The sequence below is a fragment of the Actinophytocola oryzae genome, assembly GCF_004364325.1.
In the GTDB taxonomy this organism is placed as follows: Bacteria; Actinomycetota; Actinomycetes; order Mycobacteriales; family Pseudonocardiaceae; genus Actinophytocola; species Actinophytocola oryzae.
This window is the reverse complement of record NZ_SOCP01000003.1, coordinates 1-459388: the sequence shown is the minus strand read 5'-3', so window position 1 is coordinate 459388 and position 459388 is coordinate 1. Positions and strand designations below refer to the sequence as shown.

Here is a 459388-nt window from a genome sequence, read left to right as displayed (position 1 = left end):
GGGTGAGGAACGGGCTGCGCCGCAACTTGACCGCGGCCCGGACAAGGGCGGCGCCCAGAACGATCCAGGCCGCGGTGACGGCGAGGGAGCGTGTGTCCGGTGGGAGCATGTCGGCCACGAAGTAGAGCGCGACCGCCCCCACGATCCACTTCAGCGTGGACATGATCACCGGAGTCTTCCGGTATTTCCACGGGATCAGCTCGGCCCTGGCGATGTTCTGCAACGGATAGGCTGCCCCGTCAATCCACAGAATTTGTTCTTCCACTCGTACGGTGACCGACGTGTTGCCCACGGAATCCCTCTTCGCGTCGTTCGAGGCGGGATCGTCGATGATTAGTCGCTGTGCCTCGACACGGCGCACAATTCAAGATCCACCTTCATTGGTATGTACTGGAGGTCTCATTCTTTGACCACCGATGCGGGTATCTGTCCTACTGGATCGATTGTTACCGCCCACGTCAAAACGTGACCGCGGTTGCCGTCGCGGATGAGCGCCGGGAACAGTGGCTCCGAATGAGGGCGCAAGTACCGTGAGGCGCAAGCCACTGGTCAGTGACAACCCGCGTGAGACGTTTTCTCAGTCCAGGCGGATGTGCTTGATTCCTGTCCAGGCGCGGCGGACCTGGCCGGTCAGGCGGGAGTCGCTGTTCTCGGTCAGACTCAGGCCCGCTTCGGCGGCCACCTGGTCCGCGACCTCCGGTACGGTCAGGTCGTCCGTCCACACGTGACTGGCGAACTGCTTGTCCCGCAGGCGGTTCAGGCAGGTGTCCAGTTGCCGTCTCGCCCAGGTCTCGCCGCCGTCGTTCGGGCCCAGGCCCACCGCGGACTTCAGCGTGTGGACCAGGTCCCGCTCCTTGAGGCGTTTCAGCACAGTTTCCCTGCGTGCCAACAGTGCGAAGTGGTGGACCTCGTGGCCCAGGTCTCTCAGCCTGCCTACTGTCTCCTCGAAGTATTTCGGTTCTGTCACTGTCATCGGGGCTATCACCGCGCCTTCGTACGAGCGCAGCGTCAGGTCGAGAACCTCCACCACGCCCGTGCGCCAGGACGTCAGATCCTGGAAGTCGGCGCGCAGCCCGGGTGGGAGCATGCGGCGCAACCCGAAGCCCGCGTGCTCCGGGTCGCAGACGACGCTGCCCGCCAGGCGGCGGTGCAACTCGTACGCCGTCTGGGTCTTTCCGCCGCCGAAGGGGCCGTTCAGCCAGATCAGGCTCATGCTCGGGTCAGCGCCACCACCGGGATCTCGCGGTTCGCCTTCTGTTCGTGCTCGACGAAGAACGGGTACGCCGACGTGATCTCCGCCCATGAGCGGGCACGCTCGTCGCCGGTCAGGACTGTCGCCGTGGCCGGGTAGGTCTCGTTGCCCTTCTCGACCCCCACCGACGGGTTCGCCACCAGGTTCGCGTACCAGTCGGGTGCCTTCGCCGCGCCCGCGTTCGACGCCATGACCAGCACCCGGTCGCCGTCCGGGTGGAACATCATCGGGGTTGTGTGGGTCTCGCCCGTGCGGGCACCCGTCGTCGTGAGCAGCAGCAGGCGTTCCCTGTGCATGCCGTCGACCTCGCCGCCCGCGCGGAACTGCTCTATTACCCTGTCGTTGATGGCTTTGATGTCCATGCCGCCACAGTAGACGCGGCCACCGACATGTCACACACAGTCAGCGCGGTCCACAGTGGGCGGACGGCCGGCACCCGAGAGGTCGAAGGCCGGGGGGTGAGACCGCCGCCCACACGCCGTCAGCTCGACCTCTACTGCAGGTAGCCCTCCACGACCCCGGCAGGACGGGACTCCGCCTCGTCGGGGTTCTCGCCTGCCGAGCGGCGGGCGCGGCGCTGGCGAAGCAGGTCCCAGCACGTGTCCAGCTCGACTTCGATGGCCTTCATGCGCTCGTGGTCGGGTTCGTGGCCCGCACGCTCCAGCTTGTGCTCCTCGTCGATGAGCGCGCCGATGCGGGCCGAGATCTCTTTGTCGTCCATGGGTACATGCTGCACGAGAACGCCGGGCTACGCCGCCACCGGGAACGGACGCGTCGGCAGCGGGGTGGCCGGGCTGGGCGCACCGGCCAGGACGGCCGCCGTCGCGTTGTCCCTGGCACCCGCCTCGCCCGCCGCCCGTACCAGTGCGTCGGCCGGGTTCGGGGCCTCGCGGAGGAGTGCGGCCATCTCCTCGTCGGTCAGGTACCTGTGCACGCCGTCGCTGGTCAGGAGCAGGCTCGTCGCGCTGGTCTCCGTGAGGCCGTACCGGCTCGCGGGCGCGGTCCGCACGCTCGTGGTGACCAGGTGCTCCATCCTGGGCGTGACGTCCTCGCCGTGGTCGCGGAAGTACTGGGCGAGAGTGTGGTCGGTCGTCAGCCTGCGCAGCGTCGTGCCGTCCCACGCGTAGGCACGTACGTCGCCCACCCAGCCGATGCGGTAGCCACCCTCGAACGGCTGAGCGACCACCAGGACGCAGTCACCTGCGGTGACGGCCTCGTGGGCCGCGGCCAGTGCCGAGGCAGGTCCGCCTGCGGCGGGTACGCCCACGGCCGCGTTGGCCGCGAGGAGTGCGGCGTTGGCCGCCGTGATGTCGTCGCCGATCCCGTCGGCCAGTGCCACCGTGCCGCCGCACGAGGCGACCGCATCCGCGTTGACCGCGCGGCCACCCTGGCGGCTGGCGGTCCGCCATGCCTGTCGAGGTTCCATCTCAGCCTCCCTACCAGCAAGAATGCGGTGGAAAGCTGAGTGTTGGCTGTGGCGTGGATGATGGTCGGCTGTGGAACGGGTCGGCGCCGGCGTCGCCGCCCCGTCAGTCAGCTAGCAGCCGCAGCCGCCGCTGCAGCAGCCGCCGCTGCAGTCGTCGCCGCAGCCACATCCACATCCACCTCGCATGGCAACCTCCCGTGACTTGGTCCGATACATGCGCATTCGAGGACGTTACGGACTGGATGCCGTGATCACAGGACCCGTTCGGGGGGCATTTTCGGGTGACCCGTCCGTGCGACCGGTGCCGATCAACGCCCGGATGACCTGTGCCCGCGCCGCGTGCCTGCGGGCCTCGACCCCGTCGCCCCGCGTCTCGTGGAGGCTCGCGAGCAGCTCCGCGACGTCCGCCTCCGAGCGGCGGTCGCCGTTGCGGTGGTGGCGGGCCAGCGCCGTCGTGAGCAGGTCGCCTGCCGCGGTCAGCTCGCCGGAGCGCAGGCACAGCTCGCCGAGGCTCTGGTTCGTGTAGCCGACGCAGTGCTCGTCGTCCAGCTCGTGGAAGATCGTCAGTGCCCTGCCGAGGTGGTCGCGGGCGGCACGCAGGTCGCCGCGACGCTGGTGCAGGGTCGCGATCCGCTTCAGCGCGTGTGCCTCGCGGTGGCGGTCGCCGATCGCGGCACACAGCTCGTAGGCGTCGGTGAACCAGCGGCCCGCCGGCGCCAGACAGCCGAGCGCCAGCCAGACCGACCCGGCCGCGAGCCGGACCACCGCCTCGCCGTGCCGGTCACCGACCCGCGCGAACAATCCCAGCGCGGCGTGGCAGCGGTCGAGTGCGCGGTCGTGCTCGCCGAGGATGCGCAGCACGGAGCCGAGCCCCGCGAGCGCGACGGCGGCGCCCCGGTCGTCACGCAGCTCCGCGAACAGCTCGTGCGCGGTGGTGAACGCGGCACGCGCCCCGGGGTACTCGTCGCGGTACAACGCGACCTGGCCGAGGTTGCGCAGGATGATCGCCTCGCCGCGCCGGTCGCCACAGCGGCGTGCGGCGGCGAGGGCACGCACATGGGTCCGCCGCCAGTCGTCCTGGTGGCCACGCAGGTCGAAGTAGGGCGCGAAGGTGGCCGCGAGGCGCCACGCGTGGTCGTCGAACCCCCACGCCTCCGCGAGCGACACCATGGCGACACCGGTGTGGCGTTCGGCGTCGAACCACTCGACCGCGTCCCCGTCCGGGTCGGACACCACCGGCAGCACACCGAAGTAGGGCATCCCCGCCGCCGCGGCGGCCGCCCGGTCCAGGTAGCGGGAGAGGACCCGGTCCACCGCCTTGTCGTCCCGTTCGGACAGTTCGGCGGCGAAACACCGCAGCAGGTCGTGCAACCGGTACCGGTCGGGGCCGACCAGCTCCACGAGATGGTTGTCCACCAACAGGTCCAGCACGTCGTCGGCGGTGTCGCGGTCGAGCAGCGCACCGACCACCCAGCCCGGCCAGCGGACCGGCCCGAGCAGCCCGAGCAGCCGGAACGCCCGCGCCGCGTCCTCCGGCAGGGACGCGTAGCTCAGGCCGACGCTCGCCCGCACGGCAAGGTCTCCGACCGACAGCTCGTCGAGACGGCGCCGCTCGTCACGCAGCCGGTCGGCGAGGGTGCGCAGCGTCCAGCCGCGGCGGTGGGCGAGACGCGTGCCGGCCACCCGGATGGCCAGCGGCAGCCGGCCGCAGAACCGCAGGATCGCCGCCGCGCTGTCGGGTTCGGCGTTGGTGCGGGCGGCGCCGACGATGCCGGCGAGCAGGCTGGTCGCCTCCGGCTCGCCGAGCACGTCCAGCTCGACCGGGTGCGTGCCGACCAGGTCGGGCAGCATGACCCGGCTCGTCACGAGCACCGACGAACCACCCGCGCCGGGCAGGAGCGGCGCGACCTGCGCCGCCGAGCACGCGTCGTCGAGCACGAGGCACATGCGGCGGGAGGCGAGCGCGGACCGCAGCAGCGCGGCGCGTTCGGTGAGCGTGCGGGGCAGGTCGGTGACGCCGACCGCCCGCAGCAGCTCGGGCAGCACGTCCATCGGCCGCCGTGGTGTCGGCGCGGTGCCGGCGAGGTCGAGGTGGAGCTGGCCGTCGGGGAACGCGGCACGCGTCAGGTGCGCGACCCGCACGGCCACGGCCGACTTCCCGACACCGGGTGGACCGGACAGGACGACCACGGTCGGGCTGTCCCGGTCGCTGACGAGGCCGACCAGCTCGCCGACGAGGTCGTCACGGCCGGTGAAGTCGGGCAGGTCGCGGGGGAGCTGGCACACCGGGGTCAGCGCGGCGAGCAACTCGGGGCCCGGCGTCGTGTCCAGCTCGGCACGCAGGACCCGCGCGGCCTCGGTGTAGGCGGCCACGGCGTCGGCCCGCCTGCCCGATGCGGTGAGCCCGTGGATGAGCAGCTGCCACAGCTCCTCGCGCAGCGGGTGCTCGCTCAGCAGGCCACGCAGCTCCGCGATGGCGGGCTCGTGCTCGCCCCGGTCGATGCCCGCGCGCAGCCGCTCCTCCCTGGCGGCCAGCCACAGCTCGGTGACCCTCGCCCTGGTCGGCTCGAACTCGTCGCAGGGCGGGAGGTCGTCGAGGAAGCCGCCGCGCCACAGGTCCGGGTCGCGGGTGTCCTCGAACCGGCACAGGTCGATCTCCTCTGGCGACGCCCGCAGCAGGTACCCACCCGGCCGGTGCTCGATGCGGTTGTCGAGCAGCCTGCGCAGGCCGTGCACGTAGGTGCGCACGTTGGCGGCGGCCGAGCGTGGCGGCGAACCCGGCCAGAGGACGTCGACGAGGACGTCGGTGCTGACCGCGGTGTTGGGCCGCAGCAGGAGTGTGGCCAGCAGCAGGCGGGGCTTGGGGCCGCCGAGCGCGACCTGCCGCCCGTCGACCTCGGCCTCGAGAGGCCCGAGCACCCGGAACGCGACCGTCGCCACGTCGGGGATGGTATGCGGGGAGTGTCCGAAAGGGAACAGTCCGTCAGATCGGCGGTGCGGGCACGAAGCTGACCGGGGGCAGCGGCCCCGTGCACTCGGTCTCCACGCCGGCCAGGTGGGTCAGCGCGGTGATCACGGCGCGGGCGGAGGCCACGTCCTCGTGGGGGAGCAGGAACGCGCGGCGTTCCTCCGTCGGGACGCGGTCGGGGAGCAGGACCTGGCCGCGGGCCGCCGCGGCGACCGGCGCCAGCAGTGCGTCGGAGCGGGCCCGGCGCCACGTGACGAGGTCGTAGGTCGACCGGGTACCGGACAGGCGCTCGTCGTGGGCCGCCACCAGCGCCTCCTCCTCGTCGAACCGCAGGCAGGCGTGGACCTCGACCAGGCCGTCGAGCATCGCGGGCCGCATGCGCGGACGAGGCGGGGAGGCCGGATCATCCCAGGTCACCAGCGGGACCGAGCGCTGGTGACCGGCACGCACCACACCGTGGAGCAGCAGGCTCACGGCGTGCGCTCACCTCGCAGGTGCCGCCGCCCCGGCGGACACGTCGAGGCTGACGAACGAGTACGGCGGCCACGGGCCCGTTACCTCGACCGCGATCCCCTCGTGGTTCCTCGTCGCGGCGTGGAAGTCGGCCTCGGCGTCGCGGTGCACCAGGTAGGCGTTGTCGAGCAGGGACGCCCGCCTGCCGAGGGCCGCGATGTCCGTGGCGTGGCGGGACACCTCCTCGTGCAGCCGGGAGGCCGCCTCGGAGCCCTCGCGCCTCGCGCGGGCCGCGGCGGCGAGGCGGTCGCGGCGCACGGCCATGTACTCCGTGTGGGACAGGTCCTCCGGGTTGACCTCGGCAGGCCGGTCCGGTGGGGTGAACCGGGCCCGCACACCCCACTCGCGGTGGTCCCTGACCCGGTCGAGCCAGGCGCTCGCCTCTGCGTGGTGCTCGGTGAGCAGCGCGACCGCGGCGGTCTCGTCCGGCACGGTCGTGCCGAACCGCAGCGGCAGCACGGGGTGGTGTTCGAAGATGGCCCGCACCACGACGTCGTGCCGCCTGGCGAGCATGAACAGCGGGTCGTCCTCGCTCGGTGCCCACTTCAGCGACTCGAGCGCGGCGAAGGGGGCCAGCTCGACCTCGGCGACGACGAGCGCCAGCCCGCCGTGCGTGACCAGGCGGATGTCCACCGGTCCGGCGGGGTCGAGCATGTGTGCTCGGGTGATCGCGTAGGCACACAGACCTCTACTGTCCACAGTGGATCTCTCATCTGTCGGGCTGTCGTCCCCCACGTCCGTCGCCCGGTCTGATCGAAACCGGCGGAGCGGGCGTTACTCGCTCGAACACGTGGTCCTGTTACAGGAAATCGCTTGCTGCACCGCTTTCGGGCGCTCAGTAGGCGAGGTGGCGGGCACGATCGCCGCAATCGGCCCAGTGCGGTACGACCATCCGACCCCAAGAACATTGGTCCTGGCATTTCCTCACAGATAAACGGACGGGACGGCCCTCACCGCCGCCGTGTGCACGCCGCGCAGGCAATGTCGCACACCCGAAACATTCGCGCACCCGGGCGTAACGCGTGCTCCATAGCGTCGCAGGCAGCCGACCCGAGGAGGACAGCGCGTGACGATCGCTACGCCGCGCACTGGCACCACCGACACCCACTGCCCCTACTGCGCGCTCCAGTGCGGCATGCGGATAGCCGGGAAAACCGTTGAGCCACGGGACTTTCCCACCAACCGGGGCGGCCTGTGCCAGAAGGGCTGGACCTCGGCGGCACTGCTCGACTCACCGGGCAGGCTGACCGAGCCGCTCGTCCGGGTGAACGGGAGGTTACGACCGACCACCTGGGACCACGCGCTCGACCTCGTCGCCGACCGGCTCGTCGAACTCCAGGCAGCACACGGCCGTGACGCCGTGGCCGTGTTCGGCGGTGGGGGTCTCACCAACGAGAAGGCCTACCAGCTCGGGAAGTTCGCCAGGGTCGCGCTTGGCACGTCGCGGATCGACTACAACGGACGGTTCTGCATGTCCTCGGCCGCGGCGGCCGGGATGAAGGCGTTCGGGATGGACCGGGGGATGCCGTTCCCCGTGGAGGACCTGCGGCGTGCGGACGCGGTCCTGCTCGTCGGCGGCAACCCGGCGGAGACGATGCCGCCGTTCGTCCAGCACCTGCGGGACGCCGAGCTGGTCGTGGTCGACCCGCGCCGGTCGGCGACCGCCGAAAAGGCCGCGCTGCACCTCCAACCCGCACCGGGGACGGATCTCGCGCTGGCACTGGGCATCCTGCACGCGGTGGTGGCGGACGGCCACCTGCGCCACGACTACCTCGCCGCCCGCACAACGGGTTTCGACGACGTGTGGCGGATCGCGGCGGCGTGGTGGCCGGAGCGGGCCGAGCGGGTGACGGGTGTGGCGGCAGGCGACCAGCGGGCCGCCGCCGCGCTGCTCGCCCGTGCCGCCAACGCCTTCGTGCTGACGGCGCGGGGGACCGAACAGCACGCGCGTGGCACGGACATGGTGAGCGCGTGGATCAACCTCGCGCTGGCGCTGGGTCTGCCCGGCAGGCAAGGGTCGGGTTTCGGCTGCCTGACCGGGCAGGGGAACGGGCAGGGCGGCCGCGAACACGGCCAGAAGGCCGACCAGCTGCCCGGCTACCGCAGGCTCGACGACCCGGCCGCCCGCGCGCACGTGGCCGCGGTGTGGGGCGTCGATCCCGAATCGCTGCCCGCACCCGGCGTCTCGGCCTACGAGCTGCTGGACGAGGGCCCGCGCGGGCTGCTCGTGTTCGGCAGCAACATCGCCGTGTCCGCGCCACACGCCAACCGAACGACACGCAGTCTGTCCGAAGTGGACCTGTTGGTGGTCGCGGACGTCGTGCTGTCCGAGACCGCGGCGATGGCCGACGTCGTGCTACCGGTGACGCAGTGGGCGGAGGAGGACGGCACGCTCACCAACCTCGAGGGGCGGGTCCTGTTGCGGCGCAGGGCGGTCCGGCCGCCGGAGAACGTGTGGACGGACCTGGAGGTGCTGCACGGGTTGGCGGTGCGGCTCGGGCAGCCGCCGGCACGGTTCCCGGTCGAGGCCGAGGCCGTGTTCGACGAGCTGCGGCGGGCGTCGGCGGGCGGGCTTGCCGACTACTCCGGCGTCACCTACGACCGGCTCCGGGACGGCGAGGCGTTGCACTGGCCGGTGCCCGCCGTCGACCACCCCGGCACCCCGCGTGCCTTCCTCGACCGGTTCGCCCACGCCGACGGGCTGGCCAGGTTCGTGCCGGTCGACCACAGCGGACCGGCCGAGCCGCCGGACGACGAGTTCCCCCTGCAGGCCACCACCGGACGGGTGTTGCAGCACTACCAGTCCGGGGCGCAGACCCGTCTCGTGCCGGAACTGGCGGCGGCCGTGCCGGAGGTCCACGTCGAGGTGCATCCCGACGCCGCGGCACGGGCGGGCCTCGCGGACGGTGACCTCGCCGCAGTGGTGTCCCGCCGAGGGACCGTCCGCGCGCGGGTGCGCTGCGTGGCGACGATCCGGGTCGACCTCGTGTTCCTTCCGTTCCACTTCCCCGGTTCCGGCAGCGCGAACCTGCTCACGAACCCGGAGCTGGACCCGACCAGCCGGATGCCCGAGTTCAAGGTCTGCGCCGTGCGGCTGGAGGTAGCGTGAGCGGAGCGTTGCGGGACCGCGGAGCCGGTGTGAGGGTCGTCGTCGTCGGGTATGGCATGGCCGGAGCGCGGCTTGCCGAACGGATCCGTGGCAAGGGCGGGAACGTCGAGCTGACCGTGCTCGGTGCGGAGCCCCACGCCGCCTACAACCGGATACTTCTCTCCAGCGTGGTCGGTGGCGGCCTGACACCCGAGATGGTCCGCCTGCACGACGAGGACTGGGCGCGGCGCCACGACGTCGACCTGCGCATCGCCACCACGGTGTCGGCCATCGATCGCGCGGCACGCCACGTCATGCTCGCCGACGGCTCCACTGTGGACTACGACGTGCTGGTGCTCGCCACCGGCAGCAGGCCGTGGGTGCCGCCGACCGAGGGACTGCTCGTCGACGGCGTGCTCGCACCGGGCGCCGCGACCTTCCGCACGCTCGACGACTGCGAGCGGATCGTCGCGGCTGCCGCGCCAGGCACGCCGATCGCCGTACTGGGCGGCGGTTTGCTCGGCATCGAGGCCGCCAGAGGACTGGCGGGCCGGGGCAACCCCGTCACGGTCGTGCACCCCGTCGGTCATCTCATGGAGCGCCAGCTCGACCGCGGCGCGGGGCAGGTGCTCGCCGCCAGGCTCGCTACGCTCGGTGTCGAGGTGCGGCTCGGCGTGAAGGCCGCCAGGTACGTGCCGGGCGACGGACTCAAGCTCGACGACGGCAGCCACGTGCCCGCCGGCTTCGTCGTCGTGTCCACGGGTGTCATCCCCGAGACGACCCTCGCGCGGGACGCCGGGCTGACCGTGGAGCGCGGCATCGTCGTCGACGACTCCCTGCGCACCGACGACGCCGCCATCCACGCCATCGGGGACTGCGCCCAGCACCCCGGCACCGTCTCGGGGCTCGTGCAGCCGGCGTGGGAGCAGGCCGAGGTGCTCGCGGACCTGCTGACCGGCACCTCGACGACCACCCGCTACCGGGGCACGGCGAACGTGACCCGGTTGAAGGCAAGGGATGTCGACCTCGCCGCGTTCGGGGACGTCCACGCCGAAGTGGACAACACCGACGCGGAAGTCCTGTGCCTGAGCGATCCCACCCGGGGCCGGTACGCGAAGCTCGTCCTGCGGGACGACCGGGTGACCGGCGCGATCGTGCTCGGCGTCCCGGACGCGGCCGCCACGATCACCCAGCTGTACGACCGGGGGATCCCCGCGCCGTCGGACCGCATCGCCCTGCTGCTCGGCCGAACGCTCCCACCGGGCGTCTCCGTCGCACACAGTCCCGTCGACCTTCCCGCGGCGACAACGGTGTGCCGCTGCAACACCGTCAGCAAGAGCCAGCTGGTGAAGGCCTGGCGCGGCGGCGCACGCGGCGTTTCCGGCCTCGCCACGGCGACCAGGGCCACCACGGGCTGCGGCGGCTGCCACGACACCGTCTCCGCCATCGCCGACTGGCTCGCGAGCGCAGAGGAGACCCCCGCGTGACCACGACCACCGAAGCCCCCACAACCGTCGCGCCCGCCGGAAGGCGTGGCCGCTGGATCGACGACTGGAACCCCGACGACGAGGTGTTCTGGGCGACCACCGGAAAGCGGATCGCCCGCAGGAACCTGATCTTCTCGATCTTCGCCGAGCACCTCGGGTTCGCCATCTGGGTGCTGTGGTCGGTGGTCGTGCTCAGCCTCGCCAACGCGGGGCTGCCGATGTCGCTGTCCGAGGCGTTCTGGCTCACGGCGATCCCCAACCTGGTCGGCTCCGCGCTGCGCATCCCGTACACGTTCGCGGTGCCGAGGTTCGGCGGTCGCCTGTGGACGGTCGTCAGCGCGAGCCTGCTGCTGGTCCCTTCGCTGCTGCTGGCCTTCCTCGTGCCGAGCGGCTTCCTCGCGGACCAGTCGCACGACACGCAGTTCTGGGTGCTGCTGGTGTGCGCGGCGACCGCGGGGGTCGGCGGTGGCAACTTCTCGTCGTCGATGGCCAACATCTCGTTCTTCTACCCGGAACGCAGGAAGGGCCTCGCACTAGGGCTGAACGCGGCAGGCGGCAACCTCGGCGTGGCGGTCGTGCAGCTCGTCGTGCCGCTCGTGGTGATCATCGGCGTGCCCGCGGGCGCGGCGAAGCTGCCGCGCCACGAGGTGCACCTGGCCTACGCCGGCCTGATCTGGATCCCGTTCGCCGTGATCGCCGCGTTGTGCGCGTGGTTCTTCATGGACAGCCTCACCCAGGCGCGGGCCGACACCCGCTCGTACGTGACCGCGTTGCGGCACGGGCAGACCTGGGTCATGTCCGTCCTCTACATCGGCACGTTCGGCTCGTTCATCGGCTACTCCTTCGCACTGCCACTGGTCATCAAGAACACCTTCCCGGAGTTCCTCGCCGCCAACCCGTTCGTCGCCACCTACCTCGCCGGGCTCGGGTTCATCGGCGCGTTGGTCGGGTCGGTCGCGCGGCCCTTCGGCGGGTGGCTCTCCGACCGGATCGGCGGCGCGCGGGTGACGTTCGCGTGCTTCGTCGGCATGGGTGCGTTCACGCTGCTCGCCATGGCGGGTGTCAACACGCACAGCTTCGGGTTGTTCTTCGGCTCCTACCTGGTGATCTTCCTGCTCTCCGGCGCGGGCAACGGTTCCACGTACCGGATGATCCCGGTGATCTTCGGTGAGCTGGGCCGCAGGGAGGCCGCCGAGAAGGGCCTCGCGGAGTCGGCGACCGCGCTGCGGTTCCGGCGTGAGGCCGCCGCCGTGATCGGGATCGCCGGTGCGGTCGGGGCGTTCGGCGGGTTCCTCGTCCAGCTGGTCTTCCGGCAGGCGAGCCTGGGGGTCACGGCCAAGGTCACCGCCGCGGACAGCCTCGCGGAGAAGCAGGCCGTCGCGGCGGCCAACCAGGACTGGTCGACGTCCGCGCTGTGGGTCTTCCTCGCCGCCTACGCCGTGTTCGCGTTCCTGACCTGGTTCTACTACCTGCGCCGGAGGTTCGCGGTCGACCGCGTCCCGAGCCTGGCGCACGCGGGGGTGTGAGTCCATGCCGAGAACACTCGTGGTGGCCGGGCACGGTCCTGTCGGGCACCGGCTCGTGACCGCGCTGCGGTCGCGGGACACGGCGGGGGACTGGCGGGTCGAGGTGTTCGCCGAGGAACACCGTCCCGCCTACGACCGGGTCGCGCTGACATCCTATGTGGACACGTGGGACCCAGTCGCGCTCCAGCTGGACGGCGCGACGTTCGACGGCGACGACCTCGTCACGCCGCACCTAGGCGACCCCGTCACCGCGATCGACCGCACGGCACGAGAGGTCCACACCACCAGTGGGTCCACTGTGGAGTACGACGCGCTCGTGCTCGCCACCGGATCGTACCCGTTCGTGCCACCCGTGCCAGGCCGCGACCTGCCCGGCTGTCACGTCTACCGCACGATCGACGACCTCGACGCGATCCGTGCGTCGGCGGCGAGGTCGGGCCGTGGCAGGCGTGCCGCGCTCGTCGTCGGTGGCGGCCTGCTCGGGCTGGAGGCCGCGAAGGCGTTGCGGGACATGGGACTTTCGCCGCACGTCGTCGAGCTGGCGCCGCGGCTCATGCCGCTCCAGGTCGACGAGGGCGGCGGCGGGCTGCTGCGCAGGCTGATCGAGAAGCTGGACGTGACCGTGCACGCGGGCACCGGCACGAAGTCCATCGAGGAGGACCGGGGGCGCCTGCTCGCCACGCTGTCCAACGGGACCGAGCTGGACGTGGACCTCGTGGTGTTCTCCGCGGGCATCCGGCCGCGTGACCAGCTGGCCCGCGAGGCCGGGCTCACCGTCGGCGAACGCGGCGGTGTCGCGGTCGGGTCCGACTGCGTCACCAGCGACCCGCACATCTACGCGGTCGGCGAGTGCGCCTGCGTCGACGGCACCGTCTACGGGCTCGTCGCGCCGGGCAACGCCATGGCCGAGGTGGTCGCCGACCGGCTCCTCGGTGGACGGTCGCGGTTCGAACACGGTGACACGTCGACCAAGCTGAAGCTCCTCGGCGTCGACGTCGCGAGCTTCGGGGACGCCCACGCGACGACCGAGGGTGCCCTGGAGGTCGTGTTCAACGACGCCGTCTCCGGCTCCTACAAGAAGCTCGTGGTGTCCGACGACGCGAGAACGCTGCTGGGTGGTGTGCTGGTCGGCGACGCCGAGCAGTACCCGCTGCTGCGCCCACTGGTCGGCCGCGACCTCCCCGGTGATCCGGCCGCCATGATCGGCCCGGCCGGCGCCCCGGCGATGGGTGTCGGCGCCCTGCCGGACGAGGCGCAGGTCTGCTCGTGCAACGCCGTCACCAAGGGCACGATCGACGCCGCGATCACCGACGGCTGCGCGGACGTCCCGAGCCTCAAGGCCCGCACCAGGGCCGGCACGACCTGCGGCTCGTGTGTCCCCATGCTCAAACAGCTCCTGACCGCCGCCGGGGTCGAGCAGTCCACCGCCCTGTGCGAGCACTTCCCCCAGCGGCGTGCGGAGCTGTTCGAGATCGTGCGCGTCACCGGCATCCACACGTTCAGCGAGCTGATCGACCGCCACGGCACCGGCTCCGGGTGTGACATCTGCAAGCCCGCCGTCGCGTCCATGCTGGCGTCGCTCGGCAACGGACACATCCTCGACGGCGAGCAGGCCGCACTGCAGGACACCAACGACCACTTCCTCGCCAACATCCAGCGCAACGGCACCTACTCGGTCGTGCCACGCATCCCGGGCGGCGAGGTCACACCCGAGAAGCTCCTGGTGATCGCGCAGGTCGCGCTGGACTTCGGCCTGTACACGAAGATCACCGGCGGACAGCGGATCGACCTGTTCGGCGCGACCGTGGACCAGCTGCCCGCGATCTGGCGGCGGCTCGTCGACGCGGGTTTCGAGTCGGGCCACGCCTACGGCAAGGCACTGCGCACGGTCAAGTCCTGCGTCGGCGACACCTGGTGCCGGTACGGGGTGCAGGACTCGGTGCGTCTCGCCATCGAGCTCGAGCTGCGTTACCGTGGTCTGAGAGCGCCCCACAAGATCAAGGCTGCCGTCTCGGGCTGTGCACGCGAGTGTGCTGAGGCCAGGGGCAAGGACTTCGGGGTCATCGCAACGGAGCATGGCTGGAACCTGTACGTCGGTGGCAACGGCGGGTTCAACCCGAGGCACGCGGAGCTGTTCGTGTCCGATGTGGACACCGACACCCTGTTCCGTCTCATCGACCGGTTCCTGATGTTCTACGTGCGCACGGCCGACCGGCTGCAGCGCACGGCCGCCTGGATCGAGGCCATGGCGGGCGGCGTCGAACACCTGCGGGAGGTGATCGTGGACGACAAGCTGGGCATCTGCGACGACCTGGACGCGGCGATGGCCAAGCACGTCGAGTCCTACTCGGACGAGTGGGCAGGCGTGCTCGACGACCCCGCGAAGCTGGCGAGGTTCCGGTCCTTCGTGAACGCCCCTGGCACCCCGGACCCGACCGTCGCGTTCCGCGAGGAGCGTGGCCAGCCGGTCCCGCTCGGCCTGCCGGTGGTGCGCGGATGACCGCCGTCGAGACCTGGACGCGGGTGTGCGTGCTCGCCGACCTGCTCCCCAACCGTGGCGTCGCCGCGCTGCTGGACGGCGACGAGCAGGTCGCGGTGTTCCGGACCGCCGACGCCGTGTACGCGCTCGCCAACATCGACCCGTTCAGCGGTGCCGCGGTCCTGTCCAGAGGGCTCGTCGGCGACGTCGGCGGGGTGCCGGTGGTCGCCTCACCCATGCACAAACAGCACTTCGACCTGCGGACGGGCGTCTGCCTCGACAACCGCGAGGTCGCCGTGACGGTCTACCCGGTACGGGTCGACGGCGACGCGGTCCTGGTCGGGCGCCCGTGACGGCGCCACTGGCCGGGTACACCGTCGGCGTGACCGCGGCCCGGCGTGCCGACGAGCTGGGTGCGCTGCTGGAGAGGCGTGGCGCGGTCGTCCAGTATGGACCGGCCATCCGGATCATCCCGCTCGCCGACGACACCGACCTGCTGCGCCAGACCGAGGCGTTGATCGACGTGCCGGCCGACGTCGTGGTCGCCACCACCGGCATCGGGTTCCGCGGCTGGGTCGAGGCGGCCGAGGGGTGGGGTCTCGGCGACCGCCTCCTGACGTCGCTGGCCAAGGCGACCGTGCTGACCCGTGGTCCGAAGGCGAAGGGCGCGGTCCGGGCCGCCGGGCTCGTCGAGGAGTGGTCGCCCGCCTCCGAGGCGAGTGCCGAGCTGTTGGAGTACCTGCTCGAGAAGGGCGTGACGGGCAGGCGGATCGCCGTGCAGCTGCATGGTGAGCCGCTAGCCGACTTCGTGGACGCGTTGCGGGAAGCGGGTGCCGAGGTGGTCGAGGTGCCGGTGTACCGGTGGACCGGTCCGGCCGACCCGGCGCCGCTCCACCGGCTGCTCGACGCGTTGGTCGCGGGTCAGCTCGACGCGATGACGTTCACCTCGGCACCCGCCGCGGCCTCGGTGCTGCGGACCGCCGAGTCGCTCGGCCGCGCCGACGAGGTGCTCGACGCGTTGCGGTACCGGGTGCTCGTGGTGTGCGTCGGCCCGATCACGGCACGGCCGCTGGCGCGGGTCGGCGTGCCGGTGATCCAGCCCGCGCGGGCCAGGATCGGGGCGCTCGTGCGGGAGCTGGCCGTGGCACTGCCGAGCCGGGCGACCAGGGTGCGGGTGGATGGTCGGGTGCTGGAGCTGCGTGGTCAGGCCGTGCTCGTGGACGAGGAGCTGCGACCGGTGCCGCCCGCGCCGATGGCGGTGCTGCGTGCGCTGGCGGCGGACCCCGGCCGCGTGCTGTCACGGGGGATGCTCGCAGGCGTCCTGCGCAGGCACTCGGGCCGAACGGACACAGTGGACGCACACGCGGTCGAGAGCGCGGTTGGCCGGTTGCGTGCGGCCCTCGGCGTGCCCGGCGCGGTGACCACGGTCGTGAAGCGCGGCTACTGCCTCGCGGTGGACCCGGCGTGAGCCCGCCACTGGTGCTGGTCGCACACGGCACGCGAAACCCGGCAGGCACCGCCACGACCGAGGCACTCGCCGACCTCGTACGCGAGTGGGTGACCGACGTCCGGGTGGCCTACGCCGACGTCTGCCAACCCGACGTGACCACGGTCCTGCGCGAGGTCGACGGCCCGGCGATCGTGGTGCCCGCGTTCCTCGCGGCCGGCTACCACGTGCTGGTCGACCTCCCGGAGCAGGTCCGCGCCTCGGGCGTGCCCGCGGTGATCACGCCACACCTCGGCGCGGACCTCGTGGCCGTGGCACGCCAACGGCTCCTTGAGGCGGGCTGGCGACCCGGTCAGCGGATCGTCCTGGCGGCGTCGGGATCGAGCGATGCCCAGGCCCGGACGGAGGTCCGCACCGCGGCCCGACGCCTCGGCGCCGAGCGCGTCGGGTTCGTGGCCGCCTGCGAGCCCGCACTGGGTACGGTGACCACAAAGGACACCGCCGTCGCGAGCTGGTTCCTCGCGCCCGGCCTGTTCCACGACCGGGCGACACACTGTGGTGCCCGGACCGTCGCCGCGCCACTGGGCGTCCACCCGGCGATCGCCCAGCTCATCGTGCTCCGGTATGCAACGGTTCGTGAACATTGGGTATCGGAGGGCCTGCCGGGACTTGGCCGGAGGGTGTCCCTGCGGCAATGATGGGGACGGCCGTGCCAAAATCTCGGCCAAACCCCATCGCTACGCACCTCCTGGAGTCCATCTGTGGGCTTGTTCGGCAACCGCAAAAAGCCTCGCGACGCTCGACGTCTTCTCGACGCGCCCAACGGCCCCACGCCGGCCGGCTATGAGCCGGGCACACCCGTGCCGGGGACCGTCGCCGTCTACTTCGCCGACGACCCGCGGAAGCTGTACCAGCTGAAACAGTGGCTCCCGGTCCTGGAGAGACTGGACGAGGAACATCCGGTCACGATCATCACGCGCAGCCGCAGGACCTACGCCGAGCTGGAGACCCCGCTGCGGAAGGTCCTCGCGCCCGCGTTCCCCGACCTCGTGCAGCTCTACGAGTCGAGCGACTTCAAGGTCGCCGTCTACGTCAACAACTCCGTGCACAACTTCCACTCGCTGATGCAGCGGCGGATGCTGCACGTGCACGTGAACCACGGCGAGAGCGACAAGGTCTGCATGGTGTCCAACCAGGTCAAGGCCTACGACCGGGTGTTCATCGCAGGCGAGGCGGCACGGCGGCGCCACCGCGCGGCGCTCATGGAGTTCGACGAGACCAAGCTCGTGGCCGTCGGCCGCCCGCAGCTGGACCTGCGCCCCGCGCCGGTGCTGCCGGCCAGTACACAGAGGACGGTGCTCTACGCGCCGACCTGGGAGGGCGAGAACGCCTCCAACAACTACACCTCCGTCGACGTGCACGGCGTCGCCATCGTCGAGAAGGTCCTCGCCGTGCCCGATGTCCGGTTGGTCTACAAGCCGCACCCGAGGGTCGCCGTGAGCCCGCTGCCCGAGATCGCCGCGGCGCACCGGGAGATCGTGCGCAGGCTCTCCAGGGGTGACGGCCACGTCGTCCAGGAGCAGGGCGACATCCTCGCCGTCTTCCCAGGGTGCGACCTCATGATCACCGACGTGTCCTCGGTCGGCCTGGACTTCCTGTACACCCGCCAGGACCAGCCGATGTTCGTCGCCGACCGGTACGACGACCGGGAGCGCCTGCACACCGACGCGCCGATCAGCCGCTGCGCCGACGTGATCGACTCGGCCACCATCGGGATGCTCGCCGAGACCGTCGCGGCGCGCCTCGACGACGACGAGTACCGCGACGCCCGCGCGGCCGTGCGCACCCTGTACTTCGGCGACCTCGCGCCGGGGGAGAGCACGACCCGCTTCCTCGCCGCGATCGACGACGCGGTGCGCACCCGTGACGCCCACCTTTCGAACACCACCGTGGAGGTGCCCGTATGAACGTCGTGATCCTGGCCGCCGGGATGGGCACCCGCCTCGGGATGCCGCACCCCAAGCCGCTCACCCCGCTCGCCGACGGCCGCAGCATCATGCGCCAGCAGCTGGACAACCTCGCGGGTGGTCTGACCGACCCGGTCGTCACGATCGTCGTCGGGTTCCACGCCGAGGAGGTCATGCGGCACGCGCCCGAGGCCCGGTTCGTCTACAACGAGCGCTACGAGCAGACGAACACGTCCAAGAGCCTGCTCAAGGCGTTGCGGCTGGTGCCGCCGGGCGGGGTGCTGTGGCTCAACGGCGACGTCGTGTTCGACCCGAAGCTGCTGGTCAAGGTGGCGGCCATGGTCGAGGCCGACCGCAGCTTCGTGTGCGTCAACACGGAAGCATGCGGTGAAGAAGAAGTGAAGTACACCGCGTCCGCCGACGGACTCGTCCAAAAGCTGTCAAAATCAGTGGTGGACGGGCTCGGTGAGGCCGTCGGGATCAACTACATCGCGTCGGCCGACCGGGCGACGCTGGTCGAGCACCTGGAGGGCTGCACCGACACCGACTACTTCGAGCGCGGCATCGAGTCCGCGATCGAGACGGCCGGCCTGCCGGTGTTGGCGTTGTCCATCTCCGAGTTCTTCGTCGTGGAGGTGGACTTCGCCGGAGACCTCGAACGTGCCAACGTGGAGGTGGGCAAGACCGTCACCTCGGCCGCCTGAGCTGTAGCGGGCGCGCCGGTGGCGGCGCGCTATGAACGGCAGAGTGTTCGGCCCGGGACCCGCGTTCCTGGGACATCGTGGCCTCGGCCGAGGCCAAGTCGACGGTATCCGCGAGAACACGCTCGAGTCGTTCCTCGCCGCGGTCGCGCTCGGCATCGACTGGGTCGAGGTGGACGTCCGCCGCACGTCGGACGACCGCCTGGTCGTCGCCCACAACCCGGCGAACGCCGACGGCGTGTTCTACGCCGACATCACCGGCTCCGAGGCGACCGGCGACGGCGCACTCGACCTGCACGAGCTGCTCGAGGCCCTGCCGCCGGGTGTCGGCGTCGACTTCGACGTGAAGACGGTCATGGAGGACGCCGTTCGGGACCGCGCCGGGACGACCATGGCCCAGCTCGCCGTCGTCGCGCGCCGTGAGGACCGCCGCCGTCCGACGCTGGTCAGCTCGTTCGACGCGGGTGCGTTGGACATCGCCCGTGAGCTGGCGCCCTCGGTGCCTCGTGCGTTGCTGACGTGGGTGGAGTTCCCGATCGGGCAGGCCGTCGCGATGGCCGCGCACCTGGACGTGCAGGTCCTGGCGCCGCACTGGGGGTCGCTGCGGCCCAACGAGCGGGAGCCCGAGGAGCTGCACCGGCCGCTGGACTACGTGGTGGACACCGTGCACGCGAGTGGGCGGGAGTTCCTGGCGTGGTGCCCGACGGTGAAGTTCGCGCAGGTGCTGCTGGATGCCGGCGTGGACGCGCTGTGCGTCAACAACGTGCCCAAGGTGCTCGGACAGCTGCGCAAGGAGCTGGTCACCGCGGTGATGTGATCACCGACGAGCCCACACGGCGAGCTGCCCGAGCCGGTGCACGATCTGGTCGGGGGGCTCGATGCTGCGGCGACCGTCCACGACGAAGGCGGTCCCGAACCGGCGGCGCAGCGACCGGACCCGCGCACGTGGCCGCGTGCCGACGAGGGTCTCCCCGTGCCTGCTCATGATCCGCACGACCGGGCCCTTGCGCGTGGCGTCGATCCCGTCGACCGCGGCCCACGGCAGGTGCACGACCTCGGGCCTGCGTCCGAGCCCGGTGCGTACCCACAGCCCGGTGTGGTCCGCCGCCAGCTGCGGGCCGAGCAGCCCCTGGTACTCGCGCACGACCGGCACGATGAACAGGAGCTGGAGGAGCAGCGGCACGACCAGCGGGTAGAGCATCGGGGCGCCGAGCAGGCCGCCGAGGACCGCGACCCCTGCCACGACGACCAGCTCGAGTGCCACGGCGGCCAGCAACAGCACGTACAGGACCCTGGTGCGGCCGTCGCTCCGCACGACGAGCTGTGCGTCGCCGGGCACCTCCGCCGCGAACGTGACCACCTGGAACCCCCTCAGCCGGAGGTGGGACGCGTGCGGGTGGTGCGTGGGTTCCCGCCGGTGGACATGAGAACGGGGTGGCCGGATCGCGGCCACCCCGTTGTCAACCGTTCCTCAGAAACCCGCGGTGATGCGTGTGAAGTCCCAGTTGTTCTGGGCGATCCCACTGCAGTTGCTCACCACGCCGCCACCCGCACAGCCCCGGTCGCGGTTGACGGCCCAGAACGCGAGCCGGGCGAGGCCGTGTGACTTGGCCCAGTCGCGGATCGTGGTCCAGGTGCCGGTCGACGTCATCTCCTGCTGGTCGGAGAGGCCGTTCATGCCGGAGATGCCCATGTGCTGGTAAGCCTGGGTGTCGCTCCAGCCGAAGGAGGACTTGAGCTTGTTCTTCAGGCCCTCCGACGCGTTGATGGTGTCGGTGGCGATGTTCGAGCCGCCGAAGTCGAACGGCATGATCGTGAACACGTCGATGTTGGCCCCGATGGCCGCGGCGCGCTCGATCAGCAGGTTGCCGTAGTAGTTCGGGCCGGTGGTCGTCGTGCCGAACGTGACGATCGTCTGGATGCCCGGGTTGTTCTGCTTGACGATCTTCAGCGCGTCGAGGATCCGGTTGCGCACGGTGTCGTTCTCGAACTCGTCGGAGTTCTCGATGTCGATGTCGATCGCCTTGAGCCCGTAGGCGTTGATGACCTGCTGGTAGGCGCCCGCGAGTGCCTGCGCCGTCGAGCAGTTGGGCCCGAGCTTGTTGCCCTGCCAGCCGCCGAACGACGGCACGACGTCACCGCCCGCCGAGCGGATCGCGTTGATCGTCTGCTGGTCCACACCGCCGGTCAGCGGGCGGGCCGAGTCCCACGACGGCGTGCAGCCGCCGCCGGAGAGCACGAACGCCATGGTGAACCACTTGATGCCCGTCGCGGACATGACCGTCGCGGGTGCCGGCGGGTCGCCCCAGCCCATGTAGAGGTACGGCGCGCCCCGGCCGCCGCCGCCCGGGTTGGTGCAGCCGGTGGTCGTCGCGGTGACCGAGCCGCTGCGTGCGGACTCGCCCGCGCTGTTGTAGGCGGCGACCGCGTAGGTGTGCGTCGAGCAGGCCGCGAGGCCGCTGATCGTGGTGGAGGTGCCGGTCACGGTGGCCCGGACCGTCGAGCCCTCGTAGATCCGGTAGCCGGTGACGGTGCCAGAAGACCCGCCCCACGACAGGGTGATCGCGGAGTTGGTGGTGCCGCCCGTGCTCGGCGTGCCCGGCGTGCCCGGCGCACCCGGGTTGCCGCCGCCGCCACCGTCGCAGCCCTCGCCGTTGAAGCGGCAGTTCTGGATGCCGGAGAAGTTGCCTGGGGTGCCGTTGAACCCGAAGGTCGCGGTGGCGCCCGGGGCGAGCGTCGGCGCCCAGCTCGGGTTGCGGAAGGTGTGGTGCTGGCCGCTCGCGGTGTGCTGCGCGTCCCAGGCGGTGGGGATCGAGAAGCCGCCGGGCAGGTCGAACTCGATGGTCCAGCCGTTGACCGCCGAGCCGGACGAGTTGGCGACGGTGACCTTGCCCTCGAAGCCGGAGCCCCAGTCGGACACCTTGGTGAACGTGGCCGTGAGGCCCGCGGCGGCACCGGCGGGCGCCACCGAGACGAAACCGATTAACAGGGCGGCCGAGGCCAACCCGGTGAGCCATCTTCGCATCGCGACTCCTTCGCGCGCAGGGAAACGAAAGGCACCCCGTGGATCTCCTGGCCACAGTGTGGTCTAGACCAGCGGTAACGGCAAGGTCTGGACCAATACAGCGGAATAAACCGGATGTCTCGGACAGGCGGCCGAACGGTGTGACGTAGGCTGGCGAGGTGATCGCGTTGGTTCGGCGGCCGGGGCCTCGTCTTGCCGAAGGTCTCGTCTCGCACGTCGAACGGCAGGAGGTCGACGTCGCGCTCGCGCACCGGCAGTGGTCGTCCTATGTGGACGCGCTCACCGCCGCCGGGTGGACCTGCGTCGAGGTCGCGCCTGCCGACGACTGCCCTGACGCGGTGTTCGTCGAGGATCCCGTTGTCGTCCACCGGAACACGGCCGTGCTCGCGCGGTCGGGGGCGGCGTCGCGCAGGCCGGAGACAGCCGGGGTCGAGGCGGCGCTGGACGGGTACGACGTCCGGCGGATCGAGGCACCCGGCACGCTCGACGGTGGTGACGTCCTCAAGATCGGTGACACGGTCCACGTCGGGCGCAGTGGTCGTACCAATGACGAGGGCATCGCCCAGCTCGCCACGCACCTCCCCGACGCGACCGTCGTGCCGGTGCCCGTCACCAGGGTGCTGCACCTCAAGTCGGCGGTCACCGCGCTGCCCGACGGGACCGTCATCGGGTACCCGCCACTGGTCGACGACCCGGCCGCCTTCGCGGATTTCCTTGCCGTGCCCGAGGAAAGCGGCTCACACGTCGTCCTGCTCGGCGGTGACGCGGTACTGATGGCCGCGAGCGCGCCGCGCACCGCCGCGCTGTTCGAGAGCCGGGGGCTGCGCGTGGTCACGGTCGACATCAGCGAGTTCGAGAAGCTGGAAGGCTGCGTGACCTGCCTGTCGGTCCGGCTACGCGGGCGCTAGCGTCCTGGCCGGCCACGGTTTCGCCGAACGCAGGAGGACTCCCGGCAGGTTCGCCGGGAGCCCCCTCGTACGTCAACGCACTACGGCGTGGGAACGCCGTCGCAACCCCGGTCGATCCGGCCGGTGTTGAAGTAGGCCACCAGTTCCTCGGCGCAGTCGGCGTTCTTCAGGACCGACCCGTGTTCGTCGTCCTCCACGGTGAACAGGCTGCCGCCGATCTTCGAGTGCAGCCGTGCGGCCCACTCGTACGGAGTGATGTTCTCGTAGCGGTGGCCGGACAGCACCAGTGATCCGCCGGTCGGTCGCAGCGTGACCACCTGGGCGGGCAGCGGCCAGCCGACGCACTCGGGTGGGAACATGTTGCGCAGGCCGGTCACCGGGTTCTGTGCCAGCCGCCGCTGGTACCTGGTCCAGGCCGTCGAGAAGTCGAGCCGGCTGGTGTCGTCGTTGCAGGCGGCGGCGCGCCGCATGGTCGGGTTCATCTCCTCGGGCGCGTCCGGCGCCGAACCACCCGGGTGCCCGCCGAAGATCGCCTGGAGGGCGGGTGGAGCCGTGGGGCCCTGTGCGTCCCGCAGCGCGGCGAACGCCGCACTCACCTGCGGCCACGTCGACAGTGGCTGTGCGGCCAGGTTGGCGATCATCACGCCGTCGACGGGCGGCGGCAGGTCGGTGAACTGCTTCGGGTTCGCCTGGTAGTCGCGCACGAGCGCCAGAACCGCGGCCTGGACGTCCGCCTGGGTGGCACCGAGGTGGTAGGTGTCGTCGTGCTGCGCGATCCACGCCGCGAACCGGGCGAACTCGCGCTCGGCGGCCGTGGCGCCCTCGTCCTCGGTGACGGCCGAGCCGTCCTGGGGATTCACCACGCTGTCCAGGAACATCCGTCCAACCCGGCCGGGAAAGGTGTTGCGGTACACCGCGCCCAGCCAGGTACCCCAGGACACACCGATGAAGCTGAGCGTCTGTTCACCAAGGGCCGCCCGCACCCGGTCCAGGTCGCGCGCCGCGTTCACCGTGGTCAACTGGGCGACGAACCCCGGATCGGCCTGCACGCAGGCCTGGCCGGCGGCGACCACCATGTCGTAGCTGTCGTGTGCCGCTGCCTCGGTGAGCACACCGGGTACCGGGTTCCCGCGTGCCGCACAGTCGACCTTGGTGCTGTAACCCACTCCCCGGGGATCGAAGCCGATCAGGTCGTACCGCTCGTTGAGCCGCGCACTCTGGTCGTTGAACATGGTGACCTTGATGGGCATCAGGTAACCGCCTGCCCCGGGTCCGCCAGGGTTCATCGCGATGCTGCCCAGCCGGTGCGCCTGGTCCAGCGCCCTGAACCGGGTGATCGCGACGTTGATCAGGCGTCCGTCCGGCCGGCCGTAGTCCAGCGGAACGCCGACCACGCCACATTCCATTCGGGCGAGCAGGGCGCGGTACCTCGGTATCTGTTCGTCGGTGACACCCTGGGCCCGGATCGCGTCGTCCGAGTAGGTCGGGCACGGCTGCCAGACGACCGAGGAGTCCGAGCCGTGGGTCTGCGTTCCCGCGACGGCGGCGCGGAGGGGCAGCGGGGCCAGTCCGATCACGGCCACGGCCACGACGGCCCACATCCGTTTGCGCACCGACTGACGCGCCAGTGATTCACGTAGAGTCATGCCATGATCGTGCTGTCGGCGATGTCGCGGCCGCATCGGCCCGCGGACAGACCGCCGCCTCTGTCGCGAGATGTACGGCCGCCTCTGTCCCGAGATGTAGGGCGGCGCGGGTGGGCCTGTCGCGCGACGGACGTGGCGCTCCCCGTCGGTCCGTAGGCTGCCGAGAGTGATCAAGGCGATGACGACCCGCCTCCCCGCCTTCGTGCGCCGGCCGCTGGCGCAGGACGCGGTGCTCGCCACCGCGCTGGCCGCGGTCGTGGTGTTGGTGGACGGCCCCTCCCCGCTCACGGGTGGTACGGACGGCGCCCCGGTCGGTGGCGAGCGAGACGGACAGGTCGTCCTGTGGTCGATCGCGGCGGTCCTCGTCCTGGCCGGTATCACCGTCCGCAGGCGGTGGCCGGTACCGACGCTCGCCGTCTGCGCACTGGCATCCTCGGTTCGCGTGGACCCGGCCGCGCCTGCCACGATCCTCGATCTGGTCGACCTCGGTCTGGTGGTCCTGCTGTACACCGTCGCCGCGCGGTACGGACATCGGGCGGTCTCGTTCGCGGCACTAGCCGGGACGCTGCTGCTGATCGTCGGCTGGAGTACGTATCTCACGGTCGAGGGGCGGACGGGCGGGGTGCCGCAGGTGGCCTTCGACGCAGGCAGAGCCGCGCAGTCCTCGACGGAACCGCCCGCCGACGCACCTGTCGGTCCCGCCGACCCCGGCGGCGGGTCCACCTTCTTGGCGGGTCTGTTCGTACTCGGGCCGAGTCTGGTCGCTTCCTGGGCGGTCGGTGCCGGCGCGCACAGTCGCCGCGTCTACGTGGGCCAACTCCGGGCACGCGCGCACGACCTGGAACGGGAGCGGGACCAGCAGGCCCAGCTCGCGGCGGCCGCGGAACGCGACCGGATCACCCGGGAGCTGCACGACGTGGTCGCGCACGGCCTCGCCGTGATCGTGATCCAGGCCCAGGGCGGCAGCGCCGCGCTGGGTTCGCGACCCGCCGACACCCGGGCCGCGCTGGAGAAGATCGTCCAGACCGGACGCGACTCCCTCGCCGACATGCGCCGGATGCTCGGCCCCGCCGACGTCGCCGAGGATGCCAGGCACCCCCGGCCAGGGCTGTCCCGCCTGCCGGCCCTGGTGGCACAGGTGAGGATGTCCGGCACCCCGGTGCTGTTGAACGTCGAGGGCACCGCCACGGCACTCCCGCCGACCGTCGACCTGTCCGCGTACCGGATCGTGCAGGAGGCGCTCACCAACACCATGAAGCACGCCACGGGGAGCACGGGTGCGGAGGTGCTCATCAGCTACACGGACACGGAGGTCAGTGTCGAGGTCCGCGACGACGGGTCCGGCGCCGGTGGACACGACAACGGCGGCAACGGGTTGCGGGGCATGCGCGAACGCGTGCGGTTGCTGGGCGGCAGATTCGCCGCCGGACCCAGACCCGACGGCGGGTTCGCCGTTCGGGCAACCCTGCCGACCGGCGGCGGGCGAACGTGATCCGAGTACTCATCGCCGACGACCACGCCCTCGTCCGCACCGGTTTCCGCATGATCCTGGAGAACGCGTCGGACATGCGGGTGGTCGGCGAGGCGAGTGACGGCGCCGGGGCCACGGCGATGGCACTCGAACTCCGGCCGGACATCGTGTTGATGGATGTCCAGATGCCCGATGTCGACGGCGTCGAGGCCACCCGCCGCATCTGCGCGGACGACGAGGCCGGTCGGGCCCGGGTGCTGATCCTGACGACCTTCGACCTCGACGAGTACGTCTACGCCGCGCTGCACGCGGGGGCGAGCGGCTTCCTGCTCAAGGACATCCTGGCGGCCGACCTGCTCTCTGCCATCCGCATGGCTGTGCGGGGCGACGCGGTGGTGGCGCCCACCGTGACCCGCAGGCTCATCGAGAGCTACGTCGGCACCGACCCCCGCCAGGCCACGACCAGACCGGACGTCCTGACCGACCGCGAAAGCGAGGTGCTGACGCAGATCGCCAGGGGACTGTCCAACAGCGAGATCGCCGGGGCGCTCTACCTGACCGAGGGCACCGTCAAGTCCCACGTCAGCCGGATACTGTTCAAGCTCGGTCTCCGCGACCGCGTACAGGCCGTCGTCTACGCCTACGAAAGCGGTCTGGTGCGTGCCGGTTCCGGTCCGTGATCCACCGACCCCGTGTCGCCTCACGACCTCCTACGGCGTGTTCTCGATCTCCGCGCGGATGCGGTCCCACACGCGGGAGACGTCGGCCTGCGAGCCGTTGATCTCGAAGTGCATCTCGTCGAGCCTGCCGCTGTAGTCGCCGCCCCAGCGCACGACGCCGTCGACCTCGCCCAGGATCGTGTGGATCTCGTTGACCTGTGCCGGGGTGAAGGTGCCGGACGCGCCGAGAACGTGCCGGGCGCTGTTCATGTCGAACGCCGTCCCGCTCGCGTGGTTGGAGATCGCGGTGCTGCCCCGGATGCTGCGGTCGTTGTGGCCGCCGTCGTCCAGCTCCTCGCCGGGCGGCCCCTTGAGGTCGAAGGACTCCACCCGCTGGCTCAGCTGGCCCGCGACGTGGTTCAGCAGGTCGCCCGCCGGCCCGTCGGCCATCGTCATCCGCCTGCTCGAGCCGGGGACGGTGCGGGTCTTCAGCGCGGGGTTGACCGGCCAGCCGTTCTGGGAGGTGGCCCGGTTCTTCCGTGCCGCGACCAGTTCGACCTCGGCCTGCTGCTGCTTCTGTCTGGCGGCCTGGTCCTCGTCGAACCGCTGGAACTTCTTCGTGGTGTCGCCGACGCCCTGGATCACCGCGGCCAGCTGCTGGTCCTTCTTGGTCAGCTGCTCGGTGATCTGGCCGATGTTGCGGTTGTGGCCGCTGTGGGCGTCGACACCCAGCTCACTGAACGCGGAGGCGGGCACCTCGCGCGACAGCACGGTCTGCCTGGTGTTGCCCAGTGCGTCCTTCTGCTCCGGCAACGAGCTGGACGCCGCCGTGTGGAGGCTCGCGTGCTCCACCTCGGTCGGCGTGCCCCCGGCTGAGTCCGGCGGAACGGCCATGGTGCTCACCCTCTCGTCCTCGATCACCACGTGTACAAGGAAGTTAACCCGTGGCGCCGGATCGGCGAGGATGGAACGTTCCGCCTTTCCGTCAGAGCGCCAGCGCCGCGCGGACCGCCGACACGGGGTCGCCCCGGTGGTAGATCCGCTCGGACTCCTCGATGCCGTCGAGGAACTCCTGGTACCGGACCGCGTAGTTCAGGTGTGCCAACGGTTCCGCGACCGCGAGCGCACGATCCGGTTCGCTCCCGGGACGTTCGGCGAGCCACGCCTCGACCCACGCGGCCCTGGCCACCGGTCTGCTTTCCTCGGCGAGGAAGTCGATCACCCGCAGGCCGTCGAGGACCGGGTTGCCGACGTGGGCGTCGGCGAAGTCCAGGACGGCGGGCGGACCGCCTGCGTCGCTTCTCCAGTTGCCGGAGTGGAAGTCGCCGTGGACGACCGTGGTCGGCAGACCGCACTCGGCGAGCACCGCCCACCTCGACGAGAGGCCCTGTGCGGCAACGGTTTCCTCCGCGGTCAGCCCCAGGTCGGCACGCGCAAGCAGCGCGGCGACGTCGGCGGCCGGGTCGGTGCGCCGGAGCCACGCGGGCACGTCGAGCACGGACTGGGCGTGGACGAACCGGCGGATGCCGCTGCGCAACACCTCGGGTGCCGCCGTCCAGCAGTCCTCGCCGGGAACGTCCGCCAGCAACAGCCTGCCCGGCGCGGCCGCGAGCACCCGGGGGACCAGCGTGGGGTCGACCTCGGCGAACAACGCCATGACCCGTGCCTCGTCGGCCGCGAACGGCGGCAGGGCCTTCAGCCACACGGGTCCGTCCCGGGTCGGGAGGCGGAACAGACCGGCCAGGTTCCACGTCCTGCGTTGCTCGACCGGGCCCGTCAGCGGCACCCCGACGGCGTCGCGCGCCCAGTCGAACAGCTCCGCGAGGCCCGACGCCGTGGCCCAGTGGGCCCGCAGCGGGTCGTGCCCGGTGAACATCGCGGCGGCAGGCAGTGACGCGGTCGTCCCGGGTGCCTCCACGTGGTAGGTGACGTGGCCGTCCCGCGCGCCGTCGCCGCCGTCCACTCCCAGCAGGCGCAGCACGTACGCGGACACGCCGAGCAGCTCCCGCAGGTGCGCGACGACCGGCTCGACCTCGGCCCACCACGGCACGTCGACCGCGAACGGCCCCACCGCGCCGACACACCGGTCGCCGGAGGTCACCACGGCGCTGACCCGTCTCCCCATGCCGAGCAGTGTGTATCGGCTGGCCAGGATGCCGCGACCGAGTTTAGGTTGGCTCCCGTGCGAGTTGAGACTGTGTGTGTCAGCGCCGGGCGGATCGACGGCCCCGGCGAACCGCTGAACGTGCCACCCGTGTTCGCGTCGAGCTTCCGCACCGGCGGCGAGCACGACTACGCCCGCAACGAGGGCACCCCGACGTGGGCCGCCCTCGAGGACGCCGTCGGCAGGCTCGAGGGCGGGACCGCCACCGCGTACGCGTCGGGGATGGGGGCCGTCGCGGCGATCGTCGACCTGCTGCCGCCCGGCTCACGCGTCGTGGTGCCGTGGGACTCCTACACCGCCGTCCGCCACCTGGTCGCGGCCCGGGGACACACCGTCGACCTGCAGGACATCACCGACACCGAGGCGACCCTGAGCAAGGCCGACGGCGCCGCACTGCTGTGGCTGGAGTCGCCGACCAACCCGCTCATGGACGTGGCCGACCTGCCGGCACTGTGCGCGGCCGACACCCTGGTCGCCGTCGACAACACGTTCGCGACCCCGCTCCTCCAGCAGCCGCTGACCTTCGGCGCGGACATCGTGATGCACAGCGGGTCCAAGTACATCGGCGGCCACGCCGACCTGCTGATGGGCCTCACCGTCACGGCGGACCCGGAGCTGGTCGACCGCATGCGTGCGCTGCGTGTCCTCTCTGGCGCCACGCCCGGCGGCATGGAGGCGTTCCTCGCGACGCGCGGCCTGCGGACCCTGCCGCTGCGGGTCCGGCAGGCGCAGGAGTCGGCTGGCGAACTGGCCCGCCGACTGGAACAGCACCCACGCGTGACCCGGGTGCGCTACCCGGGCCTGCCCGGCGACCCCGGCCACACCCGTGCGGCGAAGCAGATGTCGGGGTTCGGTGCGATGCTGTCGTTCGAGGTGGCGGGCGACGCGGCGGCGGCCGACGCACTGTGCGCGGCACTGACCGTGGTCAACGCGGCCACCAGCCTCGGCGGCGTCGAGTCCACGATCGAGCGGCGCGCGCGGCTCGCGGGTCAGGAGCACGTGCCGCCGTCGCTGCTGCGGCTGTCGGTCGGCTGCGAGCACGTGGAGGACCTGTGGGCGGACCTCGACGCGGCGCTGCGAGCTTGACCCTCACGTCGCGTTGGGGCGCACAGTCGTCGGCATGAACGAGTACACGGTGGGTGCGGTCGCCACGCTGGCCGGGGTGTCCGTGCGGACGCTGCACCACTACGACGAGATCGGGCTGCTGGAGCCGAGCGAGCGCAGCGCGTCGGGCTACCGGCTCTACTCCCCGGCCGACCTGCGCAGTCTGCAGCGGATCCTGTTCTACCGGGAGCTGGACCTCGACCTCGGGCAGATCGCCGAGATCCTCGACGACCCGACCGTAGAGCACCTGTCCGACCAGCGCGGGCGCCTGACCGAACGGATCGACAGGTACCGGGCGATGGTCGAGGTGATCGACAAGGAGCTGGCCGCCCGCGCGATCGGGCTCACGCTCACCCCGGAGGAGCGGCTCGAGGTGTTCGGCAGCACGCGCCTGGAGGACAACGCCGAGCGGGTCGTCGAGCGCTGGGGCGACACGGCCAGGTTCCACCAGCGACGCGACCGCGTGGCCACGTACGACCGCGACGACTGGCTCGCGCTGCGGACCGAGCAGGCCGACATCCACAAACGGCTCGCCGAGGCCATGTCCTCGGGCGTCCCGGCGCACGCACCCGAGGTGACGGCCATCGCCGAGGAGCACCGCGTGCACACGCACCGCTGGTTCCACGACTGCGACCACGAAACCCACCGCGAGCTGGCCCGCGCCTACCGCGACAACCAGCGCGTGGGCCGCAACTACGACGACATGGCACCCGGCCTGTCCCAGTACATCCACGACGCGATCATCGCCAACAGCGACGGGCACGACCGGCAGAGAACAGAAGATACCCCGGCGGCCCCAGCCGCCCCACCGCACTGAAGGACGCCTTCCTGACGAGGCCCGCGGCCTGCCCAGCCGCCGCCGGCCGGAAGGCGCACGGCCGCTGCCCGTACTGAAGGACTCCTTCCTAACGCTGGGCGTTACGAAGGAGTCCTTCATGACGTTGGGTGTCGGCCGCCGGATCGCAGTCGCTGCCTGCCGGGTGTACTGAAGGGAGCCTTCGCAACGCTGGGCGTTACGAAGGCGTCCTTCGTAACGCCGGGCGTCGGGGTTCCGGGGCTGGCTGGAGGGTGCGGGGGTGCGGGCTGGGTCGTTGACTGCACTGAAGGGAGCCTTCCTAACGCCCAGCGTTACGAAGGCGTCCTTCAGTGCGGGGGCCGCCGTTGTCCGGCCTACCCGCTGAACCATTGACCGGGCGAGCGGGTACGGTCCTGCGGCCGACAAACACCCCGGAGGTGAGCGCGATGGCCGTCGAAGCGTCAGCACGTCCGCGTACGTCGCTGCCGGCGCTCGCCTGGGCGGCGTTCGCGGCCGTGCCGGTCGTGGTGATGGTCGTCGAGGTGCTGCGTGCGCCGCGTCTGCACTTCCTCGACTACTGGCAGATCTTCTCCTACGTCACCACCGACGACGGCTCGCTCGACCTCGCGGGCCTGTTCACACTGCACAACCACCACCCGATCGTCACGCCCGGCCTGCTGTTCTGGCTCGACGCGCAGCTCACCGGCGGCTCGAACATCGCGGTGGGTCTGGTCGACGTCGTGCTCGCGGCGGTGGTCGTGTTCGGTCTGTGCCTCATGTTGCCCGCCGACCTCGACCGCACGAAGAAGGCCGGGCTCACGGTCGGTTTCTCCGCGCTGGTGTTCTCCTCCGGGGCGCTGGAGATGTTCGGGATCGGCATGAGCGGTGCGTCGTGGCTGCTCGGGCTGGCGCCCGCGGTGTTCGCGGTGCTGTGCGCGCACCGGGGAAACACCGTCGCCGCGCTCGTGCTCGGTGTCCTCGCGAACCTCGGGCACGGCACGGCGTTCGCGCTCTGGCCCGCGCTCGCGCTGGTGGCGTGGCTGCGCGGCGACGCGTGGTGGCGGGTGCTGGCGCCGCTCGTCGCCCTCCTGGGGCTGTTCGCGGTCTGGCTGACGCTGCCGGCCCCGCCGAGCGCGGCCGGACCGGGTGGTGAGTACGGGTTCGACTCGCAGCTGGCCGCCGTGGCCGGTGCGCTGAGCCCGGTTCGCGGGTCGAGCAGCTCGTCGCTGGCGCTCGGGGTGGGTGGGGCGGTCGCGGTGGTGCTCGCGGGTTTCGTGGTGCTGGCCGTGCGGGAACGGGCCGAGGGCCCCGCCGTGCCGAGGCCCGACGCGGGGTGGGTGGGCGTCGGCACGCACATGCTCGGCGCCGCCGCCATGATCGGGTTCTCGCGGCTGGACTTCGGGCCTACGATCGGGTTGACCACCCGGTACGCGACGCTGTCCGCGCTCGCGACGTCCGCGCTGTTGGCGCTGGTCGTGCTGCGCAAGCCGGTGCTGCCGCCGACACGGGTGGCGGTCGGGGTGTGCGTGGTGGCCGCGGTGACCTACACGGCAGGGTCGCTCGCCGCGGTGAACGTGCGCAACCAGTACCCGAACCAGGCGTTGCTGGGGGTGGCCATGCGTGTCCACGCGGACGACATCGTGGCGGTGAACCGCATCAGCCCCGCGTTCGCGTCGTTGGCCGAGCGGGCGGGCATCTACCCGTTCACGCCGGACTTCGACATGGGTTGCGGCGTGCGGCAGGGGTCGCGCCCCGGTGGCACGCTGTCGACGACACTGGGCGCGGTGGACACGACCCCGGTGGTCGGCAACACGGACCTGCGGGGCTGGGCGCTCGTGGACGGTCACAGCGCGGACTGCGTTTTCGTGCTGGACCGCGCGGGCAGGGTGGTCGGCGGCGGTTACACGGGCCTGCCCCGCCCGGACATCCCCGGCGCCGTGGCGACGACCGAGCAACGCTCCGGCTGGACCGCGGTCGCCGCCCCGTCGACGAAGGACGGCGAGGTCGTCGTGTGGTCGGACGGCCGGTTCTACCGGCTCGCGTCCTGACCGACGCGTCCTGACCGGACAAAATTTGGTCCAGACCTTGACGGGACCGCGCCGGATACCTCACGGTTGTCCGTGAGAGCGCTCTCACGATCTCTCAACCCTGCTGAGAAACGAGAGCAACATGAAGCGAATTCTCGTGGGCGCGTGCGCCCTCGTGGCGATGGGCACGGCCATCGCCGGTGGTACGCCGGCAGTCGGGGCGCCTGCACCCGCACCCTCCGGCGACCCGTTCGTCGCGGCCATGCAACGTGATCTCGGGCTGACCGAGGTGCAGGTCCGGACGCGGATGCGCCAGGAGGCCACCGCCATGGACGTCGACCCGGTCGCGCAGGCCGCGGCGGGCGCGGCGTACGGGGGCTCCTGGTTCGACGCGGCGCGCGGCAGGCTGGTCGTCGGACTGTCCGACATGGACAGTGCCGGTGCGGTGCTGGCCACGGGCGCCGACGTCGTCGAGGTGCCCAACACCCTCGCGCTGCTGAACAGTGTCAAGTCCACTCTGGACACGATGAAGGCGCCTGCCGACGTGGCGAGCTGGCGGGTCGACCCGAAGGCGGGCAGCGTGGTCGTGACCGTCCGCCGAGGCGGAAACGTCGAGGACTTCCTTGCCGCGGCAAGGAAACTCGGGCCGGTGACGGTCGAGGAGACCGACTCGGTGCCGACGACGTTCGCCGCCGGTACGGTCGGCGGCGACCCGTACTACATCAACAACAGCGTCCGCTGCTCGATCGGTTTCTCGGTGCAGGGCGGGTTCGTCAGCGCGGGCCACTGCGGTGGCGCCGGTGCGACGGTGAACGGCTGGGACGGTTCGTGGATGGGCAACTTCGCCGCGTCCTCCTTCCCTGGCAACGACTACTCGTTCATCCGCATCGGCGGCGGCTGGTGGACCGTGCCCGTCGTGCTCGGCTGGGGCACGGTGCCGGACCGGCTCGTGCGCGGCTCGTCGGTCGCGCCGCCCGGGTCGTCGATCTGCCGCTCCGGCTCGACCACGCACTGGCACTGCGGCACCGTCCTCGCCCTCAACGAGACGGTGAACTACCAGCAGGGCGCGGTCTACCAGATGACCAAGACGAACGTCTGCGCCGAGCCGGGTGACTCGGGTGGCTCGTTCATCAGCGGCGAGCAGGCCCAGGGCATGACCTCCGGTGGTTGGGGCAACTGCGGATCCGGTGGCGAGACCTGGTTCCAGCCCGTGAACGAGGTCCTCGGCGCGTACGGCCTCTCACTGGTCGTCGCCTGAGGATCTCGTCTGGGAGAAGGAAAGTCGCGTCGCCGCGCCCCCGGGCGCGGCGACGCGACAGTCCACTGAGGACTCGGGGAGCGTCGGTCCTATGACCTGACGGGCGAGAGCGCCGAGAGCGCGCTTCGCGTGGAAAGGTAGATCTCCAGCTCGGCGGCCGCGTCGGTGAGGCTCAGCACCCGCTGGGCCGCGGCCGTCGGGGCGGTGAGCACGAGGCGCTGGTTGGCCGTGGTGCGGCGCGTCCTGGCCGCCTGTAAAACCTGGACACCGATCAGTGCGAGGAAGTCCACCTGAGACAGGTCGACGACGAGGTTCGGCACGACGTCGGCATCGGCCAATGCCTCGCGCAGTATCGGTGCGGTGCACAAGTCAATCTCTCCGACGGGGATCACCCGCTGGAGATCCTGACGTTCCCGGACTCGCCGGATCGTCAGGTACTCGTGCACGGTCTCCCAATCGGTGACCGGCACGGTTTCATGGCTCATCGAATCTCCCCGAATGTCGGTGATCGTGAGCGCCAGAGTGAATTCGGAGCCACCCCAGCGACGGCGCCCGCTACGCCGGCTGTCGGCTGGTCTGCTCAACCTTCCCACCAGCATCGCACGGTGACCCGGGCCTGTCCAGGTTCGCTGGTCAGACGTGGTGTCTTGGCGTGGTCACGACTGGTGTCGCACTGGTGTCACGAAACGGCGCCCGCGCGGCGCACCGCGGCGACGATTTCCGCGTTCGTGATCCCCTTGACCAGGAACTCCTCCACGCCGAGGCGCTTGAGCTCCTCCGCGGCACCGGAGTCGTCGTAGGCGGAGAAGGCCAGCAGCCGGGTCCTCGGCGAACGAACCCGAATCTCGCGGGTCGCGTGCGTGCCGCCGCCCCTCGGCATGCGCACGTCGATGACGGCGACGTCCGGGTTGTGCTGTTCGGCCAGCTCGACGGCCTCCGCGGCGTCGGAGGCGGTGGCCACGACGTGGAGGTCGGCCTCCGCCTCGATGACCTCCGACAGCGCCATGCGCAGCATCGGATCGTCGTCGGCCACGAGGACACGCAGCTGATCTGTCACTAAAGCTCCTGGGTGGGGGCGGTCGGTAGCCAGAACTGGATGGTGGTGCCGTTGCCGGGCGTGCTCGCGACCGACCACCAGCCGCCGGCGATCTCGGCGCGTTCCCGCATCTCCAGCAGCCCGAAGTGCCGGTACGGGTCGTCCGGTGCCGGGTCGGGGAAGCCGACCCCGTCGTCGCTGACGCGCACGAGCGTGCCGCCGTCCTTGCTGTGCAACGTGATCTCGACGCGGGTGGCGTGCGCGTGCTTGTGGACGTTGGTCAGTGCTTCCTGGCAGATGCGGAAGAGCGTGATCGACACCGGTGTCGGCGGCTCGTGCGCGAGCTCGGAGGTCAGCTCGGTCTTGAGCCCGGTCGGGGCGACGACGTCCTGCAGGTAGCCGGTCAGCGACGGGATGAGGCCGTGCTGGTCGATGGTGGTCGGCCGCAGGTTCACCACCAGGCCGCGCAGGCGCCCGACGGACGCGCGCACCGACTCCGCCAGCTGTTCCACCAGCTCGTGGTGCTCGTCGGGCAGCCGCCCGGCCAGCAGCTGCAGCCGCATGCCGACCGCGACCATCGCCTGGATCGAGTCGTCGTGAACGTCCCACGCGATGCGCCGCCGTTCCAGCTCCTGCGCCTCGACGAGGTGGCTCAGCAGCCGCCGTCGCTCGACGAGTGCCTGTTCGGCAGCGCGGCGTTCGGTCATGTCGCGGGTGACCTTGCTGAAGCCGCGTAGTTCGCCGGTGTCGCTGAAGAGTGCGGTGATGACGACGTTGGCCCAGAAGCGGGTGCCGTCCTTGCGGAGGCGCCAGCCTTCGTCTTCGAGGCGGCCTTCGCGGATGGCTTCTTCGAGTTCGCGTGCCGGTTTGTCGGCGGCGATGTCCTCTGGTGGGTAGAACACGGAGAAGTGCTGGCCGAGGATCTCCTCTTCGAGGTAGCCCTTGATGCGTTGGGCGCCGGTGTTCCAGCTGGTGATGTGGCCGGTGGTGTCGAGCATGAAGATGCCGTAGTCCAGCACGCCGTGGACGAGCAGCCGGAAGCGTTCCTCGCTCTCACGCAGCGCCTCGTCGGCGACGCGGCGTTCGGTCATGTCGCGGGTGACCTTGCTGAAGCCGCGTAGTTCGCCGGTGTCGCTGAAGAGTGCGGTGATGACGACGTTGGCCCAGAAGCGGGTGCCGTCCTTGCGGAGGCGCCAGCCTTCGTCTTCGAGGCGGCCTTCGCGGATGGCTTCTTCGAGTTCGCGTGCCGGTTTGTCGGCGGCGATGTCCTCTGGTGGGTAGAACACGGAGAAGTGCTGGCCGAGGATCTCGTCCTCGCGGTAGCCCTTGATGCGTTGGGCGCCGGTGTTCCAGCTGGTGATGTGGCCGGTGGTGTCGAGCATGAAGATGCCGTAGTCACGGACGCCCTGTACCAGCAGCCGGTAGCCGTCCTCGGATCGCATGGGCCAACTGTGTACCACCGGCCGGTCGACGTCAGTCCAGCTCGGTGGGGTCGGGTGCGGCGGGAAGCTCACACCACACCACCTTCCCGCGTCCTCGGCGAGACGCACCCCACGCGGACGAGAGCTGCTCGACCACGCGCAGGCCGAGTCCACCGGACGGGGTGACGCGGGGCGCGATCGGGAGCAGGGGGCTGTCGTCGCAGATCTCGACGCGGATGCGGTCACCGCTGCCGAGCAGCCGTACCAGCGGCGTGCCGTGGCCGTGAAGCAACGCGTTGGTGACCAGCTCGGACACCACGAGGACGGCGTCCTCGACGTGCTCGCCGCGCGTGCCGTTCTGCCACCTCGCGAGGGTCGAGCGGGTGAACTGTCGCGCCACTGCGGCGCTCGAGCTGCGCTCGGCGAGGCGGAGTTCGGCAACCACGGGTGCACGCGTCTCCACCCCAGCACCATCGATCATTCCGCCCTGCGGAACGAGATGCGAATGTCGCTCACCTGCTAGTGCAGATGCACCACTGGGTTCCGTCATCTTCGCAGGGACACCTCAGTCCAGCAGGCCTTCCCTGCGTGCGATGGCCACCGCCTCGAGCTTCGACCGTGCCCCGAGCTTCTCCAGCACGCGCTGCACGTGGTTGCGAGCGGTGTTGACCGCGACGCCGAGGCGTCGTGCCACCTCCGCGGTACTCGCGCCGTCGGCCAGGAGCCGCAGCGCCTGGCGTTCGCGGGCGGTGAGGGTGGCGCTGGGCGTGCGGCCGGTCAGCCTGCTGAGCACGCCCGCGAGGAACTCGGCGCCGAACACGGCCTCGCCGTCGGCGACGCGGCGGACCGCGTCCTCCAGCTCGTCGAGACCCGCGGACTTCAGGACCAGCCCGCTACCGCCCGCCTCGGCGACCCGGGCGGCGACCGTCGACGTCGCCTCGCCGGTCAGCACCAGGACGCGGGCGCCCAGCCGGCTCAGCGAGCCGATCGCGTCGATGGCGTCGCCGTCGGGCAGGCGGCGGTCCAGCAGCACCACATCAGGCGTGCAGCGGGCCACCTCGGTCAGCGCGGTGGCGATGGAGCGGGCCCGTGCGACGATCTCTATGTCGTCCGCGCGCTGCATCGCCAGAGTCATCGCCTCGGCCACCATGTCGTGATCCTCGACGAGAACCACCCGGGTCGGAGCCATGGGAGGATTCTCGTCCCTCTGGCTCGGGATCGGGGTGTTATTTCGTTGCGTCAACTTTCTCCCGCCGGCCATCGGTCGTGTCCGAACCGACCGTAGTGGGCGCGGCGACATCGGATGGGCGCGGCAGCATGTCAGGGTTCACGGAGAACCGCTCCCGGCAACGGCGCGCCAGACGGCGACTGGCGATGGTCATGGCAACTCACTCCTCGATACGCACCCTTTCGACGTATGGGCTACCCCTCACGTTGCGTGTTTAGCCATACCGTTATCGGGCTACTCCGAAGGACTGACTAACTGCTCCACAAGGGTTGTCCCCATACCGGCCGGAAGCGGCATGCCGAACAATGCGCGCACGTACAGCGGCGCCAGGACGTGGTCGAGAATGTCGTCCAGCGCCGGTACCCGTTCGCCTCTCGCCGCCGCACGGTCGAGCAGCTTCTGCAGGTCGGCGCCGCGAAGTCGGAGATGCTCGCTCGGTCGGCCCACGTTCGACACGGTCGCGACGAGCGCCCGGAGCAGGACGTGCCCCTCCGGCTCGGTCATCGCCCGCTCCACGCCGGTGGCCCACGCGGCCAAGTCGCCGCGTAGCGAACCGGTGTCCGGAACGGGTGACCGTTCATGCATCCGAGTGGCGGCGGCATCCATCAACAGGTTCTCTCTCGTGCCCCACCGGCGGTAGACGCTCGTCGGGTGCACGCCTGCCTGCTCGGCGATGCGGGGGATGGCGGCGTCGAGCTCGCCGGCCGCCAGCAGTTCGATGGCGGCCCGGTGGACGGCGTCGCGGACCTTGGCGCTACGGCCACCCGGCCTGGTCGCGGTCATCCCCCCATCTTAAAAGCGATCCGAGTTGCGTTTGGGTGCTAGTGTTAAAGCAACTCGGATCGCTTTAAGGGGTTGATGACCTTGGTGCGCAGGCTGACCACGGAGCAGCGCGAGAAGCTGCTCGCCCTGCCGCTGGTCGGGGTCCTGACCGTCGCAGCCGAGCCAGGGCGAGCGCCGCTGGCCACGCCGATCTGGCACGACTACCGGCCAGGCGGGCTCGTGGTGGTCCTGACCTCGCCACGACTGCGCAAGGCGCGGCTGATCGCCGAAGCGGGCCGCTTCGCCCTGTGCGTCCGGGAGACTGAGTGGCCGAACCGACACGTTTCGGTCGAGGGACCGGTGGTGGAGACAAGGCCGGTCACCGACGCGGACAGGCTCGCGATGGCCAGGCGGTACCTCCCGCCCGAGATCGCCGCCGCCTACGTCGAGGCGACCCACGAGGAGCAGGGCGGGAACGTGTCCATCAGCATGCGGCCGCAACGGTGGAACACGGCCGACTTCACCGACCTCGCGGAGCGGCTGAACCTGTCGCCGGCGTCCCTCTGAGGGTGCCTCTCACCGCGAGGTGCCGAGCCGGTCCAGGAACGGGTTCGTGAACTTGCCGTTCGGGTCGTGGTGGGCGCGCAGCTCGGCGAAGTCGGTCCACCGTGGATAGAGCGGGGCCACGTCGTGCGTGTGGAAGACCTTGCCCCAGTGCGGCCGCGCGCCCAGCGGCAGCAACGCCTCCTCGACCGCGGGCAGCACGGCGGTCACCCCCGGCACGTCGAGCTTCCACGTGAAGTGCACGCCGAGCACGTCGCGCCCGCCCGCCCCGCTCAGCCACAGGTCGTCCTCGGCGACCGTGCGCAGCTCCGAGATCTGCAGCAGAGGGGTGATCCGGTCGGACATCGACCGCACGCGCTCCAGCGCCGTGACCGCCGACTCGCGCGGCAGCAGGTACTCCGACTGCAGCTCCGCGCCCGCGCTCGGCTTGTGGCCCAACCGGAAGTGCGGCAGCCGGTCCAGCCACCGCCCCGGCACGCCACCCTGCTCGGTCACCGCCGCCACCGACTCGCCCGCGAGCATGTGCACCGGGCCCTCCGCGGGCTTGAACGGCAGGGTCACCGCGTCCAGCGACTTCACCCAGACCTGCGCGGGCGCGGCCCAGTCGGTGAACACGCTGACGCTGTACCCGCTCGCGAACACCGCGTCCAGGTCACCGACCACGTCCGACCACGGCACGTCGACGTACACCTGCTGGCGCACCTCGAACGCGGACCGCACGTTCAGCGTCACCCGCGTGACGATGCCGAGCGCGCCGAGCGCGACGACGCTGCCGTTGAACTCCGGGTCGCCGCGCCAGACCGTCCGCAGCCCGCCGGACGCCGTGACCAGCTCCAGCCCGGCCACCGAGGTGGACAGGCAGCCGTTGGCGTCACCCGAGCCGTGCGTGCCGGTCGCGACCGCGCCCGCCACCGAGATGTGCGGCAGCGACGCCATGTTCGGGAGCGCGAGGTCGTGTGCGGCGAGGAACTCCGCGAGCACGCCGTAGCGGGTGGCGGCGGGCACGACCACCTGACTGCCGTCGACGGTGATCTCGTCGGGCAGTTCCTCCAGCGACACCAGGGTGCCGGGGCCGTCGGCCACCTCGCTGAACGAGTGCCGCGACCCGAGCGCACGCACCCTGGCGCGTTCCGCCACCAGTGCCCGCAACGCGTCCACAGATCTCGGGCGTGTCACTTCCCTTGCCTGGTAAGCGACATTGCCCGCCCAGTTGCGCTCCACGTGCCGCGCTCCCTCCCTCTTCGTGCGGTGAAGTATGTCCTAGTTCGCACCTTCGCCAATAGCCTCGACCCATGGACGTGCGCCAGCTGCGGTATTTTCTCGCGATCGTCGACCACGGCAGCGTGCACAGGGCCGCGCAGGAGCTGTACGTGGCGCAGCCGTCCGTGTCCCAGGCGTTGCGTCTGCTGGAGCGCGACCTCGGCACCGACCTGTTCCACCGCACCGGCAGGCGGCTCGTCCTCACCTCGGCGGGGGAGCGGCTCATCGACCCGGCCCGCGAGGTGCTGCGGGGCATGGCACTGGTGCGCGCGACGGTCGAGGCGGTCGACGGGCTGCGTGCCGGGCGGCTGGCCATCGTCGCCATGCCCGCCCAGGCGATCAGCCCGCTCGCGTCCATGGTGGGCCGGTTCCGCGCCGCGTACCCGCTCGTGGAGGTCGCGGTCAGGGCCGCGGCGACGCCGGCGGAGGTGGTCGCGGCCCTGCGTGCCGGCACCGCCGAGCTGGGGGTCCTCGGCACGCCGGCCGTCGGTCCCGAGCTGGCCGGGCTGACCGTCCACCCGCTGGCGACGCAGGCCTACGTGCTGGTCGCGGCCGTCGAGGCGGACCTGCCTGCCGGCGAGCCGGTGTCCATGGACGCACTCGCCGGGCGCAGGCTGGTGGTCGGCAGACCCGGCACCGGGGCGCGCCGCGTCGCCGACGGGGTACTGCGGCGCTCGCCAGGCTGCCGGATCGCGGTGGAGGTCGAGCACCGGGAGGCCGTGCTGCCGCTGGTGCTCGCGCGGGTCGGCGTCGCGGTGCTCAACGAGTCCTGGCGGGAGCTGGCCCGCGCCGCGGGGGCGGTCGTGCGTGACCTCGCCGCGGACGAGGTGCTGAAGGTGTGCCTCGTGCACCGCGACGGCAGGCTGTCCCCGGCGGCGACGGCGTTCCTGCCGCGCTGACCGGCAGGTGCGGTACTAGATTCACAGCGTGGCGGAGCAAAAGTCCGAAAGTACGCTGACCGTACTCGTCGCGTTGGGCGCGAACCTCGCGATCGCGGTGTTGAAGCTGGTCGCGGGGGTGATCACCGGTTCGGCGGCCATGCTGGCGGAGGCCGGGCACTCGATCGCCGACACGTTCACCGAGGGGCTGCTGCTCACCGCGCTGCGCCGGTCGGGCAAGCCGGCGGACCGCGCGCACCCGTTCGGCTACGGCAAGGAGCGGTACTTCTGGTCGCTCATGGCCGCCGTGTCGATCTTCACGTCCGGTGCGTTGTTCGCGTTCTACGAGGGCTTCCGCACGATCTTCGGTGAGGACGAGGAGCAGACCAGCCCGCTCATCGGCTACATCGTGCTCGGGCTCGCGTTCGTTCTCGAGGGCATCTCGTGGCTGCGTGCCGTCCGGCAGGTCCGGGCGGAGGCGGCGACCGAGGGCCGGTCCGTGCGCCGCTACCTGCGGCTGATCGACGACCCGACGGTCAAGACGGTGTTCTTCGAGGACAGCGCGGCGCTGGTCGGCATCCTGCTGGCGTTCGGCGGCATCGCACTGCACGACGCGACCGGCTCCGCGTTCTGGGACGGCCTCGCGTCGGTGCTGATCGGCGTGCTGCTCGCCGGGGTCGCCTACCTGCTCGGCCGTACCAACAAGGGCCTGCTGATCGGCAGGCAGGCGGACTCGACCATCGTGCAGGGCGCCCGGGACCTGCTCGCGTCGGTGCCGGAGGTCGAGGTCGTCGTCGACCTGCTGACGATGGTCACCGGCACCGACCAGGTCCTGCTGTGCGCCCGGCTTGACTTCGCGGAGAACCTGTCGTCCACGGAGCTCGAGCTGGCCTGCGTCCGGATCTCGGCCGAGCTGCGGGAGCGCTTCACGGACCTGGACGAGATCTTCCTCGAACCGGTGCCGCGAACCGATCCCGAGCTGCGTGCCAGGGTGATGGCTCGCTACGGCGAGATCTAGCCAGGGTCAGGCGGCGGCCTCTTGCCAGGGCCTCGCCGAGCTGTCCACCAGCTCGGCCAGCGCCTTGAGCCGGTCGACCGACCGCGAGCGCAGCAGCGGTGTCGGGTCGGCGAGGGTGTCGCTCCAGATGGCGCGGCCCGCGAGGAACCCGGACGCGCCGGCCTGGCACGCCGTCCGCACCGCGGTGGGGAAGTCCTCGATCGTCACGCCCTGTGACAACACCACCCACGGCACCGGGACGGCGGCGGAGATCCGCTCGCACACCCGCCCGACCTGCGCCGGGTCGATCCCGCGGCGGGGGACCTGCGCCTTGTACAGCGACGGCCGCAGCGCGCCCAGCTCGGCGGCGGCCTCCACCTGCAGGTGGTCGAAGTCGAGATCGGACCGTGGCCGCACCACACCCTCGACGATCGACAGCAGCCCCGCCTCGTCGCACCGCCTGACGAACTCGGCCGCCATGGCCAGGCGGCGGTCCCGGTTCTCGTCCGGCCGCCACACGAGCAGCAGCTTCATGGCCACCACACCGCGCTCGCGCAGGTGCACGGGGTTGAGCTCCTCGTCGATCGACGTCTCGACGACCGGGCCGCCTTCGGGCGGGTGCCGCAGCCGGTCGGCGGCGAGGATGAGCCCGCACGTCGGTGGCAGCAGCCGGTCGGTGAGCACCTGGTCGAAGCCGTAGGTGCGGTCGATGAGGAACCCGCTCGCGTACTTGCCGAGCTCCGTGGCGACGGCGATCTTGAACTTCGTCAGGTCGCTGTCGGGCACCGGGGCCGGCGTGAGCGCGCCGAGCATCGCGCGCAGGCTTTCCCGCTGGTCCATCGCCACCATGGCAAGGCCACCGGACGGTCGCGCCAACTTGCCCAGGCTAGTCATGCCACCTCCAGTTCCCGGGACTCGAGGAGGTCCCGGAAGATCGCGTCGTGTCGGTCGGCGAGCACAGTCGGCCACGACGGGGGAAACCGGACACCGCCGACCCGTCGCGTGCCGCCCGCCGACCGGCCGGCGGGCACGCCGCGACCAGCCGCGGCGCGGGGCGCCACCCGCTTGGACACCACACCACCGCCTCTGCCGTTCTCCGATGAGTCCATCACATCTCTGGGCGTGCGTGCGCCTGTGTCGGGTGCGGCATCCAGGTGATCGTACGGCGGCGCCTCTACCGAAAGTGGTCGTCCGGTGCTGAACCTGTGAAATAGCAAGGAGATCATGGCCAGTTGCGCATGCTGTGCGAATGCGAACCCCGCTGCTTCCGTCCACTGTGTAGACGCCTGCCACCGACCGCACCCTCCCCCCTGCGAGCGTGGTCACGTTGCCATATCCGCTCCGCGCCGGTGGCACCGGGCCGATCAGTCCATAGTGGACTTCGGGGTCATACGGCGGGAAACAGCCTCCTGGTTGACAACCAACCGCAGGCAGAGGTCCCGCAGGCTGGCCACCTCGGCGTCGGTGAAGCCGTGGAAGAGGGCCGCCATCGCCCGCCGCGCGGGCTCCCGGAACTCGGCGACCCACGCGTGGCCGCCGTCGGTGGCGCTTACCCGCACCGCCCGGCGGTCGGCCGGGTCGGGGGTCCTGCGCACCAGGCCCTTCTGTTCCAGCGTGTCGACCAGGCCGGTCACGTTGCGTGAGCTGAAGCCGGCGTCGCGGGCCAGCTCGCCGACGTGGGCGTCGCCGCCGTCGAGCCGGAGGAGGAGGTCGACGGCGCCCGGGCTGAGTGCCCGGTTCCGCTCGCCGAGGTTCTGGAGCCGCTCGACCGCGTGCGCCGCGGTCCGCACGGCCGAGGCCGCCTCGAAGGTTTCGGTGGTGTCCGCGAACCGCCCGACCGCCTCCCGAACCGACGGGTCGTAGAGCCCGTCCTGATCGTGTACGTACTTCATAGTCATGGGCACAGACTAGTACGTACTTCCGATTGTCGCGCGACACGACCCGGCCGAGCCGTGTCGGGGGAAAGGTGGCTAACGCGGGTCACCCGGCGCGAACTCGACGAGGTAGGTCGCCAGTGCGGTGTGGGACAGCCCGAAGGCGGCGGCCATCTCTCGGATGGTCACCGGGGGCAGCAGCACGACCGAGGTGTCGGGTTCGTCGCGCAGGCGGTTTCTCACCCAGCGTCGGACGGGTTCGAGTTCGCCGCGTACGTCGCGCTGTATCGCCTTCAGGTCGACCTTGATGGAGAGGGCGCGCAGGTCGCGTGCTTTCTCCAGCGCGTGTTCGAGGATTTCGGTTGCCGCTACGCCAAGGCCCTTGCAGATTTCGATGAAACGCGGCACGGACAACGTCCTCGCGCCGTGTTCATAGCTGAGCAGCGTTCGGTCGGTGATACCGGACGGAAGCAGGTCCACGAGATCGGTGCGCGACAGTTCTCGTGACTCCCGCACGGCGCGGAGTTCCTGGCCGATGATCTTTGTCAGAAGTCTGTCGCCCGATTCGTTCGGTTCGCTGCCCAAAAGTCACTTCTTCCCCCGATCGTCATAACGGCGGAGAAGAAATGGTCGGCGGACGTTCGGGCACACCATCTTCCAGATTTAGTCGGTGGTCGGTGGCATGTCAAGGAGGGTGAGATCGAACTCGCTCGCGGTCGCGATCATCGCTCGATGGTGTGAATCTTGCCTCGGGGACATTCGGCAGCGCTCCCGGGGGCTGACGCGGGTGTGGGGTGTCCGCGGGGGCGCCGTGGCAATTGCCGCGTGCTGGTCGCGTCGAACATGTCACATCGGTGGGCGGTGCTGTCTCGACCAGTGGGGAAGCGCAGGCCGGCGCCGGTATGCACGTGCATCTGCTCGTGCGCCGCGTGTATAATTTCGGTCGTCGAGGTCCTGCCTGCCGTCAGTCAAACTTTGCGTGTGGTGCCAATGACGTATCATACAACAATTGTGTTACATGACTTCCTGGATCTTTGTTGATAAGTAACATGCGACGAGATAGCTGTCGCGTGGTGCCAGCTTTTGTATTGGGGTGGAAAGCTGGGGTGCTGGGATGAACGACAACGCAGTTTTGGGGATTTTGGGCACGACCGCGTTGCTCCTCGACAGCGGTCCGGACGACTCGTGGGGCAAACCACGGGAGCGGGCCGTTCTGGCGGCGCTTCTGGTGCACGCCAACGAGTTGGTGCCGGTCGACACGCTGGTTCGGTGGGTCTGGCCCACCGACAAACCCGCGCCGTTGCCCGCTGGTCCGACCATCGACAGCTATGTCGTACGGATTCGGCGCGTGTTGGGGCGCATGCCCGGATCGCCGCGGGTTCAGGCCGAGGCCGAGGGCTACCGGCTGGTTGTCGACACCTCGCTCGTGGACCTGTACCAGTTCCGTGGCCTGCTCGGGGCCGCCCAGGCCGAGCAGAGCCCCTCTCGTGCCATCGAGCTCGTCGAGGCCGCGCTCTGGCTGTGGCGCGGGCTGCCCCTCGCCGACCTCGTGACCCCACCAGCCAGGACCTGGCGCGAGCAGGTCGTGCGGGAGGACTGGCTTGCCGCACACACCGTCCGTGTGCAGGCGTTTCTCCGGCTCGGGCGCTACGACGCCATGCTCGCCGCCCTCGACGAGCTGCAGCTCGACTTCCCCGACGACGTCTCCCTCGCCAAGCTGCGGCTCACCGCGCTCTACCACCGGCGACTGTTCGCCGACGCCAACCGGTACTTCCTCGCGACCTGGCACCGCCTGCGGGGCATGGGCGACCAGGCGTCCGCGCTGCTCCTGCGTGAGCACGACAGCGAACTGGCCGCCGCGCACCCCGTGCCGGTGCTTCCCGAGCCGACCGTCGTGCCGAGGCAGCTGCCGGACGACGTGACCGACTTCGTGGGGCGGCGCGAGGAGTTGGCCCTGCTCGACGCGGTCGGGGACTCGGGTGTGCTCGTGCTGGACGGGCCCGGTGGGGTGGGGAAGACAGCGCTCGCCGTGCATTGGGCGCATCGCGTGCGGGGGCGGTTCTCCGACGGCGAGATCTGGGTGAACATGCGTGGTTTCACCGCGGGTAGCCAGGTCGACGTGGCCGCGGTGGTCGACGATCTCCTCGCCGCACTCGGACAGCCGCCCGCGGCGAACCTGGGGCGGCGGCAGCGTGAACAGCTGCTGAAGGTGCTGGTCGCGGACCGGCAGCTGCTCGTCGTGCTCGACAACGTGCGGGACGCGGACCCGGTGCGGCGGCTGATCGAGCTGATGCCGTCGTGCCTGGTCGTGGTCACCAGCAGACGCCGGCTCTCGTTGCCGGTCGTCGCCAGGGTGTCCCTGAGACCGTTGACGCCGGAGAGCGCGACCATCCTCCTGTCCGTCCGGGCCCACGGACGGATCCCGGACGCGGGCCGCATCAGCGCCTTCTGCGGCGGTCTGCCACTGCTGCTCACGGTTCTCGCTGGTCAGCTCGTCGGCAAGTCGCCCGCGAACCTCGGTGAGCTGGTCACGCGCCTCGACCGGCGGCGGGTGTTCGCGGCAGCGGGCAAGGACGTGCCCACGCCGAACGGCGAGTCGTGCCTCACCTGGGCCTACCAGGCGCTGGCCGCGCCGGAGCGGCGGCTCTTCCGGCTGCTGGCGGTGCACCCCGGCGACGACATCGCCGCGGAGGCGGCCTACGCGTGTGACGGCCGCAGTCCGGCCGAGACCGTAGCGAGCCTGATGTGCCTGGTGGCGGCCAACCTGCTGGAGCCGTCGGACGAGCTGGACAGGTTCGGCAGGCACGACGTGCTCGGTGAGTTCGCCACGCGGTGCCTCGAGAGCGACGAGCCCGCCGACGAGGTCCACGCCGCGCGGGAGCGCCTCTTCGACTACTACGTCACGTCGACCACCAGCGCGGCCAGCCTCGCGTGCCAGGACCACCTCCTCGTGCACGAGGAGTTCGTGCCGTTCGGCGACGCGGACGAGGCCCTGACCTGGTTCGGACGCGAGCGGCACACGTTGTCGGCGATCCTGCGCCAGGCCTACGACGCCGCCTGGCACGACCACGTCGGGCGGCTGGCCGACCCGGTGGCGAGCCTGCTCGAACGAGCGGGCAACACCGTCGAGAGCCGCGCTGTCCGGCTGCTCGCGCTCGACTCGGCGCGGGCTGCCGGTGAGCGCGAGGTGGAGGTGACCGCGTTGTGCCGGCTCGGCGCCACGCACCTCCTGTTGGACGAGCACGAGGCGGCGCGGCGGTGCCTGGCCGCGGCCGCGCGCATGGCGCCTGCCGACGACCTTCGCTGTGGCCACGTGTCCCTGTTCGACCAGCTGGGGCAGCTGGCGATGTTCCGGGGCGAGCGGGCCGAGGCGTTGTCGCTGTACGAGCGTGCCCTGACCGTGGCCGAGCAGGCCGACGACCTGGCCGGGATGTGCTGGCTGTACTGCCGCATCGGGCAGGTGCTGCGGGTGGCCCAGCACCTCGACGACGCACTCGGTCAGCTGCGGCAGGCACGTGCCGTAGCCCGGCTCGCGGACGACCGGGCCGCCGAGGCGCTCGCACTCGCCGAGATCGGTGCCATCCACCGGGACCTCGGGGAGTGCTCGGCCGCGCTCGCCTACTGCGAGGAGGCCTTGGCAATTGCCGAGTCGATCCCCGACCTGACCTCGGCCGCCCTGATCTGCGCCACGCTGTCGACAATTGGCTCGGAGAGCCGCTGGTTCGACAAGGCGGTCGCCTACAGCAGGCGCGGGGTCGAGCTGCTGCGCGGCTCGCAGGACCTCTCGGCCCAGGCGCAGGTCGTCGCCGCGCACGGGGACGCGCTTTACCACAGCGGCGAACCGGACGAGGCCGTATTGATGTGGCAACAGGCGGCGGATTTGTACGACCACGCCGGGTTCGGCGTACTCGCGATGCGGTTGCGCAGCAAGATGGAAAGCCGCCGAATGCACGGCTCGGCGCCCCGGGCACGCGTGGAGTCGCCGTCGGCGATTCGCCACATCGTCAATTCGACGGAGTGACACCCTCGTTCTCCATGTCTTTCTCGGGAATGAACCTGGCGAGGTAGTTGGCGAGCTCGGGGTAGGAGCAGCCGACGAACGTGGCCAGTTCGCGGACGGATGACGGTGGTAGTTCGACGACGCCGTCGGGGAAGTCGTTGAGTTTGTTGCGGGCCCATTGGTGCATGGGGCGGAACTTGTCGCTGCGGTCGTGGAGCATGGCCAGCAGGTCGACGAGCAGGACGAGGTTCTGCAGGTGGATTCGTGCTCGTTGCAGTGCCTGGCTGAGCAGCGATGGTGCGGGGACGTCGAGTGTGTGGCACAGCTCGATGAACCGGAGGATGGTGAGGTGGCGGGTGCCGTGTTCGTAGGACAGCAGGGTTCTGTCGCCGATGCCCGATGGCAGGCGGGCCACGAGCTGGGCCCGTGACCAGCCTCTGGCCTCACGCAGGCGGCGCAGCTCCTCGCCGACCGCCCGCGAGATGGCCTGCTGCGTGACGTCGCCGTGGGGATCCATCAGGGCCTCCAGCCCCGAGGCGTGGCGGGACGGCGTGTTGTAGGGAAGGTCATGCGGAAGTTCTCTCCCGTTCCCGTCACATGGCCCGAGCCCGGTGCGGGACCGCATCGGGGCACGGGCGTCAGGTGATGGCGTATCGACAGTCTGGATGGACGGCATTGCGGCTGGGCCGACCGAACTGCCCATGGCCTGGCCGGCGGCTGGACCTTCCGAGTAGGGGAGGGAAGGCAGCGCCGTGCGTTTGAGTCCAGATTAGAGGCGAACGCCGTCGGTTTGTGGGCAGTTGACAACGATCGTGGCGAGCATTCAATCATCCGGGCGAGATCTTAACGGGTGCGTGTGCGCATTCGGTGGGTATCACCTGCGGCGTTAAGTTACACGGGTGAACGCGGCCAGGTTCGGTGGGGTGAACGTTATTGCGTTGGGTAGCCGGCGTGAATGGCTAATTCGACCGGTTGCGACGCCGAGTAAATTCATATTCCGAACTGAGCGTGTAGGCTATTAAACCCTTACTGCGCAATGGTGCCGCGAGGGTGTTGGACGGGCCGGTCGCCGCCCTCGCCGCCCTCACCGTCCTCACCGGACGCGGAGCGGTCGAGTGCGCGGGCCAGGACCTCGGGCGCGGAGACCCCGCGCTCGGCGCACAGGTCGACCAGTCCAGGGATCGTGAGCCGGTCGTCCACCTCGGGCGACGGGTCGCCGGGCAGTTCCTCGCCGATGGCGCGGATTATCGGAGATTTCTCCGGTGTGTTCATTCGTCGCCTTCCTCGGACGGGCTTGACATCAAGGTTAGAGCGAAATGGGGCCCGGAGTGCGACGCCCAACACCGATCGGGGTGCCTGTTCATCGAATGGGGTGTTCTTGTCCCGGTCCACCCTGCGCTGACGGCGACCAATGGTCGAAGCATTGGTTCTTTCGGGTCAGAAAAAGGTGCGCGCTGGAGTGATGGCAATGATCTGGGTTACCCTCAGTCGCGGCCGGGTCCGGAACAGAATGTTCGGTTCCGGAATTACGGAATCACCATCGTGGCACAGTTCGGAAGAATGCGTGATGGGTCATCGTGGCCGCGACACGGGTTCACGGGGTGAGGATCAGCCGGATCGGGTTGCCCTGCTTGTCGGCCAGCGCCTTCACGGCCTCCGGTGCCTCGGACAGCGGCAGCGTCCCGCTGACCGACCGGCTGAGGTCGAGGCGGCCGTAGCGGATCAGGTCGATCAGCCGCTCGACGTCTCCGGCGCGGGAGCCGTAGTGGCCGAGGATCCGCGTGCCGCGGATGCTCACGGCGATACTGTTCGGGATCGTCAGCGGCTCGGGGGTCAGGCCGACCAGCACGAGGCGGCCATCGCGGCCGAGGCAGCGGACCGCCTGCTCGCGGACCGCGCCGACACCGGCCATGTCGTAGGCGACGTCCAGCCCGGCACCACCGGTCACCGCCGCCACCTGTTCGCCGAAGTGGGGGTCGGCGGGGTCGAACGCGAAGTCCGCCCCGAACTCGAGGGCCCGGTCCCGTGCCGCGTCGAGCGGATCGACCGCGACGACCGGAGCGGCGCCGACCATCCGCAGGAGCTGCACGGCGTGTGCGCCGAGCCCGCCGACACCCCACACCCCGGCGGGGCGCCCCGGCTCGGCGCGGCCGGTGCCCGCGACCGCGCCCCACGGCGTGGACACCGCGTCGGGCACGATCGCCGCCTCCTCGAACGACAGCGTGTCCGGCATCGCGACCAGCGTGTGGTGCGTCGCGAGCGCGTACTCGGCCCAGCCGCCGTCGTAGTCGACGCCCCTGGTGCGGACGGCGAGACAGGGGGTGCGGAAGCGGGTGCACTGCGGACACACCCCGCACCGCTCGCCCGCCTCGAGCACCACCCGGACGCCGGGCAGCCACTGGTCCGGCACGTCGGGCCCCACCGCGTCGATCTCGCCGGAGACCTCGTGCCCGAGCGTCACCTCCTGCGCGTCCAGGAACGCGGGGCGGAGGCTGCCGTCGATGAGGTGCACGTCCGAGAGGCACACACCGGCTGCCCGCACGCGGATCCGCACCTGACCAGGCCCCGGCTCGGGGATCGGCACGGTCCGCATCCCGAACGTGCCAGCAGTCGGGTCCAGCCGTCCGGCGAGCATGGTCATCCCGCCACTCTAGTGCTCCATCCACGGAGGTTGGCAGGTCGGCCGACCAGCGACCCCCGCACTGAAGGACGCCTTCGTAACGCTGGGCGTACTGAAGGACGCCTTCGTAACGGTGGGGGTACTGAAGGCGTCCTTCATTGCGGTCGGGCTGGGGCCACCGAGGGGCGAGGTGGCGAGGCCCGCTTCGCGGGCCGGGGGGCGCGAAGCGCCTGGCCATGCCCGGTCGGGACGCGGGTTTCACCCATCGGAACGGTGACGCCCCGGTGGAAGACTCTCGGGAGATGCTCGGCGTTACGAAGGCGTCCTTCAGTGCGCTTGACCGGGGGCGGCCCACCGAGAGGCGCGTCCACGATGGCGTGGCCGGAAGACCACCGGTCGATCCAGGCCCACCGTACTGATGGCGTCCTTCGTAACGTCGGGTTGGCCAGCTCTCTCCCTGGTCCGGGTCGCCGGGGATCTCCCGCCGCAGGAACCATTGCCGCCGCCGCAAGTGGACTCCCGCGTGGGGCCCGGCAAGGCGGCCTCGACGGAATTTCGGTGCGTCGGCGCTCGGGTGGCGACAGAAAGTTTGTTTGCTCACGCTATCGGGTGAATTTCAGGCTAGATTAGGTGAATTTTGATCGTTCGACCGGCGGGGTGGCCGTGTTGTTCCGCTTTGTCTACCTGGCGGACTCGCAGGGCGTGATCTGCGAAAGCGCTGGACATCGCACGTTCGGGCGGCGTGAAGTACGGCACTATTAGGTTGCTCCAGAAGGGTGAGTCTGACGTATGTGGACACTACGGAGAGGAGATTTTTAAGGCTTGCCGCAATTTGGAGCCGAGATGAGTTGTCGCTTACGCTTCATATCGTGACACGCAGCGTTCATGGGTTGCCAGGACGACGATTCCCGTGTGACGACGACGTCGGTGAGCTTCCTCCTTCTCTCTGCATCGAGGGCGCTTTTCTGGCGGACCCGTTACCGTCCGAGATCGTGCTGCGGCAGGAAACCTATCGAGTGGCCGCCGCTGCCGAACAGAAGTTGGGGCGTCTGGACGTGGTCACGCAGCACATGCCAGTCAGAAAGCACTGGGTTGAACAGACCATGCGTCGTGAGGCACTGGCGTCGGCTCGACTGGACGAATGGCTGATCACGGTGCGAGAGGCGTACGCCCTCGACCTGAAGCAGCCGGCGCAGGATCGGGACACCCCGCTGCGCGGGTATCTCCGGTCGGGCATCGCTGTCGTCAAGGCGGCCAAGCGTGGGCGGCCACTGGACGTCGACCTCATGGGTCGGCTCAGTTCGGTGACTACCGGCGGTCGCGGGGACGAACCTCTGCCCTGGCGGACGACAACGGCGTGGCTGGGTGGGTCGTCGCCCGCGGCGGCGTACCTGATCGTCGCTCCGCCCGGGGCGGAGTTGCGGGTCGGGACCGAGCAGTGGTGCAGCTGGGTGCGTGAGCAGAAGGAGATGCCTCTGATCGTCAAGATCACCGCGGCGCTCCTGCAGTTCATGCTGCTCAGCCCGTTTCCGCGATCAGGACACCTGGCCAGGTTGGCGGTCACACACGAGTTGCTGCGGACGCGGACTCTGAGCGCACCCGTGCTGCCGCTCTCCGAATGGCTTCACCGCCACCAGGACGAGCTGCCGCGCATAGTGCGTGGTGTCGTGGAGAGCCATGACCTCGACACCGCCGTGTCGTTCGTCGCGGCCTGTGTCAGTGAGGTCTGCGAGGTGGAGATCGCGCGGATCGAGTCGGCTCGTCGGCAGAGTGCCGAGGTGTTGAGGAAGTTCACGCGCAGGACCGCTGTCGTGCGGGCGATCCAGGCCCTCTACGCGAAGCCCATGATGGGCCTGAGCGAGATCGAATCGGTCTGCAAGGTCAGCGACAGCCAGGCCGCCAAGGTGATCCGCCAGCTGCAGGAAGCCGGTGTCGTCGAACCGCTTGACATGGCTTCGTTCCGGCAGCACACCACCGACACTCCCTACCGCAAAACGGTGTTCGTTCCGTCGATCATGCGTGTGCTCGGCCTGTGGCCGTTGCCCTGAGACCGGGCGAACTCACCACTCGCGCCGATGCCCGCGTGACCCGCGTGCGACGACGACGAGACGACATTCCCGCCGTGCCTCGGGTTTCATCCGCGGCCCGCGCTCTCCCTCCCCATCGAAAGCCCCAACCGTGAGATCGCATCGCAACCATCGGCCTGGCCGCCGACGAGAATACTGTCCACCGGGTCGCCGTCGTCGCGGATCCTCAAGGCGACGCGTGCCCCCGGGCGCTCGGTCCATGCGTAGGCGTGGCATGGAGATCGCGCAGCTGGTGCTCCAGTTCGGCGTCCTGGGGCTCGGCATCCTCCAGGCGGCTGTGCAGATCCTGCACGAACTTACCCAGTCGTAGTGCCGGGACGCGGAAGGTCGTCGTCTCGACGAGTCCGCACGAGTTGACGCAGTCGCTCGCGTGCTTCCTCGTTTCCCTTGGTTCCCAACAGGTCCAGCGCCTGGTTGAAGGCTCTGCGGCCCAGGGTGGTGTTTCCCAGTGCCCACAGCGCGCGGCCGCGTAACTCGGCGACTCGCGCCTCGAACGCGATGTCGCGAGGTCGCAGACCACAGAGGAGCTGTTCTGCCTGGTCGAAGTAGGTGATGCCCTGTTCGGTGCGACCGCAGGCGACCATCAGCCCGCCGAGTCGGGCAAGGGTGTCGGCGAGCGCGTGCTGCTCGCCGGCCCGCTGGTGGAGGTCGGCGAGGTCGAGGAGGGCGTCGGCGGCGCGAGAAGCCTGGCCCCGGCCGAGAAGGACGGGGATCAGGGCGGCGAGTAGGTCCCCGAGTACCTTCTCCTCACCGTGTTCGCCGGCGATGGCCAGAGCGTGCTCGTACTGCCGCTCCGCGGTCGTCACGTCGGACGACCTCAGCGCGGCGTCCCCGTTGGCGCGTAACAGATCGACCGCGTTCGCAGGGGCGCGGCGGGCGATCTGCTCACCGACAGCCATGAGCGCCGCCCTCCACTCCCGATCGGGCACGTCACTCGCCACCCGGGAGGCGGCCATCGCGACGGCGAGTACCTGCTGGACATCGCCTGATCGCAACCCCAGCCGGAGGGCAGCGATGAGCCTGTCGCGGTGGGTGGTCGTCCATGCGGCCACCGCGTCGTGGTCGCCGTGACCGAGTCGTGCGAGGTGGTGGTCGAGGTAGCGAGCGGCGATGTGCCCGTCGTTCGCGGTGAGACGTTCGGCCGGAACGACGTCGATCGCGTCGTGGACGAGCCAGGTCTCCGCCTCGGCAACCAGCGTCTCTCGCCCGTCGGACTGCTGACGCGTCCATCCTGTGCGCCTCAGTTCGGCCAGGTTATCGGTGATTTCGTCCTTGGCCATGTCGAGCGCGTGAACCAGTTCTGCCGGCTCGGTGGAACCGATCAACGCGGTCGCTCGCAGCACCGTCGCTGCTTTGGGGGAGAGGGTGTCGTACCTGTCGGTCCAGGAAAAGCTCACCCAGTATTCTCCCCTCCAACCAGGCTCGGTTTCGCCATCCAGCATGAGCTACGAGTGCGTCCACCGCGACAGTGACCACCCATCTGCACTAACTGTCCGTGCACTTTTTCACCCTACGGATGCTAGTTGACCGGTGTACGAGCCACTGAACTAATCGGTGCCCGTTGAATCAATGTGCGGCAGTATGTCGTTACCGAGTTCGCGGGATTTCACGACAAAGGTGCTACCCCGTATTTGTTTCTCCTGGTTGGAACGTCGACTTGAGGCGAGGATCACCGGCCTGGTCCTCGAAGACCATGCACGGGGGGTGACTCACCGCGCATATGTCATCGCAGTGCGTGACTCACCGCAGACAAGTTCCTGTGCGAGGTGAAGGAGGCCTTGCCCCCGTCAGCTGGTGCCTAGATGCGCGGAGGGTCGCCGTGGTCGCGGCGCAGGCCCTCGAGGATGCGTTCCATCACGTCCGGTGACAGGTCCTCGGCGCCGGCGATCTCGGCAGGGGGCGGGGCCGCCGCCGCGGCGGCACGCGTGGTGCCCCGGCGCGGGAGGGGCACGACGGTCGCGTCCATGCCCTTCGGCAGGGGGACCTCGGTCCAGATGAGCTGCTTGCCGGTGGACAGCATCGTGACGCCACTGTTCGGACCGGACAGGGAACGCGGCAACGAGAGGGTCGGCGTCCTTCTGTCGTCCTCGATCTCGATGGCCAGTGTGTTACCCGACAGGCGCAGCCGGAACAGCAGCATCGTCGGGGTGGCCTTTTTGTCCGGGTTGCCGACCACGGACGTGATCAAGGCCTCGGTGGCGCGCCGAACGTCCGGCACCATCGTCTCGACCCGCCACTCCACGAGGGTGAACCGCACGAAGAGATCGGCACAGTTGATCGCGCTCGGCAACGCGACGAGCTTGAGGTCGTCTACCTGCACCGTCTGATCGCGCACGGATAACTCCACATCCCAACCGTCGGGAGACGCCCCGTGATCTTCCGCGTAACCCTGTTGCTAGGCAATGCCTACAAGGCTGCAGGTTACTGCTTCCCGCAAGCGGCCTTCGAGGGGGCGGTGTCTGGCGCATCCGGCGCGCTGAGCACGCCGGATGCCCTGACCTGCGGCGGCGGACACGACCCCACCGGCGTGCCGCCGCCGTTGTGACCAAAACGACCACAAGTTGGGTCAGATGACGTATCAGATGAGTCCCTCTCGTAGCGCGTACGCGACCGCGTGGGCCCGGTTCCTGAGGTGGAAGCGGTTCGTCACGTCGTGCAGGATGCTCTTGACCGTCCGCTGCGAGTAGCAGAGCTTCTCCGCGATCTCCTGGGTCGAGAAACCGGACGCGACCAGGCGCAACACCTCAGACTCGCGGGTCGTGACGCCTGCGAGCTGCAGGCCGCGCGGCTCCAGCACGTGCCGCTGCAGGCGCGAGACCTGGTTCAGCAGCCTGCCGAGCAGGTCCGGAGGCAGCGAGCCCTCGCCCGCTGCCGCCGCCCTGACAAGTCTGACCAGCATGTCCGGGGTCGCGTCGGCGCGTCTCGCGACCGCGCACACCCCCGACTCGACCGCGGTCAGCACCTCGGCCTCGGCGACCTCGCCCGCGATCAGGACGAGCTTGGTGTAGCCGCGGGCCTGGACGGCACGCAGCAGTGCGACGGTGCGGTCGTCGAACCGGTCGGCCGCGACGAGCGCGACGGTGGCGGCCGGGTCGGCCGTCTCGTCGGCGAGCCAGACCTCCGGGCGGGTGCGCAGCGTCATGCAGACGCCGTTCTGCAGGATCGGGTCGGTGGCGCGGACGAGGACGTGGGTGCGGGTGGTGGTTGCCGACATGGTGTTCCCCTCAGAGATCGCGTGCAGGTTTGTCTTGCGGTGACAGCAGTGAGGTGCTGGGTGGAGCCTGTGGACTAGCGGCGTTCGCTGCGCTGGACGACCAGCACGGCACCCGCGGCGGCGAGCGCCAGGAGCGCGAGGACCGGGACGGCGATGAGCCACCACTCGGTCCCGTCGGTGCCGGTCGGCCGTACCGGGGTGCTCCTGACCTGGCCGGACGCGTTGCCGGTCTCAGTGTTGTCCGGGTCGTCCGTGCGGGTTCCCGTGTTCTGCGTGGTCGTTGTCGGGTCCTCGGTCGGCTCCGTCGGCTCGCTTGCCCCCGTCGGCTCGTCCGTCGGCAGGGTGAGGTCGCACGGCATCGGCCGGGCCTCGCACGGCTTCGGGGGCGGCGGCTCGGTCGGGGTGAGGATGACCGGCGGGTCGGCCGGTGTCGGTGGGGCCGCCGTCGCCACTGGTGTGCCCAGCAGCAGCGTGGCCAGCAGGAATGATGCTGTCAGTAGAGCCCGCATCGGAGTGGTCCTCCCGGTGGACGGTGTTACGTCCGGTAGGAGCCACCCGTGGCGGGGACCCTTACAACTTTCCGTAGAAGTTTTTTTCGGGCTAGCTGCTGGGGCCGCCAGAGCAGTTCAACACGGTGATGGTGCCCGTCCGCGTGCTGGTGTTCCCCGCGGCGTCGGCCGCGGTGAGGACCCAGTTGATGCCGCCGCTGAACTCATACGGGCCGTAGCTGAATGACCAGTTGTCGCCGCTACGGGACATCGGTTCGGGCCCGCTGCTGCTGTCGCCAGGGCCTTCCCGGCTGATGGAGACCGAGGAGACCCCGACGTTGTCGACCACGTTCGCCATCACGGTGCTCACTGTCGGCTGGCTCTCGCACTGCAGGATGAAGATGCGGGGGGCGTCAGCCGAGGCGCTGTTGATCACCGGCGGGGTGGTGTCCCGCGGAGGTGGTGGCGGCGGGGGAGGCGGTGGTGGTGGTTGAACCACCACCTTCGTCGTGGTCGTGGGGCGTGTTGTGGTGGTGGTTCGTCTGGTGGTGGGGCGTGTCGTGGTCGTGGGGGCCGGTGGGCCCGCCGCGGGGGTCGTGGTGGTGGTCGGCGCCGGGGTGGTGGTGCCGTGAGTGCGGCTGGTGGTCAGCGGCACGGAGTTCTCCAGCGCGACCGGTTGGCCGTCGGCGGGTTCCGTGTTGCGCCAGTAGACGATCGCCGCGCCCGCGGTCAGTAGGGCGAGTACCGCGGCGGCCGAGGCGAGGATCCGGCCGCGTTTCGAGCCGTACCCCGGCCGGGGCATGGCGGCGACCGCGTTCTCGACCGCGGCGGTCTGTTCGGTGGGGAGGTCCTGTTCGGCGGACGCCAGCTGGACCTCCGCCATCACGCGGTCGCGCAGGAAGAGCGGCGCAGGCAGCAGTGGCACACCCGCGAGCAGCGCCCAGGGGCTGACCATTACCCGTCGCCGGTCCGAGCACACGTCACACCCGTCGACGTGGCGGGCCACCCGCTTGCGCATGATCGGGGAGAACTTGCCGTCCCAGCCGGACAGCAGGGCATCCAGCTCGGTGCAGTCCTCGCGGCCGAGGCGAGCGATCAACAACGCCCCCAGCGACCGCTCGACCTGGTCGCGCAGGCGCGTCAGCAGCACGTAGGCGTGGCTGGTGCTGACGCCCATCGCCTCGCCCAGCTCCGCGCCCTCCAGGCCCTGCCGCACGTGTAGGTCGAGCAGCGCGCGGTCGCGTTCGGCCAGGCCGCCGGCCGCCGTCCACACCAACTCCCGTAACGCCTGCTGCTCGGCCGCGCGATGCGGCCCCGGGTCCGTGTCCGCCATGTCTCCCACCTCGTCGAGCACGACCCGCTGGCGGGCCCGCACCCGGCGTAGCGCCACGCTTCGCGCGACGGCGTACAACCAGGGCCGGAGCCGTTCCGGGTCGTTGAGCTGAGCAAGGCGTTGCGCTGCGAGCACGAACGTGTCCTGTACCGCGTCCGCCGCTTCGTCGCGGTCGCGCAGGACAGACCAGCAGAAGTCGTGCAACCGGTCGGCGTAGCGGTCGTAGACGGCCGCGAACGCCTCCCGGTCGCCGGCGAGCACACCGGTGACCAGTTCGGTGTCAGTGCGCTCGGACACGGGTTACCTCCAACGAAACAGGCCTTGCGCATGGTGAGAGCCCCCGAACCGGCAGAACCTTACGACTTTCCGCGCGCCGGTCGTACCGCCATCCGTCGCACGACATGCCACGCTGGGTGCATGATCGACACAACCATGCACGGCGACGTCGCCGTGGTGACCATCGAGCACGGGCCCGTCAACGCGCTCGACGTCGAGCTGCTCACGGCGCTGCCGGACGCGTTGTCGCAGGTCGGCGACGCGCCGGTGGTGCTGACCGGCGCAGGCCGCTGCTTCTCGGCCGGGGTCGACCTCAAACGCGTCGTCGACGGCGGTGCCCCGTACGTCGCGGAGTTCCTGCCCGCGCTGTCCGCCGCCGTCCTCGCGGTGTTCGACCACCCCCGGCCCGTCGTGGCGGCCGTCAACGGGCACGCGCTCGCCGGCGGGTGCGTCCTGGCCTGTGCCTGCGACGTGCGGCTCATGTCCAGCGGCACGATCGGCCTCACCGAGCTGTCCGTCGGGGTGCCGTTCCCGACCGTGCCGCTCGAGGTCATGCGGCACGCGGCCGGTGCGGCGCTCGACCGGCTCGTGCTCACCGCCGCGCGGTTCTCTCCCGTCGACGCGCACCGGCTCGGGCTCGTCGACGAGGTCGTGCCCGACGAGCTGCTCGCGGCGGCGGTGAGCACGGCGGCGGACCTCGGCGGGGTGCCGCCTGCCGTCTACGCCTCGTCGAAGACGCGGCTGCGGGAGCCCGCCCACGCGCGGATCGCCGCCCGGCGGGACCTCGACGACCCCGGCGTCGCGCAGGCGTGGGGTGACCCGGCGACCCTGGAGCGGCTTCGTGACTTCCTGGCCGGTCTCGCCGCGAGGTAGTGTCTCGGTGTCCGATCTCGACTCGGGGAGGTGAGAACCATTTCCGTCCGTGGTGGTCGGGTGCTCTCACCAACGCCGGTCTGAGGCTTGCCGGCGGGAGCGCCCTGTGGAGAGGCGCTCGATGACTTCTGTCGTTTCCCGGTTGCGTGCCGCGGGCTGTGTGTTCGCGGAGGACGAGGCCCGGCTGCTCGCCGAGGCGGCGGCCACCCCGGCCGACCTCGAGGACATGGTGTCCAGGCGGGTCGCGGGACTCCCGCTCGAACAGGTGCTCGGCTGGGTCGAGTTCCTCGGCCTGCGGATCGCGTTGGTGCCCGGGGTGTTCGTGCCGAGGCGGCGTACCGAGCTGCTGGCGTCACACGCCGCGTCGCTCGCCGCCCGTGGCTCGGTCGTGGTGGACCTGTGCTGTGGTTCCGGCGCGGTCGGCGCCGCCGTGCACGCGGCCGTGCCGGGGATCGAGCTGTCCGCTGTGGACATCGAGCCCGCCGCGGTCCGCTGCGCCAGGGGGAACATCGCGGGCACCGTGTACGAGGGCGACCTCTACGACCCGCTGCCGGACTCGCTGCGCGGCCGGGTCGACGTGCTCGTGGCGAACGCCCCTTACGTGCCGTCGGACGCCGTCGGGCTCATGCCGCCGGAGGCGCGCCTGCACGAGCCGCTCGTGGCACTCGACGGCGGCGCCGACGGGCTCGACGTGCTGCGCAGGGTCATCCGCGACGCGTCGTCGTGGCTGGCGGACGGCGGGCACCTGCTGTTCGAGACCGGCACGCGCCAGGCCGACGCGGCGGTCGAGACGGTGGCGGCGGCAGGTCTCGTGCCGGACGTGGTGACCGATGAGGACCTCGCCGCGACGGTGGTGGTAGGCCGCCGTTCGGGTGGTTGAACATTCCCGGATCGGCGGTATGGCCGCTCTGGACCCGTCCTTAGGCTGGCGGGTCTTGGAGGTTTGGGGTGACCAGTACAGAGGAGAGCAGGCGCAAGTACGACGCGCTGGCGGACCGATACGAGGACATCTTCTTCTACGTGGCCGACGTCGGCAGGCGGCTGGTGGAGTACGCCACCCCACCACCCGGTGCGCGGCTGCTCGACGTCGGTGCCGGTCGGGGCGCCGTAGCCCGTGCCGCGCTGGCCCGCGGCTGTGCGGTCACGGCCGTCGACTCGTCGGCGGGCATGGTGTCGCGGCTGGCCGAGGACTACCCGGAAATGCTTGTGCGTCAACAGGACGCCGGCGCGCTCGGGTTCACGGACGGCGCGTTCGACGTGGTGACGTCCGGGTTCGTCGTGCAGGTGCTCACCTCGCCGCAGGACGCGCTCGCGGAGTTCCGCCGGGTGCTCGCGCCGGGCGGCGTCGTCGCGATCTCGTTGGAGCGTCAGGAGATCGGCCGCCTGCGCTGGCTGCACGAGCTGAACAAGGAGTTCTTCGGCGGTGGCGGCGGCTCTCCCATGACCGCGGACGAACTGGACGCGTTGCTCCTTTCGGCCGGCTTCACCTCACCCACCCGAGTGACGGTCGACATCCCGAAGCCGTTGGCGGACCCGGCGGCGCTGTGGGACTGGATGGCCGAACAAGGCGTGGCGGACGCGGTGAACGCACTGCCGACAGAACGCGCGGTCGCGTTTCGCGAGGGATTCTTCCGGGGTGCCGAGGAAATGCACCGCGACGGCGGCATCTCCATCACCTTCGGCGCGACTCTGCACAGAGCCGTTGCCCCGTAACGAAGGTCGTCGGCACACCATCTTCTGGCGGATCCGACGAAATCGATGACGGAAAATCGTTGACAGAACCAGGCGGGGCGGCAGCGAGGGCTGTCGTCACGGCATGATGTGAGTGTGCTGGTTGTGTTCACGGGCCTGCCGGGTACCGGCAAGACCACACTGGCGCGCCTGACCTCCGCCGAGCTCGGCGCGGCCAACCTGCGCATCGACGCGATCGAGGCGGCGATGTTCCGCTGCGGCCTGGACAGGCCGCCCTTCACCGTGGTGGGGTACGCCATCGCACACGAGGTGGCGGCGGCCAGTCTCCGGGCGGGCGTGCACGTGGTGGTGGACGCCGTCAACGCCCACCCCGACGCGCGTGCCGGCTGGGTGGACCTCGCCGCGACAGCGGGCGCCGAACTGCGGATCATCGAGGTCGAGGTGACCGACCCGGCCGAGCACCGGCGGCGGGTCGAGGCGAGGAAGAGCGACATCGAGGGCCTCGTCGTGCCGACCTGGGCCCAGGTCGTCGCCCTCGGCTACGAGCCGTGGGACACCGCGCGGGACGGCCACCGCCTGCTCGTGCGCAACGACGGGCTGCCGGCACAGGCCATGGCCGAGGTCAGGCGCTACCTGCGGGTGAACGAGGGACCCCTCCGCGAGCCACGCGAAGGGGTCCCGTCGTGAACGAGCTCAGTAGCGGCCGTCGGGCACGACGTTCCGCGAGGCCGAGGCCAACGCGGGCTCGTCGACGGACGCACAGCTCACGCCCCGCCGAGGTGGCCGCAGGTTGATCAGGTAGTCGTCGACGACGGTGTCGACGCACTCGACGCCGGTGGCGTAGACGGTGTGGCCCCAGCCCTCGTAGGTGACCAGCCGCGCGCCGCTCTGCCTTGCCGCGGCCACGCTCCACGGGTACACCGTCGCCGGGTCGTGCAGGTTGCCGAGCATCACCAGCGGCGGCGCGTTGTCGACGTGCAGCGGACGCTGCGGGTTCGTGGTCCTCGTCCCGCTGTTCACGCACGTCATGGCGTGGTCGACGTACGGCGACCACTCCATGATCGGGTACGCCCGCGTGAGACCGGCCCGGATGCCCGCGTACTCGGCGTAGTTCCGCACCGGGTAGCGCCAGTCACTGCACCAGATCGGCGGGTACGGGTCGTTGTCGATCTCGGCGAGCGCCGTCGCGTCCGCCTCCGGTGAGCCGGTGCCGTCCAGGAGCCAGCGCAGGTTCTCCGCGACGAAGCTCCACGCCTGCGGTTGGACCACCGAGAACATGCCGCCCGCCAGGTCGTAGAAGTCGACCTTGTTGCCGTCCGGGTCGACCAGCGTGCCCGCCTTGGCCTTCGCCTTCAGAGACAGGTAGGTCTTCGTGGTGTCCATGCCGTACAACGCGCAGGACGGCGTTGTGTCACACCACCGCGCGAACTCGACGAAGCCCTCCTCGACCGGCGCGGTCTCCGTGCGGGCGAAGTCCCACGCGGTGCGCAGGCTGTGGTCCATGTTGCCGTCCATGACCAGCGCGCGGACGTTGCGGCCGAACAGCTCCGCGTACTGCTGGCCCATCAGGCTGCCGTAGGAGTAGCCGACGAAGGTCAGCTTCCGCTCACCCAGTGCCACCCGGATGGCGTCCATGTCCCGCGCGGTGTTCAGGTTGTCCACGTGCTCGGCCAACCCGCCCGAGTTGGCGCGGCAGCTGTCGTGCAGCGCGCGGTTGAGGGTGGCCAGCCGGTCGAACTCCGCCTGGCTCGTCGGGTGTTTCGCGGCGTCCACCTGCTGCGACAGGTCGACATCGCACAGCAGCCGGCTGCTGGTGTTGATGCCGCGCGGGTCGAACCCGATCTGGTCGAACCGTGCCGCGACCGCCGAGCTGACCGTGTCGCCGCCCATCACGAACGCGACGCCTGAACCACCCGGCCCGCCGGGGTCGACGAGCACGGAACCGATCCGCGCCGCCGGGTCCGTCGCCGGGCGTTTCGCCAGGCCGAGGTGGATCTTCTGCCCGTGCGGCCTCGAGTAGTCCAGCGGGACCTCGATGGTCGCGCAGTCGACGCCGGGGGCGTCCTCCCCGCACGGCTGCCAGTCGATCGCGGCAGGAGCGGGCGCCGCGGTCGCCGGTGTGGCCACCAGACCCGTCCCCAACAAGGCACTCGCCAGTACCGCGAGCGCACCTCGCTTACGCATGTGACTTTCCCCCGATCTCATGTGCCGAGCGAACGCCGCCCATGATGCCCACAAGACCGGGGGTTGGCCACTATCCGTGGTCAGGCTGCTACGAGACCTGCCCGTTCGGTCAGGCCGTCACCCGGAACAACGTCGTCGTGCCGCTCACCTCGTTGGCCACCGCGACGAGTGGCGTGTGCGTCGGCGAGTCCTTCGCCGGGATGAACGTGACGCCCTCCGGCCCGAGGTCACCGGCCGCCGCGAGGTCGCCGCCGTCCTCGACCGACACCGAGAAGTCGCGGTTGTTCCGGTAGGCGACGAAACGCGCGTGCCGGGGATCGGTGATGTCGTACACGGCGAGGCCGCCGACCCGCTCCAACCCGACGAACGCGTAGGTCCTGCCGTTGATCTCACCCAGTGCGAGGTTCTCCGGCTCGGGACCCTTGTCGTCGCTGCGGGAGTCGAAGTCCGAGCTGGTGTGGTCGGAGTTGAAGAACTCCGGGTTGGCCTGCGCGGTGACCCGCTCGAACGAGTCGCCCGAGTCGTAGACCTGGCGGCCGTCGGTGGTCCAGATCGAGAAGGACCGCGCGCCGAACGCGTACAGCTTCTCGTAGCAGCTGCCGTCGGCACGCAGGCCGCTCGCCGTCGTGACGTTGAGCCTGCCGAGGTCCTCGTCCTCGGTGACCGACTCGTCGAACACGTCCGCGCACAGCGGCGGCAGGCCGTCGTCGCCGAGGTCCTTGACCCGCGCGCCCTCGACGTAGTCGCCCCACTCGCGTGCGTCGCCCTCGTTCGCGGTGACCAGGTACTCCCGGCCGCGCGAGGTGTAGGAGTGGATGCCGTCCGGCATGTAGAGGCCGTAGACCGGCACCTGGCGGATGGCGATGCCGCCGTCGCGGTCCGAGGTGTCCATGCCGTTGCCCGGCCTGCTGTGGTCCTTGGCGCCCAACGACTTCACCGACGTCACCCGCGCGCTGCGCAGGTCCACGACCGCCAGTGCGTCGGCCTCCTGCAACGTCACGTAGGCGGTGCGGCTGTGCCGGTCGACGGTCACGTACTCCGGCTCGAGGTTGGCCGACACCGGGAACCGCTCGTTCACGGTCGGGCCGAACACCCGCACGCCCGGCGGCACCCGGTGCTCGTAGCGGTGGAAGTCGGCTGTGCGGACCGACCGCTGGCCGGGTGCCCGCACCGAGTGCGGCACGTCGACGACCGCGACCGAGCCCTCCGGGTCGGTGCTGAAGTCGTCGGCGGGCTCACCCTCGTTGGCCACGACCAGCCGGTCGCCGTCCGGGGTGAACGTCAGCATGTCCGGCAGCGCACCGACGCGGACCGCCCCGAGCGCCTGGCCGTCGCGACCGCGGGCGTCGAAGAACACGACCCAGCCGGGGCTGACCTTGTCCGGGGCCTCGACGGCGATCGCGCCGAGGCCGTCGGCACGCACGTCGACCGAGTTCGCGACGGCGCCCTCGGCGACCGACGACCCGTCGCCCGCCCGGACGCCGGCCGTGGCCAGGTCGAAGAGCTTCCTCGGCGTGGCGGGCCGGGACGCGTCGAGCACCTCGACCTTGGCCTGCGCCGCGTTGACCACGAACAGCCTGCGCGAGCGCGCGTCGTAGGACACGATCTCCGCGGCGCTCTCGTCGAAGACGCCGGTCGAGTACGTGCCGAGCGGGGCGAGCGTGACCGTGGTCCGCAGGTCCCGGTCGGCAGCGGCCGACGGGGACACCAGACCTGCGACGGCGACCGCGACCGAGCCGCACGCGGCGGCACGTAAGAGGGGACGCAACGGGACCTCCGTGTTTCTCGACGCTCGACGGCATGAGCCTGCCATCCGTGCCGTGACCAGCGGAAGTATTACGTTGATCGGCCTACCCGGCGTTGAACGGCCAGTGAACAGTGCGCAATGGCTCGCTGGTTCGCGGGCCGGGGCGGCGGCGTCTTCCCCGCCTGCGCTGCTCGTTCGGTCCAGACACCGCCGCCCGCGAACGGGCTGGCTGTCGGCGTGATTCACCGCACCCCGTAAAATCGTCCGGTCAATCTCGTCCGAAAGGGGGAAGTCGTGACCGCGCAGGTCGAAACACTCGAGTTCCAGTCCGAGGCCCGCCAGCTACTGCAGTTGATGATCCACTCGGTGTACTCGAACAAGGACACCTTCCTGCGTGAGCTGGTGTCGAACGCGTCGGACGCGCTCGACAAGCTCCGGCTGGAGGCGTTCCAGGACAAGGAGCTGGACGTCTCGACGGACGACCTCCACGTCGAGCTGGAGACCGACGCCGTCGCGCGCACGCTCACCGTGCGGGACAACGGGATCGGCATGTCCCGCGACGAGGTGGTCAGCCTCATCGGCACCATCGCCAAGTCCGGCACCGCCGAGTTCCTGGCCAAGCTCAAGGAGTCCAAGCAGTCCGACGAGCTGATCGGCCAGTTCGGCGTCGGCTTCTACTCGAGCTTCATGGTCGCGGACAAGGTCACGCTCGTGACCCGCCGCGCGGGCGCCGCCGAGGGCGTGCGCTGGGAGTCGGCGGGTGAGGGCACCTACACGATCGAGCCCGTCGAGGACGCGCCCCAGGGCACCTCGGTCACCCTGCACCTCAAGCCGGAGGACAGGGAGGACAAGCTCCTCGACTACACCGACAAGACCACGCTGACGACGATCGTCAAGCGGTACTCGGACTTCATCACCTGGCCGATCCGCCTCGGCGAGGACACGCTGAACTCGATGAAGGCCCTCTGGGCGCGTGCCGACGCGACCGAGGAGGAGTACGCCGAGTTCTACAAGCACATCAGCCACGACTGGCAGGCGCCGCTCGAGTCGTTCCGGCTGCAGGCCGAGGGCACGTTCGAGTACCAGGCGCTGCTGTTCCTGCCCGCGAAGGCGCCGTTCGACCTGTTCATGCGCGAGCGCAAGCGTGGCGTGCAGCTCTACGTCAAGCGCGTGTTCATCATGGACGACTGCGAAGCGCTGATGCCGGAGTACCTGCGGTTCGTCAAGGGCGTCGTCGACGCGCAGGACCTGTCGCTGAACGTGTCGCGGGAGATCCTCCAGCAGGACCGGCAGATCGAGCGGATCCGCCGCAGGCTGGTCAAGAAGGTGCTGCAGACCGTCAAGGCCCTGCCGGAGGAGAAGTACCGGACGTTCTGGGGCGAGTTCGGCCGTGCCATCAAGGAGGGCCTGCTCGACGACGCCGACAACCGCGAGGCCATCCTCGAGCTGTGCTCGTTCGACTCGACGCACTCCGCCGACGAGCAGACCTCGCTGGCGTCCTATGTGGAGCGGATGAAGGAGGGTCAGGAGCACATCTACTTCCTGACCGGCGACTCGCGGCAGTCCGTCGAGCACTCCCCGCACCTGGAGGCGTTCCAGGACAAGGGTTTCGAGGTCCTGGTCCTCACCGACCCGATCGACGAGATGTGGGTCGACCAGGTGCCCGAGTTCGGTGGCAAGAAGTTCCAGTCGATCGCCAAGGGTCAGGTCGACCTCGACGACGAGAAGGACCCCGAGCAGCAGGAGGAGTTCTCGGGCCTGCTGGAGTGGCTGAAGTCCACTCTGGAGGAACAGGTCAAGGACGTTCGCCTGTCGTCGCGGCTCACCACGTCGCCCGCGTGCATCGTCGGCGACAGCTACGACATGACGCCGACGCTGGAGAAGATGTACCGCGCGATGGGTCAGGAGATGCCGCCCATCAAGCGGATCCTGGAGCTGAACCCGAAGCACGAGCTGGTGCTCGCGCTGCGTGACGCCAAGGCGGCCGACAAGCCGGACCTGGCCGACGCGGCCGAGCTGGTGTACGGCATGGCGCTGCTCGCCGAGGGTGGCGACCTGGCCGACCCGTCGCGGTTCACCAAGCTGCTGGCGGGCAGGCTGGCGAAGACCCTGTGATGTTGCGGCGCTTCACCGCGGCGGACGTCGGCGCTCTCGCCGAGCTGCACGGCGACGCCGCGGTGATGCGCCACATCGACGACCCGGTGTCACGGGAGACCGTCGAACGCGAGACCCTGCCCGCGATCCTGCGTGAGTATGCGGAACTGCCCACGGGCTTCGGCCAGTTCGCCGCCATGGCACCGGAGTTCGTCGGCTGGTTCTCCCTGAAACCCGCGACGAGCGTCGGCCTCGAACCGTCCGATGTGGAGCTGGGCTACCGGCTGCGTCCGGCGGTGTGGGGCCGGGGCCTGGCGACCGAGGGTGTGCGGCTGCTGGTGCGCAGGGCCTTCACGGAGCTGGCGCTCGACAGGGTCGTCGCCACCACGATGGCGGTCAACGTCGCGTCCCGCCGGGTGCTGGAGAAGGCGGGACTGCGGCACGTCGGCACGTTCTTCCACGACTGGCCGGACCCGTTGCCCGGCGCCGAGCACGGCGACGTCGTCTACGCCGCCGTGCGTGCGCAGTGGCGTCAGGAGAACGCGACCAGGTAGAGGCCGTAGCCGATGATCGCGGCCGCGCCGAGGAAGCACAGCACCATCAGCACGGTCGGCGTCGCGACGCCGCGGTTCTGTTCCTGTGCCGTCTCGCGTTGGTCGAGGGCGACGATGCCGAGGCCGGTGAGCGTGACGAGCGCGCCCCCCGCGACCACGGAGATCAACACGACGAGCCCGAGGGCACTCCAGTCGATGTTCACGGCGTTCCTCCTCAGGCGGCGGCCGGGGCCCTGGTGGCGGCGGGGGCCTCGTGGTCCTCGTTGACGTTGTGCGAACCGACCGGGCTGCGGCGCGAGAGCAGGTACACACCTACGGCGATCGCGATCCCGACCACGGCGACGGCGATCGTGCCGCCGGTGCCCAGCTCGGCGATGCTGCCGGACAGCGCGCCGACCACGGCGGCCGCGGGCAGGGTGAGCACCCACGCGATGACGATCCGACCCGCCGTGCCCCACCGCACCTCGGAGAGCCGCTTGCCGAGGCCGGCACCCACGATGCCGCCGGACACGACGTGCGTCGTGGACAGTGCGAACCCGACGTGCGACGACGTGAGGATCACCGCGGTCGCGCTCGCCTCGGCGGCGAAGCCCTGCGGTGTCTCGATGTCGGTGATGCCCTTGCCCATCGTGCGGATGATCCGCCAGCCGCCGAGGTAGGTGCCGAGCGCGATCGCGGTGCCCGCGGAGATGATCACCCACACCGGCGGGGACGACTCCTTCGGCAGGCTGCCCGCGGTGATCAGCGTCAGCGTGATGACCCCCATGGTCTTCTGGGCGTCGTTGGTGCCGTGGGCGAGCGAGACGAGTGACGCCGTGACGATCTGTCCAACCCGGAACCCGCGCTTCCGGGTGGTGTCCCGGGTGCGGCCGGTGATCGTGTAGGCGAAGTAGGTGGACAGCGTCGAGGCGAGACACGCGACCAGCGGCGCGGCCAGCGCCGGGATCACGATCTTCTCCAGCACGGTCGTGAAGTGCACGGCGTCCGCGCCCGCGGCCACCCAGGCGGCGCCGATCAACCCGCCGAACAGGGCGTGCGAGGAACTGGACGGCAGGCCCAGCAACCAGGTCGCGAGGTTCCACACGATCGCGCCGATCAGGCCGCCGAAGATCACTGTCGGGGTGATCAGTCCCTCGTCGATGATGCCGTTGCTGATGGTCTTCGCGACTTCGATCGAGATGAAGGCACCGACCAGGTTCAGCACCGCCGAGATGCCGACCGCCACCTTCGGCGGCAGCGCACCGGTCGCGATGGACGTGGCCATCGCGTTCGCGGTGTCATGGAATCCGTTGGTGAAATCGAAAGCCAGCGCCGTGATGACGACCACGACCACTATCAGCGACACGTCCATGCTGGACCCACCTCCGCCCGGGCGACTACCCGGAAGCCTGAGCCGTCAACACGACCAACAGGTGAACGGTGCGCGGCCAGTCGGTGATTGTCGTGGGGTTTCGTTGACAGAACTGGACACCTGGCGCTACACGCCGATATCACCCAATACGCCCAACAACGCCGTCAGCGCCCCCGCGAACGACGGCTTCGTCGGCGCGCCGTAGCCGATCATGAGTCCCGTCAACGGGTCCGTGGCCCGGATCGCGTGTGGACTGGCACGCTCGATGGCGAGGGAGTGGCGTGCCGCGGCGGCGGGGACCGCGGCCTCCTGTTCGGGGGACAGCGGGACGAACAGCTGCAGGCCCGCGGAGATGCCGTGCGGGACGACGTGTGCGGGCAGCGCGGCGGCCAGCCGGTCGCGGCGGGACCGGTACTCCAGCCGGCAGCGCCGCACGTGCCGGTCGTACGCACCCGAGCTGATCATGTCGGCGAGCACGAGCTGGTCGATCGTGGGCGGCACCATGCCGGTGCGCCGCAGCGCCGCGACCACCGGGTCCACGAGGAACCTCGGCAGCACCAGCCAGCCGAGGCGCAGCGACGGCGACAGCGACTTGCTGGCCGTGCCCGCGTAGACCACCCGTTCCGGCGCGAGCGCCTGCAGCGCGCCCACCTGGTGGTGGTCGTAGCGGAACTCGCCGTCGTAGTCGTCCTCGATCACCAGCGCACCGTGCCTGGTCAGCGCGGTGCGGCGGGCCGGAGCCATCGTGACGCCCAGCGGTGCCTGGTGGGCGGGGGTCACGACCACCGAGGGGCTGTCCAGCTCGGCCACGACGAGCCCGTCGCCGTCGACCGGCACGCCGACGACCCGCTGGCCCACTGCCGTCGCGACCTGCCGGAACCGGTCGATCGACGGGTCCTCGAACGCCATCTCGTGCATGCCGAGGTCGGCGAGGGCGTGGCCGAGCACGGTCACCGCGTGGCTGAACCCGCCGACGACCACGACCCGCGCCGGGTCGGCGAGCACGCCGCGGCTGCGCCCCAGGTACGCGGCGAGGGTGTTGCGCAGCACGAGCGAGCCACGCGGCTCGCCGTACCCGAAGGTGTCGTTGGGCGTGTGGGCCAGTACCCGGCGGGTCGCGGCCAGCCACAGGTCGCGGGGGAACAGCGACGGGTCGGGCTGGCCCGGCATGAGCGTCCACCTCGGCCGCGCCCCCCGGACGTGGGCGGGGTCCGGTGACGACAGCGGCGCGGCACCCGCGGTCGCGACCCTGGTCGGCGCCCCCTGCGCGGTCCGCAGGTAGCCCTCGGCGGCCAGGTCGGCGTACACGCGGGTGACCGTGCCCCTGGCGACGCCGAGGTCGGCGGCGAGCGCGCGGGTGGACGGCACGACCGCGTCCGGCTGCCACCGGCCGTCCCGGATGGCGGTGCGGATGGCGTGCGCGAGCGCCTGCCTGCCGCTGCCCGGGGTCCAGTCCAGGTGGGCGTCGACCGACGAACTGGTCCACGTTTCTGCCACGAAACTGGACTCTACCCGTGGACAGGTTGGGGCTAGCGTGGTTGGCATGACACAGCGAATCGACATCTCCAACGCCATCCCCGCCGCGTTCAAGGCCTTCTACGCGGCGTCGACGGAGGTCGTGAAGGCGGGGAAGGCAGCGGGACTCGACGACAAGCTCATGGAGCTGGTGAAGATCCGGGCGTCGCAGATGAACGCGTGCGCCTTCTGCCTCGACATGCACACCGCCGACTCGCTCGAGCACGGCGAGGACCCGCGCAGGCTGAACCTGCTCGCCGCGTGGCGCGAGACCGACCTGTACAGCGAGCAGGAGCGTGCGGCGCTCGAGCTGGCCGAGACGATCACCCGGCTGTCCGAGACCCGCGACGTGCCCGACGAGGTCTACGAGTACGCCACCAAGGTGCTCACCGAGGCGCAGTACCAGGCGGTGGTCTGGCTCGTGGTGATCATCAACGGCTACAACCGGCTGGCCGTGCCCGCCCGCCCCGCGCTGCCGACCCGATGACGGCCGCGCTGCTGCGGTCCCTGCACGTCCCCGGCCGGCCGCTCGTGCTGCCGAACGTGTGGGACGCGGGGACCGCGAGGCTGGTCGTCGAGGCGGGGTTCCCCGTGGTCGCGACCAGCTCGCTCGCGGTGGCCGAGTCACTCGGCCATGCGGACCACCAGGCGGCCGACGTCGACGAGATGTTCGCCGCGGCCCGCCGGATCACCCGTGCGGTCGACGTCCCGGTGACGGTCGACGCCGAGGCGGGCTACGGCCTGCCGCCCGCCGAACTGGCCGCCCGGCTGCTGGACGTGGGCGCGGTCGGCTGCAACCTCGAGGACACCGACCACGTCGGCGGCGGTCTCGTCCCGGCGGACAGGCAGGCGGACTACCTTGCCGCCGTCCGCGCGGCGGCCGGTCAGGACCTCGTGATCAATGCCAGGGTGGACGTGTTCCTGTCCGCGAAGGACCAGGACAGCGTGCTGGAGGAGGGGATCTCGCGGGCGAGGGCGTACCTGGCGGCAGGCGCGGACTGCGTCTACCCGATCCTGCTCGGGACCGGTATGAAGGCGTTCGTCGACGAGGTGGGCGCGCCGGTGAACGCGATGAAGCGCCAGGACCTGTCGATCCAGGACCTCACCGCGACCGGCGTCGCCAGGATCTCGCTCGCCGCGGTCCTGTGGCGCCGGCTGCAGGCGACCCTCCTCGAGGAACTACGCGTTGTCCGCGACCCACAGGCCGAGTAACCCGCGGAAGTGCGCGACGAACCGGTCGTGCTCGCTCGCCGGGTAGGTCGAGCGCACGGTCTCGACCAGCAGGTCGTCGAAGGCCGGTGACGTCACCCAGTCCCGCACCATGCTGTCCACGTGGGACAGTGAGGTCGCGCAGAAGTCCTGGTAACGCTCGGTTTCGAAGTAGTCGTCGGCCAGGCGCCGGTACTCGGTGAGCTTCTCGTCGTAGGTCCGGTCCGAGTCGGCCACCGCGAAGTAGTTGCGGGTGTCCAGGTCCAGCCTCGGCCTGCGGCCCGACACCGCGCAGAACACCGACCACTTCAGCAGTGTCCCGATGGCCCACGGGAAGTAGTAGTGCAGCGAGGTGATGGAGATGTCCGGGCACGCGTTCGCGTAGTCGATCGGGTGCACGGACTCCCCGAGGACCAGGCTCTCGCAGGAGTTGAACTCCCAGCGGAAGAACGCGTTGATGAGCCGGGAGATCGTCAGCACCTCCTCGCCCGCGCTCGCCGACAGGAACGAGTGGTCCACGGCGTAGCGGTTGTGCATCGGCTGGTCCGGCTGGAACTTCATCACCATGCTGTCCGGGCCGATGGTCAGCGACCGCGCGAACACGTCGTAGGGCTCCACGGATGCCTGCAGGTGCATCAGCATCTCGCCCGACTCGTCGTACGCGTGGTGCAGCGTCTCGTCGTCGCGGATGCGGGACACGCCACGCCACGCACCGCCGTCGTAGGGCTTCATGTACAGCGGATAGCCGATGCTGTCGGCGATCTCGTCGAGGTCGAACGGCTGGTTGTACTTCGCCGCCGTGTAGGCGTAGCGCGCGTTGTCGACCGGGTTCTTGTACGGCACCAGCCAGGTGTCCGGCACCTTCAGGCCCAGCCTGATCATCGCGCAGTACGCGGCGTGCTTCTCCATGGACTGGAACGTGAACGGGCTGTTGAGCAGGTACACGTCGTCCATTAGCGCGGCCTTCTTCAGCCACTCGCGGGGCACGTAGTACCAGTAGGCCAGCCGGTCGATCACCAGGTGGTAGGTCGGCTTCGCCCGCAGGTCGAACGGCTCGATGGTGATCCGCTCGGTGCGCAACGTGTGGTCGGCGCCGTCGTGGCTGACCGGGCCGAGCCTGCGCACGAGCTCCTCGAACGCCCTCGGCCAGTCCTCCTCGGTGCCCAGCAGGAGGCCCAGCAGGTGTTCCGTGCGGTCCACGCGATCCTCCTAGCAGAAACGGGGTAGGTGATGGGCGAGCTGGGCCCGCCAGGACGGCCAGTCGTGCGGCACGTCGTGGCCCCACACGTCCAGCTCGCACCGAAGGCCCTTGCTCTGGGCCAGCTGTGCGAAGTGGCGGGTGGAGGACAGGGAGCCGGTCGTGTCCTCCCACTGGCCCTGCCCGACGACCAGCAGCAGTGACAGCCGGTCGCGGAGCCAGTCGAGGTGGTCGCCGTGCAGGTTGGGCACGAAGTCGGTCGGGTTCGTGAAGTACGCCGCCTCGCCGCGGTCGCCCCACCCGTGCCACGTGGCCGGGTCGTAGTTGCCGGACATGCCGACGGCGAGCGGGAACAGGTCGGCGCGGCGGAGTCCGAACAGGACGGCGTGGAACGCGCCGAGCGAGCAGCCGAGCGTGGCCACCTCGGTCGGGCCGCCGCAGTCCGCGTGGATCGACGGCAGGACGTCGCCGAGGATCCACGACTCGTACACGCCGTGCCGGTGCGCCCGCTCCTCGAGCGGGATCGACTTGTTCGACCAGGAGTCGGCGTCGAGTGAGTCCACGCAGTAGAGCTTCACCCGGCCGTCCTCGAGCAGACCCCGAACGCCGTCGATCATGCCGTTGGCCTCGAAGTCCCACGCTCGGCCCTGCTCGGAGGGGAACACGAGGAACGGGCGGCCGTAGTGGCCGTAGGCGATCACGGTGCCACCGCCGACCTCGTACTGGTCACGGCGCATCAGGCGGTCCACACGGCGCGCAGGAGGGCGGTCAGGGACGGGTCGAAGGCGTCGCGCCAGCCGACGTAGTTGTGCGCGTCGGCCACCTCGACCAGCCGGGCGTCGTAGCCCTGCCTGGCGAGGATCGCGGCCATCTGCCGGTTGTTGGCGAGGTTCTCCTCGGCGAGACCGCAGGTCATCACGACGGGCACGGTCTCGCTCGGCACCGAGCGCGGCACGTCCGCCACGTACACGCTGACCTGCCCGAACCTGCTGAACCGGTGCTGCTCCTGCGGGTCGAGGTCGACGGTCAGGAACGAGGCGGACTGCAGGAACAGCCCGCCGAACAGGCCGGGAAGTGCGCGTTGCGCGTGCAGCATGGCGAGGCCGCCGAGGCTCGCGCCCATGCCGACGACCGGCTCCCGCACGGCCACCAGCTGCCGCAGCGTCGGCAGGACCCGCTGGTGCAGGGTCGCGGCATACCGGGGGTTGGCCGCGTACTCCTCGTCGCGGTTGCCCGGCGCGAGCAGCGCGACCCGGAAGGGCGGCAGCGTGCCCGACTCGACCATCGCCCCCGCGTACGCGGTGAGACCCGAGAGCGCGTCGTACTCGGGGCCGTCGTGGGCCACGAGCAGGGGAAGCGGTTCCGCCGCCTGCGCGGGCGACCAGAGCCGCACGGCGACCTCACCGCCGAGCAGCGGCGCGGGCACGGCGAGGTCGGTGACCTCGGCGTCGGCCACGTGGGCCGCGAGCCAGTCGGGGGCGGTGTAGCCGGGGAACTCGACCACCGACTTGTCGCCGAAGGCACCCGGCGCGCGCAGGGGGTTGCCGGGGTCGCAGATCTCCTCGAGGTCACCCGCCGGATGTCGCAACTGGAGCCGGTACTCCATGCGGTCGACCGGCGGCCGGGGGAGCGTGAGCCGCCACGAGCCGTCGTCGAAGGTGAACTCGAGTCCGGTGTCCGGAAGGGACAGTGCGGGGAGCAGACGGGTGCTCTCCAGCGCGGAGTCGGCGTCGGGAAGCCGGAACGTCACCGAGTCGTCCGTCACCTGCGGCTTGGTCTCGGCGATCACTGATCCATCTCAGCCATCGTCCACACGTGAAGTCAAGGCCGAAGCGCGTTGGAGGACGCCATCCTCACGCTGGGTGCACCGAAGTACGCCTTCCTCACGCTGGGTATCAGCCGCCGACGTGGATGCGCGGGCGCCGCGCGGGGTCCGGCTCGTGCTGGCGGAGGATCTCCCGGACGACCGGAGGCGTGTCGCCCTGGCCGAGGATCAGGTAGCGGAACAGGTGCCCGAGCGGGTTGCCCTCCGACCACTCGAAGTAGCAGCGCGGCCGCCTGCCGGTCGCGTCGCGCAGTGCCAGCAGGATCGCGGCGATGGCGTTCGGGGCGGCGGGTGCCTCGACGCGGAGGATGCGGTGTGTGCCGACCGAGACGCCCCGCACCACCAGCACGTTCGCGAACTCGGACGGGTCGACGACGTCGATCTCGATGAACAGCACGTCCGCGGCGCCGGGCACCGGGTTCATGCCCCGCTGCTCGGCCTCCTTCGCGTCGTACTCGGCCTCGTCGCCCGCCTGCCGCTTGTTGGCCACGAGGTCGAGGCGGTCGTCGAAGGCGATGCTGTCGGTGACGAAGCGGCGCGCCGGCTCGTCGAACTCGATGCGGTCGACCCGGAGCTCCGTCGTGCGGGTGACGCGGGAGACCAGCGACACCACGATGATCCCCGCGATGAAGGCCGCGGAGATGGCGATGCCGTCCGGCTTCTCGATCACGTTCTCGACCAGGGCGTACAGGAGGACGAGCGTGAGCACCGTGAACGCGATGCCGCCCCTGGTCTGCCCCTTGCGGAACGCCGAGATCGTCACGGCGACCGCGCCGGACACCATCATGGCGAGGATCCCGGTCGCGTACGCGCCGGCCTGCGCGTTGACGTCCGCGCCGAACGCGACCGTGATGCCGATGCTGATCACCGTGTAGACGAGCACCACGGGGCGCACGGCCCGGCCCCACTCCGGCGCCATGCCGTACGCGGGCAGGTAGCGGGGCACGATGTTGATCAGTCCGGCCATCGCGGAGGCGCCGGCGAACCAGAGGATCAGGACGCTGGAGATGTCGTAGACGGTGCCGAAGGCCGCGCCGAGGTGCTCGTGCGCGAGGTAGGCGAGTGCGCGGCCACTGGCCTCGCCGCCGTCCTCGAACTCCCTCGGCGGGATGAGCACGGTCGTGATGAAGCTGGTCGCGACCAGGTACACCGACATGACCAGAGCCGCGGTGGCCAGCAGCTTGGCGGTGTTGCGGACCTTCTGCTCCGGGTTGTCGGCCTTGATGAGCGGCATCATCGACACGCCGGTCTCGAAGCCGGACAGGCCCAGCACCAGCAGCGGGAACGCGAGCACGGCAGGACCGGCGATGTCGAGGAAGCCGCCGCCGCTCTCGGTGAGCCGGTCGGTCCAGCGCGAGAGGGCGTCCGGCTCGCCGAACACGTCCACGGCCCCGACGACGACGATGACCGCGTTGAGCACGAGGAAGATCGCGACGAGCGGGATGGCGACGCCGATGGCCTCGGAGAAGCCCAGCAGGAACACGCCGCCGAGGACGAGCAGCAGTACGACGGTGATGATGACCTCGTGGCCGTGCAGCACGGCGGGGAACGCGGGGTTCTCGACCATGTGCACGGACGCGTCGGCGGCGGACAGCGTGATCGTGATGAGCCACGAGGTGGCGACGAAGCCCAGCAGCACCAGCACGAAGATCTTGCCGCGCCAGAAGGGCAGCAACGTCTCCAGCATCGCGACGGAGCCCTGGCCGTTGGGCGACTCGCGTGCCACGCGGCGGTACATGGGCAGCATGCCGAAGAGCGTGAGCGCCACGATCAGGAGCGTGGCGAGCGGCGAGAGCGCGCCGGCCGCGAGCGCCGCGATCGCAGGCAGGTAGGACAGGGTGGAGAAGTAGTCGACGCCGGTGAGGCACATGACCTTCCACCACGGCTGCGGCTTGCCGTGACCCCCGCTCGACTCGGGGCCGACGGGTGCGACCTGGTGGTGGAGCAGCCATCTGCCGATACCACGCGGTGCCGTCGTCCTGGCCGGGCTGCCCAGGGTCGCGGGCACCGCGAACTGGTCGGTCGTGTCCATGTGGTCGCTTCTCCACCCCTGCGGGCCCCGCGCCCGCGCCGCAGAGCATGCCGGATCGACCCCACGAATGTTCACGGAACCCGCCATGGACTCCAGCAATGCCCGAAATGCCCCGAACCGGCGCCGGGCCGTCGGTTCGACCCACGGACCCACCCGCGCTTGATCCACCCGCGCTTGATCCACCCGCGCTTGATCCACCCGGCTGTGACACGCCCGGCCCTGACCCACCGGTTGGTACGCCCGGCCTCGAACACCGGTTGGCACGCCCGGGTCCGGTCCCGTCCCTCCCGCGTCCGGTCTTGGCCCCGGCAACCGACCTGCCGGGCCCGGGCTTCGGCCCGCTGGCACCCGCCCGGCTCCGCTGGCACCCGCCGGCTCCGCTGGCCCGCCCGGCTCCGCTGGCACCCGCTCCGCTCGCACCCACCCGCCCGGCTCGCACCCTTCGGCCCGCCCCAGCGTAATGAAGGCGTCCTTCGGTGCGTCCAGCGTTAGGAAGGCGTCCTTCGTAACGCTGGGCGTTAGGAAGGCGTCCTTCGGAACGTGCGGTGGGCGGTGGTCGGGGCTGGGAGGGCGTTCTTCGGTGCGTCCAGCGTTAGGAAGGCGTCCTTCGTAACGCTGGGCGTTAGGAAGGCGTCCTTCGGAACGTGCGGTGGGCGGTGGTCGGGGCTGGGAAGGCGTCCTTCAGTGCCGGGCGGGGGCGAGGGCCTCGGCGATCTCCATGGCCAGTGCGGTGGCGTCGTCGGCGGGCACGGTCGGGTTGCCGATCCGCCTGTCCCAGTTGAGGTCGTAGTACAGCTCGGTCACGCCCTGCTCCGCGAGCCACGCCGTGTCGGCGCGGATGTCGTCGTACGTGCCGGAAAGGCGGCCCTTCCGCTCGCCGAGGCGGATCACGCCCCTCACCACCACCCGGACCGACGACGGCTCCGGCGACGCCCCCCGGACGACCGCGATGTCCTCCGCGATGCCGTCCAGGTCGTGGGCACTGCGGCTCATCCAGCCCGCCGCGATCCGCCCTGCCCGTCGCAGCGCCGCGGGCACCACGCCGCCCAGCAGGATCGGCGGCCCACCAACCTGCACCGGTCGCGGCGCAATGTGGCTCGGCGGCACCTGGTAGAACTCGCCGTCGAACGAGACGGGGTCCTCCGTCCACAGTGTTCGCAGCACGCGGACGTACTCCTCCGCCCGCGCGCCGCGCCGTTCACGTGAGGCGCCGGTCGCCGCGAACTCCGTCGGGGACCAGCCGACGCCCAGACCTAGGTCGAGGCGGCCGTGGGAGAGGACATCGAGCGTCGCCGCCTGCTTGGCCAGGTACACCGGCGAGATGAACGGCAGGTTCACCAGGGCGACCCCGAGCCGGATCCGCCGCGTGTGTGCCGCCGCGAACGTCAACGCCAGCAACGGGTCCAGCACGCTCTGGTACTCCGGTCCGAGCTTGTCGTCCACGCCGACCAGCAACCGCTGGAACGTCCACAGCGAGTCGTAGCCCAGTTCCTCCGCGCGGGCCGCGAACCCGGCCAGCGTCTCCGGTGTCGCCCACGCGCCCGACACCGGGGCGCCAAGTCCGATCCTCACAACAGGCCACGCTAACAGCGGAAGACCCGCCCGGCAGGCTCGCCGGACGGGTCTTCCACCTTCAGGGGCTCAGAGCTTCGCGCACTGGCCCGACGCGATACCTCGCACCGCGTTCTTCCTTCCGTCGTTGCCCGGTGCCGGGTTGTTGCCCGAGCAGGACAGCGCACCCGTGACCTTGTTGGCCGCGATCACGACCGGGCCGCCGGTGTTGCCGGTGACCACGATCGCGCCGGTCACCTGCGCCGTGTCGACCGTGACACCGCCCTTGTTGCCGGACAGCGCTACCGGGCCGAGGATCTTCGTCTTCTCGACCCCGACCGCCCCGGTCGAGCCGGACACCGTCAGCGCGGCGACCAGCTGCGAGTCCGCGAGCGAGAACTGCTTGCCGCCGGTCGCGGTGACCACGCCGGCGATCGTGCTGTTCGTGATGCTCACCGACGCGCCCTGCCGCACCACGATGGTGCCGAGGACCACGGCGTTGTCCACGCAGGTCAGACCCGAGGTGACGGTGACCGAGCCGACCTTCAGACCCGTGATCGTCTTGTCGCAGGTCGGGGCCGGGGTGCCGATCGTCGCCCGCGACGCCGGGTCCGCCGTCACCGGCGAGTTGGCGCCGATGTAGTCGGTCAGCATCGTCAGGTCGTTGTCGCCGGTCGTCACGACGTCCGTGCCCTGCGCCAGGGTGAAGAAGTTGTCGCCACCCGCGGCGAGGAACGAGTTGACCGTCACCCGGTAGGTGCCGGTCGGCGACACGGGCCGGCCGTTCAGCGTCATCCCGGTGATGTGCTGGCCCACCGGGTTGTCCGGCAGGTAGGTGTAGGCGAAGCCCTTGGACACGCCCAGGTGCAGCTTCGGCCGGGACGCGCCCGCGGGCTGCCACTGCTCCTCCAGCGCCTGCTTGATCTGCGCACCCGTGTACGTCTTGGTCACGACGTCGTTGGAGAACGGCTGCACCGAGAACGCCTCGGAGTAGGTGACCACGCCGTCCGGCGCGTACACGAGGTCGGCACGCAGGCCGCCCGGGTTCATGAACGCGATCTGCGCCCCGCCCCGGCCCGGGTCACTGGTGCCCGCCAGCTGCACGTCCGCGATGAAGTTGCCGAGCACCGACTCACTGCCCCGGTCCTCCGCGCCGGTCGAGGTGACCGCACGCCTGACGTCCGAGGTGATCGAGCCGAGCGGCTCCTTGCCCAGCTCGTCGGCGTTGGTCTTGGCCCGCGCCACGACGTCCGCGACCGCCGGGTCCGACGGTGCGCCGACGACGTCCAGCAGCGCCGCGTCCGAGGCGACGATCTGCTTGGTCGTCGGGTCGACCGACAGCGTGACCCTGGAGAGCTTCACGCCGTAGTCCTCGGCCTGCACCACCGGCCGCAGCCGGTCGGTGCCCGGGATGGGCGCCTCGAACGCGTACGCCTGGTGCGTGTGTCCGGACAGGATCGCGTCGACGTTCGCGCTCATCGACATGAACCTGCCGAACACCGGGTCGCTCTGCAGGTCCGCCACCGAGCCGATGTTCTCGGTCGCCGCGCCCTCGTGCGCCAGCAGAACCACGACGTCGGCCTCACCGTTGGCCTCGTTGCCGTCCTTCAGCTGCGCGGCAACGGCTTCCGCCTCCGGCACCGGGTCCTTGAACGTCAGTCCTGCGATCCCGTCCGGGCTCACCAGCGACGCCGTCTGCTCGGTCACCACGCCGACGATGCCGACCCGCACGCCGTCCACCGTCTTCACCTCGTACGGCGGCAGCGCGCGTTCCGCGCCCCGGTAGACGTTCGCGCCGAGGTACGGGAACTGCGCCTTCGGGATCACGCGGTCGGTCAGGTCCGCGAAGCCCTTGTCGAACTCGTGGTTGCCGACCGCCGCCGCGTCCAGCCCCATGAGGTTCAGCGCGTCGAGCGTCGGGTTGTCCTTGTCGATGGCCGAGATGAACGTCGACGCGCCGATGTTGTCGCCCGCCGACAGGAACAGCGTGTTCGGGTTCTGCCCACGCAGCTGGTCCACCAGCCCCGCGAGCTGTGCCGCGCCACCGACCGGGCCGTTCGCGCCCGTGGCCGGTGACTCCAGCCTGCCGTGGAAGTCGTTGATACCCAACAACTGCAGGTCGACCGGGCCCGCGGGTTGCGTCGAGACGCCGATCACCTTCGGGTTGTGGTCGCTGGCCCGGTACGGGTTCGGCGCGTAGAACGCCGGGTGGCCGTCGTACTCGAACGCGAACGACTCGTGCGAGTTGATCTGCCACACGTCCACGCCGGTGACCTTCGCCGCGAGCGACGGGGTGGCCACGGCGTGGTCGAGTGAGCCGGACTCGCCGCCGAACACGTAGCTGGCCTCACCGTTCGACACGTCCTGGAAGTTCGCGTCGTAGAAGACCTTCATCGGGTCTTCCTGCGTGTAGGAGTTGAAGTCGCCCAGGATCATCACGTCGTCGCTGCCCGACTCGGCCTTCAGCTGGTCCACGAACGTGATCAGCGAGTGGGCCTGGCGGATGCGGTCGCCGTTGAACTGGCCCTGGCCGTCACCGGTGTCGGCGTTGTCGCCGGTCGCGGTGTCGGAGGGGGACTTCGACTTCATGTGGTTGGCGATGACCGTGAACGTCTCGGCGCCTGACGTGAAGGTCTGCGCGATCGGCTCGCGGGCGTTGAACCACACGGTCTCGTCGTTGATCGTCTTCGACGCGCCGGACGGGGTCACCGCGCCGGGCTTGAAGATGATCGCGGCGGTGATGAAGTCCTGCTGCGCGGCGGGCGGCAGGTTCGCCGGCGAGCGCACGTAGTCCCACGTGCCCGCGCCGTCCTTCGCGTTCAGCGCGCCGACCAGCCGCTTCAACGCTTTCTGCGGGTCGTTCGCCTCGAAGCGGACCGAGTTCTCGATCTCCTCCAGCGCGACGACATCGGCACCCAGCGCGGAGATCGCGGACACGATCTTGGCTTCCTGCTTGGCAAGCCCGGCCTCGTCGTCCGCGCCACGGGCGTCGCCGCCGAAGTGGACGAAGTAGTTCAGCACGTTGAAGCTGGCGATCCTGAGGTCGCCGCCCACGTCCTCGGGAGCCGGGGTGCGCGGGTTGGTCGACTTGAACGTCGTGCGTGCCACGGCGGGGGTCGTCGCGGTCACCGGAGTGGTCGGCTGCAGCCGCCACTCGTCGAAGCCGTAGGACAGCACGGTCGGCGCGAACGCCTCCACCTGGTCACCCACGCGCAGCGGCGCGTCCGGGTACACGTACGGCGGCAGCTGGCCCGCCGTGGAGAGGTTGGTCGTCGAGCCGTCGTCCAGCAGCAGCCGCGCCAGCTTGTTGGCGGCGGCCTGGTTCAGCGCCTCCGGCGTGCTCGGGCGGTACAGGTCCGTCGGGATCGGCGCGGGTTCGTCACCGGCCGCGAGGATGACCTCGCCGTAGCGGTTGGTGTTGTAGACCTCGGAGACCGTGTAGTCGCCGACCGGCGCGACGAGCATCGACTCGACCGACTCGCGGCCCGCCGGGTCGAGCGGCAGCGTCAGCGCGACGGGCGTGGGCAGCGGGGTGCCGGTGGCACACACCTGCACGTCGGCCTTGGCGCCGATGCTGATCTCGGTGAGGCCGTTGAACTCGGTGACGTTGCCGCGCACCTTCACCTGGTCGCCGATCGCGACGCTCGGGTGGTTGGCGGCGTTGGCCGTCAGGTAGACGAACACGCCGTCCGACGGCGTGCCCGCGGCGGGTGCACGGCCGCCGGAGCCCGCGGTCTGGACGTAGATGCCGTTGTAGCCGCCGGTGCGGTGGTCCGCGGTCACGACGCCCTCGACCACGACCTGGCTGCCCGCCAGCGGGGAGGTGTCGGTCGTGCCCTGGACCTGCGCGATCGTGTGGTCCACGGTCAGCGCGTCGCAGTCACCCGGCTCCGGGTCGGGGTCGCCGCCACCGCCGGTGTTGCGCGTGCCGAACGTGTTGGCCGCGGCCGCCTGCCAGACGCCGCCGACCTTCTGCAGAGAGAAGCCGACCGGCGTGGAGGAGCCCTCGGACACGCCGATGTCGGTGGCCGCGGTGCCGTTCGCCGGGCCGCCCGCGGCGGTCATGCCGCCCTCGTAGGACAGGAACTCGGCGACGGTGCCGTCGGGCCGGACGAGCGCGACGCCGTCCGGTGAGCCGTTCTGGAGGCCGTCGGTCGGGTAGGTCCGCACGACCACGCCCGCGGCGGGGACGGTGCCGGACAGCGTGGCGGTGTTGTACACCGCGTTGTTGGCGCCGTTGTACAGGGCGAGCTGCCACCCGGTCAGGTCGAAGCCCACCGGGGCCTCGATCTCCAGTGCCTCACCCGTGTCCGTGCCGACGTTGTCGTAGTGGATCTCACTGATGAAGGGACCGGTGTCGGCAGCCGAAGCCGTCGCACCACTGGTCAGCGCCACTGTGGCGATCGCTGTCAGCGCTCCGACGGCTTGTAGTAAGCGGACACGTCTACTGCTGGGCATCAGGCCTCCATAACGCGGTTGAACCCGCCGGAGCCTAAATGTGAATGGTGTCCAGAAAAATGCGCCCGGATGTACGTTGTGCGATTGTTGCGGACGCGGCTACACGTGTGTGTAGTAGACTACACGTGTGAGTAGCGAGCGGGATCCGGAGGACCTCACCGCGCGTGCCCGGATCAGGGACGCGGCCATGCGCCATTTCGCGGAACACGGCTTCGAACGGACGACCATCCGGGGCATCGCCGAGACGGCGGGGGTGTCGTCCGGCCTGCTGCGTCACCACTTCGGCAGCAAGGAAGCGCTGCGTGACGCGTGCGACGAGTACGTGCTGGGGATCGTCCGCAGGCTCAACGAGCAGACGTGGGCGGCGTTCGAGGCGGGCGACCTCGGTGGCGCGCCGAGTGCGCAGGCCCCGCTGGGGCAGTTCAACCGCTACATCGCGCGATCCCTGATCGACGGCGGTTCGGCCGAACTGTTCGACGAGATAACCCGGATGGGCGAGGCGTGGGTCGCGACCTTCGACGCGCGCCGTGACGACGAACCGTTCACGTCGGCGCGGGTGCGTGCCGCCGTGGTGTCGGCGTGGGGCCTCGCGCTCCCGATGATGTCCAGGCACCTGTCCCGGGTGATGGGGGCCGACCTGGAGACCCCCGAGGGCTTCGCGCTGCTGGCGAACGCGTTGCTCGACCTGTACTCGCACCCGCTGATGAGCCCCGAGGAGGCCGCCGCCGCTCGTGCCGGTCTGAGCGAGGCCGTCGACACTGAAAGGAGTCACCCATGACTGACGCCATCGGCGTTGCGGGCCTGGTCAAGGCGTTCGGCCGGACGAGGGCGCTGGACGGGCTCGACCTGTCCGTGCGTGCCGGTGAGGTGCACGGGTTCCTCGGCCCGAACGGGGCCGGCAAGTCCACCACGATCCGCGTGCTGCTCGGTCTGATCCGCGCGGACGCGGGCACGGTCCGCCTGCTCGACGGCGACCCGTGGACCGACGCGGTCCAGCTGCACCGGCGCCTCGCGTACGTGCCGGGCGATGTCACCCTGTGGCCGAACCTGTCCGGCGGCGAGGTGATCGACCTGCTGGGCCGGTTGCGGGGCGGCCTGGACAAGTCCCGCCGCGCCGCGCTCCTGGAGCGGTTCGACCTGGACCCACGCAAGAAGGCACGCACCTACTCGAAGGGCAACCGGCAGAAGGTGGCGCTGGTGGCGGCGTTCGCGTCGGACGTGGAGCTGCTCATGCTCGACGAGCCGACCTCGGGGCTGGACCCGTTGATGGAGGAGGTGTTCCGCGAGGTCGTCGAGGAGGAGAAGGGCCGAGGCGACCGGACCGTGCTGCTGTCGAGTCACATCCTGGCCGAGGTCGAGGCGCTGTGCGACCGGGTGACGATCATCCGCGTGGGCCGCACCGTCGAGACCGGCTCCCTGGCCGACCTGCGCCACCTGACCCGCACGTCGATCGAGGCGGACCTGGCAGGCGAGGCGAACGGCCTCGCGGACCTGCCTGGCGTGCACGACCTGCGGGTCCGCGACGGCCACGTGAAGTTCGACGTGGACACGCCGCAGCTGGAGGAAGCGTTGCGGGCGCTCACTTCCGCGGGCGTCCGGTCGCTGGTGAGCCAGCCGCCGACGCTGGAGGAGCTGTTCCTGCGCCACTACGAGGTGGCCCGGTGACAGGCGTCTGGCAGCTCGTCCGCCTGATCCTGCGCCGCGACCGCGTGATCATGCCCCTCTGGGTCCTGTTCATCGCGCTCGTCCCGGTCTCCTACATCGCCACGATCGACGGCGTGTTCCCCACGGCCGCGGACAAGGCCCAGTACGCGGCGACCAGCGCCGCCAACGCCGGCTTCGTCGCCCTCTACGGCCGGCTGTTCGGGTCCAGCCTCGGCGAGCTGGTCGCGTGGCGGGCCGGGTTCGTGCCCGTCGTGGTCGGCCTCGTCACGGTCCTCACCGTCATCCGGCACACGCGCACCGAGGAGGAGGCCGGCCGCCGCGAGCTGGTCGGCTCCACCGTCGTCGGCAGGCACGCGGCCCTCGCCGCCGCGCTGATCACCACGTGCGCGGCCAGCCTCGTCATGGGTCTGGTGCTCGCCGCGGCCATGGCGGGCCAGGGTCTCCCCGGCGCGGGTTCGCTCGCGTTCGGCCTCGAACTCGCCGCGACCGGCTGGGTGTTCGCGGGCATCGCCGCGGTCGCCGCCCAGCTCACCGCGGGTGCGGGCAGCGCCCGCGGCATCGGCATCACCGTCCTGGGTGTCGCCTACGTACTACGCGTGGTCGGCGACGTCAGCGGCATGACCGACGGACCACTCACCTGGGTGACAGGCCTGTCCCCGATCGGCTGGGTGCAGGCGATCCGCCCCTTCGGCGTCGACCGGACCTGGCTCGCACTCGTGGTCCTCGCGGCGGCCGCGGTGTTCGTCGCGGTCGCGGTCCTGCTGTCCGGCCGCCGCGACGTCGGCGCTGGCCTCCTGCCAACCCGCCCCGGCCCGGCCGTCGGCACTCTCGGCTCACCCCTAGCCCTGGCCTGGCGCCTGCACCGCGGCCTGCTCGCCGCGTGGACCGGCGGGTTCGTCGCACTGGGCGTCGTCATGGGCTACCTGGCCGAGGGCGTCGGCGACCTCGTCGGCGACAACAGGGCCATGGCGGACGCCTTCAGACGCCTCGGCGGCGCCTCCGGCCTCATCGACAGCTACCTCGCGGGAACAGCCGGCCTCTTCGGGTTGATCGCCGGCGCCTACGGCATCCAGGCCATGCTGCGTGCCCGCGCCGAAGAGGCCGACGGTCGGGTGGAACCGGTGCTCGGCACGGCCACCGGCCGACTGCGCTGGCTCGCGGGCCACCTCGTCTTCTCCCTGCTCGGCCCGGCCGTCGTCCTGGTCGCGGCCGGCCTCGCCATGGGCATCACCCACGGCCTCGACGTCCACGACGTCGGCGGCGAACTGCCCCGCCTCCTGGCAGGCACGGTGGTCCAGCTGCCCGCGGTGTGGATCCTCTCGGCCGTGGCAGTGCTGCTCTTCGGCCTGCTGCCCCGCGCCACGGCCGCCGCGTGGGCCGCGCTCGTCGTCTGCCTGCTGGTCACCCTGGTCGGCGGTGCCGCGGGACTCGACCAGTGGGTGTTGGACATCTCGCCGTTCACGCACCTGCCGAAGCTGCCCGGCGGCCACGTCACCGCACTTCCCCTGGTACTGCTTTCCGTGATCGCTGCGATAGTCACAGTGGCAGGCCTCACGGGATTCCGTAGAAGGGACGTCCCGGCCTAGCCTTACCGTTGGCGGCGTGAGTTTCGCCCACGCCGCCGACGGCACCTCCCTCTACTACGAGGTCGACGGGCACGGCGACGACGTGCTCGTGCTGATCGCCGGGCAGTCCAACAACCACCACTGGTGGGACGTGGCACGCGAGGACTTCGCCGCCCACTTCCGGACCGTCGTGTTCGACCACCGAGGCACCGGACGCAGCGACAAGCCCGAGAGCGGCTACGACACCAGGGTGTTCGCCACCGACGTGGTCGCGATCCTCGACGACCTCGGCGTCGACCAGGCCCACGTCTACGGCACCTCGATGGGAGGCCGGGCGGCCCAGTGGCTCGCCGCCGACCACCCGTCGCGAGTCCGGCGACTGGTCCTCGGCTGCACGTCGCCGGGCGCACGACACGGCGTCGAACGCAGTGCCGAGCTTCGCCGCGCCCTCGCCCAGCGCGACCGCGACGCGGCACAGCGGGTTCTGCTGGAGCTGATGTACACACCGGACTGGCTGGCCACGCACCCAGGACCGTTCCACACCATCGGCGACCCGGACATGCCGCAACACGCCCGCCGAGGCCACTTCCTCGCCAGCAGGAACCACGACGGCTGGGACGCGTGCGCCAAGATCGTGGCGCCGGCGCTCGTCCTGCACGGCGCCGACGACGTGTTCAACCCCGCCGCCAACGCCCCACTGCTCGCCGACCGGATTCCCGACGCCCACGCCGTGCTCATCCCGCACGCCAGGCACGCGTACTTCGAGGAGTTCCGCTCGGTCGCGTCCCCGACGGTCGTGAACTTCCTCACCGTTCCGTAACGGATCGCCCCAGAGATGCGACTCTGGGTCATGTTCGTGGAACTGCGCGTCCACGGGGTGAGTGGTACGCCGCCGGTGGACATGCTGGACCACCCGCTGGTCAAGCAGGTGGCAGGCGATCCGGACGGCAGGTTCTTCCGCCCGGTGGACGCCGCGGGCAACGAGGTGCGTGCCGCGGACGGGCACGTGATCGAGGGCTACCACTGGGGACCGCAGACCTCCGGCACCTGGCGCCAGGCGCTGTGGCTCGCGCTCGTGCCGTTCGGCCTGGTCAATGCCGCGTACTTCATGCTGCCGGGTGGCGGCGGCAACACGGCGCGGGTCGTGGCCCGTGCCGCCTTGCGTGTGCTCGCGCTCGTGCTCACCGGACTGGTCGCACTGGCCGTGGCCCAGGCGGCGGTCGACCTGTTCGCGTGGCAGTGGACCGGCGTCGACGACCGGGGCGGCGACCCACGCTGGTGGCTGGCGGGCGGCTTCGCGGTGGTCGTGGTGGCGTTGCTGGTGATCCGCTTCCTCGTCGGCCCGCTGCGCACACCCGCCGTGGCGCCCTGCCCGCCCAACCCGACCACCGCGCTGGCCGGCGGCGAGTTCTTCACCGGCGACCGCGACATGCCCGCGCTCCGCCACCTGCACCTGACCGCGGGCCTGACCGTCCTCTCGGTACTGGCGGCGGCACTGACCCGCACCTTCGGCGGCACCCCGGTGCTGTACTGGCTCGCCGTCGGCCTCGCACTGTGGACGGTCGTCCACACGGCGCTGCTCGGCGACCCGACCCGCGAACGCCGTGGCGTGCAGGAGTTCTTCGCCGCGACCCTGCCGGTCATCGTGCTGTGGCTCGGCGTCGCGCTCCTCGTCGCCTCGGTCGTGGCGATGTCGCTCGTGACCGACTACCCCGGCCGCAGGCGGGGCATCCTGCCCGGCATCGGCGACCTCGGTCGTGGAGCGGCGGTCCTCGCGCTCACGGCGTTGCTGGTGCTGATCGTCGCCACGCTCGTGCTGGCGCTCCAGACCCGCGGCTCCACGGCACCGCCACCGTTCCGGCGCTTCCTGGGCGGCATGGCCGGACCGGTGGTGGCCGCGCTCGGCATGTTCCTCGGTGTCGGCTTCACGGCCGCGCTGGCCTACGGCGTCCTGCGGCTGCTCCGCCCCCACGACGCCCCGTCCTCGATGACGCTCCCGTTGTTCTACCTCAGGATCGCGTTCGCCGCGGGGGCCGCCGTCGCGCTGGTCGTCCTGCTGGTGCTGGTGGTCGCGGTGTGGCTGGCGTCGTCCACGAAGGGGTACCGCGAGAAGGTGCGGAACTCGGCGTCCCAGGACGTGCTGCCGGACGGTCAGGTCGCGGGCGTGGCCGTCGCGTGGTGGCTGGGCCGGCTCAAGTTCTCGATGCACTGGGGCGCCTTCGCGATCGCGGCGGCGGGCACCGTGCTGACCGTCGCCGCGGTGGTCGAGGCGGCGGGGGAGATGGGCGCGTCGGTCTGCCACCCGGGCGGCACGTGGCTGTCCGACTGCCGCGACCTGCCCGGCCTCGACCTCGTCACGGTCGGCACGATCGCGTTGCTGCTGCTCGGCGGGTTCCTGGTCTACCTGGGCAGGCGGGCCGTCGGCGACAGTGCCGTGCGCCGGGGCGCCTGCGTGGTCTGGGACGTGGTGTCGTTCTGGCCCGCGGCGGTGCACCCGCTGGTGCCCCCGCCGTACTCGCCGAAGGTGATCGAGGACCTGCGGCACCGGATCGAGTGGCACCTGTCCCGGCCGGGCACGTTCCTGGTCCTGGCGGGCCACAGCCAGGGCAGCATGATCGCCGCGGCCGCCCTCACGCGGCTGCCCGCCGAGTACCACTCGAAGGTCGCGCTGCTGACGTACGGCTCGCAGCTGCGGCTGGCGTACGCGCGGGCGTTCCCGGCGTACGTGAACCACGAGTTCCTGTGCCGGCTCAAGAACGACGTGCTGTCGGGCCGGTGGATCTCCCTGTTCCGGGAGACCGACCCGTTCGGCGGCCCGGTGATGAGCTGGGGGAGGACACCCGAACCGCCGTTCGAGTCCTACCGGATCGACACCCCGGGGCTGTGCGTGGACGAACAGAACGCCGCGACGGGCCTGCGCCGCTGCGACACCGAGTGGCGGCTGCAGGACCCGTGCGCCTCCGACGGCGTCCTGACCCCCAAGGTCGCCATGCGCCGCCACAGTTCCTACAGCGTGGACCCGGCGTGGGTGCTGGCCCTCGCGGAACTGACCGCTCCCTACCGACCAGGTCAGACCAGTGTGCGGGACCGAACCGCTACTCACCTGTCGCCGGGGTCTGACTAGGATGTGAACAGTCGTATCGACCGTCCGTGGTCGGCACCCGGGGAGTGAGGGACGAGCAGGGCCAGGACATGGTTGGTGCGTTGAGCGGGATCCGTGAGAGCCCCGCGGCGACCAGGGTGCTGTTGATTGAGGACGACGACGGTGACGCGTTCCTCGTCGAGGAGCTCCTGCTCGAGACGGGCAAGGCCTTCGACCTGCAACGGGTGCGTACGCTCGCGGAGGCCAAGGCCGCCGTGCAGAACGCGACGTGCGTGTTGCTCGACCTCGGCCTGCCCGACACCTACCAGCTCGACGGCCTTCGCTGGCTCCAGCAGAACGTCCCCTCCGTCGCGGTCGTCGTGCTGACCGGGCTCGCCGACGAGTACCTCGGCGAGGAGGCGGTCCGGCTCGGCGCACAGGACTACCTGGTCAAAGGTCAGGTGGACGGACCACTTCTCGACCGGGTCATCCGCTACGCCGTGGAGCGCGAGCGGTCCGACGGCCTACAGCGCCAGCTCCGGGACGCCCAGATCTACGCGGAGGAGAACGGCCGGCTCGAACGCGGCCTGCTGCCGACACCGATCGTGTCGGACGGCCTGCGGGTAACCCCGCGTTACGCGCCCGGTGGCCAGCGGCTCCTCCTCGGCGGCGACTTCTACGACGTGGTGGAGACCGCCGACGGCACCGTCCACTCCGTCGTCGGCGACGTCTGCGGCCACGGGCCCGACGAGGCCGCGCTCGGCGTGACCATGCGCGTCGCGTGGCGGACCCTGGTGCTCGCCGAGCGCCCGTCCACCGAGACCCTCACGGTCGTGAACCAGGTGTTCACCCATGAGCGTTACCAGCCGAACCTGTTCACCACGCTGTGCATGCTCTCGGTCAACCCCTCGCGCCGGACCGGCACGCTGTTCCTCGTGGGTCACCCACCGCCGTTACTGATCAACAGCGACGGTGTGCGGGAGATGAAGGCCCCGGTCCGCACCCCGGTCGGGGTGGGCAACGGCACGCGCTGGCCGAGCAGCGAGGTCGAGCTGGGTGAAGGGTGGACCGTCCTGATGTACACCGACGGGCTGATCGAGGGCCGCGTCGGCACACGCAGCAGGCGCCTCGACGTCGACGGGCTGATCGGGCTCGTCGAGTCGGCGATCGGCCACGGGCTGCGCGACGAGCTGCTGATCGACCACGTGATCGACGCGGTCAAGCAGCTCAACGGCGGCGAGCTCGACGACGACATGGCCGTGGTGGCGTTGAGCCATGGCTGAGGCGACCCGCTGGCCGCTGCGGCGGATCATCAACGTCAGCCTGACGACGCTGGCCGTGTTCCTGATCGCCGCGGTGATCGTCGGCGGCTTCGCGCTGTCGCGGCTCGCCGACGCGCGCGCCACGGTCGTCGACCGGATCGACCCGGCGCTGCAGCAGGCGTTGCAGCTCCAGTCGTCGCTGGTGGACCAGGAGACGGGCGTGCGGGGCTACGCGCTCGGTGCCGACGAGGACATCCTGAACCCGTACGTCGTCGGGGTCGACGCCCAGAAGCGGTCCGTGAACAGGCTGACCGTGCTGCTCGCCGATCTGCCGGACACCTCGACGGCGCTGCGGGCCGTGGTCGGGCGGGCCGACACGTGGCGCACGGCCTACGCCCAGCCGACCATCACCGAGGTCACGCGGTCCGGCCAGCCCGCGCCGAGCGCGTCGGTCGAGCAGGGCAAGGGGTACTTCGACCAGGTCCGCGACGCACTCGACGACCTGCAGGACCGGCTCAACACGGCCCGCCTCGACGCGACCGCCACCCTGGACAACGCCGCGACCACCACGAACTTCGTGCTGATCGGCGTGGCGGTGGCGTTCGCGCTGATCATCATCGCGCTCGCGATCGGGTTGCGCTACGGCGCCATCCGGCCGATCTCGCGGCTGGCCGAGGAGGTCAGGACGGTCGCGCGTGGCGACTTCGGCCACGAGGTGGGGCGGAGTGGCCCACGCGAGGTGCGAGAGCTGGGCGCGGACGTCAACCTGATGCGTGAGCGGATCCTCCAGGAGCTGTCGGCGCTCACGGTCGCGCACGCCGAGCTGGACAAGCGCAGCACCGACCTGGAGCGGTCCAACTCCGAGCTGGAGCAGTTCGCCTACGTCGCCTCGCACGACCTTCAGGAGCCGCTGCGCAAGGTGGCGAGCTTCTGCCAGCTGCTCGAACGACGCTACAAGCGCCAGCTCGACGAGCGCGCCGACCAGTACATCGCCTTCGCCGTCGACGGCGCGAAGCGCATGCAGATCCTCATCAACGACCTCCTCGCGTTCAGCAGGGTGGGCCGGATCGTGCGTGACCCGGTGGTCGTCTCGTGTGACACGGTGCTCGCGCAGGCCCTCGCGAACCTGTCCTACACGGTCGAGCAGACCGGGGCGGAGATCGAGGCCGAGCCGCTGCCGAAGGTGTCCGCCGAGGTGCCGCTGCTGACGGCGGTGTTCCAGAACCTGATCGGCAACGCGATGAAGTTCCACGGCGAGGAGGCCCCGAAGGTCCGGGTCACCGTGCGCAGGGACGGCGACTTCTGGGAGTTCGCGATCGCCGACAACGGGATCGGCATCGACGAGGAGTACGCCGAGCGGATCTTCGTCATCTTCCAGCGGCTGCACAACAAGGCCGACTACCCGGGCACCGGGATCGGCCTCGCGATGTGCAGGAAGATCGTGGAATACCACGGCGGGAGGATTTGGCTGGACGCCACGGTGGAATCCGGGTCCCGGTTCTGTTTCACTCTGCCCGTGATCGACGAGGACAAGGATGCTGATGGCTGACCCGACCCCGCTGGACGTGATCGACGTGTTGCTCGTCGAGGACGACGACGGCGACGTGCTGATGACACGCGAGGCGTTCGAGCACCACAAGATCCGCAACAAGCTCCACGTCGTGCAGGACGGCGAGGAGGCGCTGCAGTTCCTCCGTCGCGAGGGCGTCTACGAGGGCGCGCCGCGACCGGGCCTGATCCTCCTCGACCTGAACCTGCCGCGGCGCGACGGTCGCGAGGTGCTCGCCGAGCTGAAGGGCGACCCCGAGCTGCGGGTGATCCCGGTGGTGGTGCTGACGACCTCCGAGGCCGAGGAGGACATCGTCCGCAGCTACTCGCTGCACGCCAACGCCTACGTCAGCAAGCCGGTCGACTTCGACCGCTTCATCGACGTCATCCGCCAGATCGACGACTTCTTCGTGACGGTGGTGAAACTGCCAGGATGATCGAGTTGCCGGACACCTTCTGGGAGGTCCGGTATGTCGGTGCCCGTTACCCCGGCGCGGCCGGGGTGCGGGAGCGTCCCGGGCTGGCCGAGGGCGCGAACTGCCAGCTGTTCGCCTTCGAGGTGCTGTGGCACTTCGGGCTCGCGCCGCCCGAGCTGCGGTCCAGTGAGCTGTGGTCGGACACGGCCACGACCCAGCGGGTGACCGTGCCACAACCCCTGGACCTGGTGCTGTTCAACACCACGCCCGACCCCTGGGGCGCCCACATCGGTGTCTGGGCCGGCGACGAGCAGGTGCTGCACCTGTGTGCCGAGGTCGGCACGCCCGCGCTGTGGAACCTCGCGATGTTCGCCGCGAGGCCCAGCTACCGCGCGCTGGTCGGCTTCAAGCGCGTGACGGCGAGGTCATCGAGCTAGCGCGTCCATCACGAGGCCGAGCAGGCGGCCGGGAAGCCCGCCGTCGTCGGGCATCTGCTCCGCCACCCACGACACCGCGCCCGCGAGGGCGAGGACGTCCATCGGGTCGACGTCCTGACGGAGGACCCCCGCCTGCTGCGCGTGGGTGATCAGCCGTGCCCCGGCGGTCCGCATGCCGTGACACGAGTCGTACAGGGGCGAGTCCTTCTGCCCGGAGGTGGCGAGCACCGAGCCGGACAGGCCCCGGTAGGCCCCCGAGCCCGACGCGAACCGGGCGAGCCACTCGGCCAGCGCCTCCCTGGGGTCCGGCGCCCCGAGCAGAGCCTCCGCGTACTTCCGCAGTGCCGTGAAGCCCTCGTTGAGCAGGGCCACCAGGAGTTCCTCGCGGGTGGGGAAGTGCCGGTAGAGGGTGCCGATGCCGACCCCGGCACGCCTGGCGATCTCCTCGAGCGACGCGTTGGTGCCCTGCTCGGCGAACACCTCGTGCGCGGCGGTGAGCAGGCGCTCGTAGTTGCGGCGCGCGTCGGCTCTCATGATCCACCCTTGCCTAATCGGAGGGGGCCTCCGTAAGTTCAAGCGGAGGGGTCCTCAGCTTATCGCGAAGGAGACACGAATGTTCGGCAGGCTCGGGGTGTGGACATGGGCGTTCGACGAGAACCCGTGGCCGGTGGTCCGTGACGCGGTGACCGAGATCGAGGAGCTGGGCTACGGCACGGTCTGGTTCGGCGAGGGGGCGGGCCGCGACGCGCCGACGCAGGCGGGACTCCTGCTGTCCGCGACGAGCCGTCTGGTGGTGGCCCCCGGCATCGCGAACATCTACCGCAGGCCCGCGGCCGCCATGGCACAGGCGGAACGCACCCTGTCCGAGGCGTACCCGGGGCGTTTCGTCCTGGGGCTCGGCGTCGGCGCGAAAGCGATGACCGGCGACCGGTGGCGTCCGCCGATAGGGGCGATGACCGACTACCTGACGGCCATGGACGAGGCCCGCCTGACCGGCCCGGCGCCTGCCGCCCCGCCGCGTCGCGTACTCGCCGCGCTCGGTCCCCGCATGCTGCGCCTGGCCGCCGACCGGACGGCGGGCGCCCACCCGTACCTGCTCCCGGTGGAGCACACCGCGTACGCGAGGGAGCTGATGGGGCCGGACGCGGTTCTGGCGGTACACCAGTCGGTTGTGCTCGAGCCGGACCGCACCAGGGCAAGGGAGCTGGCTCGTTCGTCCGTCGCGGGCTGGCTTGCCCACAGCGACATGGTGCCGTCGAGGTGGCGCATGGTCCGCGAGGTGACGGGCTTCACCGACGAGGACCGCGACGGCGGCGGCAGTGACCGCCTCGTCGACGCGATGGTCGCGGCGGGCGACGTGGACACCATCGCCAGGCGGGTCGCCGACCAGTTCGCGGCGGGTGCGAACCACGTGTGCCTCGGCGTGGCCACCGGCTCGCCGACACCGGCACTGGGGCTGCGTGAGCTTCGCGAGCTGGCGGGGATCTCAGCCGTGTAGCAGGCGGTGGGCCGCGGCCATGGCCACGCGGTAGCCGGGGACGCCGTTCCTGGCCAGGGCCGCGCGGGCCGCGTTGGCGCCCGCCGCGCCGTGGACGCCGCCGCCGGGGTGGGCCGCGGCGCCCGCCAGGAACAGGCGGTCCACCACCGTGTCCGCGCGGCCGAGACCGGGCAGCGGGCGGAAGACCAGCTGCTGGTGTATCGCCGAGGTACCCGCGTTGATCGCCCCCTCGACGAGGCTCGGGTTGTGCGCCTCGAAGTCCGCCGGTCCCGTCACCGCCCGCCCCACGACCAGGGACCGGAAACCGGGAGCCTGCGCCTCGACCAGTCCCTCGATGCGGTCCGCCACCCCCGCGAGGAGGCCGGATGTCCACGACAGACCGCGCGGCGCGTGCGTGTACGCCCACACCGCCTCCGTACCGGCAGGCGAGCGGGTCGGGTCCGCCGTCGTCATCTGCCCGAGCAACACGAACGGGTCGCGTGGCAGCCGACCGCACGCGAGGTCGTTCGCGAAGTCGGCCATCCCGTTGACGTCCGCGCCGAGGTGCACGGTCCCGGCCCCACCGACCTCGCCGGCCGACCACGGGATCGGGCCGGACAGCGCCCAGTCGACCTTGACCGTCGCGTGGTCCCACCGGAACCTCGCCAGATCGGCCACCAGCCGCGCGGGCAGGTGGGCCTCGCCGACCAGGTCCCGGTACAGGGTGGGCGCGGGCACGTCCGCCAGCACGGCCCGCCGTGCCCGCACCAGCTCGCCCGCCGCGTCCCGCACGCCCAGCGCCTGGCCGCCCGCCACCACCACCGACCGCACCGGCCTCGCGCAGTCGATCCGGCCTCCTCGCGACGTCAGCCGCGACACCAGCGCGTCCGTCAGCCGCCCGGCGCCGCCCTCCGGCACGGGGAAGCCGACGTCCTGGCCCAGCATCGTGAGCAGCCACCCGAACACGCCACCCGCCGCGTCGTCCGGACCGAGGTCGGTGTGCAGGGCGCAGCCCGAGACCAGGGCCTTCGCGCCGTCGCCCGCGAACCGCTCGTCGGCCAGCGTGCGTGCGGGCAGCGTCAGCATCCGCGCCAGCCGCAGGAGGTCACCCGCGCCCAGTGTGCGTGCCAGCCGCAGCCCGGCACGCACCGGGGGGAACGGCGTCAGCAGGGCGGCGAGCACGTCGTCGCGGACCCGGTGCCAGTAGGCGACCTCGGTGTGCCAGGCCTCCTCGTCGGCGGGGCTGAAGCCGCCGAGCGAGCGGGCGGTGTCCTCGGTGCGCCGGGACATGACCGCGTGCCTGCCGTCGGGGAAGACGTGTGCGAGCACGGCGGGTGCGTGCCGCCACCGCAGGCCGTGGTCCTCGAGCCGCAGGGACAGCAGTGCGGGTGATGCGGCGGCGAGCGGGTGGAACGCGCTGCAGTGGTCGGCGACGTACCCGGGCGCGGCGAGCTCCGAAGAGGACACCCCGCCGCCCGGGGCCGGCGCCGCCTCGCAGACGAGCACCCGCCAACCCGCGTCGGCCAGCACGTTCGCCGCGACGAGTCCATTGGGGCCCGCGCCCACGACGACAGCGTCCACATCGTCCAGATCAACCATAAGCGCACACGTTTCCACACCGAGTGACGTGGGTAACCGCAACCCGTGATCCTCGACGGCCGGTACCAGTTGGGGCCCCGGCTAGGTCGGGGTGGGATGGCCGATGTCTACGAGGCGTGGGACCTGCGCCTCCAGCGGGCGGTGGCGATCAAGCGGTACCGGGCGTTCCCGTCCGGGACCGGGATGCAGCGGTTCATCTCCGAGGCGGAGCTGCTCGGGAGCCTCTCGCACCCGGGGCTGCTGACCGTCTTCGACGTGAGTCTCGACGGTGAACGTCCTTTCCTGGTACTGAGTCTGGCCAGGGGCGGCACGCTGAGGGACCGGCTCGACATCGGCCCGCTCGGTCCGTCGCGGGTCGCGGAGATCGGGGTGTCGGTCGCCCAGGTCGTCGAGTACATCCACGCGCGCGACATCGTGCACCGCGACCTCAAGCCGTCGAACATGCTGTTCGACGAGGAGGACGACTGCTACCTCGCCGACTTCGGCATCGCCAAGGCCCTGGGTGCCGCGAACATCACCGACTCGAAGGAGTTCGTCGGCACGGCCGGGTACCTGGCGCCGGAACAGGTCGAGGGCCGCCATCCCGGCCCGCCCGTCGACGTCTACGCGCTCGGGCTCGTGCTGCTGGAATGCCTCACGGGCCACCCCGAGTACACGGGCACCGACGTCGAGATGGCGCTGGCCAGGCTGGCGAGGCCGCCGTACGTACCGGACACCTGGGGCCCGAACTGGCAGGCCGTGCTGACCGCCATGACCGCGACCGATCCGGAGAAGCGGCCCGACGCGGGACAGTGTGTGAACCTGTTGCGTGCGTTGCAGGCAGGCCAGACGGTCCCGATGGTCTCGCCGGTCCTCGCCCGCTCGCGGCGCGTGTTCGCCGGCGTGGCCGCCGCGGCCACGGTCGTCATCGGGACGCTCGTGTTCACCGTCGGCCAGCTCCAGCTCTTCGAGGAGCCGGTGGTGGACCCCGTGAAGATCGAGAGCACGGCCACCCCGTCCCAGAAGTCCACATCGGACACCCCGTCGCCCGAGCCGACGCGGGAGACGCGGGAGGGGAGCGTCCCGCCGGAGGAGGTCGACCCCGTCGACCACGACGGCGCCCCGGCCGAGACGCCCAAGGACGCCGTCAGCCCCGACCTCAGCCCCGGCCGGGGTCCCGGCGACGACCAGGGCAGGGGAAAGGCGGGCGGACCTGGCAGGGCGAAGCTCGGGGGCCCGGGCCCGGCTGCCGGACCAGGCAGTGGTTAGCGGATACCTCGGGGGCGGGCTGGCCAGAGCCGTGTCGACGCCTCGGTCAGGACCTCCCGCAGGATGCCCTCGATCTCGGCGAACTGGGTCTCCTCGCAGATCAGCGGCGGCGCCAGCTGGATGACCGGGTCCCCCCGGTCGTCGGCGCGGCAGTACAGGCCGTTCTCGAACAGCGCCTTCGACAGGTAGCCGCGCAGGAGTGCCTCGGCCTCGTCGTCCGAGAAGGTCTCCTTCGTGCTCTTGTCCTTGACCAGCTCGATGCCGAAGAAGAACCCGTCGCCGCGGATCTCGCCGACGATCGGCAGGTCGGACAGTCGCTCCAGGTAGGACCGGAACAGCGGCGAGTTCTTCCGCACGTGTGCGTTGAGGTCTTCCCGCACGAACAGGTCCAGGTTCGCGAGCGCCACGGCCGACGCGACCGGGTGACCGCCGAAGGTGACGCCGTGGGCGAACGAGTTGGTGCCGTGGCGGAACGGCTCGGCGAGGCGGTCGCTCGCGATCATCGCGCCGAGCGGGACGTAGCCGCTGGTCAGGCCCTTGGCGCAGGTGATGATGTCCGGCTGGTAGTCGTAGTGAGTGGCGCCGAAGTACTCGCCGAGGCGGCCGAAGGCGCAGATCACCTCGTCGGACACCAGCAGCACGTCGTGGCGGTCGCAGATCTCCCGCACCCGCTGGAAGTACCCGGGTGGCGGCGGGAAGCAGCCGCCCGCGTTCTGCACCGGCTCCAGGAACACGGCCGCGACAGTGTCCGCGCCCTCGAAGAGGATGGCCTCCTCGATCCGGTCCGCCGCCCAGCGGCCGAACGCCTCCGCGTCGGTGCCGTCCGGTCCAGCGGTCCCGGCGGGCGCCCGGTACAGGTTCGTGTTGGGCACCCTGATCGTCGAGGGCACCAGCGGCTCGAAGTCGGCCTTCAGACTGGGCAGCCCGGTGATCGACAGCGCGCCCATCGAGGTGCCGTGGTAGGCGATGGCCCGCGAGATGACCTTGTGCTTGGTCGGCTTGCCCGCGAGCCTGAAGTAGGCGCGGGCGAGCTTCCACGCACTCTCGACCGCCTCCGACCCGCCGGTCGTGAAGAACACCTGGTTGAGGTCGCCGGGGGTCAGTGTCGCGAGCCGCTCGGCCAGCTCGACCGCCTTCGGGTGCGCGTAGGACCAGATCGGGAAGTACGCCAGCTCGCGAGCCTGCTTGGCCGCCGCGTCGGCCAGCTCCTCGCGGCCGTGGCCGACCTGCACGACGAACAGGCCGGACAGCCCGTCGAGGTAGCGCCTGCCGTTCGTGTCCCAGATGTACGGGCCCTCGCCGCGTGCGATGGTCGGCACGGGCGCGTCCGCGTACGACGACATACGCGTGAAGTGCATCCAGAGGTTGTCGGCCATGCTTCGATTACCGCACATAAACCGGCGATCAGCAAGCGTGAAGCTCGGTGGATCGGGTGAACCGCTGCGGATTTCGTGGCTAGACGGTGCCCCAGGAGTACGTCTGCTTCCGGAGCTTCAGGTACACGAACGTCTCGGTGCTCGTGATCCCGTCGACCGCGCGGATCTTCTTGAGGATCTCCATCAGGTGGTCGTCGCCCCTCGCCACCACCTCGGCCAGCAGGTCGAACGAGCCCGCGGTGATCACCACGTAGTCGACCTCGGGGATCTCCGCCAGCCTGTCCGAGGCCGTCTCCAGGTCACCCGACGTGCGGATGCCGACCATCGCCTGCCGGGGGAAGCCCAGCTGCATCGGGTCGGTGACCGCCACGATCTGCATGACCCCGGCGTCTAGCAGGCGCTGCACGCGCTGGCGCACGGCGGCCTCGGAGAGCCCGACGGCCCGCCCGATCGTGGCGTACGGGCGACGCCCGTCCTCCTGCAGCTGTTCGATGATCGCCTTGGAGACGTCGTCGAGATCCGCCATCAAACCTCCCTGATTACGGCCATGAGTCTGGCGTATTTCGTTGCGTAGCGCGACCGTGACAACGGAATCCCTTGTCCACTGGGAAAGTGCGTGTCAGTATCAGTCGCCATGCGAACCAGGGCCCCCACGCCGCTCTCCCCGGAGGCGGCGGCAGTTCTGTCGGGACAGAACCGAACGTCCCGCAGGACCGTCCTGCGTGGCCTGGTGGCCGCGACGGGTCTGCTGGCCACCGGCTGCGGCATGCCGGGCACCCGCCAGGACCCGGCCGCGTGCCGCGCCACCGACGAGTCCGGTTCCGACAAGTCGCTCGTCGTGTCCAACTGGCCCCTCTACATCGACGTCGACGAGGACGACGAGTCGAAGCGGCCGACGCTCGACGCGTTCATGTCCCAGACGGGCATCCAGGTCACGTACCAGGAGGACGTCAACGACAACAACGAGTTCTTCGGCAAGGTGCGCAACCAGCTCTCCACGTGCCAGGCGATCGACCGGGACATCGTCGTCCTCACCGACTGGATGGCGGCGAGGATGATCCGGCTCGGCTGGGTGCAGCCGCTCCGGAAGGACAAGCTCCCCAACGTCGACGCTAATCTGCTGCCCCAGCTGCGTGGCCGCCCGTGGGACAGGAAGACCGAGTATGCCGTGCCGTGGCAGAGCGGTCTCGCCGGCATCGCGTTCAACGGCAACGTCACCAGCGAGGTCCGTACCGTAGAGGAGCTGCTGACCCGGCCCGATCTACGGGGCAAGGTCACGTGCCTTTCCGAGATGCGGGACACCATGGGCCTGATCCTGCGGTCGAACGGCCACGACCCGTCGGACTTCACCGAGGAGCAGTTCGACGGCGCGCTCAACACGCTGCAGGCGGCCGTCGACTCGGGGCAGATCCGCCGCTTCACCGGCAACGACTACGCGCAGGACCTCGCGAAGGGCGACATCGCGGCGTGCGTCGGCTGGTCCGGCGACGTGATCCAGCTGAACTTCGAGGACGAGAAGGTCCAGTTCGTGGTGCCCGAGTCCGGCGCGATGCTGTGGTCGGACAACATGCAGGTCCCCAACGAGGCCACGCACCAGACCAACGCCGAAATGCTCATGAACTACTACTACGAGCCCGCGGTGGCTGCCGAGCTGGCCGCGTACGTCAACTACATCTGCCCGGTGGTCGGTGCCCAGGACGAGATGGCGAACATCGACCCGGAGCTGGCGGAGAACGAGCTGATCTTCCCCAGCGAGTCCACGTTGGCGAACACGAAGGTGTTCATGGCGCTCAACGAGGCGCAGGAACGCATCTACGAGCAGCGGTTCCAGCAGGTGATCGGAGCATGAACCATGGCCGTGAGCGGGAGCGCCGTTGGCGGAGGAGCGAGAGCGAACTATGAACGCTGACCTCGTACTGGAGAACGTTACGAAGCGGTTCGGGGCTATGACCGCTGTCGACGACCTCAGCGTGACCGTGCCGCAGGGCAGTTTCTTCGCGCTGTTGGGCGCGTCCGGCTGCGGCAAGACCACGACGCTGCGCATGGTCGCCGGGCTCGAGGAGCTGACTGACGGCACGATCCGCCTGGGGGACAAGGACATCACCGGTCTGCGTGCCTACCGGCGGCCGGTGAACACGGTGTTCCAGAGCTACGCGCTCTTCCCGCACCTGAACATCGAGGACAACATCGCGTTCGGGCTGCGGCAGCGCGGCGTGAAGGACGTCGCGAAGAAGGTCGCGGAGATGCTGGACCTCGTGCAGTTACCCGGGTTCGCCAAGCGCAAGCCCGCACAGCTCTCCGGCGGCCAGCAGCAGCGGATCGCGCTGGCCCGCGCGCTGGTCAACGAACCACAGGTGCTGTTGCTGGACGAGCCGCTCGGCGCGCTGGACCTCAAGCTGCGCAGGCAGATGCAGATCGAGCTGAAGCGCATCCAGACCGAGGTCGGCATCACCTTCCTGCACGTCACCCACGACCAGGAGGAGGCCATGTGGATGGCCGACACGGTCGCGGTGATGAACAACGGCCGCATCGAACAGCTCGGTGCGCCGACGGACATCTACGAGTACCCGTCCTCGCCGTTCGTGTCGAACTTCCTGGGCCAGTCGAACCTGTTCGCCGCCGAGGTGTCCGGGAAGGACGGTGACGACGTCCTCCTCACCGCGCACGGGGAACGGTTCGCCGCGCCGGTCGGCCGTGCTCGTTCGACGGACGGCCGGGTCTGGCTGGGCGTGCGGCCGGAGAAGGTGCGGCTCGCGGTACCCGGCGAGGAGGCACCCGCGTCGCACAACCAGGTCAGGGGAGTGCTGACCGACACGTGCTACGCGGGGGTCAGCACCGAGTACCTGCTCAGAACCCCGTGGGGACAGGAGATGTCGGTGTTCTCGGCGAACGCGGCCGCCGGGGAGCCGCTGTCGCCGGGCACCGAGGTCGTCGCGCACTGGTACCCGCCGCACTCGTTCGTACTGGACCGCCCGGCAGGCAGTGGCGACGACGAGGTGGCCCAGTACTCGGCCGACCCGCTCGGGATCGCCCCGTGACCGCGCTGGTCGGCGCTGCGGCGACCACGAGCGCGGGTCCGCCGGTCGAGGCGCCGCCTCCCGTGTCGCGGCGGCGGAAGTGGACGCCCTACCTACTCCTGTTACCCGGTGGGTTGTGGCTGCTGCTGTTCTTCGTCGTGCCGTCGGTGCAGCTGGCCGGCACGAGCCTCTACGACCGGGCGGGCAGCCTGGAGCTGGGTTACTCGCAGACCTTCGCGTTCGGCAACTACGTCGACGCGATCGCCGCGTACTGGCCGCACCTCGTGCGGTCCGCCGTGTACGCGGGTCTCGCGACGATCATCTGCGTGGTGCTCGGCTACCCGCTGGCGTACGCGATCGCGGTGAAGGCGGGCCGGTGGCGCAACCTGATGCTGGTGTGCGTGATCGCGCCGTTCTTCACCACCTTCCTGGTGCGCACGCTGGCGTGGAAGTCGATCCTCTCCGACAACGGTGCCCTGGTCGGGTTCTTCCGCGCCCTGCCGTTCTTCCCCGACGACTTCCGGCTGCTCGCCACACCGGCCGCGGTCGTGTGCGGGCTGGTGTACAACTTCCTGCCGTTCATGGTGCTCCCGCTGTACGCGAGCCTGGAACGGTTGGACGGCAGGCTGTTGGAGGCCGCCGGTGACCTGTACGCCAAGCCGGTCACCGCGTTCCGGCGCGTGACGCTGCCGCTGTCGATGCCGGGCCTGATCGCGGGCACGCTGCTGACGTTCATCCCGGCGGCGGGCGACTACATCAACGCCGAACTGCTCGGCACGCCGAACGAGTACATGATCGGCAACGTGATCGACTCGGCGTTCCTGGTACGGCTCGACTACCCGCAGGCCGCCGCGCTGTCGTTCCTGTTGATGGCGACGATCCTCGTGATGGTGTTCAGCTATGTCCGCGCGGCCGGGACGGATGAGGTGGTCTGAGTGCGGTTCTGGCGCTGGGTGGCGGACCACTGGGTGCTCGTCGTCGGGCTGGTGGTGCTGGCGTACCTGTTCCTGCCGATCGTCGTGGTGTTGCTGCTGTCGATCAACAAGCCGACCAACCGGCTCTCCTACGACCTGTCGTCGCAGTGGACACTGGAGTACTGGCTGCATCCCTTCGGTGCGGCCGGGATCGGTGACGCGCTGCGGGTGAGCGTCGGCATCGCCCTGGTGGCAACGTTGGTGGCCACGATCCTCGGTACGCTGATGGCGTTCGCGCTGGCACGGCACCGCTTCCGCGGCCGGGCCACGACGAACGTGCTGATCTTCCTGCCGATGGCCACCCCCGAGGTGGTGATGGGCTCGTCGCTGCTCGCGTTGTTCGTGACGCTGCGGGTGCCGCTCGGGTTCTGGACCGTCGTCGTGGCACACATCCTGTTCTGCGTGTCGTTCGTGGTCGTCACGGTCAAGGCGCGGCTCGCCACGCTGGACCCCCGGCTGCAGGAGGCCGCGATGGACCTGTACGCCAACGAGGTGCAGACCTTCCGCAAGGTCACGCTCCCGCTGGTGCTGCCGGGCATCGCGGCCGCGGCGATGCTGTCGCTGTCGCTGTCGTTCGACGACTTCATCATCACGAACTTCAACTCGGGCACCACGGTCACGTTCCCGATGTACGTGTGGGGTGCGGCACAGCGCGGGATTCCCCGCCAGGTCAACGTGATCGGTACGGCAGTGTTCGTGCTGGCGTTCGTGCTCGTGGTCATCGTGCAGCTACGCGGTCGGCGGAAGGCCGAGTTCGTATGAGCGGAGTTCGCGGAGCACATCATCGATGTTCGGGTGAGGGGACAGCATGAGGGTGCTCCAGATCGGTGCTGGCGCGGTGGGTTCCGCGGCCGTGGCCATCGCCGCGCGGCGGAAGTTCTTCGAGTCCTACGTGGTGGCCGACTACTCGGCGGCCCGTGCGGACGCGTGCGTGGTCGACGCCCGGTTCTCGTCGGTGACCGTGGACGCGTCCTCTGCCGACGCGGTCGCGGACCTGTGCCGGGCGCACCGGATCACGCACGTGTTCAACGCGGTCGACCCGCGCTTCGTCATGCCGGTCTTCGAGGGCGCGCTGGCCGCTGGTGCCGACTACCTCGACATGGCGATGTCACTGTCCACACCGGACCCCGAGGCGCCGTACTCGCGACCCGGCGTGAAACTGGGCGACGACCAGTTCGCGCAGGGCTCCCTGTGGGCGTCCAGGGAACGTCTGGCGCTCGTCGGCATCGGTGTGGAGCCGGGGCTTTCGGACGTCTTCGCCCGCTACGCCGCCGACCACCTGTTCTCCGCGATCGACGAGGTCGGCGTGCGCGACGGCGCGAACCTGGTCGTCGACGGCTACGCCTTCGCCCCGACGTTCTCGATCTGGACGACGATCGAGGAGTGCCTGAACCCGCCGGTGATCTGGGAGTCGGACCTGGGCTGGTACACCACGGAGCCGTTCTCCGAGCCGGAGGTGTTCGACTTCCCCGAGGGCATCGGCCCGGTCGAGTGCGTGAACGTCGAGCACGAGGAGGTGCTGCTGATCCCGAGGTGGGTGTCCGCCAGGCGGGTGACGTTCAAGTACGGCCTCGGCAACGAGTTCATCGAGGTGCTGAAGACACTGCACAGGACCGGCCTGGCCTCCGTCGAGCCTGTCCAGGTCGGCGGCGTCTCGGTGTCGCCGCGTGACGTCGTGGCCGCGTGCCTGCCGGACCCGGCGGGCCTCGGGCCGCGGATGCGTGGCAAGACGTGTGCGGGCACGTGGGTGCGTGGGCTGGACCTCTCCGGCGTGCCCCGCGAGGTGTACCTCTACCACGTGGTCGACAACGAGTGGTCCATGCGCGAGTACGGCCACCAGGCCGTCGCGTGGCAGACGGCGATCAACCCGGTCGTGGCACTGGAGCTGCTCGCCTCCGGCGCGTGGTCGGGGACCGGCGTCCTGGGTCCCGAGGCCTTCGACGCGGTCCCGTTCCTGGACCTGCTGAAGGAGTACGCCTCCCCGTGGGGCATGCGGGAGCAGTGACTTCGGGAAAACCGGGAGCCCTCCCGCTGCCGGAGTTCTACCGTGGTGTGTGACGAAGGGAGCACACCATGTTGCGACAGCGACGCCAGGCCAACGCGATCCGTCAGCGTCAGCTGCGGGAGCTGCTCGACGGTCCGCCGGAACAGGTCGAAGAACCGGAGAAGCCGCCCGACGGCGAGGACGCCGTCGAGCAGCTTCCCGCCGAGCCCTAACCGATGTTGTGCATCACGTGCTTGACGCGCGTGTAGTCCTCCAGCCCGTACATCGACAGGTCCTTGCCGTAGCCGGAGTGCTTGAAGCCCCCGTGCGGCATCTCCGAGATGAACGGGATGTGCGTGTTCACCCACACGCAGCCGAAGTCGAGCGCGGCCGTCATGCGCATGGCCCGGCTGTGGTCCCTGGTCCACACGGACGCGGACAGGCCGTACTCCACGCCGTTGGCCCAGGCCACGGCCTCGGCCTCGTCGGTGAAGCGCTGCACGGTGATGACCGGGCCGAACACCTCGTCCTGGATGATCTCGTCCTGCTGCCGTAGCCCGGAGACCACCGTGGGGGCGTAGAAGTAGCCTCGGTCGCCGACCTGCTCGCCGCCCGCCCGCACCGACGCGTGGTCCGGCAGCCGCTCCAGGAAGCCGCTGACCCTGGACAGCTGGTTGGCGTTGTTCAGCGGGCCGTAGAGCACGTCCGGGTCCGACGGCGGCCCCGTGCGGGTGTTGCGTGCCTGCTCCGCCAGCGCCGCCACCAACTCGTCGTGCAGGCCGGGGCCCGCGATGACCCGTGTGGCCGCCGTGCAGTCCTGGCCCGCGTTGAAGTAGCCGCCGACCGCGATGGCCTCCGCCGCCGCGGCGATGTCGGCGTCGTCGAAGACCACCACCGGGGCCTTGCCGCCCAGCTCGAGGTGCACGCGCTTGAGGTCCTGCGCCGCCGCCAGTGCCACCTCGCGGCCCGCGCGGACCGAACCGGTGATCGACACGAGCTGCGGGACCGGGTGCGCGACCAGCGCACGGCCGGTGTCCCGGTCGCCGCACACCACGTTGAACACGCCGTCCGGGAAGAACTCCGCCGCGATCTCGGCGAGCAGCAGCGTCGAGAGGGGAGTGGTGTCGGACGGCTTCAGCACCACCGTGTTGCCTGCCGCGATGGCGGGGGCGATCTTCCAGACCGCCATCATGAGCGGGTAGTTCCACGGCGTGACCTGCGCGCAGACGCCGATCGGCTCGCGGCGCACGTAACTCGTGTGCCCCGCCATGTACTCGCCCGCCGACTTGCCCTCCAGTACACGGGCGGCCCCGGCGAAGAAGCGGAAGTGGTCGACCGCGGGCGGGATCTCCTCGTCAAGGGTCAGCTGCCGGGGCTTGCCGGTGTTCTCGCACTCGAGGTCCACCAGCTCGTCGGCCCTGGCCTCGATGGCGTCGGCGAACCTGAGCATGGCGAGCTGGCGCTGCTTCGGCTCGGTCGTGCGCCAGGTCTCGAAGGCGGTCGACGCGGCTCGCATGGCGGCGTCGACGTCCTCCGGCCCGGACAGCGGCGCCGACGCGAAGACCTCACCGGTGCTGGGGTCGACCACGTCTGTGTACCGCCCGGTGGCCGGTTCGGTGTACGCGCCGTCGACGAAGTTCCGGAGTGTGCGCTTCTCGCTCATGCCTGCCATCTTCACGACTGAATCCGTGGCAGGCAAGCCCGTCGGCGACTGTTTTCGCGTTGAATCGGTGCGCAAAACACTGGCCGAGATCTTCCGTTCTCCCTGACAGGGCGACCATGATCCAGTAGATTCGAACGTATGATCGAAACTGGTCGAGTGGTCGCAGTCGTGTGTGCCGTGGTCGCCATGGTCGGTGCTTCCCCTGCCGCGGCGGTGGGTCCCGGCCGGGCGGAGTGCGTGTGGTCGGCGGAGCTGCTTCCCCTGCCGGAGGGCGCGTTCGCCGGGCGGGTCACCGGCGGCGCGGGCGACTGGCTGGCAGGCGTCGCGGACGACCAGGGCGTCCTGTGGCGGCACGGCAGGCTCGTGGCGGCGGGGCGGGCGTTCGGCTCGGCCACCGAGCTGCGGGCTGTCAACCCGGACGGGATCGCGGTGGGCAGTGCGGCCGGGACGGACGGGCGGCCGCGTGCCGTGCGGTTCGACGGGGCGTACGAGTACCTGCCCGCAGGCGGCACGTCGGTCGCCATGGACGTCAACGCGCGTGGCGACGCGGTCGGGTACGACGGCGCCGCGCTCGTGGTCTGGCCCCTGGACGGCCCCGCGCGAATTCTCGCCATGCCATCGGGTTATGCCGCTTATCGGCAACCGATTATCGATGATGACGGCACCGTCGTCGCGCGCACCGGGCATATTCAGAACGGGAAACTCCGGTGGCAGGGATTCGCGTGGAATCCCGACGGCCCGCGCGTGCCGGTGGAGCTCGGCGACGTGCGGGACATGCGGGACGGGTTCGTGGTCGGCGCCGCGGGTGAGGACATGGTCGCGGCAGGCTGGGGGCTCGACGGGCGGCCCGCGAAGGTCTTCCCCGGTGGCACGGCGGCCGTGGCGGTCGGCCGGGACGGGGTGGTCGTCGGGGCGGGCCGGGTCGGGGAACCGTTGCTGTGGAACGGTTCGACGCCCGTCCCGCTGCCCTCGCCCGCAGGCTACGTGCCCGGCTCGGTCACGGCGATGGGGGATCGGGAGGCAGGCGGGTTCGTCGCGCCGGCGAATGATCTCGGGACGTTTCCGGTCCGGTGGACCTGCCATTGAACGCCGATGGTTCGTATATTTCCCACAGTGCCGACTTGACAATTGTTTCCGTTGTCGAGCAACGGTTGTGCGGTAGCTGTGGGTAACTACTATTTTTCCCATGGGGTTGAGCACGCTCAGATGGCGCTTCTACGTTCTCGTAGGCGGCGCAATATCGCTGCTCTTGGTGACGCTTGTCACGACAGTGTTGTCGACACAGGTCTCGTCCGGCGGGTCGTGGGCCCGTCTCGTACCGATCCCGGCCGCGGCCCTGGCCGTCGTCGTCGGGGTCGTCGCGGTGCTCACGCTCACCCGCTGGCTCGACGAGACACGGGACCGCATCCTTCGCGAGAACCGGTCGACCGAACAGCTCGTCCGGCTGCGCGAGGCCGACCGCATCGCGCAGGACCTCGGGTCGACGACCGTGCGCGACCTGTTCGGCATCAGCCTGGCCCTCCAGTCCGCCGCGGCCCGCCACCCGTCGGCCGCACCGGCGCTGCGGGCGGTCACGGCCGACATGGACCGGGTGCTGCGGGAGATCCGCTCCCACGTCTTCAACGGCGACCGCTCGATCGTCGACGTGATCGGGGCACTCGACCCGGAGCTGCAGGCCAGGCCGTCCATCGAGGGCCGGGTGGACCTGAAGGCCCCGCTGGCGCTCGAGTCGTTCCTGCGTGACGTCATGCCGCTGTTCGAGAGCTCGGTCCGCGTGAAGGCGACCGACGAGGACGGCCGGCTGCGTGTCCTCCTGACAGGCACGCAGCCGGACGACCCGACCGTGCTCAAGGAGACGGCCGCCGACCACAACGCCACCACGACGTTCGAGCCGGACCACGTGACCGTCGAGTGGTCGGCCCCGCTATGACCGGACCACGCGTAGCACCTCGGGAACGTCCTCGTCCGGCTCGTCCGCCCAACCGGCGGGCCACCGACGGGTGGCGCTGGCAACCGCGGTGACCCCGGTCAGGTCCGCCTGGCGGCCGGTGGCGGGCTCCTCGCCGAAGTCGACCTCGCCCTCGAACCGGGCGTCGCGGAACGTGGCCCGCTCGAACGAGATCTGGCGCAGGTCGGCCGTGCCCGCGAAGCGGGCGCCGCCGAAGTAGGCGCGGCCGGTGAACCGCGAGTCCCGGAACGCGACGATCTCGTGGAACACCGCGCCCCGGAAGTCGCCCTGGCGGACCAGGCAGTTGCGGAACCAGAAGAACGAGAGCCACGCACCCGTCAGGTTGAGGTCGATGTCCGGCCAGAACCGGCCCGGCGCGGCGGGCTGCAGGTGGGTCTCCAGCACGTTCTGGACCGTGCCGCGCACCTCGCGCTCCTGCCGCGTCTCCTCGCTCGGCTCGTACGGCATCCGGAGGTACGCGCACAGCAGGTTCACGACCGTCTGCCGGTGTGCCGGCTGCCCCTGGGCCAGCCGCTCGAGCGCGTACACGCCTGCGAGCCGCACGGGTGCCTTGTCGCTGCCGAGCTGGTCGGCCGCCTTGCCGTACAGCTCGGTGACCCGACGCTCGTCCGCGTCGTGCTCCTTCTGCTCCAGGTCCAGCTCGACGTACCGCTGGCGGCGCGCGGCCAACAGCAGCGCCGCCGCCCCACCGGCGCCGATCACCAGGCTGGACGCCGTGCGGATGGCGTCCAGTCGTCGTTCGTCGGCGGGGTCGTCACCGCCGACGAACGCCCACAGCAGTGTCACTGCCACCGCGGCAGCCACCACCAGCCCTACGGACCACACCACGATCGTTCTGCTCGACAGCGCTCGCGACACGGCTCAGATGATGTCAGGGGCGCAGCGGTGGCAGTTCGTCGTAGGTCGGGGTCAGGCGGGCCAGCGGCAGCTGGGTCGTGACGTCGGCACGCGGTGCCGGGCGGGAGGGGGAGCGGCGGGCCAGGCGCAGGCGCATGGCCTTCGTCGACTGGGCCTCCAGCTCCTTGGTCCACTTCAGCATCGCGGGCGGGGTGTCCCAGCCGATGAGGCCGACCAGGTTGCCTGCCGCGACGTAACCCGTCACGCGGCGGCTCACCTCGACCGGACCGGTCAGCAGGATGGTGTCCTTCGCGAGAGCCGGGCTGCCCGCACCCTGGATCCGCATGCCGTGCTGGTCGGTCCAGAACCGGGGCAGCGGCGTGTACGGCCGGGCGTTCTGCTGGCCCGCGAGGAGGTTCTCGGCGGCCGCGCGGCCCATCTCGACCGCGTTCAACCAGTGCTCGACGCGCCGGGGCGCGGAGTCGAAGCGCAGGTTGGGCCACCGGGCGGCGTCGCCCGCGACCACGATGTCGTTGGCGCCGATGGCGTGGCACGTCGGCCCGCACATGATGCCGTCGTCCAGGATCAGCCCGGAGCCACGCAGCCAACTCACGGCGGGCACACTGCCGACCGCGAGCACGACGGCGCCCGCGAACACGACCTGGCCGGTGTTGAGGTGCATGGCGATGCCCTCCGGCTGGGGCACCCAGTGGTGCACCCACGCCTTGGTGAGGATCTGCACGCCGTTCGCCTCGTGCAGCGCGCTGATGGTCTGGCTGAAGTCACCGCCCGGCACGTGCCGCAGCAGCGACGGGCCACGCACGATGATCGTCACGTCGCGGCCCATGGCGCGGGCGGCGGAGGCCAGCTCGCACGCCACGAAGCCGCCGCCGATGATGACGAGCGGGTGGCGGGTTCGGGAGAGGTTCTTCTGGAGCCCCATCGCGTCGGCGACCGTCCGCATGACGTGCACGCGCGGGTCGTGGCGGGGCGCGCCCTCGAGGTGGCGGGGCTGCGCGCCGGTCGCGATGATCAGGCCGTCGTAGGGGATCTCCTCGCCGCCCGGCAGGTGGAGCACGTGCTCCTCCGGCTCGAGGTGCGAGGCACGGGTGTTGTAGCGCCAGGTCGCGTCGAGCTCGGTGAGCACCGGCAGCCGCAGGTCACGCGGCCGCATCTTGCCGGTCAGCAGCGGCTTGATCAGCCCTGGCCGGTGGTATGGCCGGTACGGTTCCTCTCCGACGACGATGAGCTCGCCGCCGAACCCCCGTTCCCGCAGCCGCTCCGCCGAGCGCAGACCCGCGGGGCCCGCGCCGACGACGACGATGCGTTCAGCCATTGGTCTTACCTCTCCTCCAACTCGATCGCGAGCGTCGGGCAGCTGCGCACCGCCGCCTGGGCGGCGGGCAGAGCTTCAGCCGGCACGGCACGCAAGTATCGCAACCCACCGCTGGGCGTCAACCGAAACAGCTGTCCGGCTTCCGCGGCACAGATACCGAACCTGCGGCAGCGATCGTTGTCGACGCTGACCCTGTACCTACTTGCGCTCATGACGTCACCGTTCCCGCTCCGTGGCGTCGGAACGCTCCGCAGGCTCCGCTATACCGCCGCCCTCCGCGGGCGCGGCGCCATCCTGAGTGCTGGTGATTCGCTCCGCAAGCTCCGCTCATGGCCCACCTTCCGCGAGTCCTGCGGATTCCAGTGCCTTCGGTGGCACGAACCGCAGCAGCGTCACCGTCACCGTCGGGATCAGGAGCGTCAGTCCGCCCAGGTAGACGGCGGACAGCGTGCCCCTGGCCAGGGCCTGGAAGAACGCGTGCAGGACGCCGAGCACGAACGCCGGGTAGGCGAGGCGGTGGATCCACAGCCAGCGCCAGTAGTTCGTCCAGCGTTTGAGGCCCACCGAGATGGCCGCGGCCAGCATGCCCTCGAACGCGAGCGTCCCGAACGTGTCCCGCAGCGGGCCGGTGAACGGGATGATCACCCGGCCGAGCGGCAGCGCGTCCTTGTCCAGGATCAGGAACGAGACCCCGTGCACGAACGCGAACGACAGGGTGATCGTCGCGAACACCTGGTGGGACGACCGAAGGGCGTGCCTGCCCGTGAGCCGGTCGAACCAGCCCGTCGAGACCAGCACGCCCCACGTGAGCGTCAGGCACATGAGGGCGTACGCGAGCCGTGCCGAGAGTACGGACAGCTCGCGTACGCCATCATCATGGCTCGCAGCAGCGAGTTCTAGCATCGACGCCCGGTGTTGACGCACTGAACGACCTGGTTCATCAGCTGCTCTCCCATCACGTTGACGAAGTCATTGTGGTCGGTGATGGGACTGTGCTTCTCATCGGGGAACGCGTCAAGTGCGAACAGCTTCCCGCGGGGGAGGTTGTACTTGAGGGTGATCCGCAGCTGCGGGATCGCCTTCATGCCCGCCGGGCACTTGCCCTGGGCGTCCGCGAACGCGATGTGCGTGCGGTGGTTCGCACTGTCGGTGTTGCCGTCGTTGCAGCCGGGGAAGTCCGCGATGCGGACGGTCTGGCTGCCGCGCGGGCACAGCGGGTACTTCGCGGTGATGCGGTTCTCGAACCCGGTGCAGGTCCACTTGGCGTTCTGGTTCGCACCGGCCTGGGTGACCGACTTGGCGTTACCGGTCAGGACCCGGAGGAACTGCGGGGCCGCCACGACCGGGCCCGCCGCGTTGCCGCGGAACTCGATCTTCGCCGAGACCGGCAGGATCGGGTCGCCGATGTTGTGCGCGTTCAGCGGGTCGACGGCCTTCGAACCCTTGTTGCGGATCCGGATGATCGGCCAGAAGTACGCCGACTTGTCACCGTTCTTGCAGGTGGTGCCGCCTGCGGCCAGGCTCTCGTTGGTCGAGAAGCCGTCCGTGGTCAGGTTGCCGACGTAGTCGTGCGTGTGCTGTGCACCGTTCTCGTTGCCGGGCGCGGCGATCATGTTCGCCGAGTTGCCGTGGCCGTTCTTGTTGGTGCCGCAGTCGACGGTGAACACGTTGCGCGCGCCGCCGCGACGGGATTGCTGGCCGACGTTTGACGGCCGCACCTTGCGGATGTCAACGAAGTCCTGCGGGAACGGGCCGAGCGCGTCCTGGCACTGCGCGCCACCGGGGAACTGGCCCATCGAGTCGCCCGGGGGGACCGGCGGGGCCGTCTCGGACGGTACGGGGCCGCCCTCGTCGCCAGGGGCGCTCGACTGGGTCGGCGGCTGGCCGTGACCACCGTTGTTGTTGCCACCGCCGTAGCCGCCGTTGCCGCGACCACCGTTGCCGTTGCCCGGGTGGCCGTTCAGGGACAGCAGCTTGTCGGCCGCGTAGTTGTCCATCGGCGCGTCTTCCGAGGTCGAGGTGTCCGTGGCGGACGTCTCGGTGTCGGTCGGCTCGTCGGTCGCCGTGTCGGTGGCGGTGTCCGACGCCGTGTCTGTGCCCGTGTCAGTGGCGGTGTCGCTCGAGGTCTCGGTGTCCGTCGGCTCCTCGGTGGGTGCCGTCTCCGACGGGGGCGCCTCCGTGGTGGTCGTCGTCGCCGGCACGCTCACGGACGGAGGAGCAGGAAGACATTCCTGACTCGCCGCTGTGTTGGACTGGTCGGCGAACGCGTTGCCGTAGATGCCGATGCCAACAGCGACACCCAGCGTCGTCACGGCTGCGACACCCGCGACCACCAGGCGTTTCCGGTTGTACTGCGGGTTCTTGTGTCGACCCATCGTTCACTGCCTCGTTTCGTGTGTTACTCGGGACGCGTCACCGCGTGCGGAGGTAGCGCATCGCGACGGGCGTTGCCTCTGGTGTAGAGGTCGCCGGTCCCAGTGCGGTGGTGTGGTCGACCTCCGCGCCTGCTCCAACGGCGCTTCAGTCAGTTCGTGGTCGACCACGGTGTGGTCGGAGGAAACGGACGCGCGGACCCGCGCTTTGCTCGCGTGCCGTACCTGGTGGTGGCTCGCCGGTGCCGCCCAAGGCCCGGTTCGCACGATCTTCGTCTTCTTCTGTGACGCTTCGGCGGTGGGGGCCTCCTCGCCGTCCTGTGGCCGCGCGGCGGGGGGTGCGCTGCCGGTGGACGACGGGAGGCCGGACACTGAAGGTGTACCCACACCCAGAGCCGCGCAGGCGACTGGGGCGAGTAGCGCCAACAGCGCCACCGCCACGACACGACCGAGGCGTTCTCCCTCCATAATGGACTAAGCGTCGCCTGCGAGTACGCGGGGATCGAGAGGGACGATCCTCGCGAGCTCGGCTTGCCGGTCGCGTCGGGTGCTCATGAGTTCCCTTTCTGTGCAAGGACTTCTCTCGGGGAACCAACACGTGTGGTCACCAGCAAAGACGGATACCTTCGAATCACGGTTCAATCACGGCCAGGAAACAGGTGTGACCTGGGTCACTCGACTTCGGTGCCCATATAGGGCAAAGATGTCTCCCCGTGAGCCGGCCTCCAAGATTGGAACCTGCCGGCGCGGACGACGTCTCGGACAGACATGAGGCGCTCATCAGGGCTCTCTACAGAGAGTTCGGCGGAGCGTTGTTCGGTCACGTACTGTACTTGACCGGCAACGATCGGCAATGGGCTGAAGACGTAGTGCAGGAGACCCTGGTCCGCGCCTGGCGCAACGCGGATCGACTCGACCGTGAGTCAATCGGCGTGCGCGCATGGCTGTACACGGTCGCACGCAACCTGGTCATCGACGGAAGACGCAGCTCGAAGGTGCGTCCGTACGTGGTCGACGCCGCGCCGCTCGACACGATGACCATCCCAGACGATTCGGAGAACTCCTTGTCCGCCATGGTGATCGCCGACGCCCTCCAGGCGTTGAGCCCCAAGCACCGTGAGGCCCTCGCCGAGACCTACCTGCGTGACCGCACGGTCGAGGAGGCCGCGCGGGTGCTCGGTGTGCCCCAGGGCACGGTCAAGTCACGCGTGTACTACGCGTTGAAGGCACTGCGCCACGCGTTGGAGAACGACTGACAACGCTTCCGGGGTAAGGGTTTGTAGGCCGATCGGCCGCCTGTAAGGAGGCGCGACCGGCCTAGCCGCACCGAGAAGTTTCAGCGAGTCGCGCGGACCAACAGCGGGAAAGCCCGGTGCAGCGCCCGCTCCCAGTAGGGCCACGCGTGATGGCCGGGACCGTAGAAGTCGGTCCGTACCGGCACCCCGGAAGCCCGCAACCGGTCCGCCACCGCGACCGACTGCTCACCGAGCAGCTGCTCGAGACTGTCGAAGCCGGCGTCCGGACCGTCCAGTGGCCCGGCCTCGCCGTTGCCCGCGGAGATGTAGACCTTCGTCCCCCGCAGCCTCCTGGCCAGGTCGAACGGGTTGTGTGCTGCCCAGACGTCCGCGTTCGCGACCGGGTCGCCCCACAGCGCGAGCGGGTCGGCGCCGCTGCCACGCACGAGGTCCATCACGAACTGCGTGCTCCTCGTGCCCTGGTAGGTCGGGTGCACGACCCCGCTGAACGACGCGGTGGCGCGGAAGAACCCAGGGTGGCGGGCCGCGTAGGACAGCGCGCCGAACCCGCCCATCGACAGGCCGGCGACCGCGCGGTGCGTGCCGGACCGGTACTGGCGTTCGACGATGCGACGCAGCTCGGTGAGGTGGAAGGTCTCCCACCTCGGGCCGGAGACCCAGTCGGAGTAGAACCCGGCAGGACCACCCTCCGGCATCACGACCAGCATGTTCGTGTGCGCCGTCAGCTCCTCGACGTCGGTCTTGTCGGTCCAGCTGCGGAAACCGGTGTCGCCGTCGCAGCAACCGTGGAGCAGGTAGAGCGTCGGCCACCGCCGTGCCGGGTAGCGGTCGAAGTCGGGTGGCAGCAGCAACCGCACGCCGACGTCGTGCCCGACGGCCGACGAGTGGACAGACAACTCGACCAGTCGGTCGTCGAGCCGAGTGGTCGAGACCACCCACGCACCGGTGTGTTCCGCGGCAGCCGGCAGGGTGAGGAGGGTGCTGAACACCAGCACCAGGGTCAGCAGGAACCCCTTGAACCGCACGATGACCTCCTTGGCGTCGTCACGTGCCCCCAACCGTGCCCTACTTGGTCAACGAACCGATACGTCGTCTCGTTGCCAATCCACTTGCGGCCACTGCCTAACGTTGGCGCCATGGAGCGGATTCTCGTCACGGGCAGCGCGGGTCACCTCGGGGAAGCGCTGGTCCGGGTACTGATGGAACGCGGACACGACGTCGTCGGCCTGGACGTGCTGGCCTCGCCGTTCACGACGGTGGTCGGCTCGGTCGCCGACCGGGACGTGGTCCGTTCGGCCATGCCCGGGGTCACGGCGGTGCTGCACCCGGCGACCCTGCACAAGCCGCACGTCGGCTCGCACACCCGGCAGGACTTCGTCGACACGAACGTCACGGGCACGCTGACGCTGCTGGAGGAGTCGGTGGCCGCCGGGGTCGGGAGCTTCGTGTTCACGAGCACGACCAGCGCGTTCGGCCGCGCGCTCACGCCGGGGGCGGGCCGTCCGGCGACCTGGATCACCGAGGACGTCGTGCCGGTGCCGCGCAACGTCTACGGCGTCACGAAGACCGCGGCCGAGAACCTGTGCGAGCTGGTGCACCGCGACCACGGCCTGCCGGTGGTGGTCCTGCGCACGTCCCGGTTCTTCCCGGAGGCGGACGACCGCGACGAGGTCCGCAACGCCTACGAGGACGCGAACCTCAAGGCGAACGAGTACCTGTACCGGCGTGTGGACCTCCAGGACGTGGTCGACGCGCACCTGCTCGCGATGGCGGCGGCCCCGTCGATCGGCTTCGACCGGATGATCGTGAGCGCGACGACCCCGTTCACGCCCACCCACCTGACCGAACTGCACGGGTCGGCGGCCTCGGTGGTGGCGCGCCTGTTCCCGGACCAGCCCGAGGAGTACGGGCGGCGCGGCTGGCGCATGTTCGACGACATCGACCGCGTGTACGTCAACGACCGCGCCCGCTCGGCGCTCGGGTGGACGCCGCGGTACGACTTCGCGCACGTGCTCGCGTGCCTGTCGGCAGGCGAGGACTTCCGCAGCCCGCTGGCGGCAGCAGTCGGTGCGAAGGGCTACCACACCGAGACGACCGGGATCTACACGATCCGCTGACCTCGCCCCCCGCCTCCTGCCCCCGGCTCCCGCACTGAAGGACGCCTTCAGTGCGCCGAGTGTTACGAAGGCGTCCTTCAGTGCACCGGGTGTTATGAAGGCGTCCTTCAGTGCACCGGGGGGCCTGGCAAACGGTGAACCTTCCACGTGGTGCCGCGCCGCCGGTAGGTTTCCGACATGGCCTTACCTCCCCTGCGCCGGGCCGTGCTGGTCGCTGCCGCGGCCGTGCTGGCCGGACTCGTCATCGCCCCACCCGCCGCGGTGGCCGCGCCCCGCCCACCGCACGTCCAGGGCACCCGAACCGTCCCCGTCTACGACTATTCCAACGCCATCCGGGAGAGCGTCTGGGTCACCACCCGGCTCGACAACGACGGCGACGGGGTGCCGGACAAGGTGGCCGTCGACCTCGTCCGCCCAAGGGAGGCCGCGGCGGGCAGGGTCCCCGTGATCATGGACGCCTCGCCGTACTACCAGTGCTGTGGCCGCGGCAACGAGAGCGAGCTGAAGGAGTACGCGGCGGACGGCACCGTCACGAAGTTCCCGCTCTTCTACGACAACTACTTCGTGCCACGTGGCTACGCGTTCGCCGCCGTGGACTTCAACGGGACCAGCCGGTCGACCGGGTGCGGCGACGTCGGCGGCCGGGAGGAGATCGAGGGCGTCAAGGCCGTCATCGACTGGCTCAACGGTCGAGGCCGGGCCGCGTACGCGGACGGCACCCCGGCCAGGGCCACCTGGACCACCGGCAAGGTCGGCATGATCGGCAAGTCGTGGGACGGCAGCGTCGCCAACGGTGTCGCGGCCACCGGCGTCGAGGGCCTCGAGACCATCGTGCCGATCTCGGCGATCTCCAGCTGGTACGACTACTACCGCGACAACGGCGCCCTCTACACGACCGACGGCGGCCCGCACTGGCTGTCCGGCTATGTCAACGGCAGGCCCGAGGAGGTGTGCCAGCCGGTCAGGGACGCGATCCTCACCGATTCCGACAACGCGACCGGGAGCTTCAACGCGTTCTGGGCGGAGCGGAACTTCGTGCCGGACGCACGCAAGGTGAAGGCCAGCGTGTTCGTCGTGCACGGCATCAACGACGGCAACGTCGAGCCGAAGCACTTCGCCCAGTGGTGGGACGCGCTCGCGAAGAACCGGGTGCCCCGCAAGATCTGGCTCAGCCAGGAGGGACACGTCGACCCGTTCGACTTCCGGCGTTCCGAATGGGTGGAGACCCTGCACCGCTGGTTCGACTACTGGCTGCAGGACCTGCCCAACGGCATCATGCGCGAGCCGATGTCCACGATCGAGCGAGCACCCGACGTCTGGGTGAACGAGCCGACGTGGCCCGCGCGGGGCACGTTCACTCTTCCGGTGTCGCTGGGCGCCGGTGACGGGACCGCGGGCACGCTAAACCTGACACCGACTCGTCCAGGTACTGCAGTGTCAGTCGTGGACGACCCGACCCTGCGTGAGCGGACACTGGTCGCGAACCCGAACACGCCGATCGCGGGCAGGCAGGTGTTCCTGTCGGCGCCGCTGCCGAGGGACCTGCGGATCAGCGGCACGACGACGATCTCGCTGCGGGTCAGGGTGGACAAACCCAACACGGAGCTGTCCGCGCGGCTCGTGGACTACGGCACGGCGACGCGGGTCAACTACCAGGGCTCCGGTGAGGGCATCCGCACGCTGACGACCGAATCGTGTTACGGCGCGTCGAGCCCCACGGATGACGCCTGTTATCGGGACACGGCCAAGGACGTGGTCATGTCCGACGCGGCGGTGATGACCAGGGGCTGGGTGGACGCGGCACACCGTGATTCGCTGTCACACCCGACGCCGCTGCAGCCGGGCCGTTGGTACACGGTGAACTTCGACCTGATGGCGCATGATGTCGTGCTGCCCGCGGGCCGGGTGCTCGGCCTGGTGCTGACGGTGTCGGACACCCAGTACACGGTCCCGACGAGCACGGGCGCGACGGTGCAGGTCGACCTGGGCCGCAGCAGGCTGGGGCTACCGGTGTCGCTGGCGCCGGGCGCGACCGCACTGGCGGAGACCGCGGTGGCACCGACGGTCTCGGCCGTGAACGTCACGGTCCCGTCGACGAAGATGGACCGCGACCTGAACCGGATCCCGATCGGCTGATGTCTTCCGAAGGGCGCGTCTGGAACCCCCGGACGCGCCCTTCACTATGTCCGGCGCCGGATGCGTACCGGCATGCGGTCGCCGGGCACACCCAGGCCGGCGGGCGCCTGGATGAGCGCGCCCAGCTCTCCTGGCGCCCGCAGGGTCAGGACCGCCCTGAGTGTCCACACGGGAGTCGCGCAGTACCACCAGAAGACCCGCGTCGGGGCGAACACGTCGGTGTCCATGCAGGTCGGTACCCGGTAGGCGTGTGCGTTCCCGATGCCGGACAACACGAACACGTCCGCACACCCCTCGTGCTGCAGGACGCCGGCGAGCACTTCGGGTCCGTGCCCGTCGACGCGGAACATGTGCCAGAGGTAGCCGCGTTTGCCTGCGGTCTCCAGCAGTACGTCCAGTTCGCTCACGCCCGCCATGGTGTTCATCGTTCGTCGTGCACCGCGGAACTGCGAATTCCGTGGGTGCCCCGTTGTGTTGACAGATTCTGCTGATATATGACGACAGCGTGTCCGTCGATGGAGGGAATTTCCACTCTCCGTGCGAAAATCCCGTCGCGGACCTCCGTGTCGACCAATGTGAACAGTCGTCCCTGCACTGTCGCCCTCCACTTGTTCTCGGCCGTCCCTTGCCGTTACCGCAAGCTACGCCTTCTTTCGGCTGGGTTTGTCGGACTTGCGCCTGGTGATAGTAGTGATGTTGAAAAAGGGGTCTCTGGCACGTGACCGTATAATCGGAGCATGTGTTTGCGCAATTCACACGGAGCGTGTGTGCCTGTCACTCGAACGTGCGCCAGAAATTGCCCAATTGCCACTGGCGGAGCTGAGTAGAACGGAACGCGGACTACGTCATGTGGCAATTGACGAGGCCGTAGACCTATGGAGCAGCAGTGGGTGTCGAGCCGCCGAGCGGAAATCCCCGTCGGTGCGTTCTACTTCCACGGCGGAGAGGAGTGCGTCATCCAGCGACTCGATCGCACGGCCAATTCATCGGATGTGGACCTACGATTATCGCGAGATTGATGGAAGGCCTTTGGTTGTGTGGCGCGAGTCGTGTTGTTCGTGGACGAGACGACACCTCACCACGCCGACTGGGTGTGGCCCGCGAACCGCCGCCGCCCCGGCACCGCCCGGCGGCCGGTGCCGGTCGGCTGGATGCCGGTCGACGCGGTGGTCTGGGAGTTGACCGACGATGGCCGGGTGCACGTGCCCGCCCCACCCACTGGAACCCCGGCAGACGTTCACCTCCGGTTGACTCGCCGTTCTTCCTGGGCCGTTAGAAACCGCACCATGACGAACGAGCAGGTCAGCAGGCGGACGTTTCTGCGCGCGGGTGCGATCGGCGCGGGGGTGCTCGGCACCGGGCTCGTCGCGCCGGGCGTCGCGTTGGCGGCCAGGCAGCGGCCGGTCCTCACCCACGGCGTCCAGTCCGGCGACGTCACCACCGACGGCGCGATCGTGTGGACGCGGGCCGACCGCCCCTCCCGCATGCTCGTCGAGGTCGCCTACGACGATGACTTCCGCCACGCCCGCACCGTCCGCGGCCCCCTCCTCACCCCGGCCACCGGCGGCACCGGCAAGCTGCGCCTCGACCACCTCTCGTCGGGCCGCACCATCCACTACCGGGTCACCGCCGAGGACCTCGACGGCCGGGTCCGCAGCGCCCCGGTCACCGGATCGTTCCAGACCGCCCCCACCGGCCGGGAGAGCGTCCGGTTCACCTGGTCGGGCGACGTCGCGGGCCAGGGTTGGGGCATCAACCCGGACATCGGCGGTATGACCGCCTACCGCGCCATGCTCCGCCGCAACCCCGACTTCTTCCTCCACAGTGGCGACACCGTCTACTCCGACGGCCCCCTCACCGAGGCCGTCACCCTCCCGGACGGCCGGATCTGGCGCAACGTCGTCACCCCCGAGAAGTCGAAGGTCGCCGAGACGCTCGACGAGTACCGCGGCCAGTTCGCCTACAACATGCTCGACGACAACGTGCGGGCCTTCACCTCCCGCGTTCCCACCTACGTCCAGTGGGACGACCACGAGGTCCTCAACAACTGGTACCCCGGCGAGATCCTCGACCTCCCCCAGTACACCGAGAAGCGCGTCGACGTACTCGCCGGCCGTGCGTTCCAGGCCTTCCACGAGTGGCAGCCGATCGACCGCCGCCGCGCCGTCGACGGCCGGGTCTACCGCAGCTTCACCTACGGCCGCCACGTCGAGGTCTTCCTGCTCGACATGCGCACCTACAAGGACGCCAACACGGCACCGCAGGACGGCCAGGGCGTCATCCTCGGCTCACGGCAGGCACACTGGCTGGTCGACGGCCTGTCCCGGTCCACCGCCACCTGGAAGATCGTCGCCAACGACCTGCCCATCGGTCTGACCGTGCCGGACGGCACCGACCTCGAGGGTGTCGCCAACGGTCTGCCCGGTGCTCCCGGCGGGCGCGAGCACGAGCTGGCCGGGGTCCTGCGCTCACTGGCGCGCAAGCGGGTGCGCAACGTCGTGTGGCTGACCGCGGACGTGCACTACACCGCCGCACACCACTACTCGCCGGACCGCGCGGCCGTCGGGGACTTCGACCCGTTCTGGGAGTTCGTGTCCGGTCCGCTGCACGCCGGCGCCTTCGGCCCGAACGCGTTGGACCCCACGTTCGGGCCCCGGGCGGTGTTCACCCACACCCCGCCCGTCGCGAACGCGTCGCCGCTCGAAGGGTTCCAGCACTTCGGCGAGGTGCACGTCGACGGCGGGAGCGGTGCGCTGACCGTCGACCTCCGCAACGGGCAGGGCGCCAGTCTGTGGTCCAAAACCCTTGCGCCGCAGCGGTAGTACGCTGCAACGCGTGTCAATGAAGAAGCTGCCGGTGAGCCCGGCGGAAATCAGGGTCCTCCTCTCGCTGACCAGCGACTGGACCCGAGAGGGCGTCGAGAAGGCGCTGGTGGAGGCCGGTTGGGCACCCGACGGCAAACCGTTGGAGTGGTCGGCCGGCGCCAGCGCCCCGCATTTCTTCGGTGACGAGGACAACGGCTGGCGCCTTGAGCTCGGCGACGAGCCGGGTGTCGCTGGTGCGTTCGTCCGGTTACCGTGCGCGCTGTTCTGGCCCGCGCTGGACCTCGACGAGGACACGGACGACTACGACGACGAGGACGCCTTTTCCGCGCAGGAGGAGGAAGTCGACGACCTCGACGACGAGTACGCGGACGTCTGGGAGCGGGACCCCGACGCAGAACGCGACGCCTTCGACGACGAGTTCGCCCGCCTGTCCAACCTGCTGCGCGCGGAGCTGGGCGACCCGGACAAACGCACCGAGGGCCTCGAACCGGAGGAGACCTGGCATCGCGACGGCCTGGAGATCCACCTGGAGATGACCGACGACATCAACTCGTACTCCCAGTACGACCTGATCGCGATCCAGCTCCGCGCGCCCTGACAGGCGGCGCTCAGCCGGCTATGCGTTCACACAGCCACGCCAGTGCGAGCGGGTAGCGGTACTCGATCCCGCCGTGGCGGCCGTCGAACAGTTCGAAGTGGACGTTGTCGTCGCTGACGCCCGCGGTCGTCAGCGCGCGGCGGAACGCCGTCGCACCGAAGTCGAGGTAGTACTCGTCTCCGCGGCCCGCGTCGATCCAGATCGCCTTCATGGCGCGGAGTGCCTCGGCGTGGTGGGGTTCCGCCGCCATGCGGACCGGGTCGTTCGCGAGCCAGCGTGCCCACACGTCAGGTACGAGCACGCCCAGCTCGTCGAACGGCAGCGAGACCGAACCGTCCTCGTTGCCCGAGTACGCGGCCGCGTAGCCGTAGACCTCGATCAGCTCCAGGTCGGTGTCCTTGGTGCCGTGCAGCCGCTGGGCGTGGTCGGCGAGGAAGTTCGCGTAGTCGCTCTCGTACCCGTCACGCAACATCCTTGCCGCGCGGGGGAAGTCCGGCAGGTAGCAGACCTCGAACAGGGCGTCGCCTGCGTGGGTGGCCAGGGCGCCGAACAGGTCGGGGCGCAGCATCGGGGTGATCATCGCGCCGTAGCCGCCGCTCGACTTGCCCGAGATCGCCCGGTGGGCGGGGTCGGCGAGCGTCCGGTACCTGCCGTCGACCCACGGGACCACCTCGTCGCACAGGTACGAGTGGTAGCGGCCCGTCGCGGGGGAGTCCAGGAACTGGCTGCCGCCGAACGCGGTCCACGCGTCGACGTAGACCAGGATCGCCGGCGGCGTGTCACCGGTGGCGAACACGTCGTCGGCCAGCTCGGGATACGGGCGGCGAAAAGGGGGGCGGTTGAACCACATTCCCACGTGACCGGTGTAGCCCTGGATCACGTACACGACCGGGTAGCGCCGGTCGGAGTCGTCGTAACCAGGGGGCAGGTACACGTACACGGGGCGCTCGTGCGGGTCGCCGAGAGGGTTGTCCCGCAGCAGTTCGCTGTGCAGGATGTCGTGCTCGATACGGCCGGCTAACGGACTTGACCAGGGCAGCATGCCGGGAGCGTAGGGGAACCGCGCTCCCGGTCGCCAGGCCATTGGCCCGCGGTGTCCACTCAGGACGCCTCGACGGCCGCCTTGATCCGTTGCGCGAACGCGGGTGCGTCCTTCTGCGCCGCCTTCAGCGCGAAACCCGCGACGAGCTTGCCGAAGCCGTGACCCGCCAGCACGTTGAACACCCGCAGGCGCGTCCTGCCGTCGCCGAGGTCGGTCAGGTCGTAGCCGCCCTCGACCGCCGTCACGAGGTTCTTCGACTGCTCGGCCCAGCGGATCTTCGTCGGCTCGTCCAGCTCGGTGATGCGGAACGCGCGCCTGGTCGTCATGCCCGCGTCCTTCACGGTGCTGGTGAACACCGTGCCGACGGCGACCGGGCCGTCGGTGCTCTTCTCGATCCGCTGCACGCGCGGGCTGAACTTCGGGTCGTTGACCCCGGCGGCCAGGAACGCGAACACCTCCGCGATGGGCCGGTCGATCTCCGAGTTGCCTTCGAACTGTCCGGCCATGGGCCGCCTCCTACGGGATGAATGCTGACGGAATCATGACAGCGTGGCGGCACTCACAGCCAGTCGCGGCGTTTGAACATCCGGTACAGGGCCACGCCGGTCACCACGATCACCGCGCTCGACACCCAGAAACCCCACGCGCGCCCGGCTCCGGGAACGGGCAGGTTCTGGCCGTAGAACCCGGTGATGGCCGTGGGCACGGCGATGATCGCGGCCCAGCTCGTCACCTTCTTCATGATCAGGTTGAGCCGGTTGCCCTGGACGTTGAGCTGCGTCTCGCGGATGGTGGCGACGAACTCGCGCAGGGACTCGGTCCACTCGATGGACTGCAGCACGTGGTCGTAGACGTCCTGGAAGTACGGCGTCATCTCGGGCCCGCCGAGCTGCGGTTCGCTGCGGACGAGCGAGTTGACGACCTCGCGCATGGGCAGCACCACCCGCCGCAGCGTGACGAGCGAGCGCCGCGTGGACACCACGCGGCGTTGCAGGTCGTGCCCCGGCCGCTCGGTGAACACCTTGTCCTCCAGCGACTCCACGAGGTCGTCGAGGTGCTGGGCCACCTCGTGGTGCGTGTCGACGACGTGGTCCACCAGGCCGTGCACGAGGAAGCCGGTGCCGTGCTTCGCGAGGTGGGCCATGCTGTCCCAGTGCCGCACGACCTCGTCCATGTCGAAGTCGTCGTCGTGCACGGTGACCACGGCGTGGTCGGTGACGAACGCGTCGACCTCGGCCTTGGTCAGCCGGTGGGCGTGCTTGTCGACGGCGACCGAGTACGCGGTGAGGAAGCAGTGCGTGTCGTACACGTCGATCTTGGGCCGCTGGTGTGGCTGCACGGCGTCCTCGACGGCCAGCTCATGCAGCCCGAGCTCGACCGCCACCCGCTCGAGGTCCTCCTCGCTCGGCGAGACGAGGTCGAGCCAGACCGTCGCCCCGTCCTCGTGCAGGTACTCGGTGATCTCCTCGGCCGGGAAGTCCTCGGCGGCGAGCTTGCCGTCCCGGTAGAGCCGCGTGCGTGCCACCGGTCCACCCTAGTCACGTCCCCGCTGGTCGGTGTTCCCACAGCGGGCCGGCGACGAACCAGATGCCCACGATCGTCCAGCAGCGGCCGATCCACCCGTACAGGGTCGGCGCCTGGGCATCGTCGGCGACCACCAGCGCGAGGCCGAGCAGCGTCACCGACGCGATGGCGGCCGCGTTGACGATCCGGAACCACTCGCGCCACAGGTGCCGGAGGCGTTCCGGGCCGCGCCGGGGCACCTTCACGGGCTTCGGCCCGCCGGCGAAGCGGTGTGCGAACCGCACGTCGGCCCACCGCACGAGCGCGGGTCCGAACGCGACACTCGTGCCGAGGTAGACCCCGCCGAGCCCGTGGATCGTGCTCACCGGCGTGCCGCGGTGCAGGTCGAGCGCCACCGCGACCACCAGCGCCACGTCGAGCAGGGGGATGCAGGCCAGCACGACCGTGCTCGCGCGCCGCAGTCCGGCCAGGTACCGCAGGCTCAGCCCAACGCCGACGAGGACCCACAGGCCCAGCTCGCACAGCGCGATCACGGCCGCGATCGGGTTGTCGCGCAACAACTCCATCATGGTGTCCAGGGTGGGGCCGACTCGGTGGGGCGTCGTCAGGAGGATGTCGACTCGGATGTCATCACTTCGGGGGATCCGACACCGGACCGGAGAAGGGTGCGGTCCCACAGGGCTGGGCGACGCCTGATCGTGTGATAGCGGTGAAAGGAGGTGCGTGCGAAAATCGGCATTCGGGCAGAATTATTGTGGGAGGGCGGGGCAGGGGCGATGGTGGCCGTGGAACCGGTTGTGCACAGATCCGACAGCGGAATCGTCTGGTCCGGAATGCGCGATCTCACGCTTCAACACTACGACGCACTGACCGAACATGCGCCGACCGTCATTCAGTTCAAGGGTCTGAGCTACATATTCTTCCTGATGAAGGGTCGTAACTCGCTCGCCTTCTGCGTGTCATCGAGCGGCGCGACCTGGTCGGCACCCCAAGAAGTGCGTGGGGCCAATTCCGCGGTCGCGGAGTCGATCTCGGCGCCCGAAGCGATCGTGTACCAGGGCAAGCTTCACCTGTTCTACTTCGACCCGTCGGTCAGTGCCATCATGACCTGTGTTCACGACGGCAGCACGTGGAGTGCTCCGAAGAACATCACCGAGCACGCCGGGGTCAGTCTTCGACACGCCCAGCCGGTGGTCGTTCAGCACTTCAAAGGTCTGTACGTGTTCTTCCTCGACGACGGGGAGGAGCTGGGGGCCCTGCAGTACCTCAGACTGCAGGCCAGGTTCACCAACTGGGACGACGCGGACGGTCTGGCCTATGTGCTCAACGTGAACGCATCCATGCGGCCGGCCATCTGTGTGGCCGAGGACGATGCCATCGTCGTGCTGTTCCGGCCCGCGGGTGAAGGCGTGGAAAAGAAGATCGACTTGACCATCGCCGAACGTGGCGAGACCTGGCTTCCCCAACAGCCGTTCGCCCAGAAGGCAGGCCCGCGCCCTTCACTTCTCTCGCACGCGAACAAGGTTTACGCGGTCTTCACCGCCGACGGGAAGGTAGCGGTCTCGAGTTCGGCCGACGGCAGAGCCTGGGGTACGCCCGCGATCAACAGCCAAGCCCGCACCGACCATTCGCCCGCCGTGGGGATCTTCGGTGACGAACTCGTCGTCCTGTTCCGCGACAAAGACCGTCCGGACAACATCCTCACGTACTCGGGCGCGGGAAACGATCCGCCGACGAGCATCTCGGACCGCAACCACACTCAGGCCGCTGGGGACCTCCGCGTGCACTACGGCGAGTTCGGCCTGATCGTCGCACTGCGGTCCACACGTTTCGAGGGCGGCGGGATCACCGCTTTCCAGGCCGCCACCGTGCGTCCCTGGGCCACCCGGATCAGAAGTATCGAGTGGTCCCTGAACGAAATTCCCAGATCGGGGGTGTACAGCAAGCTGCTGACCGCGCCCCTCAAGCAGACCAACAAGGTTGATCTGCATTTCCAGTCGGCCGCGATCTATCGAAATTGGCTGCTGCTGCCCAGGAACAACAGCAGGGGCTCCGGTGAGCTGTACATCATGAGCCGTTCCGGTCGTGCCTACCACGGGGGCAACCGAACGGTACCGATCCCAGCCTTCGGGCTGAGCCATCCCGGCGGCTGCCAGGTGATCGGTGACTTTCTCGCGGTAGCCGTCAACGGCAAGTCCAGTAGTGATGGTGCCGTCGTGTTCTTCGATCTGTCCAAGATGTCCCGAACTGTCAGTCCGAAGCTGGTCGAGACCAAACTGCACCTGTCCAACTTCGACGCCGGCTGCGTCGGCATCACCGACATCGGGGAAGGCGCTGACCGCAGGTACGTCCTGGCGGTGTACACGGACGGGAAGATACGTGTACTGGAGTCGGTTCCACTGCCGCTGTCCGATCCGAACTGTACTTTCAGTGAACGTTTCACCACCCGCATCAACTCGCCCGGCCCGGACAGCATGGCGCTCCTGACCGACATCGCCGGCAACGTCCACCTCGTCTCGCTCGCGGCGGCCGCGCCGGAAGACGACTCGAACCTGGCCTACGACAAGGGCAACAAGGTCATCCACTACGTGGTGAACCTGACCTGCAACAGCATCGAGAAGCAGAATTCGTTCCGGGTCTTCACGAAGATGGAGTCCATCAACGAACGCATCTACTTCAGGTTTGCCGCGGGTCTCGACGTGGTCGACGAGAACATGGTGCGTCTCGTCGTGGGAGATCGCAACTTCGGTCTACTCATCGGTTCCGAGTACGCGTACAACATGTTCGAACCCACCTCGAGGGGTCCGTACTGGCAGTGACCAGCACGCGTCTGCCCGTGGGGCGAGGTTGCGCTACCTGAACGCCTCGGCCAGCCACCACGAGCCGCCGTCGTTCGTGATCTTCGCGTCGATGACGAGTGGGCGGTCGCGGGGGCCGTCGCACCACGTGGTGACGGCGTCGAGGTCGGCGGTCGTGCGGACGGTCACCCCGGTGGCGCCGAAACCCCGCGCGATCGCGGCCAGGTCGGTGTCCGGGAACGTGACCGTCGTCAGGTCCGCGTCCGCGCCGAAGTGGTGGATCTCCGCCCCGTACGCCGCGTCGTCGTACACCACGACCACCATCGGGATCCCCAGCCGAGTCACCGTCTCCAGCTCCGCGATGCCCATGAGGAAGCCCCCGTCCCCCAGCGCCGCCACCGTCGTCCGGTCCGGCCGGGCCAGCGCCGCCCCGACCGCCGTCGCGAGACCGAGGCCGATCGACTGGAACGCCTGCGTGAAGCAGAAACCGTACTGGTCCGGCACCGAAAGGTACGCGCTCGGGTAACCCATGAAGTTCCCCGAGTCCACCGCCACCACCCGGTCGGCCGGCAGCAGGTCGTCGAGGCGGACGCTCAGCGTGCGCGGGTCGATCCGGTCCGACGTGGACCGGTCGTCGAACGGCTCGTCCCGCAGCCGGACCGCCCCGACCGGCGACGTGCGGTACCCGTCCTGTGCGGACCCACCGAGCACGCCGAGCACATCGCGCGCCGTCTGCGCCACGTCACCGACCACGCCCAGGTCCACCCGGTTGTGCGCACCGAACGCCGCCGGGTCCAGGTCCACCTGCGCGACCGTCCCACCCAGCAGCTCACCCCGCCTGGTCGTCCACCTGTTCAGCGCACAGCCCCAGCCGACGACCAGGTCCGCCCCGGCGACCAGCGACGCCGTGCGTGGCGACGCGAAGCCACCCGAGATGCCCACCGACCACGGGGAGTCCGCGAACAACCCGTGCGCCACCGCGGAGGTGGCCAGCAACGCCCCGGCCGCGTCGGCCAGCGCACGCAGCTCCGCCCCCGCGTGCCGGGCACCGCGTCCCGCCACGAACACCGGTCGCCTCGCCTGCCGCAGCGCCTCCGCCAGCGCGGCGACCCCGTCGGCGTGTGGACGGACCGGTCGGGGTGCGTCCGGCAGCCGTACCGGCGCGGGCACGGCCGGGGCCGCCTGCACGTCCAGCGGCAGGCTCAGCACCACGGTCCGCCGCTCGTGCACGGCCGTCCGGTACGCACGGACGGTGTCCGCGACCGCCGACTCCGGCGCGTGCACCCGCTCCGCCACCGCACCGACGGCACGGACCGCCGCGTCCTGGTCGATGCGGAAGTTCGCGGTCACCGCCGCGCCCGCGGTGTCGGCGGTGACCACCAGCAGCGGCGTGCGGCTCTTCGCCGCCTCCGTGATGCCGGTCATCGCGTTGGTCAGCCCGCAGCCCTGGTGCAGCGTCGCCGCGGCGAGGCGGTCACTCATGCGGGCGTACGCGTCGGCCATGACCGTGGCACCGCATTCGTGGCGGGCGGCGACGTACGGCACACCGCCTGCCCGCAACGCGTTCGTCACCACGAAGTTGCCACTGCCGACCACGCCGAACGCCTGCGCCACACCGAGGTCCGCGAGCGTCGCGCCGACCAGCTCGGCGGTGGTTCTCACCGCTCGACCAGCGCGTACACGCGGGCCGGGCTGCCGGAGCCGCCGACGATCGGCAGCGGCGACACCACCAGCACCGCACCCGTCGGCGGCAGTGTCGCGAGGTTCTGCAGCTGGGTCAGGCCCATTTTGCCCGCGCCCAGAAAGTAGCTGTGGCACGGGAACGCGGGCTCGAAGCCGTGCGCGGCACCCGCGTCCGTGCCCACCGTCTCCACGCCGAGGCCGAGCACGGGCGTGTCCTCGGCGAGCCACCGCGCGCACTCCGCCGACACACCTGGCGTGTGCGGGCCGGTCTCGTCGGTGTTGAGGAACCGCGTCGCGTCGGCGGACCGCTCGTCCCAGCCGGTGCGCAGCAGGAACCACGCGGCGGGCAGCGCGCCGTTGGCCGACTCCCACGCCCGCACGTCGTCGATCTCCAGCAGGAAGTCCGGGTTCTCCGCGACCCGGTCGGACACGTCGACCACGACCGCGGGCGCGACGAGCTTGCCGAGCGGCAGTTGGGAGACGTCGGCACCGTCCTTGCCGGACACCCAGTGCACCGGCGCGTCCACATGGGTGCCCGTGTGCTCGCCGGTGTGGATGTTGTTCCAGTACCAGGCGGGCCCTGCCTCGTCGTAGCGGCTGATCTGCTCCAGCGAGAACGGGATGGTGTTCGAGAACGGCGGCGGCAGCTGGAGGATCGGGGTGTCCGGGGAGAGCGGGGCGGTGAGGTCGACGATCTCGACCTGACCACCGGAGATGGCGTCGAGCAGGTCCGTGAGCAGCGGCATGCAGCAGGTCTACCGCACGCCGTCGTCACACGGAAGTCGACCGCGCCACGAGCAGCGGCACCAGCTGTTCGGCCGACGTGAGCGAGCCGTGCTGGCCGACCAGGCTCGACAGGAACGCCTCGCCCTTGGTCCTGGTCACCCCGAAGCCGCCTCGCGCGGCGGCCACGACGTCGCCGATCCGGTCGGTGTAGCGGGAGGACACGGGCCCGAACCAGCCCTCCTGGACGGCCTGCTCACGCGACACCGTCCACGCCGCGTCGCCGAGCACCTCCTGCCAGGCCGAGAGCACGTCCGCCGCCGCGCCCGGCTCCGCGTGCACGTGCCTCGCCCTCGGCTCCCCGCTCAGCGCCGCGACACCGGTCCGCAGGTCGGGGTGGGTGTCCGCGTCGACCGTGTCGGTCATGGTCACCATGCCGTGGTCGCCGGTCACCGCGAGCAGGGTGTCCTCCGGCAGGAGGGCCGCGAGGGACTCCACCAGCCGGTCGACCTGCGCGAGCTGCAGCTGCCACGGCACCGAGCCGGGCCCGTACACGTGGCCCATCGCGTCGAGGTCGGCGTGGTAGCCGTACACCAGCTGCCTGCCGGGCTCCGACAGCGCGGCCAGCATCCCGCCCGCCAGGTCACCCAGCGCGTGCGTGCCGACGAAGGCGCCGCCACGCAGCACCGCCCGCGTCAGGCCGGAGTGTTCGAACGCCGGCTGTGACACCACGTGCACGGCGATCCCCGCCGCCTCGGCCCGCTCGAACACCGTGCCCGCCGGCTGCACGGTCTCGGGCACCCACGACTCCCGCAGGTCGACCTTGCCCTGCGTGCCGTGCTCGGTCCACCGCAGCGTGTCCATGACGACCTCGTCCGACAGCCGCAGGGACGTGCCGAGCAGCCCGTGCCCGCCGGGCGGCAGACCGGTGCCGATCGACGCCAGGCTGATGGCCGTGCTGGACGGGAAGCCGACGGTGAGCGGGCCCGCGTCCGACAGCGACGACAGGAACGGCGCGAACTCGGCGTGCGCGGCGAGCAGTTCCGCGCCGAGCCCGTCGACGAGCAGCAGCGCCACGGCCCGCGCGGGCTCGAGGCCGAACGCGCCGTCGAGCAGCCCGGGCAGTACCTCCGCGAGCGACCGGACACCGTAGTCGGGGATCACGCCTCGCCCACCTTCACACGTTCCGGCTCGGGCGCGGGATGCCCGAGGTGGGTCAGCCAGTCCCGTACGACCTCGTGCAGCCGCTCGGCGCCGACGATCTCGCCGGGGGCGGGCAGCCCGGCCGGGTACACCAGGAACCCGCGCGACTGGCCGCCGCCGAGGCCGCCGTGCGAGCCGACGTGTGTCTCGAACGGTGACGCCTCGTCGGTGATCTCGTTGTACCGGCTGTTGATGACGATGTCGGGGCAGTGCGCGAAACCGTCCGTGCGGCGGATCAGGTCGGCGGCGTGCGGGCCGTAGCGGGCCAGCGGGTCCTCGCCGGTGACGGCGTCGGCACCGTCGACCGCGAGGCGCCGCACGCCGTCGCGGCCGAGCACGACCGGGCCCGACCGGGCGCTGCGGACCAGCATGAAACCCACGCCCGCGTGGTCGACGAGCGTGGGCAGCAGGTCGGGGTACTCGCTCTCGATGGTCTCCAGGTCGACGCGGCCGGGGTGCTCGGTGAACGACACCATCGCGACGTGCCCGGACACCACCACGACCACCCCGGGCGCCGCACGGGCCACGGCCGCCGGGCGCCCCTCGTCGGTGCGGTGCCGGTCGGGAGGGTGCGACCGGCGGTTCGACCTGGCACGCAACGCCATCGCGATCGGACCGGCGCCGGTGGACGCCTCGGCCATCGCGGCGCCGAGCTGCCACGCCGAGCGCTGCGGCTCACGCTTGCCGTTGGCTTCGGGGTGCCCGCCGCACAGCCTGCCGACGAGCTGCTCGATCGACTCGCCGAAGCGCTGGCTGAACGCCCAGCCCTGCGTCACGCCGTGGTCGGAGAGCACGACCAGCTGGTAGCGGCGCGGCGCGAGCCGTTCGGCCCGGTAGAGCCGCCCGATCTGCTGGTCGATGGACCGGACCACGGCCAGCGCGTCGAACCGCTCGATGCCGGTGTGGTGGGCGACCTCGTCGTAGCCGAGGAAGTCCGCGTAGACGACCGGGCGGCCGGCCAGCATGTCGCCGATGATCGCCGACACGACGAGGTCGCGGGCGATCACCGTGGTGCCCGCGCGGGCGAACGGGAAGAACGGGCCGCGCTTGACCCTCGGCCGCACCCCGGCGCGTTTCTGCCGCAGTGACGCCGAGATCTCTCGCAGCACGTCGACGAGCGCGGCCCCGAAGGTACGCAGCACGTTGACGGGGTTGGCGAAGTAGGCGTAGTAGCCGGACCCCATGGAGTCCTTGTTCTTCGCCTTGGTGAGGAACGGGATCGCGCTCATCGTGAAGCTGACGTGGTCGGCCTCGCCGGTGAACAGGCCGCCGCGGGCCGCGCCGCCGTTCGCGAGCAGGCCGATGCCGCTCGTGTGCCTGCGTTCGATCTCGGCCGCGTCGACCGGGTGCGCGCACGCCATCACGTGGTCGCTGTCCTTCTCGTACCAGCGGAAACCGAGGATGTCGTCGTTGGAGCCGTGCAGCAGCGCGCAGACGCTCGCGCCGGTCTGGGAGCTCCAGTCGCAGTGCCACGGGACGAGCGCGTGGCTGCCGTTCTCGATCCAGTGCGACAGCGTCGGCAGGTCGCCGTCGCGGACGGCGCGGCGCGCGGTGTCGTAGCCGAGGCCGTCGATCTGCAGCAGCAGCACGCCCGGCGGCTCCTCGCCCTTGTCGGCGCCGTCGCGGCGGAACCGGCGGGCGGCGCGGCGGAAGAAGACCTCGTCCTCGTCGATCGCGAGGACGCTGGACACGACCCCCGCCACGGCGGCGATGACCACCACGACCTTCACGGCGGTCTCGAGGTTGGCCACCATGACGTCCGGCACGGCGAACGAGATGGCCAGGACCCCGGCGCCGAGCAGCAGGAACGAGCCGAGCCCGAGTACGAGCACCGCACCCGGGGGTGCGAACCGCATGATCAGCGGCCACACGACGGCACTGAGCACGCCGAGGATGGCCGCGAAGGCGGTGGGCTGCCACCAGTAGGGCAGGGCGAAGTCCTCGAGCCAGAGGTCGAGCAGGTGCAGCGCGACGGCGACGAGGGCCCAGACCAGCAGGAGCCGGGCCAGCTCGCGGCCGCCGCGCAGGAGCCTGCCGCGGTCAGGTACTGCCGGCACGGTCGTGCTCCTTGCTCGCCCGCCTGCGTTCTCTGCGGCGGGCCAGCAGTCCCACCACAACGGTGACGAGGAGGATGAGGGTGGTCGCGATGAGGGTGGCGACGAGCGGGTTGTCGAACAGGCCGCCGCTCACCACGCCGAGCAGCGCGTAGGCCACCGCCCAGAGCAGGCACGCGCCTGCCGCGGCGGGGACGAGTCGTCGCCAGGGGTAGCTGAGCGCACCCGCCGCGAGCAGCACGGGAATGCGCCCGGCAGGCACCATGCGGCCCACGACGACCAGCAGCCAACCCTTCTGGGTGAACTTCTCGCGCGCGGAGGCGAGTTTTTCGGCCGACTGCCGTTTCTCGAAGAACCGGGTGAGCGCGCCACGCCCACCCTGGCCTGCCGCGAACGTGACGAGGTCGCCGACCAGTGCGCCGAGCATGGCGACCAGGATGACCAGGACGAGGTTGAGATCCCCGCCACTCACGGCGAGCGCCGCCCCCGCGCCGACGACCGCCCCGGTGGGGATGATCGGCACGATCGACCCGATCAGCACCCCACCGAAGATCACGGGGTAGCCAATGGAGGAGGGATGACTCCAGTCGACCCCGAAGAGCCCGCTCATGCCGGCACCCCGCACGCTCCGTGAGCTGTGCTCGTGCGGTTCTTGTACTGGTTCTTTCTCGGGAACGCTCGGCAATCTGCCTGCTCCTCGCCCGCCCCGGGCGTCGCGGGGCGCGGTGGTTCGCTCGGCAGGCTCGGCTCACGGCTCGGTGGGTTGGACCGCACCGGCGTCCAGTGGCCAGGTGGTCGCGGAGTCGCTCGGTGGGTTCCACTCACGCTGGTCGCTGTGCGTGATGACCCGTTCCGCATTGCCGCGCTCATGCCGAGACCCCGGCCGAAACACAGGCTCTGCTCATTCAGGCACCGCGCCCGGCAGGCGGACGGTCTCCCCGGGGGCCGTGACCAGGATCTTCGTCGACAGGCCGAGTTCCTCGACGGCCTCGGCGAAGGCCCTCGGCGGCCGCTCGAGCAGGTGGCGCATGCGCCTGCCGTGCTTGCCGGGTGCCTGGGGCAGGCCGGTCAGGGCGAGCGTGCCCCAGTGGACCGGGACGGCGACGCGTGGTTTGAGCAGGTCGACGGCCGCGGCGGCGCGTTCCGGGTTCAGGTGCCCCGGGCCGAGCGTCGGCCCCCAGCCCCACACCGGCAGCAACGCCACGTCGAGGTCGGTGAACGACGCCATATCGGGGAACAGGTCCGTGTCGCCCGCCGCGTAGACCCTGCGGCCCGCGCCCTCGATGATGTGCCCCATGGCCTGGGCCTGCGGCCCGTGCGTGAGGCGCGGTCCCCAGCGGTGCCCGGAGTGGTCCGCACGCACACCGCGGATGAGCAGGTCACCGTGTTCCAGCACCTCACCGGGTGCCAGCTCGTCGACCCGGCGGATGCCCTTCGATCGCAGCCAGTCACCCGCGCCGCGTGGTACGACCACCCGGACGTGTGGTGACAGCAGCCGGAGCGACGGCAGGTGGATGTGGTCGCCGTGCAGGTGGGACAGCAGGACGAGGTCGACATCGGCCCGGTCGGCCATCGTGCTCGGCGGTGTGACCCTGGAGAGCACCGACACCCGGTTGGTCAGTACGGGGTCGGTGAGCACCGCATGACCGGCCAGCTCCACCCGGACGGTGGAGTGCCCGACGAACCGCAAACCGAGAGGACTCACGCCCCGAGTATTCCAAGCCGGACCGCTCCTGGCACGGTCGGTGCGCTCGTGGACACCATCGTTACAGATAGTAGTCAAATGTAACAGTAGCGCCACGGCGAAGCCACGCAGGGTGAATGCGGCATAGTGGAGCCCATTCCCCAATGACGTAACGAGGTGAGATCACGCGTGTGCGGCCTCCTTGGACTGATATGTGCCACTGAGAACCACGCGGTCGCCAGGCGGGACGCCGTCCGCTCGGCCATGCGGTGCCAGCGCCACCGCGGCCCGGACGAGACGGACACGTGGGCGCAGGGCGAGGTCGTCTACGGCTTCAACCGGCTCGCGTTCATCGACCTTGAGCACTCCCACCAGCCGCTGGTCTGGGGTCCGCCGGAGAACCCGACGCGCTACACGCTGAACTTCAACGGGGAGATCTACAACTACCGGGACGTGCGGCGCGAGCTGTCCGACCGGTTCGGCGCGCGGTTCCGCACCAACGGTGACGGCGAGGCCATCGTCGCCGCCTACCACCACCTCGGGCCCAACTCGGTCAACAAGCTGCGCGGCATGTTCGCGTTCCTGATCTGGGACGCGCAGGAGAAGGTCATCTTCGGCGCGCGTGACCCGTTCGGCATCAAGCCCCTGTACTGGTCCGGCGGCCCCGGCGGCGTCGCGTTCTCCAGCGAGAAGAAGAGCCTGCTGGAGCTGTCCGGCCCCCTCGGCGTGCGCGAGGAGGTCGACCGGCGGGCACTGCAGCACTACCTCGTGCTCCAGTACGTGCCGGAGCCCGAGTCGATGCACGTCGGCATCCGCCGCGTCGAGTCCGGCACGTTCTTCCACGTGCGGCCGGGGCAGCGGATCCAGTTCCAGCGCTACTTCTTCCCCCGCTTCGACGCGCGGCCGGTGCCCGACTCGGAGCGCCTGTACGACGAGATCGCCGCGGTCATGCGTGACTCGGTCGGCAAGCACATGATCTCCGACCCCGACGTGACCGTCGGCGCGTTCCTGTCCGGCGGCATCGACTCGACCGCCACCGCGACGCTCGCGAAGGAGCACAACCCCAACCTGATCGCGTTCACGACCGGCTTCGAGCGCGAGGGCTACTCCGAGATCGACGTCGCCGCCGAGACCGCGCAGGCCATCGGCGTGCGGCACGTGGTGAAGACCGTGTCGGCGCAGGAGATGATGTCCGCGCTGCCGCTGATCGTGTGGTACCTGGACGACCCCGTCGCGGACCCGGCGCTGGTGCCGCTCTGGTTCATCGCGCGGGAGGCCCGCCGGTACGTCAAGGCCGTGCTGTCCGGCGAGGGCGCCGACGAGCTGTTCGGCGGCTACACCATCTACAACGAGCCGGTGTCGCTCGCGCCGTTCGAGAAGATGCCCGACGGCATGCGAAAGATGCTGGGCAACATCTCCACGAAGATCCCGGAAGGCGTGCGGGGCAAGGACCTGCTGCGCCGGGGTGCGCTGTCGCTGGAGGACCGCTACTACGGCAACGCCCGCAACTTCCGCGACGCGCAGCTGCGTGCGGTGCTGCGGCGCTACGACGAGCGCATCGGCTTCAAGGACGTGACCGCCCCCTGGTACGCGGCGTCGCAGGACTGGGACCCGGTGGCACGCATGCAGCACGTGGACCTGTTCACGTGGCTGCGCGGCGACATCCTGGTGAAGGCCGACAAGGTCACGATGGCCAACTCGCTGGAGCTTCGGGTGCCGTTCCTGGACACCGAGGTCTTCGAGATCGCGTCGCGCCTGCCCAGGTACATGAAGCTGGCGGGCGGCACGACGAAGTTCGCCCTGCGTCAGGCACTGAAACGGATTATTCCCCCGCACGTGCTGAACCGCCGCAAACTGGGCTTTCCGGTCCCGATCCGCCTGTGGCTGCGTGACGAGATGTACGACTGGGCCAGGGCCATCATCACCGAGTCGCAGACCGACGAGCACCTGGACCGCCGCTCGGTGCTCGACCTGCTCGACGAGCACCGGACGGGGGAGCGCGACCGGAGCCGACAGCTGTGGGCGCTGCTGGTGTTCATGCTGTGGCACGGCATCTTCATCGAGAACCGGATCAAGGTACAGGTGCCGGAGCCCGCGTACCCCGTCAAGCTCTGAACCTAGCCCTCTGTCTTGGCCATGTAGTCGGGTATGTGGATCAACCCCGATCCCGGGGCGGGAGACCATGCGAGGTAGACGATCCGCACGCCGTTGACGACGACCGCGTGCTTCGACTCCGAGATCGAGCCGACCAGTCCGGGACGGGGCAGGGCGTCGGCGCGGTAGCGCTCGAGCGCCTGCCGCATGATGGCGAGCTCGACCTCCTGCTGGGTGCCGCCGAGCCCGGGATGGCTGTCCATCGAGTGCTCGTGGAACTTGTAGGAATGGGCGCTGTTGATGACGAACTCGACCTCGGCGATGCGGAGCCTGCTGACCGGTTCGGCCTTGCCGGGCTGCTGGGCGCGGAGGTAGGCCAGGCCCTCGGCGATCTCGAGATCGGACTTCTCGCGTCCGGCACGGTCGATCGAGCCCTCGATCACCGCGATCTGCCGGGTGGCGTCCATTGCCCTGAACCGATCCCAGAACAGTCGCCCGACACTGGCGACCGGAACGGGTTCCCCGCCCATCCGAGCAGGCGGTACGTCCCTGTGCGCCCGCGCCGGCTCCTGCTGCGACGGGGACTTCTTCTGGTAGGCGAGCACGTTGTCGATGCGGGCCAGTCCGTCCGCGAGGTCGTGGTCCTTCCTGGACGTGATCAACGAGTCTCCCTGCCGCCGTTCCATGTCCACGCGTGAACCGGTGAAGTTGCGGTTGAGGAACAGGAGCCGTTGTCGCACCGGGTACGTGCCGAACTTCTGCCACGCCTCCGGCTTGAAGTACGTGTCGACCTTCCTGCTCACAACCTCGTCCATCGAGGCGAAGTAGGCTCGTCTCACCCGGCCGTAGCTGCCGCCGACCAGGTCCGCGGTGACGTCGGTGTCCCGAGGGTCCTGTCCGACCTCGAACCGGCGGCGAATGGTCCGCGCCTTTTCCGGATCGGCCTGCCACCCCTCGATCCTGGCCAGCGCGGCGCTGGTCTCCTCCCTCGACCGCACGAACTTGTACTCGCAACTGTGCTTACCGGCACTCCCGCTCAACTGGAGTTCGATCGTCGCGGCGATCTCGTGCATGTTCTTGCTCTCTTCGCGCAGGTACCAGGTCGAGTCGCCCGCGCTCGCGCCCCCACCTATCTGCTTCATCGCGGTGCGGTTGGCGGTGGCGGCGGTGCCCGTCACCGTGACCGGACCCGTCAGCTTTCGGAACAGTCGCTCGGCATCCGCGAAGGTGCCGTCCTTGAGGTAGACGGTCCGGTCCTCTGTCCTCGGCGGACGGCTGAACTCGTCGGCGGCCTCTTTCGCCATCCGGAGGGTCTCGGCGGACGGCGTGCCCATCCTGTCGCCTATGCCCTTGGTCTTCCACAGTTCCAGCAGAGCCCTGACCTCGGCGGAGTAGCTCACCTCCGCCTCGATCTCCTGCTTGCTCTCGGGGTCGGAGTCGGAGCTCCCGGGCAGGCGAAGCCGCACGAGCGGGTACTGTTGCCCTTTCCTCCGCTTTCTTGTCTCCGTCTCCTTTGTGTCCGCTTCTTGGCCCGTGGTCACGAACACGGCGTCGTATTCGACCTTCTTGTCGACTCCCCCTGGCAACCTTTCGGTTCTGGTCAGTTTTCTCACCTCGCCGCCAGAAATGGTTCCGCGCTTGCCGCTGGAGGTTCCGTCCGTGTTCAGGATGAGAACCGGGACACCGTCGGCGACATCCTTCCTGGTGAGGTGCTCCCATGGGGTCCCATCGTCGGCCTGGTTCTCCTCCTTGCTCTCCTCCTTCGACTCCCTCGAGTCCCGACTCTCGACAGGAATCCGACTGAAGGCGAAGTCGACCGAAGGTGCGAGCGACGCGTTCGTGTCGAGCGGGCGCCTCGGCTGCGCTGAGTTCTGCTCGTACTCGTTCTTGGCCAGGTAGTAGTCGACCAGATTGGCGATCTCCGGCACGGTCGTGTTCTCCGTTCCTGCTGCGGGTTCGGCGTGACGGTCCGCGTCGGCCGGTGTCACGTGACGATAGGTCGGTCCAGTCACCGTCACGTCACACTCCAGTCGGCCAGATCACTATGACAACTGTCATGACCCGGCTATCATGACGGTTGTCATAGTGGTCGGAGGTGGCCGTGCGAGTGGGATTTCTCGGGCTCGGCGTGATGGGACTGCCCATGGCGCGGAACCTCGCCGAGGCGGGCACGCCCTTGGTGGTGTGGAGTCGCACCCCGTCGCGGTGCGAGCCGTTGCGGGACGCGGGGGCGGAGGTGGCGGCCCGGCCGGCTGACGTCTTCGCGGCGGCCAGCACGGTGCTGATGATGCTCGCCGACGACGCGGCGATCGACTCGGTGCTGGCTCGTGGCACGCCGGAGTTCGCGATGGTGACCGACCGCACGGTGGTCCACATGGGAACGACCTCGCCGGAGTACTCGCGCCGGCTCGAAGCCGACATCCAGGCGGCGGGCGGGCGCTACGTCGAGGCCCCGGTGTCCGGATCGCGGGTGCCCGCCGCCAAGGGCGAGCTGGTCGGGCTGCTCGCGGGTGACGCGGTCGACGAGGTCCGGCCGCTGCTCGCGCCGATGTGCCACGAGACATTCGACTGCGGGGCAGTGCCGAACGCGCTCCTGATGAAGCTCGCCGTGAACCTGTACCTCATCACCATGGTGACCGGGCTCGCGGAGGCCGTGCACTTCGCCGCACGCAACGGGTTGGCCGCCCGGCTGTTCGAGGCCGTGCTCGCCGCGGGCCCCATGGCCAGCAGCGTGTCGCGCGGCAAGGCGGCCAAGCTCGTCGCCGGGGACTTCGACGTGCAGGCGTCGATCGCCAACGTGCTGGAGAACAACCGACTCGTCGCCGAGGCCGCGCGGCGGAACGGCACCGCGTCGCCGCTCCTGGACGTGTGCCACGCCCTGTTCGGCGAGGCGGTCGCGCTCGGGCACGGTGCGTCGGACATGGTCGCCGTGCTGCGCGCCATCGAGGCCCGTACGGAGGTGACCGCGTGATCAGGGTCGTGCAGGCCGACGACGCGGAGGAACTGTCCCGCATGATGGCCCGCTGCTCGCCGATGACCCGGTACGACCGGTTCCACGGCGTGGTCACCGAGATCCCACCCGCCTACCTCCGGTGCTGCCTGTCCGGCGAGCACACCGCGCTGGTGGCGGAGGCGGACGGGGAGATCGTGGGGCTGGCCAGCGTGGGACCCGTGTTCGAGGAGCCGGACATGCCCGAGGTCGCCGTGATCGTCGAGGACGCCTGGCAGGGCCGGGGAGTCGGCCGCGAGCTGGTCGCGGCGGTGCTGGCCAAGGCGGGGGTCGCCACCGTGCGGATGGAGGTGTGCCGGACCTCGCTGCTCACCTACCTGACCGGCACGCTGCCGGTGGTGGCCAGGAGGCGGTACGGCCGCGACGTGACCATCGACGTCGACGTGCGGTCAGTTGTCCAGTAGCGGCGCCAGCTCCGCGGCCACCGTCGTGAGCGGGCCCGCGTCGCCACGCAGCCGGGACGCCATGATCGCGCCCTCCAGCGTGCTGACCATCAGCGTCGCGAGCCGGCGAGCGCGCCGGGCGGGCACGTCCATCGCCGTCAGCTCCTCGGTCACCGCGACCTCCCAGCGCTCGACGCCCTCCCGCAGCTTCGTGGTCACCGCGGACCCGGTACCGACCAGGTCCGCGGCGGCGGCCATCAGCGGGCAGCCCCGCTCGTAGCCACGCTCGGTGAAGTCCTGCTTCCACAGCTTCGCCATGTGGGTGAACAGCCCCGACGGGGTGGGGTTACGGGCGCCGCGCCGGTAGTCACGCACCCGTTCGGCCGCGTAGTCCGCGGCCCACAGCACCGCCTCGCCGACCAGCTGGTCCTTGCCGCCGGGGAAGTAGTGCTGGAACGACCCCCTCGGCGCGCCTGCCGCCTCGATCACGTCACGCACCCCGGTACCGGTGGCGCCGCGCGCACGCACGAGCTGCACGGCGCTGTAGACCATGCGCTCCCTCGGGGTGTACGTCATGACAGGACTCCCTATGACGGCTGTCATACCAGGCTAGCAGCCGAACCCCGCGGCGCCGACTCCACGACCAGGGCCGACGCCCCGCCGCGCCGAACGACGCCCTCATGGCGCGGGCTGGGGCGGTGGCCAAGATCCGAGGCCACGCAACTTTCTGGCACTTCTTGACAAAAACGTTCCCATCGGGCAACCGGCTCGGCTAGGTTCGCGTCACCTACGGGTCGGGGCTTCTGTTGGGGGGAACTGTGCGAGTGCGCGCTTTCGTGGCGTTCCGCACGGCGGTGACCACCCGCCCGGTCGTCCGGCTTGGACGGTCGTGCGGGCGCCGGCTCGCCCCGGGGATATTCCAGGTGAATCAACGATGAAGGTGGTTTGATGGGCAGTCGAAGAATTGTGGTCGTGGGGGCTGTCGCGGCCGCGACGGTGTTGGCCGGCGTGGCCAACGCCAGTGCCGCACCGTCTTCGGACTCGGGGGACCGGCACGCCGTCGAGGTGCAGGCGCACCGCGCGGCGAAGCGGATGGCCGTCGACCCGATCCCGTCCGAGTACACCGCGATCGCCCCGGTGCGCGTGCTCGACACGCGCAACACCGGCGGTCCGGTCGGCCAGGGCGGCAGCGTGTCGGTGGACCTCTCGGGGCTGACGCCGGCCAACGCGACCTCGGTAGTGCTGAACGTGACCGGAACGGCGCCGACGGCCAGCACGTTCGTGACGGTGTATCCCTCTGACGAGGGTCGTCCGGACGCGTCCAACCTGAACCTGTCCCCGGGCCAGACCCGGGCGAACCAGGTGACGGTGGCGCTGAGTGCCGACCGCCGGGTCACGCTGTTCAACAACGCGGGCAACACGCACCTGATCGCCGACCTCTCCGGGTACTACCAGGACGGCCTCGCCGCCCTGTACAACCCGGTGACGCCGGGCCGGGTGCTCGACACCCGCAACAGCGGTGGTCCGGTCGGCGCGGGGGGCACGGTCGACGTCGCCTTCCCGTGGCTGCCGGGATCGGCGACCGCGGTGACGTTCAACCTCACGGGCGTCAACGCCACGACGAACACGTTCGTCACCGCGTACCCGGCCGGCTCGGGCGTGCCGCTCGCGTCGAACGTGAACGTGGGTCCCGGCGAGGCGGTGCCGAACCAGGTCACCGTCCCGCTCGGCGTGAACAAGACCGTGCGGTTGCTCAACGGCAACGGCACCGTGCACCTGATCGCCGACATGGTGGGCTACTACGACTCCAGCGCGGGCTTCCCGTTCGTGCCGGTGTCGCCGGAGCGCGCCATGGACACGCGGCCGGGTGCCGGCCTCACGCCGGACTTCTTCATCGCGCTGACCGGGTGGGGCGAGGAGTCCGACCCGGTGGCGCTCATGGGGATGGTCGGCAACGTCACCGCCACGAACCCGAGCAACCCGCAGTTCGTGGTCGTCTACCCGGGCGGCGCCCAGATGCCGAACACGTCGAACCTCAACCTGGTCACCGGCCAGACGGCGGCCAACGCCGTCTCCGTCGGCATCGGGTTCGAGAACGCGGTCGGCGACCGCTCGGTGAACTTCGCCAACAACGCGGGATACGTCGATGTGATCTTCGACATCGCCGGGTTCTTCGTGCAGTTCAACTAACTGAACAGGTTCGTCGCCCGGGTGGAGCTTTCGCACCCGGGCGACGAACCTTTTCCACTCCGGTCAGTGGTAGCGGATAACGTGCAGGGCGAGCAGTCCCGGCTGGTCGAGCACCGCGGTGCGGCCGGTCGAGCTCTCGACCAGGATCGGGCCTGCCGCGCCGATCAACGCGTTGAACAGCGCACCGACCGACTCACGCCCCCGCCGGTCACGGCGGCGCAGCCACACCAGCGCCCGCGCGTCCCTGGGAAACCTCGACAGCTCGGCCAGCACGGACTCGCCGTTCGGGTGGACCGACGTCGACAGCACCGGACCCAGCCGGGGCATCGTCTCCGCGTACCACGAGGGCGGCCCGCCGGCAGCGGGCTCCGGCACCGCCTCGACCGCGCCGAGATCCCAGTCCCGCAACCAGTTCCACGGCTCGGCGTTCGGCAGCCCGAACGGCGCGGCCTCGTCCTTCGGGACCACCAGCGCACCGTCGAGGGTCTGCGCACGCCAGTCGTGGTAGGTGACGTACCGCGCGCTCGAGCACGCGAACAGCCAGCCACGCCGCATCTCGTCGTACGGGCTCGGTGCGATGAGCACCAGCTGGCCCGCGTGCCGCAGGGCGAGCCAGGCACGTGCCTTCGCGACCGCGGCGGGGAACGTCGGCGCGGACCTGCGCCACGGCTCCACGCCCACCCCGGGGCGCTGCCGGTGGAAGCGCGCGAGCCGCAGCCCGCGCACGCCGCCGGTGTCCAGCCTGGCCAACCCGCCGGTCTGCCCGTCGAGCAGGACCACCTGGCCGTCGTTGTTGTGCGCGTACACCAGGTGCCCGGTGAACTCCAGACCGGCCACCTCGCGCCGGATCCACACCACACCACGGGTGTCCGGGCCGGTGGCGGCCACCGCGCGGACCACCTCGTCCCAGGTCGCGCACTCGCCGACCCGTGCGCCGGGGAAGTGCCCGACGAGCCGGTCCCACCAGCCTGCCGTCTCGTCGTCCGGGCGCCACGGCACGGCAGAGGCGGGGTACCCGTCCACCGCCGCGTCGACGGCGAGCACGCGGCCGCGTGCGTTGGTGCGGGCGGCCTGCCTGCGCAGCGGCCGTGGCGTCGGCTCGGCCGCGTGCCCGGCAAGGTCGCCAAGCGGGTCGTCGGTGGCCAGGTGGAACGGCATGGAACCGTTGCGGGGCACGGCGACCGCACTCGTCAGCATGGGGTCCGGCCTGCCTGCCAGGCGGCACGCGAACACGGTCGCCGTCGCCGTCTCGATGACCGGCGCCGTGTCGGCCAGCTCGGCTCGTCCACTGTGGACACGAACGAGCCAGTCGCGGGCCAGTGACGCGGTCATCGGCAGCCGTGGTGGGGGCCCGAGGTCCTCCGTCGCCGCGAGGTGTCCCGCCGGGCCGCCGCGTCCAGATCCATGCCCGGCCTCCTCGTGACGTGACCGACCGCTCACCAGGAGTATTCATTCGAAGGTGTGGAAGTCGTAACCATCTCGCTGAAATGGGACCTAACGGTCGCGTCCCGTTCCGCCGGGTGGTGCAGGCGCGGCCTGCTTTCGAGTGAAGGTCAGATAACGGGGTGTCCGGTGGTGGCGTCGACGTGGTCGGGCACCTCGTCGTGCTCGTCGCCGACCGAGAGGGTGCCCGTCGGTTCCACGAGCAGCACGACGGCGCCGTCGGGTGACGACGGCCTGTGGAACATCCCCCTGGGCACCACGAAGGCCGAGCCCTTCGGCAGGGTGACGGTCCGCTCGCCGCCGACGTCACGGAGTCCTATGTGGATGGTGCCGTCGAGCACGAGGAAGAACTCGTCGGTCTCGTTGTGCGCGTGCCAGACGTGCTCGCCCGCGAACCGGGCCAGTCGGATGTCGTAGTCGTTGACGTAGGCCACGATGCGCGGGCTCCACGCCTGCGTGAAGCCGTCGAGGACGGCCCGCAGGTCGACAGGTGCGGTTGTCATGCGCCAATCCTGCGGCTGGCGCGCACCGCGGGGGAGTGCTAGGAATCGCACATGTCGCAAGAATTCTCGCACCGGGTGGTCGTGCTGGTCGACGAGGGCTCGAACCCGTTCGAGATCGGCGTCGCGACGGAGCTGTTCGGTCTGCGCAGGCCGGAGCTCGGCAGGCCGTGGTACGACTTCACGGTCTGCTCGGCGCGGCCCCGCGTGCGGATGCACCTCGGCATGTTCACCATGACCGGCGTCGCGGGCCTCGCCGTCGCCGACGGGGCGGACACGCTGATCGTGCCGAACCGCCCGGACCCTGGCCGCCCGTCGCGGCCTGCGGTCCTCGCCGCCATCCGGCGCGCGGCTGACCGGGGCGCGCGGCTGGTGAGCTTCTGCACCGGCGCGTTCACCCTCGCCGAGGCCGGCGTGCTGGACGGCCGCGCCGCGACGACGCACTGGAAGTGGGCCGACGAGTTCACCCGCCGCTTCCCCCTGGTGGCGCTGACGCCGGACGTCCTGTTCGTCGACGACGGCGACGTGCTGACCGCGGCGGGCAGCTCGGCATCCCTCGACCTCGGCCTGCACCTGATCCACCGCGACCACGGCGCGGAGGTCGCGAACGCCGTGAGCAGGCGGCTGGTGTTCACGGGCCACCGCGACGGCGGCCAGCGCCAGTTCGTGGAACGTCCCGTGCCCTCGGTGCCGGACACGTCCCTGGCGCCGGTGCTGGAGTGGGCACGGGCCGGCCTTGACGGGCCGATCACCGTGGCCGACCTCGCCGCGAGGGCCGCGACGAGCCAGGCCACGCTGCACCGCCGGTTCCGCGCCGAGCTGGGTACCACGCCACTCGCCTGGCTGACCACCGAACGTGTGACGCTCGCGTGCCGGCTCATCGAACGCGGCGAGCTGCGCCTGGACCGGGTCGCCTCGGCCAGCGGGTTCGGCACCGCCGCGAACCTGCGTGCCCAGCTGCGAAGGCATACCGGCCTGTCCCCGTCGGAGTACCGCCGTCGCTTCGGACCGGCCGCCTGAGCCCCGTGCCGCGGCGGCCCCGCCTCGCGGGGGAGGCGGGGCCGACCGGTTCTCGGCTATTCGGTCGGGCAGCTGTTCGAGGAGCGCAGCGCGCTCCAGGTGTGCTTGCCGACCCTGCCGTCGTCGACCAGCCCGGGCGGGCCGCAGACGCCGTAGGTGTCCGCCTGGAAGGCCTTCACCCCCGCCTCGGTGTTCGCGCCGAAGTCACCGTCGACACCCGAAGGACCGACGCTGTATCCCCAGTACAGCAGCAGGCACTGCACCTCCCGGACGCGGTCGCCCTTGTCGCCGCGCACGGTCTCGGTCTTCCCGGAGTAGTAGCCACAGGACACCTGGGCGCTGACCGACGGTGGGTGCAGCCGCTGGTCGGGCACGCTCGCCGCCGAGGCCGTCGCCGCGAGAGCGAGGACCATGGAGGCGGCCACCGCGACGGCGGTGACCAATCTACGCAGTTGGTTCACTTCGTTACCCCCTGGATGTGTCTGAGCGGATTCGAGACGAGCGACAGTCAATCGGTTACCGCCTGCGCGCCGGTTGCGCGCCGGTTGCGTGACTTCCGCGAGCGGAACGATTAATATTCGTACGCAGGGGGGAAGTCATGATTGAATTCCAGGTACTGGGGATGTTGCGCGTTTTTCGGGACGGGAAAAGCGTTCCGCTGGCTGCCACGATGTTGTGCAGGCTGCTCGCTGTGCTGCTGGCCCGGGCGAACGAGCCCGTCTCGACCGAGAGGCTGATCGAATCGCTGTGGCTCGGCGCCCCGCCGCGCACCGGTCGGAAAACACTGCAGATCTACGTTCACCGCCTTCGCGTGGAATTAGGTGAACACGGGCGAATCGTGCACGGGGTGGGCGGATATCGACTGGTCGTCGATCCCGCCACCACAATCGATTCAGTCGATTTCGAAACACTGATCAGGCGCGCGGGCGCCGCACGGACCACGCGGAGTTTCGAACAGGCCCGTGAGCTGCTGCGGACCGCGCTCGAACTGTGGCGTGGGCCCGCGTTCACCGGCTTCACCGACATGTCGGTGGCGGAGGCCGCCGCGCGCAGGCTCACCGAGCTGCGCCTGACCGGCTGGGAACAGCGGGCGGAGCTCGACCTCGCGCTCGGCAGGCACGAGGGCCTGATCGCGGAACTGCCGGGGCTGATCGCCGACTACCCGTTCCACGAGGCGTTGCGAGCGCATCTCATGCTCGCCCTGTGCCGCAGTGGCCGCCCGGCCGAGGCACTCGAGGTCTACCGGCAGATCCGCGGGCTCCTCGCCACCGAGCTCGGGCTGGAGCCCTGTCGCGGGCTGCGCGAGCTGCACCACGCCATCCTGCGCGGCGACGCCCACTGGGACCACGCGGTCGTGCTGTCCGACGAGGGGCACTACGCGGCTAGGGGAGCCGGTACGCCGCGTCCCGCACGTCGGTGACGAACATGTGGCCGGGCGCGTGGGTGATCGCGAACGGCGGGCGGGACGCCATGAGCACGGCCTGCGGGGTGACACCACACGCCCAGAACACGGGCACATCCCCCGGCTCGCCCGCCGGCGGGTCACCGAAGTCCGGGCTGTCGAGGTCGGCGATGCCGAGCCCGCCGGGATCGCCGACGTGCACGGGCGCGCCGTGCACGGCAGGCATGAGCGCGGTCACCCGCACGGCCGTGTCGACCATGTCCTCGGGGATCATCCGCAGGGAGACGACCAGCGGCCCGTGCAGGCGCCCCGCCGGCCGGCACTCGCGGTCGGTGACGTACATGGGCACGTTGCGCCCGTGCCGGGGCGTGACGCCGGCGTCGCGGAGGGCGGACTCGAAGGTGAAGCTGCACCCGATGAGGAAGGCGACGAGGTCGTCGCGCCAGTGGGGGGTGGCGTCGGCGGGCTCGTCGGTGAGGGCGCCGTCGACCCAGACGCGGTAGCGGGGGAGGTCGGTCCGCAGGTCGGCGCCCGCCGCGAGCACGGTCCTGGGGCTGCCCGCGTCGGTGACGTCCAGCACCGGGCACGGTTTGGGGTTCCGCTGGGCGAACAGCAGCATGTCGTACGCCCAGTCCCCGGGCACGGCGATGAGGTTGGCCTGCGTGTAGCCGGGGGCCAGACCGGCGGTGGGGCCGGTCGCCCGTGTCCGGACCTCCGCTGGAGTCATTCCTCGACCGTAGCTTCGGGTGGGTACCGTTGTCGCCTGTCGCACACGGGAATGGACCCACATGAGTGGTTACTGGTGGAACATCGTGCTCGTCGGCGTGCTGGTGGTGATGAACGCCCTGTTCGCCGGAAGCGAGATCGCCCTGATCTCGTTACGGGAGGGCCAGCTGAAGAGCCTGGAGCGGCGTGACTCCGCGGCAGGCCGGACGCTGGTGAAGCTGGCGCGCGACCCGAACAGGTTCCTCGCGACGATCCAGATCGGCATCACGCTGGCGGGCTTCCTGGCCTCCGCCGCGGCGGCCGTGTCGCTCGCGGAGCCGGTCGCGCCCCTGTTCAGCTTCCTCGGCAGCGCGCGTGAGGCCGTGGCGATCGCCCTGATCACCCTGGTGCTGACCTTCTTCACCCTGGTATTCGGCGAGCTGGCGCCCAAGCGCCTCGCGATGCAGAACGCCGAGCGCTGGGCGCTGACGGTCGCCCGCCCGCTGGACTTCCTGTCCAGGATGTCCCGCCCCGCGGTGTGGATCCTGGGCAGGACGACCGACCTGATCGTCCGGGTCTTCGGGGGCGACCCGCGTGCCGCCTCGGAGCAGCTGAGCCCGGAGGAGCTGCGTGACCTGGTGATCGGCCACCGGGGCCTGAACGCGGAGCAGCGGACGATCATCACCGGCGCGCTGGAGATCCACGAGCGGATCCTCCGCGAGGTGCTGGTCCCGCGCCGCCACGTGTTCACCATGCGGGCGGACGTGCCGATCGCGGAGGCCAGGGCCGCGCTGGCCTCGTCCGGCCACACCCGCTCCCCGATCGTCCGGGACGGCCACCTGGACGACGTGATCGGCGTGGTGACCCTGCGGGACCTGCTCGACGACTCCCGCACCCTCGCGGACGTGGCCCGGCCCCCGCTGGTGTTCCCCGACTCGGTGCGGATCTCCGACGCGTTGCGCCGCTTCAAGGACGAACGGGAACAGTTCGCCCTGGTGGCGAACGAACACGGCGCGATAGACGGGATCGTGACCCTGGAGGACCTGCTGGAGGAGATCGTCGGCGAGATCTACGACGAGACCGACCGGGACGTCATGGCGGTGCGGACCCACCCCGACGGCGCGCTGCAGCTGCCGGGGACGTTCCCGATCCACGACCTGATCGACCTCGGCGTCGAGATGGCGGACCGCCCGGAGGGCGACTACGCGACGATCGCGGGCCTGGTCCTGACCTCACTCGGCCGGATCCCGACCAAGCCGGGCGACCGGGTGACCCTCGCCGAATGGGAGATCGAGGTGACGGCGGTGGAACACCACGCCATCACCGAGGTCCGCCTGCACCATCTCCCGTCCGAGGGCGCGGACTCCTAGTCGGCGCGTGCGGCGATGGACTCCTGGTAGATGTCCGCGTACGTGCGGGAGTCCTTCACCAGGTCGTCGCAGAACGCGGCGACGTCGTCGCCGATGAGCTGTATCACGCCCTTGCCCGCCGCGACGCCCTCCTCGAAGAAGTCGACGATCCCGGAGAGCAGGTGCCCTTCGGACAGGTCGACCGGTCCGACCTTGAAGAGGTACCTCTGCATCTCCTTGTAGACGATCCGGTAGTCCGGCGGGAGCGCCCTGACCCGCGCCAGGTGCGCCCGCCACTGCTTCTTGCCCTCGATGATGTCCTGGATGCCCACGTCAGCCTCCCAGCCGGGCGAGTTTCCTCGCGACGTTCCTGTTCAACTGCTCCCGCCACCGGTCGCGGTAGCTCCGGGCACCTTCCCCGCCTGCCAGCGCCGCGCAGAAGCCTCCGATGTCCTCACCCAGCACCTCGTGGACGCCCTGGCCGTCGGCCGCCGAGTCCTCGAGCAGCCCGAGAGCGCCGTCGAGGATCGGCATCAGGTTCCGACCGGTGAAGTCCGAGTAGGGGAAGAGGTGGGCGATGATCTGCGCCCACGCCGCCTGGTAGTCGGCAGGGAGTGCCTCCGCCCTGGCGTTGAACGCTTTCCAGTCCCTGGTGAGGTCGCTGCCTGTGATGGTCTCCCAGAAGTTCATCGCCCACCCTCCCTGAGCTTGTCGATCCGTGACGAGACGTACTCCCATTTCGCCCAGAACGTCGCGAGCTGTTCGCGGCCCGCGTCGTTGAGCGCGAAGAACTTGCGCGGCGGGCCCTGTTCCGACGGTCGTTTCGTCACCTTGACGAGCCCGTTCTTCTCCAGTCGCAGCAGGATGGTGTAGACCGTCCCCTCGACGACGTCGGCGAAGCCCAGCTCGTTCAGCCTGCGCGTGATGGCGTACCCGTAGGTCTCCTCGCCGCCGATGATCTCGAGCACGCAGCCTTCGAGCGTGCCCTTCAGCATCTCGGTCAGGTCGTCCATCATGGGCCTTTTCTCGTGGTACTCAGTGCCGCCGAGTACCACTATACCGTATCACTGAGTAGTGGCGCTGCCCAGTGGTTCTCCGAACCACCTGCGGAGTGCCGCCGCCGCCGATGATCACGACATCTTCGGGCACGAGGACGCCTTCTACGCCACCGCACCCGATCGGCGTGCGGTGCTGGTTCGGAGACGGGTCAGGCGGAGGGGGCGGGCAACCCCGCGGCGATCCCCCGCAGGGCGTCACGCAGGAGCGAACCGAGTCCGACCGGCGGGTCGGCGTGCAGCCAGCGGTTGGTGGCCACCCGGTGGGCGGCACCCACCGCGGCCGCGACCAGCTGCGGGTACATGTCCGTCGGCTCGGTGCCGGTGCGCTCGGCGATGGCGGCGGCCCATTCCTGCTCGGCCGCCGCGTTGGCCTTGAGGTACTCGCCGACCAGCGCCGGGTCGGTCATCATCAACCGCACACCGGCCGTCCACTGTGGACCGGGGTGCTGGTCGCTGGCCTGTGACACGAGCGCCTCGGTGATCGACTCCCAGATCGGCTCGGTCCTCGGCCGCTCCCGGATGAGGCGTGCCGCACCCCTCGCCCGGTTGAGCTGGCGCCAGGCGATCGCCTCCGCCTTGCTGGAGAAGTAGTTGTTGAACGTCCGCGGCGAGACGCCCGCCTCGGCGGCGATGTCCTCGACCAGCACGCGGCCGAACCCCCGCTCGACGGCGAGGTGCAGCGCCGCCCAGCTCAACGCCTCCTGCGTCTGCTGTTTCTTGCGCTCCCGCAGCCCGCTCACGAGCCACACCGTACCAGAAGTTGCGTAGCACGCAAGATTGCGTGGCACGCAGTTTTAAGTCTTGGGCGATCATGGTGTCAGACGGGGCACGGAGAGCCAGGAAGGCGGGAAGCGATGCGGATCGTGGTGGTCGGCGCGGGTGGCGTCGGCGGGTACTTCGGCACGCGGTTGGCGGTGGCGGGGCACGACGTGACGTTCGTGGCCAGGGGCAGGCACCTCGCAGCCATCCAGGAGCACGGGCTGGTCGTGCGCAGTCCGCTCGGCGAGTTCCGGTCGACGGCGCCCGCCGTGCAGACGGTCGCGGACGCCGGGCCTGCCGACCTGGTGCTCGTCGCCGTCAAGCTGTGGGACACCGAAGACGTCATGGCTCAGCTCGGGGCCACCGGCGCTCGGGTCCTGTCACTGCAGAACGGCGTGGCGAAGGACGACGTGCTGCGGGCACATGTTCCTGCCGAGTCGGTGCTCGGCGGTGCCTGCTACATCTCGGCGGGCATCCAGGAGCCGGGGGTCGTCACGCACTTCGGCGGGCTGCAGAGCCTCGTGTTCGGCGAGTTCGACGGCCGCCCGTCGGCGTTCACCGACGAGCTGCTCGCCGCCTGCGTCGACGCGGGCATCGACGCACGCGTCAGCGCCGCCATCACCCGGGTGACCTGGGAGAAGTTCGTGTTCCTCGTCGGGATTTCGGCGACCACGGCCGCGGTCCGCCAGCCCATCGGGGTCATCCGTGCGAACACGCGCACCCGCGAACTGCTGCGTGACGTGATGACCGAGGTGCTGGCGGTCGGCCGCGCGGCCGGGGTCGACCTGTCGGACGACTTCGTGACCGAGCGGCTCGCGTTCGTGGACACGCTCCCCGCCGACATGGCCGCATCGATGTACCACGACCTGGAGCGGGGCAGCAGGCTCGAGCTGCCGTGGCTCTCGGGCGGGGTGGTCTCGCTCGGTGAGCGGCTCGGGGTGCCGACACCGCGCAACCGGACCATCGCGGACGTCCTCGCGCCCTACGAACTGGGCCCCGTTCAGCGCTCCGGCGCGTGATCCCGGGAACTGTCGAGTGGCGTGCGACGACAATACAAGGGTGGACTGTGACACGTGCCGTGAAGCGCTGTCGGCCAGGACCGACGGTGAGCCCGAGCCCACCGTGCCGGACGGGCACCTGCGCGACTGCGTGGCCTGCCAGGACTGGTACGCCACGGTGAACGCGCTCACCTGGTTCGGCGCCGACGACCTGGCGCCGACGCCGGACGTGACCGACGCGGTGCTCGGCAGCGTCGAACCGCGCACCGGGCTGCTCGGCACCCGGTGGCGCCGGTCACGGTGACCGCCGCGGTCCGATTGTCGTGGTCCGGGGCGCCGAGCCTGATCGCTCTTGGTCCTACCGGGTGCGGAGCCGGAACATGAAGGTGTCGCGGTACATGTTCACGTCGGCCTGGTAGGCGCTGTGGACAGCAGGCCTGCCTGGAGCGTGCCGACCGGGTAGGCGTCGACCACGTCCGGGGTGAGCATCGCGAACCGTGCCACCGGCGCCGGTGGCACGGTGACCGCGGTGCCTGCCGTGAGGTCGAGGCGCGCGGCCAGCGCACGCGGGGTCTGCAGCGTGTACAGGTCGGCCAGCTCGATCGAGATGCCGCGTGCCATCGCGGTGGTGCGCAGTCGCAGCGCGACGATCGAGTCGCCGCCGACGGAGAAGAACGAGTCGTCCGGGCCGATCCCGGCCGTGCCGAGGACCTCCTCGAACAGCGTGCACAGCAGCTGGACGTCCGTGCCCGCGTCCGCGCCGGTCTCGACGGCGGGTTCACGCAGGCAGTTCGCCGCGGTCGGGACGGGCAGCCCGTCCTCGGCCACCTTGCCGTTGTGGTTGGTCGGGATCTCGTCGACCGCGACCACGAACGCGGGCACCAGGTACTCGGGCAGCCTGGCACGCAACGTCGCGAACACCGTGTTCGGCACCAGGGTGTCGTCGCCGACCACGTACGCCACGATCCTGGGGCCGGTCGTCGGTGCCGCGCCACGGATCAGGTCACGCGTTTCGGTGATCCGGGTGGACACCGTGCGTTCCCTGACGACGGGAGTCGCCTGTGGACTCTGCACGACGACCGCCGCCCGCAGCACCCCGGGCACCGAGCCCAGTGCGGCCCGGATCTCGCCGATCTCGCCGTCCGCCACGGGGTCGAGCGCCTCGTCCACGAGCACGAAGCCCGAGTCGGACAGCGGCAGGCCGACGAGGCTGCTGCCCTGGTCGAGGTCGCCGCGCCGGACCCGCCGGAACGAGCTGTGCACGGTCGTCTCGGTGATGCCGTACATGTTGACCAGGCGCGGGTCGTCGTCGCCGTACTTGGCGACCCAGCGGCGCAGGTCGGCGAAGTGCAGTGCCTCGCCGCCGAACACGACCCAGCGCAGCGGCAGGCGGTCGGCGTGCTGGACGTCCTCGCCCGCCAGCTGGTTGAACGCGGTCGGTGTCTGCGACAGCACGGTGACCCGCTCGGCCCGCAGCAGCTCGCGGAACGCGGCCGGGTCCTTGGTCGTCTCGCGCGGCACCACCACGAGGCAGCCGCCGTGCAGCAGCGCACCCCACATCTCCCACACCGACACGTCGAACGCGAAGCTGTGGGACAGCGACCACACGTCGCCCGGCCCGAACCCGTACTCCTCCTCGGTCGAGGTGTACAGGCGCAGCAGGTTCCCGTGCGAGACCTGCACGCCCTTCGGACGGCCGGTGGTACCGGACGTGAAGATCACGTACGCCCGACTGTCCCAGGTGGACGGACAGGCGTCGGCGGACATCGGTGTGCCCGGCGGCATCGGCTCGTCCAACAGCAGCGTCGGCACGCCCTCCGGCACCCGGTCCGCGAGGTCGCTCGACGTGATCACCAGTGACGGCGCGGCGTCCTCGAGGATCAACGCGACGCGGGCGGCGGGTGTGCCGGGGTCGACCGGCACGTACGCCGCTCCGGTGCGGTTCACGGCCAGTGCCGCGACCACCATGGCCGCCGATCGCTGGAGCAGGATCCCGACCGGCGCCACGGTGTCGGCGGGGAGCACTCCGGCCAACTCGGCGACCTCGTTCTCCAGGTCGCGATAGGACAGTCCGACACCGCGGTCCCGCAACGCGATCCGGTCGCCGAACAGGTCGACCGACCGCGCGAAGCCCTCGGCCAGGTTCGGCACCCACGCGAGCGACGGCGCGGGGAGGTCCTCGCGGACCGGCTCGCACCGCCCGACGGCCTCGTCCAGCGCGAGCCGGAACTCGTCGGCGACCCGGCGTGCGGTCGGCTCGTCGACCAGTTCCCGCTGGTACACCAGCCGGAACACGAGCCGGTCGCCGTCACGGGCGCCGTAGAGGCTCACCGCGAACGCGGCGTCACGCGGTGGCACGTCGACGACCGAGACGTCCACACCGGACACCGTGTCGCTCGCGCCGCTCCACGGGATGGCGAAGCCGTCGCCCAGGCGGCCGTCGGCCGACTGCTGGAACGTGATCGTGGCCTGGAACAACGGGTTCTGGCCGTGCCGTTCGGGCGCCAGCGCGCGAACCAGGTGGGGGAAGGGCACGTCGGCACACGTCAGCGCCTCGCGGAGGCCGCGCCAGGTGCGGTCCTCCAGCGCGGGCAGGTCGTCGCCGGCCGTGAAGTCGCCGAGCAGGGGCACCGGGTTGGCCAGGTAGCCGACCGCGCCGGCGAAACGGGTGTCGGTGCGGCCGTGGTGCGGCGTCGCGACCGTGACCGTCGGCGCGCCGGTGACGCGGTGCAGTGCCCGCAGGTAGGCGGCGGCGAGCGTGACGAACGGGGTGAAACCGCGTTCCCTGCAGTGCGTGTGGAGGAGGTCGGCGTCGACCGAGAAGTCGACCGTGGCGGCCGGGTTGCGGCGGCGAACCGCCGGGCTCCCCGGGAACAGCACGTGGTCGCGGAACGGCTGCCACCGGTCGGCCAGCGCGGCCAGCCTCTCGATCTTCTCCGGCGTCACGCGGGCCTGCTCCGCCGCCCAGCCGAGGGCGGAGGTCTGGCCGGTTCCGAGCGCGAACCCCTTGTCCCCCAGCAGTTCGGCGAGGACGTCGGCGAGCACGATCCGCAGCGACGCGTAGTCGGCTACCGCGTGGTGGCAGGCCAGCAGCAGTGTGGTGCCGGTCGGGGAGAGGATGGCCGCCGCACGCAGCAGCGGGCCGTCGACGAGGTCGAACTCGCGGTGGGCGACCACCGAGAGGAAGTCGTGGTTGTCCGTGTCGTCGGCCAGTTCCAGGCTGTCCCACTCGAAGCGCGGCTCGTCGTGGACCACCTGCACGCCGTCGCGGATGACGGTCCGCAGCGCGGCGTGGCGCGTCACGGCCACCGTGATCGCGGCACGCAGCCGGGACTCGGTGAACGCCCGGCCCAACCGCAGCGCGCACGACAGCGTGTTGGACCGGTCGTCCGGGTGCAGCTGGTCGAAGAACTGGAACTGTAGCTGGCTTTCGGTCGCCGCCTGGGTGTTCGAGGACGCGAGCGGGACGGGAGGCGTGGCGGTGCGTGCCGCGTCGATGACGTCGTCGAGGGTGGTGTCACCGAAGAACAGCTCGGCGGGCAGCGAAACGCCGAGGGTCTGCTCGACGGCACCCTTGATGGCCACCAGCTTCAGCGAGTCCATGCCGAGCGCCGCGAGCGGACGCCGGAAGTCCTCGTCGGTGAGCGCGAAGCCGATCCTGTCGGCCAGCAGCGAAGGCACGTCGGTGGCTGCCGCGACCGCGGCCGTCGCGGTGCGCAGGACCGGGAGCCGGCCTGCCAGGTACCGCCTGCGTGTCTCGACGCGGCGCAGCTTGCCGCTGGACGTGCGCGGGATGGAGTTGGGGCGGACGAACACGATCTCCGAAAGCTCCAGCTCACAGGTGACCGACGCCGCCCGGCGCACGACGTCCGCGAGGCCGTCCACGGTGGACCCCGGGACGATCTCCAGCACCAGCACGACGCGGTCGTCGACCTGGAACGCCGCGCCGGAGCACACGCGCTCGTCGGTCCTCGCGGCGGCCTCGACGTCGGTCGGGTGGTAGTTGCGCCCACCGACGATGATCAGGTCCTTGACCCGGCCCGCGACGTGCAGCTCGCCGTCGAGGAGCGTGCCGAGGTCGCCCGTGCGCAGGAAAGTGCCCGCATGGCCGGGAATCCTGGTGCGGAACGTCCCGGTCGAGTCCTTGTTCCAGTACCCGCGTGCGACCCCGGGGCCACGCACGCAGATCTCGCCGACCGAGCCGTCGGCGAGCGCCGTGCCGTCGTCGCCCCGGATGACGACCTCGGTCCCGTCGGCGGGCGTGCCGGACGACACGACCGCGTGGTCCTCGACGTCCGCCGTGCCGTAGCCGGACATCGGTGTGGCGCCGGAGACGAACAGGGTCGCCTCGGCGAGGCCGTAGCAGGGGAACCACGCGCGACCCGAGAAGCCGTGCGTGCCGTAGCGCTCGGTGAAAGCGTCCATGGTGTCCGCGCTCACGGGTTCCGCGCCGTTGAAGGCGATCCGCCAGCGTGACAGGTCCACACCGGACAGTCGGGACTCGTCGTAGCGCTCGGTCAGCAGGCCGTAGGCGAAGTTGGGTCCGCCGGAACACGTCGCGCCGAACCGGTCGACCGCCCGGACCCAGCTGAGCGGGTCGCGCACGAACTCGAAGGTGTTCTGCAGCACGGCGGGACGGCCGGTGACCAGGGGGAGCAGCGTGGTGCCGATCAACCCCATGTCGTGGTACATCGGCAGCCAGCTGAAGATCACGTCGTCGTCCCGCACCCCGAACCCGACCTCGATGGCCGACAGGTTCGCGACCAGGTTGCGGTGGCCGACCATCACGCCCTTGGGGTTGCCCGTCGAGCCGGACGTGTACTGCAGGAACGCGAGTGCCTCCGGGTTGGGCAGCATCCCGGTCGGCTCGACGGTCAGGTCCTCGACGGCGTGCGTCGTGACCGGCAGGTCGGCGAGCAGCGGCACCAGGGCCGACGTGGTGAGCGCGACCGGTGCCTGGCAGTCCCTGACCACCGAGGCGATGCGGTCGAGCTTCGCGCCCGGCCGGGGCGGGTAGAGCGGCACGGCGACCACGCCCGCGGACAGGCAGCCCAGGAACGCGGCCAGGTAGTCCGCACCCGGCGGAAACAGCAGGAGCGCGCGGTCACCGGGCTGGACGCGGTCGCGGAGGAACGCGGCCACGCGCCAGGACGCCTCGGCCAGCTGCGCGTAGGTCAGCTCCCGCTCGACGGTGAGCCCGCCGCCGACGAACGTGAACGCCGTGTCGTCGGGGCGTTCCGACGCCCAGTGTGCGAGGGCATGGGGAACAGAAGCTGTCATGCCGCGCGTACCTCCTCGGTATGCGACCACTGTCGCGCAGCGGGACCAGCGGAAACAGTGCGGTGGTCACGGGGTTCCACTGTTTCGGTAACGGAACCGGATGAATTGTTCACGCCGAGGTCGTGAGGACGTAGGATGACCTGTTCCTCCCCGGTGACCCGTTCCTCCGGTCGGCCCAACTTTGTTCCATCTCGGAACATTCCGCTTACCGGTGTCGTCCGAGGCGGCGAGACTGAAGGCAGCGAACGCGCAGACAGTGGCAGCACAGTGGGAGTCGCAGTGATCCAGCCAATGACCCCGACCGGGCCCCCGCCAGGAGAACCGGGCGGTACGCAGCGGAGGACGACGATCATCCTCGGCGTCCTCGTGGCGGTGCTGGTCATCGCGGCGGGGTTGTTCGTGACCCTGTTCCTCGTCGAGCGGGGCGCCGTGGCCGACGTGAACGACCAGGTGTCGGTCACCGAGAGGCAGATCGCCGACCAGAAGGACAAGCTGTCCGACACGAAGTCCGCTGTGGACGATCTGGAGCAGCAGGGACAGGACCTCAAGAGCACGAACGACTACCTCAAGACGTGCGCCGACTCGTCGAAGAAGGCCATCAAGGCCGCGCAGACCGGCACCGAACAGGAGCTGTCCGACGCGATCGACCAGATGCTGCTCGACTGCGTGCGCCAGGAGGGGACGTCGTGAACGACTACTACTCGAACCCCCAGAACCCGCAGTCCTCCCCGTTCCCGCAGCAGACGCCGCAGTACCCGCAGTCATCGCCGTTCCCGCAGCAGTCCTACCCGCAGTCGCCGCCGACGGGCATGCCACAGCAACAGCCGCCCCAGCCGTCGTTCCCGAGCTACTACACCTCCGGCCTGCCCACCCAGTCGCTGCCGCCACAGCAGAAGAAGTCCAGGGCGCGCCTGGTGCTGGTCGTGGTGGCGGTGCTGATGTTCGCGGTGGCGGGGGTGTTCGCCGGTCTCTACGTCGCGGCGGAGAGCGACCACGACAAGGCGAACTCGGTGATGGAGGACAAGAAGTCCGAGCTGTCGGACATCAGGAAGGACATCACCTCGGCCGAGGGCGACAAGTCGACCGCCGAGCAGACCAACAGCGACCTGGAGTCGCAGAACTCGGCGCTCAAGCCGTGTGTCGACGCGACGCAGCACTACCTGTGGGACGTCACGGGCGCGCCGGACGCCGAGCGGCAGGCGGCTATCGACGCCATGTTCGACGCCTGCCAGTAGCCCGTAGGCTGGCGCCGCCACGGCTGGGACAGGAGGCGCGCGCATGACGACGGATACGGTCCCGGAGTTATTCGGCCCGTATCGGATCGAGGAGCTGCTCGGGCGCGGGGGCATGGGTGAGGTCCACCGCGCCTACGACACGGGCAACGACCGCCACGTCGCGCTCAAACGCCTGCCCGGCTTCGCGGACGCGGAGTTCCGCGCCAGGTTCCGCAGGGAGGCGCGGCTCGTCGCGGGGCTGGACGAGCCGCACATCGTGCCGATCCACGACCACGGCGAGATCGACGGCCGGCTCTACCTGGACATGGCCCTGATCGACGGGCCGGACCTCAAGCGGGTGCTGGCCGACGGACCGCTGTCGCCGTCCCGCGCCATCGAGATCCTCACGCAGGTGGCGCGCGCGCTCGACGCCGCGCACGCGGCCGGTGTGCTGCACCGGGACGTCAAGCCGGCCAACATCCTGCTCGACGAGGCGGGCAACGCCTACCTGGCCGACTTCGGCATCGCCCGCCCGCTCGCGGACGACGTCACGAAGCTGACCAACACCGGTGACTACGTCGGCACGCTCGACTACATGGCGCCGGAACGTCTGATGCGTGGCGAGGTCGACGTCAACGCCGCGTCGGACGTGTACGCGCTCGCGTGCGTGCTGTTCCAGTGCCTCACCGGCCGCGTGCCCTTCCCCGCGCCGGACACCGTCGGCAAGCTCGCCGCACAGCTCAACGACCCGCCGCCCGCGCCGTCCCTGTTCGACCGGCGCATCCCACCGGCCATGGACCTGGTCGTGCGCACCGGGATGGAGAAGGACCCCAAGCGGCGCTACCCGTCCGCAGGCGAGCTGATGGCCGCCGCCGCCGCGGTCACGGCCGAGTCGCCCACCGCGGTGTCGGTCGAGCTGCCGAGGACCGGCGACCACTTCGTCCACCTGCTGATGTCCTACCTGCAGGACGAGACCCCGACGCCAGGCGAGAACACGGCCGACAGCTGCCCGTACCCCGGCCTGCAGAGCTTCGGGATCCGGGACAGCGACTGGTTCTTCGGTCGCGAGCAGGCCGTGCGCGACCTGCTCGCCAGGCTGTCGAGGCAGCGCGGCGGCGACGGACCGCTGATCGTCGTCGGCGCGTCCGGCGCGGGCAAGTCGTCGCTGCTGCACGCGGGCCTCCTCGCCGCGCAGGCACGGGCGGGGGAGAAGTCGCTCGCCATGACACCGGGCGACCGGCCGGTCGGCACGCTCGCCGCCCGCCTCGCCGCGCTCACCAGGACCGACCCGCTGCGACTCGCGGGGCGGCTGTGGGAACGGCCGTCGGACTTCGGCGAGCTGTGCCGGGTCGCGGCGGGCGAGAACGCGCCGCTGGTCGTGGCCGTCGACCAGGCCGAGGAGATGTTCACCCTCTGCCACGACCCGAGGGAACGGGAGGTGTTCGCGACCGCGCTCGCGAGTGCCTGGCCCGCACGCGTGGTGCTGGCGGTGCGGGCGGACTTCGTCGAGCACTGCATCACGCTGCCGCCGCTCAAGCCCTCGCTCGACGCCCCGTACGTGCTCGGGCCGCTGTCGGCCGAGGAGCTGGCCCGCGTGGTCACCAAGCCTGCCGAGGTCGCGGGGCTCGAGCTGGAGCCCGGCCTGGTCGACCGGCTGGTCACCGACGTCGGCGCGGGCCGCGACCCGGGCGCGCTGCCCCGGCTCGCACACGCGTTGCGCGAGACGTGGCGAAACCGGACCGGGAACCGGTTGACCCTCACCGGCTACCAGCGCACCGGCGGCGTCGACCGGGCCGTCGCACTCACCGCGGACGGTGTCTACAACCGGCTCGCACCCGCCGACCAGTGGGCGTTGCGCGGTGCCCTGCTGCGCATGGTCACGCTGCTGGACGGCGGCGGCATCGCGCGCCGCCGCGCCCACCGCTCCGAGGTGCCCCACCGCGCCCTGGAGAGCCTCGTGAGCGCGCGGCTCGTCACCGTGGACGCCGACGCCGTGTCGCTGTCCCACGACGCGCTGCTGACCTCGTGGCCACGCCTTCGGCAGTGGGTCGATGAGGACCGCGCCGCGCTGCTCGTGCGCCAGCAGCTGGGTGAGGCGGTCACCAACTGGCGCAAGGGCGGCCAGGACCGAGGCGACCTGTACCGGGGTGCGCGGCTCGCGGCGGCACTGGACTGGTCGAACGGCCGCGCCGACGTCTCGGCGGACGAGCGGGCGTTCCTGACCGCGAGCGAGCGGGACAGGCGACGGACCACCCGCCGCCTGCGTGGGTTCGTCGTGGGCCTCGCCGCGCTGCTCGTGCTCGCGCTCGTCGCGGGCGGTATCGCGTTCGTCGCACGGGGTGAGGCAGACGAGGCCCGCAACGAGGCACAGTCGAGGGCGCTCGCGGCGGAGTCGCTTTCCGAGGCCGACGCGGACCCGGTGGACGCCATGCGCAAGGCCGTCGAGGGCTGGCACACGGCCGAGACCGTCGAGGCACGCGGCGCGCTGCTGTCCGCGCCGATGCTGACCTACCCGACGGCGTTCAAGTCGGGGCTGAGGCAGGGGTACGCGATCGACGTCAGTGCCGACGGCCGCTACGTCGCCGTCGGCTCCGGCGAGGGCGAGGTCGCGGTGTGGGACGTGGTCGAACGTCGGCGGCTCGACATCGACATCACCGCGGCACGCACCGTCCTCGCGGTGAAGTTCTCCCCGGACGGCACGATGCTCGCCGTCTCGTCCGTCGACCCGACCGACAACGAGGTGAGCGGGGTCAAGGTGTGGTCGATCCCCGACCGCAAGCTGATCCGGCGCCTCTCGGACGTCAACGAGGCGCTCGGGCCGATCGCGTGGCGCCCCGACGGCCAGGCGGTGGCGGCCATCTCCGTCCGCGCGGACGTGACCATGGCCATCGGCGAGTTCGACCCGACGACCGGCAACCTGATCCGCTGGATAGGCACGGCCCAGCCCAACACGATCAGCATCGCCTACAGCGTGAGGGGCGACCGGCTCGCGGCCGGCAACGGCGCTGGGCGCCTCGACCTGTGGAACACGGCGAACGGCACGCTCGTGTCCACCAACACCGAGCACCTGAGCACCGCGCGGATGAACGAGGACGGGATCGTGTCCGTGCTCGTGGCGTTCTCGCCTGAGCTGCTGGCGACCGCGAGCGTCGCGGACAACACGATCCGCCTGTGGAACCCGGAGACCGGCGCGCTGGTGCGTTCGTTCCGTGACATCACCAGGCACGTCACCGACCCGGGGCAGGGCCCGTCCGCACTCGTGTTCAGCCCGGACGGCACCGTGCTCTACACCAACAGCAACACCACCGCGCTGTCGATCTGGGACCCCCTGACCGGCAGCTACGCCGGTTCGATCACGCAGGGTCGGCGCGGCGGAAGCAGTGCGGCCAAGACGGTGCTGGCGATCGCCGTGTCCCGAGACGGCCGGACGAGGGTCGCGTCCGCGAGCGACGGGGCCGTGCTGCGCTGGCACACCAACGTGAGCTGGCACTCCTCGCCGACGGAGTCGGTGACGGGCCTGGACATCAGCCCGGACGGCCACACCGCGACGGCCGGTGACGCGTCCGGGGCGATCACGTCGTGGGACATCCGCACCGGCGACGAGGTCGGCGGGCAGGGCAGGCTCGACTCGGCCACCTACGCCGTCCGGTACACGCCGGACGGTACGCGCATCACCGGTTCGATCACCGCCACGCTGACCGTGACGACCACCCGCGGTGGGGTGTCGCGGCCACGGTCGATCCACCTCACCGGTCGTGAGTTCCGCGGCGCCATCGCGGTGTCCCCGGACGGGAAGCTGTTCGCCGCGGCGCACGGCGCGCCCGTCAGGCTGGGCAAGGAGAGCGACTACCGCATCGGGGTGTGGGACGTGGCCACGCTCGCGCAGCGCGCGGAGCTGAAGGCAGGAGAGCAGTCGCCGGCGGAGCTCCTGTTCTCCTCGGACGGCGAGCGGCTGCTCGCGCTCACCAACAACGAGGGCACGTCAGTCGTCGGCAGCGACACCGACGGTACGAACACCGCGACCCTGCTGGGCTGGCGGCTGCCCGACCTGACCGAGGAGGACCCGGTCAGGCTCGGCTCGGACTCGCTCATCACGTCCGTGTTCACCCCGGACGGCAGGTCCCTGCTCACCGCGGGCACCGGCCGCATGATCGAGATCCGCGACCCGAGGACGGGCAGGGTGCTCGACCGGTTCGGGCGCCACTCCTCGACCATCCGCAAGATCGCGATCTCCCGCGACGGGCGCATCATCGCGACGATCACCTCGGACGACTCGGTCGTGCGGCTGTGGGACCTGCGCAGCAAGCGGCTGCTCGCGGTGCTCACCGGGCACGTCGCGCCGGTGAACGAGCTCGTGTTCGCCCCGGACGGGAAGTCGCTCGCCTCGGGTGGCACGGACACCGACATCGGCGTCTGGCAGCTGGCGCCCGACCAGGTCGTGCGGCGGCTGTGCGCCAACCTCGCCGACGCGGGGGAAACCGACCTGGCCTCGATCGGCTGCTGAGACCGGAACCTTCCACCCCCGTGTTCCCCGCCGCGCTGGGATCATCGTGGTATGACAGGGGTTCAGGCGCGCAGGGGCGTCGTGGTCGCGCACCGGGTAGTCTCGCGTGCGTCGGTCAGGACGGTGGTGGGGAGCGGGATGCCGCAGGTCATGGTGCGGGGCAACGACTTGCACCCGGTGATGCTCGGTCCGGGCGAGCGCCTCGTGTTCGGGCGCGACCCGCACTCGGCCGCCGGGCCGGGGCCGGGCCGGGTGGAGCTGCGGCTGCCGGGATGCGCCCCGCACGTGTCCGGGACGCTCGCCGAGCTGGTGGTCGGCGCGGAGGCCGCGTGGCTGCGGTGGGTCGGCGCAGGCGAGGGGCGGCTGTCGAGCCTGCTGGACGCTCCTGGCGGGGCGCGGCGCGTGACCATGATCCGGGACATGACCGCACTGCTCGACGAGGGCAAGAACGAGCTGGTCGTGCTGGCGGGCAAACAGGTCGGCATCGACCTGTTCACCGACCTGCTGATGACGTTCACCGTGCAGTCGATGGTGGCGGCGGAACGCCCGGTGACCCAGATCCACCGGGACACCGAGCTGAAGCCGCATGTCCGAAAAGGACAGTTGACGCGCCGCTCCAAGGAGTGGTACGTGGCACTGGCGCTGGCCGAGCCGTGGCTCGTCGGCGACGACGACTCGCCGTTCCCGCCGACCAACCGACGGATCTACGAACGGATCCGCGGCTGGCGCGGCGGTGACGCGTGGAACCTCGAGCGGCCCCAACGGGTCGACGACGCGATCCGGACGGTGTCGCAGATCGCGTTCGGCGAGCTGGCCGACCCGTACTCGGAGGCCCGCATCGGTCGCATCCAGAACCCGAGGTTCGCGGTCGGCAAACGGATCGCCGAGTACCGCCTCGTGACGGCTGAGGACCTGGACGAGGTGGAGCGCGGCGACGACCCGCCTGCTGTTCCCGTCTAGCTCACCGCCTCGCGCGTACCGCTCCCGCCAGGTCGGTCAGCAGCGCTTCCGTTGTGTCCCAGGCCATGCAGGCGTCCGTGACGGACTGTCCGCGCACCATGTCCTGCCCGATCTCCTGGCGTCCGGCGACGAGGAAGCTCTCCATCATCAGGCCGGTCACGCCGCGCTCGCCCCGCGCGATCCGCTCGGCGAGCTCGGTGACGACGGCCGCCTGCCGCACGTGGTCCTTGCCGCTGTTGCCGTGGCTGGCGTCCACGATGACCCGGCGCGCCAGTCCCGCGCGGCCGAGGATGTCCAGTGTGGACTCGACGTGCGTGGCCGAGTAGTTGGGGCCGGACTTGCCGCCACGCAGGATGAGGTGGCAGTCGGGGTTGCCGGACGTGGTGACGAGCGCGGCGAGACCGTCGGCGTTGATGCCCATGAACGCGTGCCCCGCCGCGGCGGCGTGGATGCCGTCGACGGCGTCGGCGGTGTCGCCGGAGGTGGAGTTCTTGATGCCGATGGGCATGGACAGTCCACTGCACAGCTGGCGGTGGGTCTGGCTCGCGGCCGTGCGTGCCCCGATCGAGCCCCAGGCGACGACGTCGGAGATGTACTGCGGCGTGATGGGATCGAGGAACTCGCAACCGACTGGCAGGCCCATCCCGTTGACGTCCAACAGGAGTCGGCGCGCGAGCCGCAGGCCGGTGTTGACGTCGTAGGTCCCGTCGAGGTGCGGGTCGTTGATGAGACCTTTCCACCCGATCGTGGTACGCGGCTTCTCGAAGTAGGTGCGCATGACCACGAGCAGGTCGTCGGACAGCGTGCGTGCCACGGCCGCGAGGCGTCGCGCGTACTCCAGCCCGGCGTCGACGTCGTGGATGGAACAGGGCCCGACCACGACGAGCAGGCGGTCGTCGCGCCCGTCGAGCACGTCGACCACGTCGGTTCTGGCCCGCGTCACGGTGGCGGCGACGTCCTCGCCCGCGGGCAGCTCGTAGCGCAGCAGGGCGGGCGAGATCAGCGGGCTGAACCCGGCGATCCGGTGGTTGTCCAACGAGGGTGCGGTGATGACAGACATTCGGCGGCTTCCTGTTCGTCGAGCGAGCCGCCTCGACACCTTCGCCGAGCCGGCTCACTGCCCGGCTCGGGGTTGGTTGGTCAGCGCGACAGAACGCCCGCCGACCCAACCCGGGCCGGGGGAGTAAACCAATACTGCCGCTGCATGGGGAGACCCTATCACCAGGGGCGAGCGGCGCGCGCCCCTCGCCCCCGGCGGTGAGTCAGAACAGCTTGCCCAGCTGTTCGACGAGTGTCAGGACGCTCAGCACGCCGAACAGCGCGACCGACCAGCCGAGCACGGCGGTCCTGCCCGCGCGGATGCGGAGCCCACCTGGCAGAACCCTGCGGTTGAGCAGGATCAGCAGTCCCGAGTAGATGAACATCATCAGCCCGCCGACGCACGCGGAGATCACCAGCAGGACCAGTGGCTGGGCGAGTCCCGCGAGTGCGATGACGCACCCGACCAGCACGAGCACCCACACCACGGCGAAGTAGATCGTGCTTTCCTTGGTGTCCTTGGCATACGACGTCTTGACGACGTCGGCGACCAGCCGGCTCGTGTAGTCGACGATGCCCAGGGCCGCCGCGAACAACGAGAACGCGCCAATCACCCAGAAGAGTGTGCCGAACCACGGGCCGACGGTGTCCTTGAGCACCAGCCCCTCGGTCTGCAGGAACCCGATATTGTTCTCCAGCCCCGGTTTCCCGTACACGGTGGCGTACGACAGCAGGGACGTGAACAGGATCGTCAGGAACGTGATTAACACGAACGTGTACAACTGCTCCCGGTTGGCGAACCGCCACCACGCACGCCAGCGCGACAGGTGCTCGTCGGTCGGCTCGAAGTAGAACCCGGTGCTCGGTGCGGCCTCGGGCTTGCCCGTGACCGGGCTCTTGATCCGTGGCACGTACCGGCCCATGCCGAAGCCCTTGTCGCGGATCCAGTTGCTCTGCACCAGGTTCTGCCCGCCACCCGCACCGGCGAACGCCAGGGCGCCCATCAGCAGGGCGAACCCGAGCGAGGGCTCGATCGGAACCCGCGCCCTGGTGACGATCGTCGGCAGGTCCGCCCAGGCGTCGGCGGAGATCGCGACGATCGCGCCGACGAGCAGGAGCAGCAGCACCGCCGCGACCTTGACCATCTCCGCGCGTTCCAGCGCCACGTACACGACGGGCGCCAGCGTGAGGACGAGCCCGATCACCAGCAGCAACCCGACGGTGATCCACACGACGTCGCCGCCGCCCGTCAGGTAGGTGATCATCGTGGCGGAGCTGGTGGCCCAGCCGGGCCACAGGTTCGCGAGGATGGTCAGGACTGCGAACACCAGGCCCAGTGGCGCCAGAACCGGCTGAAGCCGGTGAGCGCGGTCTCGCCGGTGGCGAGTGTGTAGCGCTCGATTTCCATGTTGAGGAAGAACTGCGTGCCAAGGCCGAGCAGTGCGGCCCAGACGAACACGAGCCCGACCTGGGAGGCGATGTAGGGGAAGAGGATGAACTCGCCGGACGCCAACCCGACCCCGGCGGCCACGATGCCGGGACCGATGGTGCGCCAGGGGGACGTGGGTGCTTCGGGTAACGGGCGTAGTTCCGGCCGGGGTAGGTGCTTGGCGGGGAACCGCCATGTCGTGGAGGGGGACACTTCGTCGTGCTGCCTCGCCATAACCGTGATCCCTTCGCAGGAAAAAGGAGATCTCGGACAAGATCGTACGGCCTCCCGGCCCCCGCCCAGCGTTACGAAGGCGTCCTTCAGTACGCCGGGCGTTACGAAGGCGTCCTTCAGTACGGCGGGCGTTACGAAGGCGTCCTTCAGTGCGCGGCCCAGCTCTGGGAATTGTGGGAAGGCAGGTCTCTTGCCGCACGCGTGTCCGAATGATGAGGTAAGTCTCGAACGGTGACCAACAGGTGACCGTTCGTTCCCGATTCACCCCTGTTCGCGGCCCACCGGCCGCAGAATCGAGGAGCACGAGATGAAGTTGTTCAAGGCCGGCCTCACGTTGCTCGGGGCGGCACTCGCGCTGGTCGTGGCCGTCCCGCAGACGGCCACCGCCACCGACGAACCCGGTGGCGGCGCCACGCCGATGATCATCGGCGGTGGCAACGCCTCCAACGCGCCGTGGGCGGCGCGCCTGTTCGTCAACGGCCAGCAGAACTGCACGGCGACGATCATCGCGCCGCAGTACATCCTGACGGCCAAGCACTGCGTGTCCTCCTCCGGCACGTACACGTTCCGCATCGGCAGCCTGGACCAGACCAGCGGCGGCACGATGGCCACCGGCGGCACGATCACCCGCAACCCCTCCGCCGACATCGCGATCGTGCGGCTGACCACCAGCGTCGCGGCCACGTACTCGCCGCTCGGCACCACGAGCAGCGTCTCGACCGGCCAGTCCGTGCAGGTCTACGGCTGGGGCGCCACGTGCACCGGCCAGCCGGAGATCAACTGCCAGTCCCGGTTGCTGAAGGTGGCCAACGTGAACGTCACGTCGGTGAGCTGCAGCGACTACGCGGGCGGCATCGCCGTCTGCGCGTCCCGGGGCAACGGCATCACCGCGGGCGGCGACTCCGGTGGTCCGATGTTCGCCTCCGGGCGGCAGGTCGGTGTGGCGTCGACGAGTGACCGCGCCACCCGCACGGCGTACACCAACATCACGCGCTACCGCAGCTGGATCACCTCGGTCGCGGGCGTCTGATTCTCGAATACCGGTGCGGGGCCGAGGACTCGGCCCCGCACCGGGGACTCACACCACCGCCCACTCCGGCACCGGTTCGACGACCACACCCCGTTGGCCGTCGAACCGGTAGCCGATGCCGCGGATCGTGGTGATGCGCAGGCGTTCCGTGCCGATCTTGTTGCGTAGACGTCTGATGTGGACATCGACGGTCCTGCTGCGCAGCACCTCGTCGACACCCCAGACGTCGGCCATCAGCGTGCGCCTCGGCAGTACCTTTCCCGGACGCTCGATGAGGTACAGCAACAGGTCGAACTCCAGACGGGTCAGCGTGACCGGGATGCCGTGGCGCAACACGGTCCTGGAGTAGGGGACGACCCGCAGGCGTGCCTCGACATCGTCCACTGTGGACTTCGGAGGGAACGGCAGCTCGGGGATCGCTGCCTGGCGGACGGCGACGCCGGGTAACTCGGCCGCCGCGTGGAGCAGTTCGGACAGCATGGCGAGGGTGTCCGGATCTCGTGGCAGGTCGATGTTCAGCTGCACGACGACGGAGTTGCTCGGTAGAGCGGGCACGCCTATATCCGACCTAATCGGGCACGCGCAGTCAACCACTCCCATGAACTGGATACATTCCGTCATCTGGCGGCCGGTTCAGTGGTCCGACAAGTGGCCACCGCTGTCCGGCGGCCCTGCGGGCCACTGTGGACACCGGTTCCCACAGCCTGCCCGTCCTGGCGCGGAACGCGGCCACGAGCACGAACGTGAGGCTGACGAGCATCGCCCACGCGCCGAACTTCGCCGGGTCGACGAGCCGCCACGCCTCGAGCTGGTGCGGGTAGCGCCACGCGCCGAAGAACGTCGCGATGTTCTCGGCCAGCCACAGGAAGAACCCGATGAGCGCGAACGACACCGCGAGCGGCATCCGGTACCGGTGGGCGCCGACGGTGAAGTGCACGGTCGTGCCCCACGTCACCGCGACGAGCAGCCCGGCGAGCGGCCAGCGCAGGTCGGGCAGCCAGTGGTGCGTGATGAGGTTGACGTAGACCGCGAAGGCGACGGCCGCCGTCGGCACCGCCCGGTAGCCGGACACCCGCAGGTCGAACAGGCGCCACGCCGCGACGACGTAGCTGCCGACCGCCGCGTAGAGGAAGCCGCTGTAGAGCGGGACGCCGAGGATCTTCGTCAGCGCGGGCTCCGGGTAGGCCCACGACCCGAGCGGCACCTTGACCAGCTCGAACAACAGCCCGAAGACGTGGAAACCGGCGATCACCAGCATCTCGACGGTCGTCTCCCAGCGCACCAGCCGGAACACCAGCGTGACCGCCACGCAGTAGACGAGGAGGGCGTCGTACCGCGCGACGGGCAGTGGCACCACCTTCGAGACGGCGAGCCCGCCGAACACGGCGACGGCGAACGCGCAGCACCTTGCCTCGAGCCACGCGAAGCGCAGGAGCTGCGTCGCGGCGAACTTCATGTCCGGTGGACGCGTCCGCCTGCGGGTGGTTGCTCAGGTAACCGCGTCGACTCGGAGCGTCTGTCAAACCGAGATTCCGGTTTTCATCCGGAAGGGTGAAACCTCCTGTGCCCCCTGTCAAATGTCGTCTAGGCTCGACATTTCACCAGGTCATGGAGGCTGCCATGCCCGATCTCGACGCGTTGCTGTGGGTGACCCGCACGGTGGAGAACCACTCCGTTGTGGTGCGTGCGAGTGGCGAGCTGGACATGCTGACCGCGCCGAGGCTGTCGACGCAGCTGGACTTCGCCGAGGCGGTCGTGGTGCCGCCCGCGCCGGTCGTCCTCGACCTGACGGGCCTCACGTTCCTGGGCTCCGCGGGCCTCTCGGTGCTGCTGAACCACGACAAACGATGCAAGTCCCGGGGGAGCAGGCTGGAGATCGTCCCCGGCGGCACCGCGGTCACGCGTCCGCTGACGGTCACGGCACTCGACCAGGTCCTGACCGTCAAACCCGATCTTGTCGGTGGGCCCGCCTAGTCTGCCCCCATGATGACGGGAACAGCCGCCGACCTGCACCGATACCTCCAACAAAGCCGGGACTCACTGGTCCGTTCACTGGACGGCCTTTCGGAGTACGACGTCCGCCGCCCGATGACGCCCACGGCGACCAACCTGCTCGGCCTGGTGAAACACCTCGTCGGCATCGAGCTCGGCTACCTCGGCGACTGCGTCGGCCGCCCGGCCCCGTTCACCCTGCCGTGGGACGAGGACGGCTCGGTCTGGGAGAGCGCCGACATGTGGGCCAGGCCGGACGAGAGCCGCGAGTACCTGCTCGACCTGTACCGCAGGGCCTGGCGTCACTCGGACGAGTCGATGGCCGAGCTGCCACTCGACGCCCCGGCGACCGTGTCGTGGTGGCCGGAAGAGCGCCGCGCCACCACCTTCGGCTCGCTGCTCGTCCGCGTGGTCGCGGAGACCGCCCAGCACGCGGGCCACGCCGACATCGTCCGGGAGCTGATCGACGGTCAGGCGGGCATGGACCAGGCGGTCATGGGCGACACCGAGTGGTGGGCGAAGTACGTGGCCCAGGTTCGGGAGGCCGCGGAACAGCATCGGTGAACCAGGTGTCGACAGCGGTGCGCGGATAGTGCGCCAAGGTCCGGTTTATGGTGTTTTACCTTGCGGGACAACACGTTCGACGGGTGTTGCGGTGTGGAGAGAGGTGATTACCGTGCGGCACATGAAATCCCCTGCACTGATCGCCGCCGGCCTCGCCGCCGTGCTGTTCGCCTCGCCCGCCGCCGCGGCGACCGGGTCGCCAGGCGCGCCGGGTGTCGGCGACTCGTACTACCCCCTCGACGGCAACGGCGGCTACGACGCCACCCACTACGACATCCGTCTGAACTACGACCCCGCGACCGACCACCTGTCCGGCACCACGACCATTCTCGCGAGAACGACCCAGGACCTTTCCGAGTTCAACCTGGATTTCCTGCTGAAAGTGAGTTCTGTTCGCGTTGACAACGTCGCGGCCGATTTCCACACGGCAGGCGGCGAGCTGACCGTCACGCCGAAGGCCGTGCTGCCCAAGGACCGCGACCTCACGATCGTCGTGCGGTACGACGACACGCCGGAGCCCTACCGGCTCTACGGTTACGCGGGCTGGCAGAAGACGCCGACCGGCGCGCTCGGCGTCAACGAGCCGCAGATCGCGCCGTGGTGGTACCCGAGCAACGACCACCCGCGCGACAAGGCGACGTTCGACGTGTCGATCGCGGTGCCGCCGGGAGTCGAGGCGCTGTCCAACGGTGTGCTCGTGAACAAGCAGCAGACGTCGCCGCGGTGGGTGCGCTGGAACTGGCGCAGCACCCGCCCACAGGCGCCCTATCTCACGTTCCTCGCGATCGGGCAGTACGACGTGCGCCAGGGGACCGCGCCCGATGGCCAGACCCTGATCACCGCCTACGGTGACGACCTCGGGGACAACGGTCCGGCCGCGCGGGCGTCGGTCGAGCGGACGCCGGAGGTCCTCGACGTGCTGTCGCGGTACTTCGGGCCCTACCCGTTCGAGGCGCAGGGCGGCGTGGTCGACTCCAGCCTCGGCTTCGCGCTGGAGAACCAGACCCGCCCGGTGTACGACGGCGCGTTCTTCCGCGCGGGCACCAACACCTCCGTCGTCGCACACGAGAACGCACACCAGTGGTTCGGCGACTCGGTGTCCGTGGACGACTGGAAGGAGATCTGGCTGAACGAGGGCTTCGCGACCTACGCGGAGTACCTGTGGTCGGACTACCAGGGTGAGGGCACGCCTGCCGAGGTCGCGCAGTTCACCTACGACAACATCCCGGCGGACGACCCGTTCTGGCAGGTCCTGCCCGGCGATCCCGGCGAGCAGAACCAGTTCGCCGACGCCGTCTACGACCGGGGCGGCATGACACTGCAGGCCCTGCGCACCGCGGTCGGCGATGACGCGTTCTTCCGGATCGTGAAGCAGTGGCCGCAGGACAAGCAGTACGGCACCGGCACGACCACCGAGTTCGTCGCGCTCGCGGAGAAGGTCTCCGGGAAGCAGCTGGACGACCTGTTCACCACCTGGCTCTACACACCGGGGAAGCCTGCGGTCGGCCCGAACGGCCAGTCGGCCGCCGCCGCCGCGGCGACCGCCAAGCCGGGGTCCTACGACCAGATCCAGCAGAACCACCAGCTGCTGGCGGCCGGGAGGAAGTAGCCGGACGGTCGGTGCGGTTCTCCTTCGGATACCGCCCGTTCGTCCAGCTCCCGTGAGTCGGGGCCACTGCCGGGACTATCGTGCTCCCGACGCACGGGTTGCGTGCACAAGGCTTGAGTGCCTCGTTCGGGATTCCCAGCATCCCGAACGAGGCACTCAGGGCCGTCGCGTTACCGGCCGGTTCTGCGCCCGCCTGTCACGATGGCCGGGACCTGCGCGCCGTTGACGACGAACTGCGAGCCCGGCTCCACGACGACGTTGCCCGTCGCGGAGTTCGTGATCGTCACGTTCGTCAGGGTCGCGCTGCCCCGTGCGCCACTCATCGCGAGGATGCCGGCGCCGTTGTTGGACCTGTCGATCCGGACGTTGGTGATCGCCGCGGTGACCTGGCCGCCACCCGTCTTGAACTGGATGCCGTCGTAGGTCGAGTCGACGATCTCCGTGTCACGCAACGCGACCCCCGGGATGTCCCGGCTCTGCGCGAAGAACGTGATCGCGCCGAACTTCTGCTGCTCACCCCAGAACACGCCGCCACAGCGGTAGAGCCCGTTGTTGGCGATGGTCGTCGTCCCGGAGAACGGCAGCGGGTCGTGGTCGGTGGCCAGCATGATGCCCGGGTAGTTCATCGTGTCGTACACCAGGTTGTTCTCGATCCGGTTGCCGTAGCCGCCGTAGATCGCGATCCCGTTGGCCCGCCACGGCAGCTGGATCGTGTTGTTCACGAACGCGTTGTCGTGCCCGATGTCGACGCTCTGGTCCTTCACGTACCGGTTGGCCCACACGGCGAGCGAGTCGTCGCCGGTGGTGCGGAACGACGAGTTGAACACCCGCGAGTTCCGAGTGCCGTTGGTGAAGTTGATGCCGTCGGCGTAGGTGTCGCGGATCCGCATGCCGCTGAACTGCAGGCCGTCCGCCGGGCCCCACAACGCCGGGATGTTGTCGTAGTCCCGGCCGACCCAGACGCCGACGTTCGCGTGCTCGATCCAGACGTTGGTGATGGCCGTGCCGGTGCCGAAGCGCCCGTTGAGGCCGACGCCGCCCTCCTTGTTGCCGTCACCGCCGCGGATCCGGCCGGAGCCGAAGATCGCGATGTCCGAGATCTGCACGTTCTTGTCTATGTCGAAGCCGAAGTTGCCCTCGTGCGGGTGGTTGATGGTGCCCGCGTCCTGCGGCTCGATCAGCGAGTACAGCTGCGAACGCCACATGCCCGCACCCCGGATCGTCACGTTCGAGATGCCGATCTGGTTGTACTGGCCGCCGCCGTTGGGCACGTTCGGGTCGTCGGTCAGGATCTTCTTCTCCTGCCGCCACTGCCCTTCCGGGATCCACACGCAAGCGATGACGCCGTTCTGGTCGTCGGTCACCGCGCGCTGGATGGCAGTGGTGTCGTCGAGCCCGTCGTTGGGCACGGCGCCGTACTGCGTGATCGACACACAGCCGGACGGCTGCTGCGTCGCGGGCGCGACCTGCTCGAGGTCGATCAGGTCGATGACGTAGAACGACGCGTCATCGCCGGAGTCCCGCTGCAGCCGGAACTTCGTGCCGACCGGGTAGGACTGCGACAGCAACGCGTGCGACTCGTCGAACAGGCGCCGCGCGTTGGCCTGCGGGGTGTTCGTCAGGCCCTCGGGGTCGTCCGTGGTGCCGTAGAGCCAGCTGTGCTTCGACGACAGCGTCAGCTTCTGCGTGAACGTGCCGTTGACGTACAGGCTGATCGTCTTGTCCTGGCCGCCGCCACCGGCGGCGTCCGGGATCGAGTTGCGCACGACGATCGAGTTCGACTGCGTGGTCGACGTGAACTCCACGTACTGCCCGGTGCTGTTCAGCCGCACCGACTTGCGACCGGAGGACTCGGTCGCGAAGTTGGTGTGCCCGAACGTGCGCAGCGGGTCGGTCTCCAGGAGCTGACCCTGGTACTGGGCGTTCTCCGCCTCGTACTCGACGAACGGCACGGCAGCACCCCGGCCCACGACGATCGCCGCCGTCAGCTGGTTGTTGGTCTCACTGGTCTCCGCGACCACGTTGGTCGCGTCGGCCGTCGCGGTGACGGTCGCGCCGCCGCTGGTGGCCGTCCAGCTGCCGACCTGGACGCTCACGGTCGCACCCGCGGCGACCGTCCCGGTGTTGGCGTTGAGGGTGGCGCCGCCGACGGTGACCCGCGTGACGGAGGCCGCCGCGCTGCTGGTGCCCCGGTTGTGAACGCTGACGTTGAAGGTGACCGACGAGCCGACCGCCGGGTTCGGCGGGTTCGACGTGACCCCGGTGACCTCGAGGTCCGGCCCCGGCGCCTGCGCGACGACGAGCGGCGACGGTGCGGTGTAGGTGTTGTTGGTGTCGCTCTGCTCGATGACGGTGTTCGTCGGATCCACAGTGGACGATACGGTGTAGGAACCGGCCTGCCGCGTGCCCGCGTTGACCGTCACGGTGGCGGAGGCACCGGCCGCGAGCGCGCCGACCGCCGCGTTGCCGACGACAGCGCCGCCGAGGTTCACGTTCACGGTGGTCGCGGGTGCGGCTGCGGAGCCCGCGTTGCGCACGGTCGCGGACAGGGTGATCTGGCTGGCCTCGGTCGGGCTGGCCGGCGACCAGGTGGTGCCGGTGACGACCAGGTCGGGGTTCGGCGCGGGGGTGCCGAAGACCTGGAGCTCGGCGACCTGCCCGCCGGGCGCGCCGCTGTTGGCGAAGAACTGCAGGCGCACGTCGGCCGTCCGCCCGGTGACCGGGACGGTCACGCTGTTCTGGTTGGTGGAGGGGTTGAAGGAGTAGTCGGCGCGTGCGACGAGCTGGGTGTAGGTCGTCGAGCCCTGGTCGCGCCCGAGGACCTGGAAGCTCTGCGTGCGCGGCCCCCACACGGGGTCGGGGTTGAGCTTGACGACGACCGAGGTGACGTCGGCGTTGGCGCCGAGCTTGACGGTCAGCGTGCTGGGGTAGCCTGCGGACTCCCAGTAGGTGGCGGTGTTGTCGTCGTTGGCGTTGGTGGCGACGAACGACTGCGTGGTCGACGATGCCTCGATCGGCTTGCCGACGGCGAGGTTCGAGCCCGCGATCGGCCCGGCCCGCACGACGTGGTTGCTGTCGGCGGACTCGTTGCCCGCCGCGTCCCGCGCCCGCACGAAGTACTCGAGCCGTGACCCGGTCGGCTGGCTCTCCATGTAGGTGGTGCCGGTGAGCGTCGAGACCGCGACGCCGTTGCGGTAGACGGTGTACCCGGTGACACCGACGTTGTCGGTGGACGCGGACCAGGCCAACCGGATCTGGCCGGAGGCGGGTTCGGTGAGCGCGAGGGCGGTAGGCGCACTCGGTGCCTGCGTGTCACCGGAGTCGGGCCCGTACAGCTCGAACTCGGAGAGCTGGGCGGCCTGCCAGCCGGTGTTGGCGGTGATGTTGAGCCGCACGTAGCGGGTGGTGGCGGTGGCCGGGATCGTGACGGTGTTGGTGCTGGGGGAGAAGGCGTAGCCGGTGGAGCCGACGATGTTCGTGAAGGAGGTCCCGTTGGTGCTCCCGGTGACGGCGAGCGTCTGCGTGCGGGCTTCCCAGTTCGTCGGAAGCTTCAGGACGATCCTGGTCAGTGCCTTGGTGGAGCCGAGGTCGGCCTGGAGCCACTGGGGGAAGGCGTTGTTGTTGCTCTCCCAGTAGGTGGCCTGGTTGCCGTCCGCCACGTTGCCGACCGGGTAGGCGGGCAGCGAGCTGCTGGCCGACACGGTCCGCGCGAGCGGCACGTCGGCGAGCGCGGCGGTGGTTCTGTCGGCCGGTGTTCCGGCCGGGACGGACCCGCCAGCGGCAGAAGCGGGGGAAACCGAGATCCCGACGGCGGCAAGCCCCGCCATGAGGATGCCAGCAATCAGCCGCGAACGTTTCATGGGCGTCTCTCTTCTTTGAGACAAGCAGGGGTTGCCGACGTTCGGTGAACATGATGCAACATCCCGCCGCCTGATCGCAAGAACACGACGCTACTGAGAAATTTTGCGACTGCGGTTGACTCGCAACCGCACCGGCGTGTGACGCCACGTTCTGCAGGCGTACTTCAGAGCGCTGGGCGTTAGGAAGGCGTCCTTCAGTGCGTTGTGGGCGGCGGACGGTCGGCTCCTGCTGGGTGGGCTTGTACTGAAGGCGTCCTTCAGAACGGTCAGCGTTAGGAAGGGAGCCTTCAGTGCGTTGGCTTGGTGGAGCGGCCGGCTCGTGCAGGGGAGGGGCGGTCGCGGTCGATCGGGTTTGTCGGTGTGCGCCGCTAGACTTGATCCCGGGGGGCCGAGGGCCGCCGTTGATCCAGTCTGGCCAGGAAGCCGCAGGTCAGCGCCTATACCGCGTCGGGCTCCTCTTCGGCGGGCGCGCCCGAACGCCTCGAAAGCGCGGCGATCTCGTCCACCACGGTCACCGCCTCGACGTACCGTCCCAGCTCACTGAACGTCTGCTCGAGATTCCGCAGCGACGCCACCAGATCCGCCTCATACCGCGCCGCGTCCTCCGCCGCGAGCCGTCGCCGGATCGCGACGGCCTCCTCCAGCGGCCCCACCGCGTCCGAGCTGCGCCCCAGCTCCTGAAGCACCGCACCGAAGTTGTTCAACGCCATCGCCCGGTCGGCCACCCGCTCGGGCGGCAGCCGACGCCCGAGCCCGGCCGCCTCCTCGAACGACGGCAGCGCCGTCTCGAACTCACCGCGCTGGTGGCGCCAGAAACCCACCGACGTCAGCGCCGCGAACAGGATCGGCTCGAAGCGCACCTGGTCGCCCGGCACGAGCGTGCGGTAGATCGCCACGGCACCCTCCGCCGACGACAGCGCCTCGTCGACATGGCCCAGCTCGGCCAGCAGGTGTGCCTTCATCAGCAACGCGGCGGCGAGGTTCGGCGCGTACCGCAGCGGTTTCGCGTGCACGTGCCGACGCCCGATCGCGATGGCCTCGTCGAGTGCGGCCAGCGCGTCGTCGTTGCGGCCCGCGGCGGTCAGGCGCCGCGTGTAGTCGAGCAGGACCGAGCCGACGTCGAAGTCGTGGCGCGACCAGCGGGACGCGAACCAGCGGGTGACGCGCAGCATGAACTCGGCGTTGTCGAGGTCGCGCGTGTACCAGTCCTGCCGCCTGCGACGCCGGCCGCGTCCCATGCCCGAACCCCCTTTAGCGGGGCGGTAACAGCCCGCGCACGAACGCGGCCTGGCCGGCGTGCTGCAGGTCGTCCGACACGACGCTGACCAGCCGGACCCCGAGGGTCACCGGCGGATCCCACCGTTCGTCGACTACCCGGGCCAGGTCGGTATCAGTGACGGCCGAAACGTACTCGACCGTCCGCTCGTGGACCTCGTCGTGGTAGCCGGCGAGCAGCTCGGCGGACACGCGGACCACGGCGACCGCCGCCGAGTCGTGGCCGTAGCCGGTGTCGCCCACGTCGAACGGCAGGCCGAACCGGTCGGCCCACTTCGGCCACACCTGCTCGGTGCCCGCGGCGTCGGCGACGTGGTCGTCCTGGATGCGCGTCAGGTGCCAGACCAGCCACGCGATGGAGTTGGCCTCCCCACCGGGCCGGTGTGCCAGTTGGTCCTCGCTGAGCCCGTCGACGGTCTGGTGGACGATCCCCTTGATCCGTCCGAACGCGTCGACGAGCACGTCCGCACTCGTCACGGAACAGACGTTACGCCGTTCGCCGATCGGTTGGGCGGTACGGTCCGGCCGAACGTCCTACCGCGCTTTGCCGCAGGATTCCGACCTCCTGGCGCGACCGCCGTCCTCGCTGGCCAGGGAGGACGGACACTTGTGTTGCTCAGGGGAGGGCGACCGCGGGGAGTCGAAAATGGTAGTGAGAATGACGAGGCTGACCACGCTGAACGGGCGCGCGGTGATCGTGACCGGGGCCGGGCAGGGGTTGGGACGGGCGTTCGCGCGGCACGCTGCCGCGATCGGCGCCGCGGTGGTGGTGAACGACGTCGACGCCGAGCTCGCGCACGACACCGCGAGCGTGATCAACGCCGCCGGTGGGGTCGCCGTGGCCAGCACCCACTCGGTGGCCGACCACAAGCAGGCGCGGGCACTGGTCGACGTGTGCGTCAACGAGTACGGCCGGCTCGACGGGCTGGTCAACAACGCCGCGCTGAACTACTCGGCGCTGCCGTGGGACGAGGACCCCGAGCGGGTGCGTGAGCTGGTCGAGGTGAACGTCCTCGGCGTGATCTACACCGGCCTCGCCGCGGTGCGTGCGATGCGGTCGGGCGGGTCGATCGTCAACATCTCGTCCGGGGCGGCACTCGGCCAGCGGGCGCTGGGGACGTATGCGGCGAGTAAGGGCGCGGTCGCGTCGCTCACCTATTCGTGGGCACTCGATCTGGAGGCAGCGGGCATCCGTGTCAACGCGGTGTGTCCACTGGCCCACACGCGCATGGTGCTGACCAGCGAGCGGTCGATGCGCAACTGCCCGCCCGACCGCACGCCGGAGCGGATCGCGCCGCTGGTGACGTTCCTGCTCGGTGAGCGTTCGCAGGGCGTCACCGGCCAGGTGATCCGGTGCAACGGCCCGCAGCTGCACATCATGGGACAGCCGTACTTCAAGGCACCCGTCCTGACCAGGGAGACCTGGGACGACGAGAGCGTGGCGCGGGCGTTCACCGAGGTGTTCGGCGCGCACCTCGAGCCGTACGGGATGGAGAAGCGGCTGCCGCCGACGCTGCGCGACTGGCTGGACCCGGCCGCGGTGCTCTGAGGTCAGCCCGGCACGACGTCGACGACGACGTTGCCGACCTTGCGGCCGGTCTCTACGTACTCGTACGCCTCGACTATCTCGTCGAGGCGGTAGCGGCGGTCGATGAGCGGCCGGAAGTCGCCGGATCCCAGCAGCTCGCCGATTCGTACCACCATCCGCTGGTCCTGCTTGGGGAAGGGGAACCGAACCTTCGCCTTCCGGAACGATGTGGTCAACGGGAGGACGAGGTTCTGCGCCAGCGGGCCCAGCTCCGACGACAGGTACACGCCACCCGGCTTCAGCAGCCGCTTGCACCGGCCGAACGTGCTCTTGCCGACGGCGTCGAACACGGCGTCGTACTTCAGGACGTCCGCGGTGAAGTCGGTCGCCGTGTAGTCGACGACGCGGTCGGGCCCGAGGCCCTGGACGACCGTGAGGTTCGCCGTGTCGCACACCGCGGTCACGGTGGCGCCGAGCTGTTTGAGCAGCTGCACGGCCGCCGACCCGATCCCGCCGGTCGCGCCGTGGACGAGCACGTCGTGCCCCGCGCCGACACCGGAGACCCGGATGAACGCCAACGCGTAGTGCGCCCCCTCGGTGGCCGCCGCGGCGGACTCGAACGAGACGCCGTCCGGGATCGCCGCGACCGGACCGCCTGCCGCGACGGCGACGAACTCGGCGTGCGTGCCGAACGGGCCCTCGTTGTAGCCGAAGACGCGGTCCCCGACCGCGAAGTCCGTGACGTTCGCGCCCGCCGCCGAGACGACGCCCGCGTACTCCGTGCCGAGGATCGCGCGCTTCGGTCTGGTGAGCCCGGTCGCGGTGCGCACGAAGAACGGCTTCGCCGCCCGGTAGGCACAGTCCGTGCGGTTGACGGTCGTGGCGTGCACGGCGACGAGGATGTCGTCGTCGCCGACCGAAGGCGTGTCCACCTCCGCGATCGAGACCACGTCAGGTGGGCCGTACTTCGCGTGCACAGCAGCCTTCATGGAGGAACTCTAGCCAGTCACGTGGTCGCGGGACTGGTCACACCGCTTTCCGGCGACGTCGGTCCGCCGAGCTGTTCGGTCGGCACGCGGTAGGTCTCCTTCGCCGTGGCCACCGCGACCACGTTGACAAGGCACAACACGGCGACGAGAACGGCGACGGGCACCCACCGCGTCCCGTCCTCCCCGTCGAGCGCGGCGGCGATCGTCGGCGAGAACCCGGCGACGGCGAACCCGATCTGCGTGCCGATGGCCATGCCGGAGAGCCGGACCCGCGCGGTGAACATCTCGCCGTAGAAAGCGGGCCAGATCCCGTTGGTGGCGCTGTAGACCAGACCGAACATGACGATCCCGACGAGGAAGACGAGCGGGTAGCTGCCCGCGGCGATGGCCCCGAGGTAGGCGAACATCAACACCGCGCAGCCGAGCGAGCCCGCGATGAACACGGGCTTGCGCCCCACCCGGTCGGCGAGCGTCGCGCACAGCGGAAGTGCCGCGAGGGCAACGACGTTGGCCATCACCCCCACCCACAGCATCGGCGTGCGTTCGAGGTCCATGGTGTTCACGGCGAAACTCAGGGCGTAGACGGTGAAGATCGTGCTGACGGACGCGATCATCGAGGCGAGCACGACGCGCAGGACGTCACGCCAGTGGTCGCGGAAGAGGTCGACGACGGGAAGTTTCGAGACGTTCTCCTGTTTCTCGAAGACGGGCGTCTCCTCGAGCCGTCGCCGGATGAGGTACCCGACGAGCACGACGACCGCGCTGGCCCAGAAGGGAATCCGCCAGCCCCAGGAGAGCAGGGAGTCCTCCGGTAAGGCGGCGACGGGCAGGAATGCCGCGGTGGCAAGGATCTGCCCGGCCTGCGTGCCGCCGAGGGTGAAGCTCGTGTAGTAGGCCCTGCGGTCGGGTGGGGCGTGTTCGAGCGTCATGGAGTTGGCCCCGGCCTGCTCGCCCGCGGCGGAAAGCCCTTGCAGGAGGCGGAGAAGGACGAGGAGCACTGGCGCGAGGACGCCGACCTGGCCGTAGGTGGGCAGACAGCCGACGAGGAAGGTGGCGACTCCCATGAGCAGCAAGGTGAAGACGAGAACCGTCTTGCGCCCGAACCGGTCCCCGACGTGCCCGAGGATGAACGCGCCGACCGGGCGGGCCGCGTACCCCACTCCGAAGGTGGCGACGGCGAGCAGCGTTCCCGTGGCCGGATCGGAGTCGGCGAAGAACACCTTGTTGAACACGAGCGCCGCGGCCGTGCCGTAGATGAAGAAGTCGTAGTACTCGAGGGCACTACCGATCCAGGCGGCGACAGCGGCCTGCCGCGGCTTCCCAACCGACCCACTCACGACGCACTCCTCACCTTCATCGATGAACGGGAGAACGAACGAACTGGATAGTTAATACGAGTGCGGTCGAGGACTTGTCAAGGGCCGCCTGGGGCGACTGTCCCGCCGCGCCTCGGCTCGCCGGCCCCGACGCGCCCCGCTGAAGCGGCTACCGGAGGTCAGCGGGCCGCGAGGTAGTCCAGCACCAGGTCGCCCAGCAGTTTCCTGTGTCGGGCCCGGTGCGCGGGGTCCAGCATGTCCCGCTCGAAGATCGCGTTGAACGTGTGGCGGTTGGCTATGCGGAAGACGCAGAACGAGCTGATCACCATGTGGACGTCCAGGGGATCCGCGTCGCCTCGGAAGACGCCTGTCTCGTGGCCTCGGGCGAGGATTCGGGTCAGCACGTCCAGCGCGGGGTTCGCCAGGCCCGACAGCACGGTCGAGCGGCCTATGTGCTCGGCCCGGTGGATGTTCTCGATGCTCACGAGCCTGATGAAGTCGGGATGGGACTCGTGGTGGTCGAACGTCAGCTCGGCCAGCTGCCGCATCGCGTCGACCGGGTCCAGGTGCTCGACGTCCAGGTCCTGCTCCAGCGCGCGGATGCCGGCGTACGCGTGCTCCAGGACCTCGATGTAGAGGTGCTCCTTGTTGCCGAAGTAGTAGTAGATCATCCGCTTGGTCGTGCTCATCTTCGCGGCGATCTCGTCCACCCGCGCACCCGCGAAGCCCTTGTCCGCGAACTCGCGGGTCGCCACCTCGATGATCTCCGCTCGGGTGCGTTCGGCGTCTCTGGTTCGGTCGGGCTGGGCCACCGGCACAATGTAGCGCGACACTAAGTAACTATCTGGTACGTTAACAAGGTGTCCGACCGGGTGAGCATCGCGACCGTCTGCCTTTCCGGCACGCTCGACGACAAGCTCGTCGCCGTCGCCTCGGCCGGGTTCGACGGCGTCGAGATCTTCGAGAACGACCTCGTCGCGTCCTCGCTCTCGCCGAAGCGCATCCGGGAGCGCTGCGCGGACCTCGGCCTCACGATCGACCTCTACCAGCCGTTCCGCGACTTCGAGGCCGTGCCGCCCGACGTGCTCGCCGCCAACCTGCGCCGCGCCGAACGCAAGTTCGACGTCATGGCCGAGCTGGGCGCCGACACGGTCCTCGTCTGCTCGTCGGTCTCACCCGACGCCGTCGACGACGACGACCTCGCCGCCGAGCAGCTCCACCTCCTCGCGGACCGCGCCGCCGACCGTGGCATGCGTGTCGCCTACGAGGCGCTCGCGTGGGGCCGGTTCGTCGACACCTTCGACCACTCGTGGCGCATCGTCCGGCGGGCCGCGCACCCCGCGCTCGGGCTGTGTCTCGACAGCTTCCACGTCCTGTCCCGAGGCGGCGACCCGGCCGCCATCCGCGTCATCCCCGCCGACAAGGTGTTCTTCCTCCAGCTCGCCGACGCGCCACGGCTGCGGATGGACGTGCTCCAGTGGAGCCGCCACCACCGGCTCTTCCCCGGCCAGGGCGCCTTCGACCTCACCGGCTTCGTCGGCAGCGTCCTCGCCACCGGCTACACCGGCCCGCTCTCGCTCGAGGTCTTCAACGACGTCTTCCGCCAGTCCGACCCGAACCGCACCGCCGTCGACGCCATGCGCTCCCTGTTGGTGCTCAAGGAGAAGCTCGGCCTCGTCGACCTGCCGCGGGCACCCGCGCTCGACGGGTACACCGGCACCGAGATCGCCACGCACGACCCCGCGCTGCGGGAAACGATGACAGCACTGGGTTTCCACCGGACCGGCACCGGCCGCTGGCGGCAGGGCGGCGCCACGCTGACCATCCGCACCGGCGCCGCGACGCGGATCACGGCCGTCGAGGTCGCGAGCACGGACCCGGAGCGGTCCCGCCGCCGCGCCGAAGCCCTGCTCGCACGGCCGGACGAACACGGCGTCCCGGCACCCGACGGCACGACCGTGGCCTTCGGAACCCTGGCGAACGTCGCGGGCGAGGGGCTGCTCACCGGGATCGACCACGTCTCGCTGACCGCGCCGTTCGACGACGTCGACCAGACCGCGTTGTTCTACCGCGCCGTGCTCGGGTTGACCGCCGAGCCCGAGGCCGAGTTCGCCGCGCCCTACGGCCTGGTGCGCAGCCTCTCGGCGAGCGACGGCCGCGTGCGCATCGCGCACAACGTCGCCATGCTGCGCCGGGGCGACTGGGCGCCTGCCGTCACCGACCCGCAGCACATCGCCTTCACGACGGCCGACGCCCTGGAGGCCGCGAAGGCCATGCGTGCCAGCGGCGCGCGGCTGCTCGACATCGGCGACAACTACTACGACGACCTCGACGCGCGCCTCGCCCCGCCGAACCTCGACGAGCTGCGTGCCAACTCCGTGCTGTACGACCGCGACGAGCACGGCGAGTACCTGCATTTCTCCACGGACATCTTCGGAGACCGCGTGTTCTTCGAGATCGTCCAGCGCGTCGGCGGATACCTCGGCTACGGCGTGGTGAACTCGCCGGTCAGGATGGCCGCGCACAGACGGTCCCGTCTCCGAAATTCTCGGTGACAATTCGCTTGTTGACCGCCAATTAATCCATGCTCTACGGTCCCGCTAGAGCCGATCATTTCCGATAGTTATCGGAAAATCTCGGGTTGACGAGCTGCGGGAGGCGATGGGGCCATGCGCGGAAAACGGTTCGTTGTCGGTCTGACCGGGGTACTGGCCGTCGCGGTCGGGCTCACGGTGCAGTCCGTCGAGGCACCCGCTGCCGGGAACCCGGTCGCGGCCGGGCAGTGGGTCAACACCTGGACGTCGATGCCGCAGCTGACCGAGCCGGGCAACATGCCGCCCGTCCCGTTCACGCAGGACGGGCTCGTCATGGCCGACTCGACGCTGCGTCAGACCGTGCGCGTCACCGTCGGCGGCCCGAACCTGCGGCTGCGCTTCTCCAACGCCTTCGGCGGCGCCGCGTTGCCGATCACAGCGGTCACGGTCGCGAAGCCCGCGGGCGGACGCGCGGGTGTCTCGGCGATCGAGCCGGGCAGCGTGCGACCCGTGACCTTCAACGGCCGCGCGGCGACCACCATCCCGGTCGGCGCGCAGATGGTGTCCGACCCGCTCCCCGTGCGCGTCGCGCCGATGACCAACCTGACCGTCACGCTCTACCTGGCGGCAGGACAGGCGTCGAACAGCATCACCTCGCACCCCGGCTCGCGGACGACCTCGTACCTGTTGGCGGGCAACCACACCGCGGACCCGGACCTGCCCGGCGCGACGCCGACCGACCACTGGTACTTCCTGAGCGGCGTCGAGGTGTTCGCCGGGCGCGGCACCGCGGGCGCGGTCATGCTCGGCGACTCGCTGACCGACGGCCGGGGCTCGACGACCAACGGCAACGACCGCTGGCCCGACCAGCTCCTCGACCGCCTGCAGGGCGACCGGCACACCGCCGACGTCGCGATCCTCAACCAGGCGGCGGGTGGCAACCGCGTCCTCAACGACATCCTCGGCCCGAGCGCGCTCGCCCGCTTCGACCGCGACGTGCTCGCCACCAGCGGGGTCGAGTGGCTGCTCGTGTTCGAGGGCATCAACGACATCGGCACCGCGGCGGCCGCACCCGAGGCACAGCAACAGGTCGCGGCCGACCTGATCGCGGCGTTCCAGCAGTTCGTGACCCGCGCGCACGCGCAGGGCATCGAGGTCTACGGCGCGACCCTGCTTCCCTTCGGCGGCAACACGGGCTACGACGACCCGGCAGGCGCCCGCGAGTCGGCGCGCCAGACCGTCAACCGCTGGATCCGCACCAGCCGCGAGCTGGACGCGGTCATCGACTTCGACAGGGCGATCCGCGACCCCGCCGCGCCGAGGAACATCCTGCCCGCCTACGACGTCGGCGACCACCTGCACCTGAACCCGACCGGCTACAAGGCAATGGCGGACGCGGTCCCAACAAGACTGTTCCACAACTAGCACCACCCAACACCCGACCCCGCCCAGTGCACTAAAGGACGCCTTCGTAACGCTGGGCGTACTGAAGGACGCCTTCGTAACGCTGGGCGTACTGAAGGACGCCTTCCTAACGCTGGCAGTACTGAAGGCGTCCTTCGTAACGGCGGGCGTACTGAAGGCGTCCTTCAGGTCATGGCGCGGTAGGCGGCGCGCACCGTGGCCAGCAGTGGCACGGCGAACAACGCGCCGACGATGCCGCCCAGCTCGATGCCGACGCTGATGGCGAGGAGGATCGCGACCGGGTGCAGCCGCACCGAGCGGCTCATCAGCAGCGGCTCCAGGACGTTGCCCTCCAGCTGCTGCACCGCGACCACCACGCCGGTGACGATCAGGGCGACCACGAGACCCTGGCTCACCAACGCGATCAGCACCGCGACCAACCCGGACACGAACGCACCCACGATCGGCACGAACGCGCCGAAGAACACCAGCGCCGACAACGGAAGCACGAGCGGCACCCCGGTGACCCAGAGCCCGATCCCGATGCCGACCGCGTCGATCAACGCGACCAGCAGGGTGGTGCGGACGTACGACGTGAGGTCGTGGAATGCCTTTTCCCCGGCCGTCCGGACCTTGGCACGACCCGGCTCCGGCAGGAACTCGGTGGTGCCGCGCCACATCCTGGCGCCCTCGTGCAGGAAGAAGATCAGCATGAACACCACGACCGCGAGCCCGGCCAGCATCGCACCCGCCGTGGACAGCACCCCGAGCGCGCCGGACGCGAGCTGCGACCGGTTGCGTGTGACCCAGTCCTTCGCCTCGTCGAGCATGCGGTCGAGCTGGTCACCGGTCAGGCCGAGTGGTCCGGTGGTCAGCCAGTCACGCAGCTGGCGGTAGCTGTCGTCGAGCCGGTCTGCCAGGCCGGGCAGGCCGTCGACCAGCGTGGTGACCATGAAGTAGACGAGCCCGCCGATCGCACCGAGGCCCGCGAGCAGCACCGCCGTGGTCGCGAGGCCGCGCGGCACGCGGTGGTCGTGCAGCCAGGTGACCGCCGGCGCGAACAACGCGGCGAGCAGCAGGGCGACCGCCAGCGGGATCACCACCACGGACAGGCGCGTGACCACCTGGCCGAGCACCCACAGCGTCGCCGCGACGATCAGCAGGTACAGGCAGGTGAGCGCCACCCGCCGCAGTCTCGCGACCGGATCCCGGCGCGACTCGGCCTGCTCCTCGGCAGGCTCGGCCTGCTGCTCGCTAGTCGTCATCGCGTTCGTCAGCCGAGGTTGTCGGTGCCGAACGTGTCGCACTGGTTCGGGTCACCGGTCTGGTACCCGGTCGAGTACCACTTCTGGCGCTGCTCCGACGAACCGTGCGTGAACTGCGTGGTGTCGACGGTGCCGCCACCCAGCTCCTTCTGGATGAAGTCGTCGCCGATGCGGGACGCGGCGTCGAGTGCGGCGGCCACGTCCTCGTCCGTCACGCCGGTGATCAGGGGCTGGCCGCTCGCGTCCGGGGTGTTCGTCGCGTGGTTGGCCCACGCACCCGCGTAGCAGTCGGCCTGCAGCTCCAGGCGCACCGAACCGGACTCCGCGCCGGTGTCCTGGCCGACCTGGTCGGAGGTGCCGAGCAGGTCCTGGATGTGGTGGCCGTACTCGTGTGCCAGCACGTAACCCTCGACGAACGGGCCGCCCTTCGCGCCGAATTTCTGTTGCAGCTCCTGGAAGAAGCCGAGGTCGATGTACACCTCGCCGTCGGCGGGGCAGTAGAACGGGCCGGTGGCCGAGTCGGCGTTGCCGCAGCCGGTCTGGACGCCGCCGGAGAAGAAGTTGGTCTCCGCCGGGGTGTAGCCGTCGAGCTGGCTCGTCCAGTAGCTCTGGATGGAGTTGATGAACGCGACCGCGCGGCAGTCGGCCTCACGGTTGGCGTCCGCGCCGGTGCGGCAGCGTTCCCCGAGGTCGGACGCGCCGACCTGTTCGTTCTGGCCGATGTCACCGAAGCCGCCCGCGCCGGAGGGCGAACCGCCGCCACCGCCGGTGAACTGCGTGATCAGGTAGATGATCACACCGATGATGCCGACCCCACCGCCGCCGAGCGCGAGGCGTCCGCCCATCCCGCGCTGGTCACTGACCTGTGAGGTGTCGAGTTGGGCGTCGTCGTTGAATTCCACACGGAAATGCTCGCACGACCGGACCTCACACGCTCATGGGAGCGCCGTTCTCGTAGACGTCGTCGAGCACCAGGCCCGTGACGTTCTCCACGACCGAGGGCGCCGCCGTCTGCCGGAAGTCGACGTTCGACAGGCGGACCTCGCCGACCGGGTCCTCCGGGTAGCCACGCAGGTTGAGCGCACGCTGGGCGTGCTCGACCGTCATGCTGTCGACGGTGATGCCGGTGACGTCGGGGTCGAACCCGTGGCCGGGACCTTCCTCGTAGTAGAAGTCGATCGTGATCGCGGCCTGGGCGACGGTGCCGACGGTGAGGTCGCGGGCGTGGAAGTCGTGGATGAAGCCACCACGCACGGAGTTCGTCTTGAACCGCAGCGCGGTGTCGAGGTCGGGGCTGGAGAGCCGGAGGTTCCTGGCGTAGACGTCCCGGACACCACCGGACATCTCGCTGCCGACGGTCACCCCGCCGTGACCCGCGGCGAAGTCGCAGTCCTCGACCAGGATCCGCTCGCTGGGCACGTTCACCCTGCGGCCGTCGGCGTTGCGGCCGGACTTGATGGCGATGCAGTCGTCGCCGGTGTCGAAGGTGCAGCCGCGGATCACCACGTCGCGGCTCGACTCGGGGTTGCAGCCGTCGTTGTTGGGGCCGTGCGTGGCGACCTTCACGTCGCGCACGAGGACGTTCCGCGACAGCACCGGGTGGATCTCCCACATGGGGGAGTTGACGATCGTGACGCCCTCGACCAGGACGTCACGGCAGCGGTAGGGCTGCACGAAGTTCGGCCGCAGGCAGTCGCCCGCGCCGAAGACCCGTTGTGCCACCGGAACGCCCTGCTCGGCCATGGTCTGCAGCCTCGTGCGGGCGGCGGACTGCTCGGGGTCGCCCGGACGCCAGCCGTAGGCGGTGCTTCCCTTCCACGGCCACCAGTGCGCGTTGTCGGCCTGGCCGTCGAGGGTGCCGGTGCCGGTGACCGCGATGTTGCGCTGGTCGTAGGCGTAGACCAGTGGGGAGTAGTTGTACAGCTCGGTGCCCTCCCAGCGGGTGTACACGGCCGGGAGGTAGGCGTTCGGGTCCTGGCTGAACGCGATCGTCGCGCCCTCGGTGACGTGCAGGTCGACGTTGCTCCGCAGGTGGATCGGGCCGGTGAGGTAGCGGCCGTCCGGCACGACGACGCGACCGCCGCCTGCACGTGCGCAGGCACGGACGGCCTCGGCGAAGGCGCGCGTGCAGTCGGTGACGCCGTCGCCCCGCGCGCCGAACCGCGTGACGAGGAACTCGCGGCGCGGGAACCGGGGTGGGCGCACGGACCTCGCGATGGCGTCCGCCCGGTCCCACGGGTCCGCCCCGGCGGCGTCCCTGCCGAAGATCGCGGCGCCGAGGAAGGTGCCCGTGGTCGCGGCGGCGGCTCGCCCGACGAAGGAGCGGCGGGACCAGCGGGAAGACATCGCGAGCCTCCGAGAGTTTCGGCGCTGCAGGGAGAAACGGCCGATCCAGGCGTACCTCAGCTGGGGACGCGGCGCAATGCCCTCGAAACCCGCCGACGGCCCAGTGCACTGAAGGAGTCCTTCGTAACGCCGTGAGCGAAGGCATCCCCCAGCGCACCCGGTCGGGGGTGTCCAGCATCTTAACCGGTCTAGACCAGGAGGGCAAGGTTTGGAAGGTTGACTAACCAACGTTTGCAAATTGGTTCAACCATTAACGCGTCCACTATTGACTGTGCCTCGCCGACGGGGGTTCACTGAGCGAGCCTTCTCCCTGTCTCGGAAGGAAACACTCATGTCCGCTTACCTCTCCCGGCGACGGCGCCGGTGGGGTGCGGCCGCGCTCGCCGCGACGACCGTCGCCACCGGTCTCGCCTTCGCAGCCGCAACACCGACCGTCGCAGCCGCCGCACCGTCGGCCGCAGCCGCACTCCCGAACGGCTTTCGCAGCATCGGGTACATGCCGTCGTGGGCCGGGAGCGTCAACAGCGTCCAGTACAGCAAGCTGACGCACATCAACTACGCCTTCGTACTGCCGAACTCCAACGGCACGCTGCAGGGTGTGCCAGACGGCGGGAAGCTGTCGTCGCTGGTGAGCCTCGGTCACAGCAACGGCGTCAAGGTCTCGCTGTCGATCGGCGGCTGGAACGACGGCAACGACTCCGCGTTCGAGGCACTCGCGGCCAACTCGGGCTCACGCACCACGTTCGTCAACAGCGTGGTGAGCGTGCTGAACCAGTACGGCCTCGACGGTGTCGACATCGACTGGGAGTACCCCGACCCGGGCACCTCCGGCAACAACTACACCGCGCTGATGCAGCAGCTCAGCAACACGCTGCACGGCCAGGGCAAGCTGCTGACCGCGGCCGTCGTGTCCGAGGGCGGCACGGCGAACGGCGTGCAGCCCGCCGTGTTCGGCTACGTGGACTGGCTGAACATCATGGCCTACGACGGCGGCAGCCCGCACGCGAACTACGACTGGTCGATCGCCTCGGCGAACTTCTGGAAGGGCCGCGGTCTGCCGGCCAACAAGACGGTGCTGGGCGTGCCGTTCTACAGCCGCCCCGGCTACCTGACCTACTCCCAGCTCGTGGCCATGGACCCGGCCAACGCCAACCGCGACTGTACGACCGCCAACGGCGCCCAGCAGTGCTACAACGGCATTCCCACGATCAAGCGCAAGACCCAGTGGGCGATGGCCAACGCGGGCGGCATGATGAACTGGGAGCTGTCCCAGGACACGACCGGAAGCACGTCGCTCGTGAGCGCGATCTACGAGACCGCGACCGGTGGCGGCGGGAACCCGCCGACCGGGCGCACCGGCCCGATCACCGGCATCGCGGGCAAGTGCGTCGACGTCGCGGCCGCGAGCAGCGCCAACGGCGCCGCGATCCAGCTGTACACGTGCAACGGCACCAACGCGCAGAGCTGGACGGTCAGCTCGGACGGCACGCTGCGTGCGCTGGGCAAGTGCATGGACATCGCCGCGGCGGGCACGGCCAACGGGACGGTCGTGCAGCTGTACGACTGCAACGGGACCGGCGCGCAGGTCTGGCAGGCACAGTCCAACGGCACGCTGCGCAACCCGACCTCGGGCCGCTGCCTCGACGCGACGGGCAACAGCTCCGCGGACGCCACGCGCCTGCAGATCTGGGACTGTTTCGCCAGCAGCAACCAGGTGTGGCGCCTCCCGGCCTGATCATGAGGGCCGGCACCTGAGGAAAAGTGGCCTACTGGCTTCGTGGCTGAGCCAGTAGGCCACTCAGCTGACCGCGTCCCGGACCGCGTTGTAGATGTCGAGCATCGCGGCCGTGACCGGGAGCAGCGAGATCAGCACGACGTACTCGAGGATGTCGAGCCACCGCGCGCGGAACGGCGAGTTCTCCTGCCGCACGACGCGTCCCGCGTACACCACGCACAACCCGCCGGCCACCGCCAGCAGCGAGGTGAGCGTGAACAGCCACTCGTCGCCGACCGTGGCCGCGACGCGGACACCGAGCCCGGTCAGCACGACGAGCCCCACCACGACCAGCGACACCCGCTGTGCCGCCGCCGCGTAGGCGCGGGACCGCAGCAGCCACGCGACGCCGATGAGCCCGACCAGCACGGCCGACCACGGCGACGCGTTCCCGAGCACCACGGCACAGCACCCGGCCGCCGCGACCCCCAGCGCCGTCACCAGCCCGCTGAGCAGCCGGGCCGCGGTCGACGTCACGCCGAGCACCTCGGAGCCCAGCGCGGGCCGCTCGTCCGCGCGGAAGGCGTCCATGTCCTCCGGCACGTTCGGCAGCGGCAGCCCCGCCATCCGCAGTGAGACCAACGGCGCGAGTGCCGTGACCGCGGTGAGCAGCGTCGCCGCGATCGCCGCCGCACTCGCCGGACGCGCGTCGAACAGCAGCACGCTCGTCGTGACCAGCGTGCCCGCACCGGCCGCCACCGCGACCGCCACGAACCACACGTGCCGGTGCACGACCACGGCCGCCAGCACCGCGTGCAGCGTCGTCGCCGCGAGCCCCACGGCGAGCGACTCCGCGGTGACCGGCCAGACGGAGTGCGGCGCCAGCGCGGTGAGCCCGCCCGCGAGCGCCGCCGCCGTCCCCGCGCCCGCACACGCGCAGGCCGCGGGCAGGTCCCCGTAAGCCCGCGCCAGCGCGAGCCCGGCGACCAGCAGCACCACGGCGACGATCCCGGCCCCGACCGGTGCCTGTGCCGTGCCGGACAACGCGGTGAGCAGGATCGCCGTCATGCCGGCGAAGAGCACACCGGCCGACACGAGCGCGAGACGCCGCCCGACGGTCGGGCGCCACGCGCCGCGCCTGGTCCGCGCGGCGCTCGCGATCGCGTCGACGACGTCGTCGAACAGCAGCGGTGTGGCGGGCCCGATCCGCGCGGACAGGTACAGGACCTCGCCGTCGGACAGGGAAGCCGCGGCCACGGTCAGCCCCGGCGGCAGCGGTGGGCCGCCGACGCGGGACAGCGCCCAGCCGGTGCCGTCCGGGCCGGGGCGGACCGGCGCACCCGCCAGCCGGACCAGCTGCGGGATCAGCTCGGCGAGCGTGCACTGCACGGGAAGCGCCACGTCCATCCTGGCCCTCGGCGCCACCACCGTGACCCGCCGCAGCCCGGAGGTCGGCACGGCCGTGGGAACGGTCATCGACATCGCGTCACGCCAACCGGTCCGCCACCGCGAGCAGCGGCGCGAACCGTGCCTCTGACGCCTTGGCGAGCCGCCGCCGCGCGTCGTTGACGGCCTCGGTCACGACCGTGCCGAGGTCGTGGGCGTCGAAACGGCGCAGCGCGGCAGGGTCGATCGACACCTCGGCCAGCTCGCCGGTGCCGCGCACGGTCGCCACCACCTCACGCCCGCGCGAGGACCCCTTGACGAGCATGGCCTCGACGGATCGCTGGACCTGGGCGATCTCCTCCTGCTGACGGGTGAGGTGCTCGACCATCTCCGCGACCTCGGGGTCGGTGAAACCCGCACTGTCCATCGTGGACCTCCTACGCCGCGACCGAGGTGGTGCCGGACTGCCCGAACAGCGAGGAGAGCGTGCCGCTCAGCTCCTGCATCGTCGAGTCGGCGGCCTTCGTGGCGGAGTTCTTCGCCTGCATCGCGGCCATGAACGCCTTCATGATGACCGCGGCGATCATCGCCATCTTCATGCCCTGTGACACCGGCGGGTCCGGCAGCCCCTGGATCGCCTTGATGGCTTGCTGCATCTGCTGGATGATCTGCTGCGCCTGCTGCCCGAAGCTCTGTTTCTGCTGCTGTGCCTGGCTCTTCGCGCTCACGAGTGCCTGCGCCGCCTGCTCGAGCCGCTGCTTCTCCTGCTCGAGGTTCTGCTTGAGCACGTCGATCAGTTCCTTGGTCAGGTCGGTGGTGACCCCGTTGAACGAGTCGTACGCCTCGCCCCGCCACGTCTGGCCGAGGTTGCTCGCGATCTGGTCGGTCGACGTGGCGGTGCTCCCGACCTCGCTCGCGCACCTGCCGCACTCGTCGGCCTTGGCCCGCAGCTCACCGGGGTCGCCGGTCACCTTCCTGATCGCCTCGTCGAGGTACTGGTGGCCCTGGTCGACCACCGAGTACACCTTGTCTTCGCCGAATCCCATCCCACACCTCCGTTCCCGGCGAAGGGTATGGCGGCGTGCCCGCGCGTGCGGACGGCAAAATTACCCACCCGCGCCACGGTGCGGGCTGGGCATCATCCGGACATGGCCACGCATGCCCGCCGTCCGCCCGCGCCGGAACCGCCGTCCGGCGAGATCGCGCTGGAGTCGCCGCCAGGCCTGGTGAAGGGCAACCCTCAGGCCATGATGCACATGATGTTCATGGTGCCGATGATGCTCGGCATGGGCGGCATGTCGTTCGTCTACATCGGACGCAACGGCGGCGTGATGACCTACGTCTTCGGCGGGTTGTTCGCGCTGGTCATGATCGGCATGATCACGATGTCGCTGGCGGGCGGCAGGCACGCGACGAAGGCGAAGATCAACGAGGAGCGCCGCGACTACCAGCGCTACCTCTCCGGGCTGCGCAGGCAGGTCTACGACGTCGGCGAGCGCCAGCGGGTCGCACTCGCGTTCGGGCAGCCGGAACCGGCCGACCTGTGGACCTTCGCGGGTGCGCCGTGGGAGCGGCGCCGGTCCGACCCGGGGTTCGGGCAGGTGCGGGTGGGCAGCGGCCCGCAGCGGCTCGCGACCCCGCTTCGGCCGCCGCACACGGCGCCGCTGGAGGATCTCGACCCGGTGTCGGCGACCTCGTTGCGCCACTTCATCCGCGCCTACTCGACCGTGCCGACACTGCCGGTGGCCATCTCGCTGCGCGCCTTCGCGTGCATCGGGCTCAGCGGTCCGCGCGAGCCCGTCCTCGACGCCGTGCGGGCCCTGCTGGCACAGGCCGTGACCTTCCACGCCCCCACCGACCTGCGGATCGGGCTGTGTGTCGCGGCGGACCGGCGTGCGGCATGGGACTGGCTCAAGTGGCTGCCGCACGCCGTGCACGCGACGGAGACCGACGCGGTCGGGCCGGCACGCCTGGTGGCGGGCGACCTCGACGAGCTGGCCGAGCTGTTCGGCGACGACCTCGGCACCCGGCCGCCGTTCACCCGCCAGGCCGGCATGGGGTTCGACGCGCCGCACCTCGTCGTCGTGGTCGACGGTGGTCGCACGCACGGCGCCACCCGCCTCCCGGCGACCACCGGACTGCACGGCGTGACGATCGTGGAGATCACCCGGGCCGCGCCGGCGGAACCGTCGCCCGACGCGTTGTTCCTGCACCTGGCAGACGGCAGGCTCGGCATGCTCGTCGAGTCGGAGTCCGGCGCGAGGCTCGGGTTCCTCGGCGTGCCGGACCGCCTCGACGCGGCGGGCGCCGAGGTCGTCGCGAGAGGTCTCACGTCGCGTTTCCGCTCTGGCGAGATCGCGCCGGAGAGTCCACTGTCGACGGTTTTCGGGCTGGCCGGCCTGCTCGGCCTCGGTGACCCGAGGGACACCGACACCGCGCTCACCTGGCGGCCGAGGGCGCCGCGCGAACGTTTGCGCACGCCGCTCGGCCTCGACCCGCAGGGCCAGCCGGTCGAGCTTGACCTGAAGGAGTCGGCAGAGAACGGCATGGGCCCGCACGGTCTGGTCATCGGCGCCACCGGCTCGGGCAAGAGCGAGCTGTTGCGCACGCTCGTCACCGGCCTCGCCGTGACGCACTCGTCCGAGACGCTCAACCTCGCGCTCATCGACTTCAAGGGCGGCGCGACGTTCGCGGGCATGACCGACCTGCCCCACACCTGCGCGGTGATCACGAACCTCGCCGAGGACCTGACGCTCGTCGACCGCATGGGCGACGCGATCAACGGCGAGCTGGTGCGGCGGCAGGAGCTGCTGCGTGCGGCCGGGAACTTCGCGTCGGTCCGCGACTACGAGCGGGCCCGCGCCGCCGGTGCGGACCTCCCGCCCGTGCCGGCACTGCTGGTGATCATCGACGAGTTCAGCGAGCTGCTGTCGGCGCGACCGGAGTTCATCGACCTCTTCGTCCAGATAGGACGGCTGGGCCGCAGCCTCGCGGTGCACCTGCTGCTCGCGTCGCAGCGACTGGAGGAGGGCAGGCTGCGTGGGCTCGAGGCGCACCTGTCCTACCGGATCGCGCTGCGCACGTTCTCGGCGTCGGAGAGCAGGGCCGTGCTCGGTGTGCAGGACGCCTACCAGCTGCCCGCCGTGCCGGGCTCGGCCTACCTCAAGACGGACACGGACACCATGCGGCGCCTCAAGACCGCTTACGTGTCCGGCGAGCTGCCGCCGAGAGCCAGTGGTCAGGACACCGTGGTGTCGCCAGGCAGCCAGGTGCTGTCGTTCACCCTCCAGGAGGTGCCCCTGCCCCCGGCGCCGCCCAAACCGCCCGCGCCGATCTCGGTGGCCCACGGCACCGGCGAGACGATCATGAGCGCGATGCTGACCAGGCTCATCGGCAAAGGCCCCGCCGCACACCAGATCTGGCTGCCGCCACTGGCCGAGCCGCCGACGCTCGACCAGCTCCTCCCGCAGCTCGGGGTGGACCCTGTGCGGGGCTTCTGCCCGGCGGGCTGGACCGGCAACGGCAGGCTCGTCGTGCCGGTGGCCATTGTGGACAAGCCGTTCGAGCAGCGCCGCGACCCGCTGTGGCTCGACCTCAACGGCGCGGCGGGCAACCTGATGCTGATCGGCTCCCCGCAGAGCGGCAAGAGCACGTTCCTGCGTGGCGTCGTCAGCTCGCTCGCCCTCACCCACACACCGGCCGAGGCACAGTTCTTCCTGCTGGACATGGGTGGCGGCGCGATGGGCCCGGTCGCGGAGCTGCCGCACGTCAGCGGCTACGCCGTGCGGCGCGACGTCGAGCGGTGCAGGCGGGTCGTCGCCGAGGTGGCGAGCCTGCTGGCCGCGCGGGAGCAGCTGTTCGCCGAGCGGCGCATCGACTCGGTGGCCACGTTCCGCCAGCGCAGGGGCGAGTTCGTCGAGGACCCGGTGAACGGCCGCGAGTTCGGCGACGTGTTCCTCGTGATCGACGACTGGGCCGTGGTGCGCCAGGAGTTCGACTTCCTGGAGGACACGATCACCCGCATCGCCCAGCGCGGCCTCGGGTTCGGCATCCACGTACTGGTGTCCACGACGTGGTGGCTGAACATGCCCACCCCGCTGCGTGACAGCATGGGCACGCGGCTGGAGCTGCGGCTCGGCGACCCGGGTGACTCGATGATCGACCGCCGGGCCGCGCAGAACGTCCCGCAGAACCGGCCGGGCCGGGGTATCACGACCGAGCGGCTGCAGATGCTGGGCGTGTTGTCCCGCGTGGACGGTGACGACCGGGTGGAGACCATCGGCGAGGGTACCAAGGACATGGTGAGCCGGATCGTCGCGGCGTGGCAGGGACCGCCTGCGCCCCAGCTGAGACTGCTGCCGCGCACGGTCCCGCTGGACATCCTCGAGATGGACGGCCGCCTGGTCCCGGTCGGTCTCGGCGAGGCCGACCTCGAACCCGTCGGCCTGGACTTCGCCTCGGAGCCCCATTTCCTGGGCTTCGCGGACGTCGAGTGCGGGAAGACCACGTTACTGCGGGCGATCGCGACGGGTGTGGTGCGCCGGTACACGCCCGAGCAGGCCAGGATCATCGTCGTGGACTACCGGCGCGGCCTGCTCGGCGCGGTGCCGGAGGAGTACCTGCTCGGCTACGCGGGTTCGGAGCCGGTGCTCGACGACCTCGTCACCCAGATCGCGACGGCCATGCGTGCGCGGCTGCCCGGCCCCGGGCTGACCCCGGAGCAGCTGCGGAAGCGGAACTGGTGGCAGGGCAGGGAGCTGTTCCTGTTCGTCGACGACTACGAGCTGGTCGCCGCGCCCGGCAAGCTGGTGCACCCGCTCGGCGCCCTGATCGAGTTCCTCCCGCACGCCAGGGACATCGGGCTGCACGTGGTGGTTGCGCGTGGTAGTGGCGGTGCGGCGCGGGGGATGTTCGACCCGGTCCTGCAACGGCTTCGGGAGCTGGGGTCGCCGGGGCTCGTCATGTCCGGCAGCCGTGACGAGGGCGTGCTCCTCGGTGACGTGCGTCCCGGGCCGCTGCCGCCCGGCCGGGGCACGCTGGTACGCCGCAGGGGCGGCCCGATGCTGATCCAGGTCGGCTGGACACCACCCGCCGAATGATGCCCCGCCGAGTGCACTGAAGGACGCCTTCAGTACGGCCAGCGTTACGAAGGCGTCCTTCAGTGCATTGGGGCCGGTGTGGGTAAAAGTGCCGTTGGGGTCGGGGCTTCTCGGCAATAGGTTCGGTGCGAAAGGAGGACAACCATGGCACCACAGGGTATTCAGCTCGACCAGGACATCATGGCCAAGGCGGCCAAGGACTTCAACGACACGTCCACCTCCATCAGGGACCTGATGAGCAGGCTCAACTCGGACGTCTCGGGTCTGGTCGGCGCCACGTCGCACTTCAACGGCGCGCAGCGCATGGCGTTCGACCAGAACCAGGTCCTGCTGAACGAGAAGATCCAGAAGGCGGGTCACGAACTGACCGTCATCGCGGACAAGTTCAACCAGACCATGGGCACGCACGCGCAGTACGCGGACGACCAGGCCCGCAGGATCAACGAGGCGGGCGCCCCGTTGAACACCGGTACGGGCACGGTCGTCACCGGGCTCAACGGCTTCGCCTGAGCAGAGAGGAGACGGCATGACATCCGGGATATCCGCGGGCACCGTGACGATGAACTACGGTGCCGTCACCGGCGCGAGCCAGAAGCTGACCCAGTACTCGGGCGAGATCAACAACGCGCTCCAGTCGCTGGACACGGCACTGGGGCCGGTGCGCGAGACGTGGTACCGGTCCGGCAGCCAGTCCGGTGTGGAGGCACAGGCCGCGGAGAGCAGCCTGCGCACCTCGCTGGTGGGCATGGCCGACATCATCAACCGGATCGGCGCGCTGCTCGGCAACTCGGCGGTCGAGGCGGCAGACCTCGACCGCTCGCTGGGCAACAACTTCCGCAACCAGGGTTCGGCCGCGCCGACGGCCTACGCCTGACGACGAGTCGTTGACGCCGTGGCCGGGTCGAACCGGCCACGGCCGCGGCGCGAGGAGATGCCATGACAGGGGAAGCATTCGAGGTCGACCTCGGCTCGCTGACCGACTTCGCCGCGGAGCTCACCACCCAGCTCGGCGGGATGACGCAACCGCTGCACCTGCTGGAGTCCCTCGTGGAGCGTCAGCTCCGGCTCGGCGCGTTCGGCGAGGCGCACGAGCTGGGCAGGCGCCACGGTGACGCGCTCGCGGAGCTGCACACGCTCGTCTCGCAGGCACGTGACGCGATCGACTTCGCCAAGGAGGTGACCGTCATGGTCGGCGACTCCTACCGGGGCTACGACCAGCGGGCGGCAGGAGCGCTCGGCGGGCTCACCGGTGCGATCACCGGCACGGTCGGCTCGGTCGCGGGCACCGTGCTGTCCATCGTGGACCCGAAGGGCTGACCGCCATGCGCCAACAGCACGACCGACACGGGCAACAGGGCCACGGGCAGCACGGCCGGGGCGGTCGGCACCACAGGAGAACGAACTTCGCCAAACACAACCACGAGCACCTGTACCAGATGCTCTACGACGGCGACGAGTCGACCGCGCGCGCCGCCGCGGACTCGTGGGACGGCGTCGGTGCGCGGATGCACGAGCAGGCGGGCAACCTGGAGTCGAAGCTCGGCACCTTCCGCGAGCAGTGGACGGGCGGCGCGGCCGAGCAGTACCAGCTGATGATCACCGACCTCGGCAGGGGACTGCGGCGGATCGGCGACGCCATGTTCACCATGCGCGACGTCGCCACCAACGCGGCCGACGCCCTGGTGAAGGCGAAGTCCCAGATGCCACCACCGGTCGCCGTCCCGGACGTCTCGTCGGCGACGATGTACCTCGCGACCACGCCGGTCGAGGTCGACCCGATGGCGTCCGTGCAGGAGGTCGCCGCCCTGCGTGCGCGGCAGGCCGACGCGGTGGCGGAGTTCGACGGCTACCAGCAGGCGGTCGGCGCGGCGAACTCCGCGTACGGCCGGGCCGTACAGGTCATGACCAACCTGGCCACCGACTACGTGACCGAGGACGACGTCATCCCGATCGCGCCGACCTCGGCGAGCAGGACGGGCCTGGGGCCGGGCGAGGAGCAGGACGACTCGGAGCTGGTGCTCCCGGACGACGAGACGGACCCGTCGCAGAACGGGAACGGGACGCCGGTGTTCGGCGTGATGTTCACCGCGGGTGTCGCCGCGGCGGCCGCCGCCACCGCGGGTCGGCTGGGCCGGATCCTGCCGAAGGTGCCGGACTGGGCCAAGAAGGACGACAAGGCCAAAGAGGACAAGAAGAAGGGCGGTACGGACAAGCTCACCGGCGGTGGTCTCAGCGGCGGGAAGCTCGGCGGCATCGGCGGCGGTCTGGGCGGCGGCGCGGGTGGCAACCTGCCGACACCGATCGCACACACCGGCATGGTCGGCGGCCAGGTGGCAGGCGCCGCCGGTGCGTTGCGTGCCGCCGCGGGCGCGGCCGGTGCCGGCGCCGCGATGATGCCGATGATGCCCTTCATGCCCATGGCGCCCATGGGGATGGAGGGCGCCAACGCCCGGCGCATCCCGCCGTGGCTCACCGAGACCGAGGACGTCTGGGGCGAGTCGTCGGTCATCACCCCGCCCGTTCTCGGCGAGGAGCAGCCGGAAGAGCGTCGTAGGCCCGACTTCCTCTACTGAGACTTGAGAAGGGGTTTTCGCCATGCCAGTGTTGAGCGACCAGGAGATCGCGCGGCACGCCGCGAACGCCGGGTGGTCGGGCAACGACCTGGAGACGGCCGTCGCCGTCGCGCTCGCTGAGTCCGGCGGCGACCCGGACCTGCTCGGTGACGTGCGCCTGCAGACCGACACGTGGGGCCCTTCGGTCGGGCTCTGGCAGATCCGGTCGATCAACGCGGGCCACGGCAACCAGTTCGACCAGCAGCACCGCAACGAGGCGGCCAACCACGACCCGGCCACCAACGCGGCGAACGCCCACGCTATCTACGAGCAGGCGGGTGGGTGGCGGCCGTGGACGGTCCACCGCACCGGCGCCTACCAGCAGTACCTGGACCGTGCCCGGCGGGCGGTGGAGGCCAACCGGCAGGCACCGGCCCCCACGGAACCCGCCTCGGGTCAGCAGTCCGGTGCCGCCGGTGGTGGCAACGGCATGAGCGCACAGCTGAGTGAGCTGTTCGGCGCACTGCCCAAGCTCCTCCAGTCCGGCGACCGGCTCGGCAAGGTCGGGCAGGCGGCGCAGCAGACGGCCGCGCGCAGCGGCGCGTTCGGTGAGGTCCCCGGCTCCTCGACGGCACAGCAGGCCAACCAGCGCAACGCCCAGCGCCACTCCGCGCACGCCAACCAGGCCAGGGGGCGGATCGACAGGATCGGCCAGGACGTCGACTCCAGCGGCAGACAGTACGAGCGCCAGGACCTGGACAAGAGCCAGGAACAGCAGGGACAGCGCATCCAGATCGACAACGCGTACGACGCGTACCAGAACTACGCCTGACCACGAGAGCAGTGAGCACCGATGGCACTCGAGCCAGCGAACTTCCAGATACAGCACGACGTCCTCGACGCGGCGGCGGGTACACAGGTGCCGCGGCAGTCGTCCGCGCTCGGTGACACGCGGCAGGCCCTGCTGTCCAGAACGGTCGACCCGTCGGCGTTCGGCGATGTCGACTTCTCCGCGCAGGCGGGGCAGAACCACCAGAACAACATCCAGCGCGGCGCGGACGGGCTGGAGAACTCCAAGCAGCGGCTGGACGGGATCGGCCAGAACATCGCCCGCACCACCCAGGAGACCAGGGGTCTCGACGACAGGCAGGCGAAGGACCAGCGCGAGCAGACCGCGCAGATCACCGAGGTCGCGGACAAGCAGGGCCAGCGGGACAAGGCGATGTCCGTGCTCGACGGGATCATCAAGAAGAACCCGGTCAGCGTCGCCGCGGTCGCCAGACGGCAGCTCCAGCGGTGGACCGACAACACCGGGTGGTCGGACTGGGCCCGCAACTTCCAGTCCGGCAACATCGGCGACCACTACGAGAAGGACGCGGCGGAGCTGCTCGCGAAGCCACCCACCGACGCGAACCTGCGCAGCCTCGCCGACTCCGAGACGAAGTTCTGGCAGTCGCCTGAGGGCAGCACCCTCGGCGGCTGGGCGAGCGCCGACTGGCGCTACGACAGGCTCATCGACGGCCGGACGTGGTGGCTGAACGAGATGCCCGCCGACAGGGCGAACGACATCCGCACCCAGCTCGGTCTGCACTGAGCGTCCGATGTGGACCCAGAAGGACCGCATCCAGGCCTACCAGTTCCTGCGGCGCAGGCTGGTCTCGTCGCTGGTGTCGGCCGACGCCAACGACCCGAGGTCGCCGTCGAAGCGGGTGGTGCTCGGCACCGCGATCGGGCTCGCCGTGGCGCTGCTGGTGTCCGCGGTGTTCGGGATCATCGGGCTCCTCGCCCCGGCCCGCGCCGAGAAGTGGCGGCAGGGCGGCCAGGTGGTCGTGGAGAAGGAAACCGGCGCGCGGTTCGTGGTCGGCGACGACGGTCTGCTGCACCCCGTGCTGAACTACGCGTCGGCGAGGCTCCTCGCGGGTGGCGACGGCACGGCGACCGTGACGGTGCCCGCGAAGTCGCTCAGCGGGATGCCGCGCGGTGTCGGCGTCGGCATCGCGGGTGCGCCGGACTCGTTGCCACAGACCGGCAGGCTGAGCACCGGGCCGTGGACGAGGTGCACGCGGCGCTCGCCGGACCGGCCGGACGACGCGGAGCCGATCTCGTCCGTCCTCATTGGACGGATGGTCGGCGGCCTGGCGCTGCCGGACGGCAAGGCCATCCTGACGCGGCTGCCGACGGGGGAGCGGTTCCTCGTCGCCGACGGCCACCGGCACCGGCTGCCGGACGAGCTGGCGATCGTCGCGCTGGGGCTCGCGGCGGCGGACGTCGTCGAGGTGGCACCGCCGTGGCTGAACACCGTCCCGGCCGGCCGTGACCTGAAGACGTTCGACGTGTTCGGCACCGGCTCGCCGGGACCTGCCCTCGGCGGTGTCGGCACGCGGGTCGGCCAGGTGCTGACGACGGGTGCGGGCGAGCTGTACCTCGTGCGCACGGACGGCCTTTCGGTGATCACGGAGACGGAGTCGAGGCTCGTGCTCGGCTCACCGGGCAGCGCCGGTGCCTACCCGGGTGCCCGGCCCGTGCCGTTGCCGGTCACCGCCGCGGACGTGGCTGCCGCACCCCGTTCACCCACCCGAACGGGCGGCTACCCCCGGCGGCTGCCGGAGCCGCTGGCGGTGGGTCCACATGCGACGGTGTGTGCGGACGGGGCGCGGATCGTCGTCGGCGCCGGGATGCCCAGGACGGCCAAGCCGATCTCGATGAGTGCGCCCGGGGCCGCCTCGGAGGTGTACGTGCCCGGTGGGCAGGGTGCGGTGGTCGCCGAGCAGCCCGCGCCGGGTGCGTCCTCCGGCACCGTGTACGTGATCACGGACACCGGGATCAAATACCCGGTCAGCGGTGCGGAGGCGCGTGCCGCGCTCGGCTACGGGAACGTCCGTCCCACGGGAGTGCCCGCCGCGGTGCTCGGGTTGTTCCCGACGGGCGCGACGCTCGACCCCGCTCAGGCCAGGCGGGCACTCGCTGGGTGACCAAGCAGGAACGCTCCGCTGTCCCCCGGGCGGGGTGACTGCTTACTGTCGTTGACATGACGGGAACTCCGGTGGGTGTGATCGACGGTCATCCGCTGTACCGGGCGGCCTTGGCGCGGCTCGTCGCCGAGGCACCGGATCTCGACCTGTGCGTGGCGTCCGGCTCGGTCGCGCACTTCGTGGCGGGCAGGCGGTGCGTGAACTGCCTGGTGCTGCTCGACCTCGGGCTGCCGAGGGTGAACGGGGTGGCGGCGGTCCGCGCCGTGACCGGGCTCGGACACCGGGTGCTGGCCCTGTCGGCCGAGGCGTCGAGGGAGGAGGTGCGTGCGGTGCTGGCCGCTGGTGCGGTGGGCTACCTGGGAAAACACGCCGAGGCGGAGGAGATCCTCGCCGCCGTCCGGGAGGTGGCGGCAGGCAGCCGTTTCGTGTCGACGGTGCTGGTGAACGCGCCGGTGTCCAACGGCCTCGAACTGTCGGAACGGGAGCTGGAGGTGCTGCGCTGCCTGGCCACCGGCGAGCGGGACGAGGACATCGCCCGCCGCCTGCGCATCAGCATCCGCACCGTCCGGTCCTATTTGGACAGGATTCGCGACAAGACGGGACTGCGCAGGAGATCCGCCCTGACCAGGTACGCGATAGAGCAGGGACTCATCGTGCCTGCCGGCTACTCACCGGCATGAGCACCGCGATCCGCGTGGCGCTGGTGATCGCCGTGCTGTTCGTCGCCGCGCCTGCCACGGGGGCGAGCGCGGCCCAGTGCGCGACCCCGGCCGGGGTGTACCGGGACGGGGTGGGGTGGGCCCAGCGCCTGACGGACCCGGCACGCGTGTGGCCGCTGTCGGACGGCACCGGCCAGCTGCTCGCGGTGCTCGGCACCGGCGTGGACGCGGCCAACGCACAGTTCGCGTCCGGTCAGGTGGTTCCCGGCTCGGACGCCACCGACTGCGACGGCAGGGGCACGTTCGCCGCGGGGATCGTCGCCGCGAGGCCGAACCCGGCGACGACGTTCACCGGCATGGCTCCCGGTGTGCGTATCCTCGGCGTCCGCTACACGGAGACGACCACGAACGGCGGCTTCGAGGGCCCCGACCCGGATGCGTTGGCGGCTGCCCTGTCCCACGCCGTCACGGCCAGGGCGACCGTGGCGCTGGTCGTGGCGCCGAGCCTGCGTTCGAGCCCGGCCCTGGAAGGCGCCGTGCGGGACGCGCTGGCCGCCGGGCTGGTCATCGTCTCGCCCGCGGTGGCCGACGAGCCGGGCATGCGGTCGTACCCGACGAGCCTGCCGGGCGTGATCGGTGTGGGTGCGCACAACCGGGACGGCGCCCCGACGAGTGAGGAGTCCGGCGACTACCTCGCGCTGGCAGCCCCGGGCAGCGATCTGGTGAGCACGGCGGCAGGTGCCGCCGGCGGCCTCGGACACCGTTGGGGCATCGGCGATCCCGCCTACGCGGCGGCGTACGTGGCGGGCGCGGTGGTGCTGGTGAGGGCCTACCGTCCCGGCCTGAGCCCGAAGGACGTGCTGGACCGCCTGACGGCGACCGCGAACCGTCCCCCGGCAGGCGGCCACAACCCGTGGCTCGGCTGGGGAGTGCTGGACGTGCCCGCCGCGGTGTCGGCGGAGCTTCCCGCGGTCCGTCCCGGAGTGACCCGCCCACCGACGGTGGTGCCGGCGGCGGGTCCCGTCCCGCCCGCGGCCCGGCCGCGGCTGCCGGGTGTGCTTGGCGTACTGGGCCTGGTGGCCGCGGTACTGGTGGTGGTGACCGCCTCCGCGGTCACCAGAGCGAGCGGAGGCGCCCGGCGATGACCGCGGTAGGACACAGGCAGCGACTGGGATCCGTGGCGAGGACGGCCGTGAGGCGGTTGTCCGGCACCAGGATCGGCTGGCTGCTGCCCATCGGCGCCGGCCGCGTCGCGATCTGGCAGGTGTGCGTCCTTGCCGTGTTGGCAACGGGTTTCCGCATCACGCCGGTGACCGTCACGGTGATGGCGGTGGCCGTGCTGCTGGTGGCGGCGACCTCCGTGCGGTTCGGCGGCCTGTGCGGCGTCGAGTGGGCGCTGGTGCTGGCACGATTCCTGCCGCGTAAGGGAAGAACCGCACCGGCACCGACCCCGGTGCACACGCTCGCCCGCACGCTCCGCGTACACCCGCACGAGGACCGGGTGGGAAACCGGGCCGGCATCGCGACCATCGACGGCACGGACCACATCGCGGTGGTGCGGGTTGCCCCGTCGGCGCACCCCGCGCCGTCGATGCTGGTCTCCCTGCTGCACAGGGCGATGGCGCGCGAGGACTATCCGGTCAGCGGCGCACGCCTTGTGGTGTGGGCGGTTCCGGCGAGCCCGTGGCCGGTTCGCCTGCACTGGCTGGCCCTGCGCTACCGGGCCGCCGACGCCCCGTGGGCTGCCCTGGCCAGAGGCGGCGGGGACGAGGGCTGCCGCAAGGCGGTGGCGAGCGCGGCACAACGTCTCGTGAGCGACCTGGCGGGCGCGGGCTGTGCCGCGTCGGTGCTGGACGCCTCGGAACTGGGCCAGGAACTGCTTGCCGCGCTTGGTGCGAGCCCGGATCCCACCGGACCCGGCGGCTTTCGCGCGGTGGAGACGTGGCGGCACTGGTCCTCGGGCCCGGTGCACCAGGCGTGCTTCACCCCACGCACGCCGGACGACGCGGTGGCCCTGCTGGGCCGTTGCGTCCCGGACGCCCTGTTCACCTGCACCGCCTACTCGATGACCCGAACCGTCCACGAAGGACTGCGCACGACGTCGACGGTCCGCCTCGGCGTGCCGAAGGACCGGTTCTGGTGCACCCCGGAACGAGCGGCGTCCCGCCTCGGGGTCGGCCTGCTCTCGTCCAACGGCCGCCAGGCGGCCGAGGTGCTGGCGACCCTGCCGCTCGCGTGACCGGTCAGTGGAACAGTCTTGCCGGGATCGCGGCCGCCATCGCCGCGTTGCCCGCGTCGTTGGGGTGCAGGTGGTCGCCGCTGTCGTAGGCCGGGCTCAGCTTCAGGGGGTCGGTCGGGTCGCGGGTCACCCTGTCGAAGTCGATCACGGCGTCGTACTCGCCGCTGGTACGGATCCAGCGGTTCACGGCCTGTCGCTTCGCCTCGTTGACCTCGTTGTAGAAGCCCAGGGTGTCGTCCTTGAACGGGAGGATCGTGGCGCCGTAGATCGTGAGGCCGTCCGCGTGCGCACGCGTGATCAGCTGGCGGTGGGCGCCGATGATCTCCTCGGCCGTGACCGTCTCCGACGGGGGCGCGACCGTGCCGGGATGGCCGAGGTCGTTCACGCCGAGCAGCACGATCACGTAGCGGACACCCGGCTGGGCGGCCACGTCCCGGTCGAAGCGGCGCAGCGCCGACTCGCCGAAGAAGACCGCGAAGTTCTGCGCGTTGCTGCCCGGTGGCGGATTCGGGTCGTGCAGCAGACGGTTGCCTGCCACGCCGAGGTTCAGCATTCCCTTGTCCCGCAGTCGGTTCGCGAGCCTGTCCGGCCAGCGGTGGTTCGTGTCCGCCGCGGTGCCCGCGCCGTTGGTGATCGAGTCGCCCAGCGCCACCACCGCGTCGGCGTCCCGGTCGGCCCGCACGCTCACCGTCGACAGGAAGAACCACTGGCCCACGGTCGTGCCCGTGACCGACGCGTCGTCGGCCACGTTGCCCGCCGCGATCACGTTCGACGTGCTGGCGAACGCGTGCAGCGTGGTCACCCGTGTCGGGGTAGGGACGTAGATGCTCACGACGAGGTCGCTCCTGGCCGGGACCGGCAGGCGGACCGGGTCGCTGACCAGCGGCGCACCGGCGGGGATCGTCGGGGAGCGGGTGCCGCCGAAGGTCGCCGTGCGGTCGGTGGCCGCGACGATGTCCGTGCCCGCGCCGCCGGAGCGGCGGGCCACGTGCACCTCGCCGATCGTCAACGCCTGTGTGCCGAACTCGTTCGTCAGGCGCAGGCGCAGCTCACTTCCCGCGACGCTCGTGTGGATCACCTGGCGGATCGTCTGGTTGTCGAGGGCCGGGGTGTTCGTCGCCGGGGTCGCGGTGGGGACCGCGGCCCACGTGCCGACCCAGTTCGCCCGCCGGGGTGCGGGCGCGGCGGGCTCGCCGTCGGCCGAGGCGTACCCGGACAGGAGCAGCCCGACGGTCGCCAGCACCGCCAGCAGGCGGGACTGGCGTGGTGGCGCGCCGGGTTCCGGCGTGCGGCGTGGTCGAGGCGGGCAGACGAGGGAGATGCGCAGTGTCACCGTGATCACCCGCGCCTTGCCGGGACGGTGAGACGCCAGCCGTCGGCACGCAGCCGGGGTGTCACCTCGCCGACGGCCTCGATCGTCTGCGTTCGGTCACCGCCGCCGTCGTGCATCAGCACCACCGCGCCCTCGGTGATCCCGTTCATGAGCCTGTCCACCAACACCTCCGTGCCGGGCGGTTCCCAGTCGCTGATGGCGAGACGCCACCCGAGCGGCTGCATGCCGAGCGACGCCGCGACCGCCGGGGTCCGGCCCCACGCGCCGAACGGCGCGCGGAAGTAGGGGATGCGTGCCCACGGCACCGCGGCGCGGATCGCCGCGTTCGTCTCGAGCAGGTCCGCGCGGATCGCCTCCGGCGTCCACGTGCTCAGGTCGTCGTGGTGCGTCGAGTGGTTGCACAGGAGGTGGCCCTCGGCCACGATCCAGCGCACCAGCCCGGGACTCGCGAGCACGTTGTCGCCCGTCAGGCAGAAGACCGCGCGGATCTGCTGCTGCCGCAACAGTTTGAGCAGCCTGGGCGTGTTCTGCGGATCGGGGCCGTCATCGAAGGTGAACGACACCGTGCGGCCGCCCTGAGCGGTCGAGTCGACGATCGCGGAGGTCGGCGGGGTGCTCCGGTCGGCACGCGCCGGTGTCGCACCGACGGCGGCGACCAGCAGCGGGACCAGGAGACGAGTCATCGTTCGAGCGGCGGCCACACCAGTTCTCCTGTCGGTCGCGCCTTCCATGTTTCCGGAAATTTCGAGTTAATTCCGGAATTGATGGTAGAGATTAGCGCAATGTGCCGACAATCACCAGGCGGCCCCTTCCCGTAAGTTCCGGAAATGCCTGCGGCCGGGACGAGAAGAACTCTCATCCCGGCCGCACAAGGGAAAGCTCAGAGGCGGATCGACTTCTTGTTCATGAACTCCTCGATCCCAGCGGGACCGAGCTCACGGCCGATGCCTGACCGCTTGATGCCACCGAACGGCAGGTCCGCACTCGAACCACCCGCGCGGTTCAGATAAACCATCCCGGCCTCGACCTGTTCCGCGACGCGGCGCATGCGTTCGGCGTCCGTGCCCCACACGCTCGCCCCGAGCCCGAACGGCGAGTCGTTGGCGATCGCGACGGCCTCGCCCTCGTCGGCCGCGCGGAAGACCATGACGACCGGGCCGAAGATCTCCTCGTGGTAGGCGTCCATCTCCGGCGTGACGTCGGTCAGCACGGTGGCCTCGAGGTAGGCGCCCGGCGTGATCCGGTTGCCGCCTGCCCGCAGGGTGGCGCCCTGCTCCACGGCCTTGCGCACCTGACCCGCCACCTCGTCGGCCGCCGCGTCCGACGCGAGTGGCGGCAGCTTCGTCGCGGGGTCGGCCGGGTCGCCCGGTTGGAAGAAGTCGGTGACGTGCTTGGCGATCCGGTCGACGAACTCGTCGTAGAGGTCGGCGAGGACGATCATCCGCTTCGGCGCGTTGCACGACTGGCCGCAGTTGCGCATGCGCGCGGTGGCGGTGGCCTGCACGGTCTCGTCGAGGTCCGCGGAGTCCAGCACGATCAGCGGGTCGGATCCGCCCAGTTCCAGCACGGTCTTCTTGAGGTTGCGGCCCGCCTCCGTCGCCACGGAGATGCCCGCCGGCTCGCTGCCGGTCAGCGAGACGCCGACGATGCGCGGGTCGGCGAGAATGGAGGGCACCTGGCGGCTGGCCGCGAACGTGTTGACGTAGACGTCCTCGGGCACGCCCGCGTCGTGCAGGATGTCCGCGATGGCCTGCGCGGAACGCGGGCAGATCGAGGCGTGCTTGAGCAGGATCGTGTTGCCCAGCACCAGGTTCGGCGCGACGAAGCGGGCGACCTGGTAGCAGGGGAAGTTCCACGGCATGACGCCGAGCAGCGCGCCGATCGGCTGCTTGACGATCACCGCCGCGCCGCCCCTGATCTCCAGCGGCTCGTCGGCGAGCAGCGCGGGACCGTTGTCGGCGTAGTAGTTGAAGATGTCGACGACGATGCCGACCTCGCCCCGGCCCTCGTTGATCCGCTTGCCCATCTCCAGCGTCATGATCGCCGCGAGCTCGTCGGCCCGTTCGGCGAACAGCTCCGCCGCCCGCGAGACGATCTTCGCCCGCTCCGCGACCGGCCTGCGCCGCCACGACGAGTAGCCGAGGTGCACGCGCCCGATCGCGGCGCTGACCTCCTCGTCGGTCGCGTTCTCGATCTCCTCGACCAGCTCACCGGTCGCCGGGTTGGTGACTGTGTACATAAGGGCGTGGGCCTTTCGCTCCGCTACGACGGTCCGTCCTCCAGCCTAACACCGAAACGAATACTGTATACAGTCTGCGGCCAAGTGTCATCCGCGGCGGCCGTGGGGACTACGCTGGGGCGACACGAAGGGGGCCGCCATGATCGAGCTGATCAGGTCGAACGACCCGGTGCTGATCTCGTTCGCCGCGTCACTGCTGGCGGACGCCAGGATCACGCACTCGGTCGCCGACTCGCACATGAGCGTCATCGACGGGTCGATCAACGCGGTGACCAACCGCGTCCTCGTCGCGGAGGACCAGTACGAGGCCGCCCGCGAGCTGCTGGCGGACGCGGGCGTGGAGGCCTGAGAACCGCGCACGACGTGGCAGGATCGTGGTGATCCAGAGGAGGACATCACCATGAGCCCTCGCTCCACCACGCAGGCACGGCGCCGCGCCCGGTCGTTCCGGCTGGGGGACACGCCGGAGAGGCGGTCGGCGTGGCTGCCCGCGGTCATCGCGTTCGTGGTGGCGGCGGTGGTGTTCGGCGGCGCGGGCTACCTCGTCGGGCGGCCTGGCGAGCAGGAACGGATGGCCGAGGACATCCGTGCCTCCGACGCGGTCCGCGACAAGGAGCAGATCAAGGCCCTGACCGACCTCGCCCGCACGACGAAGGACGACCTGGCGCCGGTCGTGTCCGGTTTGAGGTCCGGCACCGGGGACGTCGCGCAGTGGCAGCAGGTCGTGGACAAGGCGGTGAAGTCGTTCGACGACCCGCCGTCGGGCAGCACGGCGACGAACGTGGCGCGCGGCAGCCTCGCGGCGGCCGTCGACCAGCTCGCGCTCGCGGTCGGCGTCTCCGGGACCGACAGGAAGCTCGCCACCGAACAGCTGGACCTCGCGGTCACCACGTGGTCCATCGGCGCCACCCAGCTGGACCAGGTCAACGTCGACGCGGGCTACGGCCACCAGCACGTCTACCTCGACGGCGACCCGGAAGGCGAGGCGTTCACCCCGGACGGCGCCGAGGAGGGGACCGGGTGAACCGAGACGTCTCCGATACGCGCGCACGCTAGGTTGGCCTCATGGGGATGCGGGGAGCAGGCGTGGCGCTGGCCGCCACGCTGGTGCTGGCGGGGTGCACCGAGGTCAACGACGCGGTCGACGGGGCGAGCGACTTCGCGGACAAGGCGTCCGTGTGCGGTGAGGCGCTCGGTCTCGCCGACCTCAACCCGTTGGTCGACGCCGACCGGCTCAGGGAACGGGCCGAGGACAAGGAACAACGACTGCGCGAACTGGCGAACGACGTCGCCGACGAGGACGTGAGGGCCTCACTGCTCGGTCTCGCCGACTCCTACGTGCAGGTCCAGAAGGAACGCCTCGAGGACGCCGGTGTCGTCGCCCGCTGGGTCAAACGCAACACCGAACGCCTCGACGCACTCCGCCGGGCCTGCACCTGACGTACCGCCCGCCGGGCCCCCGGCGTACTGAAGGCGTCCTTCGTGACGCCCGGCGTACTGAAGGCGTCCTTCGTGACGCCCGGCGTACTGAAGGCGTCCTTCGTGACGCCCGGCGTACTGAAGGCGTCCTTCGTGACGCCCGGCGTACTGAAGGCGTCCTTCGTGACGCCCGGCGTACTGAAGGCGTCCTTCGTGACGCCCGGCGTACTGAAGGCGTCCTTCGTGACGCCCAGCGTCAGGAAGGCGTCCTTCAGTGCAAGTCCTCCGCGAAGTGGCAGGCGGTCAGGCGACCGGCTACCTCTCGCAGGGCCGGGGTCTCCGTGTGGCAGATGTCCTGTGCGAGCCAGCAGCGCGGGTGGAACCGGCAGCCGGTGGGTGGGTCCAGTGGTGACGGTGGCTCACCGGTGAGGACGCGGCGGTTGGCCAGTCTGCCGCGGGTCGCCCGGTCGGGTGAGGGCACCGCGGACAGCAACGCCTGTGTGTACGGGTTCGCGGTGGACTCGTAGATGCGTGCGGTCTCGCCCAGCTCCGCGATGCGGCCCAGGTACATGACCGCCACGCGGTCCGCGAGGTGGCGCACCACCGACAGGTCGTGGGCGATGAACACGATCGCCACGTCCAGACGTTGCCGCAGGTCGGCCAGCAGGTTGATCACCTGCGCCTGCACCGACACGTCCAGCGCCGACACCGGCTCGTCCGCGATGAGCACCGCGGGGTCCAGCGCCAGTGCCCGCGCGATGCCGATGCGCTGACGCTGCCCGCCGGAGAACTGGTGGGGGTACCTGCCCATCATGTCCGGCGACATCCCGACCAGCTCCAGCAGCGACGCGACCCGCTCGCGGCGGGACGTGCGCGTGCCGGAACCCGTGGCCGCCAACGGCTCCGCCACGATGTCGAGCACCGTCATGCGTGGGTCGAGCGACGCGTACGGGTCCTGGAAGATCATCTGCACGCCGTCGCGCAGCAGCTTGCGGGAGCGGCGGTCGCCGGAGGTCACGTCGACGCCCCGGTAGGAGAGCGTCCCGCTGTCCGGGCGTTCCAGGCCGACCAGCATCCGCGCCAGCGTCGACTTGCCGCAGCCGGACTCGCCGACGATGCCGAGCACCTCGCCGCGCCGCAGCGACAGGCTCACGCCGTCGACGGCCGACACGTGGCCCCGGTGGAACACCGAGCCGACCGCGTACTGCCTGACCAGCGAGTCCGCCTCGAGGACGGTCGTGTCAACCGACGTGTTCACCGGGCCTTACCTCCGACTGGAGCCCGCGGCGCGAGCATTGCCTCCGACTGGTGGCACGCGACCGACCGCCCGGCGATCTCCACCAGGTCCGGCATGACCGTGGGACACGGCTCGACGACCCGGTGGCAGCGCGGGTGGAACGGGCACCCGGACGGCACCCGTGCCGGGTTCGGCGGCGCGCCGGGGATGGTGAACAGGTCCGACCCCTGGTCCTCCAGCCGGGGCACGGACCGCAGCAGCGCCTCGGTGTACGGATGGCCGGGCCTGCCGAGCACCGTGTCCGCGTCACCCGCCTCCACGACCCGGCCCGCGTACATGACCGCCAGGTGGTCGGCCACCTCGCCGACCACCGCGAGGTCGTGGGTGATCAGCAGGACGCCCATGTCCAGCTGGGCGCGCAGCGACCCGAGCAGGTCGAGGATCTGTGCCTGCACCGTCACGTCCAACGCGGTCGTCGGCTCGTCCGCGATCAGCAGCTCCGGCTCCAGGGCGATCGCCATCGCGATCAGGATCCGCTGGCGCATGCCGCCGGAGAACTGGTGCGGGTAGTCGCCGACCCGCTTCGACGGCGCCGGGATCCCGACCATGCCGAGCAGGTCGACCGCCTTCGCGCGAGCGGCTCGTTTGGACGCTCCGTCGTGGACCCGGAACAGCTCGCCGAGCTGGTCGCCGATCGTCAGCACCGGGTTCAGCGCGGACAGCGCGTCCTGCAGCACCAGGCTCATCCGCGTCCCGCGCAGCTCACGCAACCGTCCGGGCGGGACGGTGCGCAGGTCGGTGTCACCGAGCATGAGCGAGTCGGCACTGACCGTCGCGCCCGCACCCGCGAGGCCCATGACGGCCCTGGCGGTCACCGACTTGCCCGACCCGGACTCGCCGAGCAGGGCGACCAGCTGCCCACGCGGCACGTCGAGATCGACATGCCGAACGGCGTCGACGGGGCCACCGTCCATAGCGAACGTCACGGACAGACCGCGTACGCGCAGGGCGAGGGGAGGACTGTTCACAACGGACATCCTCGCAGCTGCGTGTTGCCGATAAGTTTCATCTTGTCACCGATCACGCCGACTTTGAACACATGCATTGACAAGCATGCCGGATATTGCTGACACTCTGCTTCATTCCACACGAGACAGTCAAGACAGGAGAGGCAGAGTGCTGGAGCCCGCCCCCCGCTACACCGGTTACACCGCCTACGAGTACCTCGAGGCAGGCAAGGACTACCGGGCGTTCGACTACGCCCAGCAGGTCGGTCGCGTGCCCGCCTACCAGGGCCTCGAGCTGACCAGCGACCAGGCGGAGCGGACCAAGCGTCTCCTCGCCGAGGAGACGGTCATCTCGCTGCACGAGCACGTGCAGGTGTTCCCCGACGACATGACCGACCTGCGTGAACACATCCGCCAGGGCCGCGAGCCAACGGGCTACGAGGGCCTCGCGCGCTCCGGTCTGACCGCCGTGTTCGACAACGGCATGGACGGCACCTGCTGCATCAGCTCCGACGCGGGCTGGAAGTACCAGGACGTGCTGTTCGACCTGGGCGTTCGCATGGCCGACCTGGCCCACCAGGACTTCGTGATCAAGGCCGAGTCGCTCAAGGACATCGAGCACGCGGCCGAGACCGGACGTATCGCCCACATCTTCGCGCTCGAGGCGGCGACCCCGATCGAGAACGAGATCGACCGGCTCGACGTGCTGTACGGCTTCGGCGTGCGGCAGATGGGCATCGCCTACTCCGAGGCCAACCTGCTCGGCGGCGGCCTCAAGGAGCGCGGCGACGGCGGCCTCACCTACCTGGGTGACCGCGCGGTCGAGCGGATGAACAAGCTCGGCATCGCCATCGACATCTCCCACTCCGGCGACCGCACCGGCCTGGACGTCATCAAGAAGTCGAAGGTGCCGGTCTTCATCACCCACGCCGGTTCGCGCACGGTCTGGCCGACCAACCGCATGAAGGACGACGAGACGATCAGGGCGTGCGCCGAGCGCGGCGGCGTGATCGGCATCGAGGCGGCCCCGCACACCACGCTGTCGAAGGACCACCCGCTGCACTCGCTCGAGTCCGTCATGGACCACTTCAGGTTCTGCGTGGACCTCGTCGGCATCGACCACGTCAGCTTCGGCCCGGACACGCTGTTCGGCGACCACGTCGGCCTGCACAACTCGTTCGCGGCGAACCTCTCGCTCGGCCAGGCCCACGGTGGCGTCGAGTTCGAGAAGGTCGAGTACGTCGACGGCCTGGAGAACCCCGCGGAGGGCTTCCACAACATCATCGGCTGGCTCGTCAAGCACGACTACAGCGACGACGAGATCCGCAAGGTCATCGGGGGCAACACACTACGAGTCCTCAAGGAGGTCTGGGTTTGAAATCACGTACCAGACTGCTCGCGGTAGCCGTCGGAGTCGGTCTTCTCGCCGCCTGTGCGCCGAGTGCGCCGAGCGCGGGCGGCGGTACCGGCTCGACCGGCGGCAAGGAAGTCACCGACGCGACGCTGACCATCGCCACCACTACCGACGTGGTCAACTACAACCCGTTGGTGGGCAACAGCCGCAGTGACTACTGGATCACCAACCTCATGTACCCGCACCTGCTGTCGATCGGCCCGGACGGCGAGAAGCAGCCGGAGCTGGCGCAGAAGTGGGGCTACGTCAACCCGACGACCGGCTACTACGAGATCCGCTCCGGCATGAAGTGGTCGGACGGCCAGCCGCTCACCGCGAAGGACGTGGCGTACACGCTCAACGCGACCAAGAAGGACGCGCCGGCAGGCACGCTCACCGGGCAGCTGACGAACATGGTGTCGGCGACCGCGGTGTCCGACACGCGTGTCGAGGTGAAGCTGTCCGCACCCGACTCGACCGTCATCCCCGAGGTCGGGTTCTGGGGCAACATCGTGCCGGAGCACGTCTTCGAGCCAGCAGGCTCGGTCGCGAAGTTCGCCAACGACGGGTCGAACGGCGGCTGGGTGTCGGCGGGGCCGTACGTGCTCAAGGACGTCCAACGCGGACAGAGCTACACGATGGAGCGGGTCGACGACTACCCGCTGGTCGACGGCGGCAAGCCCAAGGCAGCCAAGATCGTCTACCGCGTGTTCCCGGACGTCAACACGGAGATCCTCTCGCTGAAGAACGGCGACGTGGACGTCATCGCGAACACGCTGCCCCCGGCCCAGGTCAAGAGCCTGCAGAGCACGTCGGGCATCAAGGTCGCGACGGTCCCCGGCCTCGGGTACTCGCACATGACCTACAACATGACCAAGCCGGACCTGGCGAAGAAGGAGGTCCGACAGGCGCTCGCGCAGTCGGTCGACTACGTCGCGATCCGCAAGGTCGTGCTGCAGGACCAGGGTGTCTCGACCGGGTCCAGCCCGATCATGCCGGTGCTGAAGAACTTCTACGACGACTCCATCAAGGAGTACAAGTACGACCCGGACGGCGCGAAGAAGCTGCTGGAACAGGCGGGCTACAAGGCGGACGGCAGCGGGAACTTCCCACTGACGTTCCGGATGATCTACTCGCTGCAGGACCCGGTGACCACGCAGTGGGCGACGCTCGTCAAGGACGGCGCGGCCAAGGCGGGCATCACGATCGAGCTGCAGGGCCTGGAACGCAACACCTACCTCGCGAAGACGGACGACGGCGACTTCGACATCTACGCGGGCAACTTCGCGATCATGGACGACCCGGCCACGAACATGGCGCTGACGTACCTGCCCAAGGGTGCGATCAACTACTCCTACGTGGACGACCCGAAGCTCAACGACCTGATCAACCAGGCGCGGACGACCTTCGAACGTGACGACCAGAAGCCGTTGCTGCAGAAGGCCGCGAAGATGGTGCACGACAACGTGTACGACAACGTGATGTACACGCAGAACCTGTACGTGGCGTACCGGTCGGACTGGAGTGGCTTCCAGATCAAGCCAAGTGAGCTGCTCTCGATCGTCAACCCGATCTCGGTCGCCTCGGCGACCAAGTCCGAGAAGTAGTCAAGGAGTCCGCCCGGATGTCGTTGTTGTCGTTCGTGCTCAAGAGGATCGGTCGCGGTCTGGTCACCATCTGGTTCGCGGTGACGGTGACGTTCCTGATGCTGCGCCTGCTGCCCGGCGACCCCGCGATCGCCATCGCGAGCACGAACATGACGCCGGCGATCCGGGCGGACCTGCTGCACACCTACGGCCTCGACCAGCCGTTGCCCGTGCAGTACGTCAAGTACCTCGGCCAGTTGCTGCAGGGGAACCTCGGTATCTCCTTCAGCCAGAACATCCCCGTGACGGACTCGCTCATGGAGATGCTGCCGTGGACACTGTTGCTGGTCGGTGTCGCTCTTGTGGTGACAGTGTTGTTGGGCATCCCGCTCGGCGTGGCCGCCGCGGCCCGCGCCGGCGGGGTGCTCGACCGTGTCGTCCAGATGGTCGCCGTGACCGGGCAGTCGCTGTTCGTGCCGAGCATCGGCATCCTGCTGCTGTACGTGTTCGGCTTGCAGCTGGGCTGGTTCCCCATCGGGGGCGCTTACACCGACGGGACCTACGGCGGTGCGTGGTACCTGAGCGTCGTCTCCCACCTCGTGCTGCCGATGCTCTCGCTGGTGCTCGTACAGCTGGGCAGCTACGTGCTGACCGTGCGGTCGACGCTGATCGAGGCACTCGGTGAGGACTACGTGACGCTGGCGCGGGCCAACGGCCTGCCACACCGCAGAGTGCTGTGGAAACACGCGCTGCGCAACGCGCTGCTGCCCACGACCACGTTGGTGGGCCTGCAGATCTGCCTGTACCTGGTCGGCGGCGTGATCCTCATCGAGACCGTGTACGCCTACCCGGGCATCGGGCGCGGCATGTTCGACGCCGTGACCCGACTCGACTTCCCGTTGCTGCAGGGCGCCTTCCTGCTGCTGGCCGTGGTCGTGGTGGTCGTCAACATGATCACCGACGTCGTCTACGGCCTGCTCGACCCGCGAGTGAAGGTGGGAGCATGACGATGACCGAGCCCACCCCGCCCGCGGAGCCCGCGCTGCAGGTGTCACCGCCGCCCCCGGCGGCGGCCACCGTGGACGCTCCGGCACGCAACACGTGGCGGCGGTTCCGGCGCGAGCCGCTCGGCATGGCGGCGCTGGTCGTGTTGCTGCTGCTGGCCTTCACGGCCATCGCGGCACCACTGCTCGCGAGCTACCCGAGCGGCTACGGCGACGCGGTGCTCTCGCCGCCGTCCGGCGCGCACTGGTTCGGCACCGACAGCCTCGGCCTCGACGTGTACAGCGAGGTCGTGTGGGGTGCGAGGCAGAGCCTGCTGGTCGCGGCCGCCGCCGCGGTGATCGCCATCGTGTTCGGCACCCTGCTCGCGGTGCTCGGTGCGTACTTCCGCAGGCTGGACGCGGTCATCAGCGTCATCGTCGACCTGACGCTGTCGCTGCCGGTCCTGCCGCTCATGATCCTCGTCGCGGCGCTGATCGGACCGAGCACGCTGACGATCATCCTGGTGATCGCGGCGTTCTCGTGGCCGGAGGTGACCAGGGTGGTGCGCTCGCAGGCGCTCTCGGTCGTCCGGCTGCCCTATGTGGACGCCGCGCGGCTGATGACCAGCTCGCCGGTGTGGATCATCCGCAGGCACGTCGTGCCCGCGGTGATGCCGCTGATCCTGGTCTCCGTGGTGCTGACGGGTTCCAGGGCCGTGCTTTCCGCGGCCGGCCTGGCCTTCCTCGGCCTCGGCGACCCGAACACGTGGTCGTGGGGCCGGATTCTCTACGAGGCACAGCAGGCAGGTGCCATGTCGACGGCGTGGTGGCTGCCGCTGTTCCCCTCCGCCGCGATCTTCCTGCTGGTGCTGGCGGCCACCCTGCTGTCCACCGCTTACAACGACGCTCGCAACCCGAGGCGAAACAAATAATGACGAGCTTTTCCCCGCGGCTCGGTCGCGGTTTCTTCGAAGCTGTCCAGGACCGGGTGCGCACCCGCGCGACCGAGGCCGGACTGGACGCCGTGCTCACCGACGACCCCGAGGACGTCGCGTACCTGACCGGGTTCTTCCACCACCCTGGCGAACGCCCGGTCGCCGTGTGGCTCGACACCGACGGCCGGTGCTTCCTCCTCCTGCCGGAGCTGGAACGTGAGCACGCGCAGATACAGCACGCCGTAGCGGAGCTGGTGTCCTATCCGGAGTATCCCGGCGTCACGCCGCCGTTCTCGGTGCTCGCCGGGGCGGTCGGGCTCGGCAGGCGTCGTGCCGGGCACACGACGTCGATGTCCTACAGCCGCCTGCACGCCGCGGGCACCGCCCTGTCCACTGTGGAGCTGGTGCCGACGGACCTGGTGACGGTCGCGAGGTACGTCAAGCACCCCGTCGAGATCGCGCTGCACCAGGAGGCCGCGCGGATCACCGACCTGATGCTGTCCTCGGGTGCCTGGCTCGTGGCGGAGGCCGTCGCGACCGGCGGCCAGTTCCCGAGCGAGGCCGAGCTCGCCGCACACGTCACGAAGGTCGGCACGTCGACCATGTACGCCGAGCACGACGACGTCATCGTCGTCTCGCCGCTCGCGGGCGGACTGGTCTACGCGGGAGAGAACTCCGTATACCCACACGGACTTCCATCCGGATACCGGCTGCGGCCAGGCGACACGTTCCAGCTGTCGCTCGGCTGCGCGGTCGGCGGCCGGTTCGTGGAGGGGGAGCGGACGTTCGTGCTCGGCGAGCCCTCCGTGGACCAGCGTCGCTACCACGACACCGTCCGCCGCGCGCAGGAGGTGGGCGGCCAGGCCATCAAGCCGGGCGCGGAATGCCGCAGTGCCAACGCCGTCTGCCTCGAGGTGATCCGCGAGGCCGGGCTGGGGCGGTTCCTGCGGCACCGGCAGGGCCACGGGATCGGCCTCGGCATGCACGAGCCGCCGTGGCTCGAGGACGGCGACGCGACCCTGCTGGAGCCGGGCATGATCGTCTCCAACGAGCCCGGCATCTACGTGCCCGGCCACGCGGGCTACCGGATCTCGGACAGCATGCTCGTCACCGAGGGCGGCTCGCGGCCGCTCACGTCGTTCCCGCGATCACTCGACGACTGCGTGATACCCGTCTAGCAAAGGAGAATCTCTGTGTCTGAGTTCGCCGCCGCCACGACAGAGGCGGAGCTGGTGGAGATCAACGGCAACCGGCTGGCCGTCGAGGTCCTCGGGCCCGAGGGCGCGCCAGTGCTGATCGCACACCACGGTGCGCCGGGGCTGGGCTCGCGGGCCGAGCCGAGGGGCAGCTTCGGCCGCCTCGCGGACACCTACCGGGTCGTGGTGTTCGACGCGCGGGGATCCGGGCAGAGCGAGGGAAACGGCACGTTCAGCCACGAGCAGTGGGCCGCGGACGTCGACGCGCTGCGGGAATGGGTTGGCGCGGAACAGATCATCATGGCAGGCGGCTCGTACGGCGGGTTCATGGCCATGGAGTACGCGACACGCTATCCGGATCGCGTTCGCGCGCTGGTGTTGCGGGACACCTCGCCGGACAACTCGAACGAGGAGAGGGCGCTGGCCAACGCGCTGGCGAACACCCGCGTCGAGATCGACCGCGAGAAGTTCGACCGCATCTTCGCCGGGAAGGTCCGCGACGACGCGGACCTGCGCGACTGCTGGCGGGAGATCCTGCCGCTGTACGACTATCACTACGACCCGGCTGCGGTCGAGGCGAAGGTCGAGGCCACGCCGTACCGTTTCGAGGCGCACAACTACGCGTTCTCGGTGAACATGCCGAACTACGACCTCAAACCGGTGCTGCCGAAGATCACCGCGCCGACGCTGATCACGGTCGGCAGGACGGACTGGATAACACCCGTTGAATGCAGCGAGAAGATCGCTAGTCTGATCCCCGGCTCGCGGCTGGTGGTGTTCGAGAAGTCCGGCCACTCACCGCAGATCGAGGAGGCCGAGGCGTGGACCGAAGTAGTACGAGGGTTTCTGGCAGAAGTCGCCCCGTGAGCGAGGCGGGGGAACCGTGAGGCAGTTCGACGACCTCGACCGGCAGATCATCATCTCGCTGCAGGTCGACGGTCGGGCGAGCTGGACGTCGGTCGCCGCGATGTGCGAGACGTCCGTGCCGACGGTCGCGCGGCGCGTCCAGCAACTGGTCGCGGAGAAGCTGTTGAAGATCGCGGTGCTGCCGAACCTCGGCAGCACCGGTCCGACGGAGACGTTCTTCACCCGCATCGGCTGCCGTCCCGGCACGCAGCTCGACGTGGCCGAACAGCTGGTGGCCCGCGAGGACGTGCGGTGGGCGTCGTTGATCACCGGCTCGTACGACATCGCGATCGAGCTGGTGGTCAACTCCGCCGCCACCCGCTACCCGCAGACCATGTTGGAACTGCAGGAGATCGAGGGCGTGCAGCGCTGGTACAGCGACCTGCTCCTGCACGTCTACAAGGCCGCGCACGACTGGTACCGGCAGCTGGTCACCCACGAGGTCCCGGACCAGAGGGTGTCGCTGTGCAGACCCGAACACTTCGACAAGGTCGACTGGGCCATCCTCGACTGCCTGCGCAACGACGGCAGGGCCAGCTTCAAGACGGTCGCCGACGGGTTGAGCCTCAACGAGAGCACGGTCCGCCGCCGCTTCGAGCGCATGATCACCGACGGGTGCGCGGCCGTGTTCACCATCGTCCCTTCGTCACTGCTCGGCCTGGAGGCGGAAACCCTGCTGTGGGTGACCGTCGAGCCCGCGAAGCTCGCCGAGGTCGCCGAGGCGCTGACCCGCCACCCGGCCGTGCGTTATCTCGGCGCCACGCTGGACGGGAACGCGTTGCTGTGCGAGATCATCGCCGACTCGACGGCCGGGCTGTTCGAGTTCACCACGTCCACACTGGCGAAGCTCGCAGGCGTGGTGGGGTGGAACGCGTCGGTCGAACTGCTGACGCTGAAGCGCGGGTTCGTGGAAACCCCGTGGTGGCGCGACCAACTGGCCGAGCACCACGCGGTGGCCGGCGCGAACCACAACGGGTCACGCACGTGACGTGGCGTCGCCGGTGACGGGCGGTCGCGCGAGCACGAAGGGTGTTTCGTCCTCGTTGTCGGTCAACGCCTCGATCGGCGTGGTGAACACGTGTGTCGTCGGGGGCAGCGTGTCGTGGCCGGTCTCCCCGACCACCCGCAGCAGCCGCACGGACTCCTCGTCGTGCAACGGAAACGCCGTGGTCACGCGGAGGCCCTCGAGCACCTCGGGGAAGGTGACGACGTCGACGGTCAGGACGCCGTCCGCGAGCCGCGGAGCCGCGTAGGCGTCCGACTGGGGGACGGCGTAGACCCCGTTCTCGTCCGGATGGCACAGATCACCGATGGCGACCAGCGTCCGCTCGGCATCGGACCCCTCGGGGTCGATGACGAGAGCCAGCACCCATTCCTCGGGGTCGTCCGGGTTGATCCCGGTCTCCAGCACAACCTCGGCCACGGCCGGTGAACCTACCCCTCCGCGTCGGTAAGACCACTGTCCGCCAGGCCGAGCGCGCGCGCCGCGATCTCGTGGACGGTCCTCAGCGGAACGAGCACCGCGGCGTCCCAGGACTCGTCGTCCGGTCCCACCAGTATCGCCACCTGGTCGTCCTCGCCGAGGGCCCAGAAGACACCCGCACCGGCACACGTGCCGACCGCGAGCGAGCGGCGTGAGTCCCAGTCGGCGCCGTCGATCTCGCGCAGGCGAGCCAGTTCCTCGCGCGGGGCCCGGATGTTCAGCTCCCACTGCGGTGACTGGAGCTTCACCACGGCGGGGCCGTCGCCGGCCGGGAGGTCGATGGTCACGTCCACCACGCGGTCATGATCTCAAGCCCTCGTGGTGGCCCACGCGGTGGTCCCCGCGTTGCTCCAGGTGGCCTAATCCCGACGGCTTGTGGTTTCCCCGCAGACCAATCAGGGCACTACCACGACATCCAAGTCTGTTCAGGGAAGGAGTGCACGATGTCGACTGCGGGAATAGTCATCCTGGTCGTCGTCCTGCTCGCCGTGTTGTTCGCGGCCGGTTGGTACCTGGGTGGGCTGGCACGCAGCCGCCGCCTGCGCAACCGGTTCGGACCGGAGTACGACCGCAGCCTCGAGTCAGCCGACAGCCGCCGCACCGCCGAGCGTGAGCTCACGGCGCGGGAGAAGCGGTACGCGGAGCTGGATCTCAAGCCACTGCCAGTCGCCGCGCGTGCGCGCTACGTGGAGGAGTGGACGGGTATCCAGGAGCGCTTCGTCGACGCACCCGACGAAAGCCTCGCGGAGGCCGACGAGCTGGTGCACTCCGTGATGCGTGACCGGGGTTACCCCACCGACGGGTTCGACCAGCAGGCTGCCGACCTCTCCGTCGAGCACGCCGACGTGGTCAGCCACTACCGCGACGCCCACCGCATCCGCGGCACGGCCGAAGCGGACACCGAGGAGCAGCGACAGGCGCTCGTGCACTACCGCGCCCTCTTCCGCTCGCTGGTCGGTCCGATCGAGACAGTCGACCCCGACAAGGCCGAGGTGCCGGCAGCACGTGAGACCACGGAAGGCGCGGTCGACGGCGCGCGGCTGAAGAGCTAGCAGGAGGCACGACATGACTGAGCACAAGACGAAGTTCGTGGAGGAACCGGTCGGCTACGACCACCCCGCGACCGAGCGTATCCCCGTTCAGGGTGAACTTTCCGACGAACGTGTGCCCGCCGACAGATCCTTCGCGCAGGACGAGGAGGACCGTCTGGAGCCGGACCGCGACGCTCTGGAGCGGGATCGCGACGGCGTGGAGCCAGACCGCGACGGTCTGCAGCCCCGGCCCGAGGCGTTCGAGTCCGAATCGGATCGTCCGGAGTCGGACCTGGACCGTCCGGAGTCCCTGGAGACGCAGGAGAACGTGCAGGCGGACGACTACCGGGAGCCTGTCGCCGAGCCGGGTGACTACCAGGAACCCGTTGCGGAGCCGGGTGACTACCAGGAGACAGCTCGGGAGACCACCGAGGCGCCCGCCACCGCTTCCGCGCAGTCGGAGCCGAGCGAGGTGTTCTTCGACGAGACCGCGATGAGCGGCTTCCGTGACCGGTGGCGCGAGCTGCAGGGCGGCTTCGTGGACGACCCGGAGGACTCCGTGCGTGGCGCGGGCGAGCTGGTCGACGAAATCATGCGTGAGCTGGCCGAGCGCAAGGCCGGGCTCGACGAGCGGTGGCGTGCCGGCGATGCCGGGACCGAGGAGCTGCGGGTGGTCATCCGCGAGTACCGCGCATTCTTCAACCGGCTGCTGACCGACTGACGATCTGATCATCGAAACGCGGGTCACCGACACAGGTGGCCCGCGTTTCGTCATTTCTTTTCGAAGCAATGATCACTGCGTTGCTCGATGCAACTTGCACCGGACCTGCGACGGGTCGCGGGGGTTGACATGGTGTGCAAACTCGACTTGCATTCACGTTGCGTCTGGTAAGCACGTGTTTCAGACGTTGTTGATTTCATTTGGCGCTGGTCGGGGCGGCGCGCGGGTCGAAGAGGGGGACCTGTCATGCCTCATGCCGCGGAGCATGTCCATCATTTCGCGATGGGCTCGTGGCTGTTGTTCTTCGCGTACGTCGTCTCGGTGGTCGGGTGCGTCGTCGGACTCGCGTGCACGCTGCAGGCACGCAACCTGACGGGTAGGGCGCGGCTCGGCTGGCTCGTCGCCGCCGCGGTCTCGATCGGCGGCGTCGGCATCTGGCTGATGCACTTCATCGCCATGCTGGGCTTCGACACCCCCGGCTTCCCGGTCCGCTACGACCTCGGCCGTACGGCGCTCTCCGCGCTCCTGTCGATCTCCGCCACGTTCGTCGGGCTGGTGGTCTTCGGCGTCCGCAAGCGGTACTCCGTGCCCCGCCTGGTGGCCGGCGGCATCATCATGGGCCTCGCGGTGAACCTCATGCACTACACGGGCATGTGGGCCATCCAGATCCAGGGCACGAGCACCTACAACTCGACGCTGGTGTGGCTCTCGATCGCCATCGCGGTCGTCGCGGCCACCGCGGCGCTGTGGTTCACGGTCATCTTCGACAGCACCGCACTCCGTCTCGTCGCCGGCATGGTCATGGGGGTCGCGGTCACCGGCATGCACTACACGGGCATGGCCGCGATCGAGGTGACCATCGACCCGACTGCGCCACCGCCGGGCGGGGTCGAGGTGTTCACGTTCCTGTTCCCGGTGTTCGTGCTCGCCGTGCTGGCGCTCGCGGTGCCGATCTACGCGGTGCTGATGGCGTCGACCTGGTACGAGACGACCGCGAAGCCCGAGGACGTCGAGGACATCGTGCCGGTGAGCTCCTCGACGTCGTCGAAGCACCGGACCCAGGCGCTGGGCCAGGGAGTGCGTGGTGTCGGACAGTTGGCGAACCGGTTCCCCACGCAACAGGAGCGTCCTCCCACCGTCGAGCAACCGAAACGAACGGAACAACCCGGGCGACCGCAGGAGCAACCGGACCGAACGCCCATCAGGCAACCGGATCCGACGTCGTCCAGGCCCAAGGAGCCACTGCCGACTAGACGCCCAGCCGGGCGTTAGTCAGGTTCGTCGCCACGCCCTGCTACCCCCTCAGGGCGTGGCGACGATCCCTCGTTCGATCGTCTCGGTCGCGAAGTCGACCATGCGGGCCGCCGAGATGCGGGCCTGCAGCGAGCCGCCGTGGACGATGTCGTCCGCGAGGCCGATGAGCGAGTCCCACACCCAGTAGGCCGTCGCCGGGTGGTCGACCAGCGTCTGTCCCGACGCGGCGGCCGTCTCGTGCAGCGCCCGCTCCAGGGCGCGGGCCATCCTGCGGAAGACGGTCGCCGACGTGACCGCCCGCCTGCCGCGCGGTCCGCCGGCCAGCACCTTCGACTCCCACTGCTGCGCGGAGCGGCCGAACAGCCGCCACAGCTCCCGCACCTGCGGCAGGATCTCCCTGAGCAGCCCCGCGATCCCGACCGTGCGGTCGAGCCCGTCGAGCGTCGTGCGCAGCGTCTCCAGCCGGGCGGCCATGAGCGCGACGAACACGTCCTCCTTGCCGTCGAAGTACTGGTAGAGCGTGCCTGAGCTGACGCCGGCGCCGACGGCGATCGCGCGCATGGTGAGTCCGGCGTAACCGGACTCGGCCAGCAGGTCCTCGGCCGACGCCAGTATGTCGCGTCTGCGTGCCTGCGCGTCTCCCCACGCGGTGGTCTCCACGCCACAACGGTACCCCAGGCCGAACGATGTCCGGCGCATATTGAACGTTGTTCAAAATGGGCCTAGGGTGATGGACGTGCAAACGCATCTCGACTGGCTCGAGGCGGAGAGCATCGACATCATGCGCGAGGCAGCCGCCGAGAGCGAACGCCCGGTCCTGCTGTACTCCATCGGAAAGGACTCCTCGACCCTGCTTCACCTGGCACGCAAGGCTTTCCACCCGTCGCGCCCGCCGTTCCCACTGCTGCACGTCGACACGACGTGGAAGTTCCGCGAGATGATCGACTTCCGCGACCGCACGGTGGCCGAGCTGGGGCTGGAGCTGATCGTGCACCGCAACCCCGAGTGCGTCGCGCTCGGCATCAACCCGTTCGACCACGGCTCGGCCGTGCACACGGACATGTGGAAGACCCATGGCCTGCGCCAGGCCATGGACGAGCACCGCTTCGACCTCGCGTTCGGTGGCGCCCGCCGCGACGAGGAACCGGTGCGTGCCAAGGAACGCGTGTTCTCGTTCCGCACGGCCGACCACCAGTGGGACCCGCGCGGGCAACGCCCCGAGCTGTGGCGGCTGTACAACGCGCGGAAGGCGCCGGGGGAGAGCATCCGCGTCTTCCCGCTGTCGAACTGGACCGAGCTGGACGTCTGGCGCTACATCGAACGTGAGGAGATTCCGGTGGTGCCACTGTACTTCGCGGCACCGAGACCGGTGGTGACCCGCGACGGCAGCCTGATCATGGTCGACGACGACCGCCTGCCGTTGAACCCTGGCGAGGAGCCGTCGTCCCGGACGGTCCGGTTCCGCACCCTGGGCTGCTACCCGCTGACGGGTGCGGTGCCCAGCACGGCGACGACGGTGGCCGAGGTGATCGCCGAGACCGCGGCGGCGGACACGTCCGAACGGCAGGGCCGCGTGATCGACCGCGACCAGTCCGGCTCCATGGAACGCAAGAAGCGTGAGGGGTACTTCTGATGGACCTGTTGCGGTTCATCACGTGCGGCAGCGTCGACGACGGCAAGAGCACGCTGATCGGCAGGCTGCTGTACGACACCCGAGTGCTGCACTCCGACCAGCTGGCCGCCCTCTCGGCGCGGGACATGGACTTCGCGTCCCTTGTGGACGGACTGCTGGCGGAACGCGAACAGGGCATCACGATCGACGTGGCGTACCGCTACTTCGGGACGTCGTCGCGGCGGTTCATCGTGGCGGACACACCCGGCCACGAGCAGTACACGCGCAACATGGTGACGGGCGCGTCGACCGCGGACGCGGCGGTGATCCTGCTGGACGCCAGGAAGGGCGTGCTGCGCCAGACGCGGCGGCACAGCCACGTGGTGTCCCTGCTGGGAATTCGCCGCGTGGCGCTGGCGGTCAACAAGATGGACCTCGTCGGGTTCACCGAGTCCCGTTTCGTCGCCATAGCCGAGGAGTACCGCGAGTTCGCGGCGACCATCGGCATCGAGGACGTGACGTGTGTCCCGGTGGTGGCGCTGGACGGGTCCAACGTGGTCGGTCGCGCGTCGCGAACACCGTGGTACGACGGCCCGACGCTGCTGTCCTGGCTGGAGACCGTGCCGGTCGACGCGCAACGCCCCGGCCCGTTCCGCATGATCGTCCGCTGGGTCAACCGGGCCGCCGACTTCCGCGGTGTGTCGGGCCTGGTGGTCGGCGGCTCGGTCTCGGTCGGCGACCGGGTGCGGGTCGTCCCGGGTGGTGTGGAGACGACCGTGTCGCGCCTGGTCACCTTCGACGGCGAACTGCGGTCGGCCGCCACGGGCCAGTCGATCACGGTGGTGTTGGCCGACGACGTGGACGTCTCGCGGGGTGCGGTGCTGGCGGGCGCGGAGCCACCTGGTGTCGCGGACGCGTGCCAGGCGGACCTGATCTGGATGTCGGAGCAGGAGATGCTCCCGGGCCGCCGGTACCTGGCGAAGCTGGGGGCCAGGACGGTGGGCGTGACGGTCGACACGCCCAAGCACCGCCTCGACGTGGACACCGGCGCCCACCTGGCGGCGAAGACGTTGCGGCTGAACGAGATCGGTGTCGGCAACGTCCACTTCGACCAGCCGGTGGCGCTCGATCCCTACCGTGCCAACAGAGACCTCGGCGGGTTCATCGTCATCGATCGCCTGACCAACGCGACCGTGGGCGCGGGCCTGGTCCGTTTCCCGCTGCGGCGGGCGACGAACGTGCACTGGCAGGCCATGTCGGTGAACAAGGCGATGCGTGCGGAGCGCAATGGCCACCGGGGCTGCGTGGTGTGGTTCACGGGCCTGTCGGGTGCCGGGAAGTCGACGATCGCCGACCTGGTGGAGCAGCGGCTGCACCGGGAGGGCCGCCACACCTTCGTCCTGGACGGCGACAACGTGCGGCACGGCCTGAACAAGGACCTCGGCTTCACCGACGCCGACCGGGTGGAGAACGTGCGCCGCGTCGCGGAGGTGGCGGCTCTGCTGGTCGACGCCGGGCTGATCGTGCTGGTGTCGTTCATCTCCCCGTTCCGCGCGGAACGCGCACTGGCCAGAGGAGTCGTGGCGGCGAACGAGTTCTGCGAGGTCTTCGTGGACACCCCGCTGGCGGTGGCGGAGGAACGGGACCCGAAGGGCCTGTACGCGAAGGCCCGCCGGGGCGAGCTGCCCAACTTCACGGGCATCGACTCACCCTACGAACGGCCCGAGACCCCGGAGATCCACCTGGACACGACGGAGCTGACCCCGGAGGAGGCGGCCGAAGCGGTACTGGCGAAGCTGGCCGAGCTGGGTGTGACCCCCGGGTAGGACCGCACTGAAGGACGCCTTCCTAACGCCCAGCGTTACGAAGGCGTCCTTCAGTGCGGTGCCGGCGGGGTCAGCGGGACAGGGACTCGACCCGGGTCTTCAGTGCGTGGGCGACCGAATCGAAGCCGGACTTGATCCACTTGCCGGTCATCTCCATGACCTTGTCCGCGTACTCGCCGCTGATCGTGTCGGTGGTGTGGTAGGCGCAGGTCGTCGGGCCGCGTTCGGTGATCCACTGGTCCCGGACGGCGAAGATGCCCGGCATCTCGTTCGCCGTGTCGTAGCGCAGGTGGCGCGGTGGGTCCACGACCCGTACGTACTCGCGGTTGACGAAGGTCCCGCCGGAGCCGTCCACCGCGGGCAGCGTCAGGTCGATCGGCTCGCCGATCCCCAGGGTGGTCGTCACCGCCACCGTGTACGGGTTCCACTCCGGGTAGGCAGGGTAGTCGGTCAGCACCTGCCACACGAGTTCGGCGGGCGCGCCGATCTCCACCACCACCGAACGGACGATGTACTCGGTCATGCCGGCATGTACTCCCCGCCGTTGACGTCCAGCACGGCACCGGTGACCTCGGAGGCCAGGCCGGACAACAGGAACAGGACCGCGCCCGCGCACGCCTCGTCCGTGGGGATGCGGTCGAGTGGGTTCCTGGCGGCGATCTCGTCGTAGACGTCCTGTTCGGTCACGCCTCGCTGGTCCGAGGTCATCTTCAGGTAGAAGCGGACACCGGGGCCGTCCAGCCAGCCCATGATCGCCTGGTTCACCCGGATTCCCTTCGAACCCAGCTCCAGCGCCAGGTACTGCGTCGCGCACGCCATCGCGGCCTTCGCCACCGCGTAGCCGCCCTCGCCCCGCAGCGGTCGCCGCGTCGACATGGTGCCCACGTTGACGATCGAGCTGCCCGCGGGCATGTGCGGCACCACCGCCCTGGTCATCTCCAGCGCACCGTGCAGGATGATGTCCATCGAGCGCCGCAGTTGCTTGTCCGGCGTGTCCAGCAGGTCGGCGAAGCCGGGATGCGAGTACGCCGAGTTGACCAGGCCCGTGACCTTCCCGAACCGCTCGACCGCCGTCGCCGCGACCCGGGCCACGTCCTCGGGTTTCCTGACGTCGCACCGGACCGCGACGGCCTCGCCGCCGGCCGCCGCCGCGTCCTTGGCCACCTGGTCCATCACCTGCGGGGAACGGGCCGCCATCACCACCTTCGCGCCCTCCGCGGCCGCTCTCGCGGCCAGCTTCGCGCCAAGGCCGGGACCGACACCGGAGACGATGACCACCTCGCCGTCAAGGATCACGGCACTACCTCCTCGTAGAACGCGAAGTCGCGCTTCAGGTCCGCTTCCGACAGGCCGAAGTCCGCCGCGGTGTAGGTGTGCGAGCCGTGCCGCTGCGCCCGGTTCCGCGCGAGGTACGCCGACAGCGCCTCGCGGTCGGCCGGCACGCCGACGAGGCCGGACACGCGCACGGCCTCGGCCAGCGGGTCGGACACCACGTCCCGGAAGCGCACGTCCACGAAGCGGTCCGGCCTGCGGGCACGCACCGAGGTGAACTCCCGCAGGGTGGCCGCGAAGCGGTCGCGCCAGTAGCGGCCGATCGCGACGGGGTCCACGTCGTCGCTGTACTGGTGGCAGATCGAGGTGACCATCGACGCGTACGACGGCACCGCCTCGGCCGGGGAGCGGTGCGTCATCACGATCCTGCACGTCGGAAACGTGTCCAGCACCGTGTCCACCGCCGTCAGGTGGTGCGGGGACTTCAGCACCCACGGCTTTCCCCGGCGCGACGGGTCCTGCCACTGCAGCACCTGCAGCCACTCCCGAAGCTCCCGGTACGCCTGCGTCTGGTCGGCGGCCCGCAACCACAGGCCGTACGTCGGCACCTGGTAGAACGAGTCGAAGCTCATCGACACGAAGGTGCGGTCGAGCAGGATGACGTCCTCCTCGGGCCCGTCCCACTCGATCGTGTGGATGTCGCCGAACTCCGGGGTCATGCGCAGGAACAGCTCGGCCCGGTCCTTGGCCCGCTGCTTGCGTTCCGCCGCGTCGGGGCCCTCGCCGGGGAACGGCAGCGGGTAGGACGTCTCCCACGACAGCGTCGACGTCACCGAGGGCGACGCGGCCAGAAGCCGGTGCATCAGCGTGGATCCGGTGCGCGGCAGGCCGCAGATCTCCGCCGCCACGACCACTTCCTCGTCGAGGATCGCCGGGTGCTCCGACTGTGCCTGTCGCAGCCGGAGGCGGTCGGCCAGCAACGCGGTGAGCCTGCGCCGGGTCAGTGCCAGGCCCAGCTCGGAGAGGCGTGCCTCGGACCTAAGCGCGGTCACCAGTACCCGCAACGGTTCCACGAACCACTCGTCGCCGAAGTCGGTCAGGCCGGTCTTCTCGCGGGCACTCGCCAGCAGGCCGTCGACGTCGAGCAGGGCGGTGGTCATCGGTCCTCCAGGTCGATCACGCTGCACCGCGGGACGGGGTGGACCTTCGCCCCGAGCCACCGCAGCAACGCGGTGCCGCTCTCGTGGCCGCACGTGTCGATCCAGTTGCCCCAGCCGGGATCCCGTGCCGCGACGACGATCGTCAGCCGGTCGCCGTCGAGCTTCGCCGTGTGCTTGTTCACGGTGATGCGGCGTTCGTGGTCCAGCGACTCCATCCACCAGTTGCTCAGCTGGAAGTTCCAGTATGGACAGTCGGGGACCTCGGTCTCGATCACCCAGGCCTGGTGCGGTTCGAGGGTCCAGTAGCCGTGCAGGTAGAAGATCTCCGGGTCGCCGCCCGCCCGCTGGAACATGTCCTGCCCGAAGTCCGGCAGCTCGTTGGGGCGGCTCATGAACGTCTCGGTCCAGTACGCGAACGTGGCCGCCGTGCCGTGCACCGAGAGCGCGGCACGCTTCAGCGCCCTGGCCAGGAAGGCGGGATCCACGTCCTTCGGCAGCGCCGGCCCGTCGACCTGCGCGATGTGCCAGCTGCCGGGGACCTCGGTCGTGCGGTCGAGGTAGGTCTGGCGCACGACGAGGCCCGTCGAGTCCGCCGCCAGCGGCAACCAGTTCCTGTCGTGCGGGGTCGCGCTCGCGATGATCTCCACGGTGCCGTCGGGGTTGACGGCGAGGTCGCGGTCGGACAGCTCGCCCGTCGAGGCCATCGTGCCGTCCTTGGCGTACCGGTTGGCCTTCGAGCCGATGCTGAAGTACGCGATGGTGCCGCGTGTCCCGGTGATCCGGTAGGTGCGGTCGCCGCGGATGTTCGCCGAGAGGTAGACGTTGTCCGGGTTGTCCGCGCCGATCTTGACGCGGTCCAGCTCGTGGAAGCGGGGGAAGTCGGGGTCGGCGTTCTCGACCGTGGAGTACAGCATCTCGCGGACCAGCCGCGTCAGGTAGCGGTAGCCCTCGGCCCGGTCGAGCGGGGTGGCCGGCGCCTTCTCCCGCAGCACGACCTCGCCCGCCTTCTCCAGCGCACGGCAGAACTCGACCCACGCCTGCCCGGACTGCACGTCGTCCATGCCACCTCCCGCGCGGCGAATCTAGAACACGTTCTACCAGAGGAGGCAGTATTGGACAACGTTCAGAACCCCCACGTCGATGCTTGGCGCTCAGCTGATCAGCGCGTCCACGTGGGCCGGGGCCAGCGCGTGGTCGATCACCATGACCGCGGCGCCGATGATGCCCGCGCGGTCGCCGGTGCGGGACTGCACGATCCGCAGGTCCTGCGTGGCAAGGGGAAGCGACCGCCGGTAGACAACCTCGCGGACGCCCGCGATCAGGTGCTCGCCCGCCCGCGCGAGCGAACCGCCGATCACGATCACCGACGGGTTGAACAGGCTGACGGCCGCCGCCAGCACCTCGCCGATGTCGCGGCCCGCCTGCCGCACGGCGTGCAGCGCCTCGACGGAGCCGCCGCGGGCGAGCGCCACCACGTCCTGGCTCGACTTGGCGGGCAGGCCCTGGTCGGTCAGCCGGGCCGCGATGGCCGCGCCGCTCGCGACCGCCTCGAGACAGCCCGTGTTGCCGCACCGGCACACGATGTCCGAGCCGTGCGGCAGCTGCAGGTGCCCGAGGTCGCCCGCCGCGCCCTGTGCGCCACGGTGCAGGCGGCCGTGGCTCATCAGGCCGCTGCCGATGCCGGTCGCGACCTTGACGAACATCATGTGCTCGGCCGTCGGCCACTGCGTGAAGTGCTCGCCGAGGGCCATGATGTTGACGTCGTTGTCGACGAGCGCCACCACACCGAGGTGTTCCCGCAGGTAGCCCTGCACGTCGAAGTTGTCCCAGCCGGGCATGATCGGCGGGTTCACCGGCCTGCCGGAGGAGTGCTCGACCGGGCCGGGCAGGCCGACGCCGATGCCGATCAGGTCCGCCGGGCCGCGCCCGACACTCGCGAGCAACTCGTGAAAGCGTTCGATCATCCACCGCAGCACGGTGTCCGGGCCGAGCCCGACGTCGAGGTCGTCGCGGTGCTCGGCGAGCACGTGGCCCGCGAGGTCGGTGACCGCGACCCGTCCGTGCGTCGCGCCGACGTCCGCGGCGAGCGCGACCCGGGCCGACGGGTTGAACGCGAACTGGGCGGGCGGGCGACCGCCGGTCGACGTTGCCTCGCCGGCCGGGCCGATGAAGTCGGCGGCGAGCAGAGCGTCGATCCGTTGCGCGATGGTCGAACGGGCCAGCCCGGTGAGTGCGGCCAGCTCGGCGCGGGTGCGTGGCTGCCCGTCGCGCATCAGGCGCAGCAGGGCGCCGGCGCCCGCACCAGCGTCGCCGAGGTAGTTCACACCCGGGCCTTCGACCACCTCCCTAGTCAAACACACCCGAGTTCTGCTAGATGTCCCAAAGATACGTTGGCAACAAACTTGCAACTTTTGATTGTTGTGCGTCAAAAGTCGGGTTAGGTTCAGCGGCATGGCAGTGGCGCCCGTCACCGACACCCTGTTGCGGATGCGGGACATCCGCAAGTCCTTTCTCGGCGTGCCAGTCCTCCAGGGCGTCGACCTGGACGTGCGAGCCGGCGAAGTCCACGCGCTGATGGGCGAGAACGGTGCGGGCAAGTCGACGCTGATGAAGATCCTCGCCGGGGTCTACCAGGCCGACGGCGGCACGATCGAGCTGAACGGCCAGGAGGTCGCCTTCGCGCACCCGCTGGAGGCGCAGCACGCGGGCGTGTCCACGGTGTTCCAGGAGTTCAACCTGCTCCCGGAGCGAACCGTTGCGGAAAACGTTTTCCTGGCCCGTGAGCCGCGAAGACGCGGCCTCGTCGACGTCGACAGGATGAACGCCGACACCGCCGCCCTGCTCGCCGAACTCGGTCTCGACTGGTTGACGCCCCGCCGCAGGGTGAGCACGCTCTCCGTGGCGGGGCAGCAGATCGTCGAGGTGGTCAAGGCGCTGTCCTACGACGCGCGGATCATCTCGATGGACGAGCCGACCGCCGCGCTCGCCGACGAGGAGGTCGAGCTGCTCTACCGGCTCGTTCGCACGCTGCGCGAGCGCGGCGTTGCCGTCCTCTACGTCTCCCACCGCCTCAAGGAGATCTTCGACCTGTCCGACCGGGTGACCGTGCTCAAGGACGGCGCGCTCGTCGACACGGTCGAGACGGCGTCGATCACCCCGGACGACCTGGTCCGCAGGATGGTCGGCCGCCCCATCACGAGCTTCTTCCCGGATCCGGTGCCGGGCACCGAGATCGGCGACGTGCGGTTACGCATCCGGGGCGGTGGCAACGAACAGCTCGACGGCATCGACCTCGACGTGCGGGCGGGGGAGATCACCGCGCTCGCCGGCCTGCAGGGCAGTGGCCGCACGGAGATCGCGCACGCGTTGTTCGGCGTGGCCAGGTTCACGCGGGGCACGGTCGAGCTGGACGGCAGGCCGGTGCGGCTTCGGTCGTCGCGGCAGGCGGTGGCGGCCGGGCTCGCACTGGTGACCGAGGACCGCAAGGCGGAAGGGTTGGCGCTCAACCAGTCCGTCGCCGCGAACGCCAGGCTGGTGCTGGATGCCGTGCTACCGGGGCAGTCCGGCAGGCGGGCGCGCGGGATCCCCGGCATCCTCTCGTCACTGGAGCTGGTGTCGCAGGGCGCGGACCAGGAGGTGAGGTTCCTGTCGGGCGGCAACCAGCAGAAGGTGGTGCTGGCCAAGTGGTTGGCCACCGAGCCCGCGGTGATGGTGCTCGACGAGCCGACGCGTGGCATCGACGTCGGTGCCAAACAGAAGGTGTACACGCTGATGCGTGAGCTGTGCGCGCGTGGCGTCGCGATCCTGATGATCTCCTCGGAGCTGCAGGAGGTCATCGGCATGGCCGACCGCATCGTCGTGCTGCGCGACGGCCGGATCGCGGGCGAGCTGCCCGCCGGCGCGGACGAGGAGAGCGTCATGCGGATCGCGACCGGGCAGGTCGCGTGATGGGCACCGGCCTGACCCGCCGACTGGGCAGTACCGAGCTGGTCTACCTGGCGCTGCTCGGCATCCTGGTGATCGGCTTCGCGCTGGTGGCGCTGGACGGTGGAAACCTGTTCGGCACGGCCAACCTCGTGGACATGCTGACTCGGTCGAGCCTGCTCGGTTTTGTCGCGTTGGGACAGACGTTCGTGATCCTGTGCGGGTCGCTGGACCTGTCGGTCGGGTACGTGATGGCGCTGTGCAGCCTGGTCGGGGCGACGACGATGGCGGGTGATCCGGCGAAGGTACCGCTCGGCATCGCCGCGGTGCTGGTGGTGGCGGCGGGGATCGGCCTGCTGAACGGCCTGGTCGTGTCGGTGCTGAAAGTGAACCCGTTCATCGCGACGCTGGGCATGGGCCTGATCGTCAAGGGGTACCTGGACACGACGTACAAGGGCCCGGCCGGGGAGGTGCCCGCGGCGTTCCAGCAGTTCGGGTACAGCCGGATCGGGTTCCTGCCGGTGTCGACCGCGGTGATGCTGGTCGCGGTGGTGGCGGGGATCCTGTACCTGCGCCGGACGCGGATGGGGTACCACATGTTCGCGGTGGGCGGCAGCGCGGAGGTCGCGCGCCTGTCGGGTATCCGGACCGGTCGGGTGATCGTCACGGCGCACGTGCTGTGTGCGGTGGCGGCCGGGGTGGCGGGCCTGCTGATCGCGGCGCGGTTCGGCACGGGCAGTGCGCTCGTGTACAGCTCGGGCTACGACCTGGACTCCATCGCGGCCGTCGTGCTGGGCGGGACGCTGCTGATGGGTGGCAGGGGTGGGATAGCGGGCACGCTCGGCGGGGTCCTGATCCTGGCGGTTCTGGACACGGTGTTCAACATCCTGCAGGTGGACCCGTTCTTCAAGGACGTCCTGCGCGGTGCGGTGATCATCGCCGCGGTGGCGATCTACGCCCGCCGCCAGATCGACCGCCGGGCGAGCAGAGCCCGCTTCGACCCGAACGGCCCACCCCCGGAACCGACCCCCACCCCGAAGGACCCACATCCGGCACAGCAGGGGGCGCCACAATGATCCGGCGGATCTCGGGCACGTGGCAGCTTTCGGTCGCGTCGCCGAGCCCGCACGTCGAAGGACCCGCATCCGGAGCGACAGGGGCGCCACGATGATTTCGCGAATCTCGCGCGCGCGATGCCCAGCCCCCACCCGATCCCGGGGGCGTCCCGCCTTGCCAGTCTACCGGTGGGGTACGACAATGCCGCGTGGTTACCGGCCGGTTGTGGACAACCTCGCTGCTGTGGACAACTCGGGGGACGGCCGATGACCGCCACCCAGACGAGGCAGCCCGCGCGGTCGGTGGCCGCGAAGTTCCTCGGCGGCGGCAGTGCCACCGTGTTCGCGTTGCTCGCCCTCGTGTTCGTCGTGATCGCGTTCCTCAACCCCGGCTTCTTCGAACCACCCTCCCTGATGGCGTTCCTCAAGAAGGCCGCGCCGCTCGTCGTGCTCGCCGTCGGTCAGTACCTCGTGATCGTCTGCGGTGAGATGGATCTCTCCGTGGGCTCGCTCGTCGGGGCGCAGGTCGCCATCGCCGCGGGGGTGATGGACGGTGAGAACGGGCGGACCCTGCCGGTCATCCTGCTCATGATCGGTTTCGGGGTGCTCGTGGGACTGGTCAACGGGCTCCTCGTCACCATCCTCAGGGTGCACTCCCTGATCGCCACGCTCGGGATGATGCTCGTCCTCTACGGCGCCATCCGGCTCTGGACGGGCGGCGCCCCGACCGGCGCCCTCTCCGACGGGTTCCGGCAGGTCGGTCGTGAGGGGATCGACCTGCCGGTGGTCCGGCAGCTGCCGTGGGCGCTGCTCGTGGCGATCGCCATCGGGGTTGTCGCCGCCCTTGTCATGCGCAGGCCCTTCGGCCGCACGCTCGTCGCGACCGGGGACAACGACAGGGCCGCGGCCTTCGCCGGGGTGCGGGTCTGGCGCGTGCGGACCGTCGCGTTCGTCTTCTCCAGCGTGCTCGCCACCGTCGCCGCGATCCTCATCGGCGGGTATGCGGGCGTGGACGCCCAGGTCGGCAACGGGCTCGAGTTCACGGCCATCACCGCCGTCGTGCTCGGCGGGGTGGTGCTCGGCGGCGGGCGCGGCACCGTGCTCGCCGCCATGGCCGGGGCGCTCACCGTCGAGGCCCTGTTCACGTTGTTCAACCAGCTCAGCCTGCCCTCGACCGTACGGCCGCTCGCACAGGGCGTGATCATCATCGCGGCCGTCGCGTGGGCCGCCCGTGAGCGGCGCCGCCCGCTCCTCGAGCAGACCAACCAGCCATAGGACCACCAGGAGGCAATGATGCACCGAACGCGTGTCCTCGTCGCGGGCGCGGCCGCTGTCGCACTCGCCCTCACGGCCTGTACCACCGACACCCCGACCGACAGCGCGCCCAAGGGCGACCAGGACCAGGAGCAGACCGCCGACGGCGAGTGGTTCGTCCGCGCCGACTACGACAAGGAGCTGGCCGAGCGGGACAAGACGCCCGAGGGGTCCGCCGACCAGCCCTGGTTACAGGCCATCGATCCCGAGCTGGTCGACACCGCTCAGTACAAACAGGACGGCAAGACCCTCTGCTTCTCCAACGCCTCGGTGAGCAACCCGTGGCGGGTCACCGGGTTCATCACCATGCAGCAGCAGGTCGACGTGCTGAAGCAGTCCGGGGAGATCGGCGAGTTCCGCGTCTCCGACGCCGCGGACGACGACAACCAGCAGATCTCCGACATCCAGGCGTTCGTGGATGCCGGTGACTGCAACGCGATCATCATCTCGCCGTCCACCACGGCGACCCTGACCCCCGCCGTCGAGACCGCGTGCAAGAGCGGCGTACCGGTGATCGTGTTCGACCGGGGTGTGAACTCCGACTGCATGGTCACCTTCATCCACCCGATCGGCGGCTACGCGTTCGGCGCGGACGCGGCGGAGTTCCTCGTCGACAACCTCGACCCCGGCGCGAAGGTGTTGGCGCTGCGCATCCTGCCCGGCGTCGACGTCCTCGAGCACCGCTGGGCCGCCGCGCAGGAGATCTTCGGCAAGAGCGACCTCGAGGTGCTCGGCGACGAGTTCACCGAGGGCGACGGCGCGAAGATCAAGGACATCGTGACCCAGTACCTGCAGCGCGGCGATGTCGACGGCATCTGGATGGACGCCGGTGACGGCGCGGTCGCGGCCATCGAGGCGTTCGAGGACGCGGGCAAGGACTACCCGGTGATGTCCGGTGAGGACGAGCTTTCCTTCATGCGCAAGTGGAAGGACACCGGGATGACCGCGGTCGCACCCGTGTACTCGAACTTCCAGTGGCGCACGCCGATCCTGGCCGCCGTCAAGATCTGGAAGGGCGAGCAGGTACCGAAGGAGTGGGTGCTGCCGCAGTCGCCGATCACCGAGAAGGACCGCGACGAGTTCCTCGACCGCAACAAGGACATGCCGAGCCTGCACTACGCCAAGTTCGGCGGCGAGGACCTGCCCGGCTTCCCGAACGCGTGGAAGAACCGGTGAAACATCGGCTTGGCGTCAACACGTGGGTCTGGACCTCCCCGCTGACCGACGCGTCGCTCGCGAAGCTGGCGCCGAGGATCGCCGACTGGGGCTTCGACGTCATCGAGCTGCCGGTCGAGAACCCCGGTGAGTGGGATCCCGTCCGGGCACACGGACTCCTCGGTGACCTCGGGCTCTCGGCCAGTGTCGTGCTCGTCATGGGCGAGGGCCGCGAGCTGGTGGCGGCCGACGCGACGACCGTACTGTCCACACAGGACTACCTGCGTCACGTCGTCGACGTGGCGCAGGCGGTCGGTTCGCCCACGATCGCCGGACCCGCCTACGCGTCGGTCGGTCGCACGTGGCGGATGTCGCACGAGGAGAGGCAGACCAGGTACGCCGAGCTGCGTGACGGGCTCACGCCGGTCGTCGAGCACGCGACCGCGGCCGACGTGCGGTTGGCCGTCGAACCGTTGAACCGCTACGAGACCAGCCTCCTCAACACCGTCGACCAGGCACTCGACGCCCTGCGGGGGATGCCGGACACGTGCGGGATCGCACTCGACATCTACCACATGAACATCGAGGAGACCGACCTCGCGGCGGCCGTCCGGCGGGCGGGTGACCGCGTCGCACACGTACAGGTGTGCGCCAACGACCGGGGCGCACCCGGCGCCGACCACCTCGACTGGCAGGGCTTCGTCAACGCTCTGGGCGACGTCGGCTACACGGGCCCGCTCGTGATCGAGTCGTTCACCGCGGAGAACGCGACCATCGCGACCGCGGCCTCGGTCTGGCGCCCGCTCGCCGCGACCCAGGACGCGATCGCCACCGACGGTCTGGAGTTCTTGAGGAAGGTGATGCCGTAACCCCGCACCCCACACGGCGCCGGCACGCCGCGCGGGTCTGACTTCTCGTACCTCAGTGGAGAGGGCACCACTCGTATGAACCTGCGCAGATCCCTGACCGCCCTGCTTGCCGGCGCCACCGCGCTGTCGATGCTCGGCGCCGTGCCCGCCGCGGCCCATCCCGGGCCGCACGGCGAGGCACACGTCCTGATCTTCACGAAGACGACCCAGTTCCGGCACACCGAGGCCATCGAGCAGGGCGTTCCCGTGCTCGTGTCGGCCTTCGCGGAGGCGGGCATCACCTCCGAGCACAGCGAGGACTCCACGCTGTTCACCGACGAGGGCCTGTCGCACTACGACGCGCTCGTCATGTTCCAGACCTCCGGCGACCCGTGGAACGCCGACCAGAAGGCGGCGTTGGAACGTTACATGGAGGCGGGCCACGGCATCGTCGCGATCCACAACGCGACGGACATGCGTGGCGGCTACGCCTGGTGGGACAACATGATCGGGTCGCTGATGCCCGGTCACGCCGACACCGGCACGAGTCCCGGCCAGCCGGGCACGGTACGCGTCGAGGACCGCACCCACCCGTCGACGCAACACCTGCCGCTGCGGTGGAGCCGCGCGGACGAGTGGTACAACTACTCGACCAACGTCCGGGGCAGCGCGCACGTACTGGCCACAATGGACGAGACGACCTACACCCCCGGCGGCAACGCTATGGGTTACGACCACCCGATCTCGTGGTGCAAGCCGTACGACGGCGGTCGCGCGTGGATGACCGGCATGGGCCACTTCGGCGCGCACTACACGCAGGAACCCAACCTGGTGCAACACATTCTCGGTGGCGTGAAGTGGGCGGCCGGTCTGGAGGCCGGCGACTGCGGTGGCACGAAGTGGGACCAGTTCGAACGCGTCCCGCTCGACCAGAACACCAGCGCCCCGTACGCGATGGACGTCGCGCCGGACGGCAGGGTGTTCTTCACCGAGCTGGTGCGTGGCCAGGTCCGGGTGTACGACCCGGAGACACGCACGACCGCCAACGCCATCACCATCCCGGTGTACTCGGGTGGTGAGGACGGCCTGCTCGGTATCACGCTCGACAACGACTTCGCGGAGAACCACTGGCTGTACCTGTACTACTCACCGGCCAGTGGCAACGACAGTGATCCGGCGAACTTTTTCAACAGGTTGTCCCGCTTCACGGTCGGCGACGGTTCGCAGATCGATCCCGCGTCGGAGAAGGTGTTGCTGAACGTGCCCGCGTCGCGGCTGCCAGACGAGCCGGGGCACACCGGCGGCGGTCTCGACATGGGACCGGACGGCAACCTGTACCTCGGCGTCGGCGACGACGTGAACCCGCACTCCGAGCCGTCCGGCGGCTACGCCCCACTGTCCGAACGGGACGGTACGTTCCACGACGCGCGGGCGACCGCGGCCAACACGAACGACCTGCGTGGCAAGGTACTGCGGATCACGCCGCAGGAGAACGGCACGTACACGATCCCCGCGGGCAACATGTTCGCGCCCGGCACGGCGAAGACGCGTCCCGAGATCTACGCGATGGGTTTCCGCAACCCGTTCCGGTTCTCGCTCGACCCGAAGACCGGGGCGCTCGGCCTCGCGGACTACGCGCCGGACAACGGCGCGGACAACCCGAACCGGGGCCCGGCGGGCATCGTCGAGTGGAACATCATCACCGAGCCCGGGTTCTACGGCTGGCCGCTGTGCATGGGCAACAACGAGCCGTTCCGGGACGTGGACTACCGCACGAACCCGGTGACGGTCGGGCCGTACTTCGACTGCGCCAACCCGGTCAACGACTCGATCCGCAACACCGGGCTGACACAGCTGCCGCCGGTCAAGGCGGCGAAGATGTGGTACGGCTACCAGCGTTCCTCGGTGCCGTCGGTCATCCCGCAGGGCGGCGGTCTCGCGCCGATGGGTGGCCCGTACTACGACTACGACCCGGACCTCCAGTCGGACACCAAGTTCCCGTCCTCCTACGACGGCAAGGCATTCTTCTACGAGTGGGCCAGGAACAAGATGTACTCGATCATCCCGTCCGAGGACGGGAAGTCGGTCGAGAAGGTCAACCCGTTCCTGCCGGACACGCAGTTCCTCGCGCCGATCGACTCCAAGTTCGGGCCGGAGGGCTCGATGTACGTGCTCGACTGGGGTGGTGGCTTCGGCCGCGACAACCCGGACTCCGGACTGTACAGAGTGGACTACGTGTCCGGGTCGCGGTCCCCGTCGGCGTCGGCGAGGGCCACGCCCGACTCGGGCCACGCGCCCCTGCAGGTCCAGTTCACCGGCGAGTCGAGCACCGATCCCGAGAACGAGGCCCTGACCTACGAATGGGACTTCGACGGGAACGGCACGACCGACTCGACCGACGTCTCGCCGACCTTCACCTACACCGCGAACGGCGTGTACAACGCGCGGCTCACGGTGACCGACCCGCACGGCAAGACCGGCACCACGACCGTGCCGATCACGGTCGGCAACACCAGACCGGACGTGAACTTCCAGCTGCCGCCCAACGGCGCGTTCTTCGACTTCGGGGACGAGATCAGCTGGCAGCTCGCCGTCACCGACGCCGAGGACACCACGATCCCCGACTCGTCCGTGGTGATCCAGCCGGCGCTCGGGCACGACGAGCACGCGCACCCCGGTGAGCCGCTGCACGGCCGGACGGGCTCGGTCGTGACATCGCTCGGCGGCGGACACGGCGAGGACATGAACGTCTTCTACGCGCTCGACGGCCGATATACCGACTCCGGCGGCGCGAACGGCATTCCCGCGCTGACCGGCTCGGACACCACACTGCTGTTCCCGAAGCAGCGCGAGGCCGAGTTCTTCGACCGGTCCAGCCAGGTCACGGTCGGGCCGTCGCGGGACCTCGAGGGCCACGCGAACTCGATCACCGGCCAGAACGGCGCGTGGGCCTCGTACGACCCGGTGAGCCTGCACAACGTGGACGCGTTGGTGCTGCGGGCATCGGCGAACGCCGCAGGCCCGATCCAGCTGCGCAGGGACGCACCGGACGGACCACTGCTCGGCACGGCGAACGTGCCCGCGACCGGCACCTCGTCCTATGTGGACGTCTCGGTCGCCGTCACCGATCCCGGCGAGTCGTTCACGCTGTACGTCGTGTTCCCGGGCGCGGGGCAGCGGCGGCTGAACTTCGTCGAGGCGGACGGCAAGGGCGCGTCACCGATCGCGAAGCCGAAGGTGGCGATCACCGCGCCGACGGCGGGTGCGGACCTGGAGCCGGGGCCGATCCCGGTGCGGGCGTCCGCGACCGACGCGGAGGGCACGATCGCGAAGGTCGAGTTCTTCGTGGACGGTCAGTCGATCGGCACGGACACGACGGCGCCCTACGAGGTCACGTGGAACGCGACCGAGGAGCGGCGCTACCGGCTGACCGCGGTGGCCACCAACGACCGGGGCGCCGCGAAGACGTCGCGGATCGTGCAGGCCGAGGTCGGTGACCTGTTCGGGAACTGGCAGACCTTCTCCAACGTCCAGGCCACGTTCGACCGGCCGGACACCGACACGTGGGTCGTCGCCGCCGCTGGCGCGGACACCTGGCAGGGCACCGACGAGTACGGTGCCGCCTACCTGCCCGGCGTCGCGGACACGGACTGGACCGCGACGGTCAAGATCGAACGTCAGGGCAACACGAACCCCTCGGCCAAGGCCGGGATCATCGTCCGCGACGACATCACCCAGCCCGGTCGCTCACCCGGGTACGCGGCGATGACGCTGAGACCCGGCCTCGGCTTCGAATGGCTGCGGGACACCGACGGCAACGGCACGCTCGACGCCAGCTCCAACGGCGCCGCGACCAGCTATCCCGCGTGGGTGAGACTGGTGCGTGACGGCGACGACTACACCGGGTACTGGAGCACCGACGGCGAGAACTTCACGGCCGTCGGCGGCCCCGCGACGCTGCCCAACGCGGGTTCGATCCAGGACGTGGGACTGATGGTGTTGTCGCACAACGCAGGTGCGACGAGCGAGGTCGAGTTCTCCGACTGGACCTTTGACGACGAGGCGTGGGAACCGGGTCCGGACCCGGAACCCGAGCCCGCGCCGACGTGCCTGATGCAGGGCAGCGACGGTTTCGACGGCACGTCACTGAACCAGACGAGGTGGACGACGGTCCGCAACGCCGCTGGACTACCGGTGAGCGTCGCGAACGGACGGTTGACGCTGCCGGTGACCAACGGCGACATCAACGAGGCGTCCACGGGCCCGATCAGCTACGTCGGCCAGCCGGCCAGGGCGGGTGCGTGGACGGCGACGACCACGGTGTCACTGCCGCACAACAGACAGTGGCAGCACGCCGGGCTGTTGGTGCACGCGAACGACGACAACTACGTGAAGTTGGCGTTCACCCGCAACGACTCCGGCGGTCGGCTGATGGAGTTCCAGACGGAGGTGGAAGGCTCACGGACGTGGCACGCGAACGTGGTGCTGCCGCAGAGCTTCCCGTCGACCGTCGCGCTGAGACTCGTCTCGGACGGCTCGGCACTGACCGCGGCGTACTCGACGGACGGCCAGAACTGGACGCAGCTGTCCGGCTCGGCGTCGGTGGTACCCAGTGCCACCATCGGCCTCATGGCCGCGGGTGACACGGCCGCACACAGCGTCGACGCGGTGTTCGACGACTTCACGCTGACCCCGGACACCACCGACACCGGCGAACGGGAGCCGTCCGACGAGTTCGACGGCACCGCGGTCGACGGCTGCCGGTGGGACGAGGTCGTGCGGTACGACTCGGCGCACATCGCCATGGCGGACGGCAACCTGCGGGTGAGGACGCAGGTCGGTGACATCAACGCGGGTAGCAACGGCGACCCACGCAACTTCGTGCTGCAGAAGGTCCCGTCCGGCGACTGGACGGCGGAGACCAGGCTGACGCCGTCGATGCTGCACCGCTGGCAGCTGGCCGGGCTGCTCGTGTACGGCGACGACGACAACTACGTGAAGTTCGACGTCCTCGCCAACAACGAGAGCGGCGCGGCGAAGAACCTGGCCGCGGAGATAGTGTCCGAAAAGGACGGACAGTTCGGCAACGGCGGCAACCGCAACATCGACATCGCGGAGTCGACCGAGAGCGGCTGGTACCACCTGCGACTGTCGAAGGTCGGTGACACCTATACCGCGGAGATCAGCGACAACGGTGTCACCTGGCGGTCGCTGGGCGACCCGGTGACCAACGACGCCGACCTGACGTCCTTCGGCGTGATGGCGATCGGCCCGGAGCAGACCGAGCCGGTGACGGTGGCGTTCGACTACTTCCGGGTGGCCGGGCCGCCGGACCGCGAGGCCCCGGCGGTCACCGCGACCGTCACGGAGCCGGACGGCGCCAACGGCTGGCACCGCACCCCGGCCACCGTGACCGCGACGGCGACCGACAACCGCCCCGACGCGGTCGCGATCGAGTACCGCGAGGCGGGCGGGGACTGGGTTCCGTACGTGAACCCCGTTGTCCTGTCGGAGGACGGCGCACACTCACTGGAGTTCCGTGCGACGGACGCGGCGGGGAACGCCTCGGTCTCGGTGCCGGTACTGGCACTGGTGGACGCGTCGGCGCCCGTCGTGGCGGTGACGGGCGTGCAGGCGTCCGGTAGCTATGTCGTCGGCACGCCACTGTCGTTGGCGGCCACGGCGGAGGACCGGGTGTCGGGCGTCGGTTCGGTGTGGGTGAAGCTGGACGGTGTCACGGTCCAGGCCCCGCTGACGGTGTCCCCGACGGCGGGCGCGCACCAGCTGGAGGTGGTGGCCACCGACGAGGCGGGCAACGTGGCGTCGGTGGCTGTGCCGTTCAGGGTCACGGTCACCTACGCCGAGGCGGCCTCGCTGCTGACCCGGTACCGGGTGGACGGCAGGGTGGGCCTGGTGCCGTACATCCAGCTGTACGTGGGCCTGCACAACGCCGACCGAGCCGCGTCGGCTGGTGACGGGCAGCTGGCGGTGACGTGGCTGGACAACTTCGCCACCATGGCGGCGAAGGTTCCGGACACGGACACCCGCGCCCAGCTGGAGGCCATCGCGGCCAGCCTGAAGGGAGACGTCACCGGATGACCCGAGCGGGGTCCGGTGCCGGCCGGACCCCACCCCGGTGCTGGGGCACACGCTCCAGCACCGGGGCCCGGCATCCGGCGGGCTGTCGGCGAATGCACTGAAGGACGCCTTCGTAACGCCCGGCGTTAGGAAGGCGTCCTTCAGTACCGCTGGCGTTAGGAAGGCGTCCTTCAGTACCGCTGGCGTTAGGAAGGCGTCCTACCTGGCGCGGCCGTGGGCGTCGTGGGGGAGGTCGGCGTAGTGCCACTGGTGGTCGCGGGTCAGCTGGCATGCTGCCTCGAGGTCGCCGGTGCGCAGGACGTCCAGCAGCTCCTGGTGTTCGTCGGCCACGCCGGGGAGGTCCGGTTCCGCCGCAAGCAACGTCACCGCCGTGCGGGCCTCTATCTGCAACGACTCCCAGGCGTGCTTGAGCAGCTCGTTGCCCGCGGCCTCGATCACGTGGCGGTGGAACGCCACGCTGGCCAGGCCGACCGCCTGGAGGTCGGACGCCGCCGCGGCCGTGCGCATCGCGGCCACGTCCTCCTCCAGGGCCTCGAACGGGACGGTGCCTGCCGGCAGCGCGAGCCGGGTGGCCGCCTCCTCGAGGGCCGCCCTGACGACGTAACACTCGCGCAGGGTCTGCTGGATGAAGTGGCGGACGAACGTCCCACGCCTCGGCCTGGTCTCCACCATGCCGATGGCCTCCAGCTCCCGCAGTGCCTCGCGGACCGGGGCCTGGCTGGTGCCGTACACCTCGGCCAGCTTCGTCTCCACCAGACGCTCGCCGGGCTCCAGCTCACCCGTCACGATGCGCCGCACCAGAGCGTCGCGGATCTGCCTGCCCAGTGTGAGCCGGGGGAGCGGCTTCGTCTCGGTCATGGGCTCCTCGGGACGGGCTTGACGGTCGTCGCGGACACACCGTAGCGTCTCACACAGATTATCAATTATCGATAATTGGCGAGCCTCGATGAGGAGGTTCTGTGCTCTCCAAGGTCCACCTGCCCAGGTCGGCGGCCGAGGCGGCCGACCTGCTGCGTGACGGCGGCTGGCTCATCGGCGGCGGCACCGTCGTGATGCCGAGGGTCAACACCGGCGCGGTACCCGTCGACCGGCTGATCTCCCTCCGGCACGCGGGCCTCGCCGGCATCCACCTGGACGGCAAGGACGTGACCGTCGGCGCGGCCACGACCCTCGCCCAGGTCGGCGCCGACGACCGGCTGGCGGAGCTGCACCCCGTGGTCCGGTCCATCGCGTCGCCGCCCGTGCGCAACCTCGCCACGGTCGGCGGGAACCTCCTCGTCCCGCAACCGCACGGCGACCTCGCCGTCGCGCTGCTCGCGCTCGACGCGCGGATCGACCTGCTCAGTGCCGACGGCAGCCGCACGATCACCGTCGGGGAACCCGTGCGGGACGACGAGATCGTCACCGCCATCCACTTCGGACTCCCGACGGGCGCGTGGCGCTACCGCAAGGCCATGCGGCGCAGGCACAACTCGGCGTCGATCGTCACCGTGGCGGCCGTCCTGGACGGTGAGCACACCCGGATCGCGCTCGGGGGCGTCGCGCGGCGGCCCGTCCGCGCCACCGCGGCCGAGTCGGTCCTGCGCAACGACCCCGACGCCGTCGAGGAGGCGGCCGAGGCGGCCAGGGTCGGCATCGAGCCCTTCGACGACGCCTACGCCTCCGCCTGGTACCGCAACCGCGTCCTCCCCGTGCACGTCCGCCGCGCTCTCCTCGGCGAAGCCTGAGCGCGAACGTCAAGACTGAATGGACTCCCATGGCCTCCCGCATCGTGTCCCTCACGGTCAACGACCGTGAGGAAGAGCTGATCGCCAAGCCGGGCACCTCGCTGCTCGGCGCGCTGCGCGAAAACCTCGGTCTGACCGCCGCGAAACGTGGCTGCGCCCAGGGCGCCTGCGGGTCGTGCACGGTGCTGCTCGACGCACGTCCGGTCCCCGCGTGCCTCGTGCCGGTCGAGACCGTCGACGGCGCCGACGTCCGGACCCTCGAGGGCGTCGCCGCGGACGGGGAGCTCGACGAGGTGCAGAGCGCCTTCCTGGAGGACTTCGCCACGCAGTGCGGGTTCTGCACCGCGGGCATGATCATGACGGCCGAGGCTCTGCTGGTCGACAACCCGCAGCCCACCCGCGACGAGGTCATCGAGGCGATAAGCGGCAACGTGTGCCGCTGCACGGGTTACGAGCCGATCGTCGCCGCGATCCTCGACGCCGCCCAGCGCCGCCGCGCCTCGGGGAGGACAGCCTGATGGCCTACCGCCAGACGCCCGTCGACGACCAGTACTTCGCGAAGGAGCGCGGCGGCAACGGCTTCTCCGTCATCGGCTCGGTCGTGCAGCGGTCCGACGCACGCGGTCACGTCACGGGCCGCACCGAGTTCTTCGAGGACGTCCGCCCCGCCGGGTTGCTGCACCTGAAGATGCACCGCTCCGCACGTCACCACGCGCGGCTCGTCAGCGTCGACACCTCGGCGGCGAAGGCCGTTCGCGGTGTGGTCGCCGTGTTGACCGGCAAGGACATCCCGAACAACCTCTACACCCCGCTGAAGCTGATCGGTGTCACGCCGGACGACGAGCCGGTTCTCGCCGAGAGCAAGGTCCGCTACCTCGGTGAGCCGATCGTCGCGGTGGTGGCCGAGACCGAGGCCGCGGCGCTCGCGGGTGCCGCCGCGGTCGTGGTCTCCTACGAGGACCTCGAGCCGGTGTTCGACGTCGAGGAGGCACTCGAGGACGGCGCGCCGGTCGTCAACGAGTACCACGGCAGGAACTACTTCACCTACGAGGGACACCACTGTCGCCGCGTCCGACTCGGTGACGTGGCAGCGGGTTTCGCCGAGGCCGACCACATCTTCGAGTGGCGGTACCAGTCCTCGCCCATCGAGCAGGCGCCGGTCGAGACCACCGGGTGCACCGTGATCCCGCAGCCGGACGGCAGGCTGCGCATCCACTCCGACACCCAGGCGTGCTTCTTCACCCTCGACAACACCGCGCTGATCCTCGAGTCCGACTTCAACAAGCTCCGCATCGTCGGCGGCACGGTCGGCGGCGGCTTCGGCGGCAAGGTCGACGTCGTGGTCGAGCCGGTCGCGTGCGTGGCCGCGATGATGACGAACCGGCCGGTGAAGTTCGTCTACGGCAGGCACGAGGAGATGCAGGTGTCCTCACCCCGTGCCGCGGAACGCATCTACATCAAGGACGGCGTCACGAGCGACGGCCGTCTCCTCGCCCGCCAGGTCATCGCCTACGTCGACGCCGGTGCCTACTCACGGCACACGCCCTACGGCACGACGAAGGCCGCCGCGCACTTCCCCGGCCCGTACACGATCCCGAACGTCTGGATCGACTGCCACTGCGTGTACACGAACCGGACGCCGTCGAGTGCCATGCGCGGCTTCGGTGTCACCATCGGGGACTTCGCCATCGAGTCGCAGATGGACAGAGTGGCCCGCGAGCTGGGCATCGACCCGCTGCAGTTCCGGCTCCGCAACGCCTACCGGGACGGCGACCTGAAGGCGCACCGCAAGGTCGCGGAGGGCACGGCCCTCATCGAGGTCATGCAGAAGGCGGCCGAGCTGGTCGGCCACGAGCTGCCGGACGAGTACCGGGCGATGTCCTCGATGGAGGGGCGCTGATGGCCAGGTTGCGCGGGCGCGGTTACGCGGCGGTCAACTACCCGACCGGGATGAACCTGGGCGGCGACCCGTCGCAGGCGCTGATCCACTCGACGACCACCGGCACGTTCGTCATCTCGCTGTCCTCCGTGGACCTCGGGCAGGGGCTCAAGACCGTGGTGGCGCAGTGTGCGGCCGAGACGCTCGGCCTGCCCATCGAGAACGTCATCGTGGACACCGCCGACACCGACACCGGCCCGCACTGCATGGGCACGTTCGCGAGCCGGGGCACGCACCGCGTGGGCAACGCCGTGATCATGGCCGCCACCGAGGCCCGCGCGATCATGCTGGAGGTCGCGGCCGAGGAGCTGGAGGTCGACGCGGCGGACCTGGAGACCGACGGCACCGGCTTCGTCAAGGTGAAGGGCACGGACGAGAAGAAGATCCACATCACGGACCTCGCGCTGGCCGCGCACTTCACGCACGGCCGCACGATCTCCGGCCGCGGTGTGTTCATGAAGGAGAAGAGCGAGGTCGTGCCGGAGACCGGCGAGATGAACCCGGACTCCTGCCAGGCACACGCGTGCACGGTCGCCGAGGTCGAGGTGGACGACGAGACCGGTGTCGTCGAGGTGCTGAAGATGTACAGCGTCTACGAGATCGGCCGTGCGCTCAACCCGGCCATGGCCACGCAGCAGGTCGAGGGCGGCGCGTGGATGGGCCTGTCCCACGCGTTGTTCGAGGCCACCGAGCCGTACTACCCGGTCCGCGACCACGGCCCGGTCGACTTCAGCGAGTACCTCATGCCGGGTGCCGGTGACGTCCCGGAGCAGCACAGTGTCCTACTGGAACGGCCGGCCGCCACGGGTCCCTTCGGTGCCAAGGGCATCGGCGAGATGACCGCCAACGCACCGATCCCGGCCATCGCGAACGCCATCTTCGACGCCTGCGGTGTGCGGATCGAGCACATGCCCTTCACCCCGGAACGCGTGCTGCGCGGCCTCGACGCACTGCGTGGCACGCCGGCATGAACGAGGCGGAGCTGGCGACGAGGATGCGGGCGGAGCGGTACTTCGCCGACGAGGGCCTGCTCACGGCCGTCTACCTGGCGCTGACCCTCGGCCGCCCGCTCCTGCTCGAGGGCGAGCCCGGCGTCGGCAAGACCGAGCTGGCGGCCGTGCTGGGCCGCGTGCTCGACCGGGAGCTGGTGCGGCTGCAGTGTTACGAGGGCCTCGACGCGGGACAGGCGCTCTACGAGTGGGACTATCCGAAGCAGCTGCTGCACCTGCGGGCGGGCGAGTCGAACATCGGCGAGGTGTACCGGGAGGAGTTCCTGCTCGAACGCCCGCTGCTGCGCTCGCTGCGCAGGCCGGCGGTGCTGCTCGTCGACGAGGTGGACCGCGCCGACAGCGAGTTCGAGGCGTTCCTGCTGGAGTTCCTCGGCGACTTCCAGATCACGGTTCCCGAGCTGGGCACGATCCGCGCCGCCGAGACCCCCGTCGTCGTGCTGACGTCCAACCGGACCCGCGAGCTGCACGACGCCCTCAAGCGCCGCTGCCTCTACCACTGGATCCCCTTCCCCGGCACGGAACGCGAACGCGCGATCGTGCGTGCCCACGTGCCGGGCATCGAGGAGGACGCGGCGAACACGCTCGTCGAGGCGGTGTCCGGCACGCGCAGGCTCGACCTGCTGAAACGACCGGGGATCGCGGAGTCCGTCGAGTGGGCGCGTGGCGCGGCGGTGCTCGCCGCGAACGGCGACACGTGGCCGGTCGCACTGCGCAGGGCACTCGGCCTGCTCGTCAAGGACGAGGAAGACATGGCGGTCGTGCACGAGCACCTCGACGAGCTGATCGTACCGTGACCGCCGCCGACCACCTGTACGGCTTCCTCGCGGCCCTCCGCGAGGAGGGTCTCGCCGTGCCGGTGGTCAGGAAACGCGACTTCCTCACCGCGCTCACCGCGGTGCCACCACGCGACGTCCGCCACCTCTACTGGCTCGCCCACGCCACGCTCACCACCTCGGTGGACGACACGGAGATCTTCGACCCGGTGTTCGAGCACTGGTTCGCGGGCCGTGGCCTGCCCGTCGCGGCCGAGACCGACGCGCCGGGCGAGGAGGAACGCGGCGGCGACGCACCGGACGCGGCCCCACCGGACGAGGCGCTCCGGGAGGGCGACGGCCTGGCGGCCAGTACGTCCACGGCGGACAGAGCGTTCGCGGCGACCGCGCTGACCGAGCACCAGCTCCTGCTGCGGCTGCGCAGGGACCTGCCCCCGGCGATCCCGACGATCCGTTCCAGGCGCCGCCAACCGGCCCGGCGCGGCGACCGCCTGGACGTCCGCCGCATCCACCGCGACGCCCGGCGCACCGGCGGCGAGCTGGTCCACCTGCGCCGGCGCAGGCCGCCGCAGCGGCAGCGGCCGGTGCTGGTGCTCATCGACGTGTCCGGCTCGATGAAACAGCACAGTCGCGACTACCTGCGGTTCGCCCACACCGTCGTGGCGACGTGCGACCGGGCCGAGGTGTTCACGTTCGGCACCCGGCTCACCCACGTCACCCCGGCACTGCGGAAACGGGACGTGGACGCGGCGCTGTCGGCGCTCGCGGACGTGGTCAGGGACGCCGACGGCGGCACCCGGATCGGCCCGTCGCTTCGCCAGTTCCTCGGCAACGCCCGCCAGCTGCGCATGGCGCGCGGGGCGCTGGTGCTCGTGCTGTCCGACGGGCTCGAACGCGGTGACTGCGAGCCGCTGACCAGGGCCGTGGCGCGGCTGTCCCTGTTGTCCCACAGGCTCGTCTGGTGGTCGCCGCTCGCGTGCGACCCGGCGTACCGGCCGGTCACCCGTGGCATGTCGGCCGTCGTCCGGCACGTGCACACGCTCGCGGGGGTACGGGATCTCGAGACCGCGTGGCAACAACTCGGCAACGGACTCTAAGGAGTGTCAATGGACATCGTGGACGCGCACCATCACGTGTGGCGCGTCGAGGACATGCCCTGGCTGTCGGGGCCCATGGTGCCCCGGATCTTCGGCCCGTACGAGCCGATCAAGCGTGACTACCTGGTCGACGAGTACATCGCCGACGCGCGGTCCGGCGGGATCACGCAGTCGGTGTACGTGCAGGCGAACTGGCCGCTCGACCAGGTGGTCGCCGAGGTCCGCTGGCTCGCCGAGCTGAACGAGCGGACCGGCTGGCCCACGGCGGTCGTCGGCTGCGCCGACCTGTTCAGCCCCGACGCCGTCGAGGTCATGAAGCAGCAGGCGGAGTACCCCGTGGTGCGGGGCACCCGCCTGCAGCTGCACTGGCACGAGAACGAGGAGTTCCGGTTCGCGTCGGCGCCCGACCGCATGAAGGAGCCCGTCTTCCGGCGCAACGTCGCCGCGCTCGAGGAGCTGGGCTGGCTGTTCGAGCTGCAGGTGTTCCCCGGCCAGATGGCCGACGCCGCGAAGCTCGTCGAGGCGGTCCCGGACGTCCCGTTCGTGCTCGTGCACGCCGGGATGCTGACCGACCGCGAGGAGGCTACGGTCAGGGAGTGGCGCGACGGGATGGCGCGGCTCGCGCAGCTGCCGAACCTCGTCGTGAAGCTGACCGGCCAGGGCACGTTCACCCGCTGTCTCGACCCCGAGTTCATCGCGTTCGTGGCGACCGAGACGCTTGGCTGGTTCGGCCCGGACCGGTGCATGTTCGGCACGAACTTCCCGGTCGAGAAGCTGTGGACCGAGCTGCCCCCGCTGGTCGACGCCTGGCTGCGTGCCGTGCCGGAGGCCGACCACGAGGCCGTCTTCGCAGGCACCGCCCGGCGCGTGTACGCCTTACCCGAATGAAGGAGAACCTGTGGCACTGTTCCTGCTCACCTACGGCTACAACGACGCGGACGCGCGGGCCGCGCACCGCGAGGAGCACGTCGCGTACCTGAACAAGCTGAAGGACGAGGGTCGGCTCGCGGTCGCGGGGCCCTACGAGGACCAGACGGGTGGCGCGATCGTCCTGATCGCCGACGACCAGGCGGGCGCCGAGACGATCGTCGCAGGCGACCCGTACACCAAGAACGACGTCACCAAGGACCGGTACCTGCGCCAGTGGAAGGTGACCGTCGGGTCGGTCTGACACGGCCGCGGCCCGCCCCACACGCTGGTGAGGCGGGCCGCGTGAGCGTTCAGACCGCGACCGGGACGCGCTCCTCGGCCACCTCGACGACCGGCGCGGGGCGGTGACGCAGCGCGACCATCCCGACCACCGCGAAGACGACCACGATCACGATGGCGATCCCCGCGACGGTGTGCACGCCGCTGGTGAACGCGGCGCGGGCGGCGTCCAGCATGCGCGGGTCACCGGCACTCAGCGCGTTAACCAGACCCTCCTTGACCTGGTCGGACGCGGTCGCGGGCAGCTCGTCGCGGTAGACGGCCGTGCCGACGCTGCCGAAGAGCGCGATGCCCATGGCGATGCCGAACTCGGCGCTTGTCTCCGACATCGCCGAGGCCGCGCCCGCCCGGTGGACCGGGACCGAGCCGACGACCATCTCGGTGCACAGCACGCCCTGCGGTCCCATGCCGAACGCCGCGACCGACAGGCCGAGCACCACGAACACCACGCCGTTGGTGTCGTCGAGCTGGGTGAACAGCAGGAGCCCGCCCGCCGCGACCAGCATCCCGAAGCCGAGCACGAACTCGGGCCGGAACCGCTTGGCGAGGCGGGGCGCGACCATCGAGCCGAGCACCACGGCACCGGCCTGCGGCACCAGCGCGATGCCCGCCTGCGCGGTCGTGAGACCGGCGACCAGCTGCAGGTACTGGCTGATCAGCAGGAACGTGCCACCCATGGTGATCGCGCCGACCAGGATGATGCACAGTGCGGCGGCGAAGGTGCGGTTGCGGAACAGGCTCAGGTCGAGCATCGGGTCGGTCAGGCGCTGCTGGCGCCGCACGAACACGGTGCCCGCGACCAGGCCGAACGCCAGCACCACGAGCCGCGTGGTGTCGAGGCCGTCCTTGGCGATCTCCTTGAGCGCGAACACGACCGGCAGGATCGTGGCGAGCGACAGCGCGACGCTGGCCAGGTCGAGGCGACCGGCGTTCTCGTCGCGGTACTCCGGCAGCAGCTTGGGCGCGGTCACGAGCAGCAGCACCATGACGGGCACGGCCAGCAGGAACACCGAGCCCCACCAGGCGACGGACAGCAGCAGCCCGCCGACGACCGGCCCGATCACCATGCCGCCCATGAAGCAGCTCATCCACACGGCGATCGCGGTGCCGCGCTGGCGCGGGTCGCGGAACATGTTGCTGATCAGGGCGAGCGTGGAGGGCATGAGCGTGGCGCCCGCGACGCCGAGCAGTGCGCGTGCGCCGATGAGCATGGCCGGGCTGGTGGCGAACGCGGCGGCCACCGAGGCGGCACCGAAGGCGGCGCCGCCGATCATCAGGAGCTTGCGGCGGCCGATCCGGTCGCCGAGGGAACCCATGGTGACGAGGAAGCCGGCCACCATGAAGCCGTAGATGTCGATGATCCAGAGCAGTTCGGTGCCGCTCGGTCGCAGGTCGGCCGCGAGGTGCGGCACCGCGAGGTGCAGGGCGCTCATGTCGAGCGAGAGCAGCAGCGTGGGGAAGGCCAGCACGGCAAGCCCGATCCACTCGCGGCGCCCGGCCCGCGTCCCTGTCGTGTCGTTGTCCATGACCCTGGCCCTTCGTTCTTGGCGTCTCACCACCACGTCGGACCGGGGGCGGCCGAATCGACATCGACCTGGGAAAAACTTGGAATTCGGTGTTCTGGCAGGTCAGAGGCTGCTGCGGGGTCCGTTGCTCTCCGTTTGTCCGGTTCGGCCGATCGGGTGCCGCGCTTGACACGTGCCCGGCCGGATGGATAGGAAGGCTGTCTAACCAATCGTACGTCCCCTGCTGGCCGCCCGTCCGTTGCCCCCGCCGACGCGGGGGCGTAGGAGAGGAGACCTCACGTGCGTTTCCGAATACTTTCCCTTGTCGTGCCGCTTCTGTTGGCCGGTCTGCTGACGCAGCCGTCACTCGCCGAGCCGAGGGCCGTCGCCGCGACGCCTGCCGCGGTCAACGGGCAGCTGGCGGTGTGCGGGGTGAAGCTGTGCAACCAGTACGGCAAGCCGATCCAGCTGCGTGGGATGAGCACGCACGGGCTGCAGTGGTACAGCCAGTGCGTGAACGACGCGTCGCTGAACGCGCTGGCCACCGACTGGACCGCGGATGTCGTGCGGATCTCGATGTACGTGCAGGAGGACGGGTACGAGACCGATCCGGCGGGCTTCACGAACCTGGTCAGCTCGATCATCGACAAGGTCAGCGCGCGCGGCATGTACGCGATCGTCGACTGGCACATGCTCGATCCGGGGGACCCGTACTACAACCTGGCGCGGGCGAAGACGTTCTTCTCCGAGATAGCGCGGCGGCACAACGCGAAGAAGAACCTGCTGTACGAGATCGCGAACGAGCCGAGTGAGGTTTCGTGGTCGCGGATCAGGGGTTATGCCGAGGAGCTGATCCCGGTGATCCGCGCTGTCGACCCCGAGACGCCGATCCTCGTCGGGACGCGGGCGTGGTCGTCGCTGGGGGTGTCGGACGGTGCCACCGAGGCCGAGGTCGTCAACAATCCCGTGCGGGCCGGGAACATCATGTACACGTTCCATTTCTATGCGGCGTCGCACGGGACCGAGTACCTGAACGCCCTGTCGCGGGCGGCGGACCGGGTGCCGATGTTCGTCACGGAGTTCGGCACGCAGACCTACACGGGTGATGGTGGGAACGACTTCACGATGGCGCAGCGTTACCTGGACCTGATGGCGTCGAAGAAGATCAGCTGGACGAGCTGGAACTACTCCGACGACTTCCGTTCCGGTGCGGTGTTCAAGGAAGGCACGTGTTCCGGTGGGTCGTACACGGGCACGGGGCCGCTGAAGCCGGCAGGCGTGTGGGTCCGGGCCCGGATCAACACCCCGGACGACTTCCCGACCAGCTGACCCCTGACCGGCGTCGTGTCGGTGAGGACTCCGCCCTGGGTTGAAGTCTTCACCGACACGTCATCGCGCGTACGCCGGTCCAACTCTCTCGTATTCGGCAGGGTGGTGAACGTTAGTCGTCGTCTTCCAAGGATCGCAGTTCGTTGAATGCCGCCAGTTGTCGTTGTCGGCGTGCCTGCCGTTCTTTCAGTACGTCGACCGTGCGCAGGCGCGTGTGCGAACCAACCTTGTGCGACGGAATCTCGCCGGCGTTGACCTTGCGCATCAAGGTCGGGCGTGACAGGCCAAGCAACTGCGCTGCCGCCGTGGTGGTCAGCTCCTCCGGCATGGCGTTGACGGTCACAGTGTGCTCCAGGGCTACGGCCTGGACGACGTGGGCTATGAGCGCCGAGAGTTCGTCCGGCACCGGTACCGCGGCGCCTGTCCTGTCGGTCGCGGCAGTGAATCGCGCCCTGCGTATGGGAAGTCGGCTCATGAGCGCTTGCGCCTGCGCTTGGTCGAGTTCGTCAACCAGAAGAACGTCGCGATCACTCGTGGCCACTCGCGTTGACACTGCCATCCCTCCTCACCAAGGGCTCTTCACATACAACCGATCTGCCGTGCACTTGTATCTGCAAGGTGTCCCCATGTGACCATGTCGTGTACGCGGACGCAAACTCATGCGGCGAACCTCCAGTGAGGAGAACTGCACGCTCACGGGTGAACGCGTAACCTGCGGCGGGGGGACGGCGACGGGGAGGGCGACCATGATGGCTCTGCGGTTCGGGATCCTCGGCACGGCGGGTATCGCGCGGCGGCGGATGTTGCCGGCGCTTCGGGCGGCGGACGGGGTGGAGCCGGTCGCCGTGGCGAGTCGGAGGCTGGACACCGCCTCCGGGGCGGCCGACGAGTTCGGGCTGGTCGCCGTCGAGGGGTACCAGGCCCTGCTGGACCGCGACGACATCGACGCCGTCTACATCCCGTTGCCGACCGGCCTGCACGCACAGTGGATCGAGGCCGCCCTCGCCGCAGGCAAGCACGTCCTCTGCGAGAAGGCGCTCGTCCCCGACCTGGCCACCGCCGAGAAGCTCGTCGAGCAGGCTCGGGCCGCCGGGTTGCTGCTGATGGAGAGCTTCATGTTCCTCCACCACAGCCAGCACGCCGCCGTCCGTGCCATGATCGCCGACGGTGTGATCGGCGAGCCGAGAGTGTTCACCAGCGCGTTCGGCATCCCGCCGCGACCGGACGGGGACGTGCGCTACGCGGCCGACCTCGCCGGCGGCGCCCTGCTCGACGTGGGTGTGTACCCGATCCGTGCCGCGCGGCTGTTCCTCGGGCCCGACCTGACCGTGGCCGGCTCTGTGCTGCGGACCGACCCGAAGTACGGCGTCGACGTCGCGGGTAGCGCTCTGCTGTCCACTTCGGACGGTTTCACCGCCGAGCTGTCGTTCGGGTTCGAGCACGCGTTCCGCAGCATGTACGCGCTGTGGGGGACCAAGGGGCGCCTGAGTCTCCCGCTCGCGTTCACCCCGCCCGACGACCACGTGCCGGTCGTGCGGATCGAGGACGAGAACGGGGTGCGGGAGGTGCCGCTGGCCGCGGACCGCCAGTTCGTGAACATCGCGGCGGCGTTCGCGCGGACCGTGCGGGAGGGCGGCGACTTCGCGGCACACGGCGACGACATCCTGGCGCAGGCCGCACTGGTGAGCGCCGTGCGTGCGCCCTCGCTGCCCGACTGACGTTGTCAAGAAGAACAAGACTGCACTTGGCGGGGGTTTGTGGGCAAGCTCGACGGAGTGAGCAGTGAGCTTGGGATCGAACAGGACCACCTGAACGCCCTCTACGCGCGACTGGACGCGCTGCGGGACGAGGCACGCGCGGCACTCGAACGCGGCCACTCCGCCGACGTCTGGCGCGCGGAGGTCGCACGGCTGTCCTCGGTCGAGGACGGGATGTGCTTCGGCCGTCTCGACCTGGCCGACGGGCGGCGTGTCTACGTCGGGCGCATCGGCCTCTTCGACGGCGACGAGCCGTTGCTGATCGACTGGCGCGCGCCCGCCGCCCGGGCCTTCTACACCGCCACGGCCGCCGCGCCCGGTGAGGTGCTGCGTAGGCGGCGGATCAGCACGCGGGGCCGGACGGTCGTCGCGCTGGACGACGAGCTGCTCGACGCCGACGCCTCGCGTGACGGTCTCGTCGGTGAGGCCGCGCTCCTGGCCTCCGTCACGGCCGAGCGGACCGGGCGGATGCGCGACATCGTCACCACGCTGCAGGCCGAGCAGGACCGGATCATCCGTGACGACCACCGCGGCGTGCTCGTCGTGCAGGGCGGACCCGGGACCGGCAAGACGGCGGTCGCGCTGCACCGGGTCGCGTACCTGCTCTACACGCACGAGCACCTGCGGGCGCGTGGCGTGCTGGTCGTCGGGCCGAGCCGGGTGTTCCTCGACTACATCGGCCAGGTGCTGCCCGGCCTCGGGGAGAACCGGGTGGTGACGGCCACCGTGCCGGACCTCTTCCCCGGGTTCGCCGTCACCCGCGTCGACACGCCCGCCGAAGCCGAGCGCAAGGGCCGGGCCGGGATGGCCACCCGGCTGAAGGCGGCGGTGCGCGCGTTCGTGCGCGTACCGGAGGAGCCGGTCGAGGTGCGGTTCGAGCAGCAGACGCTGACCGTGACGCCGGAGCTGTGCCGGTGGGCGGTGCGCAGGGCAAGGGCGGCGGGCCTGCCCCACAACCCGGCGCGACTGGTGTTCCAGCGGGCGCTCGTGGACACCCTCACCCAACGCCTGGTGGACGTGATCGAGTCGGTCGTCCTCTCCGAGACGGGTGAGGCGCTGGACGGCGGCAGCGCGGACGGCAGCCTCGGGGCGGCCGACCGCCGGGCACTGGAGGCCGCTGGCGTCGTCATGGGGCCCGACGACGAGGGCCCGCGCACCATCCTCGACGAGACGGACAGGTCGGCCCTGCGCGGCTCACTGCTGGCCGACCCGACCGTGACCGAGGCACTCGACGAGATCTGGCCGGAGCTGACGCCCGCCCAGGTCCTCGGCCAGGACGAGTGGAGCGCCGCCGACATCCCGCTGCTCGACGAGGCCGCCGCCCTCGTCGGCGGGTCCGTGCCGGTGTTCGGGCACGTCGTCGTCGACGAGGCGCAGGAGCTGTCCGAGATGGACTGGCGGATGCTCGCCAGGCGCTGTCCGGCCAGGTCGATGACCGTCGTGGGGGACCTCGGGCAGACCGGGAGCCCGGCAGGGGCGTCGTCGTGGGAACGGGTGCTCGGGCCCCGCGACCGGCTCGCCCAGCTCACCGTCAACTACCGCACACCCGCCGAGATCATGGACGTCGCGGGGGAGCTGCTCGCCGCGCACCACCCCGGGTTGGCGGCGCCCCGGTCGGTGCGGGTCAGCGGGGAGCTGCCGTGGCGGCGAGAGGTCCGCGACCTGGCCGGGGGAGTCGCCGACGTCGTGGCCGGGCACACCGACGGTCAGCTCGCCGTCATCGCGCCGGACGTGGCGGAGCTGGCGGTGGCGCTGTCACTGCCCGTGCCGCCCGACCTCACGGGGAAGGTGGTGCTCCTGACGCCCACCCAGGCCAAGGGGCTCGAGTTCGACGAGGTCCTCATCGTCGACCCCGCCGCCGTGCTCGGTGGGCTGCTCGGGCACAACGACCTCTACGTCGCGATGACCAGGGCCACGCGGCGGCTGGGGGTGGTGCACGCGGGTCCGCCGCCCGCCGAGCTGGCCATGCTTACAGTCCGCTGAGAACTCGGACCAACTGGACACTTTTCACCATCCTCCGTGCGTTGTCCTGGCAACGGAGGTGGTCGTCATGAGTGTTCTCGGGGTGTTGCTGGGGTCGTTGCTGACCCTGTTCGTGCTGGTGATGATCGCGAGGATGATCCTGGACTGGGTCGTCGTGCTTGGCAGAGGGCCCTACTGGACGCGACGGGCGAGAACGTTCACCCACGCCGTGACCGAGCCGGCCGTCGCGCCGGTGCGTCGGCGGTTGCCGCCGATGCGGGCGGGTGGGTTCGCGATCGACCTCGCGTTCACCATCGTGTTCATCCTGGCGGTGATACTCCGGCAGATCGCGTTCAGCCTCTAGCGGCCTTCACCTTGCGCCAGCCGCCTGCCCGGTTGTTGGCGATGATGTGCCGGAACAGCTCGGTGAGCGCGGGCGCGTTGATCGGCTCACCCTCGTGGTAGGAGATCATCCGGGCGGTCTTGTTCTCGTGGCCGCCCGTGATGATGCCCTCGGGGTCGGGCACGATGCCGCCGTCGTAGAGGAACACGTTCACGTGCGTCTTCGCGGCCAGCAGCGCGCAGACGTTGCCCCGCAGCACGAAGTACGGCTGGACCGTCCGTTTGATGGTCTCCGCCACCTCGGGGTCGGCGGCGTGCACGATGTCGCGCACCCGGTGGCAGATCTCCTGCTGCCAGTCCGGCAGCCGGTCGATGTAGTCGTCGACCCTCGGGTCCTTCTCGTAGGTCATGGTGTCCTCACAGCCACAGTCCGACGATGGTGCTCACCGCGAGCAGCTTGACCAGCCAGTCTCCGCCGTGCCGCGCCGCCGTGCCCACCGGCACCCTGTCCCACAGCACGGAGCCCGACAGCAGCACGAACGGGAACGCCGCCCACAGCACGAGCGCGAGCAGCAGCAACGGTCCGACCGCCGACGTGCCCACGGCCTTCGCGAGGCCGACGACCGCGCCGGCGACCAGGGCGCTTCGGCCAAGCTCGGCGACGATCACCAGCGGGGACGGGCGCCCACCCACCGCACGCTCGCGGTCCAGCACGGCGTACCACACCGAGCTGATCACGAACGATGCGAGCGCCGAGGTCAGGATCGCCAGAAAGACCGTCATCGGGGTCCACTCCGGCCCGCTACACTCGGCGGGAGAAAACTATACTGGCTAGTGTTCATATCGGTAAACTAAACCGGCTAGTTTCCATTCGTCAAGGGGGTTCGCCGATGGCAGGGCGCCGCGAGGAGCGGTCGGCACACAAGCGCGCGGAGATCGTGGCGGCCGCGCGGAAGGTGTTCACCACCCACGGCTACCTCGGCGCCAGCATGGACGCGGTTGCCGCGGAGGCAGGCGCGTCGAAGCGGACCGTCTACCAGTACTTCGCCGACAAGGAACAGCTGTTCGCGACCGTCGTCCTTGACACCGTCGACCGCGGCCACGAGTACTTCCGGCCACGCATCGAGGCCCTCGCGGAGGCCGACGACCTCGACGAAGCGCTGCGGCGGCACGCACGCGGCACGCTCGCCGGGATCATGAACCCCGAGGTGCTCCAGATGCGCCGCCTGGTCATGGCCGAGGCCGACCGCTTCCCCGAGGTCGGCCGCGAGTACTTCGAGCGCAGCTGGGCTCGCACGACCGGTCTGCTCGCGGAGACGTTCGCCAGGCTGACCGAACGCGGCCTGCTGAAGGTGGCCGACCCGGAACGCGCCGCGCTGCTGTACACGTGGCTCGTGGTGTCGATCCCGTTGAACCGCACGGCTTTCATGGGCAACGCGGCCACCTACACCGTGGCAGAGCTCGACGAGCTCGCCGACGAGGGTGCGCGCGTCTTCCTCGCGGCGTACGGGGTCGGCGGATAGTTCCGGCAAACTCGCCGTAGTCGGGTGCTTACTCGGTAGGTTTTCACCATGGCGGACAGGCTCGTCGGTGGTCGTTACCGGATCCTCGCGCGGCTCGGCCAGGGTGGGATGGGCGTCGTGTGGCGGGCGCACGACGAGCTGCTGCGCAGGGACGTCGCGGTCAAGGAGCTGCACGTTCGCCTCGGCTGGGGTGCCGACGACGCGTCGGCGCGCGGGGTGCTGCGGGAGGCACGCGCGGCGGCCGGGCTGCGCCATCCCGGTGTGGTCGCCGTGCACGACGTGGTCGTCGAGGGCAGCAGTCCGCTGATCGTCATGGAGCTGGTCGAGGGGCCGTCGCTCGCGCAGGTGCTGAAGTCGGAGGGCTCGCTGCCCGAGACGCGGGTCGCCACGATGGGGTTGCGGCTGCTGCGGGCGCTGGAGGCCGCGCACCGGCGCGGGATCGTGCACCGCGATGTCAAGCCGGCCAACGTGATGCTCGACGGCGACCGGGTGGTGCTCACCGACTTCGGCATCGCGGCGGGTGTCGGCGACACGACCGTCACCGACGCGGGCGGCGTGCTCGGGTCGCCGGAGTACCTCGCGCCCGAACGGGTCAACGGCGGCGCGGCCACCCCCGCGTCCGACCTGTGGTCGCTCGCGGCGACGCTGTGTGCCGCACTGCGCGGGGTCTCGCCGTTCCAGCGGTCGGACACGCAGGCGACGCTCGCGGCCGTGCTCACCTACGAGCCGCCGCCGATCCCGCAGGCGCCGCGCCTGTGGCCGCTGCTGAACGCGTTGCTGCGTAAGGATCCCCGCGAACGCCCGACGGCGACGGCCGCCTCGGCCGCGCTGGCGCTCATGATCGAGCCGGACGCGGAGCCGCTGGAGTCGGTCACCGACCACGTCGAGCCGTTACCCCCGCCGCCGCCCCACCCACGCGGGCGGCGGCCGATGGCAGCGCTGGTCGCGGTGTGCGTGCTGGCGGCGGCGACCGTGGCCGGGCTGGTCGCGTTCCCCGGCACGACCCCGGTCGGCGGCTCCGCGCGGGGGTCGACGACGCTCCCGCCGCCGCCACCCGGCTTCGAGACCTACCACGGCGACGGGTTCTCGGTCGCGGTGCCGGAGGGTTGGCTCAAGGAGTCCGACGGGTCGGAGGTGTTCTGGACCAGCAGCGCGAACTCCGAGAACAGCCTCATCGCGCACGTGATGACGTGGGAACAGCGCCCCAGCAACGCGATGTCGATCCTCACCGAGTTCGAGGAGACCGAGTTCGCGACCCTCGACGTGTACTCGAACTACGAACGGCTGCGGCTGGAGGACAGGACGGCACCCGACGGCATGACGTGCGCGGAACTGGAGGTCACCTACCACGTGAGCCTGCCGGAGGGGCAGCTGGACCCGCACGACCTGCTCCACGCGGTGGTCACCGAGGACGGGCGCGTGCACCTGCTGTCCGTCGCCGCGCAGACCGTCGACCCCGGGACCACGGAACAGCTGTGGCAGCAGAACAAGGCGGACCTGGCCGCGATCCTGGACAGCTTCCGCGTCGACCCGTGACGCGTTCCGTCCCGCCGGTTGCTCTAGGCTGATCTCCCGTGGCGATGCTGCGAGTCACGGTGCGTGGTTCGGAGGCGCCCGCCGTGGTGCTGGGATCCGGCGAGACGCTGTTGATCGGCCGTGCGCCGCAGCTGCCGGACGACCGGCCCGAGACCCAGCTGCGCTTCACCGCGTACCCCCTGCCCTCGTGTGCCCCGCATGTGTCGAGGCTGCTGGGCGAGGTGATCGTCGGCGACGAGACGGTACGGTTGCGTTGGCACAGCAGGACTGCCGCGCAGCTGTCGAGCCTGTTCGACGCACCGGCGGGCGCGCGGCGGGTGGTGTTGAGCGACACGGTGACGGTGCAGCTCGACGAGGGGGAGAACCAGCTGCTCGTGTTGCGCGGCAAGCAGGTCGGCGACGATCTGTTGCTGGTGGTGGACGTGGTGCGCATGGACACGTCGGTCACCAGGCCGATTCCGTTGCCCGCACTGCAGGACCTGGACGCCGCGCCGACCAAGGACGCGCCGGGCCTCGTGCCGGGTGGCCGGGAGTGGTTCGTCGCCCTGGCGCTGGCCGAACCGTGGCTGGCCGGTGACGACGACTATCCCAGGCCGCCGACCAACCGGGAGATCTACGAGCGGGTGCTCGGGTGGCACGGGTACGCGTGGAACCTGGAACGCACGCAACGCGTGGACGACGCGATCCGGCGGGTCGCCGCGGTGGCGTTCGGGCCTCGGGAGGACCCGTTCCGCTCGGAGGCGGGTCGGAACCTGCGGAACATCCGCTTCGCGGTGGCCCGGCGAGCGGCGGAAGTCCGGTTGGTGACCGCGCAAGACCTGGCGGCGGCCAACCGCGCCGCAGCAGCAAGGCACCGCAGCTGACCCACCCCTTGCACTGAAGGGCGCCTTCGTAACGTTGGGCGTTCTGATGGGCGCCTTCGTTACGTGGGTGTTCTGAAGGGCGCCTTCGTAACGCTGGGCGTACCGAAGGGCGCCTTCGTTGCGTTCGGCGTTCTGATGGAGTCCTTCGTTGCGTGGGGCGTTGTGCGTGGCATCAGTTCCGGTCGGCGTACTGAAGGGAGCCTTCCTAACGCCCAGCGTTAGGAAGGAGTCCTTCAGTGCGGTGGGGCTGTGCCAAGATCGGACTGTGCCGGCGCAAGGGAGACCATCGGGCGTGTATCTGTTGCGTGCCCCCTACTTCCTCTGGTTGCTCACCAGCAACTGGCTCGGCAGGCTTCCCTCCGCCATGTCGTTCATCGCCGTTCCCCTTGCGTTGCGGGAGGTTGGGGCCGGGTTCGGGTTCATCGGGGTCGCCACCGGGACCGTGGCCATCGCGGCCGCGGTCGGGGCACCGTTGCTCGGGCGGCTCGTGGATCGGGTCGGGCAGGTTCGGGTGCTCGTGCCCTGCTCGATCGTTGCGGCCGTCGGGTTCGGGGCCGTCGCTGTCGCGCCTCGCGTGGACGTGGTCGTGATCGTCGGGGCCGTGCTCGCCGGTGCTGCCACGCCTCCACTCGAACCATGCCTACGCGTCCTCTGGCCGGACATCGTCGGCAAGGACCGGCTCGAGCGGGCCTACGCCATCGACTCCGCCGCCCAGGAGATGGTCTTCATCTGCGGCCCACTCGTCGTGGCGGCCTGCGTCGCACTGGTCTCGCCCGTGTTCGCGCTGTGGACCGCCGCCGTGCTCGGTGTGCTCGGGGTGGTGATCTTCGCCGTTGCCTCGCCCGTGCGGGCCTGGCGACCCGAGCCCCGGGTGCCGGACTGGCTCGGGCCCCTGCGCAGCACGGGCCTCGCTGTCCTGCTCGGCGGGCTCGCCGGGGCCGGGTTCGCCATCGGTGTCCTGACCGTGCTCGTCGTCTCCTACGCCGAGCGCCATCACGTGACCGGTGGAGCACCGATGCTGCTCGCCCTCAACGCCGGTGGCGCCCTGGTCGGTGCCCTCACCTACGGCGCCGTCAAGTGGCGCACCGCCACCCGCCGGCGGGCCGTGGGAGCCGCCGCGGGCCTCGCCGTCGGGTACGCCCTGCTCTCGATCGTTCCCTCGCCGCCCTACATGGCCCTCCTGATGGTGATCACCGGATTGTTCCTCGCGCCACTGCTCACCGCCACCTTCGTGCTCATCGGGGAACTCGCCCCACGGGGCACCACCACCGAGGCCTTCGCCTGGCTCATCACGCTCTTCGCGTTCGGCAACTCCGCGGGATCGGCCGTCGTCGGGGTCGTGATCGACGGTGCGGGCCTGCACTGGGCCGCCGCGTGCAGTGTGCTCGGCACCGGCTGGTGCCTCGTCGCACTGCTCGGCGGCTACCGGCTCCTGACGCCGGTGGCCTCAGGGCGCTGACCTCGGGGCACCGCCACCGACGCTGGGTGCCGGGTTGCCGCCGACGTTCGGTGCCGAGTCGCCACCCGGCACCGGGGCGCCGTCGCCCGTCGACTCCGGGTCGGCGCCGCTCGGTGACTGGTCGTCCGGTCGCGGCGCGTCGTCGCCGGACAGTGGCGAGTCGCCCGTCGGGGCGGGCAGATCGAGGACCGTCGGACTCGTGGTGGTCGTCGCGGGTGGGATCCCGGGATGGATGACCGCCGGCGGCCGGGCGCCACCCGCGACCACGCCGACCACCACGGCGAGCCCGACCGCGAGCGTGCTGCCCGCGAAGGCCAGCGCCGTGCGTCGGATCCGGGTTCTATGGCCGGCGGCCATCACCTCCCGCACGTCGATACCGACCGGCGGTCCGTCGTCGATGCGGTGGAACAACGCCCGGACGTCCTCATCCGGCATCCGGATCACCTCCGCTCGTGGTCGACAGCTCGGCGAAGTGCGGGCCGAGTCGCTGCCTCAGTGTCGCCAGGCCTCGGGCGGCCTGGCTCTTGACCGTGCCCGCCGAACACCGCAGTGTGGCCGCGACCTCCGCGACGCTCAGGTCGTTCCAGTACCGCAGCACGAGCACCACTCGCTGTCTCGGTGGCACCGCGGCCAGGGCACGGGTCAGCAGCAGCCGTTCCGTGCCGTCGCCGTCGACCGTCGCCGCGACGTCCGGTGGGGTGTCGGTCAGCTGCTCGCGCCGCCAGCGCCCGCGCCGGTCCTCGGCGAGGAAGGTGCGCACGACCACCCGCCGCGCGTACGCGTCGAGGACGTCGCGGCGCGCCAGCCTCGGCCACGCGACGTACAGCCGCAGCATGGCGAGCTGTGTGATGTCCTCGGCGCGGTGCCAGTCGCCGCACAGCAGGTGCGCGGTGTTCCGCAGCACGTGGACCCGTGCCGCGAAGTACGCGCTGAACTCCTCGTCGAACGACGAGCGTGCCTCGGTCACCCGGTCGTTACTGCCCCGACCCGCCGCGCGAGGGCGCGTCGACCCGCGGCGCCTGCCCGCCGACCGGCCCGTCCGCGACAGGACCGCCGCCGGGTGCGGGCGCCTGCGGGGCGTCCGGGGCGGCGGGTTGCTGGGCCGGTCCCGGCTGGACGTCCGCTGCCTGCGCGGGTGGTGCTCCGTCGCCCGGCGCCGGGCGTGGCGCGTCGGGTGCGGGTGCCTGCTGGGCGTCAGGGCTGGGCGCCGCGGGTCGGGGTGCGCTGTCTGCCGGCACGTCCGCCGCCGGAGCAGGGTCGTCCGACGTGGCCGGAACCGGTTCCGCGGACCCCGACACGGCCAGCGCCACCACGGGAACACCGACCACCAGCGCGGCGGCGGCGACACCGGCCACGAGCAACCTTCGAGTGCGCATTCGACTTCCTCGACCTACGGCGCCACCGCTGCCCGGCAGGCGCTCCGCGTTAGTCATGCGCCCACCCACCCAGGAGGTTGCACCGATCTTCCCGCCGACTACCCGCACTGTGCGACGTACTCGACGTCCGGCGCGTACTGACGCCACTGGTCCGCCGTCAGCTGCGGGGACAGCCGACGACACACACCGGCCATCGCGGCGTCCGGGTCGACGTCCCACTCGTCGATCACGCCGTTCGGCCCGACGCCGACGAGCTTGCGGTCGTCGACGAAACGGACGTCCTGCAGTGACCGCTGGTCCTCCAGTGTGGCCCACACCTTGTGGCTCGCCACGTCCCACACGATGGGCACCCCGTCCCAGCCCGACGACACCAGACGCGTGCCGTCCGGCGAGAACGACAGCGCCGTCGCCCGGTCGGTGTGCTCCACCAGCGGCACCCCCGACGCCGCGTGCCTGTCGACGTCCCACAGCCGGACCGTGTTGTCCCACCCCGCGGTGGCCACCAGGTTCCCGTGCGGCTGGAACGCGACCTCGTCGATCGCGTCGATGTGGCCCTTCAGCGGCTTGCCGATCTCCCTGCCGTCCGCCACGTCCCACAGCAGCAGGTCGCCCTTCAGCGTGCCGCCCGCCAGCCGCCCGCCGTCGGGACTGAACGCCAGGCTCCACAGCGTGTCCGTGTCGGAGGCCCACAGCTGGCGGGTGCGTGGCTGCGGCCCGGACAGGTCCACCAGCATCAGCCTGCCGCCGTCGAGGTCACCACCCCGCCCGGCACCGACCGCGAGCGTCTTCCCGTCCGGGCTGTATGCGAGCCCGAACGCCGAGATGTTGATCTTGGCGACCTGTCGGCCGCCTGCCGTCCAGATCGTCAGCCCGTCCTCGCACGACGCGGCGACGTGCGAGCCGTCCGGGCTGAACCGGGGCTGCCCCGCCGACGCGCACCGCAGGTCACGACCCGGCGCGCGTTTCCCGCTCGCCACGTCCCACACGGTCACCGTGCCGTTCTCGCTGTCGCTGAACGCGACCCGCCTGCCGTCCCTGCTGACGTCGTCGCCCGTCGACGCGCCGGACGCCACGGGCAGCCGTGCCCGCCACAGCACGATGTTGCCGTCGGCGTTGGCCACCGCGAGCGTCCGCCCGTCGGGGCTGAACGTGATCCCGAACGTGTCGTCGTCGCTGGCCCGCATCGGCTCGCCGATCTGCTGCCCGGTCGGCAGGTACCACAGCCGCACCGTGCGGTCCTGGCTCGTCGACGCGAGCACGTAGCCGAGCGGGTCGAACGCCAGGTCGCCGATCGTGCCGTTGTGGCCGGTCAGGGGCTCGCCGAGCCGTTCGCCGGTCGCCAGGTCCCACCGGCCGATGGCACTGCCGTCCCGGCACGCGACCGCGTCGTTCACCGGGTCGTAGGCGACGAACTGGCACGCGCTCCCGGTCTCGATCGTGCGCACGAGTGTCTGGTCGGCGACTCGCCACAGCCGGATCGTCCCGTCCACGCCGCCGCTGACCAGCTGCGTGCCGTCCCTGGTGAACTCCACCGACGTCGCGATGTTCGTGTGGCCGAGGAACGGGCCGCCGATCTGCCTGCCCGTGGCCGTGCTCCACAGCTGCGGGGTGCCGTGGGAGGTGGCGACGGTGCGGCCGTCCGGGCTGAAGGCGACCGCGACGACGGGCGCGCGGTGGCCGATCCGCAGGTCCACCTTCCCGGTGCGCGCGTTCACCAGGTACAGGTTCTCGTCGGTGCTGCCGACGGCCAGCTCCTTGCCGTCCGGGGAGAACGCGACCGCGTTCACGGCGTCCTTCGCGGTGAACAGCACCTTGCCCTCGTGGCTGGACGTGTCCCACAGCCGCACGGTCCTGTCGACGCCACCGGTCGCCAGCCACCGGCCGTCCGGGCTGTAGGCGACGGCCTGGACGACGCCCTTGTGCCCGTGCAGCACGGTTTCCAGCCGCTGGTTCTGCGTCGCGAGCAACGCCTCGCGGGCCTCGGTGGTGTGTGCCCGCCGCCAGGCCGCGACGGCGAGCAGCTGCGACTGCCTCGGCCAGGTGTCGAGGTACTTCCCGGCGAGTGTGGCGAGGCGCCGGGACTCGGCGTCGGCGAGCCGGTCACGCGACACCGTCGCCTGGTAGTACGCGACGACCGACGCGGCGAGCGAGGCCACCAGCAGCACGGCCAGCGCGGCGATCACGACACGCAGCCTGCGTGTCGAGCGGCGCTGCCCGCGTTCGCTCGCCTTCAGGAAGTCCTGCTGCGGCTGGGTGAGCACGTGCGTTGCGGCCCACTCCTGCGCGGCCTGCAGGCGGGTGCCCCGGTAGAGGTCGCCGCGCTCGCGACCGCCCTCCGCCCAGTTGGCGGTGGCCTCGTCGAGCCGTTGGCGCAGCAGGAGGTCCTGGCGTTCGGCGTCGACCCACGCCCGCAGCCGGGGCCACGCCACGAGCAGCGCGTCGTGCGAGAGCCGCACGCCCTCGTCGTCCGCGCTGACCAGCCGCGCGTCGACGAGCGCGGTCACCGCGCGTTCGTCCAGCTCGCTCCTCGGGGCACGGCGCCTGGCGATGCCGCCGTCGGGCAGGACCCGCACGAGCCGCAGCAGCGTGGCTCGCAGCGTGGCCTGGTGGTAGGGGTGGAGCTGCCCGAACAGCTGGTCGGCGCTGACCGCGACGGCACGGTCCACGCCGCCGGTCATCTGGTAGCCGCGCAGCGTCAGCACGTTGCCCCAGCGGTGCTGCCAGGTCGCGCGCAACGCGTGTGCGAGGCGGGGGAGCGGGTTCTCGGCGACGCCGTCGCGAGCACCGACGTCGCTGATCAGCCGTTCGACCAGACCGTCCTCGACGACGAGCCCCACCTGCTCGGCGGGCCGGGTGATCACCTCGCGCAGCTCGTCGACGCCGAGCGGGCCGACGACGAACGGGGTGTCGAGCGCGGTCCGCAACGGCGTCAGCGCGATGCAGTCCGGCACGTAGTCGGCCCGCACCGACAGGATCACGAGCGCGGGCCAGGCGTGTGCGAGTGCGGTCGCGAACGCCACGCGCTCGTCGGGCGGTGCGCCGTCGGTGAACAGCTGCTCGAACTGGTCCACCACGATGACGAGCCGGCCGCCGTCCCGCGCGGCCCGGTCCGACGCCGCCCGGCACAGCTGTCCGAACCGCGTCGGGTCCTGGCGGATCGTGGTCGCGAGCGTCGCGGGGTCGACGAGGATGACACCCGCGAGCCGCGCCGCGAGCGTCTCGACGGGCCGGTCGCCGGGCGTGAGCACGACACGGGGCCAGCGGGTGGGTGCCGCCTGGTCGAGAGCCGGGAAGAGCCCCGCGACCAGCAACGACGACTTGCCGGTGCCGGACGCGCCGACCACGACGATCGGGCCGCCTGCCGCCAGCTGGCCGGACAGGCGGACGAGCAGGTCGGTGATCTCGGCGTCCCGGCCGTGGTACCAGGCGGCGTCACCGGCGCCGAAGCTGCGCAGCCCGGGATAGGGACACAGATCGGCGGCCGGTTCCTGCTCGTCGGGGGTCTCGCGGCGGGCGGCCACGGACACGATGGCCCGCATGATCACCTGTTGGCCGGGCACCGCCGGATCGGTGGGCAGGACGGGGGTCGTGAGCTGCGTTGGCTGGGCGAGGGCCGCGTGGGCGGCGGCCGTGAGCTGGCCGGCGGTGGCGTGGCGGCGGCGCGGGTCCTTGTCCATGCCGGTGGCCACGACCAGGTCCAGTGCGGGCGGGATGCGTGGGTCGAACACCGATGGTGCGGGTGCCGTCGTGTTGAGCTGCGCGGCGAGCTTCGCGGCCGGGTCGATGCCGGGGAAGGGCACGACGCCGGTCAGGCACTCGTAGAGGACGCAGGCGAGTGAGTAGACGTCGGCGGTGCCGGTGACGTCGAGGCCGCGCAGCTGTTCCGGGGCGATGTAGTCGAGGGAGCCGACGTACCCGCCGGTGACGGTCATCCGCGTGACCTCGGGGTCGAGCGGGCGCGCGATGCCGAAGTCGGTGAGGAAGGCGGTGTCGTCGTCGCCGAGCAGGATGTTCGAGGGCTTGACGTCGCGGTGCACGACACCGTTGGCGTGGGCCGTGTCCAGGGCGTGGGCCACCTGGGTGAGGATGCGGACGGACCGGCCGGGGTCGATCCGTCCGCCGGACAGCACGCGCCGGAGGTCGCCACCCTCGACGAGCCGCATCGCGAGGTAGAGCTGGTGTCCGTTGCCGCTGGTGGTGTCGCTGCCGGAGTCGAGGACGGGCACGATGTGCGGGTCGGACAGGCCCGCGACGACCTGGGCCTCACGACGCAGGCGGTCGGCGTGGTGCTGGTCGGCCGAGGCGGGCAGCAGCTTGACCGCCACGGTCCTGCCGTTCGAGGTGTCGACCGCGCGGTAGACCTCGCCCATGCCGCCCCGGCCGAGCAGACCTTCGAGCCGGTACCGCCCCGCAAGCAGCGTCACGCTCACAGGCTACTGGCCGCCGGGTCGGCACACGGTGTGCTTCGGAACGTTCCGCTCAGCGCTGTCCCAGGGCGAGGCCCGCGAGCGTTCTGCCGAAGTCCTCGACGTCCAGCTCGATGTTGGCGAGCACGGTGACGGTCACGCCCGAGGACGGGTGTGCCTCCACGTACGAGGTGAAGCCGGGCAGGCCGCCCGCGTGGCTGTAGGCATCGACGGTGGCCGTGCTCGCACCGCGGAACTGGATGCCGTAGCCGTACCACGTGGTCGAGTTCGCCTGGACCCGTGGGCGCAGCAGCTCCGCGAGCGTCTCCCTCCTGACCACGGGCGGGTCGCCGGTGAGCAGGAACCGTTGCCAGCGGCCGAGGTCCGTCACCGTCGAGTACATGCCGCCCGCCGCGTAGAACACCGAGTCGTCGAGTACCTGCGCGGGCGTGGTCCAGTCCGTGTAGCCGACCGCGTAGTCCTCGCCCGGCGGCAGACCGGGTTGGTAGCCGGTGTCGGACAGGCCGAGCGGGTCGAGGACCTCGTCGTGCAGGAACTGGCCGTAGGACATGCCGGAGACGCGTTCGACGAGCGCCCCGAGCAGCACGTAACCGGAGTTGCTGTACGCCCACCGCGTGCCGGGTGCGAAGTCCGTCGGCAGCGTCGCGATGTGCCCCAGCAGCTGCTCCGGTGTCGGCTGCCGCGTGCCGATCGTCGCGTAGAACTGGTCGATGCCCGCGGTCTCGTCGGCGAAGTCGTGCAGCCCGGAGGTGTGGGTGAGCAGCTGGTCGATGGTGATGGGCGCCCACGCCGGCGGGCAGTTCGAGAGGTACGAGCACACCCCGTCGACGACGTTCAGCCTGCCCTGTTCCCGCAGCCGCAGTACGGCCAGTGCGGTGAACTGCTTGCTCACCGACGCGATGCGAAACCTCGTGTTCGGCCCGTTCCGCACCTCGTTCACCGGGTCGGCGAGGCCGAAACCTCTGCGCAGCAACACCTTCGTGCCGTCACGTACCTCGACCGCGCCTCGGAACCGTTCGGTGGACACGGCCTGGTCGACGTAGTCGAGCAGCGGGTCGGGACGTGCCGGTGCCGGCTCGGTCCTGATCGGGGCGCACGCCGTCACCAGCGCCGCGATGGCGAGCAGGACCCCCGGCGTGCTCCTCATCCGGCCATTGTCACCCCTGGCGACGCCTCTTTCGGGGCTTTCAGGGCAGCCAGCACCAGTTCCACCGGATGGAGTGGCCGCCTGCCCGTGCCGTGCGTGATCTGCTGACGGCACGACACGCCGGTGGCCGCGATGACCGTGTCGTCCGGTTCCGCCCGCACCGCGGGGAAGAGGCGGTCCTCGCCGACGGTCATCGACACGGCGTAGTGCTCGGCCTCGAAGCCGAACGAGCCGGCCATGCCGCAGCAGCCCGCGTCCACCTCGTGAACGGTCACGTTCGGGATGCGGGACAGCATCGCCAGCGTCGCCGCCGTGCCGACATCCGCCTTCTGGTGGCAGTGGCCGTGGTAGAGGATCCGCCTGCCCGCTACCCACGAGTCGGGCGAAAGTCGCAGGTCACCGGCGTCGATGGCCTCGGTGACCAGCTCCTCGACCTGCCGCACCCGGCCGGCCACCTCGCGGGCCCTCGGGTCGTCCGGCAGCAGGGCGAGCGTCTCGTCACGCAGGGACAGCAGACACGACGGCTCACAGCCCACGATCGGCGTCGTCGCGCCTGCCAGCCGGTCGAGCATGCCGGTCGCCTTGCGGCGGGCGTCGTCCAGCAGACCCTTGGACAGGCTCGACCTGCCGCAACAGCCGCCCGTGGCCAGCTCCACCTGGTAGCCGGCGCTGGTCAGCAGCTCGATGGCGGCCTGCCCGACGGCAGGCTCGGTGTAGGTGGTGAAGGAGTCGGCGAGGAACGTCACCGTGCCGCGCGTGGCCTTCGCCGGTGCGGTTCCCCGGAACCAGCGGACCAGGTTGCGGCGTTGGAAGCGGGGCAGCGGCCGGTTCGGGGTGATGCCGACGAAACGGCGCAGGAAACCCGCGTGGTTCGAGAGCGGCGCGGTCGCCGAGCCGAGGCGGTTGAGCAGGCGGATGCCTGCGAAGAGCCGCGAACGCAGTGGCACACCGCGGTTCGCGTGCCGGTGGTGCAACGCCTCGCTCTTGAGCTTCGCCATGTCCACGCCCAGCGGACACTCGCTCTTGCACGCCTTGCACATCAGGCACAGGTCGAGCACCTCGTGCAGCCGGTCGTCGCCGAGCGCCTTCACGGGGTCCGGCTGGGACAGCGCGTGCACGAGCGCGCCCGCACGACCTCGGGTCGAGTCCTCCTCGTCGCGCGTCGCCATGTACGACGGGCACATCACGCCCGCGTCGGTCTTGCGGCACAGGCCGATGTTCATGCAGCGGTCGGCCGCGCCCCGCATGCCGCCGACCACCTCGAACGCCAGCTGGGTCGTGAAGGCGGGTGCCTCGGGGAGCGCGGGGTCACGCAGGTTCTCCGTCATCGACGGCGAGTCGACGATCTTCCCGGGGTTGAGCACGTTCTCCGGGTCGAACAGGGCCTTGACCCGCCGCATCGCCTCGTACAGGTCCTCGCCGAACAGCTCGCGGTTGAACTCGCCCCTGGCCAGGCCGTCGCCGTGCTCGCTGGAGTTCACGCCGCCGTACTCGCGGACCAGGTCCTTGACCTCCTCGGCGACGGCACGCATGGTCGCCACCCCGTTCGGGTCCGTCAGGTCCACGAACGGGCGGACGTGCAGGCAGCCGACCGAGCAGTGGCCGTAGAACCCGGCCCGCAGGCCGTGCCTGTCGAGGATCTTCGCGAACCTGGCCGTGTACTCGGGCAGGTGCCGGGGATCCACGGCCGTGTCCTCGACGAACGCGAGCGGCCTGCGTGAGCCCACGCTCGCCGCCATGAGCAGGCCGAGTCCCGCCTTGCGCACCTTCAACAGCGACCCCTGCTGGGCCGGGGTGATCGCCTCCAGCGTGTGGTAGCCGTGGTTGTGCCTGCGCCACAACGAGGTGAGCGTGCTGAGTCGTCCGGCCAGCTCCTTCTCGTCGTCGCCGGTGAGGCTGACGAACAGCAGCGCGTCCGGGTCGCCGGACAGGATCGTGCCGAGCGCGGCGTACTCGTGCTTCTGCCGGGACAGGTCGAGGATCGTGCGGTCCATCAGCTCGACGGCGGCCGGGTCGCACGCCAGCGCGTCCTCGGTGGCCGCGATGGCGGCCTGCGTCGAGGTGAAGTGGCCGACGGCGATGACCGTCCTCCTGGGCTTCGGGACGAGGTCGACCAGCGCGTTGGTGACGACGACGAGGGTGCCCTCCGAGCCGACGACGAACTTCGCGAGGTCGAAGTCGGCCGCCAGGCGGTCGAGCCGGTAGCCACCTGCCCTGCGCCAGAACTCGGGATAGCCGGTCGCGATGGCGGTCCTGTTGTCCTCGACCAGCTTCGGCAGCTCGCGGCACAGGCGGCCGGCCAGTGTGTCCACTGTGGACATGTCGACACCCGGTGCGAGGTGGGCGGTCGACGCGTCGGAGAGCACGACGTCCAGCTCGCGGACGTGGTCGATGGTCATGCCGTACCGCACGGAACCGCTGCCTGCGGAGTTGTTGCCGATCATCCCGCCGATCGTGGCGCGGTTGCTGGTGGAGGTGTCCGGGCCGAACATCAGCCCGTGCGCCGAGGCGGCACGGTTGAGCTGGTCCTGGACCACGCCAGGTTCGACGAGCGCGGTGCGTGCCTGCGGGTCCAGCTCGAGGATCCTGTTCAGGTGCCGGGACAGGTCCAGCACGATGCCGGGGCCGACCGTCTGGCCGGCGAGGCTCGTGCCGGCACCCCTGGGGACGACCGGCACGCCGTGCTCGCGGGCGGCGGCCACCGCCGCGGCCACGTCGTCGACGTCACGCGGGAACGCCACGCCGAGCGGGGTGATCGCGTACATGCTGGCGTCCCGCGCGTACAGCTGCCGGGTGTAGTCGTCGAACCGGACCTCGCCCGCCAGGTCGCGGCGGAGCCGTTGTGCCAGGCTCATGTCAGCTCCAGGACCCGCAGTGCGGCGTCGACCCCGCCGGGGCGGACCGGCACGCCGGCGAGCGACAGTCCCATGTGGACCCCGGAGAGCGTGCCGGCGAGTGAGACGTCGTTGAAGTGGCCGAGGTGCCCGATGCGGAACACCCGGCCCGCGAGGCGCCCGAGGCCGGTGCCGAGCGACATGTTGAAGCGGTCGAGGATGAGCGCGCGGATCTTGTCCGCGTCGTGCCCCTCCGGCACGAGGACGGCGGTGAGGACCGGCGAGTACTCACGCTCGTCCAGCGCCAGGACCTCAAGGCCCCAGCCCCGTACGGCCGCCCGCGTGGCCTCGCCGTGTCTGCGGTGTCTGGCGAACACGGCCTCGAGGCCCTCCTCGGCGAGGATCGCGAGGCTCTCCCGCAGCCCGTACAGCAGGTTCGTCGGTGGGGTGTAGGGGAAGTAGCCGCGCTCGTTGGCCGCGAGGATCGGACGCCAGTCCCAGTAGGCACGCCGGAACCCGGCGCTTTCGGCCGCGCGCAGCGCCTTCTCGCTCACCGCGTTGAACCCGAGGCCCGGTGGGAGGAGCAAACCCTTCTGGGAGCAGGAGACCGTGACGTCCACGCCCCACTCGTCGTGCCGGTACTCGACGGACCCGAGTGAGGAGACCGTGTCCACGAGCAGCAGCGCCGGGTGGCCCGCCTCGTCGAGTGCCCGCCGGATCTCGGGAACCCTGCTGGTCACGCCGGTCGACGTCTCGTTGTGCACCACGCAGACGGCCTTGATCGTGCTGTCCCCGGCCAGTTTCTCCGCCAGCACGGCGGGATCCACGCCGTGACGCCAGTCGCCGGGCACGAGGTCCACGTCCAGCCCGAGGTTCACCGCGAGGTCGCGCCAGAGCGTCGCGAAGTGACCGGTCTCGAACGCCAGCACCCGGTCGCCGGGGCTGAGCGTGTTGACCAGCGCGGCCTCCCACGCCCCCGTGCCGGACGACGGGTAGGCGACCACCGGATCGGACGTGCCGAACACGGGTTTCAGCGCGTCGAGCACCTCGCGGGCGAGCACCGCGAAATCGGGACCCCGGTGGTCGATCGTCGGTGCGGAAATGGCACGCAACACACGGTCGGGCACATTTGTCGGACCGGGAATTTGCAGGAAATGCCGTCCGGCCGGGTATGGCATCGCCAACTCCTGTCGGTTTCTCGTTACCTATTGACTGTCACTTGTGAGTCACGTCATAGTGGCTCCCGTCCTGCACGAGCCGCGGCGGTCTCGGGAGTCCCCATGACCATGCAGATAATCTCCATCGTTGGACTCGTACTCATCGTCCTGCTTGCCACGCTGCGATCGGTGAACATGGGGGCGATCGCATTCCTGGGTGCTTTCCTGCTCGGCACCCTCGTATTCGACGTCAGCGAGGACGACCTTTTCGCCGGTTTTCCCGGTGACCTCTTCGTCGTACTGGTCGGGGTGACGCTGCTCTTCGCCATCGCCAAGGGAAACGGCACGGTCGACTGGCTCGTCCACGTCGGCGTGCTGGCCGTGCGGGGCAGGATCGCGTTCATCCCGTGGGTGATGTTCGTGGTCACCGCGGTGCTCACGTCGGTGGGCGCGGTCGTGCCCGGCGCGGTCGCGATCATGGCGCCGATCGGGCTGAGCTTCGCCGCCCGCCACCGCATCAACCCGCTGCTGATGGGCCTGCTGATCATCAACGGCGCGAGCGCGGGCGGGTTCTCGCCGATCGGCGTGTTCGGCGTGATCACCAACGGCGTGGTGGAACGCGAGCACCTGGCGAGCAACCCCGGTCTGCTGTGGGCGAGCACGTTCCTGTTCAACGCGGCGCTGTCCGTCGCGGTCTTCGTGATGTTCGGCGGCCGGGAGCTGCTCAGCAGGCGGGTCGAGCCCGTGGGACAGGGCGCCGAGGCGGATGCCGGGCCCGGCGAACCGGCAGGCGGTACCGGCTCGCCGGGCCCGGTCGCCACCAGGACCGAGACGCCGGTGACCGAGCAGGTGGTCACCCTCGACATCCAACGTGTCGCCACGTTGACCGGCCTGGTCGCGCTCGTGGTGGGCGCGCTCGTCTTCGACATCGACGTCGGCCTGCTCGCCCTGTCCATCGCCACCGTCATCTGCATCCTGTTCCCCAAAGAGTGCAAGGGAAGCGTGGCGGAGGTGGCGTGGCCGACCGTGCTGCTCATCTGCGGCGTGGTGACCTACGTGAGCCTGATGCAGACCATCGGCACCATCGACATGCTGGGCGACAGCGTCGCGAAGATCGGCGCCCCGCTGCTCGCCGCGTTCGTGATCTGCCTGATCGGTGCCGCGGTGTCGGCGTTCGCGTCCACCACCGGCATCCTCGGCGCGCTCATCCCGCTCGCGGTGCCGTTCCTGCTCGCGGGCGAGGTCGGCGCGGTCGGGATGATCATCGCGCTGGCGATCTCGTCGTCGGTCGTCGACTCCTCGCCGTTCTCCACCAGCGGCGCGCTCGTCGTCGCGAGCAGCGGCCCCGAGGTGCGGGACCGGGTGTTCCGCGGCCTGATGGTGTGGGGCCTGTCGATGATCATCGTGGCGCCGGTGCTTTCGTGGGCCATCTTCGTCGCCCCAGGGTGGCTGTGACCATAGACTGCCGCCATGAGTGAGGGAATGCGTACCGTGCTCGGGACCTTCCGGGTGCTCGAGGAGGTCGCGTTCACGCAGCCGGCCGGGGTCGGGGAGCTGTCCCGCCGACTGCGGATGCCGAAGACCACCGTGCAGCGAGCGCTCCAGACACTGTGGACGGCAGGCTGGATCTGCCCGTCCGGCGCGGAACCCACGAGCTGGGTGCTCACCAACCGGGCGCTCCACATAGGACAGCGAGCGCTGCCGGACCTCGGCGTGCGCGACGCGGCGCTGCCGGTCATGAAGGAGCTGCGCAGGGAGACCGGCGAGACCGCGCATCTCATGGTCCTGGAAGGGGATCGCGCGGTCCTGATCGAGAAGGTCGAGACGGAGCACCCGGTCCGCGCGGTGATCACGCTCGGCAGCGCGGTGCCGCTGCACGGCTCGTCCAACGGCAAGGCCATGCTCGCCCACCGGCCGGTCGAGGAGGTCAGGGCCATCGTCGGCGACCACCTCGACCGCTACACCGAGCGGACGATCGTGGACTGGGCGGAGTTCCTCGTCGAGCTGGAACGGGTGCGGGAGCGCGGGTTCGCCACCAACTCCGGGGAGTGGCGCAGTGACATCGCGGCCGTCGCGTCGCCGATCTTCGACCACGAGGGCCGCACGCAGGCGAGCCTGTCGATCTCCACGCCGGGCAGCCGGATGACCGACGAGCTGCGGCCACGCTACGGCGCGCTGGTGACCGAGGCCGCGCGACGCGTCAGCGCGACACTCGGGTACCGGCGGCCGTTGTGAGGTCATCGGCCCTGCCAGCGTGGCTTTCGCTTGTCCAGGAAGGCGTTCACGCCCTCCGCGAAGTCCTCGCTGCCGTAGCAGAGGCGGATCAGGTCCTCGTCGGGCGGTAGCTCCCGGTCACGCAGGCGCCCCAACGCGATCTTGCTGGCACGCATGGTGAGCGGCGCGTGGCCGGCCAGCTGTTCGCACAGCTCCGCCACGCGGGCGTCGGCGTCGTCGACCAGCTCGGAGGCGAGGCCGACGGCGAGTGCCTGCTCGCCGTCGACGAAACCGGCCGTGTAGACGAGGTGCAGCGTGCGTGCGGCGCCGATCAGGCGGACGAGCCGGGCGTAGGTCGCCATGGACACGCAGTTGCCGAGCGTGCGGGCGATGGGCAGCCCGAACTTGGCGTTCCTGTCGCAGATCCGGAGGTCGCACGCGGCGGCCATGGACAGCCCGCCGCCGGTGGCGTAGCCGTCGACCACCGCTATCGTCGGTACGGTCACCTGTTCCAGGCGTGCCAACACGGACTCGATGTGCTTCTCGTAGCGCACACCGTCCTCCGCGCTCTCGAAGCCCCGGAAGTGGTTGATGTCGGTGCCGGAGACGAAAGCCTTGCTGCCCGCGCCCTTCAGGACCGCGACCCGGACCTCCGCGCTGTCGTCGACCCACGCGCAGAACTCGGCGAGCGAGTCGTACATCGCCATGGTCATGGCGTTGCGGGCGTCCGGCCGGTTGATCGTGGCGGTCGCCACCGGCCCGTCGATCTTCATGATGAGGTTCACGTGACGGCTCCCTCGGCACGCAGTGCGGCGATCTCGGGGTCGGTGTAGCCGGCGGCACGGAGCAGCTCGTCGGTGTGCTCGCCGAGGCTCGGCGGGGTACGGCGGATCGTGCCGGGTGTGCCGGACAGCTTCACGGGGACGCCGAGCGCGTGGACCCGACCCTCGACCGGGTGGTCCAGCTCGACCACCATCTCGCGGGCCAGCGTGTGCGGGTCCGCGCAGGACTGCCGGTAGTCGCGGATGGGCCCGGCGGGCACCCCGGCGCCCAGCAGCAGTTCCACCCAGGCGTCGGTGTCCTTCGTGGACAGTGTCTCGGCCAGTTCCCCCCTGAGCGCCGCACGGTTGCGGACGCGGTCGTCGTTGGTGGCGAACCGGGGGTCGGCGAACAGGTCGGGCCGGTCCAGGGCCACGCAGAGCCGGTCCCACAGGCGTGCGTTGTTGGCGCCGACCGTGAGGTGCCCGTCGCGGGTGGGGAAGGCCTCGTAGGGCGCGTTGATCCGGTGAGCCGAGCCGAGCCGCGTCGGTGCCTCGCCGGTCGCCCACAGCTCGGCGGTCTCCCACACGGACATGGCGAGCGCCGCGTCGTACAGGGAGGTGTCGACGGCCTGACCGCGCCCGGTGACCGTGCGGGAGTGGAGGGCCGACAGGATGCCCACCGCACACAGCAGTCCCGCGGACAGGTCGGCGACGGGGACGCCGGACTTCGTCGGCGGGCCGTCCGGGTCGCCGGTGACGCTCATGATGCCGGACATGGCCTGGGCGATCAGGTCGTAGCCAGGGCGGTTCGCGTACGGGCCGGTCTGGCCGAAACCCGAGACGGAGGCGTGTACCAGCCGCTCGTTGTCCCGCCGCAGCGACTCGTAGTCGACGCCGAGTCTCCTCGCGACACCCGGGCGGAAGCTCTCGACGACCACGTCGGCGTCGCGTGCGAGCCTGCGGAACGCCTCGAGACCGCCGTTGGACCGCAGGTCGACGGAGATCCCGCGCTTGTTGCGGTTGACGGCCAGGAAGGCGGCGCTCTCCCCGTGCGGCAGGCGGTGGCCGGTGGCCTCGCGCGTCGCGTCCCCCCGGGGCGGCTCGACCTTGATCACGTCGGCGCCGAGGTCGCCGAGCAGCTGGCAGCAGAAAGGCCCGGCCATCACCTGGGTCAGATCGATGACCGTCAGGTCCTCCAGCGCGAGTGTCATGGTGCCTCGCTGTGCCGTGTGGCGGAACGACCGTCGTGCAGTGGAACACCGACCTTAGCACGCAAGACGCTCCGGCAGGAGGTCCTCGGGACCCGGCCCGCACGGCCCTGCCTCGGATAAGGACACGGAGAAATGCAGGCGGCGCATATGTTTTCCGGTTGCGACACTGTGGCGGAATACGGATAACTCGACGCCGTGCGGGATGGTCACCGCATTGGGTGAAGGCGGTGTGGCCGGGAGGTCGTGGTGGTTCCCGGGGTGTACCAATCATGCGCTATGGTTGCGGCGGGTGGGTTTCAGTTGCGGTAAGAGGCGTAGGTGTTGTGATGGTCAGCGGCAAAGTGGTCCGTTTCGACGAGGTGCGGGGATATGGTTTCGTCGCGCCGGAGGGCGGCGGCGAGGACGTGTTCATTCACGTGAACGACCTCGCGTTCGACAAGCGGCTGCTCACTCCCGGCGCGGTGGTGGAGTTCACGGTCGAGGAGGGGGAGCGCGGGCCCAAGGCCTCGCACGTCCGCCTGCTCGACTCGCCGGAGCCGGCGCGAGGGCTCGACAGCGACCTGTGTGACGTCCTGTCGACGAAGAAGTACGTCGCGGAGGTCACCGAGACCCTGCTGTCCGCCGCGCCGACGATGTCCGCGCAGCAGATCCTCCAGGCGCGCCAGGGCCTTGTGGCCAAGGCGCGAGAGCACGGCTGGGTCGAGGACTGATGTCCACAGTGGACCCCGTCGAGTTCGGGGTCGTGCTCGACAGCGCGGCCGGTGGGGCGGTCAGGGTCCCGGTCGACGTGCGGGCGCTGTTCGGGAAGTCCCGGCCGCCGGTCGTCGTGACCGTGCGGGCCGACAGGGAGCACAGCTACCGGTCCACCGTGGCCGTCTACGGCGACGAGTACTTCCTCCCGCTCAACAAGGCCAACGCCGCCGCGGCGGGTATCGCGGCGGGCGAGCCGTTCGTGGTGGCCATCGCCGCCGACGACGAGCCGAGAGTGGTCACGCCGCCGGACGACCTGGCCGCGGCCATCGACGAGGCCGGGCTCCGGCCGAGCTGGGACAGGCTCTCCTACACCCACCAGCGTGAGAGCGCCGAGGCGGTCGAGTCGGCGAAGAAGCCGGAGACCCGGGCGCGTCGCATTCAGGGAGTAATCGCCCGCCTCTCTTGACAACCCTTCGTGTACCTCGTTTTACTGCTGGGAAGCACGCCGGGGATGAGCACCCGGCGCCAGAGGTACGCCCAGCCGGTATGGGCCGTCGGCCCGAGCCCGGACTGTGTCGCCAGGTCGCTTTCGCGGTCCGAGGCGGGGACGTATCCCGCGATCATCATGGAGCTCCCACCGATGATGACTACTCGCGCTCGCGTTCTCCCCCTGGTCGGTGCCGTCGTCGCGGCGTTGTTCGTGACCGCCGACGCCTCCGCCGCGGTCTCGCTGCCGCCCGCGCACGCCAGGTTCGACTACCAGATCGGCGGCGCCTACACCCCGCCGTCCGGCGTCCGGGTCGTGAGCCGCGACCACGGCGACGCACCGGCGGCCGGGCTCTACAACATCTGTTACGTCAACGCGTTCCAGGCCCAGCCGGACACCGAGGGCGAGTGGGGTGACCTCCTGCTCCGCGACTCGCGCGGCGACATCGTCTACGACGAGGACTGGGGCGAGGCGATGCTCGACATCCGCACCGCCGCCAAGCGCGAACGCATCGCGGCGAAGGTCGACGCGTGGATCGACCAGTGCGCGGCCAAGGGCTTCCGGGCGGTCGAGCCGGACAACTTCGACACGTTCACTCGTGCACCCGACAACTTGCTGACTGCGAACCAGGCCCAGGCCTACATCAAGCTGTTGTCCGCACACGCACACGGCGCCGGGCTCGCCATCGCACAGAAGAACACTGTTGAGCTGGCTGGGAACCGCGTGGCCAACGGCCTCGACTTCGCGGTCGCCGAGGAGTGTGCCGAGTGGACGGAATGTGGTGACTACGTGGATGCCTTCGGCAACAACGTGATCATCATCGAGTACTCCGCACGAGGTCTGCGCGCGGCGTGCGCCGACTTCGGCAGCACACTCAGCGTAGTCCGCCGGGATGTCGATGTATCCACACCGGACAGTTCCGACTACGTTTACCAGACGTGTTAACTCGACGTGATTTGTTGCGAGGCGCTCTCGGTGTCACCGCGGGTGCGGCTCTCGCGGGCTGTGCCACCGATGACGCGGACTCCGGTGGCACGGTGACCATCAACTTCTGGCACGGCCAAGGCGACACAGCCGTCCTGGTCATCGAGGACCTGGTCGCGGACTTCGAGCGTTCTCACCCGAACATCAAGGTGGACACGGGTGGCGGCGTACTGAGTGACGCGATGCTGCAGAAGGTCCTCGCGGCGTTGGCGGCGGGTTCCTATCCCGACGTCGCCTACATCTTCGGTTCGGACCTCGCGAACATCGCGCGTAGTCCGAAAGTTGTGGACATGGGCGACACGATCGCGGGCACCAACTACTGGAAGCCGGTCCGCGACGCGGTCATGATCAACGGTCAGGTCCGTGCGGCGCCCGCACTCGTGGACTCGCTCGCGGTGGTGTGCAACAAAACCGTGTTCTCCGCGGCGGGAGTCGACCTGCCGAAGGAGAACTGGCGGTGGGACGACTTCGTGTCCACGGCCAAGGCGCTGACCAATGTGGACACCGGCACGTTCGGCACCGGCTGGCCGGGTGCTGGTGACGAGGACACCGTCTGGCGGCTGTGGCCGCTCGTCTGGGACGCGGGCGGCGACGTCATCGGCTCGAACGGGCGTGGCATCGGGTTCGCGGACGCGGGCGTGGAGGCACTCGAGGTCGTGCGGGACCTGGCGCGCGACAAGAGTGTCTACATCGACCCGAAGTCCGGCAGTGAGCAGATGTACCAGGTGTACAACTCCGGTCGCATGGGCATGGTCGTCACCGGGCCGTGGCAGCTGCCCGACATCCTCGACGCAGGGGTGGACTACGAGGTCGTGCCGCTACCGAGCTTCAACGGGAAGCCGGTCACGATCTCCGGCCCGGACACGTGGACGGTTTTCGACAACGGGGCGGCGCGGGTCGAGGCGGCCCGCACGTTCGTGAGCTGGCTGATCCAGCCGGAACAGGACGTGCGCTGGGCGCTCGGCGCGGGCAGCCTGCCGCTGAGCCAGGAGAGCGAGTCCAGTCCCGAGTGGAGCCAGTACGCCGCGGAAACCCCTGGCCTGAAGGTGTTCGCGACGGCCCTGGAGTCGGCGAGGGTGCGGCCGGTGCACCCCGCCTACCCCGACATCTCGCAGGCACTGGCGACCGCGATCACCTCCGTGCTGCTCGGGAAGAGCACCCCGGAGGAAGCGATGCGCACCTGCGCAGACGAGGCCGACGCGGCATTACGCATCCCGCGCTGAGGAGACCCTGTGCCGATCACCATCACCCCGACCCGGCGCCCGCGTCGTGAGACAGGGACCGCGTGGGCGTTCATCTCGCCCGCCGTGCTCGTGATTCTCGGACTGAGTATCGTGCCGGTGCTCTGGTCGTTGCTCCTTTCCTTCCAGGCCAACGACCTCGTGACGCCGAGCCGGTGGGTGGGGCTGGACAACTACGACGCGCTCGTGCAGGACCCGAGGTTCGGGCAGGCCGTGCGCAACACCGTGCTGTACACGGTGTTGTACGTGCCGCTCTCCATCGTGTTCGGGCTGCTGCTGGCGCTGGTGCTGAACCAGCGGATCCGGTTGGTCGGGCTGTACCGCACGCTGATGTTCATCCCGTTCGTGGTGTCGGCGACGGCACAGGGTGTGTTGTTCTCGTTCATCCTCGACCCCGAGTTCGGGGTCGCCAACTCGCTGCTGCACCGCATCGGGTTGTCCACCCAGGGTTTCCTGACCGATCCCGGGCAGGCGCTGCTCGTCCTCGTCGGGATCACCCTGTGGAGCGGGACCGGGTTCTGCGTCGTGGTGTACCTCGCCGCGCTGCAGGACGTGCCACCGTCCCTCGTGGAGGCGGCGCGCCTCGACGGGGCCGGACGGGGGCAGGTCCTGCGGCACGTCGTGCTGCCGACACTGACGCCGATCACGGTGTTCCTCGTGCTGTGGCAGGCGATCCAGGCACTGCAGGTGTTCGACCTGGTGTACGTGACGACCAAGGGCGGGCCGCTCGGGTCGACCACGGTCATCGTGTACTTCGTGTGGGAGCAGGCCTTCAAGAGCTTCACCGCCGGGTACGGCGCGGCCGCCGCGTACGTGCTCGCCGTAGCGCTACTGGTGATCGCCGTCGTGTTCCGGTTGGCACGGCGCCGCACGGAGGGGGTGGCGCGATGACCGCGGCCGTCGACCTGGTCGAGCCGAGGACCACACCCGAGGTGCGGGCGACCCGCCTCCGGCTGCCGTTCAGCGCGTGGCACCTGCTGCTCGCGCCGCTGGCGCTGCTGTTCGCGATCCCCCTGCTGTGGCTGGTGATCAGCTCGGTGATGACCAACGCGCAGATCAACCAGTTCCCGCCGGCCCTGTGGCCCAACGGCATCCACTTCGACGGGTACTCGTACGTCTTCGGCAACTCCCTGTTCCCCAGGTGGTTCACGAACTCGCTGATCGTGTCGGTCACGGCCGTGGTGGCGAACCTGGTCTTCGGCGCGCTGGCCGGGTACGCGTTCGCCCGGCTGCGGTTCGGCGGCTCGCGGGTGCTGCTGGTGCTGATGCTCGCGACGATGGCGATCCCCTTCCAGCTCACGATGATCCCGACGTTCATCGTGATGCGGCAGCTGGGGCTGATCGACACCCTCGGCGCGTTGATCCTGCCGTCACTGGTTACCCCGTTCGCCGTGTTCCTGATGCGGCAGTTCTTCCTGTCCCTGCCGAGGGAACTGGAGGAGGCGGCGTGGATCGACGGCTGCTCGACGCTCGGGGTGCTGGTCCGGATCGTGCTGCCGCTGTCCCGGCCCGCGCTCGCGACCGTCGCGGTGCTGACCTTCCTGACGACGTGGAACGACCTGACGTGGCCGCTGATCGCGATCAACCACGACACGCAGTACACGCTCCAGTTGGGACTGACGACGTTCCAGGGCCTGCACCACACCAACTGGGCGGCGGTCATGGCGGGGAACGTGATCGTCGTGGTGCCGGTGCTGCTGGCGTTCCTCGGCGCGCAGAAGACGTTCATCCAGTCGGTCACGGCCACCGGGCTCAAGGCCTGACGTGGTCGATCTCCTGGTCATCGGGGACGCGAACCCCGATGTGATCGTCGGCCCGCTGACGGAACCGCTCGCCTTCGGGCAGCAGGAGCAGCTCGTCGCGTCCGGTTCGCTGGTGCTCGGCGGTTCCGGCGCGATCACCGCGTGCGGTGCCGCCCGGCTCGGGCTGTCGGTAGCCATCGCGGGGCGGATCGGCGACGACGGCGCGGGCCGGTTCGTGCTGGACTCCCTGGCGTCACGAGGAGTCGACACCTCGGCGCTGGTGGTGGACCCCGCGTTGCCGACGCCGCTGACGGTAGTCGTCACACGCGACGACGACCGGGCGATGCTGACAGCCGGGGTGGGTGCCGCCTTCGACGTGCCACGTGCGCTGCTCGTCTCGGCACGGCATGTGCACGTGTCGTCGTACTTCCTGATGCCGCCGATGGCGGCGGTGCTGCCTCGCCTGCTGGAGGAGGCGCGGGCACACGGGGCCACCACGTCCCTGGACACCAACGACGACCCGTCGGGGGAGTGGGACGTCGGCGCGATGCTCGACGCCGTGGACGTCCTGCTGCCGAACGCGAGGGAGGCGTTGCGGCTGTCCGGTGCCGACTCGGTGAGCGCAGCGGCCGAGGTACTCGCCACGCGGGTGCCGGTGGTGGCGGTGAAGAACGGCGCGGCAGGAGCGTTCTGCCACAATGGAAGGAAGGTGCTGCACAACAAGGGTATCGCGGTGTCCGCTGTGGACACGGTAGGAGCCGGTGACAGCTTCGCCGCGGGTTTCATCGCGGCGAGGTCGCACGGGCTGTCCGTGGAGCGGTCGCTCGACGTCGCGACCGTGTGCGGTGCACTGTCCACGCGGGACGTGGGTGGCACGGCCGCCCAGCCGACGTGGGACGACGTCATGAGCCATCTCGAGGGGACCCAGGCATGAAGATCACTTTCGTCGGCGCGGGCAGCGTCGTGTTCACGCAGGGTCTGCTGGCGGACCTGTTCGCCTTCCCGGAGCTGCGGGACGTGCACATCGCGCTGCACGACATCGACCGGGAGCGACTGTCCACTTCGGAGGCAGCGGCGCGGTACATCGGGACGTCACGGGGGATGTCGCCGACCGTGACCGCGCACGCCGACCGGCGGGAGGCGTTGGCGGGGGCCGACTTCGTCATCAACATCGTGCAGGTCGGCATGGCGGAGACCACCAGGACCGACTTCGACGTCCCGGCCAGGTTCGGGGTGCGCCAGACCATCGGCGACACACTGGGGATCGGCGGCATCTTCCGTGCGCTGCGCACGTTCCCGCTGCTCAGGGCACTGGGTGCCGACATCGCGGAGGTGTGCCCGTCGGCGTGGCTGCTGAACTACACCAACCCGATGGCGATGAACGTGCAGTACCTGACGGAGGTGACCGGGCTGACCCGCGTGGTCGGCCTGTGCCATTCGGTGTACTGGACGATGCGTGGCCTGTCGGAGCTGGTGGACGTGCCGTTCGAGGAGGTCACGTACGTTGCGGCGGGGGTCAACCACCAGGCGTGGGTGCTGTCGTGGACTCGCGACGGCGTGAACCTGTACGACGCGCTGGACGCGTTGGTCGAGGCCGACCCGGAGCTGCGGCGGCGGGTGCGTGTCGACATGTACCGCCGCCTCGGCTACTACCCGACGGAGACCAGCGAACACTCGTCGGAGTACGTGCCGTGGTACCTGCACCACGACTCGGAGATCGCGCGCCTGCGCATCCCCGTGGGTGATTACCTGGGGATCACGGACGAGAACGTCGCGAGCTACGAGCAGACCCGGGCGGCGCTGGCGGCAGGTGAGCCGCTGGAGGTCGAGCCGACGATGGAGTACGCCCCGCAGGTGATCCACAGCATCGCGACGGGGACACCGAGGGTCGTGTACGGGAACGTGCCCAACCGGGGGTTGATCTCGAACCTGCCGTCGGGCGGGACGGTCGAGGTGCCGTGCCTCGTGGACGGGTCGGGGGTGCGGCCGACGAGGATCGGGGACCTGCCGCCACAGCTGGCCGCGTTGAACCGCAACTACCTGAGCATGAACGACCTGGTGGTCCGCGCGGCCGTCGACGAGGAGCCTCGCCACATCCGCCAGGCCGCGATGGTGGACCCGGCGACGTCGGGTGCCCTGCCGGTCGAGCGGATCTGGGACCTGTGCAACGAGATGGTCCGCGCCCACGCCGACCGGCTGCCGCCTGCACTGCGAGTAACCCTGTAACCCCACCGGCCCACCCCGATGCACTGAAGGACGCCTTCCTAACGTTGGGCGTACTGAAGGACGCCTTCGTAACGCTGGGCGCACTGATGGGAGCCTTCGTTACGCTGGGCGTACTGAAGGACGCCTTCGTAACGCTGGGCGCACTGAAGGACGCCTTCGTAACGCTGGGCGCACTGATGGGAGCCTTCGTGACGCCGGGTGCACTGAAGGACGCCTTCCTAACGCTGGACGTTACGAAGGCGTCTTTCAGTGCATCGGGGCGGGGCGGGGCGGGGCATGGGGCCGGGGGCGCTCCAGTGTGGGTCCAGTCGATAGTGGAGAGCTGGTTACCCGGTGCGAGTTACGTTCGCTGGTGGGTGTTGCTTCCACGCGGACGGGGTTTGGGCATGGCGGTCACCGGTGCGAGTTCGGGTGAGTGGGTGCTGGTCGACGAGGTGCCCGGCGAGGTACGGGCCAGCTGCCTCTACGACTCCTCCGCGTGGTTGCGCGGCTGGGAGCGGATCGGGATCGAGCAGCGCACGCGGCACGCGTACGTCTCCGCCGCGGACGAGGTCCTTCCCCTCTACGAGACCACCCTCTCACCATTCTGGTTCGGCTACGAACTGCAGTGTGGCCTGGTCGGACGGTTCGGCAACCCGGTCGTCTTCGCCGGCTCGCCCTACTCCATGTACGGCAAGCGCGGGTCCATCGACCGCAGACTCGTCGAGGGCGCCTACGCCACCGGCATGGACTGGGTCAGGCGCGGCGCGGCCGAGGTGCTCGTCGTCCCCAACCTGACCAGTGCCGGGGTGGACAGCTGGCTCGACGTCGCCGGGCCGCCCGTCGGGACCGTCCACCTGGAACGGACCTACGGCATCGACGTCGTCGGGACCTTCGGGGACCACCTCTACCGCCTCGACAACAAGATCCGGCGGGACGTCGAGCGACGGCTGCGCCGCGCAGGGGAACGTGGCCTCCGGGTGCGCGTCCTCGACGGCCCCACCGCGCACCACCTCGTCGCCGACGCGTTCCCGCTCACCGTCGACACCAGTGACAAGAACGAGTGGCCCGCCCTCTTCGACGAGGCGGCCCTGCACGGGATGCTCGACATCCCCGGCGCCGTGCTCGTCGCGGCACAGGCCGGTGACCGGCTCCTCGGCGTGTTCTTCGGGTTCCGGCGCGGTGACGAGGTCACCTACATGTGCGGCGGCGTCGACTACGCGAGCATGCGGGAGTACAGCACCTACATCGCGCTCATGTACCGCGCGACGCAGTGGGCCTACGACAACGGCATGCGGCGCATCGAGTGGGGCCGCGACAACTACCGCTTCAAGGAACGCCACGGCCTCGACGCCACCGAGCTGTGGGCCATGGTCTACGCGCCCACGGCCCGTCCCGAGCTGGCCACCGCGCTCAACGGCATGCACGCCACCCTGCACGCCTACATCCAGGCCGCCTGATGGGACAGCGGCGCGCCCTGCTGCTCCTCCTCGCGGTCATCAGTGTCAACGCCTCGTACACCGTGCTGATCCCGTTCGTGCCCGACCTCGAGACGCGGGTCGGCGCCGGGCCGGTCACCATCGCGTTGATGTTCGCGCTCTTCGCCGCGGCCAAGGCGTTGTTCCAGCCCGTCGGCGGTGCGTGGGTGGACCGTTGGCGGCCACGAGCGGTGGCGTGCGTGGCACTGAACGTCGCCGCGGTGGGGATCGTGCTCACGGCGTTCGCCGGCGATCCCGTGACGCTGCTCGTCGGGCGGTTCGTCTGGGGGATCGGGGAAGGGCTCGTCACGCCGGCGCTCTACGCCGGGATGTCCGCGCTCTGCAGGCGTTACGAGATCTCCTCCAGTCGCATGATGGGGAACTTCGGGTCCGCCGCCGTCGCCGGGTTCCTGCTCGGGCCGCTGGTGGCGGGTGTCGCCGCGCCGCTCGGGCTCGAGGCACTGTTCCTCGTCGGCGCCGTCCTCACCTCGCTGACCGCCTTCGGGTTGCTGCGGGCCATTCCGGACATGCCGGTGGAGGAAGCCGACACCACCGGGCAGACCGGATCCGCCGCACGCGAGTGGTGGGTGTGGGTGCTCGTGCTCGGCCTGCTCGACCTGTTCACACACCTCGTGTACACCTCGCTCGAGCCGGTCCTGCCGCTCTACCTGAGTGACGCGGCCGGCGGATCGGCGCACGGTGCCATCTCCATCGTCTTCGTGGTGGGTCTGGCCACCTCGGCCGTCAGCATGTGGGCGCTCGGCCGGTTCGCCGAACGCTTCGGACTCGTGCCGCTCGTCGCGGCTGGGCTCTTCCTGCTTGGTGGCGGGCTTGCCGGGATGGCCGCCAGTTCGGCCGTTCTGCCTGTCGCCGGGGCCTTCCTGGTCGTGATGGTGGGGTATGCCGTGCTGTTCCTGACCGCGCGTCGGGGGATCGTGGAGCTGAAGTCGGCCGCCGCCAGCCAGGGTGCCGCGTTCGGGTTGTTCGGGCTCGTCTCCGACGTCGGGAACGTGCTCGGGCCGGTGGTCGGGGTCGTGTTGTACGAGGTGACGGGGCGGGTCTCCTTCCTGCTGCTCGGCGCGCTCGCCGGCGCCCTCGTCGCGGTTCTCGCCGCTCTGTCCGGTCGTTGGCGGCGGCACTTCCCCTCGGCCACCGTGACAGTGCTATCCGCGCAGGTCGGTGGCGAGGTGGTCGAGCGCGCCGCGTAGGACCTCGATCGCGGTTGCGTACTCGGTCAGGGAGATGTGCTCGTTGTCCGTGTGGTCCAGTGCCGAGTCGCCGGGGCCGTACACCGCCATCGGGATCTGCCAGCGTGGTTCGACGATGTTCAGGTCGGCCGTGCCGGTCTTGAGCTTCAGCGTCGGGCGGGCGCCGTGGGCCCGGATGCCCGCACACAGTGCCCGCACGGCGGCGCCTCGGTGGTCGACCCTGACGCCCGGGGTGCGGTCGTCGACGACCAGGTCGCCGTCCCGGGTCGCCGTCGCCAGGAAGGACTCGAAGGCCTCGACGTCGAAGCCCGGGGGCGTCCGCACGGAGACGACCAGTCGCGCCTGCTCGATGTCGCCCGTCATCTCGTTCAGTGTGGGGATGGGGCGGTCGAACGCCTTCTCGCTCGTGGTCACGGATCTGCAGTACGTGAGGATGTCGTGCCAGAACGCCACCGCCGCCTCGGACGCCTTCTCCTCCGGGCTCGCCGTGTGCACAGCTGGGCGGGACACGCTGTAGCGCAACATGATCCGGCCCTTGTAGCCGATGCCGACACCAGCCCAGCCGTTGGGCTCGCCGACGAACCCCACCGCCGGGCGGAAGCACTCGGCCAGGTGCGTCGCGCCCTTGCCGTAGGTCTCCTCCTCCACCACTCCGGCCACCACGTACTGCACACCGTCCACATCGGCCTGTGCCGCAGCGCAGATCATCGTCGCCAGCGGGCCTTTCGCGTCGACCGCGCCCCGGCCGTGGAGCAGGTCGCCGTCGCGGCGCACCGGTGGGCCGCCGGGGACGGTGTCCATGTGGCCGGTCAGCATCACCATGGGCGCGTTCGGGTCGCCGCGTCGGGCTATCGCGTTGCCCACCTCGTCCAGATGGGTCGTGAAGCCCCACTCGCGCAGCTCCTCGACCAGGAAGTCGGCCAGGCGATTCTCGTTGCCCGACACCGAGTCGATGGCCACCATGCGGTACAGGAGGTCCTCAGCTCGCTCGCGCATGGTGTTCCTCTCGGGTGACGAACCGGGTGCCGGTCGCGGTCAGGACGGGGGAGTCGGTGCGGCCGTCGGCGAGGACCACCGTGCCGACGCCTGCCCTGCGTGCCTCGACCGCGGCCCTGAGCTTGACTTTCATGCGGCCCTCCGCGAGGGCCAGGTACTCCTCCGGCGCGTCCACCGGCACCGACGTGATCAGCGACGCGGGATCGTGCCTGTCCCGCAGCAGACCGGGGACGTTCGACAGCACGACCAGCGTGTCCGCCGACAGTGCCACCGCCAGCGCGGCGGCCAGCCGGTCCGCGTCGACGTTCAGCGGGCCGTCCGTGCTCAGGGCCGGCGGGGAGATCACCGGGACGAAACCAGCCGCCAGCAACGTGTTCGGCAGGGACGCATCCACATCGGACAGACGGCCGGACAGGTCGTCTCGCACGATGACCTCCATGCCGTCCAGGATCGCCCGCGACGCGCGGTTGCGGGTGGCCGTCACCATGCCACCGTCCAGTCCGGACAGTCCCACGGCCCGGACCCCCAGCGAGGCCAGTGCCGTCACGATCGTGGGCTTGACACGGCCCAGGATGCCCAGCATCAGCGTGTCCAGCGCCGCGGCGTCCGTGTAGCGGCTGCGGCGGCCGTCGCGGGAGGTCAGGTGGCGGGTCGGGCGGCCGAGTTCCGTGCCCACGCGGTCCGCCGCCGCGCCGCCGCCGTGGACCACCACCACCTCGGCGCCCCCGGACACCAGAGTGCGGACGTCCGCGCAGGCACGGGTCATCTCGTCGTCGAGCGCGCCGCCCAGCTTCACCACGTAACGCTCAGAGCGGGTGCAGGCCGGTGAACTCGAGACCGGTCGTCTCGTCCCAGCCTGTCGCGATGTTGAGGCACTGGACGGCATTTCCCGCACCTCCCTTGACCAGGTTGTCGATGGCCGACACCACGACGAGGTGCTCGGTGCCGGGGGTCAGCGCGAGGCCGATGTCGCAGAAGTTGGTGCCGGACAGCAGTTTCGGCTCCGGCATGCGGTGCAGTGCCGACCGCTCGCGGACCAGCCGCACGAACGGCTCGTCGCGGTAGGCGTCGCGGTACACGGCCCAGAGATCGCGTTCGGACAGTGGCTTCGCCAGCGTGACGTGGCTGACCACCTGCACCCCGCGCACCGACGGCACGGCCGTGACGGACATGTGCACGTCGAGCCCGCACGCCTGGGTGATCTCCGCGATGTGCCGGTGGCCGTGGGGTTTCGCCATCCGCAGCACGCCGCTGCGTTCCGGGTGGTGGCTGCCCTCGTCGGGGGTGCGACCGCCGCCGGACGAGCCGGTGCGGGCGTCGACCAGGACCGTGCCCGCGACCAGGCCTGCCGCGGCGAGGGGGTGCAGTGCGAGGATCGCGGCGTTGGCCATGCAGCCCGCCACCGAGATGTGGGTGGCGCCACGCAGGTTCTCCCGGTTCAGCTCCGGGATACCCGTGCGGAACTTCGCCAGCCAGCCCGGATCCGGTGCGGCACCGGGGTAATGGCGCTCGCGCAGTGCGTCGTCCCGCAGGCGGAAGTCCGCGCTCAGGTCGACGATCCTCGGTGCGCGGGTCGACCAGTGGTCGATCTCCTTCGCTGCCGCGCCGTGCGGAACGGCGAGGAACACCACGTCCGACTCGCCGGCCTCGGTCGCCGGTATGAACGACAGTGCCGTGCGGCCACGCAGGTTCGGGTGTGCGGCACGCAACGGGCGGCCCGCGTACCGGTCCGACGTGACGGTCACCAGCTCAACGTGCGGGTGACCCAGCAGGAGTCGGACCAGCTCGCCGCCGATGTAGCCGCTGCCGCCGACGACCGTCGCCCTCATGCCGCACGCTCCAGTGTGTCCACTGTGCTCAGTGCGCGGTCCACGTGTGTGACGATCAGGTCGGCGAGGTCCACGTCCGCGACGGCCGCGAGGCCGTGGAACTCCATGGTGTGGTTGACCTCCGTGACGAGCAGCTCACCCGTCGAGCGCTCCAGCAGGTCGACGGCCAGCATGCCGCCGCCGACGGCCCCGGCCGCCCGCAGCGCGAGGGAGCGCAGCTCATCGGTCAACGTGCACGCGGCCGTGGTCGCGCCGCGTGCCGTGTTGGTGATCCAGTGGTCGGAGCGCCGGTAGACCGCGGCGACCGGCTCGTCACCGAGGACGATCACCCGGATGTCGCGGTCGGGCTTGTCGACGTACTCCTGGATGTAGTAGACGTTGTGGACCGGCGACCGCAGCGACTGCTTGTGCTCTATGAGGGTCTCGGCCGCGTCCCGGTCGTTCACCTTGGACAGCAGGCGGCCCCACGAGCCTACGGCCGGCTTGATCACGGCCGGGTAGCCCACCTGCTCGATGGCCGCCAGTGCCGCGTCGGGCGTGATCGCCACGGTCGTCGCGGGCGTGGGGAGGCCGGCCCGCGTCAGGGCCAGCGAGGTGAGGATCTTGTCGCCGCACACGTCGACCACGGTGCTGGGGTTGAACACCCGGTGGCCGGTCGCCTCGAAGAGCCTCGTCGCGTAGACGCTGCGAGTGTGGGACATGATCCGGTTCAGGACGCCGCGGTAGGTGACGCCCGGCGCGCCGAGGTGGTGGATCAGCGTGCGGTCGTCCACCTGCACGTAGGGGATACCCCGTCGGTCGAAGGCGGCGAAGATCAGCCGCTCCTCGAGGCGGGCGCGGGTGGTCAGGACGGCCAGGCGACCGTCCCGACCCGTGTTGGCGCGCACGTCACTCCCCGAAGTCTTCCTCGATGTCCGGCGCCAGCGCGTACTCGACCGGGTCGACGCTGATCACCTCCAGCTCGGCCTCGCAGCCGGGGCACACCAGGACCTGCGTCACACGCAGGTCACCGGCAGGCACGGCCTCCGTGCAGTCTGGGCAGTTGCTCACCGCGGTGGTCATTCCCGTTCCTCCTTGATAGTTTCCGTTACCGTGAGCGCCGCCGCCACGATGTGGGCAGGCGACACCCCCGCCGCCGCGAGCTGCTCGGCGTGCGTTCCCGGGCGGTGGCAGAACACGTCGGCGACGCCCACTCGCCGCACGGTCGTCGGGTGGTGTTCGGACAGTGCCTCCGCGACCGCGCCGCCGAGGCCGCCGAACACCGAGTGGTCCTCGACCGTCACCACCCCCGCGGTCTCGGCCGCCGCGGCGACCAGCGCGGGCACGTCGAGCGGCTTGATCGTGTGCATGTTCAGCACCCGCGCCGCGATGCCCCGCGCCGCGAGCGTCGCCGCCGCGTCGAGTGCGAAACGCACCGGCAGCGCACCCGCCGCCACGAGCGTGACGTCGTTGCCGGGGCGCAGCCGTGCGGCCCGGCCGATGGTCACCTCCGGCGCGACGTCGTACACCGGCGCCATGTCGTTGCGTCCAAGCCGTAGGTAGACCGGGCCGGGCAGGTATGCCGCCGCCTTCACCAGACTGGCGGTCTCACCGGCGTCCGCGGGGGTCAGCACCGTCATGTTCGGCAGGGCCCGCATGGTCGCGAGGTCCTGCGTCGCGTGGTGGGTCGGGCCGTAGTGCGCGGCCGAGAACCCCGCGTGCGTCCCGACGATCCGCACCGGCAGGTCGTGGTAGGCGATGTCCAGCTTCACCTGTTCCAGCGCCCGCGCGGACGCGAACGCCGCCATGGTGTTGGCGAACGGCAGCAGTCCCGTGCTCGCCAGCGCGGCGGAGAACGACATGAGGTTCGCCTCGGCGATGCCAACGTCGACGTACTGGTCGGGCAGTTCGGCCTGGAACTGCTTCTCCAGGCCGCCCATGTCCGAGTCCAGGCACCAGATCCGCGAGTCCGCCCGCGCCAGGTCCAGCAGCGTGGCACGGTAGGCGGCCCGGTCGGACGCCACGACCGCGCTGGTCATGCGACGCCCCGCAGTGCCGTGAGCGCCCGCTCGTAGGCCGCCCGTCCGAGCTTCGCGAAGTGGCTCTGCTTGCGGTGGTGGAGGTGGCGCACACCCCGGCCCTTCACCGTGTCCGCGAGCAGGACCGTCGGCCTGCCCTCGGCGCGGGCCAGCAACGCGGGCACCAGCTGCGCGAAATCATGCCCGTCCACATCGGACACCGCCCAGCCGAACGCCCGCCACTTGTCGGCCAGCGGCTCCAGGCCCATGCGCTCCTCCGTGGACCCGCTGATCTGCAGGCGGTTCCGGTCGACGATCGCGGTCACGTTGTCCAGCCGGTAGTGTGCGGCGGCCATCGCGGCCTCCCACACCGAGCCCTCCTGCAGCTCGCCGTCACCCATCAGCACGTACACCCGGTTGGGCCTGCCCGCGCGCCTGGCCGCGAGTCCGAGCCCCGCGCCGAGCGCGAGGCCGTGGCCGAGCGAGCCCGTGGCGAACTCGACGCCAGGCACGGCCGGAGTCGGGTGTGCCATCAGACGGCCGTCCGAGCGGCCGTAGGTGGCCAGCTCGTCGACGGGGAAGAACCCGCACTCGGCGAGCGTCGCGTACAGGGCGGCGGACGCGTGTCCCTTGCTGAGGATGAAGTGGTCGCGGCCTGGCCAGCGTGGCTCGTCCGGCCGCACGCGTAACACCTCCCGGTACAGCGCCACGAGGATGTCCGTCGCGGAGAGCGCGCCGCCGACGTGTGTCCCGATCGGGCCCGCGCCGATCGCGAGCACGTGTTCCCGCACGGCGAGGGCGACCCGCCGCAACCCGAGGTCGTCGGTGACGGCCGCGGTGGTCATGCCGCGTCCAGCTCGGCGAGGCGCGGGCCGTTGGGCACGGCGTGCCACGGCGGCTCGTACGGCATGGAGCGGGCGTAGCGGGCGATCCGGGGCAGGTTGTCCCACACGCGTTCGAACGCCGTCGCGTACTCGGCGAGCGCGGGACCGGCCTCGGGGTTGAGGTGCATCCTGCGCAGGCACAGGGAGTCCTCGATGACCTGGCACGTCACCGGGTAGTCGGCGAGGTCGTAGCGCTGCGGGTTGGTGCCGGGCAGCGTCCACGGCAGCCCGTTCCCGAAGGCGTTCTGCTCCTGGAACACGGGTTGGCCGGGCAGCGGGATGATCTGGTAGTGCGTGAGGGGCACGCCCTCGGCGAGCAGCGCGCGGCGCAGCGCGGCACGGAACCGGCCAGGGGTGACGCCGACCAGGCCCGCTGCCGTCGGGTCGAACCGGAAGCGCAGCATGTGCCACATGTGCGTGCGGTCGTCGGGGACGGTCGGCGCGACGATGCCGGGCAGCTGCGCGAGGCGGTCGACGAACACGGGCGTGTTCTCGTCCCGTTTCTCCTGGTACTGCCAGAAACGGTCGAGCTGACTGCGGGTGAACGCGGCGAGCACCGAGCTGAGCTTGAGGTTCGAGCCCCGCGTCGCGGAGACGTACAGCCGCTCCTCGGTGGACAGGTCCTCGCCGAGGATGCGCAGGCTGCGGATGCGCTCGACGACGTCCTCCCGGTCGGTGACGACCAGGCCGCCCTCGCCGCAGGTCGGGATGCTCTTCTCCACGTTGAGGCTGAACACGCCCGCGTGGCCGATCGACCCGCACGTGCGCTCGCGGTAGATGCCGCCCTGCGCCTGCACGGCGTCCTCGACCACGAGCAGGTCGTACTTCCTTGCCAGCGCGAGGATCTCGTCCATGTCCGCGGGCAGACCGCCCAGGTGCACCGGCACGATCGCCCGCGTGCGGTTGGTGATCTTGGCTTCGATCCTGGAGACGTCGATGTTGAAGGTCACCGGGTCGATGTCGACGAACACAGGTACCGCGAGCGAGTACAGGGGCGCCATCGCGGTCGCGACGTAGCTCAGCGCGGGCACGATGACCTCGTCGCCGGGCTGGAGACCGAGTGCGGCCAGCGCCAGCTCCAGCGCGACCGTCCCGCTGTTGACCGACACCGCGTAGCGGGTGCCGCAGAACTCGGCCCATTCCCGCTCCAGGCCGTGGATCTCGGCCTCGTTCTTGGCGCCGACCGTGAACTTGCGACTGTCGAGCACGCGGGCCACGGCCTCGCGGTCGGCGTCCGTGACGACGGGCCACTCCAGCCGCCGGTACTCTCGTCTGACCGCGGGCTTCCCGCCGAACATTGCCAGTTTCATGACGACAGAGCCGCCTTCCTCACGCCCCCTCGTGTGTGATTTTCACGGTAGGGACGGCGGCTCACTTCCGGCTTTCGCCGGACTTCCTTCGTACTCGCACGGCGATCCGTGCGCGGTTCCCGGTGACTTGGACGCCCGGTGTTATGAAGGACGCCTTCAGTACGTCCAGCGTCAGGAAGGCGTCCTTCAGTGCGTTGGGCGCGGGGGGGTCAGCTCGCGACGTGGGAGTGGCCGGAGCCGACGGTGTGGGTCGAGCCGTTCGGCAGTACGACCGTCGCGGTGACGTTTACCGGGACGGTGATGTCGACTTCAGTGCCTCGGTGGCCGTTCGTCCACTTCACTCGTAGTGGGCCGCGTTCCGTCCAGACCGTACCGCTCGCGCGGTCGAGCCCGGTCGCGGGTGGGGTGACCGTGACCGTCGCGGCACCGGGGCTCGTGACCGCCACGCCCAACAGTCCCCGGAGGATGCCCGTGATGCCCGCCGCGCCCCAGCCGTGCGACAGGCTCTCACTGCTGCGCTGGCTCACGTCCGCGCCGGTGCAGCCCGCGACCGCGCAGCCGGGGGTCCACTGCTCCCACATGAACGTGCCGCCCTCGGCGAGTGTCCGCGCCGGCCCGTCGCCCTCGGGGTCGGTGAGCAGCCGCACGAGCGTGTCCGTGCGGCCGGTCCTCTCCAGTGCCGTGAGGAGCTGTCGCAGGGTCATCGGGCCCTGCCGCATGCCCAGCTCGTCGAGGTAGGCACTCAGGTCCGCATAGGACTCCCGGGGCGCGACGCCGTAGGCGATCGGGAAGCTCTGCGAGTGCTCGGCGAAGCTGTCGATGCGCTGCCCGGTCGAGAGCGCGAGGCCGTCGGAGTAGCGGCCGGTCGACGGGTCGCGGAGGCGGTCGTTCATGGCGGCGGTGATCGCGTCGGCCCGCTGGTCGTAGGTGGCGGCGATCGGGTCGCCCGTGACCCTGGCGGCGGCCGCGACCGCACGCAGGGCGCCGACGGCCAGCGCGTTCACGACCGTGCGGGAGCCGTTGTCGGTGACCACGTAGTCGTAACGCATCGGGGCGGGCCAGTCGATGATGCCGCCTCCGTACGCGCCGCTGCCGCCGGGCAGCTGGTGGACGAGCCCGGTGTCGTCGACCGAGGCGAGGAGATAGTCCGCGACCCCGCGCAGGGCCGGGAACACCTGTGCCACAAGGGAGTCGTCGCCGGTGAGCTGGTGGTAGCGCATGACCCACTCGGGGAACATCTCGGTGTAGTCCGGGATGTCGCGGCGGCCGTCGCCGTTGGGGTAGACGGCGTTCATCGCGCCGTTCGGCCAGTAACGGGACTGCGAGTGCGCGAACTCGACGATCGCCTGCCTGGTCAGGCTCCGCTCGCCGAGCGCGGCCATGGTGGCGAACGAGATGTCGATGGCGTCGCCGAGGAACTGGCCCTTCTCGCGGGTCGGCGTGTCGAGGAAGACGTTCTGGGCCGACATCAGCGCCGAGTGCCGCATCAGGTCGAAGACGGCGTCCAGCGTGCGGTCGCTGCTCGAGAACGTGGCCGCCTCGTCGCGCCGGACGTCGGTCGACTGGACCACGGCGCTGATCTCCGGCAGCCGCTCGCCGGGATCGGCGATCTCCAGGTAGCGCCAGCCCCAGTACGTGAACGGCTCCGCCGTCTGCCTGCCTGCCTTCTGCGTGTACAGGTAACGCAGGTCGCTGCCCTGGGTGTCCAGCCCGGACCTGCCCGCACGCGAGTTCTCCACCCAGGTTCCCGCCGCGTGGGCCTTGCGCAGCGGGCGGTCCAGTACAGTCCCTTGTGGACTCGTGCTCGTGACCGTGCGTGTCTCCGGGTCGCCCGGTCCGAAGCCGCTCGCGGGCGCGTCGACGACGATCTCGTCGCCGGGGTGGACACCTGTGGCGTCGGCCAGAACCAGCGTGGTCGCGCCGGGAGCCACCGCCGCGGCGAGGGTGGTGTTGTTGCGGCGGTAGCTCGTGGTCACGGTCACCTGGTGGCCTGCCGTGCCGTCGCGGAACCCGATCCTCGGCACGGCCGAGACGACCTCGCCCATGTCGGCGAACAACGTCCCGTCCGGCAGGCGTTTCACCGACACCGGCCGGACGGTCGTGCGGCTGACGTGGGCCTGCTGCGCGGCGAGGTGGGTGATCGTGCACGGCGACGAGCCGTACGCGGTGCAGCTTTCCGGCGTTGGCCTGGGGTGCCTGCCGACGACCGTCGCCGGTGCCCACGCGGTGTCGTCGAAACGTGTTGTGTCCCAGCCGGTCTGCGCCAGCGTGGCGTCGTGGTGCTCGACCACGTCGCCGGAGTCCGAGTTGCGGTAGGTGATCGTCGAGACGTCCTCGGCCGTGTCGCGGGACAGGCGCCACGAGCTGTCCGACACGGTCACCTCACGCGTGCCGTCCGCGTGCTCGACCACGACCTTGACCAGCAGGCCCGACGGCCCGTCGACCGGGCCGTTCGCGCGTCCCTGGCAGCGGCAGTTCCAGTAGTGGTAACGGATCCCGATCGCGAGCGGCCGCCAAGCCCGCACTTCGGGGGCGGCCACGTCGTAGTAGCCCTCGCCCGGGTAGCCGTAGGACGAGCCGCGTGTGACCGAGCGGCCGTCCACGCGCAGCTCCCAGTCCCCGACGGCCGCGACGTACACACGTGCCCGCGTCACGCGGCTCTTCCCGACCGGGATCACCCTACGTGCCAGTGTCCACTCGTTCGCGGCGTCGTTTCCCGTGGTGTCACGGCGAACCCACGCGGCACCCGACCAGTCGCCGTCGCCGATGCCGGTGTCGAACGCGGCCGGGGGAGCGAACGGCGACGCCGCGCCGCGCCGGTCCCACGTCCGCACGGTCCACCGGTAGGACGTGCCTGCCGGCAGGGACGGTCCGGCCACCCACGACTGCTCGGTCGAGGCGACCCGGCCGCTGTCCCACACCACGCGGTCGCCCCGGCGGACGACCACCTGGTAGGCCGTCTGAACCTCGTCGTCGTCGCGATCGGTTGGCAGCCACGAGAAGTGCGGCACCCCGTCGATCGCGAGCGGACTCACCCGGCCGTCGACCGTGAGCCGCTCCGGCGCGCCAGGTGAGTGGTTGGCGGAGGAGGTCGCGGCGACGGTCGTCAGGAACGTCGTCAGAACCGCGGCCACCACGAAGACGAGCGACAACCCTCGACGGCGCATGAGCGAACCCCCGGCTGTTCAGCATCGTTGCTTGGAACGATTAGAACAACCGGGGGCCACTCAGGCAAGCGCTTACCGCAAGGGATCCGCCGCGAGGCGGAGATTGCTCACGGGCTGGGGACCACCGCGTAGGCGGAGTACTCGCCTGCGCCGACCGCGCTGACGCCGCTCAACCCGTTGGCGGGCACCGGCTGCGGCGCCGACCAGTACGCCGAGTCGTTGGCCAGGGTCTGGGAGCCGTTGAAGCCCCAGCCCGAGATGGTGTTGTCCGCGCGAAGCACCAGGCCGCCGTACTCGAAGCTGGCCACGGCCGTGACGTCGGCGAGCTTCGCCACCTGGACCGGCACGCCCGACGCACACGGGAAGTCGGTCTGCGAGCAGTCGACGCCGCTGCCCAGCGCGCCGTCGGAGCCCGCGCCCCACGCCCACACCGTGCCGTCGGCCCTGGTCGCGTAGCCGTTGTAGCGGCCACCCGCGACCGAGGTCACGCCGGTCAGGTCACCGACCCGCACCGGCGTCGCCGACTGCAGCACCGACGAGCCGTTGCCGAGCTGGCCCTCGGTGTTGACGCCCCACGCCCACACGGTGCCGTCCGCACGCACGGCGTAGCCGCCGTTGCCGCCGCCCGCCACCGACGTGGCGCTGTCCAGGCCCGCCACCTGCACGGGTGTCGTCGTGAACGCGACGCTCGACGGCTGGCCGAGCGCGCCTGCCGCGTTCGAGCCCCACGCCCAGACCGTGCCGTCCGCACGCACCGCGTACCCGGCCGTGCCGGTGTTGGCGATGCTCACGACGTTCGTCAGCCCGCTGACCCGCACCGGCACGCTCACGTCGGTCGTGCCGCCGTTGCCGAGGATGCCCTGCACGCCGGCGCCCCACGACCAGACGGTGCCGTCGGTCTTCAGCGCGAACGCGGTGGCCCCGCCCGCGGCGATCGCGCTGACCCCGGTCAGGCCCGTGACCGGCACCGGCACCGCGGACCCGCCGCCGGTGCCGTCCGAGGTCCAGCCGTTGCCGAGCTGGCCGTCGTCGTTGCTGCCCCAGGCACGCACGGTGCCGTCGGTCTTCAGCGCGTAGCCGTTGCGGTAGCCGCCGCCGTCGACGGCCCGCACCCCGGACAGCCCGGCGACCTGCGTGGGCGTGCCGGAGTCGGTCACGGTCTCGCCGGTGCCGAGCTTGTGGGCGAAGTTGTCGCCCCACGCGTACACGCAGCCGGTGGTGCAGTCCTGCTCGGACACGGCGAACACGCCCGCCAGGTCGGCGATCAGGTGCACGTCACCCGCGTTGTTGAACAGGTTGAGGCCGCGCATCCTGGAGAAGGACACGACCGCGGCGTTCGGGACGGTCTGACCGGCACCCAGGTTGAGCGTCGAGGCGGCGGGCTGGTTCTCGAACTGCGGCCACGCCGTCACGAACGTCGACGCGCTCGCGCTGACGCCGGTGATGTTGATGATGGCGCCGGTCGCGGTGAGCGGGACGGCGTTGGTGAGGTCCACGGAGATGATCTCGCGCGTGGTGACCGGCAGGGTGCGGCCGTCGACGCCGGTGCCGTTGCGGGTGTCGAGCACGCGGGCGGGGTTGATCGGCACGAAGGACGCGCCGAATTCCGGGGTGTAGAAGCCGGTCAGGTCCGCGATGAGCTGCACGTCGCCCGCGTTGTTGAACAGGCTGACCTTGCGGTCGGCGCCGACGGCGACGGTCACGAGGTTGGCACGCGTGTCGCCGGCGGGCAGGTTGAGGCTCGACGCGTTCGGCACCGAACCGCCCGTGGGGAAGGCACTGACGAAGGTCGTCGCGGTCGGGCCGGTGCCGGTGAGGTTGAAGGTGACCGCGGTCGCCGACGTGGGGATCCGGTTGGTCAGGTCGAGCACGCGGGTGGCCCTCGGGCCGAGCGGACCTCCTGTGCTGCGCGTGTCGAGGACCCGGTTCGGGCTCAGCGCCGTGAACTTCGCGCCGGTGCCCGGGGCGTAGTAGCCGGCGAGGTCGGCGAGCAGGTGCGTGGAACCCGCGTTGTTGAAGAGGTTGACCGACCGGTTCGCGCCGAGTGCGACGGTCACCTGGATGGGCCGCGTGTCACCGGGCGACAGGTTGAGGTTCGAGGTGGTCGGCCTGCCGATCCCGGTCGGGTAGACCGTCACGAACGTGCCGACCGTCGGCGCCACCCCGGTCACGTTGAGGACCACCGCCGTGGCGGCCTCCGGCACGTTCCCCGCGAGGTCGAGCGTGATGGTCGCGCCCGGACCGACCGGCGTCGTCGTGCCGGTACCGGTTCCGTTGCGGGTGTCGAGCACCCTCGCGGGCGAGACGGACGTGTAGGTGGACGGGGTCGGGTCCTCCTGCGCCTGAAGGGCGGGTGGCCCCGCGAACAGGAACCCCGCGGTGAGCAGCGAAGAGACGACGGCGGGCAGCGCACGACGCATGAAGGACAACCCCCACGTAGGACTGACGGCCCCCGAGCCGCGCACATCGTAGCGGAGTGTCAACTGTGGATCTACCGCCGCCCGACGCACCGTCACGAGCCGCTGTCCGGGAGTAGCGCCCTGACCAACCGGTCGCACTCCGGCTGGTGGGCGTAGGGCACCGAGTCGATGTCGTTCCGCCAACCCGCGAACAGTGCGGCCAGCAGCTCGTCTGGCACCTCCACACCCTCCATGACCTCGTACGTCGTCGGCTCAGGGGTGGGTGTTACCGGGGGGTAAGTCAGGTCGGCGGGCGGTGGTGGACCACCGTGGCGGAGCGCCTCGACCCATTCAGCCGCGTCGGCACGCTCCTGACGGCTCGACCTGAACGAACATGGTGAGTTGAGCCAGGGCGGTACGGCTGACAGGCATGACTGCTTGCGGGTGCTTGCTGTCCCGGATCGCTGCGGTGTGGCAACGCAGCTCAACGCAGTTGTCCGTGTTGGTGAAGCTTGACTTCTTCCAAGTCATGATCATGCCCTCTCGATTAGTCGCCTGATCAGGGTACGGGTTCCCGACCTGGGAATTCCAACGTGATCTAGCCGACCCAACAGCTCTGTGTACTGCTCGGCTTCGTGAACGAAAGTCGCCCCTGTCTTCAACTCCACGTGGACCACGGGTGGTGTGTGGGCGAAGCTCATCCACAGCCATGAGTGCAGCAACGCGAAGTCTGTCTGGTCTTCGGGAATGATTCGGATACGCCTGCCTATCTCGTCGCTGTGGATCAGCCGGTCGAGCTGCTCCCGCCACGCTTCGACGCCACCCCACCGCGTGCGCAGGGCTGACTCGGAGATGAAGGCCGTGTAGTCCGCTTTCGTGAGAACCTGCTGCCTACGGAGACGTGCCATCCATCGTGTCTCTATATCAGCTGGCGGTACGCCGGAAGCGGACATGATCCCGGCCGCGTAGGCATAGGTCTGTACGAGTCCTGGTACGGCACCGATCGCCACGTCGAACAGTTCCCTCGCTTCTGCCTCGTAGCTGGCCAAAGTGCCCACATCTTCTGGTACGCCCGGTATCGGGCGGGACCACCATCCTGATGTCGAGCCGTCGACAAGCTCGCTCAGGACCTGTTCCCGCTCCACTGCCGGCAGGCCCCAGGCCGTGAGCAGCGTGGCGACGTCCTGGATGCTCACGGGACGTAGTCCCCGTTCGGTTCTGCTGAGCTTCGAACCGTACCAACCGGCGCGGGCGGCGGCGTCGCCTATGAACAGGTTGCAACGCTCGGTGCGTATCGCGCGGAGCCGCGCCCCCCATTGACGGTCCCGAGGTTGAGGGTTCTTCTCCGACATGCGCTCCGCACTTTCTTGGTTCCCAGGCAAGGAACTCAAGGCGAGTTCCCGGAACCGAGCGTACCGTCCAGACGTGGGATTCATGGCCGTGCACACACAAACGACATGTTTGCGTCGAATGGGAACGGATCGACTATGAGATCAAATTACGGGGATGTCCTGGGGGATGGTGAAGTGTATCCGGGTGTAATGCCGATGGAGCTGAAGGCTGTTCTGGAAAACGCGTGTGAGTCGTATGCGGAAATCGCGAAGTTGCCGACCGCTCAGCTGGGCGGGCGGGAGTTCGCGCGGCGCTCGGCGGCCGTAGCCGTGGCGTGGCGGCGCATGGCGGCCGTTCCGGGGTTGGAGTGGTGGGTGGTGGGCGCGTTGTGGACAGCTGCCGAGGCTTACGAACTGCAGGCCCGGGACTGGGAGGGCGGCTACGCCGGTACTGTCGTGACGCGATCGTAGGGACGGGCGAGCGCACGGCGTCGTTCATCGCGGTGTGCGGCTCACCGACCAGGACGGGCGCGAGTTGAGCACCTGCACGTCCATGCTGGTGGTGTGCCGGTAGGACGCGCCGATCTCGGCCAGTTCGTCCTCCGACAGGACCTCGCTGACGTGCTCGAAGCCCGCCGGGGCGCGTTCGGCGACCAGCCGCAGGATGCGGTCCGGGCCAAGCGTCCGGTTGGCCAGCAGGATGCGGTTCGTCGGCTCGCGGCGTTCGGTTTCGTAGCGGGCCAGCGCGGTGGCCGTGTCCGGTGCCGTCGCCAGGTGCCTGGCGAGCACCCGCGCGTCGAGGATCGCCTGTGAGCCGCCGTTGGAGCCGATGGGGTACATCGGGTGCGCGGCGTCGCCCGCCAGCGTGATCCGGCCGTTTCCCCAGTGCGGCAACGGATCCCGGTCGACCATCGGGTACTCGAGGATCGGGTCGCTCGCGCGCAGCAGCTCGGGGAGGTCCAACCAGCCCAGGCGCCAGTCCGCGTAGTGGGGCAGGACGTCGTCGAGCCTGCCGACGGTGGTCCAGTCCGCGTCCTCGTTGCCGGGCGTGCGGACCTCGGCGACCCAGTTGACCGTCGTGCGGCCGTCGCGCACCGGCGTGATCGGGTACGCCACGAACTTCGCCACCGCCATCGTGCCCGCCACGATCATGGTGGCGCCGCCGAGGAACGGCGCGCGTTCTGCCGTGCCACGCCACATCCGGATGCCGCTGCCGACCGGCGGACCCTCGTCGGGGTGCAGCTGTGCGCGGACCGCCGAGTGCAGGCCGTCCGCGCCGACGACCGCGTCCGCCTCGACGGACTCCTCGCCGCCGCCCCTGGTCCGCAGCCGCACCGAGACGCCGGTCGCGGTCTGTGCGCAGGACACGAAGGCCGCACCCGTCCGGACCGCGTCGGTGCCCAATCGTTCCTCGACGGCACGCAGGAGCAACATCTGCAGTGTGCCGCGGTGGATCGAGTACTGCGGCCACCGGTACCCGGCCCCGACACCGCGTGGCTCGCTCCAGATCCTGTTGCCCAGCCGGTCGAAGTGCACCACCTCGGCCGTCGGCACCCCGTGCTCCGCGAGCAGGTCGCCGAGGCCCAGCTCGGTCAGCTCGCGCACCGCGTGCGGCTGCAGGTTGATACCTACCCCGAGGGCCGAGAGTTCGCGTGCCCTGTCCACGATCCGGCACTCGACGCCCGCCGCGTGCAGGCTCAACGCTGTCGTGAGCCCCGCGATCCCCGCCCCGACGACCAGCACGCTCATGCCGCCCCTTCCCCGTGTTCGACGCCATCGGCACCCCGAGTCTCCCAGCCCCGTGGGTTACCTTGACCCGCATGGTGACCACGGAGCCCGACTGGACCCGGTGGCCTCGGCCACGGCCTACGGCAGCCGAGCAGCGCACCGACAGGTTGGTCGCGCTCGTCGTCCTCGCGGGCGCCATGATCGTGATCGTGCTGGTCAACAGCGTGGGTGCCTTCGCGTTCGGCGCCGCCCCGTCGCTCGTCGAGCAGCTTCTCTGGGGTGCCGCGCTGTCGCTGCCGCTTGCCGTGCGGCGCCGCTACCCGCTGGCCGTGGTGATCGTCGTGAGTGTGGCGTTCATCGTGGCGCAGTGGCGCCAGCTCGGCGACAACACGACACCGTCGGTCGCGTTGTTCCTCGCCGTGTACACGGTCGGCGCGTGGGAGCGGAACCGGGTCGTGGCGCGGTGGTCGCGTGCCGGCGTGATCCTCGTCATGTGCGCGTGGCTCGGGGTCGCGTTCTACGAGGCGTTCAGGGGGCCGAGGCCGGACTTCTCCGACGCGGCGGGGCCACTCGACCCGTTCGTCGCGGCCCTGATGCTCAACCTCGTGATCAACATCGTGTACTTCGTCACCGCGTACCTGTTCGGCAACATGGCGTGGCTCTCGGCACGGCGGCAGGCCGAGCTGGAGTACCGGGCCGCCCAGCTGCGCCGGTCGCAGGAGCAGAACACGCGCGGCGCGATCGTCGCGGAGCGGCTGCGGATCGCGCGGGACCTGCACGACGTCGTCGCACACCACGTGTCGGTCATGGGGGTGCAGGCGGGCGCCGCGCGGCGGGTGCTCGACAAGGACCCCGACCTGGCGCGTGAGGCGCTGCGGACCGTCGAGGAGACCGCGAGGAGCGCCATCGGCGAGCTGCGTGGGCTGCTCGGGGTCCTGCGGGCCGAGGACGCGGAGCCCGTCGAGACCACCCACGGCGCCTCACCGGGCCTCGAGCAGCTCGACGAGCTGGTGACGAACGCCCGTGCCGCGGGGCTGGAGGTGACCCACGGCGTCTACGGGGAGCCACGGCCGGTGCCGGAGAGCGTCGCGCTGTCGGCGTACCGGGTGGTGCAGGAGGCGTTGACGAACGTCGTGAAGCACGCGGGAGCCCGCAACGCCGAGGTCCGCGTCCGCTACCTCGACAACGCGCTGGAGGTCGAGGTCACCGACGACGGCCGGGGGCCGCTGGGTGCGGGGGCGGGCGGGTTCGGGCTGGTCGGCATGCGGGAGCGGGTCGCGGTGCACGGCGGCGAGCTGGACGCCGGACCGCGCAGGGACATCGGCTACCGGGTCAGGGCGAACCTGCCCGCGCTCGACCAGAGGGTGGAGTCGTGACGTTGCGGGTGCTGTTGGCCGACGACCAGGACCTGGTGCGTGCCGGGTTCCGGATGATCCTGGGGACGGAGGACGACATCGAGGTCGTCGGCGAGGCCGGCGACGGGCTCCGTGCCGTCGAGCTCGCCGTCTCACTGCGGCCGGACGTGGTGCTCATGGACGTCCAGATGCCCGGCATCGACGGGCTCGAGGCGACCAGGCGCGTGCTCGCCTCGGGTGACACGCGGGTCGTGATCCTGACGACGTTCGACCGCGAGGACTACCTCTTCGAGGCGTTGCAGGCGGGCGCGAGCGGGTTCCTGCTGAAGAACGCGTCGCCGGAGGACCTGGTGGAGGGCGTGCGGATCGTGGCGAGGGGCGACGCGCTGCTGTCGCCGGAGGTCACGCGGCGGGTCATCGCCCGGTTCTCCGCGTCCGCGCCGCCGGTGCCGGCACACCGGCCGCCGGAGCTGACCGACCGGGAGTTCGAGGTGCTGGTGCAGCTCGCGAGGGGGGCGAGCAACGCGGAGATCGCGAAGGAGCTGTACCTCGGCGAGACGACGGTGAAGACACACGTCTCGCGGGTGCTGACGAAGCTGGCCCTGCGGGACCGCACCCACGCGGTGGTCTTCGCCTACGAGAACGGGATCGTCGCGCCGGGGGTCGGCCGCGAGGAGGACTAGCGGGTCGGTCCCACGCCGGATGTGCCGGTTGTGTCGGGTTCCTAGGCTTCCCGCATGTTGAAGGTGACGACGGTCAGCCGGAGCTTCGGTGACCTCCGCGTGCTCGACGGGGTGTCGTTCGACGTGCGGCCGGGCCGGATGACGGGGTTCCTCGGCGCCAACGGGTCGGGCAAGACGACCACGATGCGGATCATCCTCGGCGTGCTGGCCGCGCAGGGCGGCTCGGTCACCTGGCAGGGGGAGCCGGTGACGCAGTCCGTGCGGCAGCGGTTCGGGTACATGCCCGAGGAGCGGGGCCTCTACCCGAAGATGCGGGTGGCCGAGCAGGTCGTGTGGCTTGGCCAGCTCCACGGCCTGACCCACGAGCAGGCCTCGGCGAACACCGCGCGGCTGCTGGCCGAGCTGGAGCTGACCGACCGCGCCGACGACAAGCTGGAGGCGTTGTCGCTGGGCAACCAGCAGCGCGTACAGGTGGCGGCGGCGCTGGTGCACGACCCGGACGTGCTGATCCTCGACGAGCCTTTCTCGGGCCTCGACCCGATCGCGGTCGACACCGTGCTCGCCGTGCTGCGCCAGCGTGCGGCGGCCGGCGTGCCGGTCCTGTTCTCGAGCCACCAGCTCGCGGTGGTGGAACGGCTCTGCGACGACCTCGTGATCATCTCCGGGGGTGTGATCAAGGCGACCGGCGCGCGGGACGACCTGCGGGCCAGGCACGGCTCGCCCCGGTTCGAGCTGGTGGTGGACTCGGACGCGGGCTGGCTGCGTGACCACCCCGGCGTGCGGGTGCTGGACCTCGACGGCCCGCGAGTGGTCTTCGAACTGCTCGACGGCACCCGGGCCGACCAGGACGTCCTGCGGGTGGCGCTGGACAAGGGCGGAGTGCGCAGCTTCGCGCCGGTGGTCCCGACCCTCGACGAGATCTTCAAGGAAGTGATCTGACATGACAGGGTTCACCGCTGCCACGAGGCTCGTGGCCGAGCGGGAGCTGCGGAGCTTCCTGCGGTCGAAGGGGACCTGGATCGGGCTCGGCGTGATCGTGGTGCTGTTGTTCGCCATCTCGATCCTGCCCAAGGTGATCGGGGGCGGCCCGGACAAGGTGGCGGCCGTCGGCGCGGACGCGGCGCGGGTGCTCGACGGCACCGCCATGGAGGTCACCCGCGTGTCCTCGGTCGCCGCCGCCGAGAAGCTGGTCCGCGACGAGGAGGTCGAGGCCGCGATCGTGCCGGACACCTCGGGTGACTCGGTGAGCGGCGTGCGGGTGGTGGCTCTGGACGACCAGCCGACCGGCGTCGTCGCCAAGCTCGCGACCGCGCCGCCGGTGGCGCTGCTGGAGCAGTCGGCGGTCAGCAAGGACGAGCAGCGGATCGTGATCCAGGTCTTCGCGGTGGTGTTCATGCTGTTCGCGATGGGTGGCGTGGCCATCGCGCAGAGCACCGTCGTGGAGAAGCAGACCAGGATCGTCGAGATCCTCGTGTCGACGATCCCGGTGCGGGCCATGCTCGCGGGCAAGATCGTCGGGCACTCGCTGCTGACCCTCGGTCAGGTCGTGGTGCTCGCGGTCGCCACGCCGATCGCACTGAGCCTCGGCGGCCAGACCGCGCTGCTGTCGATCGTGGCGCCTGCCCTCGGGTGGTTCGTGCCGTTCATGTGCCTCGGGTTCGTGCTGCTGGCGGCGGTGTGGGCGGTCGCGGGCTCGCTCGTCAGCCGTCAGGAGGACCTCGGGTCGACCACCGGGGTGGTCATGCTGCTCGTGATGGGCCCGTACTTCCTGGTGTCGTTCTTCTCCGACAACGCGACGGTCATGACGGTGATGTCCTACGTCCCCTTCTCGGCGGCCGTCGCCATGCCGGTGCGGTTGTTCGCCGATGAGGCCCAGCTGTGGGAACCGCTGGTGTCACTGGGCCTGCTCGTCGGTTCTGTGGTGCTGATCGTGCTGCTGGCCAGCCGGGTGTACTCGGGCTCACTCCTGCAGACCGGCGGCAAGGTCGCCCTCGCCAAGGCGTGGGCACACGTCGACTAGTGCCGTGTCCAGGTGGGGTGGGTCGTTTATCCGTGGATCCAGGTGGTCGCTGGCAAGGCGCCGGGAAGCCGCTCGTACCGGGTTGTACTCGGGCTTTCCGGCAACGCCGCCGGCGGCCGCCTGGGCCGCGGAGAAACGTGCCCTCCTCGCCTGGACGCGGCACTAGCCGCACGCGGTGATTCGGTAGAGCCTGGTCGGCCCGGCACGGTCGACCAGCTCGAACCCGTCGGCGTACGGCACGCCCGCGATGCCCTCGTACGGCGTGATCTCGGCGATGTGCGGGTCGTTCCTGCCGATCAGCACGTACTGCGCCCGGTACCGGTGGACCGCGGCGCACACCCTGGGGTCCTCGGCCGCGTCCGCGAGGTTGCGGCCGAGGTACTCCTGCTCCGCGCTCTCCTCCTTGAGGAAGTGCGAGTACAGCACCTCCCGGTCGGCGAGCGCCCACAGCATCACGCTTCCGTCGAACGGGTTGCCGAGCACCACGGCGTCCGAGGGGACCCGCTCGGCGACCCGGTCGTAGAACGCACGCATCCGGTCGTTCACCAGCTTGTCCTTCTCGACCCTCGGATACGTCACCGTGATCCGGTTCTCCCGGTCGTCCGGGTACAGGCCACCCGTCAGTACGACGAGAACCACGAGCAGCACAACGGAAAGCGCGGGCGCGGTCCTGGCACGTACCGGCGCGAGGCGCTCCGCGAGCGGCCGGGCCCTGGCGGCAAGGAACAGCACACCCGCGATCGCCAGCGGCACCCCGGTGATCGGCAGCATCGCGGCGAGCCGGTGCGAGTCGTTGTACCAGTATCCGGTGAACACGCGGGTGTCCGGCCGGTTGAGCCCGGCGGCGAGCACGAACAGGAACGCGGCGACCAGGTGGCCGGCCAGCACCCACCGGATCGCGGGCATGCGCCGTGCGGTCAGCGCGCCGACGACCACCACCGCGGACAGCAGCCACAGCGCCTCCCGCTGGTTGGTGGCGTTGAGCAGCACCTCGCCGACCGCCGCGGCCGGTGTCTCGAACGGTGCCCACGGCCAGTCGCGCACGTTGTCGAACATCGGCGTGGTGGCCGACCACGCCCACGCGCCGAGCACCACCACGGCGAACACCACGCACTCGACGACGCCGCGCCGCCCGTTCCCGTCCTCGCGCAAACGCTTGGCACGCACGAAGAGCGCGGCCCCCGCGGGGAAGAGTGACAGCACGACCAACGAGAACAGCACGTTCGGGTGCGCGAAACCGGCCGCCACGACGGCGACCGCGAGCAGCAGCCACGCCCGGCCCCTGCCGATCACGTCGTCACGCACCCAGCCGGTGACCGTCAGGACGAGCGCGAAGATCGCGGGTGCCACGGCCATGCCGAGCAGGTTCGGCCACAGCACGCCCCACCCGAAGAAGTCCCACGGGAAGGCGGGGAACGCGATCGACACCACGCCCGCGATCGCGAGCGCGGCGGTGTTGCGGCCGAACAGCTGGCGCACCAGCAGCAGGCACGCCACCGGCCAGACCAGGATCGTGATCACCGCGCAGAACACGTTGGCGGCAACGGGAATCGACACCCCGGTGGACATCATGACGAGCGACGCGAGGCCGTGCCACGCCGCCGGGTAGAACATCGCGGGCGTCTCCGGGTCACCCAACGCGTGCAGGGTCAGCGACGACGCGTCGTGCGCGTCCCTGATGTGGGCGAGCGCGTTGTAGTGGTAGGGCGTGTCGTAGACCTGCGAGATGCTGTCCGGCGGCCCGACCGCCTGCATGACCGCGAGTGCGGCCAGCGCAAGTGCCGGCAGCAGCCCGACCAGTGCGATGGCGGTCAGCCGCCACGGGTCCGCTGTCGGCCGCAGCAAGTCCTTGCGGCGCAACAGGAACGCGAGCAACCCGGCCACCGCTGCCGCGACGAGCGTGCCGCCGAGCGCCACCGGCACCGACCAGTCGAGGCCGACCGTGCTCGCGACCACCGCGGTCGACGCGACGACGGCGATGCCGACCACGGGGGCCAGCGCGAACGCCGCGATCCCCCGTAGCCCCACCAGAAAGGCGACCGGAAGACCGGGCCCGAACAACCACCCGGCCGCGACGAGCGCGACAGGGGTCACCTCGATCCAGGACATGCGAGAAAGTTCCCCAGTGTGTGTGACGGTGTGTGAGCCCACCCGCCCCCGACTCGGCTCACACATCCAGTAGATGTCTGACGCCCCCAGGATGTTGCTTCACGAACGGGGGATACTTTTCCCGGGTGACGAAATTCGCGATAGTCGGTACGGGTTGGCGTGCTGAGTACTTCTGGCGCCTCGGCGGGGCGCTGACCGGCCTCGACTGTGTCGGCGTGGTCTCGCGGCGGCGACAGCGGGAGCTGCCGGTGCCGGTGTACACGTCGCTGGACGAGTGTCTCGAGCGCAAGCCGGACTTCGTCGTGACGTCGGTGCCGTGGGCAGTCACGCCGACGCTCGTCACCGAGCTTGTCGAGCGGGGCCTGCGGGTGCTCGCCGAGACACCGCCCGCCCCCGACCTCGACGGCCTGCGCAGGCTGTGGCACGCGGTCGGCGCGAGCGGGCTCGTCCAGGTCGCCGAGCAGTACACCCGCATGCCCGCCCACGCGGCACGGCTCGCGCTCGTCAGGTCGGGTGTCCTCGGCACGCCGACCCGCGTCGACGTCTCCTCGACGCACCAGTACCACGCGGTGTCGCTGATCCGGACGTTCCTCGGCATCGGGCGCGGGCCCGTCGAGGTGCGGGCGACCAGGACGACCGCGCCGCTGGCCGACCCGCTCGACCGGGCGGGCTGGACCGACCCCGTCGAGGTCAGGCCCGCGACGACCACGGTCGCGACGCTCGCGTTCGACGGCGGCGGGTTCGGGCTCTACGACTTCACCGACAACCAGTGGCACAACCAGCTGCTCATGCGGCGGCTGCTGGTGCGGGGCACGTCCGGCGAGCTGCGTGACCAGGAGTGCGTGCGCCTGGTCGCCGACCGGACCATCGTCACGACACAGCTCGTGCGCCGCCAGACCGGCTACGACCTGGACCTGGACGGCTTCGACACCGACCACATCTCCTTCGGTGACCAGGTCCTCTACCGCAACCCCTACCAGGGGCAGCGGTGGAACGACGAGGAGGTCGCCATCGCGACGCTGCTGGAGGACACGGCCGCGTGGGTGGACGGCGGCCCGCAGCCCTACCCGCTGGCCGACGGCATCCACGACCACCGCGTCGCACTGGCCTTCGACGAGGCCGCCGAGCGGGACGCGGCGGTCCGGGTGCCGGGTGAGCCGTGGGCGTGACCGTGGCGGCGCGGCGGTGGGTGGCACTGCTGGCATTGGTCCTGTGCGCGGTTTCCGGGTGTGCCTCGGCGGTCGCCGGTGAGGCGACGCCGGAGCAGGTCGTGGGCGTCACGCAGACCTCCGACGTCCGGGGGAACCTCGACGTGACACCGCTGGCACTGGTCGACCCCGCGCCGGTCTACCGGGAGAGCGAGTACAGCTCCGAGCCCGAGGAGGGCACGCGGCTCGTCGCCGTGCGGTGGCTGGTGACCAACGTCGACGCCGAGGACATCCTGATCGGCCCGGTCGGGACGACGCATTTCGTCGGCAACAATGGCACGACCTATGACGACTCGCTACTCGAAACCTCGGCGGGCGCGATGTTCGACCAGCTGCGCCTCTCGCCGAGGCAGAGCATGGTCGGGTTCACCACCGCCGAGATCCCCGAGGACGTCACCGTCGACGAGGTCGAGTTCACCGGCGGGTTCGGCCCGGACGACGAGGTGCTGACCTGGAAGACCGCGGGTCAGGCCGTGAAGGAGGCACCGAAGCCGCCCCCCAGGAGGAACGGCCCCGCGACGAAGCCGCTGGGCACCGGGCAGGAGGTCGAGGGCACGTCCGACGGCGACGAGTTCCGCCTGGCGGTGACGCCGACGAAGGTCACCGACCCCGTCGAGCCGCGCGGCCAGGTCTACGCCGAGGAGGACCGCCGCCTGCTGGCCGTCGACCTCACCGTCCGCAACGAGGGCAGGGCCGCCTACGAGGACGAGCAGAGCGACGCCGACCTGCGCATCTTCGCCGTCCACAACGCACAGGACGAGGCGTACACCTCGCACGTCTACGGCGCGTTCGCGGACCGGGAGGGACCGCTGCCCCCGGGCGCGGAGGCGAAGTGGACGATCTACTTCCAGGTCCCCACCGACTTCGAGGTCGACCGGATCAGCTTCTCCCCGTCCTTCGGCCGGACCGTGGCGAGGATCTGGACGGTGACCTGACCTCACCCGGGTGACTCGGAATGCGGGCGCGTCCCCGCGGTGTGATGGTTGGGCCGTGACCACCACCGACATCTCGCAGGTCAAGAGCGACCCGGCCCCGCCGATGCTGGACAACCGGCGACGGAACATCGTCTTCGTGACGATCATGCTGGGCATGCTGCTCGCGGCACTCGACCAGACGATCGTCGGCACGGCACTGCCGACGATCGTGTCCGACCTCGGTGGCGCGGCACACATGTCGTGGGTGGCGACGGCCTACCTGCTCGCCGAGACCGTCGCGACGGCGCTCGCGGGCAAGTTCGGTGACCTGTTCGGCCGCAAGCTCGTCTTCCAGCTGTCCACGGCCATCTTCATCACCGGCTCGTTCCTGTGCGGCACGGCGACGAACATGACCCTGCTCGTCATCTGGCGCGGCCTGCAGGGCGTCGGCGCGGGCGGCCTGCTCGTCACGGCGATGGCGTTGATCGCGGACGTCATCCCGCTGCGGGAGCGCGGCAAGTACCAGGGTGCGATGGGTGCGGTGTTCGGCGTGGCGACGGTGATCGGCCCGCTGCTCGGCGGGTTGTTCACCGACCACCTGTCGTGGCGGTGGGCGTTCTACGTCAACGTGCCGATCGCGATCATCGTGGTCGTCCTGGCGGCGCGGACGATCCCGGTGGTGCGGTCGGCGGCCAAGGTCGTCATCGACTACCTCGGCATCGGCCTGGTCGCGGTCGGGTCGAGCGCGCTGGTCCTGGCGACGAGCTGGGGCGGCAGCGAGTACCCGTGGGGCTCGTCGGTGATCATCGGGCTGTTCGCGGGCGGTGCCGTCGCGCTCGCGTTGTTCTGCTGGGTCGAGACCCGTGCCGCGGAGCCGATGCTGCCGATGCGCCTGTTCCGCAATCCGGTGTTCGCGGTGTGCTCGCTGCTCAGCTTCATCGTCGGCTTCGCGATGCTCGGCGCGATGGTGTTCCTGCCGAGCTTCCTGCAGTACGTGGACGGCGACTCGGCGACGCTCGCGGGCGTGCGCACGCTGCCGCTCGTGGTGGGGTTGCTGATCGCGTCGATCTTCAGCGGCAACGTGATCAGCAGGACCGGCCGGTACCGGTACTTCCCGATCGTGGGGTCGCTCGTGATGGCGTTCGGGCTGTTCCTGCTGTCGCGGATGGACCAGCACACGAGCGCGTGGGTGTCGTCGCTGTACATGCTGGTGCTCGGGCTGGGGCTGGGGCTGTGCATGCAGGTGCTGACGATCGCGGTGCAGAACACCGTGGACTACGCGGACCTGGGGACCGCGACGTCCGGGGTGACGTTCTTCCGGACCCTGGGTGGGGCGTTCGGCACGGCCGTGTTCGGCACCATCTACACGAACGCGCTGACCCCGGACCTGACGTCGGCAGTGGTTGCCGCCGTCCGGACGGGCGCGGCCGACCCACGGGTGATCGAGGCGGCCGCCCAGAGCCCGCAACGCCTGCACGCGTTGCCGGTGGCCACCCGCGAGCCGCTGGTCCAGGCGTACGCGGATGCGCTGCAGACCGTGTTCATGTGGACCATCCCCATGGCGCTGCTGGGTTTCGTGGTGGCGTTGTTCCTGAAACAGGTGCGGCTGCGCGACAGTGCCCGACTCAGCTCGACGGACATGGGTGAGGGCTTCGGTTCGCCGACCGGTGCGGACTCGAAGCGGGCGCTGGAGGCGGCGGTGGGGCGCATCCTGGCCGCGACGGAGTCGGACGCGCTGCGGCGCCTCGTGGCCGAGTCCGGCACGCGGCTGGATGTGGCGGGGGCGTGGACGGTGATCCAGGTGGAGGTGGCCACGCGCCGGTTCGGCACGGCGGACCTGGAGCAGGTAGCGCTGCGGCGACGGGTGCCGCCGGAGGTGCTGGCCCCGGTGTTCGACCGGATGGTCGCCGACGGGTACCTGAGGCGGGAGGGGTGGACGTACGAGCACACGGAGACCGGCCACCAGGAGGCGGAACTGATCCGCGAGGCATGGGCAGGCTGGCTGGAGCGACAGGTGGAACAGGACCTCGGCCGCCAACCGGAGACCGACCTCCGCGAGGCCGTGGCCACCATAGCCCGCCGAATCCTCTCCGAGGACGACACGATCGGCACCCGCCCGGTGGCCGTGGCCGCCGGCTAGACGCACTGAAGGACTCCTTCGTAACGCTGGGCGTCAGGAAGGAGTCCTTCAGTGCGTCGCGGGCGCTTCAGCCGTAGACCTGGCCGTGGCCCGTGCCGTACAGCATGACGGTGTAGGTCTCCTGGTTGTCCTGGCCGGGGATCATCGAGTCCTCCTTCACCGTGATGCTCAGGGGCAGCGCGGCGATCGGGGCGGTCTCGGTGCCCACGTTCGACGGTTGGCCCGCGGTCACGTGGATGTCGATGTCGTTGTTGTAGCCGGGGTCCAGGTGCACGATGTCCACCCACGCGGTCGGGATGAACGCGCCGCCGCCCCGGTACTTGGCGCCGTACATCCAGAACACCCGCATCGTGATGGTGGTGTTCGACTCGTGGTCCTCACCGAACGGGTTCCAGATGTACCAGGAGCTTCGGTAGGTGACGTCCTTGTAGTTCGGGCCTGCCGCCTCGGACAGGTCGGTGGTCCAGTTCGACCCCTCCGGCACCGCGTTGGCCTGGTCCGCCTGCACGTTGACCACGGACTCGCTCTTCTCGACGAGCCACCAGGCCTCCTTGATCGCGTTGGTCACCGCGGTGACCTTCGCCAGTGCCCCAGTCATGCCAACTCCTCCTCGGTCATCTCCTCGACGTCGACGACCTCGATCTGCTCGTCCGTCTCCTCGAACTGCACGCCACGTAGCTCGGCGCGCGCCTCCTGCGCCTCGTTCTCCGTCATGTCCTGTACCTCTCGCTCACCGGGTCCCGCTCATTGAACGCCGCGACACCCCCTCGACCCCTGCCCGTTCGGGCGGCTTTGAGGGCCGCCGGGAGGTGCTGACCAGCTCGGACGCGCCCGCGCCGCCAGTCCCGGTCGCGCACTGGCCATGGTCGAATACGAGGCGGTATGGTTTGGGAGCGCTCCCAGAAAGACCTCCGGTATGTTCCTGCCATTCCGAGGAGTTCGGTATGCCGCGACACCGTCGTCGCCTGTCGGGTGCCATCGCAGTCGGCGCCCTCGCTCTTTCCCTGTCCACCCCCGGACCGGCCGCCGCGGTGGGACCGGTGCCCCTCGACCAGATCACGGTCACCACGACCCAGCTCGTGCCCTTCGGCCTGCAGCGACCCGTCGCGCTCGCCGGGCTGCCCGACGGACGCATGCTCGTCGTCGAGAAGCAGGGCACCGTGCGTGCCTACCACCCCACCACCGGCCTCGCCGCCGACCCGGTGCTCGACATCCGCGACCGCGTCGACATCAGCGGCAACGAGCGCGGGTTGCTCGGCATCGTCCCGGCGCCCAACTTCACCGCGACCAGACTGGTGTACATCGCCTACACGAGCCTGCCTTCCGGCACGCTCACGCTCTCGCGCATCCAGCTCGGCAACCCGGCCTCCGAGAGGGTCCTGCTGACCCAGCCGCACGCGGAGTTCTCCAACCACAACGGCGGCCAGCTCGCCTTCGGCGCCGACGGCTACCTGTACTGGTCGCTCGGCGACGGCGGCAACGCCGCCGACCCGTTCGGGAGCGGCCAGAGCCTTTCCACGCTGCTCGGCAAGATCCTGCGCATCGACGTCAACCGGACCTGCGGTGCCCTGCCCTACTGCGTGCCGCGCGACAACCCGTTCGTCGGCGTGGCGGGCGCGCGGCCCGAGATCTGGGTCTACGGCGGCCGCAACCCGTGGCGCTTCTCCTTCGACAAGCTCGACGGCTCGCTGTGGATCGGCGATGTCGGCCAGGGCACGCGCGAGGAGGTCGACCACCTCAGGCGCAACCAGGGTGGCGCGAACCTCGGCTGGTCCTGCCGCGAGGGCACGACCGTGTTCAACCCGGACCGCTGCGACCCCACCAAGACCTACACCGACCCGGTGTTCGAGTACCAGTCGTCGGTCCAGGGCTGTGCGGTCATCGGCGGCATGGTCTACCGGGGCAGGCAGTACGCGAGCCTCGTCGGCGGCACGTACGTGGCGACCGACTACTGCTCGAACACCGCGTGGGCCGTGCGGGCCAACCCGAACGGCACGTACACGAACGGCACGATCGGCGAGTTCCCCACTCAGGTGACCTCGTTCGGTGTCGACCGTGACGGTGAGTGGTACGTGGTGAACGACCTGCCCGGCCAGATGTTCAAGGTCGGGTTCACGCGCACCGCACGGAGCTGACGCCCTCCACTGTGGACACGACGGTCACGACGGCTGGGACCACCCCTCGAGGCCCCAGACGTCGTGGCCGTCTCCCTCCCCGACCACCACGATGCCCGTTCTGCCCCGCCGTGCCATCCGCTCCCGGTCGGAGATTCCGGCTGCACCAGAACCCGGTGCCGTCACCTGATCGTGGTAAGACCCTCGGGGGACCCGACCACGGCGGACGGACCCCTGCGACCATGCGTTCGCTGTGGGCGGAACCATGCCCGGCCGCGCCCTGGCCGGTCACCGGTCGGTGGTCCACCACGAGTCCATCCGCGCGACCACCGCGGCGTCCCGGTCCAGGCGGCTCACGCGGAACAGGTACGCCGCGATGCCGGCCGCGCCCTGCCCCCAGCCGACGCCGGGCGGCAGCAACGGCTCGGCGTCGCGGTGCTCGGTGAACCGCCAGTACGCGTGCGGACCCGACACGACCGCCCGCTCGACCAGGGTGTCGGCCAGCAGCAGCGCGAACGCCAGGTCGTCGGGATCACCCGACCGCTGCCACGAGCTGAGGAAGATGTCGGCCACCCCGGCGGTCCCGCAGCAGCGGCCGTCGTTGTCCCAGAAACCCGGGTACCGCCGCGCGGGCAGGCCCGACGCGCGGACACCGTGCAGGCACCGGCGGTGCCACGTCAGCGGCGCGTCCCCCGCCACCTCCGCGACACCCGCCCGGTGCAGGGCCGAGAACAGCAGCGACGTGCCCGCACCGCCGTGGCACCAGTTGTGCGTGAACTCGTCCGCGTCGATGTCGTCGCGCGGCACGTAGTGCGGCACGGCGAAACCCGCGCCGTCCAGTGTGCCGAGCGTGACCAGGTGCTCGGCGCCCCGCGTTGCCAGAGCGGTCAGGTCGGGGCGGCCGAGCTCGGCGCCCGCGACCGCCAGCGCCGACGCGATGCCGGACAGGCCGTGGGAGAAGTTGGGCATGTCCCGCCGCGCCCTGGTCAGGTAACGCTCCGGCACGAACGGCCAGTTGACGCCCGTCGGCAGGGTCTCCATCTCGTCGACGAGCACGGCGGCGGCCGACTCGGCCAGCTCGCGGGCCTCGGACACGCCGTTGCGGTGGGCCCACACGGCGGCGAGCAGCACGCCTGCCGTGCCGAGGGTGACGTCGTTGAACCGCGCGTCCGGCAGGAGGTCGGCAGGCTCGAAGTCGGACTGGACCCAGCCGGTCGGGGTCGCGAGCTGGTTCAGGCGCAGCACGGCCGCCCGCGTGCCGGGCGCGTCGAGCGCGGTGAGGACGCCGATCGTGCTGACGAGGCCGTCGAAGAAGGTGTAGCTGGTCTCGTCGGGAGTCCCGGTGGTCAGCTGGTCCGCGATGGCGTTGGCCAGGTCGGTCTCCTCGACCGTCCACTCGCGGCAGTGCGCGATCTCCGCCAGCACGTAGGCCAGGCCGCCGACTCCCATGTGGAAACCGTTGCGGTAGGCGGGATCCAGCTCCGGCCCGGGCACCGACTCCGGGATCGACGGTCCGTCGTTCCAGCGGATCTGCGCGAGCACCCACCGCCAGGCGGCTTCGGCGGTGTCCCGGTGCTGAGTACTGTTGACGTGGTGCGAGGCGCTCATGGCTGATCCCTGGACCCGTTGGCGGAACGACGTTTTCGGTGATCCTTACATGGTGTGGCACGACGGCCCCGACTTCACCCGGCTGTCGCGCCTGGCCGCGGCCCAGCCTGCCGAGGTGGCAGGCATGCTGGCCGCCGGACTCGAGGCGCAGGACCCCCTCGCGGCGCAGTCGATCGTCGCCCTCGCGGAGGAGGGTATGACACCGGAGGGCGCGGAGACCCTGCTGCGTGCCGCGGCCGTCGACGCCACGGAGGCGTTCCTCGTCCGCGTGGCCCAGGCCCTGCACATCGTGACCGGCGACGAGTCGTGGGCCGGGCCGGTCGCGTCGGTCCTGGCGTCGGACGCGTTCTGGGGCGTGCGCATCGACGCCGCCGCGGCCCTCGGCCAGTTCGCGCCGACCCCCGCACTGGTCGAAGCCCTGGGCCGAGGCGTCGTGGACGACGAGTACCTGGTCCGCTACCACTCCGCGAACACGCTCCTGCACTACGCGGGCCGCGCGAAGAAGGACATCTCGGAGTACCCGGCACTGTTCGACAAGATCACCTCGGACGGCGCCGCGACCGCGGGCGAGGCCGCGGCCACGCTGACCGCGGAGGCGTTGAAGCGCATCAGCTAGTTCCTGATTCGCTGTGGTGAACCGAGACGATGCCTGCGGCCGGTCGGTCGCGGACGGCACCCTCGGATCGCCGAACCGCGGTCGACCTCGGCCCGCGGTCCCGTTGACCCAAGGCCGCTGTGCGGGAGCGGCTAGCTCCTGGGTTGCCATCCCGGTGGTGGGTCCTCGCCGACCCGTCCGTCGACGGACTCGCGCAGCAGGTCGGCGTGGCCGGTGTGGCGGCCGTACTCCTCGACCAGGTCGCAGACGAGGCGGCGCAGGCTCGCGTGCCTGCCGTCCGGGCCGGACACGTGCACCGGCCGGTCCAGGCCACCGTCGGCCAGGGCACTCGCCAGGCGGGCACGTGAGCGGGCCACCGCCCCGTCCCAGTACCCGTACAGCTGCTCCGGTGTGTCGGCCGCGGCCGACGTGAACGGCCACTCGAACTCGTCGTCCCACTCGGCGGGCCGCCACGGACCGCCGATCGGCTCGCCTGCCAGCTTGACGGTGAACGTGTAGTCCTCCACGACCGCCAGGTGCTTGAGCAGGCCGCCGATCGTCAGGGACGAGGCACCCACGCGGGTGGTCAACCCCTCCGCGTCGAGGTCGTCCGTCTTCCAGCGGAACGTCGTGCGCAGCCGCTCCAGTGCCCCGAGCAGGTGCTCCACCTCGGTCCCGGCGAGTGGTGGTTCCCACGGCGTGTCGGTCACGAGCGCCACCCTAACCCGGCGGCGTGCCCAGGTAGGCGTTGCCGATCATCGTGACCCACTGGTGCACGGCGTCCTCGGCCGGGGCGAACGGTCCCGGCCGGAAGTGCGGTGACGCGAGGCCGCGCTGCACCGACTCGCACGCCGCCCAGTCCTGACGGTTGGTGCGGTCCCAGAACTCCTCCGCGTAACCGACGTCCTCCTGGAGGGCGTACCACGAGCACTCGATCCATGTCGTGTCCGGGGCGCGTGGTCGCAGCCGGTGCGTCATCACGTAGTCCGGGTGCAGCGACAGCAGGAGGTCGGGGAACAGCGCCAGGTACAGCACCCGGCGTCGGTCCACGCCGGGCAGGAACGTGCCCGAGGACCGGCCGTCCAGCGACATCGTCTCGGCGTGGTCGCGCAGGTCCATCGCACCGCCCACCCACGCGCCGGGCAGGTCGTAGTTGTCCCCGCTGGTCGGCGGGGAGACCGCGCACAGCTCCGGGTGGATGTGCGGGCAGTGGTAGCACTCGTGGTAGTTCTCGACGACCACCTTCCAGTTGGCGCGCATTTCGTACTCGTGCCGCGCCCCCAGCGTCAGGCCCTCCGGCGCGTACGGCGCCACCAGGTCGGCCAGCGCGCCGACATGCCTCGCGAACGGGCCTGCGTCGCCGGTGCCGTTGACGAACACCCAGCCGTGCCAGACCTCGACCGGCAGCGGCACCAGCCCGTGGTCGGCGGGCGTCTCCGCGAAGCGGGGCGCCGCCCGCAGCTCGCCGTCCAGGCCGAAGACCCACGCGTGGTACGGGCACACGACGACCGGCCGCGCCGACGTGCCGTCCTCGGGCAGCAGTTCGTGGCCGCGGTGCCTGCACGTGTTCGCGAACGCCGTCACGGACTCGCCATGGCGGGTCAGCAGCACCGGGATGTCGCCTGCCGTCACCGCGCGCTGGGTGTGGTCGCCGAGCAGCTCGTCGAGGCGGCCGGCGCACGTCCAGGTGCCCGCGAACAGGTGCCTGCGTTCCCAGGCGAGCACCTCGGGTGCCGTGTAGGCGCGGGCGGGCAGCATGGTCGAGGTGCCGAGCGGGCGGAGCGCCTGGTCGAGGTCGCCGACCGGCGCTGGGGGCCAGGATGGGGACACGCCTCGACGGTAGCCGTGCGAGGCTGCCCGCGTGGAGTTCGTCTTCGATGCCGAGTTGTGGGTCTGGGAGGCGCGGCGCGACGACAGCTGGACGTTCGTCCGTCTGCCGCTCGACGTGTCCGAAGAGATCGGTGAGCTGTCCGGGCCGCCCCGCGGGTTCGGGGCCGTGCGTGTGCGGGTCCGGGTCGGGGCGACGACCTGGCGGACCTCGGTCTTCCCTGACAGCTCCAGCGGGTGCTACGTGCTGCCGGTGAAACGGGCCGTCCGCAGGGCGGAGTCCGTCGAGGCGGGGGACGTCCTGACGGTCACCGTCGCGCTCGTTTAGCAACCCTGGTTGACTAATGCGAGATTAGTCAACTACGGTTGCTTACATGTCCGAGGTTCCCGTACCGACCGACCCCGCCGACGCGCTCGCCGCGGTGGCCGCGCTGCGCAGGCTCGCCGACCGGCTCGAGGACGCGGCCGTCGAGCAGGCCATGCGGGTGGGCTGGGGCTGGCCGCGCGTCGCCGAGGCGCTCGGCGTCACGCGCCAGGCCGTCTACAAGAAGCACGCCCAGCGGCTGATCGCCGCCGGGGTCAAGCTGAGGAGGCGCGAGGGGTGAGTCCCATCGACAGGTACCTGCACGCGGTGATCATGCGTGCCGGCCACGAGGCCCGTGCGGACGGTTGCCGGACCGTCGAGGCAGAGCACCTGCTGCTGGCGGTGGCCGCGGAACCCGACCCGGTGGTGACCGGGCTGCTGGCCTCGGCAGGGCTGGACCGGGCCGGCGTGGAGACCGCCCTGGCCCGCGAGTTCGAGCACAGCCTGAGCGTGGTCGGGGTGTCCGCGTCGGCCTACGAACTGCCGCCGCCGAGCCGGCTGCCGGTGCATCCCGGCATGGGCACGTCCGCGAGACTGGCGCTGGAGCGCGGGTTCGCGTCGGCGCCGCGCAAGAAGGACCTGCGGCCAGCGCGCATCCTGCTCGGCATCCTGTCCGCCCAGGCAGGCACCGTACCGAGGGCGTTGGGCATCGCGGGCGTCGACCAGGACGCGTTGCTCGCCGGCGTCCGCGCATCCGTTTCCTGAGGGAGAACCCATGCTTTCCTCTGTCCCCGAGCTACTCGCGGAGTACGGGGTGCCCGGCGCGACGATCGGGATCCTGCACGACGGCGAGATCACCGAGAAGTCCTTCGGCGTCCGGGACGTGACGACCGGCGCACCCACGACCGCCGACACCGTCTACCAGGTCGGTTCGATGACGAAGACCTGGACCGCGTTGGCGTTCATGCGGCTGGTGGCCGAGGGAAAGGCCGACCTCGACACTCCGGTGCGGACGTACCTGCCGGACTTCCGCGTCGCCGACCCGTCGGTCACCTCGGCGGTCACGCCACGCCAGTTGTTGAACCACACCAACGGGATCGAGGAGGACTTCGGCGATCCCGGCGAGGACGACGACGTGCTGGCGCGGATGGTCGCGAACATCGCCGACGCACCGCAGGTCTTCCCGCTCGGCCACACCCACGGCTACAGCGCCGCGCTCGGCTACGCGATCCTGGCCCGCGTCATGGAGGTCGTCGAGGGCAGGCAGTGGGACGACATCGTGCGCGACCGTCTCCTCCGGCCGTTGGGACAGAACGACACCGACACCCGGCACGCGGACGACCCGCGTGCCGCGACCGGCCACATCCTCCGTTCGCTCGACGAGGGTCCGATCGTGACGCCGATCGACCACCTGCCCCGCGCGTTCGGCCCCGGCGGCAACATGACCTCGACGGTCCGGGACGTGCTCACCATGGCCAGGGTGTTCCTCGACGGCGACCTGCTCCCGGCCGGGGTGCTTGCGGAGATGACGCGTTCCCGCGTGCCCGTCCCGGATCCGTACCTGTTCGGGCCGGAGTGGGCACTCGGCCTGATCGTGTGCGACTGGCACGGCGAGACGGTCTACGCGAGCGACGGCAGCACCATCGGCCAGAACTCCCGGCTGCGCATCCTGCCCGAGCACGACCTGGCGATCACCATGCTGACCAACGGCGGGCCCAGGGAACCGTTCTACAGGACGGTGTTCAACGAGATCCTGGCGAAGTTGGGGGCACCGACGATCCCGGAGCTGCCGGAACCGGACCCGACCCTACGGCTGGACCCGGCGCGCTACACCGGCGTCTACGCCCGCCCCGGTACCCACTACGAGGTGACGGCCCCGGACGGGAACCTGTGCCTGACGTCGACCCTCGACCCGATGCACGCCAGTTTCACGGGCAGGCCGGAACGCATCACCTACGACCTGTTCCCCATCAGCGACACGCACTTCCTGATGCCGCCGGGCAGTCCGCTCGAGGACCCGCAGACCGTCGCGATCTACGACTTCGCCGACGGCGCCGCACGCTACCTGCACACCAACTGTCGTGTGACGCCACGGGTCTGACCACCGGAACTATCGGGACTGGCGGGTCTGTGCCGCGATGATCCCGGCCTTGATGTCGACCGGCAGGTCCACCACGATGACCTCGATCTCCAGGCTGCGCAGGGCATGCGCGGCCCACGACGACGCGGCCGTGAAGTGGTGGGCCGCGCCGTGGTCGGACAGGCACAGCACCATGCGCGGCTGGACCCGCAGCGTTCTCGCGACGTGGAGCAGTTTCAGCGCGTCGGCCAGCACCTTGTTCTGCTGCGCGGGCTTCGGCCGTCCCTGGTGCGCCCATGTCTCGACCAGGATCGTCTGTCGCTCGTCGGCGCCGTCGACCTCGACGTGCACACCGTCACCGAGCACGATCCGCAGCGGCGTGAGTACGACGCCGAGACTGGAGCCGAGGCGGTCGAGCATGATCCGTTCGGCCTGGAGGTGCTCACGGCTGTAGCCGGTGTGGTTCGGAGTCACATGGAGTAGTCGCCGACCTTGTTCCTGTCGTGACGGGATCGGCGCGACTCCGGGGTCACGAACAGAGCGCCGTCCCCACCGCGCCACGCACGTCCGCCGTGCTCCCGTCGGTCAGGTGGCCGTTCACCACCACGAACGCCGACCGGCCGTCCCGCGTCGCCGCGGTGAACGAGTCGAAGCCCGGCATGTCGCCCGCGTGGCCCCACGCCACCCCGCCGCACGGCAGCGGTATCTCCCGGATGCCCAGGCCGTAGTCGGTTCCGTCGGCCGGCACGGTCATGCGCAACTCCGCCAGCAGGTCGGGACGCAGCAGCCCGCCGGACAGCAGGGCACGGACGAAACGCGTCATGTCCTCGCCCGTGGACACCAGTGCCGCCGCGGCACCCGGCAGGCTCGGTTCCAGCTCGGTCACGTCCGTCACCGGGCGGCCGGGGAACGCGTAGTACCCGTGTGCGTGCCTGCCGGGGATCGCCTTGTCACCCGGCGCCGGGTACGACGTCCTCGACAGCCCGAGCGGCCGGATCAGCCGGTCGGTGATCTCCGTGCCGACGAACCGTCCCGTCACCGCCTCGACCAGCATGCCGAGCACGATGTAGTTCGTGTTCGAGTACGCCCAGCCCGTGTCCGGCGCGAACAGTGGCGGGTGGCTCAACCCGACCGCCACCAGGTCCTCCGGGCGCCACGGGTGGTCGCCCGAGGTCGGGTCGGACAGCACGTCCTCGACGTAGTCCGCCAGCCCGCTCGTGTGCCGGAGCAGCTGGCGAACGGTGATGCGGGCGCCGTCGTAACCGTTGCCCCGCACCAGACCCGGCAGGTAGTCCGCGATCGGCGCGTCCAGTGCGACCCTGCCCTCGCCGACGAGCCGGAGCACCACGGTCGCCACGAACATCTTGGTGTTGCTGGCCACGCGCACGCGGTCGTCCGGGCGGATCGGCCGGTCCGTGCCCAGCTCAGCGGTGCCGCTGTGCACCGACCACCGCCCGCGCCGGTCCTGCGCGTACACCATCGCCCCTGGCGCGCCCGCCGAGGTGAAACCGTCCACAATGGCCTGTGCGGCGGCGTGGCCGTGCGTGCTCGCGGACGCGGGCGTGACACAGCAGACGCCGACCGCGAGTGCGGCCGAACCGGCGAGAAACCTTGCCCCCACGGAAGAAGTCATGCGGCCGAACGCTACGGACACCCGGGACGCGCGGCCATCCGGCAGACCCCCGTATGCCCGTTCGGGCCGGCCCACCGACGAGGGCCGGCCCGAACGCGTCATGCTCAGGCGCCCGCGCGCAGGCGCACGACCTCCAGCGTCTCGTAGACGTTGCAGCCGATGGCGTTGCAGCCCGCCGTCAACGCGAGGGTGGCCGCCCGGCCCTTGACGAACGTGCCGCTGTCCGCCGTGACCTCGGCGCTCCAGTCGGCCGTGCCGTCGCAGGTCAGGTCCGTCACCTCGAAGTCGCCACGCACCTGGGCGTTGTCGGCCTGCTGCTGTTGCAGCGAGCCCTGCAGGACCACGAGGTCGGCCTCACCGACGCACGTGTAGGTGCCCGAGATCGTGGCGGTGCCGCTCGCGTTGGCGGTGCCCACGTCGTTGACGGTCATCGACACCTTCGGCGCCGGGCCGGACTCGCGCACGGTGAACGAGAGCTGTCCGCCCGGCACGTCCGGGGTGTCGCTGAAGGCCATCACGTAGTACGTCTCGCCGGGGCTGGTCTCGAACCCGACCGCGTCGGGGCCGCAGGCGATGACCGAGAGGCTGCCGGGCGTGCCGGTCGCGATCATCACGCCTGCCGTGAAGTCGGACTTCGACACGTCCACGACGATCGCCGGCGCGGTGCCCGCGGGCACCGTGTACCAGACGCTGCCGTTCGTGGCGGGCGCGCCACACTGGGCGTTGAGTGCCGCGTCCTCCTCGTCCGTCGTGGCCTCGGTGGTGTCCACGACCTCCGCGAACGGCAGCTCGGTGATGACCGTCGCGGTCGCGCTCGTGTCGTTCGACGGCACCTCGGCGCTCGCGGGCGCCGCGCCGAGCACGACCGCGGTCGCCATGCCCGTCACCAGCCCGAGCAGCTGACCGGTCCTGGCAAGTGTTCGTATAGCCAATGGATTCCCTTTCCCCAGAAAGTCACGTGGCTGGACCACGCAATCCGTCCGTACAGACGCACCGGGTAGCCGCGAAGTTGTCCTCTTTCGTGAGCGCGGTCTTTTGTGGGGGAATCGCGGGAAAACCGTCGGGAGCCAGGCCTTGCGGCGCACCCACCGGTACTGATATCGAGTGAAAGGAATTAATGTTCAAGTTTCTACTTCTTGACGGGCAGGGCCAGCCGCGCCGTGCGCAGTCCGGGGGCCGACGCGGTCAGCACCAGCACACCCGGCCGCCTGGCCGGTCGCAGGATCGCGAGCGCCTTGCCGTGCCAGGTGTGCCTGCGCGGTAGCCGGAAGCTGTCGACGTTGTGCGGGTTGCCGTTCCCGACGGCGGCCAGCCCGCCTGCGCCCGTGACGTCGAAAGCCACCTCCACCACCGAGTCCGGTACGACCCGGCGGTGCTCGTCGACCACCTCGACCAGCACGTGCGCGAGGTCGTCGCGGCTCGTGGTGAGGTCGCGGACGTCGCAGGTGAGCCGCAGTGCGGCGGGCACGCCGACCGTGCGCAGCGCCGTACGGCCGATCTCGCGGCCCGCCCGGTACGCCACCGCGGTCAGCTCACCCGGCCGGTAGGGCACGGTCAGCGTCGCCATGGCCCGTTCCGGCACGCCGGTCGCGACCTCGGTTCCGTCCAGCAGCACGGAAACCGCGTCGCCGGGGGTGTAGACGTGTACGACCATCGGATGGTCGGCCTCGACGTCCCAGGTCCAGCTCGCCAGCTCGTCGAAGTACCCCCACCACACGGCGACCTGTTCGGTGCCGGGCGGTGTCGGGCGCTCGATTAGCAGCTCGACGGGGCTCGCGCCGGACACCGCGGCCCGCCAGTGGTTCTGCGGCTTGCGCTGGCCGATCAGGTCGAAGTCACCGCAGTTGGCCTGGAAGTACGGGTAAGGATAGCCGAAGCCGCCCCAGCCGTGGTGCAGTGTGCGGGCGATCGACCAGCCGGGCATGACGCTCTGGTCGCCGATCTGGGCCGCGGTGCCGACCGGCGGGATCATCGACTTGCCGATCCCCGCCTCGCCGAGGTAGTCCCACGCCGCCCACACCCAGGTGCCCGTGGCCCAGGCGTTCTCGGCCGCGAACGTCACGTCCTGGTGGATCGTCGCGGGGAAGGTCTCGTTGTGGGTCATGGCCTTCGCGGGGTTCGCGGCATGCATCTGGGCGTAGCCCTTGCCGTTCGCGTTGTAGTGCACGTCGTTGACGTCCACGTACTGCCACGACGGGTCGTCGGCGGTGAAGGTAGAGCCGCCGCCCAGCGTGATGGGGCGCGTCGTGTCGAGGGTGCGCAGGTGCGCGGCCATCTCCGCGCCTCGCGCGCCGTGGGTGTTGTCGGTGATCTCGTTGCCGAGCGACCACATCACGACACACGGGTGGTTGCGGTCGCGCAGGACGGTGCCGGTGAGGTCGGCCTGCCACCACTGCGCGAAGTGGAGTGAGTAGTCGTCGGGGTTCTTGCCGGTGTCCCAGACGTCGAACAGCTCGTCCATGACCAGCATGCCGAGGCGGTCGCACGCGTCGAGCAGGGCGGGGGTCGGCGGGTTGTGGGCCGTGCGGATGGAGTTGAAGCCGGCGGCCTTGAGGATCTCGACCCGGCGTTCCTCGGACCGGTTCAGTGCCACCGCACCCAGGGGACCGTGGTCGTGGTGGACGTTGCCGCCCATGATCTCGACCGGCCTGCCGTTCAACAGGAAGCCGACCTCGCCGTTCCAGGTCAGCGTGCGGACGCCGAACGTCGTGGTCAGCTCGTCCACCTTCCTGCCGTGGACCAGGATCTCGGTGTGCGCGGTGTAGAGGTTCGGTGTCTCCGGCGACCAGCTCATCGGGTGGTCGACAGCGAGTTCGAGCGTGGTTTCCGAGGTGGCGCCCTGACTCGTGGTCGTCGTGGTCTGCCTGGTGGCGACCTCGCGGCCCCTCGGGTCGCGGATGGTGACCCGGGTGGTGGACCGCGTCGTGCCGGTGCCGTGGTTGGCGGTGCCGACGTTGACGCTCGCCGTGGTGCGGCCACCCGTCTCGGTGGTGGTGACGTGTACGCCCCACAGCGGGATGCGCACCGGGCCGGTGACCGTGAGCCAGGTGTGGCGGTAGATCCCGGAGCCCGAGTACCAGCGGCTGTTGCGGCCGCTGTTGTCCACGCGGACGGCGAGGACGTTCCCGCCGGGGCGCAGGTGCGGGGTCAGGTCGTAGGCGAAGGTCGTGTAGCCGTACGGGTGGAAGCCGAGGTGGGTGTCGTTGAGCCAGACGTCGGCGTTCTGGTAGACGCCGTCGAAGCGCAGCTCCACGTGCTGGTCCCCGGTCCGGGGCAGGCGGAACTCCTTGCGGTACCAGGCGATGCCGCCGACGGTGTAGCCGATCGAGCCGCCGTTGGCGCTGTTCTGGGGGTCGAAGGGACCGATCACGTCCGGCAGTCCCGGGATGGTCGGCGGCTCGGCGGGGACCAGCAGGGACGGGTCGGCGGTCACCGCGCCGTTCGTGTCGGTGGCGTAGGGGAGGTCCTCGATGCTCCAGTCGTGCGGGAGGTCCAGGGCACGCCACTGGGAGTCGTCGAAGGCCGATGCCTGCGCGCCGGGGGCGTCGCCGCGGTGGAAGCGCCAGCCTTCGTCGAAGGACCGGTCCCTCGGCGGCGGGGACGGGTCCGCGGTCGTGGAGGTCGTCTCGAGGGCCAGCAGGCTCGCGGCCGCGGCGCCAAGTTGTATTGCCCGCCTGCGGGTCGCTTCGCCAGTCGATTCGTCGCGCATCTCACCCTCGATCCCCGTCATGGGAGCGCTACCGAAAATTTCGGCAACCTTTCCGTTAATCCGAATCGGAGTATGGCTGCTGGCGTTGGGATGTCAAGCGTTCCACCCACCGCCGGCCCGCACTGAAGGACGCCTTCGTAACGCCGGGTGTACTGATGGACGCCTTCGTAACGCCGGGTGTACTGATGGACGCCTTCGTAACGCCGGGTGTACTGATGGACGCCTTCGTAACGCCGGGTGTACTGATGGACGCCTTCGTAACGCCGGGTGTACTGATGGACGCCTTCGTAACGCCGGGTGTACTGATGGACGCCTTCGTAACGCCGGGTGTACTGATGGACGCCTTCGTAACGCCGCGCGTACTGAAGGACGCCTTCGTAACGTCCCGCGTTCTGAAGGGCGCCTTCGTAACGCCCGGCGTACTGAAGGGCGCCTTCGTAACGCCGCGCGTTCTGAAGGGCGCCTTCGTAACGCCGCGCGTACTGAAGGAGTCCTTCAGTGCGGTCGGGCGGGCCGCAGCGGAGGGGGCCGCCGGTCCCTGCCTGACCCTTCCCTCCCGCTCGTCCTTTTCTTCCCGGTGAGTCGGGAATTCCCACCCACCCCGGGTCACATGTTTTTCTCAGGTTTTCGGCGCATTATCGGAGGGTGGGAGAAGGTGATGAGATGCCGCATACCACGCGCCTGCTCCTCGTCGAGGACGATCCGGTTATCGGGCGGGTGCTCGATGCCGCGCTCCGTCGCGACGGGTACGACGTTCGCTGGCATCCCAGTGGTGGCGACGCCGTGCGGGACGCCGCGGCGAGGGAGTTCGAGCTGGCGCTCGTCGATCTCGGACTGCCCGACGTGGACGGCCTGGCGGTTTGTCAGCGGTTGCGTGAATTGCGCCCATCGTGCGTGGTTGTCGTATTGACCGCGCGGGACGAGGAGGTCGATATAATCGTCGGGCTCGAGTCCGGAGCCGACGACTATCTGACCAAACCCGTTCGGTTGGGAGAGTTGCGGGCGCGGATTCGGGCGCATTTGCGGCGTTGGCTCTCCGTGCCCGTTGTGCGTGGCCCTTTACGGGTCGGGGACCTCCGCCTCGATTTGCCGGCCCGGCGGGCCGCGGTGGGGGAGCGTGTATTGCCATTGCGTGCCAAGGAGTTCGACCTGCTGGCCAGGCTGGCCGCGACGCCGGGGGTCGCCGTGCGCCGTGAGACGCTCATGTCCGACGTCTGGGACACGCGCTGGTACGGCCCCACCAAGACCCTCGACGTGCACGTCGCCTCCGTCCGGCGCAAGCTCGCGGAGGCCGGTGGCGACCGGGTGCCGAGCATCGCCACCGTCCGGGGGCACGGCTACCGCCTCGAGCCGGCGGACTGACCGGTGCGCGGGCGGATCGTCACGTTGGCGGTGTCCGCGGCCGTGCTGGCGCTCGTCCTGTTCGGGGTGCCGCTCGCCGCGGCCGTGGCCGGGTACTACGCCGACGACGCACGCGCCGAGCTGGAGCAGGGGGCCGACACCGCGGCGCTCACCGTCGTCCCCGACCTGCTCAAGGGGACCGTGCCACGCACGCTGCCCGACCTCGGGCACGGCACCACCGTCGCCCTCTACCGGACCGACGGGACGCGCTGGACCGGGACCGGACCCGCGACGGTCGCGGTGTCCCTCGCGTCGGACGAGGTTGTCGAGGCCGACACCGACAGCGAGCTGGTCCTCATGGCGTCCGTCGGGGACGGGGAGCGGGTCGTCGGCATCGTGCGGGTCGCCTCGTCGCGCGGCGAGATCTACCGGCGCGCCGTCGTCACCTGGCTCATCATGGGCGGACTCGGGCTCGTGGCCGTCGCGGGCGTGTGGCTGCTCGCGCGCCGCCAGGCCACCAGGCTCGCGCGACCGCTCGAGGACCTCTCCAGCGCCGCCTACGAGCTGGGCGCGGGCAACTTCACCGTCGCCACCGCGCGGTCCGGCATCGCCGAGATCGACTCGGTCGGGGCGTCCCTCGACACCACCGCCGCGCGGCTGAGCGACCTCGTGGCGCGGGAACGGGCCTTCACCGCCGACGCCTCCCACCAGCTGCGCACCCCGCTGGCCGGGCTCCGGCTGGAGCTGGAGGCCGCGCTGGACCTGCCCGACGAGGAGCTGCGGCCGTCGATCACCGCCGCGTTGGAGAGCGCCGACCAGCTTGAGGGGACCGTCGCGGATCTCCTCGACCTCGCCCGCAACGTGCCTGCCCGCGCGGGACTCGAACCCGTCGGCGGCCTCCTCGACCGGCTCGGGCGGGACTGGACGGGCCTGCTCGCCGAGCGGGGCCGTGCCCTGCGCGTGACCGTCCCCGACACGGTCGGCGGCAGGCTCGTCGTCGCGCCCGTACTCCGCCAGATCGTCGCCGTGCTGCTCGACAACGCCCTGCGCCACGGCGACGGCACGGTCACCGTCGCCGTGCGGGACCTCGGGTCGGCCATCGGCGTCGACGTTTCCGACGAGGGACCCGGCGTCGCGGCGGACCCGCTCGCCCGCGCCACCATGGACACCTCCGGCCGCGGCCACGGCGAGCTGCGCGACCTCGCCGCCACGATCGGGGCACGGACGGTCCGCACGAGACACGGCATCGGCCTGCCGCTCGCACGCAGGCTCGCCGAGGCGGAGTCGGGGCGGCTGTGGCTCGCGACCCCCACGCCACCCACCTTCACCCTCGTCCTGCCGACACACGGGGAAACCGGCTGATGCGTCCCTTTTGTGCTGGTTAAATTCCTGGGAAAGAATGCGGGAGCCATCGCGGCGACGCGCCTAGCGTCGATTTCATGTCCGCTTCAGGCAGCAAAAGAATCACCGTTCTGTCGCTGATGACGCTGGTCGCGCTCGGGGCAACCGCGTGCGGCGGCTCCACCACCAGCGGCACGGGCACCGGGAACGGCTCCGGTTCCGGCCAGGGCGCCAACGTCAACGCGACCGGGTCACCGACGCGGGGTGGGACGTTGCGCGTCATCGGCAACGCGGACGTCGACCACCTCGACACCGCGTCCGCCTACTACACGACCAGCTACTCGCTGGAACGAACCTTCACCAGGCAGCTCTACAGCTACCCGGCGTCGACCGACAAGAACAAGGCGCTCGAACCGGCGCCGGACGTCGCGACCGAGCTGCCGACGAAGTCGAACGGCGGCATCAGCTCCGACGGCAGGACGATCACCGTGCACCTCCGGGACGGTGTCAGGTGGAACACCACGCCCGCCCGCCAGGTCACCGCGGCCGACTTCGTGCTCGGCTTCAAGCGGCTCTGCAACCCGACCCAGAACTCCGTCGGGGCCCCGGGCTACTTCGAGGACACCATCGCGGGCATGAAGGACTACTGCGCGGCGTTCGCGAGCGTCCCGCAGAACGTCGCCGCGTTCATGGATTTCATGACGAGCCACGACATCAGCGGCATCCAGGCCGTCGACGACACGACCCTGAGGTTCACGCTCACCAAGCCCGCGGGCGACTTCGTGAACATCCTGGCCCTGCCGTTCTCCTCGGCGGCTCCCGTCGAGTACCTGAACTACATGCCGGACGACGCCGACTTCCGCCAGCACACGCTGTCCGACGGCCCGTACGCGATCACGAAGTACGTGCCCGGACAGTCCTATGTGCTCGGTCGCAACCCGGCGTGGCAGCAGAGCAGCGATCCGCTGCGCCACCAGTACCCCAACGGGATCCAGGTGACGCTCGGCGCCGACGAGAACGCCGTGCAGCAGCAGATCGCCGCGGGCACGCAGGACCTGGAGTGGGACACCACGGTGCCGACCGCGGACGTGCCGACGCTCAAGGCGGGTTCGGACGCGCGGCTGGGCATCTACCCGAACTACGACTCCAACCCGTTCCTCGTGTTCAACGAGCAGAGCCCGAACAACTCCGGTGCGCTCGGCAAGGTCGCGGTGCGCCAGGCGCTCGAGTACGCCGTCGACAAGGTGGCGCTCGGCCAGATCTACGGCGGCACCACGCTCAACACCCCGCTGGACCAGGTGATCCCGCCCGGCAACGTCGGCTACCGGGCGATCGACCCGTACAGGACCACGGGCTCACGCGGTGACCCGGCCAAGTGCAAGTCGATGCTGGCCGCGGCAGGCTACCCGAACGGCCTGACGCTGACCGACGTCTACCGCACCTCGGGCAAGCACCCGGACGTCTACCAGTCGGTGCAGGCGGACTTCAAGAAGTGCGGCGTCACGATCGTCGGCAAGCCCGCCGCCGCGTCGGACTACTACGGCAAGTACCTGTCCGACCCGACCGCCGCGAAGTCCGGCGTGTGGGACGTGTCCGAGCCGGGCTGGGTGCCCGACTGGTACGGCAACAACGGCCGCGCGATCGTGGAGCCGCTGTTCGACGGGCGCACCTACGGCCCGGGGTCGACCGACTGGGGCGACTACGACAACGCCAGGGTGAACGCCGACATCGACAAGGCACTGTCCACGACGGACTCGTCGCAGGCGGCGAGCGCGCTGCACGACGCGGACACGCAGATCATGAAGGACGCGGCGCTGATCCCGTTCCAGACGCAGTCGACGCCGCTGATGCGGTCGGAACGGGTGCACAACGCGGTGTTCTGGCCGTTCTCCACCGAGTACGACTACAGCAACGTGTGGCTGGACCCGGCGAGCTGATCGGGATGAGCCTGCTGACGGTGCGCGACCTGTGGGTCACGTTCAACTCCGCGGACGGTCTGGTGCAGGCCGTCCGCGGGGTGTCCTTCGACGTCCAACCGGGACAGACCCTCGGCATCGTGGGCGAGTCCGGGTCCGGCAAGACGGTCTGCACGCAGTCGCTGATCGGTCTCGTGCCCGGCGCGTCGGTGCGGGGACAGGCCTTCTTCGACGGCGCCGACCTGCTGGCGATGCGGCCCGCGGAGCAGCGGTCCGTGCGTGGCGCCCGCATCGCCGCGATCTTCCAGGACCCGCTGTCGAGCCTGCACCCGCTGTACCGGGTCGGCTGGCAGCTCGAGGAGATGATCCGCGCCCACCGGCCGGTCACGCGGCGGGCGGCCCGCACCCGCGCGGTGGAACTCCTGGAGCTGGTGGGGATCCCGCACGCGGCCCGCCGCGTCTCCGACTACCCGCACCAGTTCTCCGGCGGCATGCGGCAGCGCGTGATGATCGCGATGGCACTCGCGCTGGAACCGGAGCTGATCATCGCCGACGAGCCGACCACCGCACTCGACGCGACGGTCCAGGCGCAGATCCTGGACCTGTTGCGGCGCTTGCAGGAGGCGACGGGCACCGCACTCGTCATCATCACCCACGACCTCGGGGTGGTGGCCGACATCGCCGACGAGGTGCTGGTGATGTACGCGGGTCGGGTGGTCGAGTCGGCCGGTCGGCGAGCGCTGTACTACGAGCCGCATCACCCGTACACCAAGGGGTTGCTGGAGTCGATCCCCGGTGCGGCAGGCCATTCCGGTGCGCTGCGGCCGATTCCGGGGCAGCCGGCGAGCATGATCGCCGTACCACCCGGGTGCGCGTTCCACCCCCGTTGCCGGTACGCGATGGACCGCTGCCGTTCGGACCTCCCGGACCTGCACCAGGTCGGTGCGGGACACCGGTCGGCGTGCTGGCTGCCCGGCCGCCTGCTGGGTTTCGGCGTGGACGTGGAGGCACAACGGGAACGGGCCGCGAGGGAGCTGAGCGCATGAGCAACGATGTGTTGCTGCGGTTGGACAACGTCGTCAAGCACTACCCGATCAAGCAGGGGGCGTTGGTACGCAGGCAGATCGGCGCGGTGCGGGCGGTCGACGGGGTGAGCCTGGAGGTGCGGCGCGGGGAGACCCTCGGCCTCGTGGGGGAGACCGGCTGCGGGAAGTCCACTTTGGCCCGTTGTGTGACCAGGCTGCATGCCCTGACGGCCGGTACGGTCGAGTTCGACGGCCGTGACATCTCCGACCTGTCCCGACGCGCGTTGCGGTCGGTCCGCCGCGAGATCCAGATGATCTTCCAGGATCCCTACGGCGCACTGAACCCGCGCCGCAGGGTGGGGTCGATCATCGGCGACCCGTTCGCCATCCACGGCATCGCCGACGGCGCCGAGCGCGAGCGGCGTGTGCAGGACCTGATGGCGCTGGTGGGCCTGAACCCCGAGCACTACAACCGTTTCCCCGCGGACTTCTCCGGCGGGCAGCGGCAGCGGATCGGGGTGGCGCGGGCGTTGGCGCTGCGGCCGGCGCTGGTGGTGTGCGACGAGCCGGTGTCCGCGCTGGACGTGTCGATCCAGGCGCAGATCCTCAACCTGCTGGCGGACCTGCAGCGGGAGCTGGAGCTGACCTTCGTGTTCATCGCGCACGACCTGTCGGTGGTCGAGCACGTCAGCGACCGCGTGGCGGTCCTGTACCTCGGCAGGATCGTCGAGGTCGCCGACGCGGCGGAGCTGTACGCCAACCCGCGTCACCCGTACTCGGCCGCGCTGCTGTCCGCCGCGTCCGTGGCCGACCCGGACCTGGCCGAGCGCCGCGAGCGGATCGTGCTGACCGGTGACGTGCCCTCCCCGGTGGACCCGCCGAAGGGCTGCCACTTCCACCCGCGTTGCCCGAAGGCACAACCGATCTGCGCGGTGGAGGCGCCGGAGCTGGTGGCCCGCCGGGGAGATCCGGCCGCACACCTGACGGCCTGCCACTTCCCGGTCGAGCCGGGCGACGACCTGACCCGAGGACCCGGGCCGGCCGGAGGAGTCCCCGATGACGGCCGTTGACCTCCACGCGGCGGACGTCTCCAGCGCGCCGGTGATCGAGGGGCGCGGGCCGTGGCAGCTGGCGTGGGCGCGGCTGCGGCACGACCGGGTCGCGGTCGCCTGCATGGTGTTCATCGTCCTGCTGGTGCTGGTCGCCGCGCTGGCCAGGCCGATCAGCATGCTGGTCGGGTACTCGCCGACCGACCAGGACCGGACGGGTGGCATCAGTCCCGACGGGCTGCCGATGCCGCCGAGCGTGCACCACTGGCTCGGGACCGACAACCTCGGCCGCGACATCCTCGTCCGGATCGTCTACGGCAGCCAGGTCTCCCTCGCGGTCGGCGTCGGCGCGGCGGTCGTCGCCGTGCTGGTCGGCGTGGTGGTCGGCATGTGCGCCGGCTACCTGGGGCCGACGGTCGACTCGGTTCTCGCGCGGCTGATGGACGTCGTGCTGTCGTTCCCCTTCCTGCTGTTCGCGATCGCGCTCGTGACCGTCGCGGGCCCGAGCGAGCTGATCGAGGTCGCGGTCATCGCGTTCTTCTCGTGGGCGGCGGTCGGCCGGATCGTGCGCGGGCAAACACTTGCCATCAGGGAGAAGGAGTACGTCGAGGCCGCCAGGTCGCTGGGGGCCGGTCCGCTGCGGATCATGCTCGTCGACGTGCTGCCGAACCTGGTGGCGCCGGTGGTCGTCTACACGACGCTGCTGATCCCGGTGTCGATCGTGTTCGAGTCCACGCTGTCCTATCTCGGCGTCGGCATCATCCCGCCGACCCCCAGCTGGGGCAACATGATCAGCGACGCGCAGAGCTACTACCAGGTGGCGTGGTGGTTCCTGCTGTTCCCGGGGCTGGCGTTGATCCTCACGACGTTGGCGTTCAACCTGCTCGGCGACAGCGTGCGTGACGCGCTCGACCCCCGTTTCGCCGGGAGGTCGTGACATGCTGCGCTTCCTGATCCGTCGCGTGCTGACCGGCGTGCTGGTGGTGTGGCTCATCAGCGTGATCGTGTTCGGGCTGTTCTTCGTGGCACCCCACGACGTCGCCCAGCTGCTGCTCGGCAAGTTCGCGGCGCAGAACCAGCAGCTGGTCGCGTCGGTCACCAACCAGCTCGGCCTCGACCAGCCGGTGGTCGTCCAGTATGGACACTTCCTGGGGCGCCTGTTCCACGGCGACCTCGGATACTCCTACTACAGCCACCAGCCGGTCACCACGCTGATCGGCCAGGCGTTCCCGGTGACGGCGTCACTCGCGCTGGGTGCCGCGGTGATCTGGCTGGTGCTCGGCGTGCTCGTCGGCGTGCTGTCGGCCACGCGCCCCCGGAGCTGGCTGGACCGCGGCGCGACGCTGTTCGCGTTGGCGGGCCTGTCCTTTCCGACGTTCGTGTTGGGCTTGTTGCTGCTGTTCGTGTTCTTCTACCAGCTGCACGTGGCGGGCGTGAACCTGTTCCCCGGCGGGGGATACGTACCGCTGACGACGAGCCCCGGCCAGTGGGCCCAACACCTGGTCCTGCCGTGGATCACCCTGGCGGTGGCGACGATGGCGGTGTACGTCCGCCTGACCCGCGGCCAGCTGGTCGAGGTGCTCGGCGAGGACTTCATCCGCACGGCACGGGCCAAGGGTCTGCGCGAGGGCCGGGTCATCTACCGGCACGGCCTGCGTGCGGCGCTGATCCCGGTGGTGACCCAGTTCGGCATCGACGTGGCGACCCTGCTCGGCGGCGTCATCGTCACCGAGCAGGTCTTCGGCCTCAACGGCCTGGGCCGCATGTCGGTCCAGGCCGTCACCAACTCCGACGAGCCGGTGATCATCGCGGTCGTCCTGCTGGCCGCCGTCTTCGTGGTGGCGGCCAACATCGTGGTCGACCTGCTGTACGCGGTGCTCGACCCCCGGATCCGCCTGTCCTGACCCGGCGCCGCGTCGCTACAGGGGCGTGCCGACCCGCTTGCGGTACGGCGCGATGACGGCGGGCATGCCCACGGTGACGAGGCCGGTCAGGACGCCGTCGCGGGTGTAGTGGCCTGCGAACCTGCCGTCGAGCGCGCCGTCGAGGACGGTCAGCTCGTCGTCGGCGGACGGGAGGCCGATCACCTGGAACTTCGACTGGTACTGGTCGGTCCAGAAGTACGGCACGGCCGTGAGCGGGACGCGGTCCGCCGGTTCCGCCAGGACGTTCCTGGCCACCAGCGCGGCCGTGTCGCCCGCGGTCTGCCAGTGCTCCGGGCGGACGGTGCCCTGCGCCCACGGGTGGGGGAAGCGGGCCACGTCACCCGCCGCGAAGACGTTGATGGCGGACGTCGCGCCGAAGCGGTCGACCAGGACGCCGTCGTCGACACGGACCGCGGAGCCGGACAGCCACTCGGTGTTCGGGATCGCGCCTGCCGCGACCACGACCAGGTCCGCGTCGAGCGCGGTGCCGTCGGCCAGCACGACCCGCTCCACGCGGTCGTTCGCGCCCTCCAGGCGGGCGACCCTGGTCGAGCAGCGGACGTCGACACCCCGCGACCGGTGCAGGTCGGCGATCACCGAGCCGATCGCGGGCCCGAGGGCGGTCACGAGCGGCTGCTCCAGCAGCTCCACGACCGTCACGTCAAGGTCCAGCGCCCGGGCGCTCGCCGCGATCTCGCAGCCGAGCACGCCGCCGCCGATGACCACCACCCGCTTGGCCTCCCGCAGCGCGGCACGCAGGGCCAGTCCGTCCGACCACGTCCGCAGCACGTGCACGCCCCGCCTGCCGTCGAACAGCCGCCGGGGACGCATGCCCGTGGCGATCACCAGGCGGTCGTAGCCGAGGGTGGTGCCGTCGTCGAGGAGCACGCGGTGCCCCGAGGACCGCAACGCCGTCGCGTGCACGCCGGACAGCAGCTCAACGTCGGCGTCGGCTCGCAGGTACGGCGGCTCGGCGGGCTCGTCCTCCTGCGTCAGCACCTGCTTCGACAGCGGCGGACGGTCGTACGCGGCATGCGGCTCACCGCCGACCAGCGTCACCGTGCCGTCGAAACCGGCCCGGCGCAGCCGTTGCGCGGTCCGGGAACCGGCAAGCCCCCCACCGACGATCACGATGTCCATGCCGCCTCCTCGCCCGCTGCGTGGCGCCGGAACGCTCCGCAGGCTCCGCTGCACCGGCGCCCTCCGCGGGCTCCGGGGCGGCCTGGATTTTGATGGTTCGCTCCGCAAGCTCCGCTCACGCCGTCTCCTCGCCCGCTGCGTGGCGCCGGAACGCTCCGCAGGCTCCGCTCACGCCGCCTGAATATTGATGGTTCGCTTCGCGAGCTCCGCTCATGTGCCGTCTCCTCGGGTTCGGCTACCACGAGGAAACCATCCCGAGGACGAGGCGGCATGTCACGACGATGGAGCGGCACGTCGCCGCTGGTCCTAACCGTCCATCTGGGACGGCCGGAGCGGGACGGCACGTGGCGAGGTCCCGTGCACGGCGTGTGCCCTCGGCGCGCGGTGGCGGTCGTACACCAGGCCGAACTCCATGCCGACCATCGCGGCCACCACCACCGGGATCGACAGCCACGACGGGAACGCCACCCCACGCGGCTGGTATCCGGGGCGGAACTTCGCGTTGAACCGGTACAGCGACTCGACGCGGATGAACGGGTCCAGCAGGTGCAGCGCCTGGTAGCCGGCCCGCTCGAAAAGCCCCCGCTCGTCGGAGTCCAGCAGTGCCCGGAAGGCCGCGAAGTTCAGCGACAGCGTCCTGACGCCGCGTTCCCGCGCGTACTCCACCAGGTCGGCGATCATGCGTTCGTTGAGCCCGTTCACACTGTCGTGCTCGCGACGCATCGTGTCCAGCGACAGCGTGTCACCACTGGGTGCGTACCGCTGGCAGCCGACCAGCCTGCCCGCCGCGTCCCGCGCGAGGACCAGCACGCACTCCGGGTGCCTGCCCGTCGCCAGGCCGTCCAGGATCATCGAGAAGCCGCGCTCGCCGCCGCCCCGCAGCCACTGCGTGGCCAGCGTGGCCACCTCCGCGAGCAGGGCGGCGTCCAGGTCACCCTCACGGGCGATGGTCGTCGTCACCCCGAAGTGTCTGGTTCGCTGCACGGCCTGCCGCACGTTGCGCATCGCGCGGCCCGACATGGTGAACGTCTCGACGTCCATCAGCACCTCGTCGCCGATGCCGACGGTCCGCAGGCCGTGCCTGTGCCACAGCGGCGCCAGGTCGTCACGCACGGCGAGCGCGGCCACCCGCCAGCCCGCGCGCTCGCAGACCCGCACGAACTCGGCCACGGCGTCCGGGAACGCCTCCGGCTCGCCCACCGGGTCACCGCCGACGACCGCCACGCCGAGTAGCACGCGGTAGCCGACCGCGGCCCGGCCGTCGCGGCTGAACACGTACGACCGGTCGTGGCGCAGCACGAACGGCGCAAGCGTGTCCGACGAGGGGTGGCGCACCAGCTCGCCGACCCGCGACCGCGTGCCGACGTCCGCGGGCGCGGGCGGCGGCGCGGGGGCCAACAGCACCACCAGCATCACGCTCGCACCGAGCAGCACCAGCGAACCGAGGTCCAGCCGTAACTCCTCGTGTCCGTGCAGCAGCAGGTCGTACAGCGCGCCGGTGGCCAGCAGCGTGAGCCCGCAGATCGCCGCCAGCCGCACCCGCGCGGGTCTGGGCACCGCCGGGAACGCGTCGCGCCGCAGCACGAGCACGACCCCGGTCGCCACCAGCGCCACCGCCACGAGACTGCGCCCGGCGAGCAGCACGCCGAGGCCCGCGACGCCGAGCGTCACCCAGTACGCGACCTTGCGTCTGCGCAGCAGCCCGTGTGCGAGCACCAGCAGCATGATCGCCAGCAGCCCGGCGTGCAGCCGCCCCCTCGGTCCGTGGCTCACCAGCTGCGCGACCCAGCCGGGTAGTGCGACCCGTCGTGCGGCGAGCAGGCTCACGACCGCGAACCCCGCCGTGATCAGGCCGAACGGCCACACGTGTCTCCTCGTCCCCTCCACATCGTCAGTCTCGCACCTGATCGACGAGCGCATTCATGAGTCTCGCCACGGCGTGGCGGCCGCGGCTACCGTTGTGGTGCGCGGCACAACGAGCTCGGGGAGACCTTCCAATGCGTATCGCGATCCTGCTGTTCGACAGGGTGACGTCCCTGGACGCCGTCGGGCCGTACGAGGTGCTCAGGTTCGCCCAGCAGGCGGAGGTGGTGTTCACGGGCAAGGAGGTCGGCCAGGTCCGCGCGGGCGCGGGCACGCTGGGGTTGATGGTCGACAAGGAGCTGTCGGAGGTGCCGTCCGCGGACGTCCTGATCGTGCCGGGCGGGCCCGGCCAGGTGGACCTCATGACGGACACCGAGGTGCTCGAGTGGCTGCGCCAGGTGGACCAGACCACGACGTGGACCGCGTCGGTGTGCACCGGGTCGCTCGTGCTGGCCGCCGCGGGGCTGCTCAGGGGCCGCAAGGCGACATCGCACTGGCTGGCGCTGGACCAGCTGCCCGAGTTCGGTGCCGAGCCGGTCGAGCAGCGGGTGGTGTTCGACGGCAAGTACGTGACGGCGGCCGGTGTGTCCGCCGGGATCGACATGGGGTTCCAGCTCGCGGGCCGCATCGCGGGCGACGTCGCGGCGCAGTACATCCAGCTCGGCCTCGAGTACGACCCCCAGCCACTCCACGACGCGGGCTCGCCCGCCAGGGCCCCCGCCGCGATCGTCGCCGACATGCGGGAGAACAGCCACCTCTACCTGCGGGATACGTGACGCCGCGTTCTCGCCCTGCGGTCGCCCTGTGGTCAAGTCCTGCTGGAGCAGGGCTTTCGCGTGCGTGACCGGTGTTATAAACCAGGACATGGCGCTGGACGACGTGCTGGGCGAGGTCAGGAACCGTTTCGCCGCCGCGAATCCCGGGAGCCGTGCGGCGCACGACACCGCGTCGGCGGTCATGCCCGGCGGCAACACCAGGACGACGCTGTTCTACCCGCCCTTCCCGCTCACCATGGCGGGTGCGGAGGGCTGCCGGCTCACCGACCTCGACGGCCACACCTACGTCGACCTGCTCGGTGACTACACGGCCGGGCTCTACGGCCACAGCAACCACATCATCCGCAAGGCCGTGGAGTCGGCGCTGGACGGCGGCTGGAACCTCGGCGCGCACGGGGAACGGGAGGCGCGCCTCGCGGCAGTCCTGTGTGCACGCTTCCCCTCACTCGACCTGGTGCGCTTCACCAACTCCGGCACCGAGGCCAACCTCCTCGCGCTCGCGACCGCGACCACCCGCACCGGGCGCGGCACGATCCTCGTGTTCGAGGGCGGCTACCACGGTGCCGTGCTGACGTTCGCGGGCGGCGGCTCGCCCGTCAACGTGCCGCACCGCTTCGTTGTCGGGCACTACAACGACCTCGACGCCGCGGCGGCACTGGCCGACGAGCACGCGGCCGACCTCGCGGCGATCCTCGTCGAGCCGGTGCTGGGCGCGGGCGGGTGTGTCCCCGCGACCCGGGCGTTCCTCGAACTGTTGCGCCGCAAGGCCACCGAGACCGGCGCCGTGCTGGTCTTCGACGAGGTCATGACGTCGCGCATGTCCGGCGGCGGCATGCAGGAGCTGCTCGGCATCACGCCGGACCTCACCACCCTCGGCAAGTACGCGGGCGGCGGCATGTCGTTCGGCGCGTTCGGGGGCAGGCGCGAGCTGATGTCGATGTACGACCCGCGCCGCCCGGGCGCGGTGCCGCACGCGGGCACGTTCAACAACAACGTGTTCAGCATGACCGCGGGGTACGTCGGTCTCACCGAGCTGTTCCCGCCGCAGGTGAGCGAGGCGTTGTTCGCGCGGGGCGAGCGGCTGCGCACGCGGCTCGGCGAACTGTCCACCGAGCTGCGCTGGACGGGCGTGGGCAGCATGATGACCGTTCACTTCCAACGCGAGCCGATCGCCTCGGCCCGCGACATGCGGCCGACGCCTGAGCTGAACGAACTGTTCCACCTGGACATGCTCCACCGGGGATTCCACCTCGCGCGCCGGGGCATGATCGCGCTGAGCCTGGAGGTCGGCGACGCGGAGTGCGACGCCTTCGTCGAGGCGGTGGCCGGGTTCCTCACCGACCACGGTTGCCACCTCGCCTCCGCTGTGTGACGTCGCGTAGTCGGCCCGGTCGAGATTGTGCGTCCTGTGCAACTCGCGTGGCGGGATCAGCAGAGTTCACCTATGCTCGCGGTAACCGATGCGGGGGCTCGGTGACCTGGGGACTGGGGAGTTTCTCATGAGGGGGAATCGCGTTCCGACCCTGTTGTAGTTCGGTGCGCGCTCTTTGACATCCGTTGTGTGACAACGGAGGTGCTCCCCTGCGTAATCGACGCAGGAAGCAGGAGGAATCGATGACGGAGGTCATCACACAACCGACGACAACGGCCGCGCCCGTCGCGCCGCATTACGGGTTGACGAAGTTTCTCGACCCGCTGCGAATTCCGCCGGTGATCCGGCCGCATTCGTGGTGGCACCAGGAAGAGATCGCGATCAGCATGACGAGGGCCGGCGTGCGGTTGCATTCACAGCTGCCGGTAACCACGGTGTGGGCGTACGAGGGCCAGTTCCCCGGGCCCACCATCGAGGTTCGCAGCGGCAAGCGGCTGCGCGTGGCGTGGAGCAACGACATCGACGGCACCATTCCGCTGGTGGCCGTGAGCGCACCGCCCTCGGCGGCGAACGTGCCCGGCTACCGCAACGCGGACGGCACGCTGCGCGCCGGCCACAAGCTCATCGAGGGGGTCGCCGAGCTGCCGTCGTGGACCGTCGTGCACCTGCACGGCGCCATGACCAACGCGGGCAACGACGGCTGGGCGCACAACGCGACGCTGCGTGGTCACGCGCAGCTCACCGAGTACCCGAACGGGCAGCAGTCGACCACGCTCTGGTACCACGACCACGCGATGGCCGTGACCAGGTTCAACGTCCACGCAGGCCTCGCCGGGATGTACCTGATCCGCGACGAGGAGGAGGACGGCCTCGACCTGCCCGGGCGTGACCACGAGATCCCGCTGCTCATCACCGACCGCAACCTCGACACCGACCCGGTGACGGGGGCGCTCACCGGGCAGCTGCTGTTCAAGCCGGCCGAGGTGGCGCCGGGGGTCATCATCCCGGTCACCGGGCCGTTCAACCTGGTCAACGGCGTGCTCTGGCCGCACCTGGACGTCGACGCGCGCTGGTACCGGTTCCGCGTCGTCAACACGGCGAACTCGCGGTTCTACCGGCTGAACCTGGTCGACGAGGCAGGCGCCAACCACAACGACGCCGTCCGGATCATCGGCACCGACGGCGGCCTGCTGCCCGCGCCGGTCCAGCTGCCCGCCGCGGGCATCGAGCTGGCGCCCGCCGAGCGGCTGGACGTGCTGGTCGACTTCGGCCGGTTCAGGGGCGCCAGGCTGCGGCTCACGAACACGAACGTCCCGGTCGGCGGCCCGGTCGAGCCGGACCTCATGGAGTTCCGGGTCGAGCACCGCGACCGGCACGACCCGTTCGAGCTGCCGGAGACGCTGTCGAAGTCCTACGTGCGGCTGGAGCACGGCACGACGGTGCCCGACGACCACGACCACGTGTTCGTCGGCCTGCTGCCGCCCGGCTCGGCCGGTGAGGCCCACCCGCAGATGTGGGAGCTGCAGGAGGTCACCGACCCGGCGGAGATGCCGACGGAGTTCCCGGCGGCGGGCGTCATCCAGCTGACGGACCCCAACTCGGGTGAGGTGCGGACGTTCCGCAAGGTCGCGAGCCTGTTCGACGACACGACGACGTTCTTCGTCGACCACGGCCGCTGGGCGGTGTGGAACCTGGTCCACCTCGGCGGACCGGCACACCCGATCCACATCCACATGTCGCAGTTCCAGCTGCTGACGAGGAAGGCGTACCCGCTGTCGGGCGGGAACGTGCCGGGCCTCGACGTGCCCGTGGGCGGCACGACGGCGCCGCTGCCCGCGCCGGGACCGGGCACCCCGATCGAGAAGCACGAGGAGGGCTGGCGCGACACGTTCCAGGTGAGGGCGGGCGAGTGGGTCACGGTGGCGGGTCAGTTCACCGGCGCCACCGGTGAGTTCATGTACCACTGCCACATCCTCGACCACGAGGACGAGGGCATGATGCGCCCGTTCGTGGTGCACCCGCCCGAGGTGGCTCGTTTCCACATCCACCCGGGAGGCCATCACGGCGGTCACTGACCGGCCGGTGGGGAAGGTTGTGCCCCAACGGGTCGTCCCGTTGGGGCACAACGCCGTCCGGCTCAGGTGGCGCAGAGCGTGCCGTTCAGCCGGAACGCGACCGGGGTCACGTCCGGTCCGGAGTAGGCGCCGACGAACCCGACGTTCCACGTCGCGCCCGCGGCCAGCGCGGTCTCACCCACCACGTGCACGGTGTCGCCGACCTGCGACCACGTGGCGTTCCAGCCGCTGTCCAGGCGCTGCCACGCCCTCGGCCAGGTGAACGTCAGCTCCCACGGGCCGACCGGGTGGTCGGTGTCGTTCGTGATGTCGACGCTCGCGACGTACCCGTTGCCCCAGTCGGTGGTCTTCGCGAATCCGACGGTGCACGTGGACGTCGCTGGTGTCGCGGTCTGGAACGTCAGCGGCGGCGAGGCCCACGACAGCCGCCCGGCCGTGTCCCTGGCGACCAGGTTGACGGTGTACTGGGTCGCGGGCTGCAGGTTGGTGACCCGGAACGACTGGCCGGTCGTCTCGCCCCACTGCTGGGTGGTCGTGCCGACCTGGCGGTGCAGCTCGTACTTGAGGCTGCCGCTCCCCGGGGGCGGGGTCGGCCACGTGATGGTGGCGGCCCGGTCGGTGACGTCGGTGGCCAGCGGCCGGGCCGGCGTCGGCGGCAGGGTGGTCTGCGCGGTCGGCCGCAGCACCAGCGTGGTCAGCGAGTACGGGGCGAGCGTCACCGACCTGGCGGATCCCGATCCGGTGGTGATGGCCGTGTTGCCGTTGCCGTAGGTGAGCACCTGCGCGGTCGTCGACGGCGTGTACCCGGTGTAGCCGAGCGTGACCGCCTTGGTGTTGTCCGGGTCCTCGTTGGCCAGCAGCACGGAGAGGCCGCCGTCGGTGCGGCGGGCCGCGTGCACCTTGACGAGCGGGTCGGTGACCTCGGCGGGAACCAGCTGGTCGCCGGGGCCCGCGAACGTCGAGAGCATCGACAGTGCGTGGTACGGCGCGAACGGTGTGTTGACCGCGGGCTCGCACACGCTGCCGTCGGTGGTGCAGCCGCCGCTGGAGAGCAGGCCGAAGTCGTTGTAGTCCGGTTGCCCGGCGATCGTGGACGTCTCGGCGATGCCGTTGTGGACGTTCCACCAGTCGATGTTGAACACGCCGTTGGCCATGAGCGTCGCGTAGGAGTCGGCCGCGAACAACGCGCCCGGCTGGGTGTTGCGGCCGTAGGAGGTGTTCAGCTCGGTCATCGCGATGCCGAGGTCCTTGTTCGCGTACTGGCGCATCTGCCTGCGCAGCAGCTGGACCTGGTCGGCCACGCGGTCGGTCTTGGGCAGGACCTCCGGTCCGGACGCGCCTGCCGGGTACCAGTGCACGATCGCGAAGTCGACGACAGGCCCGGCGATCGAGAGCACGACCTGGTTCCACGGCCCGGCGTCACCCTCCGCGGTGATCCCGTCCGGCCACTCGCCCGGGGTGGTGAGCACGGCCCCGATCTTGATGCTCGGGTCGACGGCCTTCATGGCCTGCGCGTAGTCGCGGACGAGGGTCGCGTACTGGGCGGGCGACTTGTCCGGGTGGTCGTCGGCCTCCCAGGCGGAGCCGTAGTGGCCGTTGCCGTAGTTCTCGTTGCCGATCTCCCAGTACCTGACGCCGTAGCCCTTCTCGACGTTGGCGTAGCGCACCCAGTCGGCCGCCTCCTGCGGGGTGCCGGTGCCGTAGTTGGCGGTCACCACCGGCTGCCCGCCCGCGCGGCGCACCCCGGCCATGAAGTGGTCGAAGTCGGTGTTGGGCGCGACGTAGCCGCCGGGCGCGGTGTTGTCGCGCCAGTGGTAGATGTCGGAGTACGAGCCGCCCGGGTAGCGCATGGCCCGCACACCCGCGTTCTTCAGCAGGTCGGCGACGGCCGGGGTGCCCAGCTCGGTGTCCCAGACCGCGTGGTTGACCCCCAGTGCCGTGGGGCTGACGGTTTCCAGGCCGGCGCGCGCGTTGACGACGACGTCGACCCCGGCCGGGGCGGCGGTGGCGGGTGGCCCACCCACCATCCCGAACCCGGCGAGAGCGAACACCAGTAATGCGGCAGGGCGCGAACGTCTCATGGACCTGTCCTCGTCGACAGCAGGGTCTGGGAGCGCTCCCAGACTGGCTGTCGGGTGCCGGTCTTGTCAATGACCACCCGGGCTACGCGGCTGGTCGGGCCGGCGGGCCGCCGACGGGCAGCCGAACGGTGAAGACCTTGCCCGCGTGCGGATAGCGGGCGCTGTCCTCCTCGTCGTAGCCCTCCCGGGACGTGGTGACGAACAGGCGGTCGCCCGCGAAGGCGCAGCTGGACACCTGCGGGGCGGCCACGTCGACGAACGCGAGCGTCTCGCCTGCCGGGGAGTAGCGCCGCACCCCGCTGCCGCCCCACAACGCGACCCACAGGCAGCCCTCGTCGTCCACGCACATGCCGTCCGGCGCCCCGCCGCCGACGGCGAAGGCCGCGCGCCGGTCGGAGATCCCGCCGTCCGGCGCGAAGTCGAACACGTCGACCCGCTGTGTCGGGGTGTCGATGTAGTACATGCGGTCGCGCGTCCACGCCATGCCGTTGGAGATGGTGACGTCACGCAGCACGGTGGTCACCGAGCCGTCACCGTCCATCCGGTACAGCGAGCCCGCGCCGTCCTCTTTGGACCACGCCATGCTGCCCGCCCAGAACCGGCCGTGCGGGTCGCACTTGCCGTCGTTCATGCGGTTGCCGTCGTGCTCCCGCTCGGCGAGCACGGTGACGGTCCCGTCGAGGTCGAGGCGGGCGAACCCGCGACCGGCGGCACACAGCCAGCCACCGTCGGGATCACCGGTCGGGACCACGGCGCCGACCGGCATGCCCAGCTCGTAGGTGCGGACGACCTCCAGGCCGTCGTGCCACCGGCCGCGGTGGACGAGGCCCGCGAACTGGTCGACCCAGAGCAGTTCGTCCCTGCGGGCGTCCCAGGCGGGACCCTCGGCGTGCTCGGCCCTCGTCTCCAGCGCCGGCTCGGCGGTGTAGCGCTCCATGACGTGCGTCCCTGCTCGTAGGTGTGCCCTGGAACACATTACGATCCCGCCCACACCCCGACGCGACGGCCTGTACCGGTCGCCCCGTGACGCTCGCTCCGCCGGTCGACTGCCGGGCGGGCGTAACCCCGGCCACGCCGCGCCCGATGACCAGCCGGGCGGGGTTGCCGGGTAATCTCGTCGATCGCGCTCGAAAGGATGAATTTCGAGGGACGAGGCAACGACTCGCAGTGGTCGGGCGTGGTGTCGGTGACCACGGGCGAGGAGGGGGATGGATGCGAAGGGTGATGCTCGCGGTGGTCCCGTTACAGCAAGTGACGGCGGTGGGCGGCCGCACCCGCCCCCCGGGCATCGGGGTCACGGGATGACCGACACGCTCGAGCACGCGAACGCGAACGCCAGAACGCGCCGGATCATGCTCCGTGTCCGCGTCCCGAAGGCGGCGAACGGCTTCCGCACCGACATCCAGGCGCTGCGGGCCGTCGCCGTGCTGGCCGTCGTGGCGAACCACCTCTGGCCCCACGGGCTCACCGGCGGCTACGTCGGCGTCGACGTGTTCTTCGTGATCTCCGGGTTCCTCATCACCGGGCACCTCGGCCGCGAGCTCACCGACACCGGGCGCGTCCGCCTCGGCCGGTTCTACGCCCGCCGCGTCCGGCGCCTGCTGCCCGCCGCGTTCCTCGTACTCGGGTTCGCCGTGGTCGCCTCCTACTTCCTGCTGCCGTACCCGAGGTGGGCGGCCACCGCGCAGCACGTCATCGCCAGCGCGCTCTACGGCGAGAACTGGCTGCTCGCCGCGGAGTCGGTGAACTACTCAGCCGCCGACACGGCCGCGAGCCTCACCCAGCACTACTGGTCGCTGTCGGTCGAGGAGCAGTTCTACCTCGTGTGGCCGGTGTTCCTCCTGCTGTGCTTCAGGTACCGCCGCGTCGGCGTGGTCACGGTCGGTGCCGCGTCGCTCGCGTTCTGCGTCTACTTCACCGCCACCTCGCCGAGCGAGGCCTACTTCGTCACCCCCGGCCGGATGTGGGAGTTCGCGCTCGGCGCGGTCGTCGCGCTCGCGGGGGCACGACTCGCCATCCCCACCAGGGTCGCGGGCCTCGTCGCGACCGTGGGGCTTCTCATGATCGTCGGCTCGGCGGTCGTATACGACCAGACGACCGTCTTCCCCGGCTACCTCGCGCTCGTGCCGACCACCGGCACCGCGCTCGTGATCCTCGCGGGGAACCAGGGCTGGCACACCGGGTTCCTCGCACTGCGGCCACTGCAGTGGCTCGGCGACATCAGCTACTCGCTCTACCTGTGGCACTGGCCGCTGCTCCTGCTCGCCCCCTTCGCGCTCGGCAGGACGCTCACACTGCCCGACACGCTCGCGCTCCTCGCCGCGGCGCTGATCCTGTCGTACCTCACCAAGATCATCGTCGAGGACCGCGGCCGGACGTGGAAGCCACTCGCCCGCAGCACCCCGCTCACGTTCGCGGCCATGGTGCTCGGGCTGGTCGCCATCGTCGGCGCCTCGCTCACGCTGGGCTGGACCTACGACCGGCACGTCGCCCAAGCCGCGCGGGAGGCGCCGTCGCCGGTCGAGCGGTGCCACGGCGCCGACGCGATGTCCGGCGGCTGCGCGGACCCGTTCAGGCCCGCGCGGGTCACGGCCATGGGCCCCGCCAACGAGTACTACCAGCTCCCGTCCGAGTGCCGCCTGCTCGACGACAACATGGCGGGCGACACGAAGACCACCAACGTGTGCGACTTCAGCGGCGGCGCACCGGACCCCGAGGTCGTGTACCTCGTCGGCGACTCCCACGCCGTGCAGTGGCAGGGGCCGCTCGTCGACCTCGCACGTGCGCACCACTGGGTGTTCAAGTCCGCGACCCTCGGCGGCTGCCCGTTCGCGAAGGTGGACTTCACCGGGTACCGGACGGAGGCCACCGAGGAGGCGCGGGAGGTGTGCGCCGACTGGACCCAGCGGATGACCGACGCCATCGCGGCGGAGCGCCCGGCCCGCGTGTTCATGTCCTTCTTCGCACGCAAGGAGAACGTCGACGACGGCAGCGGGCGCCCGGCGGCGGAGCAGTACCGCGACGGCATCGAGCCGTACGTGGGCGCGTGGACCCACGCCGGTGCGGACGTGACCGTGCTCGCCGACCCGCCGCTCAACGGGGACGTGCGGTCGGCGGACTGCGTGACGCTGCACGAGAGCGACCCCGCGCAGTGTGCGGTGGACCGGTCGGTCGCCCAGCCGCCGGACCCGCTCGTCGAGGCCGCGCGGGCACTCGACAACCCGGCGGTGTCGGTCGTCGACCTCACGGATCGCTTCTGTGACAAGCAGAAGTGCTACGCGGTCGTCGGCGGCGTCGCGGTGTACTTCGACGAGAACCACATGAACCTGGAGTTCGCCAGGAGCCTGCGGCCGATGCTGGCCGCCGCACTCGGCTACTCCTGACGGCCACTGGCACGAGGTGAGCGCGTAGGTGACGTCGTTGTCACCTACGCGCCGGAACGTGGGTCGCACGAACGGGTGGTGGGCGTCTACTCGGGAACGGTCCTGAACGCGCGCGACTTTCCGGATCGCCATCCGACGATATGTCCATCGAGGATGAGTCCGGGCGACGAACGGCTCGCGTCAGCCTTTCTTCGCCATGATGTCCACGAAGTCGGGACGGTTCAGCAGCTCACGCAGCAGTACCAGGTCCGCGAGACCGATAGGCGGCGCCACGGGCTCGGCTGCCGGTCTCGTCCTCGCGCCGCCCATCAACAGCAGTCTGCCGGCCGCGACGTCGCAGCCCTGCTCGCTGGCGCCGCCGCACACGGGACAGCGGAACGAACAGTTCACCCGGCCTGGTTCGGCCGCACCGGAGACGATGACGTCGCTCGCCGGCAGTGTCACCTCCCCACAGTCCTCGCAGCGCAGGCGTAGTCGTCGCATCTCGTCACCTCTCCGGTGTGAATTCTTCATGATCGCTTCGGGAAGGCCTCATGAGAGTAGTCGGAGAGGATCACTCTCTGGTTCCCGGCGGACTACCGCGGGCTACTGATCATGGCCGTCGGGGTCTACGGCCGTGCAGGGCGCACCGCGCAGCGGAGTCCCCTGATTGCCACGGCGAGTTGACATGGCGGGGGTGCCTGACCAGGATCAGGGTCATCACCTGGAAGCCGGCAACGGTGACGCACTTTCTCGAACTTCTCGTCAGGAGAAGGGAAATACGTCATGACCACCGCCAGGAAATCCTACGAAGCGGGCGGTGGTGGCGTCCTCAGCGCCACCCGCGCCGCGCTCGACGCGGCGGGCATCGCCGCCGATCGCAGCGAGCACTGCCGCATCCACTCGGAGAGTGCCGGCCGCGCCGCCGAGCTGCACCGCACGCGGCTGTCCAACCTCTGCTGACCCGAGCGCCACCCTCCTTCGGTCGTCGCCCCCGACCGAACGCGCACTATCTGCACAGCGGCCCCGGTCTCCCGCATCCCGGGGGCCGCGTCGTGCTTCCCCTGTCGTGGCCTACCTGGGAGCGTCACCGACATGGCCGGTCCGGACTGGTTGCGCTGGACACTCACCATCCTCTTCCTTGCCGTGGCGGCATACTGCGTGTTCCGACTGGCACGCGCCCGGCACGTGCCGGGCATCTACCTCGGCTGCCACCGGGCGACCGACGTCGGCCACGGCATGATGTGCGCGGGCATGGCCGTCATGTGCTCGCCGGTCGGCGGCCCCATCCCGGTCGCGGGCTGGCAGACGGCGTTCCTCGTGAGCACGTCGTGGTTCGCGGCCTCGTGGCTGAGACAAAGGCATTCCCAGGCCGCCGACGTCGGCTGGCACGGCGGCAGCCTGCACCACGCCGTCGCCGGGCTCGCCATGCTCTACATGCTCACGGCGATGCCGAGCGGCGACGGCCACCACGGGATGGCCGCACCGTGGATGCCCGGGATGCACGACGCGGACCTCGCACTGCCGGTCGTCGGGTGGGGATTCGCGACATACTTCGTTGTGCACGCAACAATTCTGGGGATCCGGGCGGTACGTGCCACCCCCTCGTGCGACGCCCGCGTGCCCGCCCTGCTCACCGCGCCCCGGCTGACAGCGACATGCCAGATCTTCATGGCGCTCGGCATGAGCTACATGCTCGTCGCGTAAGCCACCCTTGACTTCACGTGGTCGACTCCAGCAGCATCGAATCATCGGATGGCTGAGGGCTGCACCCGTTGGAGTGTGTATGCGACCGCGACCGAGGCTCACCCTGTCCCTGCTTGCCGCAACCGCTTTCCTCTGCGGAATCGTGCCCGCGCCCGCTGTCGCGGCGCCACCGGACGCCGTCGCGCCCACCCCGGTCGTCGTACCAATCGACCGCTACTTCGACAACGACGGCATCGACTCCGCGTCCGCGCGAGACGGCAGCTTCGACGGCTCCGGCTACACCTTCCCCGCCGAGGCACTGCCGACCGGCCAGATCACGGTGGACGGTGTCCCCTACGCGTTCCCGAGCGCGGCGGCGGGCGCCGACAACAACGCCGTCGCGACGGGACAACGCCTCGACCTGCCGGAAGGGCACTACCACAGCGCGTACCTGCTCGTCGCCGGCAGCTACGGCATGGCCTCCGGCACCGCGACCGTCCACTACACCGACGGCACCACGACCACCGCCTCCCTCGCCGGCCCCGACTGGTACAGCGGCGCAGGCCAGATCGCCGCACCCTTCCGGTACACCCCGGACGGCGGCACCGACCAACACCCGGTGTCCATCTCGGTCGCGCGCATCTGGCTCGACTCCTCCCGCGCCGCCGTCGGCGTCACCCTGCCGACCACCAACCCCCCGCGCCCCAACGAGTCCAGCCTCCACGTGTTCGCGCTCACCCTGCAGCCCGCCGCCACCGGCACGCTCCTCGCGCTACGCGGCGCACGGTCCACCCCGAAACTCCTGACCGGCGGCGTCCAGGCCGTCGAGGCCACGGTCGTGAACCTCGGCGACGAGTGGATCACCACACAGGACGCGGTCTCGGTGTCCGCCGAGGTGTTCGGCGCCAGGACCGTCCAGCCCGCCACCATCCGCAGACTCGCCCCCGGCGAGGAGGCCCGCGTGCGGATCGGCATCACCCGCACCGGCGCACCCGTCGACACGATCGTCAACGGAAAGGTCGTGGTCACCGGGAAACGGCTGCGCGCCGAACAACCCGTCCGGTTCACCCTCGGCGTCGCGGACTACCAGGCGACCGACGCGTCACTCGGCGGTCACGAGTCGCCCTACTGGTTCGACGACGCCAAGTTCGGCATCTTCATCCACTGGGGCCTGTACTCGGTGCCCGCGTGGTCGCCGCCGGGGGAGCAGTACGCGGAGTGGTACTGGCGCTGGATGGAGGACCCCGACAACGCCGTCCACGCCCACCACGCGCAGACCTACGGCGAGGACTTCGCCTACGACGACTTCATCCCCGGCTTCACCGCGGCGAGGTTCGACCCGGCCGCGTGGGTGCGGATGATCCAGGGCGCAGGCGCGAAGTACTACGTGCTCACCGCCAAGCACCACGAGGGTTTCGCGCTCTTCGACTCCGCGGTGTCCGGCCGCGACTCCGTCGACCTCGGACCCCACCGCGACCTCGTCGGCGACCTGTTCGCCGCGTCACGCGAGTACACCCCGGAACTGCGCAACGGCCTCTACTTCTCGATGCCCGAGTGGTACAACCCGGACAGCCCGTGGATGGGACACGGCCCCCGGAACCCGTACACGGGCGCGCCCGAGCCCTACACCGGGTACCAGCCCGGCCGCGACTTCGTGCACGACTACCAGGCGCCACAGATGCGGGAGATCGTCGAACAGTACGACCCCGACGTGATCTGGTGCGACATCGGCGGCGACAACGACAGCCGCACAGTCCTCGCGGAGTACTTCAACCACGCCAAGAACCGGCCCTCGCCGAAGGACGTGACGGTCGACGACCGCTGCGGCATCCCCACCCACGACTTCACCACCCCCGAGTACACGACCTACCCGGACACGGTCGTGCGGAAGTGGGAGGCGAGCCGAGGCCTCGACCCGAGATCCTACGGCTACAACCAGGCCACGCCGGACGACCTGTACATGACGGCCGACGAGGTCGTGGACACGCTCGTCGACGTCACCAGCAAGAACGGCAACTTCCTGCTGGACATCGGCCCGCGTGCCGACGGCTCCATCCCGGACATCATGCGGACACGGCTACGGGAGACCGGCGAGTGGCTGCGCGTCAACGGCGAATCCGTCTACGGCACCACCTACTGGTCGCGGATGGCCGCGCAGGGACCGCTGCGCTTCACCGTGAAACAGAACGACGCCTTCTACATCACGTCACTGGAAGAACCAGGCGACCAGGTCGTCGTCGACGCGCCCGTGCCCATCCGCGCGGGCGACCGGGTCACGATGCTCGGCTACGACCACGCGCTGCGGTGGACCTGGCAGGACGGCAGTCTCGTCATCGACGTGCCCGCCGCCGCCAGAGCCGCAGGCAACCGGGCGTGGACGTTCAAGGTGAGCTATCGCTGAGACCACTCCACCGCCGGTTCGGCGATGGGTGGCCAGCCGTGCAGACCGAACGGCTCACGGCGAAGGAACAACTCGATCCCGGCCCGGGTGTAGGGCACGGTGTCCACCGGGAGCCGGTCGAGCGGAAACCAGCCGATCTCCGAGCACTTGTGCGGTTCGGCGTTGTCGGGTTCGCCACGCCACCGGCGGGCGTGGAAGAAGAAACCGACGCGTGCCTGGCCGTCCGGGTGGCGGCAGTGCAGCGCCGCGGCCATGTCCAGCTCGCCGCGACCCAGCTCGATCGCGATCTCCTCGCGTGCTTCGCGGATGATCGCGGCAACCACGTCCTCGCCATCCTCGAGCTTGCCGGACGGCAGGTTCCACTGGCCGTCGGCGTAGCCGGTGTTCTGGCGCCGAGCGAGCAGGACCCGCCCGTCGCGGACCAGGAGGAGCATGACGTCGACGGGGCTCGTGTAGGGCATGAGCGAGGGTACTCAGACGACGTGATCGAGGCGAAGACGGGATTCGAACCCGCGTGCGAGGCTTTGCAGGCCACTGCCTAACCACTCGGCCACTTCGCCGCAAGCGCCGGGGACGGCGCGGTCAGTGCGACGGACAGCTCGCGCTCGCCTGCAGGCGGAACGCGACGTGCAGGCGGCCGACGGGAGTCGTGCCGGTGGTCATGCACCGACCTTCGCAGGCGCCGGCCGGCACGGTCAACCGTTCCCACGGGGTGGAAAGGCGCTTGCCGGCCGGCGCACGATCACACCGTGACGACCACCTTCGCGCGGGCATGCTCCCGCTCGACGTACCGGATGGCCTCGGCGGCCTCACCGAGCGGATAGATCCGGTCGATCACCGGGGTGATCTCGCCTGCCTCGATCAGCTCCCGCAGCGCCACCAGGTTCGCACTGCTCGGCACCTCGACCACCGTGACCAGGCGCTGGCGGACGAAGCGCGCCATCAGCTGCGCCTTGACGAACAACCCCATCGGACCGACCAGGCTGCCGCCCTCCGACGTGCCGCCGCCCGACAGCAGGAACACCCCCTCGGGTGTGAGCGCGCGCCGGAACGCGCCGAGCGAATGGTTGCCCACCAGGTCGAACAGCACGTCGTAGCGCCGCCCGTTCCGCGTGAAGTCCTCGCGGGTGTAGTCGACGACGTGGTCGGCGCCGAGATCCCGCACCAGCGCCGCGTTCCTCGTGCTGCACACCGCGGTCACCTCGGCGCCGTAGGACTTCGCGAGCTGCACCGCGAACGTGCCGACCCCACCGGACGCGCCGTTGATCAGAACCCGTTGCCCCGCCTGGACCTTCGCGTCGTCCCGCAGACCGATCAACGCCGTGTTCGCGGCCAGGGGCACCGCCGCGGCCTGCTCGAACGTCAGGTTCGACGGCTTGTGCGCGACCTGGCCCGCGGGCACGGCCACGAACTCGGCGAACGTGCCGCCGCGCGGGCCGAGATCGCCGAACACCTCGTCACCCGGCTCGAACCCGGTGACGTTCCTGCCCGTCGCCGCGACCCGACCCGCGAAGTCACAGCCCCGGATCTTCGAGGCCGGGGCACGCAACCCGCCGACCCCCGAGCCCGTGAGCCGCGCGATGTAGGGGTCGCCACGCATGATGTGCCAGTCGGCGGCGTTGACCGACGCCGCGTGCACCTCGACGAGCACCTCGTCGTCATCGGCCACCGGGGTGTCCACCGCCCGGAACTCCAGCACGTCCGGTGAGCCGTAACGGTCCTGCACGATCGCTTTCACGGGGTTCTCCTCCGCATCCTGTGGATGATCACTTCGGCGACGGCGAGGTTGAGCACCCACGCCCCGCCGAGCAACAACGCCCTGGCGGTCACGCCGGGCTGACCGACGGCACCCACGTAGATCCCCGTGAGCACCGCCTGCGTGTCCGCGCCGATGCCGACCAGGTAGGCGCGGGTCAGCCAGGCGCGGTGCGCGCTGACGTCGTGGCGCCGGATCGCCTGATAGCCGAGCACGAGCGCGACGAACATGAACGTCCCGAACACCAGCCGGAACACCTCGAGCAGGGCGCCGTCACCGGGCGGCTTCGGGTAGAACAACGCCATCCACAACGCGGCCGCCGCCGCGACGAGACCCGCCGGAATCACGATCCGCCCGGCGACCCGATGCCACCGGTGGCGCCGCAGACTCCGCGAGAACTGGAACCCGCCGAGCACGGTGAACGTGGTCGCGCCGACGATGTGCAGGATCAGCGGCACCGGCGAGGCGAAGAACCGGGCGCTCTCCTCGGTGATGGGTCCACCCGCGACCAGCTGACCGACACGCACGATGCCCGCGGTTACCGGGATGGCGCTGAACGTGATCAGCACGGCAGGCACCAGCCACCGCCGCCGGGTCGTGGGGCGACTAACCGTCGTCGTCATGCGGCAAATCGTGCCGCCGCGAGGGGCCCCGGCTCATCGGAAGTTGGGCCGCGATCGGGCCGTCCTATCGTCCGGGAGCCGGGTCGTACTTTCGGCTACCGCCCAGGCCGCACGCGGTTCGTCTCGTACGCCCACATCGCGATCTCGACCCGGTTGCGGGCGCCGAGCTTGGTCATGAGGCTCGTGATGTGTGACTTCACCGTGCTCAGCGTGATGTACAGCTCGCCGGCGATCTCGTTGTTGGTGCGGCCACGCGCGACCGCCGCGAGGATCTGCTCCTCGCGGTCGGTGAGCGGGTCGATGGGCTGGACCGGGGACGACGACGGCCCGGCCTTCGCGAAGGTCGACAGCAGCCGCGCGGTGACGCTGGGGGCGATGAGCGCGTCGCCGTTCGCGGCGGCGTGCACGGCCTGGGACAGCATGTCGATGCCCGCGTTCTTCAGCAGGAACCCGCGTGCGCCCGCTCGCAGCGCTGCGTAGACGTACTCGTCGAGGTCGAACGTCGTGATCACCACGACTGCCAGTGGGTCGGCGACGTCCGGGCCCGCGAGCCTGCGGGTGGCCTCGATGCCGTCCAGCTCCGGCATCCGGATGTCGAACAGGCACACGTCCGGGCGGAGCCTGCCGGCGTGTTCGACCGCCTGTTTGCCGTCCTCCGCGGTGGCGACGACCTCGATGTCGGGTTGTGCGCCCAGGATCATGGCCAGCCCCGTGCGGACGATCTCCTGATCGTCCGCGATGAGCACGCTTATGGTCACGTCACCCCCTCGCCCGCCCTGCCCGACGCTATCCACATGGCAACGAGCGAACCGGTCGTCCTGCTCCCCGGACCCGTGTGAAACCCGTGCGAGAGTCCCACTCGTGCGTCCAGTCGCAGGTGGGCTGGCGTTCCGGGCATCCTTTCACGAGACGCCGGTTCTCGGTAGCACGGCGTTCACCGTCCATCCCCGGTCCGCGTTCGGGCCTGCCTCGCAGGTGCCGCCCAGCAGGCTCGCGCGTTCGATCATGCCGGTGAGACCGTAGCCCGGGGCGCCGGACGGGCGCAGCAGACCCGGCTCGCCGTCGTCGCTGACCCGGACGTGCACCGACGTGTCGTCGACGACCACCCTTACCTCGATGCGGGTCGCGTGCCGTGCGTGGCGCCTGGCGTTCGTGACGGCCTCCTGCGCCAGCCGGAACACCGCCGCGCCCACCGGCGACGCCACTGCCTGCGCCCCGCCCTCGACGGTCACCTCCACCCTGGGATCGCTGGTCGACGCGAGTCGTTCGAGGTCGGTGAGGCGGGGGCCCGGTGTGAGTGCCACGGGGTCCTCGGTGCGCAGGATGCGGACCATGCCGCGCATCTCGTCGAGGGCTCGGGCCGCCTCGGCGTCGATGATCTTCAGTGCGTCGACGGCGGCGTTCGGGTCGGTGGCGGCCGTCGCGATGCCTGCCTGGGCGCGGATCGCCATGGCCGAGACGTGGTGGGCGACCGTGTCGTGCAGGTCGCGGGCCAAGCGTTCGCGTTCGAGCAGCTTCGCCTGGTCCAGCTCGCGGGCCCGTGCCCGCGTCCGGTACCGGAACGCGGCGCCGATCGCCATGACCGCGAAGACCACGACGACACCCGCGAGCGTGTCACCGGGCGACAGGTAGCCGAGCAGGCCGGAGAAGCCGATCTTGGCGAGGATGAGCGCGGCACCGAGCACCGCGTCGCGCCCGGATCCCCACCGCAGCAGCGAGAAGGGCAGCAACACCAGGTAGACGAGGACGTCCTGTTTCGGGAAGTCGCCGCCGACGACGACCGAGCCCAGCATGCAGACCCCGAACGCGATGGCGACCATCAGCAGGGGCCGCGACCGCCGCCACAGCAACGTCGCGACCAGCCCGACGCAGATGACGAGCGACAGCACGCGCCACGACAGGTCCTGGCGCAGCAGCCCCTCGAGGAGTGCGGCCGTCGCCAGCACCGAGACCAGCACCCAGTCCCACCACAGCCGGGGCGGGCCGGGGGTGGGCCGCGGCTCCCGCCACACGGACCGAAGAAGGTCGAACACCGATTCATGGTACGGGCCGCGCAGGCGGCCGTGATCGGACGAAAGTACGAGTCAGCCCAGGACCGCGACGATGCGGGTGCCCTCGGCGAAGGCACCCGCCCGCACGCGGGACAGCAGGCCGTACATCATCTTGGCCTCGTAGACGCGGTCGAGGACCACGGCGTGCCGTGCCGTGAAGTCGGCGACGAACTCGTCCAGCTCGGGGGTCCGTCTCGCGTAGCCGCCGAAGTGGAAGTCGTGGTCGACGGACCAGTTCGTGCGTGCCACGCCGAAGGTCCGTTCTTGCAGGAGTCGCACGTCCTCGTCGAGGAAGCCGCCCCTGAGCACGGCGAAACCGAGCGCACGACCGCCGTCACGCAGGCCCGCCGCGACGCCCGCGAGCGTGGTGCCCGTGCCGCAGGCGACGCAGACGACGTCGAAGTCGACGTCCAGCTCGCCGGGCAGTTCGGCGCAACCGCGTACGCCGTGGGCGTTCGCGCCGCCCTCCGGGATGACGAAGCACGGGCCGAACTCGTCGACCAGTGCGGCGAGGACGGCGGGCTCGGTCTTGCGCCGGTAGGTGGCGCGGTCCAGGTAGGTCAGGTGCATGCCCCGGGCTGTCGCGAACGCCAGCGAGTCGTTGAGCGGCAGGTGCTCCTCGCCGCGGACCACGCCCACGGTCGTGAGGCCGAAGGTCCGTCCGGCCGCCGCGACCGCGCGGAGGTGGTTGGAGTAGGCGCCGCCGAAGGTCAGCAGCCGCGTGTGGCCCTGCTCGGTCGCCGCGGCGAGGTTGTGCCTGAGCTTGCGCCACTTGTTGCCGGGCACGTCGCGGTGGAGGAGGTCGTCGCGCTTGAGGTACAGCCGGACGCCGTGCGGTTCGAGCCGGTCGTCGTGCAGCTCGACGAGCGGCGAGGTCACGACCTACAGGGTAGTGCCACCGAGAACGCGCCCCGGCCGCCGACGGGGCGCGTGGTCGACCACTAGTAGGTGACGTTGCCGCTGCCGCCGTCGAAGACGACGTCCGAGCAGCCGTAGAACGTCTCGGTGCTGTCGGAGCGGGTCCACACCGAGTAGATGATGTGCCTGCCGGAGATGCCGGACGGCAGCGTCGCGTTCCAGGTGTAGGCCCCCTCCTCGCTACCGACCGAGCCGGACGAGGGTGGGTTCACCACGCTGCTGAACGGCGTGCTGTTGATGTTGCTCCAGCGCAGCGGCTGGGTCGGGCTGTAGGTGCTGTTGGTGATGTACAGGTCGAACCGGCCCGGGTGGGCCGCCCACATGTTGTAGCGGACCTGGATGCTGCGGCCTGCCGTCAGGTGGGTCACCGGCCAGTCGGAGCGGGCCGTGTCGAACCCGCTGAAGTCGTACACCGTCGCGTTGCCGCCACACAGCTTCCCGTCGGGAATGAAGCCCTGCATGCGTCCCGCACCGTCGGACCGCAATACCGCGAACCAGTTGTAGAACGGTGTCGCGCCCGCCTTGTCGAACGCCGCCTTGCAGCCCGGGTTGGTCGGTTTGATCTCCCCGGTGCTCGCCCTGCTGTGCTTGTAGCACAGGTAGGTTCGGGAACCGGGCATCATCGTCGCCCCGTGCGCGCTGGCGGGTACGGCACTGACCAGCCCCATGACGAGGCCCGCCGCCATGGCGACCCCGAACATCAGAAACTTTCGCTTCCTCACCACGAATCTCCTTCAGCGTTGAAAGAGCGATATTGGGAGCGCTCCCAGCAAAAGTGTAACTTGCCCGTATCCGCTTGTGAACCGTGCGTGACGGTCCGGCCCGGCCCGGGAGTGCACTGAAGGACGCCTTCCTTACGCTCAGCGTTACGAAGGCGTCCTTCAGTGCGTTGGGTCGCGCCCGGGGGTCAGAGGCCGAGGGTCGCGACCGCCTGTGCGGCCATGTTGGCCTCGCCGAGGGCGTTCGGGTGGACCACCACCGGGTTGGTGCCCTGCAGGACCGGCTCTATCCAGCGGGTGCCGACGGGCGTGCAGGCGTCGTGGCCGTTGGACGCGGCGTTCATGTCCACGTAGGTGGCACCCGTGGCGGCGGCCGCGCGGGCGATCGCGTCGTTCAGCGTGGCCTGGAGCGACCGCACGTACGGCACGTCGCCGGTCGCGATCGGCATCTTGTCGAAGCAGCCGACCGACGGCGGGAGGATCCACGGGTAGCCCAGGATCGCCACGTCCGCACCGGGTGCCCTGGCCCGCACGGCCTGGAGCGCGGCCACCAGCGCCGGGTAGGTCGTGTTGCGGACGGTGTTCTCGAAGTAGGACCCGTAGATGTTCCTGCACGGGCTGCCATGGCCGAGCGTGACGATCCCCGCCGAGCCGCACGCCAGGATCGCGCCGATGAACACGCCGCTGTCGTTGCCGCCGATCGTCATCGTCACCACGTCGGTGTCCGCGCCGACCGCGGCGAGCTGCGGTGGCACGCCGGGGTACTGCGCGGACGCGAAGTGCTTGGTCTCCGCCGCGCCACAGGTCACGTCCGTGAGCCGCGCGCCGGTCGACGACGCGATCACGTGCGGGTAGTTGAGGCTCGAGCGCAGGCACAGCAGCGGCGCGGACGGGTCGGAGGGCAGCACCCCGGACGCGGCGCTGTAGGAGTCGCCGAGCGCGACGTAGTTCAGTGGCTCCGCCGCGGCGGCGGGCGCGGCGAGGCCCAGGGCGGTGAGCGCCGCGACCGCGGACACGATGAGACGACGTGGCATGGCTTCTCCCGGCTTCGATGACGGTGAACGCTCACTACTCACGAGTAGGCAAGCTCATCGTCAGCCATGGGCGCCGTTGCGTCAACGTTCTCTCCCGAGAACGTTCGGGTACGAACCGCCCGCCCGGCAACATGAATCCACTCTGGCGGGTTAATGTGCTGATATCTGCGTGATCGGAGGCGGTGCATGGTTGTCGAGGCCGGAGCGGTCACGGAGGCACTACCCGCGGGCGCACCCTGTTGGGTGGAGCTCGCCACGAACGACGAGAACCGGGTCGCGGCCTTCTACGCGGCGCTGCTGGGCTGGGAGTACCGCGTCACCGTCGAGTCGGCCGTCGCGACGGGCCGGTACGTCGTCGCGACACGGGACGGGTTCTCGGTCGCGGGCATGTACCCGACCGAAGGCCCGTCGGGCTGGGTGCCGCACATCACGGTGAGCGACACCGTGTCCGGGGCGGAGCGGGTGCGCCAGCTCGGCGGCGACGTCACCGCCGGACCCATCGAGCTGGCCAGGGAGGACAGCCTGGTCTACGCGCTCGACCCGGCGGGCGCGCCGCTCGTGCTGCGGACCCCGCCGGTCGGCTGGCTCTTCACCACCGACGACGTCGGCGCGTACACGAGCGCCGACCTGCGGACCCACGACGGCCCCGGCGCCGACGAGTTCTACCGGCGGCTGTTCGGCTACGGGAGCGAGCAGCTCGGCGACGGCGCCGAGATCGACTACGCCGAATGGTCCCTGGACGGCAGGCCGGTGCTCTACCGGTACGTGATGGGGCCGGAGTACCCGAAGGACACCCCGGCCCACTGGCTGATCTACTTCATCGCCGACCCGGCCGAGGGCACCGACGCCACCGCCGTGCGCGCGTTGAGCCTCGGCGGTGGCATCGTGGTCGAGCCGCACGACACCCGGCTGGGCCGAGTGGCCGTCCTGTCGGATCCGTGCGGCGCGATCTTCGCCGTCATCGACCACCTGGACTCCCCGGAGAACCGCCGTGCGGCGGTCGAGGACCCGGACGACGACTAGGGCCTCACAGCGGGATGTAGACCCCGAAGTCCCGGTTCGCGGTGCGGAAGTCCTGGAAGCCGATGCGTGCGCCCGCGGTCCGCGTGACCGTGCCCTTGGCGATCACGCCGCCCGCCGACGACGGCCCGTACACCGGTCCGCCGCTGTCGCCCGGCCGCGCGGCGGGCTGGCCGTTCATCTGCTCGCCCTCCACGAGGTCCTCGCGGTCGGCGTAGAAGAACAGGACCTTGATGTTGCACACCGGGCCGCCGGTCTCCCGCGCGCTCGTGACGCCGGACTGGCACAGGATCTCGTTGGTGAAGACGTCACCCCAGCCCTGCACGGGCGTGGTGGTGTTGCTGTCACCGTTGCCGAGGTACTGCTGGTTCACGACGTTGCCGGTCGGGATCAGCAGGATGTCGTGATCACTGTGCTTGGCGCCGATGTTGCCGATGAACTCGCCGGTCGGGTCGGTCACCCGTGCGCCGGGGCTGCCGCAGTGGCCCGCGGTCAGCAGGAAACGCGCGTTGTCGCCGTTGCGGACGGAGAAGCCGGACGTGCACGCGGCGGTGCCGCCGAGCACGATCGTCGCGCCGCCCTTCCACGGCGGGCTGTCGTTCTGCCGCGACACCGGGGCGAGCGGCTCCTCCACGACCGTGCGCACCGGCACGTCGACCATCGACGTGAACGCCCGCGTCGCGGCGGCGGAGGTCGTGCCGAGGACCAGGCCGCTGCCGTCGGCCGGGATCTTGATGGCGTGCACCGGTGACTTCTCGCCGCGCCTTGCCTCGATCACCGCGGCGGCGGCTCGTAGCTCGCCGTTCGAGTGGGCGGCCCGCTCTATCTTCACGGGTTTCCCGGCCCTGGCGATCGCCTCGTCGATCGCCGAAGGGACGGTGCCCTTCCACCACAGGGCCACGTGGTCCGGCTCGAGCACGAGGCCGGCGAAACCGGGGTAGTCGCCCCTGTCCACCTCGGCCTGGACGACCTCGGCGGCGTGGACGAACGGTTGCTGGGCGAGCATCTGTTGCCACACCGTGGGTTCGGGCGCGGCCTGCGCCGTCGGCAGCGCTCCCACCACCGAGGTGACCGCCAGCGCGACGGTGAACAGCACTGTTCTACGTGCGGACATGCGTGACACTCCCTTGCAGGTTAGGGAAAAAGTCACGCTCAGTGTATGGTCTATACCACTCGGTGGTCCAGACCAGAACGCGGTCGCAGCGTGAAGGCGGGTGGGGCGAGAGCCGCGGCCACGCGTGGACGGTCCTCGTGCGCCTCCACCTGCCGGTCAGGCGGCAGCAGCCGCAGGACGTCCTCGACGACCCGGACCGCGAACGCCCCCGCCGCGCAGCTGTGCTCACCCCAGCCGAACGGGATGAACGCCGTCGAGGCGCCCTGCGGTTCGTGCACCCACCGGTCCGGACGGAACGCGTCCGGGTCGGGCCAGTGGCGGGCGTCCCGGTGCACGAGGTAGCCGCACACGACCACCTCGTCGGCCGTCGTGACCGGCACGTCGCCCAGCTGGTGGTCGGTCGCGGGGGAGCGGGCGAAGTTCCACGTCACCGGCCACAGCCGCAACGCCTCGCGCACCACGTTCGCGGGGGTGGGGTCCGCGTCGGGGTTGGTGCCGAGCAGGTACACCGACCAGCCGAGCAGGAACCCGAGCTGGCCTGCGACCGCGACCACGCAGGACAGGTACACCTCCGACAGCTCGGCCAGCGCCGTGTACGACGAGCCCTCCGGCGCCGCGGCGGCCAGCACGTCGAGGAAATCCCTCGGCGGCCGGGTGCCGAGGGCACGCCGCCGCGACAGTTCGCCGACGAGTGCCCTGCGTACCCTGGTGCGCAACGTGGCCAGCGGTACGCGCCGTTGCGTCCGGCCCGCGAGGACCGCGTGGCGCACCACCTGGTCGACGAGCACGCGCAGCTCACCCTCCGGGACGAGCACGTCGCGGAAACTGTTGTACAACAACAGGTTCCCGGCGTCCGGCCACTCGCTGACCGGACCGAGCCGCTCGGGGTCGCAGGGGTGGGTGGCCCAGTGCGTGCTCAGCAGCTCCCGTGTCGCCCTGCCGATCACCAGCTGCGCCTCGCGTGGGCCGAAGGTGCCCTTGCTGGTGCGGAAGAAGTCGGAGTGCTCGTGGTACCGCCCGTCCTCGTTGGCGAGCACCGCCTTCGCCATCGCGGGTTCCGCCACGTAGAGCACGCCGGGTCTGCGCCGGAACACCGGCCCGTGCCGCGCGTGGAGCTCGTCGATCGCCTGGAGTTCGTCCACAGCCTTCCCGCCCACTCGCCCCAGGACAGGCTCCCGCCTACCGACCCCGGGGACAAGCCGCCGAACGGTTCAGCTCGCGCTCTCGCCGCCGTTCGCGTACTCCCAGAGGCGGTTGTGGTCGACGTCGTCGAGATCCCGCTCCTCGTCGACGCGTGCCGAGAACGGCCGCGAGGTCGTCGCCGCGGGCGACCACGGCGCGGCGGTGTCGAACCCGGCGCCGAGGTAGGAGTCGCGGATGACGAGCTGTCCGTTGGGCGTGATGCCCGGCAGGTAGCCGGTCGTGCTCGCACCCTGGTCCCACGCGCGGCCGAAGTGTCCGGTCGGCGCGGCCTGGTAGGCCTCGTCGGCGGTGAGCCAGCAGTGCCGCACGAGGAACCCGTAGGGGAAGTCCGGCGCGGTGTTGGGTGCGAAGATGACGCCGCCGGACGGCTTCCTGCTCGACACCAGGTGGAACCGGGTGCGCTCGAACACCGCGGCGGCACGCCCGAACACGAAGTCCGTGTCACCCTCGACGTAGCTGTCCCGCACCACGACACGCGCGATGCGCGCCGGGTCGTCCGCGTTGGCGAGGAACGTGTCCTGCCTGCTGACCATGCGCATGTTCTCCAACAGCGTGCGGTCGGCGTCGGTGCGCAGCGCGAGAGCCTGGTGCGTGCCGCGGTCCACCGTGTCCAGCAACGTGTTGGTGATGGTCAGACCGCGCAGCATGAGGTCGGGTGCCTGTGCCCACACGACAGTCGCGCACAGGCCCACGTTCGCGGACGTCTTGGTGGCACAGGACTGGAACATCTCCCACGCCGGGTCGCCCTCGGCGTACTGGCCGGACGGGTTGACCTGCGCCGCCCACGCGGCGGGGGTGGCGGTCGCGTCGAGGGTGTACTCGAGCCGCACGTCCTCGGGCCTGCCGGTGCCGTAGATCGTCAGCGGCGGCGTGCCCGCCGGGATGAACACGGTTCCGGTGTAGGTGCCGGGCAGGATCCTGATGTAGCGCCGTGCCGTGCCGCCCGCCGCGAACGCCGCGTTGACGGCCTGCTGGACGGTCGTGTGCGTGCGGCCGACGACGAAGTCCGCGTGGCGGGGTGTCCTGATCGGCCCCGGCCGCCACGGGTCCGCCGTCGGGGCGGCGTAGGTTCCGGACCACCGCAGGTAGTTGGCCGCCGTGAACGGCATGACCTCGGCGGCGGAAAGCACGGGACGGACGGTCGTGCCGGGCGCGGACACTCCGCCCGTGAGCACCAGAACCGCCGTGACGACAGGAAGAACGACCCGCATGGCTCAGCCCTCGCATTGTCGACGACCTGCCCGGGGTCAGTACACAGAGTACCACCAGAGTGACGATGCGCAGCAGTGTTCCGTGGCCGATCAGGAATGGCTCGCCGCGGCGACCACCAGCCTGGCGACCGCGGGCTTCACGAAGTCCGAGTGGGCACCGGCGAAGGCGTCCGCCCTGGTGTCGTTGATGACGTCCTCCGCGTTGACGCGGTAGAAGGTGCCCGGCTCGAAGTCGTACTTCGTGGTGCCGTCGGCACGCATCACGCGGTCGGCCGACGGTGTCACGGCCTGGAAGCCGTCCTCGCCCATGCCGCCCCAGCGGCCCGCGGTCGACGCCGACTGGTCGGCCCTCGCCAGGAACGACGCCTTCGGGTACCACCGGCAGACCGCGAGGTCGAACCTCGTGTACGTCGCGACGAGCGGCCCGCGCACCCGGTTCGCGTAGGCGTGCAGCGCACCGTCCTCACCGAACGGGTTGTCCTTGGCGTGCGCGAACGACCAGTGCGAGAAAGCGCCCTGCAGCAACAGAAGCGACGCGACCGGCGACGGGTCGCCGACGCCGGCCAACGCGAACGACACCAGCCGCGCGCCGAAGCTGTGCCCGATCAGGTGCACCCGCACCCCGCGCAGCGTGGACAGCAGCGGCCCGAGGCCCTTCCTGCCGACCTCACCCGCTCGCGCCTTCATGACGTTGTACGAGAACACCCGCAGGGCGTCCTTCGCGCCGCCGAGCGCCCTGCCGAACCAGTCCCCGATGCCCTGCTGCGCACCACCCGCCGGCGCGCTGCCGAAGACCTCGGCCAACGCCTGGTAGGTACCCGTCGGGTCCGTGGACGTCAGCAGTGCCCGCTCACCGGCGTCCTCGTACTCGGGCACGGTCGCGGCGAGGGAACCCAGCAGCGCGTGGAACTCCTCGAACCGCCTGACCAGCACGTCGTCCGCGACCCCGGCCCGTGCCGCCTCCTGTGCCTCGTCGAGGATGCGGCCGAGCGCGAGCACGGGTGCCGGGTCGGCGAACCCGGTCGCCAGCGACGCCGCGATCTCCGCGCCGGACAACGCGTCCGTGCCCGACCTGGCCTCCTCGACGGAACCGGCCGCCTGGGTGGAACCCGAGGCGGGCGCGACACTCGCCTTCGTCTCCGGGAACCACAGCGACGGCCACAGGACACCGACGAAGCCGATCGTCCCGAGGCCCGCGACCCCGCTCGCGGCGTTCTCGACGAGCGGGAACAGCTCCGCGTACAGCCGCCGCGCGCTGTCCTCGGCGGTGTTCCACCCGTGGCTGAACACGAACAGGTCGGTCACCCCGGCCCTGGCGACGTCGTCGGCGAACCCGGCTGCCGAGGCCGTCACGCCCTTGTCATCGAAGACCAGTTCCCACATCACGGTCACTTCCTCAGACGTTGGAGAGCATGCGCATCAGGTCGACCAGGCCCGCGCCCTGCGCGTACCGTTCCCGGCCGAGGTCGGTCGCGCTGTTCATCAGCAGCTGCTTGACCTGCCGCGGCCTGCCGACGAACTCCGGGCGCGCGGACAGGAACGCCGCCACCACACCGGAGACGTGCGGTGCGGCCATGGACGTGCCGGACTGCTCGGCATAGGTGGGCTTCCCGTCCTGCGGGTCGAGCCCGGCGGTGTTGCGCACCTCGCCCGTCGCGGCCGAGGAGATCCACTCGCCGGGTGCGACCACGTCCGGTTTCATCCGCCCGTCGAGCGTCGGCCCCTTGCCGGAGGTCCAGGTGACGCCGAACGCGTGTGGTGCGTCGCGATGCGTCGAGCCGACCGCGACGCACTCCTCGGCGTGCGCGGGCTCGGTGATCGAGCCGAGGACGGCCGAGGTGTTCGCCGAGTCGCCGGAGGTGGTGCGGGCGCCGAAGTTCCCAGCGGACACCACGACGACCACACCGGACATGACGAGCTGGTTCAGTGCCTGGCACAGCGGCGACTGGCCGGCCGCGTACTGCTCGGGATGCCATTCGCAGCCGAGGCTCATGTTGACGCCGTGCACCCGCAGCACCGCGGGGTCCACGTTCACCTCGGTGCGCAGGTAGGTCAGCGCGCGGATCACCGCGGCGGACGAGGTGATCCACGTGCCCTGGTCGGTCTTGCGCATGACCTTGAGGCTCACCAGCTGGCAGTCGGGTGCCATCCCGGACAGCGCGCCGACGCGTTCCCGCCGCACGAACCCGGAGTCGCCCGGTTCGCGTGTGATGGCGACGATCGGGTCCTGGTCACGCAGCCTGCCCGCGATGATGCCGCCGACGTGTGTGCCGTGCCCGCTCCGGTCACGCAACGCCTGCGGCGGCACGGGTCCGTTCGGCCCGGCGTACTCGCCGTCGCGGAACGGCAGCTCCGGGCGCACGAGGTGGCTGAAGTCGGCGTGCAGGCCCGTGGACAGTCCCGTCGGTGGCTCGTCGCCGCGTGCTTCCCGCGCCAGCTCCAGGCCCGCGAAGTGCGGGTGGCAGCCGTCGATGCCGCTGTCGATGACCGCCCAGACGATGCCGGCGCCGCGTGCCTCGTAGGAACGCCACGCCGCGTCGGCCTTCACGGTCGGCGCGGACCGGTCGATCTGCGGTTCGAGCGTGTAGTCGGGCCACACCCGGAAGATGGTCGGCGGCCTGCGTTCGTTCGCCCTGGCCAGCCGCTGGTCGTCGTCGACGAGCTCACGCAGCTGGCGGCGGGTGAGCACGCACTGGTACAGCTTCGGCGCGATCAGCTCGAGGTTCGCGGGCACGGGCGGCTGCGTCGGCCCCTCGGTCACGGCCGGTGCGCTCGGGGCCAGGCCGTTGCGGTCGGAGAACTCGCGCCACGTGGCGTAGAACGCCTCGCGGACGGCGCCGAGCCCACCCGGGAAGAGTACGTTCAGCTCGACCAGCATCGCGACCCGCGCGTCGGGGTCCGGGGTGCTCGCGCCCGGTGGCGGAAGGGTGAGATCGCCGATGATGGGGGAGCGATAACCACCCTCAGCCTCGTATGACATGGCGCCTCCGAATGCCGTCAACACCAGGAGCCCGGAATTCCGGGGCAGATACACGGTAGCGGCGGAAACTTCTTCACCCGATCAGTGGCAGAACAGGGATTGCTTTGGCACTGTGGATATGTGATCAGTCACGAGAAACTTGTGTGGGGGCACGGGTTCTCGTTCACCGACCAGCCGTACCTGACCTCACTGTTCGAGGATGTCCAGGATCTCGGGACACCGTTGACGATCGTGGTCGGCGCCGGTGTCTCGATGAACGCAGGACTGCTCTCGTGGCGTGAGCTGATCGAGAAGATGGTCGGGCAGATCAAGGACGAGAATCTCCGCAGGATGGCCGCTCAGGACACGTCCGACCCCATGCGCAAGGCGGAGATCGTCCTCCAGCTCATCAAGAAGGCACTGCCGGAGCAGGACGATTCCGGCAGGTACGACGCGAGGATCATCAGGACCGCGCTGTACCCGAGGAACGCCCTGCGCAGCCCCGGCCTGCTCGCCAGGTCGATCGCGCGGCTCGTGGTGGCACGCAAGAGGAATGTCCGGCTCATCACCACCAACTTCGACACCGTGCTGGAGAAGGCGCTCGAGGGTTACTTCGAGCCGACCCAGGTGCGCTCGTTCTCGCTGGACACCTATCCGGAATGGCGGAAATGGGGACAGCTCGGGAAGATCGGCGTCCTGCACGTCCACGGAGTGATCAGGCCGCCGCGCAGCCGCGCGAAGTTCTCGGGCCCGATCGTGCTGACCGAGTCCCAGTTCTTCAAGAAGGGCGCACACGTCAGGGAGATCATCGCGACGAACCTCGCCGACGCGAACGCCGTCTTCGTCGGGCTGAGCATGACCGACCCGAACCTCGTCGGCCCGATGTACGAGTCACGCGACCCGTCGCTGCAGCGTTACGCGCTCGCGGTGCCGGACAACATCCCCGGCGCGGACAACAGTGCCGAGTCGACGCGGTACGCCATCGAGGCCGCCGAGTTCATGGAACGCGAGCTGGGGTTGGCGACCGTCTTCCTGAAGTCGTACTCCCAGCTGAACCAGGTCATCTCCGACCTGAGCCTCGCCATCGAGGAACAGGTGCGCTACCAGCCGGGCGGCGAACTGGTCTACGAGAACCGGCTGAGGAAGACCCTCGACGTGTGCTATTCCCGCATCGGCTGTGTCGACGAGGAACAGATCCCGCGCGGCCCCGCCGCGGAGCGGTTGCACGACAAGCTGTACGCGGCGCTGCACGCCGAGAACGGCCCGGTCTCGGTGCTGCGTCGGCTGTCCGGCGAGAGCCGTACCGGCGGGCGGGACGGCGAGAACCTCGCGTTGTTCCTGTGGCTGGGCTGCCGCCGCACCTACGCGCTGAACCTGGTGGCCAGCTCGGCGTACCTGCACCGCGAGCCGTGGTCGATCCGCTGGTGGGAACAGCCGATAGACCGCGACTCGACGATCGTGGCGGTCAACGCCATCTACATGGGCACGAACATCGCGGCGAACCTGCCCTCGGCGCCGGGGGTGAAGGTCTGGCGGGGCATCATGGCGTGCCCGATCGTCATGAACTCGATGTCGTCCAAGAAGAGCATCAACGGCGTGCCGCTCGACACGGTGACGATCGGCGCCATCACCCTGAACTCGACCCACTACGTCGACAGGCGCGACCTGCCCGCGAACGGCGGCCACTCGGCGGTCCTCGCACTGGACGCCGAGCAGACCGACGAGGTGTTCACCAGCATCGCCCAGGCGGCGAAGGCCGTGCTCAGCGAGTAGAGGGCAGCGGGCCCTTCTCGTAGTCGACCTCGTCCCGGTCGTCGTCGGGGTGCGCCGGGATGGTCGACACGTTCCCGCCGAGGATGACGACGGACTTCCCGCCCATCTCCACCCTGGGGGCGTGGTCACTGGCGGCGGGACCGGACCTGGGCCGCCCACCCCGCGAAACTCGGACCGCGTTGCTCATGGGCTCACCATCCTGGCCGGAAGCTCGTCCCCAAAGAATAGGTGCCCGTGCCGAACTCCACTAGTCCGTCACCAGACGCCGCCCACCGGCCGTCGAGTGCGTCGCGGTCCTCGTCACGCACAGGAGTCGGCGATGGTGTTCCAGAACATCAGCTCGTAGGACTGGAACAGGCGGCCGTAGCGGCGGGCCTCGCGTTCGTGGCTCTCGCCCGCGTCCATGCCCGCCTGGACCGCGGCGACGGCCAGCGCGACCGTCTCCGGGACCGGCGTCGCGAAGAAGTCGAAGAAACCGCAGGCCTCGTCGGTGACGTCGTACTCCTCGCGCATGGCCGTGGCGATCCGTGCGCAGTAGTCGCCCCACGCGGCGAAGTTCGCCACGACGCCGACGATCACGTCGGCCGGGGCGCCGCCCAGTGCCAGCCACGCGAAGTACACCGGATACGCCTGGCAGCCCGCCATCGGTTCGTAGTCGGCCATGGCCTGCTCGGTCAGGCCGCCTGCCGCGGCGAGTGCCGGGAGCTTCGCCAGCGCGAGGCCCTCGCCCTGGGCCATGCCCGCGAAGAACTCCCTGGCGGTCGGCTCCCCGGCGCGGGACGCCAGCAGGTGCAGGCTGCGCCAGTCGCTGCGCACGATGTGGGACTCCTCCGCGGCGATCGTGCCGAAGACCGAGGGCGGCACCGCGCCCTGTTCGATCAGCGGCACCAGCCGGTTCCGGCTCTCCTCGGGCGCCAGCTCGGCGCGGACCGAGTCGAACAGGTCCTGTGCGTCCACGGTCGGCTCCTCCCTGGTCTACCACCGAGCGTAGCCGGGCGTGTTCTGTCGCGAATTTCCGTTGTGCGTGCTTTCGGTGACCGCTCCTTGACGCGGCGTGACTGGGCCTCTACCGTGCTGGCAAGATAGTAAGTCAGCCTTCCTATCTAACCCTGCTGGAGGCAAGCATGAAGAGAGCCGCTGTCCTGGTCGCCGCGCTCGTCGCGGTGGCCGCCGCACTGCTCGCGCCCGGGAACGGTGTCGCGGCGCCCGCCACCTCGGCGGCACCCGCCGCTGCGCCCACCGCGCAGGAGCTGCTGGCCAAGGTCACGACCTGCACGCAGATCTCCAACGGCACGTACCGCACCGACGAGGAGACCTCGCGCACGGTCCCGGTGTGCGACAAGAACGGCGCGGTCTACTGGAAAGCCGACATGGACATCGACTGCGACGGTGTGCGCACCACGCAGTGCAACGAGGACACCGACTGCTGCTTCTACCCCGACACCGCCTTCCACACCTCGACCGACCAGCCGCTTAACGCGGCCCAGCTGCCGTTCGTGGTGGTGCCGAGTCCGAGCAGCACGTGGGACTACCGCAACTACGGCATCCGGGGCGGCGGCGCCGTCGCGATCATCTACGGCAACAAGGTCGAGTACGCCGTGGTCGGGGACACCGGCCCGACCGCCATCATCGGTGAGGCGTCCTACCGCGCGGCCGCGGACCTCGGCATCGACCCCGACCCGTCCACCGGCGGCACCGACTCCGGCGTGACCTACATCTTCTTCAAGAACTCGAGGGTCTCGCCCATCGAGAACCACAACAACGCCGTCACCACGGGGCAGCAGCTGGCTCGCCAGTTCGTCGACAACAACTGACGCGTTCCACGCGGGCCGCGCCGACCGTTCGTCCGGTCGGCGCGGCCTTTCGCGTGCTTGGAGCATACTTTTGATTCAGCTGGGCGAAAGATGGCCGATATTGTTCGAAAGTAGTTGTCCGCTCCAGAGTCGCGCGGAGGTAGTCGCATGCTGTCCCTGCCCCGGTTCGCCGCCTGTGTCACGACGGTCGCACTCGCTGCCGGCGGGCTCGCCGCCCCAGCCACCGCCGCCCCGCCAGGTACCTGGACCGTCTCTCAGCGGGGGATGTCCGCGCAGGTCAGCCTCGTCGACGGCACGCCACGGCTTGCCGTGACCCACGGGGGTCGGACCGTGCTCGCAGCCGCGCCGGTCGGACTGCGGACCACCGGCGCCGACCTCAGCACGGGGCTCGCGTACGTGGGTCAGCAGCGGCGCACGGTCGTCGAGCGCTACGACATGACCACCGGCAAGCGGCACCACCGCGAGAGCCGCCTCGCCGAGCTGCGCCTGTCGCTGCGTGGCGCCGGTGGCGCACGCCTGGACCTCGTGGTGCGTGCCGCCGCCGACGGTGTGGCCTACCGGTACGAGCTGCCCGCCGCCGCCACGATCACCGGCGAGGCCTCGGCCTTCAGCCTGCCCGCCGCCGCGCCCGCCTGGCTCCTGCCCTACAACGCCTGGTACGAGCAGAACCGCGTGGCCACCACGGCGGGCGGCGCGGGCACCGGCGAGTTCGGCTACCCGTCGCTCTTCCAGGTCGGCGACGACTTCGCGCTGCTCACCGAGTCCGACGCGGACGGCAGGTACTCCGGCAGCAGGCTCAGCCACGCCGCGGGCTCCGGCGAGTACCGGGTCACCCTCGCCGACGCGGCCGTCACCGCGCGGCGCACTCCGTGGCGCACCGCCATCGTCGGCGACCTCGCGACCGTCACCGAGTCCACCCTGGTCGACGACCTCGCGACGCCGTCGAAGGTCCGCGACACGTCGTGGATCCAGCCGGGCAAGGTCGCCTGGTCGTGGCTGTCCGACCACCCCAGTCCCGCGAACTTCGAGCGGCAGAAGCAGTTCGTCGACTTCGCGGCCCGCAACAACTGGTACGCGGTGCTCGTCGACGAGGGGTGGAGTGCGGAGTGGGTGCCTGAGCTGGTCCGCTACGCCCGCGCCAGAGGTGTCGAGATCATCCTGTGGTTCCACTGGAGTGACCTCGACACCGCAGAGGAACGCGACACCGTGCTGCCGCTGGTGAGGAGCTGGGGCGTGCGCGGGGTGAAGCTCGACTTCATGGAGTCGGACACCCAGGCGCGGTACCAGTGGTACGACGCGGTGCTCGCCAGGACGGCGGAGCTGCACCTCATGGTCAACTTCCACGGCTCGACGATCCCGCACGGGCTCGCCCGCACCTGGCCGCACATCATGTCCATGGAGGCCGTGCGCGGCGCGGAGAACTACCCGCTGCCCGCAGGCAACCCCATCCAGGCCTTCACGCGCAACGTCGTCGGCTCGATGGACTACACGCCGGTCTCCATCGACACCGGCATCCAGCGCGCGTCGGTCGCGCACGAGGTGGCACTGCCGGTCGTGTTCGAGTCGGGCTGGACGCACTTCGCCGACTCGCCGGAGGCCTACGAGAGCCATCCGGAGGCACTGCGTTACCTCGACCAGCTGCCCACCACGTGGGACGAGACGCGGTTCGTGGCAGGACATCCCTCCGGTGGTGCGGTACTCGCCCGCCGCAGCGGCGACCGCTGGTTCCTCGGCGCCATCTCGGCGGGCCCGGCACGCACGATGACCGCGCCGCTGTCCTTCCTCGGCGCCGGCCGGTGGCTGGTCGAGGTCGTACGCGACGCACCGGGGCCGCGCGCCGACGTCGTGCGCTCGGCGCTGGTGCGGACCGCCCGCGACACGCTGTCCGTGGACGTGCCCGTCAACGGCGGCTTCGCGGCGATCGCGTGCCGGGCCCTGCCCGGACGTACCACCTGCGACCGAGAGTTGCAGCATGTGCCTACGTCCACTCTTGGGGTCACTCCAATGGGTGAAACGGACACCCCGAAAGGAAGCTCGTTCGAGGTGACCGCGACGTTCCGCACCGACCGCGCCGTGCGGGACCTCCGGCTGGCTCCCAGGGCCCCGGCGGGCTGGTCCGTGACGGGTGCGGCGGTCACCCGCCGGACCGTGCCCGCGGGGGTCGCGGTCAGTGGTCGGTGGACCGTCCAGGTGGGTGCCGGCAGCGCCGACGGGTACGTTGACCTGCCGATCGTGGCGACGTTCGGCACAGCGGGCTGGTCCGGCCGGGTGCACGTCGAGCAGGCCGTCACGGCGTTCGTGCCGCCGCCTGCGCCGACCGGCGAGCCGTACGTCAGCGACCTCCCGTTCGTCGCGGAGACCAACGGCTGGGGCCCCGTGGAGCGTGACCGCTCGGTGAACGAGTCGGGTGGCGGCGACGGCAACCCGCTGACAATTGCCGGGGTGGTGTACGAAAAAGGTCTCGGTACGCACGCGCCCGCCAATGTGACCGTCTACCTCGGTGGCCGGTGCACCTCGTTCACGGCCGGGCTGGGTTTGGACGACGAAATCACACAACCCGGCTCGGTGGCGTTCCGGATAAGCGGCGACGGAAAGGTGCTGTTCGACAGCGGTGTGCTACGACCGGGGCCCGCGGTGCCCGCGACGGTCGACGTCTCCGGAGTCCGGATGCTCACACTGTCCGTGACCGACGGCGGCGACAACAAGAACTTCGACCATGCCGACTGGGTCGACGCCAGACTATCGTGCCAATCGTGAGCACGAACCTGATCAGCCCGTTCACCACGCATTTCGGCAACTGACCGGGACATCTCGGCAGAATGTGTCCATTCGACCCGGACACCGGTGCGGCCGACATCCGGCCACGACGACAGGCCCCGTTTCGCGGCTCCCCGCGCAAACGGGGCCTTCGCCGTCCGGATCGACGGGACGACTGAACCGTTACGGATCGATTTCGACGTGCCGTATCGTTTGTGCCGGACGCGTGAACCGACGGATCGAGTCGCCCCGACGCCAACCCGATGCGCGTCGCCCGGTGTGGAAACCGCCGTTCCGCGTTGGCTGGGAGTCGGTGCCTCCCATGCCCTCCCGACCGTCCTGGGGTGGACAGTTCAGGCAGTCCGCGAAGATTCCTCGTTTTCGGACACTGTGTCGGAATTCGTTTTTTGCTAGTGTACGGTATACCTGGCGCTCGAATGCCACGTATTGCGCGTGCGGCCTCGGACACGAGAGAGAAGACAATGGCTCAGAAGGTGTTGGTTCAGTTAGTTGACGACGTGGACGGCACACCGTCCGACGACGTCACGACCGTGGAGTTCGGTGTGGACGGCATCGTCTACGAAATCGATCTGAACGCCGCGAACGCGGAACGGCTGCGCACGGTCTTCGCCGACTACGTCGCGGCCGCCAGGCGGACGGGCGGCAGGCTCAAGAGGGGTTCGCGGCCCGCGGGCCGTTCCGGTGACCCCAGTGAGGCCGGGATGATTCGGGAATGGGCGATCGGCAACGGATTCGAGCTGTCCGGCCGCGGTCGGATCCCTGGTCACGTCGTCGAGGCGTACAAGGAGGCCAAGCGGTCGGAGCGGAAGACGAAGACCGTCGCGGCCGCGGGTAAAGGAACCGCAAAGCGTCGTACGGCGGCCAAGAAAGGCTGATCCGTCCCCGGGCGCGGTCGGGGACGCCGCGCCCGGGGCGCACCTGAACTCGTGAAACAGCTCCTGACCGCAATTGAGCACCCGACGAGAAAACCTACGTTTTCTGACCTTTTCAGCCGAAAGATACTGTGAGTAGCGTCTTGTACACCGTTCGGGTACGCCACGACCCGATCGAGTGAGGGCTGCTTCCGGACCGGGCCGGTCGTGAGCCGGTGGACGCTGATAGAAGTAGACCCGTGCGGGACTTCCTCAGGGGTGTGCGGTTGTTCGGGCGTGGCGCGACGATCGTGGCGCGCTCGCCACGACTGTTGCTCATCGGCGCGGTGCCCGCGGTGCTCACCGCGCTGCTGCTGCTCGGCGGGATGGTCGCGCTGGTCGTCTGGGTCGACGACCTGGCCGCGTTGGTCACGCCGTTCGCGGACGACTGGGCCGAGGGCCTGCGCACGCTGGTGCGGGTCGCGGCGGGCATCGTCCTGGTCGGGCTCTGGCTCGTCCTCAGCATGATCGGCTTCTCCGCGCTGACGCTCGCCATCGGCGGCCCCTTCTACGAGCACATCGCCGAGAAGGTCGAGGACGACCTCGGCGGTCCGCCCGCCCCCGTCCAGGACCTCTCCTGGGCCCGCATGCTCTGGCTCGGCATCCGCGACGGGATCGTGCTCGTGCTGAGGTCGCTGCTGTTCACGGTGCCACTGCTCGTCGCGGGCTTCGTGCCGGTGATCGGCCAGACGGTCGTCCCGGTGCTGCTCGCGCTCGTGACCGCCTGGTTCCTCGCGCTCGAACTGGTCGCCGTGTCGTTCTACCGCGTGGGGATGGACCTCGGTCAGCGGCGGGCGGTCCTGCGCGGGCGCAGGGGCCTCGCGCTCGGGCTCGGCCTGCCCGCGTCACTGCTGTGCGCGATCCCGCTCGCCGCGATCGTGGTCATGCCGGTCGCCTTCGTGGGCGGCGTCCTCGTCGCCCACGAGGCCATGCGAGGTCAGGCGAACGACTCGGCCATGCGCAGCCACGGCGCGGCCTCGTCGTGACGGCCCTGGCGCTGCAGGGTGCGACCCAGCATCAGGGTGGCGTAGTGCTCGACCGGGTTACGGTCGACGACCGCGCGTAGCTGCTCCTCGGCCCGCCGCAGCTGCGCGGAGTGGTAGTACGCGCGAGCCAGCAGCAGGCGGGGACCGGTCTGCTCCGGGTACTCGTCGACCACGTCGGCCAGCAGCCTCGCGGCTGCCGCGTAGTCCTTGTCCGTGAACAGGAACTGCGCGCGCTCCCACCGTTCGGCGGTCGCATCCTCGTGCGGGTCGCCGTCGAAGAGGTGCAGGGCGCTCGCCCACCGGTCGGCGGTGGGTTCCCCATCGGGCTTGTAGTCGTTGTAGTTGATGACGCCTCCTCTCGGTCAGGCAAGTCGTTCAACCATCAACCAACCACCGACATTCCGCGTCCGGTTCGTCACCCGTTCGTGAGTCCCTCGTTAGTAGAAACGACGGGGGGTCAGGTGGTTTGGAGGTCTGATGACCGGACGATCTTCTCGCGCATCCCTTCCACTGGCGGCGCTCACCGCCGCGTTCGCGCTCCTCCCGGCCGTGCCCGCCGCCGCGGCACCCGGTGACCCCCTCGCCCCGCTGTCCGCGACCCTCGCGTCGACACTGCGCACCGCACCGGACGACCTGCCCATGACCGCGCTCGTGCACGGCGAGGACCTCGCCGCCGCACACGACGCCGTCCGGACGGCGGGCCTCGCCGAGATCACGAGCTTCCGGCGCATCGGCGTGGTCGCCGCGGCAGGCACCGCGGAGCAGCTCCGCGCCGTCCGCGAACTCCCCGGCGTGACCTACGTCGAGGGCGACGTCCCCATCCGGTTCTTCGCCGACTCCGGCACCACCGCGACCCGCAGCCGTGAGGCCCAGCAGACGCTGACCGGCCCGGACGGCACCGCGCTCGACGGCACGGGCGTCTCCGTCGCCGTGATCGACAGCGGCATCGACCCGACGCACCCCGCGTTCACCGGCCCGGACGGCGCCACCCGCGTCGTGCGCAGCCTGAAGGGCGTGTGTCCCACCGAGGACACGGACACGAGCTGCCTCGTCGACGTGCCGACGTCGGTGGACACCGACCTGCTCGCGCTCGGCGGCCACGGCACCCACGTCAACGGCATCGCCGCAGGCACCCCGTACACGCTGCCGGACGGCACGGTCGTCGGCGGCTCGGCACCCGGCGCGAAGCTCGTGTCGCTGTCGGTCGGCGCGGCGCTGCTGATCGTCGGCGCCGACGCCGCGCTGAACTGGGTGCTGGAGAACCACGCGGCGCCGTGCGGCCCGGACGTGCCGGCCTCGACCTGCCCGCCGATCAGGGTGGTCAACAACTCCTGGGGGCCGTCCGGCGGTGGCGCGTTCGACCCGGACTCCGCGACCGTGCTCCTGCAGCGCCAGCTGGCCGCCGAGGGCGTGGTCACGGTGTGGGCCAACGGAAACGACGGCGGTGACGGCTCGGCGAACCTGTCGAACCCGCCCGGCACCGACCCGACGCCCGGCATCCTGTCCGTCGCCTCGTTCGACGACCTCGGCACGGGCACCCGCGACGGCGGCGTGTCGGAGTTCTCCTCCCGTGGCGCCGCCGCCGACTCCTCGACGTGGCCGGACATCTCCGCGCCCGGCGAGAACATCGTGTCGGCGTGCAGGCCGTACCTGCCGATCTGCTCGACGGGCCTCCAACCGATCGACGGGCCCGGCGCGACCGACGTCGGCACGTACAACGTCATCAGCGGCACGTCGATGGCCGCGCCGCAGATCACCGGGATCGTGGCGCAGCTGTTCCAGGCCAACCCGTCCGCGACACCCGCCGATGTCGAGCACGCGCTGAAGTCCACCGCCTACCGGTTCACCGACGGCGCGTCGTACGAGCAGGTCGGCGTGTACCTGACGAGCTACGACAAGGGCACCGGCCTGGTCGACACCGTCGCAGCGGCAGGCGCAGTCGGCTAGCGGCCCTGCCCGAGGCGGGCTCGCGTGCGCCCGGGTGCCGCCTCGGGCAGCCGCGCGAGGATGTCGGCGAGGGTGACCCCGTCGAGGCTGCGGCGCCACGCGTCGTGCGCGTCCTTCATGGTGCGGGCCAGGACGCACGGCTCGCGGCAGTCCTCCGGCGGGGCCGCGCCGCGTCCCTGCTGCCGGATCTCGCGGCACTCGTAGGGCGACGCGGCGCCGTCGACCGCCTCGACGATCGACAGGAGCGTGACCTCGGCCGCCGGCCTCGCGAGGCGGAACCCGCCTCGGGGGCCGGTCGTCGCGTTGAACACGCCTGCCCTGGTCAGTGCCTGCAGCTGTTTGGCGAGGTAGGGCGCAGGCAGGTCGAAGTACTCCGCGAGCTGGGCCGCCGAAGCGGTGCCGCCCGGCTCGAGCTGCGCCAGGGTCGCGGCGCAGTGCAGGACCCACTCGGTACTGACGGGCAGCTTCACACCTCGGAGTGTATCGCGGATATTGCGGATCTGTTAAGTCCGAGATACCGTCGACGGTGGAGAAGGGAGCCCAACATGCGGATAGCGGTGGCCGGTGCGACCGGCAACATCGGGCGGCAGACGGCCGCCTTCCTCGAGCGCGACGGCCACGAGGTTGTACGTATCAGCCGTGCGCTCGGCGTGGACCTGACGACCGGCGCGGGCCTGGCCGAGGCGTTGACGGGGGTCGACGCGGTGGTGGACGTGACCAACGCCGGCGCGACCGACCGGGACGAGTCGGTCCGGTATTTCGGGACCACCACGGGGAACCTGCTCGCGGCGGAGGAGCGGGCCGGGGTGCGCCACCACGTGCTGCTGTCCATCGTGGGCATTCACGGCGTCGAGGGCAACGCGCACTACGACGGCAAACGCGAGCAGGAGCGCCTGGTGTCGGCAGGTCCCGTGCCGTGGACCATCGTCCCGGCCACGCAGTTCCACGACTTCGCCGAGATGGTCGCGTCGTGGACGGAGAAGGACGGCGTCGCCACCATCGCGCCCCTGCTCGTGCGGCCGGTCGCTCCCTCCGACGTGGCCGAGGTGCTGGCCGAGCTCGCGGTGGGTGACCCGAAGGGCCGCTACGTCGACGTCGCGGGCCCGGACACACAGGACCTCGTCGACATGGCCCGCCGCACCCACCAGGCGAGAGGCCGCGAGGTGCGGCTCGTGCCGACCTGGGACGGTGTCTTCGGCGTGGCGATGGCCGGGTCGGTCCTGCTGCCCGGCGCGGACGCCCGCATTGCCCCGACGACCTTCGAGGAATGGCTGGCCGAGCGGCGCTGAGTTGAAAACAATTCAGGTATGCCACCGGGTGGGTCGCGTGCTCGGCGCGACCCACCCGGTTTGTTCAGTTGTTCTTCGGCATTACGAATTCGGGCAGTGCTCCCAGTGGAAGTGATAGGTGGTGTTGATGTCGCCGTCCGCCGAGTCCATTGCGAGGAAACTCGTCGTCGTCGAGGTGTTCGACGTGCCCGCGTTCACGCGCAGCTCGGTGTTGATGTTGAGATTGCGCAGTTGACCGCACGGGTGGTAGATCAGCGCCGAGATGTCGGTCTCGTCCGAGGTCTGCCAGTTGTCCTCGAGCGCACCGGTGAACGTGTGCGTCCGGTACTCCGTCTGGGGCATTCCCTGGAAGTAGTACGACGCGCGCTGCGTGGCGTTGGCTCCCCGTGCCAACGACGCGAAACCACGGTAGTCGGCGCGTGCGATCGCGTAGGTGAAGCCTTGCGGCACGTGCACGGCCACGTTGAGCTGGCAGTTCTTGCGGAAGTCGGTCGGGCGTGAGCCGACGCCGACCTGCGCGAGGTAGGTGCTGTAGGTGACGGTGAACGCCGTGTTGTCCGGCGCGACCGAGACCGCGGCCGAGCCCGGCGGACAGCCGGAGCCGTTCACGGTGACGATGTCGATGACGATATGGTCGTCCGGCGGTGGGACGGGATCGTCCAGGAATCCGGTCGCCGACGCCGGTGAAATGAAGAAGAATTGACTCAGCAGTATCAACAAGATAGCGCCAGCGAACTTTGAGTTTCTACGCATGGGGCTCCCTTCGGGCATCATTTTTTGGCCCGTAGTTGGCTGATGTTAGAAGTGCCGTCCAATACCGGTCAATCGGCTGATTGGGCTAGGAGTGAATTCAGCAAAGCAACTTTGTTCGCGCGACCAAATACCCCTAGGGGTCTTGCGTTGATCATTTCCCGGTTGCTAGCGTCCGCCCGAAGGAAAGCTCCCCCAATTCGACTCTCCTAGGGAAACCACATGTCTGTCAGGCCGACCAATGTGCGACTGCTGGTCCTCGTCGCGCTGACCAGCGTGTTCGTCCTGCCCGGCGCCGCGAGCGCCGAGACACCGCCCGCGGCCGGCATCACGCTCGACGTCGTGAGCGTCAACGGCTCCGGCTGTCCTCCGGGGACGGCCAACGTCTCGGTGCTGCCCGACAGTTCCGGGTTCCGCGTGACCTACCGTGATTTCCTGGCACGCGCGGGCGGCGAGACCAACCCGACCGACTTCCGCAAGAACTGCCAGCTCAACGTGCTGGTCCACATTCCACAGGGATTCACGTTCGCCGTCGCACAGGCGGACTACCGCGGCCGGGCACGACTGGAGAACGGCGCGACCGCACTGGAACGCACCAACTACTACTTCCAGGGCTCACCGGACAACAACTACGTGGACCACAACTTCTCCGGTCCACTCTCCGGCACCTGGCACACGATCGACGCCACCCCGGTCAACGAGCTCGTCTACGCGCCGTGTGGTGAGGACCGCAACCTCAACGTCAACACGGAGATCCGGGTCGACGAGGGCACCGTCAACCCGAACAAGGTCAGCTCGATGTCCATGCGTACAAGCGAGGGAAACGTGGACACGATCGTCCACTTCGAGTGGAAGCAGTGCTGAACGATCCCGACCTTCGCCCTGCGCCCACCGCACTGAAGGACTCCTTCAGTGCGGTGGGCGTCAGAAAGGCGTCCTTCAGTGCGGTCCGGTCGGGACACTGACGTGCCCGCGGGCGCTGAAGTGCACTGAAGGACGCCTTCGTAACGCCCAGGGTACTGAAGGACGCTTTCGTAACGCCCAGGGTACTGAAGGACGCCTTCGTAACGTTCGGCTCGGCCTCGGCCGCCTCACCGCACGGTCTGTCCGGCCCAACCGACCGACCGCGCAGCACACCCGTCCCGTCGAGACCCGGCCAATACCGCGTCACCACCAACGCCCCCCACCAACGCCCCGGACCCGACGTTGCGAAGGCGTCCTTCAGTGCTGTTGACCACCCGCGTACTCGCTCAACGCGATCCGGTTCGGCAACCCCGTCTTGTTGATGAGACTCGACACGTGTTTCTCAACAGTCCGAGGGGAAAGATGCAGCCGATCGGCGATCTCCCGGTTGCCGAGCCGGTCGGCGAGCAGCCTCAGCACCTCGTACTCCCGCACGGTCAACCCCGCCGACCGTAGTGCCGCCGGGATCTCCGACACCCCCGTCCGCCGCTGCGCCACGCGCACACCGTTGTTCCGCAACAACGCCCGGCACGCGGACGCCACCGCGGGCACGTCGGTCCCGTGGAAGTGGTCCTCCGCCGCACGCAGCCAGTCGACCGGCGTGCCCCAGCCGTCCGCCAGCGCCGCCTCGCTCACCAGTCGCAGCCCCAGGTGCCTGCCCATCGCGTACGGCGTGCCGACGGTCAACGCCTCCGCGACCGACGCGGACGCCGACACCCCGTCACCCGCCCGCCCGTCCAGCACCGCCTTGGCGAACAACGCGTACATCCGGTCCCAGCGCAGCCTGCTCGCCAGCGCCTCGGCCAGCTGGCCGTCTCCCACTGGCGGACCCTCCAGCGCCGACAGCAACAGGTGCACGCCGAGACGCCCGGACAGCTGCAACACGGACGGTGTCGCGTCCTCCAGCCGCAACGCCTCCGACTGCTCCTCGACCGCCCGCGTGCGGTTCTCCTCCAGCAGCGCGCAGAACGTCCGCGCCAGCCCGTGGATCCTCGGCGCGTACTGCGGCTGCGCGTCCCCCTCCCAGCGGCGGAACTGCCACAGCGCCTCGTCCATCTCCTTGCGCCTGCCCCGGTGCGCGGCGAGGACCGCGCGGACCAGCAGCACGTACTGCGTGTTCTCCAACAGCTTCAGCCGGGTGGCCGTCGCGAAGACCTTGTCCACCAACGCTTCCGCGGTCGCGAAGTCGCCCGCGAGGATCGTGTACAGCGCGATGCTCTGCTCGGCCTGGCACTGCACGATCACCGCCCCCGTGTTCGTGGCCTGCCGCCGTGCCTGTTCCAGCCGGTCGAGGTCGCCGTCGCGCACCGCGTCGTCGTTGCCGAGCCGGACCAGCGTGTGGATCTCCCAGATCGGCAGCTCGTGGCGTACCGCGATGGCCCGCGCGCGGTGCAGGCACGCGGTCGACTCCTCGCGGTCGCTCTGCCTGCTCAGCGCGGCGAGCAGGTGCCACGCCTGGCAGGCCACCACCGGCAGCGGCACCCGCTCGCCGACGGTCGCCGCGCGCCGGGCCAGTGCCTCCGCCTTGCCGAACTGGTCCTGGCCCGGCATGTCCAGCGCCAGGTACGCCTCGACCACGTCGATGGGTGCCGTGTCCGCCTCGGCTGCGTCGGGGCCGAGCAGGGCCCTCGCCTTCTCGATCTGCACCAGGCTGTGCGAGCTCCACCCGGCGACCTGCGCGGCCCACGCGAGCCTGGTGTGCAGCTGTGCGCGCCTGCCCCGGTCCAGGCCGCCGACCTCGTCCAGCATCGACGCCGACGTGAGCGCGCGCTCGACGAGACCGGCCTCGGCCAGTGCGTACAGCAGGTGCTCCAGCGTGTCCGCCCGGACCGCCGCCTCGGCGCCCGCCAGCAGCTCCCACGCCTTGTCGAGCAGGCCCACCGCCGAGTTCGCCGCACCCTGGGCGAGTGCCCGCTCGCCCGCCTCCGCGAACAGCCTGCCCGCGGCGAGCGGGGTGCCCGCGGCCAGCCGCAGCGTCGCCGCCGCCTGACACCACTCGCCGGGCAGGCCGGGGTAGGTGGCATCGACGGCGTCGGCGGCCCGTGCGGCGAGCCTGGCCCGCTCCGCCGGGGTGAGCAGCGACAGCAGTGCCTCGCGGACGAGCTGGTGCTGGAAGGCGTACCAGTCGCGGAGCTGGTCGTCGGGGACGACCAGCTGGGCACCCAGCTCGCCGTGCAGGTGCGACAGCAGCTCACGGTCGGGGAGCCCGGTCACCGCCTGTGCGACGGCGAGGGAGAACCGGTGGCCCAGTACGGCGGCGACGGACAGCAGCTCCTGCGCACGCGGGTCGAGTGCCTCGACGCGGCGCGCGACCATGCGGGCGAACGTCGCGGGCACGTCGGTCGGCGCCTGTGCGGCCATGTGCCAGCCGTCCGCGCCCGACACGAGCAGCCCGCCGTCGACGATGCCGCCGAGCAGCTCCTCGATCAGGAACGGGTTGCCCGCGCTGCCGGCCCACAGCAGGTCGACGGCGGGTGCGGGCACGTCCTCCGGCGCGATCTCCAGGCAGGCACCCGCGAGGCCACGCAGGTCGTCGCGGGTGAACCTGTCCAGCTCGATGAGGGTGGCCGTGCCGCGCCGTGCGGCGGCGCGGGCCAGCTCGAGCGCCGGGCACGGCTCGTTGCGGATCGTCCCGAGCAGCAGCGTCGGCTGCCGGTCGAGGTTGTCGACGAGGTACTCCACGACGGCGAGGCTCTCGGCGTCGGCGTCCTGCAGGTCCTCCAGCGACACGAGGCAGCCTCGGTCGTGGCCCGCGAGCCCGACGAGCCGCAGCACCCCCTCGGCGAGGATGACCAGCGAACTCTCCTGCGCGGCGGCCGGGGTGCCCCAGTCGGGGATGAGTCTGGCGAGCACCGGCCGGTACGGGCCGAGTGCCGCGATGTCCAGGTCCAGTTCGCCGTCGGCGCGCAGCAGCGACATCAGGGCCTCGGTCAGGGACCGGAACGGCACCATCGGGCCGATCGCGCTGCCTCTGCCGCGCATCAGCACCATGTCGGCCGCGAAGCCGCGGTCGACGACCGCCGACGCGAGGCGGGTCTTCCCGATGCCACTCTCGCCCACCAGGAACACCGCGCTGCCCCGGCCCGCAGCCGCGGCGGCCAACGCGTTCTCGACGGTACGCAGTTCCCGGTCCCGGCCGACCACGATCGACGAGCGGTTCCGCACAAGTGCGAACATTACTCAGGACTCACCCGCTCGAACCATGGGAACCGGGCATTTTCCCCCGATTGTTCCCTCTTGTTAAGCCGTGCGGCCGTGACCCGGTAACCCCGCCCCGGTCACGGCCCGCGTTCCCCGCCTCGGCCTGGTCTACTGAGGCAGTTCGCCGATGACGCCCTCGCAGCACGTGGTGAACGCGACGTTCGCGGAGTCGTCGAAAACCCCGGTCAGACCCAGCGCGACGGCCCCGGCCGACACGACCATGCCCGCCAGCGCGGCAGTGCGTAAACCGAACGTCACGGCGGGCAGGAAACGCAACAATGGTGTGGTGAAGCCAGTTCCACCGGTTTCGCCGCCGGTCGCGTCGATTGCGTTGGCATTTTCCTTGGTGCTGAATCGCTCTGTGGACACGTTTCCGAATTCCCTTCTCCGTACAACTCGGTTATCTGTCGAAAGACGTTGATCGTGACGGTTCGAACAGAAGAATCGAGGGCACCCGTTCGGCGAACCCGAGCCGTAACAGCCCGTAGCCGATGCCCGCGAGGCCGCTCTGGAGCCCGGGGGTGGACACCCCGCCCGGCACACCGCAGGTGGGGCCGTAGGCGTTGACCGCGTCGAGGACGAGCCCGGCACGGCGGCGGCGCGCGGCCGACGCGGGCCCCGGCCGCTCCTCGGCGGCGGCGAGCACGGTCACCGCCTCGGCGACACCCAGCTCCCCGTGGCACAGGCTGAGGTCGGCGAGGACCGGCCGCTCGGCGAGCAGCGGCGCGGGGTCGGCCGCGCCTGCCAGCGCGAGACCCGCGAGACCGCTGCACCAGCCGAGGTCACCGGGTGCGGCGTGTGCGTTGGCGCGGGCGAGCCGTGCGGCGTCCTCGTCCCGACCGGTGAGCGCCCAGGCCACGCCCGCGGCGCCGTCGGCGAACCCGCCGCCCGTGCCCACCCGGCCGCCGGTGCGGCGGACCAGGTCGGCGAGCCGGTCGGCGCACAGGTCGGCGAGCGTCGCCGCCTCGGCGAGCCCGAGCTCGGTGTGCACGGCGGTCGCGGCGGCCAGGCAGCCCGCGTCCCCGGTGGCGACGCCCGGCGCACCGGGTGTCTTCGCCGCCATGGCCGCCAGCTCGACCGCGGCACGCGTGGTCGCGCGCAGCTCGTCGTCGGCGAGCAGCGAGGTCAGGCGGGCGAGGCCGTAGGCGATGCCGCCGAAGCCGGCCAGCCCGCCGCAGCCGACGGCCGCGACCAGCTCGGGCCGGTCGGCCAGGCTGCTCAGCATCCTCGGCACGGCACGCAGTGCCCGCCGCGCCACCTCGCCGTAGCGGGTCACGTCGGACAGCTCGGCGACCTGGGCGAGGAACAGGGCGACACCGACGTAGCCGCCGGCGAGACCCGCACCCATGGGCAGCACCATCCAGCGCCGGTCGTCGACCAGCTCGATACCCAGCCAGTTCACCCGGTCCGCCGCGTCGAGGCCGCGTGCGACGACCTGGTCGGCGAGCCCGCACGCGGCGGCGAGCAGCCGCTCGGGTGGTGCCGCGGTGCCGGTCAGCCCGTCGCGGCTCGGGCCGGGCCGGTGGGTGCCCGCCGGCGCGCGGGTGGCCAGCGCGGCCGAGATGATCCACTCCTGGTCGCGGCGGTCGACGTCGCTCATGGCGCTGACCCGCGCGCGGGCCGTGGTCAGGTCGGGGGCCGGGAGCGCGCCGGGCAGGCGCTGCCCCTCGGAGCTCCACAGGTCGGCCGACGCGGGCCGCGTGGAGAACTCCGGCACGTCCATCGCCCACAGGTCCGCCTGCTCGTGCCTGCACACCTGCCACCGCAGCGGGTGCTGCGCCGACTCGGTCCACAGCAGGTCGAACGCGGCGTCGCGGTCCAGCGCGTCACGCAGCAGCTCAGGACGGGTGGACTCGGCGAGCAGCCGCAGGTAGCCGCGGGCGTGGCGGACCACGACCCGCACCTCGACGTCGGCGAACGTGCCGAGCAGGGCGGCGAACTCGGCGCGGTGGCGGGTGATCATGTCGTAGACCTGCCGGAAGCCCTCCAGCGTCGCGCGGTCGTCGGTGCCGGTGCCCGGCAGCAGGCCGACGCGCTGCACGGAGTCGGCCAGCAGGCGCGCGGCCGGGTCCTGGTCGTCGTCGGCGTCGGCGAGCGCCGGGTGGAACAGCGTCTCGACGTCCACGAGCACCGGCTGGTCACCGTGTGCGACGACGTGCTCGGCCCGGCAGTCGGTGGCGTGCAGTGCGTGCAGCAGGGCGAGCAGTGCGCCGTGGCGGCGGTGGAAGCGGGCGGTGGTCCCGGTGTCCGTGTCGCCGGTCAGCGGCCGGGCAGGCACGTGGGCAACCCAGCCGTACCCGTCGCGCTCCAGTGCGGGCACCGGGTACAGGCCGAGGTCGGGCAGGAGGTGGTTGAGCCAGCGCACGGCGTCGGTGAACCTGACGTGTGCCGCGAGGTCGCGGGGCCGGTAGACGACGCGGCGGCCGTCGGCGAAGGTCAGCAGGGCGACCGACCGGCCCCGGCGGTGGCCGTCGCCGGTGCCGGTCTCCACCTCGGTGAGCGGACCGGGGTCGGTGCCGCCCAGCAGCGCGTCGACGATGGCCGCGCGGTCGGCGGCGAACCTGGCGACCAGCTCGACGGCCGCGTCGGTGCGGTCGGTGCTCACGGTCGCGAGCAGCCTCGCCAGCACCGGGTAGGCGGCCAGCAGCGCGGCGAGCCCGGCGGGCTCGGTCAGCCGGGTCGCGAGGTCGCTCGCGGACGCGGCGGTCGCCAGCTCGTGGACCAGCGTGCGGCTGGCGATGCCGACGAGCCGGGTGGAGAGCCTGCGTGCGTAGTGCGCGGCGACCGCGGGCAGGTCGGTGTGCTGCTCGGCGTGTGCGCCGAGCGCGGCGAGCCGGGTGGTGAGGTCGGCGGTGGCGTTCGCGACGAACGGGCGCAGCGGCACCGCGAACGCGGCGCGCTGGTCCGGCTCGCCGACCCGCTCGGGCCGGGCCGCACGCACGGCCCGCTCCACGGTGTCCACCCAGGCCGGGCGGGTGGCGCGGGCGGCGAGGTCGGCGGGGGACTCGGCGACGAGGTGCCCGAGACCGGTCTCGTCGAGGCCGACGGCGGCGAGGCGGGCCGCGAACCGCTCACCGTTGCCGTAGGCGGCACGCCAGCTGGCGACGCGCTCCCGTGCGTGCTCGGTGACGACGTTCCCGCTGGTGGGCGCCGATCGTTCGGCGAGGGCAAGGCCTGGCGCCCACCAGCCTGACGGCAGCACCTCGGTCCGCGGGAGTCCCGGCGGGCTGGAGGGCTGCGGTGTCATGCCATGAACTGTGCCGGGATCCGACGGTGAGGTCATGCGCGTAATCCACGTAGTTTTTCTCCGGTGACCCGGTGGTTGTGCGCGGCGGCCACCACCAGGGCGTGGACGATGGCCGGGGAGTCACGGGTGAACAGGTGCCCACCAGGCACGATGTGGACGCGGCAGTGGGCGCTGGTGTGCCGGGCCCAGCCGAGCGCGTCGGTGGGGGTCATGAGTGGGTCGTGGGTGCCGGTGAGCATGTGGATGGGGACCGGCAGGGGTGGGCGCTTCACGGGCTCGTGGCTCTCGACCAGCGCGATGTCGTCGGACAGGAGTGCCTTCGCGGCGTCGACCCAGCGCGGGAAGCGGCCGAGGCGGCCGGTCAGCTCGCCGAGCACCGCGTTCAGCTCGGCGCTGTCGTCGCGCATGGGCGGGTCCTGGTCCGGCGGCGGGTAGCCGCCGACGACCAGTGCGTCCGGTGTGGACTGTCCGGTCCGGACGCGGTAGTGGGTGAGCCGGTACGCGACGAGTGCGCCCATGCTGTGGCCGTAGAACAGGAACGGCTGCCGCAGGAACGGTCCGAGGTGCTCGTCGAGGTCGGCGACGAGCGCGTCGATGTCACGGACGGCAGGTTCGGCGACGCGGCCCTCCCTGCCGGGCAGCTGCACGGGGAACACGTCGAGGTGCTTCGCGAGCGCGTTCCGCCAGCCGGCGAACGCGGACGCCCCGCCGCCCGCGTGGTGGAAGCAGAACAGCCTCGGTCTGTCGTCGTCGAACGGGGGCCGGTCCAGGTAGGGCGTCGTCGTCGGGACCGTGGCCGTCATCGCGTCGCCCACTGGGCCGTGCGCAGCTGTGTGACGCCGGAGTCCTCGTACCTGGCGAGGAAGTGCCTGCGCACCAACGGGTCCAGCTGGTAGCGGGGCGTGCCGTCCTGATCGGCGGACGCGGGGGAGAGCAGGTTCGCGTGGGCAAGGCGCTCCACGCCGTCCTGGAGCGCGGGCTCGGACATGCCCAGCTGGTGGCACAGGTCGGCCGGGGCGAACCGGTCGGGGTCGAGCAGTGCGAGCCGCTGTGCCAGGTGGCGTTCCTCTGGCTGGAGCGACCGGTCGTACCCGGCGATGCTGGCCCGCACGGACAGGTCCGCGACGGCCAGCCGGTCGAGCACCCGGTGGGTGTCGGCGAGCAGGTCGGCCAGGTCGGCGAGCGGCCTGCGGGGTCTGGCACGCAGCCACGACCCCGCGATGTGCAGCGCGAGGGGCAGCCGGGAGCACGCGTCGGCCACGGCCCGTGCCGCGCCTGGCTCGGCGTTGACCCGCTGCACACCGGCGAGCTGCGCGAGCAGGTACACCGCCGCGTCCGCGCCGAGCGGGTCGAGGCGGACGGGGTAACCGGGCAGTGCGAGCAGCTGGTGGCGGCTGGCCAGCAGCAACGCGCTCGCGGACGCGCCGGTGAGCAGTGGCCGCACCTGCGCCTCGCTGCTCACGTTGTCCAGCACCAGGAGCACCCGCCGGTTGGTCAGCGCGGCCCGCAGCAGCGCCGCACGCTCCTCCAGGCTCGCGGGCGGCTCATTCGCACCCAGGGACCGCAGCACCCGCCCGAGCACCGCGTGCGGGGACATCTCCCCGTCGTCGGGCCGGTCGAGGTCCACGTACACCTGGCCGTCGGGGAACCGCTCCCGCAGCCGGTGCGCCACGTGCACGACGAACGCCGTCTTCCCCACGCCGGGACCGCCGGTGACCAGCGCCGACCGCGGGACGGGCCCCTCGGTGAGCGCCCGGACGACGGCAGGCGTCTCCCGCTCACGGCCGGTCAGCTCCGGCACGTCCGGCGGCAGCTCGCAGCAGCCGGTGGCCTGCGAGCCCGGGTGCCAGCCACCCATGGCGGGCGCTCCCGCCCGCTTGCGTGCGGCCCGCAGCAGGTCCGCGCGGGCCATGTCGTCCAGGCCGAGGGCGCCTGCCAGCAGCTCGACCGACTGCTGCTGGGGACGCTCCGTGCGGCCGATCTCGAGGTTGCGGATCGCCCGGACACTCAGTCCGGACCGTTCCGCCAGCTCCTCCTGGGTCAACCCGGACACGACGCGTTGCTCCCGGAGCAGCACCCCGAACGTGGTATCGGCGCGGAACCCGGGCATCGGCTGCCGGGTTAACGGCACGGTCATGGTCACACCTCCCGCTAGTGGTCTGAGCACACGGTCACCCATCACCCATGGGGGGCGCATGGGTGGACATCACCCATGTTTCGGCCGGGCATACGCGTAGTCACCCGTTGTGTGTGTGCTGTTCCGGAAACGGTCCCTGTACCGGTCGATGTGCCGGTTCTACTTCCTGGTTGGTCGATTCCGAATGGTGTTTCGTATGAGTTGTCGCCGGAACCAACCGGCCGGCGGCAAAACCGAAGAAAGGTGAATCACATGGCCAAGAGTGCCGCGAAGGCCGCCGCCAAGTCGGCTGCGAAGGTCGCCGCGAAGGTTGCCGCGAAGGCGGCCGCCAAGCAGGCAGCGAAGGCGTCGGCGAAGGCAGCGGCGAAGGCCGCCGCGAAGTCGGCCGCGAAGGCTGCGGCGAAGGCTTCCTGATTCTGCAGGCCTCCTGATTCCGATGGCGGCATGATTCCGTCGGGTCACCCCGCGCGGATCATGCCGCCATCTATTTGGATCAACCTCTGTGCATTCCCTCAAGAAAGGACCTGCCGTGCCTCATCTGCAACAGATCGGCACGTTCGTGCCCGAGGAGAGCGTCTCGATCGCCGAGCTTTCCGACTACCTCGGGCTGAGCAGTGCCCAGGTCCGGGTGCACACGAAGTTCTTCGGCCAGGACAAGGTCGCCGTGGCGGGCGACCGGGACCTGACCAGGATGCTGGTGCCCGCCGGTGAGCAGGCGCTCGCAGGCGCCGACCGCGACTCGGTCCGGTACCTCGTCTACGCGCACACCATCCAGTACGTCGCGCCGGTGGGACACCGCGTGCTCGATCAGGTGCGCGCCGAGCTCGGCCTGCGCAACGCGACGGTCTTCGCGCTGTCCCAGCAGCACTGCGCCTCCCCGCTGTACGCGCTGAGCGTCGCCGAACACCTGCTGGCGCAGGAGGGTCCGGACGCCACGGTGCTCGTCATGACCGGGGAGAAGGCCATCTCGCCGCACTTCCGGCTGATCCCGGGCACCACGGTGATGGGTGACGCCACCGCCGCGTGCCTGCTGGGCACCGGGCCCGACGGCGACGAGGTGCTGTCCACCGCGGTACGCACGCTCGGCCGTTTCTACCAGTGCAACGACGCGAGCGAGGAAGTGCTCGCCGACTACGTGAAGGTCTACAACGAAACCGTCATCGGCACCATGCACGACGCGCTCGCCGGCATCGGTCTCGATTTCAGCGACGTCGACCTCGTGCTCCCGCACAACGTCAACACGTTCTCGTGGCGCAAGATATCCGCCGGCTGTGGAATACCGCTGGACCGGATCTACCTGGACAACGTCGCCACGCTCGGCCACTGTTTCGGGGCCGATCCTTTCATCAACCTGGCCAGTGCCAGAGTGGCCGGAAAACTGCGGCCCGGAAACATCGTCCTGCTCGTCGCCGCCGGTCTGGGCGCGACATTCGCGACGGTCGTCGCGCGGATCGGAGAAGGGTTTTCGTCATGAACTTCGCGACACGTCTGAAAATCGCGCTCGTCGGCGACGCCAATGCGCGTTTCGTGTACCTCAACAACTTCGAGGTGGAGCGCAGCTGGGCGAAGGGCGAGCCGGCACTGCCGGGTGCCGGCATCGCGTTCGCGGCCACCACGGTGAACCGCATGGAGGAGCTGGGCGTGCTGCTCGCCTCCGACGACGACGTGGTGGTCCTCAAGGCCCCCGTCGACCCCGGCTACGCCGCGTACCTGTCGCGGCTCGAGGCCGCGGCGGGCCGCACGCTGTGGGCGGAGAACAGCGACCCGGCGCGCACGGTCACCGAGGACGCCCTGGTCTCGCCCGAGCTGCTCGCCGCGCTGCGTGAGCTGAACGACGGCCGCACCTACCTCATGCCGCTGGGCATCTCGCCCGCCGAGGAGGAGCTGTCCAAGGAGACCGGCCTGCCGCTCGCCGGACCGTCCGCGCAGACCTGCAAGGCCGTCAACGGCAAGATCTTCAGCCGCCGCCTCGTCGACACCCACGGCCTGCGCCGGGTGCCGGGCGCGGTCGTCGAGACCGCCGACCAGCTCGCCGGCGCCCTGGAGGAGCACCTCCTGCCCGGCAGCAAGGCGGTCGTCAAGGAGTCCCTCGGCGTCTCCGGCCGCGGCATGGTCGTGCTGGACGACGTCAAGCGCGGCGAGCGGCTCGTCCGCATGGTCAACCGCCGGGGCGAGCACGAGCGCGTCGACTACGTGGTCGAGCAGTGGATCGACAAGGTGCTCGACCTGAACTACCAGGTCATCGTCTCGCGCAAGGGCGAGGTCAGCTTCGAGGCGGTCAAGGCCGCCGTCGTGCAGGACGGCGTCCACAAGGGACACATGTTCCCCGTCGCGCTGACCGCCGACCAGCTGCGCGAGCTGGAGGAGGCAGGCGAGGTCATCGGCCGGGTCCTGTTCGCCGAGGGCTACTTCGGCGTGGTCGGCATCGACGCGATGCTCGGCCGCGACGGCACCGTCTTCCCCTGCCTGGAGATCAACGCCCGCTTCAACATGTCCACCTACCAGAGCCGGATCGCGGAGCGGTTCGTCGGCGAGGGCAAGCACGCCGTCGCCGCGACGATCGGCCTGCGCCCGCACCGGCGGCACACCTTCGACGAGGTCGTCACCGCACTCGGCGACCTGCTGCACGACGGGTCGGACCGGCCCGGCTTTCTGATCAACAACTTCGCCACGCTCAACGCCGCCGCCAGTGAGGGAACGCAGTTCCACGGCCGGATCTACGGCATCTGCATCGCGGACGACCCGGCCGCCGCGCTCGCGCTGCGCGCGGACGTCGAGCGGGCGCTGACCGAACTGGTGGCCCAGCCATGACACTCGACTACCCCCAGCTCGCCGAGGAGTTCGGCACCCCGCTGTACGTCTACGACGGCGAGGTCCTCACCAACGTCCTGACCGAGCTGCGCTCGGTGCTCCACCCCTCGCTCGAGGTGTTCTTCTCCCTCAAGTCCAACCCGAACATCAGCGTCTTCGGCATGCTCCAGCGGGCGGGTGCCCGTGCGGAGGTGTCCTCGCTGGTCGAGCTGCGCACGGTGATCGCCGCGGGCGCCAAGGCCGAGGACATCATCTTCCTCGGCCCGGGCAAGAGCGAGCGTGAGCTGACCGCGTGCGTCGAGGCGGGCATCTACGCGATCGTCTGCGAGTCGTTCGACGAGCTGGAGCGCATCGACCGGATCGCGGGCGAGCACCGCGTCCGCCAGCGCGTCCTGCTGCGGGTCAACGCCGCCTGCGCCGTGCAGGGCTCGCGCCTGACCATGGGCGGCAAGCCCCGCCAGTTCGGCATCGACGAGGCCCAGGTCCTCGACGCCGGGCAGCTCTCCTACGAGCACGCCGACGTCGCGGGCATCCAGGTCTACCTCGGCACCCGCATCCTCGACGCGACGGTCGTCGCCAGGAACACCAAGTACGTGCTGGAGCTGGCCGACCGGGTCGCCGAGACCTGCGGGATCCGCCTGGACGCGGTCGACATCGGCGGCGGCCTCGGCGTGCCGTACTTCGACGGCGAGGAGGACCTCGACCTCCAGCTGCTGGCCAAGGAGATGAACCCGCTGCTGACGGCGTTCGCGCAAGCGCACCCGGAGACCCGGCTGATCATGGAGTCGGGCCGGTTCCTGACCGCCCGCGCGGGCACGTACGTGATGAAGGTCCGGTACGTCAAGGAGTCCATGGGCGAGCGGTTCGCCGTCACCGACGGCGGCACGCACCACCACATGGCCGCGGTCGGCATCGGCTCGTTCGTCAAGCGCAACTTCCCGATCTCGCTCCTGAACCGTGACGGCGACGGCGAGGAGCAGTGGAACGTCACCGGTCCGCTGTGCACCCCCAACGACACGGTCGTCAAGAACGCGGCCCTGCCGGCACTGCGGGTCGGTGACCTCCTCGGCGTCGAGCGCTCCGGCGCGTACGGCCCCACGGCCTCGCCGGGCCTCTTCCTGAGCCACGGCTTCCCGGCGGAGGTCCTGGTGCACGACGGAAAGCCGCACCTGGTCCGCGAGCGGGACCGGCCCGACGACCTGCTGCGCGTGCAGCGACTGGTCGACTTCGAGAAATAACAAGGAAAGGACACCAACCATGGAACGCGCAGAGATCATCGAGCACGTCCGCATCTCGCTCTCCGACGTGCTCAACCGCGAGCTGCCGACCCTCACCGAGGAGACCAGGCTGTTCGAGGACCTCGCGCTCGACTCGACCAGCGTCATCGAGCTGCTGATGGGTCTCGAGGACACCATCGGCATGGAGATCGACCCGGACGACCTCGAGCCGGAGGTCTTCCAGACCGTCGCGCGCCTCACCGACTACATCGAGCGCGGCTTCAACCGGGTGGCGGTGGGCTGAGCCATGGCCGCGCCGACAGTTCTGCCCACGGAGCTGCCCTCCGGGTGGGCGCCGGTAGAGCAGACGACCGGGGTGCGCCTCTCGGGGCTCGCCGCGGGGGTGTACCCGGGCCGCCGGGAGATCGCCTACACGCCACACCAGAAGCGGATCGCCCAGGACCTGATGCTCGCCTTCGGGATGGGGGACGCTGGATCGGCGGCGGACACCTGGCGTGGCCACAGCTTCCTCCGGATGACCGAGGACCTGATCACCGCCCGGAAGGAGCCGCTCCCCGACCTCGACCACGTGCTGCTGGCGTTCCAGACGCCGGACCTGCACGTCGGCGAGGCGGTCGGCTGCTACCTCACCGAGCTGTGCCCTGGTCACCCGCAGTCGCTCGGCGTGTCCGAGCAGGGTGCGGGCGCGCCGTTCACGGCGCTGAAGGTGGCCGACGCGCTGGTGCGGGGAGGTGTCCTGAACCGGGGTCTGCTGTTCGTGCTCGACCAGACGACCCCGCTGCAGGAGCCCGGTACCGCACCGGACATCCACCGCGACGCCGCCGTCATGATCGACCTCGGTGGGGAGGGGGACGCCGAGCTGGTCGAGTACTCGCACGAGAGGACCGACCGGCCGGCGCTCACCCTCACCGAGGTGCGGGACCGGCACCGGGGTGTGCCGGTCGTGGTGGGCACCGCGCTCGCGGGGTGCCTGCCGCTGAAGGACCTGCTGTCGGTGTCGGTCGCGCCCGCGGACTACGCGGTCACCAGCGTGTGGTTCGCGCTGGCGGCCATGTGGCCGCTGAAGGGCCCGGTGCTGCTCGCCGACTACGACCGGTACGCGGGCGGCCTCTACACCGCACGCCTGAACCCGGTGGTGAGGTCGTGACCATCGCACTGTCCAGGGTGGCGGTCGGCATGCCGAGCCGCTGCGAGCCGGTCGACGACATCCTGACCAGGGGCGGCCACACGGTCGAGATGCGTCGGATGTTCGACCGGGTGTACAAGCTGCGCCAGAGCCCGACGCTGGGCGAGGGCGAGCGCATGGCGGACCTGTTGATCCGCACGGGAAAGCAGGCGCTCGCGGGCCGCAGGGCCTCGCTGGTCCTCTATGGACACACGCTGCAGCTCCAGCCGTTCGCGCACTCCGGCGGGTTCGCCCGCCGGGTGCGCGACGGGCTGGGCCTGCCGGGGGTGCCGTTCTACGGCGTCTCGCACGTGGCGTGCACGTCGGTGCTGCGGTCGGTCCAGCTCGGCAGCCTCTTCCTGCGGCGGCAGGGTGGGGCCGCGGACGAGTGCGTGCTCGTGCTCGGCGGCGACCAGGGCAGCGTGTCCGAGGTGACCCGGATCGTGCCCGGCATGACGGTCGGCGGCGATGCCGCGGTCGGTTTCCGCGTCGAACGGGCCGAGCAGGGCGGTCGCTACCGCGTCCGGTCCACCGCGACCGGCCGGGACACCCGCTTCCACCGCAGCCTGCGGATGTCGGCCGACGAGCTGCGCCTGTTCGGCGCGGTGTGCGCGGACCAGCTCATGGAGACGGTCGACCGCGCCCTCGCCGGCGCGGGCCTCACCCGCGCAGACGTCGACTGGGTGATGCCGCACCTGTCCAACGCCATGTTCTGGAAGACGGTGTCCGCCAAGTCGGGCATCGGCATCGAGAAGTTCCGCACCGAGCTGCTCCCCACGCAGGGCCACAACTTCGGCACCGACGCGCTGATGGCGCTCGACCACGCCGACCGCGCGGGCGACCTGCTTCCCGGCCAGCGCTGCGTCCTGATCTCACTCGGACAGGGCGCCTACTACCAAGTCGTCGTGATCGAAATTGCGGAGGAGTCATGAGCAGTGCGCTCACAGTCGACATCGCGGACTACGAGCGTGTCGGCTACTCCGACGGGCTCGCCGCAGGCCTCGTGAAGGTCCTGCGCGACCTCTCCGACGCTGACGTCTCTGCTGTCGCGCCGGGTCGTTTCGTCGCCGTGCCGACCGAACGTGCGAGCGGTGCGACCGTTGGGCACTCGATGGTCCAGGACGAGGGCATCGCGATCCTCGACCTGCGGCAGTCGGAGCGTCCCACCGAGCCGTCCGGGTGCGTGCTGGACGTGGGCCTGCGGCTCGCGGCCGTGCGCGTTGGACTGACCCGGTGCCACCTCGACGCGGCTGTCGAGCACCTCACCGGCCGCACCGGCGGCGGCGAGCCCCTGATCCGCAAGCAGCTCAACCAGGGCAGTGTCGCGGACGTGCTGGCGGGTGTCGAGATGCTGCGCCGGTACCTGGAGACCACCGCGCTGGACCCGACGAACGAGTCCATCGTGGACATCCACGCCCAGCTCACCGCCCTGGACTGGGAGGTCACGAAGCTGTTCGGTGCCAGCGGTTACATGGCCGACCACCCCGTCCGGGCGCTCTACGTCGCGGACCTCGTCGCGAACACCTGGGTCTGCAAGGGAGAACAGTCATGATCGACGCCGACGACCGCCTGCGCGCGAGCCGCGACGCCACCGCCGAGGCCGCCGCCGACCTGCGCACCAGGGCACTCGCCGTGGACGCCGACCCGACGAACATGGCGCCGCACCTCGACTCGCCCGCCCTGAAGATGATGCGGCTCTACACCACCCCCGCCGAGTACCGCGACGAGGAGCTGACGGTCCTGCCCGACCACACCGGCACCGGTACGTGCCTGGAGCGGGTCGTCGGCACGGTCGAGCTGGCGCGCGGCGACTGCGGCCTCGTGCTCGCCATGCCCGGCCCGGCGCTCGCGGGCGTGGTCGTCGAGGTGCTCGGCAGCGAGGCGCAGAAGGAACGTTTCTACCGCAAGCTCGCGGGCGGCCGCACGTGGACGTTCTTCGCGATGACCGAGCCGCTGCGGGGCAACGACGCGACGGCCATCACGACCCGGCTGGAGCGCGTCGCGCCCGGTGAGTACCGGATGCACGGCAACAAGCGCTACATCGGCAGTGGCGCACGGGGCGGCATCGGCGTCGTGTTCGCCCGCACCGGCCCGTCGCCGCTGTCGATCCGCGCGGTCCTCGTCGAGGTCCCCGCCGAGGGCTTCCGCGCCGAGCGCCTGCCGATGGTGGGCCTGCGTGGCGCGTACCTCTCCGAGCTGTGGTTCGACGGCATGCCCGTCACGGACGACATGCTGCTGGGCCAGCACCTGCCGCCGACGCGGCGCGGGATCTGGGGCGCCATGCAGACGTTCAACAACATGCGCATCCAGGTGGCCGCGCTCGCGGTCGGCACGTCGCTCGCGATCCACGACCTGGTCTCGGAACTGCGGCCGAACGCACCCGGCATCGCCAGGCAGGGCGCCCGCCTCGAGGCCGCGCGGCACCTCGTGTACGACATGGCCGCGCAGGTCGACCACGACGCCGAGCAGACGTACTTCCCCTCCGCGGCCAAGCTTTCCGCCGTGCCGCTCGGCCTCCAGACCGCCCGCTGGGCCGCGTCGGTGATGGGCCCGGCCGGGATGTTCGAGCACCCGCTGCTGGAGAAGTGGTGCCGCGACGTCCGCGCCTTCGAGTTCATGGAGGGCACCACGAACATCCAGCGCCTGCACGTGTCGCAGGGCTACCTCAAGGGGCGCAGCGATGGTTGACAAGCGAAGGGCACCCACCTCGCTGTGGGACCCGTTCGTTCACATGGACGGGCCGCTGCCGTGGCTGCCGCGCATGCGGGAGGAGCCACGCCGGGCCACGCTGTCCGTGTCGGCGATCTCGGTGGCGGTCGACGGGACGCCTGCGTACGTGCCGGTGCCCCGCATCACCGGCGAACGCGGCCGGGAGACCGCGCAGGTGCTGACGAGCCTCGGCGTGCGCGTGCACGCCGGGTTCGCGGTGCTCGACGAGGCGCCGGCGGGCGAGGACGTGGCCGAGCGGGCACTGGCCGGGCTCGGCCGGGTGGACCCGCCCGCGCCGTTCTACCTGGTGCGCTCCGGACCGGGCACGGACCCGTACGTGGCCGCGCTGCCCCGCCTGGTGCACGAGTTCGGCGGCCTTGGCGACGACCTGGGCATCACGCACCTCGACGAGGCCGGTGGCCTCGCGGTGTTCGACCTGCTGAGCTGGTCGGTGCCCCGGGACGGCGACGCGGTCGTGCTGGTGGTCGACCAGCCGGTGTACGTGCCCGGCGGCGAGACCCCCGCCACGGTCTCCGCAGTCGCACTGCGGATCCACCGGGACGAGGGGCCTGTGGCCGTGACCGCGTGGGGCGAGGGTGAGCCGCCGGTCACCGCGCTCGCCGCCGCCGCGTCCGTGTTCGGCGGACCGGGTCCGTGTGACGCGTGGCTGGGTCTGCACGAGGCGTTGCGTTCCGGGTCCGTCCGCGACGGCGACCGCGTGCTGCTGCGTGCCGGCCACGACGGCCGGTCCGCGTGGGCCGAGCTGGAGATCAGGTCCGCCCACGGGGTGACGTCATGACCGCCGTCAGCGAGCATCCCGCGCCCCCGCCCGTGGTCCACAGTGGATCGTTCCGGCGGATCGCCGGGCTCGCCGCGCCGCTCGTCCTGTCCAACGTCGTCCTGCTCGGCGCGCAGGTCGCGGTCACCGGCGTGATCGGCAGGATGGGAGACGCCGCCCTCTACATCCGGTCGGTGTACGCACCCGTCGCGTTGCTGCTCCTGGCCGTCACCACCGGGCTGTCCGTGACCGTGCAGGTCGTGGTCGCCCGCTGCGTCGGGCGCGGCGACGAGCGTTCCGTCGGCGCGAACCTCGGCAGTGCGGCGCGGATCGGCGTGCTGCTGGCGCTGCTCGTCGGTGGCGTGATCGTCGGGCTCTCCGGTGTGTTGGCAGCACTCGTCGAGGTGCCACCCGAGCACGCGGGCACGTTCCGGGCCTTCCTCGCCGCGATGGCGGCGGCCAACGTGCTCGGCATCCTCGGCGAGCTGACCGCGGCAGTGCTGCGTGGCACGGGTCTCGGCCTGCCGTCCGCACTGCTCACCGGGTGCTACGTGACCCTGAACCTGTCCATCGTCATCGTGTTCAGCGGCGCGGGCCTCATGATCGTGCCGGTCGCGTCGGCCCTCGCGGGGGCCGTCGAGCTGACCGCGGGCATCCTCCTGCTGGGTGCCAGGGGCATCCGGCCCACCGGCCGGCGCCCGGACGTGCTGCGGCTGCTCGGTCCCGTCGGGGTGCCCGTCGGCGCGTCGTTCTTCCTCCTGTTCGCGGTGAACCTGCTGCTGCTCCGGATCGTCGCCCCCGCGGGCGAGACCGCCGTCGCCGGCTTCTCCATCGCCTACACGGTCCAGACGTTCGTGATCGTGCCCGCGGTCGGGTTCGGGTCGGCCACCGCCGTGCTGATGAACCAGCGGCTCGCGGCCGGTCAGGAGGCGATGACCGTGCTGCGCAGGGGAACGCTCGTCGTCGCGGGCTGCTACGCGTGCGTCACGCTCGCCGTGGTCGGGTTCGGCAGGCCCCTGATGGGACTGCTGTCGCCCAACCGGGACATCGTCGAGCACGCGACCCGCTTCATCACCGTCGTCGGCCCCACGTTCGGCGCCACCGCGCTGATGATCGCGCTGGTGACCGTGCTCGAGCAGATCGGCCACGGCCCGGCCGCGGTCGCGCTGAACGTCAGCTACTTCGCCGTCATGATCGCGGTCGGCGAGTGGGTCGTGACCGGCACGGACGTCCACCCGCTGTACGTGACGATGGCCGTCGCCGCGCTGGCGAGCCTCGTGACCGGGCTGCCCATCGCGTGGTCCCTGGCAGTTCGAAAAGCGAGGCAGCCATGACCACCTCAATGCCTACGTCAGGGTGCTATTCGGCTCCGAACGTGACCAACACATCGAATTTCGGGGAGGCGGACCAGTCATGACCGTGCTGGAGCTGTTCACCGAGCCGACCTTCTTCTTCCGCACCGCCGAGCCGGACACCCTCGCCGAGCACGAGATCCGCGAGCTGCTCACGGACGCCCGCGAGATCCGCGACGGCGACCGGGTGATCGGGCTGTGGGCCGTCGAGCAGGTCGGCGGCGACCACGGCTGCCACTTCCAGCTCCACCTGCGGCTGTCCTCGGGCGTGTCGGACGAGCGCTGGGTCCGGGCCTACCACGACGTCGTCCGCGCGCTCCGCAACGAGCGCGAGGTCGTCCGGCTCCAGCAGCTGGTCGGCGAGTTCGACGAGCGCGGCCTGCGGCTCTGCAAGGAGCTGGGCCTCTCCGAGGACGGCACGCTCCGCAACGTCGTCGTGCACCAGGGCAACCGGTACGGCTACGTCTACTTCGGACACGTAGCGGAGCCGGCGCGATGATGACGATCACCGGTTACCGGCAGACCGACCGGCCGCTCCTGAGTGGACACTGGCTGCGCGGCGAGCTGCTCGGCGTGCCCGACCCCGACGCGCCGGTGCTGACCCTGCCCGCGTCGATCGAGCCGAAGAACGTGTACGTGGTCCGCGACACCGCGGTCGTCCACTTCGCCGAGCTCGACTGGGTCCACCGCAGGGCGCGGCTGGAGATCGGCCTGCGGCCGGGCACGCACGACCTCGCGGAGGTCGTCCGGCTCGCCGTGCGCCACGGGTTCGTCGTGCTCAACCTGCGTCGCCTGTACGGCTGGGTCACCCCGGCCGTCGCAACCCCGACCGAACCGCTCGAAGCAGCAGGCTTCGTACGGGAAACCCTCGTGCCGCAGGCGATCTGGCACGCGGGCGGACCCGTCGACCGGCAGCAGTGGGGAGTGCTCCGCGATGACTGACGTGACACAGCTGAAGCTGGACGACGGTGTGCGCAGGCTCGCCGCCACCGGCGTGCGTGGCTTCCTCGGCGTGGACCCGGTGACCCAGAACGACGCGCTGCTGGCCAAGGTGCTCTCCGCTCGCGAGGCGCACCTGTTCGGCTGGGGTGACGCGGTGCTCGGGTACGCACCCAACCTGGACAACCCCCGCCAGGCGGAGGTCGCGACCACCTCACCGGATCCGTCGATCCTGGCCGCCTTCACGGAGTTCCTGCGCTGCCACCGCCGTTACACGTCGTTCGTGTGCGTCGGCGGCCCGCCGGAGGCACTGCGTGGCTTCCGGCACGCGGGCCGCCTGCGCGCACACCACTTCGGCGGCGGCCGCTACCACGACGTGGACGTCCACGTCAGCACGGGAAGGGAGGCGCCCTCATGATCGCGTCATTACGGCACTTCGCGGAGGAAGACCTGCCGCTGCGCACGGAACTGTTGCGGGACGACAAGTTCCAGGCGAACCTGACCGACTTCGCGACCCTGTCCGACACGGAGGCGCTGACGGCGAGCCAGCGGCGGACGATCGAGGAGGAGCACGACGTCAAGCGGATCTTCTCGGTCCTCGGCACCAAGGGCCAGGTGGTCGGCTTCGTGTGGCTCACCTCGCTCGACTGGCGCAGCCAGACCTGCGAGCTGTCCATCGCGGTCCTGCCCCGCTACCGAGGCGCCTACGGGCTGGCCGCGATCGCCGCCGCACTGCGTTACATCCACGACGAGCTGAACATGGAGACGGTGATCAACCAGGTGCTCGCGCACAACACCATGTTGCAGTCGCAGGCACTGCTGGACAGCCGGCACACCGTCACGTGTGCGTACGACTCGTTCACCGTCGGCGAGTGGCGCACCGCGCTGTTCTGGGCCGACACGCGTGAGGAGTACCACGCCACCAAGATCGAGTTCGAGAAGCGCCGTGCCGAACGCCGCGACCGGATCATGGCGAAAGTAGGTGCGCCGTGAGGATCGGTGTGGATCTCATGAGCGTGTCGCGGTTCGCGAAGGTGGCCGCGCACAAGCGTTACCGCACGGTGGTGTTCACCGCCGCCGAGCTGGCCGAGGCGGACACCATGGCCGAGCCGAGGTACACCGAACGGCTCGCCGGCCGGTTCTGCGCGAAGGAGGCCGTGGCCAAGGCACTCGGCCGCGGCTTCGGACAGGGCCTGTCCTGGCGCGACATCGAGGTGACCTCGGACCGCTGGGGCGCCCCGACAGTGGCCCTGCACCGCGGTGCACGCCGCGTCGCCGACGAGTCGGGCGTGCGTTCCGTCGAGCTTTCCGTCACGCATCAAAGCGATCTGGTCGTGTGCGTCGCGACCGCACTGACCGAGGAGAGATCATGAGTGTGGCCATCGTCACTGGTGCCTCGCGCGGCATCGGCCGTGCGGTCGCTGTGCGGCTCGCCGAGGACGGCTACGACATCGGGTTCTGCTACCGGGGTGACGAGGTCGCCGCCAAGCAGACCGCCGAGCTGGTCGCCGACCACGGCAGGACCGCCCACTTCGAGCGGGTCGACGTCGCGGACCTCACCGCCGTCACCGAGTTCTCGAAGAACGCCGAGAAGCAGCTCGGCGCGGTGGACGTCGTCGTCGCCAACGCCGGTGTCCTGCGGGACAAGCCGGTGGCGCTGATGTCCGAACAGGACTGGACGGAAGTGCTGCGCACCAACCTCGACGGCGTGTTCAACGTCTGCCGCGCCAACATGTTCGGCATGATCCGCCGCAAGCGCGGCGTGGTGATCACCATGTCGTCGGTGTTCGGCGTGCTCGGCCACGCGGGCCAGGCCAACTACGCCGCGTCCAAGGCCGGGATCATCGGGTTCACCCAGTCGCTCGCGAAGGAGGGCGGCCGCTACGGCGTGCGAGCCAACGTCGTCGCGCCCGGCTTCGTCGCCTCCGACATGATCGCCGACCTCAAGAACCCGGACGAGCACACCGCGGACATCCCGCTCGGCCGCTTCGGCCGCCCCGAGGAGGTCGCGGACGCAGTGTCGTTCCTCGTGTCGGACCGGGCCGCCTACGTCACCGGGACGGTACTGCGCGTCGACGGCGGCTATCCCAACTGAAATCGCCAGGAGAAGGAGAAAACCCATGCAGCACACCGTGCTCGACCCCGTGCGGACCAGGATGGACGAGATCGCCGCGATCGCCGCCGACCTGTTCTGCGTCACGACCGAGGAGATCTTCGCCGCCGAGTCGTTCGTCGACGACACCGACGCGGACTCACTGCTCGCCATCGAGCTGCTGTCCAGGCTCGAGAAGCGTTACGGCGTCACGATCCCCGAGACGTCGCTGATCCGGATCGTCAACCTCCGCGAGACCTACGCGGTGGTCGCCGAGTCCGCGGGCTGGTGATCCCGATGCGTCCGCGCGTGGTCATCACCGGCATCGGGCCGGTGTCCAACATCGGCACCGGTGTCACCGAGTTCGCCGACGCGCTGCGTGCGGGGCGCAGTGGGATCGGCCCCATCGAGAGCTTCGACGCCACCGGCTTCGAACGCACCCGCGCAGGCGAGGTGCGTGGCTTCGAGCCGGGCGAGCTGCTCACCCGGCTGTCCGAAGAGGACTGGGGGCGGTCGTCGCTGTTCGCGGCGGCCGCCGCCAGGCTGGCCGTCACCGACGCGGACCTCACCCCGCCGGACGGTCGCACGGCCGTCGTGATCGGCACCACCGGCGGTGAGCTGGTGCCGCTGGTCGACATGGCGGAGTCCTGGTACCACAACGGTTTCGACACCCCCGACCGCGACCTCGCGAACAAGCTGCCCGGCAGCCGCCTCGCCATCGCGGTCGGCGCGGAGCTGGGTGTCCGCTGCGAGGCGGTCACGCTCGGCACCGCGTGTGCCGCGGGCAACTACGCGGTCGGCTACGCCTCCGACCTCATCGCCTCCGGCGCGGCGGACGTCGCCATCGCGGGCGGCGCCGACTCGGTCGGCCGCTTCTTCCACGCCGGCTTCCACCGCCTCGGCGCACTGGCAGGCGAGAAGTGCAGCCCGTTCGACGCCGACCGCGCGGGCATGCTCACCGCGGAGGGCGGCATCGCGCTCGTGCTGGAGCGGCTCGACGCGGCACAGGCCCGCGGCGCACGCATCTACGCCGAGGTCCTCGGCTACGGCATGACCTGCGACGCCGCGCACCCCGTGGCACCGGACGCGGACAGCATCGCGCGCTGCATGCGCGTGGCGCACAAGCGTTCCGGCATCACCCCCGACCAGGTCGACTACATCTGCGCACACGGCACCGGCACCCGTACGAACGACCTCGTGGAGAGCACGGCCGCCCGCGCGGTGTTCGGCTCGCGGGTGCCACCGATGAGCAGCATCAAGTCCATGCTCGGCCACACCATGGGCGCGGCAAGCGGTTTCGGCGTCGCGGCGTGCGCGCTCGCGATCACCGACGGCTTCCTGCCGCCCACCATCAACCACGTCACCCCGGACCCGGAGCTGGCGGGCATCGATCCAGTGCCCAACGTCTCCCGCCCGGCCGGGGTGACCATCACCCAGAACAACGGCTTCGCCTTCGGCGGCAACAACTCGATCGTGATCATGGGGAGGGTCGAGCCATGAGCGGAGCTTGCGGAGCGAATCATCGATATTCAGGCTGTCGCCACGATCGCGGAGGGCGCCGGTGTAGCGGAGCCTGCGGAGCGTTCCGGCGCCACGGAGCGAGCGGGGTGGCGGCATGAGCCTCGTGTTCACCGGTGCCGGCGCGGTCCGGCCTACCGGGCCCACGCCGGTGCCCGACCTCCCCTGGCCGACGGCGCACGTCGTCGAGGGCCTCGACTTCGCCGCCGTGCTCGGTCGCAAGACGGTCCGGTTCAACAACCGCACCACGAACCTCGCGCTCGTCGCGTGCGGTGAGGCACTCGCCGACGCCGGGCTCGAGGTCACCGACGACATCCGGGACACCGTCGGCGTCTCGTTCGGCACCACGTGCGGCAGCGTGACCGGCGCGGTCGAGTTCGGCTGGGACTCCTTCGACCGGACCCGCCCGCACATGGTCAACCCGGCGACCATGCCCAACACGGTCCTCAACACGACCGCGGGCGCCATGGCCATCAAGTACGGCCTCAAGGGCGCCAACTCGACGGTCGTGGCGGGTCCGCTCGCCGGCCTCGGCGCACTGCGCAACGCCGCCGTGATGCTGCACGCGGTGCACGCGGACACGATGCTCGTCGGCGCTGCCGAGGAGGTCACCGGCCCGGGTGCGTGGTTCGCGCACGCCACGCGGCCGGACTCGCTGCCCGGCGAGGGCGCGGCGGTGTTCGTGCTGGAACGCGCGGACGTCGCCATCGAGGCGGGCAGGCGCCCGCTCGCCCGCCTCGGCGCGGTCCGCTCCCACACCGGCGACGTGCGCCGCCCCGACACTGTCTGCGACGCGGTAGCGGAGACCCTCGACGCCGCGGGCATCGAGCCGGAGCGGGTGCGGTGGGTGGCCATGCGGGTCACCGGCGACAGCGTGGTCGACGCCGCACAGCGCGTCGGTCTCGGCGCGGTCCTGCCGATAGAGCCCGAGGACGGCATCGAGGAGCTTGGCGACTGCTACGCGGGCCACGCCGCGCTGCAGCTGGCCGAGCTGGTCACCCGCGCACGCACCGAGGGCTGGTCACGGGACGACGCGGGTGTCGTCGTCGCGGCCGATCCCGACGGCGCGCTCGCCGTCGCCGTCGTCACCGGTTGGTCGGACGACGACAACCCGTTGAGCCGGCACGAGGAGAACCGATGACCACCGCAACCCTCACGAGAACCCTGCCCGGCTGGTTCCAGCGCGGCCTCACCGGCAACCCGACCGGCACCGCGGTGTGCGTCGGCGCGAACTCGCTGACCTACACCGAGCTGCACGAGCGCGCACTCGGCGTGGCGGGTGCGATCCGCGCCGCGACCGGCGGCGAGCCGGGCCGGGTCGGCGTGCTCGCACACCGCACGCTCGACGCGTACGTCGCGATCCTGGCGGCCTGGTACGCGGGTGGCACGGCCGTGCCGCTGAACCCCGAGTACCCGGCCGAGCGCACGCACAACATGATCACCGGCGCCGGCCTGTCCGCGCTCGTCGCCGACGAGGGCGGGGTGGCCGCACTGCCGGAGCTGGCCGACGCGGTCGGCGACACCCCCGTGGTCACCGGGCCTGGTATCCCGCTGACCGAGCCGGTCGCGGCGAGCGGCGACGACATCGCCTACGTCCTGTTCACGTCCGGCTCGACCGGCAGGCCCAAGGGCGTGCCGGTGCGGCACCGCAACGTGGACCACTACCTGCGGTTCGTGCACGACCGCTACGGGTTCACCCGCGACGACGTGTTCTCCCAGACCTTCGACCTCACCTTCGACCTCGCCATGTTCGACATGTTCACGGCGTGGGGCTGCGGCGGCAGGCTCGTGTGCGTGCCGCCGACGGCGTTCCTGTCGATCGGGGAGTTCCTGTCCCGCCACGGGATCACGGTGTGGTTCTCCTCGCCGAGCGTCGTGTCGTTGGTGCGCCGCCTCCGCGGCCTCGCGCCGGGGTCGATGCCGTCGCTGCGCCTGAGCCTGTTCTGCGGTGAGCCGCTGCTGCGCCACGACGCGGAGGGCTGGGGCGAGGCGGCCGACAACTCCACGGTGGAGAACCTCTACGGGCCGACGGAGCTGACGATCTCGTGCAGCGTCCACCGCTTCGACCCGGAGACCTCACCCGCGTTGTGCGTCAACGACATCGTGTCCATCGGCACGATGCACGGCGGCATGGAGTACGTGCTCATCGACGGCGACGGCCGGCCGGACCCCGAGGCCGGCGAACTGTGCGTGCGTGGCGCGCAGATGTTCCCCGGCTACCTCGACCCGTCCGACGACGAGGGCCGCTTCCTCGACCACGACGGCCACCGCTGGTACCGCACCGGCGACCTGGTGCGGCGCCTGCCCGGCGGCGAGCTGGCCTACCTCGGCAGGCGCGACAGCCAGGTGAAGATCCGCGGCGTGCGGATCGAGCTGTCCGAGATCGACTGGGGCATGCGCCGCTGCGAGGGCGTGCAGGACTCGGTGACGGTCGCGGTCGACGGCGAGCTGGTCTCGTTCTACGTCGGCACCGAACGGTCCACTTCGGACCTCGTGACCGAGCTGGGCACCATGTTCCCGCGCAACATGCTCCCGCGCTACATCCGGCACCTCAGGGAGTACCCGCTCAACGCCAACCGCAAGATCGACCGGCCCGCACTCGCCGCGAGCGCGCGCCGCCTACTGGGAGGTGACCGACCATGACCGCGATCGCCGCGCCGAGTATGGCTATTCCGTTGTCCGCCGTGGACTACGTGCGCATCGGCGCCGCGGGTGAGCTGACCGCGGAGAAGGCCATCGTCACCGGCAACCCGTACCTCGCGGGGCACTACCCCGGTCGCCCGATCTACCCGGGTGTGTTCGTGGTCGAGTCGGTCCTGCAGGCCACGCGCAGGCTGCTCGGCAACCCGGAGCTGGTGCTGGCCGAGATCGAGTCGGTGCGGTTCCAGGCCCCGCTGCTGCCCGGCGACACGTTGCACCTGACGCTGTCGTTCACCACCGACCCCGACGGTGGCTACGTCGTGCGGGCGCGGGGCACGAGGGCGGACGGCAGCGCGGCCGCGTCGATGACCGTGCGCGCCACCGAACCCTACGAGCGGGTGCGCTCGGCACCGCACGTCGAGGTGACGCCGGTGACCAGGGCGGCGAGCCCGGTGGACGTGCGGGACCTGCTGCCACACCGGGGACCGATCCTGCTGGCCGACCGCGTCGTGGCGCACGTGCCGGGGGAGCGGGTCGTCACGGAGTTCACCGTGCGTACCAGCCAGCCCTGCTACCGGGGCCTGCCGTCCGAGGCGGACCGCGAGGTGTGCGCGTACCCGGACTCGCTCGTCGTGGAGTCGTTCACGCAGGCGTGCGCCGTGCTTTTCCTGCTGGAGCGCAGGCCCCGGCCGGTGACCGGCACGCTCGCGTTCGGCAACGCCCGTGCGGTGCGGATGTTCGAGCCGGTCCTGCCCGGCCAGACCATCCGGCACGAGGCGTGGCTCGACCGCGTCGTCGGTGACACCGCGCTCGTGCGTGGCCGCTCCACTGTGGATGGACGGGTGTGCCTGACCGCCGGCTCGTTGGCCGTACTGGCACGGGACGGCCTTACTGTTGCGGGGCGATAGACGATGACTGGCTACCTCCGGTTCCCCACGATCCACGCGGATCTCGTGGTGTTCGTGTCCGAGGACGACCTGTGGGCCGTGCCCGCCGGCGGCGGCGTGGCGACCCGGCTGACCGCCGGGGTGTCCGAGCCCGCGTCGCCCCGGCTGTCGCCGGACGGCTCGCTCGTGGCCTTCGTCGGCGCGGACGACGGACCGCCGGAGGTGTACGTCATGCCGGTGGCGGGCGGCGCGGCACGCAGGCTGACCTACGACGCCACCCGCTGCACGGTCACCGGCTGGCACCCGGACACCGGCGAGATCGTGTTCGCCAGCGCGGCCGGGCTGCCCGCCGGGTTCGGCACGCGGCTGTTCGCGGTCGACCCGGACGGCGGCCCTGCCCGGCTGCTGCCGTTCGGGCCCGCGAGCGCACTCGCGTTCGGCCCGCGCGGGATGCTCGCGCTGGGGCGCAACACCGCGGACCCCGCGCGGTGGAAGCGTTACCGCGGCGGCACGGCCGGTGAGCTGTGGGTCGCCGAGCGCGGCCGGTTCACCCGGCTGTCCGTCGGCGGCAACCTCGCGGGGCCGACCTGGGTCGACGGCAGGCTGTTCTTCCTGTCCGACCGCACCGGTGTGTCCACTGTGTACTCGTGGGCACCCGGCGGGGACGTGGTCGAGCACAGCGGGCCGCTCGACTTCTACGCACGCAACCTGACCGGCGACGGCACCCGGCTCGTCTTCCACGCGGGCGCCGACCTCTACGTGCTCGAGCCGTGCGGTCCCGCACGGCGGATCGACGTGCGGGTGCCCAGCTCACGCACCCAGCGGGCACGTAGGTTCGTGCCTGCCAAGGAGAACCTGCACGGCGCGACCCCGGCGCCGGACGGCTCCGCGCTCGCCGTCACCGCGCGGGGCAAGGCGTTCACCATGGCCAACTGGTCGGGGCCGGTGCGCCAGCACGGCCTGCCGGACGGCGTCCGCTACCGCCTGCTGCACTGGCTGCCGGACGGCGACCAGCTCGTCGCGGTCGCGGCGGACGACCAGCCCTCCGAACGGCTGGTGTTGCTGCCCGCGCACGGCGCCACGCCCGTCGGGGTGTCCGATGTGGACCTCGGGATCGTGACCGAGCTGGCGGTCGCGCCCGCGGGCAGGCTCGTGGCGGTGGCCACGCAACGCCAGGAGCTGCACCTGGTGGACCTGACCGACGCGCCGGTGGTCCGCCGGCTCGACCAGGCCGAGCACGGCCGGATCGAGGACCCCGTGTGGTCGCCGGACGGCCGCTGGCTCGCCTACGCCTGCCCGGACTCCCCGCAGACCACGGGAATCCGGCTCGTCGAGGCGGCGACCGGCCGGATCGTGCGGGCGACGGAGCCGGTGCTGCACGACGTGCGGCCGAGCTTCGACCCGGACGGCCGCTACCTGTACTTCATCGGGCAGCGCGACTTCACCCCCGACCACGACCAGGTCTCCTTCGGCCTCGGCTTCCCGCTCGGCAGGCGGCCCTACGCCGTGACGCTGTCGGCCGCGACGCCGTCGCCGTTCGCGCCGGTGGCCCGGCCGCTGGTCGCCGAGTTCGACGAGCCGGACGACACGTCGGGCGACGGCGTCGAGGTGGCCGTCGACCCGGACGGGATCACCCGGCGCGTGGTCCGGTTCCCGGTGCCGGAGGCCCGCTACCAGCGCGTGTTGGGCGTGCGGGGCAAGGTGCTGCTGCTGTCCGACCCCGTCACTGCACACAGTGGACCGGCGGGCCGGGTGGAGCTGTTCGACCTGGCCACCGGCGAGATCGAGGAGCACCTCACCGGCGTGGACGACATGGTGCTCAGCGCGGACGGCACGACCGTGGTGTACCAGGCGGACGACCGGCTGCGGGTGCTGCGCGCACGGGAGGCGCCGGAGGACACCACCTCCGACGACCCCGGCAAGGACACCGGCTGGGTCGACCTGGACCGGATCAAGGTCGCGGTCGACCCGGGCGCCGAGTGGCGGCAGATGTTCCGCGAGGCGTGGCGGCTGCAGCGGGAGAACTTCTGGGACCACGAGATGTCCGGCGCGGACTGGGACGCCCTGTACACGCGGTACCTGCCGCTGGTGGACCGGGTGGCGAGCCGGGGCGAGCTGTCGGACCTGATCTGGGAGCTGCAGGGCGAGCTGGGTACCTCGCACGCCTACGAGTCGGGTGGCGAGTACCGGTCGCGGCCGAAGTACGCGCAGGGGTTCCTCGGCGCGGACTGGGACGTCTCCGGGGGCACGTGGCGGATCGGCCGCCTGCTCGCGGGCGACCGCTGGGACGAGACCGCGACCTCGCCGTGCAACCGGCCGGGCGCGGACATCCGCGCCGGCGACGCGATCGTGGCGGTCAACGGCCAGCCGGTCGGCCCGGCGGGCCCCGGCGAACTGCTGGTCGGCCAGGCGGGCCAGGAGGTCGAGCTGACGGTGGCCCGCGACGGCAGGGCGCCGCACCGGGTCGCGGTCCGCGCCACCGCCGACGAGTCACCCGCCCGCTACCGCGACTGGGTCGGGAGCAACCGGGAGGTCGCGCACGCGTTGTCCGGCGGGCGGGTCGGGTACCTGCACGTGCCGGACATGAACCTCCGTGGCTACGCGGAGTTCACCCGAGGCTTCCTCACCGAGCACGACCGGGACGCGCTGGTGGTGGACATCCGGTACAACTCGGGCGGCTTCACGTCGTGGCTGCTGCTGGAGAAGCTGTCGCGGCGGCGGCACGGGTACGAGACGGGCCGGTGGAGCGGTCGGGCGCCGTATCCGCCGGAGTCGCCGCGTGGACCGATGGTGGCGCTGACGAACGAGCACGCGGGCTCGGACGGCGACATCTTCAGCCAGGTGTTCACGCAGATGGGTCTCGGTCCGTTGGTCGGCAGACGCACCTGGGGCGGGGTGGTCGCCACGTGGCCGCGACACGACCTGGTGGACGGCACGACCACCACGCAGCCGGAGTTCGCCTACGAGTTCCGGGGGCGCTGGCTGGAGAACCACGGCGTGGAGCCGGACGTGGTGGTCGATCCGGCCCCGCACCAACACGTGGAGGGCGTCGACCACCAGCTCGCGACGGCGGTCCGCCTGGCCATGGCACAGCTCACCGAGGAGGGCGAGGTGGACCTGACCACCTCGATCCGTTCGGCGGCACACAAGCAACGGAGGTAGACCCCATGTACGACGCGATCGTGGTGGGCGCCCGGTGCGCCGGGGCCACCACCGCCATGCTGCTCGCCCGCAGGGGGAACAGGGTCCTGCTCGTCGACAGGGCCAGGTTCCCGCGCGACACACTGTCCACTCTGTACATCAACACCCGGGGCGTGTCCCGCCTCATGCGGTGGGACCTGCTCGACGACGTCGTCGCGGCCGGCACACCCGCGCTCGACCGGGTCAGCTACCGCATCGGCGCCCCCGGTGCCGGCGCCGTCACCCTCGACGGCGCGCCGGGCCCGACCGGCGACGCCACCGCCGCCTACGCGCCCCGCCGGTCCGTGCTCGATGAGATCCTCGTCCGCGCCGCGGTCGCGGCCGGTGTCGAGCTGCGTGAGGGCTGCTCGGTCGGCGGCCTCGAGTTCGACGGCGACCGCGTCGTCGGCGTACGGCTCAAGACCGGCGTCGAGCGGGCCCACCTCGTCGTCGGCGCGGACGGCATGCGCTCGACCGTCGCCGACGCCGTGGGCGCACCCATGATCGTCGAGGACTCGCCGAAGACCTGTGTCTACTACAGCTTCTTCGCCGACACGACCGACCACTTCGAACTCTACGAGGCGCCGGGCCAGTGGATCGGCGCCGTGCCGACCAACGACGGCGCGACGCTCGTGCAGGCGTACTTCCCGCAGTCGGCGTTCCAGCGGATCCGCCACGACGCGGCAGCCGCCTTCGCCGAGAACGTGTCGACCGCCGCACCCGAGCTGTGGCAACGCATGCAGGCCGGCGGGCAGGTCGATCGCCTCTACGGCACCGGCGACCAGCGCAACTTCTTCCGTGCCGCGGCAGGCCCCGGCTGGGTGCTCGTCGGCGACGCCGGCCACCACCGCGACTCGATCACCGCCCGGGGCATCACCCACGCGTTCCTGCAGGCCGAACTGCTCACCGACGCGCTCCCGGCCGACCTCGCCGACACGCCGACAGTCCAGAGAGGACTGGAGCGGTTCGCGACCCAGCGGTACGACGCGCTGATCGACGACTACCACGACACGCTGTCGGTCGGGAAGCTGTCCACCCCGCCACACCGGGTCGACATGCTGCGTGAGGTCGCGGAGGACCCCGAGCGCACCGCGAAGTTCTTCGCGGGCATGGCCGGCACCGCACGCGACGAGCAGACGCCGAGCACGGAGTCGCTGTCGGCGTTGATCAAGTGGATGCGGCGGAGCCGCCGCCCGGCAACCGTGGGGAGCGCGTCGTGATAGGGAATGTGGCGATCATCGGCGGCGGCACCGGCGGCCTGTGCCTCGCGCAGGTACTGCACCGGGCCGGTGTCCGCGTCTCGGTGCACGAGCGCAGCCGCGCGAGGACCGAGCGCATGCAGGGCTACTCGCTGCACATCAACCCGGTCGGCTCCCGGGTGCTGCACGACGTGCTGCCACCCGAGAAGTGGCGGGCGTTCCTCGCCACGGCAGGCGCGCACAGCTCAGGCTTCGGCTTCCTCGACGAGCAGCTCCACGAGATGGTCGTCATCGACGACGCACGCGGCAGGCACGACCCGGCGTGGGCCTACCACTCGGTCAGCCGCATCACCCTGCACCAGCTGTTGCTCGACGGCGTGGCGGACGTCGTCGAGTACGACCACGAGTTCGAGCGCTACGAACGCAACCCCGACGGCACGGTCACGTGCCACTTCGTGAACGGCGACACGGTCACGGCCGACGTCGTGGTCGGCGCGGACGGCGCCCGCTCCAGGGTGCGTGGCCAGTACCTGCCGCACGCCGACCGGGTCCACACCGGACTCACGCTCGTGGCGGGCAAGTACCCGCTCACCGCCGAGACACGCGGCACGCTGCCCGCCCGCATGCTGGACGGGCCCAACACCGTGCTCGCGCCGGGCGGGTGCGGGCTGTTCGTGTCGCCGCACGACATCGAGTCCGTGGCGCCACACAACGGCATCGGCGCCGACTCGGCCGATCTGTCCACGGTGGACCCGGTGCTGTTCGACAACACCAGCAGCTACATGATCTGGGCGTTCGTGGCAGGCGAGTACCCCGGCTGCGAACTGTCCTCGATGGACGGTCTGGCGTTGCGGGACATGGTCGCGGAACGGACCGCCGCGTGGCACCCCAGGCTGGGCGCCATGATCACCGGCTCGCCCGTCGAGTCGATCTCCGTCGTCCCCATCCTCACGTCGGTCTCGGTGCCACGCTGGCCCACCACCAACATCACGCTGCTCGGCGACGCGATCCACAGCATGACGCCGTTCCGCGGCGTCGGCGCCAGCGTGGCGATGCACAACGCCGCGCACCTCGGCCGCAACCTGGTGGCCGCCGACCGGGGCGACCTGGACGTGCTCGCCGCGCTCCGCGACTTCGAGCGCCACATGACCCTCTACGGGTTCGCCGCCGTCCGCGACTCGCTGCGCGCGGCCAGGGAGATGGTGTCCGGCGCCCGCGTCGGCAGCTCGCTCGACCAGGCCATCAGCCGCTTCTTCCCCGGCGTCTCGAAGGACTACTGGAGGGTCGCGCTGTGACGATCACCGTCGGCCTGCCCACGACCACGATCGGCCCCGACGACCCGCGTTACCCCGACCTCGTGCTCGGGCGCAGCCACCGGCACGTCGGCACGCCCGACTACATCCGGCTCGTCACGTCGACGGAGGACGTCGTCGAGACCGTCCAGGAGGCGGTGTCGGCGGGCAAGCGGCTCGCCGTCCGCAGCGGCGGCCACAGCTACGAGGACATCGTGACCCACCGGGACGTCCGCGTGCTGGTCGACGTGTCCCGGCTGTCGCAGGTGGGGTTCGACGCGTCGATGGGCGCGTTCGTCGTCGGGTCCGGCGCGCGCCTCGGCGACGCCTACCGGACGCTGTACACCGGCTGGGGCGTCACGTTCCCCGGCGGCACGTGCGCGACGGTCGGTGTCGGCGGCCACCTCACGGGCGGCGGGTACGGGCCGCTGACCCGCAGGTACGGCTACGCGGCCGACCACCTGTACGCGGTGGAGGTCGTCGTGGTCGACGCGGACGGGCACGCGCACGCGGTCGTGGCGACCCGTGAGCCGGACGACCCGAACCGGGAGCTGTGGTGGGCACACGCGGGCGGTGGCGGCGGCAGCTTCGGCATCGTCACCCGCTTCTGGCTGCGGTCCCCGGAAGGCCCGCTGCTGCCGAGCCCGCCCGCGACCGTGATCGGCAAGGAGGTCTTCTGGCCGTGGGCCGGGCTGAACGAGACGTCGTTCTCGCGGCTGCTGAAGAACTTCGGCACCTGGTACGAGCGGCACAGCGAGCCCGGGGCACCGGAGACGGCCCTGTGGAGCGCGATCGTGGCCACCCGGAGGGAGGGCAACGGCATCGCGTTCGGCGTACAGGTCGACGCGACCGTGCCGGACGCCCGAGAGCTGATGTCCGCGCACCTCGACGCGGTCAGGGAGGGCGTGAAGGCGCCGTTCGTCCAGGAGGAGCGGACGCTGCCGTGGCTCGCGTCCACCGAGTGGCTCTCCGCGCTGGCGGAGAACGGCGTGTCGGGCCAGCGGATCAAGGTGAAGGCCGCGTACCTGCGTACCGGCCTGACCGACACCCAGCTCGCGACCGCCTACCGCCACCTGACCGCCCGCGACTACCGCAACCCGAGGGTGTCGTTCCTGCTCAACGGCGACGGCGGCGCCGCACACGCCAGGTCGGACACGGACACGGCCATCGCGCAGCGCGACTCGGTGATGAAGGCGATCTACCAGTCGGTGTGGTCGGACGCCGACGAGGACGAGCGGCACGTGGACTGGCAGCGGCGGTTCTACCGGGACATGTACGCCGACACGGGCGGGGTGCCGGTGCCCGGCGAGCACGTCGACGGGTCCTACGTCAACTACCAGGACGCCGACCTCGCCGACCCGGAGTGGAACACGTCCGGCGTGCCGTGGCACGAGCTGTACCACCGGCACAACTACCCCCGGCTGCAACGGGTAAAGTCCCGTTGGGATCCACTCAACGTGTTCCGGCACGCACTGTCCGTGCGACCGGCGGTTTCCTGATGAGTCATCCGGGAAAATCTGCGTAGTTACCACGCATGTCCCGGGGCGTCGTTGCTGGCAACGTACCCGGCGTGATCCCACAGCTCGGACTCGCGGCCCAGGTGGCGGACCCTTTCACCGCTCCACACTGGTGGGCGGCCGGGGTGGCGCTGCACGAGCGCCTCGCCGGTCCCGCCCCGATTCCCAGCCCGTCCGTCCAGGCGGAACACCGCCTGGCGGCGTGGCGGGCGAGCCAGGGGGCATCGGTCTTCGCCCGCCGCCTGACCGCCACCGGCATGGACGAGTCCCGCCTGCTGGCCCTCCTCGCGGAGACCCCCGAGGAGGTGACCGCTCGCCTGGCCCGCCCGGAGTGGGTGGACGCGGTGGACAGCGCGGTGCGCCGTGCGGACACGCCGGCCGAGGTCGACGCGGACACCTGGCGGGAGGCGTTCGCGGTCCCGTTGCGGCCCTTCGTCGACGGCGCGGTCGAGCGGGTGCTCGAGCTGGTCGAGCCGTGGCAGGTCGACCTCGACGCGGTCATGGCGCGGTTCGCCGCGCGGCTGTCGCGGCGGCTCGTGGCCATCGCCGCCAGGACGCTCGTGCACGAGCACAACAGGGGAGCGGCCGGTCTCGCGGACTTCGCCAGGCGCACCGCGACCTCCGACGGGCTCGGCGCACTCTGCGCGGCCTACCCCGTGCTCGCGCGGCTCCTCGGCCAGACCTGCCTCCAGGCCGCCGAGTCCACGGTGGAGCTGCTCCGCCGGTTCCAGAGCGACCGGCGCGAGATCCTCGGCGTCCTGCTCGGCGGCGCCGACCCCGGTCCGCTCACCGAGGTCGAGGCGGGCGCGGGCGACACCCACCGGTCCGGCCGGTCCGTCGCGATCCTCACCTTCTCCGACGGCCGCAAGGTCGTCTACAAGCCCCGTGACCTGGCCGTCCACCAGCACTTCGGCGTCCTCGTCGACTGGCTGAACGACCAGGTGCCCGGCCTGGACCTGCGTACCCCGACCGCCCTGGTCCGCCCCGGCTACGGCTGGATGGCGTTCGTCCCCCGCCACGGCCTCGCCGACGAGCACGCGGCCCAGGCGTTCTACCGCCGCCAGGGCGCCCTCCTCGCCCTGCTGCACGTGGTCCGCGCGGCCGACGTCCACTGCGAGAACCTCATCGCGAGCGGCGACCAGCCCGTCCTCGTCGACACCGAGTCGCTGTTTCAGGCGGGACTTCGCGTGCCGGCGGGCACCACCGACCCGGCCGCGAGGATCCTCGCCGACTCCGTCCACCGCACCGGCCTGCTGCCGATGGTCGTGGCGGGCGAGAACGGCGCCGTGGAGGTGTCCGGGCTCGGCGGCGAGGCAGGCCAGCGGGCCGAGACCGCCACACTGGACTGGGCGCAGGCCGAGACCGGCGAGCTGCGGCTCGTCCGCCGCACCGGCACGTTCGCGGGCGCCGACAACCGTCCCCGCCTCGGCACCCGCGAGCTGGACGCCGCCGCCCACGAACAGGCGCTCCTCGACGGCTTCCGCCTCGGCTACGACGCGATCCGGCGCGACCGCGACGACTTCGCCGTCCTGCTGGAGGCGTGCGCGGGTGCCGAGGTCCGCGTGGTGCTCCGCCACACCAGGGGCTACGCCACGCTCCTCGCCGAGTCGACCCGCCCCGAGCTGATGCGGGACGCACTCGACCGCGACCGCGCCCTCGACCTGCTGTGGGCCGAGTCGGCCGCCGACCCCGCGCGGTGGCGGGTGTGCGGGCACGAGCAGGCGGACCTGTGGGCCCACGACGTGCCCCTGTTCACGGCCCGCACCAACGAGACCGCGCTGTCCTCCTCGGACGGCGGGCACGTCCCGGACGCGCTCGACCGCCCCGGCCTGGCGAGCGCGCTGGGCATCCTCCACGGCATGTGTGACGCCGACCGCGCCACCCAGGAGTGGATCATCTCGGCCACCCTCGCCACGCTGCGTGCGACGGTCGAGCACCGCGACGCCGCCCCGCTGCCCGCCACCCCCGCCCCCGCGCCCGCCGAGCGCCTCCTGTCGGCGGCGTGCGCGGTCGCCGACGACATCCTCGCCAGGGGCGTGCACGAGCGCGGCCGGGTGAGCTGGCTCGGTCTGGAGCCGGTGGACGACCGCAGGTGGATGCTCCTCCCGATGGGCGCGGGTCTCGGCGGCGGCTACACCGGCGTGGCGCTGTTCTTCGCGCAGCTGGCGGAGCTGACCGGCATCGACGGCTACGCGACCGTCGCGCGGCGGTCCCTGTCGTCGGTCCCGAAGCTGTACCGCACGCTCGCCACCCGCCCGGACCTGGTCGCCGCCGTCGGCCGGGGCGGCATGCAGGGCCTCGCGGGGATCGCCTACGGCCTGGCCCGCCTGTCGACGCTGCTCGACGACGACGAGCTGAAGGAGTGGGCCACCATCGCGGTGGCGCTGGCCGCCCGTGCCCCGGCGGTTCCCGAGGGCGAGGCCGCGTGCCGGGCCGCGATGAGGTCCGTCCACGCGGAACTCGCGCTCCCACCCGCCGCGCACCTGGCCGCGGCCTGCGTCCCGACCGGCGGCCTCAGCTGGTGTGCCGGCACGCCCGGCCCCATCGTCGTGCGGGCACGGGAGGTCGACGAGACCGAGGCACGCCAGGCCATCCGGCGGCTCACGGAGCGCCCGGTGCTCGACGACCTGTCCCTCTGCCACGGCGAGCTCGGCGTGACCGATGCGCTCGTCGCACTGCACGCGGCAGGCCACGACGCCGCCGCCGAGCTGGACACCCGCGCCGAGCTGGTCGCCGGCGCCATCGACCGGCACGGCACGCCGTGCGGAACCCCCGGCGGGGTGGCCACCCCCGGCCTGCTCAACGGACTCGCCGGCATCGGCTACGGGCTGCTGCGCCTCGGTTTCGCCGAGCGCGTGCCGTCCGTGTTGCTCTTCGAACCGACGCCACGCTGACGGCGTGGCACTCACCGAGAAAAGGGAGACCCCAAGGTGTCGGACGCGGAACTCACCGAAACGAGCACCAACGACCATGTCCAGTACGACTACCGGCTGACCCTGATCCGACTGATGCCTGCCGTGACGTTCGGGCTGCAGGCCGCCGCACTCGCCGGCCTCGCCGTCTCGGCGGGTGCGGTCGCGATGGGCCTGGCAGGGGTGTTCGACGACTCGTCCGTGGCCGTCACCTACACGACCTGCAGCATGCAGGAGAAGGTGTCCGACGGGACGATGTGACCGTCAGCGCCGCACGGCGTCGGCCGCGAACTCGCTGAGCGCGATGCGGTTGGGGCGACCGGTCTTGGTGATGAGCCCGGAGACGTGCTTCTCCACCGTCCTCGTCGACAGGTGGAGACGGTCCGCGATCTCCCGGTTCGCCAGCCGGTCGCCCAACAGCAGCAGCACCTCGTACTCGCGGGCCGTCACCCCGACCGCCCGCAGCGACGCGGGGATGTCGTCGACCCCGCCGCGCCGCTGGCCGACCCGGACACCGGTGTCCCGCAGCAGCCCCCGGCACGCGCTGGCCACCGGCGAGATGTCCGCGTTGTGGAAGTACTCTTCCGCCGCACGCAGCCAGTCCACCGGCGTACCCCAGCCATCCGCCTGGGCCGCCTCGCTGACCAGCCGCAAACCCAGGTGGCGGCCCATCTCGTATGGCGCGCCGACCTTCACGGCCTCCTCGACGCAGCCCGTCGCCTCGTCGTGCCGCCCGGCCCTGCCCTCGAGCACGGCACGGGCGAACAACGCGTACAGCCGGTCCCACCGGAACCCGGCCGCGGGCACGGACGTGCGCTCCTCGAACGCCGGCCAGTCCAGCGTGCCGTCCAGGCACCCCAGCAGCAGGTGCAGGCCGTAGCGGCCGGAGAGCTGCATGACCGTGGGGTTCTCCTCCTCGGCCCGCAGCGCCTGGGCCAACTCGGTCACCGCCCGCTCGCGGTTCTCCTCGAGCAACGCGCAGAACGCGCGCCCCAACCCGTACACCCGGGACGCGTACTGCGGCTGGACGTCGCCCTCCCAGCGCCGGAACTCGACCAGCGCCTCGTCCATCTCGCGCCGCCTGCCCCGGTGCGCGGCCAGGATCGCGCGGTTGAGCAGCAGGAACTGCACCGTCTCCAGCAGCTTGAGCCTGGCCGCCGTCGACAGCACCTGCTCGATCATGGCCTCCGCGGTCGCGAAGTCGCCGTTGAGGACAAGGCACAGCGTGATGCTCTGCTCGGCGATGTAGCGGGCGGTCACCGCACCCGCGGTCGTCGCCTGCCGCCTCGCCTGCTCCAGCCGCTCGATGCTGCCGTCCCGCAGCGCGTCGTCGTTGCCGAGCTTGACCAGTGCGTGGATCTCCCAGATCGGCAGGTCGTGCCGAACGGCCAGCTCCCTGGCGCGCTCCAGGCACGCCGTACCCTCGTCGGGGTCGCGGCTCCTCGTGACCAGGCCGGCGAGCTGCCAGGCCTGGCAGGCGACCACCGGCAGCGGCACGGCCTCGGCGACGATCGCGGCGCGGCGGGCCATGTCCTCGGCCGTGCGCAGCTGCTGCTCGCCGGGCTCGTCGAGGGCGAGGTGGGCGGCCACGACATCGATCGGAGCGAGGTCCTCGGCCGCGGCGTTCGGTCCGAGCAGCGTCCTGGCGGCCCGCAGCTGGGACAGTCCGTGCTCGCTGCGGCCGGCGACGGCGGCCGCCCACGCGAGGCGGGTGTGCAGCTCGGCGCGGCGACGCGGGTCGAGGCCGCCGATCTCGTCGAGGATCGCGATCGAGTCGATGGCCCGCTCTACGAGCCCTGCCTCCGCGAGCGCGTGGAGCAGGGACTCGAGCGTGAGCGCACGCGGGCCGGGGTCGGCGCCCGCGAGCAGGTCCCAGGCCCGGTCCAGCAGCGCGACGGCCGTGTTGGCGGCGCCCTGCGCGAGGTAGCGGCGGCCCGCCTCGGCGAACAGCAGACCCGCGGCGAGCAGGTCACCGGCGTCCAGCCGCAGGGCGGCGCAGGCCTGGCACCACTCTCCCGGCAGGCCGGGGAAGACGACCTCGACCGCGTCCGCCACCTGGCTCGCCAACCGGGCACGTTCGACCGGCGTGAGCAGGGTCAGCAGTGCCTCGGCGAGCAGCGAGTGGCGGAAGGCGTACCAGTCGGGGATCTGGTCGTCGACGGCGACGAGCTGGGTGGCGTGCTCGCTGTGCAGGTAGTTGAGCAGTTCGCGGTCGGGGAGCCCGGTGACCTCGCCGACGATCGCGAGCGGGAACCGGCCGCCGACCACGGCCGCGACCGACAGCAGCTCACGGGCCTGCGGGCCGAGTGCCTCGACGCGCCTCGCGACCGTGCGCGCCACCGACACCGGCATGTCGGCGGTGCCGCGTTCGGCCATCCGCCAGTCGTCGCCGGCCTCGACCAGAAGGCCGCTGTCGACCATCCCGCCGAGCAGCTCCTCGATGAGGAAGGGGTTTCCGGCGCTCCCGGCCCACAGCAGCTCGACAGCCGCCTCCGGCACCGCGGCGGGTGCGACGTCCAGGCAGGACGCGGCGATCCGGCCCAGCCCGTCGTGGTCGAGTCGGCCGAGGTCGAGCACCCGGCCGGTGCCCCGCCGCGCCGAGGACCTGGCGACCTCGTGGGCCTGGCACGGCTCGGCGCGGACCAGCCCGAGCAGCAGTGTCGGCTGGTGGGCGAGATTGTCGATCAGGTACTCGAGCACGGCGAGCGTCTCGGCGTCAGCGTCCTGGAGGTCGTCGAGCACCATCAGGCAGCCGTGCCCCGCGCCGACGAGCGCGGTGAGCCGCAGCACCGCCTCGGCGAGAATCACCAGCGACCCGCCGGCCTGCTCGGCGGCGGGCGGGCCCCAGTCCGGGATCAGGCGGGCGAGCACTGGCCGGTACGGGCCGAGCGCGGCCACGTCGATTGGCTCGCCCCGGCGCAGCAAGGAAAGCAGCGCCTCGGTGAGCGAGCGGAAGGGTACCATCGGACCGACCGCGCTGGCGCGGCCACGGAGCAGCACCATGTCCGAGGCGAACGCGAGGTCCGACGCGGCGGCCGCGAGGCGCGACTTCCCGATGCCGCTCTCGCCGACGAGGAACAACGCGCCCCCGCTGCCCGCGCGCGCCGACGCCAGCGCGTCCTCGACGATCCTGAGTTCGGGGTCCCGGCCCACCAGGATCGAGGAACGGCTCCGCACGTGACTTACCCTAACCCAGCCGCGCGCCGGCCGAACGTTTCGTTGGTATTGCGGGACATTCGTGCGGTCACTGACACACCAGGGCGTCCTCTCCCGGACAGCCTGCCGCCGTTTTCATGCCCACCTCAACGTATACCGCAGTGGGGGACTTGCGGCAAGACCTCCTTCGGACCGCATAATCGCAGGTCCGTGCACGGATCGAAGGGGATGCGCACATGCGTTTTCTGTTGTCCACGATCGGTTCCCGAGGCGACTTCCAACCACTGCTCGCACTCGGCCTTCTGCTGCGGGAACAGGGCTGCGACGTCCGGCTCTGCGCCCCGCCGGACTTCCGCGAACTCGCCGGGGGGCTGCCGTTCGTGCCGATCGGTCCGCCGCTGACGGCGAGGACCCCCCGCCCCGCGACGCAGCTCGAGCTGTTCGCCTCCATCGCCGAGACCGTCGCCACCCAGTTCGCGACGCTGCGCGAGGCGGGTGCCGACCGTGACGTCATCGTGGGCTGCAACCAGATCCAGGTGGCGGCCCCTTCGGTGGCCGAGCTGCTGGGCACCCGCTACGTCTTCGCCGACTTCAGCCCGGTCGTGCTGCCGTCGCCGCACCACGCGCCGGTGCCGCTGCCCGGCATGCCGCCCGCCGACCCGTCGGTGGACAACCGCACCCTGTGGCAGCGGGAGGCGGCCCGCCGGACGGCCATGTGGGGTCCGGCGCTCAACGAGCAGCGCGTGGCCGCGGGGCTGGCGCCGGTCGAGGACGTGCTCGGCCACGTGGTCACCGACCACCCCGTGCTGGCCGCCGACCCCGCACTGGCGCCGTGGGTGACCCCGGCGGACCTCGCGGTGACCCAGACCGGCGCGTGGCTGCCTGCCGACGACCGCCCGCTGTCGGCGGAGCTGACGGACTTCCTGGCGGCAGGCGAGCCGCCCGTCTACTTCGGCTTCGGCAGCATGGCGTCCCCGCGTGTCACCGGCGCCGCCATGCTCGAGGCGGCCCGTGCGCTCGGCCACCGCGCGATCGTCCTGCGCGGCTGGGCGGGCCTCGACGCGGCCGGCGACGACTGCCTGACCGTCACGGAGACCAACCTCCAGGCGCTGTTCCCGCACGTGGCAGCGGTGGTGCACCACGGCGGCTCCGGCACCACCACGACGGCCGCGCTCTCCGGTGTGCCGCAGGTGGTCGTGCCGCACCTCTACGACCAGTTCTACTTCGCCGACCGCGTGCGCGAGCTGGGCATCGGCGTGACCCACACGGCCACCGACTCGCTCACGGACTCACTCAAGCTGGCACTGCAACCGGAAGTGGCGACCAGAGCCCGTTCCATAGCCCCGTCGATACGACGGGTCGGCGCCCAGACAGCCGCCGACCACCTGACCCACCCACCGTACTGAAGGCGTCCTTCGTAACGCCCACTGCACTGAAGGACGCCTTCGTAACGCCCACCGTAATGAAGGCGTCCTTCGTAACGCGCAGCGCACTGAAGGCGTCCTTCGTAACGCGCAGCGCACTGAAGGCGTCCTTCGTAACGCGCAGCGCACTGAAGGCGTCCTTCAGTGCGGTCACCGGATGCCCGTCGTCGCAATGCCCTTGACCAGGAACCGCTGTCCGATCAGGAAGGCGAGGAACACGGGCACCAGCGACACCACGGACATCGCGAACATCGAGCCCCAGGAGGTGCCGGTCGTCGAGTCCACAAAGGATCTCAGGGCGACCGGCACGGTGTACTTGTCCGGGTCGGTCAGGTAGATCAGCTGGCTGAAGAAGTCGTTCCACGTCCAGATGAACGTGAAGATCGCCGTCGTCGCGAGCGCCGGGGTCATCAGCGGCAGGATGACCCGCAGGAAGATCCCGGCGTGCCCGCAGCCGTCGATCCGTGCCGCGTCGTCCAGCTCGCGCGGGATGCCCCGGATGAACTGCACCATCAGGAACACGAAGAACGCGTCGGTGGCCAGGAGTTTCGGCACGATCAGCGGCAGGAACGTGTTGAGCCAGCCCAGCTCCGAGAACAGGATGTACTGCGGCACGATCACCACGTGCACCGGCAGCATGATCGTCATCAGCATGACGGCGAACAACGGCCGACGCCCGGTGAACTCCAGGCGCGCGAACGCGTACGCCGCCATCGAGCACGACACCAGGTTCCCCACGATCGCGCCGAGCACGACGATCCCCGAGTTCACCAGGTAGACGTCGAAGGTGTCCGCGAGTGCCGTCCACCCGTCCGGGTAGTTCCGTGCCCGCACCTCGGTGAGCAGCAGCCCCGGCTCCTGGAAGATCTTGTCCTGCGGCCGGAGCGAGCTGACCACCATCCACAGCACCGGATACAGCATCACCACCGCCGTGGCGACCAGCACCAGGTGCTTGACCGCCGACCGCACACGCAACCGCCGCACGCGACGCGGCGGCGCCTCGGCCACCGGCGGCGTGACCCGGACCGACAGCTCAGTCGTCATAGAACACCCAGAACCTCGACGCCCAGAAGTTGATCGCGGTGAACGCCGCGATGATCACCAGCAGCACCCACGCCATCGCCGACGCGTAACCCATGTCGAAGTTCGCGAAGGCCCGCTGGTAGACGTAGACGGTGAAGAACAGCGTCGAGTCCGACGGCCCGCCCGTCCCGTTCGACACGACGAACGCCTGCGTGAACGCCTGGAACGCGTGGATGATCTGCAGCACCAGGTTGAAAAAGATGATCGGCGTCAGCAGCGGCAGCGTCACGCTTCTGAACCGCCGCAACGGTCCGGCACCGTCCACCGCGGCAGCCTCGTGGTACATCGCCGGGATCTGGCGCAACCCGGCCAGAAAGATGACCATCGGCGCGCCGAACGTCCACACGTTCAGCACGACCAGCGACGACAACGCCGTCTCCGGCTCGGAGATCCACCCCCGGCCCGTGACGCCGAAGAGCCCGAGGAAGTGGTTCACGAGCCCCTCGGTGCCGAACACCTGCCGCCACAGGATGGCGATCGCCACGCTGGAGCCGAGCAGCGACGGCAGGTAGAAGATCGAGCGGTAGAACGACATCCCGCGCACACCCCGGTCGAGCACGACCGCCAGCAGCAGTGCGAGCGCGAGCTGCAGCGGCACCGACACGAACACGTACGTGAACGTGACCCGCAGCGAGTTGTGCAGCCGGTCGTCGGTCAGCATCCGCACGAAGTTGTCGAAACCGGCCCATTCGGGCGGCTGCAACAGGTTGTAGTCGGTGAAGCTCAGCACCAGCGACGCCGCCACCGGGCCGAGCGTGATCACCACGAGCCCGACGAGCCACGGCGCGAGGAACAGGTAGGCCGCCAGGTTGTCCTTCCGCCCCGGCGCAGGCCTGCCGCGGACAACGGTCATGCCGCCGCGTCGATCTCGGCCTGCAGCTCGGTGATGAAGGACGTGGCCGCCTGGTCCGGCTTCACCTGTCCGAAGAGGACCTGCTCGGTGTGCCTCTGGAGGATCTTCTCGATGTTGCTGCCGCCGTTGGGGGTCACGCGTGGCGGCGGCGACGCCTTGAGGTCGTCGAGGTACTCGACCGCCGCCTGGTCGGCGGGGTCGAGCTTGGGCTGGATGAACTCGCGGATCGCCTTGTTCCCCGGCACACCCCGGTCGGTCAGCATCACCTCGGCCGCCTCCCTGCTGTTCGTGAGGAAGTCCACGAGCAGCGCGGCCTCGCCGGGGTGCTTGCTGCGGGAGAAGACCGACCAGTACATGGACGACTTGAAGAACGTGCCGCGTTTCTTGGCGTCCGCCTCACCGGGCAGCTTCAACAGCTTGAGGTTCTGGCCGCTGGCGGCGACGAGCGAGACCAGCTGCGTGTTCCACCACGTGCCGAACGCCGCCGTGTTGGTCGCCGTGCCGGACTGGTCGAGGCTCGCCGTGGCCCGCTCGACGGTCACGGACGGCGGCGGCGCGACGTGCTTGTCGGCCAGCTCGACCAGGTAGGACCAGTAGTCGGCGAGCACCTCGGGCTTGACCGAGACGTCACCCCTGTCGTCGAACAGCGTCCCGCCGGTCTGCCGGATCCAGACGTTGAGCCCACCCATGTCGAAACCCCACGACTGCACGCCGGTGATCTGCCCGCCGCCTGCCGCCGACACCTTCCCGCCGATCTCGGTCAGGTCGTCCCAGCTCCACGTGTCGTCGTCGGGCAGGTCGATGCCGAACCGGTCGAGGATGTCGGTGTTGACGACCATCGAGTACGCGTTGAGGCCGGTGGGGATGGCGTACTGCTTGTCCTCGACCTTGCCCGTCGACAGGATGTCCTCGTCGATCCCGCTGGTGTCGAGGTGGTCGCGCACCCTGGACAGGTCGAGGAGCGCGCCGCGTTCGGCGTAGGAGGCGAGGTAGAGCTCGTCCATCTGGATGACGTCCGGCGCCTCCTGGGCGGCCGCGCTGGTGGCGAGGCTGTCCCAGTAGCCGTTCCACTCCTTGAACTCGCCCTTGACGGTGATGTTCTTGTGCTTGGCCTGGAAGAGCTTGATGACCTGCTGCGTTCGCTGGTGCCGTGCGTCGGACCCCCACCACGTGAAGCGCAGGGTCACCGGCTCGTTGGACAGCGCCGTGCTCCCGCCACCCGACCCGGAGCAGGCGGACAGGGCGAGCGCGGCAGGCACGGCGAACAGCACCGTCCGGCGGGAGACATGGTGGTTGGCTGACGGAGACGTGCGCTGCATGGCGTTGCTCCTCGGGAGATCAGCTCTGACGTCCGTAGGATGACCAGCACTCGGCAGGGAAAGCGCTTTCCGCAGCGTAGGAGCGCTCCCAGGGTGCCGTCAAGACCGTGTTGCAACGTTTCACGAACCGCCGGGTGGTCAGGACCCGGGACCGGCGCCGTGGTGACCGAAGACCTCCGCGGCGCGGCCCCTGCGTTCCATGAAGGTGGCGTCCGGCTCCGCGAACCCGAACGGCCGGTACAGCTCGTGCGCGTCGAGGGTGTGCAGCATCCACCGCAGGTGGGGGCCGGGGCCCTCCTCGATCATGGCGTGCACGAGCGCCTTGCCCACGCCCGCGCCACGGGCCTCCTCGACGACGAACACGTCGGCGAGGTAGGCCGACGCCTCGCCGTCGGACATGGCACGCGCGAAGCCGATCATGGCGCCGTCGGCGGACCGGTACGCGGCGACCACGCGCCAGGCCGCCTCGAGCTGCCGCTCCACCTTCGCGCGGTCGCGGAACCGCCCCCAGTACGCCTTGGTGGACAGGAACTCCCACAGCACGTCCCGGTCCACCCGCGACCGGTCGTCGTCGATCTCGAAATCCGCCATGTGGCGCAATCTAGAGCCAGGTGGCGGGCAGCCGGTACTCCATTTCCGGCTCGATCGTCGTCACGTCGAGCTGTGCCTTCTGCAGCGACCCCGAGAAGTCCCAGTTCATCGACTGCCACCTGGTGAACTGGTCGAGCACCCACACCCCGGACTGGCGGCTGCCGTTGCCGGACTTGCCGTTGCCGCCGAAGGGCAGGTGCGCCTCCGCCCCCGACGTCGAGTTGTTCACGCTCACCATGCCCGCCCCGACTCCCTGCCGGAACCGGAACGCGGTGCGCGGGTCGGTCGTGTAGACGGCGGAGGACAGCCCGTACCCGGGCGCGTTGGCCAGCTCGATTGCCTCGTCGAGGGTGTCGTAGGTGGTGACGCCGACGACCGGCCCGAACGTCTCCTCGGTGAACACCTTGTCCGTCGGTCGCACCCCGTCGAGCAGGACCGGGTGGTAGTACAGCCCGGTCGCGGGGTCGCCGACGAACCCCTCGCGGGGCGCGTCGGCCGTGATCCGGCCGACGGAGGTGGACCCGAGCACCGTGTGGTGGTCCCCGACCCAGCCGAGCGTGTTCTCGAAGCCACGGGCGAACCTGTCATCCAGCATCGGCCCGTACACGACGTCGGCCGTCGGATCGCCGACCGGCGCGGCGGACACGGCGTCGGCGAAGCGCCGGAGGAACTCGTCGTGCACGTCGGTGTGCGCGATGACGGTCCCGAGCGAGGTGCACCGCTGCCCGGCCGTCCCGTACCCGGAGAACAGCGCCGCCTCGACGGCCAGCTCGAGGTTGGCGTCCGGCGCGACGACCATGGGGTTCTTGCCGCCCAGCTCGAGGCACGGCGTCTGCAGGTGGCGCCCGCACAGCTCGCCGACCCGGCGGCCGACCGCCGTCGACCCGGTGAACCCGACCTTGTCGACGAGACCGTCGCCCAGGGCGGCGTCCAGCCCGGCGTAGGTCGTGTCGCCGTCGGCGAAGACGAGGTTCAGCACGCCGGCGGGCACCCCGGCCCGCCAGGCCAGCTCCGACAGCGCCCGCGCGCACGCCGACGCGTACTCGGCCGGCTTCCACACCACGGCGTTCCCGCAGAGCAGCGCGGGTGCGAGGTACCAGGAGGGCACCGCGACCGGGAAGTTCCCCGCCGTCACGACGACCGCGACCCCGACCGGCACCCGGTAGGTGAAGAGCTGCTTGTCGGGCATCTCGGAAGGCACGGTCTGCCCGTAGAGCCGCCGCCCCTCGCCGAGGAAGAACTCGCAGGTGTCGATGATCTCCTGGACCTCGCCGAGCGCCTCGGCGTACGGCTTGCCGATCTCGCGGGTCACGAGCCGTGCCAGCGCCGCCTTGTTGGCCGCGACCAGCCTGCCGAAGGCGCCGACGACCTGGCCCCGCACCGGCGCGGGCACGAGCGCCCACTCCCGCTGCGCCTCGCGCGCCGCGGCACACGCGGCCCGGAACGTCACCGCGTCGGCGAGCTCGACCGTCGCCACCACGTCGTCGAGCACCGCGGGGTTGCTGGACACGTACTCCGTGCCGCCCCCGACCTCGCTGCCGCCGATCACCGACCTGAGCACGCGCACACCCCTCCCGTAGCCCGAGGTCCTCACCCTAGGCGAAGATCGCGTGCGCGGTGGGCGGGCCGGCGACCACCCACGGTCGCCGGCCCGGTCTCTCACCGCGACCGGTATGCCCGGATCACGGTCTGCTCCACGGTGTTCCCGTCCCGGTCGGTGGCCGACACCCGCAGCGACACCGACGTCACGCCCCAGGGCAGTGCTCGGCCGACGCCGATCTTCCCGGCAGTACGCACGAGGACCTCCGCTCAGCGGAGGAGCCGGAGCCGTGCGTGAGGTACGCACGGTTGACGAACGGCCCCCAGTCTCACCGTTACGCGGACGAAACTAGACCCAGGCAAATCGGGTGACAATACTCCGACCGGTCATTCGGTACGAGATTCCTCGGCCTGCTGCTCCGATTTGTCGAACCGCCCACCACGCCGCCCGACCAGTTCCTCGTAGAGCTGCCGCATCCCTTGCTGATCACCCTGGACAGCGTCGAGCAGGCCGTTCCACTCGGTTTCCGCGTCCTGGAGCTTGGCGAGCCAGCCGTCGCCCAGCTCGACGAGCCGCTGGTTGTCGGCAAGCTTGCCGGTGCCGATCTTGTCCTCCTTGTGGCCGTAGAAGCTCGACTCCGGGTTCGCGGTGGCCTCGGTGGAGCGGTAGTCGTGCCGGTAGCCGACCGGGCTGGCGGCCTTGGGTGCCGTCGTCTCGATCCCGACCTGCAGCGCGCCGTCCTTGAGCCGGCCCGGCGGCTGGAAGTTGACGAACAGGTGTCCGTGCCCGCCGTCCGGGGTGATCACGTCGTTGTTGAAGTCCATTCGCCCCGCTCCGTCCGCGGCCAGGTCGATGCCGTAGAGCCGGGGTGCGGCCGCCTTCCACATCTTGCCGATGCCGCGGCGGAACAGGTTGTCAGCCCCGGTCCAGAAGCCGCCCCTCTCGCGGAATTTCCCCCTTCCGAGCAGGTTGTAGCCGACCGACATCCGGTGGGTGCCGACCTGGCGGCGTTCCGCCGGGTTCACGTCGGCGTCCTGGCCGTCGGTCAGGCCGAGCCACCTGGACATCTCCTTCGGGTCCTCGCCCCTGCCCACCGCGGGAATCCGGATGTTGACCCGGCCTCCGTGGGCCAGCGCCCGCGCCACGTCGCCGCGCAGGTACGGCACATGGCGGCCCTTGTCCGACGGCCGCGGTCCCTTCTCGTAGACCTGCAGACCGCTCTGCAGTATCAGGAAGACCCGGGTCAGGACGTCACGAGCCCGGTCAACCTGGCCCTGGTGTTCTCCCCGGACCCTGGCGACGAGCGTGTTCACGAACGCCTCGCGGATCTGGTCGTCGCGTTCTCCTTCGATGGCCCTCCGTTCGACGTCGGACAACCCTTCCGGTCGGCGCAGGCGCAGTGCCCTGCCGAGCGTGTACGCGGGAGTGATGCGGTCCTCCCGACGGGCGCCCTGCTGTCCGAACCGCCGCCACGCGAGCGTGGCGATGAGCAGCCTCGCGCCCGGCGGCTGCTCCAGCCAGTCGCCGTACTTGTGCTTGTCGAGGTACGCGGTCGCGTCGGCGTGCGTGACGAGCCCGAGGGCGCCCAGCCGGGTGGTATCGGTGGCCGCCTGGATCGCGGCGACCTCCGCGTCGGTGAGCAGTGGGCCTTTGGTGAGGCGGCGAAGGAGGGTGCCCCTGGTGAGTCCGGCCAGCGCGTCGGTCGGCTGTGTCGTGGGTGTGTTCCCCGCGCGCTGGACAGCCAGGGTGGTGGCGCGGTTGCCGACCCTGCGCTGGAGGTCGAGCACCGCATCGGGGTGGAGCGGTCCCCGGCGCCGTTCCCCGGACGTGTGGTGGTGCCGCCGCACCTGGGCGCCGGCGGACTTCTCACCATCACGGTCCATCTTCGCGTGCATGGCGGCGGCCTCTCGGTTGTGGGGGCAGTCCGGTGTGTGTCCACGGGCAGACCGGTTCCGGTGCGCTTGGCGTGTCCGCGCTGGTCGTGTTGGGGTCGGACCACGTTCCCGACCACGCGGAGGTGTGAGGATGGTCGAGCCGTTCGCCGGTGACCTGTTCCTGCGCCTCGCGCGGGACGGGTGGCTGGTCGTGCCGCCGGAGCAGGCGGCACAGGTCGTCGTGGACCTCGAGCACACGCTCGCGGAGGTCCGCGCCTCGCTGCGCAGGGCCGAGCTGTCGAGACAGCTCCGCGGCGCCGACGTCGACCCGGACGTGGACCGGCTGATCGTCGAGTGCGCGTTCGCGGGACAGCTCGGCGCCGACCGGTGGGAGCAGGCACTCGTCGAGCTGCCCAAGTACATCCAGGCCTTCCGGATGGCGGCGGGTCTGCCGTGATCGACCCGATGGCGGTCGACCTCGTGGCGGAGCTGGTCGCCGCACGGGACGAACGCCTGTCCTGCCTCGCGAGGGGCGACGTCGAGACCGCCGCGCTGCTGTCCGCGTGGATCGACGCGCTGCTCGACGAGTGGAACCGCCGCGCACCGGAGTGACCACACCCGGCCCGGCGACGCCGGACCGGGTGTCCCCTGTGGACCCATCAGTTCGGCGCGTCGGTCAGCCCGCCGCTGACGTTGAGCACCTGGAAGCAGTTCGGCGCCTGCCGCCCGCTCGCCGGCGTGCCTGGCCGCGCGCAGTTCACCGTCGCCGTGACGCTCTCGCCCGCCGGCACGTCGACGGGCGTAACCCAGTGGTAGTCCTGGTTCCGGTAGGTCTCCAACGCGATCGTGGTGATGGTCCTGCCACCGAACTCGATCGTGAGCACACCCTCGTCGCCCTGGTGGTTGCCCAGCACGAGGTCGGTGATGCGGAAGACCTTTCCCTCCGGCACCACGTACGTGCCCGCCCCCTGGTCGCCCGCGTTCGTGCGGACCTCGATGGTGGCGGAGCTCTGCTGCCCCACCCCCTGCCCGGTGGCGGCACCACCCTGCTCCTGTCGCCCCTGCTGCGGACTCTCGCCGCCGCCGCCACTCTGTTCCGGTTGCGCGGCCTGGCTTTCCTGACCGGCCGCCTGGGCGATCTCCTGCGTCCGGTCGTCCGCCGCCTCACGGGCCGCGCTCTGCACGGCAGGCCGCACCAGTGCGAACCACGCCAGGACCAGCGCCAGCAACACGGCCAGCACGGCGAGCAACCACCTGGGGAACACGGGAAGCTGGATCAGCTCGCCCTCGAGTGGGTGCCTGCCGGACTCCTCGCCCGCGGCCGCCGTGGCGTCCAGGCGCAGCGGCCACGTCACGGGCTTGCCGAACCAGACGATCTTCGCCACCCGCACCCGGAAGTCGATCTCCGTGCGGTCACCCGGTGCCACGTGCTCGGGCCGGACGGGCAGTGCGAACGTGAGCTGGTCGTCGGTCTCCGGAGCCGACAGCGTCACCGCCACCGGGGTGTTGCCGTCGTTGTGCACTGCCACGTGGTAGCGCGCCCTGCGCCACGCCCTGCGACGCTCCGGGACCAGTTCCGCCCGCTGCTCGGCGAACGGCTCGACGAGCACGATCGTCTCCGACACCACCACCGACTCGGGTCGTTCGGTCGGCAACACCCGTACGCCAAGGGGTTTCTCACCCGCGCGCACGGCGGGGGAGCGGGGCGGCCTGAGCACCACCGTCACCTGTTCGCTGGTACCCGGGTACAGCGACAACCGCGCCGGCTCCACCTCGGTCCAGGGGGCGCACTCGCCGAGCACCTCGAACGTGTACGCCTCGACGATGTCACTGTCGTTGCGCACGGTCATCGTCGTCCAGGTCTCCTGGCCGGGTGTCACAACCACGGTGGGGAGACCGAATTCTGTCGTTGCGGTCACGGCACGCAACGGTAGGCACGCCGCCCGACACCCGGGCAGGGAGAAAAGGGCACCATGCGGGCAATCCCGTGCACTCGTGGGCCGCACCGGCTGCACGGCCGGGGATCCGCCGAACATCATTGCCTCAGCGGGAGTTCATACCAGGAGGCGTGAGATGACGACAAGAGTCCCGGTCATGGTGTACACCGAGGACCCGGTCCTGCGGGCCGGTGTGGTGCACCAGCTGCGGCCCCGGCCGGAGGTGGAAGTGCTTACCGCGCAGGAGGAGTCGCGTGCCTCGGTGTCGCTGGTGGTGGTGGACGAGGTCGACGACGACGCGGCGCGGCTGCTGCGCAGGCTCCAGCGCGCGTCGACCACCCGCACCGGGGTGATCGTGCGCCGCATCGACAGGGAGTCGTTGCAGACCACGGTCGACTGCGAGGTCGCGGCCGTGATCCGCCGGGGCGAGGCGAACCAGGACCGGCTGGTGAGCGCGGTTCTCGCGCTGGCCAACGGGGAGGCGGTGCTGCCGGGTGACCTGCTGGCCACGCTGCTCGACCACGTCGGCCGCATGCAGCGCCAGACCCTCGACCCGAACGGCATCACGCTGTCGACGCTGACACCACGCGAGGCCGACATGCTGCGGCTGATCGCGGACGGCCTCGGCACCGCGGAGATCGCCACCCGACTGTCCTATTCGGAGCGGACGGTGAAGAACATCCTGCACGGCGTGACCACCCGGCTGCACCTGCGCAACCGCGCGCACGCCGTCGGCTACGTCATGCGGCACGGCCTCATCTGACGCCGGCTGCCCGAAGCGGCACCGGGTGTGCCCCGACGGTGCCCGCGAGGACCTCGAAGCGACACCCCGGGTACGGCGAGGATTCCTGACGAGTACCGGAGGTGCGATCTTGTTCAGGACCCGAGCCGCGACCGTGTTCGCCGCCGCGCTGGTGTTGTGCGGGTTGCTGGTCGTGGTGCGGGCCGGCACGTCGCTGCCCGCCGTTGCCCAGCAACAGGTTCCGTTCGACGCGGGCAGGATCGCGTTCGCGGGCACGGGTCACCGGAGCATCGGCGTGGCCGAGGGCGGCGCGACCGAGTCGTTCCTCGGCCCGGGCCCGGCGCACTTCGACGACGACGTGTCCGCGCTCGGGGACCTGGTGGTGTTCACCAGCCTGCGGGACGGGCGGCTCCCGCAGGTGTACCTGCGTGCCGGGGACGGCTCGGTCCGCGCGCTCACCACCGGCCGCGACGCGGCGCACCCCCGGCTGTCGCCGGACCTGACCACGGTCGTGTTCTCCTCGACCGAGGACGGGCAGAGCGACCTGTGGCTCGTCGGTGTGGACGGGACCGGGGCGCGACGCCTGACGAACACGCCGGAGGACGAGACGTGGCCAGCGTTCTCGCCGGACGGCACGCAGGTCGCGTTCGCCCGCGACGGCCAGATCTACCGCCAACCCGTCGCGGGCGGCGACGCGGTGGCGGTGACCGACGAGCCGGGCGGCGCGGCGGAACCCGCGTGGAACCCGGTCGACGACCGCATCGCCTACACCGCGAACGGCAACCAGGTCAGGATCGCGGGCGCGCCGGTGCTGACCGGCGACCAGGCCGGCTGGCAGACCCGTTGGCCGGTGTGGAAACCGGACGGCACGGGCCTGCTCTTGCTGCGCCTGGACGGGGAATGTGGTTGCCCGACGACCGTGTACCAGGTCGTGCCCGGCTCGCCCGCCGAGCTGCTGCTGGCCGAGGACCGGGACGTCGCCTCGCCCGCCTGGTTCGACGGGCGGCTCCTGGTGTCGCGCACCAGCGCGCCGACCCCGTCGACGGCCACGCTGCAGGACATCCGGCCGGACGGCACCGACCCCCGCGACCTCGGCCTGCCGGTGCTGGTCGAGGACCCCGAGGCCGTGAACGACTCGAACCTGCTCTTCCACCCCCGGCCCGGTTTCGACCCGTGGAACCAGCGGGAGGAGTACTCGCCGGACGGCAGGCAGATCCTGGTGACCCGCTTCGAGACCGTCGACGACGTCCGGGTGCAGCGCCTGTGGCTCGTGGACGCCGACGGCGCCAACCCGCGGCTCCTCCCGGTCGCCGACCGGCAGGCCACCGACTGGGAGTTCGACCCGGCGTGGTCCCCGGACGGCACGCTCATCGCGTTCGCCCGCCGCTCACCGGGCGGTGTCCGGCCCGAGGGTGGCCCGAGCCACGTGGTGGTCGTCGAGGCGGCGACCGGCGCGGTGGTCGGGCGCCTGCAGCCGCCGCCGGAGGTCGCGGACCAGGAGGACACCCAGCCCGCGTGGTCCCCGGACGGCGGGACGCTGTCGTTCACGCGTGGGATCGTGTCGGACGGCCCGAACGGCGAGATCCGCGACAACCACGTGTGGACCGCACGCACCGGCACACTCGACGAGCAGCGCGACGTGTCGGCGGCGGTGTGCGGGTTCGACTGCGCCGTCACCGATGACAGCTCCGCCTTCAGCCCGGACGGCGGGCGCCTGGTGTTCAACCGCGAGAACGACGGCCTGGTCCAGGTCTCCCTGCCCGGCGACGGATGTGACGTGCTGCTGCCCGCAACGCCGAGCACCTGCGCCACCCCGCTGACGGCGCCGACCGGCCCGTTCCAGCCACGTGACGCGGCGTTCTCCCCGGAGGGCGGCCGCATCGCGCTGACCACGCGCCGCGAAGCCGCCGCCACGTCGCCGGAGGAGCTGGCCGTGCTCGACCCGGCGACCGGCGCGCTCGACCGCATCGCCACGGCACTGCCCGGCAGGCAGAAGGAGCCGACCTGGCAGCCGTCGGCGGACCTCGTCCTGACCGCGCCACCCGTCACGTCCACTGTGGACACGGGGGGCGCGGTGCCGGTGACCGTCACGGTCACCAACCGTGGCCCGACGGCCACGCCCGGTGCCCTGACCGTCGCCGTGCCGGACGGCGTGCGCCTGGTCGGACTGCGCCCGACGCGGGGAACCTGCGCGGATCTCCGGTGTGACCTCGGCGTCCTGGCTCCCGGCGAGAATGTCGACGTCGTCGCCGACCTCGTGGGGCTCGTCCCCGGCAGACCGCGGGTGACGTGGTCGGCGGACGGAGCCGTGATCGATGCCCGGCCCTCGGACAACGCGGCGGAGACCGAGATCCCGATCGACGCGCCACCTCCACCCCCTGCTCCGCCCGCTCCGCGGGCAGGTCCGGCACTCGGGGTCGTCGTGACCCCCAACCCGTCCTATGTGGGCGGTCGCGCGACCGCGACCTTCACCGTCCGCAACGGGGGCGGCGGCCTGGCCACCGGGCTGCGGCTGAACCTCGCGCTGCCCGCCGGGGTGCCGGTGGCCGCGCTGCCACCGGGCTGTGCCGCGACCGGCTGCGCGCTGCCCGACCTGGGAACCGGTGCGCAGGCCGTGGTGCAGGTGGTCTTCGCGCCCAACGCACCGGTCCGCACCGAGGTGCGTGGCACGCTCACCACCTCGGGCACCGACGCCAACCCCGGCGACAACGCGGCACGCGCACCGATGACCGTGCTCCAGCCACGAATCGTGGCCGTGCCGAACATCGGCAAACCCGGCTTCGTGACCTCCGTGCGCGGCCTGGACTTCCCGCCGGGCGTCCCGGTCCGCATCGCGTGGACACCGGGTATCACGGCGTCCGCCGCGCCGACGTTCCCACGCCGCGACGGCGGTTTCACCGCGCAGCTGCTGATCCTCACCAAGGACCAGACGGGACCCCGCGTCATCACCGCGTCCGGTCCCGGCTTCACCCCGGCCACGACCCCGTTCCTCGTCGTGTCGGGCACGATCGCGCCGCCGGACATGGTCGGCCGCAGGTAGGAGAGTTCCGTGATCCACGAGGTGGACGAGGCGATCCGGCGGCTGCTCGCGGCAGGCGATGTGCCGGGCGAACAGGGCGAGCTGGCGTTCGACGCACCGACGACCGAATGGACGGCCCGCCGCAACGCCCCGACGATCAACGTGTTCCTGTACGACATCCGCGAGGACCTGACCCGACGCAAGTCCGGTGACGTCGAGGTCCACGGCGACGACGGTGTGCTGCTGGGCAGGCGCGGCGTGGCCCGCTGGTTCCAACTGTCCTATTTGGTCACCGCATGGACCAACCGCGCGCAGGACGAGCACCGGCTGCTGTCACAGGCGTTGAGCGCGCTGGTCCGCACCGAGCGGCTCGACCAGGACTGGCTGACCGGCTCACTGGCCGAGCTGGGGCTGACGGTCGGGTTGCAGGCGGGCGGCCCGGTCACCGAGGGCGGCGCGGCGTCCGACGTCTGGTCCGCGCTCGGCGGCGACCTCAAACCGGCCATCAACCTCAGGGTGATCTCCCCACTGGCCGGTGAGTGGACGCCTGCCGGGCCGCCGGTGACCGAGGGCATGGTGCTGCGCTCGGCGGAGGGCCAGGCACACCGGCTGCGGTACGACGGTCCGACGACGGCCGAGGGCGACGCGTTCGCGGTGTCGCGGCCCCGTCCCCCGGCAGGCAGGCGCCGCCGGAGCGAGCCGATCCGATGACCGCCACGCTCGTGGAGTCGTCGCTGTGGCGGCGGCTCGCCGCGGTGGAGGCACGCGTCCGCGAGGCGGTGGCGACCCGGCAGGCCACCGATCCCACGCCGGACGACCCCTACCGCGGCCTGTACCTCACCCCGGACGTGGTCGAACGGATACTGGCCGGCGCCAGGACACCGCTCGCGTTCGAGCCGGTCGAGGACCTCGAGCCCAGCTCCCGGCTCGGCACGCTGGCGCGGCGGTTCTCCCTGTCACCGCTGGACGTCGAGCTGCTCCTCGTCGCACTGGCCCCGGACGTCGACGCCCGTTTCGAGCGCCTGTACGGCTACCTGAACGACGACGTCACCCGCCGCCGCGCGACCGTCGGTCTCGCGCTGGAACTGTGCGGGCAACCGGCAGCCGGCGCGGGCCGGTTCCGCTTCGCCTCCGGCGCCCCGCTGCTGTCCGGCGGCCTGCTGGAGATACGGGAGCCGCAACTGCCCGCGCTGTCCCGGGTGCTGCAGGTGCCGGACCGGGTCGTCGCGCACCTCCTCGGCGACGACACCGTTTCGTTGGCCACCGAAGCGCGGCTGGTTCCCGCCGTCACGACCACGGAAGAGCTGCCCCAGCGCCTGGGTGCCGCACTGAGGGCCTGCGTCGGCCCGCTCCACCTGCGTGACGCGGACGGCGACGCCGAGCGGACGGCCGTCGCCACGCTCGCCGCGGCAGGGCACGACGCGCTCGTGGTCGACGCCGCCGCGCTGCCCGAAGACCCACCGGTGGCCGAGGTGGTGCGTGAGGCACGACTGCGTGGCGCCGGCATCGTCTTCGGCCCGGTCAACGCCCAGCAGGTGCGGTTGCTGCGGCAGCTCAGGACCGCCGAGGTCCCGGTGGTGTTCCACAGCCGCACCCACTGGGATCCGAAGTGGACGGAGGCTGTTTCGGTCGCCGTACCGCCACTGGACACCGTCCGACGGGCGACACGCTGGGCACACGCACTGACCGAGGCGACCGGCACCCCACCCGCCCCGCAACTGGTGGCGGACCTCACTGGCTACCGGCTCGGCGTCGCCGAGGTGGACCACGCGGTCGCCGTGGCCGCCCGGTTGGCGCTGCTGGCGGGCGAACCGCTCACGCTCGACCACGTGCGGGCCGGCGTGCGGGCACAGAACGGCGCCGGACTCGACCGCCTGGCGCGGCGGATCATCCCGTCCGTCGGCTGGACGGACCTGGTCCTGCCCGACCCCACCCGGCGCCAGCTCACCGAGCTGACCAGGCGCGCACGGCACCGCGACCGCGTGCTGGGGGAGTGGCGGATGCGCCCGGGCGGTGGCCGAGGCCGTGGCGTGGTCGCGTTGTTCGCGGGCGAGTCCGGCACCGGCAAGACGATGTCCGCCGAGGTGGTCGCGGCCGAGCTGGGCATGGACCTGTACGTGGTGGATCTGTCCACAGTGGTCGACAAGTACGTCGGCGAGACGGAGAAGAACCTGGAGCGGATCTTCACCGAAGCGGCCGGGGTGCATGGCGTCCTGCTGTTCGACGAGGCGGAGGCCGTGTTCGGCAGGCGCTCCGAGGTCAAGGACGCCCGCGACCGTTACGCCAACGTCGAGTCGGCGTACCTGTTGCAGCGCATGGAGTCCTTCGACGGCATCGCGATACTGACCACCAACCTGCGCGCGAACGTCGACGAGGCGTTCACCCGGCGGGTCGACGTCATCGCGGAGTTCCCGATGCCGGACGCCGCGCAACGGCTCGCGCTGTGGGATCGCTGCCTCGGCGCCGCCATGCCCCGAGCGGACGATCTGGACCTGCCTTTCTGTGCCGACCGCTTCGAGCTGGCGGGCGGCTCGATCCGCGCGTGTGCCGTGACCGCGGCGTACCTGGCCGCCACGGACGACCGCGCGGTCACCATGGCCGACGTCGTCGAGTCCGTGCGCCAGGAGTACCGCAAGCTCGGCAGGTTGGTGCTGTCGAACGAGTTCGGGCCGTGGGCTGCCTCTTCGGGCACGTGACTGCCCTCGCCGGGGGTCCGCCGGACCTGCCGGGGTGCACTCGGGCGGGGCAGGATTCGTGTTGGCGCAGCTGAAGAAAGAAGGAGCGAGCATGCCGCAGTACCTCTCCCCAGGCGTGTACGTGGAGGAGGTCCAGTCCGGAGCGCGGCCGATCGAGGGGGTCGGCACCGCGGTGGCCGCCTTCGTCGGCTTCGCCGAGCAGGGACCCTTCCACCAGCCGACACTGGTCGCGAACTGGAACCAGTACGTGCAGAACTTCGGCGGCTTCACCGACGACGCCTACCTGCCGCACGCGGTGTACGGCTACTTCGCCAACGGCGGCGGCGCGGCCTACGTCGTGCGCGTCGGCGGTGCGGCCCCGGACGCCGAGCCTGCGGCGGGTGAACCCGTGCGGCTGGGCGGACTGCGTGTCGCCGCCCTTCCCGGCACCGGCGCCGTCTCGGTCGAGGTGGCCGACGTCGACGGCGAGAACCCGCCGGACGACCGTTTCCGCCTGCTGGTCCGCCAGGGCGACCGGGTGGTCGAGACCTACGACGTGTCCACCCGCAAGAACGTCAAGAACTACGTCGTGACCCAGGTTTCCGCGCAGTCCAAGCTGATCACCGTGGCCGAGCAGGGCAACGGGGCGCTGGCCAAGCCGGACAAGCAGTCCGTGACGCTGCCTGCCCCCTCGACCTCACCAGCCACAGTGGACGCACAGGAGTACCTCGGCGACCCCGAGGCGCGCACCGGTTTCGGTGGCCTGGAGAGCATCGACGAGATCACGATGGTCGCGGTGCCGGACCTGATGAGTGCCTACCAGCGCGGGATGCTCGACCTGGAGGGCGTGAAGACCGTGCAGCTGGCGGTGATCGCGCACTGCGAGCAGATGGCCGACCGCGTCGCGGTGCTGGACACCCCGCCGGGCCTGTCGGCGCAGAAGGTGCGCACGTGGCGCCAGGACGAGGCGGGCTACGACTCGCGTTACGCCGCCCTGTACTACCCGTGGGTGCGGGTGTTCGACCCGGCGAACGGCAGGAACACGGTGGTGCCGCCGTCCGGCCACGTGGCGGGTGTGTGGGCCCGCAACGACGTGGAACGCGGTGTGCACAAGGCCCCGGCGAACGAGGTGATCCGCGGCGCGGTCGACCTGGACTACCTGCTGAGCAAGAGCGAGCAGGACCTGCTGAACCCGGTCGGCGTCAACTGCATCCGCGCGTTTCCCGGCCGGGGCATCAGGATCTGGGGCGCGCGGACGCTGTCGTCGGACCCGGCGTGGCGCTACCTGAACGTGCGGCGCCTGTTCAACTTCCTGGAGGAGTCGATCCTCATCGGCACGCAGTGGGTCGTGTTCGAGCCGAACGACGACCGGCTGTGGTCGAGCATCCGCAGGAACATCGCGGCGTTCCTGACCGAACAGTGGCGTCAGGGCGCGTTGTTCGGCCGTACGGCAGCGGAGGCGTTCTACGTCAAGTGCGACGAGGACAACAACCCGCAGGAGTCCATCGACCTGGGTCAGGTCGTGTGCGAGATCGGCGTGGCACCGGTGAAACCGGCGGAGTTCGTGGTGTTCCGCCTCGCGCAGTTCTCCGACAGCACGAGCCTGGTCAGCGAGTAGATCCCGGAAAGGCGAGGACATGGCAGAGGGCGACGCGCTCGCGACACACATCTTCGGTGTGCAGCTGGGCGGTTTCATGGTCGAGTCGCTGCAGGAGGTGAGCGGTCTGACGGTGGAGGAGGACGTGGTGGAGGTCTACCAGGTCACCTCGACGGGCCGCCCACTGATCAGGAAGCAGCCGGGGGCGCAGAAGGGCGGTGAGGTGACGATCACCAGGGGTCTGGACAAGAGCCCCGAGTTCAGCAAGTGGCTGAAGGAAACCCTGGAGAAGGGTGCCGTGAACGCCGCACGGCAGAACATCACCATCGAGGTGAAGGACACCGAGGGCAACTCGGTCCGCCGCATGCAGCTGATGAACGCGTGGGCGAGCAAGTGGGAGGGCCCGTCCCTGAAAGCAGGCGAATCGAGCGCGGCGACGGAGAAGGTAACCCTGACGTTCGAGGAGATCAAGGTCGAATGAGACGCCGAACGATCGCACTGGACGACCTCGACGGCCTGGTGGAGGCACCGACTCCCGCGGTGACGTCGGCCCCGGTGACCGAGTACGACTTCGAACTGCCGCGTGGCTACGTGGACCACGAAGGCGTGGTCCACCGCCACGGCAGGATGCGCCTGGCAACGGCGAGGGACGAGCTGCGTCCACAGATCGACATCAGGGTGAAGGAGAACCCCGGCTACCTGAGCGTGGTCCTGCTGAGCCAGGTGATCACGATGCTGGGCACGTTGAGCGAGGTCCATGTCGGCGTGGTGGAACAGATGTACGCCACGGACATCGCGTTCCTGCAGGACTTCTACCGCCGCATCAACAGCGAGGGCCACACGAGGGCGGGGGTGTCGTGCCCGTCGTGCGGCACGGCGTTCGAGGTGGACCTGGCGGGTGGCCGCCTGGGGGAATAGAGACGTACGCGCCCGAACGCCTGCGGGAGGAGGTCGCGTACGTGGCATACCACTTCCACTGGCCGAGGGCGGAGATCCTGGACCTGCCCCACCAGGAACGCCGGCAGTGGGTGGGCGAGATAGCCAACCTGAACGCGAGAGCGAACGAGGGGAGGTAAGAAGTGTCCTTCCTGGACAGATGGCGCAACCGGCCCGACCCCGCTCCGGCACCACCCCCGTGGGACGGCGGCTGGCGCGAGGCTCCCATCACGACCCCGACGATCCACCGCCCCACGACGGTCATGAACACGACGACCTTCCGCTCGAACCTGACGTCCTGGCAGGACCACCGCCTCGACAGGGGCATAGGCCACGGCGTCAGCGGGGAGGCGCCGTCGGGCCTGCTCTACGCGACTTCCTACCCGGTGACCCCGGCGGTTCAACGCACGCCCAAACCAGCTCAAAGAAGCGCGGACTCACCCCGCCTGGTCGCGCGACTGGCGCGAAGGCTGGTCCCGGTAGGCCTGATATCCGGACAGTTGGGTGGGCAACTCCGCCCAAGTTCCCGACCACCGGAGCCGACAGTTCAGCGAAGCGTTGACCTGGGCGCCGACCCGATCAGTGCACCGAAGGCGCGACGGAGTACCGACCCGGTGCTTGGGAAGTCGGTCCGTCCGGCAGTGCGGTCTGCCGGTCGGACGCTTCAGCGAGGCGTTCGCCCCGTGACGGACCGGCAGACTGGCCTGGCAGCTCACTCGACGACCACGCCGGCTGAGGGAAGCATCGACACGCCTGCCGGCCCGGCATCCGACTCCGTTGGCGACTCAGCAGTCCCGCTGGTACAGCGAAGCGTCGACACCGGCGCCGATCGAGTGGCTGGTCCGTCCGCCCGCCAGCCGGTGCCGCTGGTGCAGCGAAGCGTCGATGGCGCCGCCGATCGGGCGGCTGGTCCGTCCGTCCATCAGCGGATGCCGTTGGTGCAGCGTAGCGTGAATGGCGCCGCCGATCTGGGGGCCGGTTCGGTGGCCCGTCAGCGGGTGCCGTTGGTGCGGCGAAGCGTGGATGGCGCCGGCGATCGCCCGCCTGGACCGTCGCCCGCCTCACTGGTTCAGCGACGAGCCGAGATCGCCGATGACCGAGTGCCCGGTTCGGGTGTTCCTCCATCAGACGAGCTTGCCGAGAGAAGCGTCGACCCGCCGGTTGCTCGACTGGCCGATCCGGCACCCCGTTCGGCTGCCCACCCGCCGACTTCGCTGGTTCAACGAAGCATCGACCCGGCGTCCGGCCGAGGTCCGTCCCCCAGTTCGGATGCCTGGCTGCCAGTGACCAAGGATGATCTCGACCTGCCGGTCGAGAAAACGCCTGGTCCAGCCCCGGGCACCCACCTGTCAGATCTCGCCAACGCCGCCGCTCGGACACCTGGCCCCACCCCCGACTACCGCGTTCAGCGAGCAGGGGCAAGCATCGCCCCATCGGTTGGTCGCCCGTCTGCTCCAGGATCCGGTTCAGGTACCCCTCTGCCAGAGCCGCCTGCCCAGCGGCGGCTCGGCCCTCCTGCGCGCCAATCGACAGGTCCGAGTACCTCACTACCAGCCCCACTGATAGCGCGAGAGGTCAACCACGCCGTTGATCGATCGGATGGTCCCCCCACCAGTTCGCCTATTCACCCCTCAGGCGTCACCCCTTCGGTCCCACCATCCATTGCCCACCCACCAACGCTGGTCCAGCGAACAGTCGACCCACCGGTTGCCCCGACCTCCGGCCCGGGTGCTCACCCGCTGCCCCCGCCTGCTCGGCAAACGGCCGACTCATCACCCCGTCAACCATCCGGTTCAAGCACTCGACCGGTCCAGCGAAGCGTCGACCCATCACCCGGCCCAGGCGCCCACCCACCAACCCCCCCGACTCACCGAAGCATCCCCCTTCCCGTGGTCACCAGGAGTTCAGCCCCGGCGGTCCAGAGAAGCGCCGACCAGTACGCGAACCCGGGCACCCAGCCGCCAAAGCCGGCAACCGCCGCCCCCAGCCCGGACACCCACCCCCCGACGATTCACCGCCACGTCGCCCCACCGCCCGCCGAAACCCCCGCCACCGCCCAAATGATCGGAGAACAGCCCCAACGCCGCCCCACCCCGGCAACCCTTCCCCCAGCCACCGGACGGGCCACCCCGCCACCTCAACGCACCCTGGCCCCGACAACCACACCCGACCCGGCCACCCACCCGCCGAAACCAACGCAACGGATCACAGCGCCACCCATTCGCATGGTCCAGCGCAGCGCAAACCCGACCACCACCCATCCGGTCGACCAAACAACCACGACCCGCCCGTCCACGACACCACCGACCGTCCAGCGAACCCCCGCAAGACAACGGTCGACCGGCCTCGGCGCACCCATCGCCGCGATCCCGCCCACCGCGGCCCCGGACCAGCCCACCGCGGCCCCAGCCCACACACCACCACCAGTCCAACGCTCCGCACCCACCCCCGACACCCCACAACCAAGCCCCCGACCCCCCGAACCCCCAGGACCACCAGACCTCGACGACCTGGCCCGCCGCCTGATCGAACCCGTCGGACGCCTGCTCCGCGCCGAACTCCGCCACGGCCGCGAACGCACCGGCCGCCTCCACGACCGGCGCCGATGAAGGAACAACCATGCCTGACACGATCTTCGCCAGCAGCGTCTTCTTCACCCTCTCCATCGCGGGCGACGACCTCGGCGCGTTCCACACCTGCGACGGTCTCGGCGCCCAGATGGAGGTCGAGCAGTTCACCGAGGGCGGCAACAACGGCTTCACCTGGCAGCTCCCGTCCCGGATCACCTGGTCGAACATCACGATGACCCGACCGGTCACGAGCGACTCCGCCAAGATCCTCACCTGGTTCAACGAAGTCATCCAGCAGGCCGAACGCAAGGACGGCGAGATCGTCGCCCGCACCCCCGACCTCACCCCGGTCGTGCGGTGGCAGGTGCTCGGCATCATCCCGATCCGTTGGCAGGGACCGACCTTCGACCCGAGCCAGTCCCAGGTCGCGGTCGAGACGCTCGAGATCGCGCACGAGGGCCTCCAGGCCTCCTGAAAGGCAACGACAGTGAACCCCAGCCTCGTCAAGGCGCGACTCGTGGTCATGGAGCCGCCTGCCTCGGTCGGCGCCAAGCCGGGCGGCAGGCTGGCCACGGTCGCGTTCCAGTTCAACCCCAGCACCCTCAGTCTCAGCAAGAACACCGAGTGGCGCCGCAAACCCGCACGCATGGCGGAAGAGGCCGCACTGCCCGAGTTCGTCGGCAGCGGGCCGAGAAACCTGAGCGTCAGCGTCTTCCTCGACGCCACCGCCACCCACGACAACTCCGTCGAGGACCGCGTCGAGAAGCTGCTCGGCGCGTGTGTGCCGACCAAGCGGAGTATCCAGAAGAAACAGCCCGCGAGCCCGTGGGTTCGCTTCGAGTGGGGCACCGCCCGTTCCGTCTCCTTCGACGGGGTCCTCTCCAGCCTCTCGATCGAGTACTCACTGTTCGACGTGGACGGCAAGCCGCTCCGCGCGACCTGCGCACTGTCCATAGAGGAGGCCGGGTTCAGCACCCCCGGCCAGAACCCCACCTCCGGCTCCCGCGAGGCCCGCCGCACCCACCGGCTCGTCGCGGGCGACACCCTGCCGCAGCTCGCCTTCCGCGAGTACGGCGACGCGACGGCCTGGCGCGTCATCGCCGAGGCCAACGACATCGACGACCCCATGACGCTCGTCCCCGGCCGCGAACTGCTCGTGCCCGCGACGAAAGGTGACCGATGACCGGCGGCCGTTCCTTCGCCAACAGCGCGGTCGTCGAGGCAGGCACCCTCGGCGACGCGCCCTGGGTCGAGATGCTCCGCAGCTGTGTCGTCGACGAGAACGTCGGCCTGCCGGGCACCGCCGTGCTCGTCTACGACGACAACGACCACGAGCTGCTCACCAGGACCGGCGTCACCATCGGCACTCCGGTGCGGATCTCCGTCGCCGCGGTGCGCACCCAGGCCCAGGAGCTGTTGTTCACCGGCGAGGTCACCGCGCTGGAGATGGACGTCGACGGCACCGGCGCGTTCACGACAATCCGGGCGATGACCAGGGCGCACCGCCTCCTGCGCGGCCGCAGGGTGAAGGCGTTCACCAAGATGACGGCCGCCACGATCGTCCGCGAGGTCGCCAAGAACGCCGGGCTCACCGTCGGCCGCGTCGAGACGGCGTCGATCACCTACCAGCACCTGTCCCAACCCGGCGTGTCGGACTGGGACTTCCTCCAGATGCTCGCCCGCGAGCACGGCGCCGTCGTCGAGGTCGACGACAAGGGGCAGCTGCAGTTCACCAGGCTCGACCCGTCCGCGAGCGCGCCCGCCCCGTCGACCTCGGCCGAGAACAACCCGCAGGTCCTGGAGTTCGGTCGCAACATGACCGTCCTGCGTGCCGCGCTGAGCACCTCGGAGCTGGCCGGTGGCGTCGAGGTCCGTGGCTGGGATGTCGCCAGGAAACAGAAACTCGTGGCACTGCGTAAGACCACGCCGAGCACAACCGTCCAACCAGGACTATCCGTGACGACCGCGGCGGGCAAGTTCCCCACCAAGGCCAAAACCCTGGTCACCGGCACACCCTACGCGACGCAGGCGGAGGCGAACGCGGCCGCCGACGCGCTCGCCGCCTCGGTCAGCGCGGGCTACGGCGAGCTGGAGGCGGTCGTCGAGGGCAACCCCGAACTCCGTGCGGGCGTGCCGATCGCGCTCGGCAACGTCGGCCAGGCCTTCTCCGGCAAGTACACGGCGACCGGGGTGACCCACGTCCTGGAACCGGACGCGGGCTACCGCACCACGGTCCTCGTCAGCGCGACCCACGACCGCTCGCTCGCCGGCCTCGCCGCCCCGGCAGGCGACGTCCGCATGCCCGGCCTCGCGACCGGCATCGTCACCGACATCAAGGAGACCGGCGGACAACGCGGCTGGGTCCGGCTCAAGTTCCCGTGGCTGGACGACGACTACGTCACCGACTGGGTCCGCACCGTGCAGCTCTCCGGCGGCGGCGTCTTCAGCCCCGAGGTCAACGACGAGGTGCTCGTCGGCTTCGAACAGGGCAGCCTCGACCGCCCGTACGTCCTCGGCAACCTCTACAACGGCGTCGACAAGCCCGCACAGCACGCGGTCTCGTTGGTGGACGGCAGGGGCGGCACCGTGAACCGGCGGTCACTGGTGTCCAGCAAGGGACACCGCCTCGAGCTGCTCGACGGCCCGACGGCCACCGGCGTCCGCCTCGCCACCGGCGACGGGAAGCTGGAGGTCCTGCTCGACGACCGCGGCAACGAGCTGGTGCTCAAGGCGGCGGGCGGGCTCGGCGCGGACAGCACGATCACGTTGGGCGCCAACGGCATCACCCTCGACGCGAAGAGCGGCGAGGTAGTCGTCAAGGGCCGGATGATCCGGCTCAACTGAGACGAAGGAGAGCACGCATGCCCCCCGCTGCCCGGCTGGGCGACAAGACCAACCACGGCGGCGCCATCGGCCCACCGGCCGGCCCGCTGGCGGCCGAGGTGGCCACCGTGCTGATCGAGAAGGCGCCCGCCGCGGTCGTCGGCAGTGTCCACGTCTGCGTCAAGTACCCGGACACGTTGATGGGACCGGCGAACCTGGTCCTGCCGCCTACCGGCCCGAGGACCGTGTACGTCGGCGGCGTGCCCGTCGCGGCCGTGAGAGACCGCACCGCCTGCGGCGCCACGATCCTGCTCGGCTCGACGACCGTGTTCATCGGAGGTCCGCTGTGACCGACTTCATCGGCCGTGGCTGGGGTTTCCCGCTGCGTGTCGGCCCGACCGGCGGCATCGGCATGGTCGACCGCGAACAGGAGATCCAGGAGGCCATCCGACTCGTGCTCGGCACCGCCCCCGGCGAGCGCCCGATGCGCCCCGAGTTCGGCTGCGGCATCCACGAGCTGGTCTTCGCCGCCGCGGACCACGCGCTGGCAGGCGACATCGCCCGCGAGGTGCGCACCGCGCTCGACCGCTGGGAGCCCAGGATCGAGACCTCCGACGTGGTGGTGGCGTTCGACGCCGTCGACACCGCGTGTGTCTACATCGACGTGCACTACACCATCCGGTCGACCAACGAGCCACGCAACCTCGTCTTTCCCTTCTACACCATCCCTTCCGAGGAAGCGGAGGCGAGCTGATGGCCCTGCGGGCACCCAACCTGGACGACCGCCGCTTCCAGCAGCTGGTGGACGAGGCGAAGCGGTACGTCCAGCAGAGCTGTCCCGAGTGGACGGACCACAACGTGTCCGACCCCGGCGTCACGCTCATCGAGACCTTCGCGCACATGGTCGACCAGCTCGTCTACCGGCTCAACCGGGTGCCGGAGAAGAACTACCTGGCCTTCCTCGACCTGCTCGGCGTGCGGTTGTTCCCGCCGACCGCGGCGCGGACCGACGTGACGTTCTGGCTTTCCGCGCCACAGCAGGAGACCGTGCTCCTGCCGCCCGGCACCGAGGTGGCCACGGAGGCGGGCGAGAACGCCGAGCCGGTCGTGTTCGCCACCATCGACGCGTTGCCGATCGTGCCGTCGCGCCTCGGCCGGCTCGTCACGAGGACCGCGAGCGGCGAGCACACCGACCGCACCCGCGACCTGGCGGACGGCAAGGACGTCCCGTGCTTCCAGCACAGGCCCGTCGCGGGTGACGCGACACTGTTCGGCCTGTCGACGGCAGTTCCGCGCTGCGCGGTCGTGGTGCGCCTGGACAGCCGGGTCGAGGGCGTCGGCGTCGACCCTCGGCAGCCGCCGCTGCTCTGGGAGGCGTGGGACGGCCAGGACTGGGTCCCGTGCCTGACCGACGAGGACACCACCGGCGGCCTCAACCGACCCGGCGAGGTCGTGCTGCACGTGCCCGCCGGGCACGCCGAGTCCGTGATCGCCGGCCAACGGGCGGGCTGGCTGCGCTGCCGCGTCGTCGAACCCCGTGCGGGACAGCCGTTCTACTCCGAGTCCCCGACCGTGCGGGAGGCCGAGGTGTTCACCGCTGGTGGCACCACGACGGTCGAGCACGCCCGGGTCGAGACCGACGTGCCGGTGGGGGAGTCGGGCGGCGTGCCTGGCGAGACGTTCCCACTGCCGGTCGTCCCGGTGCTGCTGGACGACGAACCGGTGGTCGTCCAGACGTCCACAAGGGATGGTTGGCGGGACTGGACGGTCGTCCCCGACTTCGGTGCATCCCGCCCCGACGACCGGCACGTCGTGCTCGACGCGTCGGCGGGTGAGATCCTGTTCCCGCCCGCGGTCCGCGAGCTGGACGGCACCCTTCGCCGCTACGGCGCCGTGCCGACCAAGGGTGCCGTCATCCGTGTGCCCCGCTACCGCACCGGCGGCGGCCGGGCGGGCAACGTCGCACGCGGCGCGATCTCCGTGCTGCGCAGCTCCGTGCCGTACGTGGCGGAGGTGGTCAACCGGGAGGCCGCGATCGGCGGCGTCGACGCGGAGACCGTCGACGAGGCGAAGGTCCGCGTGCCCAACCAGCTGCGCGTGCAGGAACGGGCCGTGACCGCCGCCGACCACGAACTCATCACACGCCAGGCCGTGCCGTCGCTGGCCCGCGTGCGGTGCCTGCCGGTCGACGGCGGCGCACGTGTGCTCGTCGTGCCGGACGCGGTCGCCGACCAGCAGGACCGGCTGCGGTTCGAACAGCTCGTGCCCTCCGACGAGGTGCTCGACACGGTGGCGAGACACCTGGACGAGCGCCGCCTGCTCGGTACCCGCCTCATCGTGGAACCTCCGCGCTACCAGGGAATCACCGTCGTCGCACGGCTCGTCGCGCCGGAGACCGTGGCCGCCAGGGTCCGCGAGGAGGCGCTCGCCGCGCTGTACCGGTACCTCAACCCGCTGCGCGGCGGACCCGACGGCACCGGCTGGGAGTTCGGCAGACCCGTCCAGTTCGGCGAGATCTTCGCGGTCCTGCAACGGGTTCCGGACGTGTCACTGGTCAGCGAGGTCAGGATGTTCCCGGCCAACCCGCTCACCGGCGAACGCGGCGCTCCCATCGAACGCCTCGACGTCGCGCCCAACGCACTCGTGTTCTCCCACCAGCACCAGGTGAGCACGTCATGAGGGCGGCACTGCCCGGGCTGCCGAGCCGCCACCCGCTCGGCGGGCTCCTCCCCGCCATGTACTCGGAGGACGACTTCACCCAGCGGTTCACCGCAGGCCTCGACGCCGTCCTGTCGTCGCTTCTGTCCACACTGGACAACCTGCCCGCCTACCTCGACCCGGCGCTGGCCCCGGAGGACTTCCTCGTCTGGCTGTCGTCCTGGGTCGCGGCGGAGCTGGACCCGGCGTGGCCGTTGGCACTGCGCCGCGACGTCGTGCGCCGAGCCGTCGCACTGCACAGAACCCGCGGCACGGCACGGGGTCTGGTGGAGAGACTGTCGCTGGCGCTCGGCGTGCGGGCCGAGGTGCGTGACGGCCCAGGCGCTCTGTGGTCGGCCACCCCGGACACCGACCTCCCGACCCGGGACCAGGTCGTCGTACGGGTGTCCGGGCCGGCGAACCTGGCACGCGTCGAGGCGGTCGTCGCGTCCGTGTGCCCCATACACGTCACCTGCGTCGTGGAGGTGGTCGACCCGTGAGCACCAGGACGTGCCCGCACTGCGGTGCGCAGGTCGTGGACACCGACGACTTCTGCGGTAACTGCGGCAACTACCTCGGTTGGGGCGGCGCCGCACCGGAGGACGCCGCACCCGACCTCGGTCCGGTCCTGCCGGGCCGCCCCGAGGCCAGGCGCCCGCTGCCGACCTCGACCATCGACCCGACCGAGGACGGCCCACCCTGCCCGGTCTGCGGCACGCACAACCCGCCGAACCGAAACTTCTGCCGCCACTGCGCCACCCCGCTCCACCCCGACGCACCCGCGCCGGCTGCCGTCAGGCGGCGCAGGTGGCGCTGGCGCGGCGACCGCTCCCGATGGCTGCGGCGCCTGGCGGCACTGCTGGTCGTCGCCGCGCTCGTCGTCGGCGGCTTCCTGTTCTGGCCGACGGCGAGGAACCTGTGGGAGGACCTGCGTGACCGGCTCGCCACCCCCGCGCCGATCTCCCCGACGGCCACATCGGCGAGCCAGGCGGTGCCCGACCACCCGGCGACCGCCGCCGTGGACGGGCTCTCCAACCGCTACTGGGGCGCCCCCGCGGTCGGCGACACCGTCGACTTCACGTTCAGCGCGCCGTTCCGCCTGCTGTCCGTGGTGATCCACGCGGGCGCCTCGTCCGAGGAGGATGCCTTCGTCGCCGAGGGCCGCCCCACCTCGCTCGACATGGTCGTCACCTCGGCGGACGGCACCACCGAGACCGTGCCGGTGACACTGGCCGACTCACCGGGCGCGCAACGCACCGACACCGGCATCGGCGACGTCGTGCGCGTCCGCCTCGTGATCCGCGCCGCCGCCGGTCTGGCCCCCGGCAGGCACATCGCGTTCGGCGAGGTGGAGTTCTTCAGACGCCCGTGAAGTGGCACTGAAGAATCCGTGAAGCCGCCCCGCGCAGACTCGTTGAGGTAAACCGAAAACGGGGGAGCGAAAGTGGTGCGAGAACGACTCAGGATCGCCGTCCAGACCGCGGACCAGCTCAGCATGGCCGGTCTGAGCAGCTATCTCGGCGACCGTCCCGAGATAACGCTGCTCGCGGCGGAACAACGCACACAGGCGGACGTGGTCGTGGTGGCGGCCGCGAGGCTGACGGGCGAGGTGGTCGCGGGCCTGCGGCGGGCGGCGGCCGAGACACCCACGCCGGTCGTGCTGGTGCTGGACGAGATCGGCGACGTGGACGTCCTCACGATCGTGGAATGCCGCGCGGTCGCGGTGCTGCCACGCGTTGCCGCGACGGGCGACCGCGTCCTGCGCAGCGTGTTGGCCGCGGCGGCGGGCGGCGGCGTGATGCCACCGAACCTGGTGGCCGAGCTGCTCGAGCACGTCCGCCGCCTGCAGGAGGAGCTGGTGACCCCGACCGCGGCGGACGGCCGCCTGACGGCCCGCGAGGTCGACGTGCTCCGCCTGATGGCCGACGGCATGGACACGGCCGAGATCGCGACGGAACTGTCCTATTCGGAACGCACGGTGAAGAACGTCTTCTACGCCCTGACGACGAGACTGAACCTGCGCAACCGCCCGCACGCGGTGGCGTACGCCCTGCGCAAGGGCATGATCTAGGCCGACCGCACTGAAGGACGCCTTCCTTACGCTGGGCGTTACGAAGGACGCCTTCAGTGCGTTGGGCCTAGCGCAACCGCTCGGCAGCGCGGCGGATGTCCCACGCGGCACCGAGCCCCCGGTAGAGGTCGACGGCCCGCGTGTGGGCGGCCCCGGCCTCGGTCCGCCTGCCGGCCCGACGCAGCAGCAGCGCCTGGTCCTCGACCGTCTGGGCGAGCTCGTAGACCCGCCCGACGGACTCGTAGTGCTCGACGACCTCACGCAGCCCGTCGAGGTCACCCTCCAGCATGGAGCGGCACCGCAACGCCGCGGCCGCCGCCCGTGCCGGCTTCGTCTCCTGAGCCGCCTCCAGCTCACACGCCACGACCGCCGCGTGGGCCGTCACACCGTCACCGTGGTCGAGCGCGAGGCGCACCAGGTCGGGCAACCACTGGTGCCGCAGCATCATCAGCGCGTGCTTGGTGACCAGCGTCGTGCCGAGCACCGCGATCGCACCGGCCAGGTCACCGCGACGCCAGGCCGCGGTCGCCTGTGCCGCGAGCAGGAAGTCGCAGTTCTCCCGGTCGGCCGCGGTGGTGAGCGGCAAGGTCAGACCGGCATCGAGGTGCCGGTCGAGCGCCTCGCCGTCGTCGCGGTGGGCGGCGACGAGCGCCGCCACGCCGTGCATCAGCAGCTGCGGCCCGCCGCCCTCCCGCAGCCCGAACCCGGTGAACTCGGGATCGCTCTCGACGGTGGAGATCGCGGCCAGTGTCTCGTCCCAGCGGCCGAGCCAGAAGTTGTGGACGGCCCCCGCGATGTGCAGGCCGGCGGCGGGGTGGCTGCTGCCCGCGATGGCCAGTGCGAGGTCGAGGTCTGCGGTGGCGTCGTCGAGCCGGTCGAGGCACTGCAGGGTGAACATCCTGTTGTCCAGCAACACGAGCCGCAGGTCGGTCAGCGACAGGTCGGTGCCGACGACCGCCATCGCCTGGTCGAGGTAGCCGATCGCGGACACGTAGTCGCGCCGCACCGCCTCGACCTGCCAGAGGATCTCCAGGGCCTGCCCCGTCGCGAAGCCGTCGTCGACCCGCTCACCGAGCTCGATGGCCGCGCGGGCGGTGTCGGCGGCGGTCTCCAGCTCGCCGACCCCCGAGCGCTGCACGAGCGCGAGCAGCGACAGCAGCCGAGCACGCCACACGTCGGGCACGATCGGGTCGCCGAGCGCTTCCTCGAGTGCGGCAAGGGCCTCGTCGGCACGCGACGCGCGGTACGGCACGTAGGCGAGGATCCAGCGCATCTCGGCGATCCGGTCCGGATCGACCAGCGACGACAGCGCCAGCCGCGCGTTGCGCTCGGCCTCGGTGTCGCGCCCGATGCGGAACAGCACGCTGGCGAGCCGCGCCCGGCAGGTGGCACGCAGGGCGCCGTCACAGCCGTGGGTGTCGACCACCCGCGCGAGCAGGTCGACCGCGACGAGCGGCGCTTGGTAGACCAGCACCGGGGTCGCGGTGTCGAGCCAGCTGGTGGCCCACGGTCCGGCGTCGCCACCGGCGGCGAGGAGCTGGCGAGCCACGTGCTCGACCGGCGCGCCCGCGTCGGCGAGGGCTCTGGCGGCCTGGAGGTGGAGTGCGTCGCGGATGGCCACGGCCGTGCTCTCGTACAACGCCTGGCGGATGACCGGGTGGCGGAACACGAGCTTGGTGTCGTCGGTGCGCAACACCCCGGCGGCGATGGCCTCGTCGAACGACGCCACGAGCTCGGTCGCGGGCCTGCCGAGCACGACCGACAGCTCCCCGGGCGCGACCTCGCCACACAGCAGTGCCGCGGACCGCAACACCTCGCGCGTGGTGTCACTGAGGTAGCGGAGCCGCCCGCTGACCGCGGACACCAGCGAGCCGGGTGCCCGGTCGAGCCACTCCCGGTCTACCTCGGCGGTGTCGCCGACAGCGACGGCCCGGTCGCGGAGCAGGGCGTCGGCGATCTCCCTGACGTAGAGGGGATTCCCACTGGCCCGCGCGGTGACCGCACGCAGGTGCGGCCCGGGCGGGGCACCGACGAGGCCGTCGACCATGCTGGCGACGTCCGGCTCGGTGAGCGGGGTGAGTGCGATGGAGGCGCCGCCGTGACCGGCGACATCGCTCCGCAGCCGGTCGGTCTCGGCACGCTGCGGCACGGGCCGGGTGGCGCCGACGAGCAGCAGCGGACGACGAGCGGTCTCGGCGGCGAGCCGGTGCCACACCACCATGCTGGCCTCGTCGGCCCAGTGGAGGTCGTCGAGGGCGAGGACGAGGGGCCCGTCGGCACACAGCGCCTTGACGAACGCGACCACCTCGTCGATCGCGCCGATCACGGGGTCACCGTTGGCGAGGATCGCCTGTCCGGGCCGATCGTGCAGGGTGGCGGCGAGTTCGGCGCGACGTGGGTCGGGGGAGTCGACATCGACGTCGAGCGCGTCGAGCACGAGACGGAGGGGAAAGCGCTGTCCTAGCTCGTCGGCCGCCGCGTGCGCGATCTGGCAGGTGCTCTCGGCCCGTGCGAGAGCGGCACCGACCAAGGCGGACTTACCGATCCCCATCTCGCCCTCGACCCAGAGGCAGTGACCCAGCCCGGAGGCGACCCCGTCGACGAGAGAGGACACAACGTCCAACTCGGCCTGCCGCCCGACGAGCGCGGGCGCGACCCGGGTGTCAGGACGTGGCGCGGGTACAGGCGAGAGCTGGTCCTGACCAGCGAGGATCTGTTCGTGCAGGCGGCGGAGCGACGGACTGGGCTCGATCCCCAGCTCGTCGATCAACATCTGCCGCGTTTCCCGGTAGACGGCAAGGGCTTCGGCGTTGCGGCCACACCGGTGCATGGCGAGCATGAGCAACTCGCGGGGCCGTTCACGCATGGGATGCTCGCGCACGAGAGTGGCAAGTTCGGCGACCATCTCGGCGTGCCGACCGGCGGCGATCCCGGCCTCGGCCCGAAGCTCGGTGGTGGCGGCCCGCAACTCCCCGAGCCGCACCCGTTCCGCTTCGGCGAAGGGCCCACCAAGCCCGGAAAGCGCTTCCCCCTGCCAGAGCGAGAGCGCGTCGTTGGCGATCCGCAGGGCGGTGAACGGATCCTTGTCGGCAAGCATCCGCTCGGCGTGGACCCGCAGCCGAGCGAACTCGGCGACGTCGACGTGCGTCCGTTCGACCCCGAGCCGGTAACCGGACCCCACGGAGGTGAGCAACGTGGGCGCCGCCCCGCGGGCGCGCCCAGGCTCGAGCGACTTGCGCAGGGTGGAGATGTAGGTGTGCAGGCTCCCGGCGGCGGTGGCCGGAGCCCCGTCACCCCAGACCCCGTCGATCAGCTCGGACCGCGACACGACGGAGTTGGGGCGGGTGGCGAGCATCGCGAACACGGCACGGGGCCGGGAGGAGCCGAGTGACACCTCCCGATCCCCTGTCCAAGCACGCACCGGCCCAAGAAGCTCGACCCGAAGGTCCGCCATTGTGTTCTCTCCCAGCAGCCGCGAACCGATCCACGAAGCGACGCAGGAATATCGTGACAAGCCCCCAGAACGATACGGCCCGCGACTACACACTTACCACAAGTCACAGTCCAGGCAACGCGTCCAGACGAGCGACTGGCCCACCGCCGAACCCCGTGCCCCCCTGTCCGCGCCGAGCGTCGGCGACGCGTGCCTGCCACGCCGGCCCCCCTCGAGATCGGCGGCTGCCTCCCGACCGTCCCAACTCCGAAACTCGACCACACATTCCCCGCAGTCACCAATGCATTTCTCAAGTACCAGTAAAAGCGTTCGACCAATTGTGGACCCATGTCCGAATTGCGCCGGAAAAACAGCACCGAATCACATTCTTCTCTGGACACCGGCACGCGTGAGGCGTATCACTACGTAGACGACATACTGTATGCAATCAACGCTGACCAGGTCGTGAGACACCGGTCAACGCTGATCCAGACCCCTCATGCCGATTCCCGTGGCTCGGGAACCGGTGATCTCGTGTGCCGCGAAAACCGAGAGAGGCTCCAATGGGCAAAGGTGCCGCAACCTACGAGGAATTGACCGACGAAAACGGTCGAACCTACCGAGTCGGAGAAAGTCCCCACGACATCATGGGGCATTCGCGAGCATGGATGGTGTGGCTGCCATGGCTCGCGATGATCGCGGTGAGTGTCTTCGAGTACGGCTGGGGAGCCGTGGTCGACACCCTCCAGGGCAACTACGGCTGGTCGCTGACCGACGTCTTCTGGCTCGCCAGCGTGTGGGCCATCTTCCAGGCCGGCGTCGCGTTCCCGGCGGGTCGACTACGTGAACGCAACAAGTTCTCCGCCCGCTCGGCCATGCTGGCCGGCGCCGTCTGCAGCGGGATCGGCTACTTCACGATCGCCAACAGCGGCAACCTGCTGCTCGCGTTCCTCGGCTACTCCGTGCTCGGCGGCGTCGGCGCGGGCATGGTCTACGCGACCTGCATCAACATGGTCGGCAAGTGGTTCCCCGACCGCCGGGGTGGTCTGACCGGTTTCGTCAACGGCGGCTTCGCGTACGGCTCGGTGCCGTTCATCTACATCTTCAGCGCGCTCCTGCACCCCGGGAACTACTCGGCCATCCTCAACCTCGTCGGCCTGTACATGCTCGTCCTGGTCGCGGCCTGCGGCTTCTTCTTCAAGGACCCGCCCAAGAACTGGTGGCCCGCCGAGGTCGACCCGCGCCAGGCGGGCAAGCCGAAGGGCGGCCGCAGCCTCGTGGTCAACCCGCCCGCGGTGCGCCAGTTCACGCCCATGGAGGCGATCCGCACCCGCATGCTCCCGCTCATGTGGGTGTGCCTGGTGATCATCGGTGGTGTGTCACTGTTCGGCATCAACTTCCAGGTGCCGTTCGCCCAGGAAAGCGGTTTCGGGCCGTTCATCGCGGCGTCCTCGGCCGGTGTGCTGTCGATCGTCAACGGCACGGGCCGCGCGCTCGTCGGCTGGGTGTCCGACCGCATCGGGAGACGCCAGACGCTGACCTGGGTGCTGGTGATCGCCGCGGTCGCGCAGTTCGGCGTGCTGTGGTCGGGCAACACGCACAACACCCCGGTGTTCATGTTCTTCGCGTTCCTCACCGGCTTCGGCGGCGGTGCGTTCTACCCGCTGTTCGCGAGCCTCGTGCCGGACTACTTCGGCGAGAACTACAACGCCAGCAACTACGGCCTGGTCTACAGCGCGAAGCTGGTGGGCGGCGTCGGTGGCGGCGGGGTGGCGGCCGGTGTGGTCAGCGCGTGGGGCTACACCGGCGCGTACATCCTCGCCGGCTGCATCGCGCTGCTGTCGGCGCTGCTCACGCTGTTCCTGCGTCAACCGGGCAGGCCCGGGACGGCGTCGACACAGCAGGCAGTGGGCCCGGCGCTCGGGTCGACAGCCTGAGAGACCCGCGGGGTAACCCATCCCCCGCGGTGGGGTCACGGGTCCGCCAACCCGTGACTCGCGATGACGCGGCGGCCGCCACCGGACCTCCGGCGGTCCCCGCGTCATCGCGGTGTGGCGCACTGCACACGCGCAGGTCAAGCCCCCTGCGGACGGAGGTCCCCGCGAGCTACCCGGCGCGGGTGAAAAACACCACGCGCACTGACTGTTGACCACTCCAGCAGAAAATCACCCGAATGGGGTGCTTGCCTGGTCCGTTCGATTGATCACCGTCTGACCGTCCTCCCGCAGGCCCAGGTCGTTGTTGATCTCTGCCGAGCGCGGACGGTCCTGTCTGGACTATCGATCACCCGTTTGGATCAGCAGCCGTCCCTCGGATGTTCACCCACACGTCGCCGCGCCGTCGAAAACGATGCGAGTTGATGTCCGGTTAGGCGAATTTCTGGATTGTTGCGCGTGGTCTGGGCCTACCCTGAGGTAAGTTGCCGGAGAGCACGAGCGACGCTCGGGCCGCGGCGCCACCGGGGTTGGACCACCCCTTGCCACGATCAGAAAGTGGCAGGGAACGGCGATTCACGGAGCGTCGCGAACCGAGTACGCTCCGCCAGGCTCCTGCCCCCAGATGGGTGAACTGCTGGGGTTACACGACCGAAAGGGGTCCTCCGGCCGTCACAGGGGAAGGGACTCAGTCGTTTCAAGACTGGGAAGGGAGAAAAGGGGTAGCGACAATGCGCAACGATCATGTGACGCTCCGCTCAACCGCGGTGTTCGACCTGCTCGCGCCGCGGACACCCGCGGTTCCGGTCAAGGTCGAGCTGCGCTACGACACGCGCGATCCCTACGCCGTGGTCGCGGCCTTCCGCACCGGCCGCGCCGGCTGGGTCGAATGGGTCTTCGCCCGCGACCTGCTGGCCGACGGCCTGATCGCCGAAGCAGGCAACGGCGACGTGCGAATCCGCCCCGCGGTGGACGATCCCGAGGTTGTCGTCATCGAGCTGAGCTCGCCGTCCGGGCACGCGGTGTTCGAGGCGTCGGCACAGGAGCTGGCGGACTTCCTGGACCGTACGTACGACGTGGTGGTGCCGGGCAACGAGCACCTCTGGGTGGACGTCGACGAGGCCCTGACGCACCTGATTTCGACCGACCTGACGTGAGAGGGACCCCCCGAGGGGGCCCGGTTCGGCATCCGATAGAGTTCCGATCACGCCAAGGGGACAGGGAAGTACGGCCCCAGGTTTCGCGGACGTAGCGCAGCTGGTAGCGCATCACCTTGCCAAGGTGAGGGTCGCGGGTTCGAATCCCGTCGTCCGCTCGAGGAGGGGCATCCCAAAACCCCAATCCACGCGAAAGCCACGGCGGCGTGGCCGAGTGGCTTAGGCAAGGGCCTGCAAAGCCCTGTACGCGGGTTCGATTCCCGCCGCCGCCTCGGGCGATTAGCTCAGTGGGAGAGCACTACCTTGACACGGTAGGGGTCACTGGTTCAATCCCAGTATCGCCCACCAGTTATACACACTGGTCAGATGGCCTGTCGGTGATCATCGCCGGCAGGCCGTTTTTGTGTTGTGGGAGCATTGTGGGAGCAACTGATCTTGACCACACTTCTGTCTTGGTAGTGGTCGCCCGATTGGGTGCTCCCATTGTGCTCCCATCGTCGTTGGAGAGCGTCAACCATGGTAGTGGTCATCAAGGGTGTGACGTGGGAGTAGCGCCCTGATACGCCTTTCTGGCGGTGTCCCATGCGTCGGTGTTGCAAGACGTCGGGCACGTTGTCCTCGATCAGCCAGGTTTTGTGGGTGTGGCGGAGGTCGTGGAAATGCAGGCCGGGTGCGATGGGGTCCCAGCCGCGTTGGCGGTCGCCGGTGGTGGCGGGGAGCCAGACGCGGCGGCGGAAGTTCGCTCGTCGGTGCCAGCCGCCCTCGGCTGCGGTGAACACGAACCGTGCTGCGGGCCGCTCGGTGCGGAGTTCGGTGAGTAGGTCGACGAGGAACGGGGGCAGGTGTATGGGGCGGGCGCTGGCTTTGGTTTTGGGCGGACCCAAGGTGAGGGTCGCGCCTACCTCGTGGAGGGCGCCGTCTTTCGCGTCCACGGTGAGTTGCCCTCCGTCGAGGTCGATTCGGGTCCATTGGAGTCCGGCGAGTTCGCCCCAGCGCATCCCGGTGTAGGCGGCCATGATGATCATCACCTGGTCCATGGGTCGTGCCCGGGCGGCGATGAGCGGCACCTGGGCGGGTGTGGCGGTTGGGCGTTCGGTGGGGCCGTCGGTGTTGATTCGGAGTCGTCGGCAGGGGTTGGCGCCGATGAGTCCTTCATCGACGGCTTCGTTGAAGATGGTGGACAGCAGGGACACCACGTCCATCACGGTGGCTTCGGCCAACGACCGCCGTAGCGACTTCACCCAGGCCTTGACTGTCATGCGGCTGACCGCGCCGAGTTCCATCTCGCCGAACTTCGGCAGGATGTGGTTACGCAGGTGCGCGTCGTACTTCGCCCACGTCCCCGCGCCCACGTCGTGTGCGTCGGTCCATCGTCGTACCCAGTCCCCGACGCATGTCTGAGCCAACCGGGGGTCCACAAAGGCCCCGGTTCGTTGCTCGGACTCCACATCCGCAGCTCGGTCCGCTGCGGCGCGGTAGTCGCTGAACCCGGTCTCGGACGGAATACTGTTGTCCGGCAACCGGTACCGCACCCGGAAACCCGCTCCGTGTTTCTCCACCCATGCCATCAACACCAACTCCTCACACAATGAAGGGCACACCCCAGACGTTCGCGGGGGTATGCGGATATGGACGCTCGATACAGCAGGAAGAGCAAGCCCGTATGTAGTCATCCCCGCCGATTGGGTGAACCATCGACAGACCCCGGCCCGGCGGCTGGGCGAGACTGTCCCCGCCCCATAGGCCGCGCCGGCCGTGCGCCCGACACGACGATCGCCTCGACATCCGCGTGCGAGAACCGCAAGTGTTTACCCACGAACGAACACGGCACCCGCCGCTCCGCCGCACGACGCCGCAACCACGACTCCCGCACCTGCAACAACCGCGCTGCCTGCGCCGGAGTCAACAACAACGGCACCGCACCCACCGACGTGGCTTCGGTGCCACCCACACCGGGCGAACACCCAATCCCCTGGTCGCCATCGTGCACACGCGATCCACTCACCGAGACCTCCCAACAAAGCCGCAACAGGACACCCCTTAACTCCGAAACAACGACCTCAAGGGGACACGCGACTGCGAATCCAATGGAGCTACTGATGAGTAACTCCATCGACCACGGGATAGACCCTCGGCTGGGAAGGTGGGGGCTGTCAAGTTTTCGGTGTAACTGGATTTTGAATTTGGTTAGTTGCGGCCGGTGGACAGGCGTCCGTCGAACGCGAGGTCGAACGCGTTGAG

General features: G+C 70.4%; 407 protein-coding genes, 4 tRNA genes and 3 pseudogenes (1 of these 414 cut by a window edge). 229 read left to right on the top strand and 185 right to left on the bottom strand.

Annotation, left to right across the window (positions count from 1 at the left end; translation table 11 throughout):
- From CLV71_RS09520 to CLV71_RS09485, 8 genes are all read right to left on the bottom strand, one after another.
- Nucleotides 1-361, bottom strand: partial view of a DUF6232 family protein gene (locus tag CLV71_RS09520; protein WP_133902268.1) — the 5' portion only. 200 nt of this gene lie to the left of the window's left edge; only the first 361 of its 561 coding nucleotides appear in the window; the start codon lies at nucleotides 359-361; its stop codon lies off the left edge, out of view.
- Nucleotides 362-577: 216 nt separating this feature from the next.
- Nucleotides 578-1213 (bottom strand): AAA family ATPase, encoded by a 636-nt coding sequence (locus CLV71_RS09515; protein ID WP_133902267.1) that lies wholly within the window; start codon nucleotides 1211-1213, stop codon nucleotides 578-580.
- A complete protein-coding gene (locus tag CLV71_RS09510) occupies nucleotides 1210-1614 on the bottom strand; it encodes a nitroreductase/quinone reductase family protein (protein ID WP_133902266.1) in 405 nt (134 codons plus the stop codon). Before CLV71_RS09510 ends, CLV71_RS09515 begins: the two co-directional genes overlap by 4 nt.
- Before the next feature lie 131 nt (nucleotides 1615-1745).
- Nucleotides 1746-1973 carry a DUF2630 family protein gene (locus CLV71_RS09505; RefSeq protein WP_133902265.1) on the bottom strand — a complete coding sequence of 76 codons (228 nt, stop codon included), beginning with the start codon at nucleotides 1971-1973 and terminating at the stop codon, nucleotides 1746-1748.
- Between the two features lie 27 nt (nucleotides 1974-2000).
- Nucleotides 2001-2678, bottom strand: coding sequence for a PP2C family protein-serine/threonine phosphatase (locus tag CLV71_RS09500; protein ID WP_133902264.1), 678 nt, complete (start codon nucleotides 2676-2678; stop codon nucleotides 2001-2003).
- Between the two features lie 231 nt (nucleotides 2679-2909).
- Complete coding sequence (locus CLV71_RS09495) at nucleotides 2910-5618, bottom strand: AfsR/SARP family transcriptional regulator (protein ID WP_133902263.1); 2709 nt, start codon at nucleotides 5616-5618, stop codon at nucleotides 2910-2912.
- A 43-nt stretch (nucleotides 5619-5661) separates the two neighbouring features.
- Nucleotides 5662-6120, bottom strand: coding sequence for a GvpL/GvpF family gas vesicle protein (locus CLV71_RS09490; protein WP_133902262.1), 459 nt, complete (start codon nucleotides 6118-6120; stop codon nucleotides 5662-5664).
- Between the two features lie 9 nt (nucleotides 6121-6129).
- Nucleotides 6130-6858: a GvpL/GvpF family gas vesicle protein gene (locus CLV71_RS09485; protein WP_133902261.1), complete on the bottom strand. Its 729-nt coding sequence runs from the start codon at nucleotides 6856-6858 to the stop codon at nucleotides 6130-6132.
- 367 nt (nucleotides 6859-7225) lie between these two features.
- On the opposite strand from CLV71_RS09485, the gene CLV71_RS09480 reads away from it, so the two are divergent.
- The 10 genes from CLV71_RS09480 to CLV71_RS09435 all read left to right on the top strand — a co-directional run bounded on the left by CLV71_RS09480 (nucleotide 7226) and on the right by CLV71_RS09435 (nucleotide 19671).
- Nucleotides 7226-9268, top strand: a complete 2043-nt coding sequence (locus CLV71_RS09480) for a molybdopterin oxidoreductase family protein (protein ID WP_133902260.1) — start codon at nucleotides 7226-7228, stop codon at nucleotides 9266-9268.
- A 29-nt stretch (nucleotides 9269-9297) separates the two neighbouring features.
- Nucleotides 9298-10734 carry an FAD-dependent oxidoreductase gene (locus CLV71_RS09475; protein ID WP_279588719.1) on the top strand — a complete coding sequence of 479 codons (1437 nt, stop codon included), beginning with the start codon at nucleotides 9298-9300 and terminating at the stop codon, nucleotides 10732-10734.
- Nucleotides 10731-12260 carry an MFS transporter gene (locus CLV71_RS09470; RefSeq protein ID WP_133902259.1) on the top strand — a complete coding sequence of 510 codons (1530 nt, stop codon included), beginning with the start codon at nucleotides 10731-10733 and terminating at the stop codon, nucleotides 12258-12260. Before CLV71_RS09475 ends, CLV71_RS09470 begins: the two co-directional genes overlap by 4 nt.
- Nucleotides 12261-12264: 4 nt before the next feature.
- Nucleotides 12265-14760: a nitrite reductase large subunit NirB gene (gene nirB / locus CLV71_RS09465; protein ID WP_133902258.1), complete on the top strand. Its 2496-nt coding sequence runs from the start codon at nucleotides 12265-12267 to the stop codon at nucleotides 14758-14760.
- Nucleotides 14757-15092 (top strand): nitrite reductase small subunit NirD, encoded by a 336-nt coding sequence (nirD, locus tag CLV71_RS09460; protein WP_133902257.1) that lies wholly within the window; start codon nucleotides 14757-14759, stop codon nucleotides 15090-15092. Before nirB ends, nirD begins: the two co-directional genes overlap by 4 nt.
- A complete protein-coding gene (locus tag CLV71_RS09455; protein WP_133902256.1) occupies nucleotides 15089-16207 on the top strand; it encodes a uroporphyrinogen-III synthase in 1119 nt (372 codons plus the stop codon). The genes nirD and CLV71_RS09455 overlap by 4 nt, the downstream gene beginning before the upstream one ends.
- Nucleotides 16204-16884, top strand: a complete 681-nt coding sequence (locus CLV71_RS09450) for a sirohydrochlorin chelatase (protein ID WP_133902255.1) — start codon at nucleotides 16204-16206, stop codon at nucleotides 16882-16884. Before CLV71_RS09455 ends, CLV71_RS09450 begins: the two co-directional genes overlap by 4 nt.
- Before the next feature lie 162 nt (nucleotides 16885-17046).
- Nucleotides 17047-18153, top strand: coding sequence for a CDP-glycerol glycerophosphotransferase family protein (locus CLV71_RS09445; RefSeq protein ID WP_133902254.1), 1107 nt, complete (start codon nucleotides 17047-17049; stop codon nucleotides 18151-18153).
- Nucleotides 18150-18857 carry a phosphocholine cytidylyltransferase family protein gene (locus tag CLV71_RS09440; RefSeq protein ID WP_133902253.1) on the top strand — a complete coding sequence of 236 codons (708 nt, stop codon included), beginning with the start codon at nucleotides 18150-18152 and terminating at the stop codon, nucleotides 18855-18857. The genes CLV71_RS09445 and CLV71_RS09440 overlap by 4 nt, the downstream gene beginning before the upstream one ends.
- A gap of 31 nt (nucleotides 18858-18888) precedes the next feature.
- Nucleotides 18889-19671 (top strand): glycerophosphodiester phosphodiesterase, encoded by a 783-nt coding sequence (locus CLV71_RS09435; protein ID WP_133902252.1) that lies wholly within the window; start codon nucleotides 18889-18891, stop codon nucleotides 19669-19671.
- On the opposite strand, the gene CLV71_RS09430 is transcribed toward CLV71_RS09435, so the two are convergent.
- Together CLV71_RS09430 and CLV71_RS09425 are read right to left on the bottom strand one after the other, a co-directional pair.
- Nucleotides 19672-20214 (bottom strand): PH domain-containing protein, encoded by a 543-nt coding sequence (locus CLV71_RS09430; protein ID WP_133902251.1) that lies wholly within the window; start codon nucleotides 20212-20214, stop codon nucleotides 19672-19674.
- 111 nt (nucleotides 20215-20325) lie between these two features.
- On the bottom strand, nucleotides 20326-21879 hold the full coding sequence (locus CLV71_RS09425) for a glycoside hydrolase family 18 protein (RefSeq protein ID WP_133902250.1): 1554 nt from the start codon (nucleotides 21877-21879) through the stop codon (nucleotides 20326-20328).
- Between the two features lie 158 nt (nucleotides 21880-22037).
- Here CLV71_RS09425 and ddaH point away from each other — a divergent pair, with 158 nt between their 5' ends.
- On the top strand, nucleotides 22038-22787 hold the full coding sequence (ddaH, locus tag CLV71_RS09420; RefSeq protein ID WP_133902249.1) for a dimethylargininase: 750 nt from the start codon (nucleotides 22038-22040) through the stop codon (nucleotides 22785-22787).
- A gap of 80 nt (nucleotides 22788-22867) precedes the next feature.
- Here the strand turns inward: ddaH and CLV71_RS09415 are convergent, their stop codons facing one another.
- Nucleotides 22868-24433 carry an alpha/beta fold hydrolase gene (locus CLV71_RS09415; RefSeq protein WP_166664017.1) on the bottom strand — a complete coding sequence of 522 codons (1566 nt, stop codon included), beginning with the start codon at nucleotides 24431-24433 and terminating at the stop codon, nucleotides 22868-22870.
- Nucleotides 24434-24599: 166 nt separating this feature from the next.
- Here CLV71_RS09415 and CLV71_RS09410 point away from each other — a divergent pair, with 166 nt between their 5' ends.
- Nucleotides 24600-25925, top strand: a complete 1326-nt coding sequence (locus CLV71_RS09410) for a sensor histidine kinase (RefSeq protein ID WP_208297486.1) — start codon at nucleotides 24600-24602, stop codon at nucleotides 25923-25925.
- Nucleotides 25922-26584: a response regulator gene (locus CLV71_RS09405; protein WP_133902247.1), complete on the top strand. Its 663-nt coding sequence runs from the start codon at nucleotides 25922-25924 to the stop codon at nucleotides 26582-26584. Before CLV71_RS09410 ends, CLV71_RS09405 begins: the two co-directional genes overlap by 4 nt.
- Before the next feature lie 30 nt (nucleotides 26585-26614).
- Here CLV71_RS09405 and CLV71_RS09400 read toward each other — a convergent pair whose 3' ends face one another.
- Together CLV71_RS09400 and CLV71_RS09395 are read right to left on the bottom strand one after the other, a co-directional pair.
- Entirely contained in the window at nucleotides 26615-27457 is an 843-nt protein-coding gene (locus CLV71_RS09400; protein WP_133902246.1) for a M15 family metallopeptidase, read from the bottom strand.
- 91 nt (nucleotides 27458-27548) lie between these two features.
- On the bottom strand, nucleotides 27549-28688 hold the full coding sequence (locus CLV71_RS09395) for an aminoglycoside phosphotransferase family protein (protein WP_208297485.1): 1140 nt from the start codon (nucleotides 28686-28688) through the stop codon (nucleotides 27549-27551).
- Between the two features lie 57 nt (nucleotides 28689-28745).
- On the opposite strand from CLV71_RS09395, the gene CLV71_RS09390 reads away from it, so the two are divergent.
- The 4 genes from CLV71_RS09390 (at nucleotide 28746) to CLV71_RS09375 (ending at nucleotide 33912) form a co-directional block, all read left to right on the top strand.
- Nucleotides 28746-29813 (top strand): trans-sulfuration enzyme family protein, encoded by a 1068-nt coding sequence (locus tag CLV71_RS09390; protein WP_133902245.1) that lies wholly within the window; start codon nucleotides 28746-28748, stop codon nucleotides 29811-29813.
- A 34-nt stretch (nucleotides 29814-29847) separates the two neighbouring features.
- Nucleotides 29848-30648: a MerR family transcriptional regulator gene (locus tag CLV71_RS09385; protein WP_133902244.1), complete on the top strand. Its 801-nt coding sequence runs from the start codon at nucleotides 29848-29850 to the stop codon at nucleotides 30646-30648.
- A 425-nt stretch (nucleotides 30649-31073) separates the two neighbouring features.
- The gene (locus CLV71_RS09380) at nucleotides 31074-32675 is read left to right on the top strand and encodes a carbon-nitrogen hydrolase family protein (protein ID WP_133902243.1); all 1602 of its coding nucleotides are present in this window, start codon (nucleotides 31074-31076) and stop codon (nucleotides 32673-32675) included.
- A 121-nt stretch (nucleotides 32676-32796) separates the two neighbouring features.
- A complete protein-coding gene (locus tag CLV71_RS09375; protein ID WP_133902242.1) occupies nucleotides 32797-33912 on the top strand; it encodes a S1 family peptidase in 1116 nt (371 codons plus the stop codon).
- 89 nt (nucleotides 33913-34001) lie between these two features.
- Here CLV71_RS09375 and CLV71_RS09370 read toward each other — a convergent pair whose 3' ends face one another.
- The 6 genes from CLV71_RS09370 to CLV71_RS09345 all read right to left on the bottom strand — a co-directional run bounded on the left by CLV71_RS09370 (nucleotide 34002) and on the right by CLV71_RS09345 (nucleotide 38380).
- Complete coding sequence (locus CLV71_RS09370) at nucleotides 34002-34496, bottom strand: STAS domain-containing protein (protein ID WP_166664016.1); 495 nt, start codon at nucleotides 34494-34496, stop codon at nucleotides 34002-34004.
- Nucleotides 34497-34591: 95 nt separating this feature from the next.
- Complete coding sequence (locus tag CLV71_RS09365; protein ID WP_243866320.1) at nucleotides 34592-34969, bottom strand: response regulator; 378 nt, start codon at nucleotides 34967-34969, stop codon at nucleotides 34592-34594.
- A complete protein-coding gene (locus CLV71_RS09360; protein WP_133902240.1) occupies nucleotides 34969-36390 on the bottom strand; it encodes a PAS domain-containing sensor histidine kinase in 1422 nt (473 codons plus the stop codon). Before CLV71_RS09360 ends, CLV71_RS09365 begins: the two co-directional genes overlap by 1 nt.
- 31 nt (nucleotides 36391-36421) lie before the next feature.
- Nucleotides 36422-36832: an ATP-binding protein gene (locus CLV71_RS09355; RefSeq protein WP_243866319.1), complete on the bottom strand. Its 411-nt coding sequence runs from the start codon at nucleotides 36830-36832 to the stop codon at nucleotides 36422-36424.
- Nucleotides 36833-36934: 102 nt separating this feature from the next.
- Nucleotides 36935-37558: a response regulator transcription factor gene (locus CLV71_RS09350; protein WP_133902238.1), complete on the bottom strand. Its 624-nt coding sequence runs from the start codon at nucleotides 37556-37558 to the stop codon at nucleotides 36935-36937.
- A gap of 273 nt (nucleotides 37559-37831) precedes the next feature.
- Complete coding sequence (locus tag CLV71_RS09345; protein ID WP_133902237.1) at nucleotides 37832-38380, bottom strand: TetR/AcrR family transcriptional regulator; 549 nt, start codon at nucleotides 38378-38380, stop codon at nucleotides 37832-37834.
- A gap of 75 nt (nucleotides 38381-38455) precedes the next feature.
- Here CLV71_RS09345 and CLV71_RS09340 point away from each other — a divergent pair, with 75 nt between their 5' ends.
- A complete protein-coding gene (locus CLV71_RS09340; RefSeq protein WP_243866317.1) occupies nucleotides 38456-38926 on the top strand; it encodes a pyridoxamine 5'-phosphate oxidase family protein in 471 nt (156 codons plus the stop codon).
- 9 nt (nucleotides 38927-38935) lie between these two features.
- Here CLV71_RS09340 and CLV71_RS09335 read toward each other — a convergent pair whose 3' ends face one another.
- Nucleotides 38936-40144 carry a D-arabinono-1,4-lactone oxidase gene (locus CLV71_RS09335; protein WP_133902236.1) on the bottom strand — a complete coding sequence of 403 codons (1209 nt, stop codon included), beginning with the start codon at nucleotides 40142-40144 and terminating at the stop codon, nucleotides 38936-38938.
- A gap of 71 nt (nucleotides 40145-40215) precedes the next feature.
- On the opposite strand from CLV71_RS09335, the gene CLV71_RS09330 reads away from it, so the two are divergent.
- Together CLV71_RS09330 and CLV71_RS09325 are read left to right on the top strand one after the other, a co-directional pair.
- Complete coding sequence (locus CLV71_RS09330; RefSeq protein WP_133902235.1) at nucleotides 40216-41082, top strand: LysR family transcriptional regulator; 867 nt, start codon at nucleotides 40216-40218, stop codon at nucleotides 41080-41082.
- Nucleotides 41083-41110: 28 nt separating this feature from the next.
- Entirely contained in the window at nucleotides 41111-42079 is a 969-nt protein-coding gene (locus CLV71_RS09325; protein WP_133902234.1) for a cation diffusion facilitator family transporter, read from the top strand.
- A gap of 6 nt (nucleotides 42080-42085) precedes the next feature.
- On the opposite strand, the gene CLV71_RS09320 is transcribed toward CLV71_RS09325, so the two are convergent.
- The 4 genes from CLV71_RS09320 to CLV71_RS09305 all read right to left on the bottom strand — a co-directional run bounded on the left by CLV71_RS09320 (nucleotide 42086) and on the right by CLV71_RS09305 (nucleotide 44517).
- Nucleotides 42086-42952 carry a hypothetical protein gene (locus CLV71_RS09320; RefSeq protein WP_133902233.1) on the bottom strand — a complete coding sequence of 289 codons (867 nt, stop codon included), beginning with the start codon at nucleotides 42950-42952 and terminating at the stop codon, nucleotides 42086-42088.
- Nucleotides 42949-43131: a hypothetical protein gene (locus tag CLV71_RS09315; RefSeq protein ID WP_133902232.1), complete on the bottom strand. Its 183-nt coding sequence runs from the start codon at nucleotides 43129-43131 to the stop codon at nucleotides 42949-42951. Before CLV71_RS09315 ends, CLV71_RS09320 begins: the two co-directional genes overlap by 4 nt.
- Nucleotides 43132-43422: 291 nt before the next feature.
- Entirely contained in the window at nucleotides 43423-43956 is a 534-nt protein-coding gene (locus tag CLV71_RS09310) for a MarR family winged helix-turn-helix transcriptional regulator (protein ID WP_166664015.1), read from the bottom strand.
- 72 nt (nucleotides 43957-44028) lie between these two features.
- Nucleotides 44029-44517: a helix-turn-helix domain-containing protein gene (locus tag CLV71_RS09305; protein WP_133902231.1), complete on the bottom strand. Its 489-nt coding sequence runs from the start codon at nucleotides 44515-44517 to the stop codon at nucleotides 44029-44031.
- Nucleotides 44518-45046: 529 nt separating this feature from the next.
- Here CLV71_RS09305 and CLV71_RS09300 point away from each other — a divergent pair.
- A complete protein-coding gene (locus tag CLV71_RS09300; RefSeq protein ID WP_133902230.1) occupies nucleotides 45047-47953 on the top strand; it encodes an AfsR/SARP family transcriptional regulator in 2907 nt (968 codons plus the stop codon).
- Here CLV71_RS09300 and CLV71_RS09295 read toward each other — a convergent pair.
- The 3 genes from CLV71_RS09295 to CLV71_RS09285 all read right to left on the bottom strand — a co-directional run bounded on the left by CLV71_RS09295 (nucleotide 47937) and on the right by CLV71_RS09285 (nucleotide 50573).
- The gene (locus tag CLV71_RS09295) at nucleotides 47937-48449 is read right to left on the bottom strand and encodes a helix-turn-helix domain-containing protein (RefSeq protein ID WP_133902229.1); all 513 of its coding nucleotides are present in this window, start codon (nucleotides 48447-48449) and stop codon (nucleotides 47937-47939) included. The genes CLV71_RS09300 and CLV71_RS09295 overlap by 17 nt on opposite strands.
- A 509-nt stretch (nucleotides 48450-48958) precedes the next feature.
- Entirely contained in the window at nucleotides 48959-49204 is a 246-nt protein-coding gene (locus tag CLV71_RS09290; RefSeq protein WP_133902228.1) for a hypothetical protein, read from the bottom strand.
- 322 nt (nucleotides 49205-49526) lie between these two features.
- A complete protein-coding gene (locus CLV71_RS09285; protein WP_133902227.1) occupies nucleotides 49527-50573 on the bottom strand; it encodes a zinc-binding dehydrogenase in 1047 nt (348 codons plus the stop codon).
- Between the two features lie 848 nt (nucleotides 50574-51421).
- Between CLV71_RS09285 and CLV71_RS09280 the strand changes: the two genes are divergently transcribed.
- Nucleotides 51422-52600, top strand: a complete 1179-nt coding sequence (locus tag CLV71_RS09280; protein WP_166664014.1) for a Fic family protein — start codon at nucleotides 51422-51424, stop codon at nucleotides 52598-52600.
- A 335-nt stretch (nucleotides 52601-52935) separates the two neighbouring features.
- On the opposite strand, the gene CLV71_RS09275 is transcribed toward CLV71_RS09280, so the two are convergent.
- Both CLV71_RS09275 and CLV71_RS09270 read right to left on the bottom strand, forming a co-directional pair.
- Entirely contained in the window at nucleotides 52936-54081 is a 1146-nt protein-coding gene (locus CLV71_RS09275) for a hypothetical protein (protein ID WP_133902225.1), read from the bottom strand.
- Nucleotides 54082-54437: 356 nt separating this feature from the next.
- Nucleotides 54438-54974, bottom strand: coding sequence for an ATP-binding protein (locus CLV71_RS09270; RefSeq protein WP_133902224.1), 537 nt, complete (start codon nucleotides 54972-54974; stop codon nucleotides 54438-54440).
- Nucleotides 54975-55010: 36 nt separating this feature from the next.
- Between CLV71_RS09270 and CLV71_RS47560 the strand changes: the two genes are divergently transcribed.
- Nucleotides 55011-55184: a hypothetical protein gene (locus CLV71_RS47560; protein ID WP_166664013.1), complete on the top strand. Its 174-nt coding sequence runs from the start codon at nucleotides 55011-55013 to the stop codon at nucleotides 55182-55184.
- A 33-nt stretch (nucleotides 55185-55217) separates the two neighbouring features.
- Here the strand turns inward: CLV71_RS47560 and CLV71_RS09265 are convergent, their stop codons facing one another.
- From CLV71_RS09265 to CLV71_RS09255, 3 genes are all read right to left on the bottom strand, one after another.
- Nucleotides 55218-55853 carry a helix-turn-helix transcriptional regulator gene (locus CLV71_RS09265; RefSeq protein ID WP_133902223.1) on the bottom strand — a complete coding sequence of 212 codons (636 nt, stop codon included), beginning with the start codon at nucleotides 55851-55853 and terminating at the stop codon, nucleotides 55218-55220.
- A gap of 74 nt (nucleotides 55854-55927) precedes the next feature.
- Entirely contained in the window at nucleotides 55928-56362 is a 435-nt protein-coding gene (locus tag CLV71_RS09260; protein WP_133902222.1) for a hypothetical protein, read from the bottom strand.
- A gap of 91 nt (nucleotides 56363-56453) precedes the next feature.
- Nucleotides 56454-57971, bottom strand: coding sequence for an RNA polymerase sigma factor (locus CLV71_RS09255; RefSeq protein WP_133902221.1), 1518 nt, complete (start codon nucleotides 57969-57971; stop codon nucleotides 56454-56456).
- Nucleotides 57972-58091: 120 nt separating this feature from the next.
- Between CLV71_RS09255 and CLV71_RS09250 the strand changes: the two genes are divergently transcribed.
- The 4 genes from CLV71_RS09250 to CLV71_RS09235 all read left to right on the top strand — a co-directional run bounded on the left by CLV71_RS09250 (nucleotide 58092) and on the right by CLV71_RS09235 (nucleotide 61202).
- Entirely contained in the window at nucleotides 58092-58823 is a 732-nt protein-coding gene (locus CLV71_RS09250; RefSeq protein WP_133902220.1) for an enoyl-CoA hydratase/isomerase family protein, read from the top strand.
- A 121-nt stretch (nucleotides 58824-58944) separates the two neighbouring features.
- Complete coding sequence (locus CLV71_RS09245; RefSeq protein ID WP_133902219.1) at nucleotides 58945-59703, top strand: putative protein N(5)-glutamine methyltransferase; 759 nt, start codon at nucleotides 58945-58947, stop codon at nucleotides 59701-59703.
- Between the two features lie 68 nt (nucleotides 59704-59771).
- A complete protein-coding gene (locus CLV71_RS09240) occupies nucleotides 59772-60536 on the top strand; it encodes a class I SAM-dependent methyltransferase (RefSeq protein WP_133902218.1) in 765 nt (254 codons plus the stop codon).
- A gap of 114 nt (nucleotides 60537-60650) precedes the next feature.
- On the top strand, nucleotides 60651-61202 hold the full coding sequence (locus tag CLV71_RS09235; RefSeq protein WP_166664012.1) for a P-loop nucleotide/nucleoside kinase family protein: 552 nt from the start codon (nucleotides 60651-60653) through the stop codon (nucleotides 61200-61202).
- A gap of 6 nt (nucleotides 61203-61208) precedes the next feature.
- On the opposite strand, the gene CLV71_RS09230 is transcribed toward CLV71_RS09235, so the two are convergent.
- Together CLV71_RS09230 and CLV71_RS09225 are read right to left on the bottom strand one after the other, a co-directional pair.
- On the bottom strand, nucleotides 61209-62699 hold the full coding sequence (locus CLV71_RS09230) for an alpha/beta hydrolase (protein ID WP_133902216.1): 1491 nt from the start codon (nucleotides 62697-62699) through the stop codon (nucleotides 61209-61211).
- 109 nt (nucleotides 62700-62808) lie between these two features.
- A complete protein-coding gene (locus CLV71_RS09225; RefSeq protein ID WP_133902215.1) occupies nucleotides 62809-64467 on the bottom strand; it encodes a choice-of-anchor I family protein in 1659 nt (552 codons plus the stop codon).
- A gap of 273 nt (nucleotides 64468-64740) precedes the next feature.
- Between CLV71_RS09225 and htpG the strand changes: the two genes are divergently transcribed.
- Both htpG and CLV71_RS09215 read left to right on the top strand, forming a co-directional pair.
- The gene (htpG, locus tag CLV71_RS09220) at nucleotides 64741-66561 is read left to right on the top strand and encodes a molecular chaperone HtpG (RefSeq protein WP_133902214.1); all 1821 of its coding nucleotides are present in this window, start codon (nucleotides 64741-64743) and stop codon (nucleotides 66559-66561) included.
- Nucleotides 66561-67094 (top strand): GNAT family N-acetyltransferase, encoded by a 534-nt coding sequence (locus tag CLV71_RS09215; protein WP_133902213.1) that lies wholly within the window; start codon nucleotides 66561-66563, stop codon nucleotides 67092-67094. The genes htpG and CLV71_RS09215 overlap by 1 nt, the downstream gene beginning before the upstream one ends.
- On the opposite strand, the gene CLV71_RS09210 is transcribed toward CLV71_RS09215, so the two are convergent.
- The 3 genes from CLV71_RS09210 to CLV71_RS09200 all read right to left on the bottom strand — a co-directional run bounded on the left by CLV71_RS09210 (nucleotide 67073) and on the right by CLV71_RS09200 (nucleotide 69942).
- Nucleotides 67073-67297 (bottom strand): hypothetical protein, encoded by a 225-nt coding sequence (locus CLV71_RS09210; protein WP_133902212.1) that lies wholly within the window; start codon nucleotides 67295-67297, stop codon nucleotides 67073-67075. The genes CLV71_RS09215 and CLV71_RS09210 overlap by 22 nt on opposite strands.
- 11 nt (nucleotides 67298-67308) lie before the next feature.
- Complete coding sequence (locus tag CLV71_RS09205) at nucleotides 67309-68445, bottom strand: inorganic phosphate transporter (RefSeq protein WP_133902211.1); 1137 nt, start codon at nucleotides 68443-68445, stop codon at nucleotides 67309-67311.
- A 126-nt stretch (nucleotides 68446-68571) separates the two neighbouring features.
- Nucleotides 68572-69942 (bottom strand): aminotransferase-like domain-containing protein, encoded by a 1371-nt coding sequence (locus CLV71_RS09200; RefSeq protein WP_133902210.1) that lies wholly within the window; start codon nucleotides 69940-69942, stop codon nucleotides 68572-68574.
- A 46-nt stretch (nucleotides 69943-69988) separates the two neighbouring features.
- Here CLV71_RS09200 and CLV71_RS09195 point away from each other — a divergent pair, with 46 nt between their 5' ends.
- Entirely contained in the window at nucleotides 69989-70447 is a 459-nt protein-coding gene (locus tag CLV71_RS09195) for a carboxymuconolactone decarboxylase family protein (RefSeq protein ID WP_133902209.1), read from the top strand.
- Nucleotides 70444-71172: an isocitrate lyase/PEP mutase family protein gene (locus CLV71_RS09190; RefSeq protein ID WP_133902208.1), complete on the top strand. Its 729-nt coding sequence runs from the start codon at nucleotides 70444-70446 to the stop codon at nucleotides 71170-71172. Before CLV71_RS09195 ends, CLV71_RS09190 begins: the two co-directional genes overlap by 4 nt.
- Here CLV71_RS09190 and CLV71_RS09185 read toward each other — a convergent pair.
- The 6 genes from CLV71_RS09185 to CLV71_RS09160 all read right to left on the bottom strand — a co-directional run bounded on the left by CLV71_RS09185 (nucleotide 71140) and on the right by CLV71_RS09160 (nucleotide 82233).
- On the bottom strand, nucleotides 71140-72369 hold the full coding sequence (locus CLV71_RS09185) for an ATP-grasp domain-containing protein (RefSeq protein ID WP_133902207.1): 1230 nt from the start codon (nucleotides 72367-72369) through the stop codon (nucleotides 71140-71142). The genes CLV71_RS09190 and CLV71_RS09185 overlap by 33 nt on opposite strands.
- Before the next feature lie 9 nt (nucleotides 72370-72378).
- The gene (locus CLV71_RS09180) at nucleotides 72379-73104 is read right to left on the bottom strand and encodes an esterase family protein (RefSeq protein ID WP_133902206.1); all 726 of its coding nucleotides are present in this window, start codon (nucleotides 73102-73104) and stop codon (nucleotides 72379-72381) included.
- Nucleotides 73104-74156 carry an alpha/beta hydrolase gene (locus CLV71_RS09175; RefSeq protein ID WP_133902205.1) on the bottom strand — a complete coding sequence of 351 codons (1053 nt, stop codon included), beginning with the start codon at nucleotides 74154-74156 and terminating at the stop codon, nucleotides 73104-73106. The genes CLV71_RS09180 and CLV71_RS09175 overlap by 1 nt, the downstream gene beginning before the upstream one ends.
- A 106-nt stretch (nucleotides 74157-74262) precedes the next feature.
- Nucleotides 74263-76224, bottom strand: a complete 1962-nt coding sequence (locus tag CLV71_RS09170) for an APC family permease (RefSeq protein WP_133902204.1) — start codon at nucleotides 76222-76224, stop codon at nucleotides 74263-74265.
- A 681-nt stretch (nucleotides 76225-76905) separates the two neighbouring features.
- Entirely contained in the window at nucleotides 76906-77796 is an 891-nt protein-coding gene (locus CLV71_RS09165; protein ID WP_133902203.1) for a TIGR03619 family F420-dependent LLM class oxidoreductase, read from the bottom strand.
- Between the two features lie 69 nt (nucleotides 77797-77865).
- Nucleotides 77866-82233, bottom strand: a complete 4368-nt coding sequence (locus CLV71_RS09160; protein ID WP_133902202.1) for an ExeM/NucH family extracellular endonuclease — start codon at nucleotides 82231-82233, stop codon at nucleotides 77866-77868.
- A gap of 127 nt (nucleotides 82234-82360) precedes the next feature.
- Here CLV71_RS09160 and CLV71_RS50105 point away from each other — a divergent pair, with 127 nt between their 5' ends.
- From CLV71_RS50105 to CLV71_RS09115, 9 genes are all read left to right on the top strand, one after another.
- Nucleotides 82361-83011 (top strand): TetR/AcrR family transcriptional regulator, encoded by a 651-nt coding sequence (locus CLV71_RS50105; RefSeq protein WP_279588718.1) that lies wholly within the window; start codon nucleotides 82361-82363, stop codon nucleotides 83009-83011.
- Complete coding sequence (locus CLV71_RS09150) at nucleotides 83008-83898, top strand: ABC transporter ATP-binding protein (RefSeq protein WP_133902201.1); 891 nt, start codon at nucleotides 83008-83010, stop codon at nucleotides 83896-83898. Before CLV71_RS50105 ends, CLV71_RS09150 begins: the two co-directional genes overlap by 4 nt.
- Nucleotides 83895-85484, top strand: coding sequence for an ABC transporter permease (locus tag CLV71_RS09145; protein ID WP_133902200.1), 1590 nt, complete (start codon nucleotides 83895-83897; stop codon nucleotides 85482-85484). The genes CLV71_RS09150 and CLV71_RS09145 overlap by 4 nt, the downstream gene beginning before the upstream one ends.
- A gap of 16 nt (nucleotides 85485-85500) precedes the next feature.
- On the top strand, nucleotides 85501-86283 hold the full coding sequence (locus CLV71_RS09140; protein ID WP_133902199.1) for an alpha/beta fold hydrolase: 783 nt from the start codon (nucleotides 85501-85503) through the stop codon (nucleotides 86281-86283).
- Between the two features lie 15 nt (nucleotides 86284-86298).
- A complete protein-coding gene (locus CLV71_RS09135) occupies nucleotides 86299-88587 on the top strand; it encodes an alpha/beta hydrolase family protein (RefSeq protein ID WP_133902198.1) in 2289 nt (762 codons plus the stop codon).
- A gap of 80 nt (nucleotides 88588-88667) precedes the next feature.
- Nucleotides 88668-89828 carry a PP2C family protein-serine/threonine phosphatase gene (locus tag CLV71_RS09130; RefSeq protein ID WP_243866314.1) on the top strand — a complete coding sequence of 387 codons (1161 nt, stop codon included), beginning with the start codon at nucleotides 88668-88670 and terminating at the stop codon, nucleotides 89826-89828.
- Nucleotides 89821-91356, top strand: a complete 1536-nt coding sequence (locus CLV71_RS09125) for a sensor histidine kinase (protein ID WP_133902196.1) — start codon at nucleotides 89821-89823, stop codon at nucleotides 91354-91356. The genes CLV71_RS09130 and CLV71_RS09125 overlap by 8 nt, the downstream gene beginning before the upstream one ends.
- Nucleotides 91349-91792, top strand: a complete 444-nt coding sequence (locus CLV71_RS09120; protein ID WP_133902195.1) for a response regulator — start codon at nucleotides 91349-91351, stop codon at nucleotides 91790-91792. Before CLV71_RS09125 ends, CLV71_RS09120 begins: the two co-directional genes overlap by 8 nt.
- Nucleotides 91789-92208: a hydrolase gene (locus CLV71_RS09115; RefSeq protein ID WP_133902194.1), complete on the top strand. Its 420-nt coding sequence runs from the start codon at nucleotides 91789-91791 to the stop codon at nucleotides 92206-92208. The genes CLV71_RS09120 and CLV71_RS09115 overlap by 4 nt, the downstream gene beginning before the upstream one ends.
- Here the strand turns inward: CLV71_RS09115 and CLV71_RS09110 are convergent.
- Nucleotides 92197-92742 carry a TetR/AcrR family transcriptional regulator gene (locus CLV71_RS09110; protein WP_133902193.1) on the bottom strand — a complete coding sequence of 182 codons (546 nt, stop codon included), beginning with the start codon at nucleotides 92740-92742 and terminating at the stop codon, nucleotides 92197-92199. The genes CLV71_RS09115 and CLV71_RS09110 overlap by 12 nt on opposite strands.
- Nucleotides 92743-92821: 79 nt before the next feature.
- On the opposite strand from CLV71_RS09110, the gene CLV71_RS09105 reads away from it, so the two are divergent.
- A complete protein-coding gene (locus CLV71_RS09105; protein WP_133902192.1) occupies nucleotides 92822-93706 on the top strand; it encodes a TIGR03620 family F420-dependent LLM class oxidoreductase in 885 nt (294 codons plus the stop codon).
- Here the strand turns inward: CLV71_RS09105 and CLV71_RS09100 are convergent.
- Nucleotides 93695-95284: a phytoene desaturase family protein gene (locus tag CLV71_RS09100; protein WP_133902191.1), complete on the bottom strand. Its 1590-nt coding sequence runs from the start codon at nucleotides 95282-95284 to the stop codon at nucleotides 93695-93697. The two genes, CLV71_RS09105 and CLV71_RS09100, sit on opposite strands and share 12 nt — an antisense overlap.
- A gap of 45 nt (nucleotides 95285-95329) precedes the next feature.
- Between CLV71_RS09100 and CLV71_RS09095 the strand changes: the two genes are divergently transcribed.
- The gene (locus CLV71_RS09095) at nucleotides 95330-96532 is read left to right on the top strand and encodes a serine/threonine-protein kinase (RefSeq protein ID WP_279588717.1); all 1203 of its coding nucleotides are present in this window, start codon (nucleotides 95330-95332) and stop codon (nucleotides 96530-96532) included.
- Here CLV71_RS09095 and CLV71_RS09090 read toward each other — a convergent pair.
- The gene (locus tag CLV71_RS09090) at nucleotides 96529-97908 is read right to left on the bottom strand and encodes an aspartate aminotransferase family protein (RefSeq protein WP_243866313.1); all 1380 of its coding nucleotides are present in this window, start codon (nucleotides 97906-97908) and stop codon (nucleotides 96529-96531) included. The genes CLV71_RS09095 and CLV71_RS09090 overlap by 4 nt on opposite strands.
- Nucleotides 97909-97987: 79 nt before the next feature.
- Nucleotides 97988-98434 carry an Lrp/AsnC family transcriptional regulator gene (locus CLV71_RS09085; protein WP_133902188.1) on the bottom strand — a complete coding sequence of 149 codons (447 nt, stop codon included), beginning with the start codon at nucleotides 98432-98434 and terminating at the stop codon, nucleotides 97988-97990.
- Nucleotides 98435-98542: 108 nt separating this feature from the next.
- Between CLV71_RS09085 and CLV71_RS09080 the strand changes: the two genes are divergently transcribed.
- The 6 genes from CLV71_RS09080 to CLV71_RS47555 all read left to right on the top strand — a co-directional run bounded on the left by CLV71_RS09080 (nucleotide 98543) and on the right by CLV71_RS47555 (nucleotide 104116).
- Nucleotides 98543-99757, top strand: coding sequence for an ABC transporter substrate-binding protein (locus tag CLV71_RS09080; protein WP_133902187.1), 1215 nt, complete (start codon nucleotides 98543-98545; stop codon nucleotides 99755-99757).
- Nucleotides 99758-99854: 97 nt separating this feature from the next.
- Nucleotides 99855-100946, top strand: a complete 1092-nt coding sequence (locus tag CLV71_RS09075; RefSeq protein ID WP_208297483.1) for an ABC transporter ATP-binding protein — start codon at nucleotides 99855-99857, stop codon at nucleotides 100944-100946.
- The gene (locus tag CLV71_RS09070) at nucleotides 100943-101860 is read left to right on the top strand and encodes an ABC transporter permease (protein WP_133902185.1); all 918 of its coding nucleotides are present in this window, start codon (nucleotides 100943-100945) and stop codon (nucleotides 101858-101860) included. Before CLV71_RS09075 ends, CLV71_RS09070 begins: the two co-directional genes overlap by 4 nt.
- Nucleotides 101861-102661, top strand: a complete 801-nt coding sequence (locus CLV71_RS09065) for an ABC transporter permease (RefSeq protein ID WP_133902184.1) — start codon at nucleotides 101861-101863, stop codon at nucleotides 102659-102661. It begins immediately after the preceding gene.
- 46 nt (nucleotides 102662-102707) lie between these two features.
- On the top strand, nucleotides 102708-103904 hold the full coding sequence (locus CLV71_RS09060) for a saccharopine dehydrogenase family protein (RefSeq protein WP_133902183.1): 1197 nt from the start codon (nucleotides 102708-102710) through the stop codon (nucleotides 103902-103904).
- A gap of 68 nt (nucleotides 103905-103972) precedes the next feature.
- Nucleotides 103973-104116 (top strand): hypothetical protein, encoded by a 144-nt coding sequence (locus tag CLV71_RS47555; RefSeq protein WP_166664011.1) that lies wholly within the window; start codon nucleotides 103973-103975, stop codon nucleotides 104114-104116.
- Here CLV71_RS47555 and CLV71_RS09055 read toward each other — a convergent pair.
- Nucleotides 104113-105546 carry a gamma-aminobutyraldehyde dehydrogenase gene (locus CLV71_RS09055; RefSeq protein WP_133902182.1) on the bottom strand — a complete coding sequence of 478 codons (1434 nt, stop codon included), beginning with the start codon at nucleotides 105544-105546 and terminating at the stop codon, nucleotides 104113-104115. The two genes, CLV71_RS47555 and CLV71_RS09055, sit on opposite strands and share 4 nt — an antisense overlap.
- A gap of 138 nt (nucleotides 105547-105684) precedes the next feature.
- Between CLV71_RS09055 and CLV71_RS09050 the strand changes: the two genes are divergently transcribed.
- Together CLV71_RS09050 and CLV71_RS09045 are read left to right on the top strand one after the other, a co-directional pair.
- Nucleotides 105685-106632, top strand: a complete 948-nt coding sequence (locus tag CLV71_RS09050) for a hypothetical protein (protein WP_133902181.1) — start codon at nucleotides 105685-105687, stop codon at nucleotides 106630-106632.
- Between the two features lie 166 nt (nucleotides 106633-106798).
- Complete coding sequence (locus CLV71_RS09045) at nucleotides 106799-107476, top strand: sensor histidine kinase (RefSeq protein WP_133902180.1); 678 nt, start codon at nucleotides 106799-106801, stop codon at nucleotides 107474-107476.
- On the opposite strand, the gene CLV71_RS09040 is transcribed toward CLV71_RS09045, so the two are convergent.
- From CLV71_RS09040 to CLV71_RS09020, 5 genes are all read right to left on the bottom strand, one after another.
- Nucleotides 107471-108373 carry a pentapeptide repeat-containing protein gene (locus tag CLV71_RS09040; protein WP_208297482.1) on the bottom strand — a complete coding sequence of 301 codons (903 nt, stop codon included), beginning with the start codon at nucleotides 108371-108373 and terminating at the stop codon, nucleotides 107471-107473. The genes CLV71_RS09045 and CLV71_RS09040 overlap by 6 nt on opposite strands.
- 13 nt (nucleotides 108374-108386) lie before the next feature.
- Nucleotides 108387-109688 carry an NAD(P)/FAD-dependent oxidoreductase gene (locus tag CLV71_RS09035; protein WP_133902179.1) on the bottom strand — a complete coding sequence of 434 codons (1302 nt, stop codon included), beginning with the start codon at nucleotides 109686-109688 and terminating at the stop codon, nucleotides 108387-108389.
- A gap of 5 nt (nucleotides 109689-109693) precedes the next feature.
- A complete protein-coding gene (locus CLV71_RS09030) occupies nucleotides 109694-109900 on the bottom strand; it encodes a ferredoxin (protein WP_133902178.1) in 207 nt (68 codons plus the stop codon).
- Between the two features lie 115 nt (nucleotides 109901-110015).
- Nucleotides 110016-110591: a ferric reductase-like transmembrane domain-containing protein gene (locus CLV71_RS09025; RefSeq protein ID WP_133902177.1), complete on the bottom strand. Its 576-nt coding sequence runs from the start codon at nucleotides 110589-110591 to the stop codon at nucleotides 110016-110018.
- A complete protein-coding gene (locus tag CLV71_RS09020) occupies nucleotides 110585-112063 on the bottom strand; it encodes a DUF1996 domain-containing protein (protein ID WP_208297481.1) in 1479 nt (492 codons plus the stop codon). Before CLV71_RS09020 ends, CLV71_RS09025 begins: the two co-directional genes overlap by 7 nt.
- Before the next feature lie 710 nt (nucleotides 112064-112773).
- Between CLV71_RS09020 and CLV71_RS09015 the strand changes: the two genes are divergently transcribed.
- Nucleotides 112774-113316, top strand: coding sequence for a sigma-70 family RNA polymerase sigma factor (locus tag CLV71_RS09015; RefSeq protein ID WP_341771489.1), 543 nt, complete (start codon nucleotides 112774-112776; stop codon nucleotides 113314-113316).
- Between the two features lie 80 nt (nucleotides 113317-113396).
- Here CLV71_RS09015 and CLV71_RS09010 read toward each other — a convergent pair whose 3' ends face one another.
- Nucleotides 113397-114374, bottom strand: a complete 978-nt coding sequence (locus CLV71_RS09010; protein WP_133902175.1) for an alpha/beta hydrolase — start codon at nucleotides 114372-114374, stop codon at nucleotides 113397-113399.
- 78 nt (nucleotides 114375-114452) lie between these two features.
- Between CLV71_RS09010 and CLV71_RS09005 the strand changes: the two genes are divergently transcribed.
- Entirely contained in the window at nucleotides 114453-115433 is a 981-nt protein-coding gene (locus CLV71_RS09005) for an NAD-dependent epimerase/dehydratase family protein (protein ID WP_133902174.1), read from the top strand.
- Nucleotides 115434-115610: 177 nt separating this feature from the next.
- On the top strand, nucleotides 115611-117569 hold the full coding sequence (locus CLV71_RS09000) for a Xaa-Pro dipeptidyl-peptidase (protein WP_133902173.1): 1959 nt from the start codon (nucleotides 115611-115613) through the stop codon (nucleotides 117567-117569).
- A 44-nt stretch (nucleotides 117570-117613) separates the two neighbouring features.
- On the opposite strand, the gene CLV71_RS08995 is transcribed toward CLV71_RS09000, so the two are convergent.
- Nucleotides 117614-117976 (bottom strand): hypothetical protein, encoded by a 363-nt coding sequence (locus CLV71_RS08995; RefSeq protein ID WP_133902172.1) that lies wholly within the window; start codon nucleotides 117974-117976, stop codon nucleotides 117614-117616.
- 668 nt (nucleotides 117977-118644) lie between these two features.
- Entirely contained in the window at nucleotides 118645-118788 is a 144-nt protein-coding gene (locus CLV71_RS47550) for a hypothetical protein (RefSeq protein WP_166664010.1), read from the bottom strand.
- Between the two features lie 67 nt (nucleotides 118789-118855).
- Between CLV71_RS47550 and CLV71_RS08990 the strand changes: the two genes are divergently transcribed.
- Both CLV71_RS08990 and CLV71_RS08985 read left to right on the top strand, forming a co-directional pair.
- Nucleotides 118856-120391 (top strand): alkaline phosphatase D family protein, encoded by a 1536-nt coding sequence (locus tag CLV71_RS08990; RefSeq protein WP_133902171.1) that lies wholly within the window; start codon nucleotides 118856-118858, stop codon nucleotides 120389-120391.
- A gap of 13 nt (nucleotides 120392-120404) precedes the next feature.
- Complete coding sequence (locus tag CLV71_RS08985) at nucleotides 120405-120992, top strand: hypothetical protein (protein WP_133902170.1); 588 nt, start codon at nucleotides 120405-120407, stop codon at nucleotides 120990-120992.
- A gap of 10 nt (nucleotides 120993-121002) precedes the next feature.
- Here CLV71_RS08985 and CLV71_RS08980 read toward each other — a convergent pair whose 3' ends face one another.
- Genes CLV71_RS08980 through CLV71_RS08965 form a run of 4 tightly spaced genes read right to left on the bottom strand, consistent with a single transcriptional unit; the run spans nucleotide 121003 to nucleotide 124127 of the window.
- Entirely contained in the window at nucleotides 121003-122034 is a 1032-nt protein-coding gene (locus CLV71_RS08980; RefSeq protein WP_133902169.1) for an alpha/beta hydrolase, read from the bottom strand.
- A gap of 59 nt (nucleotides 122035-122093) precedes the next feature.
- Nucleotides 122094-122540 (bottom strand): SRPBCC family protein, encoded by a 447-nt coding sequence (locus tag CLV71_RS08975; protein ID WP_133902168.1) that lies wholly within the window; start codon nucleotides 122538-122540, stop codon nucleotides 122094-122096.
- A gap of 53 nt (nucleotides 122541-122593) precedes the next feature.
- Entirely contained in the window at nucleotides 122594-123559 is a 966-nt protein-coding gene (locus tag CLV71_RS08970) for a magnesium transporter CorA family protein (protein ID WP_133902167.1), read from the bottom strand.
- Nucleotides 123560-123572: 13 nt separating this feature from the next.
- The gene (locus CLV71_RS08965) at nucleotides 123573-124127 is read right to left on the bottom strand and encodes a hypothetical protein (protein ID WP_133902166.1); all 555 of its coding nucleotides are present in this window, start codon (nucleotides 124125-124127) and stop codon (nucleotides 123573-123575) included.
- 150 nt (nucleotides 124128-124277) lie between these two features.
- Here CLV71_RS08965 and CLV71_RS08960 point away from each other — a divergent pair, with 150 nt between their 5' ends.
- Nucleotides 124278-126377: a hypothetical protein gene (locus tag CLV71_RS08960; RefSeq protein WP_133902165.1), complete on the top strand. Its 2100-nt coding sequence runs from the start codon at nucleotides 124278-124280 to the stop codon at nucleotides 126375-126377.
- Nucleotides 126378-126410: 33 nt separating this feature from the next.
- On the opposite strand, the gene CLV71_RS08955 is transcribed toward CLV71_RS08960, so the two are convergent.
- From CLV71_RS08955 to CLV71_RS08930, 6 genes are all read right to left on the bottom strand, one after another.
- A complete protein-coding gene (locus CLV71_RS08955) occupies nucleotides 126411-128018 on the bottom strand; it encodes a thiamine pyrophosphate-binding protein (protein ID WP_133902164.1) in 1608 nt (535 codons plus the stop codon).
- On the bottom strand, nucleotides 128015-128785 hold the full coding sequence (locus CLV71_RS08950; protein ID WP_133902163.1) for a cyclase family protein: 771 nt from the start codon (nucleotides 128783-128785) through the stop codon (nucleotides 128015-128017). Before CLV71_RS08950 ends, CLV71_RS08955 begins: the two co-directional genes overlap by 4 nt.
- Nucleotides 128786-128810: 25 nt before the next feature.
- Nucleotides 128811-129926 (bottom strand): alkaline phosphatase family protein, encoded by a 1116-nt coding sequence (locus CLV71_RS08945; protein ID WP_133902162.1) that lies wholly within the window; start codon nucleotides 129924-129926, stop codon nucleotides 128811-128813.
- The gene (locus CLV71_RS08940; protein WP_133902161.1) at nucleotides 129923-132022 is read right to left on the bottom strand and encodes a phage holin family protein; all 2100 of its coding nucleotides are present in this window, start codon (nucleotides 132020-132022) and stop codon (nucleotides 129923-129925) included. The genes CLV71_RS08945 and CLV71_RS08940 overlap by 4 nt, the downstream gene beginning before the upstream one ends.
- The gene (locus tag CLV71_RS08935; RefSeq protein WP_133902160.1) at nucleotides 132006-132629 is read right to left on the bottom strand and encodes a DedA family protein; all 624 of its coding nucleotides are present in this window, start codon (nucleotides 132627-132629) and stop codon (nucleotides 132006-132008) included. The genes CLV71_RS08940 and CLV71_RS08935 overlap by 17 nt, the downstream gene beginning before the upstream one ends.
- 291 nt (nucleotides 132630-132920) lie before the next feature.
- A complete protein-coding gene (locus CLV71_RS08930) occupies nucleotides 132921-133724 on the bottom strand; it encodes an MBL fold metallo-hydrolase (RefSeq protein ID WP_133902159.1) in 804 nt (267 codons plus the stop codon).
- Between the two features lie 168 nt (nucleotides 133725-133892).
- Between CLV71_RS08930 and asnB the strand changes: the two genes are divergently transcribed.
- On the top strand, nucleotides 133893-135818 hold the full coding sequence (gene asnB, locus CLV71_RS08925) for an asparagine synthase (glutamine-hydrolyzing) (protein WP_133902549.1): 1926 nt from the start codon (nucleotides 133893-133895) through the stop codon (nucleotides 135816-135818).
- Between the two features lie 2 nt (nucleotides 135819-135820).
- On the opposite strand, the gene CLV71_RS08920 is transcribed toward asnB, so the two are convergent.
- The gene (locus CLV71_RS08920) at nucleotides 135821-137785 is read right to left on the bottom strand and encodes a hypothetical protein (protein ID WP_208297480.1); all 1965 of its coding nucleotides are present in this window, start codon (nucleotides 137783-137785) and stop codon (nucleotides 135821-135823) included.
- Nucleotides 137786-137898: 113 nt separating this feature from the next.
- On the opposite strand from CLV71_RS08920, the gene CLV71_RS08915 reads away from it, so the two are divergent.
- Together CLV71_RS08915 and CLV71_RS08910 are read left to right on the top strand one after the other, a co-directional pair.
- On the top strand, nucleotides 137899-138768 hold the full coding sequence (locus CLV71_RS08915; RefSeq protein ID WP_133902548.1) for an NAD(P)-dependent oxidoreductase: 870 nt from the start codon (nucleotides 137899-137901) through the stop codon (nucleotides 138766-138768).
- Complete coding sequence (locus tag CLV71_RS08910) at nucleotides 138765-139211, top strand: GNAT family N-acetyltransferase (RefSeq protein WP_133902157.1); 447 nt, start codon at nucleotides 138765-138767, stop codon at nucleotides 139209-139211. Before CLV71_RS08915 ends, CLV71_RS08910 begins: the two co-directional genes overlap by 4 nt.
- Here the strand turns inward: CLV71_RS08910 and CLV71_RS08905 are convergent.
- On the bottom strand, nucleotides 139197-139766 hold the full coding sequence (locus tag CLV71_RS08905; protein ID WP_133902156.1) for a TetR/AcrR family transcriptional regulator: 570 nt from the start codon (nucleotides 139764-139766) through the stop codon (nucleotides 139197-139199). The genes CLV71_RS08910 and CLV71_RS08905 overlap by 15 nt on opposite strands.
- Before the next feature lie 372 nt (nucleotides 139767-140138).
- On the opposite strand from CLV71_RS08905, the gene CLV71_RS08900 reads away from it, so the two are divergent.
- Nucleotides 140139-141380: a hypothetical protein gene (locus CLV71_RS08900; protein WP_133902155.1), complete on the top strand. Its 1242-nt coding sequence runs from the start codon at nucleotides 140139-140141 to the stop codon at nucleotides 141378-141380.
- A gap of 63 nt (nucleotides 141381-141443) precedes the next feature.
- Here CLV71_RS08900 and CLV71_RS08895 read toward each other — a convergent pair whose 3' ends face one another.
- Both CLV71_RS08895 and CLV71_RS08890 read right to left on the bottom strand, forming a co-directional pair.
- The gene (locus tag CLV71_RS08895) at nucleotides 141444-142712 is read right to left on the bottom strand and encodes a toxin glutamine deamidase domain-containing protein (RefSeq protein WP_133902154.1); all 1269 of its coding nucleotides are present in this window, start codon (nucleotides 142710-142712) and stop codon (nucleotides 141444-141446) included.
- Between the two features lie 221 nt (nucleotides 142713-142933).
- Nucleotides 142934-143326, bottom strand: coding sequence for a cupin domain-containing protein (locus tag CLV71_RS08890; protein WP_133902153.1), 393 nt, complete (start codon nucleotides 143324-143326; stop codon nucleotides 142934-142936).
- A 51-nt stretch (nucleotides 143327-143377) separates the two neighbouring features.
- On the opposite strand from CLV71_RS08890, the gene CLV71_RS08885 reads away from it, so the two are divergent.
- Nucleotides 143378-144343 (top strand): GlxA family transcriptional regulator, encoded by a 966-nt coding sequence (locus tag CLV71_RS08885; protein WP_133902152.1) that lies wholly within the window; start codon nucleotides 143378-143380, stop codon nucleotides 144341-144343.
- A gap of 56 nt (nucleotides 144344-144399) precedes the next feature.
- On the opposite strand, the gene CLV71_RS08880 is transcribed toward CLV71_RS08885, so the two are convergent.
- On the bottom strand, nucleotides 144400-144804 hold the full coding sequence (locus CLV71_RS08880; RefSeq protein ID WP_208297479.1) for a peptidoglycan-binding domain-containing protein: 405 nt from the start codon (nucleotides 144802-144804) through the stop codon (nucleotides 144400-144402).
- Nucleotides 144805-144941: 137 nt separating this feature from the next.
- On the opposite strand from CLV71_RS08880, the gene CLV71_RS08875 reads away from it, so the two are divergent.
- The gene (locus CLV71_RS08875) at nucleotides 144942-145763 is read left to right on the top strand and encodes an AfsR/SARP family transcriptional regulator (RefSeq protein WP_133902151.1); all 822 of its coding nucleotides are present in this window, start codon (nucleotides 144942-144944) and stop codon (nucleotides 145761-145763) included.
- On the opposite strand, the gene CLV71_RS08870 is transcribed toward CLV71_RS08875, so the two are convergent.
- Nucleotides 145726-146472: a putative hydro-lyase gene (locus CLV71_RS08870; RefSeq protein WP_208297478.1), complete on the bottom strand. Its 747-nt coding sequence runs from the start codon at nucleotides 146470-146472 to the stop codon at nucleotides 145726-145728. The two genes, CLV71_RS08875 and CLV71_RS08870, sit on opposite strands and share 38 nt — an antisense overlap.
- A 61-nt stretch (nucleotides 146473-146533) precedes the next feature.
- On the opposite strand from CLV71_RS08870, the gene CLV71_RS08865 reads away from it, so the two are divergent.
- Entirely contained in the window at nucleotides 146534-147820 is a 1287-nt protein-coding gene (locus CLV71_RS08865) for a hemolysin family protein (RefSeq protein ID WP_133902149.1), read from the top strand.
- Here CLV71_RS08865 and CLV71_RS08860 read toward each other — a convergent pair.
- The 4 genes from CLV71_RS08860 to CLV71_RS08845 all read right to left on the bottom strand — a co-directional run bounded on the left by CLV71_RS08860 (nucleotide 147817) and on the right by CLV71_RS08845 (nucleotide 149597).
- Nucleotides 147817-148131 carry a DUF1048 domain-containing protein gene (locus CLV71_RS08860; RefSeq protein WP_133902148.1) on the bottom strand — a complete coding sequence of 105 codons (315 nt, stop codon included), beginning with the start codon at nucleotides 148129-148131 and terminating at the stop codon, nucleotides 147817-147819. The two genes, CLV71_RS08865 and CLV71_RS08860, sit on opposite strands and share 4 nt — an antisense overlap.
- A 1-nt stretch (nucleotide 148132) precedes the next feature.
- The gene (locus tag CLV71_RS08855; protein ID WP_133902147.1) at nucleotides 148133-148489 is read right to left on the bottom strand and encodes a DUF1048 domain-containing protein; all 357 of its coding nucleotides are present in this window, start codon (nucleotides 148487-148489) and stop codon (nucleotides 148133-148135) included.
- Complete coding sequence (locus tag CLV71_RS08850) at nucleotides 148486-148812, bottom strand: PadR family transcriptional regulator (protein ID WP_133902546.1); 327 nt, start codon at nucleotides 148810-148812, stop codon at nucleotides 148486-148488. Before CLV71_RS08850 ends, CLV71_RS08855 begins: the two co-directional genes overlap by 4 nt.
- Before the next feature lie 194 nt (nucleotides 148813-149006).
- Nucleotides 149007-149597, bottom strand: a complete 591-nt coding sequence (locus CLV71_RS08845) for an acyl-CoA-like ligand-binding transcription factor (RefSeq protein WP_133902146.1) — start codon at nucleotides 149595-149597, stop codon at nucleotides 149007-149009.
- Between the two features lie 114 nt (nucleotides 149598-149711).
- Here CLV71_RS08845 and CLV71_RS08840 point away from each other — a divergent pair, with 114 nt between their 5' ends.
- Both CLV71_RS08840 and CLV71_RS08835 read left to right on the top strand, forming a co-directional pair.
- The gene (locus CLV71_RS08840; protein ID WP_133902145.1) at nucleotides 149712-150635 is read left to right on the top strand and encodes a ketopantoate reductase family protein; all 924 of its coding nucleotides are present in this window, start codon (nucleotides 149712-149714) and stop codon (nucleotides 150633-150635) included.
- A gap of 40 nt (nucleotides 150636-150675) precedes the next feature.
- Nucleotides 150676-150918, top strand: coding sequence for a hypothetical protein (locus CLV71_RS08835; RefSeq protein ID WP_133902144.1), 243 nt, complete (start codon nucleotides 150676-150678; stop codon nucleotides 150916-150918).
- 98 nt (nucleotides 150919-151016) lie between these two features.
- Here CLV71_RS08835 and CLV71_RS08830 read toward each other — a convergent pair whose 3' ends face one another.
- Nucleotides 151017-155894, bottom strand: coding sequence for an AMP-binding protein (locus CLV71_RS08830; protein ID WP_133902143.1), 4878 nt, complete (start codon nucleotides 155892-155894; stop codon nucleotides 151017-151019).
- A 279-nt stretch (nucleotides 155895-156173) separates the two neighbouring features.
- Here CLV71_RS08830 and CLV71_RS08825 point away from each other — a divergent pair, with 279 nt between their 5' ends.
- Genes CLV71_RS08825 through CLV71_RS08810 form a run of 4 tightly spaced genes read left to right on the top strand, consistent with a single transcriptional unit; the run spans nucleotide 156174 to nucleotide 162572 of the window.
- A complete protein-coding gene (locus tag CLV71_RS08825) occupies nucleotides 156174-156584 on the top strand; it encodes a hypothetical protein (RefSeq protein WP_133902142.1) in 411 nt (136 codons plus the stop codon).
- Nucleotides 156581-157129 (top strand): hypothetical protein, encoded by a 549-nt coding sequence (locus tag CLV71_RS08820; RefSeq protein WP_133902141.1) that lies wholly within the window; start codon nucleotides 156581-156583, stop codon nucleotides 157127-157129. The genes CLV71_RS08825 and CLV71_RS08820 overlap by 4 nt, the downstream gene beginning before the upstream one ends.
- A gap of 43 nt (nucleotides 157130-157172) precedes the next feature.
- The gene (locus CLV71_RS08815) at nucleotides 157173-161612 is read left to right on the top strand and encodes an nSTAND1 domain-containing NTPase (RefSeq protein ID WP_133902140.1); all 4440 of its coding nucleotides are present in this window, start codon (nucleotides 157173-157175) and stop codon (nucleotides 161610-161612) included.
- Nucleotides 161613-161663: 51 nt separating this feature from the next.
- Nucleotides 161664-162572: a hypothetical protein gene (locus tag CLV71_RS08810; RefSeq protein WP_208297476.1), complete on the top strand. Its 909-nt coding sequence runs from the start codon at nucleotides 161664-161666 to the stop codon at nucleotides 162570-162572.
- A gap of 1 nt (nucleotide 162573) precedes the next feature.
- On the opposite strand, the gene CLV71_RS08805 is transcribed toward CLV71_RS08810, so the two are convergent.
- Both CLV71_RS08805 and CLV71_RS08800 read right to left on the bottom strand, forming a co-directional pair.
- The gene (locus tag CLV71_RS08805; RefSeq protein ID WP_133902139.1) at nucleotides 162574-163632 is read right to left on the bottom strand and encodes a 3-deoxy-7-phosphoheptulonate synthase; all 1059 of its coding nucleotides are present in this window, start codon (nucleotides 163630-163632) and stop codon (nucleotides 162574-162576) included.
- 202 nt (nucleotides 163633-163834) lie between these two features.
- Nucleotides 163835-165273, bottom strand: a pseudogene (locus CLV71_RS08800) (Nramp family divalent metal transporter).
- A gap of 307 nt (nucleotides 165274-165580) precedes the next feature.
- On the opposite strand from CLV71_RS08800, the gene CLV71_RS08795 reads away from it, so the two are divergent.
- On the top strand, nucleotides 165581-166303 hold the full coding sequence (locus CLV71_RS08795) for a S1 family peptidase (protein WP_133902138.1): 723 nt from the start codon (nucleotides 165581-165583) through the stop codon (nucleotides 166301-166303).
- 48 nt (nucleotides 166304-166351) lie between these two features.
- On the opposite strand, the gene CLV71_RS08790 is transcribed toward CLV71_RS08795, so the two are convergent.
- Nucleotides 166352-166858, bottom strand: coding sequence for a winged helix-turn-helix domain-containing protein (locus tag CLV71_RS08790; protein WP_243866310.1), 507 nt, complete (start codon nucleotides 166856-166858; stop codon nucleotides 166352-166354).
- A 31-nt stretch (nucleotides 166859-166889) separates the two neighbouring features.
- A complete protein-coding gene (locus tag CLV71_RS08785; RefSeq protein ID WP_133902136.1) occupies nucleotides 166890-167759 on the bottom strand; it encodes a DUF817 domain-containing protein in 870 nt (289 codons plus the stop codon).
- 164 nt (nucleotides 167760-167923) lie between these two features.
- Here CLV71_RS08785 and CLV71_RS08780 point away from each other — a divergent pair, with 164 nt between their 5' ends.
- From CLV71_RS08780 to CLV71_RS08770, 3 genes are all read left to right on the top strand, one after another.
- Nucleotides 167924-168277, top strand: coding sequence for an STAS domain-containing protein (locus CLV71_RS08780; protein ID WP_166664009.1), 354 nt, complete (start codon nucleotides 167924-167926; stop codon nucleotides 168275-168277).
- A gap of 12 nt (nucleotides 168278-168289) precedes the next feature.
- Nucleotides 168290-168859 (top strand): DinB family protein, encoded by a 570-nt coding sequence (locus tag CLV71_RS08775; protein WP_133902544.1) that lies wholly within the window; start codon nucleotides 168290-168292, stop codon nucleotides 168857-168859.
- A gap of 121 nt (nucleotides 168860-168980) precedes the next feature.
- Entirely contained in the window at nucleotides 168981-170468 is a 1488-nt protein-coding gene (locus CLV71_RS08770) for a M1 family metallopeptidase (protein WP_208297475.1), read from the top strand.
- Between the two features lie 170 nt (nucleotides 170469-170638).
- On the opposite strand, the gene CLV71_RS08765 is transcribed toward CLV71_RS08770, so the two are convergent.
- The 3 genes from CLV71_RS08765 to CLV71_RS08755 form a co-directional block, all read right to left on the bottom strand.
- Nucleotides 170639-174328: a CARDB domain-containing protein gene (locus CLV71_RS08765; protein WP_133902134.1), complete on the bottom strand. Its 3690-nt coding sequence runs from the start codon at nucleotides 174326-174328 to the stop codon at nucleotides 170639-170641.
- 437 nt (nucleotides 174329-174765) lie between these two features.
- On the bottom strand, nucleotides 174766-175566 hold the full coding sequence (locus CLV71_RS08760) for a tetratricopeptide repeat protein (RefSeq protein WP_133902133.1): 801 nt from the start codon (nucleotides 175564-175566) through the stop codon (nucleotides 174766-174768).
- 13 nt (nucleotides 175567-175579) lie between these two features.
- The gene (locus CLV71_RS08755; protein WP_133902132.1) at nucleotides 175580-176080 is read right to left on the bottom strand and encodes a mycothiol transferase; all 501 of its coding nucleotides are present in this window, start codon (nucleotides 176078-176080) and stop codon (nucleotides 175580-175582) included.
- A gap of 181 nt (nucleotides 176081-176261) precedes the next feature.
- Here CLV71_RS08755 and CLV71_RS08750 point away from each other — a divergent pair, with 181 nt between their 5' ends.
- Nucleotides 176262-177152 (top strand): SDR family NAD(P)-dependent oxidoreductase, encoded by an 891-nt coding sequence (locus CLV71_RS08750; RefSeq protein ID WP_133902131.1) that lies wholly within the window; start codon nucleotides 176262-176264, stop codon nucleotides 177150-177152.
- A gap of 2 nt (nucleotides 177153-177154) precedes the next feature.
- Here CLV71_RS08750 and CLV71_RS08745 read toward each other — a convergent pair whose 3' ends face one another.
- The 3 genes from CLV71_RS08745 to CLV71_RS08735 all read right to left on the bottom strand — a co-directional run bounded on the left by CLV71_RS08745 (nucleotide 177155) and on the right by CLV71_RS08735 (nucleotide 180254).
- The gene (locus CLV71_RS08745; protein WP_133902130.1) at nucleotides 177155-178120 is read right to left on the bottom strand and encodes an NAD(P)-dependent alcohol dehydrogenase; all 966 of its coding nucleotides are present in this window, start codon (nucleotides 178118-178120) and stop codon (nucleotides 177155-177157) included.
- A 17-nt stretch (nucleotides 178121-178137) separates the two neighbouring features.
- Entirely contained in the window at nucleotides 178138-179457 is a 1320-nt protein-coding gene (locus tag CLV71_RS08740; protein WP_133902129.1) for an MFS transporter, read from the bottom strand.
- A 158-nt stretch (nucleotides 179458-179615) separates the two neighbouring features.
- Nucleotides 179616-180254 carry a TetR/AcrR family transcriptional regulator gene (locus tag CLV71_RS08735; RefSeq protein WP_133902542.1) on the bottom strand — a complete coding sequence of 213 codons (639 nt, stop codon included), beginning with the start codon at nucleotides 180252-180254 and terminating at the stop codon, nucleotides 179616-179618.
- 42 nt (nucleotides 180255-180296) lie between these two features.
- On the opposite strand from CLV71_RS08735, the gene CLV71_RS08730 reads away from it, so the two are divergent.
- Together CLV71_RS08730 and CLV71_RS08725 are read left to right on the top strand one after the other, a co-directional pair.
- Nucleotides 180297-181991: a sugar phosphate isomerase/epimerase and 4-hydroxyphenylpyruvate domain-containing protein gene (locus tag CLV71_RS08730; protein WP_133902128.1), complete on the top strand. Its 1695-nt coding sequence runs from the start codon at nucleotides 180297-180299 to the stop codon at nucleotides 181989-181991.
- A gap of 114 nt (nucleotides 181992-182105) precedes the next feature.
- A complete protein-coding gene (locus CLV71_RS08725; RefSeq protein ID WP_133902127.1) occupies nucleotides 182106-183395 on the top strand; it encodes an SGNH/GDSL hydrolase family protein in 1290 nt (429 codons plus the stop codon).
- 164 nt (nucleotides 183396-183559) lie between these two features.
- Here the strand turns inward: CLV71_RS08725 and CLV71_RS08720 are convergent, their stop codons facing one another.
- The 3 genes from CLV71_RS08720 to CLV71_RS08710 are packed head-to-tail and all read right to left on the bottom strand — an operon-like array spanning nucleotide 183560 to nucleotide 186985.
- The gene (locus CLV71_RS08720) at nucleotides 183560-184639 is read right to left on the bottom strand and encodes an AI-2E family transporter (RefSeq protein ID WP_133902126.1); all 1080 of its coding nucleotides are present in this window, start codon (nucleotides 184637-184639) and stop codon (nucleotides 183560-183562) included.
- A gap of 8 nt (nucleotides 184640-184647) precedes the next feature.
- Nucleotides 184648-185541, bottom strand: a complete 894-nt coding sequence (gene ypfJ / locus CLV71_RS08715; protein ID WP_133902125.1) for a KPN_02809 family neutral zinc metallopeptidase — start codon at nucleotides 185539-185541, stop codon at nucleotides 184648-184650.
- Nucleotides 185542-185566: 25 nt separating this feature from the next.
- Complete coding sequence (locus CLV71_RS08710; protein ID WP_133902124.1) at nucleotides 185567-186985, bottom strand: glycoside hydrolase family 28 protein; 1419 nt, start codon at nucleotides 186983-186985, stop codon at nucleotides 185567-185569.
- A 331-nt stretch (nucleotides 186986-187316) separates the two neighbouring features.
- Here CLV71_RS08710 and CLV71_RS49205 point away from each other — a divergent pair, with 331 nt between their 5' ends.
- The gene (locus CLV71_RS49205; protein WP_133902123.1) at nucleotides 187317-188720 is read left to right on the top strand and encodes a glycosyl hydrolase family 18 protein; all 1404 of its coding nucleotides are present in this window, start codon (nucleotides 187317-187319) and stop codon (nucleotides 188718-188720) included.
- A gap of 63 nt (nucleotides 188721-188783) precedes the next feature.
- Here CLV71_RS49205 and eccD read toward each other — a convergent pair whose 3' ends face one another.
- From eccD to CLV71_RS08690, 3 genes are read right to left on the bottom strand one after another with little or no spacing between them, the layout of a single operon-like run.
- A complete protein-coding gene (gene eccD / locus CLV71_RS08700; protein WP_243866309.1) occupies nucleotides 188784-190181 on the bottom strand; it encodes a type VII secretion integral membrane protein EccD in 1398 nt (465 codons plus the stop codon).
- 4 nt (nucleotides 190182-190185) lie between these two features.
- Nucleotides 190186-190512, bottom strand: coding sequence for a YbaB/EbfC family nucleoid-associated protein (locus tag CLV71_RS08695; protein WP_133902122.1), 327 nt, complete (start codon nucleotides 190510-190512; stop codon nucleotides 190186-190188).
- Nucleotides 190513-190522: 10 nt separating this feature from the next.
- Entirely contained in the window at nucleotides 190523-191131 is a 609-nt protein-coding gene (locus CLV71_RS08690; RefSeq protein ID WP_133902121.1) for a WXG100 family type VII secretion target, read from the bottom strand.
- Between the two features lie 102 nt (nucleotides 191132-191233).
- On the opposite strand from CLV71_RS08690, the gene eccCa reads away from it, so the two are divergent.
- The 11 genes from eccCa to CLV71_RS08635 all read left to right on the top strand — a co-directional run bounded on the left by eccCa (nucleotide 191234) and on the right by CLV71_RS08635 (nucleotide 203606).
- Entirely contained in the window at nucleotides 191234-195184 is a 3951-nt protein-coding gene (eccCa, locus tag CLV71_RS08685) for a type VII secretion protein EccCa (protein WP_133902120.1), read from the top strand.
- 144 nt (nucleotides 195185-195328) lie between these two features.
- Nucleotides 195329-195694, top strand: coding sequence for a WXG100 family type VII secretion target (locus CLV71_RS08680; RefSeq protein WP_133902119.1), 366 nt, complete (start codon nucleotides 195329-195331; stop codon nucleotides 195692-195694).
- 16 nt (nucleotides 195695-195710) lie between these two features.
- A complete protein-coding gene (locus CLV71_RS08675; RefSeq protein WP_133902118.1) occupies nucleotides 195711-196058 on the top strand; it encodes a hypothetical protein in 348 nt (115 codons plus the stop codon).
- Nucleotides 196059-196120: 62 nt separating this feature from the next.
- Nucleotides 196121-196501 carry a hypothetical protein gene (locus tag CLV71_RS08670; RefSeq protein ID WP_133902117.1) on the top strand — a complete coding sequence of 127 codons (381 nt, stop codon included), beginning with the start codon at nucleotides 196121-196123 and terminating at the stop codon, nucleotides 196499-196501.
- Nucleotides 196502-196506: 5 nt separating this feature from the next.
- A complete protein-coding gene (locus CLV71_RS08665) occupies nucleotides 196507-197757 on the top strand; it encodes a WXG100 family type VII secretion target (RefSeq protein ID WP_133902116.1) in 1251 nt (416 codons plus the stop codon).
- A gap of 22 nt (nucleotides 197758-197779) precedes the next feature.
- Nucleotides 197780-198568, top strand: coding sequence for a transglycosylase SLT domain-containing protein (locus CLV71_RS08660; RefSeq protein ID WP_133902115.1), 789 nt, complete (start codon nucleotides 197780-197782; stop codon nucleotides 198566-198568).
- Between the two features lie 21 nt (nucleotides 198569-198589).
- Nucleotides 198590-199330: a hypothetical protein gene (locus CLV71_RS08655; protein WP_133902114.1), complete on the top strand. Its 741-nt coding sequence runs from the start codon at nucleotides 198590-198592 to the stop codon at nucleotides 199328-199330.
- 7 nt (nucleotides 199331-199337) lie between these two features.
- Entirely contained in the window at nucleotides 199338-200708 is a 1371-nt protein-coding gene (eccB, locus tag CLV71_RS08650) for a type VII secretion protein EccB (protein WP_133902113.1), read from the top strand.
- A gap of 56 nt (nucleotides 200709-200764) precedes the next feature.
- The gene (locus tag CLV71_RS08645) at nucleotides 200765-201388 is read left to right on the top strand and encodes a LuxR C-terminal-related transcriptional regulator (protein WP_133902112.1); all 624 of its coding nucleotides are present in this window, start codon (nucleotides 200765-200767) and stop codon (nucleotides 201386-201388) included.
- Nucleotides 201385-202512 (top strand): S8 family serine peptidase, encoded by a 1128-nt coding sequence (locus CLV71_RS08640; protein WP_133902111.1) that lies wholly within the window; start codon nucleotides 201385-201387, stop codon nucleotides 202510-202512. Before CLV71_RS08645 ends, CLV71_RS08640 begins: the two co-directional genes overlap by 4 nt.
- A 47-nt stretch (nucleotides 202513-202559) precedes the next feature.
- Nucleotides 202560-203606, top strand: coding sequence for a type VII secretion protein EccE (locus CLV71_RS08635; protein WP_166664008.1), 1047 nt, complete (start codon nucleotides 202560-202562; stop codon nucleotides 203604-203606).
- Nucleotides 203607-203610: 4 nt separating this feature from the next.
- Here the strand turns inward: CLV71_RS08635 and CLV71_RS08630 are convergent, their stop codons facing one another.
- The 3 genes from CLV71_RS08630 to CLV71_RS08620 all read right to left on the bottom strand — a co-directional run bounded on the left by CLV71_RS08630 (nucleotide 203611) and on the right by CLV71_RS08620 (nucleotide 207178).
- The gene (locus CLV71_RS08630) at nucleotides 203611-204939 is read right to left on the bottom strand and encodes an SGNH/GDSL hydrolase family protein (RefSeq protein ID WP_243866308.1); all 1329 of its coding nucleotides are present in this window, start codon (nucleotides 204937-204939) and stop codon (nucleotides 203611-203613) included.
- Between the two features lie 5 nt (nucleotides 204940-204944).
- Nucleotides 204945-205622, bottom strand: coding sequence for a polysaccharide deacetylase family protein (locus tag CLV71_RS08625; RefSeq protein ID WP_166664007.1), 678 nt, complete (start codon nucleotides 205620-205622; stop codon nucleotides 204945-204947).
- A 197-nt stretch (nucleotides 205623-205819) separates the two neighbouring features.
- Nucleotides 205820-207178: an NAD-dependent succinate-semialdehyde dehydrogenase gene (locus CLV71_RS08620; RefSeq protein ID WP_133902108.1), complete on the bottom strand. Its 1359-nt coding sequence runs from the start codon at nucleotides 207176-207178 to the stop codon at nucleotides 205820-205822.
- A gap of 139 nt (nucleotides 207179-207317) precedes the next feature.
- On the opposite strand from CLV71_RS08620, the gene CLV71_RS08615 reads away from it, so the two are divergent.
- The 3 genes from CLV71_RS08615 to CLV71_RS08605 are packed head-to-tail and all read left to right on the top strand — an operon-like array spanning nucleotide 207318 to nucleotide 208618.
- A complete protein-coding gene (locus CLV71_RS08615) occupies nucleotides 207318-207527 on the top strand; it encodes a putative signal transducing protein (protein WP_133902107.1) in 210 nt (69 codons plus the stop codon).
- Between the two features lie 51 nt (nucleotides 207528-207578).
- On the top strand, nucleotides 207579-208202 hold the full coding sequence (locus tag CLV71_RS08610; RefSeq protein ID WP_133902106.1) for a hypothetical protein: 624 nt from the start codon (nucleotides 207579-207581) through the stop codon (nucleotides 208200-208202).
- Between the two features lie 41 nt (nucleotides 208203-208243).
- Complete coding sequence (locus tag CLV71_RS08605; protein WP_424923870.1) at nucleotides 208244-208618, top strand: hypothetical protein; 375 nt, start codon at nucleotides 208244-208246, stop codon at nucleotides 208616-208618.
- Nucleotides 208619-208868: 250 nt separating this feature from the next.
- On the opposite strand, the gene CLV71_RS08595 is transcribed toward CLV71_RS08605, so the two are convergent.
- Nucleotides 208869-209855, bottom strand: a complete 987-nt coding sequence (locus CLV71_RS08595) for an ABC transporter ATP-binding protein (protein ID WP_133902105.1) — start codon at nucleotides 209853-209855, stop codon at nucleotides 208869-208871.
- Nucleotides 209852-210871 carry an ABC transporter ATP-binding protein gene (locus CLV71_RS08590; protein ID WP_133902104.1) on the bottom strand — a complete coding sequence of 340 codons (1020 nt, stop codon included), beginning with the start codon at nucleotides 210869-210871 and terminating at the stop codon, nucleotides 209852-209854. The genes CLV71_RS08595 and CLV71_RS08590 overlap by 4 nt, the downstream gene beginning before the upstream one ends.
- A 139-nt stretch (nucleotides 210872-211010) precedes the next feature.
- Between CLV71_RS08590 and CLV71_RS08585 the strand changes: the two genes are divergently transcribed.
- Genes CLV71_RS08585 through CLV71_RS08555 form a run of 7 tightly spaced genes read left to right on the top strand, consistent with a single transcriptional unit; the run spans nucleotide 211011 to nucleotide 218828 of the window.
- A complete protein-coding gene (locus CLV71_RS08585; RefSeq protein WP_133902103.1) occupies nucleotides 211011-212219 on the top strand; it encodes a dipeptidase in 1209 nt (402 codons plus the stop codon).
- Complete coding sequence (locus CLV71_RS08580) at nucleotides 212216-213841, top strand: ABC transporter substrate-binding protein (protein WP_208297473.1); 1626 nt, start codon at nucleotides 212216-212218, stop codon at nucleotides 213839-213841. The genes CLV71_RS08585 and CLV71_RS08580 overlap by 4 nt, the downstream gene beginning before the upstream one ends.
- Before the next feature lie 17 nt (nucleotides 213842-213858).
- Entirely contained in the window at nucleotides 213859-214827 is a 969-nt protein-coding gene (locus CLV71_RS08575; RefSeq protein WP_133902102.1) for an ABC transporter permease, read from the top strand.
- On the top strand, nucleotides 214824-215735 hold the full coding sequence (locus CLV71_RS08570; RefSeq protein WP_208297472.1) for an ABC transporter permease: 912 nt from the start codon (nucleotides 214824-214826) through the stop codon (nucleotides 215733-215735). The genes CLV71_RS08575 and CLV71_RS08570 overlap by 4 nt, the downstream gene beginning before the upstream one ends.
- On the top strand, nucleotides 215735-216916 hold the full coding sequence (locus tag CLV71_RS08565; protein ID WP_133902101.1) for a M24 family metallopeptidase: 1182 nt from the start codon (nucleotides 215735-215737) through the stop codon (nucleotides 216914-216916). The genes CLV71_RS08570 and CLV71_RS08565 overlap by 1 nt, the downstream gene beginning before the upstream one ends.
- Before the next feature lie 15 nt (nucleotides 216917-216931).
- Nucleotides 216932-217801: an alpha/beta fold hydrolase gene (locus tag CLV71_RS08560; RefSeq protein ID WP_208297471.1), complete on the top strand. Its 870-nt coding sequence runs from the start codon at nucleotides 216932-216934 to the stop codon at nucleotides 217799-217801.
- Between the two features lie 16 nt (nucleotides 217802-217817).
- Nucleotides 217818-218828, top strand: a complete 1011-nt coding sequence (locus CLV71_RS08555) for an Lrp/AsnC family transcriptional regulator (RefSeq protein WP_208297470.1) — start codon at nucleotides 217818-217820, stop codon at nucleotides 218826-218828.
- Here the strand turns inward: CLV71_RS08555 and CLV71_RS08550 are convergent.
- Nucleotides 218817-219263 carry a hypothetical protein gene (locus CLV71_RS08550; protein WP_133902099.1) on the bottom strand — a complete coding sequence of 149 codons (447 nt, stop codon included), beginning with the start codon at nucleotides 219261-219263 and terminating at the stop codon, nucleotides 218817-218819. The genes CLV71_RS08555 and CLV71_RS08550 overlap by 12 nt on opposite strands.
- A gap of 11 nt (nucleotides 219264-219274) precedes the next feature.
- A complete protein-coding gene (locus CLV71_RS08545) occupies nucleotides 219275-219619 on the bottom strand; it encodes a hypothetical protein (RefSeq protein ID WP_133902098.1) in 345 nt (114 codons plus the stop codon).
- 147 nt (nucleotides 219620-219766) lie between these two features.
- Here CLV71_RS08545 and CLV71_RS08540 point away from each other — a divergent pair, with 147 nt between their 5' ends.
- From CLV71_RS08540 to CLV71_RS08530, 3 genes and pseudogenes are all read left to right on the top strand, one after another.
- Nucleotides 219767-220375, top strand: a complete 609-nt coding sequence (locus CLV71_RS08540) for a hypothetical protein (protein WP_133902097.1) — start codon at nucleotides 219767-219769, stop codon at nucleotides 220373-220375.
- A gap of 13 nt (nucleotides 220376-220388) precedes the next feature.
- Nucleotides 220389-221075: a hypothetical protein gene (locus tag CLV71_RS08535; RefSeq protein ID WP_133902096.1), complete on the top strand. Its 687-nt coding sequence runs from the start codon at nucleotides 220389-220391 to the stop codon at nucleotides 221073-221075.
- 246 nt (nucleotides 221076-221321) lie between these two features.
- Nucleotides 221322-222086 (top strand): annotated as a pseudogene (locus CLV71_RS08530) (MHYT domain-containing protein); the annotation flags it as partial.
- Between the two features lie 291 nt (nucleotides 222087-222377).
- On the opposite strand, the gene CLV71_RS08525 reads toward CLV71_RS08530, so the two are convergent.
- Complete coding sequence (locus CLV71_RS08525) at nucleotides 222378-222989, bottom strand: TetR/AcrR family transcriptional regulator (protein ID WP_166664006.1); 612 nt, start codon at nucleotides 222987-222989, stop codon at nucleotides 222378-222380.
- A 70-nt stretch (nucleotides 222990-223059) separates the two neighbouring features.
- Here CLV71_RS08525 and cysD point away from each other — a divergent pair, with 70 nt between their 5' ends.
- Both cysD and cysC read left to right on the top strand, forming a co-directional pair.
- Entirely contained in the window at nucleotides 223060-223962 is a 903-nt protein-coding gene (cysD, locus tag CLV71_RS08520) for a sulfate adenylyltransferase subunit CysD (protein ID WP_133902093.1), read from the top strand.
- Nucleotides 223962-225767, top strand: coding sequence for an adenylyl-sulfate kinase (gene cysC / locus CLV71_RS08515; RefSeq protein ID WP_133902092.1), 1806 nt, complete (start codon nucleotides 223962-223964; stop codon nucleotides 225765-225767). The genes cysD and cysC overlap by 1 nt, the downstream gene beginning before the upstream one ends.
- Nucleotides 225768-225837: 70 nt before the next feature.
- On the opposite strand, the gene CLV71_RS08510 is transcribed toward cysC, so the two are convergent.
- From CLV71_RS08510 to CLV71_RS08490, 5 genes are all read right to left on the bottom strand, one after another.
- Nucleotides 225838-226290, bottom strand: a complete 453-nt coding sequence (locus CLV71_RS08510) for an SRPBCC domain-containing protein (protein ID WP_133902091.1) — start codon at nucleotides 226288-226290, stop codon at nucleotides 225838-225840.
- Entirely contained in the window at nucleotides 226287-227063 is a 777-nt protein-coding gene (locus CLV71_RS08505; protein WP_133902090.1) for an SDR family oxidoreductase, read from the bottom strand. The genes CLV71_RS08510 and CLV71_RS08505 overlap by 4 nt, the downstream gene beginning before the upstream one ends.
- Nucleotides 227060-228199, bottom strand: coding sequence for a sulfotransferase family protein (locus tag CLV71_RS08500; protein WP_133902089.1), 1140 nt, complete (start codon nucleotides 228197-228199; stop codon nucleotides 227060-227062). The genes CLV71_RS08505 and CLV71_RS08500 overlap by 4 nt, the downstream gene beginning before the upstream one ends.
- Entirely contained in the window at nucleotides 228196-229260 is a 1065-nt protein-coding gene (locus CLV71_RS08495) for a DUF1214 domain-containing protein (RefSeq protein ID WP_133902088.1), read from the bottom strand. Before CLV71_RS08495 ends, CLV71_RS08500 begins: the two co-directional genes overlap by 4 nt.
- Nucleotides 229261-229350: 90 nt before the next feature.
- Nucleotides 229351-230541, bottom strand: a complete 1191-nt coding sequence (locus CLV71_RS08490; RefSeq protein ID WP_208297469.1) for an ROK family protein — start codon at nucleotides 230539-230541, stop codon at nucleotides 229351-229353.
- A gap of 109 nt (nucleotides 230542-230650) precedes the next feature.
- On the opposite strand from CLV71_RS08490, the gene CLV71_RS08485 reads away from it, so the two are divergent.
- The 6 genes from CLV71_RS08485 (at nucleotide 230651) to CLV71_RS08460 (ending at nucleotide 242594) form a co-directional block, all read left to right on the top strand.
- Nucleotides 230651-232147 carry a sugar ABC transporter ATP-binding protein gene (locus CLV71_RS08485; RefSeq protein ID WP_133902087.1) on the top strand — a complete coding sequence of 499 codons (1497 nt, stop codon included), beginning with the start codon at nucleotides 230651-230653 and terminating at the stop codon, nucleotides 232145-232147.
- On the top strand, nucleotides 232147-233199 hold the full coding sequence (locus CLV71_RS08480) for an ABC transporter permease (RefSeq protein ID WP_133902086.1): 1053 nt from the start codon (nucleotides 232147-232149) through the stop codon (nucleotides 233197-233199). Before CLV71_RS08485 ends, CLV71_RS08480 begins: the two co-directional genes overlap by 1 nt.
- Before the next feature lie 246 nt (nucleotides 233200-233445).
- On the top strand, nucleotides 233446-234453 hold the full coding sequence (locus CLV71_RS08475; protein ID WP_133902085.1) for an ABC transporter permease: 1008 nt from the start codon (nucleotides 233446-233448) through the stop codon (nucleotides 234451-234453).
- A gap of 18 nt (nucleotides 234454-234471) precedes the next feature.
- Nucleotides 234472-235668 (top strand): substrate-binding domain-containing protein, encoded by a 1197-nt coding sequence (locus tag CLV71_RS08470; protein WP_133902084.1) that lies wholly within the window; start codon nucleotides 234472-234474, stop codon nucleotides 235666-235668.
- Complete coding sequence (locus CLV71_RS08465; protein ID WP_133902083.1) at nucleotides 235665-236516, top strand: sugar phosphate isomerase/epimerase family protein; 852 nt, start codon at nucleotides 235665-235667, stop codon at nucleotides 236514-236516. The genes CLV71_RS08470 and CLV71_RS08465 overlap by 4 nt, the downstream gene beginning before the upstream one ends.
- A gap of 75 nt (nucleotides 236517-236591) precedes the next feature.
- Entirely contained in the window at nucleotides 236592-242594 is a 6003-nt protein-coding gene (locus CLV71_RS08460; RefSeq protein WP_133902082.1) for a ThuA domain-containing protein, read from the top strand.
- Nucleotides 242595-242792: 198 nt separating this feature from the next.
- Here the strand turns inward: CLV71_RS08460 and CLV71_RS08455 are convergent, their stop codons facing one another.
- Nucleotides 242793-243452 carry a GntR family transcriptional regulator gene (locus CLV71_RS08455; protein ID WP_133902081.1) on the bottom strand — a complete coding sequence of 220 codons (660 nt, stop codon included), beginning with the start codon at nucleotides 243450-243452 and terminating at the stop codon, nucleotides 242793-242795.
- 101 nt (nucleotides 243453-243553) lie between these two features.
- Between CLV71_RS08455 and CLV71_RS08450 the strand changes: the two genes are divergently transcribed.
- From CLV71_RS08450 to CLV71_RS08415, 8 genes are read left to right on the top strand one after another with little or no spacing between them, the layout of a single operon-like run.
- Entirely contained in the window at nucleotides 243554-244321 is a 768-nt protein-coding gene (locus CLV71_RS08450) for an FAD binding domain-containing protein (RefSeq protein ID WP_133902080.1), read from the top strand.
- Between the two features lie 29 nt (nucleotides 244322-244350).
- On the top strand, nucleotides 244351-244839 hold the full coding sequence (locus CLV71_RS08445) for a (2Fe-2S)-binding protein (protein WP_133902079.1): 489 nt from the start codon (nucleotides 244351-244353) through the stop codon (nucleotides 244837-244839).
- Nucleotides 244839-246221 carry a xanthine dehydrogenase family protein molybdopterin-binding subunit gene (locus CLV71_RS50100; RefSeq protein ID WP_133902078.1) on the top strand — a complete coding sequence of 461 codons (1383 nt, stop codon included), beginning with the start codon at nucleotides 244839-244841 and terminating at the stop codon, nucleotides 246219-246221. The genes CLV71_RS08445 and CLV71_RS50100 overlap by 1 nt, the downstream gene beginning before the upstream one ends.
- Entirely contained in the window at nucleotides 246221-247231 is a 1011-nt protein-coding gene (locus CLV71_RS50095) for a xanthine dehydrogenase family protein molybdopterin-binding subunit (protein ID WP_133902077.1), read from the top strand. The genes CLV71_RS50100 and CLV71_RS50095 overlap by 1 nt, the downstream gene beginning before the upstream one ends.
- Nucleotides 247228-248064, top strand: coding sequence for an AAA family ATPase (locus tag CLV71_RS08430; protein WP_133902076.1), 837 nt, complete (start codon nucleotides 247228-247230; stop codon nucleotides 248062-248064). Before CLV71_RS50095 ends, CLV71_RS08430 begins: the two co-directional genes overlap by 4 nt.
- On the top strand, nucleotides 248061-249140 hold the full coding sequence (locus CLV71_RS08425; protein ID WP_166664005.1) for a vWA domain-containing protein: 1080 nt from the start codon (nucleotides 248061-248063) through the stop codon (nucleotides 249138-249140). Before CLV71_RS08430 ends, CLV71_RS08425 begins: the two co-directional genes overlap by 4 nt.
- Before the next feature lie 9 nt (nucleotides 249141-249149).
- Nucleotides 249150-250028: an amidohydrolase family protein gene (locus tag CLV71_RS08420; protein WP_133902074.1), complete on the top strand. Its 879-nt coding sequence runs from the start codon at nucleotides 249150-249152 to the stop codon at nucleotides 250026-250028.
- 10 nt (nucleotides 250029-250038) lie between these two features.
- Nucleotides 250039-250311 (top strand): YciI family protein, encoded by a 273-nt coding sequence (locus tag CLV71_RS08415; protein ID WP_166664004.1) that lies wholly within the window; start codon nucleotides 250039-250041, stop codon nucleotides 250309-250311.
- Between the two features lie 49 nt (nucleotides 250312-250360).
- Here the strand turns inward: CLV71_RS08415 and CLV71_RS08410 are convergent, their stop codons facing one another.
- Nucleotides 250361-251875, bottom strand: coding sequence for an MFS transporter (locus CLV71_RS08410; RefSeq protein ID WP_133902072.1), 1515 nt, complete (start codon nucleotides 251873-251875; stop codon nucleotides 250361-250363).
- A 306-nt stretch (nucleotides 251876-252181) separates the two neighbouring features.
- Here CLV71_RS08410 and CLV71_RS08405 point away from each other — a divergent pair, with 306 nt between their 5' ends.
- The gene (locus CLV71_RS08405; protein WP_243866306.1) at nucleotides 252182-253183 is read left to right on the top strand and encodes a glycoside hydrolase family 5 protein; all 1002 of its coding nucleotides are present in this window, start codon (nucleotides 252182-252184) and stop codon (nucleotides 253181-253183) included.
- 112 nt (nucleotides 253184-253295) lie between these two features.
- Here the strand turns inward: CLV71_RS08405 and CLV71_RS08400 are convergent, their stop codons facing one another.
- Nucleotides 253296-253724, bottom strand: a complete 429-nt coding sequence (locus tag CLV71_RS08400) for a helix-turn-helix domain-containing protein (protein WP_208297467.1) — start codon at nucleotides 253722-253724, stop codon at nucleotides 253296-253298.
- 205 nt (nucleotides 253725-253929) lie between these two features.
- On the opposite strand from CLV71_RS08400, the gene CLV71_RS08395 reads away from it, so the two are divergent.
- From CLV71_RS08395 to CLV71_RS08385, 3 genes are all read left to right on the top strand, one after another.
- Complete coding sequence (locus CLV71_RS08395) at nucleotides 253930-254901, top strand: Gfo/Idh/MocA family protein (protein ID WP_133902069.1); 972 nt, start codon at nucleotides 253930-253932, stop codon at nucleotides 254899-254901.
- Nucleotides 254902-254958: 57 nt separating this feature from the next.
- Nucleotides 254959-256923, top strand: a complete 1965-nt coding sequence (locus CLV71_RS08390) for a HelD family protein (protein ID WP_243866304.1) — start codon at nucleotides 254959-254961, stop codon at nucleotides 256921-256923.
- Nucleotides 256924-256990: 67 nt separating this feature from the next.
- On the top strand, nucleotides 256991-257266 hold the full coding sequence (locus CLV71_RS08385; RefSeq protein WP_133902067.1) for a YggT family protein: 276 nt from the start codon (nucleotides 256991-256993) through the stop codon (nucleotides 257264-257266).
- Here CLV71_RS08385 and CLV71_RS08380 read toward each other — a convergent pair.
- Together CLV71_RS08380 and CLV71_RS08375 are read right to left on the bottom strand one after the other, a co-directional pair.
- Nucleotides 257256-257654 (bottom strand): DUF1801 domain-containing protein, encoded by a 399-nt coding sequence (locus CLV71_RS08380; protein WP_133902066.1) that lies wholly within the window; start codon nucleotides 257652-257654, stop codon nucleotides 257256-257258. The two genes, CLV71_RS08385 and CLV71_RS08380, sit on opposite strands and share 11 nt — an antisense overlap.
- Before the next feature lie 7 nt (nucleotides 257655-257661).
- A complete protein-coding gene (locus tag CLV71_RS08375; RefSeq protein WP_133902065.1) occupies nucleotides 257662-258027 on the bottom strand; it encodes a DUF1761 domain-containing protein in 366 nt (121 codons plus the stop codon).
- Between the two features lie 107 nt (nucleotides 258028-258134).
- On the opposite strand from CLV71_RS08375, the gene CLV71_RS08370 reads away from it, so the two are divergent.
- The 4 genes from CLV71_RS08370 to CLV71_RS08355 all read left to right on the top strand — a co-directional run bounded on the left by CLV71_RS08370 (nucleotide 258135) and on the right by CLV71_RS08355 (nucleotide 262625).
- Nucleotides 258135-258767 carry a TetR/AcrR family transcriptional regulator gene (locus CLV71_RS08370; RefSeq protein ID WP_166664003.1) on the top strand — a complete coding sequence of 211 codons (633 nt, stop codon included), beginning with the start codon at nucleotides 258135-258137 and terminating at the stop codon, nucleotides 258765-258767.
- Nucleotides 258768-258815: 48 nt separating this feature from the next.
- Nucleotides 258816-260303, top strand: coding sequence for a serine/threonine-protein kinase (locus CLV71_RS08365; RefSeq protein WP_133902063.1), 1488 nt, complete (start codon nucleotides 258816-258818; stop codon nucleotides 260301-260303).
- A 44-nt stretch (nucleotides 260304-260347) separates the two neighbouring features.
- Nucleotides 260348-261166: a hypothetical protein gene (locus CLV71_RS08360; RefSeq protein WP_133902535.1), complete on the top strand. Its 819-nt coding sequence runs from the start codon at nucleotides 260348-260350 to the stop codon at nucleotides 261164-261166.
- A 292-nt stretch (nucleotides 261167-261458) separates the two neighbouring features.
- Entirely contained in the window at nucleotides 261459-262625 is a 1167-nt protein-coding gene (locus CLV71_RS08355) for an MFS transporter (RefSeq protein WP_166664002.1), read from the top strand.
- Here CLV71_RS08355 and CLV71_RS08350 read toward each other — a convergent pair.
- The 7 genes from CLV71_RS08350 to CLV71_RS08320 form a co-directional block, all read right to left on the bottom strand.
- Nucleotides 262614-263060: a hypothetical protein gene (locus CLV71_RS08350; RefSeq protein ID WP_133902061.1), complete on the bottom strand. Its 447-nt coding sequence runs from the start codon at nucleotides 263058-263060 to the stop codon at nucleotides 262614-262616. The genes CLV71_RS08355 and CLV71_RS08350 overlap by 12 nt on opposite strands.
- Nucleotides 263050-263592 (bottom strand): SigE family RNA polymerase sigma factor, encoded by a 543-nt coding sequence (locus tag CLV71_RS08345; protein ID WP_133902060.1) that lies wholly within the window; start codon nucleotides 263590-263592, stop codon nucleotides 263050-263052. The genes CLV71_RS08350 and CLV71_RS08345 overlap by 11 nt, the downstream gene beginning before the upstream one ends.
- A 7-nt stretch (nucleotides 263593-263599) precedes the next feature.
- Entirely contained in the window at nucleotides 263600-264001 is a 402-nt protein-coding gene (locus CLV71_RS08340) for a hypothetical protein (RefSeq protein WP_133902059.1), read from the bottom strand.
- Nucleotides 264002-264099: 98 nt separating this feature from the next.
- Complete coding sequence (locus tag CLV71_RS08335; RefSeq protein WP_133902058.1) at nucleotides 264100-268425, bottom strand: nSTAND1 domain-containing NTPase; 4326 nt, start codon at nucleotides 268423-268425, stop codon at nucleotides 264100-264102.
- 55 nt (nucleotides 268426-268480) lie between these two features.
- On the bottom strand, nucleotides 268481-269575 hold the full coding sequence (locus CLV71_RS08330) for a serine hydrolase domain-containing protein (protein ID WP_133902057.1): 1095 nt from the start codon (nucleotides 269573-269575) through the stop codon (nucleotides 268481-268483).
- The gene (locus tag CLV71_RS08325) at nucleotides 269572-272430 is read right to left on the bottom strand and encodes an FAD-binding and (Fe-S)-binding domain-containing protein (protein WP_133902056.1); all 2859 of its coding nucleotides are present in this window, start codon (nucleotides 272428-272430) and stop codon (nucleotides 269572-269574) included. The genes CLV71_RS08330 and CLV71_RS08325 overlap by 4 nt, the downstream gene beginning before the upstream one ends.
- On the bottom strand, nucleotides 272427-273587 hold the full coding sequence (locus CLV71_RS08320; RefSeq protein WP_133902055.1) for a pyridoxal-phosphate-dependent aminotransferase family protein: 1161 nt from the start codon (nucleotides 273585-273587) through the stop codon (nucleotides 272427-272429). The genes CLV71_RS08325 and CLV71_RS08320 overlap by 4 nt, the downstream gene beginning before the upstream one ends.
- 102 nt (nucleotides 273588-273689) lie before the next feature.
- On the opposite strand from CLV71_RS08320, the gene CLV71_RS08315 reads away from it, so the two are divergent.
- Nucleotides 273690-275021 carry an SLC13 family permease gene (locus CLV71_RS08315; RefSeq protein ID WP_133902054.1) on the top strand — a complete coding sequence of 444 codons (1332 nt, stop codon included), beginning with the start codon at nucleotides 273690-273692 and terminating at the stop codon, nucleotides 275019-275021.
- A gap of 15 nt (nucleotides 275022-275036) precedes the next feature.
- Complete coding sequence (locus CLV71_RS08310) at nucleotides 275037-275801, top strand: IclR family transcriptional regulator (RefSeq protein ID WP_208297466.1); 765 nt, start codon at nucleotides 275037-275039, stop codon at nucleotides 275799-275801.
- A 2-nt stretch (nucleotides 275802-275803) separates the two neighbouring features.
- Here the strand turns inward: CLV71_RS08310 and CLV71_RS08305 are convergent, their stop codons facing one another.
- Both CLV71_RS08305 and CLV71_RS08300 read right to left on the bottom strand, forming a co-directional pair.
- Nucleotides 275804-276565 carry an enoyl-CoA hydratase/isomerase family protein gene (locus tag CLV71_RS08305; RefSeq protein ID WP_243866301.1) on the bottom strand — a complete coding sequence of 254 codons (762 nt, stop codon included), beginning with the start codon at nucleotides 276563-276565 and terminating at the stop codon, nucleotides 275804-275806.
- Nucleotides 276562-277752 (bottom strand): CaiB/BaiF CoA transferase family protein, encoded by a 1191-nt coding sequence (locus tag CLV71_RS08300; protein ID WP_133902053.1) that lies wholly within the window; start codon nucleotides 277750-277752, stop codon nucleotides 276562-276564. The genes CLV71_RS08305 and CLV71_RS08300 overlap by 4 nt, the downstream gene beginning before the upstream one ends.
- Before the next feature lie 326 nt (nucleotides 277753-278078).
- Here CLV71_RS08300 and CLV71_RS08295 point away from each other — a divergent pair, with 326 nt between their 5' ends.
- From CLV71_RS08295 to CLV71_RS08250, 10 genes are all read left to right on the top strand, one after another.
- A complete protein-coding gene (locus tag CLV71_RS08295) occupies nucleotides 278079-278462 on the top strand; it encodes a cold-shock protein (RefSeq protein WP_208297465.1) in 384 nt (127 codons plus the stop codon).
- The gene (locus CLV71_RS08290; protein WP_133902051.1) at nucleotides 278462-278911 is read left to right on the top strand and encodes a YdeI/OmpD-associated family protein; all 450 of its coding nucleotides are present in this window, start codon (nucleotides 278462-278464) and stop codon (nucleotides 278909-278911) included. Before CLV71_RS08295 ends, CLV71_RS08290 begins: the two co-directional genes overlap by 1 nt.
- A gap of 174 nt (nucleotides 278912-279085) precedes the next feature.
- Nucleotides 279086-279877, top strand: a complete 792-nt coding sequence (locus tag CLV71_RS08285; protein WP_243866299.1) for an endo alpha-1,4 polygalactosaminidase — start codon at nucleotides 279086-279088, stop codon at nucleotides 279875-279877.
- A 14-nt stretch (nucleotides 279878-279891) separates the two neighbouring features.
- Nucleotides 279892-281139, top strand: a complete 1248-nt coding sequence (locus CLV71_RS08280; RefSeq protein ID WP_243866297.1) for an ABC transporter substrate-binding protein — start codon at nucleotides 279892-279894, stop codon at nucleotides 281137-281139.
- A gap of 9 nt (nucleotides 281140-281148) precedes the next feature.
- On the top strand, nucleotides 281149-282048 hold the full coding sequence (locus CLV71_RS08275; RefSeq protein ID WP_133902050.1) for a carbohydrate ABC transporter permease: 900 nt from the start codon (nucleotides 281149-281151) through the stop codon (nucleotides 282046-282048).
- Nucleotides 282045-282920: a carbohydrate ABC transporter permease gene (locus tag CLV71_RS08270; protein ID WP_133902049.1), complete on the top strand. Its 876-nt coding sequence runs from the start codon at nucleotides 282045-282047 to the stop codon at nucleotides 282918-282920. The genes CLV71_RS08275 and CLV71_RS08270 overlap by 4 nt, the downstream gene beginning before the upstream one ends.
- Nucleotide 282921: 1 nt before the next feature.
- Entirely contained in the window at nucleotides 282922-283833 is a 912-nt protein-coding gene (locus tag CLV71_RS08265) for a carbohydrate kinase family protein (RefSeq protein ID WP_133902048.1), read from the top strand.
- Nucleotides 283830-285125, top strand: a complete 1296-nt coding sequence (melA, locus tag CLV71_RS08260; protein ID WP_133902047.1) for an alpha-glucosidase/alpha-galactosidase — start codon at nucleotides 283830-283832, stop codon at nucleotides 285123-285125. The genes CLV71_RS08265 and melA overlap by 4 nt, the downstream gene beginning before the upstream one ends.
- Before the next feature lie 386 nt (nucleotides 285126-285511).
- On the top strand, nucleotides 285512-286564 hold the full coding sequence (locus tag CLV71_RS08255; protein ID WP_133902046.1) for a GNAT family N-acetyltransferase: 1053 nt from the start codon (nucleotides 285512-285514) through the stop codon (nucleotides 286562-286564).
- Nucleotides 286564-287790, top strand: coding sequence for an MFS transporter (locus CLV71_RS08250; RefSeq protein WP_133902045.1), 1227 nt, complete (start codon nucleotides 286564-286566; stop codon nucleotides 287788-287790). Before CLV71_RS08255 ends, CLV71_RS08250 begins: the two co-directional genes overlap by 1 nt.
- Here CLV71_RS08250 and CLV71_RS08245 read toward each other — a convergent pair.
- From CLV71_RS08245 to CLV71_RS08190, 13 genes are all read right to left on the bottom strand, one after another.
- Complete coding sequence (locus CLV71_RS08245) at nucleotides 287746-288786, bottom strand: M20/M25/M40 family metallo-hydrolase (protein WP_133902044.1); 1041 nt, start codon at nucleotides 288784-288786, stop codon at nucleotides 287746-287748. The genes CLV71_RS08250 and CLV71_RS08245 overlap by 45 nt on opposite strands.
- Entirely contained in the window at nucleotides 288770-289582 is an 813-nt protein-coding gene (locus tag CLV71_RS08240; protein WP_243866295.1) for a [LysW]-aminoadipate kinase, read from the bottom strand. Before CLV71_RS08240 ends, CLV71_RS08245 begins: the two co-directional genes overlap by 17 nt.
- Nucleotides 289583-289592: 10 nt before the next feature.
- Entirely contained in the window at nucleotides 289593-290615 is a 1023-nt protein-coding gene (argC, locus tag CLV71_RS08235; protein ID WP_133902042.1) for an N-acetyl-gamma-glutamyl-phosphate reductase, read from the bottom strand.
- Nucleotides 290612-291502, bottom strand: coding sequence for a lysine biosynthesis protein LysX (gene lysX, locus CLV71_RS08230; RefSeq protein WP_243866294.1), 891 nt, complete (start codon nucleotides 291500-291502; stop codon nucleotides 290612-290614). Before lysX ends, argC begins: the two co-directional genes overlap by 4 nt.
- Nucleotide 291503: 1 nt before the next feature.
- Nucleotides 291504-291677: a lysine biosynthesis protein LysW gene (locus CLV71_RS08225; protein WP_133902041.1), complete on the bottom strand. Its 174-nt coding sequence runs from the start codon at nucleotides 291675-291677 to the stop codon at nucleotides 291504-291506.
- On the bottom strand, nucleotides 291674-292633 hold the full coding sequence (locus CLV71_RS08220) for a transketolase family protein (protein WP_133902040.1): 960 nt from the start codon (nucleotides 292631-292633) through the stop codon (nucleotides 291674-291676). The genes CLV71_RS08225 and CLV71_RS08220 overlap by 4 nt, the downstream gene beginning before the upstream one ends.
- Entirely contained in the window at nucleotides 292630-293457 is an 828-nt protein-coding gene (locus tag CLV71_RS08215) for a transketolase (protein ID WP_133902039.1), read from the bottom strand. Before CLV71_RS08215 ends, CLV71_RS08220 begins: the two co-directional genes overlap by 4 nt.
- Nucleotides 293454-294806 carry a DegT/DnrJ/EryC1/StrS family aminotransferase gene (locus CLV71_RS08210; protein ID WP_208297462.1) on the bottom strand — a complete coding sequence of 451 codons (1353 nt, stop codon included), beginning with the start codon at nucleotides 294804-294806 and terminating at the stop codon, nucleotides 293454-293456. The genes CLV71_RS08215 and CLV71_RS08210 overlap by 4 nt, the downstream gene beginning before the upstream one ends.
- 209 nt (nucleotides 294807-295015) lie before the next feature.
- Entirely contained in the window at nucleotides 295016-297973 is a 2958-nt protein-coding gene (locus CLV71_RS08205) for an alpha-L-rhamnosidase-related protein (protein ID WP_133902038.1), read from the bottom strand.
- Nucleotides 297974-298080: 107 nt separating this feature from the next.
- Nucleotides 298081-300393, bottom strand: a complete 2313-nt coding sequence (locus CLV71_RS08200; protein ID WP_133902037.1) for an RCC1 domain-containing protein — start codon at nucleotides 300391-300393, stop codon at nucleotides 298081-298083.
- Nucleotides 300394-300485: 92 nt separating this feature from the next.
- Nucleotides 300486-300611: a hypothetical protein gene (locus tag CLV71_RS50090; protein ID WP_279588716.1), complete on the bottom strand. Its 126-nt coding sequence runs from the start codon at nucleotides 300609-300611 to the stop codon at nucleotides 300486-300488.
- A 112-nt stretch (nucleotides 300612-300723) separates the two neighbouring features.
- Entirely contained in the window at nucleotides 300724-300903 is a 180-nt protein-coding gene (locus tag CLV71_RS50615) for a DUF397 domain-containing protein (protein ID WP_133902528.1), read from the bottom strand.
- 2 nt (nucleotides 300904-300905) lie between these two features.
- Nucleotides 300906-301724 carry a helix-turn-helix domain-containing protein gene (locus tag CLV71_RS08190; protein ID WP_166664001.1) on the bottom strand — a complete coding sequence of 273 codons (819 nt, stop codon included), beginning with the start codon at nucleotides 301722-301724 and terminating at the stop codon, nucleotides 300906-300908.
- 189 nt (nucleotides 301725-301913) lie between these two features.
- Here CLV71_RS08190 and CLV71_RS08185 point away from each other — a divergent pair, with 189 nt between their 5' ends.
- A complete protein-coding gene (locus tag CLV71_RS08185; RefSeq protein WP_133902035.1) occupies nucleotides 301914-302174 on the top strand; it encodes a hypothetical protein in 261 nt (86 codons plus the stop codon).
- Between the two features lie 24 nt (nucleotides 302175-302198).
- Here CLV71_RS08185 and CLV71_RS08180 read toward each other — a convergent pair whose 3' ends face one another.
- Nucleotides 302199-303452 carry a flavin-dependent oxidoreductase gene (locus CLV71_RS08180; RefSeq protein WP_133902034.1) on the bottom strand — a complete coding sequence of 418 codons (1254 nt, stop codon included), beginning with the start codon at nucleotides 303450-303452 and terminating at the stop codon, nucleotides 302199-302201.
- 71 nt (nucleotides 303453-303523) lie between these two features.
- On the opposite strand from CLV71_RS08180, the gene CLV71_RS08175 reads away from it, so the two are divergent.
- Genes CLV71_RS08175 through CLV71_RS08160 form a run of 4 tightly spaced genes read left to right on the top strand, consistent with a single transcriptional unit; the run spans nucleotide 303524 to nucleotide 307489 of the window.
- A complete protein-coding gene (locus tag CLV71_RS08175) occupies nucleotides 303524-304807 on the top strand; it encodes a sensor histidine kinase (protein WP_133902033.1) in 1284 nt (427 codons plus the stop codon).
- A complete protein-coding gene (locus CLV71_RS08170) occupies nucleotides 304804-305469 on the top strand; it encodes a response regulator (RefSeq protein WP_133902032.1) in 666 nt (221 codons plus the stop codon). The genes CLV71_RS08175 and CLV71_RS08170 overlap by 4 nt, the downstream gene beginning before the upstream one ends.
- A 54-nt stretch (nucleotides 305470-305523) precedes the next feature.
- The gene (locus tag CLV71_RS08165) at nucleotides 305524-306408 is read left to right on the top strand and encodes an ABC transporter ATP-binding protein (RefSeq protein WP_133902031.1); all 885 of its coding nucleotides are present in this window, start codon (nucleotides 305524-305526) and stop codon (nucleotides 306406-306408) included.
- Nucleotide 306409: 1 nt separating this feature from the next.
- Nucleotides 306410-307489 carry an ABC transporter permease gene (locus CLV71_RS08160; RefSeq protein WP_133902030.1) on the top strand — a complete coding sequence of 360 codons (1080 nt, stop codon included), beginning with the start codon at nucleotides 306410-306412 and terminating at the stop codon, nucleotides 307487-307489.
- Between the two features lie 162 nt (nucleotides 307490-307651).
- Here the strand turns inward: CLV71_RS08160 and CLV71_RS08155 are convergent, their stop codons facing one another.
- Nucleotides 307652-309598, bottom strand: coding sequence for a DUF6541 family protein (locus CLV71_RS08155; RefSeq protein WP_133902029.1), 1947 nt, complete (start codon nucleotides 309596-309598; stop codon nucleotides 307652-307654).
- Between the two features lie 125 nt (nucleotides 309599-309723).
- Here CLV71_RS08155 and CLV71_RS08150 point away from each other — a divergent pair, with 125 nt between their 5' ends.
- The 3 genes from CLV71_RS08150 to CLV71_RS08140 are packed head-to-tail and all read left to right on the top strand — an operon-like array spanning nucleotide 309724 to nucleotide 313860.
- Nucleotides 309724-310767: a Gfo/Idh/MocA family protein gene (locus CLV71_RS08150; protein ID WP_133902028.1), complete on the top strand. Its 1044-nt coding sequence runs from the start codon at nucleotides 309724-309726 to the stop codon at nucleotides 310765-310767.
- Nucleotides 310758-311741 (top strand): DUF4352 domain-containing protein, encoded by a 984-nt coding sequence (locus CLV71_RS08145; RefSeq protein WP_133902027.1) that lies wholly within the window; start codon nucleotides 310758-310760, stop codon nucleotides 311739-311741. The genes CLV71_RS08150 and CLV71_RS08145 overlap by 10 nt, the downstream gene beginning before the upstream one ends.
- A gap of 55 nt (nucleotides 311742-311796) precedes the next feature.
- Nucleotides 311797-313860, top strand: coding sequence for an MDR family MFS transporter (locus CLV71_RS08140; RefSeq protein WP_279588715.1), 2064 nt, complete (start codon nucleotides 311797-311799; stop codon nucleotides 313858-313860).
- A gap of 67 nt (nucleotides 313861-313927) precedes the next feature.
- On the opposite strand, the gene CLV71_RS08135 is transcribed toward CLV71_RS08140, so the two are convergent.
- The gene (locus tag CLV71_RS08135) at nucleotides 313928-314458 is read right to left on the bottom strand and encodes a hypothetical protein (protein WP_133902026.1); all 531 of its coding nucleotides are present in this window, start codon (nucleotides 314456-314458) and stop codon (nucleotides 313928-313930) included.
- A gap of 346 nt (nucleotides 314459-314804) precedes the next feature.
- On the opposite strand from CLV71_RS08135, the gene CLV71_RS08130 reads away from it, so the two are divergent.
- On the top strand, nucleotides 314805-315995 hold the full coding sequence (locus CLV71_RS08130; protein ID WP_133902025.1) for a PQQ-dependent sugar dehydrogenase: 1191 nt from the start codon (nucleotides 314805-314807) through the stop codon (nucleotides 315993-315995).
- A gap of 267 nt (nucleotides 315996-316262) precedes the next feature.
- Here CLV71_RS08130 and CLV71_RS08125 read toward each other — a convergent pair whose 3' ends face one another.
- Nucleotides 316263-317582 (bottom strand): lanthionine synthetase LanC family protein, encoded by a 1320-nt coding sequence (locus CLV71_RS08125; protein ID WP_243866293.1) that lies wholly within the window; start codon nucleotides 317580-317582, stop codon nucleotides 316263-316265.
- Nucleotides 317583-317631: 49 nt separating this feature from the next.
- Here CLV71_RS08125 and CLV71_RS08120 point away from each other — a divergent pair, with 49 nt between their 5' ends.
- The gene (locus CLV71_RS08120; protein ID WP_133902024.1) at nucleotides 317632-318198 is read left to right on the top strand and encodes a hypothetical protein; all 567 of its coding nucleotides are present in this window, start codon (nucleotides 317632-317634) and stop codon (nucleotides 318196-318198) included.
- 131 nt (nucleotides 318199-318329) lie between these two features.
- Here CLV71_RS08120 and CLV71_RS08115 read toward each other — a convergent pair whose 3' ends face one another.
- Together CLV71_RS08115 and CLV71_RS08110 are read right to left on the bottom strand one after the other, a co-directional pair.
- Nucleotides 318330-318887, bottom strand: a complete 558-nt coding sequence (locus tag CLV71_RS08115; RefSeq protein WP_133902023.1) for a mycothiol transferase — start codon at nucleotides 318885-318887, stop codon at nucleotides 318330-318332.
- 10 nt (nucleotides 318888-318897) lie between these two features.
- Nucleotides 318898-320007, bottom strand: coding sequence for an aromatic ring-hydroxylating oxygenase subunit alpha (locus CLV71_RS08110; protein WP_208297460.1), 1110 nt, complete (start codon nucleotides 320005-320007; stop codon nucleotides 318898-318900).
- Between the two features lie 31 nt (nucleotides 320008-320038).
- On the opposite strand from CLV71_RS08110, the gene CLV71_RS08105 reads away from it, so the two are divergent.
- Genes CLV71_RS08105 through CLV71_RS08090 form a run of 4 tightly spaced genes read left to right on the top strand, consistent with a single transcriptional unit; the run spans nucleotide 320039 to nucleotide 322409 of the window.
- A complete protein-coding gene (locus CLV71_RS08105; RefSeq protein WP_133902022.1) occupies nucleotides 320039-320332 on the top strand; it encodes a DUF1905 domain-containing protein in 294 nt (97 codons plus the stop codon).
- A gap of 46 nt (nucleotides 320333-320378) precedes the next feature.
- Nucleotides 320379-320609: a hypothetical protein gene (locus CLV71_RS08100; protein ID WP_133902021.1), complete on the top strand. Its 231-nt coding sequence runs from the start codon at nucleotides 320379-320381 to the stop codon at nucleotides 320607-320609.
- Entirely contained in the window at nucleotides 320606-321073 is a 468-nt protein-coding gene (locus tag CLV71_RS08095) for a Clp protease N-terminal domain-containing protein (RefSeq protein ID WP_133902020.1), read from the top strand. Before CLV71_RS08100 ends, CLV71_RS08095 begins: the two co-directional genes overlap by 4 nt.
- Before the next feature lie 10 nt (nucleotides 321074-321083).
- Nucleotides 321084-322409 (top strand): serine hydrolase domain-containing protein, encoded by a 1326-nt coding sequence (locus tag CLV71_RS08090; RefSeq protein ID WP_133902019.1) that lies wholly within the window; start codon nucleotides 321084-321086, stop codon nucleotides 322407-322409.
- 9 nt (nucleotides 322410-322418) lie between these two features.
- Here CLV71_RS08090 and CLV71_RS08085 read toward each other — a convergent pair whose 3' ends face one another.
- The 4 genes from CLV71_RS08085 to CLV71_RS08070 all read right to left on the bottom strand — a co-directional run bounded on the left by CLV71_RS08085 (nucleotide 322419) and on the right by CLV71_RS08070 (nucleotide 327730).
- The gene (locus CLV71_RS08085) at nucleotides 322419-322862 is read right to left on the bottom strand and encodes a hypothetical protein (RefSeq protein WP_133902018.1); all 444 of its coding nucleotides are present in this window, start codon (nucleotides 322860-322862) and stop codon (nucleotides 322419-322421) included.
- Between the two features lie 55 nt (nucleotides 322863-322917).
- Nucleotides 322918-324021 carry a serine hydrolase domain-containing protein gene (locus CLV71_RS08080; RefSeq protein WP_166664000.1) on the bottom strand — a complete coding sequence of 368 codons (1104 nt, stop codon included), beginning with the start codon at nucleotides 324019-324021 and terminating at the stop codon, nucleotides 322918-322920.
- A 104-nt stretch (nucleotides 324022-324125) separates the two neighbouring features.
- The gene (locus CLV71_RS08075) at nucleotides 324126-324953 is read right to left on the bottom strand and encodes a DUF6299 family protein (protein ID WP_133902016.1); all 828 of its coding nucleotides are present in this window, start codon (nucleotides 324951-324953) and stop codon (nucleotides 324126-324128) included.
- 197 nt (nucleotides 324954-325150) lie between these two features.
- Complete coding sequence (locus CLV71_RS08070) at nucleotides 325151-327730, bottom strand: glycoside hydrolase family 2 TIM barrel-domain containing protein (protein WP_133902015.1); 2580 nt, start codon at nucleotides 327728-327730, stop codon at nucleotides 325151-325153.
- 19 nt (nucleotides 327731-327749) lie between these two features.
- Between CLV71_RS08070 and CLV71_RS50880 the strand changes: the two are divergent.
- The 9 genes and pseudogenes from CLV71_RS50880 to CLV71_RS08030 form a co-directional block, all read left to right on the top strand.
- Nucleotides 327750-328004: pseudogene (locus CLV71_RS50880) on the top strand (hypothetical protein); the annotation flags it as partial.
- Complete coding sequence (locus CLV71_RS08065) at nucleotides 327886-328311, top strand: hypothetical protein (protein WP_133902014.1); 426 nt, start codon at nucleotides 327886-327888, stop codon at nucleotides 328309-328311. The pseudogene CLV71_RS50880 and the gene CLV71_RS08065, both read left to right, overlap by 119 nt.
- A gap of 82 nt (nucleotides 328312-328393) precedes the next feature.
- Nucleotides 328394-329092 carry a response regulator transcription factor gene (locus CLV71_RS08060; RefSeq protein ID WP_133902013.1) on the top strand — a complete coding sequence of 233 codons (699 nt, stop codon included), beginning with the start codon at nucleotides 328394-328396 and terminating at the stop codon, nucleotides 329090-329092.
- A gap of 3 nt (nucleotides 329093-329095) precedes the next feature.
- Nucleotides 329096-330433 (top strand): sensor histidine kinase, encoded by a 1338-nt coding sequence (locus CLV71_RS08055; protein ID WP_133902012.1) that lies wholly within the window; start codon nucleotides 329096-329098, stop codon nucleotides 330431-330433.
- Nucleotides 330434-330510: 77 nt separating this feature from the next.
- The gene (locus CLV71_RS08050) at nucleotides 330511-332349 is read left to right on the top strand and encodes an ABC transporter substrate-binding protein (RefSeq protein WP_208297459.1); all 1839 of its coding nucleotides are present in this window, start codon (nucleotides 330511-330513) and stop codon (nucleotides 332347-332349) included.
- A 5-nt stretch (nucleotides 332350-332354) separates the two neighbouring features.
- The gene (locus CLV71_RS08045; RefSeq protein WP_133902011.1) at nucleotides 332355-333374 is read left to right on the top strand and encodes an ABC transporter ATP-binding protein; all 1020 of its coding nucleotides are present in this window, start codon (nucleotides 332355-332357) and stop codon (nucleotides 333372-333374) included.
- Nucleotides 333371-334423 (top strand): ABC transporter ATP-binding protein, encoded by a 1053-nt coding sequence (locus CLV71_RS08040; protein ID WP_133902010.1) that lies wholly within the window; start codon nucleotides 333371-333373, stop codon nucleotides 334421-334423. Before CLV71_RS08045 ends, CLV71_RS08040 begins: the two co-directional genes overlap by 4 nt.
- Nucleotides 334410-335339, top strand: a complete 930-nt coding sequence (locus tag CLV71_RS08035) for an ABC transporter permease (protein ID WP_133902009.1) — start codon at nucleotides 334410-334412, stop codon at nucleotides 335337-335339. The genes CLV71_RS08040 and CLV71_RS08035 overlap by 14 nt, the downstream gene beginning before the upstream one ends.
- A gap of 1 nt (nucleotide 335340) precedes the next feature.
- Nucleotides 335341-336306: an ABC transporter permease gene (locus CLV71_RS08030; RefSeq protein ID WP_133902008.1), complete on the top strand. Its 966-nt coding sequence runs from the start codon at nucleotides 335341-335343 to the stop codon at nucleotides 336304-336306.
- Nucleotides 336307-336321: 15 nt separating this feature from the next.
- Here CLV71_RS08030 and CLV71_RS08025 read toward each other — a convergent pair whose 3' ends face one another.
- Together CLV71_RS08025 and CLV71_RS08020 are read right to left on the bottom strand one after the other, a co-directional pair.
- Nucleotides 336322-337467 carry an NAD(P)/FAD-dependent oxidoreductase gene (locus CLV71_RS08025; protein WP_133902007.1) on the bottom strand — a complete coding sequence of 382 codons (1146 nt, stop codon included), beginning with the start codon at nucleotides 337465-337467 and terminating at the stop codon, nucleotides 336322-336324.
- Between the two features lie 306 nt (nucleotides 337468-337773).
- Complete coding sequence (locus CLV71_RS08020; RefSeq protein ID WP_133902006.1) at nucleotides 337774-339333, bottom strand: phosphatidylglycerol lysyltransferase domain-containing protein; 1560 nt, start codon at nucleotides 339331-339333, stop codon at nucleotides 337774-337776.
- 131 nt (nucleotides 339334-339464) lie between these two features.
- On the opposite strand from CLV71_RS08020, the gene CLV71_RS08015 reads away from it, so the two are divergent.
- From CLV71_RS08015 to CLV71_RS08005, 3 genes are all read left to right on the top strand, one after another.
- Entirely contained in the window at nucleotides 339465-340106 is a 642-nt protein-coding gene (locus CLV71_RS08015; RefSeq protein WP_133902005.1) for a DJ-1/PfpI family protein, read from the top strand.
- 88 nt (nucleotides 340107-340194) lie between these two features.
- The gene (locus CLV71_RS08010) at nucleotides 340195-341478 is read left to right on the top strand and encodes an aspartate aminotransferase family protein (RefSeq protein WP_133902004.1); all 1284 of its coding nucleotides are present in this window, start codon (nucleotides 340195-340197) and stop codon (nucleotides 341476-341478) included.
- Between the two features lie 242 nt (nucleotides 341479-341720).
- Nucleotides 341721-343553 carry a multicopper oxidase family protein gene (locus CLV71_RS08005; RefSeq protein ID WP_133902003.1) on the top strand — a complete coding sequence of 611 codons (1833 nt, stop codon included), beginning with the start codon at nucleotides 341721-341723 and terminating at the stop codon, nucleotides 343551-343553.
- Between the two features lie 62 nt (nucleotides 343554-343615).
- On the opposite strand, the gene CLV71_RS08000 is transcribed toward CLV71_RS08005, so the two are convergent.
- Both CLV71_RS08000 and CLV71_RS07995 read right to left on the bottom strand, forming a co-directional pair.
- A complete protein-coding gene (locus tag CLV71_RS08000) occupies nucleotides 343616-345634 on the bottom strand; it encodes a cellulose binding domain-containing protein (protein WP_133902002.1) in 2019 nt (672 codons plus the stop codon).
- 82 nt (nucleotides 345635-345716) lie between these two features.
- Nucleotides 345717-346571, bottom strand: a complete 855-nt coding sequence (locus CLV71_RS07995) for an SMP-30/gluconolactonase/LRE family protein (protein ID WP_133902001.1) — start codon at nucleotides 346569-346571, stop codon at nucleotides 345717-345719.
- Between the two features lie 364 nt (nucleotides 346572-346935).
- Between CLV71_RS07995 and CLV71_RS07990 the strand changes: the two genes are divergently transcribed.
- Nucleotides 346936-349017 carry an acyltransferase family protein gene (locus CLV71_RS07990; protein ID WP_166663999.1) on the top strand — a complete coding sequence of 694 codons (2082 nt, stop codon included), beginning with the start codon at nucleotides 346936-346938 and terminating at the stop codon, nucleotides 349015-349017.
- 180 nt (nucleotides 349018-349197) lie between these two features.
- Here the strand turns inward: CLV71_RS07990 and CLV71_RS07985 are convergent, their stop codons facing one another.
- On the bottom strand, nucleotides 349198-349500 hold the full coding sequence (locus tag CLV71_RS07985) for a hypothetical protein (RefSeq protein WP_133901999.1): 303 nt from the start codon (nucleotides 349498-349500) through the stop codon (nucleotides 349198-349200).
- A 282-nt stretch (nucleotides 349501-349782) separates the two neighbouring features.
- On the opposite strand from CLV71_RS07985, the gene CLV71_RS47545 reads away from it, so the two are divergent.
- The 3 genes from CLV71_RS47545 to CLV71_RS07975 all read left to right on the top strand — a co-directional run bounded on the left by CLV71_RS47545 (nucleotide 349783) and on the right by CLV71_RS07975 (nucleotide 353083).
- The gene (locus tag CLV71_RS47545) at nucleotides 349783-349959 is read left to right on the top strand and encodes a hypothetical protein (protein WP_166663998.1); all 177 of its coding nucleotides are present in this window, start codon (nucleotides 349783-349785) and stop codon (nucleotides 349957-349959) included.
- A gap of 132 nt (nucleotides 349960-350091) precedes the next feature.
- Nucleotides 350092-350703, top strand: coding sequence for a DUF5134 domain-containing protein (locus tag CLV71_RS07980; RefSeq protein ID WP_133901998.1), 612 nt, complete (start codon nucleotides 350092-350094; stop codon nucleotides 350701-350703).
- Nucleotides 350704-350782: 79 nt separating this feature from the next.
- Nucleotides 350783-353083 (top strand): alpha-L-fucosidase, encoded by a 2301-nt coding sequence (locus CLV71_RS07975; RefSeq protein ID WP_133901997.1) that lies wholly within the window; start codon nucleotides 350783-350785, stop codon nucleotides 353081-353083.
- On the opposite strand, the gene CLV71_RS07970 is transcribed toward CLV71_RS07975, so the two are convergent.
- The 9 genes from CLV71_RS07970 to CLV71_RS07930 form a co-directional block, all read right to left on the bottom strand.
- The gene (locus tag CLV71_RS07970) at nucleotides 353074-353544 is read right to left on the bottom strand and encodes an NUDIX hydrolase (RefSeq protein ID WP_133901996.1); all 471 of its coding nucleotides are present in this window, start codon (nucleotides 353542-353544) and stop codon (nucleotides 353074-353076) included. The two genes, CLV71_RS07975 and CLV71_RS07970, sit on opposite strands and share 10 nt — an antisense overlap.
- A gap of 28 nt (nucleotides 353545-353572) precedes the next feature.
- Nucleotides 353573-353643 (bottom strand) — tRNA-Cys (locus CLV71_RS07965).
- 182 nt (nucleotides 353644-353825) lie between these two features.
- Nucleotides 353826-354821, bottom strand: a complete 996-nt coding sequence (locus CLV71_RS07960) for an NAD(P)-dependent alcohol dehydrogenase (protein WP_133901995.1) — start codon at nucleotides 354819-354821, stop codon at nucleotides 353826-353828.
- On the bottom strand, nucleotides 354818-355462 hold the full coding sequence (locus CLV71_RS07955) for a DUF2306 domain-containing protein (protein ID WP_133901994.1): 645 nt from the start codon (nucleotides 355460-355462) through the stop codon (nucleotides 354818-354820). Before CLV71_RS07955 ends, CLV71_RS07960 begins: the two co-directional genes overlap by 4 nt.
- Nucleotides 355463-355557: 95 nt before the next feature.
- Nucleotides 355558-356220 carry a response regulator gene (locus CLV71_RS07950; protein ID WP_133901993.1) on the bottom strand — a complete coding sequence of 221 codons (663 nt, stop codon included), beginning with the start codon at nucleotides 356218-356220 and terminating at the stop codon, nucleotides 355558-355560.
- A 144-nt stretch (nucleotides 356221-356364) separates the two neighbouring features.
- Nucleotides 356365-357495 (bottom strand): sensor histidine kinase, encoded by a 1131-nt coding sequence (locus CLV71_RS07945; RefSeq protein ID WP_133901992.1) that lies wholly within the window; start codon nucleotides 357493-357495, stop codon nucleotides 356365-356367.
- Nucleotides 357496-357546: 51 nt separating this feature from the next.
- Complete coding sequence (locus CLV71_RS07940; RefSeq protein WP_133901991.1) at nucleotides 357547-358392, bottom strand: 1-aminocyclopropane-1-carboxylate deaminase/D-cysteine desulfhydrase; 846 nt, start codon at nucleotides 358390-358392, stop codon at nucleotides 357547-357549.
- 62 nt (nucleotides 358393-358454) lie between these two features.
- Entirely contained in the window at nucleotides 358455-359153 is a 699-nt protein-coding gene (locus CLV71_RS07935; protein ID WP_243866291.1) for a lytic polysaccharide monooxygenase auxiliary activity family 9 protein, read from the bottom strand.
- Nucleotides 359154-359338: 185 nt separating this feature from the next.
- Nucleotides 359339-360184, bottom strand: coding sequence for an SGNH/GDSL hydrolase family protein (locus CLV71_RS07930; RefSeq protein ID WP_133901990.1), 846 nt, complete (start codon nucleotides 360182-360184; stop codon nucleotides 359339-359341).
- Nucleotides 360185-360370: 186 nt separating this feature from the next.
- Here CLV71_RS07930 and CLV71_RS07925 point away from each other — a divergent pair, with 186 nt between their 5' ends.
- On the top strand, nucleotides 360371-361207 hold the full coding sequence (locus CLV71_RS07925) for a VOC family protein (protein WP_133901989.1): 837 nt from the start codon (nucleotides 360371-360373) through the stop codon (nucleotides 361205-361207).
- 4 nt (nucleotides 361208-361211) lie between these two features.
- Here the strand turns inward: CLV71_RS07925 and CLV71_RS07920 are convergent, their stop codons facing one another.
- The 5 genes from CLV71_RS07920 to CLV71_RS07900 form a co-directional block, all read right to left on the bottom strand.
- Nucleotides 361212-362318 (bottom strand): chymotrypsin family serine protease, encoded by a 1107-nt coding sequence (locus CLV71_RS07920; protein ID WP_208297458.1) that lies wholly within the window; start codon nucleotides 362316-362318, stop codon nucleotides 361212-361214.
- A gap of 50 nt (nucleotides 362319-362368) precedes the next feature.
- Entirely contained in the window at nucleotides 362369-363460 is a 1092-nt protein-coding gene (locus tag CLV71_RS07915) for a cytochrome P450 (protein WP_133901988.1), read from the bottom strand.
- 69 nt (nucleotides 363461-363529) lie between these two features.
- Nucleotides 363530-364732 (bottom strand): putative acyl-CoA thioester hydrolase, encoded by a 1203-nt coding sequence (locus CLV71_RS07910; RefSeq protein ID WP_133901987.1) that lies wholly within the window; start codon nucleotides 364730-364732, stop codon nucleotides 363530-363532.
- Nucleotides 364733-364822: 90 nt separating this feature from the next.
- Complete coding sequence (locus tag CLV71_RS07905) at nucleotides 364823-366118, bottom strand: hypothetical protein (RefSeq protein WP_208297457.1); 1296 nt, start codon at nucleotides 366116-366118, stop codon at nucleotides 364823-364825.
- A gap of 10 nt (nucleotides 366119-366128) precedes the next feature.
- The gene (locus CLV71_RS07900; RefSeq protein WP_133901986.1) at nucleotides 366129-367712 is read right to left on the bottom strand and encodes a S8 family peptidase; all 1584 of its coding nucleotides are present in this window, start codon (nucleotides 367710-367712) and stop codon (nucleotides 366129-366131) included.
- Nucleotides 367713-367832: 120 nt separating this feature from the next.
- Between CLV71_RS07900 and CLV71_RS07895 the strand changes: the two genes are divergently transcribed.
- A complete protein-coding gene (locus CLV71_RS07895; RefSeq protein WP_133901985.1) occupies nucleotides 367833-369464 on the top strand; it encodes an SIR2 family protein in 1632 nt (543 codons plus the stop codon).
- Here CLV71_RS07895 and CLV71_RS07890 read toward each other — a convergent pair.
- Both CLV71_RS07890 and CLV71_RS07885 read right to left on the bottom strand, forming a co-directional pair.
- Complete coding sequence (locus CLV71_RS07890) at nucleotides 369454-369651, bottom strand: hypothetical protein (protein WP_133901984.1); 198 nt, start codon at nucleotides 369649-369651, stop codon at nucleotides 369454-369456. The genes CLV71_RS07895 and CLV71_RS07890 overlap by 11 nt on opposite strands.
- A gap of 113 nt (nucleotides 369652-369764) precedes the next feature.
- On the bottom strand, nucleotides 369765-370421 hold the full coding sequence (locus tag CLV71_RS07885; protein WP_133901983.1) for a thiaminase II/PqqC family protein: 657 nt from the start codon (nucleotides 370419-370421) through the stop codon (nucleotides 369765-369767).
- 167 nt (nucleotides 370422-370588) lie between these two features.
- On the opposite strand from CLV71_RS07885, the gene CLV71_RS07880 reads away from it, so the two are divergent.
- The 4 genes from CLV71_RS07880 to CLV71_RS07865 all read left to right on the top strand — a co-directional run bounded on the left by CLV71_RS07880 (nucleotide 370589) and on the right by CLV71_RS07865 (nucleotide 375953).
- Complete coding sequence (locus CLV71_RS07880; protein ID WP_133901982.1) at nucleotides 370589-371278, top strand: glycoside hydrolase family 75 protein; 690 nt, start codon at nucleotides 370589-370591, stop codon at nucleotides 371276-371278.
- 147 nt (nucleotides 371279-371425) lie between these two features.
- Complete coding sequence (locus tag CLV71_RS07875) at nucleotides 371426-374035, top strand: NPCBM/NEW2 domain-containing protein (protein WP_133901981.1); 2610 nt, start codon at nucleotides 371426-371428, stop codon at nucleotides 374033-374035.
- A gap of 482 nt (nucleotides 374036-374517) precedes the next feature.
- The gene (locus tag CLV71_RS07870; protein WP_133901980.1) at nucleotides 374518-374931 is read left to right on the top strand and encodes a histone-like nucleoid-structuring protein Lsr2; all 414 of its coding nucleotides are present in this window, start codon (nucleotides 374518-374520) and stop codon (nucleotides 374929-374931) included.
- Between the two features lie 236 nt (nucleotides 374932-375167).
- Complete coding sequence (locus CLV71_RS07865; RefSeq protein WP_133901979.1) at nucleotides 375168-375953, top strand: EI24 domain-containing protein; 786 nt, start codon at nucleotides 375168-375170, stop codon at nucleotides 375951-375953.
- Here CLV71_RS07865 and CLV71_RS07860 read toward each other — a convergent pair.
- Nucleotides 375905-376174 (bottom strand): tetratricopeptide repeat protein, encoded by a 270-nt coding sequence (locus CLV71_RS07860; protein ID WP_279588725.1) that lies wholly within the window; start codon nucleotides 376172-376174, stop codon nucleotides 375905-375907. The genes CLV71_RS07865 and CLV71_RS07860 overlap by 49 nt on opposite strands.
- A gap of 256 nt (nucleotides 376175-376430) precedes the next feature.
- Between CLV71_RS07860 and CLV71_RS07855 the strand changes: the two genes are divergently transcribed.
- Nucleotides 376431-377900: a S8 family serine peptidase gene (locus CLV71_RS07855; protein ID WP_133901977.1), complete on the top strand. Its 1470-nt coding sequence runs from the start codon at nucleotides 376431-376433 to the stop codon at nucleotides 377898-377900.
- On the opposite strand, the gene CLV71_RS07850 is transcribed toward CLV71_RS07855, so the two are convergent.
- The gene (locus tag CLV71_RS07850; RefSeq protein WP_133901976.1) at nucleotides 377897-378370 is read right to left on the bottom strand and encodes an RrF2 family transcriptional regulator; all 474 of its coding nucleotides are present in this window, start codon (nucleotides 378368-378370) and stop codon (nucleotides 377897-377899) included. The two genes, CLV71_RS07855 and CLV71_RS07850, sit on opposite strands and share 4 nt — an antisense overlap.
- Before the next feature lie 75 nt (nucleotides 378371-378445).
- Here CLV71_RS07850 and CLV71_RS07845 point away from each other — a divergent pair, with 75 nt between their 5' ends.
- Nucleotides 378446-379189, top strand: a complete 744-nt coding sequence (locus CLV71_RS07845) for an SDR family oxidoreductase (RefSeq protein ID WP_133901975.1) — start codon at nucleotides 378446-378448, stop codon at nucleotides 379187-379189.
- A gap of 81 nt (nucleotides 379190-379270) precedes the next feature.
- On the opposite strand, the gene CLV71_RS07840 is transcribed toward CLV71_RS07845, so the two are convergent.
- The gene (locus tag CLV71_RS07840; protein ID WP_424923871.1) at nucleotides 379271-379960 is read right to left on the bottom strand and encodes a DUF4360 domain-containing protein; all 690 of its coding nucleotides are present in this window, start codon (nucleotides 379958-379960) and stop codon (nucleotides 379271-379273) included.
- 201 nt (nucleotides 379961-380161) lie between these two features.
- Between CLV71_RS07840 and CLV71_RS07835 the strand changes: the two genes are divergently transcribed.
- Nucleotides 380162-380803 (top strand): DUF4360 domain-containing protein, encoded by a 642-nt coding sequence (locus CLV71_RS07835; RefSeq protein WP_208297456.1) that lies wholly within the window; start codon nucleotides 380162-380164, stop codon nucleotides 380801-380803.
- 357 nt (nucleotides 380804-381160) lie between these two features.
- On the opposite strand, the gene CLV71_RS07830 is transcribed toward CLV71_RS07835, so the two are convergent.
- From CLV71_RS07830 to CLV71_RS07810, 5 genes are all read right to left on the bottom strand, one after another.
- On the bottom strand, nucleotides 381161-384067 hold the full coding sequence (locus CLV71_RS07830; protein WP_133902519.1) for an ATP-binding protein: 2907 nt from the start codon (nucleotides 384065-384067) through the stop codon (nucleotides 381161-381163).
- A 144-nt stretch (nucleotides 384068-384211) separates the two neighbouring features.
- On the bottom strand, nucleotides 384212-384472 hold the full coding sequence (locus tag CLV71_RS07825) for a hypothetical protein (protein ID WP_133901974.1): 261 nt from the start codon (nucleotides 384470-384472) through the stop codon (nucleotides 384212-384214).
- A gap of 31 nt (nucleotides 384473-384503) precedes the next feature.
- Nucleotides 384504-387350 (bottom strand): type 2 lanthipeptide synthetase LanM family protein, encoded by a 2847-nt coding sequence (locus CLV71_RS07820; protein ID WP_133901973.1) that lies wholly within the window; start codon nucleotides 387348-387350, stop codon nucleotides 384504-384506.
- A gap of 32 nt (nucleotides 387351-387382) precedes the next feature.
- Nucleotides 387383-388153, bottom strand: a complete 771-nt coding sequence (locus CLV71_RS07815) for a thioesterase II family protein (protein WP_133901972.1) — start codon at nucleotides 388151-388153, stop codon at nucleotides 387383-387385.
- A complete protein-coding gene (locus CLV71_RS07810) occupies nucleotides 388150-389487 on the bottom strand; it encodes a helix-turn-helix domain-containing protein (RefSeq protein ID WP_166663997.1) in 1338 nt (445 codons plus the stop codon). The genes CLV71_RS07815 and CLV71_RS07810 overlap by 4 nt, the downstream gene beginning before the upstream one ends.
- A 252-nt stretch (nucleotides 389488-389739) precedes the next feature.
- Between CLV71_RS07810 and CLV71_RS07805 the strand changes: the two genes are divergently transcribed.
- From CLV71_RS07805 to CLV71_RS07670, 28 genes are all read left to right on the top strand, one after another.
- Complete coding sequence (locus tag CLV71_RS07805; protein ID WP_208297455.1) at nucleotides 389740-389901, top strand: hypothetical protein; 162 nt, start codon at nucleotides 389740-389742, stop codon at nucleotides 389899-389901.
- A gap of 115 nt (nucleotides 389902-390016) precedes the next feature.
- Nucleotides 390017-390961, top strand: coding sequence for a ketoacyl-ACP synthase III family protein (locus CLV71_RS07800; protein WP_133901970.1), 945 nt, complete (start codon nucleotides 390017-390019; stop codon nucleotides 390959-390961).
- Nucleotides 390958-392298, top strand: a complete 1341-nt coding sequence (locus CLV71_RS07795; protein ID WP_133901969.1) for a preATP grasp domain-containing protein — start codon at nucleotides 390958-390960, stop codon at nucleotides 392296-392298. The genes CLV71_RS07800 and CLV71_RS07795 overlap by 4 nt, the downstream gene beginning before the upstream one ends.
- A complete protein-coding gene (locus CLV71_RS07790) occupies nucleotides 392295-393536 on the top strand; it encodes a type III PLP-dependent enzyme (protein WP_133901968.1) in 1242 nt (413 codons plus the stop codon). Before CLV71_RS07795 ends, CLV71_RS07790 begins: the two co-directional genes overlap by 4 nt.
- Nucleotides 393537-393555: 19 nt before the next feature.
- Complete coding sequence (locus CLV71_RS07785) at nucleotides 393556-393819, top strand: acyl carrier protein (protein WP_133901967.1); 264 nt, start codon at nucleotides 393556-393558, stop codon at nucleotides 393817-393819.
- A gap of 3 nt (nucleotides 393820-393822) precedes the next feature.
- On the top strand, nucleotides 393823-394683 hold the full coding sequence (locus tag CLV71_RS07780; RefSeq protein ID WP_133901966.1) for a hypothetical protein: 861 nt from the start codon (nucleotides 393823-393825) through the stop codon (nucleotides 394681-394683).
- Complete coding sequence (locus tag CLV71_RS07775) at nucleotides 394680-395633, top strand: 3-oxoacyl-[acyl-carrier-protein] synthase III C-terminal domain-containing protein (protein ID WP_133901965.1); 954 nt, start codon at nucleotides 394680-394682, stop codon at nucleotides 395631-395633. Before CLV71_RS07780 ends, CLV71_RS07775 begins: the two co-directional genes overlap by 4 nt.
- A complete protein-coding gene (locus CLV71_RS07770) occupies nucleotides 395630-396253 on the top strand; it encodes an acyl-CoA dehydrogenase family protein (RefSeq protein ID WP_133901964.1) in 624 nt (207 codons plus the stop codon). Before CLV71_RS07775 ends, CLV71_RS07770 begins: the two co-directional genes overlap by 4 nt.
- The gene (locus CLV71_RS07765; protein WP_133901963.1) at nucleotides 396250-397389 is read left to right on the top strand and encodes an acyl-CoA dehydrogenase family protein; all 1140 of its coding nucleotides are present in this window, start codon (nucleotides 396250-396252) and stop codon (nucleotides 397387-397389) included. The genes CLV71_RS07770 and CLV71_RS07765 overlap by 4 nt, the downstream gene beginning before the upstream one ends.
- Nucleotides 397382-398209, top strand: coding sequence for a hypothetical protein (locus CLV71_RS07760; RefSeq protein ID WP_133901962.1), 828 nt, complete (start codon nucleotides 397382-397384; stop codon nucleotides 398207-398209). The genes CLV71_RS07765 and CLV71_RS07760 overlap by 8 nt, the downstream gene beginning before the upstream one ends.
- A complete protein-coding gene (locus CLV71_RS07755) occupies nucleotides 398206-399522 on the top strand; it encodes an MATE family efflux transporter (RefSeq protein ID WP_133901961.1) in 1317 nt (438 codons plus the stop codon). Before CLV71_RS07760 ends, CLV71_RS07755 begins: the two co-directional genes overlap by 4 nt.
- 79 nt (nucleotides 399523-399601) lie before the next feature.
- Nucleotides 399602-400039, top strand: coding sequence for a hypothetical protein (locus CLV71_RS07750; protein WP_133901960.1), 438 nt, complete (start codon nucleotides 399602-399604; stop codon nucleotides 400037-400039).
- On the top strand, nucleotides 400036-400482 hold the full coding sequence (locus CLV71_RS07745) for a GNAT family N-acetyltransferase (protein ID WP_133901959.1): 447 nt from the start codon (nucleotides 400036-400038) through the stop codon (nucleotides 400480-400482). The genes CLV71_RS07750 and CLV71_RS07745 overlap by 4 nt, the downstream gene beginning before the upstream one ends.
- Nucleotides 400475-400897 carry a hypothetical protein gene (locus tag CLV71_RS07740; protein ID WP_133901958.1) on the top strand — a complete coding sequence of 141 codons (423 nt, stop codon included), beginning with the start codon at nucleotides 400475-400477 and terminating at the stop codon, nucleotides 400895-400897. The genes CLV71_RS07745 and CLV71_RS07740 overlap by 8 nt, the downstream gene beginning before the upstream one ends.
- On the top strand, nucleotides 400894-401472 hold the full coding sequence (locus CLV71_RS07735) for a GNAT family N-acetyltransferase (RefSeq protein ID WP_133901957.1): 579 nt from the start codon (nucleotides 400894-400896) through the stop codon (nucleotides 401470-401472). Before CLV71_RS07740 ends, CLV71_RS07735 begins: the two co-directional genes overlap by 4 nt.
- Nucleotides 401469-401852: a holo-ACP synthase gene (acpS, locus tag CLV71_RS07730; RefSeq protein ID WP_133901956.1), complete on the top strand. Its 384-nt coding sequence runs from the start codon at nucleotides 401469-401471 to the stop codon at nucleotides 401850-401852. Before CLV71_RS07735 ends, acpS begins: the two co-directional genes overlap by 4 nt.
- Nucleotides 401849-402574: a 3-oxoacyl-ACP reductase FabG gene (gene fabG / locus CLV71_RS07725; RefSeq protein WP_133901955.1), complete on the top strand. Its 726-nt coding sequence runs from the start codon at nucleotides 401849-401851 to the stop codon at nucleotides 402572-402574. Before acpS ends, fabG begins: the two co-directional genes overlap by 4 nt.
- Before the next feature lie 25 nt (nucleotides 402575-402599).
- Nucleotides 402600-402863 carry an acyl carrier protein gene (locus CLV71_RS07720; protein WP_133901954.1) on the top strand — a complete coding sequence of 88 codons (264 nt, stop codon included), beginning with the start codon at nucleotides 402600-402602 and terminating at the stop codon, nucleotides 402861-402863.
- Nucleotides 402864-402868: 5 nt separating this feature from the next.
- On the top strand, nucleotides 402869-404071 hold the full coding sequence (locus CLV71_RS07715; RefSeq protein ID WP_133901953.1) for a beta-ketoacyl-[acyl-carrier-protein] synthase family protein: 1203 nt from the start codon (nucleotides 402869-402871) through the stop codon (nucleotides 404069-404071).
- Nucleotides 404072-404186: 115 nt separating this feature from the next.
- Nucleotides 404187-405230, top strand: a complete 1044-nt coding sequence (locus CLV71_RS07710; RefSeq protein WP_133901952.1) for a beta-ketoacyl synthase N-terminal-like domain-containing protein — start codon at nucleotides 404187-404189, stop codon at nucleotides 405228-405230.
- Nucleotides 405227-406732, top strand: coding sequence for an amino acid adenylation domain-containing protein (locus CLV71_RS07705; RefSeq protein WP_133901951.1), 1506 nt, complete (start codon nucleotides 405227-405229; stop codon nucleotides 406730-406732). Before CLV71_RS07710 ends, CLV71_RS07705 begins: the two co-directional genes overlap by 4 nt.
- Nucleotides 406729-407637, top strand: coding sequence for a 3-hydroxyacyl-ACP dehydratase FabZ family protein (locus CLV71_RS07700; RefSeq protein WP_133901950.1), 909 nt, complete (start codon nucleotides 406729-406731; stop codon nucleotides 407635-407637). Before CLV71_RS07705 ends, CLV71_RS07700 begins: the two co-directional genes overlap by 4 nt.
- A 3-nt stretch (nucleotides 407638-407640) precedes the next feature.
- Nucleotides 407641-410778: a S41 family peptidase gene (locus CLV71_RS07695; protein WP_133901949.1), complete on the top strand. Its 3138-nt coding sequence runs from the start codon at nucleotides 407641-407643 to the stop codon at nucleotides 410776-410778.
- 5 nt (nucleotides 410779-410783) lie between these two features.
- Nucleotides 410784-412016 carry an NAD(P)/FAD-dependent oxidoreductase gene (locus CLV71_RS07690; RefSeq protein WP_133901948.1) on the top strand — a complete coding sequence of 411 codons (1233 nt, stop codon included), beginning with the start codon at nucleotides 410784-410786 and terminating at the stop codon, nucleotides 412014-412016.
- Nucleotides 412013-413290 carry an FAD-dependent oxidoreductase gene (locus CLV71_RS07685; RefSeq protein WP_133901947.1) on the top strand — a complete coding sequence of 426 codons (1278 nt, stop codon included), beginning with the start codon at nucleotides 412013-412015 and terminating at the stop codon, nucleotides 413288-413290. The genes CLV71_RS07690 and CLV71_RS07685 overlap by 4 nt, the downstream gene beginning before the upstream one ends.
- Nucleotides 413287-414786 carry an FAD-binding oxidoreductase gene (locus tag CLV71_RS07680; protein WP_243866285.1) on the top strand — a complete coding sequence of 500 codons (1500 nt, stop codon included), beginning with the start codon at nucleotides 413287-413289 and terminating at the stop codon, nucleotides 414784-414786. The genes CLV71_RS07685 and CLV71_RS07680 overlap by 4 nt, the downstream gene beginning before the upstream one ends.
- Nucleotides 414787-414857: 71 nt before the next feature.
- Nucleotides 414858-417698: a type 2 lanthipeptide synthetase LanM gene (gene lanM, locus CLV71_RS07675; RefSeq protein ID WP_133901946.1), complete on the top strand. Its 2841-nt coding sequence runs from the start codon at nucleotides 414858-414860 to the stop codon at nucleotides 417696-417698.
- A gap of 36 nt (nucleotides 417699-417734) precedes the next feature.
- Complete coding sequence (locus CLV71_RS07670; RefSeq protein WP_133901945.1) at nucleotides 417735-417977, top strand: hypothetical protein; 243 nt, start codon at nucleotides 417735-417737, stop codon at nucleotides 417975-417977.
- A gap of 3 nt (nucleotides 417978-417980) precedes the next feature.
- Here CLV71_RS07670 and CLV71_RS07665 read toward each other — a convergent pair whose 3' ends face one another.
- A complete protein-coding gene (locus CLV71_RS07665) occupies nucleotides 417981-420893 on the bottom strand; it encodes a helix-turn-helix transcriptional regulator (protein WP_133901944.1) in 2913 nt (970 codons plus the stop codon).
- 215 nt (nucleotides 420894-421108) lie between these two features.
- Here CLV71_RS07665 and CLV71_RS07660 point away from each other — a divergent pair, with 215 nt between their 5' ends.
- Nucleotides 421109-422278: a glycosyltransferase gene (locus CLV71_RS07660; protein ID WP_133901943.1), complete on the top strand. Its 1170-nt coding sequence runs from the start codon at nucleotides 421109-421111 to the stop codon at nucleotides 422276-422278.
- 168 nt (nucleotides 422279-422446) lie between these two features.
- Here CLV71_RS07660 and CLV71_RS07655 read toward each other — a convergent pair whose 3' ends face one another.
- The 7 genes from CLV71_RS07655 to CLV71_RS07630 form a co-directional block, all read right to left on the bottom strand.
- On the bottom strand, nucleotides 422447-423340 hold the full coding sequence (locus CLV71_RS07655; protein ID WP_133901942.1) for a carbohydrate ABC transporter permease: 894 nt from the start codon (nucleotides 423338-423340) through the stop codon (nucleotides 422447-422449).
- On the bottom strand, nucleotides 423330-424232 hold the full coding sequence (locus CLV71_RS07650) for a carbohydrate ABC transporter permease (RefSeq protein ID WP_133901941.1): 903 nt from the start codon (nucleotides 424230-424232) through the stop codon (nucleotides 423330-423332). The genes CLV71_RS07655 and CLV71_RS07650 overlap by 11 nt, the downstream gene beginning before the upstream one ends.
- Nucleotides 424229-425551, bottom strand: coding sequence for an ABC transporter substrate-binding protein (locus tag CLV71_RS07645; protein WP_133901940.1), 1323 nt, complete (start codon nucleotides 425549-425551; stop codon nucleotides 424229-424231). Before CLV71_RS07645 ends, CLV71_RS07650 begins: the two co-directional genes overlap by 4 nt.
- A gap of 138 nt (nucleotides 425552-425689) precedes the next feature.
- Nucleotides 425690-426142, bottom strand: coding sequence for a GNAT family N-acetyltransferase (locus CLV71_RS07640; RefSeq protein WP_133901939.1), 453 nt, complete (start codon nucleotides 426140-426142; stop codon nucleotides 425690-425692).
- A gap of 10 nt (nucleotides 426143-426152) precedes the next feature.
- Nucleotides 426153-427703, bottom strand: a complete 1551-nt coding sequence (locus tag CLV71_RS07635; protein WP_243866283.1) for an aldehyde dehydrogenase family protein — start codon at nucleotides 427701-427703, stop codon at nucleotides 426153-426155.
- A gap of 98 nt (nucleotides 427704-427801) precedes the next feature.
- The gene (locus tag CLV71_RS47540) at nucleotides 427802-427939 is read right to left on the bottom strand and encodes a hypothetical protein (protein ID WP_166663995.1); all 138 of its coding nucleotides are present in this window, start codon (nucleotides 427937-427939) and stop codon (nucleotides 427802-427804) included.
- Nucleotides 427940-428068: 129 nt separating this feature from the next.
- Nucleotides 428069-429565 (bottom strand): PE-PGRS family protein, encoded by a 1497-nt coding sequence (locus CLV71_RS07630; RefSeq protein WP_166663994.1) that lies wholly within the window; start codon nucleotides 429563-429565, stop codon nucleotides 428069-428071.
- Between the two features lie 142 nt (nucleotides 429566-429707).
- On the opposite strand from CLV71_RS07630, the gene CLV71_RS07625 reads away from it, so the two are divergent.
- Both CLV71_RS07625 and CLV71_RS47535 read left to right on the top strand, forming a co-directional pair.
- Nucleotides 429708-430013: a hypothetical protein gene (locus CLV71_RS07625; protein WP_133901936.1), complete on the top strand. Its 306-nt coding sequence runs from the start codon at nucleotides 429708-429710 to the stop codon at nucleotides 430011-430013.
- Entirely contained in the window at nucleotides 430010-430168 is a 159-nt protein-coding gene (locus tag CLV71_RS47535; RefSeq protein WP_166663993.1) for a hypothetical protein, read from the top strand. The genes CLV71_RS07625 and CLV71_RS47535 overlap by 4 nt, the downstream gene beginning before the upstream one ends.
- A gap of 47 nt (nucleotides 430169-430215) precedes the next feature.
- Here the strand turns inward: CLV71_RS47535 and CLV71_RS07620 are convergent, their stop codons facing one another.
- Entirely contained in the window at nucleotides 430216-431475 is a 1260-nt protein-coding gene (locus tag CLV71_RS07620) for a COG1470 family protein (RefSeq protein WP_133901935.1), read from the bottom strand.
- A 154-nt stretch (nucleotides 431476-431629) separates the two neighbouring features.
- Here CLV71_RS07620 and CLV71_RS07615 point away from each other — a divergent pair, with 154 nt between their 5' ends.
- The 8 genes from CLV71_RS07615 to CLV71_RS50400 all read left to right on the top strand — a co-directional run bounded on the left by CLV71_RS07615 (nucleotide 431630) and on the right by CLV71_RS50400 (nucleotide 440602).
- Entirely contained in the window at nucleotides 431630-432256 is a 627-nt protein-coding gene (locus CLV71_RS07615) for a helix-turn-helix transcriptional regulator (RefSeq protein ID WP_133901934.1), read from the top strand.
- 109 nt (nucleotides 432257-432365) lie between these two features.
- Nucleotides 432366-435275 carry a hypothetical protein gene (locus CLV71_RS07610; RefSeq protein WP_243866281.1) on the top strand — a complete coding sequence of 970 codons (2910 nt, stop codon included), beginning with the start codon at nucleotides 432366-432368 and terminating at the stop codon, nucleotides 435273-435275.
- Nucleotides 435276-435284: 9 nt separating this feature from the next.
- Entirely contained in the window at nucleotides 435285-435965 is a 681-nt protein-coding gene (locus CLV71_RS07605; protein WP_133901933.1) for a Pvc16 family protein, read from the top strand.
- Entirely contained in the window at nucleotides 435962-437950 is a 1989-nt protein-coding gene (locus CLV71_RS07600; protein WP_133901932.1) for an ATP-binding protein, read from the top strand. Before CLV71_RS07605 ends, CLV71_RS07600 begins: the two co-directional genes overlap by 4 nt.
- A 91-nt stretch (nucleotides 437951-438041) precedes the next feature.
- The gene (locus tag CLV71_RS07595; RefSeq protein WP_133901931.1) at nucleotides 438042-439547 is read left to right on the top strand and encodes a phage tail sheath family protein; all 1506 of its coding nucleotides are present in this window, start codon (nucleotides 438042-438044) and stop codon (nucleotides 439545-439547) included.
- A gap of 19 nt (nucleotides 439548-439566) precedes the next feature.
- Nucleotides 439567-440007, top strand: coding sequence for a phage tail protein (locus tag CLV71_RS07590; protein ID WP_133901930.1), 441 nt, complete (start codon nucleotides 439567-439569; stop codon nucleotides 440005-440007).
- A complete protein-coding gene (locus CLV71_RS07585) occupies nucleotides 440004-440444 on the top strand; it encodes a hypothetical protein (protein ID WP_133901929.1) in 441 nt (146 codons plus the stop codon). Before CLV71_RS07590 ends, CLV71_RS07585 begins: the two co-directional genes overlap by 4 nt.
- Nucleotides 440384-440602 carry a DUF6760 family protein gene (locus tag CLV71_RS50400; RefSeq protein ID WP_424923868.1) on the top strand — a complete coding sequence of 73 codons (219 nt, stop codon included), beginning with the start codon at nucleotides 440384-440386 and terminating at the stop codon, nucleotides 440600-440602. Before CLV71_RS07585 ends, CLV71_RS50400 begins: the two co-directional genes overlap by 61 nt.
- 645 nt (nucleotides 440603-441247) lie before the next feature.
- Here CLV71_RS50400 and CLV71_RS47530 read toward each other — a convergent pair.
- Nucleotides 441248-441385: a hypothetical protein gene (locus tag CLV71_RS47530; RefSeq protein ID WP_166663992.1), complete on the bottom strand. Its 138-nt coding sequence runs from the start codon at nucleotides 441383-441385 to the stop codon at nucleotides 441248-441250.
- 1696 nt (nucleotides 441386-443081) lie between these two features.
- On the opposite strand from CLV71_RS47530, the gene CLV71_RS07575 reads away from it, so the two are divergent.
- The 9 genes from CLV71_RS07575 to CLV71_RS07535 all read left to right on the top strand — a co-directional run bounded on the left by CLV71_RS07575 (nucleotide 443082) and on the right by CLV71_RS07535 (nucleotide 450623).
- Nucleotides 443082-443507: a phage tail protein gene (locus CLV71_RS07575; RefSeq protein WP_133901927.1), complete on the top strand. Its 426-nt coding sequence runs from the start codon at nucleotides 443082-443084 to the stop codon at nucleotides 443505-443507.
- A gap of 12 nt (nucleotides 443508-443519) precedes the next feature.
- On the top strand, nucleotides 443520-444215 hold the full coding sequence (locus CLV71_RS07570) for a CIS tube protein (protein ID WP_243866279.1): 696 nt from the start codon (nucleotides 443520-443522) through the stop codon (nucleotides 444213-444215).
- A complete protein-coding gene (locus CLV71_RS07565; protein ID WP_133901926.1) occupies nucleotides 444212-445876 on the top strand; it encodes a VgrG-related protein in 1665 nt (554 codons plus the stop codon). Before CLV71_RS07570 ends, CLV71_RS07565 begins: the two co-directional genes overlap by 4 nt.
- Before the next feature lie 17 nt (nucleotides 445877-445893).
- Nucleotides 445894-446205: a PAAR domain-containing protein gene (locus CLV71_RS07560; RefSeq protein WP_133901925.1), complete on the top strand. Its 312-nt coding sequence runs from the start codon at nucleotides 445894-445896 to the stop codon at nucleotides 446203-446205.
- Nucleotides 446202-446609 carry a GPW/gp25 family protein gene (locus tag CLV71_RS07555; protein ID WP_243866277.1) on the top strand — a complete coding sequence of 136 codons (408 nt, stop codon included), beginning with the start codon at nucleotides 446202-446204 and terminating at the stop codon, nucleotides 446607-446609. Before CLV71_RS07560 ends, CLV71_RS07555 begins: the two co-directional genes overlap by 4 nt.
- Nucleotides 446609-448534 (top strand): putative baseplate assembly protein, encoded by a 1926-nt coding sequence (locus tag CLV71_RS07550; protein ID WP_133901924.1) that lies wholly within the window; start codon nucleotides 446609-446611, stop codon nucleotides 448532-448534. Before CLV71_RS07555 ends, CLV71_RS07550 begins: the two co-directional genes overlap by 1 nt.
- A complete protein-coding gene (locus CLV71_RS07545; protein WP_133901923.1) occupies nucleotides 448531-449052 on the top strand; it encodes a phage tail protein in 522 nt (173 codons plus the stop codon). The genes CLV71_RS07550 and CLV71_RS07545 overlap by 4 nt, the downstream gene beginning before the upstream one ends.
- Nucleotides 449049-449924 carry an NADase-type glycan-binding domain-containing protein gene (locus CLV71_RS07540; RefSeq protein WP_133901922.1) on the top strand — a complete coding sequence of 292 codons (876 nt, stop codon included), beginning with the start codon at nucleotides 449049-449051 and terminating at the stop codon, nucleotides 449922-449924. The genes CLV71_RS07545 and CLV71_RS07540 overlap by 4 nt, the downstream gene beginning before the upstream one ends.
- 75 nt (nucleotides 449925-449999) lie before the next feature.
- Nucleotides 450000-450623, top strand: coding sequence for a helix-turn-helix transcriptional regulator (locus CLV71_RS07535; protein ID WP_243866276.1), 624 nt, complete (start codon nucleotides 450000-450002; stop codon nucleotides 450621-450623).
- A 67-nt stretch (nucleotides 450624-450690) separates the two neighbouring features.
- On the opposite strand, the gene CLV71_RS07530 is transcribed toward CLV71_RS07535, so the two are convergent.
- The gene (locus tag CLV71_RS07530) at nucleotides 450691-454017 is read right to left on the bottom strand and encodes an ATP-binding protein (protein ID WP_243866275.1); all 3327 of its coding nucleotides are present in this window, start codon (nucleotides 454015-454017) and stop codon (nucleotides 450691-450693) included.
- A 602-nt stretch (nucleotides 454018-454619) separates the two neighbouring features.
- On the opposite strand from CLV71_RS07530, the gene CLV71_RS07525 reads away from it, so the two are divergent.
- From CLV71_RS07525 to CLV71_RS07505, 5 genes are all read left to right on the top strand, one after another.
- On the top strand, nucleotides 454620-455993 hold the full coding sequence (locus tag CLV71_RS07525; protein WP_341771465.1) for an OFA family MFS transporter: 1374 nt from the start codon (nucleotides 454620-454622) through the stop codon (nucleotides 455991-455993).
- Between the two features lie 728 nt (nucleotides 455994-456721).
- A complete protein-coding gene (locus CLV71_RS07520) occupies nucleotides 456722-457147 on the top strand; it encodes an SsgA family sporulation/cell division regulator (protein WP_075123646.1) in 426 nt (141 codons plus the stop codon).
- An 85-nt stretch (nucleotides 457148-457232) separates the two neighbouring features.
- Nucleotides 457233-457305, top strand: a tRNA-Gly gene (locus tag CLV71_RS07515).
- Between the two features lie 42 nt (nucleotides 457306-457347).
- A tRNA-Cys gene (locus CLV71_RS07510) sits at nucleotides 457348-457419 on the top strand.
- 1 nt (nucleotide 457420) lies between these two features.
- Nucleotides 457421-457495, top strand: a tRNA-Val gene (locus tag CLV71_RS07505).
- Nucleotides 457496-457509: 14 nt separating this feature from the next.
- Here the strand turns inward: CLV71_RS07505 and CLV71_RS07500 are convergent.
- Nucleotides 457510-458715, bottom strand: coding sequence for a tyrosine-type recombinase/integrase (locus tag CLV71_RS07500; RefSeq protein WP_166663991.1), 1206 nt, complete (start codon nucleotides 458713-458715; stop codon nucleotides 457510-457512).
- Between the two features lie 101 nt (nucleotides 458716-458816).
- Nucleotides 458817-459260, bottom strand: a complete 444-nt coding sequence (locus CLV71_RS50610; RefSeq protein WP_133901918.1) for a helix-turn-helix domain-containing protein — start codon at nucleotides 459258-459260, stop codon at nucleotides 458817-458819.
- Between the last annotated feature and the right edge of the window lie 128 nt (nucleotides 459261-459388).

What these genes read in the sequence shown, in the direction of transcription:
- CLV71_RS47530 (WP_166663992.1), bottom strand. Translation starts at nt 441,385, where the DNA reads ATGGACGGACGGACCAGCCGCCCGATCGGCGGCGCCATCGACGCTTCG.
- CLV71_RS08215 (WP_133902039.1), bottom strand. Translation starts at nt 293,457, where the DNA reads ATGACCACCGCGGCCGTCACCGACGACCTCGGGTTGCGGCGGGTCGCC.
- CLV71_RS08975 (WP_133902168.1), bottom strand. Translation starts at nt 122,540, where the DNA reads ATGGCCGGACAGTTCGAAGGCAACTCGGAGATCGACCGGCCCATCGCG.
- CLV71_RS08750 (WP_133902131.1), top strand. Translation starts at nt 176,262, where the DNA reads ATGACGAGGCTGACCACGCTGAACGGGCGCGCGGTGATCGTGACCGGG.
- CLV71_RS08035 (WP_133902009.1), top strand. Translation starts at nt 334,410, where the DNA reads ATGACGGCCGTTGACCTCCACGCGGCGGACGTCTCCAGCGCGCCGGTG.
- CLV71_RS08890 (WP_133902153.1), bottom strand. Translation starts at nt 143,326, where the DNA reads ATGACAACCGCACCTGTCGACCTGCGGGCCGTCCTCGACGGCTTCACG.
- CLV71_RS07770 (WP_133901964.1), top strand. Translation starts at nt 395,630, where the DNA reads ATGAGCAGTGCGCTCACAGTCGACATCGCGGACTACGAGCGTGTCGGC.
- CLV71_RS09230 (WP_133902216.1), bottom strand. Translation starts at nt 62,699, where the DNA reads ATGCGTAAGCGAGGTGCGCTCGCGGTACTGGCGAGTGCCTTGTTGGGG.
- CLV71_RS08710 (WP_133902124.1), bottom strand. Translation starts at nt 186,985, where the DNA reads ATGTCTTCCCGCTGGTCCCGCCGCTCCTTCGTCGGGCGAGCCGCCGCC.
- CLV71_RS09160 (WP_133902202.1), bottom strand. Translation starts at nt 82,233, where the DNA reads ATGCCCAGCAGTAGACGTGTCCGCTTACTACAAGCCGTCGGAGCGCTG.
- CLV71_RS09180 (WP_133902206.1), bottom strand. Translation starts at nt 73,104, where the DNA reads ATGCGCCGTGACCAGTACGAGGTCGGCGGTGGCACCGTGATCGCCTAC.
- CLV71_RS07650 (WP_133901941.1), bottom strand. Translation starts at nt 424,232, where the DNA reads ATGACCGTTGTCCGCGGCAGGCCTGCGCCGGGGCGGAAGGACAACCTG.
- CLV71_RS07955 (WP_133901994.1), bottom strand. Translation starts at nt 355,462, where the DNA reads ATGACGACGACGGTTAGTCGCCCCACGACCCGGCGGCGGTGGCTGGTG.
- CLV71_RS07700 (WP_133901950.1), top strand. Translation starts at nt 406,729, where the DNA reads ATGACCGCGATCGCCGCGCCGAGTATGGCTATTCCGTTGTCCGCCGTG.
- CLV71_RS07765 (WP_133901963.1), top strand. Translation starts at nt 396,250, where the DNA reads ATGATCGACGCCGACGACCGCCTGCGCGCGAGCCGCGACGCCACCGCC.
- CLV71_RS08325 (WP_133902056.1), bottom strand. Translation starts at nt 272,430, where the DNA reads ATGAGCCTGGCACAACGGCTCCGCCGCGACCTGGCGGGCGAGGTCCGG.
- CLV71_RS08250 (WP_133902045.1), top strand. Translation starts at nt 286,564, where the DNA reads ATGGGACAGCGGCGCGCCCTGCTGCTCCTCCTCGCGGTCATCAGTGTC.
- CLV71_RS08565 (WP_133902101.1), top strand. Translation starts at nt 215,735, where the DNA reads ATGACGAGCTTTTCCCCGCGGCTCGGTCGCGGTTTCTTCGAAGCTGTC.
- CLV71_RS08180 (WP_133902034.1), bottom strand. Translation starts at nt 303,452, where the DNA reads ATGAGCGTGCTGGTCGTCGGGGCGGGGATCGCGGGGCTCACGACAGCG.
- CLV71_RS09085 (WP_133902188.1), bottom strand. Translation starts at nt 98,434, where the DNA reads ATGGCGGATCTCGACGACGTCTCCAAGGCGATCATCGAACAGCTGCAG.
- CLV71_RS08865 (WP_133902149.1), top strand. Translation starts at nt 146,534, where the DNA reads ATGAGTGGTTACTGGTGGAACATCGTGCTCGTCGGCGTGCTGGTGGTG.
- CLV71_RS50615 (WP_133902528.1), bottom strand. Translation starts at nt 300,903, where the DNA reads ATGACTTGGAAGAAGTCAAGCTTCACCAACACGGACAACTGCGTTGAG.
- CLV71_RS09080 (WP_133902187.1), top strand. Translation starts at nt 98,543, where the DNA reads ATGCGAACCAGGGCCCCCACGCCGCTCTCCCCGGAGGCGGCGGCAGTT.
- CLV71_RS08935 (WP_133902160.1), bottom strand. Translation starts at nt 132,629, where the DNA reads ATGAGCGGGCTCTTCGGGGTCGACTGGAGTCATCCCTCCTCCATTGGC.
- CLV71_RS09090 (WP_243866313.1), bottom strand. Translation starts at nt 97,908, where the DNA reads ATGGCCGACAACCTCTGGATGCACTTCACGCGTATGTCGTCGTACGCG.
- CLV71_RS08290 (WP_133902051.1), top strand. Translation starts at nt 278,462, where the DNA reads ATGTCCACAGTGGACCCCGTCGAGTTCGGGGTCGTGCTCGACAGCGCG.
- CLV71_RS07565 (WP_133901926.1), top strand. Translation starts at nt 444,212, where the DNA reads ATGACCGGCGGCCGTTCCTTCGCCAACAGCGCGGTCGTCGAGGCAGGC.
- CLV71_RS07980 (WP_133901998.1), top strand. Translation starts at nt 350,092, where the DNA reads ATGGCCGGTCCGGACTGGTTGCGCTGGACACTCACCATCCTCTTCCTT.
- CLV71_RS08005 (WP_133902003.1), top strand. Translation starts at nt 341,721, where the DNA reads ATGACGGAGGTCATCACACAACCGACGACAACGGCCGCGCCCGTCGCG.
- CLV71_RS08625 (WP_166664007.1), bottom strand. Translation starts at nt 205,622, where the DNA reads ATGACTCGTCTCCTGGTCCCGCTGCTGGTCGCCGCCGTCGGTGCGACA.
- CLV71_RS08065 (WP_133902014.1), top strand. Translation starts at nt 327,886, where the DNA reads ATGGACGCCTTCGTAACGCCGGGTGTACTGATGGACGCCTTCGTAACG.
- CLV71_RS09030 (WP_133902178.1), bottom strand. Translation starts at nt 109,900, where the DNA reads ATGAGCGCAAGTAGGTACAGGGTCAGCGTCGACAACGATCGCTGCCGC.
- fabG (WP_133901955.1), top strand. Translation starts at nt 401,849, where the DNA reads ATGAGTGTGGCCATCGTCACTGGTGCCTCGCGCGGCATCGGCCGTGCG.
- CLV71_RS07900 (WP_133901986.1), bottom strand. Translation starts at nt 367,712, where the DNA reads ATGTCATACGAGGCTGAGGGTGGTTATCGCTCCCCCATCATCGGCGAT.
- CLV71_RS08775 (WP_133902544.1), top strand. Translation starts at nt 168,290, where the DNA reads ATGACGGGAACAGCCGCCGACCTGCACCGATACCTCCAACAAAGCCGG.
- CLV71_RS08770 (WP_208297475.1), top strand. Translation starts at nt 168,981, where the DNA reads ATGAAATCCCCTGCACTGATCGCCGCCGGCCTCGCCGCCGTGCTGTTC.
- CLV71_RS08130 (WP_133902025.1), top strand. Translation starts at nt 314,805, where the DNA reads ATGCCGCGACACCGTCGTCGCCTGTCGGGTGCCATCGCAGTCGGCGCC.
- CLV71_RS08695 (WP_133902122.1), bottom strand. Translation starts at nt 190,512, where the DNA reads ATGGACAGTGCGGGTTTCACCGACCCCGAGGTCGCGGAGATGGTCGAG.
- CLV71_RS50610 (WP_133901918.1), bottom strand. Translation starts at nt 459,260, where the DNA reads ATGGAGTTACTCATCAGTAGCTCCATTGGATTCGCAGTCGCGTGTCCC.
- CLV71_RS08905 (WP_133902156.1), bottom strand. Translation starts at nt 139,766, where the DNA reads ATGACGTACACCCCGAGGGAGCGCATGGTCTACAGCGCCGTGCAGCTC.
- CLV71_RS09290 (WP_133902228.1), bottom strand. Translation starts at nt 49,204, where the DNA reads ATGAACACACCGGAGAAATCTCCGATAATCCGCGCCATCGGCGAGGAA.
- CLV71_RS08485 (WP_133902087.1), top strand. Translation starts at nt 230,651, where the DNA reads ATGGCAGTGGCGCCCGTCACCGACACCCTGTTGCGGATGCGGGACATC.
- CLV71_RS07690 (WP_133901948.1), top strand. Translation starts at nt 410,784, where the DNA reads ATGTACGACGCGATCGTGGTGGGCGCCCGGTGCGCCGGGGCCACCACC.
- CLV71_RS47555 (WP_166664011.1), top strand. Translation starts at nt 103,973, where the DNA reads ATGTTGCGACAGCGACGCCAGGCCAACGCGATCCGTCAGCGTCAGCTG.
- CLV71_RS07790 (WP_133901968.1), top strand. Translation starts at nt 392,295, where the DNA reads ATGACACTCGACTACCCCCAGCTCGCCGAGGAGTTCGGCACCCCGCTG.
- nirB (WP_133902258.1), top strand. Translation starts at nt 12,265, where the DNA reads ATGCCGAGAACACTCGTGGTGGCCGGGCACGGTCCTGTCGGGCACCGG.
- CLV71_RS09380 (WP_133902243.1), top strand. Translation starts at nt 31,074, where the DNA reads ATGGCCGTCGAAGCGTCAGCACGTCCGCGTACGTCGCTGCCGGCGCTC.
- CLV71_RS09060 (WP_133902183.1), top strand. Translation starts at nt 102,708, where the DNA reads ATGAGGGTGCTCCAGATCGGTGCTGGCGCGGTGGGTTCCGCGGCCGTG.
- CLV71_RS08185 (WP_133902035.1), top strand. Translation starts at nt 301,914, where the DNA reads ATGCCGATGGAGCTGAAGGCTGTTCTGGAAAACGCGTGTGAGTCGTAT.
- CLV71_RS08160 (WP_133902030.1), top strand. Translation starts at nt 306,410, where the DNA reads ATGACAGGGTTCACCGCTGCCACGAGGCTCGTGGCCGAGCGGGAGCTG.
- CLV71_RS08375 (WP_133902065.1), bottom strand. Translation starts at nt 258,027, where the DNA reads ATGACGGTCTTTCTGGCGATCCTGACCTCGGCGCTCGCATCGTTCGTG.
- CLV71_RS08320 (WP_133902055.1), bottom strand. Translation starts at nt 273,587, where the DNA reads ATGCCATACCCGGCCGGACGGCATTTCCTGCAAATTCCCGGTCCGACA.
- CLV71_RS07875 (WP_133901981.1), top strand. Translation starts at nt 371,426, where the DNA reads ATGCTGTCCCTGCCCCGGTTCGCCGCCTGTGTCACGACGGTCGCACTC.
- CLV71_RS08000 (WP_133902002.1), bottom strand. Translation starts at nt 345,634, where the DNA reads ATGAGACGTTCGCGCCCTGCCGCATTACTGGTGTTCGCTCTCGCCGGG.
- CLV71_RS07985 (WP_133901999.1), bottom strand. Translation starts at nt 349,500, where the DNA reads ATGCGACGACTACGCCTGCGCTGCGAGGACTGTGGGGAGGTGACACTG.
- CLV71_RS08990 (WP_133902171.1), top strand. Translation starts at nt 118,856, where the DNA reads ATGACGAACGAGCAGGTCAGCAGGCGGACGTTTCTGCGCGCGGGTGCG.
- CLV71_RS07640 (WP_133901939.1), bottom strand. Translation starts at nt 426,142, where the DNA reads ATGGCGGATTTCGAGATCGACGACGACCGGTCGCGGGTGGACCGGGAC.
- CLV71_RS07595 (WP_133901931.1), top strand. Translation starts at nt 438,042, where the DNA reads ATGCCGCAGTACCTCTCCCCAGGCGTGTACGTGGAGGAGGTCCAGTCC.
- CLV71_RS08965 (WP_133902166.1), bottom strand. Translation starts at nt 124,127, where the DNA reads ATGATGGAGTTGTTGCGCGACAACCCGATCGCGGCCGTGATCGCGCTG.
- CLV71_RS09125 (WP_133902196.1), top strand. Translation starts at nt 89,821, where the DNA reads ATGGCTGAGGCGACCCGCTGGCCGCTGCGGCGGATCATCAACGTCAGC.
- CLV71_RS08455 (WP_133902081.1), bottom strand. Translation starts at nt 243,452, where the DNA reads ATGACCGAGACGAAGCCGCTCCCCCGGCTCACACTGGGCAGGCAGATC.
- CLV71_RS07550 (WP_133901924.1), top strand. Translation starts at nt 446,609, where the DNA reads ATGGCCCTGCGGGCACCCAACCTGGACGACCGCCGCTTCCAGCAGCTG.
- CLV71_RS09205 (WP_133902211.1), bottom strand. Translation starts at nt 68,445, where the DNA reads ATGGACGTGTCGCTGATAGTGGTCGTGGTCGTCATCACGGCGCTGGCT.
- CLV71_RS09195 (WP_133902209.1), top strand. Translation starts at nt 69,989, where the DNA reads ATGACACAGCGAATCGACATCTCCAACGCCATCCCCGCCGCGTTCAAG.
- CLV71_RS08135 (WP_133902026.1), bottom strand. Translation starts at nt 314,458, where the DNA reads ATGACTGGGGCACTGGCGAAGGTCACCGCGGTGACCAACGCGATCAAG.
- CLV71_RS09170 (WP_133902204.1), bottom strand. Translation starts at nt 76,224, where the DNA reads ATGGACACGACCGACCAGTTCGCGGTGCCCGCGACCCTGGGCAGCCCG.
- CLV71_RS09440 (WP_133902253.1), top strand. Translation starts at nt 18,150, where the DNA reads ATGAACGTCGTGATCCTGGCCGCCGGGATGGGCACCCGCCTCGGGATG.
- CLV71_RS07780 (WP_133901966.1), top strand. Translation starts at nt 393,823, where the DNA reads ATGGCCGCGCCGACAGTTCTGCCCACGGAGCTGCCCTCCGGGTGGGCG.
- CLV71_RS08810 (WP_208297476.1), top strand. Translation starts at nt 161,664, where the DNA reads ATGACAGGGGTTCAGGCGCGCAGGGGCGTCGTGGTCGCGCACCGGGTA.
- CLV71_RS09340 (WP_243866317.1), top strand. Translation starts at nt 38,456, where the DNA reads ATGACCTTGGTGCGCAGGCTGACCACGGAGCAGCGCGAGAAGCTGCTC.
- CLV71_RS08805 (WP_133902139.1), bottom strand. Translation starts at nt 163,632, where the DNA reads ATGTCTGTCATCACCGCACCCTCGTTGGACAACCACCGGATCGCCGGG.
- CLV71_RS07990 (WP_166663999.1), top strand. Translation starts at nt 346,936, where the DNA reads ATGACCGACACGCTCGAGCACGCGAACGCGAACGCCAGAACGCGCCGG.
- CLV71_RS09500 (WP_133902264.1), bottom strand. Translation starts at nt 2,678, where the DNA reads ATGGAACCTCGACAGGCATGGCGGACCGCCAGCCGCCAGGGTGGCCGC.
- CLV71_RS09110 (WP_133902193.1), bottom strand. Translation starts at nt 92,742, where the DNA reads ATGAGAGCCGACGCGCGCCGCAACTACGAGCGCCTGCTCACCGCCGCG.
- CLV71_RS08840 (WP_133902145.1), top strand. Translation starts at nt 149,712, where the DNA reads ATGCGGATCGTGGTGGTCGGCGCGGGTGGCGTCGGCGGGTACTTCGGC.
- CLV71_RS09000 (WP_133902173.1), top strand. Translation starts at nt 115,611, where the DNA reads ATGGCCTTACCTCCCCTGCGCCGGGCCGTGCTGGTCGCTGCCGCGGCC.
- CLV71_RS09300 (WP_133902230.1), top strand. Translation starts at nt 45,047, where the DNA reads ATGAACGACAACGCAGTTTTGGGGATTTTGGGCACGACCGCGTTGCTC.
- CLV71_RS08645 (WP_133902112.1), top strand. Translation starts at nt 200,765, where the DNA reads ATGACGGGAACTCCGGTGGGTGTGATCGACGGTCATCCGCTGTACCGG.
- CLV71_RS09135 (WP_133902198.1), top strand. Translation starts at nt 86,299, where the DNA reads ATGCGACTCTGGGTCATGTTCGTGGAACTGCGCGTCCACGGGGTGAGT.
- CLV71_RS07710 (WP_133901952.1), top strand. Translation starts at nt 404,187, where the DNA reads ATGAGCCTCGTGTTCACCGGTGCCGGCGCGGTCCGGCCTACCGGGCCC.
- CLV71_RS07820 (WP_133901973.1), bottom strand. Translation starts at nt 387,350, where the DNA reads ATGACACCGCAGCCCTCCAGCCCGCCGGGACTCCCGCGGACCGAGGTG.
- CLV71_RS07600 (WP_133901932.1), top strand. Translation starts at nt 435,962, where the DNA reads ATGACCGCCACGCTCGTGGAGTCGTCGCTGTGGCGGCGGCTCGCCGCG.
- CLV71_RS08080 (WP_166664000.1), bottom strand. Translation starts at nt 324,021, where the DNA reads ATGACTTCTTCCGTGGGGGCAAGGTTTCTCGCCGGTTCGGCCGCACTC.
- CLV71_RS08675 (WP_133902118.1), top strand. Translation starts at nt 195,711, where the DNA reads ATGACATCCGGGATATCCGCGGGCACCGTGACGATGAACTACGGTGCC.
- CLV71_RS07845 (WP_133901975.1), top strand. Translation starts at nt 378,446, where the DNA reads ATGCGGATAGCGGTGGCCGGTGCGACCGGCAACATCGGGCGGCAGACG.
- CLV71_RS07715 (WP_133901953.1), top strand. Translation starts at nt 402,869, where the DNA reads ATGCGTCCGCGCGTGGTCATCACCGGCATCGGGCCGGTGTCCAACATC.
- CLV71_RS08445 (WP_133902079.1), top strand. Translation starts at nt 244,351, where the DNA reads ATGGCCTCCCGCATCGTGTCCCTCACGGTCAACGACCGTGAGGAAGAG.
- CLV71_RS09035 (WP_133902179.1), bottom strand. Translation starts at nt 109,688, where the DNA reads ATGGCTGAACGCATCGTCGTCGTCGGCGCGGGCCCCGCGGGTCTGCGC.
- CLV71_RS07520 (WP_075123646.1), top strand. Translation starts at nt 456,722, where the DNA reads ATGCGCAACGATCATGTGACGCTCCGCTCAACCGCGGTGTTCGACCTG.
- eccD (WP_243866309.1), bottom strand. Translation starts at nt 190,181, where the DNA reads ATGTCGATGACCGTTCCCACGGCCGTGCCGACCTCCGGGCTGCGGCGG.
- CLV71_RS09150 (WP_133902201.1), top strand. Translation starts at nt 83,008, where the DNA reads ATGACTGACGCCATCGGCGTTGCGGGCCTGGTCAAGGCGTTCGGCCGG.
- CLV71_RS09190 (WP_133902208.1), top strand. Translation starts at nt 70,444, where the DNA reads ATGACGGCCGCGCTGCTGCGGTCCCTGCACGTCCCCGGCCGGCCGCTC.
- CLV71_RS09425 (WP_133902250.1), bottom strand. Translation starts at nt 21,879, where the DNA reads ATGCGAAGATGGCTCACCGGGTTGGCCTCGGCCGCCCTGTTAATCGGT.
- nirD (WP_133902257.1), top strand. Translation starts at nt 14,757, where the DNA reads ATGACCGCCGTCGAGACCTGGACGCGGGTGTGCGTGCTCGCCGACCTG.
- CLV71_RS08285 (WP_243866299.1), top strand. Translation starts at nt 279,086, where the DNA reads ATGATGACTACTCGCGCTCGCGTTCTCCCCCTGGTCGGTGCCGTCGTC.
- CLV71_RS09395 (WP_208297485.1), bottom strand. Translation starts at nt 28,688, where the DNA reads ATGGGGAGACGGGTCAGCGCCGTGGTGACCTCCGGCGACCGGTGTGTC.
- CLV71_RS09100 (WP_133902191.1), bottom strand. Translation starts at nt 95,284, where the DNA reads ATGGTTGATCTGGACGATGTGGACGCTGTCGTCGTGGGCGCGGGCCCC.
- CLV71_RS07995 (WP_133902001.1), bottom strand. Translation starts at nt 346,571, where the DNA reads ATGGAGCGCTACACCGCCGAGCCGGCGCTGGAGACGAGGGCCGAGCAC.
- CLV71_RS09345 (WP_133902237.1), bottom strand. Translation starts at nt 38,380, where the DNA reads ATGACCGCGACCAGGCCGGGTGGCCGTAGCGCCAAGGTCCGCGACGCC.
- CLV71_RS08720 (WP_133902126.1), bottom strand. Translation starts at nt 184,639, where the DNA reads ATGACGACTAGCGAGCAGCAGGCCGAGCCTGCCGAGGAGCAGGCCGAG.
- CLV71_RS07585 (WP_133901929.1), top strand. Translation starts at nt 440,004, where the DNA reads ATGAGACGCCGAACGATCGCACTGGACGACCTCGACGGCCTGGTGGAG.
- CLV71_RS08245 (WP_133902044.1), bottom strand. Translation starts at nt 288,786, where the DNA reads ATGCGCGAGCGAGCTGAGGACCTCCTGTACCGCATGGTGGCCATCGAC.
- CLV71_RS09415 (WP_166664017.1), bottom strand. Translation starts at nt 24,433, where the DNA reads ATGACTCTACGTGAATCACTGGCGCGTCAGTCGGTGCGCAAACGGATG.
- CLV71_RS07545 (WP_133901923.1), top strand. Translation starts at nt 448,531, where the DNA reads ATGAGGGCGGCACTGCCCGGGCTGCCGAGCCGCCACCCGCTCGGCGGG.
- CLV71_RS07870 (WP_133901980.1), top strand. Translation starts at nt 374,518, where the DNA reads ATGGCTCAGAAGGTGTTGGTTCAGTTAGTTGACGACGTGGACGGCACA.
- CLV71_RS08815 (WP_133902140.1), top strand. Translation starts at nt 157,173, where the DNA reads ATGACGACGGATACGGTCCCGGAGTTATTCGGCCCGTATCGGATCGAG.
- CLV71_RS08120 (WP_133902024.1), top strand. Translation starts at nt 317,632, where the DNA reads ATGGTGTGGCACGACGGCCCCGACTTCACCCGGCTGTCGCGCCTGGCC.
- CLV71_RS08785 (WP_133902136.1), bottom strand. Translation starts at nt 167,759, where the DNA reads ATGAAGTTCGCCGCGACGCAGCTCCTGCGCTTCGCGTGGCTCGAGGCA.
- CLV71_RS08220 (WP_133902040.1), bottom strand. Translation starts at nt 292,633, where the DNA reads ATGACCAGCGCGGTCGTGGCGTCCGACCGGGCCGCCTACCGTGCCACG.
- CLV71_RS07660 (WP_133901943.1), top strand. Translation starts at nt 421,109, where the DNA reads ATGCGTTTTCTGTTGTCCACGATCGGTTCCCGAGGCGACTTCCAACCA.
- CLV71_RS08100 (WP_133902021.1), top strand. Translation starts at nt 320,379, where the DNA reads ATGTCCGAGGTTCCCGTACCGACCGACCCCGCCGACGCGCTCGCCGCG.
- CLV71_RS08795 (WP_133902138.1), top strand. Translation starts at nt 165,581, where the DNA reads ATGAAGTTGTTCAAGGCCGGCCTCACGTTGCTCGGGGCGGCACTCGCG.
- CLV71_RS07705 (WP_133901951.1), top strand. Translation starts at nt 405,227, where the DNA reads ATGACCACCGCAACCCTCACGAGAACCCTGCCCGGCTGGTTCCAGCGC.
- CLV71_RS07615 (WP_133901934.1), top strand. Translation starts at nt 431,630, where the DNA reads ATGACGACAAGAGTCCCGGTCATGGTGTACACCGAGGACCCGGTCCTG.
- CLV71_RS08480 (WP_133902086.1), top strand. Translation starts at nt 232,147, where the DNA reads ATGGGCACCGGCCTGACCCGCCGACTGGGCAGTACCGAGCTGGTCTAC.
- CLV71_RS07625 (WP_133901936.1), top strand. Translation starts at nt 429,708, where the DNA reads ATGGTCGAGCCGTTCGCCGGTGACCTGTTCCTGCGCCTCGCGCGGGAC.
- CLV71_RS08255 (WP_133902046.1), top strand. Translation starts at nt 285,512, where the DNA reads ATGGCGGTCACCGGTGCGAGTTCGGGTGAGTGGGTGCTGGTCGACGAG.
- CLV71_RS08365 (WP_133902063.1), top strand. Translation starts at nt 258,816, where the DNA reads ATGGCGGACAGGCTCGTCGGTGGTCGTTACCGGATCCTCGCGCGGCTC.
- CLV71_RS07910 (WP_133901987.1), bottom strand. Translation starts at nt 364,732, where the DNA reads ATGCGGGTCGTTCTTCCTGTCGTCACGGCGGTTCTGGTGCTCACGGGC.
- CLV71_RS07740 (WP_133901958.1), top strand. Translation starts at nt 400,475, where the DNA reads ATGACTGACGTGACACAGCTGAAGCTGGACGACGGTGTGCGCAGGCTC.
- CLV71_RS08590 (WP_133902104.1), bottom strand. Translation starts at nt 210,871, where the DNA reads ATGTCCGTTGTGAACAGTCCTCCCCTCGCCCTGCGCGTACGCGGTCTG.
- CLV71_RS09330 (WP_133902235.1), top strand. Translation starts at nt 40,216, where the DNA reads ATGGACGTGCGCCAGCTGCGGTATTTTCTCGCGATCGTCGACCACGGC.
- CLV71_RS08830 (WP_133902143.1), bottom strand. Translation starts at nt 155,894, where the DNA reads ATGACAGCTTCTGTTCCCCATGCCCTCGCACACTGGGCGTCGGAACGC.
- CLV71_RS07590 (WP_133901930.1), top strand. Translation starts at nt 439,567, where the DNA reads ATGGCAGAGGGCGACGCGCTCGCGACACACATCTTCGGTGTGCAGCTG.
- CLV71_RS07970 (WP_133901996.1), bottom strand. Translation starts at nt 353,544, where the DNA reads ATGCCCTACACGAGCCCCGTCGACGTCATGCTCCTCCTGGTCCGCGAC.
- CLV71_RS08430 (WP_133902076.1), top strand. Translation starts at nt 247,228, where the DNA reads ATGAACGAGGCGGAGCTGGCGACGAGGATGCGGGCGGAGCGGTACTTC.
- CLV71_RS07925 (WP_133901989.1), top strand. Translation starts at nt 360,371, where the DNA reads ATGGTTGTCGAGGCCGGAGCGGTCACGGAGGCACTACCCGCGGGCGCA.
- CLV71_RS09050 (WP_133902181.1), top strand. Translation starts at nt 105,685, where the DNA reads ATGATCGAAACTGGTCGAGTGGTCGCAGTCGTGTGTGCCGTGGTCGCC.
- CLV71_RS08155 (WP_133902029.1), bottom strand. Translation starts at nt 309,598, where the DNA reads ATGTCCTGGATCGAGGTGACCCCTGTCGCGCTCGTCGCGGCCGGGTGG.
- CLV71_RS07795 (WP_133901969.1), top strand. Translation starts at nt 390,958, where the DNA reads ATGAACTTCGCGACACGTCTGAAAATCGCGCTCGTCGGCGACGCCAAT.
- CLV71_RS07525 (WP_341771465.1), top strand. Translation starts at nt 454,620, where the DNA reads ATGGGCAAAGGTGCCGCAACCTACGAGGAATTGACCGACGAAAACGGT.
- CLV71_RS08765 (WP_133902134.1), bottom strand. Translation starts at nt 174,328, where the DNA reads ATGAAACGTTCGCGGCTGATTGCTGGCATCCTCATGGCGGGGCTTGCC.
- CLV71_RS49205 (WP_133902123.1), top strand. Translation starts at nt 187,317, where the DNA reads ATGTCCGCTTACCTCTCCCGGCGACGGCGCCGGTGGGGTGCGGCCGCG.
- eccB (WP_133902113.1), top strand. Translation starts at nt 199,338, where the DNA reads ATGTGGACCCAGAAGGACCGCATCCAGGCCTACCAGTTCCTGCGGCGC.
- CLV71_RS08310 (WP_208297466.1), top strand. Translation starts at nt 275,037, where the DNA reads ATGAGTGAGGGAATGCGTACCGTGCTCGGGACCTTCCGGGTGCTCGAG.
- CLV71_RS08980 (WP_133902169.1), bottom strand. Translation starts at nt 122,034, where the DNA reads ATGCTGCCCTGGTCAAGTCCGTTAGCCGGCCGTATCGAGCACGACATC.
- CLV71_RS09250 (WP_133902220.1), top strand. Translation starts at nt 58,092, where the DNA reads ATGATCGACACAACCATGCACGGCGACGTCGCCGTGGTGACCATCGAG.
- melA (WP_133902047.1), top strand. Translation starts at nt 283,830, where the DNA reads ATGAAGATCACTTTCGTCGGCGCGGGCAGCGTCGTGTTCACGCAGGGT.
- CLV71_RS09385 (WP_133902244.1), top strand. Translation starts at nt 29,848, where the DNA reads ATGAACGAGTACACGGTGGGTGCGGTCGCCACGCTGGCCGGGGTGTCC.
- CLV71_RS07630 (WP_166663994.1), bottom strand. Translation starts at nt 429,565, where the DNA reads ATGGACCGTGATGGTGAGAAGTCCGCCGGCGCCCAGGTGCGGCGGCAC.
- CLV71_RS08015 (WP_133902005.1), top strand. Translation starts at nt 339,465, where the DNA reads ATGCGTATCGCGATCCTGCTGTTCGACAGGGTGACGTCCCTGGACGCC.
- CLV71_RS07695 (WP_133901949.1), top strand. Translation starts at nt 407,641, where the DNA reads ATGACTGGCTACCTCCGGTTCCCCACGATCCACGCGGATCTCGTGGTG.
- CLV71_RS09515 (WP_133902267.1), bottom strand. Translation starts at nt 1,213, where the DNA reads ATGAGCCTGATCTGGCTGAACGGCCCCTTCGGCGGCGGAAAGACCCAG.
- CLV71_RS09215 (WP_133902213.1), top strand. Translation starts at nt 66,561, where the DNA reads ATGTTGCGGCGCTTCACCGCGGCGGACGTCGGCGCTCTCGCCGAGCTG.
- CLV71_RS08610 (WP_133902106.1), top strand. Translation starts at nt 207,579, where the DNA reads ATGAGCCCTCGCTCCACCACGCAGGCACGGCGCCGCGCCCGGTCGTTC.
- CLV71_RS08090 (WP_133902019.1), top strand. Translation starts at nt 321,084, where the DNA reads ATGCTTTCCTCTGTCCCCGAGCTACTCGCGGAGTACGGGGTGCCCGGC.
- CLV71_RS08315 (WP_133902054.1), top strand. Translation starts at nt 273,690, where the DNA reads ATGACCATGCAGATAATCTCCATCGTTGGACTCGTACTCATCGTCCTG.
- CLV71_RS08690 (WP_133902121.1), bottom strand. Translation starts at nt 191,131, where the DNA reads ATGGGATTCGGCGAAGACAAGGTGTACTCGGTGGTCGACCAGGGCCAC.
- CLV71_RS08010 (WP_133902004.1), top strand. Translation starts at nt 340,195, where the DNA reads ATGGCGCTGGACGACGTGCTGGGCGAGGTCAGGAACCGTTTCGCCGCC.
- CLV71_RS07930 (WP_133901990.1), bottom strand. Translation starts at nt 360,184, where the DNA reads ATGCCACGTCGTCTCATCGTGTCCGCGGTCGCGGCGCTCACCGCCCTG.
- CLV71_RS08870 (WP_208297478.1), bottom strand. Translation starts at nt 146,472, where the DNA reads ATGACTCCAGCGGAGGTCCGGACACGGGCGACCGGCCCCACCGCCGGT.
- CLV71_RS07890 (WP_133901984.1), bottom strand. Translation starts at nt 369,651, where the DNA reads ATGAGCAACGCGGTCCGAGTTTCGCGGGGTGGGCGGCCCAGGTCCGGT.
- CLV71_RS08165 (WP_133902031.1), top strand. Translation starts at nt 305,524, where the DNA reads ATGTTGAAGGTGACGACGGTCAGCCGGAGCTTCGGTGACCTCCGCGTG.
- CLV71_RS08030 (WP_133902008.1), top strand. Translation starts at nt 335,341, where the DNA reads ATGCTGCGCTTCCTGATCCGTCGCGTGCTGACCGGCGTGCTGGTGGTG.
- CLV71_RS08125 (WP_243866293.1), bottom strand. Translation starts at nt 317,582, where the DNA reads ATGAGCGCCTCGCACCACGTCAACAGTACTCAGCACCGGGACACCGCC.
- CLV71_RS09120 (WP_133902195.1), top strand. Translation starts at nt 91,349, where the DNA reads ATGGCTGACCCGACCCCGCTGGACGTGATCGACGTGTTGCTCGTCGAG.
- CLV71_RS08850 (WP_133902546.1), bottom strand. Translation starts at nt 148,812, where the DNA reads ATGGACGACCTGACCGAGATGCTGAAGGGCACGCTCGAAGGCTGCGTG.
- CLV71_RS09025 (WP_133902177.1), bottom strand. Translation starts at nt 110,591, where the DNA reads ATGCTAGAACTCGCTGCTGCGAGCCATGATGATGGCGTACGCGAGCTG.
- CLV71_RS07560 (WP_133901925.1), top strand. Translation starts at nt 445,894, where the DNA reads ATGCCCCCCGCTGCCCGGCTGGGCGACAAGACCAACCACGGCGGCGCC.
- CLV71_RS09260 (WP_133902222.1), bottom strand. Translation starts at nt 56,362, where the DNA reads ATGCGGGCTCTACTGACAGCATCATTCCTGCTGGCCACGCTGCTGCTG.
- CLV71_RS08395 (WP_133902069.1), top strand. Translation starts at nt 253,930, where the DNA reads ATGATGGCTCTGCGGTTCGGGATCCTCGGCACGGCGGGTATCGCGCGG.
- CLV71_RS08875 (WP_133902151.1), top strand. Translation starts at nt 144,942, where the DNA reads ATGATTGAATTCCAGGTACTGGGGATGTTGCGCGTTTTTCGGGACGGG.
- CLV71_RS08350 (WP_133902061.1), bottom strand. Translation starts at nt 263,060, where the DNA reads ATGCCGGATGAGGACGTCCGGGCGTTGTTCCACCGCATCGACGACGGA.
- CLV71_RS09400 (WP_133902246.1), bottom strand. Translation starts at nt 27,457, where the DNA reads ATGGCCGTTCCGCCGGACTCAGCCGGGGGCACGCCGACCGAGGTGGAG.
- CLV71_RS08780 (WP_166664009.1), top strand. Translation starts at nt 167,924, where the DNA reads ATGCCCGATCTCGACGCGTTGCTGTGGGTGACCCGCACGGTGGAGAAC.
- CLV71_RS08410 (WP_133902072.1), bottom strand. Translation starts at nt 251,875, where the DNA reads ATGGACAACGACACGACAGGGACGCGGGCCGGGCGCCGCGAGTGGATC.
- CLV71_RS47545 (WP_166663998.1), top strand. Translation starts at nt 349,783, where the DNA reads ATGACCACCGCCAGGAAATCCTACGAAGCGGGCGGTGGTGGCGTCCTC.
- CLV71_RS08500 (WP_133902089.1), bottom strand. Translation starts at nt 228,199, where the DNA reads ATGACCACCGCCCTGCTCGACGTCGACGGCCTGCTGGCGAGTGCCCGC.
- CLV71_RS08655 (WP_133902114.1), top strand. Translation starts at nt 198,590, where the DNA reads ATGGCACTCGAGCCAGCGAACTTCCAGATACAGCACGACGTCCTCGAC.
- CLV71_RS08295 (WP_208297465.1), top strand. Translation starts at nt 278,079, where the DNA reads ATGGTCAGCGGCAAAGTGGTCCGTTTCGACGAGGTGCGGGGATATGGT.
- CLV71_RS08050 (WP_208297459.1), top strand. Translation starts at nt 330,511, where the DNA reads ATGTCCGCTTCAGGCAGCAAAAGAATCACCGTTCTGTCGCTGATGACG.
- CLV71_RS07575 (WP_133901927.1), top strand. Translation starts at nt 443,082, where the DNA reads ATGCCTGACACGATCTTCGCCAGCAGCGTCTTCTTCACCCTCTCCATC.
- CLV71_RS08680 (WP_133902119.1), top strand. Translation starts at nt 195,329, where the DNA reads ATGGCACCACAGGGTATTCAGCTCGACCAGGACATCATGGCCAAGGCG.
- CLV71_RS07720 (WP_133901954.1), top strand. Translation starts at nt 402,600, where the DNA reads ATGCAGCACACCGTGCTCGACCCCGTGCGGACCAGGATGGACGAGATC.
- CLV71_RS50095 (WP_133902077.1), top strand. Translation starts at nt 246,221, where the DNA reads ATGGCCAGGTTGCGCGGGCGCGGTTACGCGGCGGTCAACTACCCGACC.
- CLV71_RS08745 (WP_133902130.1), bottom strand. Translation starts at nt 178,120, where the DNA reads ATGAAGGCTGCTGTGCACGCGAAGTACGGCCCACCTGACGTGGTCTCG.
- CLV71_RS08360 (WP_133902535.1), top strand. Translation starts at nt 260,348, where the DNA reads ATGCTGCGAGTCACGGTGCGTGGTTCGGAGGCGCCCGCCGTGGTGCTG.
- CLV71_RS08470 (WP_133902084.1), top strand. Translation starts at nt 234,472, where the DNA reads ATGCACCGAACGCGTGTCCTCGTCGCGGGCGCGGCCGCTGTCGCACTC.
- CLV71_RS08660 (WP_133902115.1), top strand. Translation starts at nt 197,780, where the DNA reads ATGCCAGTGTTGAGCGACCAGGAGATCGCGCGGCACGCCGCGAACGCC.
- CLV71_RS08385 (WP_133902067.1), top strand. Translation starts at nt 256,991, where the DNA reads ATGAGTGTTCTCGGGGTGTTGCTGGGGTCGTTGCTGACCCTGTTCGTG.
- cysD (WP_133902093.1), top strand. Translation starts at nt 223,060, where the DNA reads ATGGACGTGCAAACGCATCTCGACTGGCTCGAGGCGGAGAGCATCGAC.
- CLV71_RS09510 (WP_133902266.1), bottom strand. Translation starts at nt 1,614, where the DNA reads ATGGACATCAAAGCCATCAACGACAGGGTAATAGAGCAGTTCCGCGCG.
- CLV71_RS08475 (WP_133902085.1), top strand. Translation starts at nt 233,446, where the DNA reads ATGACCGCCACCCAGACGAGGCAGCCCGCGCGGTCGGTGGCCGCGAAG.
- CLV71_RS09245 (WP_133902219.1), top strand. Translation starts at nt 58,945, where the DNA reads ATGACTTCTGTCGTTTCCCGGTTGCGTGCCGCGGGCTGTGTGTTCGCG.
- CLV71_RS08045 (WP_133902011.1), top strand. Translation starts at nt 332,355, where the DNA reads ATGAGCCTGCTGACGGTGCGCGACCTGTGGGTCACGTTCAACTCCGCG.
- CLV71_RS08855 (WP_133902147.1), bottom strand. Translation starts at nt 148,489, where the DNA reads ATGAACTTCTGGGAGACCATCACAGGCAGCGACCTCACCAGGGACTGG.
- CLV71_RS08270 (WP_133902049.1), top strand. Translation starts at nt 282,045, where the DNA reads ATGACCGCGGCCGTCGACCTGGTCGAGCCGAGGACCACACCCGAGGTG.
- CLV71_RS08190 (WP_166664001.1), bottom strand. Translation starts at nt 301,724, where the DNA reads ATGTCGGAGAAGAACCCTCAACCTCGGGACCGTCAATGGGGGGCGCGG.
- CLV71_RS09505 (WP_133902265.1), bottom strand. Translation starts at nt 1,973, where the DNA reads ATGGACGACAAAGAGATCTCGGCCCGCATCGGCGCGCTCATCGACGAG.
- CLV71_RS50100 (WP_133902078.1), top strand. Translation starts at nt 244,839, where the DNA reads ATGGCCTACCGCCAGACGCCCGTCGACGACCAGTACTTCGCGAAGGAG.
- CLV71_RS07655 (WP_133901942.1), bottom strand. Translation starts at nt 423,340, where the DNA reads ATGACGACTGAGCTGTCGGTCCGGGTCACGCCGCCGGTGGCCGAGGCG.
- CLV71_RS08340 (WP_133902059.1), bottom strand. Translation starts at nt 264,001, where the DNA reads ATGCGCACTCGAAGGTTGCTCGTGGCCGGTGTCGCCGCCGCCGCGCTG.
- CLV71_RS07755 (WP_133901961.1), top strand. Translation starts at nt 398,206, where the DNA reads ATGACCGCCGTCAGCGAGCATCCCGCGCCCCCGCCCGTGGTCCACAGT.
- CLV71_RS08950 (WP_133902163.1), bottom strand. Translation starts at nt 128,785, where the DNA reads ATGCCGCTGCTCACGGACCTGCTCGACGCCATCTCCGGTGGTCAGGTC.
- CLV71_RS09375 (WP_133902242.1), top strand. Translation starts at nt 32,797, where the DNA reads ATGAAGCGAATTCTCGTGGGCGCGTGCGCCCTCGTGGCGATGGGCACG.
- CLV71_RS08665 (WP_133902116.1), top strand. Translation starts at nt 196,507, where the DNA reads ATGCGCCAACAGCACGACCGACACGGGCAACAGGGCCACGGGCAGCAC.
- CLV71_RS08540 (WP_133902097.1), top strand. Translation starts at nt 219,767, where the DNA reads ATGTCGACTGCGGGAATAGTCATCCTGGTCGTCGTCCTGCTCGCCGTG.
- CLV71_RS08060 (WP_133902013.1), top strand. Translation starts at nt 328,394, where the DNA reads ATGCCGCATACCACGCGCCTGCTCCTCGTCGAGGACGATCCGGTTATC.
- CLV71_RS07805 (WP_208297455.1), top strand. Translation starts at nt 389,740, where the DNA reads ATGGCCAAGAGTGCCGCGAAGGCCGCCGCCAAGTCGGCTGCGAAGGTC.
- CLV71_RS08495 (WP_133902088.1), bottom strand. Translation starts at nt 229,260, where the DNA reads ATGGACGACGTGCAGTCCGGGCAGGCGTGGGTCGAGTTCTGCCGTGCG.
- CLV71_RS07855 (WP_133901977.1), top strand. Translation starts at nt 376,431, where the DNA reads ATGACCGGACGATCTTCTCGCGCATCCCTTCCACTGGCGGCGCTCACC.
- CLV71_RS09075 (WP_208297483.1), top strand. Translation starts at nt 99,855, where the DNA reads ATGACCGCTGTCGACGACCTCAGCGTGACCGTGCCGCAGGGCAGTTTC.
- CLV71_RS08025 (WP_133902007.1), bottom strand. Translation starts at nt 337,467, where the DNA reads ATGGACATCGTGATCGTCGGTGGGGGGCTTGCCGGTTCCCGGACCGCG.
- CLV71_RS07785 (WP_133901967.1), top strand. Translation starts at nt 393,556, where the DNA reads ATGGAACGCGCAGAGATCATCGAGCACGTCCGCATCTCGCTCTCCGAC.
- CLV71_RS09055 (WP_133902182.1), bottom strand. Translation starts at nt 105,546, where the DNA reads ATGAGCGAGAAGCGCACACTCCGGAACTTCGTCGACGGCGCGTACACC.
- CLV71_RS08460 (WP_133902082.1), top strand. Translation starts at nt 236,592, where the DNA reads ATGAACCTGCGCAGATCCCTGACCGCCCTGCTTGCCGGCGCCACCGCG.
- CLV71_RS08300 (WP_133902053.1), bottom strand. Translation starts at nt 277,752, where the DNA reads ATGACACTCGCGCTGGAGGACCTGACGGTCATCGATCTGACCCAGGTG.
- CLV71_RS08380 (WP_133902066.1), bottom strand. Translation starts at nt 257,654, where the DNA reads ATGACCTACGAGAAGGACCCGAGGGTCGACGACTACATCGACCGGCTG.
- CLV71_RS09005 (WP_133902174.1), top strand. Translation starts at nt 114,453, where the DNA reads ATGGAGCGGATTCTCGTCACGGGCAGCGCGGGTCACCTCGGGGAAGCG.
- CLV71_RS08200 (WP_133902037.1), bottom strand. Translation starts at nt 300,393, where the DNA reads ATGCGTCGTGCGCTGCCCGCCGTCGTCTCTTCGCTGCTCACCGCGGGG.
- CLV71_RS09310 (WP_166664015.1), bottom strand. Translation starts at nt 43,956, where the DNA reads ATGACTATGAAGTACGTACACGATCAGGACGGGCTCTACGACCCGTCG.
- CLV71_RS08640 (WP_133902111.1), top strand. Translation starts at nt 201,385, where the DNA reads ATGAGCACCGCGATCCGCGTGGCGCTGGTGATCGCCGTGCTGTTCGTC.
- eccCa (WP_133902120.1), top strand. Translation starts at nt 191,234, where the DNA reads ATGGCCACGCATGCCCGCCGTCCGCCCGCGCCGGAACCGCCGTCCGGC.
- CLV71_RS07810 (WP_166663997.1), bottom strand. Translation starts at nt 389,487, where the DNA reads ATGACCGTGCCGTTAACCCGGCAGCCGATGCCCGGGTTCCGCGCCGAT.
- CLV71_RS08760 (WP_133902133.1), bottom strand. Translation starts at nt 175,566, where the DNA reads ATGGGACGCGGCCGGCGTCGCAGGCGGCAGGACTGGTACACGCGCGAC.
- CLV71_RS09320 (WP_133902233.1), bottom strand. Translation starts at nt 42,952, where the DNA reads ATGACTAGCCTGGGCAAGTTGGCGCGACCGTCCGGTGGCCTTGCCATG.
- CLV71_RS07760 (WP_133901962.1), top strand. Translation starts at nt 397,382, where the DNA reads ATGGTTGACAAGCGAAGGGCACCCACCTCGCTGTGGGACCCGTTCGTT.
- CLV71_RS07645 (WP_133901940.1), bottom strand. Translation starts at nt 425,551, where the DNA reads ATGCAGCGCACGTCTCCGTCAGCCAACCACCATGTCTCCCGCCGGACG.
- CLV71_RS08510 (WP_133902091.1), bottom strand. Translation starts at nt 226,290, where the DNA reads ATGACCGAGTACATCGTCCGTTCGGTGGTGGTGGAGATCGGCGCGCCC.
- CLV71_RS08895 (WP_133902154.1), bottom strand. Translation starts at nt 142,712, where the DNA reads ATGACCGCGTCACTGGCCCGCGACTGGCTCGTTCGTGTCCACAGTGGA.
- CLV71_RS08900 (WP_133902155.1), top strand. Translation starts at nt 140,139, where the DNA reads ATGGGCAGTCGAAGAATTGTGGTCGTGGGGGCTGTCGCGGCCGCGACG.
- CLV71_RS07745 (WP_133901959.1), top strand. Translation starts at nt 400,036, where the DNA reads ATGATGACGATCACCGGTTACCGGCAGACCGACCGGCCGCTCCTGAGT.
- CLV71_RS08615 (WP_133902107.1), top strand. Translation starts at nt 207,318, where the DNA reads ATGATCGAGCTGATCAGGTCGAACGACCCGGTGCTGATCTCGTTCGCC.
- CLV71_RS07500 (WP_166663991.1), bottom strand. Translation starts at nt 458,715, where the DNA reads ATGGCATGGGTGGAGAAACACGGAGCGGGTTTCCGGGTGCGGTACCGG.
- CLV71_RS08605 (WP_424923870.1), top strand. Translation starts at nt 208,244, where the DNA reads ATGGGGATGCGGGGAGCAGGCGTGGCGCTGGCCGCCACGCTGGTGCTG.
- CLV71_RS08535 (WP_133902096.1), top strand. Translation starts at nt 220,389, where the DNA reads ATGACTGAGCACAAGACGAAGTTCGTGGAGGAACCGGTCGGCTACGAC.
- CLV71_RS08210 (WP_208297462.1), bottom strand. Translation starts at nt 294,806, where the DNA reads ATGAAACTGGCAATGTTCGGCGGGAAGCCCGCGGTCAGACGAGAGTAC.
- CLV71_RS09265 (WP_133902223.1), bottom strand. Translation starts at nt 55,853, where the DNA reads ATGTCGGCAACCACCACCCGCACCCACGTCCTCGTCCGCGCCACCGAC.
- CLV71_RS08885 (WP_133902152.1), top strand. Translation starts at nt 143,378, where the DNA reads ATGTCGCAAGAATTCTCGCACCGGGTGGTCGTGCTGGTCGACGAGGGC.
- CLV71_RS08370 (WP_166664003.1), top strand. Translation starts at nt 258,135, where the DNA reads ATGGCAGGGCGCCGCGAGGAGCGGTCGGCACACAAGCGCGCGGAGATC.
- CLV71_RS09275 (WP_133902225.1), bottom strand. Translation starts at nt 54,081, where the DNA reads ATGCTGGATGGCGAAACCGAGCCTGGTTGGAGGGGAGAATACTGGGTG.
- CLV71_RS08330 (WP_133902057.1), bottom strand. Translation starts at nt 269,575, where the DNA reads ATGAGGAGCACGCCGGGGGTCCTGCTCGCCATCGCGGCGCTGGTGACG.
- CLV71_RS07975 (WP_133901997.1), top strand. Translation starts at nt 350,783, where the DNA reads ATGCGACCGCGACCGAGGCTCACCCTGTCCCTGCTTGCCGCAACCGCT.
- CLV71_RS09435 (WP_133902252.1), top strand. Translation starts at nt 18,889, where the DNA reads ATGAACGGCAGAGTGTTCGGCCCGGGACCCGCGTTCCTGGGACATCGT.
- CLV71_RS08420 (WP_133902074.1), top strand. Translation starts at nt 249,150, where the DNA reads ATGGACATCGTGGACGCGCACCATCACGTGTGGCGCGTCGAGGACATG.
- CLV71_RS08670 (WP_133902117.1), top strand. Translation starts at nt 196,121, where the DNA reads ATGACAGGGGAAGCATTCGAGGTCGACCTCGGCTCGCTGACCGACTTC.
- CLV71_RS07835 (WP_208297456.1), top strand. Translation starts at nt 380,162, where the DNA reads ATGTCTGTCAGGCCGACCAATGTGCGACTGCTGGTCCTCGTCGCGCTG.
- CLV71_RS09360 (WP_133902240.1), bottom strand. Translation starts at nt 36,390, where the DNA reads ATGCGATCCGAGGACGGCTACCGGCTGCTGGTACAGGGCGTCCGTGAC.
- CLV71_RS09350 (WP_133902238.1), bottom strand. Translation starts at nt 37,558, where the DNA reads ATGGCTCCGACCCGGGTGGTTCTCGTCGAGGATCACGACATGGTGGCC.
- CLV71_RS08570 (WP_208297472.1), top strand. Translation starts at nt 214,824, where the DNA reads ATGACGATGACCGAGCCCACCCCGCCCGCGGAGCCCGCGCTGCAGGTG.
- CLV71_RS07815 (WP_133901972.1), bottom strand. Translation starts at nt 388,153, where the DNA reads ATGACGGCCACGGTCCCGACGACGACGCCCTACCTGGACCGGCCCCCG.
- CLV71_RS09115 (WP_133902194.1), top strand. Translation starts at nt 91,789, where the DNA reads ATGATCGAGTTGCCGGACACCTTCTGGGAGGTCCGGTATGTCGGTGCC.
- CLV71_RS08725 (WP_133902127.1), top strand. Translation starts at nt 182,106, where the DNA reads ATGCGCGGAAAACGGTTCGTTGTCGGTCTGACCGGGGTACTGGCCGTC.
- CLV71_RS07735 (WP_133901957.1), top strand. Translation starts at nt 400,894, where the DNA reads ATGATCGCGTCATTACGGCACTTCGCGGAGGAAGACCTGCCGCTGCGC.
- CLV71_RS08575 (WP_133902102.1), top strand. Translation starts at nt 213,859, where the DNA reads ATGTCGTTGTTGTCGTTCGTGCTCAAGAGGATCGGTCGCGGTCTGGTC.
- CLV71_RS07880 (WP_133901982.1), top strand. Translation starts at nt 370,589, where the DNA reads ATGAAGAGAGCCGCTGTCCTGGTCGCCGCGCTCGTCGCGGTGGCCGCC.
- CLV71_RS07920 (WP_208297458.1), bottom strand. Translation starts at nt 362,318, where the DNA reads ATGTCCGCACGTAGAACAGTGCTGTTCACCGTCGCGCTGGCGGTCACC.
- CLV71_RS09295 (WP_133902229.1), bottom strand. Translation starts at nt 48,449, where the DNA reads ATGGATCCCCACGGCGACGTCACGCAGCAGGCCATCTCGCGGGCGGTC.
- CLV71_RS08620 (WP_133902108.1), bottom strand. Translation starts at nt 207,178, where the DNA reads ATGTACACAGTCACCAACCCGGCGACCGGTGAGCTGGTCGAGGAGATC.
- CLV71_RS07840 (WP_424923871.1), bottom strand. Translation starts at nt 379,960, where the DNA reads ATGCCCGAAGGGAGCCCCATGCGTAGAAACTCAAAGTTCGCTGGCGCT.
- CLV71_RS09020 (WP_208297481.1), bottom strand. Translation starts at nt 112,063, where the DNA reads ATGGGTCGACACAAGAACCCGCAGTACAACCGGAAACGCCTGGTGGTC.
- CLV71_RS07750 (WP_133901960.1), top strand. Translation starts at nt 399,602, where the DNA reads ATGACCGTGCTGGAGCTGTTCACCGAGCCGACCTTCTTCTTCCGCACC.
- CLV71_RS08205 (WP_133902038.1), bottom strand. Translation starts at nt 297,973, where the DNA reads ATGCGCCGTCGAGGGTTGTCGCTCGTCTTCGTGGTGGCCGCGGTTCTG.
- CLV71_RS08175 (WP_133902033.1), top strand. Translation starts at nt 303,524, where the DNA reads ATGGTGACCACGGAGCCCGACTGGACCCGGTGGCCTCGGCCACGGCCT.
- cysC (WP_133902092.1), top strand. Translation starts at nt 223,962, where the DNA reads ATGGACCTGTTGCGGTTCATCACGTGCGGCAGCGTCGACGACGGCAAG.
- CLV71_RS09105 (WP_133902192.1), top strand. Translation starts at nt 92,822, where the DNA reads ATGTTCGGCAGGCTCGGGGTGTGGACATGGGCGTTCGACGAGAACCCG.
- CLV71_RS08070 (WP_133902015.1), bottom strand. Translation starts at nt 327,730, where the DNA reads ATGCGCGACGAATCGACTGGCGAAGCGACCCGCAGGCGGGCAATACAA.
- CLV71_RS09285 (WP_133902227.1), bottom strand. Translation starts at nt 50,573, where the DNA reads ATGACCATGCTCGCCGGACGGCTGGACCCGACTGCTGGCACGTTCGGG.
- CLV71_RS08225 (WP_133902041.1), bottom strand. Translation starts at nt 291,677, where the DNA reads ATGACCACCGCGGTGAGCAACTGCCCAGACTGCACGGAGGCCGTGCCT.
- CLV71_RS08040 (WP_133902010.1), top strand. Translation starts at nt 333,371, where the DNA reads ATGAGCAACGATGTGTTGCTGCGGTTGGACAACGTCGTCAAGCACTAC.
- argC (WP_133902042.1), bottom strand. Translation starts at nt 290,615, where the DNA reads ATGAGGGCGACGGTCGTCGGCGGCAGCGGCTACATCGGCGGCGAGCTG.